General features: G+C 61.8%; 446 protein-coding genes, 5 tRNA genes, 1 other RNA gene, 3 pseudogenes, 2 riboswitches and 1 other annotated feature (2 of these 458 cut by a window edge). Of the genes and pseudogenes, 269 read left to right on the top strand and 186 right to left on the bottom strand.

Annotated features, from left to right (window positions below):
• A protein-coding gene (locus WDB91_RS02840) for an efflux RND transporter permease subunit (RefSeq protein ID WP_339113658.1) crosses the window boundary here: on the top strand, positions 1-2610 show its 3' portion. The gene continues 684 nt to the left of window position 1, outside the view; the window shows 2610 of its 3294 coding nt (coding positions 685-3294); the start codon falls outside the window, past its left edge; its stop codon occupies positions 2608-2610.
• Here the strand turns inward: WDB91_RS02840 and WDB91_RS02835 are convergent, their stop codons facing one another.
• Positions 2611-3459 carry a protein-disulfide reductase DsbD domain-containing protein gene (locus WDB91_RS02835; protein ID WP_339113657.1) on the bottom strand — a complete coding sequence of 283 codons (849 nt, stop codon included), beginning with the start codon at positions 3457-3459 and terminating at the stop codon, positions 2611-2613.
• Between the two features lie 198 nt (positions 3460-3657).
• Here WDB91_RS02835 and WDB91_RS02830 point away from each other — a divergent pair, with 198 nt between their 5' ends.
• A complete protein-coding gene (locus tag WDB91_RS02830) occupies positions 3658-4218 on the top strand; it encodes a YqgE/AlgH family protein (protein WP_339113656.1) in 561 nt (186 codons plus the stop codon).
• A gap of 18 nt (positions 4219-4236) precedes the next feature.
• On the opposite strand, the gene WDB91_RS02825 is transcribed toward WDB91_RS02830, so the two are convergent.
• Complete coding sequence (locus WDB91_RS02825) at positions 4237-5190, bottom strand: L-threonylcarbamoyladenylate synthase (RefSeq protein ID WP_339113655.1); 954 nt, start codon at positions 5188-5190, stop codon at positions 4237-4239.
• 155 nt (positions 5191-5345) lie between these two features.
• On the opposite strand from WDB91_RS02825, the gene WDB91_RS02820 reads away from it, so the two are divergent.
• The 3 genes from WDB91_RS02820 to WDB91_RS02810 all read left to right on the top strand — a co-directional run bounded on the left by WDB91_RS02820 (position 5346) and on the right by WDB91_RS02810 (position 8903).
• A complete protein-coding gene (locus WDB91_RS02820) occupies positions 5346-7010 on the top strand; it encodes an acyl-CoA dehydrogenase family protein (protein WP_339113654.1) in 1665 nt (554 codons plus the stop codon).
• On the top strand, positions 7007-8050 hold the full coding sequence (locus tag WDB91_RS02815; protein ID WP_339113653.1) for an MBL fold metallo-hydrolase: 1044 nt from the start codon (positions 7007-7009) through the stop codon (positions 8048-8050). The genes WDB91_RS02820 and WDB91_RS02815 overlap by 4 nt, the downstream gene beginning before the upstream one ends.
• Before the next feature lie 193 nt (positions 8051-8243).
• Positions 8244-8903 carry a hypothetical protein gene (locus WDB91_RS02810; RefSeq protein WP_339113652.1) on the top strand — a complete coding sequence of 220 codons (660 nt, stop codon included), beginning with the start codon at positions 8244-8246 and terminating at the stop codon, positions 8901-8903.
• A 46-nt stretch (positions 8904-8949) separates the two neighbouring features.
• On the opposite strand, the gene WDB91_RS02805 is transcribed toward WDB91_RS02810, so the two are convergent.
• Both WDB91_RS02805 and WDB91_RS02800 read right to left on the bottom strand, forming a co-directional pair.
• The gene (locus WDB91_RS02805; RefSeq protein ID WP_339113651.1) at positions 8950-9282 is read right to left on the bottom strand and encodes an AzlD domain-containing protein; all 333 of its coding nucleotides are present in this window, start codon (positions 9280-9282) and stop codon (positions 8950-8952) included.
• Entirely contained in the window at positions 9279-9989 is a 711-nt protein-coding gene (locus WDB91_RS02800; RefSeq protein WP_339113650.1) for an AzlC family ABC transporter permease, read from the bottom strand. The genes WDB91_RS02805 and WDB91_RS02800 overlap by 4 nt, the downstream gene beginning before the upstream one ends.
• Positions 9990-10082: 93 nt before the next feature.
• Between WDB91_RS02800 and mobA the strand changes: the two genes are divergently transcribed.
• Both mobA and WDB91_RS02790 read left to right on the top strand, forming a co-directional pair.
• On the top strand, positions 10083-10661 hold the full coding sequence (gene mobA, locus WDB91_RS02795; protein ID WP_339113649.1) for a molybdenum cofactor guanylyltransferase MobA: 579 nt from the start codon (positions 10083-10085) through the stop codon (positions 10659-10661).
• A complete protein-coding gene (locus WDB91_RS02790) occupies positions 10658-11302 on the top strand; it encodes a GNAT family N-acetyltransferase (RefSeq protein WP_339113648.1) in 645 nt (214 codons plus the stop codon). The genes mobA and WDB91_RS02790 overlap by 4 nt, the downstream gene beginning before the upstream one ends.
• A 2-nt stretch (positions 11303-11304) precedes the next feature.
• Here the strand turns inward: WDB91_RS02790 and WDB91_RS02785 are convergent, their stop codons facing one another.
• Together WDB91_RS02785 and greA are read right to left on the bottom strand one after the other, a co-directional pair.
• Complete coding sequence (locus WDB91_RS02785) at positions 11305-12339, bottom strand: hypothetical protein (RefSeq protein WP_339113647.1); 1035 nt, start codon at positions 12337-12339, stop codon at positions 11305-11307.
• A gap of 40 nt (positions 12340-12379) precedes the next feature.
• Positions 12380-12850, bottom strand: coding sequence for a transcription elongation factor GreA (greA, locus tag WDB91_RS02780; protein ID WP_339113646.1), 471 nt, complete (start codon positions 12848-12850; stop codon positions 12380-12382).
• 249 nt (positions 12851-13099) lie between these two features.
• Here greA and WDB91_RS02775 point away from each other — a divergent pair, with 249 nt between their 5' ends.
• Positions 13100-14746, top strand: coding sequence for an electron transfer flavoprotein-ubiquinone oxidoreductase (locus WDB91_RS02775; RefSeq protein ID WP_339113645.1), 1647 nt, complete (start codon positions 13100-13102; stop codon positions 14744-14746).
• Between the two features lie 108 nt (positions 14747-14854).
• Positions 14855-15391, top strand: a complete 537-nt coding sequence (locus WDB91_RS02770; protein WP_339113644.1) for a hypothetical protein — start codon at positions 14855-14857, stop codon at positions 15389-15391.
• 6 nt (positions 15392-15397) lie between these two features.
• Here WDB91_RS02770 and WDB91_RS02765 read toward each other — a convergent pair whose 3' ends face one another.
• Both WDB91_RS02765 and metF read right to left on the bottom strand, forming a co-directional pair.
• Positions 15398-15895, bottom strand: coding sequence for a PaaI family thioesterase (locus WDB91_RS02765; protein WP_339113643.1), 498 nt, complete (start codon positions 15893-15895; stop codon positions 15398-15400).
• Positions 15896-15971: 76 nt separating this feature from the next.
• Entirely contained in the window at positions 15972-16838 is an 867-nt protein-coding gene (gene metF, locus WDB91_RS02760; RefSeq protein WP_339113642.1) for a methylenetetrahydrofolate reductase [NAD(P)H], read from the bottom strand.
• 91 nt (positions 16839-16929) lie between these two features.
• On the opposite strand from metF, the gene WDB91_RS02755 reads away from it, so the two are divergent.
• The 11 genes from WDB91_RS02755 (at position 16930) to WDB91_RS02705 (ending at position 25186) form a co-directional block, all read left to right on the top strand.
• Positions 16930-17865: a LysR family transcriptional regulator gene (locus tag WDB91_RS02755; protein WP_339113641.1), complete on the top strand. Its 936-nt coding sequence runs from the start codon at positions 16930-16932 to the stop codon at positions 17863-17865.
• Between the two features lie 93 nt (positions 17866-17958).
• Complete coding sequence (locus WDB91_RS02750) at positions 17959-18750, top strand: inositol monophosphatase family protein (RefSeq protein ID WP_339113640.1); 792 nt, start codon at positions 17959-17961, stop codon at positions 18748-18750.
• A gap of 65 nt (positions 18751-18815) precedes the next feature.
• Positions 18816-19451, top strand: a complete 636-nt coding sequence (locus WDB91_RS02745; RefSeq protein ID WP_339113639.1) for a hypothetical protein — start codon at positions 18816-18818, stop codon at positions 19449-19451.
• Positions 19452-19653: 202 nt separating this feature from the next.
• Positions 19654-20346, top strand: a complete 693-nt coding sequence (locus tag WDB91_RS02740; RefSeq protein WP_339113638.1) for a MotA/TolQ/ExbB proton channel family protein — start codon at positions 19654-19656, stop codon at positions 20344-20346.
• Between the two features lie 6 nt (positions 20347-20352).
• A complete protein-coding gene (locus tag WDB91_RS02735; protein ID WP_339113637.1) occupies positions 20353-20733 on the top strand; it encodes a biopolymer transporter ExbD in 381 nt (126 codons plus the stop codon).
• A gap of 5 nt (positions 20734-20738) precedes the next feature.
• A complete protein-coding gene (locus WDB91_RS02730) occupies positions 20739-21179 on the top strand; it encodes a biopolymer transporter ExbD (protein ID WP_339113636.1) in 441 nt (146 codons plus the stop codon).
• The gene (locus WDB91_RS02725) at positions 21176-22030 is read left to right on the top strand and encodes a TonB family protein (RefSeq protein WP_339113635.1); all 855 of its coding nucleotides are present in this window, start codon (positions 21176-21178) and stop codon (positions 22028-22030) included. Before WDB91_RS02730 ends, WDB91_RS02725 begins: the two co-directional genes overlap by 4 nt.
• 79 nt (positions 22031-22109) lie before the next feature.
• On the top strand, positions 22110-22541 hold the full coding sequence (gene mscL, locus WDB91_RS02720; protein WP_339113634.1) for a large conductance mechanosensitive channel protein MscL: 432 nt from the start codon (positions 22110-22112) through the stop codon (positions 22539-22541).
• 92 nt (positions 22542-22633) lie between these two features.
• Entirely contained in the window at positions 22634-23092 is a 459-nt protein-coding gene (locus tag WDB91_RS02715) for an Lrp/AsnC family transcriptional regulator (RefSeq protein WP_339113633.1), read from the top strand.
• Positions 23093-23153: 61 nt separating this feature from the next.
• Entirely contained in the window at positions 23154-23438 is a 285-nt protein-coding gene (locus WDB91_RS02710; RefSeq protein ID WP_339113632.1) for a hypothetical protein, read from the top strand.
• Positions 23435-25186, top strand: a complete 1752-nt coding sequence (locus WDB91_RS02705) for a methyl-accepting chemotaxis protein (protein WP_339113631.1) — start codon at positions 23435-23437, stop codon at positions 25184-25186. Before WDB91_RS02710 ends, WDB91_RS02705 begins: the two co-directional genes overlap by 4 nt.
• Before the next feature lie 4 nt (positions 25187-25190).
• On the opposite strand, the gene WDB91_RS02700 is transcribed toward WDB91_RS02705, so the two are convergent.
• The gene (locus tag WDB91_RS02700) at positions 25191-25745 is read right to left on the bottom strand and encodes an ActR/PrrA/RegA family redox response regulator transcription factor (RefSeq protein ID WP_339113630.1); all 555 of its coding nucleotides are present in this window, start codon (positions 25743-25745) and stop codon (positions 25191-25193) included.
• Positions 25746-25833: 88 nt separating this feature from the next.
• On the bottom strand, positions 25834-26466 hold the full coding sequence (locus tag WDB91_RS02695) for an SCO family protein (RefSeq protein WP_339113629.1): 633 nt from the start codon (positions 26464-26466) through the stop codon (positions 25834-25836).
• A 141-nt stretch (positions 26467-26607) separates the two neighbouring features.
• On the opposite strand from WDB91_RS02695, the gene WDB91_RS02690 reads away from it, so the two are divergent.
• The 8 genes from WDB91_RS02690 to trxA all read left to right on the top strand — a co-directional run bounded on the left by WDB91_RS02690 (position 26608) and on the right by trxA (position 38524).
• Positions 26608-27987: an ActS/PrrB/RegB family redox-sensitive histidine kinase gene (locus WDB91_RS02690; protein ID WP_339113628.1), complete on the top strand. Its 1380-nt coding sequence runs from the start codon at positions 26608-26610 to the stop codon at positions 27985-27987.
• A gap of 151 nt (positions 27988-28138) precedes the next feature.
• Complete coding sequence (locus WDB91_RS02685; protein ID WP_339113627.1) at positions 28139-29632, top strand: PAS-domain containing protein; 1494 nt, start codon at positions 28139-28141, stop codon at positions 29630-29632.
• A gap of 40 nt (positions 29633-29672) precedes the next feature.
• Positions 29673-30155, top strand: coding sequence for a tRNA (adenosine(37)-N6)-threonylcarbamoyltransferase complex ATPase subunit type 1 TsaE (tsaE, locus tag WDB91_RS02680; RefSeq protein ID WP_339113626.1), 483 nt, complete (start codon positions 29673-29675; stop codon positions 30153-30155).
• On the top strand, positions 30155-31129 hold the full coding sequence (locus tag WDB91_RS02675) for a phosphotransferase (protein WP_339113625.1): 975 nt from the start codon (positions 30155-30157) through the stop codon (positions 31127-31129). The genes tsaE and WDB91_RS02675 overlap by 1 nt, the downstream gene beginning before the upstream one ends.
• The gene (locus tag WDB91_RS02670; RefSeq protein WP_339113624.1) at positions 31105-31794 is read left to right on the top strand and encodes a nucleotidyltransferase family protein; all 690 of its coding nucleotides are present in this window, start codon (positions 31105-31107) and stop codon (positions 31792-31794) included. The genes WDB91_RS02675 and WDB91_RS02670 overlap by 25 nt, the downstream gene beginning before the upstream one ends.
• Positions 31787-34768 carry a double-strand break repair protein AddB gene (addB, locus tag WDB91_RS02665; protein ID WP_339113623.1) on the top strand — a complete coding sequence of 994 codons (2982 nt, stop codon included), beginning with the start codon at positions 31787-31789 and terminating at the stop codon, positions 34766-34768. The genes WDB91_RS02670 and addB overlap by 8 nt, the downstream gene beginning before the upstream one ends.
• On the top strand, positions 34765-38148 hold the full coding sequence (gene addA / locus WDB91_RS02660; protein ID WP_339113622.1) for a double-strand break repair helicase AddA: 3384 nt from the start codon (positions 34765-34767) through the stop codon (positions 38146-38148). The genes addB and addA overlap by 4 nt, the downstream gene beginning before the upstream one ends.
• A 55-nt stretch (positions 38149-38203) precedes the next feature.
• The gene (gene trxA / locus WDB91_RS02655) at positions 38204-38524 is read left to right on the top strand and encodes a thioredoxin (RefSeq protein WP_339113621.1); all 321 of its coding nucleotides are present in this window, start codon (positions 38204-38206) and stop codon (positions 38522-38524) included.
• A 55-nt stretch (positions 38525-38579) separates the two neighbouring features.
• On the opposite strand, the gene WDB91_RS02650 is transcribed toward trxA, so the two are convergent.
• Complete coding sequence (locus WDB91_RS02650; protein WP_339113620.1) at positions 38580-39455, bottom strand: hypothetical protein; 876 nt, start codon at positions 39453-39455, stop codon at positions 38580-38582.
• 13 nt (positions 39456-39468) lie between these two features.
• Complete coding sequence (locus tag WDB91_RS02645; RefSeq protein ID WP_339113619.1) at positions 39469-40407, bottom strand: hypothetical protein; 939 nt, start codon at positions 40405-40407, stop codon at positions 39469-39471.
• 98 nt (positions 40408-40505) lie between these two features.
• Here WDB91_RS02645 and hslV point away from each other — a divergent pair, with 98 nt between their 5' ends.
• The 4 genes from hslV to WDB91_RS02625 all read left to right on the top strand — a co-directional run bounded on the left by hslV (position 40506) and on the right by WDB91_RS02625 (position 44357).
• Positions 40506-41060, top strand: a complete 555-nt coding sequence (hslV, locus tag WDB91_RS02640; protein WP_339113618.1) for an ATP-dependent protease subunit HslV — start codon at positions 40506-40508, stop codon at positions 41058-41060.
• Entirely contained in the window at positions 41053-42162 is a 1110-nt protein-coding gene (locus tag WDB91_RS02635) for a hypothetical protein (RefSeq protein WP_339113617.1), read from the top strand. Before hslV ends, WDB91_RS02635 begins: the two co-directional genes overlap by 8 nt.
• Positions 42163-42165: 3 nt before the next feature.
• Positions 42166-43473, top strand: coding sequence for an ATP-dependent protease ATPase subunit HslU (hslU, locus tag WDB91_RS02630; protein ID WP_339113616.1), 1308 nt, complete (start codon positions 42166-42168; stop codon positions 43471-43473).
• 158 nt (positions 43474-43631) lie between these two features.
• Positions 43632-44357 carry a DUF1194 domain-containing protein gene (locus tag WDB91_RS02625; RefSeq protein ID WP_339113615.1) on the top strand — a complete coding sequence of 242 codons (726 nt, stop codon included), beginning with the start codon at positions 43632-43634 and terminating at the stop codon, positions 44355-44357.
• On the opposite strand, the gene WDB91_RS02620 is transcribed toward WDB91_RS02625, so the two are convergent.
• Positions 44333-44947 (bottom strand): Smr/MutS family protein, encoded by a 615-nt coding sequence (locus WDB91_RS02620; protein WP_339113614.1) that lies wholly within the window; start codon positions 44945-44947, stop codon positions 44333-44335. The genes WDB91_RS02625 and WDB91_RS02620 overlap by 25 nt on opposite strands.
• Positions 44948-45034: 87 nt before the next feature.
• Positions 45035-45691 carry a Tim44/TimA family putative adaptor protein gene (locus WDB91_RS02615; RefSeq protein ID WP_339113613.1) on the bottom strand — a complete coding sequence of 219 codons (657 nt, stop codon included), beginning with the start codon at positions 45689-45691 and terminating at the stop codon, positions 45035-45037.
• A gap of 154 nt (positions 45692-45845) precedes the next feature.
• On the opposite strand from WDB91_RS02615, the gene WDB91_RS02610 reads away from it, so the two are divergent.
• The 5 genes from WDB91_RS02610 to WDB91_RS02590 all read left to right on the top strand — a co-directional run bounded on the left by WDB91_RS02610 (position 45846) and on the right by WDB91_RS02590 (position 53447).
• Positions 45846-46370 (top strand): FxsA family protein, encoded by a 525-nt coding sequence (locus WDB91_RS02610; protein ID WP_339113612.1) that lies wholly within the window; start codon positions 45846-45848, stop codon positions 46368-46370.
• A 53-nt stretch (positions 46371-46423) separates the two neighbouring features.
• On the top strand, positions 46424-46936 hold the full coding sequence (gene secB / locus WDB91_RS02605; RefSeq protein ID WP_339113611.1) for a protein-export chaperone SecB: 513 nt from the start codon (positions 46424-46426) through the stop codon (positions 46934-46936).
• 139 nt (positions 46937-47075) lie between these two features.
• Positions 47076-47600: an NUDIX domain-containing protein gene (locus WDB91_RS02600; protein WP_339113610.1), complete on the top strand. Its 525-nt coding sequence runs from the start codon at positions 47076-47078 to the stop codon at positions 47598-47600.
• 127 nt (positions 47601-47727) lie between these two features.
• Positions 47728-49524, top strand: coding sequence for an autotransporter assembly complex family protein (locus tag WDB91_RS02595; protein WP_339113609.1), 1797 nt, complete (start codon positions 47728-47730; stop codon positions 49522-49524).
• On the top strand, positions 49524-53447 hold the full coding sequence (locus WDB91_RS02590; protein WP_339113608.1) for a translocation/assembly module TamB domain-containing protein: 3924 nt from the start codon (positions 49524-49526) through the stop codon (positions 53445-53447). The genes WDB91_RS02595 and WDB91_RS02590 overlap by 1 nt, the downstream gene beginning before the upstream one ends.
• 23 nt (positions 53448-53470) lie before the next feature.
• On the opposite strand, the gene WDB91_RS02585 is transcribed toward WDB91_RS02590, so the two are convergent.
• Positions 53471-54367 carry a YihY/virulence factor BrkB family protein gene (locus WDB91_RS02585; RefSeq protein WP_339113607.1) on the bottom strand — a complete coding sequence of 299 codons (897 nt, stop codon included), beginning with the start codon at positions 54365-54367 and terminating at the stop codon, positions 53471-53473.
• A 117-nt stretch (positions 54368-54484) separates the two neighbouring features.
• Positions 54485-54542 (top strand) — a sequence feature (sul1 is cis-regulatory element that is thought to sense ions involved in sulfur or methionine metabolism; They are found in Alphaproteobacteria).
• A gap of 70 nt (positions 54543-54612) precedes the next feature.
• Between WDB91_RS02585 and WDB91_RS02580 the strand changes: the two genes are divergently transcribed.
• From WDB91_RS02580 to WDB91_RS02570, 3 genes are all read left to right on the top strand, one after another.
• Entirely contained in the window at positions 54613-56100 is a 1488-nt protein-coding gene (locus tag WDB91_RS02580; RefSeq protein ID WP_339113606.1) for a SulP family inorganic anion transporter, read from the top strand.
• 10 nt (positions 56101-56110) lie between these two features.
• Positions 56111-56953, top strand: coding sequence for a universal stress protein (locus WDB91_RS02575; RefSeq protein WP_339113605.1), 843 nt, complete (start codon positions 56111-56113; stop codon positions 56951-56953).
• Between the two features lie 146 nt (positions 56954-57099).
• On the top strand, positions 57100-57597 hold the full coding sequence (locus tag WDB91_RS02570; protein ID WP_339113604.1) for a DNA starvation/stationary phase protection protein: 498 nt from the start codon (positions 57100-57102) through the stop codon (positions 57595-57597).
• Positions 57598-57762: 165 nt separating this feature from the next.
• On the opposite strand, the gene WDB91_RS02565 is transcribed toward WDB91_RS02570, so the two are convergent.
• Together WDB91_RS02565 and WDB91_RS02560 are read right to left on the bottom strand one after the other, a co-directional pair.
• Positions 57763-58251 carry a hypothetical protein gene (locus WDB91_RS02565; protein ID WP_339113603.1) on the bottom strand — a complete coding sequence of 163 codons (489 nt, stop codon included), beginning with the start codon at positions 58249-58251 and terminating at the stop codon, positions 57763-57765.
• Positions 58252-58434: 183 nt separating this feature from the next.
• Positions 58435-59232 carry a response regulator gene (locus tag WDB91_RS02560; RefSeq protein ID WP_339113602.1) on the bottom strand — a complete coding sequence of 266 codons (798 nt, stop codon included), beginning with the start codon at positions 59230-59232 and terminating at the stop codon, positions 58435-58437.
• A 93-nt stretch (positions 59233-59325) separates the two neighbouring features.
• On the opposite strand from WDB91_RS02560, the gene WDB91_RS02555 reads away from it, so the two are divergent.
• The 3 genes from WDB91_RS02555 to WDB91_RS02545 are packed head-to-tail and all read left to right on the top strand — an operon-like array spanning position 59326 to position 61852.
• Positions 59326-59484 carry a NepR family anti-sigma factor gene (locus WDB91_RS02555; protein WP_339113601.1) on the top strand — a complete coding sequence of 53 codons (159 nt, stop codon included), beginning with the start codon at positions 59326-59328 and terminating at the stop codon, positions 59482-59484.
• Entirely contained in the window at positions 59481-60065 is a 585-nt protein-coding gene (locus WDB91_RS02550; RefSeq protein WP_339113600.1) for an RNA polymerase sigma factor, read from the top strand. Before WDB91_RS02555 ends, WDB91_RS02550 begins: the two co-directional genes overlap by 4 nt.
• Positions 60062-61852, top strand: a complete 1791-nt coding sequence (locus tag WDB91_RS02545) for a histidine kinase dimerization/phosphoacceptor domain -containing protein (RefSeq protein WP_339113599.1) — start codon at positions 60062-60064, stop codon at positions 61850-61852. The genes WDB91_RS02550 and WDB91_RS02545 overlap by 4 nt, the downstream gene beginning before the upstream one ends.
• Before the next feature lie 16 nt (positions 61853-61868).
• Here WDB91_RS02545 and WDB91_RS02540 read toward each other — a convergent pair whose 3' ends face one another.
• Positions 61869-63188, bottom strand: a complete 1320-nt coding sequence (locus tag WDB91_RS02540) for a FliI/YscN family ATPase (protein ID WP_339113598.1) — start codon at positions 63186-63188, stop codon at positions 61869-61871.
• An 80-nt stretch (positions 63189-63268) separates the two neighbouring features.
• Here WDB91_RS02540 and WDB91_RS02535 point away from each other — a divergent pair, with 80 nt between their 5' ends.
• The 15 genes from WDB91_RS02535 (at position 63269) to WDB91_RS02465 (ending at position 71844) form a co-directional block, all read left to right on the top strand.
• Entirely contained in the window at positions 63269-63655 is a 387-nt protein-coding gene (locus tag WDB91_RS02535; protein ID WP_339113597.1) for a FlgB family protein, read from the top strand.
• Positions 63656-63657: 2 nt separating this feature from the next.
• On the top strand, positions 63658-64050 hold the full coding sequence (flgC, locus tag WDB91_RS02530; protein ID WP_339113596.1) for a flagellar basal body rod protein FlgC: 393 nt from the start codon (positions 63658-63660) through the stop codon (positions 64048-64050).
• Between the two features lie 19 nt (positions 64051-64069).
• The gene (fliE, locus tag WDB91_RS02525; RefSeq protein WP_339113595.1) at positions 64070-64378 is read left to right on the top strand and encodes a flagellar hook-basal body complex protein FliE; all 309 of its coding nucleotides are present in this window, start codon (positions 64070-64072) and stop codon (positions 64376-64378) included.
• A gap of 2 nt (positions 64379-64380) precedes the next feature.
• A complete protein-coding gene (locus WDB91_RS02520; RefSeq protein ID WP_339113594.1) occupies positions 64381-64647 on the top strand; it encodes a flagellar biosynthetic protein FliQ in 267 nt (88 codons plus the stop codon).
• Positions 64648-64650: 3 nt separating this feature from the next.
• Positions 64651-65364 (top strand): flagellar hook-basal body complex protein, encoded by a 714-nt coding sequence (locus WDB91_RS02515; protein WP_339113593.1) that lies wholly within the window; start codon positions 64651-64653, stop codon positions 65362-65364.
• Positions 65365-65375: 11 nt separating this feature from the next.
• Positions 65376-66161, top strand: a complete 786-nt coding sequence (flgG, locus tag WDB91_RS02510; RefSeq protein WP_339113592.1) for a flagellar basal-body rod protein FlgG — start codon at positions 65376-65378, stop codon at positions 66159-66161.
• Positions 66161-66592, top strand: coding sequence for a flagellar basal body P-ring formation chaperone FlgA (flgA, locus tag WDB91_RS02505; protein ID WP_339113591.1), 432 nt, complete (start codon positions 66161-66163; stop codon positions 66590-66592). The genes flgG and flgA overlap by 1 nt, the downstream gene beginning before the upstream one ends.
• 5 nt (positions 66593-66597) lie before the next feature.
• Entirely contained in the window at positions 66598-67323 is a 726-nt protein-coding gene (gene flgH / locus WDB91_RS02500; RefSeq protein WP_339113590.1) for a flagellar basal body L-ring protein FlgH, read from the top strand.
• Positions 67324-67333: 10 nt separating this feature from the next.
• On the top strand, positions 67334-67843 hold the full coding sequence (locus WDB91_RS02495) for a flagellar basal body-associated FliL family protein (protein ID WP_339113589.1): 510 nt from the start codon (positions 67334-67336) through the stop codon (positions 67841-67843).
• Positions 67844-67991: 148 nt separating this feature from the next.
• Positions 67992-68606 carry a ribonuclease D gene (locus tag WDB91_RS02490; RefSeq protein ID WP_339113588.1) on the top strand — a complete coding sequence of 205 codons (615 nt, stop codon included), beginning with the start codon at positions 67992-67994 and terminating at the stop codon, positions 68604-68606.
• Positions 68607-68618: 12 nt separating this feature from the next.
• Positions 68619-69221 (top strand): hypothetical protein, encoded by a 603-nt coding sequence (locus tag WDB91_RS02485; RefSeq protein ID WP_339113587.1) that lies wholly within the window; start codon positions 68619-68621, stop codon positions 69219-69221.
• 10 nt (positions 69222-69231) lie between these two features.
• Entirely contained in the window at positions 69232-69717 is a 486-nt protein-coding gene (lptA, locus tag WDB91_RS02480) for a lipopolysaccharide transport periplasmic protein LptA (protein WP_339113586.1), read from the top strand.
• Complete coding sequence (lptB, locus tag WDB91_RS02475) at positions 69714-70466, top strand: LPS export ABC transporter ATP-binding protein (protein ID WP_339113585.1); 753 nt, start codon at positions 69714-69716, stop codon at positions 70464-70466. The genes lptA and lptB overlap by 4 nt, the downstream gene beginning before the upstream one ends.
• Positions 70467-70768: 302 nt before the next feature.
• On the top strand, positions 70769-71347 hold the full coding sequence (raiA, locus tag WDB91_RS02470) for a ribosome-associated translation inhibitor RaiA (protein WP_339113584.1): 579 nt from the start codon (positions 70769-70771) through the stop codon (positions 71345-71347).
• A 35-nt stretch (positions 71348-71382) separates the two neighbouring features.
• Positions 71383-71844, top strand: a complete 462-nt coding sequence (locus WDB91_RS02465; RefSeq protein WP_339113583.1) for a PTS sugar transporter subunit IIA — start codon at positions 71383-71385, stop codon at positions 71842-71844.
• Here the strand turns inward: WDB91_RS02465 and WDB91_RS02460 are convergent.
• From WDB91_RS02460 to cysQ, 8 genes are all read right to left on the bottom strand, one after another.
• The gene (locus WDB91_RS02460) at positions 71841-73238 is read right to left on the bottom strand and encodes a nodulation protein NodH (RefSeq protein WP_339113582.1); all 1398 of its coding nucleotides are present in this window, start codon (positions 73236-73238) and stop codon (positions 71841-71843) included. The genes WDB91_RS02465 and WDB91_RS02460 overlap by 4 nt on opposite strands.
• A 4-nt stretch (positions 73239-73242) precedes the next feature.
• A complete protein-coding gene (locus WDB91_RS02455) occupies positions 73243-74940 on the bottom strand; it encodes a beta-1,6-N-acetylglucosaminyltransferase (protein ID WP_339113581.1) in 1698 nt (565 codons plus the stop codon).
• Positions 74937-75947 (bottom strand): glycosyltransferase family 2 protein, encoded by a 1011-nt coding sequence (locus tag WDB91_RS02450; RefSeq protein WP_339113580.1) that lies wholly within the window; start codon positions 75945-75947, stop codon positions 74937-74939. The genes WDB91_RS02455 and WDB91_RS02450 overlap by 4 nt, the downstream gene beginning before the upstream one ends.
• Before the next feature lie 155 nt (positions 75948-76102).
• The gene (locus WDB91_RS02445; RefSeq protein ID WP_339113579.1) at positions 76103-77125 is read right to left on the bottom strand and encodes a glycosyltransferase family 2 protein; all 1023 of its coding nucleotides are present in this window, start codon (positions 77123-77125) and stop codon (positions 76103-76105) included.
• Positions 77126-77153: 28 nt separating this feature from the next.
• Positions 77154-78140, bottom strand: coding sequence for a UDP-glucose 4-epimerase GalE (galE, locus tag WDB91_RS02440; protein WP_339113578.1), 987 nt, complete (start codon positions 78138-78140; stop codon positions 77154-77156).
• Between the two features lies 1 nt (position 78141).
• Complete coding sequence (galU, locus tag WDB91_RS02435; protein ID WP_339113577.1) at positions 78142-79047, bottom strand: UTP--glucose-1-phosphate uridylyltransferase GalU; 906 nt, start codon at positions 79045-79047, stop codon at positions 78142-78144.
• Between the two features lie 336 nt (positions 79048-79383).
• Positions 79384-80181 (bottom strand): manno-octulosonate cytidylyltransferase, encoded by a 798-nt coding sequence (locus tag WDB91_RS02430; RefSeq protein ID WP_339113576.1) that lies wholly within the window; start codon positions 80179-80181, stop codon positions 79384-79386.
• Positions 80181-80975, bottom strand: a complete 795-nt coding sequence (cysQ, locus tag WDB91_RS02425) for a 3'(2'),5'-bisphosphate nucleotidase CysQ (RefSeq protein ID WP_339113575.1) — start codon at positions 80973-80975, stop codon at positions 80181-80183. The genes WDB91_RS02430 and cysQ overlap by 1 nt, the downstream gene beginning before the upstream one ends.
• Before the next feature lie 123 nt (positions 80976-81098).
• Between cysQ and WDB91_RS02420 the strand changes: the two genes are divergently transcribed.
• Positions 81099-81920, top strand: a complete 822-nt coding sequence (locus tag WDB91_RS02420) for an ABC transporter permease (RefSeq protein ID WP_339113574.1) — start codon at positions 81099-81101, stop codon at positions 81918-81920.
• An 87-nt stretch (positions 81921-82007) separates the two neighbouring features.
• On the opposite strand, the gene WDB91_RS02415 is transcribed toward WDB91_RS02420, so the two are convergent.
• The 4 genes from WDB91_RS02415 to WDB91_RS02400 form a co-directional block, all read right to left on the bottom strand.
• Positions 82008-82145: an entericidin, EcnA/B family gene (locus WDB91_RS02415; protein WP_339113573.1), complete on the bottom strand. Its 138-nt coding sequence runs from the start codon at positions 82143-82145 to the stop codon at positions 82008-82010.
• Positions 82146-82246: 101 nt separating this feature from the next.
• Positions 82247-83401, bottom strand: a complete 1155-nt coding sequence (gene argE / locus WDB91_RS02410) for an acetylornithine deacetylase (protein ID WP_339113572.1) — start codon at positions 83399-83401, stop codon at positions 82247-82249.
• Between the two features lie 2 nt (positions 83402-83403).
• Positions 83404-84588 (bottom strand): M24 family metallopeptidase, encoded by a 1185-nt coding sequence (locus WDB91_RS02405; RefSeq protein WP_339113571.1) that lies wholly within the window; start codon positions 84586-84588, stop codon positions 83404-83406.
• A 104-nt stretch (positions 84589-84692) separates the two neighbouring features.
• Entirely contained in the window at positions 84693-85175 is a 483-nt protein-coding gene (locus WDB91_RS02400; protein ID WP_339113570.1) for a MarR family transcriptional regulator, read from the bottom strand.
• Between the two features lie 260 nt (positions 85176-85435).
• Here WDB91_RS02400 and ectA point away from each other — a divergent pair, with 260 nt between their 5' ends.
• The 4 genes from ectA to WDB91_RS02380 all read left to right on the top strand — a co-directional run bounded on the left by ectA (position 85436) and on the right by WDB91_RS02380 (position 89201).
• The gene (gene ectA, locus WDB91_RS02395; protein WP_339114438.1) at positions 85436-85945 is read left to right on the top strand and encodes a diaminobutyrate acetyltransferase; all 510 of its coding nucleotides are present in this window, start codon (positions 85436-85438) and stop codon (positions 85943-85945) included.
• Between the two features lie 51 nt (positions 85946-85996).
• Positions 85997-87280, top strand: a complete 1284-nt coding sequence (gene ectB, locus WDB91_RS02390; RefSeq protein ID WP_339113569.1) for a diaminobutyrate--2-oxoglutarate transaminase — start codon at positions 85997-85999, stop codon at positions 87278-87280.
• 64 nt (positions 87281-87344) lie between these two features.
• The gene (locus WDB91_RS02385; protein WP_339113568.1) at positions 87345-87752 is read left to right on the top strand and encodes an ectoine synthase; all 408 of its coding nucleotides are present in this window, start codon (positions 87345-87347) and stop codon (positions 87750-87752) included.
• 6 nt (positions 87753-87758) lie between these two features.
• The gene (locus WDB91_RS02380) at positions 87759-89201 is read left to right on the top strand and encodes an aspartate kinase (RefSeq protein ID WP_339113567.1); all 1443 of its coding nucleotides are present in this window, start codon (positions 87759-87761) and stop codon (positions 89199-89201) included.
• A gap of 135 nt (positions 89202-89336) precedes the next feature.
• Here WDB91_RS02380 and WDB91_RS02375 read toward each other — a convergent pair whose 3' ends face one another.
• Entirely contained in the window at positions 89337-90266 is a 930-nt protein-coding gene (locus tag WDB91_RS02375) for an ABC transporter ATP-binding protein (protein ID WP_339113566.1), read from the bottom strand.
• A gap of 81 nt (positions 90267-90347) precedes the next feature.
• Here WDB91_RS02375 and WDB91_RS02370 point away from each other — a divergent pair, with 81 nt between their 5' ends.
• From WDB91_RS02370 to WDB91_RS02355, 4 genes are all read left to right on the top strand, one after another.
• Positions 90348-90566 (top strand): zinc-finger domain-containing protein, encoded by a 219-nt coding sequence (locus tag WDB91_RS02370; protein ID WP_339113565.1) that lies wholly within the window; start codon positions 90348-90350, stop codon positions 90564-90566.
• Between the two features lie 103 nt (positions 90567-90669).
• Positions 90670-91089: a globin domain-containing protein gene (locus tag WDB91_RS02365; RefSeq protein ID WP_339113564.1), complete on the top strand. Its 420-nt coding sequence runs from the start codon at positions 90670-90672 to the stop codon at positions 91087-91089.
• Positions 91090-91421: 332 nt separating this feature from the next.
• A complete protein-coding gene (gene polA / locus WDB91_RS02360) occupies positions 91422-94268 on the top strand; it encodes a DNA polymerase I (protein ID WP_339113563.1) in 2847 nt (948 codons plus the stop codon).
• Positions 94269-94345: 77 nt separating this feature from the next.
• On the top strand, positions 94346-95278 hold the full coding sequence (locus tag WDB91_RS02355; protein WP_339113562.1) for a cation diffusion facilitator family transporter: 933 nt from the start codon (positions 94346-94348) through the stop codon (positions 95276-95278).
• 18 nt (positions 95279-95296) lie between these two features.
• Here the strand turns inward: WDB91_RS02355 and WDB91_RS02350 are convergent, their stop codons facing one another.
• From WDB91_RS02350 to WDB91_RS02340, 3 genes are read right to left on the bottom strand one after another with little or no spacing between them, the layout of a single operon-like run.
• Positions 95297-96103: a glycosyl transferase gene (locus WDB91_RS02350; RefSeq protein WP_339113561.1), complete on the bottom strand. Its 807-nt coding sequence runs from the start codon at positions 96101-96103 to the stop codon at positions 95297-95299.
• 6 nt (positions 96104-96109) lie between these two features.
• Positions 96110-96904 (bottom strand): TIM barrel protein, encoded by a 795-nt coding sequence (locus WDB91_RS02345; RefSeq protein ID WP_339113560.1) that lies wholly within the window; start codon positions 96902-96904, stop codon positions 96110-96112.
• On the bottom strand, positions 96905-97492 hold the full coding sequence (locus WDB91_RS02340) for a DUF1285 domain-containing protein (RefSeq protein ID WP_339113559.1): 588 nt from the start codon (positions 97490-97492) through the stop codon (positions 96905-96907).
• A 78-nt stretch (positions 97493-97570) separates the two neighbouring features.
• On the opposite strand from WDB91_RS02340, the gene WDB91_RS02335 reads away from it, so the two are divergent.
• The 10 genes from WDB91_RS02335 to WDB91_RS02290 all read left to right on the top strand — a co-directional run bounded on the left by WDB91_RS02335 (position 97571) and on the right by WDB91_RS02290 (position 112208).
• Positions 97571-98587 carry a MoxR family ATPase gene (locus WDB91_RS02335; protein ID WP_339113558.1) on the top strand — a complete coding sequence of 339 codons (1017 nt, stop codon included), beginning with the start codon at positions 97571-97573 and terminating at the stop codon, positions 98585-98587.
• A 26-nt stretch (positions 98588-98613) separates the two neighbouring features.
• On the top strand, positions 98614-99489 hold the full coding sequence (locus WDB91_RS02330) for a DUF58 domain-containing protein (RefSeq protein ID WP_339114437.1): 876 nt from the start codon (positions 98614-98616) through the stop codon (positions 99487-99489).
• Positions 99489-102236 (top strand): DUF4159 domain-containing protein, encoded by a 2748-nt coding sequence (locus WDB91_RS02325; RefSeq protein WP_339113557.1) that lies wholly within the window; start codon positions 99489-99491, stop codon positions 102234-102236. The genes WDB91_RS02330 and WDB91_RS02325 overlap by 1 nt, the downstream gene beginning before the upstream one ends.
• Entirely contained in the window at positions 102236-104338 is a 2103-nt protein-coding gene (locus WDB91_RS02320; protein WP_339113556.1) for a hypothetical protein, read from the top strand. Before WDB91_RS02325 ends, WDB91_RS02320 begins: the two co-directional genes overlap by 1 nt.
• A gap of 99 nt (positions 104339-104437) precedes the next feature.
• Positions 104438-104944, top strand: coding sequence for a cytochrome c family protein (locus WDB91_RS02315; RefSeq protein WP_339113555.1), 507 nt, complete (start codon positions 104438-104440; stop codon positions 104942-104944).
• Between the two features lie 185 nt (positions 104945-105129).
• Positions 105130-107040 carry an extracellular solute-binding protein gene (locus WDB91_RS02310; protein WP_339113554.1) on the top strand — a complete coding sequence of 637 codons (1911 nt, stop codon included), beginning with the start codon at positions 105130-105132 and terminating at the stop codon, positions 107038-107040.
• Between the two features lie 39 nt (positions 107041-107079).
• Complete coding sequence (locus WDB91_RS02305) at positions 107080-108276, top strand: ABC transporter permease subunit (protein ID WP_339113553.1); 1197 nt, start codon at positions 107080-107082, stop codon at positions 108274-108276.
• A gap of 1 nt (position 108277) precedes the next feature.
• Positions 108278-109384, top strand: a complete 1107-nt coding sequence (locus WDB91_RS02300; RefSeq protein ID WP_339113552.1) for an ABC transporter permease — start codon at positions 108278-108280, stop codon at positions 109382-109384.
• On the top strand, positions 109381-110964 hold the full coding sequence (locus WDB91_RS02295) for an ABC transporter ATP-binding protein (RefSeq protein WP_339113551.1): 1584 nt from the start codon (positions 109381-109383) through the stop codon (positions 110962-110964). Before WDB91_RS02300 ends, WDB91_RS02295 begins: the two co-directional genes overlap by 4 nt.
• On the top strand, positions 110961-112208 hold the full coding sequence (locus WDB91_RS02290; protein ID WP_339113550.1) for a glycosyltransferase: 1248 nt from the start codon (positions 110961-110963) through the stop codon (positions 112206-112208). Before WDB91_RS02295 ends, WDB91_RS02290 begins: the two co-directional genes overlap by 4 nt.
• Positions 112209-112305: 97 nt before the next feature.
• Here WDB91_RS02290 and hemN read toward each other — a convergent pair whose 3' ends face one another.
• Positions 112306-113661, bottom strand: a complete 1356-nt coding sequence (hemN, locus tag WDB91_RS02285; RefSeq protein ID WP_339113549.1) for an oxygen-independent coproporphyrinogen III oxidase — start codon at positions 113659-113661, stop codon at positions 112306-112308.
• 49 nt (positions 113662-113710) lie between these two features.
• Here hemN and WDB91_RS02280 point away from each other — a divergent pair, with 49 nt between their 5' ends.
• Both WDB91_RS02280 and WDB91_RS02275 read left to right on the top strand, forming a co-directional pair.
• A complete protein-coding gene (locus tag WDB91_RS02280; protein WP_339113548.1) occupies positions 113711-114463 on the top strand; it encodes a Crp/Fnr family transcriptional regulator in 753 nt (250 codons plus the stop codon).
• Positions 114444-115352, top strand: coding sequence for a PhzF family phenazine biosynthesis protein (locus WDB91_RS02275; protein WP_339113547.1), 909 nt, complete (start codon positions 114444-114446; stop codon positions 115350-115352). The genes WDB91_RS02280 and WDB91_RS02275 overlap by 20 nt, the downstream gene beginning before the upstream one ends.
• 67 nt (positions 115353-115419) lie before the next feature.
• Here the strand turns inward: WDB91_RS02275 and WDB91_RS02270 are convergent, their stop codons facing one another.
• Complete coding sequence (locus tag WDB91_RS02270; protein WP_339113546.1) at positions 115420-115833, bottom strand: hypothetical protein; 414 nt, start codon at positions 115831-115833, stop codon at positions 115420-115422.
• A 152-nt stretch (positions 115834-115985) separates the two neighbouring features.
• Positions 115986-116825: a universal stress protein gene (locus tag WDB91_RS02265; RefSeq protein WP_339113545.1), complete on the bottom strand. Its 840-nt coding sequence runs from the start codon at positions 116823-116825 to the stop codon at positions 115986-115988.
• 213 nt (positions 116826-117038) lie between these two features.
• On the opposite strand from WDB91_RS02265, the gene ccoN reads away from it, so the two are divergent.
• The 8 genes from ccoN (at position 117039) to ccoS (ending at position 125020) form a co-directional block, all read left to right on the top strand.
• Complete coding sequence (gene ccoN / locus WDB91_RS02260) at positions 117039-118637, top strand: cytochrome-c oxidase, cbb3-type subunit I (RefSeq protein WP_339113544.1); 1599 nt, start codon at positions 117039-117041, stop codon at positions 118635-118637.
• 12 nt (positions 118638-118649) lie between these two features.
• Positions 118650-119378, top strand: a complete 729-nt coding sequence (gene ccoO, locus WDB91_RS02255) for a cytochrome-c oxidase, cbb3-type subunit II (protein WP_339113543.1) — start codon at positions 118650-118652, stop codon at positions 119376-119378.
• A 10-nt stretch (positions 119379-119388) separates the two neighbouring features.
• Positions 119389-119589, top strand: a complete 201-nt coding sequence (locus tag WDB91_RS02250; protein WP_339113542.1) for a cbb3-type cytochrome c oxidase subunit 3 — start codon at positions 119389-119391, stop codon at positions 119587-119589.
• Positions 119586-120461, top strand: a complete 876-nt coding sequence (ccoP, locus tag WDB91_RS02245; protein WP_339113541.1) for a cytochrome-c oxidase, cbb3-type subunit III — start codon at positions 119586-119588, stop codon at positions 120459-120461. The genes WDB91_RS02250 and ccoP overlap by 4 nt, the downstream gene beginning before the upstream one ends.
• Before the next feature lie 291 nt (positions 120462-120752).
• The gene (ccoG, locus tag WDB91_RS02240; protein ID WP_339113540.1) at positions 120753-122207 is read left to right on the top strand and encodes a cytochrome c oxidase accessory protein CcoG; all 1455 of its coding nucleotides are present in this window, start codon (positions 120753-120755) and stop codon (positions 122205-122207) included.
• Complete coding sequence (locus tag WDB91_RS02235) at positions 122204-122662, top strand: FixH family protein (RefSeq protein WP_339113539.1); 459 nt, start codon at positions 122204-122206, stop codon at positions 122660-122662. Before ccoG ends, WDB91_RS02235 begins: the two co-directional genes overlap by 4 nt.
• Positions 122663-122665: 3 nt before the next feature.
• Entirely contained in the window at positions 122666-124843 is a 2178-nt protein-coding gene (locus WDB91_RS02230; RefSeq protein WP_339113538.1) for a heavy metal translocating P-type ATPase, read from the top strand.
• 18 nt (positions 124844-124861) lie between these two features.
• On the top strand, positions 124862-125020 hold the full coding sequence (gene ccoS / locus WDB91_RS02225; protein ID WP_339113537.1) for a cbb3-type cytochrome oxidase assembly protein CcoS: 159 nt from the start codon (positions 124862-124864) through the stop codon (positions 125018-125020).
• A gap of 97 nt (positions 125021-125117) precedes the next feature.
• Here ccoS and WDB91_RS02220 read toward each other — a convergent pair whose 3' ends face one another.
• Both WDB91_RS02220 and WDB91_RS02215 read right to left on the bottom strand, forming a co-directional pair.
• On the bottom strand, positions 125118-126668 hold the full coding sequence (locus tag WDB91_RS02220) for a D-alanyl-D-alanine carboxypeptidase family protein (RefSeq protein ID WP_339114436.1): 1551 nt from the start codon (positions 126666-126668) through the stop codon (positions 125118-125120).
• Positions 126669-127034: 366 nt separating this feature from the next.
• The gene (locus WDB91_RS02215; protein WP_339113536.1) at positions 127035-127733 is read right to left on the bottom strand and encodes an HAD family hydrolase; all 699 of its coding nucleotides are present in this window, start codon (positions 127731-127733) and stop codon (positions 127035-127037) included.
• Positions 127734-127898: 165 nt separating this feature from the next.
• Between WDB91_RS02215 and clpS the strand changes: the two genes are divergently transcribed.
• From clpS to WDB91_RS02200, 3 genes are read left to right on the top strand one after another with little or no spacing between them, the layout of a single operon-like run.
• The gene (clpS, locus tag WDB91_RS02210) at positions 127899-128222 is read left to right on the top strand and encodes an ATP-dependent Clp protease adapter ClpS (protein ID WP_339114435.1); all 324 of its coding nucleotides are present in this window, start codon (positions 127899-127901) and stop codon (positions 128220-128222) included.
• A gap of 24 nt (positions 128223-128246) precedes the next feature.
• Positions 128247-129278 carry a class I SAM-dependent methyltransferase gene (locus WDB91_RS02205; RefSeq protein WP_339113535.1) on the top strand — a complete coding sequence of 344 codons (1032 nt, stop codon included), beginning with the start codon at positions 128247-128249 and terminating at the stop codon, positions 129276-129278.
• A gap of 40 nt (positions 129279-129318) precedes the next feature.
• Positions 129319-130128 (top strand): SDR family oxidoreductase, encoded by an 810-nt coding sequence (locus WDB91_RS02200; RefSeq protein WP_339113534.1) that lies wholly within the window; start codon positions 129319-129321, stop codon positions 130126-130128.
• A gap of 10 nt (positions 130129-130138) precedes the next feature.
• Here WDB91_RS02200 and WDB91_RS02195 read toward each other — a convergent pair whose 3' ends face one another.
• Entirely contained in the window at positions 130139-130564 is a 426-nt protein-coding gene (locus WDB91_RS02195; protein ID WP_339113533.1) for a hypothetical protein, read from the bottom strand.
• Positions 130565-130689: 125 nt separating this feature from the next.
• On the opposite strand from WDB91_RS02195, the gene hemF reads away from it, so the two are divergent.
• Positions 130690-131586, top strand: a complete 897-nt coding sequence (hemF, locus tag WDB91_RS02190) for an oxygen-dependent coproporphyrinogen oxidase (protein ID WP_339113532.1) — start codon at positions 130690-130692, stop codon at positions 131584-131586.
• Positions 131587-131703: 117 nt separating this feature from the next.
• Positions 131704-133596, top strand: coding sequence for a DEAD/DEAH box helicase (locus WDB91_RS02185; RefSeq protein WP_339113531.1), 1893 nt, complete (start codon positions 131704-131706; stop codon positions 133594-133596).
• Positions 133597-133643: 47 nt separating this feature from the next.
• Here the strand turns inward: WDB91_RS02185 and hrpB are convergent, their stop codons facing one another.
• Both hrpB and WDB91_RS02175 read right to left on the bottom strand, forming a co-directional pair.
• Positions 133644-136082: an ATP-dependent helicase HrpB gene (gene hrpB, locus WDB91_RS02180; protein ID WP_339113530.1), complete on the bottom strand. Its 2439-nt coding sequence runs from the start codon at positions 136080-136082 to the stop codon at positions 133644-133646.
• 3 nt (positions 136083-136085) lie between these two features.
• The gene (locus tag WDB91_RS02175) at positions 136086-136811 is read right to left on the bottom strand and encodes a DUF3108 domain-containing protein (protein WP_339113529.1); all 726 of its coding nucleotides are present in this window, start codon (positions 136809-136811) and stop codon (positions 136086-136088) included.
• A gap of 163 nt (positions 136812-136974) precedes the next feature.
• Between WDB91_RS02175 and meaB the strand changes: the two genes are divergently transcribed.
• Positions 136975-137952, top strand: coding sequence for a methylmalonyl Co-A mutase-associated GTPase MeaB (meaB, locus tag WDB91_RS02170; protein WP_339113528.1), 978 nt, complete (start codon positions 136975-136977; stop codon positions 137950-137952).
• Position 137953: 1 nt separating this feature from the next.
• On the opposite strand, the gene WDB91_RS02165 is transcribed toward meaB, so the two are convergent.
• From WDB91_RS02165 to WDB91_RS02150, 4 genes are all read right to left on the bottom strand, one after another.
• Entirely contained in the window at positions 137954-138424 is a 471-nt protein-coding gene (locus WDB91_RS02165) for a copper chaperone PCu(A)C (RefSeq protein WP_339113527.1), read from the bottom strand.
• Positions 138425-138458: 34 nt separating this feature from the next.
• Positions 138459-138815, bottom strand: coding sequence for a hypothetical protein (locus tag WDB91_RS02160; protein WP_339113526.1), 357 nt, complete (start codon positions 138813-138815; stop codon positions 138459-138461).
• 117 nt (positions 138816-138932) lie between these two features.
• Positions 138933-139220 (bottom strand): 50S ribosomal protein L28, encoded by a 288-nt coding sequence (gene rpmB / locus WDB91_RS02155; RefSeq protein WP_339108997.1) that lies wholly within the window; start codon positions 139218-139220, stop codon positions 138933-138935.
• A gap of 167 nt (positions 139221-139387) precedes the next feature.
• Positions 139388-140104 (bottom strand): NAD-dependent deacylase, encoded by a 717-nt coding sequence (locus tag WDB91_RS02150; protein ID WP_339113525.1) that lies wholly within the window; start codon positions 140102-140104, stop codon positions 139388-139390.
• A 28-nt stretch (positions 140105-140132) separates the two neighbouring features.
• On the opposite strand from WDB91_RS02150, the gene WDB91_RS02145 reads away from it, so the two are divergent.
• Positions 140133-140582, top strand: coding sequence for a low molecular weight protein-tyrosine-phosphatase (locus tag WDB91_RS02145; protein WP_339113524.1), 450 nt, complete (start codon positions 140133-140135; stop codon positions 140580-140582).
• A gap of 51 nt (positions 140583-140633) precedes the next feature.
• Here WDB91_RS02145 and WDB91_RS02140 read toward each other — a convergent pair whose 3' ends face one another.
• Both WDB91_RS02140 and WDB91_RS02135 read right to left on the bottom strand, forming a co-directional pair.
• The gene (locus WDB91_RS02140; RefSeq protein ID WP_339113523.1) at positions 140634-140945 is read right to left on the bottom strand and encodes a hypothetical protein; all 312 of its coding nucleotides are present in this window, start codon (positions 140943-140945) and stop codon (positions 140634-140636) included.
• Between the two features lie 127 nt (positions 140946-141072).
• Positions 141073-141261, bottom strand: a complete 189-nt coding sequence (locus WDB91_RS02135) for a heavy metal-associated domain-containing protein (RefSeq protein ID WP_339113522.1) — start codon at positions 141259-141261, stop codon at positions 141073-141075.
• A gap of 218 nt (positions 141262-141479) precedes the next feature.
• Here WDB91_RS02135 and lepA point away from each other — a divergent pair, with 218 nt between their 5' ends.
• Positions 141480-143279, top strand: a complete 1800-nt coding sequence (gene lepA, locus WDB91_RS02130; RefSeq protein ID WP_339113521.1) for a translation elongation factor 4 — start codon at positions 141480-141482, stop codon at positions 143277-143279.
• A 68-nt stretch (positions 143280-143347) separates the two neighbouring features.
• Here lepA and WDB91_RS02125 read toward each other — a convergent pair whose 3' ends face one another.
• Together WDB91_RS02125 and WDB91_RS02120 are read right to left on the bottom strand one after the other, a co-directional pair.
• On the bottom strand, positions 143348-144400 hold the full coding sequence (locus tag WDB91_RS02125) for a Hint domain-containing protein (protein WP_339113520.1): 1053 nt from the start codon (positions 144398-144400) through the stop codon (positions 143348-143350).
• A gap of 378 nt (positions 144401-144778) precedes the next feature.
• Positions 144779-145699, bottom strand: coding sequence for an AEC family transporter (locus WDB91_RS02120; protein WP_339113519.1), 921 nt, complete (start codon positions 145697-145699; stop codon positions 144779-144781).
• A gap of 153 nt (positions 145700-145852) precedes the next feature.
• Here WDB91_RS02120 and WDB91_RS02115 point away from each other — a divergent pair, with 153 nt between their 5' ends.
• A complete protein-coding gene (locus WDB91_RS02115) occupies positions 145853-146965 on the top strand; it encodes an aminodeoxychorismate synthase component I (RefSeq protein ID WP_339113518.1) in 1113 nt (370 codons plus the stop codon).
• The gene (locus tag WDB91_RS02110) at positions 146926-147555 is read left to right on the top strand and encodes an aminotransferase class IV (RefSeq protein ID WP_339113517.1); all 630 of its coding nucleotides are present in this window, start codon (positions 146926-146928) and stop codon (positions 147553-147555) included. Before WDB91_RS02115 ends, WDB91_RS02110 begins: the two co-directional genes overlap by 40 nt.
• Positions 147556-147576: 21 nt before the next feature.
• On the opposite strand, the gene WDB91_RS02105 is transcribed toward WDB91_RS02110, so the two are convergent.
• From WDB91_RS02105 to WDB91_RS02085, 5 genes are all read right to left on the bottom strand, one after another.
• A complete protein-coding gene (locus WDB91_RS02105) occupies positions 147577-149883 on the bottom strand; it encodes a hypothetical protein (protein WP_339113516.1) in 2307 nt (768 codons plus the stop codon).
• Positions 149880-150749, bottom strand: coding sequence for a flagellar motor stator protein MotA (gene motA / locus WDB91_RS02100; protein WP_339113515.1), 870 nt, complete (start codon positions 150747-150749; stop codon positions 149880-149882). Before motA ends, WDB91_RS02105 begins: the two co-directional genes overlap by 4 nt.
• A 63-nt stretch (positions 150750-150812) precedes the next feature.
• The gene (locus WDB91_RS02095; RefSeq protein ID WP_339113514.1) at positions 150813-151433 is read right to left on the bottom strand and encodes a hypothetical protein; all 621 of its coding nucleotides are present in this window, start codon (positions 151431-151433) and stop codon (positions 150813-150815) included.
• On the bottom strand, positions 151430-151858 hold the full coding sequence (locus WDB91_RS02090; RefSeq protein WP_339113513.1) for a hypothetical protein: 429 nt from the start codon (positions 151856-151858) through the stop codon (positions 151430-151432). Before WDB91_RS02090 ends, WDB91_RS02095 begins: the two co-directional genes overlap by 4 nt.
• A 12-nt stretch (positions 151859-151870) precedes the next feature.
• The gene (locus WDB91_RS02085; protein ID WP_339113512.1) at positions 151871-152368 is read right to left on the bottom strand and encodes a flagellar basal body-associated FliL family protein; all 498 of its coding nucleotides are present in this window, start codon (positions 152366-152368) and stop codon (positions 151871-151873) included.
• Between the two features lie 122 nt (positions 152369-152490).
• Here WDB91_RS02085 and fliF point away from each other — a divergent pair, with 122 nt between their 5' ends.
• The 4 genes from fliF to fliP are packed head-to-tail and all read left to right on the top strand — an operon-like array spanning position 152491 to position 155710.
• Positions 152491-154113 (top strand): flagellar basal-body MS-ring/collar protein FliF, encoded by a 1623-nt coding sequence (gene fliF, locus WDB91_RS02080; RefSeq protein WP_339113511.1) that lies wholly within the window; start codon positions 152491-152493, stop codon positions 154111-154113.
• On the top strand, positions 154110-154706 hold the full coding sequence (locus WDB91_RS02075; RefSeq protein ID WP_339113510.1) for a flagellar biosynthesis protein: 597 nt from the start codon (positions 154110-154112) through the stop codon (positions 154704-154706). The genes fliF and WDB91_RS02075 overlap by 4 nt, the downstream gene beginning before the upstream one ends.
• Positions 154699-154974, top strand: coding sequence for a FliM/FliN family flagellar motor C-terminal domain-containing protein (locus WDB91_RS02070; protein WP_339113509.1), 276 nt, complete (start codon positions 154699-154701; stop codon positions 154972-154974). Before WDB91_RS02075 ends, WDB91_RS02070 begins: the two co-directional genes overlap by 8 nt.
• A 7-nt stretch (positions 154975-154981) precedes the next feature.
• On the top strand, positions 154982-155710 hold the full coding sequence (gene fliP / locus WDB91_RS02065; RefSeq protein ID WP_339113508.1) for a flagellar type III secretion system pore protein FliP: 729 nt from the start codon (positions 154982-154984) through the stop codon (positions 155708-155710).
• A gap of 42 nt (positions 155711-155752) precedes the next feature.
• Here fliP and WDB91_RS02060 read toward each other — a convergent pair whose 3' ends face one another.
• From WDB91_RS02060 to WDB91_RS02050, 3 genes are all read right to left on the bottom strand, one after another.
• Complete coding sequence (locus WDB91_RS02060) at positions 155753-156253, bottom strand: acyl-CoA thioesterase (RefSeq protein ID WP_339113507.1); 501 nt, start codon at positions 156251-156253, stop codon at positions 155753-155755.
• Positions 156254-156366: 113 nt separating this feature from the next.
• Complete coding sequence (locus WDB91_RS02055; protein ID WP_339113506.1) at positions 156367-157014, bottom strand: GntR family transcriptional regulator; 648 nt, start codon at positions 157012-157014, stop codon at positions 156367-156369.
• A gap of 41 nt (positions 157015-157055) precedes the next feature.
• The gene (locus tag WDB91_RS02050) at positions 157056-157799 is read right to left on the bottom strand and encodes a SprT family zinc-dependent metalloprotease (protein WP_339113505.1); all 744 of its coding nucleotides are present in this window, start codon (positions 157797-157799) and stop codon (positions 157056-157058) included.
• A gap of 119 nt (positions 157800-157918) precedes the next feature.
• On the opposite strand from WDB91_RS02050, the gene WDB91_RS02045 reads away from it, so the two are divergent.
• Both WDB91_RS02045 and WDB91_RS02040 read left to right on the top strand, forming a co-directional pair.
• On the top strand, positions 157919-158245 hold the full coding sequence (locus tag WDB91_RS02045) for a TIGR02300 family protein (protein WP_339113504.1): 327 nt from the start codon (positions 157919-157921) through the stop codon (positions 158243-158245).
• Between the two features lie 154 nt (positions 158246-158399).
• Entirely contained in the window at positions 158400-159287 is an 888-nt protein-coding gene (locus WDB91_RS02040) for an intradiol ring-cleavage dioxygenase (protein ID WP_339113503.1), read from the top strand.
• Positions 159288-159333: 46 nt separating this feature from the next.
• Here the strand turns inward: WDB91_RS02040 and lpdA are convergent, their stop codons facing one another.
• The 9 genes from lpdA to sucC all read right to left on the bottom strand — a co-directional run bounded on the left by lpdA (position 159334) and on the right by sucC (position 169392).
• Complete coding sequence (lpdA, locus tag WDB91_RS02035) at positions 159334-160719, bottom strand: dihydrolipoyl dehydrogenase (RefSeq protein WP_339113502.1); 1386 nt, start codon at positions 160717-160719, stop codon at positions 159334-159336.
• 62 nt (positions 160720-160781) lie between these two features.
• Positions 160782-161189: an MAPEG family protein gene (locus tag WDB91_RS02030; RefSeq protein WP_339113501.1), complete on the bottom strand. Its 408-nt coding sequence runs from the start codon at positions 161187-161189 to the stop codon at positions 160782-160784.
• Positions 161190-161196: 7 nt separating this feature from the next.
• Positions 161197-161589: an MAPEG family protein gene (locus tag WDB91_RS02025; RefSeq protein ID WP_339113500.1), complete on the bottom strand. Its 393-nt coding sequence runs from the start codon at positions 161587-161589 to the stop codon at positions 161197-161199.
• Complete coding sequence (locus WDB91_RS02020) at positions 161586-161921, bottom strand: hypothetical protein (RefSeq protein ID WP_339113499.1); 336 nt, start codon at positions 161919-161921, stop codon at positions 161586-161588. The genes WDB91_RS02025 and WDB91_RS02020 overlap by 4 nt, the downstream gene beginning before the upstream one ends.
• A gap of 72 nt (positions 161922-161993) precedes the next feature.
• Positions 161994-163496, bottom strand: coding sequence for a 2-oxoglutarate dehydrogenase complex dihydrolipoyllysine-residue succinyltransferase (gene odhB / locus WDB91_RS02015; protein WP_339113498.1), 1503 nt, complete (start codon positions 163494-163496; stop codon positions 161994-161996).
• A 3-nt stretch (positions 163497-163499) separates the two neighbouring features.
• Entirely contained in the window at positions 163500-166448 is a 2949-nt protein-coding gene (locus tag WDB91_RS02010; protein WP_339113497.1) for a 2-oxoglutarate dehydrogenase E1 component, read from the bottom strand.
• A gap of 72 nt (positions 166449-166520) precedes the next feature.
• A complete protein-coding gene (locus WDB91_RS02005) occupies positions 166521-166931 on the bottom strand; it encodes a hypothetical protein (protein WP_339113496.1) in 411 nt (136 codons plus the stop codon).
• A 378-nt stretch (positions 166932-167309) separates the two neighbouring features.
• The gene (gene sucD / locus WDB91_RS02000) at positions 167310-168194 is read right to left on the bottom strand and encodes a succinate--CoA ligase subunit alpha (RefSeq protein ID WP_339113495.1); all 885 of its coding nucleotides are present in this window, start codon (positions 168192-168194) and stop codon (positions 167310-167312) included.
• A 4-nt stretch (positions 168195-168198) separates the two neighbouring features.
• Positions 168199-169392, bottom strand: coding sequence for an ADP-forming succinate--CoA ligase subunit beta (gene sucC, locus WDB91_RS01995; protein ID WP_339113494.1), 1194 nt, complete (start codon positions 169390-169392; stop codon positions 168199-168201).
• Between the two features lie 228 nt (positions 169393-169620).
• On the opposite strand from sucC, the gene WDB91_RS01990 reads away from it, so the two are divergent.
• Positions 169621-170703, top strand: coding sequence for a glycosyltransferase family 2 protein (locus WDB91_RS01990; protein WP_339113493.1), 1083 nt, complete (start codon positions 169621-169623; stop codon positions 170701-170703).
• 56 nt (positions 170704-170759) lie between these two features.
• On the opposite strand, the gene mdh is transcribed toward WDB91_RS01990, so the two are convergent.
• Positions 170760-171722 (bottom strand): malate dehydrogenase, encoded by a 963-nt coding sequence (mdh, locus tag WDB91_RS01985; protein ID WP_339113492.1) that lies wholly within the window; start codon positions 171720-171722, stop codon positions 170760-170762.
• Positions 171723-171936: 214 nt separating this feature from the next.
• Positions 171937-172263 carry a hypothetical protein gene (locus WDB91_RS01980; RefSeq protein WP_339113491.1) on the bottom strand — a complete coding sequence of 109 codons (327 nt, stop codon included), beginning with the start codon at positions 172261-172263 and terminating at the stop codon, positions 171937-171939.
• Positions 172264-172454: 191 nt separating this feature from the next.
• Between WDB91_RS01980 and WDB91_RS01975 the strand changes: the two genes are divergently transcribed.
• The 13 genes from WDB91_RS01975 to WDB91_RS01915 all read left to right on the top strand — a co-directional run bounded on the left by WDB91_RS01975 (position 172455) and on the right by WDB91_RS01915 (position 181288).
• Positions 172455-173315, top strand: coding sequence for a CoA ester lyase (locus WDB91_RS01975; protein ID WP_339113490.1), 861 nt, complete (start codon positions 172455-172457; stop codon positions 173313-173315).
• A gap of 18 nt (positions 173316-173333) precedes the next feature.
• Positions 173334-173873, top strand: a complete 540-nt coding sequence (locus WDB91_RS01970; protein WP_339113489.1) for an NnrU family protein — start codon at positions 173334-173336, stop codon at positions 173871-173873.
• Positions 173874-173884: 11 nt separating this feature from the next.
• Positions 173885-174088 carry a DUF1737 domain-containing protein gene (locus WDB91_RS01965; protein ID WP_339113488.1) on the top strand — a complete coding sequence of 68 codons (204 nt, stop codon included), beginning with the start codon at positions 173885-173887 and terminating at the stop codon, positions 174086-174088.
• 29 nt (positions 174089-174117) lie between these two features.
• A complete protein-coding gene (locus WDB91_RS01960) occupies positions 174118-175152 on the top strand; it encodes a MaoC family dehydratase (RefSeq protein WP_339113487.1) in 1035 nt (344 codons plus the stop codon).
• Positions 175153-175287: 135 nt separating this feature from the next.
• Entirely contained in the window at positions 175288-175575 is a 288-nt protein-coding gene (locus tag WDB91_RS01955) for an NINE protein (protein WP_339113486.1), read from the top strand.
• Between the two features lie 25 nt (positions 175576-175600).
• Positions 175601-175861 (top strand): TM2 domain-containing protein, encoded by a 261-nt coding sequence (locus tag WDB91_RS01950; RefSeq protein ID WP_339113485.1) that lies wholly within the window; start codon positions 175601-175603, stop codon positions 175859-175861.
• A gap of 363 nt (positions 175862-176224) precedes the next feature.
• Positions 176225-176614: a succinate dehydrogenase, cytochrome b556 subunit gene (gene sdhC / locus WDB91_RS01945; RefSeq protein WP_339113484.1), complete on the top strand. Its 390-nt coding sequence runs from the start codon at positions 176225-176227 to the stop codon at positions 176612-176614.
• Between the two features lie 12 nt (positions 176615-176626).
• Complete coding sequence (sdhD, locus tag WDB91_RS01940) at positions 176627-177019, top strand: succinate dehydrogenase, hydrophobic membrane anchor protein (protein ID WP_339113483.1); 393 nt, start codon at positions 176627-176629, stop codon at positions 177017-177019.
• Between the two features lie 20 nt (positions 177020-177039).
• Complete coding sequence (gene sdhA / locus WDB91_RS01935; protein ID WP_339113482.1) at positions 177040-178848, top strand: succinate dehydrogenase flavoprotein subunit; 1809 nt, start codon at positions 177040-177042, stop codon at positions 178846-178848.
• Positions 178848-179138, top strand: a complete 291-nt coding sequence (locus WDB91_RS01930) for a hypothetical protein (protein ID WP_339113481.1) — start codon at positions 178848-178850, stop codon at positions 179136-179138. The genes sdhA and WDB91_RS01930 overlap by 1 nt, the downstream gene beginning before the upstream one ends.
• Positions 179139-179246: 108 nt before the next feature.
• Positions 179247-180026, top strand: a complete 780-nt coding sequence (locus tag WDB91_RS01925; protein WP_339113480.1) for a succinate dehydrogenase iron-sulfur subunit — start codon at positions 179247-179249, stop codon at positions 180024-180026.
• 162 nt (positions 180027-180188) lie between these two features.
• Positions 180189-180359, top strand: a complete 171-nt coding sequence (locus tag WDB91_RS01920; RefSeq protein WP_339113479.1) for a hypothetical protein — start codon at positions 180189-180191, stop codon at positions 180357-180359.
• Positions 180360-180409: 50 nt separating this feature from the next.
• Positions 180410-181288 carry a DUF1989 domain-containing protein gene (locus tag WDB91_RS01915; RefSeq protein WP_339113478.1) on the top strand — a complete coding sequence of 293 codons (879 nt, stop codon included), beginning with the start codon at positions 180410-180412 and terminating at the stop codon, positions 181286-181288.
• Between the two features lie 89 nt (positions 181289-181377).
• Here WDB91_RS01915 and WDB91_RS01910 read toward each other — a convergent pair whose 3' ends face one another.
• Positions 181378-181740, bottom strand: coding sequence for a metalloregulator ArsR/SmtB family transcription factor (locus WDB91_RS01910; protein ID WP_339113477.1), 363 nt, complete (start codon positions 181738-181740; stop codon positions 181378-181380).
• A gap of 226 nt (positions 181741-181966) precedes the next feature.
• On the opposite strand from WDB91_RS01910, the gene WDB91_RS01905 reads away from it, so the two are divergent.
• From WDB91_RS01905 to WDB91_RS01885, 5 genes are all read left to right on the top strand, one after another.
• The gene (locus WDB91_RS01905) at positions 181967-182302 is read left to right on the top strand and encodes an AtpZ/AtpI family protein (protein ID WP_339114434.1); all 336 of its coding nucleotides are present in this window, start codon (positions 181967-181969) and stop codon (positions 182300-182302) included.
• A gap of 77 nt (positions 182303-182379) precedes the next feature.
• Positions 182380-183141, top strand: a complete 762-nt coding sequence (locus WDB91_RS01900; protein ID WP_339114433.1) for a F0F1 ATP synthase subunit A — start codon at positions 182380-182382, stop codon at positions 183139-183141.
• 60 nt (positions 183142-183201) lie between these two features.
• Complete coding sequence (locus WDB91_RS01895) at positions 183202-183438, top strand: F0F1 ATP synthase subunit C (protein ID WP_339109046.1); 237 nt, start codon at positions 183202-183204, stop codon at positions 183436-183438.
• A gap of 95 nt (positions 183439-183533) precedes the next feature.
• Positions 183534-184091 (top strand): F0F1 ATP synthase subunit B', encoded by a 558-nt coding sequence (locus WDB91_RS01890; RefSeq protein ID WP_339113476.1) that lies wholly within the window; start codon positions 183534-183536, stop codon positions 184089-184091.
• Positions 184092-184095: 4 nt separating this feature from the next.
• Positions 184096-184653, top strand: coding sequence for a F0F1 ATP synthase subunit B (locus WDB91_RS01885; protein ID WP_339113475.1), 558 nt, complete (start codon positions 184096-184098; stop codon positions 184651-184653).
• 71 nt (positions 184654-184724) lie between these two features.
• Here WDB91_RS01885 and WDB91_RS01880 read toward each other — a convergent pair whose 3' ends face one another.
• The 4 genes from WDB91_RS01880 to WDB91_RS01865 all read right to left on the bottom strand — a co-directional run bounded on the left by WDB91_RS01880 (position 184725) and on the right by WDB91_RS01865 (position 188265).
• Positions 184725-185489, bottom strand: a complete 765-nt coding sequence (locus WDB91_RS01880) for an FCD domain-containing protein (RefSeq protein WP_339113474.1) — start codon at positions 185487-185489, stop codon at positions 184725-184727.
• A gap of 112 nt (positions 185490-185601) precedes the next feature.
• Positions 185602-186282 (bottom strand): OmpA family protein, encoded by a 681-nt coding sequence (locus tag WDB91_RS01875; protein ID WP_339113473.1) that lies wholly within the window; start codon positions 186280-186282, stop codon positions 185602-185604.
• A gap of 126 nt (positions 186283-186408) precedes the next feature.
• Positions 186409-187260: a bifunctional helix-turn-helix domain-containing protein/methylated-DNA--[protein]-cysteine S-methyltransferase gene (locus WDB91_RS01870; protein ID WP_339113472.1), complete on the bottom strand. Its 852-nt coding sequence runs from the start codon at positions 187258-187260 to the stop codon at positions 186409-186411.
• A gap of 75 nt (positions 187261-187335) precedes the next feature.
• Positions 187336-188265 (bottom strand): Hint domain-containing protein, encoded by a 930-nt coding sequence (locus WDB91_RS01865; RefSeq protein ID WP_339113471.1) that lies wholly within the window; start codon positions 188263-188265, stop codon positions 187336-187338.
• A gap of 174 nt (positions 188266-188439) precedes the next feature.
• On the opposite strand from WDB91_RS01865, the gene nth reads away from it, so the two are divergent.
• Together nth and WDB91_RS01855 are read left to right on the top strand one after the other, a co-directional pair.
• A complete protein-coding gene (nth, locus tag WDB91_RS01860) occupies positions 188440-189096 on the top strand; it encodes an endonuclease III (RefSeq protein WP_339113470.1) in 657 nt (218 codons plus the stop codon).
• A complete protein-coding gene (locus tag WDB91_RS01855; protein WP_339113469.1) occupies positions 189093-190076 on the top strand; it encodes an adenosine kinase in 984 nt (327 codons plus the stop codon). Before nth ends, WDB91_RS01855 begins: the two co-directional genes overlap by 4 nt.
• A gap of 91 nt (positions 190077-190167) precedes the next feature.
• On the opposite strand, the gene WDB91_RS01850 is transcribed toward WDB91_RS01855, so the two are convergent.
• The gene (locus tag WDB91_RS01850; protein ID WP_339113468.1) at positions 190168-190935 is read right to left on the bottom strand and encodes a phosphatase PAP2 family protein; all 768 of its coding nucleotides are present in this window, start codon (positions 190933-190935) and stop codon (positions 190168-190170) included.
• Between the two features lie 46 nt (positions 190936-190981).
• Entirely contained in the window at positions 190982-191800 is an 819-nt protein-coding gene (locus WDB91_RS01845) for a sulfotransferase family protein (RefSeq protein WP_339113467.1), read from the bottom strand.
• 145 nt (positions 191801-191945) lie between these two features.
• Here WDB91_RS01845 and WDB91_RS01840 point away from each other — a divergent pair, with 145 nt between their 5' ends.
• On the top strand, positions 191946-193520 hold the full coding sequence (locus tag WDB91_RS01840; RefSeq protein WP_339113466.1) for a DUF5928 domain-containing protein: 1575 nt from the start codon (positions 191946-191948) through the stop codon (positions 193518-193520).
• 11 nt (positions 193521-193531) lie between these two features.
• The gene (locus WDB91_RS01835; RefSeq protein ID WP_339113465.1) at positions 193532-193897 is read left to right on the top strand and encodes an HIT domain-containing protein; all 366 of its coding nucleotides are present in this window, start codon (positions 193532-193534) and stop codon (positions 193895-193897) included.
• Between the two features lie 101 nt (positions 193898-193998).
• Here WDB91_RS01835 and WDB91_RS01830 read toward each other — a convergent pair whose 3' ends face one another.
• Together WDB91_RS01830 and WDB91_RS01825 are read right to left on the bottom strand one after the other, a co-directional pair.
• Complete coding sequence (locus WDB91_RS01830; RefSeq protein WP_339114432.1) at positions 193999-194418, bottom strand: lytic transglycosylase domain-containing protein; 420 nt, start codon at positions 194416-194418, stop codon at positions 193999-194001.
• A gap of 209 nt (positions 194419-194627) precedes the next feature.
• Complete coding sequence (locus WDB91_RS01825) at positions 194628-197060, bottom strand: heavy metal translocating P-type ATPase (RefSeq protein ID WP_339113464.1); 2433 nt, start codon at positions 197058-197060, stop codon at positions 194628-194630.
• A gap of 281 nt (positions 197061-197341) precedes the next feature.
• Between WDB91_RS01825 and WDB91_RS01820 the strand changes: the two genes are divergently transcribed.
• On the top strand, positions 197342-197929 hold the full coding sequence (locus tag WDB91_RS01820) for a L,D-transpeptidase (RefSeq protein WP_339113463.1): 588 nt from the start codon (positions 197342-197344) through the stop codon (positions 197927-197929).
• Between the two features lie 100 nt (positions 197930-198029).
• Positions 198030-198106: transfer RNA gene (locus WDB91_RS01815), tRNA-Met, on the top strand.
• Between the two features lie 119 nt (positions 198107-198225).
• Here WDB91_RS01815 and WDB91_RS01810 read toward each other — a convergent pair.
• The 10 genes from WDB91_RS01810 to xdhA all read right to left on the bottom strand — a co-directional run bounded on the left by WDB91_RS01810 (position 198226) and on the right by xdhA (position 210729).
• Complete coding sequence (locus tag WDB91_RS01810) at positions 198226-198453, bottom strand: hypothetical protein (protein ID WP_339113462.1); 228 nt, start codon at positions 198451-198453, stop codon at positions 198226-198228.
• Between the two features lie 138 nt (positions 198454-198591).
• Positions 198592-200907, bottom strand: a complete 2316-nt coding sequence (locus WDB91_RS01805; protein WP_339113461.1) for an OmpA family protein — start codon at positions 200905-200907, stop codon at positions 198592-198594.
• A 183-nt stretch (positions 200908-201090) separates the two neighbouring features.
• Positions 201091-202176 carry a BMP family ABC transporter substrate-binding protein gene (locus WDB91_RS01800; protein WP_339113460.1) on the bottom strand — a complete coding sequence of 362 codons (1086 nt, stop codon included), beginning with the start codon at positions 202174-202176 and terminating at the stop codon, positions 201091-201093.
• A gap of 51 nt (positions 202177-202227) precedes the next feature.
• Positions 202228-203157, bottom strand: a complete 930-nt coding sequence (locus WDB91_RS01795) for an ABC transporter permease (RefSeq protein WP_339113459.1) — start codon at positions 203155-203157, stop codon at positions 202228-202230.
• Positions 203154-203516 carry a hypothetical protein gene (locus tag WDB91_RS01790; RefSeq protein WP_339113458.1) on the bottom strand — a complete coding sequence of 121 codons (363 nt, stop codon included), beginning with the start codon at positions 203514-203516 and terminating at the stop codon, positions 203154-203156. Before WDB91_RS01790 ends, WDB91_RS01795 begins: the two co-directional genes overlap by 4 nt.
• Positions 203513-204589 carry an ABC transporter permease gene (locus tag WDB91_RS01785; protein WP_339113457.1) on the bottom strand — a complete coding sequence of 359 codons (1077 nt, stop codon included), beginning with the start codon at positions 204587-204589 and terminating at the stop codon, positions 203513-203515. The genes WDB91_RS01790 and WDB91_RS01785 overlap by 4 nt, the downstream gene beginning before the upstream one ends.
• Entirely contained in the window at positions 204586-206103 is a 1518-nt protein-coding gene (locus tag WDB91_RS01780; RefSeq protein WP_339113456.1) for an ABC transporter ATP-binding protein, read from the bottom strand. Before WDB91_RS01780 ends, WDB91_RS01785 begins: the two co-directional genes overlap by 4 nt.
• On the bottom strand, positions 206100-207038 hold the full coding sequence (gene xdhC / locus WDB91_RS01775; protein ID WP_339113455.1) for a xanthine dehydrogenase accessory protein XdhC: 939 nt from the start codon (positions 207036-207038) through the stop codon (positions 206100-206102). The genes WDB91_RS01780 and xdhC overlap by 4 nt, the downstream gene beginning before the upstream one ends.
• Complete coding sequence (xdhB, locus tag WDB91_RS01770; RefSeq protein ID WP_339113454.1) at positions 207035-209332, bottom strand: xanthine dehydrogenase molybdopterin binding subunit; 2298 nt, start codon at positions 209330-209332, stop codon at positions 207035-207037. Before xdhB ends, xdhC begins: the two co-directional genes overlap by 4 nt.
• Positions 209329-210729, bottom strand: coding sequence for a xanthine dehydrogenase small subunit (xdhA, locus tag WDB91_RS01765; protein ID WP_339113453.1), 1401 nt, complete (start codon positions 210727-210729; stop codon positions 209329-209331). Before xdhA ends, xdhB begins: the two co-directional genes overlap by 4 nt.
• Before the next feature lie 298 nt (positions 210730-211027).
• Between xdhA and dnaE the strand changes: the two genes are divergently transcribed.
• Positions 211028-214540, top strand: coding sequence for a DNA polymerase III subunit alpha (gene dnaE, locus WDB91_RS01760; RefSeq protein ID WP_339113452.1), 3513 nt, complete (start codon positions 211028-211030; stop codon positions 214538-214540).
• An 81-nt stretch (positions 214541-214621) separates the two neighbouring features.
• Here the strand turns inward: dnaE and map are convergent, their stop codons facing one another.
• A complete protein-coding gene (map, locus tag WDB91_RS01755) occupies positions 214622-215434 on the bottom strand; it encodes a type I methionyl aminopeptidase (protein WP_339113451.1) in 813 nt (270 codons plus the stop codon).
• Between the two features lie 118 nt (positions 215435-215552).
• Here map and WDB91_RS01750 point away from each other — a divergent pair, with 118 nt between their 5' ends.
• The 3 genes from WDB91_RS01750 to WDB91_RS01740 are packed head-to-tail and all read left to right on the top strand — an operon-like array spanning position 215553 to position 217965.
• Entirely contained in the window at positions 215553-216296 is a 744-nt protein-coding gene (locus WDB91_RS01750; protein WP_339113450.1) for a molybdopterin-binding protein, read from the top strand.
• The gene (locus tag WDB91_RS01745) at positions 216293-217015 is read left to right on the top strand and encodes a GNAT family N-acetyltransferase (protein ID WP_339113449.1); all 723 of its coding nucleotides are present in this window, start codon (positions 216293-216295) and stop codon (positions 217013-217015) included. Before WDB91_RS01750 ends, WDB91_RS01745 begins: the two co-directional genes overlap by 4 nt.
• The gene (locus WDB91_RS01740; RefSeq protein WP_339113448.1) at positions 217012-217965 is read left to right on the top strand and encodes an OmpA family protein; all 954 of its coding nucleotides are present in this window, start codon (positions 217012-217014) and stop codon (positions 217963-217965) included. The genes WDB91_RS01745 and WDB91_RS01740 overlap by 4 nt, the downstream gene beginning before the upstream one ends.
• Here the strand turns inward: WDB91_RS01740 and WDB91_RS01735 are convergent, their stop codons facing one another.
• From WDB91_RS01735 to WDB91_RS01720, 4 genes are all read right to left on the bottom strand, one after another.
• Complete coding sequence (locus tag WDB91_RS01735) at positions 217966-218871, bottom strand: LysR family transcriptional regulator (protein ID WP_339113447.1); 906 nt, start codon at positions 218869-218871, stop codon at positions 217966-217968.
• Between the two features lie 224 nt (positions 218872-219095).
• Entirely contained in the window at positions 219096-219749 is a 654-nt protein-coding gene (locus tag WDB91_RS01730) for an HAD family phosphatase (RefSeq protein WP_339114431.1), read from the bottom strand.
• A complete protein-coding gene (gene rsmD / locus WDB91_RS01725) occupies positions 219749-220318 on the bottom strand; it encodes a 16S rRNA (guanine(966)-N(2))-methyltransferase RsmD (RefSeq protein ID WP_339113446.1) in 570 nt (189 codons plus the stop codon). The genes WDB91_RS01730 and rsmD overlap by 1 nt, the downstream gene beginning before the upstream one ends.
• A 3-nt stretch (positions 220319-220321) precedes the next feature.
• A complete protein-coding gene (locus tag WDB91_RS01720; RefSeq protein ID WP_339113445.1) occupies positions 220322-221536 on the bottom strand; it encodes an FAD-dependent oxidoreductase in 1215 nt (404 codons plus the stop codon).
• Positions 221537-221614: 78 nt separating this feature from the next.
• Between WDB91_RS01720 and WDB91_RS01715 the strand changes: the two genes are divergently transcribed.
• From WDB91_RS01715 to WDB91_RS01705, 3 genes are all read left to right on the top strand, one after another.
• Positions 221615-222103 carry a peroxiredoxin gene (locus tag WDB91_RS01715; protein ID WP_339113444.1) on the top strand — a complete coding sequence of 163 codons (489 nt, stop codon included), beginning with the start codon at positions 221615-221617 and terminating at the stop codon, positions 222101-222103.
• A gap of 107 nt (positions 222104-222210) precedes the next feature.
• The gene (locus WDB91_RS01710; RefSeq protein ID WP_339113443.1) at positions 222211-223155 is read left to right on the top strand and encodes an aldo/keto reductase; all 945 of its coding nucleotides are present in this window, start codon (positions 222211-222213) and stop codon (positions 223153-223155) included.
• A gap of 1 nt (position 223156) precedes the next feature.
• A complete protein-coding gene (locus WDB91_RS01705; RefSeq protein ID WP_339114430.1) occupies positions 223157-223510 on the top strand; it encodes a YigZ family protein in 354 nt (117 codons plus the stop codon).
• On the opposite strand, the gene WDB91_RS01700 is transcribed toward WDB91_RS01705, so the two are convergent.
• The 7 genes from WDB91_RS01700 to smc all read right to left on the bottom strand — a co-directional run bounded on the left by WDB91_RS01700 (position 223507) and on the right by smc (position 231501).
• Positions 223507-223908 carry a 4a-hydroxytetrahydrobiopterin dehydratase gene (locus WDB91_RS01700; protein WP_339113442.1) on the bottom strand — a complete coding sequence of 134 codons (402 nt, stop codon included), beginning with the start codon at positions 223906-223908 and terminating at the stop codon, positions 223507-223509. The genes WDB91_RS01705 and WDB91_RS01700 overlap by 4 nt on opposite strands.
• A gap of 67 nt (positions 223909-223975) precedes the next feature.
• Positions 223976-224914 (bottom strand): mechanosensitive ion channel domain-containing protein, encoded by a 939-nt coding sequence (locus WDB91_RS01695; protein WP_339113441.1) that lies wholly within the window; start codon positions 224912-224914, stop codon positions 223976-223978.
• Positions 224915-224971: 57 nt separating this feature from the next.
• Positions 224972-226138 carry a GNAT family N-acetyltransferase gene (locus WDB91_RS01690; RefSeq protein WP_339113440.1) on the bottom strand — a complete coding sequence of 389 codons (1167 nt, stop codon included), beginning with the start codon at positions 226136-226138 and terminating at the stop codon, positions 224972-224974.
• Between the two features lie 44 nt (positions 226139-226182).
• Positions 226183-226950, bottom strand: coding sequence for a glycerophosphodiester phosphodiesterase family protein (locus tag WDB91_RS01685; RefSeq protein ID WP_339113439.1), 768 nt, complete (start codon positions 226948-226950; stop codon positions 226183-226185).
• A complete protein-coding gene (locus WDB91_RS01680) occupies positions 226943-227407 on the bottom strand; it encodes a RidA family protein (protein ID WP_339113438.1) in 465 nt (154 codons plus the stop codon). The genes WDB91_RS01685 and WDB91_RS01680 overlap by 8 nt, the downstream gene beginning before the upstream one ends.
• Positions 227408-227549: 142 nt before the next feature.
• Entirely contained in the window at positions 227550-228026 is a 477-nt protein-coding gene (locus WDB91_RS01675; protein WP_339113437.1) for a YbjN domain-containing protein, read from the bottom strand.
• Positions 228027-228042: 16 nt separating this feature from the next.
• Positions 228043-231501 (bottom strand): chromosome segregation protein SMC, encoded by a 3459-nt coding sequence (gene smc / locus WDB91_RS01670; RefSeq protein WP_339113436.1) that lies wholly within the window; start codon positions 231499-231501, stop codon positions 228043-228045.
• Positions 231502-231779: 278 nt separating this feature from the next.
• On the opposite strand from smc, the gene WDB91_RS01665 reads away from it, so the two are divergent.
• A complete protein-coding gene (locus WDB91_RS01665) occupies positions 231780-232136 on the top strand; it encodes a CidA/LrgA family protein (RefSeq protein WP_339113435.1) in 357 nt (118 codons plus the stop codon).
• Positions 232129-232845 (top strand): LrgB family protein, encoded by a 717-nt coding sequence (locus WDB91_RS01660; RefSeq protein WP_339113434.1) that lies wholly within the window; start codon positions 232129-232131, stop codon positions 232843-232845. Before WDB91_RS01665 ends, WDB91_RS01660 begins: the two co-directional genes overlap by 8 nt.
• Before the next feature lie 98 nt (positions 232846-232943).
• On the opposite strand, the gene rnhA is transcribed toward WDB91_RS01660, so the two are convergent.
• From rnhA to trpS, 4 genes are all read right to left on the bottom strand, one after another.
• Positions 232944-233402, bottom strand: coding sequence for a ribonuclease HI (gene rnhA / locus WDB91_RS01655; RefSeq protein WP_339113433.1), 459 nt, complete (start codon positions 233400-233402; stop codon positions 232944-232946).
• 85 nt (positions 233403-233487) lie between these two features.
• A complete protein-coding gene (locus WDB91_RS01650; RefSeq protein ID WP_339113432.1) occupies positions 233488-233907 on the bottom strand; it encodes a hypothetical protein in 420 nt (139 codons plus the stop codon).
• Entirely contained in the window at positions 233907-234854 is a 948-nt protein-coding gene (gene ispH / locus WDB91_RS01645) for a 4-hydroxy-3-methylbut-2-enyl diphosphate reductase (protein ID WP_339113431.1), read from the bottom strand. Before ispH ends, WDB91_RS01650 begins: the two co-directional genes overlap by 1 nt.
• Positions 234855-234990: 136 nt before the next feature.
• On the bottom strand, positions 234991-236043 hold the full coding sequence (gene trpS, locus WDB91_RS01640; protein WP_339113430.1) for a tryptophan--tRNA ligase: 1053 nt from the start codon (positions 236041-236043) through the stop codon (positions 234991-234993).
• A gap of 169 nt (positions 236044-236212) precedes the next feature.
• Between trpS and WDB91_RS01635 the strand changes: the two genes are divergently transcribed.
• Positions 236213-236896 carry a rhomboid family intramembrane serine protease gene (locus WDB91_RS01635; RefSeq protein ID WP_339113429.1) on the top strand — a complete coding sequence of 228 codons (684 nt, stop codon included), beginning with the start codon at positions 236213-236215 and terminating at the stop codon, positions 236894-236896.
• Positions 236897-236940: 44 nt separating this feature from the next.
• On the opposite strand, the gene murJ is transcribed toward WDB91_RS01635, so the two are convergent.
• From murJ to WDB91_RS01620, 3 genes are all read right to left on the bottom strand, one after another.
• Positions 236941-238488 carry a murein biosynthesis integral membrane protein MurJ gene (murJ, locus tag WDB91_RS01630; protein ID WP_339113428.1) on the bottom strand — a complete coding sequence of 516 codons (1548 nt, stop codon included), beginning with the start codon at positions 238486-238488 and terminating at the stop codon, positions 236941-236943.
• A gap of 13 nt (positions 238489-238501) precedes the next feature.
• Positions 238502-241291: a [protein-PII] uridylyltransferase gene (locus WDB91_RS01625; protein ID WP_339114429.1), complete on the bottom strand. Its 2790-nt coding sequence runs from the start codon at positions 241289-241291 to the stop codon at positions 238502-238504.
• Positions 241292-241413: 122 nt separating this feature from the next.
• The gene (locus WDB91_RS01620; RefSeq protein WP_339113427.1) at positions 241414-242595 is read right to left on the bottom strand and encodes a penicillin-binding protein activator; all 1182 of its coding nucleotides are present in this window, start codon (positions 242593-242595) and stop codon (positions 241414-241416) included.
• Between the two features lie 89 nt (positions 242596-242684).
• On the opposite strand from WDB91_RS01620, the gene rsmI reads away from it, so the two are divergent.
• The 4 genes from rsmI to WDB91_RS01600 all read left to right on the top strand — a co-directional run bounded on the left by rsmI (position 242685) and on the right by WDB91_RS01600 (position 245983).
• Positions 242685-243584 carry a 16S rRNA (cytidine(1402)-2'-O)-methyltransferase gene (gene rsmI, locus WDB91_RS01615; RefSeq protein ID WP_339113426.1) on the top strand — a complete coding sequence of 300 codons (900 nt, stop codon included), beginning with the start codon at positions 242685-242687 and terminating at the stop codon, positions 243582-243584.
• Complete coding sequence (locus tag WDB91_RS01610; RefSeq protein WP_339113425.1) at positions 243581-243988, top strand: YraN family protein; 408 nt, start codon at positions 243581-243583, stop codon at positions 243986-243988. Before rsmI ends, WDB91_RS01610 begins: the two co-directional genes overlap by 4 nt.
• Before the next feature lie 93 nt (positions 243989-244081).
• A complete protein-coding gene (gshB, locus tag WDB91_RS01605; protein ID WP_339113424.1) occupies positions 244082-245035 on the top strand; it encodes a glutathione synthase in 954 nt (317 codons plus the stop codon).
• A 24-nt stretch (positions 245036-245059) separates the two neighbouring features.
• Complete coding sequence (locus WDB91_RS01600) at positions 245060-245983, top strand: alpha/beta hydrolase fold domain-containing protein (protein WP_339113423.1); 924 nt, start codon at positions 245060-245062, stop codon at positions 245981-245983.
• Here WDB91_RS01600 and WDB91_RS01595 read toward each other — a convergent pair.
• Positions 245934-247463: a YifB family Mg chelatase-like AAA ATPase gene (locus WDB91_RS01595; RefSeq protein WP_339113422.1), complete on the bottom strand. Its 1530-nt coding sequence runs from the start codon at positions 247461-247463 to the stop codon at positions 245934-245936. The genes WDB91_RS01600 and WDB91_RS01595 overlap by 50 nt on opposite strands.
• 315 nt (positions 247464-247778) lie before the next feature.
• On the opposite strand from WDB91_RS01595, the gene WDB91_RS01590 reads away from it, so the two are divergent.
• The 5 genes from WDB91_RS01590 (at position 247779) to WDB91_RS01570 (ending at position 253372) form a co-directional block, all read left to right on the top strand.
• The gene (locus tag WDB91_RS01590; RefSeq protein WP_339113421.1) at positions 247779-248657 is read left to right on the top strand and encodes an RNA polymerase factor sigma-32; all 879 of its coding nucleotides are present in this window, start codon (positions 247779-247781) and stop codon (positions 248655-248657) included.
• 214 nt (positions 248658-248871) lie between these two features.
• Complete coding sequence (gene coaBC, locus WDB91_RS01585; protein ID WP_339113420.1) at positions 248872-250077, top strand: bifunctional phosphopantothenoylcysteine decarboxylase/phosphopantothenate--cysteine ligase CoaBC; 1206 nt, start codon at positions 248872-248874, stop codon at positions 250075-250077.
• Positions 250074-250526 carry a dUTP diphosphatase gene (gene dut, locus WDB91_RS01580; RefSeq protein WP_339113419.1) on the top strand — a complete coding sequence of 151 codons (453 nt, stop codon included), beginning with the start codon at positions 250074-250076 and terminating at the stop codon, positions 250524-250526. Before coaBC ends, dut begins: the two co-directional genes overlap by 4 nt.
• Positions 250526-251296, top strand: coding sequence for a HesA/MoeB/ThiF family protein (locus WDB91_RS01575; RefSeq protein WP_339113418.1), 771 nt, complete (start codon positions 250526-250528; stop codon positions 251294-251296). The genes dut and WDB91_RS01575 overlap by 1 nt, the downstream gene beginning before the upstream one ends.
• Positions 251297-251353: 57 nt before the next feature.
• Positions 251354-253372 carry a M3 family metallopeptidase gene (locus WDB91_RS01570; RefSeq protein WP_339113417.1) on the top strand — a complete coding sequence of 673 codons (2019 nt, stop codon included), beginning with the start codon at positions 251354-251356 and terminating at the stop codon, positions 253370-253372.
• A 30-nt stretch (positions 253373-253402) separates the two neighbouring features.
• Here the strand turns inward: WDB91_RS01570 and WDB91_RS01565 are convergent, their stop codons facing one another.
• A complete protein-coding gene (locus tag WDB91_RS01565) occupies positions 253403-254290 on the bottom strand; it encodes a cation diffusion facilitator family transporter (RefSeq protein ID WP_339113416.1) in 888 nt (295 codons plus the stop codon).
• A 74-nt stretch (positions 254291-254364) separates the two neighbouring features.
• Entirely contained in the window at positions 254365-254832 is a 468-nt protein-coding gene (locus WDB91_RS01560; RefSeq protein WP_339114428.1) for an SH3 domain-containing protein, read from the bottom strand.
• A 311-nt stretch (positions 254833-255143) separates the two neighbouring features.
• Here WDB91_RS01560 and WDB91_RS01555 point away from each other — a divergent pair, with 311 nt between their 5' ends.
• A complete protein-coding gene (locus WDB91_RS01555; protein WP_339113415.1) occupies positions 255144-256130 on the top strand; it encodes a D-glycerate dehydrogenase in 987 nt (328 codons plus the stop codon).
• A 15-nt stretch (positions 256131-256145) separates the two neighbouring features.
• Here WDB91_RS01555 and WDB91_RS01550 read toward each other — a convergent pair whose 3' ends face one another.
• The 3 genes from WDB91_RS01550 to WDB91_RS01540 form a co-directional block, all read right to left on the bottom strand.
• Positions 256146-257573, bottom strand: coding sequence for a glycosyltransferase family 39 protein (locus WDB91_RS01550; protein WP_339113414.1), 1428 nt, complete (start codon positions 257571-257573; stop codon positions 256146-256148).
• Positions 257574-257688: 115 nt separating this feature from the next.
• A complete protein-coding gene (locus tag WDB91_RS01545) occupies positions 257689-258738 on the bottom strand; it encodes a PRC-barrel domain-containing protein (protein WP_339113413.1) in 1050 nt (349 codons plus the stop codon).
• Between the two features lie 192 nt (positions 258739-258930).
• A complete protein-coding gene (locus tag WDB91_RS01540; protein WP_339113412.1) occupies positions 258931-259518 on the bottom strand; it encodes a hypothetical protein in 588 nt (195 codons plus the stop codon).
• A 244-nt stretch (positions 259519-259762) separates the two neighbouring features.
• Here WDB91_RS01540 and WDB91_RS01535 point away from each other — a divergent pair, with 244 nt between their 5' ends.
• The gene (locus WDB91_RS01535) at positions 259763-262267 is read left to right on the top strand and encodes an FAD-dependent oxidoreductase (RefSeq protein ID WP_339113411.1); all 2505 of its coding nucleotides are present in this window, start codon (positions 259763-259765) and stop codon (positions 262265-262267) included.
• A 50-nt stretch (positions 262268-262317) separates the two neighbouring features.
• Here the strand turns inward: WDB91_RS01535 and WDB91_RS01530 are convergent, their stop codons facing one another.
• On the bottom strand, positions 262318-263148 hold the full coding sequence (locus WDB91_RS01530) for a GH25 family lysozyme (RefSeq protein WP_339113410.1): 831 nt from the start codon (positions 263146-263148) through the stop codon (positions 262318-262320).
• A gap of 96 nt (positions 263149-263244) precedes the next feature.
• Complete coding sequence (locus WDB91_RS01525) at positions 263245-263580, bottom strand: carboxymuconolactone decarboxylase family protein (RefSeq protein WP_339113409.1); 336 nt, start codon at positions 263578-263580, stop codon at positions 263245-263247.
• Between the two features lie 168 nt (positions 263581-263748).
• Between WDB91_RS01525 and WDB91_RS01520 the strand changes: the two genes are divergently transcribed.
• Positions 263749-264171, top strand: coding sequence for a hypothetical protein (locus tag WDB91_RS01520; RefSeq protein ID WP_339113408.1), 423 nt, complete (start codon positions 263749-263751; stop codon positions 264169-264171).
• Positions 264172-264232: 61 nt separating this feature from the next.
• Here WDB91_RS01520 and carB read toward each other — a convergent pair whose 3' ends face one another.
• On the bottom strand, positions 264233-267565 hold the full coding sequence (gene carB, locus WDB91_RS01515) for a carbamoyl-phosphate synthase large subunit (protein WP_339113407.1): 3333 nt from the start codon (positions 267563-267565) through the stop codon (positions 264233-264235).
• A 206-nt stretch (positions 267566-267771) separates the two neighbouring features.
• Positions 267772-269082, bottom strand: a complete 1311-nt coding sequence (locus tag WDB91_RS01510) for a cyclopropane-fatty-acyl-phospholipid synthase family protein (protein WP_339113406.1) — start codon at positions 269080-269082, stop codon at positions 267772-267774.
• A gap of 398 nt (positions 269083-269480) precedes the next feature.
• Between WDB91_RS01510 and aspS the strand changes: the two genes are divergently transcribed.
• The gene (gene aspS, locus WDB91_RS01505) at positions 269481-271256 is read left to right on the top strand and encodes an aspartate--tRNA ligase (protein WP_339113405.1); all 1776 of its coding nucleotides are present in this window, start codon (positions 269481-269483) and stop codon (positions 271254-271256) included.
• Between the two features lie 62 nt (positions 271257-271318).
• Here aspS and WDB91_RS01500 read toward each other — a convergent pair whose 3' ends face one another.
• From WDB91_RS01500 to mce, 3 genes are read right to left on the bottom strand one after another with little or no spacing between them, the layout of a single operon-like run.
• Positions 271319-271495 carry a YqaE/Pmp3 family membrane protein gene (locus WDB91_RS01500; RefSeq protein ID WP_339113404.1) on the bottom strand — a complete coding sequence of 59 codons (177 nt, stop codon included), beginning with the start codon at positions 271493-271495 and terminating at the stop codon, positions 271319-271321.
• A 55-nt stretch (positions 271496-271550) separates the two neighbouring features.
• Complete coding sequence (locus WDB91_RS01495; protein ID WP_339113403.1) at positions 271551-271799, bottom strand: DUF167 domain-containing protein; 249 nt, start codon at positions 271797-271799, stop codon at positions 271551-271553.
• Positions 271799-272203, bottom strand: coding sequence for a methylmalonyl-CoA epimerase (mce, locus tag WDB91_RS01490; RefSeq protein ID WP_339113402.1), 405 nt, complete (start codon positions 272201-272203; stop codon positions 271799-271801). Before mce ends, WDB91_RS01495 begins: the two co-directional genes overlap by 1 nt.
• Before the next feature lie 170 nt (positions 272204-272373).
• On the opposite strand from mce, the gene WDB91_RS01485 reads away from it, so the two are divergent.
• Complete coding sequence (locus WDB91_RS01485; RefSeq protein ID WP_339113401.1) at positions 272374-273084, top strand: response regulator; 711 nt, start codon at positions 272374-272376, stop codon at positions 273082-273084.
• Between the two features lie 2 nt (positions 273085-273086).
• Here WDB91_RS01485 and WDB91_RS01480 read toward each other — a convergent pair whose 3' ends face one another.
• The 4 genes from WDB91_RS01480 to WDB91_RS01465 form a co-directional block, all read right to left on the bottom strand.
• Positions 273087-273800, bottom strand: coding sequence for a GNAT family protein (locus WDB91_RS01480; protein WP_339113400.1), 714 nt, complete (start codon positions 273798-273800; stop codon positions 273087-273089).
• A gap of 70 nt (positions 273801-273870) precedes the next feature.
• Entirely contained in the window at positions 273871-274287 is a 417-nt protein-coding gene (locus WDB91_RS01475) for a DUF1489 domain-containing protein (protein WP_339113399.1), read from the bottom strand.
• 64 nt (positions 274288-274351) lie between these two features.
• A complete protein-coding gene (locus WDB91_RS01470; protein ID WP_339113398.1) occupies positions 274352-275806 on the bottom strand; it encodes an ATP-binding protein in 1455 nt (484 codons plus the stop codon).
• Complete coding sequence (locus WDB91_RS01465; protein WP_339113397.1) at positions 275803-276528, bottom strand: response regulator transcription factor; 726 nt, start codon at positions 276526-276528, stop codon at positions 275803-275805. Before WDB91_RS01465 ends, WDB91_RS01470 begins: the two co-directional genes overlap by 4 nt.
• Before the next feature lie 176 nt (positions 276529-276704).
• Between WDB91_RS01465 and WDB91_RS01460 the strand changes: the two genes are divergently transcribed.
• From WDB91_RS01460 to ugpC, 4 genes are all read left to right on the top strand, one after another.
• A complete protein-coding gene (locus tag WDB91_RS01460) occupies positions 276705-277952 on the top strand; it encodes an ABC transporter substrate-binding protein (protein ID WP_339113396.1) in 1248 nt (415 codons plus the stop codon).
• A 62-nt stretch (positions 277953-278014) separates the two neighbouring features.
• A complete protein-coding gene (locus tag WDB91_RS01455) occupies positions 278015-278887 on the top strand; it encodes a sugar ABC transporter permease (RefSeq protein ID WP_339113395.1) in 873 nt (290 codons plus the stop codon).
• Positions 278880-279770, top strand: coding sequence for a carbohydrate ABC transporter permease (locus tag WDB91_RS01450; protein ID WP_339113394.1), 891 nt, complete (start codon positions 278880-278882; stop codon positions 279768-279770). The genes WDB91_RS01455 and WDB91_RS01450 overlap by 8 nt, the downstream gene beginning before the upstream one ends.
• A gap of 4 nt (positions 279771-279774) precedes the next feature.
• Complete coding sequence (gene ugpC / locus WDB91_RS01445; RefSeq protein ID WP_339113393.1) at positions 279775-280866, top strand: sn-glycerol-3-phosphate ABC transporter ATP-binding protein UgpC; 1092 nt, start codon at positions 279775-279777, stop codon at positions 280864-280866.
• Between the two features lie 38 nt (positions 280867-280904).
• Here ugpC and WDB91_RS01440 read toward each other — a convergent pair whose 3' ends face one another.
• Both WDB91_RS01440 and WDB91_RS01435 read right to left on the bottom strand, forming a co-directional pair.
• Positions 280905-282344: a chemotaxis protein CheW gene (locus WDB91_RS01440; protein WP_339113392.1), complete on the bottom strand. Its 1440-nt coding sequence runs from the start codon at positions 282342-282344 to the stop codon at positions 280905-280907.
• Positions 282341-285106, bottom strand: coding sequence for a PAS domain-containing methyl-accepting chemotaxis protein (locus WDB91_RS01435; protein WP_339113391.1), 2766 nt, complete (start codon positions 285104-285106; stop codon positions 282341-282343). Before WDB91_RS01435 ends, WDB91_RS01440 begins: the two co-directional genes overlap by 4 nt.
• Before the next feature lie 240 nt (positions 285107-285346).
• Here WDB91_RS01435 and WDB91_RS01430 point away from each other — a divergent pair, with 240 nt between their 5' ends.
• From WDB91_RS01430 to WDB91_RS01395, 8 genes are all read left to right on the top strand, one after another.
• Positions 285347-287638 (top strand): arginine/lysine/ornithine decarboxylase, encoded by a 2292-nt coding sequence (locus tag WDB91_RS01430; protein ID WP_339113390.1) that lies wholly within the window; start codon positions 285347-285349, stop codon positions 287636-287638.
• Between the two features lie 116 nt (positions 287639-287754).
• On the top strand, positions 287755-288390 hold the full coding sequence (locus WDB91_RS01425) for an HAD family phosphatase (protein ID WP_339113389.1): 636 nt from the start codon (positions 287755-287757) through the stop codon (positions 288388-288390).
• 95 nt (positions 288391-288485) lie between these two features.
• Positions 288486-288577, top strand: a riboswitch (glycine riboswitch).
• Positions 288578-288748: 171 nt separating this feature from the next.
• Entirely contained in the window at positions 288749-289849 is a 1101-nt protein-coding gene (gene gcvT / locus WDB91_RS01420) for a glycine cleavage system aminomethyltransferase GcvT (RefSeq protein WP_339113388.1), read from the top strand.
• A 50-nt stretch (positions 289850-289899) separates the two neighbouring features.
• Positions 289900-290259 (top strand): glycine cleavage system protein GcvH, encoded by a 360-nt coding sequence (gcvH, locus tag WDB91_RS01415; protein ID WP_339114427.1) that lies wholly within the window; start codon positions 289900-289902, stop codon positions 290257-290259.
• A 108-nt stretch (positions 290260-290367) separates the two neighbouring features.
• On the top strand, positions 290368-293199 hold the full coding sequence (gcvP, locus tag WDB91_RS01410) for an aminomethyl-transferring glycine dehydrogenase (RefSeq protein ID WP_339113387.1): 2832 nt from the start codon (positions 290368-290370) through the stop codon (positions 293197-293199).
• An 80-nt stretch (positions 293200-293279) separates the two neighbouring features.
• Positions 293280-294116 (top strand): carboxylating nicotinate-nucleotide diphosphorylase, encoded by an 837-nt coding sequence (gene nadC / locus WDB91_RS01405; RefSeq protein WP_339113386.1) that lies wholly within the window; start codon positions 293280-293282, stop codon positions 294114-294116.
• Positions 294117-294242: 126 nt separating this feature from the next.
• Positions 294243-294785, top strand: a complete 543-nt coding sequence (locus WDB91_RS01400) for a sigma-70 family RNA polymerase sigma factor (protein WP_339114426.1) — start codon at positions 294243-294245, stop codon at positions 294783-294785.
• Positions 294782-295486, top strand: coding sequence for an anti-sigma factor (locus WDB91_RS01395; RefSeq protein ID WP_339113385.1), 705 nt, complete (start codon positions 294782-294784; stop codon positions 295484-295486). The genes WDB91_RS01400 and WDB91_RS01395 overlap by 4 nt, the downstream gene beginning before the upstream one ends.
• Positions 295487-295530: 44 nt before the next feature.
• Here the strand turns inward: WDB91_RS01395 and WDB91_RS01390 are convergent, their stop codons facing one another.
• Positions 295531-297837, bottom strand: a complete 2307-nt coding sequence (locus WDB91_RS01390) for an FdhF/YdeP family oxidoreductase (RefSeq protein WP_339113384.1) — start codon at positions 297835-297837, stop codon at positions 295531-295533.
• 175 nt (positions 297838-298012) lie between these two features.
• Between WDB91_RS01390 and WDB91_RS01385 the strand changes: the two genes are divergently transcribed.
• Positions 298013-298930: a formate/nitrite transporter family protein gene (locus tag WDB91_RS01385; protein WP_339113383.1), complete on the top strand. Its 918-nt coding sequence runs from the start codon at positions 298013-298015 to the stop codon at positions 298928-298930.
• 52 nt (positions 298931-298982) lie between these two features.
• Here the strand turns inward: WDB91_RS01385 and WDB91_RS01380 are convergent, their stop codons facing one another.
• The 6 genes from WDB91_RS01380 to WDB91_RS01355 form a co-directional block, all read right to left on the bottom strand.
• Complete coding sequence (locus WDB91_RS01380; RefSeq protein ID WP_339113382.1) at positions 298983-301208, bottom strand: methyl-accepting chemotaxis protein; 2226 nt, start codon at positions 301206-301208, stop codon at positions 298983-298985.
• Positions 301209-301226: 18 nt separating this feature from the next.
• On the bottom strand, positions 301227-302147 hold the full coding sequence (locus WDB91_RS01375) for a substrate-binding domain-containing protein (RefSeq protein WP_339113381.1): 921 nt from the start codon (positions 302145-302147) through the stop codon (positions 301227-301229).
• 116 nt (positions 302148-302263) lie between these two features.
• Positions 302264-303712: a HAMP domain-containing sensor histidine kinase gene (locus WDB91_RS01370; RefSeq protein WP_339113380.1), complete on the bottom strand. Its 1449-nt coding sequence runs from the start codon at positions 303710-303712 to the stop codon at positions 302264-302266.
• Entirely contained in the window at positions 303709-304368 is a 660-nt protein-coding gene (locus tag WDB91_RS01365; protein WP_339113379.1) for a response regulator transcription factor, read from the bottom strand. Before WDB91_RS01365 ends, WDB91_RS01370 begins: the two co-directional genes overlap by 4 nt.
• Before the next feature lie 60 nt (positions 304369-304428).
• On the bottom strand, positions 304429-304926 hold the full coding sequence (locus WDB91_RS01360; protein ID WP_339113378.1) for a DUF4405 domain-containing protein: 498 nt from the start codon (positions 304924-304926) through the stop codon (positions 304429-304431).
• 67 nt (positions 304927-304993) lie between these two features.
• Positions 304994-305740: a siderophore-interacting protein gene (locus WDB91_RS01355; protein ID WP_339113377.1), complete on the bottom strand. Its 747-nt coding sequence runs from the start codon at positions 305738-305740 to the stop codon at positions 304994-304996.
• A 676-nt stretch (positions 305741-306416) separates the two neighbouring features.
• Here WDB91_RS01355 and cyoA point away from each other — a divergent pair.
• The 11 genes from cyoA (at position 306417) to cynS (ending at position 318724) form a co-directional block, all read left to right on the top strand.
• Complete coding sequence (gene cyoA, locus WDB91_RS01350; protein ID WP_339113376.1) at positions 306417-307562, top strand: ubiquinol oxidase subunit II; 1146 nt, start codon at positions 306417-306419, stop codon at positions 307560-307562.
• The gene (cyoB, locus tag WDB91_RS01345) at positions 307552-309549 is read left to right on the top strand and encodes a cytochrome o ubiquinol oxidase subunit I (RefSeq protein ID WP_339113375.1); all 1998 of its coding nucleotides are present in this window, start codon (positions 307552-307554) and stop codon (positions 309547-309549) included. Before cyoA ends, cyoB begins: the two co-directional genes overlap by 11 nt.
• 2 nt (positions 309550-309551) lie before the next feature.
• Positions 309552-310175: a cytochrome o ubiquinol oxidase subunit III gene (gene cyoC, locus WDB91_RS01340; RefSeq protein WP_339114425.1), complete on the top strand. Its 624-nt coding sequence runs from the start codon at positions 309552-309554 to the stop codon at positions 310173-310175.
• A complete protein-coding gene (gene cyoD, locus WDB91_RS01335; protein WP_339113374.1) occupies positions 310175-310549 on the top strand; it encodes a cytochrome o ubiquinol oxidase subunit IV in 375 nt (124 codons plus the stop codon). The genes cyoC and cyoD overlap by 1 nt, the downstream gene beginning before the upstream one ends.
• Before the next feature lie 84 nt (positions 310550-310633).
• Positions 310634-311356, top strand: a complete 723-nt coding sequence (locus WDB91_RS01330) for an SURF1 family protein (protein WP_339113373.1) — start codon at positions 310634-310636, stop codon at positions 311354-311356.
• Between the two features lie 208 nt (positions 311357-311564).
• Positions 311565-312452: a uroporphyrinogen-III C-methyltransferase gene (gene cobA / locus WDB91_RS01325; protein WP_339113372.1), complete on the top strand. Its 888-nt coding sequence runs from the start codon at positions 311565-311567 to the stop codon at positions 312450-312452.
• Positions 312453-312856: 404 nt separating this feature from the next.
• On the top strand, positions 312857-315301 hold the full coding sequence (nirB, locus tag WDB91_RS01320) for a nitrite reductase large subunit NirB (protein WP_339113371.1): 2445 nt from the start codon (positions 312857-312859) through the stop codon (positions 315299-315301).
• Entirely contained in the window at positions 315298-315624 is a 327-nt protein-coding gene (nirD, locus tag WDB91_RS01315; RefSeq protein ID WP_339113370.1) for a nitrite reductase small subunit NirD, read from the top strand. The genes nirB and nirD overlap by 4 nt, the downstream gene beginning before the upstream one ends.
• 31 nt (positions 315625-315655) lie before the next feature.
• Positions 315656-316507, top strand: coding sequence for a formate/nitrite transporter family protein (locus tag WDB91_RS01310; protein WP_339113369.1), 852 nt, complete (start codon positions 315656-315658; stop codon positions 316505-316507).
• Between the two features lie 60 nt (positions 316508-316567).
• A complete protein-coding gene (locus tag WDB91_RS01305; protein WP_339113368.1) occupies positions 316568-318238 on the top strand; it encodes a bifunctional protein-serine/threonine kinase/phosphatase in 1671 nt (556 codons plus the stop codon).
• Positions 318239-318259: 21 nt separating this feature from the next.
• Positions 318260-318724, top strand: coding sequence for a cyanase (cynS, locus tag WDB91_RS01300; protein WP_339113367.1), 465 nt, complete (start codon positions 318260-318262; stop codon positions 318722-318724).
• A 103-nt stretch (positions 318725-318827) separates the two neighbouring features.
• Here cynS and WDB91_RS01295 read toward each other — a convergent pair whose 3' ends face one another.
• From WDB91_RS01295 to WDB91_RS01265, 7 genes are all read right to left on the bottom strand, one after another.
• Positions 318828-319994: an ABC transporter substrate-binding protein gene (locus WDB91_RS01295; RefSeq protein WP_339113366.1), complete on the bottom strand. Its 1167-nt coding sequence runs from the start codon at positions 319992-319994 to the stop codon at positions 318828-318830.
• A complete protein-coding gene (locus WDB91_RS01290; protein WP_339114424.1) occupies positions 319991-320575 on the bottom strand; it encodes an ANTAR domain-containing protein in 585 nt (194 codons plus the stop codon). Before WDB91_RS01290 ends, WDB91_RS01295 begins: the two co-directional genes overlap by 4 nt.
• Positions 320576-320678: 103 nt before the next feature.
• On the bottom strand, positions 320679-323324 hold the full coding sequence (locus WDB91_RS01285; RefSeq protein WP_339113365.1) for a molybdopterin-dependent oxidoreductase: 2646 nt from the start codon (positions 323322-323324) through the stop codon (positions 320679-320681).
• A gap of 26 nt (positions 323325-323350) precedes the next feature.
• Entirely contained in the window at positions 323351-324589 is a 1239-nt protein-coding gene (locus WDB91_RS01280; protein WP_339113364.1) for an FAD-dependent oxidoreductase, read from the bottom strand.
• Between the two features lie 6 nt (positions 324590-324595).
• Positions 324596-326269 carry an ABC transporter ATP-binding protein gene (locus tag WDB91_RS01275; RefSeq protein ID WP_339113363.1) on the bottom strand — a complete coding sequence of 558 codons (1674 nt, stop codon included), beginning with the start codon at positions 326267-326269 and terminating at the stop codon, positions 324596-324598.
• Positions 326270-326274: 5 nt separating this feature from the next.
• Complete coding sequence (locus tag WDB91_RS01270; RefSeq protein ID WP_339113362.1) at positions 326275-327366, bottom strand: ABC transporter permease; 1092 nt, start codon at positions 327364-327366, stop codon at positions 326275-326277.
• Positions 327367-327450: 84 nt separating this feature from the next.
• Positions 327451-328818 (bottom strand): CmpA/NrtA family ABC transporter substrate-binding protein, encoded by a 1368-nt coding sequence (locus WDB91_RS01265; protein ID WP_339113361.1) that lies wholly within the window; start codon positions 328816-328818, stop codon positions 327451-327453.
• Between the two features lie 398 nt (positions 328819-329216).
• On the opposite strand from WDB91_RS01265, the gene WDB91_RS01260 reads away from it, so the two are divergent.
• Entirely contained in the window at positions 329217-329465 is a 249-nt protein-coding gene (locus WDB91_RS01260) for a hypothetical protein (protein ID WP_339113360.1), read from the top strand.
• Here the strand turns inward: WDB91_RS01260 and WDB91_RS01255 are convergent, their stop codons facing one another.
• The 6 genes from WDB91_RS01255 to WDB91_RS01230 form a co-directional block, all read right to left on the bottom strand.
• On the bottom strand, positions 329466-330614 hold the full coding sequence (locus tag WDB91_RS01255; RefSeq protein ID WP_339113359.1) for a PLP-dependent transferase: 1149 nt from the start codon (positions 330612-330614) through the stop codon (positions 329466-329468).
• A 124-nt stretch (positions 330615-330738) separates the two neighbouring features.
• Complete coding sequence (locus WDB91_RS01250) at positions 330739-332640, bottom strand: TIM barrel protein (protein WP_339113358.1); 1902 nt, start codon at positions 332638-332640, stop codon at positions 330739-330741.
• 66 nt (positions 332641-332706) lie between these two features.
• Complete coding sequence (locus WDB91_RS01245; RefSeq protein WP_339113357.1) at positions 332707-333981, bottom strand: TRAP transporter large permease; 1275 nt, start codon at positions 333979-333981, stop codon at positions 332707-332709.
• Position 333982: 1 nt separating this feature from the next.
• On the bottom strand, positions 333983-334510 hold the full coding sequence (locus WDB91_RS01240) for a TRAP transporter small permease subunit (RefSeq protein ID WP_339113356.1): 528 nt from the start codon (positions 334508-334510) through the stop codon (positions 333983-333985).
• 70 nt (positions 334511-334580) lie between these two features.
• Positions 334581-335591 (bottom strand): TRAP transporter substrate-binding protein DctP, encoded by a 1011-nt coding sequence (gene dctP, locus WDB91_RS01235; protein ID WP_339113355.1) that lies wholly within the window; start codon positions 335589-335591, stop codon positions 334581-334583.
• A gap of 56 nt (positions 335592-335647) precedes the next feature.
• The gene (locus WDB91_RS01230) at positions 335648-336520 is read right to left on the bottom strand and encodes a shikimate dehydrogenase (protein ID WP_339113354.1); all 873 of its coding nucleotides are present in this window, start codon (positions 336518-336520) and stop codon (positions 335648-335650) included.
• A gap of 138 nt (positions 336521-336658) precedes the next feature.
• Here WDB91_RS01230 and WDB91_RS01225 point away from each other — a divergent pair, with 138 nt between their 5' ends.
• A complete protein-coding gene (locus tag WDB91_RS01225) occupies positions 336659-337327 on the top strand; it encodes a TetR/AcrR family transcriptional regulator (RefSeq protein ID WP_339113353.1) in 669 nt (222 codons plus the stop codon).
• 33 nt (positions 337328-337360) lie between these two features.
• Here WDB91_RS01225 and WDB91_RS01220 read toward each other — a convergent pair whose 3' ends face one another.
• The 7 genes from WDB91_RS01220 to WDB91_RS01190 form a co-directional block, all read right to left on the bottom strand.
• Positions 337361-338437 (bottom strand): 3-carboxy-cis,cis-muconate cycloisomerase, encoded by a 1077-nt coding sequence (locus tag WDB91_RS01220; protein ID WP_339113352.1) that lies wholly within the window; start codon positions 338435-338437, stop codon positions 337361-337363.
• Entirely contained in the window at positions 338427-339026 is a 600-nt protein-coding gene (gene pcaG, locus WDB91_RS01215) for a protocatechuate 3,4-dioxygenase subunit alpha (RefSeq protein ID WP_339113351.1), read from the bottom strand. The genes WDB91_RS01220 and pcaG overlap by 11 nt, the downstream gene beginning before the upstream one ends.
• Before the next feature lie 2 nt (positions 339027-339028).
• Entirely contained in the window at positions 339029-339781 is a 753-nt protein-coding gene (gene pcaH / locus WDB91_RS01210) for a protocatechuate 3,4-dioxygenase subunit beta (RefSeq protein ID WP_339113350.1), read from the bottom strand.
• Positions 339781-340173, bottom strand: coding sequence for a 4-carboxymuconolactone decarboxylase (gene pcaC / locus WDB91_RS01205; RefSeq protein ID WP_339113349.1), 393 nt, complete (start codon positions 340171-340173; stop codon positions 339781-339783). Before pcaC ends, pcaH begins: the two co-directional genes overlap by 1 nt.
• Before the next feature lie 2 nt (positions 340174-340175).
• Entirely contained in the window at positions 340176-340952 is a 777-nt protein-coding gene (gene pcaD, locus WDB91_RS01200; protein ID WP_339113348.1) for a 3-oxoadipate enol-lactonase, read from the bottom strand.
• A gap of 81 nt (positions 340953-341033) precedes the next feature.
• Entirely contained in the window at positions 341034-341975 is a 942-nt protein-coding gene (locus WDB91_RS01195; protein WP_339113347.1) for a LysR substrate-binding domain-containing protein, read from the bottom strand.
• Between the two features lie 211 nt (positions 341976-342186).
• Positions 342187-342261, bottom strand: a tRNA-Thr gene (locus WDB91_RS01190).
• Positions 342262-342398: 137 nt separating this feature from the next.
• On the opposite strand from WDB91_RS01190, the gene WDB91_RS01185 reads away from it, so the two are divergent.
• The 17 genes from WDB91_RS01185 (at position 342399) to WDB91_RS01105 (ending at position 354282) form a co-directional block, all read left to right on the top strand.
• Positions 342399-342608 (top strand): hypothetical protein, encoded by a 210-nt coding sequence (locus WDB91_RS01185; RefSeq protein ID WP_339113346.1) that lies wholly within the window; start codon positions 342399-342401, stop codon positions 342606-342608.
• Positions 342608-343876, top strand: a complete 1269-nt coding sequence (gene murA / locus WDB91_RS01180; protein WP_339113345.1) for a UDP-N-acetylglucosamine 1-carboxyvinyltransferase — start codon at positions 342608-342610, stop codon at positions 343874-343876. Before WDB91_RS01185 ends, murA begins: the two co-directional genes overlap by 1 nt.
• 63 nt (positions 343877-343939) lie before the next feature.
• Complete coding sequence (locus WDB91_RS01175; protein WP_339113344.1) at positions 343940-344416, top strand: DUF2948 family protein; 477 nt, start codon at positions 343940-343942, stop codon at positions 344414-344416.
• A 125-nt stretch (positions 344417-344541) separates the two neighbouring features.
• Positions 344542-345360 (top strand): helix-turn-helix domain-containing protein, encoded by an 819-nt coding sequence (locus WDB91_RS01170; protein WP_339113343.1) that lies wholly within the window; start codon positions 344542-344544, stop codon positions 345358-345360.
• 1 nt (position 345361) lies between these two features.
• Complete coding sequence (locus tag WDB91_RS01165; RefSeq protein WP_339113342.1) at positions 345362-346360, top strand: ArsJ-associated glyceraldehyde-3-phosphate dehydrogenase; 999 nt, start codon at positions 345362-345364, stop codon at positions 346358-346360.
• The gene (arsJ, locus tag WDB91_RS01160; RefSeq protein ID WP_339113341.1) at positions 346357-347604 is read left to right on the top strand and encodes an organoarsenical effux MFS transporter ArsJ; all 1248 of its coding nucleotides are present in this window, start codon (positions 346357-346359) and stop codon (positions 347602-347604) included. The genes WDB91_RS01165 and arsJ overlap by 4 nt, the downstream gene beginning before the upstream one ends.
• 55 nt (positions 347605-347659) lie before the next feature.
• Positions 347660-348961, top strand: a complete 1302-nt coding sequence (hisD, locus tag WDB91_RS01155; protein WP_339113340.1) for a histidinol dehydrogenase — start codon at positions 347660-347662, stop codon at positions 348959-348961.
• 124 nt (positions 348962-349085) lie between these two features.
• Entirely contained in the window at positions 349086-349565 is a 480-nt protein-coding gene (locus WDB91_RS01150) for a UPF0262 family protein (protein ID WP_339113339.1), read from the top strand.
• A complete protein-coding gene (locus tag WDB91_RS01145) occupies positions 349565-350023 on the top strand; it encodes a low molecular weight phosphatase family protein (protein ID WP_339113338.1) in 459 nt (152 codons plus the stop codon). The genes WDB91_RS01150 and WDB91_RS01145 overlap by 1 nt, the downstream gene beginning before the upstream one ends.
• A gap of 22 nt (positions 350024-350045) precedes the next feature.
• A complete protein-coding gene (locus WDB91_RS01140) occupies positions 350046-350453 on the top strand; it encodes a ketosteroid isomerase-related protein (RefSeq protein ID WP_339113337.1) in 408 nt (135 codons plus the stop codon).
• The gene (locus tag WDB91_RS01135) at positions 350453-351034 is read left to right on the top strand and encodes a GNAT family N-acetyltransferase (RefSeq protein ID WP_339113336.1); all 582 of its coding nucleotides are present in this window, start codon (positions 350453-350455) and stop codon (positions 351032-351034) included. Before WDB91_RS01140 ends, WDB91_RS01135 begins: the two co-directional genes overlap by 1 nt.
• A gap of 5 nt (positions 351035-351039) precedes the next feature.
• Positions 351040-351945: a carbon-nitrogen hydrolase family protein gene (locus tag WDB91_RS01130; protein ID WP_339114423.1), complete on the top strand. Its 906-nt coding sequence runs from the start codon at positions 351040-351042 to the stop codon at positions 351943-351945.
• An 86-nt stretch (positions 351946-352031) separates the two neighbouring features.
• Complete coding sequence (gene infA / locus WDB91_RS01125) at positions 352032-352250, top strand: translation initiation factor IF-1 (protein ID WP_036636451.1); 219 nt, start codon at positions 352032-352034, stop codon at positions 352248-352250.
• Positions 352251-352254: 4 nt separating this feature from the next.
• Entirely contained in the window at positions 352255-352830 is a 576-nt protein-coding gene (locus WDB91_RS01120; RefSeq protein ID WP_339113335.1) for a Maf family protein, read from the top strand.
• Positions 352827-353870 (top strand): ribonuclease E/G, encoded by a 1044-nt coding sequence (locus WDB91_RS01115; protein ID WP_339113334.1) that lies wholly within the window; start codon positions 352827-352829, stop codon positions 353868-353870. Before WDB91_RS01120 ends, WDB91_RS01115 begins: the two co-directional genes overlap by 4 nt.
• Positions 353867-354046: a DNA gyrase inhibitor YacG gene (gene yacG / locus WDB91_RS01110; protein WP_339113333.1), complete on the top strand. Its 180-nt coding sequence runs from the start codon at positions 353867-353869 to the stop codon at positions 354044-354046. The genes WDB91_RS01115 and yacG overlap by 4 nt, the downstream gene beginning before the upstream one ends.
• A 160-nt stretch (positions 354047-354206) precedes the next feature.
• Positions 354207-354282 (top strand) — tRNA-Phe (locus tag WDB91_RS01105).
• Positions 354283-354459: 177 nt separating this feature from the next.
• Here WDB91_RS01105 and WDB91_RS01100 read toward each other — a convergent pair.
• The 10 genes from WDB91_RS01100 to WDB91_RS01055 all read right to left on the bottom strand — a co-directional run bounded on the left by WDB91_RS01100 (position 354460) and on the right by WDB91_RS01055 (position 367231).
• Positions 354460-355611, bottom strand: a complete 1152-nt coding sequence (locus WDB91_RS01100; RefSeq protein ID WP_339113332.1) for an MFS transporter — start codon at positions 355609-355611, stop codon at positions 354460-354462.
• A gap of 476 nt (positions 355612-356087) precedes the next feature.
• Positions 356088-357011, bottom strand: coding sequence for a LysR substrate-binding domain-containing protein (locus WDB91_RS01095; RefSeq protein WP_339113331.1), 924 nt, complete (start codon positions 357009-357011; stop codon positions 356088-356090).
• Between the two features lie 112 nt (positions 357012-357123).
• Complete coding sequence (gene ahpF, locus WDB91_RS01090; RefSeq protein WP_339113330.1) at positions 357124-358707, bottom strand: alkyl hydroperoxide reductase subunit F; 1584 nt, start codon at positions 358705-358707, stop codon at positions 357124-357126.
• 141 nt (positions 358708-358848) lie between these two features.
• On the bottom strand, positions 358849-359412 hold the full coding sequence (gene ahpC, locus WDB91_RS01085; RefSeq protein ID WP_339113329.1) for an alkyl hydroperoxide reductase subunit C: 564 nt from the start codon (positions 359410-359412) through the stop codon (positions 358849-358851).
• A 132-nt stretch (positions 359413-359544) separates the two neighbouring features.
• A complete protein-coding gene (locus WDB91_RS01080; protein ID WP_339113328.1) occupies positions 359545-360753 on the bottom strand; it encodes an amidase family protein in 1209 nt (402 codons plus the stop codon).
• Positions 360754-360946: 193 nt separating this feature from the next.
• Positions 360947-362593 (bottom strand): BCCT family transporter, encoded by a 1647-nt coding sequence (locus tag WDB91_RS01075; RefSeq protein ID WP_339113327.1) that lies wholly within the window; start codon positions 362591-362593, stop codon positions 360947-360949.
• Between the two features lie 113 nt (positions 362594-362706).
• On the bottom strand, positions 362707-363738 hold the full coding sequence (locus WDB91_RS01070) for an HlyD family secretion protein (protein ID WP_339113326.1): 1032 nt from the start codon (positions 363736-363738) through the stop codon (positions 362707-362709).
• A 7-nt stretch (positions 363739-363745) separates the two neighbouring features.
• Positions 363746-365398, bottom strand: coding sequence for an MFS transporter (locus tag WDB91_RS01065; RefSeq protein ID WP_339113325.1), 1653 nt, complete (start codon positions 365396-365398; stop codon positions 363746-363748).
• Complete coding sequence (locus tag WDB91_RS01060; RefSeq protein ID WP_339113324.1) at positions 365391-365834, bottom strand: MarR family transcriptional regulator; 444 nt, start codon at positions 365832-365834, stop codon at positions 365391-365393. Before WDB91_RS01060 ends, WDB91_RS01065 begins: the two co-directional genes overlap by 8 nt.
• A 155-nt stretch (positions 365835-365989) precedes the next feature.
• On the bottom strand, positions 365990-367231 hold the full coding sequence (locus tag WDB91_RS01055) for an Hsp70 family protein (protein WP_339113323.1): 1242 nt from the start codon (positions 367229-367231) through the stop codon (positions 365990-365992).
• Between the two features lie 205 nt (positions 367232-367436).
• Between WDB91_RS01055 and WDB91_RS01050 the strand changes: the two genes are divergently transcribed.
• Positions 367437-367510: transfer RNA gene (locus WDB91_RS01050), tRNA-Gly, on the top strand.
• Between the two features lie 237 nt (positions 367511-367747).
• Here WDB91_RS01050 and WDB91_RS01045 read toward each other — a convergent pair.
• Positions 367748-367897 (bottom strand): hemin uptake protein HemP, encoded by a 150-nt coding sequence (locus WDB91_RS01045; RefSeq protein ID WP_339113322.1) that lies wholly within the window; start codon positions 367895-367897, stop codon positions 367748-367750.
• 326 nt (positions 367898-368223) lie between these two features.
• On the opposite strand from WDB91_RS01045, the gene WDB91_RS01040 reads away from it, so the two are divergent.
• The 21 genes from WDB91_RS01040 (at position 368224) to hypE (ending at position 389548) form a co-directional block, all read left to right on the top strand.
• A complete protein-coding gene (locus tag WDB91_RS01040; RefSeq protein WP_339113321.1) occupies positions 368224-369600 on the top strand; it encodes an ATP-binding protein in 1377 nt (458 codons plus the stop codon).
• Positions 369597-370592, top strand: a complete 996-nt coding sequence (locus WDB91_RS01035; RefSeq protein WP_339113320.1) for a HupU protein — start codon at positions 369597-369599, stop codon at positions 370590-370592. The genes WDB91_RS01040 and WDB91_RS01035 overlap by 4 nt, the downstream gene beginning before the upstream one ends.
• Positions 370589-372007 carry a nickel-dependent hydrogenase large subunit gene (locus WDB91_RS01030; protein ID WP_339113319.1) on the top strand — a complete coding sequence of 473 codons (1419 nt, stop codon included), beginning with the start codon at positions 370589-370591 and terminating at the stop codon, positions 372005-372007. The genes WDB91_RS01035 and WDB91_RS01030 overlap by 4 nt, the downstream gene beginning before the upstream one ends.
• Positions 372008-372108: 101 nt before the next feature.
• Positions 372109-374337, top strand: a complete 2229-nt coding sequence (hypF, locus tag WDB91_RS01025; protein WP_339113318.1) for a carbamoyltransferase HypF — start codon at positions 372109-372111, stop codon at positions 374335-374337.
• Positions 374338-374568: 231 nt separating this feature from the next.
• A complete protein-coding gene (locus WDB91_RS01020) occupies positions 374569-375645 on the top strand; it encodes a hydrogenase small subunit (protein ID WP_339113317.1) in 1077 nt (358 codons plus the stop codon).
• A 2-nt stretch (positions 375646-375647) separates the two neighbouring features.
• A complete protein-coding gene (locus tag WDB91_RS01015; RefSeq protein WP_339113316.1) occupies positions 375648-377444 on the top strand; it encodes a nickel-dependent hydrogenase large subunit in 1797 nt (598 codons plus the stop codon).
• A 14-nt stretch (positions 377445-377458) separates the two neighbouring features.
• Positions 377459-377647 carry a hypothetical protein gene (locus WDB91_RS01010; RefSeq protein ID WP_339113315.1) on the top strand — a complete coding sequence of 63 codons (189 nt, stop codon included), beginning with the start codon at positions 377459-377461 and terminating at the stop codon, positions 377645-377647.
• A gap of 3 nt (positions 377648-377650) precedes the next feature.
• Entirely contained in the window at positions 377651-378430 is a 780-nt protein-coding gene (gene cybH / locus WDB91_RS01005) for a Ni/Fe-hydrogenase, b-type cytochrome subunit (RefSeq protein WP_339113314.1), read from the top strand.
• Positions 378431-378572: 142 nt separating this feature from the next.
• A complete protein-coding gene (locus tag WDB91_RS01000; protein ID WP_339113313.1) occupies positions 378573-380075 on the top strand; it encodes an FAD-dependent oxidoreductase in 1503 nt (500 codons plus the stop codon).
• Between the two features lie 227 nt (positions 380076-380302).
• A complete protein-coding gene (locus tag WDB91_RS00995) occupies positions 380303-380944 on the top strand; it encodes a HyaD/HybD family hydrogenase maturation endopeptidase (RefSeq protein WP_339113312.1) in 642 nt (213 codons plus the stop codon).
• Entirely contained in the window at positions 380944-381264 is a 321-nt protein-coding gene (locus WDB91_RS00990) for a HypC/HybG/HupF family hydrogenase formation chaperone (protein WP_339113311.1), read from the top strand. The genes WDB91_RS00995 and WDB91_RS00990 overlap by 1 nt, the downstream gene beginning before the upstream one ends.
• 11 nt (positions 381265-381275) lie before the next feature.
• Positions 381276-381692 carry a hydrogenase accessory protein gene (locus WDB91_RS00985; RefSeq protein ID WP_339113310.1) on the top strand — a complete coding sequence of 139 codons (417 nt, stop codon included), beginning with the start codon at positions 381276-381278 and terminating at the stop codon, positions 381690-381692.
• Between the two features lie 4 nt (positions 381693-381696).
• Positions 381697-382521 (top strand): hydrogenase expression/formation protein, encoded by an 825-nt coding sequence (locus tag WDB91_RS00980; RefSeq protein WP_339113309.1) that lies wholly within the window; start codon positions 381697-381699, stop codon positions 382519-382521.
• A 20-nt stretch (positions 382522-382541) separates the two neighbouring features.
• On the top strand, positions 382542-383399 hold the full coding sequence (hybE, locus tag WDB91_RS00975; protein WP_339114422.1) for a [NiFe]-hydrogenase assembly chaperone HybE: 858 nt from the start codon (positions 382542-382544) through the stop codon (positions 383397-383399).
• Positions 383396-384280, top strand: coding sequence for a HupK protein (locus WDB91_RS00970; protein WP_339113308.1), 885 nt, complete (start codon positions 383396-383398; stop codon positions 384278-384280). Before hybE ends, WDB91_RS00970 begins: the two co-directional genes overlap by 4 nt.
• Positions 384273-384614: a hydrogenase maturation nickel metallochaperone HypA gene (gene hypA, locus WDB91_RS00965; RefSeq protein ID WP_339113307.1), complete on the top strand. Its 342-nt coding sequence runs from the start codon at positions 384273-384275 to the stop codon at positions 384612-384614. Before WDB91_RS00970 ends, hypA begins: the two co-directional genes overlap by 8 nt.
• Entirely contained in the window at positions 384614-385513 is a 900-nt protein-coding gene (hypB, locus tag WDB91_RS00960; RefSeq protein ID WP_339113306.1) for a hydrogenase nickel incorporation protein HypB, read from the top strand. The genes hypA and hypB overlap by 1 nt, the downstream gene beginning before the upstream one ends.
• Entirely contained in the window at positions 385513-386994 is a 1482-nt protein-coding gene (locus WDB91_RS00955; RefSeq protein WP_339113305.1) for a sigma-54 dependent transcriptional regulator, read from the top strand. The genes hypB and WDB91_RS00955 overlap by 1 nt, the downstream gene beginning before the upstream one ends.
• Positions 386994-387284 (top strand): HypC/HybG/HupF family hydrogenase formation chaperone, encoded by a 291-nt coding sequence (hypC, locus tag WDB91_RS00950; RefSeq protein WP_339113304.1) that lies wholly within the window; start codon positions 386994-386996, stop codon positions 387282-387284. The genes WDB91_RS00955 and hypC overlap by 1 nt, the downstream gene beginning before the upstream one ends.
• Positions 387285-387291: 7 nt before the next feature.
• Positions 387292-388428 (top strand): hydrogenase formation protein HypD, encoded by a 1137-nt coding sequence (gene hypD, locus WDB91_RS00945; RefSeq protein ID WP_339114421.1) that lies wholly within the window; start codon positions 387292-387294, stop codon positions 388426-388428.
• 97 nt (positions 388429-388525) lie between these two features.
• A complete protein-coding gene (gene hypE, locus WDB91_RS00940) occupies positions 388526-389548 on the top strand; it encodes a hydrogenase expression/formation protein HypE (protein ID WP_339113303.1) in 1023 nt (340 codons plus the stop codon).
• Positions 389549-389564: 16 nt separating this feature from the next.
• On the opposite strand, the gene WDB91_RS00935 is transcribed toward hypE, so the two are convergent.
• Genes WDB91_RS00935 through parE form a run of 3 tightly spaced genes read right to left on the bottom strand, consistent with a single transcriptional unit; the run spans position 389565 to position 393337 of the window.
• Positions 389565-390416 carry an aldose 1-epimerase family protein gene (locus tag WDB91_RS00935; RefSeq protein ID WP_339113302.1) on the bottom strand — a complete coding sequence of 284 codons (852 nt, stop codon included), beginning with the start codon at positions 390414-390416 and terminating at the stop codon, positions 389565-389567.
• A 4-nt stretch (positions 390417-390420) separates the two neighbouring features.
• On the bottom strand, positions 390421-391332 hold the full coding sequence (locus tag WDB91_RS00930) for a restriction endonuclease (protein WP_339113301.1): 912 nt from the start codon (positions 391330-391332) through the stop codon (positions 390421-390423).
• Between the two features lie 46 nt (positions 391333-391378).
• Complete coding sequence (parE, locus tag WDB91_RS00925; protein ID WP_339113300.1) at positions 391379-393337, bottom strand: DNA topoisomerase IV subunit B; 1959 nt, start codon at positions 393335-393337, stop codon at positions 391379-391381.
• A 293-nt stretch (positions 393338-393630) separates the two neighbouring features.
• On the opposite strand from parE, the gene WDB91_RS00920 reads away from it, so the two are divergent.
• The 3 genes from WDB91_RS00920 to WDB91_RS00910 all read left to right on the top strand — a co-directional run bounded on the left by WDB91_RS00920 (position 393631) and on the right by WDB91_RS00910 (position 396436).
• Positions 393631-394227 carry a class I SAM-dependent methyltransferase gene (locus tag WDB91_RS00920; protein ID WP_339113299.1) on the top strand — a complete coding sequence of 199 codons (597 nt, stop codon included), beginning with the start codon at positions 393631-393633 and terminating at the stop codon, positions 394225-394227.
• 86 nt (positions 394228-394313) lie between these two features.
• Complete coding sequence (locus WDB91_RS00915; RefSeq protein WP_339113298.1) at positions 394314-394943, top strand: cytochrome b/b6 domain-containing protein; 630 nt, start codon at positions 394314-394316, stop codon at positions 394941-394943.
• Between the two features lie 143 nt (positions 394944-395086).
• Positions 395087-396436 carry an MATE family efflux transporter gene (locus WDB91_RS00910; RefSeq protein ID WP_339114420.1) on the top strand — a complete coding sequence of 450 codons (1350 nt, stop codon included), beginning with the start codon at positions 395087-395089 and terminating at the stop codon, positions 396434-396436.
• Here WDB91_RS00910 and WDB91_RS00905 read toward each other — a convergent pair.
• Positions 396433-396855, bottom strand: a complete 423-nt coding sequence (locus WDB91_RS00905) for a hypothetical protein (protein ID WP_339113297.1) — start codon at positions 396853-396855, stop codon at positions 396433-396435. The genes WDB91_RS00910 and WDB91_RS00905 overlap by 4 nt on opposite strands.
• 134 nt (positions 396856-396989) lie before the next feature.
• Positions 396990-398192 carry a pyridoxal phosphate-dependent aminotransferase gene (locus WDB91_RS00900; protein WP_339113296.1) on the bottom strand — a complete coding sequence of 401 codons (1203 nt, stop codon included), beginning with the start codon at positions 398190-398192 and terminating at the stop codon, positions 396990-396992.
• Positions 398193-398273: 81 nt separating this feature from the next.
• On the opposite strand from WDB91_RS00900, the gene WDB91_RS00895 reads away from it, so the two are divergent.
• The 5 genes from WDB91_RS00895 (at position 398274) to WDB91_RS00875 (ending at position 400660) form a co-directional block, all read left to right on the top strand.
• Entirely contained in the window at positions 398274-398654 is a 381-nt protein-coding gene (locus WDB91_RS00895) for a helix-turn-helix transcriptional regulator (protein WP_339113295.1), read from the top strand.
• 8 nt (positions 398655-398662) lie between these two features.
• Positions 398663-398935: a succinate dehydrogenase assembly factor 2 gene (locus WDB91_RS00890; protein ID WP_339114419.1), complete on the top strand. Its 273-nt coding sequence runs from the start codon at positions 398663-398665 to the stop codon at positions 398933-398935.
• 179 nt (positions 398936-399114) lie between these two features.
• Positions 399115-399609 (top strand): winged helix DNA-binding protein, encoded by a 495-nt coding sequence (locus WDB91_RS00885; protein WP_339114418.1) that lies wholly within the window; start codon positions 399115-399117, stop codon positions 399607-399609.
• A gap of 105 nt (positions 399610-399714) precedes the next feature.
• Positions 399715-400098 carry a DUF2237 domain-containing protein gene (locus tag WDB91_RS00880; RefSeq protein ID WP_339113294.1) on the top strand — a complete coding sequence of 128 codons (384 nt, stop codon included), beginning with the start codon at positions 399715-399717 and terminating at the stop codon, positions 400096-400098.
• Positions 400099-400150: 52 nt separating this feature from the next.
• Complete coding sequence (locus WDB91_RS00875) at positions 400151-400660, top strand: hypothetical protein (protein WP_339113293.1); 510 nt, start codon at positions 400151-400153, stop codon at positions 400658-400660.
• Here the strand turns inward: WDB91_RS00875 and epmA are convergent.
• Positions 400632-401687, bottom strand: a complete 1056-nt coding sequence (epmA, locus tag WDB91_RS00870) for an EF-P lysine aminoacylase EpmA (protein ID WP_339114417.1) — start codon at positions 401685-401687, stop codon at positions 400632-400634. The genes WDB91_RS00875 and epmA overlap by 29 nt on opposite strands.
• 136 nt (positions 401688-401823) lie before the next feature.
• On the opposite strand from epmA, the gene efp reads away from it, so the two are divergent.
• Together efp and WDB91_RS00860 are read left to right on the top strand one after the other, a co-directional pair.
• Complete coding sequence (gene efp, locus WDB91_RS00865) at positions 401824-402393, top strand: elongation factor P (protein ID WP_339113292.1); 570 nt, start codon at positions 401824-401826, stop codon at positions 402391-402393.
• 160 nt (positions 402394-402553) lie between these two features.
• Positions 402554-402778: a DUF1413 domain-containing protein gene (locus WDB91_RS00860; RefSeq protein WP_339113291.1), complete on the top strand. Its 225-nt coding sequence runs from the start codon at positions 402554-402556 to the stop codon at positions 402776-402778.
• 12 nt (positions 402779-402790) lie between these two features.
• Here the strand turns inward: WDB91_RS00860 and irr are convergent, their stop codons facing one another.
• On the bottom strand, positions 402791-403207 hold the full coding sequence (irr, locus tag WDB91_RS00855; protein ID WP_339113290.1) for a Fur family transcriptional regulator Irr: 417 nt from the start codon (positions 403205-403207) through the stop codon (positions 402791-402793).
• 225 nt (positions 403208-403432) lie between these two features.
• Here irr and fabA point away from each other — a divergent pair, with 225 nt between their 5' ends.
• Genes fabA through WDB91_RS00840 form a run of 3 tightly spaced genes read left to right on the top strand, consistent with a single transcriptional unit; the run spans position 403433 to position 405996 of the window.
• A complete protein-coding gene (gene fabA / locus WDB91_RS00850) occupies positions 403433-403942 on the top strand; it encodes a bifunctional 3-hydroxydecanoyl-ACP dehydratase/trans-2-decenoyl-ACP isomerase (RefSeq protein ID WP_339113289.1) in 510 nt (169 codons plus the stop codon).
• 27 nt (positions 403943-403969) lie between these two features.
• On the top strand, positions 403970-405196 hold the full coding sequence (gene fabB, locus WDB91_RS00845; RefSeq protein ID WP_339113288.1) for a beta-ketoacyl-ACP synthase I: 1227 nt from the start codon (positions 403970-403972) through the stop codon (positions 405194-405196).
• An 11-nt stretch (positions 405197-405207) separates the two neighbouring features.
• The gene (locus tag WDB91_RS00840; protein WP_339113287.1) at positions 405208-405996 is read left to right on the top strand and encodes an SDR family oxidoreductase; all 789 of its coding nucleotides are present in this window, start codon (positions 405208-405210) and stop codon (positions 405994-405996) included.
• Between the two features lie 57 nt (positions 405997-406053).
• On the opposite strand, the gene ssrS is transcribed toward WDB91_RS00840, so the two are convergent.
• Positions 406054-406212, bottom strand: a non-coding RNA gene (gene ssrS / locus WDB91_RS00835) — 6S RNA.
• Positions 406213-406329: 117 nt separating this feature from the next.
• Here ssrS and WDB91_RS00830 point away from each other — a divergent pair.
• Positions 406330-406800: an MmcB family DNA repair protein gene (locus WDB91_RS00830; protein ID WP_339113286.1), complete on the top strand. Its 471-nt coding sequence runs from the start codon at positions 406330-406332 to the stop codon at positions 406798-406800.
• 2 nt (positions 406801-406802) lie between these two features.
• Here the strand turns inward: WDB91_RS00830 and WDB91_RS00825 are convergent, their stop codons facing one another.
• Positions 406803-407027: a DUF6324 family protein gene (locus tag WDB91_RS00825; protein WP_339113285.1), complete on the bottom strand. Its 225-nt coding sequence runs from the start codon at positions 407025-407027 to the stop codon at positions 406803-406805.
• Between the two features lie 129 nt (positions 407028-407156).
• Between WDB91_RS00825 and WDB91_RS00820 the strand changes: the two genes are divergently transcribed.
• A tRNA-His gene (locus WDB91_RS00820) sits at positions 407157-407233 on the top strand.
• Positions 407234-407315: 82 nt separating this feature from the next.
• Here the strand turns inward: WDB91_RS00820 and WDB91_RS00815 are convergent.
• The 5 genes from WDB91_RS00815 to WDB91_RS00795 all read right to left on the bottom strand — a co-directional run bounded on the left by WDB91_RS00815 (position 407316) and on the right by WDB91_RS00795 (position 411073).
• Positions 407316-408521, bottom strand: coding sequence for a recombinase (locus tag WDB91_RS00815; RefSeq protein ID WP_339113284.1), 1206 nt, complete (start codon positions 408519-408521; stop codon positions 407316-407318).
• Positions 408511-408819 carry a hypothetical protein gene (locus tag WDB91_RS00810; protein WP_339113283.1) on the bottom strand — a complete coding sequence of 103 codons (309 nt, stop codon included), beginning with the start codon at positions 408817-408819 and terminating at the stop codon, positions 408511-408513. Before WDB91_RS00810 ends, WDB91_RS00815 begins: the two co-directional genes overlap by 11 nt.
• A gap of 84 nt (positions 408820-408903) precedes the next feature.
• On the bottom strand, positions 408904-409212 hold the full coding sequence (locus WDB91_RS00805) for a hypothetical protein (RefSeq protein WP_339113282.1): 309 nt from the start codon (positions 409210-409212) through the stop codon (positions 408904-408906).
• A 234-nt stretch (positions 409213-409446) separates the two neighbouring features.
• Entirely contained in the window at positions 409447-409698 is a 252-nt protein-coding gene (locus tag WDB91_RS00800) for a DUF2312 domain-containing protein (RefSeq protein ID WP_339114416.1), read from the bottom strand.
• A gap of 751 nt (positions 409699-410449) precedes the next feature.
• The gene (locus WDB91_RS00795; RefSeq protein WP_339113281.1) at positions 410450-411073 is read right to left on the bottom strand and encodes a helix-turn-helix transcriptional regulator; all 624 of its coding nucleotides are present in this window, start codon (positions 411071-411073) and stop codon (positions 410450-410452) included.
• 61 nt (positions 411074-411134) lie between these two features.
• Between WDB91_RS00795 and WDB91_RS00790 the strand changes: the two genes are divergently transcribed.
• The 5 genes from WDB91_RS00790 (at position 411135) to WDB91_RS00770 (ending at position 413988) form a co-directional block, all read left to right on the top strand.
• A complete protein-coding gene (locus tag WDB91_RS00790; RefSeq protein WP_339113280.1) occupies positions 411135-411623 on the top strand; it encodes a hypothetical protein in 489 nt (162 codons plus the stop codon).
• Positions 411610-412074 (top strand): DUF1937 family protein, encoded by a 465-nt coding sequence (locus tag WDB91_RS00785; protein WP_339113279.1) that lies wholly within the window; start codon positions 411610-411612, stop codon positions 412072-412074. Before WDB91_RS00790 ends, WDB91_RS00785 begins: the two co-directional genes overlap by 14 nt.
• On the top strand, positions 412064-412696 hold the full coding sequence (locus tag WDB91_RS00780; protein ID WP_339113278.1) for a hypothetical protein: 633 nt from the start codon (positions 412064-412066) through the stop codon (positions 412694-412696). Before WDB91_RS00785 ends, WDB91_RS00780 begins: the two co-directional genes overlap by 11 nt.
• A gap of 180 nt (positions 412697-412876) precedes the next feature.
• A complete protein-coding gene (locus tag WDB91_RS00775) occupies positions 412877-413461 on the top strand; it encodes a hypothetical protein (protein ID WP_339113277.1) in 585 nt (194 codons plus the stop codon).
• Positions 413458-413988: a hypothetical protein gene (locus WDB91_RS00770; protein WP_339113276.1), complete on the top strand. Its 531-nt coding sequence runs from the start codon at positions 413458-413460 to the stop codon at positions 413986-413988. Before WDB91_RS00775 ends, WDB91_RS00770 begins: the two co-directional genes overlap by 4 nt.
• 88 nt (positions 413989-414076) lie before the next feature.
• Here the strand turns inward: WDB91_RS00770 and WDB91_RS00765 are convergent, their stop codons facing one another.
• The 3 genes from WDB91_RS00765 to WDB91_RS00755 all read right to left on the bottom strand — a co-directional run bounded on the left by WDB91_RS00765 (position 414077) and on the right by WDB91_RS00755 (position 415703).
• Positions 414077-414835, bottom strand: coding sequence for a DUF4396 domain-containing protein (locus tag WDB91_RS00765; RefSeq protein ID WP_339113275.1), 759 nt, complete (start codon positions 414833-414835; stop codon positions 414077-414079).
• A 60-nt stretch (positions 414836-414895) separates the two neighbouring features.
• Positions 414896-415144, bottom strand: coding sequence for a hypothetical protein (locus WDB91_RS00760; protein ID WP_339113274.1), 249 nt, complete (start codon positions 415142-415144; stop codon positions 414896-414898).
• A 271-nt stretch (positions 415145-415415) separates the two neighbouring features.
• Positions 415416-415703 (bottom strand): hypothetical protein, encoded by a 288-nt coding sequence (locus WDB91_RS00755; RefSeq protein WP_339113273.1) that lies wholly within the window; start codon positions 415701-415703, stop codon positions 415416-415418.
• A 122-nt stretch (positions 415704-415825) separates the two neighbouring features.
• Here WDB91_RS00755 and WDB91_RS00750 point away from each other — a divergent pair, with 122 nt between their 5' ends.
• The 14 genes from WDB91_RS00750 to WDB91_RS00685 all read left to right on the top strand — a co-directional run bounded on the left by WDB91_RS00750 (position 415826) and on the right by WDB91_RS00685 (position 426189).
• Entirely contained in the window at positions 415826-416536 is a 711-nt protein-coding gene (locus WDB91_RS00750; protein WP_339113272.1) for a hypothetical protein, read from the top strand.
• Between the two features lie 144 nt (positions 416537-416680).
• Positions 416681-417328 (top strand): hypothetical protein, encoded by a 648-nt coding sequence (locus tag WDB91_RS00745; protein WP_339113271.1) that lies wholly within the window; start codon positions 416681-416683, stop codon positions 417326-417328.
• The gene (locus tag WDB91_RS00740; protein ID WP_339113270.1) at positions 417328-419487 is read left to right on the top strand and encodes a terminase gpA endonuclease subunit; all 2160 of its coding nucleotides are present in this window, start codon (positions 417328-417330) and stop codon (positions 419485-419487) included. Before WDB91_RS00745 ends, WDB91_RS00740 begins: the two co-directional genes overlap by 1 nt.
• 4 nt (positions 419488-419491) lie before the next feature.
• On the top strand, positions 419492-419698 hold the full coding sequence (locus WDB91_RS00735) for a hypothetical protein (protein ID WP_339113269.1): 207 nt from the start codon (positions 419492-419494) through the stop codon (positions 419696-419698).
• Entirely contained in the window at positions 419698-420855 is a 1158-nt protein-coding gene (locus tag WDB91_RS00730; RefSeq protein WP_339113268.1) for a phage portal protein, read from the top strand. Before WDB91_RS00735 ends, WDB91_RS00730 begins: the two co-directional genes overlap by 1 nt.
• Positions 420840-421244, top strand: a complete 405-nt coding sequence (locus tag WDB91_RS00725) for a hypothetical protein (RefSeq protein WP_339113267.1) — start codon at positions 420840-420842, stop codon at positions 421242-421244. Before WDB91_RS00730 ends, WDB91_RS00725 begins: the two co-directional genes overlap by 16 nt.
• Positions 421245-421254: 10 nt before the next feature.
• Positions 421255-423426 (top strand): head maturation protease, ClpP-related, encoded by a 2172-nt coding sequence (locus WDB91_RS00720; protein WP_339113266.1) that lies wholly within the window; start codon positions 421255-421257, stop codon positions 423424-423426.
• An 86-nt stretch (positions 423427-423512) separates the two neighbouring features.
• Complete coding sequence (locus tag WDB91_RS00715) at positions 423513-423857, top strand: capsid cement protein (RefSeq protein WP_339113265.1); 345 nt, start codon at positions 423513-423515, stop codon at positions 423855-423857.
• Positions 423854-424180 carry a hypothetical protein gene (locus tag WDB91_RS00710; protein WP_339113264.1) on the top strand — a complete coding sequence of 109 codons (327 nt, stop codon included), beginning with the start codon at positions 423854-423856 and terminating at the stop codon, positions 424178-424180. Before WDB91_RS00715 ends, WDB91_RS00710 begins: the two co-directional genes overlap by 4 nt.
• Positions 424177-424587 (top strand): hypothetical protein, encoded by a 411-nt coding sequence (locus WDB91_RS00705; RefSeq protein ID WP_339113263.1) that lies wholly within the window; start codon positions 424177-424179, stop codon positions 424585-424587. Before WDB91_RS00710 ends, WDB91_RS00705 begins: the two co-directional genes overlap by 4 nt.
• 38 nt (positions 424588-424625) lie before the next feature.
• Positions 424626-424829 carry a hypothetical protein gene (locus tag WDB91_RS00700; RefSeq protein ID WP_339113262.1) on the top strand — a complete coding sequence of 68 codons (204 nt, stop codon included), beginning with the start codon at positions 424626-424628 and terminating at the stop codon, positions 424827-424829.
• Positions 424830-424832: 3 nt separating this feature from the next.
• A complete protein-coding gene (locus tag WDB91_RS00695) occupies positions 424833-425279 on the top strand; it encodes a hypothetical protein (RefSeq protein ID WP_339113261.1) in 447 nt (148 codons plus the stop codon).
• Positions 425280-425395: 116 nt separating this feature from the next.
• Complete coding sequence (locus WDB91_RS00690) at positions 425396-425851, top strand: hypothetical protein (protein ID WP_339113260.1); 456 nt, start codon at positions 425396-425398, stop codon at positions 425849-425851.
• Positions 425852-425943: 92 nt separating this feature from the next.
• Positions 425944-426189, top strand: coding sequence for a hypothetical protein (locus WDB91_RS00685; protein WP_339113259.1), 246 nt, complete (start codon positions 425944-425946; stop codon positions 426187-426189).
• 6 nt (positions 426190-426195) lie between these two features.
• Here the strand turns inward: WDB91_RS00685 and WDB91_RS00680 are convergent, their stop codons facing one another.
• Entirely contained in the window at positions 426196-426759 is a 564-nt protein-coding gene (locus WDB91_RS00680; RefSeq protein WP_339113258.1) for a manganese efflux pump MntP family protein, read from the bottom strand.
• 5 nt (positions 426760-426764) lie between these two features.
• Positions 426765-426928, bottom strand: a riboswitch (yybP-ykoY riboswitch).
• 223 nt (positions 426929-427151) lie between these two features.
• On the opposite strand from WDB91_RS00680, the gene WDB91_RS00675 reads away from it, so the two are divergent.
• The 15 genes from WDB91_RS00675 (at position 427152) to WDB91_RS00605 (ending at position 447243) form a co-directional block, all read left to right on the top strand.
• Positions 427152-433226: a hypothetical protein gene (locus WDB91_RS00675; RefSeq protein WP_339113257.1), complete on the top strand. Its 6075-nt coding sequence runs from the start codon at positions 427152-427154 to the stop codon at positions 433224-433226.
• Positions 433223-434137, top strand: a complete 915-nt coding sequence (locus WDB91_RS00670) for a hypothetical protein (RefSeq protein ID WP_339112863.1) — start codon at positions 433223-433225, stop codon at positions 434135-434137. Before WDB91_RS00675 ends, WDB91_RS00670 begins: the two co-directional genes overlap by 4 nt.
• The gene (locus WDB91_RS00665) at positions 434137-435132 is read left to right on the top strand and encodes a pyocin knob domain-containing protein (RefSeq protein WP_339113256.1); all 996 of its coding nucleotides are present in this window, start codon (positions 434137-434139) and stop codon (positions 435130-435132) included. Before WDB91_RS00670 ends, WDB91_RS00665 begins: the two co-directional genes overlap by 1 nt.
• A 9-nt stretch (positions 435133-435141) precedes the next feature.
• Positions 435142-435483 carry a hypothetical protein gene (locus WDB91_RS00660; RefSeq protein WP_339113255.1) on the top strand — a complete coding sequence of 114 codons (342 nt, stop codon included), beginning with the start codon at positions 435142-435144 and terminating at the stop codon, positions 435481-435483.
• A gap of 44 nt (positions 435484-435527) precedes the next feature.
• Positions 435528-435824, top strand: coding sequence for a hypothetical protein (locus tag WDB91_RS00655; protein WP_339112294.1), 297 nt, complete (start codon positions 435528-435530; stop codon positions 435822-435824).
• Positions 435821-436312: a hypothetical protein gene (locus tag WDB91_RS00650; protein WP_339113254.1), complete on the top strand. Its 492-nt coding sequence runs from the start codon at positions 435821-435823 to the stop codon at positions 436310-436312. Before WDB91_RS00655 ends, WDB91_RS00650 begins: the two co-directional genes overlap by 4 nt.
• Before the next feature lie 310 nt (positions 436313-436622).
• The gene (locus tag WDB91_RS00645) at positions 436623-436847 is read left to right on the top strand and encodes a hypothetical protein (RefSeq protein WP_339113253.1); all 225 of its coding nucleotides are present in this window, start codon (positions 436623-436625) and stop codon (positions 436845-436847) included.
• 205 nt (positions 436848-437052) lie between these two features.
• Complete coding sequence (locus WDB91_RS00640; protein WP_339113252.1) at positions 437053-437859, top strand: DNA adenine methylase; 807 nt, start codon at positions 437053-437055, stop codon at positions 437857-437859.
• Positions 437860-437924: 65 nt separating this feature from the next.
• A complete protein-coding gene (locus WDB91_RS00635; RefSeq protein WP_339113251.1) occupies positions 437925-438575 on the top strand; it encodes a lysozyme in 651 nt (216 codons plus the stop codon).
• On the top strand, positions 438568-438912 hold the full coding sequence (locus WDB91_RS00630; RefSeq protein WP_339113250.1) for a hypothetical protein: 345 nt from the start codon (positions 438568-438570) through the stop codon (positions 438910-438912). The genes WDB91_RS00635 and WDB91_RS00630 overlap by 8 nt, the downstream gene beginning before the upstream one ends.
• A 261-nt stretch (positions 438913-439173) precedes the next feature.
• Positions 439174-440781, top strand: a complete 1608-nt coding sequence (locus tag WDB91_RS00625; RefSeq protein WP_339113249.1) for a hypothetical protein — start codon at positions 439174-439176, stop codon at positions 440779-440781.
• Between the two features lie 2 nt (positions 440782-440783).
• Positions 440784-441497 (top strand): hypothetical protein, encoded by a 714-nt coding sequence (locus WDB91_RS00620; protein ID WP_339113248.1) that lies wholly within the window; start codon positions 440784-440786, stop codon positions 441495-441497.
• Positions 441494-442174, top strand: coding sequence for a hypothetical protein (locus WDB91_RS00615; RefSeq protein WP_339113247.1), 681 nt, complete (start codon positions 441494-441496; stop codon positions 442172-442174). The genes WDB91_RS00620 and WDB91_RS00615 overlap by 4 nt, the downstream gene beginning before the upstream one ends.
• A 16-nt stretch (positions 442175-442190) precedes the next feature.
• Positions 442191-443234, top strand: a complete 1044-nt coding sequence (locus WDB91_RS00610) for a hypothetical protein (protein ID WP_339113246.1) — start codon at positions 442191-442193, stop codon at positions 443232-443234.
• 106 nt (positions 443235-443340) lie between these two features.
• A complete protein-coding gene (locus WDB91_RS00605) occupies positions 443341-447243 on the top strand; it encodes a glycosyltransferase family 2 protein (RefSeq protein ID WP_339113245.1) in 3903 nt (1300 codons plus the stop codon).
• A 64-nt stretch (positions 447244-447307) separates the two neighbouring features.
• Here WDB91_RS00605 and WDB91_RS00600 read toward each other — a convergent pair whose 3' ends face one another.
• The 4 genes and pseudogenes from WDB91_RS00600 to WDB91_RS00585 form a co-directional block, all read right to left on the bottom strand.
• Positions 447308-448507, bottom strand: a complete 1200-nt coding sequence (locus WDB91_RS00600; RefSeq protein ID WP_339113244.1) for a hypothetical protein — start codon at positions 448505-448507, stop codon at positions 447308-447310.
• Positions 448508-448851: 344 nt separating this feature from the next.
• A pseudogene (locus WDB91_RS00595) lies at positions 448852-449060 on the bottom strand (transposase); the annotation flags it as partial.
• Between the two features lie 112 nt (positions 449061-449172).
• Positions 449173-449367: pseudogene (locus WDB91_RS00590) on the bottom strand (transposase); the annotation flags it as partial.
• A gap of 37 nt (positions 449368-449404) precedes the next feature.
• Positions 449405-450531, bottom strand: a protein-coding gene (locus WDB91_RS00585; RefSeq protein ID WP_339113243.1) for an IS3 family transposase whose coding sequence is annotated in 2 segments (ribosomal slippage) — positions 449405-450267 and positions 450267-450531 — 1128 coding nt in all. Because the reading frame shifts where the segments join, the coding sequence is not laid out codon by codon here.
• 69 nt (positions 450532-450600) lie between these two features.
• Here WDB91_RS00585 and WDB91_RS00580 point away from each other — a divergent pair.
• The 3 genes and pseudogenes from WDB91_RS00580 to WDB91_RS00570 all read left to right on the top strand — a co-directional run.
• Positions 450601-451128, top strand: a pseudogene (locus tag WDB91_RS00580) (IS3 family transposase); the annotation flags it as partial.
• 274 nt (positions 451129-451402) lie between these two features.
• On the top strand, positions 451403-451825 hold the full coding sequence (locus tag WDB91_RS00575) for a YeeE/YedE thiosulfate transporter family protein (protein WP_339113242.1): 423 nt from the start codon (positions 451403-451405) through the stop codon (positions 451823-451825).
• Positions 451825-451982, top strand: the start of a protein-coding gene (locus tag WDB91_RS00570; protein WP_339113241.1) for a DUF6691 family protein. Its footprint extends 247 nt past the window's final position; 158 of the gene's 405 nt are visible here — the first part of the coding sequence; its start codon is at positions 451825-451827; its stop codon lies off the right edge, out of view. Before WDB91_RS00575 ends, WDB91_RS00570 begins: the two co-directional genes overlap by 1 nt.

The following is a 451982-nucleotide window of genomic DNA, read 5'->3' as shown; positions in this document are numbered from 1 at the left end:
GAGGCCCGCCAGATCCGCGATCTGGTGATCCGCACCGATGCCGATGGCGCGGCGTTGACGGTGGGTGATGTCGCGCGGATCAGCGTGGAGGGCGCGGCGCGCGAGCGGGCCTATTATGTGGGCGCCAATCCCGCGATGACGATCAATGTGGCACGCTCGGCCCAAGGCGATGCGATCGCCCTGCAGGGCAAGGTCGAGCAGGTCGTGGCCGCGATGCGCCCCGATCTGCCCGCCAATACCACGATCGAGCTGGTGCGCAGCCGGACCGAGCGGATCGTGGCGCGGCTCGATCTGCTGGTCGATAACGGTCTGGTCGGGCTCGGTCTTGTGCTGGTGCTGTTGTTCCTGTTTCTCAATGCACGCACGGCGATCTGGGTGGCGATGGGTATTCCCGCCTCGCTCGCGGCCGGTCTGGCGGTGATGTATCTGGGCGGTATGACGCTGAACATGATGTCGCTTTTCGCGCTGATCCTGACCTTGGGGATCGTTGTCGATGATGCCATCGTGGTGGGCGAGCATGCCGATTTCCGGGCCCGCCATCTGGGCGAGCCGCCCGAAGTGGCTGCTGAAATGGGCGCGCGCCGGATGCTGGCGCCGGTCTTTGCCTCGACGCTGACCACCATCATCGCTTTTGCGGGGCTGGTGGTGATCGGCGGGCGGATGGGCGATATGATCATGGATATCCCGCTGACGGTAATCGCGGTGCTCGCGGCCTCGCTGGTCGAGTGTTTCCTGATCCTGCCCAACCATATGTCCCACGCGCTGGCGCATATCGGGCAGCCGCGCTGGTATGATGCGCCCTCGCGGCTGACCAATCGCGGGCTGGACTGGTTCCGACGCAAGGCGATGCGGCCTTTGGTGCGCGGTATCCTCCATGCGCGCTATCCGGTGCTGGCATTTGCGGTGCTGCTGCTGGCGGTGCAGGTGGCCTTGCTGAAAACCGGTCAGGTGCAGTGGCGCTTCTTCTCGCCGCCCGAACGGTCAAGTATTTCGGGGGCCTTTGCCATGGCCAATGGTACCACCCGCGAGGACAGCTATGCCGTCATGCGCGAGCTGCAGGCTCTGGTTGCCAAGGTGGGAGCCGATTACGAGACCGAATACGGGCTCAATCCGGTGACCTATGTGATCGGCCAGCTCGGCGGGGCCTCGGGGCGGTCTCTGGCCTCGGCCGATACCAAGGACACCGACCAGCTGGGCTCGATCTCGGTCGAGCTGGTCGATCAGGATCTGCGCCCCTATTCCAGTGCCGATTTCATCCGCCGCCTGCAGCAGGAGGCGCCCGATAATCCGGCTCTGGAGGAACTTTCCTTCCGTGGTTTCCGCGCGGGGCCTGGCGGCGACAGCCTTGCGGTGCAGTTTACGGGCGCCGAGACACGGGTGCTCAAACAGGCTGCCGAAGAGTTGAAAACCGCACTATCGGCCTATCCCGAGGTCTCGGCGCTGGAGGATAATCTGGCCTATGACAAGGAGGATCTGATCCTCGATCTGACACCGCAGGGACAGGCACTGGGTTTTGATACGGAGACATTGGGGCAGGAATTGCGCGCCCGCCTGAACGGCACCGAAGCCGCGAGCTATCCTGACGGGGTGCGCTCGGCCACGATCCGCGTGGAATTGCCCGAGGCCGAGAAGACCGCCGATTTCATCGACCGGATGCAGCTACAAAGCCCCGGTGGCCGGTGGGTGCCCTTGTCGGATATTGTCACGGTGCGGCGCGAGGCGGGCTTTTCCACCATCCGCCGCGACGACGGGCTCCGCCAGATCGAGGTGACGGGGGATATCTCCGAGGACGACCCTGAACGCGCCAATGCGATCATGACCGAGATGCAGAGCCGCATCCTGCCCGATATCGCGCAGCGGCTGGGGGTCAGCTGGCTGCAGACGGGGCAGGCCGCCGACGAGCGCGATTTTATGGCTGATGCGCAACTCGGGTTGATCCTGTGTCTTTTGGGGATCTACGTGGTTCTGGCATGGATTCTGGCCAGCTGGGCGCGGCCATTGGTGGTGATGGCGGTCATTCCCTTCGGACTCGTAGGGGCGGTCTGGGGGCATTACCTCTGGGACACGCCCATGTCGATGTTCGCCGTGGTGGGCGGGCTCGGCATGGTGGGGATCATTATCAATGATGCCATCGTGCTGATCTCGACGGTGGATGACTACGCGCGGCACCGTGGTTTGCGCCCTGCGATCGTGGAGGCGGTGGCCGACCGTCTGCGGCCTGTGCTGCTGACAACATTGACCACCGTTCTCGGGCTCGCGCCGCTTCTCTACGAGGGCAGCGCCGAGGCGCAATTCCTGAAATCGACGGTCATCACGCTGGTCTACGGGCTTGGCTTCGGGATGGTGATCGTGCTGCTCTTGGTGCCTGCCGTGCTGGCGGTTCAGGCCGATATCCTCCGGATCCTCGCCTCGACGCGGCGCGGACTGAAAGCGCCGCGCCTTGCGGGCGCACTCTGGTGGGGGATCGGGCTGATCGTTCTGGGGGCGGCGCTCGGCTTCGGACCGGTGATCGCGCGGGGTGGTAGCCTGTCGCAGAGCTGGCTGGTCTTTGCGCCCTTCATTCTGGGCGCGCTCGCCGTGGCCGCATGGCGCACGCGCCGGAGGCGCTAGTTACATCCGCGCGCAGCCATCCATCTCGTAGGCATGGGTCTTGTCGAGCACCGTGATCCGCAGATCTTTCGGATCCAGATCGAAGGGCTCGGAATTGGGCGGCACCAGATCTGCCGTGGCACTCAGGGTATTCCCCTGATGTGACATTTGCGAATCGGACACCCAGACGGGCTGCGAAGGCAGTTCGAAGAGCGCCACTTGATCGGGAGCGGCATCGGACGGTAGCTGTGCCGTTACACGGACCCCGTCGCGGATCGGTGCTATGGTGCAGCGTGCCGTGCTGGGAACCTTTTTGGGCTGAGCTTCCAGCGCCTGTGTGATCACTGCATCCTGCGCGCCTTTGCCCTCCAGATCGGCGGCCAGATCGAGCGAGACGGGGATGCAGATATCATGGCAGATCCCCAGATCGAGATCGGCCTCCAGCTGGATCGGCTGGCTGGCATCTTCTGGCACCAGCTCGATCGGCAGGATCATCTGGTCCTTGTAACCGATTGAGCGCGTTCCGCTTTCCATGAATACCTGCGGTCGCGGCCAGTAGATTTTCACATCCTTCAGATTGCTCGAGGCCTTGAAGTTGAAGCTCGGCGGGATGCCCGCATCGCCCGGATGGCGCCAGTAGGTCTTCCAGCCTGCATCCAGTGTGATGCGGATCGCGGCCATGCGCGTGCCGTTCTTTGTCTGCCAGCCGTCCAGTACCTCGGCATGGCTCAGCCCCATCGGTAGTGGCACGGCCTCGGAGGTGGGCGGCAGGGTCATGGCAAGCTCGGTCGTCTGCGCGAAGGCAGGAACCGCACCACAAACGGTCGCGAAAAGGCCTAATCCCAGCCCGGAAGATGCAAGTCTTGTCATGATGCTCATGAGTTCCGCTTATCGCCAAGAAGACGCTTCCGCAAAGTCACAAACGCGCCAGCAAGGCTAATGGCGGCCTTTTGGCCACATTGACACCTTGAAGAGTGACCTCTTGCGGACCAGTTTGATGGAAAGACATTGCGGACTGGTGCCAATGCGGCATCAGATCGGGACAATGCGGCGCATGAGGAGGCCCTGATGGATCTGAGCGGCAAGATTTTGATTGCGATGCCCGGTATGGGTGATCAGCGGTTCGAACATTCGGTGATCATGGTCTGCGCCCATTCCGAGGAAGGGGCGATGGGGCTGATCGTCAACAAGCCCCTGCCCAAGCCCGATCTGCCCGATCTCTTGGAGCAGCTGGGGATCACCATGACCGCTTCCGATGACAGCAGCGAACGTCCGATCCTGTTTGGCGGGCCGGTCGAGACCGGTCGTGGCTTCGTGCTGCATTCGACCGAATGGGATGGCGGCGGGCCGGTGATGGAGGTGGGCGAGGAGCTGGCCATGACCGCCACCCGCGACATTCTCGAGGATATTGCCGCAGGCAACGGGCCGGATCGCGCGGTTCTGGCGCTCGGCTATGCCGGTTGGGGGCCGGGCCAGCTGGAACAGGAGATCCTCGATAATGGCTGGCTGATTGCCGATGGCGATGCCGAGCTGGCGCTCTCGGGAGATTACGCCAATAAATGGGTGCGCGCGCTGGGGACGATGGGGATTGATCCCCGCACACTCTCTGCGACGGCGGGCCACGCCTGAGAAGCTTCAGGGGCGGTGTTATGGGCGGGGCGCTGCGGCCCGATCCAGCCGGTCATTGACCGCCAGACCCAGCCCCGTATCGGGCACGGGCGCCACTGCGATGCAGCTGGCGCCTTTTTGCTGCGCCAGCGCATCGGCCTCGCGCAAGAGCCCGAAGAGGCGGGTTGCGGCCTCGGTCGTATCGCCCGTCTCCGAGAGGGTGAAATCGGCTCCCGCGCAATGGGGTCCGAAACCGATCCAGATCTCGCCCGACTGGCGGTCGGTGGCGTTCAGCCGCACCGCAGCGCCCGGTGCATAATGGGATTTCAGCTGGCCCGGCGCATTGGGTTTGTCGGCATCGCCGCCGGTGGGCAGAGCGCGGCCCAGCGTGGCCTCGATCTCCTCGAGTGCCAGCCCGCCGGGGCGCAGGAGCGCCAGCGGATCGAGCGAGAGGATCGTCGATTCGACGCCCACCCCGCAGGCCCCGCCCTCCAGCACCGCCGCGATCCTGCCCGAGAGCCCGTCCATCACATGCGCTGCGGTCGTGGGGCTGATCCGCCCCGAGGGGTTGGCCGAGGGCGCGGCCAGCGGCCCGTCATATTCCTGCAGTAATTTGCGCGCGACCGGATGGGCGGGCATGCGGATGGCCAGAGTGTCGAGCCCCGCGGTCACCAGATCGGAGATCCCCGCATCGGGGCGCAAAGGCAGCACCAGCGTCAGGGGCCCCGGCCAGTAGCGCGCGATCAGCGGCCGCGCCGCCTCGGGGATGGTGACATAGCGCTCGGCCATCTCGACCGAATGCACATGCACGATCAACGGGTTGAACTTGGGCCGCCCTTTGGCCGCATAGATCGCGGCGACGGCCTCGCTGTTGCGGGCATCGCCGCCCAGCCCGTAGACCGTCTCTGTGGCAAAGGCCACCAGTTCGCCTCGGCCCAGCAGGCGGGCGGCCTCGGTATAGCCTTCGGGGGTGGCGGAGAGGAGATCGGTCATGGGCGGTATCGGATCTGTTTGACGTAGCGTCGTGATTGCTGGAAAGAGGCAAGGCAGTAACCTCGTCCCCATTACAGCCTTGTGCATAAGCCTGTCTGCCGCAAATGCCAAGCGGCTGCCACGGGTCGGGTTGAGGGAGGTCATGGCAGGACATCATGGGTTATCGCGCCGCCGCCGGAGATATCCGTTTCATCCTCGATCATCTCACGCCCTTGCCGCAGCTTTATGGCAGCGCGGCCTTCCCCGATCTCTCGCCCGATCTTGCGGGGTCGATCCTGACCGAGGCCGCGAGGATTTCCGATGAGGTCTTGGCACCCTGCAACCGTGCGGGCGATCTTTATCCGGCGCGGCTCGAGAACGGGAAGGTCGTGACCTCGCCCGGTTTCCGCGCCGCCTATACCGCGCTGGCCGAGGGCGGATGGGTAGCGCTGGCCGCGCCCGAGGCTTATGGCGGGATGGGCCTGCCGCAGGCGCTGGGGTTGGCGGTGAACGACATGATGGCAGGGGCCAATATGGCGCTGCATCTGAAGCTGATGCTGACGCAAGGCCAGATCGAGGCGCTGTCGCATCATGGCAGTGCCGAGCAGCAGGCGTTCTATCTGCCCAAGCTGATTTCGGGCGACTGGTCGGGCACGATGAACCTGACCGAGCCGCAGGCCGGATCGGATCTGGCCGATATGCGCACGCGGGCCATCCCCGATGCCGATGGTAGCTATGCGGTGACGGGGCAGAAGATCTTCATCTCTTGGGGCGATAGCGATCTGGTGGAGAATGTCAGCCATCTGGTGCTGGCGCGGTTGCCCGATGCGCCCGCGGGCACCAAGGGGATCAGTCTGTTCGTGGTGCCCAAGCTCCTGCCGGAGGGCGAGCGCAACAACCTGCATGTGGCAAGCCTCGAGCACAAGATGGGGCTGCATGGCTCGCCTACCTGTGTGATGGTCTTCGAGGGGGCCAAGGGCTGGATGGTGGGGGAGCCCCATGCCGGGCTCGCCGCGATGTTTACCATGATGAACAATGCGCGCCTGTCGGTGGGCGTGGAGGGGATCGGCGTGGCCGAGGCCGCGCTGCAAAAGGCCGCGCAATTTGCCACCGAGCGGGTGCAGGGCCGCCCGATCATCGAGTTTGCCGGTATCCGCAGGCTCTTGGGAGAGGCGCGGGCCGAACTGTTTGCGGCGCGGGCGCTGGCGCTGAAGGCCGGTGTGGCGCTGGATATGGCGGGGGCCGATCCTGCGGGAGATTGGGCCCTGCGCGCGGCGTTCCTGACGCCGGTCGTGAAGGTCTATGGCACCGAGGTCGGCGCACGCGCTTCGGATGCAGGTATCCAGATCCATGGGGGTATGGGCTTTATCGAGGAAACGGGGGCCGCGCAGTTCTGGCGCGATGTGCGGGTGACGGCCATCTACGAGGGCACCAACGGTATTCAGGCGCTGGATCTGGTGGGCCGAAAGATGCGCGACGGGGGGCGGATGGCCTGTCAGCTGTTACAGGAGGTGCAGGAACAGGCCGCACGGGCCCACCGGCAGTATCCCGATCTGGCCGCACCGGTCCGGGAGGCGGCCGAGGCCGTGCGCGCGGCGGTCGAATGGCTGGTCTCGCAGGACCAGACCACACGGGCCGAGGCCGCGGAAGATATGGTGCAGGCCCTTGCGCTGGTTCTGGGGGCGGGAGCGCATCTGGAGGCTGTGCTGGCCGATCCGGACCGTCGGGCGCTGGCGGCGGTGCATATCGGGCGGGTGCTGCCGCGCTCTGCGGGCGCGGTTGCCGCCATGCGGGCGGGCTCTGGACTTCGGGCGCTTTCGCTTCCAGATTTGGGGCTATGACAAGCCCTCTCTCCGCCCCCCGATGCATCCGCTATCCCTGGCCCGAGCCGCCCGCCCCGGGCACGCTCTGCGAGGTGGCGCCCCGCATCTTCTGGTTCCGGCTGCCGCTACCGATGGCGCTCGACCATGTGAATGGCTATGCGCTGGACGAGGGCGACAGCTGGACGCTGGTCGATCCGGGGGTGGACCGGCCCGCCTGTCGCAAGGCATTGATGGCGCTTCTGGACGGGCCTCTGGCCGAAAAGCCGGTGCGCCGCGTCGTGGTCACCCATCACCATCCCGATCATATCGGGCTTGCGGGATGGCTGCAGGGGCGGGGCGCCGAGCTGTGGACCACGCGCACCGCATGGCTGATGGCGCGGATGCTCCAGCACGATGTGCAGGACCGCCCCGATCCGCAGACCGTGGCTTTCTGGCGGGCGGCCGGGATGCGGGCGGATATGCTGGAAAAGCGGTTGCAGGAACGGCCTTTCAACTTTGCCGATTGCACGGCGCCGCTGCCTCTGGGCTACCGGCGGCTGGTCGAGGGCGAGCGGATCGAGATGGCGGGGCGGGAGTGGAACGTGCGGATGGGCAATGGCCATGCGCCCGAACATGCGACCTTCTGGAGCGGCGATCTGGTGATCGGTGGGGATCAGCTGCTCCCCTCGATCTCGGCCAATCTGGGTGTCTATGCGACAGAACCCGAGGCCGATCCGGTCGCCGAATGGATGGCGGCCACGCAGTCCTTCCTGCCTCTGGCGCGCGAGACCCAACTGGTTCTGCCCGGCCACAAGCTGCCCTTTACCGGCCTGCCCACGCGGCTTGCCCAGATGATCCAGAACCATGATGGCGCGCTGGACCGCCTGCGCGCGCATCTGGGCGCTGGCCCAAAGACCGCCTGCGAGTGTTTCGCGCCGCTTTTCAAGCGCGAGATCGACGAGGGCACCTATGGGCTGGCGATGGTGGAGGCGGTGGCCCATCTCAACCATCTGCTGCATCTGGGCGAGGTGCGGCGCGAGCCGCGCGCGGATGGCGCGTGGCTCTGGCATCTGCTCTGAGCCCTGCGCCAGATGTGAGCCCGCGTGTTCTAAGGCCGTGTTTTTATGATCGTGCCCTTGGCAGAACAGCTTGCGGTTTTATCTGTCACGGGCCTGTGTTGCTGTTGTCTCCAACCGGATTTGATGCTTCACAAAGGCGGGATAGGGGATGTTGGCCCCTAGTGATTGCAAAAGATTGAAGGGGGTCTGGCTGATGCGCCGACTACTTGTTTGTTTGGGCATGTTGCTGGGCCTTGCTGCCTGTGCGGCTGAACCGCATTGGGCGCCGGATGACGCGGTTGCCAAAGCCCATTATGTGTCGGGCGATCCGCCCTCGGTCACGCTTTACACCGTGGTCAGCCGCGAGACCGGCGCAGGTGGCCATTCGGGCCTTATGATCGACGGGCCGGAGCGGGTTCTCTATGATCCGGCGGGCACATGGTATCACCCCTATTCGCCCGAGCGGAACGACCTGCATTTCGGTATCACCGAGCGGATGCGCAAATTCTATATCGACTACCACGCCCGCGACCGTTGGGACGTGATCGAGCAGAAGGTGCCGGTCACCATGGCGCAGGCGCAGCAGATCCGCGCGAATGCCGAGAAATACGGGGCCGCGCGGAAATCCTATTGCGCCAATGCGATCTCGACCGTGCTGAAGGATGTGCCGGGCTTCGGGGCGATCCACCATACATGGTCGCCCAAGAAGCTCTCGCGCTATTTCTCCGAACTGCCGGGCGCGACCTATCGCGTCTATCATGACAACGATCCCGAGAATAATACGGGTGTCCTGATGATCCAGCAGACGGATCCGCGCGCCGCCGAAATCCGCGAGAAAGCCTTCGAGCTTCAGGACGGCAAAGCCGCGAACTGACAAAGGGCCCCTCGGGGCCCTTTTCCTTTGCGCGGTGCGCACCTGTTCAGAACAGGACGAACAGCCCCAGATAGAGCGCGGCGAACCCTGCCAGAATGGCGATCAGCACATTGCGCGAAGCGATGCCTGCGGCGAGCGTCAGCAGGGCCGCCAGCATGCGGGCGGGTTCGATCTGGCCGTCGGTTGCCGCAGGCCAGAGCACCAGTGGCGCGACCATTCCGGGCAATACGGCGACCGGCGTATAGCGCAGATAGCGCAGCAACCATTCGGGCATGGGTTTGCGCGCGGCCAGCCCCAGAAACACATAGCGCAGGGCGAAAGTGCCGATCCCGAGGATCGCGATGATCATCCAGATCTGGGCGGTGCTATACTGGCTCATGCGGATTGCCTCCGTGCCTTGATCCGGCCAACAAATAGCTCGACCTGAGCACCGGTGACCATTGCGCAGACCGCCGCCACCAACAGCCCCGTGCCTGCGGGCAGAAAGCCCAAGAGGAGCGTAACCACCACCGAGACCAGCGCCGCCGCGATATGTGGCAGCGACCGCAGCACGGGCGCGATCATCGCCAGAAAGGTGATCGGCACCGCGAAATCCAGCGCGAATTCCTGCGGGATCGAGGCCCCCACCAAGGCCCCCAGCAGTGTGGCCAGAAACCACAAGGGCGGCAGGATCATGCTACAGCCCGCATAGAAGGCCAGCCGTTCGCCTATGCTCAGGTTCGGGCGACTGCGGTATTCGGTTTCTGCGGTCACAAAGGTCTGGTCGATCAGGAAATAGGCCACCAGCATGTGCTGCCAGCGTTTTGCCTGGCCCAGATAGGGGGCAAGCGCCGCCGAATACATGGCCATGCGCATATTGATCGCAAGCGAGGTGAGGATGACCAGCACCACCGAGGCATGTTCGCTCATCAGGTGGATGGCGGAAAACTGCGAGGCCCCCGCCAGTACCAGTATGGTGAAGCCCATGACCTGTGCCAGATCGAAACCGGCCTCGGTCGCGGCCACGCCGAACAGAAGCCCGAAGGGCGCGATCACGAGGGTGAAGGGGAGCGTGCTGATCACGCCACGCAGAAATGCCTTACGCAAGGGGATGCTTTACTCTTGTAAGTTGGGGTCTGTGGGGGCATGTCATAAAGCCTGTCTGGGCGCTCTCAAGCCCAGAATTGTATCGGAGGCAATTTGGGGTATTTCGGCCTGATCCTCGCGGGGGGCGAAGGACGTCGTCTTGGGGGTGTCGATAAGGCGCTTGTTCCGCTGGGCGGTCAGCCTCTTCTGGCACATGTGATGGCGCGGTTCGCACCGCAGGTCGAGCGCGTGGCGATTTCGGCCAATGGTGATGGTGCGCGGTTTGCGCCCTGGGCTCAGGGCTGCCCCGTTCTGCCCGATCCGCCCGCGCATCTGCACGAGGGGCCGCTGGCGGGGATACTGGCCGGTCTCGATTGGGCGCAGGCGCAGGGCGCACAGGGTGTGGTCACGGTGGCGGTGGATACGCCTTTCCTGCCATACGATCTTGTCGCGCGCCTTGCGGGGGAGGGACCAGCGCTGGCCATGTCGTCAGAGCGCAGGCATCCGACCTTTGCCGCATGGCCGGTGGGCCTGCGCGATGAGGTGGCGCGGGCCCTGCGCGCGGGAGAGCGCCGTTTGGGGCGGCCTCTGCAGGGTGCGCGCGCGGTGGTATTCGAGGCGCCGCCCGATCCGTTCTTCAATATCAACACGCCCGAGGATCTGGCGCTTGCCGCGGGGAGGGCCGTGCGATGACCTATCGTATCCGGCGGGGCATCCCCGATCATCATCGTGCGGCGGCGGCGAAGCTCTACTGGCAGGCCTTCGGCAGCAAGCTGGGCCGTGTTCTGGGGCCCGACCCGCGGGCGCTGGCCTTTGTCGAACGGGTGATGGATGGCACGCACGGGTTTTGCGCGATCAACGAGGAGACGCAGGAGCTTCTGGGAATTGTGGGGTTCCGCACGGCGCACGGAGCGTTCGTGGGAGGCGATAATGCAGATCTGCGGGAAATCTACGGGTTGTTCGGTGCTGCATGGCGGCTGACCTGCCTGTGGGTGCTGGCCCGCGATCAGGAACATAAGGCGATGGTGGTGGACGGGCTGTCCGTGCGCGCCGACCAGCGCTCGGGCGGGATCGGCACAGCGTTGCTCGAGGCGGTCTGCACCGAGGCCCGTAGGCGCGGCTATGTCCAGCTGCGGCTCGATGTGATCAAGGAAAACATGCGGGCACGGGCGCTCTATGAACGGCTGGGCTTCCATGTCGTGCGGGTGCGGGAGAGCCGGTTGACGGAGATGCTGTTCCTCTACCGCACGGTGTTCATGATGGTGCGCCCGCTCAAACCATGGGATAACGGGCGCAATGCGCCCGATCCGGGGCAGTCCCGCTCATCAGGCTGAGGTCAGTCGAAGGTGCCGGTGACGCGGCCCAACAGCATGAAGGCGCGGGCCGAACGGGTGTCGGACAGCTCCGAGATCTCCAGATCGCTGGCATTGGGCTCGAAGCCCGCGAAGGTCTTGTCGAACTGGCGCAGGAAATGGTGCGCCGCATCGCGGAAGACCGTGTCGTTGCGCATCCGTGCGGCGGTCAGCGCCAGCGACGAGCGGTCACGCACACCGCCCAGAGCCGCGACCTCGCGGCCACGCTCGCCCTTGGCAAAGCGGCGCCACAGTTCGGGGCGCGCACGGTCGGGCTTGAGATCGTCCATATAGATGCCGTCCTGCGACATGAGGTTCAGGACATCCTGCGCCGAGCGGATCAGCTTGGCCATCATCCGGTCCTCGAGTGCGCGGCGCAGCGCACGGAAGCCCTCGCGGTCATCGGCGGTATCGGGGAAGTTCAGCGCCCGTACGAAATCGGACACCGTTACAGGCGTGCCGACCGGATCGACGGGCGCGCCAAGTTCCAGCGTCGGCTGCTCCTCGTAGAGCGGACGGGCGGGTGCAGGGCTGATCAGGGCCATCTTGGTATCGGCATGGGCCTCGAGCAGTTGCCCCTCGCCCCTCGCCATCAGAGTGGCGATCGTAGCCTCGGTCTGGCGTGTGCTCTGGAGCAGTTCGTCGAGCTTCTTGTCCTGCGCGCCATCACGGCGGGCACGGGCCTCGGTGACCCATGCCTGACGCATCGTGTCCACAGAGGCCCGCAGAGACTGTGCCTCGGCCCGCATCTCGCGGGCCGAACGCGCGGTGAGGGCGGCGATCCAGATCATCGCGAAGGGCAGGAAGATACCCACAAGCGCGAAGACCAGACCCAGCGCCCCTGTCGAGCTGTCCGTTTCCGACCCGACGGGCGCGAGAGCCCAGATCCCGATGACCAGTGCCAGCCAGATCAGGCTCAGAACAGCCGCAATGATCTCGCCGCGGCCGATGCCGCCGCCCGTGACGGGCGGGGCCTGATCGAGCGGGCGGTTCAACGGATCGGGTTTTTCGGTTGCCATCTGCGGGCTCCGTCAGGTCAGGAGGATCGGATACGAAAGCTCAGACGAAGAGAATCTCGAGAATCTCGTAGCTGCGCGTGCCACCGGGGGTGCGCACATCGACGGTATCGCCTTCGTCCTTGCCGATCAGGGCGCGCGCGAGGGGCGATTTCACGTTCAGGAGACCTTTTTCCAGATCGGCTTCCTGTTCGCCGACGATCTGGTAGGATTTCTCCTCATCGGTATCGACATCGACGATCTTCACGGTCGCGCTGAATTTCACCGATCCCGACATGGTTTTCGGATCGATTACCTGCGCGAGGCCGAGAATGCTCTCGATCTCCTTGATGCGGCCTTCGATAAAGCTCTGCTTTTCACGCGCCGAGTGGTATTCGGCGTTTTCCGAGAGGTCGCCCAGCTCGCGCGCTTCCGAAATCGCCTGAATGATTGCAGGACGTTCGACGGATTTCAGTTTCTTCAGCTCGGCATCCAGCCGGTTAAACCCCGCGCGGGTCAGCGGTATCTTTTCCATAAGCAAGGCCCTTTGCCGTTTTGTTTTTCCTTGGGCGGTCCGTGAAGTGTAAATCGGGGATGACGCCGCAGTGTCAAGGCCCTGCCACGGCGAGATGCGAAATTTCGCGCCTGATCGGCGGAATGTCGGTTTCGTATTTCCGGCGATCGACACATGGCGCTAGACATGGGGTCGCATTGCCTTGAACAAGAAGGTAGGCTAGTCGAAGTAAAAAAGCACGCGCAAGGCCAGCTAGGGAGCCCCTGATTTATGACCGAGATTACCCGCGAGTCGATGGAATATGACGTTGTCATCGTTGGAGCTGGCCCGTCGGGGCTGTCTGCGGCGATCCGTCTGAAGCAGATCGACCCCGAACTGGAGGTCGTGGTGCTGGAGAAGGGCTCCGAGGTGGGCGCGCATATTCTCTCGGGCGCTGTGCTGGATCCGGTGGGGCTGACGAAGCTGATCCCCGACTGGAAGGAAAAGGGCGCGCCGCTCAATACACCGGTGACGGAAGATAACTTCCTTCTGCTGACCGAGACCAAGGCCACCAAGATCCCGCATTGGCCGATGCCCAAGCTGATGTCGAACGAGGGCAATTACATCGTATCGATGGGCAATGTCTGCCGCTGGCTGGCCGAGCAGGCCGAGGAGCTGGGCGTCGAGATCTTCCCCGGTATGGCAGCTTCGGAACTTGTCATGGAGGGCGACCGCGTGGCGGGGGTCGTGGCGGGCGAGTTCGGCCGCGAGGCCGATGGCACGCCGGGGCCTGCCTATGAACCGGGCATGGAGCTGCGCGGAAAATATGTGTTCCTCAGCGAGGGCGTGCGCGGGTCTCTCTCGAAGATCGTGATCGACCGCTATAACCTCTCCGAAGGCCATTGCCCGCAGAAATTCGGCCTTGGCATGAAGGAGATCTGGGAGATCGACCCCGCCAAGCATTCCGAAGGCACCGTGACCCATACGATGGGTTGGCCGCTGGGCAATAATGCGGGTGGCGGCTCGTTTATCTATCACCTCGAGAACAATCAGGTCTATGTGGGTTTCGTGGTCCATCTGAACTACGAGAACCCTTATGTCTTCCCCTATATGGAATTCCAGCGCTTCAAGCATCACCCCGAGGTGGCCAAGCTCCTCGAGGGCGGTAAGCGCGTGGCTTACGGCGCGCGGGCGATCTCGGAAGGCGGCTATCAGTCGCTGCCCAAGATGAGCTTCCCGGGCGGCGTGCTCTTGGGTTGTTCGGCGGGTATGGTCAATGTGCCGCGCATCAAGGGCAACCATAATGCGATGCTCTCGGGGATTGCGGCGGCCGAGGCTGCGGCCGAGGCGATCAAGGCGGGCCGTTCGGGCGATGAGCTGGTTGCCTACGAGGCCGAGGTCCGTGATGGAGCGATTGGCCGCGACCTGAAAAAGGTGCGCAATGTCAAACCGATGTGGGCGAAATGGGGCATGTATGCCTCGACCGTTCTGGGCGGGTTTGACATGTGGACGAACGAGCTCTTCGGCTTCTCCGTCTTCGGCACGCTGGCGCATGGCAAGACCGATGCGGCAGCCACGGGCGAGGCCAAGGATTTCCAGCCTATCGAGTATCCCAAACCCGATGGCAAGCTGTCGTTTGACCGGCTGACCAATGTGAGCTTCTCCTTCACCAACCACGAGGAAAGCCAGCCCTGCCACCTGAAGCTGCGCGATGCGTCGGTGCCGATCTCGGTCAACCTGCCGAAATATGCCGAGCCCGCACAGCGTTACTGCCCCGCAGGTGTCTATGAAGTGCTGGACGGCGAGGATGGCCCGCGTTTCCAGATCAACTTCCAGAACTGCGTCCATTGCAAGACCTGCGATATCAAGGACCCGTCCCAGAATATCGACTGGACCACACCCCAAGGCGGCGATGGCCCGAACTATCCCAATATGTGACGAGAAGGGGCCGGAAGGCCCCTTTTTTTGCATCCGGAAGGCGGCCGGCATTTAATCTCGCATTCAGCATATTGCCGCAAGGTAAGGGTGATTCCTACGGAGACGCCCATGGTTGTGCAAATGCCTCGCATGCCCCGCCTTGACCATCTTGTTCTGAGGCTTCTGGCCAGTGGTGGCGCTGTCGCGCCGGTAGGGCTCGACGCGCGGCATCTTCCGGGCCGCGATATGCTGACGGTGCAGATCGGGTTCGAGCAAGCGATTGCCCTTTGTGGCGAAAGCCCCGGTATGGGGCGGCTTCTCAGATCCGTCATTGGCGCGGAGCGGGTCGAGATCTCTTGCTTTCTTCTGCCTGCGAACAAGGCCGCCTATAAGGAACGTCTTGTGCAGCGTCTGGTGGCGCTGGAGCAGGATCCGGCCCTTGATGCGGCGATTGCCAAGGGGCGGCTGAGGATCCTGACGGCCGATGAGGTGCCCGAGCTGAATATCCAGCCGACGATCCGCTACCGGCTGTTGAGCGGGGACGGCAAGATCATGGGCTCGGGGCTCTACAGTCCCGAAGGGTTCGATCAGGCGCTCTATGACCGATGGCGCGAGGGGCGCTGGCAGCGGATCATCGGCAAGGCCTATGTCTATTACGAGCTATAGGCGGGGTCAGTCCCGCGCTTCGCCCTGAATGAAGCAGGTGCAGGAGCCCTGACCATAAAGCTTGCCATCCTCGGTGCCGCGGATCTCGCCGGTGGCAACGCCTGTCGAGCGCCCGATATGGGTGAGGAGGCCGGTGATGGTCAGCTCGGTCCCGGGTTTGATGGCGCGGATCAGGTTGATCTTGTATTCGATGGTGGACTGGAACTGGCCCTTTTTCAGACCCGAGATCACCGCCATCGACATGCAGCTATCGAGCACCATGCCATACCAGCCGCCCTGGGTGGACCCGAACGCGTTGCTTTGCTCATGCAGCGGGAAGCCACGGAAGGTGACCTTGCCATATTCGGCTCCGATCACGCGGAAATTCATGATCTTGGCGACGGTCGGATGGGGGGCGGAGCCGTCGATGATCTTTTGCAGATAGGTCACGCCATCGACCGAGGTCACCTCGTCGCGGGTCAGGAAATCATCTGCGTTTTCGGCAAAATAGGCAGGATCGGTCATAGGAGACTCCATACAGATGGCATGAAAAAGGGGCCGAGCGGCCCCTGTTTCGCGTATCTTGTCAGGCATGGCCTGCTTAGGCAACCGCGCCCAGATCAAGCCCCTGTGCAAGGCCGAGATTCTGGCACACGCGGCCCGTCAGAACGGGGCGGTTGACGGTGTAGAAATGCAGGTCTTCCACGCCCCCGGCGATCAGCTCTTCACACAGCTTGGTGCAAAGTTCGATCGACAGCTCCTGCTCGCGGTCCTCGGCAATGGCCTTCTCGAAGGCAGGACCGAGATGCTCGGGGATATTCGCGCCGCAATTGGCCGCGAAGCGCTGCACGCCCTTCCACGACTGGATCGGCAGGATGCCGGGAATGATGGTGGCCTTCACGCCCTCTTTCTCGCAGCGGTCGCGGAAGCGGAAGAAGGTCTCCGCCTCGAAGAAAAACTGGGTCAGCGCCGAGGTCGCACCGGCCTCGCATTTGCGTTTGAGCCAGCGCACATCGGCCATGTCGTCGGCGGCATCGGGGTGCGGCTCGGGATAGGCGCCACACCGGATGGTGAAGCGGCCATCGGCGGCCAGCGCCTCGATCAGCTCGACCGAGGAGGCAAAGCCTTCGGGATGGGGCGTGAAACGCTCCTGGCCTTTGGGGGCATCGCCGCGCAGCGCCACCAGCTGGTTGACGCCCGCTTCGGCATAGGCATCCACGATCTCCATCGTCTCGGCGCGGGTGGCGTTGACGCAGGTGAGGTGGGCGGCCACGTTCAGCCCGTAATTCTTGCCAATGGTTGTCACCGCCTCATGGGTCAGCCTGCGGGTCGTGCCACCAGCACCATAGGTCACCGAGACGAATTCCGGCTGCATCGGGGCCAGAACCTTTACCGTCTCCCAAAGGCGGAACGACGCTTCCAGCGTTTGCGGGGGGAAAAATTCGAAACTCAGACGAGGCGTGGTCATGGCGGTATCCTTACTGCTTGGCGGCGCTTGTGCCAGATTCCTCAATGTGAGACAAACTCATATTGCTCAAGAATAACATGAGTCAGATCGAATGTACCTTGAATTGCGGCACCTGCGAACGATCCGTGCGATCCATGAATCGGGTGGTCTGGCCCGCGCGGCCGAGGCGTTGAATATAACACAAAGTGCTTTGTCGCATCAGATCAAGGGTTTGGAGGAGCAGGCGGGGATGGAGCTGTTTGTGCGGCGCTCGCGGCCCATGCGGTTATCGGCCGCGGGGCAAAAGCTCTTGCGTCTGGCCGAACGTATCCTTCCCGAGATTCGCGCGATCGAAGACGAGTTCACCGCGCTCAGGCAAGGGCGGGCAGGTCGGCTGCATATCGCCATCGAATGCCATGCCTGCTACGACTGGCTCTTTCCGGTGCTCGAGCAGTTCCGCCGCGCTTGGCCCGAGGTGGATATCGACATCCGCCCCGGTCTGGCTTTCCGCGCGTTGCCGGCGCTCCAGAACGAGGAAGTGGATCTGGTGATCTCCTCCGATCCCGAGGAGCTGGATGGCGTGGTGTTCAACCCGCTGTTCGACTATGCGCCCACCTTTATCGCCTCCTCCAGCAGCCCTCTGGCGGCTAAGCCCTTCATCGAGGCCGAGGATTTTCTGGACCAGACACTGATCACCTATCCGGTCGACCGCGCGCGCTCCGATATCTTCTCGGGGCTGCTGACGCCTGCGCGGATCGAGCCGCGGACCCATCGGCAGGTAGAGCTGACGGCGGTGATCCTGATGCTGGTGGCGGCCGGGCGCGGGGTGGCCGTGCTGCCCGACTGGGTGCTGCGGGATGTGCGGTATCGGCCTGATTACATAACGAAACAGGTGACGAAGACCGGCCTGCAGAAACGCCTTTATGCCGCGACGCGGACGGAGAATGCGACCCGACCCTATATGGCGCATTTTCTCGAGCTGGCGCGGACCGAACCGGTGAAGTTGCAGGGGCAGGACGCCCTCGCGCTGGCGAAACCCGCCCAATAAGGCCGAAAGCCTATTATAGAGGCGTATATAAGGCTTGGAATCGCCTCCCCGACGGTATAAGCGGTCGCTTCGAACCCCCCAAGGAGATCTCCCATGCAAGGCAGCGCAAATCTTAACCTCATGATCAAAGCCGCCCGTAAGGCAGGCCGGTCGCTGGTGAAGGACTTCCGCGAAGTCGAGAACCTGCAGGTCTCCTCCAAAGGTCCAGGGGATTTCGTGTCGCGCGCCGACCGCGAGGCCGAGAAGCTCATCAAGGAAGAGCTGCTGAATGCGCGCCCCACCTATGGCTGGCTGGGTGAGGAAACCGGTGAGGAAGAGGGCAAGGACCCGACCCGCCGCTGGATCGTCGACCCGCTGGATGGCACCACCAACTTCCTGCACGGCATGCCGCATTGGGCCGTTTCGATTGCTCTCGAGCATAAGGGTGAAGTCGTTGCCGGTGTGATCTTCGATGCTGCCAAGGACGAAATGTTCTTTGCCGAGAAGGGCTTTGGTGCCTTCATGAATGATACCCGCCTGCGGGTGTCGGGCCGTCGCTCGATGACCGATGCGGTCTTTGCAACCGGTGTGCCCTTCGGCGCCAAGAACACGCTGCCCGCGACGCTGCGCGATCTGGCGCGCCTGATGCCCGCCTGTGCCGGTGTACGCCGCTGGGGGGCGGCTTCGCTGGATCTGGCCTATGTGGCCGCGGGCCGCTACGACGGTTATTGGGAGCGCGAGCTGAAGGCGTGGGACATGGCGGCCGGTCTGGTGATCGTCAAGGAAGCCGGCGGGTTCGTGTCTGCCGTGCGCGAGGATCAGGAGATCTTTGCGAGCGGTTCGGTCGTGGCGACCAATGCCGAGATGTTCGAGCCTTTGACGAAAATTCTCCGTAAGCCGGAGTAAGCTCGTTCACCTCTTGTTCACCTTGCTCTGCGATGTTTGGAACAACGCAGAAAGCGAGGTGGATTATGCATCAAGAACAGGACTGGATTCTGGCGGGTGTGACAGCGCGTCGTGTTGTCGTTGACCATCAGGTTGTGGCTGTGGCGATGGGGCTGATCGAGATCGGTCGCGCCGCGCGCGATATCGCCACCTCCGAGGCGGCCGAGGTGCAGCTGCATGGCCGCGTTGCCCGTATCCGCGAAGGGATTGCCCGCGTCGAGGCGCGGATTGCCAAGCTGAATATCATTGATCCGTCGCTCGAGGCTGCCGCAGACGCGCTCTGGGCCGAACTGGCCAGCTATCAGGAGAGCCTGCCGCTGGAGCTGGCATTCCGTGCCGATCAGCGTGATCGCGCGATCGATCGTCTGGAAACCGCGCGCCAGCGTCTGCAGCGCGTGATGGGGCTGATTGACGAAACCCGTCCCGATGATAAGCCCGACCTGCGTCAGTTGCTGCATGATCTGGTGGAAGGTGCGATGTCGCGCCGCGCCGAGGAGATCATCCGGCAGGCGCGCGAGGAAGCGCGGGCCCGTTTTGCAGGGGCGCCACTGCCCGATCCCTGTCTCGAGGATTTCCACATGACCCAGCCTGAAGGATGGTCGGCCTGGCAAGCCTCCCGATTGCTGCGTGAGAACACGGATATGCAGCGCGCCGCTGCGTAACAAAGGCCGCTGCGTCGCGTCGGGGCTGTCGCAGCGCAGCGGTCTTTTGAAACTCCGAACGATCAGCCGGGGCTTTGCTCCGGCTTTTTTATGCGCTGCTGCCCTAATAGTTTACCAAATTTATCAAGAATCGCGCCGTCCATCGTTGACAAGCTTGCTCAGTTTGTATTTCTGATAGAAATACTCTGATATTGAGGACGAGATGGAACCTGAATCGATTACAGTGGATCCAGCGACCGGCCTAAGCCGTCTGACGGACTTCCTCCAGATGGGCGGTCCCGCGATCTGGGCAATTGCCCTGTTGTCGGTGCTTACAGTGGCGCTGATCTTGTGGAAACTCTATCGCTTCGCCTGCTTCGGGGCGTGGTCCGGCGGACGCCACTCACGGGCCGCTCTGGTCAAATGGAAGGCGGGGCAGCATGACGCGGCCATAGGCCTCCTTGACGGACGCCGCAGTCTGCGCGCGCGTTTGACCCGCGCGGCCATGATGGCCGCCCATTCCAATCTCACCGATACCGAGGCGCGCGAAGAAACCGGCCGAGTGGCACATGGCCTGCTGGCCAAGGCACGCGGGGGGCTGCGCGGTCTGGAGCTTGCCGCGACGATCGGTCCGCTGATCGGCCTTCTGGGCACGGTGACGGGGATGATCTCGGCGTTTCAGGCCTTGCAGGAAGCAGGCGCACGCGCCGATCCGTCCACGCTGGCGGGGGGGATCTGGGAGGCTCTTCTAACCACAGCGGCGGGTATGGCGGTGGCCATTCCGGCGCAGGTCGCGCTGACCTGGTTCGAGAGCATCACCGACCGGCTACGCGAGGATATGGAAGACACCGCGACACAGGTCTTTGTGTCCCGCGAGGCAACGCCAGAAACGATCCGCGCGCTTGCGGCGGAGTGAGACCCGATGTTCAATTTCGCGCCCGACCGTCCGCGCCGCAAGCCGGATCTGACCCCAATGATCGATGTGGTCTTTCTGCTTCTTGTTTTCTTCATGCTGGCATCGCGTTTCAGTCAGGATGTCAGTCTGCCGCTGGCCTCTGCCAGCGGGGCAGCCTCGGAATGGACAGGCGCGCCGCGGCTGGTCGATATCGGCCCCGAGGGTGTGGTCAAGCTGAACGGTGTCTCGCGGAGTTTCGATGATCTGCTGGCCGAGCTGGACCGGCTGACCGAGACCCGTGCCGATCCGGTGATCCTGCGCGCCAAGGAGGCGGATCTGCAGGATCTGGTTTTGGTGATGGACCGGCTGACCGCCGCTGGGTTCAGTCGCTTGATTCTGGTGGAGTGAGGCCCATGCAATTTGCGCCGCCCAAACGGCAGAAGGGCAATGCCTCGCTCTTGCCGATGATCAACGTGGTGTTCCTGCTGCTGATCTTTTTCCTGATCTCGGCAAAATTGGCGCCGCCCGAACCTTTCCCGACCGAGCCGCCGGTCTCGGAGGCAGCCTCCGAGGCGGAAGGCGAGTTCAGCGTTTATCTGGGCGCGGACGGGCAGCTGGGTTTTCGCGAGCTGACCCTTGCCGCAAAGGATGATGTTACACCGCTGCTCGACGCGCTCGTTGCGGCGCGCGAGGCGTATTGTGCGCAGTCGGATTGTTCGGCGCAACCGGCGCATCTGCTATTGCGCGGAGATCAGAGTGCCGGGGCCACCCGTCTGGCCGCGCTATTGCCGGTTCTGGGCAAGGCCGGATTCGCTCAGGTCGAACTGGTGACATCGCGGGGAGACGCCCAATGACCACGATGCGGATCTTCGAACTGGGCAGCTTTGCTATTGTCGCGGCGGCGCTGCATGTGCTGGCCTTCGGGCTTGTCTCGCGTGACGAGGGCTCGATGTCGGCAGGTGCTGCGGGCGATGCGATGGTCAGCCTCGAGGCAGCCGATGCGCAGGTCGCCGATATGGTAGAGCAATGGGAAAATCCGCAGGTGCCGGAGCCGGTGATGCAGCTGTCTTCCGAGCCGCCGGTCATCCAGCCGCCCAAGATCGAGCTGCCGCCATCCGATCTGCCCATGTTGACCGACGCGCCGCCGATCCCCGAGGTCGAGAAGGCGGAACCCGAGGTTCCGCCGGAGCCGGAGCGCTCTGCCCTTGCGCCGGAGGCCACGGAGCGCCCGATGGCGCGTCCCGAGAGGCCAGCACCCAAGCGTCAGGCCAAACCGGAGCCCACGCCGGAACCCGCACGCAAGTCGGACCGGACAAGTGCCGCACAGGCAGCACAGGCGGCCTCGGGCAGCGGCAATCGTGGTGCGGCGGGCGAGAACGGACAGGCCAAGGCTGCTACCCTCTCCAAGGCGCAGGCCGACAATCTTCGTGGCCGTTGGGGCGCGCAGATCCGCCAGCGGATCGAACGGCGTAAGCGGTATCCGTCTGCGGCGCGTGGCGCGCAGGGACAGGCTGTCGTGCGCTTGACGGTGTCGGCCGCGGGCCAGTTGGTCTCGGTGTCGCTCGCACGGTCCTCGGGCAATGCCGCAATCGATCAGGCGGCTGTGACCGCAGTGCAGCGGGCAGGGCAGTTTCCGGCCGCTCCCCGCGGGCTTGGCGCCTCCAGCCTGAGTTTTTCGCTGCCGATGAGCTTTGCGCGCCGGTAGGCTGGAAGGCTTCGTTGCTTTGGATATATGTATCGCTAACTATAGGCGGATATAGAGTCCGGAGAATGAGGGAATACGGATGCTGCAAGAATTTAAGGACTTCATTGCCAAGGGTAATGTGATGGACATGGCGGTGGGGATCATCGTCGGCGCGGCCTTCACCGCGATTGTCAAATCGATCGTGTCGGATCTGCTCAATCCGATTATCGGCCTCATCATCGGCGGGCTGGATTTCAGCAATATGTATGTCGTTCTTTCGGGCGATGTGCCGGCCGGATCGAGCTTGCAGAGCGCGCGTGATGCGGGGGCGGCGATCTTTGCCTATGGGGCCTTCCTGACCTCCGTGATCAACTTCCTCATCATTGCTTTCATCGTCTTCTTGCTGGTGCGTATGGTGAACCGCATCCGCAAGGCCGCCGAGAAGCCGCAGGAGGTTGCGCCGGAGGTGAAAACCGGCCCGAGTCAGCTGGATGTTCTGATTGATATCCGCGATGCGCTGAAAAAAGAGTGATTTTTGCCGTTTTTTGCGGTGATGCTTTCTTGAATAAACTCTGAAATTAGAAGATTCTTCGGCCCGGACGAGTTTGGGTCGAAGGAAACCATATGTCACTCGATGCGACGGATCGCCGGATACTGATGGTCCTGCAGCAGCAGGGCCGCATCTCGAACGCCGATCTGAGCGAGCGGGTCAATCTGTCGGCCTCCGCCTGTCATCGGCGTGTGCAGCGGCTCGAGGAAGAGGGCTATATCCGCGATTATGTCGCGCTTCTCGACCGCCGCAGGCTTGGTCGGAACACTACGGTCTTCGTCGAGATTACCCTCTCGAGCCAGAAAGACGAGGTGCTGCGCGCGTTCGAGAGCGAGGTGCGCAAGGTCCCCGAGGTTCTGGAATGCCATCTGATGGCGGGCAAAGCGGATTTCCTTTTGAAGGTCGTAGCGCAGGATACTGACGATTTCGCGCTGCTGCATCGCGCGCGTCTGGCCTCGCTTCCTGGCGTGGCGCAGCTTCAATCGAGCTTCTCGTTGCACGAAGTCCAGAACACCACAGCGCTTCCGATATAATTTAATCGCGATTTAAAGATTCAACCTTAGACAGTTCCAGTGCTCAGTGTGTGAGGTTGGGATGAGGCTTGAGGTAGCGATTCTGTTTTTTTCCATGTTGGTTGCGCCATTGGCCCATCTGTCAGGCTCCGTTCCGGAACGGGTGGGGCTAGTGGTGATGATTGTGCCGCCATGGAGCGATGCAAGTGTCGTGGCAGAGGATGCGGGGGCGCAGCTGATCGGTCCGACACGCGCTCCGTTCGGGCAATTGGTTTCTATCGATAATATGGCGCAGGCCGAGCAATTGGAAAAGGCCGGTGCTTGGTTCCTCTTGGACGCCGAAAAGGTGGAATCGATATGCGGATGAATAGTATTCTGGCGTTTTTTCATGATGATAGTGATCAGCCCTTTGCTGGCCGCGAAGCTGCGATCAAATATCTCGCAATCGGCATGGTCGCTTCGGCGGCAGGGATTTCCATCGTGGCATGGATCATTGGCACGGCCTTCTGGATCGCATCCATCTCCGCGATAGGCTTCGCGGCGCTGGCGGTCTGGGGCTGGCGTCTGGGCGACACCAAGAAGGGTCGTTCGGTTCTCGCGCAGGGGATGATCGGCCAGTGTTTCTCTTTTACCGCTGCCTTTGCCGGACATCCGTGGATCATCGATACCCATATGGCATTCTTCGTCATGTGTGCGATGGCTACCGCCCTTGTCGATGTGCGGGCCTTGACTGTGATTGCGGTCAGTACCGTGATCCATCAGGCTGGGCTCGGCCTTGCCTATCCGGTGCTCGTCTATCCCAGCACGGATGTTTACGAGAATATGGAGCGGATACTTCTGCATGGCGGGCTCTTCTCGCTGGAGGCTGGTGTGCTGATCGAGGTCGTGCGCCGCCGCCAGAAGCTCTTCCGCGATGCGATGGAGCGCATGGCCCAGCTGGAGGTGCTGACCGCCGAATCCTCTGCCGCCCGTGAAAAGGCCGAGCAGATGTCACAGGAGGCGAATGAGCACCGGAAGATCGCAGAGGCAGCAGCAGCAGAGGCGAAGCAATCCGGTGAGCTAGCGGCCCGTCAGGCCGAAGAGAAACACGCAGCCGATATGGCGGTCATGGAAGCCGAGCGGAAACAGACGGCCGAGCGCGAAGAGCGCCAGAAAAAGCAGGAAGCCTTCGTTGTGGCGCTGAAATCGGCGCTGGAACGTTTGGCAAACGGGGATCTCTCGGTGCGCATGACGATGCCTGACGATCCCAATTACGCCGACCTTGCCCAGAATTTCAATGTGTCGGTCGAACAGCTTGCGCGGACCGTGACGACCGCTTTCGAATGCTCTGCCGATATCCGCGCGCAGATTTCCGAGATCACTGCAGCAGCCGATAACCTGTCCTCGCGGTCCGAACGTCAGGCGAGCGCGCTGGGTGATGCGGCCGCGGCCATCAACCAGCTGACGGTGTCTATCGAGCAGGCCGCGATGGTCAGCCGCGATACCTCGACTTCCGCCGAGAAGGCCCGACAGGCCGCAGGTGAAAGCTCGACCGTCGTCGCGGAGTCGATCGAGGCGATGGCGGCAATTGAGGAAAGCTCGAACCAGATCGCCCGTATCTCGTCTGTGATTGACGATATCGCCTTCCAGACCAATCTTCTGGCGCTCAATGCCGGTGTCGAGGCGGCGCGGGCGGGTGATGCAGGGCGCGGCTTTGCCGTCGTTGCATCGGAAGTGCGGGAGCTGGCGCAGCGTTCCTCTTCGTCGGCGCAGGAAATCAGCAAGCTGATCGAGGCTTCCGGCCGTCAGGTGAAAACCGGTGCCGAGCTCGTGAACCGGACCGTTTCCGAGTTGGATCGGATCATCCGCCATGTCAGCCAGATCGCGACCCAGATCCGCGAACTGGCCGAGGCGGCAACCGAACAGTCACGCTCGGTGAACGAGGTGAACAGCTCGGTCGAGCAGCTCGACCGGACGACCCAGCAGAACGTGGCCATGCTCGAAGAGACCACGGCAGCCCATAACGCTCTGAACGAAATGGCAGGGCGCCTTGAGCAGACGATGTCGGTGTTCCGCCGAAATCTCGCGCAGGAGCAGGCGGGCTGGTCTGCCGAGCCTCAGGCGCGCGCGGGCTGAGGGCTTATTTCGGGCTGCGCTTTGCCAGAATGCGTTGTAGCGTGCGGCGATGCATATGCAGACGCCGCGCGGTCTCAGAAACATTGCGGTCGCAAAGCTCGTAGACACGCTGGATATGTTCCCACCGCACACGATCCGCGCTCATAGGGTTTTCCGGAGGCGCGGGTTGTGTATCTTCGCGGGCGAGAAGCGCGTTGGTGATATCGGTCGCATCTGCCGGCTTCGAGAGATAATCGGTTGCGCCCATCTTCACTGCGGCCACCGCGGTCGCGATTGCGCCATATCCGGTCAGAACCACGATCCGCGCATCCTCGCGGGCTTCACGCAGGGCTTCGACGACATCGAGCCCGTTGCCATCCTCTAGCCGCAGATCGATGACCGCATAGGCTGGGGCGGATTGTGCCACGAGGTTTTTGCCCTCGGCCACAGAGGCTGCCACGCGCACTTCGAAGCCACGCTTCTCCATTGCACGCGCAAGGCGTGTCAGAAAGGCCTGATCGTCATCGACCAGCAACAGGCTCCGGTCGGAGCCGATTTCGGCAGAGAGATCTTCAACCATTGGACAATCCGGACAGTTACAACGCTTGTCGTCTTTTACGCAGCGATGTGGACGGGGTCAAATGCTGCAGGGACGAAAGCGCCTGGGGTCAACTGTTTTTCGCGTGATCCAGATAGCAGCCGATACGGTCTGCCATCTCGTCGGGCGTGGCGTCGCGGTCGAAATAGTCCACATAGCCGAGATCCGGTAGGATGAGGTAGCTCTGCGTCGAATGGCTGATCAGGGTGTAGGGGTCGTTCGGGTCCTGAACCGAGAACAACACGCGATAGGCTTTCGCGACCTGTTTGATCTGTTCGGGGGTGCCTGTCAGGCCGATCATCTTCGGGCTCATGACATCGGTAAAGGCGGTAAGGCTCTCGGGCGTATCGCGGGCGCTATCCACCGACACGAAGACCGGCTGGACATCGTAGCCGCGCTCGTCAAGGATCTCGGTGGCCTGCGCATTCCGCATCGTGTCGAGCGGGCATACGTCGGGGCAATAGGTGTAGCCGAAATAGAGAATGGTCGGCCTGGTGAAGATATCCCTATCCGTTACGGTCTCGCCGGTTTCCGAAGTCAGCGTGAAGGCTCCCCCCAAATCCGCACGGGTCCCGCTACCCGCAGCGCGGCATTCGGCAAAGACATCTTTCGGGCCGCTTTGTGTGATCGCCCAGCCTGTCACGAGCCCTGCCAGAACGATTATGGCGCCCGCGATAGCGTAATGTTTGGTCTGGAGAGGCATCGCTTTTCTCCCGTATCGACGACAGACAAGTTGAAGTCACGGTGGTAAGAGGATTTTGCGTAACTGTTACCAGCAACGGCATCCTCTTTGAAGCTCGTAGATTGTCCTTGCTGTATTTTGACTTAACGGAAGGAAAGCCGCATGGTTGCTCCAGATCTGACGCTCCCTGCCAATCGGCCCACCTCCCATGAATGGGTGCGGCTGCGCACGCTGACATTCCTGCGTTGGACTGCGGTTATCGGGCAGCTGATGGCCATTCTGGTGGCGTGGTTCCTGCTCGGAATCGGGCTCAACCTTGTCTGGTGCCTGGCGACGGTCGGGACATCGGTGCTGGTCAATCTGCTGGCGCTGTTCCTGACGCCGGAAAGCCGCAGGTTGTCGCAGGGGGCGGTTCTGACGCTCCTGCTGTTTGACACGGCGCAGCTCGCGGTGCTGTTGCTGCTGACCGGCGGGCTGAACAATCCTTTCGCGCTGCTGATCCTTGTCCCTACCACGATTGCGGCGACCACACTTGAATGGCGGGCCACGATGCTGATCGGGGCGGTGACGCTGGTGCTGACGACGCTGGTGGCGGGGCTCTATATTCCGCTGGTATCGACCGGTGGCGAGGTGATCCAGCTGCCCGAACTGTTCGAGTTCGGATACTGGACGGCAATCGTGATCGGGGTGGTGTTCCTTGGTGCCTATGCGCAGCGGATCTCGCATGACAGCCGCGTGATGGCCGAGGCCCTTCTGGCCGCGCAGCTGGCTCTGTCGCGCGAACAGAAGCTGACCGACCTGGGGGGAGTGGTGGCGGCTGCCGCGCATGAGCTGGGCACGCCGCTTGCCACGATCAAGCTGGTCTCGAGCGAGCTTGCCGACGAACTGGCCGATGACGAGGATCTGCGCGCAGATGCGCTCCTGATCCGCGAACAGGCCGACCGTTGCCGCGATATCCTGCGCTCGATGGGGCGGGCGGGGAAGGACGATCTGCATCTGCGCACCGCGCCGCTGATCTCGGTTCTGCGTGAGGCGGCCGAGCCACACATGGATCGCGGTAAGGAAATTATCTTTACGACAGAACCGATTGGCGATGGCAGTGATAAGCAACCGGCGATCTATCGCTATCCCGAGTTGATCCATGCGCTGCGTAATCTAGTGCAGAATGCGGTGGATTTCGCTGACGGTCGGGTCTGGGTCGATGCGCTCTGGAGTGGCTCGACCATCGTTGTGCGGGTCTGTGATGACGGGCGCGGTTATGCGCCGGATGTGATCGGCCGGATCGGTGATCCTTTCCTGCACGGGCGCAGCTCGAATAGCCGCAAAGAATATGAGGGGATGGGGCTGGGGCTGTTCATTGCCAAGACCCTGCTCGAGCGGACGGGCGCACGGATCACCTTCCGTAACGGGACCACGCCTTTTGTCGCGGCCAATCGCAAGCCCGAACGCTCCGGCGCGATCGTGGAGCTGGCATGGCCGCTCGAGCGTCTTCTGGCACCCGAGCGCGAGGCCCTTGGCGAGAATGTTCCCATAGAGAGCTGATGCGAAACGTTTTATTAAGCTTAACTACGCATTAACCATTGTGTTGCATTCTTGGTCTCGGTTTATGGCGTGAGGCTGGGAAATGTTGGAAATTTTGGTCATCACTGGGTTGGTTGCGATCGCATCTGCCGTTTCGGCGTCGGTGGCGATCTTGCTGCTTACACGCCTGCAGGCCGGACAGCGCAAGAAGGACGCGCGGTCCCTCCAGCCGATGATCGAGCAGACGGTCCTGCTCTTCGATGACGAGGAGCTTGTCGATGCGACCGCTCCGGCACGGACTCTTCTGGAAGCCTCCCCTCTGGCCTCGAGTGACTGGGGACGCCTCATCGCCTTCCTGACGCCGCGCTTCGAATCGGTGCGTGACCGGCTCGCGGGTATTGCCGAGATCGGGCGGATCGAGGTCTCCGGCTTTCCGGGTCCGAATGGCGGGGCGCCGCTGCGGCTCATTGCCGAGGATGTGAACGGCTTGACGCGGATCACATTGGTTGATCCGGAAGCCGAGGGCCAAGGGCTTCTGGTGGACGGGCTGTCGCAGCGCGCGCTCGAGGACGAACTCGAGAACCTGCGCCATGCGCTCGATCTGTCGCCCTCTCTGGTTTGGCAGGAAAGCGCAGCCGGCGAGACGATCTGGGCCAACCGAGCCTATCTGCTGCGCGCCGGGTCTCTGGCGGAGGAAGAGGTTACGCTCAGCTGGCCACTCCCGCAGCTGTTCAAACTCGAACTGGAACAGACCGAATATGCGCCGCGCCGCGTGATGCTCCAGGACGAGGACGGGATCGATACATGGTTTGATTGCTACAGCTATCATCTGGGGGACAACTGGGTGCATTTCGCGCAATCGGCGGATGCCACGGTTTATGCCGAAAAAGCACTGCGCGATTTCGTCCAGACGCTGACCAAGACCTTTGCCGATCTGCCGATCGGGCTGGCCATCTTCAACCGTCAGCGCCAGTTGCAGCTCTTCAACCCCGCGCTCAGTGATCTGACCGCCCTCGGGGTGGATTTCCTCTCGAAACGTCCCTCGCTCTATGCCTTCCTCGACCGCCTGCGCGAGACCCGAATGATGGCCGAACCGAAGGACTACCGAAGCTGGCGCGAGCAGATGACCACGCTCGAGAAACAGGCGGCAGCCGGTTATCATTCCGAGACGTGGAACCTGCCCAATGGTCAGACCTATCGCGTGACAGGGCGTCCGCATCCCGACGGGGCGATCGCTTTCCTTTTCGAGGATATCACCTCCGAGATGACGTTGACGCGCAAGTTTCATACCGAACGCGAGATGGATCGCGCGGTGCTGGACAATATCGCGGAAGCCGTTGCCGTTTTCCTGCCGTCGGGCGAGCTGAGTTCGGCCAATGCAGTCTATCATCGTCTTTGGCCCGCGCAATCGGCAGGGATGTGTCTGCATGATTCGTTGCGCGCATGGGCCGAGGCCTGTGTGCCGACCGAGGTCTGGAGCCGCGCGCGCCTGCGTTTGGGAGCGATGGCCGAGCGCGAGCCGCTGGCGGGGGATGTGACCCTGCGCGACGGGCGGGTAATTGCCTGCCGTTTCGTGCCACTGGCGGGCGGAGCCCTTATGGCGAGCTTTGCCGAAAAGGAACTGCTGGCCGAGGTAGAGCCGCTTCGCAAACTCGCAGCGCAATAGCGCCTTTGCATGGACGAACGGTCAGGATAGAACGGGCGCTATGACCGCTCCTATCCTGACCCTGCCTCTCGCCGATCCCGATGCCACCGCCAGACTTGGCCGCGTCATCGCCCCCTTCCTGAAAGCGGGCGATGTTCTGTTGCTCGACGGCCAGATCGGGGCAGGGAAAACCCATTTTTCTCGGGCGTTGATCCAGTATCGGCTCGAAAGGCTCGGCATGTTCGAGGATGTGCCCTCGCCGACCTTTACTCTCGTGCAGGTCTATGAGGCCGAGCCCGAGATCTGGCATAGCGATCTCTATCGCCTTTCCCATCCCGATGACGTTCTGGAGCTCGGGCTCGAGGAGGCCTTCCATGACGCGATCTGTCTGGTTGAATGGCCCGATCGTCTGGGAGATCTGGTCCCCCATGCCGCGCTGCACCTTGCCTTCTCGCTGACAGAAGATGGTGCGGCACGGCAGGTGGTCTTCAGCGGCGACGAGACATGGGCGCGGCGTCTGCCGGATATGCTGGAGGGGCTGTGATGGACATCGAGCGCTTCCTCGCGCAGGCAGGCTGGGGCGGTGCGCAGCGCGAGCCGCTTGCCGGCGATGCTTCTGCCCGTCGCTACGAGCGGGTCGGGGGAGAGCGCCCCGCCGTCCTCATGATCACCCAGCCGGGAGACGAGTTGCAACGGTTCCTCCGCATGACCGACTGGCTGGCGGCGCAGGGGTTTTCGGTCCCGCAGATCTATGCCCGCGCGCCAGAGCAGGGGTTGCTGCTGCTCGAGGATCTGGGGGATGACCTTGTGGCGCGGCTCATTGGCGCCGACCCCGCCCGCGAGGACGAGCTTTACGGTCTGATCACCGATGTGCTGGTTGCCCTGCGTGCGGTGACACCGCCCGCGGGTCTGACGGAACTGGATGGCCGCGGGCTTGCCGCGCTGACGAAGCTGACCGAGGACTGGTATCCGATGACGGCGGCGGCGGATCTCTCGGGGGACATTGCCCGCGCGTTCGAGGCGCTGGATGACGGTCAGCGGGTTGTGTCGCTCCGGGATTTCCACGCCGAGAATGCGCTCCTTCTGCCCGCGCGGCAGGGCGTCGCCCGGCTCGGACTTCTGGATTATCAGGACGCGGTCCTGGCCCATCCCGCCTATGATCTCGTCTCGGCCCTGCAGGATGCACGGCGCGATGTCTCGCGCCAGACTGAAACAGCCCAGATCGCGCGCTATTGCGCCATGACGGGGCAGGATAACGCAATTTTTTCTGCTATTTACGCCTGTCTCGGGGCGCAGCGTGCGTTGCGCATTCTGGGAATTTTCGTGCGCCTGTGCGTGGCAATGGGCAAGCCGCGCTATCTCGAGTTCATGCCGCGCGTCTGGGGACATCTCGATCACAATCTGGCCCACCCCGCCCTCGCGCAATTGCGCGCAACGGTCATGGCAGCTATGCCGCGCCCCGATGTCCCCCTGATCGAGGAGATACGCCGACAATGTGCGACACGCCCGATAGTCTGATGTTGTTTGCCGCCGGTTTCGGCACGCGGATGGGGGCGCTGACCGCGGATTGTCCGAAGCCGCTCGTTGAGGTGGCGGGGCGTCCGCTCATTGATCATGCGCTCGATCTGGTCGTGGAGGCCGGGATCGGACGGAGCGTCGCCAATATCCATTATCGCGGCGATCAGATCGTCCGGCATCTGGCAGGGTCCGATGTGATGATTTCCGACGAGACGGACGAGATTCTGGAAACCGGTGGCGGGCTGCGCAAGGCGCTTCCGCTTCTGGGGCAGGGGCCTGTGTTTACGCTCAATACCGATGCCATCTGGACAGGCCCGAATCCGATCGCGGCCCTGCGCACAGCATGGGACCCGAAGAAGATGTCAGCGCTGCTGATGCTGGTGCCGCCGGAACGGGCGACGGGTCATAAAGGCGCGGGCGATTTTACCCTGACGGAGGGGCGCCTGACGCGTGGTCCCGGATTTGTCTATACTGGTGCGCAGCTTATCGATCCGTCAGAACTTTCGGAAATTCCTGAAGCCGCGTTTTCGCTGAACCTGCTCTGGGACAGGATGCTGGCACAGGGGCGGGTGTACGGTCTCGTCCATCCGGGCGGCTGGTGTGATGTCGGGCGTCCCGAAAGTATTCCGCTGGCCGAGGCGCTGCTGGAGCAGGCCGATGATTGAGCGCGGCATCTATGCGCTGCCTTGCGGCGTGGATTTTCCCCGCGAGCTGGTGGCAGGTCTGATCGCGCGGATGCAGGACCAGCCGCCCGAGGCCATGGCGCGGGTGCGGCTCTATCTGAACTCGGGGCGGATGCTACGCCGTGTGCGTGAGGAATTCGACCGACATGGAGCGCGGTTTCTGCCGCAGCTGAAACTGGTGACCGATCTCGGGCGGGCGCCCATGCGCGGGCTGCCCCCCGCCGAGCCCGCGCTCCGGCGGCGGCTCGAGCTGGCGCAGCTGGTCGCGGGGCTGGTCGACCGTTTGCCGGGGTTCGAGGCGGGGCACGGGATCTTCGGGCTGGCTGACAGTCTGGCCACGCTGATGGCCGAGATGCAGAGCGAGGGCGTGACGCCCGACGATCTCGAGGCGCTGGAGATTGCCGATACCCATGCGCAACACTGGCGGTTGAGCCTTGATTTCATTCGCATTGTTGCCCGCTATTTCGAGGCTGACGCAACCCCCGATGCCGAAGCCCGCCAGCGCCGTGTGGTCGAGCAGATCATCGCGGATTGGGCGGAAGCAGGGCCGACAGATCCGATCATCGTGGCGGGTTCGACCGGCTCGCGCGGGGCCACGGGGCTGTTCATGCAGGCGGTTGCACGGCTTCCCCAAGGCGCGCTGGTGCTGCCGGGGTTTGATTTCTCGATGCCGGAGCATGCGTGGAAAAGCCTGAAGTCGGGCAGTTTCCCGATCGAGGATCACCCGCAATACCGCTATCGCGCGATGCTGGATGCGGTCGAGGCGGAGCCCGGCGATGTGATCCGCTGGCATGACCGCTCCGAGCCTTCACCGGAGCGTAACGCGCTGATCTCGCTGGCGCTACGCCCCGCTCCGGTGACCGATCAATGGATGCGCGAGGGCGCGGATCTGCCCGATCTGCTGGACGCCTGCAAGGATCTGACGCTGATCGAGGCGCGTGATCCGCGCGCCGAGGCCAATGCCATCGCGCTGGTTTTGCGCGATGCGGCCGAACGTGGGGTGCCGACCGCGCTCATCACGCCCGACCGGATGCTGACCCGGCGGGTGGCGGTGGCGCTTGACCGCTGGGGGATCATCCCCGATGACTCGGCGGGGCAACCGCTGCAACAGACCGCGCCGGGGCGGCTCTTGCGCCATCTGGCGGCGATGCGTGGCGAGGCGCTGACGCTGGACGGGCTGCTGACCCTGCTCAAACATCCGCTGACCGCCACAGGCTCGACGATGCGCGGGACGCATCTTCGCTATACCCGTGAACTGGAGCTGGATCTGCGCCGCAACGGGCCGGCTTTCCCCGATCATCCGGCGTTGGTGGCATGGGCACAGAAATATGCCGATAAACCCGACTATGTTGAGAAACTGACATGGGCGAACTGGCTGGGCGCGTTTTTCCCCATGCTGATGTCGCCTTATGAACAGCCGCTTAGTGACTGTGTCAGCCACCATCTGGCCCTTGCGGCGCATCTGGCGACAGGGCCGGATGGCTCGGTCGAGGCCAGCGAGCTGTGGCTTCAGGATGGCGGGCGCGAGGCATGGCGGGTGTTTTCCGAACTGGCCCGCGAGGCGGTGAATGGCGGCAGCTATACGGCGGCCTCCTATACCGATCTGGTCAATCACCTGCTGCAGGGGTCGATGACACGCGCGGGTCTTGCCGCCCATCGTGACATCACCATTTTCGGGGCGCTCGAGGCGCGGGTCCAAGGCGCGGAGCAGGTCATTCTGGCAGGGCTGAACGAGGGCTCGTGGCCCGAAGCCCCCGATCCCGATCCGTGGCTCTCGCGGCAGATGCGTCTGGCAGCGGGACTGTTGCTGCCCGAACGCCAGACCGGACTTTCGGCGCATGACTTCCAGCAGGCGGTTGGTGCCCCGCGCGTGATCCTGACGCGCGCGAAACGCGATGCCGAGGCCGAGACCGTGCCCTCGCGCTGGGTAAACCGGCTGGTCAACCTGATGTCGGGCCTGCCCGACCGGCGTGGCCCTGAGGCGCTTGTCGAGATGCGCGCGCGCGGCGCGACATGGCTCGGGCTCGCCTCGAGCCTCGACCGTCCGCTGGGCGAGACCAAGCCCATGCGCCGACCCTCGCCGCGCCCGCCGATTGAGGCGCGGCCCAAGGATCTGTCGGTCACGCAGGTGAAGACGCTGATCCGCGATCCCTATACGATCTATGCCCGAAAGGTGCTGCGGCTTTATCCGCTCAACCCGCTGCGTCCCGAGCCGGATGCGCTGCAACGGGGCAATGTGCTGCACGAGATCGTCGAGCGTTATGTGAAGGAGCGCCCCGAGGGCGAGCAGGCGGCAGAGGGTGAGCAGCGCCTCATCCGCATCGCCGAGGAGGTGCTCGGGCAATCGGTGCCATGGCCCTCGGTGCAGCGGCTCTGGCTCGCGCGGATCACCAAGATCGCACAGCGATTTGCCACGGACGAGGTGGCGCGCGCCAAGCTGGGCAAACCCGCGATCATCGAGGAAAAGGGCGGGCTTGCCGTGCCCGACCTCGCGTTCCGCCTGACCGCCAAGCCCGACCGGATCGACATTCTGACAAACGGGTTGAGCCGGATTTACGACTATAAATCAGGGGTTCTACCCTCTGCAGGCGAGATGATCCATTTCGACAAACAGCTTCTGCTGGAGGCGGCGATGGTGCGTCGTGGCGCCTTCAGCCAGATCGGCCCGAGCGAGGTGGAGGGCATGACCTATATCCGTCTGGGCGGCGAGGGCGAGACGGCCCCCTATACCACGACAGTCGAGTTCAAACCCCGCGGCGGTGAGCTTCAGACCGAGACGGCGGAAGAGGCATGGGCCAAATTCTGCAAGCTGGTGGGCACTTACATGAAGCCGGAGCAGGGCTTTACCGCGCGGCGTGCAATGCACGGCGCGCAGGATAGCAGCGATTACGACCAGCTCTCTCGCTATGGCGAGTGGGAGCTGAGCGAGATACCGGACGGGGAAGATCTGATATGAGCACCACCCCCTTGCGCAATGACGCCACGCTCCGCCAGATCCGCGCGGCCTCGCCCACGGCCTCCACATGGCTTTCGGCCAATGCGGGGTCTGGCAAGACGCGGGTGCTGACCGACCGTGTCGCGCGGCTCCTGCTGAACGGGACCGAGCCGCAGAAGGTCCTGTGCCTGACCTATACCAAGGCGGCGGCAACCGAGATGCAGAACCGTCTGCTGAAACGTCTGGGCGAATGGGCGATGCTGCCCGATGACGCGCTACGCCAGCAACTTCTTGATCTGGGTGAGGAAATCACCATCGATGCCGAGCGTCTGGCCGAGGCGCGCAGGCTCTTTGCCAAAGCGATCGAGACGCCGGGCGGGTTGAAGATCCAGACCATCCACTCTTTCTGTGCAGCCCTCCTGCGGCGGTTCCCGCTTGAGGCGGGGGTGCCGCATGGGTTCTCGGAGATGGATGACCGCTCGGGCGATCTCTTGCGTCAGTCCATCCTCGAGGAGATTGCCACAGGTGAGGATTGCCCTGTGCTGGACGGGCTGGTGCGGTATTATTCAACCGATGATCTGGGCGGGCTGCTGGCCAATATCGCGGGCAACAAGGACGGGTTCGCACAGGATCTGACCCGCGACAAAATCCTTGCGCTTTATGGTCTGCCTCCCGGGTTCGGCGCTCAGGCGCTGCTGGACGAGGTGTTTGACGCCCATGATCTGAAGACCCTGCGGGATCTGGTGGCGGTTATGGCCAAGGGGGCGGCGACCGATCAGAAAAATGCGCTGAAACTCGGCCTGATCACGGCACCCGATCTGGAGGCGCTGGCCATTCTGGAGGATGTCTGCCTGACGGGGGCCACGGCCAAGGTGCCGTTTTCGGCCAAAATCGGCACGGTCCCCACCAAGGCGACACAGAAGGCGGCGGGGACGGCGATGGACCCGTTCAACGAACTGATGGAGCGGGTCGAACAGGCCCGTCCCTTGCGTCTAGGTCTGCAGGCCGCCGACCGCACCGAGGCGTTGCAGACCTTCGCGCGGGTCTTCCTGCCGAAGCTCGAGGCGGCAAAGGCCGCGCGAGGCTGGCTCGATTTCGACGATCTGATCGAGCGGGCAGGACGGTTGTTGTCGGATAGCACCATGGCGCAATGGGTGTTGTTCCGGCTGGATGGCGGGATCGACCATATTCTTGTGGACGAGGCGCAGGATACCTCGCCCAGCCAGTGGAAGGTCATCGAGCGTCTGGCCGACGAGTTTACCGCAGGCGAGGGCGCGCGCGACGAGACGCGCACGATCTTCGTGGTGGGCGATCGCAAGCAGTCGATCTATTCCTTCCAGGGGGCCGATCTGCGCGCGTTCGAGGCGATGCAGCGGCATTTTGCGCAGAAATTCGCAGCCGTCGGACGGCCCTTGCAGGAAGCGCAGCTTCTGCACAGTTTCCGTTCCTCGGCGGCGGTGCTGGGCCTGACCGATGTGACCTTTCTGGGCGAGGCCAATGAGGGTCTGGGCGGCGCGCCCGAGCATATCGCCTTTTTCGACCAAATGCCCGGTCGGGTAGATCTGTGGCCGGTGGTCGAGAAGACCGAGACCGAGCAGGAAGAGACATGGGAGAACCCCGTCGACCTGCGCACCGATACCGATCCGACCGTGGTGCTGGCCCGCACCGTGGCCGCCGAGATCCGCGCGATGATCGATCAGGGTGTGCGCCTGCCCGAGGGCAAGGAGAGCCGGCCGCTGCATGAGGGCGATATCCTCATTCTGGTGCAGCGGCGCGGCGCGCTCTTTTCCGAGATCATCCGCGCGTGCAAGGCGGCGGGGCTGGCGATTGCCGGCGCCGACCGGTTGAAGCTGGGGGCGGAGCTGGCGGTGAAGGATATCCGCTCGGTGCTGGCCTTCCTTGCCACGGCCGAGGATGATCTGGCCTTGGCCGAGGCGCTGAAATCGCCGCTGTTTGGCTGGAGCGAGCAGGATCTCTATACGCTGGCGCAGCCGCGCAAGGGCTACCTGTGGGAGGCTTTGCGCAAATCCGAAAGCCATCCCGAAACGCTGAGGATCCTGCAGGATCTGCGCGATCAGGCCGATTTCCTGCGTCCGCATGATCTGATCGAGCGGCTCCTGACCCGCCATGGCGGGCGCGAGCGGCTGATCGCGCGGCTGGGGGTCGAGGCCGAGGACGGGATCGACGAGCTGATCTCGCAGGCGCTGGCATTCGAGCGGGCCGAGGTGCCGAGCCTGACGGGGTTCCTCGTGTGGCTCGATGCCGATGATGTCGAGGTCAAACGCCAGCTGGCCGGGGCGGGGCGCTCGATCCGTGTGATGACGGTGCATGGCTCCAAAGGGCTCGAGGCGCCGGTAGTCATCCTGCCCGATACGGGCAAGCCGCATGTCAAGGCACGGCCGCTCAATATCTACCGGCTCGAGGATGGCACGGCGGCATGGGCCGCGCCGTCTGCCGACCGGTCTCCCGAGGAGGCGGATGCGCAGGCGGCCAATGTCGCGCGCCAGACCGAGGAGAAGATGCGTCTCCTCTATGTGGCGATGACGCGGGCCGAGAAATGGCTGATTGTGGCCGCGCAGGGCAAGATCGGCGAGGGCGATGACAGCTGGTATTCGATGATCTCGACCGGCCTTGTGCAGGCAGGGGACCGCCCCGCCACGGGCCATTCCCCCGATCTGCAGAGCCTGGGAGAGATCCGCCGCGTGCAATATGGCAACTGGCCCGAGGCGGGGTTCAAGGCCGGGCGCGTGGTCGAGACCTATCCCGAGCTGCCCGATTGGGCGCGTCTGCCCGCCTTGCGCCCCGAGCGCCCGAAGCGCGTGCTGACGCCTTCGGATCTGGGCGGGGCGAAAGCATTGGCGGGCGATCTGCCCGGTATCTTCGACGAGGAGGCGGCCAAACGGCGCGGGCGCCAGATCCATATGTTGCTCGAGCATCTCCCTAACTGGCCCGAGGCCGACTGGGAGGACTGGGCACGCGATCTGCTGTTGAGTGGCGAGGACGCGGCCCATGAGACCGAGCTACCCGCGCTGATGGCCGAGGCCCGCGCAGTGCTGGCCTCCCCCGCGATGCAGCCTTTCCTTGCGCCCGAGGCTCTGGCCGAGGTGGAGCTGACGGCCACGCTGGACGGTGAACTGATGCACGGGATCATCGACCGGCTTCTGGTCGGGCCGGATCTCGTGCAGGTGCTGGATTACAAATCGAACCAGATCGTGCCTGCCGATGTGGCGCAGACGCCGCTCGGACTGGTGCGCCAGCTGGCGGCCTATCGGGCCATGCTGCGCCAGATCTATCCCGACCGCCGGATCGAATGCGGTCTCCTGTGGACGGCACAGGCGCGGATCGACTGGCTGGGGGACGCACAGATGGATGCGGCTTTGCGCACCGAGAGCGCATCTTGACGGCGCGGGGCAGCATACCTACGTTCTCATCAACTTAGTATTCAGGAGAAATCCCATGGCAACAGTCGCAGTCACCGACGCAACCTTCGATTCCGAAGTCCGTAAATCCGACGTCCCCGTCGTCGTCGATTTCTGGGCGGAATGGTGCGGCCCGTGCCGCCAGATCGGCCCGGCGCTCGAAGAGATCGCAGGCGAGATGGCCGGTAAGGTCAAGATCGTAAAGGTCAATGTCGACGAGAACCCCGAAAGCCCCGCCGCTCTTGGCGTGCGCGGTATTCCGGCGCTCTTCCTGTTCAAGGATGGCGAGGTCGTCTCCAACAAGATCGGCGCGGCTCCGAAAGCGGCGCTTCAGAACTGGATCAACGACGCGATCTGATCGTTTTGATATCGCTCTGAAAAGGCGCCTTCCGGGGCGTCTTTTTTATGCCGGTTCAGCCGGTCGAATGGCTTGAGATCGCAAAGCTCTGCGGATGGAATTTTGGCTGGCCATCGCTCATTGTGGTGACATCCGGCGTGGCCTTCAGCCCGAGGGCGGTCAGAAATTCTGTATAGGGGCCCTCTTCAAGGCGGGTATCAAGCCGCACGAACCTTCCCGCAAGCCCTGCCATGAGCGAGGTGGTCAGCCGGATCGCATCCTGGCTCCCTGTGGCGGTAACCGGTCCGATAAGTGTGCCGCGCCCGAAGCGCCTGCGCATGCCAAACCCCGTGATTTGTCCGCGCGCCTCGATCACATAGCAATCCGAACGATCCGCCAAAACGGCAAGCAGAGCGCGCCGGTCGGCCTCATAGCTTTCTCCGTCAAGCGCATAGATGGCCTGCAGATCTTGCGCTTCGGCCTTGCGGACTTCGCGGGCGATAGAAAAATCGCATGGCAGGATCCCCTCGTATTTATAGACAGGCAGATCCGCCCGCATTCCGAGATCACGATAGGAGGCGACATCATTTTTGCAGGCGTTGAGAAAAACGCCTCCGGTGCTGCGGCTTCGCGTGCTCCGGTCGATCATTTCATGCGCCAGCGTTCCGAACAGGCTGGTTCGGGCCAGTTTGGGATGGGCAATCACCATCCCGATGGAGGTCAGATCGCCCTGATAGGGGAAATACATTGCCGAACCATGCACTCGATCCAGCGCATCGACCGCCACAATCCCGTGCCCGATCTGTAGATTGGTCTCCCAATCGGCCCGCCGATGTGGCCAGCCCAAAGAGACCGAGAGGCCGTGCAGCGCATCGAGATGCTCGAACCCCATCGGCCTGAAAACGAGGTCGAGAGTGTCCGTGTGATGTCGGGGGGGATGGAGATAGGCCATATATATAGTGCCCTCAAGAGGCGATCGGGGTGGGTATGTCGATGTCTGCCTCCGGCACCGGCCAGCCTTTGGCATGCAGATGCGCCAGAAGACGGGCCTCGAATTCGGGGCGAGCGGCATTGAGCGCCTGATCACGTAGGAACCATGTCAGGTATTTAGCGAAATTCTGGCGTTTTGCCAGCATTTCCAGCGCTGCATCAAGCCCCATATGCGGCACGGAGCCAGCGATATGGTGGAAGTCGACCTGCGCGAAGAGAAGCGCGGGTTTGCGCAGGATATAGCCCTCGAAGGCGACCGAGGAGTTCTGCGTGATCACATAGGAACAGCGGCGCAGCAACTCGGGCGTGCCGCCTTCCTGCACCGAGAAATGCGGATAGCGGTTGGCCAGCGCCACTAGCATCTGGCGTTCGGCGGGAGTATATTCCTCATTCGGATGGAGCGTGGCAATTACCGGCTGGGTCACGCGCACCATCACCGTCTCGATCATCTCCATGGGGCTCATCGACTGGAAACTGCGATGGTCGGAGAGCCGGCCCTGCAGGGGCATCAGCGCGAAGCCCTCATCGGTGACCTTGTCCTTGCCCAGCACCTTCTCGCGTAAGGCGCGGTAGAAGGTCTTGGCCTCCTGCGTGTCGATTTTGCGGGCGGGGAATTTCTTGTGTGCGACAGGCCATTCCCAGCGTGCGGCCTGCGCCTCCACATGCCAGTAGGCACCGGTATAACTGCGGCGGCAGGTCAGCGCCCGGTCATGGGTGGGCTCTTCCATATGATAGAGCGCATAGCCCTTCTTCTCGGGCGCTTCCAGCCGCGCGTTGAGCGTGCTTTCCTCGACCGATACCGTCCATCCGACGGATTCCACCGCGCCGATGACGCGCTGGAAAAAGTTGTGCTGCCCCGCGTTCAGGCGGGCGAGGGCAGGCGGATCAAGGTAAAGTGTAAGATGCTGGTCCATTTTATCAGCTTTCCACCGCTTATCCATTTCGGCAAGTGCCAAGGTAGGGTTGCAAGCGTTTTCCTGCGCCTACATATCAGGGTCAAACGGAGGTTTGTATGTCGGAAGATAAATTCCCAGGCTGGCACGGCACAACAATTATCGGTGTGCGTAAAGGTGGTAAGGTCGTGGTGGCGGGTGACGGTCAGGTCAGCCTTGGCCCGACAGTGATCAAGGGCACGGCGCGCAAGGTGCGCAGGCTCAGCCCCGGTGGCCATGATGTGGTGGCGGGATTTGCAGGCTCGACGGCGGATGCCTTCACGCTGCTCGAGCGTCTCGAGATCAAGCTGGAGGCCGCTCCCGGTCAGCTGGCGCGGGCTTGTGTGGAGCTGGCCAAGGACTGGCGCACCGACAAATATCTGAAGAATCTCGAGGCGATGCTGATCGTGACCGATGGCACCGATCTGTTTGTCATCACCGGCGCAGGCGATGTGCTCGAGCCCGAACATAATATCGCGGCGATCGGCTCGGGCGGGAATTATGCGCTGGCGGCGGCCCGCGGCCTGATCGAGACCGATCTGGATGCCGAGGACGTGGCGCGCAAGGCGATGGCGATTGCCGCCGATATCTGCGTCTATACCAATGGCAATGTGACGGTGGAAACGATTGGCTGATCTCTCGTGGGCAGATCTGCGGGCGGCCGTCGCGGCGGGCCATCTGAGCGAGGCACAGGCTGCCTCGGTACAGGCGCTGGCCGCGGCACGGGCCAATCACCGCGCTGCCGAGGACGAGCCGTTCGAGCTGTTCCGCGGCTTTGCCGAGATCTTTGTAACCGTGGGTCTGGGCATCCTGATTGCGGGGGCCTTCGGGCTGACGCTGACCGCAGGTGTTCTGCTGCCCGATCCGCAGACGGTGTTTACCACCGGCGTGGTGATGATCTATTCGCTTTGGGCTGTGGTCACATGGGGTCTGGCCGAGTATTTCACCCGTAAGCGGCGGATGGTGCTGCCCTCGATTCTCCTGGTGCTGACCTATGGCGCCTCGGTTCTTCCACTGGCGATCTGGTGTCTGGGGCATGTGTTCAGCCTGCAATCCAGCCCCAAAGCCGTCGTGCTGACGCTTTCGGTGGTGATGGCAGGGGCGCTGGCGGCGTGGTATCGCCGCTTCCGGCTGCCCTTCACCATGGTGCTGATCGCGCTTTGCGGGCTGGCGGGGTGTTTTGTGCTCTTCGGCTCGACCGAGGATCTCTTCACTGCGCCCTTCACCGCCTTTGACGAGACGATGGATCTGCGCAATTCGACGCTGGCGCTTGGCACGCTGATCTTCGGGCTAGCGGCCTTTGCGGGCGGTATGTGGTTCGATATGCGTGACCCGCACCGGCTGGGGCGGGCCTCGGCCAGCGGGTTCTGGCTGCATCTGTGTGCAGCCCCCGCGCTCGTCAATACGGTGGCGATGACCTTTATCGGCATGGGGCCGGGGCTGGGCTATGCGCTTCTGGCCCTGTCTCTGGTCGCGATCGCCCTGCTGGCGCTGATCATCGACCGTCGTTCTTTCCTGACCGTGGGCATCGGCTATCTGATCTTTCTGGTCAGCTGGCTGACCGATGCCGAGACCCCGACCGATAACTGGTTCGAGGTCTCGGCCACGGTTCTCTTCTTTACCGGCATCGTGCTGACCGCGCTTGGCGCGTGGTGGACGGGGCTGCGTGTCGCGCTGATGCGCGCGCTGCCCGAGTTTCCCGGCAAGTCAGCCCTGCCGCCCTATAAAACGGAGTAATCCATGAGCACTCTCACCCCGCGTGAAATCGTATCCGAGCTTGACCGCTTCATCATCGGCCAGTCCGAGGCCAAGAAGGCCGTAGCTGTGGCCCTGCGCAACCGCTGGCGCCGCCACAAGCTGTCCGATGACATCCGCGACGAAGTCTATCCCAAGAACATCCTGATGATCGGCCCGACCGGCGTCGGCAAGACCGAGATCTCGCGTCGCTTGGCGAAACTGGCCAAGGCGCCCTTCCTGAAGGTCGAGGCGACCAAGTTCACCGAAGTGGGCTATGTGGGCCGCGATGTCGAGCAGATCATCCGCGATCTGACCGATGTGGCACTGGTCGAGACCCGCGAGCATATGCGTGAAGAGGTCAAGGCCCGCGCCCACGCAGCCGCCGAAGAGCGCGTGATCGAGGCGATTGCCGGCACCGACGCCCGTGAGTCGACCCGCGAGATGTTCCGCAAGAAGCTGCGCGACGGGATGCTGGACGATAAGGAAATCGAGATCGAGATCTCCGATCCCACGGGCGGCATGCCTTTGGGCATGATGGGCGGCCAGCCTGGCATGGAGCAACAGATGCAGGGGCTGCAGGAACTGTTCAAGGCGTTCGGGTCAGGCCGGAAGCAGCGTCGCAAGGTCACGGTGAAGGAAAGCTATGAACTTCTGATTGCCGAGGAGGCCGACAAGCTGCTGGATGACGAGAAGGTCAAGGAGGCCGCGTTGGAGGCCGTGCAGCATGGCGGGATTGTGTTCATCGACGAGATCGACAAGGTCTGCGCGCGGCAGGAAACCCGTGGCGGCGATGTCTCGCGCGAGGGGGTGCAGCGGGATCTGCTGCCGCTGATCGAGGGCACGACGGTCTCGACCAAACATGGTCCGGTGAAGACCGACCATATCCTGTTCATCGCCTCGGGGGCCTTCCATATCGCCAAGCCTTCGGACCTTTTGCCCGAGCTGCAGGGCCGTCTGCCGATCCGTGTGGAACTGCGCGCGCTGACCGAGGCGGATTTCGTCCGTATCCTCACCGAGACTGACAATGCGCTGACCCGTCAGTATACCGCCTTGATGGGCACAGAGGAGGTGGTGGTGGAATTCACCGAGGACGGGATCGCCGCTCTGGCCCGAATTGCCGCCGAGGTGAACGCCACGGTCGAGAATATCGGGGCGCGCCGCCTTTATACCGTGATGGAACGGGTGTTCGAGGAACTGTCCTTCACCGCGCCGGATCGTGGCGGCGAAACGGTGCAGATCGATGCCGCCTTTGTCGAGAAAGAGGTGGGGGCTCTGGCCAAATCTTCCGATCTCAGCCGGTATGTTTTGTAACATGTGCACAAAATAGGGGCGCAAGGCATGGCTTTGCGCCCCTATTCATGACAGGTTTGCAACCGTAGGATAAATTCTTATTGTTGAATTAACCTTTCTTGCCGACCCTTTTGATCAGGCCCCTCGTTCCGAGCGGCTGGAAATCGAAAGGAGAGCGTATGAGACTCCAACGATGGATGGTTGCCATTGGTTTGGCATTGGGGCTTTTGCCCCTGCAGGCACAAGCGCGCTGCGATCTGGCACTGGTTCTGGCACTCGACATTTCCGCCTCGATCGACAGTCGCGAGTATACTTTACAAAAAGACGGAATGGCCCTGGCTCTGGCCAATCCGGAGGTGATACAGGCCATCGAGGATCGTGGCGGGATCTGGCTTTACGGCTTCGAGTGGAGCGGGACCTACCAGATCTACGAGACCCTGCCTTGGGTCTTTGTGGATAGTCCCGATACGATCATTGGCGCGGCCGAGCGGATGCGGGCCATGCCGAGGCCGGTCAGCAATTATCCGACCGCTCTGGGCTATGCGTTGGGCGAGGCCGTGATCGCGCTCAACCGCGCACCCGAGAACTGCTATCGTAAGATCATCGATGTGGCAGGCGATGGCATCAATAACGCGGGCTTCCCGCCACAAAGCGCCTATGCCGCGGCCGATATGTCGGGGATCACGGTGAATGCGCTGGTGATCGAGGGAGAATTACCCTCGCCGATCCCCTACTTCGAGGCGCAGGTGCTTCACGGACCTGCGGCCTTTGTAGAAGTGGCGCAAAGCTATCAGGATTATCAGGAGGCGATGACGCGCAAACTCTTGCGGGAAATCTCGCCGGCTTCCTTCGTGATGCTGGAGCCTCGGCTGCAACCGGATTATCCGCGCAGTTTGCGAAGATAGACGTAATAGGCCCCTTCGCCGCCATGACGCTGATGGGCCTGTGACACCTGCATCACCACAGGGCCGAGCGGCGGCAGACGTAGCCATTGCGGCACCTGATGGCGCAGAACACCGCGACGGGTCGGGATCGGATCCCAATCCTCCATGATCTTGCCCTTGCCGGTGATCACCAGAACCAGCCGGTGCCCGTGATCCTGCGCCCGCAGGATGAAGCTGATCAGTTCGGGATGGGCTTCCGCCTGTGTCATCCCGTGCAGGTCGATACGGGCATCGGGCACCAGCTTGCCGCGGGTCATCTGCTTATGGGCCTTGTGGTCCATGCGCAGGGGCTGGGTCCTGAGGCTTTCAGCGATTGATTTGGGCGGGGTATGGGACCACCCTGTCCGCGGGGTCGCGCCGCCCAGCCGCAACTTGCCCAGATCAGCTTTAGGCGGATCGGGGAGGGGCTTCTCGAGGGGCGTCGGCGGTTTGGCCAGCGCCTCCTCATCCGGCTGCTCGGGTTTGCGTGTGCCATGAAAAAGCCGCGTGGTGCGTGCCACGCGGTCCCAGAGCTCGCGCTCCTCCTCGCTGAGTTTGCGTTTGCGCGCCATCCGCCTCAGCCCCGCCTTGTCTGGAGGGCGATGCAAAACGCCGCCCCTATGGCGGCGTAGAGCGGAGATATGCAGGCGCGGGCCATCTTAGCCGCCCGTGGCCACGAGCACCCAGTTCGGGTCGGCGGCGCCCATCTTGCGGGCAAAGGTCCAGACATCGCGCTGTTTGCGGGCCGTGCGCGGGTCGCCTTCGACCAAGTTGCCCTGCGCATCGCGCGAGACCGAGACCAGCTCACCTACAAAGCGCACGGTCAGTTCGGCATCATTATCGCCATCAAGGGTGGCCGCATCCAGAGCCAGTTCGCGCAGGCCCATGAATTCGGCCTCGACCGTCAGGCCACGCGCCTTGCGATCGGCGATGGCTGCTGCGAATGCCTCGTAGACGGGCGGCGACAGGAAGGGTTTGACCTCGTCCAGCTGGCCCCGCTCGAAAGCCATCAGGATCATCTCGTAGGCCCCGCGGGCGCCTTTGAGGAAGCCACCGACCTCGAAGCTGGGCTCCAGCCGTTTCATCGCGGCCAGCGCATTGGCCGAGGACGAGCCCTCGGGCACATGGTCGGTGATGTCCAGATCGGGGCCGCCATCGATGACCTCGAATTTCTGTTTCGTCTCCTCGGGTTCTGGCGCGCTGTCCTTCGCGGAGCGTTCGAAGCCGTCGCGGGTTCCAAGCACGCTTTTGAGGCGCAGGATCAAAAAGATCGCGACAGCTGCAAGAACGATTAGCTGGATGATTGAGTTGTTCATCTGGGTCCCTTGGGCGACGGCATCTGGAGGGCGACTTGGTATTTCGCTCTTGGGCACATATGTATGACAGGAGGCCGTTCAAGTCCATGCCGTGATCTAATGCAGGCAAGAGGGCGGGAATGGCAGTTTTATGGACTGGATCAAGGACTAACCCATGTGGATCTTTCTGGCCTTTCTGCTGGTGCCGATTATCGAGATCGGCCTGTTCATTCAGGTCGGCGGGCTGATCGGGCTGTGGCCAACGCTTGCCATCGTCGTGCTGACGGCGATTGTCGGAACCTCGCTCGTGCGCTCGCAAGGGGCACAGGCCATGGCCGAGTTGCGCCGCTCGATGGCTGAGCTGAACGATCCGTCGCGTCCCTTGGCGCATGGTGCGCTGATCCTGCTGGCGGGGGCGCTGTTGCTGACGCCGGGGTTCTTCACGGATGCTTGTGGTCTCTTGCTGCTGATCCCGGCTGTGCGCGACTGGGTGACGGGACAGCTGGCCAAGCGCGTGAAGATGCAGAGCTTTCAGATGGGTGGCGGGATGGGGTCGCAAGGCTTTGATGATCCGCGTGACTTCGGTTCTGCCCAAAATCGCGGCGCTAAACAGGGGCCGGGCGTAATTGACGGCGAATTTGAAGAAATTGATTCCGAAAACCCGCCCCGTCCGGGGAATTCCGGCTGGACGCGGCATTGAAGAGAAGGCCGCGCCAGTGCTAGACATTTCGTCAAAGTGATTTGGAGAACGATATGACCGAAGAAACCACTGCGGCCGCTCCGGCAGCTGGGGATGCCCAGCAGGCTCTGAAGATGCAGATCCTTGCGCAATTCGTGCGGGATATGTCCTTCGAGAATATGGTCGCCCAGAAAGGTCTGACCTCGGCGGATGTCCAGCCCGAGATGCAGGTTCAGGTCAGCCTTGATGCCAAGAAGCGTCAGGCCGACAACCAGTACGAGGTGATCTGCAAGTTCAAGGTCACGTCGAACAACAAATCCACCAATACGCCGCTCTATCTTCTGGAGCTGGAATATGGCGGGATCTTCCATGTCGAGGGCGTGCCGGCCGACCAGATGCACCCCTTCCTGCTGATCGAGTGCCCGCGCCAGCTGTTCCCCTTCATCCGCCGGATCGTCTCGGATGTGACGCGCGATGGCGGCTTCCCGCCCTTCAACCTCGAAATGGTTGATTTCGTGCAGCTTTACCGCTCCGAACTGGCGCGCCGCGCCGAGGTTCAGGCCGCTTCCGGCGAAACCGCCAACTAAGCCTGACGGGGTAGGCGTGGGCGCGGCCTGAGACAGGCTGCCCCCGCGACAATCTGTCTCCCGCGACGATCTGCCCCCGTGACTTTTGACGCCGCTGCAAGCATCTCTTGCAGCGGCGTTCGCTATTGAGGAGTGTGCGATGACCGATCTTATCCCTGCCTGGGTCGGCGAGGAGCTGACCCCCGTCGACAAGCTCGAGGCGCATCGTCTCGGGCTGCGGCACAAGGCTGTTTCGGTTTTCGTGATGTCGGGGCGCGAGGTGCTTATCCAGAAACGCGCCGAGGGCAAATACCACTCGGCGGGTCTTTGGGCCAATAGCTGCTGCACCCATCCCCATTGGGACGAGGCGCAGCATGACTGCGCCATCCGTCGTATGCGTCAGGAGTTGGGGATCACGGGGCTCTACCCGAGCCATGCCGACCGGCTGGAATACCGCGCGGATGTGGGGGGCGGGCTGATCGAGCACGAGGTGGTGGATGTGTTTCTGGCCGATGCGCCCCGCGATCTGGCGGTGAGCCCTGCGCCCGAAGAGGTGGCCGAGGTCAAATGGGTCGATCTGCATGATCTGGCCGCCGAGGTCGACCGGCATCCCCATCGTTTCTCGCGCTGGCTATCGATCTATATGACGGGTCATAAAGACCGGATTTTCAAAAGCCTCGGCTGAGAGCCGCGTCGACCGGATCACATTTGCTGATCTCGGCAATATTCCCCGCAAATTGTCGCCGCCGGACTGGAAAAATCTTCCGATAGCTGCAACTGTTTCGCAAAATACCGCGAAAAGGGGCAGTCAGGTGCGCGTCACAAAATTAGGTCTGGCAGGGGTCGTGCTTTCCGTAATCGGAGGGGCGGCATTGGCGCAGGGCAATCTTCAATTTCAGGTTGCCGGCGGCGACGAGGATCTGACAGAGGCGCTGAAGGGCGCCTCGCTCGTGGTCAGCGCCGAGGATAAGACAGGGGACGATGCGCCCGATGCGCAGGATCTCTTCGGGTCTGCCCGCGCCGATTATGCCCGTATTCTCGCCGCGCTTTATGATGAGGGATATTATTCGCCCACGATCTCGATTCTGGTGAATGGCAAGGAAGCCGCGAGCATCGCCCCGCTCGATGCGCCTTCGACCATTTCCTCGATCCAGATTACGGTCGATCCCGGCCCGAAATTCACCTTCTCGCAGGCCGATATCGCGCCGCTTGCGCCCAAGACCGAATTGCCTGACGGCTTCAAGGCGGGGCAGACCGCGCGCACCAGCTTAATCCGCTCTGCCGCGCAGACCGCTGTCACCGGCTGGGAAGAGCAGGGCCATGCCAAGGCCGATGTGACGTCCCAGAAGATCACCGCCGACCATCGCAGCGACACGCTGGCCACCGATATACGCCTCGATCCGGGCCCGAAGGTCAGTTTCGGTAACCTGACGATCACCGGTTACAAGCGCATGCGCGAAGAACGCATCCGCGCGATCGCGGGCTTCCCCAAGGGACAGGTCTTCGATCCCGACGAGCTGGAACTGGTGCGCACCCGCCTCCGCCGCGCCAGCGTCTTCAGTTCGATGACCTTGACCGAGGCCGATAAGCTGAACCCCGATGATTCACTCGATTACACGCTGGGCGTGGTCGAGGATAAGCGCCGCCGTCTGGGGGCAGGTGTCGAATACCAGACCGTGGACGGGCTGACGCTCTCGGGCTACTGGCTGCACCGCAACCTCTTTGGCGGGGCGGAGCGGCTGCGGGTGGATGCGGATGTCTCGGGGATCGGTGGTTCGGATGGAGGCGCGGATTACAGCCTCGGCGTGCGCATCGACCGTCCCGCGACCTTCTCGCCCGATACCTCGGCCTATGCCGAGACCTCTGTTTCCCGTGAATCAACCGATGATTACGACGAGAACGCCTTCGAGATCGGCGCGGGTCTGACGCGCTATTTCAACGAGGATATCACTGGCGAACTGGGCTTGGCCTATAACTGGTCGCAGGTGACCGATGATGTGGGCGATACCTATTTCAGCCAGATCTCTGCTCCCGGCACGCTGACCATCGACAAGCGTGACAGCTCGACCGACGCGACCAAAGGATATTATGCCAAGATCGGGCTGACGCCTTTCGTGGGCCTCAACTCCTCGACGGGCACCGGCCTGCAATCCACCGGTGACCTGCGCGGCTATTTCGGCTTTGGCGCCGATGACCGTTTCGTGCTGGCTGGACGGGCACAATACGGCATCGTTGTGGGGTCCTCGCTCGAAGAGACCCCGCGTGATTATCTGTTCTACTCGGGCGGTGGCGGCACCGTGCGCGGCCAACCCTACCAGTCATTGGGCGTCACCAAGCTCGAAGACGGCACGCTCAAGACCGGTGGCACCGAATTTGCGGGGCTTTCGGGCGAATTCCGCATGGGTATTACCGAAAGCATCGGCGCGGTGGCCTTCTATGACATGGGCTGGGTCGGTGATGACGGCACGGGAGACTGGCAATCCGGCGCGGGTCTGGGCCTGCGCTACAAGACCGGCATCGGTCCGATCCGTCTGGATGTGGCCGCACCGGTTGATGGGGATACGGGCGAGGGCGTGCAGCTTTACGTCGGTTTGGGGCAGGCATTCTGATGATGAAGAAACTTGCAATCGCACTGGTCGCGCTCTGGCCGCTTACGGGCTTTGCGCAGGAGACGACGACCACCCAATCGGCGGATGGTCAGTCCACGACCACCCAGACCGAGGATGGCACCACCGTCAAGACCACCGGTAGTGACACGTCTGATGAGTCCAAGCGTGACCGCTCCTATCTGACCGGCCTGATCGAGGACAAGCTCTCGGGCGAGGGGCGCACGATCCGTCTGGACGGGTTCAAGGGGGCACTGTCCTCGCGCGCGACTTTCGACAAGCTGACGATTTCCGATGATCAGGGGCCGTGGCTCGTGATTAACAATGCGGGGCTTTCGTGGAACCGCTCGGCCATTCTGCGCGGCAATATCGACATCAAGGAGCTTTCGGCCAGCTCGATCGAGCTGACCCGCCTGCCTGCGGCGCAGGAAGGCGTCGAGGTGCCCGATGCCGAGGCCAAGCCCTTCTCGCTGCCCGATCTTCCGGTGTCGCTGAATGTCGACAAGCTGGATGTGGGCGAGGTGAAGCTGGGCGAGGCGATTCTGGGCGAGCCGATCACCTTCAAGGTCAACGGATCGCTCGGGCTCGCGGATGGCTCCGGCAAGGCCAAGCTGGTGGTGGACCGCACCGATGATGTCGAGGGCCAGTTCTCGCTCAATGCCGCCTATTCGAATGATGACCAGACCCTGTCGCTGGACCTCCTGACCAAGGAAGGCAAGGGCGGGCTCGTGTCGAAGAAACTGGGCCTGCCGGGCGCGCCTGCGGTGACGCTGGCGGTGTCGGGTGATGGTCCGCTGAGCGATTTCTCGGCCGATATGGCGCTCTCGACCGATGGTCAGCAGCGTCTGACGGGCAAGGTGGTGCTGGGCCAGACCCAAGGCGAGGACGGCACCGACAAGACCTTCAAGGCGACTCTGTCGGGCGATGTGACCCCGATGCTGGAGCCCGAATATCACGACTTCTTCGGCAAGAATATCTCGCTGGATGTGGAGGGCGTGTCCAAGGCTTCGGGCGAGACCGATATCAACCAGCTCTCGCTCGATGCGCAGGCCGTGGATGTGAAGGGCTCGCTGGCGCTGGCGGCGGGTGGCTTGCCGGACCGCTTCGATCTGGATCTCAATCTGGGGCTCGATACCGGCGAGCCGGTCGTGCTGCCTGTGACAGGGGCCCAGACCACGCTGCAGGATGCCTCGCTGAAACTCAGCTATGACAAGGCCGATGGCGATAACTGGACGCTGACGGGGATTGTCGATGCGCTGAAAAGCCCGACCGTCTCTCTGGACAAGGTGAATCTGGATGGCGCGGGCACGATCACGCAGGATGCCGATGCACCGGCTGTGGCGGGCAATGTGACCTTTGACACGCAGGGCATCGCGATGGGCGATCCGGCGCTGGCCGAGGCTGTGGGACCTGCTCTGACGGGGCGCACCGATTTTGCATGGACCAAGGGCAGTCCGATCAAGCTGACCACCCTGCGGGTGGCGGGGCGCGATTACGGGCTGGAAGGGGATGTCTCCTTCGAGAACCCGACCGAAGGTCTGGTGATCACCACCGATGCACAGATCCGCCATGACAATCTGGCGCGTTTGGCGCAGATTTCGGGGCGCGATCTCTCGGGCTCGATCCTTGGTGCGGTGAAGGGCAGCTTTACGGTGCTTAGCGGCGCCTTTGACGCCGATGTGGATGTGACGGGACAGGATATCGCCATTGGTCAGCCGCAGGCGGATGCAGCCCTTGCGGGCCAGTCGAAGATCGTGATCTCGGCCAAGCGTGACGAGAACGGTCTCGTGCTGCGCAATTTCTCGGCGGATGCCAAGGCGCTGACGGCCAAGGCCTCGGGGTCGCTTGCCACCGGCAATGCGGATGTAACGGCCACGGCTTCGGCCAATCTGAACGTGCTGGGCGCGGGCTATGGTGGTGCGGTCGATCTGAACGCGCATTATACCGAAGGCGGAGAGGGCCGCCGCGTGGTGCTTAATGCCACCGGCAACGGCGTGGCCGTGGGCCAGCCGCAGCTGAACAAATTCCTGCAGGGCAAAACGGTAATCGACCTGAATGCGCTGGAGAAAGACGGCGACATCTCGCTCGACCAGTTCAATATCTCGAACCCCAATCTGAAGGCCACGGGCTCCGGCGCGCTGAAGGACGGGCAAGGACAGATCGATCTGAACCTGACGAGCGATCTGTCGGGCTTGGGGGCGCCTTACCGCGGCAAGATCACCGCCGATGCAGCGGTGAAGGAGCGCGCGGATGGCCGCCTGATCACGCTCAAGGCCAATGCCGCCAATGTGGCGGTGGGTCAGTCTCAGGCCGATAAGCTTCTGGCGGGCAATTCCGCGCTGGAACTGGCGGTCCTGCAGAACGGCACGGATATCGAGCTGCAGAAATTCACCCTTTCGAACCCGCAGCTGAGCGCCGATGCCAGCGGCACGGTGACCTCGGGCGCGCGCAAGATCGATCTGAATGCGCGGCTGGCCAATACCGCCCTTCTGGCACCGGGTTTCCCCGGTCCACTGACGGTGAAGGGGCAGGTGACCGATAATGGCAGCCAGTATGGTGTGAATATCTCGGCGAATGGACCGGGCAACACCGATGCCACGGTCACCGGCACGCTGGCGTCCGATTTCGGCACGGCCAATCTGGCGGTGAAGGGCGGCACGCAATCGGCGCTGGCCAATGCGTTTATCTCGCCGCGCTCGGTCGAGGGGCCGCTGCGCTTCGATCTGGACCTGAACGGGCCACTGGCGCTCAATTCGCTGTCGGGCACCGTCTCGGGGCAGGGGCTGCGGTTCAGTGCGCCGACGCTGTCGCTGGCGCTGGAAGGGATCAATGTGGATGCCCAGCTGGGCAATGGCCGCGTAAACCTGACCACCAGCGCCAATTTCCAGGAAGGTGGCACGGTGAAAGTGTCGGGCCCGATCACGCTTTCGGCGCCCTATAATAGCGATCTGACCATTGCGCTGGACCGCGCGCGCTTCCGTGACCCGAACCTCTATGACACCCGTGTCACGGGGCAGCTGGGGATCAATGGCGCGCTGACCGGCGGGGCGAAGATCGCGGGCAAGCTCGCGCTCTCGGATACCGAGATCCGCGTGCCCTCGACCGGCCTTGGCGGGGTGGAATCCATTCCCGATATCACCCATGTGGCGGAATCCGCGGCCTCGCGCGCCACGCGGGCCAAGGCGGGTGTGCTCGAGACCGAAAGCGAGAGCTCGGGAGGGTCTTCGGTGGCCTTCCCGCTCGATATTACCATCTCGGCGCCCAACCAGCTGTTCGTGCGCGGACGCGGGCTCGATGCCGAACTGGGTGGCCAGCTGCGGATTACCGGCACCACGGCCAATGTTATCCCGATCGGCAGTTTCGAGCTGGTGCGCGGGCGGCTTGATGTGCTCAATCAGCGCTTCACGCTCGATAACGGCTCCATCGCGCTGCAGGGCGAGTTTGTGCCCTATATCGATTTCTCGGCGACCACGACGAAGAATGACTACGCGATCACGCTGGGGATCTCGGGGGAGGCGACCTCGCCCGATCTGGATGTGACCTCTTCGCCGGAGCTGCCGCAGGAAGAGGTGCTGGCACAGCTGCTGTTCGGGCAGGGGCTGAACAATATCTCGGCGCTGCAGGCGGCAGAGCTTGCGTCCGCTGTGGCGACGCTGGCCGGACGCAACGATAACGGGATCATGTCCAAGCTGCGCAATAGCACGGGGCTCGATGATCTGGATGTCGGCACCGATAGCGATGGCAATGCCACCGTGACCGCCGGCAAATATATCTCGGACAAGATCTACACCGATGTCGAGCTGGGCTCTTCGGGCCAGACCGAGATCAATCTCAATCTCGATCTGACCAAAACCATCACGGCCAAAGGTTCGGTCGGGTCGGATGGCGATAGCGGGATCGGCGTCTATCTGGAGAAAGACTACTGAAAAGGGGCCTTCGGGCCCCTTTTTCATTCCGTCTGTTCGGGTAGCGGTTTGGTAGAGCCGGTGCGCTCCTTGCGCAATTCGGCATTGAAGGCGGCGCCGAACAGGATCGCGAAGGCCGAGAGATAGAGCCACAGCAAAAGCGCAATGACCGCCCCAATGGAGCCATACAGTTTGGAATAGCTGGCGAAATTGCTGAGATAGAAGGTCAGCCCGTAGCTGGCCGCTCCCCAGACCAGCGTGGCGATCACCGCGCCCAGCGTAAACAGCTTCTCGCGCGGGCGGCCCATTTTGCGCGGGCCGTAGCGGTAAAGAATGCCCAGCACCGTCAGCATCAGAAGGAACATCGCAGCCCAGGGCAAGCCGGAGAGCATCAGGTTGGTCAGCGCCATCAGCGCCGGATTGCTGTGGAAGGGCAGGACGTTGAGAAAGACCGGCACGGCCACAATGGTGGCCAGCGCCACGATCATCACCGCGACCAGCGCCATCGTCATGAAATAGGCGAAGAACAGGCTCCAGATCGTATTGCGCGGCTTTACCCCGTGGATCACGTTCAGTCCGAGCACCAATGCGCCCACGCCTGCGCGTGCCGAAAACAGCGTGATGGCCAGTGAGACGATCGTGCCCCAGCCGATGGAGGAATTGGTCGAGATCAGCCAGCTCTGGATTTGTGCGTAAAGCAGGTTCCATGCCTGCGGCGGAATGAAATTATCGGCCACCGCCAGATAGGTGCGGATGGTGTTGGCATCGGCGAAGGCGGTCCAGATCGCAATGGTGGCCGACACACCCGGAAAGACTGCGAACATCGCATAGAAGGCCACGCCCGCCGCGATCAGCCCGATATTGGCATTTGCCAGTCGTCCGACCAGCTGTGCCGTGAATCTCCACGAAAGGCTCAGGATATGGGGGGAAATGACGGCCACAGTGTCTCCTTTTCGCTTGTTAGCTAAGCGGCAAGACAGGTTTTGGGCAATGGGTCGGAGAAAATCTGTCTGACGCATTGCCCTTTTGGTCACGGTTTCGTATCCAAACTCCAATCGTCAGGACCCGGGTGCGACTCCCGGGTGGCTCTTCCGGCCGCCGATCCGCCGGAGAAACCCGTTAAAAAACGAACCGAAGATTCCGTGAAGCCCGCAAGATCCGCAGGCCGAGACGGTTAGGATATGACATGAACCTTGATGCTTATCGCAAATCTTGGGTCGGCAGCTTGCGTGCAGACGTGCTGTCGGGCCTTGTTGTGGCGCTGGCGCTGATCCCCGAAGCCATCGCCTTTTCCATTATCGCCGGTGTGGACCCCAAAGTGGGTCTCTATGCCAGCTTCTCCATTGCCGTGATCACCGCCATCGTGGGCGGCCGTCCGGGGATGATCTCGGCGGCCACCGCCGCCACCGCCGTCCTGATGGGCAGCCTCGTACGCGACCACGGGCTGGAATATCTGCTGGCGGCTACCGTGCTGGCGGGTCTGATCCAGATCCTGATCGGCGTCAGCCGTGTGAGCTTCGTGATGCGATTTGTCTCGAAATCGGTGATGACCGGTTTTGTGAACGCGCTGGCGATCCTCATCTTCATGGCGCAGATCCCCGAGATGGATCCGTCGAGAGTGCCGATGTTCACCTTTGTGGTGATTGCGGTGGCCTTGGCGATCATCTACATCCTGCCGCGCTTCACCAAGGCGGTTCCCTCGCCGCTGGCGGCGATCGTGATCCTCACGGCCTGTTCCATCGGCTTCGGGTGGGATGTGCGCACCGTGGGCGATATGGGCAAGCTGCCCGATGCGCTGCCGGTCTTCCTGCTCCCCGATGTGCCGTTCAACCTCGAGACACTGAAGATCATCTTCCCCTATGCGCTGGGGGTGGCCGTGGTCGGGCTTCTGGAAAGCCTGATGACGCAGAATCTGATCAATGACCTGACGGATACGAAATCCTCGCGCAATCAGGAATGTGTGGGGCAGGGCATCGCCAACGGTATTACCGGTTTCATCGGTGGTATGGCAGGCTGTGCGATGATCGGCCAGTCGATGATCAATATCAAATCCGGCGGTCGCGGGCGTCTGTCGACGTTGGTGGCGGGCGTGATGCTGCTGATCTTCTGTGTAGTGCTGGGCCCGTGGGTCAGCCAGATCCCGATGGGGGCGCTGGTGGCGATCATGATCATGGTGTCGATCGGCACGTTCAGCTGGTCCTCGATCCGCGATCTGGCGACCCATCCCAAGACCTCGAGCGCGGTGATGCTGGCCGTGGTGGTTGTGGTTGTGGCGACCCATAACCTTGCCATCGGTGTGTTGGTGGGTGTGCTGCTATCGGGCTGCTTCTTTGCGGCCAAGATCGCGCGCCAGTTCCATCTGACATCCGAGCTGTCGTCCGACGGGCGCGTGCGCACCTATCGGGTGCACGGGCAGCTCTTCTATGGTGCCACGGAAGATTTCATGGCAGCCTTCGATTTCCACGAGACGCTGGATCGGGTGGTGATCGATGTGACCGATGCCAAGATCTGGGATCTTTCGGCGGTTTCTGCTGTTGATATGGCGGTGCTGAAATTCCGCCGTGACGGGGCGGAGGTCGAGCTGGTCGGGATGGACCGGATGTCGGAGAGCCTTGTCGGGCGTCTGGGGCAGGCCGATAAACTCGGTGCCGATGCGGCGCTTTCGGGCCATTAAGGAGAAGAGAATGGACAAAAAGATCATCTCTTTCGTCGACGGATCGCATTATTCCGCGAGCGTGTGCGACTATACCGCCTGGGCGATGGCGCGGCTGGGCGCACCGGCCGAGCTCGTTCATGTGCTAGGTCGTGCGCCCGAACCCAAGGAGGATCTGTCGGGGACGATCGCGCTTGGCGCGCGCTCGTCGCTGATGGAACAGCTGGCCACCATCGATGCACAGCGCGCCAAGCTTGTCTCGCAGCGGGGCCGTGCAATCCTCGAGGATGCACAGGCGCGGGTGATCGAGGCCGGTGGCACCGGAGTAACCACCCAGCTGCGCAATGGCGAGCTTCTGGATGCGGTGACCGAGCGCGAGGCGGAAGCCCGCGTCATGATCATCGGCAAACGCGGCGATCAGGCCGATATCGCGATGGACCATCTGGGCTCCAATCTCGAGCGGGCAATCCGCTCGAGCAAGGTGCCGGTGCTGGTAGCCAACCGTGCCTTTTCGCCGGTGGCCAAGGTGGCCATCGCCTATGATGGCGGGGTCTCGGCCAAGCGGGCGATGGCCGTGCTGGCCACCTCGCCGATCTTCACCGACCTGGAGGTGCAGGTGGTGTCGGTGGGCGAAGGGGCCGAGGCTAAAGCCCGCGAGGGCTGCGCGATGCTCGAAGGGTCGGGCCTGAAGACCCGTCCCGTGTCCATCGAGGGCGAGCCCGAGAAAGCGCTGGTGAAACATATCGAGAGTGACGGGATCGATATGATCGTGATGGGGGCCTACGGCCATTCGCGTATCCGCTCCTTCATCATCGGCTCGACCACCACCGCTTTGATCCGCGCCTGCAAGGTGCCGGTGCTGCTGATGCGCTAATCACGCATTCGCGACAGATCACACCCAAAAAAACGGGGCGCGTCACGGAACGGTGGCGCGCCTTTTTCGTTGTCTAGGTGAAACGCATGGAGGGCTGTGCGGTGCGGGACTTCCGCGCCCGGCCCGTAACCAGAGGAGACCATTTCATGGACAACGTTCTGCAAGTCAAACCCAAAGCCGAAAAAGTGAATACGGGTGTCGAAGGCAAGAAAGTCATGGCCAAAGCCGTGAACCAGGTTGCGTCCGACGTTTATAAGCTGGCGATCAAAACTCAGTTCTATCACTGGAATGTAGAGGGCCCGCTGTTCCGTCCGCTGCACCTTCTGACCGAGGAGCAATATGGCGAGTTGTTCGAGAGCGCCGATGTCATTGCCGAACGCGTGCGCGCACTGGGCGAGCTGGCACCGATGAACCTCAAGCAACTCAACGCCTTCTCGCAGCTGGACGAGCTGGATGGCAAGCCCACGGCGGAAGAGATGATTGCCGATCTGGTGAAAGATCATGAGGCGATTGCTGCCCGCATTCAGGATGTGATCGAGCTGGCCGACGAGCATAACGACCACGCCACCGACGATCTTCTGGGTGGCGTTGCCGGTCAGCACGAGAAAATGGCATGGATGCTCCGTTCGCATCTTGCGAAATAAGCGGAGCGGATCTGCGATGGAAAACCGGGCATCAAGCCCGGTTTTTTTATGCCTTGAGGAGGCTGCCGCAAGGGCGCCCTAATTATGTGGCGCTTTGATTGTGCCATGCGGATAGCATAAAGCCCCGGCCTGAAGACCGGGGCTCTGGCGGCAGTGCCGTGAGTGTTATTTCAGGCGCTCGACAACCGCGTCCGAGAAGAGATCGACAAGGGCATTGTAATAGACCGGATCATCGACCGTAAGTGCCGTGGCATCGGTGCCCTCGGGCAGGGAGACAGCGATATTGGGGAAGCCGACATCCAGGTCATAGTGATCGAATTTGGCGTTGTCGGTGGCGGAATAGACGTTGATTTGCGCGCCCATCTTGGTGTCGCCGATATCCGCCAGATGATCCCAGGTGCTGGCAACTTCTGCGCTCGTGATGTCGACCTTGATGCTGGAGCCGAGCTTTTCTGCGTCATAGGCGGGACCCAGATCCGCGATGATCTGCGTCTCGACATCGGCAGCCATCTTTTCATAGAAAGCCGTTGCGGCCGGATCCGTCACGCCCTCGATATCGGTCGTCACGTTGACGCTGTTGACGGGGCCGGATGCGGCGAAAGCAGCGCCTGCGGAAAGCGCGAGCGCACTGGTCAGAGCAAGGATGCGTTTCATTCGTTTTCTCCATTTACGCGGCCCTCATCGGGGTCGCTCATATGGCAGATCAACGCGGATTGTCCGAAGCGGTTCCCCTAAGGAAGACGGCGGTGCGAAAGAACGGGCGGCTTTATGCCGATGAAATAAAATGAAAAAGCCCCGGACGCGATGCCGGGGCTTTGGAGTTGATTGATAGATGGCTCAGGCCAGAAGAGTTTCGGTCGAGCTGAAGAACATGGCCTGACTCACCGCCGATTGAACCTGTGTCTCGGTATAGGGCTTGGTGATCAGGAAGGCCGGTTCGGGGCGTTCACCCGTCAGCAGACGTTCCGGGAAGGCGGTGATGAACACGACCGGCAGATTGTCGAACTGGCCGAGGATGTCGTTGACAGCATCGATCCCCGAGGAGTTGTCGGCCAGCTGGATGTCCGCCAGAATAAGATCGGGCTTCTCGCGCGCGGCAAGTTCCACGGCCTCGGTACGGGTACGGGCAATGCCGGTTACCTGATGGCCGAGTTCTTCGACGATCGCGCGGATGTCCATCGCGATGATAGCTTCATCCTCGATGATCATGACCTTGCCAGCGACCGAGTTCTCCATCTCGCGCAGAGCGATTTCGACCAGTTCTTCGGCCTCGGCAGTCTCGATCTGCATGATCGACCCGACTTCCTCGAAACGGAACCCCTCGATCGTATGCAAGAGAAGCGCCTCGCGGGTATTGGGCGTCAGGCTCGCCATGTGGTCCTGCGCGCGCATCTCCAGGCTGCCTGTGGCTTCGTCCAGCGGCGCGCCTGCGGAGGCCCAGACCAGATGGAAGGCATGGAACAAAGCGACCTTCGGATCCGTTTCCTGTTTGAAGATACCATCCTCGGCCAGAATGGCCTCAAGGGTCGCCGCCGCGTAGCGATCACCCGTGTCTTGGCTCCCCGTCAGCGCACGCGCGTAACGGCGCAGGTAAGGCAGGTTCGCAGCGATTGCGCCGGCGATATCGGTGGGCATGTAAAAACTCCCAAATTTTCGTTTTCCAAGGAACCAACGTCATTGTGCCGCGTTTGGTTCCATGTAAAAACAGCTGTGATCGGAACCATAGGTATGACCAACGAAATGGCTGACGACAAGTCGCGAGCCAGCATAAAGGAGCAGATCAATCAGAACCTGAAGAAAGCTTTCGACCAGGCGCTGAATGAGGATGTTCCCGATCGCTTTAAAGATCTGCTGGCACAATTACGTGCAAAGGAGGGCGACAAATGACTTCGCCCTCCTCTGACACCAAAACGATCCTTGATCCGCGCGACGAGTTGCCAGAGCACCTGCCAGCCCTGCGGGCCTTTGCGATGTCGCTGACGCGCAACTCGGCGACTGCGGATGACCTCGTGCAGGATACGATTGTGAAAGCATGGTCGAATATCGAGAAATTTCAGGTGGGCACCAACATGCGCGCTTGGCTTTTTACGATCCTGCGCAACACGTTCTATTCTGACCGCCGCAAGCGCAAACGCGAAGTGGCCGATCCGGACGGTGTGCATGCCGCAGCCTTGTGCGAACGGCCCGCCCATGACGGGCGGCTGGCAATGAACGATTTCATGGTGGCCTTCGATCAGCTGACGCCGGAACATCGCGAAGTGCTTATTCTCGTGGGGGCATCGGGATTCTCCTATGAGGAAGCGGCCGAGACCATGGGGGTTGCCGTCGGCACCGTCAAAAGCCGTGCCAACCGCGCTCGCGCGCGACTGGCCGAAATGTTGAAGCTGGAAGAGGGCGAAGACATCCTCTCCGGTATGGATGCCACATCGCTGGCGGTAATTGGTAAATCTGGGACTGCCGCTGCATGACACGAAAAGAAGGATCGACGGGGTCGTTCATCGACCGCCTCGGTGTGCGCCTTGCGATCTTTCTCGCAGTGGCTCTGTTCCCGCTACTGCTGATCTCGGCCATCCAGTCCAACTCGCTGCTTCAGGAAGCGCGGGCGCGGTCCGAGGCCGCGTTGATGGGGGAAACATTGCAGGCTGTGACAGGCGAGACCCGCCTGTTGCAGCAGGCGCAGGCCGAGGCACGGTTCCTCGCCTATACCTTGCCACCATTCCTCAACGATATGGATGCGTGCAGCGCGCAGATGCGCAAGGCGGTGGAGGCCGATCCCGCGCTGTCGCTTGCGGCGTTTGTCGACAAGAACGGGCAGATGGAATGTTCATCGCGCAATGTGACCTATGATTTTTCCAAAGATGAGCATGTCCAGGGCATCCTGCCGTTGGAAACGCCCAGCTTTGTGCTCAATCCGCACGGGCCTGTCTCCGGTACTGCAGTGATCGGCGCGACCCATCCGGTCTATAGCGTGGATGGCGAGAAGCTCGGTTTCGTCTCGCTGAGCTTGCCGCATTCCTCGGTGCTCCATAAGGAAAGCGAGCCCGATACTCTCGGGTATGACGTTGATAACGCGCTGGTTATCATGACGTTCGATGCCAATGGTTCGGTGCTCACATCGTCGGGTGACCTGAAAAAAGCGCAGACTTATCTGCCCGCGCACCGTGCGCTGAAAGCGCTGGCCGGCCCTAATGCTCTGACCTTCACAGCCCGTTCCAATTCGGGGCAGGAGCGGGTCTATTCCGTGCTCGAGCTTCTGCCGGGGCAGCTATACGCTATGGGAAGCTGGCCCGCAAAATCGTCGATCTCGATGAACCCCGTGGCGGATGTTTCCCCCATCCTTGTGCCGACCCTGATGTGGCTGGCCAGCCTGCTTGTGGCCTATTTTGCTATGCAAAAGCTGGTGATCGGCCATGTGAAGCGGCTGTCACGGGCCTTGCGTGGTTTTGCTTCCGGATCGCGTCGCGTTGGCAACCTGAACTATGCGGGGGCGCCGAAGGAAATTCAGGATCTGGCACTCTCCTACGAGAAGATGACCGAGACGATCCTGCATGATGAGGCCGAGCTGGAGGATATGATCCACCATCAGGAAGTGCTTCTGCGTGAGGTCCATCACCGCGTGAAGAACAATCTTCAGCTGATCGCCTCGATCATTTCGATGCAGATCCGCAAGGCGCGCTCGCCCGAGACCAAAGAGCTTATGAAGGGCCTTCAGGAGCGGGTCATCAGCTTGGCGACGATTCACCGCGGGCTTTACCAGACCTCGGGTCTGACCGACATCACGGCCAACGAGCTGCTGCCCGATATCGTGAGGCAGATCTCCGCGCTGGCTACGGGGCCGGAACGGCGCATCGATGTAAACTGTCACGTTGACGAGATCCGCCTGACGCCGGATCAGGCCGTGCCGCTTTCGTTGCTGCTGACAGAAGCGATGACCAATGCGATGAAATACGCTGGCACGAAAGACGGGTCGCGTCCCGATTTGCAAATCTCGCTTTGCAAGATAGGGGGCGGATATGTGCGGCTGGCGCTTGAGAACTCGATGGATCCCGATGCCGAACTCGCCTCACCGGATAAAAGCTCCGGTTTGGGGTCGCAGCTGTCGCAGGCCTTCGTGCAACAACTCAACGGCGAGCTGAAATCGGGAGCCGAGGCGGATCGTTATCGCCTGACGGCCGAGTTCAAGCTGGCCGAGTTGCAGGAAGCCGAGCTCCGTCATGCGCGCGATGACGAAGACGATGAAGAGGATGACGAATAAGGGGCCAGTAGGCCCCTTATTTCTTGGCGAGCGCGGTTTTCAGGCGCTCGAAGCTTGCCTTGGTGTTCTTAATTTCCGATTCGGCAATGAAAGCATCGAGCGCGGGCCAGACCTTGATCGCCTTATCGACCACCGGGTCCGATCCAGCGGCATAGAGCCCTGCCTGAATCATCATCTCGGCCTTGTCATAGGCCCCCATCAGGCGGCGGGCCTCCTTGATGAGTTCGTTTTCCTGCGGCGTTGCGGCATCGGGCAGGGACCGCGAGACCGAGCGCAGCAGATCGATCGCCGGAAACCGCCCGCGTTCGGCGATCTTGCGGTCCATCACAACGTGGCCGTCCAGCGTTCCGCGCAGGATATCGGCCACCGGCTCTTCCATATCCGAGCCAGGCACGAGGACCGAGAAAACCGCCGTGATATCGCCCGCCCCCTCGGGACCGGGCCCCGAGCGTTCGGCAAGCCCCATGATCTGCTGTGAGGTGGAAGGCGGGAAGCCACGCAGGGTGGCCGCCTCGCCACCCGCCAGTGCGACTTCACGATGGGCCTCGGCAAAGCGGGTAATACTATCGGCCAGAAACAGCACATGCTGCCCTTTGTCACGGAAATGCTCGGCCACGGTCATCGCGGCCATCGCGCAGCGACGGCGGACCAGAGGCGACTGGTCCGAGGTTGCGGCGACGATGATCGAGCGCGCCATCCCTTCCGGCCCGAGAACCTTTTCCACGAATTCGCGCAATTCACGGCCGCGTTCACCGATCAGGGCGATCACGGCGACATCCGCTTCCACACCTTTTGCAAAATTGGCCAGAAGCGAGGATTTGCCCACGCCGGAACCGGCGAAGAGGCCTATCCGCTGCCCCTTGACCAGAGGAAGGAGCGTGTTGAAGACGGCCAGTCCAGTTTCAAGGCGGCTACCCAGCCGGCGGCGTTGGGCCGCGGCAGGGGGGCGGGCGCGGATATTACGCTCAATCGCGCCGCGCATCAGCGGCTGACCATCCAGCGGATTTCCGAACGGGTCGATGATTCGACCGATCCACGAACTGTCGGGAGAAATTCCGGTCTGTCCGAGAAGATCGACGCGATCATCTATCGCAAGCCCGTCTGCCGCCCCATCGGCCAGGAGTTTGACGTGATCGGGTTCGAGAGCGAGAACTTCGGCGCCGATCTTCAACCCTGACTGGCAGATGATTTCAGCGCGATCTCCAAGGGTTGCAACGCGCGATAGGCCTGTTGCCTCGATCACACCCTGCCCGACGCGACTGATCCTGCCCACCGTATGGACTGCGCCAAAGTCCGAAATTGACGAGCGCAGCAAGTCCAAATCTGCATAAGCCATTCTGGCCTCCAATCGTTTTCTAAATGTTTTTTAATGAATCACTCTTAAGCCTTGGTTGAAATCTGAGAGGAGAAACCTCCGTGTTCGAAAAAATCGATGTGATGAATATGGCTGAGTCGATGGCACGCCATGCCGCTCAGCGCCAATCCGCAGTTTCGCGGAACATGGCGAATGCCGACACGCCCGACTACAAGGCGCAGGACGTGACGCCCTTCGCCGAGACCTATCAGGAAGAGGTCGCGATGCCGATGAAGGCAACGCGCTCCGGCCATATCGGTGCGGATAATCTGGTGACATCGCAGACGGTGACCCGCAGCGATTCCGGCACGGCGTCTCCTAATGGCAATACGGTCTCGCTGGAAGACGAGATGGTTAAGGCGGTCGAAACAAAGCGTCAGCACGATCTTGCGTTAACCATATACAAATCAACTTTGAACATTCTGAGAACAAGCGTTGCACGGAGCTGATCATGACTGATTTTGGCGATTCTTTTTCTCTTTCCGCATCGGGCATGAAGGCTCAGGCGCAGCGCCTGCGTTATGTCTCGGAAAATATCGCGAATGCGGATACGCCCGGCTATCACCGCAAACTCACCGAGTTCAAACAGGTGATGGAAGATGGCGGGGCGACAGGTAAAGTCGAACTCGGGAAGGTCGATCTGGATCGCAGCGACCTCAAGCAGATCTATGATCCGGGCAATCCGCTTGCCGACGCGAATGGCTACTATGACGGGTCGAATGTCGATCTGGTCGTCGAGATCGCTGACGCGCGAGAGGCGCAGCGCAGTTACGAAGCAAATATCAAAATGTTCGACCAGACGAGGCAGATGTCCTCGGCTCTGCTCGATATTCTACGCCGCTAACCCCTAGGAGAAGTCTAGAATGGACGTAAAATCATCCCTCGCCTTGCAGGGCTATGCCCAAGGTCGCTCGGCCGCGCAACTCGGGGCGGAGAAAGATCAGTCAGGCGCATCTTCTGCGAGCGAGAATCCGTTTGCCGCATTGGCGACCGACTTTGTCGATACGGTCAAGAATGGCGAGGAAACCGCCAAGGCCGCGATGACCGGTGATGCTGATCCCCACCAGCTGGTTCAGGCGCTGTCGCAGACCGAGCTGGCCGTGGAGGCGGCGGTGACCCTGCGGAATAAAGTCGTTGAGGCTTATCAGGAAATCCTGAGGATGCCGGTGTAATTATGAATGACGTCATCTTCTTCGATACATTGCGCGAGGCATTATGGGTCGCTGTGATGATTGCCGCCCCCATGCTGGCCGTCGCCCTGATTGCCGGTGTCGCGATCGGTCTCTTTCAGGCGCTGACCTCGGTGCAGGAGATGACACTGACCTTCGTTCCCAAGGTCGGGGCGATGCTCATCGTATTCTGGGTGTCGATGTCCTTCATGTCGGAACGGTTGGTCGATTTCTTCACGGCAGACATCATTCCTTTGATTGCGGGGAGCTGACCCATGGATAATGCGATTTATGCGGCGCTGACCCGTCAGTCGGGTCTGATGAACGAGATGAACGTGGTGGCGAATAATATCGCCAACGTCTCCACAACAGGCTTCCGCAAGGAAGGTGTCATCTTCGCGGAATATGTGGCGGATCTCGACGGGGCGGAACCGTCGCTTTCGATGGCCTATGGCAACGGGCGCGAGATATCGACCCTGCAGGGGGGGGTGACCGCAACGGGCAATAATTTCGACTTCGCGATCCAGGGGGATGGCTATTTCATGGTCGAGACGCCGCAGGGCAACGCCTTGACCCGTGCGGGGAATTTCGTGCCTTCGGCCGAAGGGATCTTGCAGAACCAGGATGGTTATCCGGTGCTTGATTCGGGCGGTGGCCCGATCTTTGTGCCCTCGGAGGGCGAGCTGTCGATGGCACAGGATGGCACGATGTCGGTCAATGGTGAACCTATTGCCCAGCTCGGCATTTACGACCCCGCCGATCCGGCTGCGATGACCCATTCGGGCGGAACGCTGTTCTATCCGGAAGGGGGAGCACAAGCGCAGGAGTTTCCGCAGGTCCTTCAAGGATTTGTTGAGGAATCGAATGTAGACCCGATCACAGAGGTCGCGCGCATGGTCGAAGTGCAGCGTGCCTATGAGATGGGACAGAAATTCCTAGATCGCGAAGATGAACGCATCCGTAGCGTGATATCGACGCTGACGAAGTAAGGAGAAGCCTTATGCGTGCTCTACAGATTGCCGCCACCGGGATGAGCGCTCAACAGATGCGTGTTGAGGTCATTTCGAACAACCTCGCGAATATGTCGACGACCGGCTACAACGCCCGTCGTGCCGAATTTGCCGATCTGACCTACCAGCAATTGACCCGTCCCGGCACGATCAGTGCCAGTGATGGCTCCGTGGTGCCCTCGGGGGTGCAGCTGGGTCTCGGTGTGCGGCCGACGGCTGTGACGCAGATCCTCGAGCAGGGGTCTCTTGTGAGCACCGGCGGCGATCTGGATGTCGCAATCGACGGTATCGGGTATCTCGAGGTCGAGATGCCCTCGGGCGTGTCGGCCTATACGCGTGATGGCGGGCTAAAACGCTCCGCAGATGGCGAGATTGTCACTTCGGACGGCTATGTCGTAGTTCCGGGGATCACGATCCCCGATGATGCGACCTCGGTTGCCATCAATACTTCCGGCGAGGTCTATGCCTATTTCAGCGATCAGGTTCAGCCGCAGATGATGGGGCAGCTGACCCTTGCCAACTTCACCAACAAAAAGGGCCTCGAGGCGATCGGGTCGAACCTCTTCCTCGAGACGGGCGCCTCCGGTCCGCCGGTTGTAGGTGAGCCGGGTCAGGATGGTCTGGGGACTTTGCGTCAGGGCTATCTGGAAGAGAGCTCCGTCGATCCCGTGCGTGAGATCACCGAGCTGATCAAGGCGCAACGAGGTTACGAGTTGAATTCCAAGGTTATTTCGGCAGCCGACCAGATCCTGAGTGCGACGGTACAGGTGCGCTGATGCGTAGCCTTCTTCCGTTTCTCGCGGTCCTGGCGGCGGTCACCGCAACCGGCCTTCAGGCAGAGGTGGTGGTGGCGACGCGCACGTTACGGGCGCAGACGGTGCTTGCCCCCGAAGATCTCGGGATTGCCGATATGGATGTGCCGGGCGCCATCGTTGATCCTATCGATGCCGTCGGGCTCGAGACCCGTGTCGCGATCTATGCCGGTCGTCCGATCCGTCCAGAACATTTGAGCGCGCCAGCGATTATCGAGCGGAATCAGACCGTATCGCTCGCTTATAACCGCGGCTCTCTGACGATTATTACAGAAGGGCGTGCGCTCGAGCGCGCGGCTATCGGAGACAGTATCCGCGTGATGAATGTCTCTTCCCGCACCACCGTTTCGGCCACGATTTCGGCGGATGGAACCGCCTATGTGAACAAGGACTGATTGTTATGCGCCGCCTGACCCTTCTTTTGATGACCCTTTCGATCCTTGGCTGCCAGCGTCTTGGCGAAGTCGGTCGGACGCCGGATCTGACGCCGGTCGAGAATACGAATGAATATTTTGCCATGAACACGATCCCGATGCCGGAATTGCCCGAAGACCGTTCGCCGGTATCGCAAGCGTCGCTCTGGTCGGGAACGCCGAAATCGCTTCTGGGCGACCGTCGCGCTGCGCGCAAAGGCGATATCATGACGGTGGTTATCGAGATCGACGATAGCGCCAATTTCTCGAATTCGAGCGATCGTAGCCGGTCCGAATCGCAGTCGATGGGCATTCCGTCGCTCTTCGGTATCCCGGAGCAAATCAACAAGGCGCTGCCGGATGGCGCGAGTATGGATAGCGCGGTTTCCACCAATTCCAGCTCGTCTTTCAATGGTGATGGCAATGTCTCGCGCAACGAGCAATTAACCCTGCGGATTGCCGCAACCATCATCGACGTGCTCCCAAATGGCGTTCTGCGGGTGCAGGGCAGTCAGGAGGTCCGGGTAAATTACGAGGTGCGCGAGCTGATCGTGACCGGATATGTCCGCCCCGAGGATATCAGCCGCCAGAACGAGATTACCTATGACAAGATCGCAGGTGCCCGGATCTCCTATGGTGGTCGTGGACAGATCTCGGATGTGCAGCAGCCGCGGATCGGCTCGCAGATCGCCGATATCATCATGCCGTTCTGAGGGGAGTTAGATGGGTAAGTTACTTCCGGTCATCTTCGTGATCCTCGGGCTTGCGATTGGCGGAGGTGCAGGCTTCTTCCTGCGCCCCGCTCCGCCCCCGCCTGAGGAAACGGCAAGCGCCGAAGGCGATGGCGCAGCCGAGGGAGAGCACGCCGCCGAGGATGGGGAGGCCGCAGAAGGCGAGGAGGGGGTGCCGACCTCCGAATTCGTCAAGCTCAACAACCAGTTCGTTGTGCCCCTGCTGGATGCGACCCGAGTTCGCGCGATGGTGATCCTGTCGCTGTCGGTCGAGATGCCGGTCGGTGGCACGGAGCGCGTCTATGCGGTCGAGCCAAGACTGCGCGATTCCTTCCTGCAGGTTCTGTTCGATCATGCGAATAATGGCGGTTTCGAAGGGGTCTATACTTCGACCGACAGGATGACAGAACTGCGTCGGGCTCTGTTGGAAACCGCGCGCACTGTGATGGGCAAAGACGTCAAAAGCATCCTCGTGTCGGATATTCTCCGCCAAGATAGCTGAGGAACGGCGCAGGTCCTTATGATTGACATGCGCGGAAATTTGCGAGTCTTGCGCGTCCAGCTAGTAAACCACACAAGCATTGTGCGCGGCTTACATTGGCAAGCTCCTCCGAAAACGCCTATATGGGGCGAAAGACAGGAGTTTGCCCGTGACGATCCATTTGCATGAGGGAGATCTGCCGGAAGGGTTGGATCTTGGCGCGGTAGTGGCCATTGATACCGAAACGATGGGGCTTGATCCGCGCAGGGACCGCCTGTGCCTCGTGCAGCTCAGTAGCGGCGACGGTAACGCCCATTTGGTCCAGATCGCCAAGGGGCAGACGGAGGCCCCGCGCCTGTGTGCCCTGCTGGCCGATCCCGAGATCGAGAAACTTTTCCACTTCGCGCGGTTCGACATCGCAGCGCTTTATAACGCCTTCGGTGTTGTGACTGCGCCGGTGTTCTGTACAAAGGTCGCCTCGAAGATGGTGCGCACCTTCACCGACCGCCATGGCCTGAAACTGCTTTTGCAAGAGGTGGCGGGGGTCGATATTTCCAAACAGCAGCAGAGCTCCGATTGGGGCGCTCCGGTTCTGACCGAGGCGCAGAAAGAATATGCGGCCTCCGATGTTCTGCATCTGCACAAGCTGAAGGCGGGGCTTCTGCCGCGTCTCGTGCGCGAGGACCGTCTGCAGCTCGCCCAGGCCTGTTTCGACTTCCTGCCCGCCCGTGCCCAACTGGATCTTCTGGGATGGGACGAGCCGAGCGATATCTTCCATCACTAATCCCAGTCCCCCATGATCCGTGACAACCGCCATTCCATGCTGGTCACCTGGGCCAAGACGCTGCTTCCTCTTGCGGCGCTTGTTCTGCTGTCGTCGGTCTTCCTGATCGGGCATCGGGTGGAGCCGGGCACGGTCATTCCCTATTCCGATGTCGATATCGAGGAACTGGCGCGTGAGCCGCAAGTGGTGGCGCCGGAATATGCCGGTGTCACAAAAGAAGGCGCTGCCCTTTCGGTGCGCGGTTCGCGGGCGATTCTCCAGCCCGGAAATGGCGACGGGAGTTCGGTGCAGCAGCTTGTGGCCAAGCTCCAGACACGGTCCGGGCTCGTGGTCGATCTCAATGCGACGGCGGGTCAGATCCGCCCCGATGAAGATCTGATAGAGTTGAGCGAGGGTGTGGCGATGCAGACATCGACCGATTACCGGATGCGCTCCGACCTGATCGAGATCAGCACGGACCAGACCCGCGTCCTTTCGCCCGGTGCGGTGCATGGCGAGGCGCCGATGGGGGTGCTCGATGCGGGTGCGATGGAGCTTTCCCAGCCCGAGCCTGGTGGGTCCAATAATCTGCTCTTCACCAAGGGCGTGAAGCTGGTATACCAGCCCCAAGAATGAAGGTGGTGTGATGCGGCAAATCTTGACGGCAATCATTGTGGCGGCTTCGATGGCGATCCCGTCGCTTGGCGCGGCGCAACAGGTGGATTTTGGCGGGCTGTCGACGAATACGAAGGCTCCAGTGGAGATCACCTCCGACAGTCTGCAGGTCGACCAGTCGACCGGTGAGGCTGTCTTCCGTGGGAATGTTCTCGTTGTGCAGGACGATATGCGCCTGAAAGCGGCGGAACTGCATGTGGAATACGGTCAGACGCAGAGCGAGATCAACCGGCTGATCGCTTCAGGCGGTGTTACGCTGGTGTCGGCGAGTGATGCGGCCAAGTCGCAGGATGCGGTCTATGACGTGCGCAATGGCAATCTGGTCATGACGGGTGATGTGCTGCTGACCCAAGGCGATAACGCGCTCTCCGGTAACAAGCTGACGGTCGATCTGACGACCGGGACAGGGCAGATGGACGGGCGCGTGCGCACGATTCTGGCGCCCGGGGGGCAATGATGGACGCAGCACTCGAACCGGCCAGCCATGGGCTGAGCGTAACCAATCTGCGCAAGGGCTACCGCAAGAAGGTGGTTCTGCGTGATGTGTCGCTGCGGCTGAACCGTGGCGAGGTGGTAGCGCTGCTAGGCCCAAACGGTTCGGGCAAGACCACCTGTTTTTACAATATCGCGGGGCTGATCACGCCGGATGCGGGGCAGGTGAGCATTGATGGTCGCAACGTGACCGGTCTGCCCATGTATCGCCGCGCGCGATTCGGAATCGGCTATCTTCCGCAGGAAGCGTCGATCTTCCGCGGGTTGACGGTCGAGCAAAATATTATGGCCGTTTTGGAAATAGCGGTGGAGGACCGTCACCGCCGCCGTGAACGGCTCGAGGAATTGCTAAGCGATTTCTCGATCGAACATCTGCGCAATTCGCCCGCTCTGGCGCTTTCGGGGGGCGAACGCCGCCGCTGCGAAATCGCGCGCTGCCTCGCAGCGGACCCGAAATATCTGCTGCTCGACGAGCCCTTCGCGGGCGTCGACCCGATCGCGGTGGGCGATATCCGCCATCTGGTGGCGCAGTTGAAAGAGCGTGGCATCGGGGTGCTGATCACCGATCATAACGTGCGTGAAACACTTGAAATCGTTGATCGCGCCTACATCCTGCACGATGGTCAGGTGCTCATGTCGGGCACGACGGAAGAGGTCGTCAATAACGAGGACGTCCGTCGCGTCTATCTCGGTCAGGATTTCCGCTTCCAGTAACTGGCGGATTTTACAGCGATGTGAGGCCGTAAGAACGTGCCGTCACATGGCTGTCATGTGCTGCAATGCGGCGACGATCACCCGTTGACTTCCCCTTGGGATCGTTCCCAAATGTAATCAAATGCGTGATCTGGTCATCATATTCCCGATGCTTTGCGCAGCCCTCACGGTGGCTGCCCGGTCCGCTTTTTTCCTTGCCCGATGTCGGGAACGAGCAGGAAAGGTGTGCCCCCTCACAGAATTTAACCGACTGTAAATATGGTGCCGAGCACCGTTGGTCAGTCATAAAGGAAGGAGACGCCATGCGTTACCAAATTAGCGGCAAACAGCTTGATATCGGTGAAGCTCTGCAGACCCATGTCAAAACCGAGCTGGGCAGCACGGTCGAGAAATATTCTCAACGACCGACCGATGCCACCGTCGTGTTTTCGAAAAACGCGCATGAGTATATCTGCGAAGCGACCGTGCACCTGTCCACGGGTCTGACTGCGCAGGCCAAAGGCGTAGCGACCGAGGTCTATGCTGCCTTCGACGCCCTTCAGGAAAAAATGGATAAACAGCTGCGCCGCCATAAGCGCCGGCTGAAAGACCATCAGGCGGCACGCACCACCGCAGTTGAATTCGAAGCGGCAGGGCTTTATGTGCTGGCACCGGAAGAGGAAGACGAATCGACCGGTGCGGAAGGGGGCGATGCGCCCATGATCGTGGCGGAGATGGAGACGCGGGTTCAGACCCTCTCTGTCGGTGATGCGGTGATGCAGATGGAGCTCGCCCATAAGCCGCTTTTGGTCTTCCGCAACGAAAAACATGGCGGGGTTAATGTTGTCTATCAGCGTGAAGATGGCAATATTGGCTGGATTGACCCCCGTCACAGCAAGTAAGCGCCTGATCTCCGAAAGGCGCGGAAAAAGGACCGATGGATCTATCCTCTCTGCTTCGCCCGTCAGCCGTTCGCGCGGTTGCCAATGTGGCTAGCAAAAAGCGTCTGTTTCAGGATCTGGCAGATATCGCGGCACAGGCTTACGGGCTTGATGCCGCGGTTATCGTGGATGCGCTGCAGGAGCGCGAAAGCCTAGGGCCGACCGGTGTGGGCCATGGTGTCGCGCTGCCGCATGCGCGTCTGCACGGGCTGGATCACGTTGTGGGCGTGTTCATGCGTCTGGAAAAACCGCTCGATTTCGATGCGGTGGACCGCCAGCCTGTGGATCTGGTCTTTGGCCTTCTGGCACCCAAAAGCTCGGGCGTGGACCACCTGAAAGCGTTGGCGCTCGTGTCGCGCACGATGCGCAATGAAGACACCTGCAAAAAACTGCGCTCCAACACCGATCCGGCTGCCCTGCATGGCGTATTGACCACCACGCATGGGCTTGCGGCCTAGTCCGTCCAGTCGGTGAAGCCGAACTGCATGTAATCACGGGAATAGGCGTCTTTCACCGCCTGTTCCAGCTCTGCCGAATAAAGGTCGGCCAAGGCGACACGCCCCTGATCGGACACCGGCAGGGGCGCTTTGCTGTCCAGCCCCACCGTTTTCAGGAGATAGGGCAGGTCCGTGGCCATCCGGTCCTCGCGCACCAGCAGGTCTGGCGTAGCAAAGCTGGCAAAGGCCTGCAGCATGGTCGACTGGCTCGCCCAGAGCTGGTGCACAGGCAGGCTGGTCTGACTGTTGAGGCTGGATTTCAACCAGAGCGCAAACTCCAGCAAGGCAGCGCGATGGGCCGTCAGATCGAGCGACTGTCCGTCCTTGGGCAAGGGCAGTTTGTAGGTCATGCGCAGCGCCTCGCGGGTCTGGGCGAAATTGTCCCAATCCAGGAGAGCGATAAAGGCCAGATGCACCCGCATCACCGGATGGCGCAACACGGTGAAGCTACGATGCTGCGGGGTCTGGCGTTTCCACTGTCGCAGGGTCTTTTGCGAGAAACCTTCGGTGATGTCGCCCAATGTCCCCATCCAGCCGCGCAGCTCCACATCGGAGGCAGGGCGTAGCGGCATATAAAGCAGGCCGGCCTTGCCGGAGCTGGTCCCGATGAAACCCGGCACATTCGGCCCGCGGCGGGGCTCGAAATTGGGGGTGCGTGAGAGGTTGAACCGGTCCAGACGGGCGAGTGAGGCCTCCATCTGCGCGAAATTCGTGACCTTCTCCTCCAACCCTTCGGGATTCTGCACGACCAGACTGTCGGGTAGGGCATCGGGGCCATCGGCCACGCCCAGCCATTTGGCCAATCCGTTGAGCACCTCGATATCCTGCGCATCCTCGTAATCGATATAGAAGGCGCTCTGGCCCGAGACCTGAAGCGCGTTCATTATCTTGATCTGGAAATTCTGCAGTGCCTCGAGATGGTCCTCGAATTCCACCGCATCAAACTCGGCTTGTGCCACGCGGCGGTGCTTGGCATCGCCAAGCTTCCACTGACCGGTCGAGCGCGCGATCTTCAGGCTGACATAGCTTTCGATCGGATTGCGGGTCAGCACGATCTTGGCGCATTTGGGGTCGTTGAGCATCGGCCCGAGCACGCGCGGATCATGTTCGTGGAAATAGCGGCAGCCGTTCAGACCCGGCGCCTTGCGGATCTTTTTCCACAGCTCCTTGGGGTCGGCATCGCGCGTGGCCTTGCTGACGCCCAACAGTTCGGCCTTGTTGGGATAGCCAATCAGGACAGGGTTGAAGGCCTCGCCATGGCAATGGGTATCGGGCAGCATATTGATGGCCGCTTCCAGCAGGTTGGAGCCGGTGCGCATCTCGGCCAGAATGACGAAGCTTTCGAAATTTGCCATAGGATCACTTCAATAATGGAGCGCGCTTGCGGCGCGATGTCAGGGAGTCGGGAGAACTCACGATAGAGAAATCCCCCATCAGTTGCGGCTGCATGCCTTGGTTCTTGAGGTTCTGCAGGAATTGCCCGAAGCCGGTCAGGTCCACCATCTGTGGCATCTCGGTGATGCGGCGCGCCGAGCGCGGGCTGATCTCGTCGATGATGGTCTGCATATGCTCGGTCGGATTTTCCAGATATTCCTGCAGGTTCCAGAACCGCACCCGTGCCTTCACATACATAGACCGCAGGATCTCCAGCTCGGCCAGCTCGTTCTTCTGCAGCCATGCGGCCTCTTTGCGCACCACCGAAAAGGGTTCGGTCGAGCGGAAAAGCGGGATGGCCCAGGCGCCCGTGATGATCGAGATCTGCGCATTGGGATCGGTTGCGGTGAACCAGCCAAGCGCCTGATTGTCCTTGGCGCTCATCATGAAACACTGCCGCTCGCCGCGCGCGTTCCAGAGCAGGTTGGTCAGGAAGGCCTGCGGAGCATGGTCACGGATCTCCTTATTGGCGGGCAGGCAGCCGTTGAACATCGGGTCACGGCCCGCAAACTCCACCCCCCAAGGCGCAAAAAGCCGCCCGTGCACGCGTCCGGCCACATGTTTCGACAGCCAGCCCTCGAAATTCTCGTAAAGGTCGGAGAACCCCTGAAACAGCGAATAGGGGCCAGCGGTCTTGCCGTTCTCGTGGTCGCGATGCGGAAAACGCGACTGCATATAGAGGCCGGGTCGACCGCGCGTCCGGCGTTCAACCGCTTTGGTAAACAGCCGGTCGATCTTGGACGGGTTCGGCTCGGCAATCTTCTCGGCGGGTTTCTTGACACGCAGGAAGGTCGAATAGAGCCGGTCCGCCTTGGGCCAGATCTTGCGCGCCATGAAACAGTCCGAGCGGCGCAGAAGCTGCAGGTGGTCATCGTAGAAGATATGCGGTTTGCCCTGAAAATCGAATTTGGTCAGGGTGAGCGAGCGGCTTTCGATGGAGGTGGCATAGATGCGGGCGAGCGACTGGAAATAGCTCTCGTCGGGGATCCAGACCTTCTTGAAGTAGCGGTCATAGATGGCACGGTCCTTATCTTTGAGGATCGCGGTCAGGGTCTTGCGGGTCAGACACCACCATTGGCTGCCCATATGCGGCACGAGCCCTTCGGGAAGCTTGCGGTTCACACCCAGCCGGCGCTGGAGGGCGACGTAATCATCGAAGAGGCGGCGGTGTTTGCGCCACGAGAAGGGGAAGCGCAATGTGAAGCGTTCCATATCCAGCCCGCCCTGTGTCCAGCCGACCTCTGATGTGGTGACCGACTCGATGAAATCGGTCCAGGGACGGGCATCAAGGAAGGCGCGTAGCTCGTCGAGCGGGCGCAGCGGCAGGCAGGAGCCAGAGGCCAGATAGACATGGCGGGCGTCTGCGTGGCGGTCGAGCATCTGCTCGGCCCCCGCCTGCGCCGCGGCTACCAGCGACCATGTGCCCCATTCACAGGCGAAGCGCTCGCAGAACGAGACATGCGGAAACTCGGCAAGCGCCTTGACCATGCCATCATAGGCCGAGGCGGAGACGCGTTTGTCGACATGGATGACCACAGGAGCATCCTGCACCGCCCAGTGGCGGGCGACCTCCGCCGCGCGGTCGAGTGCCGTGTGGCACATCATGACAAAGCCCACGCTCATGCCCAGTTCCCCTTGGACATCAGGCCCAGAATTTCCAGCTGGCGCCAGTTGATGTATTTTTCGGACCAGCGGCACCACAGCTCGCCGTCATCGGCCAGCACTTCGGCATAGGCCTTATATTCGCGCGAGCCCGAATAATGCTGTTTGCGGGTGATCTCTTCCTCGACCTTGTCGTTGAGAACCGACAGGAATTTGGCATGGAGCAGGCAGCCTGAGGTCCGTTCGCCGCCCCATTCATCATAGGTCAGGTTCAGGTTGCGGGGCAGGGCCATATGGGTCGAGCTGAGATAGACGTAGTGCTTCTGCCAGCGGATCAGCGGGATCTTGTTGAGCGAGGGTGCCTGATCGGGGGCGTCGGCAAAGAATTTCCGCGCGCGTGGCCCGCCCTGTATCCACAGGTTCTGGTGCAGATGGTTCTTGCTGATCGTGTAATTGCCGCTATCGAACCAGCAGGCGATATCGAACGGGTTCTGGCCCTCCTGATAGGGCTGATCCTCGAGCCGACCCTTGGGATACATATCCAGCAGCATCGCCGGAAAATGCGGGATCTCGTAGGTATCAAGCCAGTCGGTCAGCGCATCGATCGTGCGGGTATCGCAGAAGGGGAAGATAAAGAATTCGTCGGGATCGACGGTCAGGCACCAATGCCCTGTGCCATAGCGGCGCAGTAGATGGTTGATCCAGTCCATCCCGAAGCGCGAGCGCCGGTAGCTCGCATCGGTGCGCCAGAGAGAGACATCGGGCTGGGCCGCGAGATATTCGCGTGAGCCGTCATCCGAGCCGTTATCGACCATGATGAAATGATGGCAGCCCATCTCGCGATAGTAGCGCAGGAAATAGGGCAGGCGGATACGCTCGTTGCGCAGGGTCACGAACACGAGGATATCATCGGGACGGATCGCGCGGGTTCTATCGGCAACAGAGCGCAGCTCGCGGCGTTTGCGGAACGCACGGAACAGGAACTTCTTGCGTTCCAGACGTAATTTATAAAGTTGCCTGACTGTCACTCAATCACTCGCGCCCGCATGTGGCTTTATTGCCCGATCTTCTTTTCAACAGGATTAACGGGCCAATATTTTACCATGGCATCTGTCGTCTGATGGCGGGTTGACCGGGTGCGGTCACGCTAGGCCATCTCGCGGTGGGGGTAAATAATTCGTGGTTAATTAGCTGTGGTTTCATCGGATTTTGTGCCCCTGCTGCCGCGCGTGATCAGGCCCAGAGCCTCGAGATGCGCGGCCGTGGGGCCCGTGGCGGTTGGCGGTCCTGCAAGAATCGGGTCATCGGTCAGGGCGTCGTAATACCGGGTGTAATTCTCGACATGGGTGAAATGCTGCTTGCGATGCTGGTCCTCGCGGGCGCGATCCATCGACGAGGCCAGAAACTTGCTATGCAGAAGGGCACCTGTCATCAGTCCATGCCGTGGATCGAAACCGCGGTTCAGGCGGCGCGGCAGCAGAAGATGGGTCGAGCTGAGATAGGCATAGCGCCAGTGCCAGCGCAGCAGCGGTGTTTTGTGCAGATGGGGCGCATGATCGGGCCTCTCACGGAAGAAGCACCGCTTGCGGGGGCCACCACGGATCGAGATGTTTCCATAGCGGGGCTGATATTCCCAATCATAGCCCCATGCGTCGAATGCGGTAAGATCATCGAGCGACAAGGCACCAGACAGCGGGCCTTCGGGATAGAGATCCAGCATCAGCGCCGCCATCACGTCCTGGCCAGCCGCATCGAGCTGGCGGGTCAGCGCGGGGAGGGGGGTTGTGTCATGGTCGGGATAGACAAGAAGCTCGTCGGCATCCACCGTCAGACACCATGCGCCCTGCCCATGGGCCAGAAGAAGCCCGTTGATCCAGTCCATACCGAAACGGGCATCGCGGTAGCTCGCACGTGTCTGCCACAGCCAGACGTCGGGTTGGGCGGCCAGATAGGCGGCGCTGTCATCATCCGACCCGTTATCCACCATGAGAAAATGGCGCACCCCGAGACGGCGGTAATGTTTCAGGAAATCGGGGAGGCGCTCCATCTCGTTGCGCAAACAGCAGAACAGCCGGATGTCATCCGGGCCGGCGGTAAATGCGCGCGTGGGCGGCGACAATTTTCTGCGCGCCAGATAGGCGCGCAGAAGGGCGTTCCGTCGTTTTTGTCGCAACCGGTATGCAGACCAGAGCGTGTGGGTCTGCATCGGACAGCACTCCTGACTGGGTCAGGAATTATTCTGCATATTCCGGCGCCTGATGCCAGCGCCATGCATCGGCAATCATGGTTTCCAGCTCGGCGCGTTTGGGCTCCCAGCCAAGGACATCCTTGGCCTTCACCGACCCCGAGACCAGAACAGCGGCATCGCCCTCGCGGCGTTCGCCCTCTGTGATCGGCACTTCGCGATTGGTGACATTGCGCGATTGCGCGATCACTTCCCGCACCGAGAACCCGTTGCCGGTGCCAAGGCAGAAGACCTCGGAGGGCTTGCCTTCCTCGAGCCATTTCAGCCCCAGAACATGGGCATCGACCAGATCCGAGACATGGACGTAATCGCGGATGCAGGTGCCGTCGCGGGTGTCGTAATCCGAGCCGAAAACGGTCAGAGCCGCGCGTTTCCCGGCAATCGCATCCAGCATCAGCGGGATCAGATGGGTCTCGGGCACATGTTGCTCGCCCACCTGCGCCTCCGGATCGGCACCGGCCACGTTGAAGTAGCGGAAGATCACCGAGCGCAAGCCGTGGCTCTTGCCGAAATCGCGCAGCATATCCTCGATGGCACGTTTCGAGCCGCCATAAGCATTGATCGGGAATTGCGGGGTTTCTTCATTGAGAACCACACCGTCCTGATCGCCATAGGTCGCGCAGGTCGAGGAAAAGACGAATTTGTCGATCCCCGCATCGATGGCGGCCTCGATCAGGTTGAGCGCGCAATTCACATTGGTCGCCCAGTATTTCGAAGGGTTCTTCATCGACTCGCCAACGAGCGAGAGCGCCGCGAAATGCATCACGGCGACAGGCTGGTATTTGGCGATTACCTCGTCAAGGCGGGCCCGGTCATGAAGATCGCCGACTTCGAGAGGACCGAATTTGACGGCCTCTTTCCAGCCGGTGGAAAGATTGTCGAAACAGACGGGGACATAGCCCGCCTGCTGGAGAGCTTTACAGGCATGCGAGCCGACATAGCCCGCACCACCCGTCACAAGAACATGTTTCGTCATATTATTCGGCAGCAGCCCGCATGGTCATGACATCGCCGAGATATTCCGCGAATTCGTCCTTGAGGTCGTCGCGCGCCAAGCCAAAGGCCACGGTGGCCTGCAGGAAGCCCGCTTTGGAGCCGCAATCGAAGCGCTGGCCGTTGAAGCGGTAGCCATAGACCGGATTGCCGGCTTCGATTTCCTGCGCGATCGCGTCGGTCAGCTGGTACTCGCCACCGGCGCCGGTGGTCTTCGATTCGATTGCGGCGTCGATATTGTTCAGGATCTCGGGCGTCAGGATATAGCGGCCGATTACAGCGAGATTGGACGGCGCTTCTTCCGCCGGCGGTTTCTCCACCATGCCATTGACCTTATAGGTCGTGCTGTTCACCTGATCGCAATCAAGCACACCGTAGGACGAGATCTTCGAGTTCGGTACTTCCATCGCGGCCACATAGTTGCCGGGATTCTCGTTATAGGCCTCGATCATCTGCGCGAGACAGGGTTTGTCCGCGGCGATTACGTCATCGGTCAAGATGACGGCAAAGGGCTCGTCGCCGATCATGCGGCGTGCGCACCAGACAGCGTGGCCCAGACCCAGCGCGCGACGCTGGCGGACATAGGCGATGGCGCCCGACGGCATGTTCGTTTTCTCGAGTTCCTCGAGGATTGCGGTCTTGCCCTTGGCGCGCAGCGAGGCGTCGAGCTCGGGGGCGTCGTCGAAGTAATCCTCGAGCGCGGACTTGCCGCGCGAGGTGACGAAGATGAATTCGGTGATGCCTGCAGCACGCGCCTCGTCGATCGCATACTGGATCAGTGGGCGGTCAACCAGCGTAAGAATTTCTTTCGGAATGGATTTGGTCGCTGGCAGGAATCGGGTTCCAAGACCTGCCACGGGAAAGACAGCTTTAGTGACCTTGCGTGTCATCAAGCACCTTTTTTGTTATCCGAGTGCGGAGCTGCACCCAATGCATGTTACTCAATGCTACACACGGAGTTTGGTTCCAAACAAGTCTGCGTGTGCGCATAAATTAATCCGGCGCGATTGCGATTCTGTCGCGGCTACCGGCCGGCTCTGTTGTTCAATGTGTTGAGATTTACCGATTAATCAAGTTAGCATATGGAACCTTCGGCTGAACTTCGCCATCTTTGCGTTGATCAATCAGTATATGAACAGGTTAACGTAGCGAAAATTTTAAGCAAAACAGTGGATCTTTGACTGGATCTTGGGGCGCATGGCTCGATACGCCATGCGCCAAAGCCGTCAGGCGAGTCCCATTTCGGCCATCATGGCCTCGATCCGCGCCACATCCGAGGGGTTGTTCAACTCCCAGAACTGCCGGCCTTTCGATTCGACCTCCACGCAGAGGATGTCATGGCCGTTCTCGAGGAATCGCAGCTGCTCGAGCCCTTCAAGCTGTTCGAGCGGGCCGATCTCCCATTCGGGATAGCGGGCCAACGCTTCGGCCCGATAGGCATAGGCGCCCACATGGTGGAAGACGGGGGTCGGCGCATCGGGGGCATAGGTCTGGCCGGTAAAGGGAACGACCTCCTTCGAGAAATAAAGCGCCTGATGGGCCGCGCCGAAAACCGCCGTCGTGCCGCCCACGCGGTCGTTGCGGCGGTCTTCCTTCAGGGCCTCGAGCATGGCGCCCTCACAGCGCAGCACCGGTGTGGCCAGATCCAGGTCACTTCCCTTGATGCCCTCGATCAGCGCCTCGATGAACCAAGGCGGCGTCAGCGGGGCATCGCCCTGCAGGTTGACCACATAATCGAACCCGCCACCCAGATTGGCATGGGCCTCGGCACATCGCTCGGTGCCATTGCGGCACTCGGGCGAGGTCATCACGACCTCGGCGCCAAAGCTCTCGGCCTCGGCCTTGATCCGGTCGTCGTCAGTGGCCACCACGACCCGCAGGTCGCCTTCCACCGACATGGCCGCGTCCCAGCTCCGGCGGATCAGGGTCTTTTTCTCGCCGGTCGAGCCGGTCAGCGCCACCAGCGGCTTGGCCGGATAGCGGGTCGACGCGTAGCGCGCCGGAATAACGATAAGGGTCGACATTATTTTACCAGCAGAACGCCCGGAGCATAGGCGATGAAGAAGGGATTGCGGAAGCCGTCCTTGCCATAGACGAAGGTCTTGTGCTCGTCGAAGGTGACCATGAGGCCACCCGCGCCGCGCAGGACCGCGTCACCTGCCGCCGTATCCCATTCCATAGTCGGGCCGAGGCGCGGATAGAGATCTGCCTCGCCTGTGGCCACCAGGCAGAATTTCAGCGAGGAGCCCGCCGAGGTCATGTCCTTCACGCCATACTGGCCGATATAGTCGTCGGTGGCCTGATCGCGGTGCGATTTTGAGGCCACGACCATCAGAGCGCGGTTATCGGGGGTGGAGACGGCAATCGGGCTCAACTCGCCCGGCTGATCCTTGTCGAAGCTGCCCTTCTCCTCGACCGAGCGCCCATCGGCCAGCGTATAGAAGAGACGCTTGATGGCAGGCGCATAGACAATACCCGCCTTCGGCACGCCATTCTCGACATAGGCAATATTTACGGTGAACTCGCCGCGACGTTTGATGAACTCTTTAGTGCCGTCGAGCGGATCGACGATGAGGAAGGTCGAAACCTCCAGATTATGGCTTGTAGCCTGCTCTTCGGTCACCAGCGCTACATCGGGGAAGGCCGCGCGCAGCCCGTCCGAGATGATCTTGTCGGCCGCTTCATCCGCCGCCGTGACAGGGCTGTCATCGGATTTGGATTTGATCTCGAAATCGGGGCCATCATAGATTTCCATGATTCGGTCACCGGCTTCGAGCGCCAGCTTGCGCATGGTGGGAACGAGCTTTTCATAATCCATGAGGTCTCCAATTCGTCGCGATTGCGGCTTATTACTGTCTAGCTGTCACAGTTATGATAGGGCATCAAGCAAACAGCAAGTTTTGCAAGACATATTGTGTCTTACGCGGCAGAGTGCGGGATTATGTTCAAAGCGCAACAGAGTAATTCAACGATCGGGTCGGGCTTCAGTCTTCTGGGGCTGATCTATCACGCGACCGTCCGCGAGCTGCGCAAAAGCCACGGAAACGCGGTCATCGGGCTTTTGCTCAATATGCTGCAGGTGGTGATCCTCGTCTTCACCTTCTACATCATGTTCGGTGTGCTGGGGCTGCGCGGCAGCGCGGTGCGGGGCGATTTCCTTCTGTATATCATGAGCGGGATCTTCCTGTTCCTGACCCATACCAAGGCGATGAGCGCGGTCTTCGGGGCAGAGGGCCCGACCTCGGCGATGATGAAGCACGCACCGATGACGACTGCGATCTCGATCTCGGCGGCGGCCCTGAGCGCGCTTTATATCCAGCTGCTCTCGATGATCGTGGTGCTTTATCTCTACCATGCCGCTTTCACTCCGATCACTATCTATGATTGGGTAGGGGCGATGGGGATGGTGTTTCTGAGCTGGTTCACCGGCGCCGCCATCGGCATGGTCCTGCTGGCGGCAAAACCCTGGGCTCCCGATGTCGTGCGGGTCATCCACCAGATCTATTCCCGCGCCAATATGATCGCCTCGGGCAAGATGTTTCTGGCCAATACCCTGCCGCATAAGATGCTGGTCCTGTTCAACTGGAATCCGCTCTTTCACACGATCGATCAGGCGAGGGGCTTTACCTTCATCAATTACAACCCGCATTTCTCGAGCTGGCACTACGCACTCTATGTCGGGCTGGCGCTTATGATGATCGGGCTGATGGGCGAATTCTATACACGCCAATATGCGTCGGTCTCTTGGGGAGCCAAGCGTTAAGCCCTTTTTCGGCGAGGGCTTTGTTCGGCAAGTAAAAGCCCCCGCGGCTGAAAGCTCTGCGGGGGCCTGCAGTTTGTCAGGATGCGCTTATTGTGCGGCTTCGATGGATTCACGCTGGACCACATGGCCTGCGGTCGTCACGTCCTGCCCGAAGCCATGCACGGTCGAGCAGGCGGATACGCCAAGCGAGGCCAGAATAAAGGCGGGGATAAGTAGTTTGGTCATGATGCGACTCCTTTGTCTCTGTCGCCATAACACACGAAAAACGCGCCGGTTCCGCAAGTTCCGTAATTATCGTAAATATTGCCCCATGAACGGTTTTCTGCCTATGAACGGTCGGATATCAGCCGATCGAACATGCTCAGGCAGGTTTGCATCTGGTCAAGGCTGACAAATTCGTCAGGCTTGTGCGCTTGCGCAATGGATCCTGGCCCGCAGATCACAACATCGGTGCCCAGCGCTTGAAACAGCCCCGCCTCGGTCGAGAAGGGCACACAGGACGCCTCGTTACGCCCTGTCAGGCCGAAGACCAGATCGCGCGCGGCATTCTCGGGCATCGGTTCCAGTCCCGCGACCTCGCCGATGGTTTCGGTGGTGATCGAGGCGTTGGGATGCGTCCGGCGCATCTCGCCCAGCAGGGTTTCGACATAGCCGGCAACTTCCGTTTTCACGAAGCTCATATCCTCCATGCTCACGGGCCGGAATTCCCAATCGAGAACTGCATGATTGGCAATCACATTATGCGCGACGCCCCCTTCGAGCCGTCCGACATTCAGCGTGGTCCAGGGCGGGTCGAACCGCGATCCGTCGGGCGCGCGGGCGACCAGATCGCTGCGCAGGTCGAGGAGTCGCCCGATATAGCGCGCGGCATATTCCACCGCATTCACCCCGCGCTCGGGGGCCGAGCTATGGCCCTCGAGCCCCGAGAAGGTCACGCTATACTCACAACAGCCCTTGTTGCCTTCGATTACCTGCATCTCGGTGGGTTCGCCGATCACGCATAGGCGGGGCCGCAGCCCGCGCTGGGCCAGAACCTCGGTCAGGGCGCGGGCACCGAAGCAACCGATCTCCTCGTCATGGGTGAAGGCGAAATGGATCGGCTGATGATGGGCTATCATCGCCAGCTCCTCGGCCTTGGCCAGACAGCAGGCGATAAAGCCCTTCATGTCGCAGGCGCCACGGCCAAAGAGCTTGCCGTCCTCCTCGCGCATCACAAACGGGTCCGAGCTCCAGTTCTGGTTTGCCACCGGCACCACATCGGAATGCCCCGACAGCACCAGCCCGCCATCGCCCTCCGGCCCCAACGTGGCCCAGAGATTGGCCTTCCTGCCCATCGGATCACGCAAGACCTCGACCCGCGCGCCTGCCGCCTCCAAGTGACGGGCGCAATAGCCGATAATATCGAGATTGCTCTCCGACGAGATGCTGGCAAAGCCGATCAGGTCGCCCAGAATCGCCTTCGCACGCTGGAGGTCCGACATGATCAGTCCTTCACGAAGAGCTTGCGCTCGATATTGCACAAAGGCTCGGCGGGGCCATCCTCGCGGATGAGGATGGTTTCAGTGGTTTCCATCCCCCAATCGTCCATCCAGAGCCCCGGCATGAAGTGGAAGGTCATCCCCGGTTGCAGCACGGTCTCGTCCATCGCGCGCAGCGAGACGGTATGCTCGCCCCAATCCGGCGGGTAGGAGCAGCCCACCGCATAGCCGCAGCGGGCAGGGCGCTCGATGCCCACTTTCAGCAATTCGGTATCGAGGGCGCGGGCGATGTCGCAGGCACGGTTGCCGGGGCGGGCGACCTCGATGCCGGCATTCAGCCCCGCGGTCAGCGCCTCGGCGGCATCCAGCATATGTTGCGGCGGCTTGCCCAGGTAAACCGAGCGGCAGAGCGGCGCATGATAACGCCGGTAGCAACCCGATTGCTCGACAAAGGTCATCTGGTCTTTCTGGAACGCCTCGCCATTCCATGTCAGATGCGGGGCCGAGGCATCCGCGCCGGATGGCAGCATCGGCACGATGGCGGGATAATCGCCCCAGCTGTCATCCTCGCCCTGCACGGCGGTCTTGTACAGCTCGCCCACCAGATCATGCTTGTGATAGCCCGGCTCGATCAGCTCGACCGCGCGGGTGATCACCAGTTCCGAGATCCGCGCGGCACGGCGCATGAAGCGCAGCTCCTCGTCGGATTTGATCAGCCGCTGCCAGTTCACCAGCACCGAGGCATCCACCAGCGTGGCCTCGGGCAGCCCCTCGGCCAGCACGGCATGGGCGCGGGCGGTGTAGAAATAAGTCTCCATCTCCACCCCGATTCGCGCCTGACCATGGCCAAGGATACGCAGATGGGAGGCGAGATCTTCCATCGGATGCACGGTGTCGGATTGAACCATGCGGTCGGCATACCAGCGGATCTGGTCGTCACTCATCCACACGGTGCGCTTGGCACCATTGGCATCCATCATCCGGCCCCACCAGATCGGGTCGCCTTCCATTGTCAGGATCACGCCCTGATGGGTGTAGAAGGACCAGCCGTCATAACCTGTCAGCCAGAACTGGTTGGAAGGGTTGGTGACAAACAGCACATCCAGCCCGCGCTCGGCCATGGATTGGCGCACCAGCGCGATCCGGCGTTGATATTCGGGCAGGCTGAAGGGGGCATTCTCGATGGGCATGGGATCTCCGTCTGAACCAGCAACGCGTCACTCGGGCGATGGTCCCATGGGACACCGCATGGAAGCGGGCGTCAAACGGAAATCTGCAAGCCTCTTCTAACGGCTTATTGTCGCGGCATTATATCGCCCGAATGCAGCACCGGAGAGGCATCCATCGCATTGGCATCGAGCATCGCGGCGACCCGTTCCAGCGAGGCTACGAGCTGTGCCTGTTCCCAGTCCTGCAGACCCTCGAATTTCTTCACGAAGCGCTGCTGCAGGGCGTCGGGGGCCTCGTCGAGCGCATGATGACCGGCCTCGGTGATGACGATATCGGTCTGGCGGCGGTCGATTTCCGAACGCTGGCGTTTGACCATTCCCTTGTCGACCAGCTTGTCGACGAGCGAGGTGATGGTGGCCTGACTGACCCCCATGCGCATCGAGATGGTCTTGGCGGTCGACCAGCCCTTTTCCGCCACGACTTGCAGCACGCGGAATTGCACGGGCGTCAGCCCGGCAGATTTGGCCAGATCCCGGCCAAACAGTTCGGTCGCGCGCAGGATACGGCGCAGGGCAATAAGACTCATATCGGTACGGTCGCTGCTCATACCGTCTCCATAACTGGTTAGAAGCTTCGAATGGCTTAATATTGCAGAGCTGGAGGCGGCAGGCAATTACGATCTCCTTTAGTTGAGCTAAGATTTTATCCCCATTTCACTTAGGGTACATAAGGGTTATTAGCAAATTATCGCTCTAATTTTCAATGTTGGAAAAGAAAATTACTTTGAATATTGAAATTTATGCTTCGATGATCTAATTAGATTAGCGAAGCAACTGAGGAAATGAAATCGTGCCGACAGTCGAAGTCATGAAACAGCCCAAGCTTACATTCCGGAAGCCGTCCGCCGAGGACGGATCAGAAATCTGGTCGCTTATCTCGCGCTGCAAGCCGCTCGACGAGAATTCGATGTATTGCAACTTGCTGCAATGCGACCATTTCCGCGACACCTGCGTGCTGGTCGAGAAAGACGGCGCGCCTATGGGCTGGGTCTCGGGCTACATCACCCCTTCGGCACCCGATACATTCTTCGTCTGGCAGGTTGCTGTGGCGCCCGAAGCGCGTGGTCTGGGGCTGGGCAAGCGTATGCTGTCCCATCTGCTCGACCGTCCCGAAGCGGCGCAGTGCACACGCCTGCAAACGACGATCACCAAATCGAACGAGGCCTCATGGGGCCTGTTCAGGTCCTTCGCCCGCTCGGCTGGCGGCGAGCTGACCTCCAAGGCACATTTCACTGAAGACGATCATTTCGACGGCCATGCGGCCACCGAGCATATGGTCACCATTACTTTCGAGGAAGAGGCAAAAGTGGCGGCCTAAGGGCTGCCCCCTCCTTCCATCATCCAGAAATACCAAACCCAAGAGGTTCTTATGCCGTTTGATAAAACAAACGATCGGTCGATCTTTACCCAACGCGAATCTGACGCCCGCTCCTATTGCCGTGGTTTCGATACCGTATTTACCCATGCCCGTGGCTCGGAGCTGTTCGATGCCGATGGCAAGCGCTACATCGATTTTCTGGCAGGCTGTTCCTCGCTGAATTACGGCCATAACGACCCCGATATGAAACAGGCGCTGGTCGATCACCTGACGGGTGACAAGCTGGGCCATGCACTCGATTTCCATACCGATACCAAGGGCGCATTCCTCGAGGTGTTCCAGGATCTGATCCTGCGTGCGCGCGATATGGACCACAAGCTGATGTTCATCGGCCCAACCGGCGCCAATGCCGTTGAAGCCGCAATGAAGATCGCGCGCAAATCGACGGGCCGCCAGAATATCATCGCCTTCACCAATGGCTTCCACGGCGTGACCATGGGCGCGCTGGCCGCGACCGGCAATGGCTACCACCGCGGCGGTGCCGGCATGATGCCGCAAGGCGTGACGCGTATGCCATTCGATAACTATGCCGATGGCGTGGATTCGGTGGCGCTTCTTGACCAGATGCTGTCGGATGCCTCGGGTGGGGTGGATGCGCCTGCCGCGATCATGATGGAAACCGTGCAGGGCGAGGGCGGTCTGAATGCCGCATCGCCGGAGTTCGTGCGCGGCGTCGAGGCCGTGGCCCGCAAACATGGCGCGCTGTTTATTGTTGATGATATTCAGGCAGGCTGTGGCCGCACCGGCACTTTCTTCTCCTTCGAGGAGATGGGCGTGACCCCCGATATTGTCACCATGGCGAAATCGGTCTCGGGCATGGGCTTGCCGATGGCGCTGGTTCTGGTGCGTCCCGAGCATGACGTGATGGGCCCTGCCGAGCACAACGGCACCTTCCGCGGCAATACCCATGCCTTCCTGACCGCGAAAACCGCGATCGAGAAGTTCTGGGCCGATAACGCCTTCCAGCGCCAGCTGGCCGATAAGGCCGTGGTGCTGACCACCGCGCTGTCCGAAGTTGCCGAGATGTTCGACGGTGCCTTCCTGAAGGGCCGTGGCCTGATGCAGGGTGTGGATGTCGGAACCGGCGAACGCGCCTCCGAGATCTGCGGCCTCTGCTTCGGGAAGGGCCTCGTGATCGAGACCTCGGGCAACGAGGATCAGGTAGTCAAGGTGCTGGCACCGCTGACCACACCGGATGCGATTTTCCGCGAAGGTCTGGACATCCTGATCCAGTCGGCCCGTGAAGTGAAAGCATCCGAGGCCGCTGGCCAATAACCCGGACTGGTGACTGGTGTAGCGTCCCCGGGCGCTTCCTTCCCAAAACCGATAGGAGATCAATATGATTGTACGCGATTTCAACGAACTGAAGCACACCGACAAGAACGTAGGCAACGAGCGCTGGACCTCGGTCCGCATGCTGCTGGCCGATGACAATATGAACTTCTCGTTCCATATCACCACGCTGGAAGCAGGCTCGGAACACGAGTTCCACTATAAGCACCATTTCGAGAGCGTTTATTGCATGTCCGGCACGGGGCGCATCATCGAGCTGGATAACGGCAACAAGACTCACGAGATCAAGCCGGGCGTGATGTATGCGCTCAACCTCCATGACCGTCACCGCCTGATCGCCGATGAAGGTGCGGATCTGGTCATGGCCTGCTGTTTCAATCCGCCGGTGACCGGCAAGGAAGTCCATCGTGAGGACGGCTCCTATGCGCCGGCCGACGAAATGGAGAAAGCGTAAGCCATCATGGCCAGTGCACCGCAATATCCCGCTCATACCGTCGAGAAGATCGGTGGCACGTCGATGAGCCGTGTGCGCGAACTGCGCGACACGTTGTTCATCGGCACACGCGAGGGCGCAGACATTTACGGGCGCGTCTTCGTGGTCTCGGCCTTCGGCGGCATCACCAACCTGCTTCTTGAGCACAAGAAGACCGGCGAGCGCGGGGTCTATGCCCGTTTCGCCGATGCCGATAACGATCACGGCTGGCTGGAAGCGCTGGATAGCGTGGCGCAGGCCATGGGAGAGGCGCATCGCAAGGTGCTCGACCATCCCGCCGATCTGGGCGCGGCTGACAGTTTCGTGCGTGACCGGATCGATGGTGCGCGCAACTGCCTGATCGATCTCGGAAGACTGTGCTCCTACGGGCATTTCCGTCTGTCGGACCATATGCTGGCCATGCGCGAGATGCTGTCGGGGCTGGGCGAGGCACATTCGGCCTATGTCACCGCGCTGATGTTGCAACGCGCGGGCGTGAACGCGCGCTTCGTGGACCTGTCGGGCTGGCGTGAAGAGGCGGAATACGATCTCGAGGACCGCCTGAAGGCGGGGCTCGCGGGCGTGGATCTGACCTCCGAGATGCCGATCGTCACGGGCTATGCCCAATGCGTCGAGGGGCTGATGGCCGAGTTCGACCGTGGCTATTCCGAAGTGACCTTCTCGCGCTTGGCGGCTCTGACCGGCGCGCGCGAGGCGATCATCCATAAGGAATTCCACCTGTCCTCGGCGGATCCCAACCTTGTGGGTCAGGAGGCCGTGCGCAAGCTGGGCCATACCAATTATGATGTGGCGGACCAGCTGTCGAATATGGGGATGGAGGCGATCCACCCCAAGGCGGCCAAGGCGCTGCGTCAGGCCGAGGTGCCTTTGCGCGTGACCAACGCCTTCGAGCCGGAGGATCCGGGCACGCTGATCGATGACAAACCGGCGGATACTCCAGCGGTCGAGATCATCACTGGCCTAGATATCCTCGCCCTCGAGTTGTTCGAGCAGGATATGGTGGGGGTGAAGGGCTATGATGCCGCGATCCTCGAGGTGCTGACGCGCCATGATGTGCGTATCATCTCCAAGGCGTCGAATGCCAATACGATTACCCATTATGTCGATTGTTCGCTGAAAGTGGCGCGGCAGGTGGAGAAGGACCTGAACCGGATCTACCCCTCGGCCAAGGTCTCGGCGCGGCCTCTGGCGATGGCCTCGATCATCGGGCGCGATCTGAACGGGCTCTCCACGCTGACACGCGGGCTGCAGGCGATTGCGGCGGCAGGCCATGAAGCGCTGGGCGCGACGCAGGGTCCGCGCAATGTGGATGTGCAGTTTGTGCTGGAGCGCCCGAGCCTGAAGCCGGTGATTGCGGCGCTGCATGGCGAGTTTATCGCGCCTTGCGAGCTGCAACTGAAAGCGGCCTGAGGGCGCTTTCCCGACCAGGTTTCCCGTTGCGGGGAAGGGGGCACCTTTCGGGGTGCCCTTTTTTGTTCTGAGGGGGGCGGTTTTGCCGCGGCCATCGAGGCCCCGACAAAACCGGTCGGGGGCGTTGCCCCCTCCCTAGCGGCCCGAGGTGAGGGAGAGGAACACGTCTTCCAGATCGGCCTCGGTGGTTTTGACATCGGCGATCTCGATATTGGCGGCGCGGACCGCATCGAGAATGGCATTGGCCGAGGTCTGGTGGCGGTTATAGTCGAACGCCAGCAGCCCGTCGGCGCGACGGTTGAGCTGCACACCCTGCGGCAGGGTAATGTCGGGCGCATCATTCATCGGCGTGATCAGCATGGTCTTGGCATCCATCTGGGCCAGCAGCGCCTCGGTCCTGTCGCGCACGATCAGCTCGCCATGATTGATGATGGCGATCTCGTCGCACATCTCCTGCGCCTCTTCCAGATAATGCGTCGTGAGGATGATCGTCATCCCCTGCTCGTTGAGTTTGCGGACATTGCGCCAGAGCATGTTGCGCAGCTCGATATCCACCCCCGCCGTTGGCTCATCCAGAACGAGAATCCGCGGCTTGTGGACCAGCGCCTTGGCCAGCAGCAGGCGGCGCTTCATCCCGCCCGAGAGGCTGCGGGCATAGGTCTCGGCCTTATCTGCGAGGCCCACCAGTTCGAGGATTTCGTCGGTCCAGCGCTCGGCCTTGGGCACACCGTAAAGCCCCGCCTGTAATTCCAGCAGATCGCGCGGTTTGAAGAACGGGTCCATGTTGATTTCCTGCGGCATCACCCCGATGGCCGCGCGCGACTGGCGGGGGTTCTCGTCCTGATCGAAGCCCCAGATTTTCACCGAACCTGCGCTTTTGCGCACAAGCCCTGCGAGGATATTGATCGTGGTCGATTTTCCCGCGCCGTTGGGGCCGAGGAGGCCGAAGATCGAGCCTTCGGGGATATCGAGGTCCAGCCCTTTCAGCGCCTCTTTCGGGGCGGCGTGACGCGAGCCCGCGTAAGTTTTGCGTAAACCTTTGATCTCGATTGCCGATCCTGCCACTTGCCGGTCCTTTTCGCCTTGCTGTATCATAGGCCCCAGAACAGGGCACCTTTGCCTGACCTCAATATAGTGGAGCTATCGATGACCGCCACCACCCAGACCGAAACGACCCCCGCTGTAACCGCTCCCGATGCGCCCGAAACCGAGGTCGTGACCTCTTGGAAAGTGTGCTGTGATGGCGGTGTGGGGGCCTTGGGCCATCCGCGTGTCTGGCTGTCGATCCCCCATGACACCGGCTTTGTCGAATGCGGCTATTGCGACAAGAAATATGTGATCGACCGCGCCAAAGCGGGACATTGATCCGCCGCGCGATTCAAATTTGAGTCAACGGGCGTTTCGGTCTTAGGTCTTCGTTAAACAGCCGTCTTCTACTCTCACCCTAGAGTTGAAGCGGAGTTGTGTCGTGCTGGACCAGTCGACTGTTGCGATCGTGCGGGAAAGTTATGCGCTGGCGCTGTCGCGCAGGCCCTGCCTGATGCAGGATTTCTATTTGTTCCTGCTGGCGCGCCACCCCGATCTGGAGCCGCTCTTTCCCCGCTCGCTCGCAAGGCAGGCTGACAAGTTCTCGGGGGCGCTGCAGCTCCTGCTTTCCTATGCCAACGCGCCCGACGATCTGTCGCGGGCGCTGCGCCGGCTCGGGCGGGACCATCAGGGCTATGGGGCGCGGCCCGAGCATTATCCCGCGGTGGTCGATGCGCTGGTCGAGACATTGGCGATCCAGCTGGGCCGCGACTGGACTGAGTCATATGAAACAGCGTGGCGCGGACTTCTGGGATTTGTCGGTGCCGAGATGCTGGCAGGTGCGGCTGACGCGGCCGCCTGAGGTCCGGTAGCCCGAGGTCCGGGATATCGCACCCCGACTGGCCTTCGGGCATTGGCGGTCGGCCATGTGCCGGTGGTTGCAGTCCGGCCCTACGGGGCCTGCCCCCTGATCCGCGCGGCGGCTGCCCCGTCCGTTGTCCCGTCCGCTCCACAGGCTCCGCTTTCGCCGGACCACAGCCGATCCTCCCGTTCTTCCCATCGCCGGTTGCGGCGCCCGAACCATGCGGGCGACGGGCGCAAAAGAAAGTCCCGTCAGAACTGGAAGAAAGATGCGGATCATGCCAATAACGTCTCGGAATACGGGTATGTAGAAGCTGACCGAAGGGAAGAAAAATGGCGGAAGGTTTTGGCAAGGGGTGCCACCTGCATCTGATCGATGGATCGGCGTTTATCTTCCGAGCCTATCACGCGCTCCCGCCACTGACGCGTAAATCCGACGGGCTGCCGATCGGGGCGGTGTCGGGGTTCTGCAACATGCTCTTCAAATATGTCGAAGAGGCCAAGGGCTCGGACGCGCCCACCCATGTGGCGGTGATCTTCGACAAGGGCAGCCATACGTTCCGCAATGATCTCTATGACCAGTATAAGGCCAATCGGGATGCCATGCCCGAGGATTTGCGCCCGCAGATCCCGCTGACGCGCACGGCTACCGAGGCGTTCAATATCGCCTGCAAGGAATTGGCGGGCTATGAGGCCGATGACATCATCGCCACTCTCGCGCGTCAGGCACGCGAGGCCGGTGGCCGTGTGACGATCCTCAGCTCCGATAAGGATCTGATGCAGCTGGTGGGCGGCGGTGTCGAGATGCTGGACCCGATGAAGAACGTCCAGATCGGCCCCGACGAGGTCGAGAAGAAATTCGGCGTCACCCCCGATAAGGTCATCGACGTGCAGGCGCTTGCAGGCGATTCGGTCGATAATATTCCGGGCGCTCCGGGGATCGGTATCAAGACGGCGGCGCTCCTGATCAATGAATTCGGTGATCTGGAGACCCTTCTGGAGCGCGCGGGAGAGATCAAGCAGCCCAAGCGCCGCCAGACCCTGATCGACAATGCCGAGCAGATCCGCCTGTCGAAGAAACTGGTGACGCTTGATCCCGAGACGCCTATCGATTTCACGCTGGACGATCTCGAGGTCCGCGATCCCGAGCCAGCGACGCTGATGAAATTCCTCAACGAGATGGAATTCCGCACGCTGACCCGCCGTGTCGCCGAGAAATCCGGCACCACGCCGCCACCCGCGCCAGAGCCCGTGGCGCAAGCCGCGGGCGGGGCCGCCGAGGCGGGGGGGAGCGCAGTGACCCTCCCCGAAGCGGCCCCCTTCACCCCCGAGACCTACGTGCACATCAAGGATGCCGCGACGCTTGCCAAATGGCTTGATCGCGCCCGCGCATGCGGCTGGCTCGCCATCGATACCGAGACCACCTCGCTGGACGAGATGCAGGCCGAACTGGTTGGCGTCTCGCTGGCCATCACCCCCAACGAGGCCGCCTATCTGCCGCTCGGTCATACCGAGGGCGGCGATGATCTCTTCGGCGGTGCCCAGCTTGCGCCCGAACAGATGGACCTCAAGGAGGCGCTCGCGCTTCTCAAGCCCGTGCTGGAAGACCCCTCGATCCTCAAGATCGGGCAGAATATGAAATACGATTTCAAGATCCTCGCCCGCCACGGCATCCGCATGGCGCCGATCGAGGATACGATGCTGCTGTCCTACTCGCTTCATGCAGGGCTGCATGGCCACGGCATGGACACGCTTTCGGACCGCTACCTCGGCCACCAGCCGATCCCGATCAAGGATCTGATCGGTTCGGGGAAATCCCAGATCACCTTCGACAAGGTGCCCGTCGACAAGGCCGTGGCCTATGCCGCCGAGGATGCCGATATCACCCTGCGCCTGTGGCAACTGTTCAAGCCGCAGCTCCACACCCAGAAGGCCACCACCATTTACGAGACCGAGGAACGCCCGCTCGTGCCGGTTCTGGCCGATATGGAGATGGCGGGCGTGAAGGTCGATGCCTCGGTGCTGGCGCGCATGTCCAATGTCTTTGCCCAGAAGATGGCCCAGCTTGAGGACGAGATTACCGAGATCGCGGGCCAGAAATTCAATGTGGGGTCGCCCAAGCAGCTGGGCGAGATCCTGTTTGACGTGATGGGCGTCGAGGGTGGCAAGAAGGGCAAGACCGGCGCCTATTCGACCGGCGCGGATGTGCTCGAAGACATCACCACGATGGAAGACCGCAACCCCGCAGCCGCCAAGCTGGCCTCGGCGGTGCTGGACTGGCGCGGGATCTCCAAGCTGAAATCCACCTATACGGATGCGCTCCAGAACCATGTGAACCCTGAAACGGGCCGCGTCCATACCTCCTATTCCATCGCGGGGGCCAACACGGGACGGCTCGCCTCGACCGACCCGAACCTGCAGAACATCCCCGTTCGCTCCGAAGAGGGCCGCCGCATCCGCGAGGCGTTTGTGGCCCCCGAAGGCCGCCGGATCGTCAGCCTCGACTATAGCCAGATCGAGCTGCGCATCCTTGCCCATGTGGCGCAGATCGATGCGCTGAAACAGGCGTTCCGCGAGGGCGTGGACATTCACGCGATGACCGCCTCGGAGATGTTCAACACGCCGCTCGAGGGCATGGATCCGATGATCCGCCGTCAGGCCAAGGCGATCAATTTCGGCGTCATCTATGGTATCTCGGGCTTCGGCCTCGCGCGCAATCTGCGGATTCCTCGCGCCGAGGCGCAGGGCTTCATCGACCGCTATTTCGAGCGCTTCCCCGGTATCCGCCAATATATGGACGACACTACCGCCTTTGCCAAAGAGCATTCCTATGTGGAAACGCTCTTCGGGCGCCGGATCAACACCCCCGAGATCAATGCCAAAGGTCCGGGGGCGGGCTTTGCCAAACGCGCCGCCATCAACGCGCCCATTCAGGGGGCGGCCGCCGATATCATCCGCCGTGCCATGGTGCGCATGCCCGAGGCGATCAGGGGCATTGATGCGACCATGCTGTTGCAGGTTCATGACGAACTCATCTTCGAGGTGGCCGAGGCCGATGTGGACCGGCTCATCGCCACGGCGCGCGCCGTCATGGAAGGGGCGGCCGAGCCTGCGGTGAAGCTCGACGTGCCGCTGATCGTCGATGCGGGGCAGGGCATGTCCTGGGCCGAGGCGCATTGATCACAGGACCGTGATGCGCGGACTGGCTGTTCATCGGCCAGCTGCGCGCTAGGGTGGGGTGTAAAGGGAGGCTACGCATGCCGCACGATCACCATCATGGTCATTCACATGACCACGGGCACCACCATCACCATCATCTCGACCCCGATAGCGGCGACAAGGCGGTGATCTGGGCGGTGGCGATCAATATGGCGCTGACGGTCGCGCAGGTCGTAGGCGGAGCGCTGGCGGGGTCCATGGCCTTGGTGGCCGACGGGGTGCATAATTTCTCCGATGCGGCAGCGCTGATCCTTGCGTTTGGGGCCCGGCGTCTGGCGCGGCGCGGCCATGACGCGGCCATGACCTTCGGCTGGTCCCGCGCCGAAGTGCTGGCCGCCTTCACCAATTACATCACGCTGATCCTGATCTCGATCTGGCTGGTGGTCGAGGCGGTGGGCCGCATGATCGACCCGCCGGAGGTTGAGGGCTGGACGGTGCTGATCCTCGCGGGGCTGGCGCTGGTGGTCGATCTGGGCACCGCCGCTCTGACCTTCAAACTTTCGAAAGACAGCCTCAATATCCGCGCGGCCTTCCTGCACAATCTGGCCGATGCAGGCGCATCGGTGGCCGTCATCATAGGCGGCGCGGTCATCCTGATCTGGGACTGGCGCATGGTCGACCCGATCCTGACTGTGCTGATTTCGGTCTTCATCCTGTGGCATATCTTTGGCGATCTCAAACCCGTCACCCGCATCCTGATGCTGGGCGCGCCTGCCGCGCGTGACACCTCCGAGGTCAAGGAGGCGCTCGGCCAGATCGAGGGGGTCGTCGGGGTCCACCATGTCCATCTATGGCAGATCGACGAGAAGCGGACCTCGTGCGAGGCGCATCTGGTGCTGGCGGAGGGCGCGGATTACGCGCAGACCATCGCGCGGGCCAAGGCGATGCTGGTCTCGCGGTTCGGACTGACCCATGTCACGCTGGAGCCCGAGAGCCCCGCTCTGGGCTGTGCCGATACACAGCCCGCCTGAGACAGAGCGGCCCGAGAGTTACTCGCGCCACGCCTCCTCGATCCACGGGGTAGGTTTCATGAAATGGCGCAGATAGCGGAAGGCCGAGCCCTCGTTGGCCGGACGGTTCGGGAAATTGGCGAGGTGGTCGCGCAGGGTGAACCCCTCGCGCCCCTGCCAGCCGCCCTCGATCGCCGTTTGCGGATAGACCCCGCCCGGGAAGATCACGACCCGCGCATCGGGGTGCTTGCGCGCGGGCAGCATCCAGTTGAGCGGGAAGGTCGGCAGGCATTGATAGCGGAAATGCTGCACCCAGTTTTTCGGGAAGAGGTCGATCCCCCCCGGCGCATTGCGGGTCACGAAACGCTGCTCGTAGACATATTCCTCGGCGACCCCCAGCGGATCAGCGCAGAATTTCTCCTGCAACGGCAGGAGTTTGCCCACGGGGAAGCGGAAGCAGGAGGTCTGGCCCAGCCGTTCGAAAGGTTTGGCGGGGTTGCGTGACAGAACCACGCCATCAGGGTCGCCATAGGTAAAGAGATCATCGAGCGATCCGGTGATTACCAGATCCAGATCGAGAAACAGCACATTCCCTTTCAGGCTGCCCAGCTTCGGCCCCCAGAGGCGCGATTTCGGCCAGATGCCCTTTTTTGTCTTGGGGATCTCGATCGGGATCTCGGGCAGCGGCTCGGTCAGCACCTCGGGGCGGATGCCCTCGGGATTGTCGCAAAAGCAGGTGAAGGTGAAAGGCGGCGTGATATTGCGCGCGACCATGGCATAGAGGCGATTGATGAAGGGAGGCCCGTATTTGGTGCCCCAATTGATGCAGATCACCTGTTTGATCATGGCGCTCTAGCCTTTCGCCTTGCGGGGCCGCCCCCGTGCCTTCTTGGGGGCAGGCTCCTCGGAAGGGGCATCCCCGATGATGCGTCTCAGCCATGCCAGCCCGCCTTCGGTGGTCTCGCGTGGTGTGTAACTGGCGCAGACATAGCCCTTATAGCCGGCCGCGTCGAGATGGGCGCATAAACCGGCCAGATCCATGTCATTGGGCTCTTGCCCGTCGGCGCCCGCCAGTCGGATATGACCGAGCTTTGGCAGATACGGGGTTATTTCGGCCAGTGGGTCGCACCCTTGCGCCAGAATGGCCCCGAGATCGGCCGAGAGCGCGAGATTTTTGGCGCCCACCGTTTCCAGCACGCCCGCACAGGCATCCAGATCTGGCAGGGGGCTTTGCGCCCCTTCCGGCCCGATCAGGAAACGGGCCTTGGGATGGGTCTTGCAGGCGGCCTTCAGATTGGCAGCCAATACACCCGGATCGGCCTCCGGCCCCGCAACCAGCGTCAAAAAGCCGGATTTCAGCACATCGGCCACCCTGAGCGCGCGCTTGAGATCGCGCAGAAAACGGTCTTCCTGCCCCGCCACGCCTGCAAAACCGGGCAGCCCGCCAGTATAATTGGGCGGCGGCGCATCGAGGCCGGTCCAGAAAAGATCGTTCATCACCAGCTGGTAGCGCAGATCCGAGGCGGGCGCATCATAGGGGCTGCGCATCTCGACCGCGTCGAAACCGGCGGATTTGGCGGCAGAGAAACGGGTCATCAGCGGGCGGTCGGAAAACAGATGATCCAGATCGGCTGCAAATTTCGGCATTCAGAGCTCCGCCATGGGGATGATGGGGAAGAATCGGTGTTCCGACCACAACCCTAACCAGTCTTCTTCACCATGTTTCCCGCTTTGCGCGAGGTCAACCAGCCGGTAGAAAGTTTTCCGGTCGATCAGCGCCTCGAGCCCGCGCCGGATATGGATATAGGGCGAGGGCTCGCCCGAAGCGTCGAAGCTTATGCGGATCGGATGTTCAGGCCCTGCGGTGACCTCGTCGCCCACATTGGTGCGAAACCGCAGGCTTTGTGCCTCGCCTGCGCCGACCGCCTCGGCATCCACCGCAACAAAGGGTGCATCCACCACACGGATGCCCACCTTTTCGACGGGCGTGACCAGAAAGTAATCATCGCCCTCGCGTTTCAAAATCGAGGCAAAGAGTTTTACCAGTGGCTCGCGGCCGATGGGTGTGCCAAGATAGAACCAAGTCCCGTCGCGCCGGATCTCGATATCCAGATCGCCACAGAATGGCGGATCCCACAGATGCACCGGCGGCGGCCCCTTTTTTGCTGCCTCCCCGGCCGCGGCCGCGAGGCCATCGGCGCTAGGTGTCTTCACAGGCTTGTGTGTCTCAGTCATGCAGCCTCAAGAATTAGCTATTTGGTTTTGGGGTGTAATCTGGTTTTCTATACCTAATACTTTTCGCGGAGCATTGTCATGACCGAGCCTACAGATCTTGTTGCTGAAATCGAAACGCTTGGCACGAAGCTGATGGAGGCCAAAGCCTCGGTCAACAAGCGCTTCATAGGGCAGGAGAGGGTGGTCGAACTGGTTCTGGCCTCGATGCTGTCGGGGGGGCATGCGCTTTTGATGGGCTTGCCCGGTCTGGGCAAGACGATGCTGGTGGATACGTTGTCTACCGTGATGGGGCTGAAATCGAGCCGCATCCAGTTCACGCCAGATCTGATGCCCGCCGATATTCTGGGCTCCGAGGTGCTCGAGACCGCAGCCGATGGCTCGCGAGCCTTCCGCTTCCTTGAGGGGCCGGTCTTCTGCCAGCTCCTGATGGCTGACGAGATCAACCGCGCGAGCCCGCGCACCCAGTCGGCGCTGTTGCAGGCGATGCAGGAGCAGGAGGTCTCGATTGCTGGCGAGAGCCGTCCGCTGGGGCGTCCGTTCCATGTGCTGGCCACCCAGAACCCGATCGATCAGGAGGGCACCTATCCGCTGCCCGAGGCGCAGCTTGACCGTTTCCTCGTGCAGGTGAATGTGGTCTATCCCGACCGCGCGACCGAGCGCGAGATCCTGCTGGCGACGACGGGGGCCGAAATGGGCGAGGCCCATGAGGTTTTCACCCCCGAGGAGCTTCTCAAGGCGCAGCGCCTTGTGCGGCAGATGCCGGTGGGCGAGAGCGTGGTCGAGATGATCCTCGATCTGGTGCGTGCCTGCCGCCCGAATGAACCCGATGCCTCGGCACTGGTGCAGGACAAGCTCAGCTGGGGTCCGGGCCCGCGGGCGGCACAGGCGCTGATGCTGACGGTGCGCGCACGCGCGCTGATGAACGGGCGGCTCGCGCCTTCGGTCGAGGATGTGCTGGCGATGGCCGAGCCCATTCTGGTGCACCGTATGGCGCTTAGTTTCTCGGCACGGGCGCGGGGGGATGACCTGACCAAGATCATCGCGGCCGTGGCCGAAGAAGTGGCGTCCAAAGCCATGAAAGAAGCTGCGGCGTGAGCGCAACCGGCTCCCCGGCAACCGTTCTGGGCCTGCGGCAGGCGGCCGATCAGGAAGCTTCCACCCTGCCGCCCCTGATGCTGGCCGCCGAGCAACTGGCGCGCACGGTGCAGATGGGGTTCCACGGCAAGCGCCGTGCGGGGATGGGCGAGGAATTCTGGCAATACCGCCCCATGCATGCGGGCGACGAGGCCCGCTTCGTGGACTGGCGGCGCTCGGGGCGGTCGGACGCGCAATTCGTGCGCGAGCGCGAATGGCAGCTGGCGCAGACGCTGCATCTATGGGTCGATGATGCGGCTTCGATGCGGTTTACCGGCATGGAAACCGGCCGTGCGGCACGGCCCGAGAAGGGCGCGCGGGCACGGCTTCTGGCGCTGGCGCTGGCAATTTTGTCGGTGCGCTCGGGCGAACGTGTCGGGCTGACCGGAGCACTGGTGAACCCCAAGCCGGGACGCGGGCAGATCATGACCCTGGCGCAGATGATGTCGCAGGCGGGCGAGGTCGATGACTATGGCATCCCCGAGACCTCCGCTGTGCGGGCGCAGTCCAAGGTGGTGTTCCTGTCGGATTTCTTGGGCGACCCGCAGCGGATGGCCGAAAGCCTGCGGCGGTTGTCGGGGCGCGGGGTGACAGGGGTGATGTTGCAGGTGCTGGACCCTGTCGAGGAGGATTTCCCCTTCGATGGCCGCACCATATTCGAATCCATGTCGGGCAGCCTGCGCCACGAGACCCGCAAGGCGGGTGATCTGCGCGAGCGCTACCGGCTGCGTCTGGCCGAGCGGCGCGACCGTCTGGCGCAGATGGCCCATGCGGCGGGCTGGCAGTTCGGCACCCATCACACGGGCGAGACGGCACAGGCCGCGCTCTTGTGGCTGCATTCGGCACTGGAAAGGGGGCGCTGATGTGGGGTCTTGGACCTGTCGGATTTACCGCGCCGTGGCTCCTTCTGGGGCTGATCGCGCTGCCGGTTCTGTATCTGCTGTTGCGGGCCACGCCGCCCGCGCCGGTGCGCCGCCGCTTTCCGGGGGTGGCGCTTCTGCTGGGCCTTTCGGATGAGGAGGTGCAGGCCGCGCGCACGCCATGGTGGCTGATGGCGCTCAGGATGCTGGCCGTGGCCGCCGCGATCATCGGTTTTGCGGGACCGGTGCTGAACCCCGTGATGTCCGCGCATGGCACTTCGGGGCCGCTGGTCATCCTGACCGATGGCAGCTGGGCCTCGGCGCGGGACTGGGCGCGTCGTCAGGAGCGGATCTCGCAGGCATTGACGCAGGCGCAGGCCGACGGTCGGCCCGTGGCGCTGATCTCGCTGAGCGATCCCCCGCCCGAGCCGCCGCCTTTTGTGAATGCCGATACGGTGGCGCGGGGGCTCGCGGGGGTGAAGCCTGTGGCATGGGAGCCGCAGGATACTGATCCGGCAAAGATTCTGCCGCAGGGGAATTTCGAGACGCTGTGGATTTCGGACGGGCTCGACCGCCCGGGCCGGGCACGCCTGACGCAGGCGCTGCAGGCGCGGGGGCCACTGACCGTCTGGCAATCGGGCGCGCCGGTGATCGCGCTGGGGCATGCCAAGATCACCGATGGTCAGGTCGAGGTTCCGGTGAACACCCAGGCCCCGCTGACCGCGACCATCGAGGTCACGGCCATCGGGCTCGACCCTAACGGGATCGAGCGGGAACTGGCCCGTGTGCCGGTCGGGATGGCGGGCGTTGCGGGCATGGCGCGGTTCGATCTGCCGCCCGAGCTGCGCAACCGCGTGAGCCGTTTTGCCGTGGCGGGCATCCGCTCGGCGGGGGCTGTGAGCCTGACCGATGATGCGGTCAAGCGGCGCAAGGTGGCGCTGGTCTCGGGGACCAATTCGCAGGAGGGGCTGGAGCTTCTGGACCCTGCGCATTATCTGCGCGAGGCCCTGAAACCCACCGCAGATCTGATCGAGGGGACGCTCGATGACGTGCTGGTGGCAAATCCCGATGTGATCATTCTGGCCGATGTGGCCGAGATCTCCGCGCCCGACCGTCTGGCGGAATGGGTGGAGGAAGGGGGCCTTCTGGTGCGCTTTGCCGGTCCGCATATGGCTGCGGCCGATCTGAGCAACGATCCCCTGCTGCCGGTGCATCTGCGGGCGGGCGGGCGCTCGATCGGGGGCACCATGAGTTGGGGCCAGCCGCGCGCGCTTGCGCCATTTCCGGCGGGCTCGCCCTTCGAGGGGCTGACCGTGCCGCCCGATGTCACCGTGAAGGCACAGGTGATGGCCGACCCCTCTCCCGATCTGGCCGATCGCACGATTGCGGGGCTGGCCGATGGCACGCCTCTGGTGACGCGCTCTGAGCTGGGTGACGGGCAGATCGTGCTCTTCCATGTGGCGGCCGATGCCGAATGGTCGACGCTGCCGCTTTCGGGGCTGTTCCCGCAAATGCTTGAACGGCTTGCGATTTCCAGCCGCCCCACGCAGCCCGATCCGGGGGAGCTGGCGGGCACCACATGGGTGCCGCAAAAGCTGATCGACGGGTTCGGGCGGTTGTCGACCGCAGAGAATGCCGGCGGTGTGGCGGGCGAGAAACTGGCCGAAGGACCTGCCGGACCGGATCTGAAGCCGGGCCTCTATACCGCCGATGACCGTGCGATTGCGCTCAATGCGGTGGCGCCCGACAGGGTGCTCAAGCCCGCGCTATGGGCCGCTGACATTCCCGTGGAGGGAGCGCAGACACAGGAGGCACGGCCGTTGAAAGGTGTGATACTGGGGCTGGCCCTGCTGGCGCTTCTCGTGGATATTCTGGCCTCGCTTTTCGTGTCTGGCAGGCTTTCAGGGCCGCGGGCGCAGCGTCTGGCGGGCATTGCGATCGTGGCGCTGGCGGTGGGGCTGATGGCGCCCGATGCGCGGGCACAGGAGGAAAAGATGCCGGTGGACCGTGCCATCGAGGCCGCGTCCAATGTGGTGCTGGCCCATGTGGTGACGGGCGATGCCGAGGTCGACCGGATCGCGCAGGCGGGGCTTCAGGGGCTGTCGGATACGCTTTTTGCGCGCACCACGGTCGAGCCCTCGACGCCGATGGCGCTGAACCTCGAAACCGATGATCTGGCGCTGTTTACCTTCATCTACTGGCCCGTGACGGCTGACGAGCCCGCACCCAGCCCCCAAGCCTATGCGAAACTCAACCGGTTTCTGCGCGGCGGCGGCATGATCCTGTTCGATACGCGCGATGCAAATATGGCGGGGATGGGCAACTCGCCCGAGGGGCAGCGGCTGAAGGCGCTGGCCGCGCCGCTCGATATTCCGCCGCTCACGCAGATCCCGCCCGATCATGTGCTGACGCGGACCTTCTATCTCCTGAATAGTTTCCCCGGCCGATATGACGGGCCGATCTGGGTCGAGGCGGCCAATCCGCAGGCGGCGCAGGCCGAGGGAATGCCGTTCCGCGACCTCAATGACGGCGTGACGCCGGTGGTCATCGGCGGCAACGATTGGGCAGGTGCCTGGGCGGTGGATGCACGCGGCGCGCCGATGCTGCCGGTGGGACGCGGGATGGGCGGAGAGCGCCAGCGCGAGATGGCGTTGCGGTTCGGGGTGAACCTCATCATGCATGTGCTCACCGGCAATTATAAATCCGATCAGGTGCATGTGCCCGCACTTCTGGAAAGGCTCGGTCAGTAATGAACACCCTCTCGGTGATCTGGGCGCCTCTGGTGCCATGGGAAATTCTGGCCATTGCGGGCGCGATCTGCGTAGTGCTGCTGGGCTTTGCGGTCTGGCGGGGCCTGCGCGGATGGATCCTGCGCGGTCTGGCGCTCGGCGTGATCCTGTTGGCCATTGCCCAGCCCTCGATCCAGACGGAGGAGGGCAAGAGCCTCTCGGATATCGTCTTCCTGCTCGATGACCGCTCGTCGAGCCAGAAACTCTCGGATCGGGCCGAGCAGACCGATGAGGCCGTGGCGAACCTCACCCGCCAGATCGAGGCGCGGCCCAATACCGAGTTGCGCCGGATCACGGTGGGCGATGCGCCCGATAATGCCGGATCGCTTCTGGGCTCGGCCATGGCCGAGGCGTTGGCTGCCGAGCCGCGTGCGCGGGTGGCGGGGGCGCTGATGGTCACCGACGGGCAGGCGCATGACGCGGCCCTGATGCCAGATCTGCCCGCGCCCCTTCAGGTGCTGCTGACGGGCCATAAAACCGATTGGGACCGCCGTCTGGTGATCCAGTCCGCGCCGAGTTTCGGGATCATCGGCGAGCCGGTCTCGATCCGGCTGAAGGTCGAGGATATGGGGCAGGTGCCCACGGATGCGCCCAAGACTGCCGAGCTGAAGATCGCCATCGATGGCGCTTCGCCGCAGAGCTATCAGGTCAATGTGGGCGAGGATCTGGAACTGCCGCTGACGCTCGATCATGGCGGGCAGAATGTGGTGCAGTTCTCGCTGACGCCGGTGGCGGGCGAGCTGACCGACCGCAATAACGAGGCCGTGGTGCAGATGAACGGGGTGCGTGACAGGCTGCGCGTGCTTCTGGTCTCGGGCGAGCCGCATGCGGGCGAGCGCACATGGCGCAACCTGCTGAAATCGGATGCGGCGGTCGATCTGGTGCATTTCACTATCCTGCGTCCGCCCGAAAAGCAGGACGGGGTGCCGGTATCGGAACTGTCGCTGATCGCTTTCCCGACGCGGGAGCTGTTTGTCGAGAAGATCCATGAGTTCGATCTGATCATCTTCGACCGTTATGCGGCGCGAGGGATCCTGCCGCAGGGCTATTTTGCTAATATCGCGCAATATGTGCGTGATGGGGGCGCGGTGCTGGTTTCGGCGGGGCCGGAATTCGCCACCGTCGAGAGCCTCTGGCAGACGCCGTTGAAAGATATCCTTCCGGCACGTCCCACGGGGCGGGTCTTCTCGGAAAGCTACCTGCCGCGCCCGACCGAGCTGGGGCTGCGCCATCCGGTGACGGCAGGGCTGACGGGGGCACCGCCAGTGGATCCGTCCAAGGATGGCGAGGCGCCGCATTGGGGCCATTGGCTGCGCCAGATCGAGCTGGGTGATGTGACCGGCGAGACGGTGATGACCGGTGCCGAGGGCTCGCCCTTGCTGGTGATGAGCCGCGAGGGCAAGGGGCGCGTGGCGCTTCTGGCTTCCGATCAGGCATGGCTGTGGGATCGCGGCTATGATGGCGGCGGGCCGCAGCTGGAGCTGCTGCGCCGGATCGCGCATTGGGAAATGAAGGAGCCCGAGCTGGAGGAAGAGGCGCTCTTTGCCGAGGTCCAGCCCGGATCACTGGGCTTTACCATCGTGCGCCGGAGCATGGCCAAAGAGGCGGGGCCTGTGACCATCACCGGCCCCGATGGCACCAGCACGACGGTTGCGCTGCAGGAGACCGCACCGGGGCGCTTTACAGCGCAATGGACCGCGCCCGAGGCAGGGCTCTACCGGCTGAAACAGGGCGATCTGGAGCGGGTTGTGGCGCTGGGTCCGGCCAGCCCGCGTGAATACGAGCATACGATCGCCTCGGGCGATGTGCTGGCGCAGGCGGTGGCGGGCTCGAACGGCGGCGTGACGCGGCTCGAGGATGGCATCCCGCAGATCCGCACCGTGCGCGAGGGGCGGCCCTCGGCAGGCACCGGCTGGATCGGGATCACGCCGCGTGGAGCCTCGGAAGTGGCCGATATCCGCGTGATGCCGGTGCTGCCGCCTTGGGCATGGCTGGTGCTGGCGGCGCTGCTGAGCATCGGGGCATGGCTCTGGGAAGGGCGAGGCAGGCGGCGCAGGACCTGAGCGGATTTCGGGACAAACATGATCTCGGTCAAAGTGCTCACCTTCCGGTGAGGGTAGATGATCGTTATATTATGATGATGATCCATCCCGGGACGAGCGATGTTCACACTTACTAACCTTATCAAAACGGTGCTCGGTCTGGCGGGCGCGCTGGTGTTTTTCCTGATCGGAAGCTGGGCGGCGCAGGCGCTTTACACCGTGGGCGGCGATGTGGAGACGGCGGGCATGTCGGATGCACCTGGCGGGTTGATCGGCGGCGAGGCGGCCGCCCCTGCAGCGCCTGTAGAGGTGATCGCGATGGGCGAGGGGGATCCTGCCGCAGGGGCCAAGGTGTTCAACAAATGCAAGGCCTGCCACAAGGTGAATGGCACCAATGGCGTTGGTCCGCATCTGGATGGTGTGGTGAACCGCCCCGTGGGCTCGGCGGAGGGCTTCAACTACTCGGCGGCTCTGCAAAACCACGGGGGGAGCTGGGATTACGCGGCACTTGATGCGTGGCTGAGCGACCCCAAAGCCTATGCGCCGGGCAACAAGATGACCTTCGCGGGGCTGAAAAAAGCGGAAGACCGCGCCAATGTGGTCGCCTATCTCGAAAGTCTTCAATAAGCCGACGCACCATAGTTCCGAAGGGCCGCATCCCACGCGGCCCTTTTTTCATGCCCCTGCTTCACAATTTTGCTGTTTGACAGGGAAAATCATGATTTCACAGGCCTTTCACAGAGAAGCAACTTGATAGCAGCCCGTTCCGCCCTTTACCTATATTCAAGGGAAATCACGCAAAGGGGATAGGAATGCCGGAACGGACGAGGGCCTATGCGCAGCCGAAGGGAATGCGGCGGTATCTGATGCCTTTCGCCATGATGGCGGCCTTGGGGACACCCGCAGTCGCACAAGATGTGGCAGGTGAGGTGAGCGAGGCGCAGGAGGGCGGCCAGACAGTGATCTCGGCCTATGGCATCTCGACCCTGAACGACCTGAAATATCCGGCGGATTTCAAACATCTGGACTATGTGAACCCCGGTGCACCCAAGGGCGGCGAGATCTCGGAATGGACCACGGGATCGTTCGATAATTACAATCCCTATTCCATTCAGGGCCGTGCGGCAGCGTTGTCTTCGGCGCCGCAGGAAAGCATCCTTGCGACGACTGCCGATACCGTGGGGCAGGCCTATTGCCTGATGTGCACCACGATGGACTATCCCGAGAGCAAGGACTGGGTGACCTTCCATCTGCGTGAGGGCATCACCTTCTCGGATGGCACGCCGATGAGCGCTCGAGATATCCTCTTCTCCTACGAGCAGCTGCGTGATTACGGGCTGTCGAGCTTCCGTCAGGTGCTGGAGCAACAGGTGGCGAAGGCCGAGGTGATCGACGACAGGACGATCAAATTTACCTTCACCCCCGATGCGCCGCGCCGTGACATCATCCAGCTGGTGGGCGGGCTGCCGGTGTTTGAACAAAAGCAGTTCGAACGGCTGGGTCTGACGCTCGACAAGACCTTCCCAGAGGCGCTGGTGGGCACCGGCCCCTATATGTATGACAGCGACAAGAACAACCGCACGATCACATGGAAGCGCAATCCCGACTATTGGGGCGAGGATCTGCCGATCAATGTGGGGCGCAACAATTTCGACAAGCTGCGCATCGAGTATTTCGGCGATTACAACGCGGCATTCGAGGCGTTCAAGGCGGGGATCTATACCTTCCGCAACGAGGCGTCGTCCAATACATGGGCCACGGGCTATACCTTCCCTGCCGTCGAGAACGGGCAGGTGATCAAGACCGAGCTACCCAATGGCAATGTGGCCTCGGGTCAGGCGTTCCTGCTGAACATGCGCCATCCGGTCTTTGAAGACCCGAAAGTGCGCGAGGCCGTCGGGCTTGCCTTCAATTTCGAATGGTCGAACAAAACGCTGTTCTACGGGCTCTACGAACGGGTGAATTCGATCTGGGAGAACTCGTCTCTGGAGGCGACCGGCAAACCCTCACCCGAAGAGCTGAAGATCCTCGAGCCGTTGAAGGCCGATCTGCCCGAAGGCGTGCTGACCGATGATGCGGTGATGGCGCCGGTCTCGGGGGATCGCCCGCTCGACCGTAAGAACCTGCGCAAGGCCGCCAAGCTCCTTGAGGAAGCGGGCTGGATCGTGGGCGATGACGGGCTGCGCCGCAAGGATGGCAAGGTGCTGCATATTGATATTCTCAATGACAGCCAGAGCTTCGACCGGATCATCAACCCCTATATCGAGAATCTCAAACAGCTGGGAATCGAGGCGGTTAACGAGCGGGTCGATGACGCGCAATATCAAAACCGCCAAAGAAGCCACGACTATGACATGATCACCAGCCAGATCGGGCAGGACCTGCTGCCGGGCTCGGGGCTACAGCAGTATTTCGGCTCTAAATCCACAGGCGATGTGTTCAACGGGATGGGCCTTGCTAATCCGGCGGTTGACAAGCTGATCACGCTGGTCGAGCAGGCGCAGACCGAGGACGAGCTGACCACCCGCGTCCATGCGCTGGACCGCGTGCTGCGGGCGATCCGCTTCTGGGTGCCTCAATGGTACAAGAACACTTATACGGTCGCTTATTATGATATGTATGACCACCCCGAGACCCTGCCGCCCTATTCGCTGGGCGAGATGGATTTCTGGTGGTATGACGCCGCAAAAGCAGAAAAACTGAAGGCCTCCGGCGCGCTGTAACGCGGGTCGGGGCACGGGCAGAAAGGGGCGAGGCCACTTATGGGCGCCTATATCCTGAAGCGGTTGCTTCTCGTGATACCGACACTTCTCGGGATCATGATCGTGAACTTCACCCTGACGCAATTTGTGCCCGGTGGCCCGATCGAGCAGATCCTCGCGCGGGTCGAGGGATCGGGCGATAGCATGCGCAACCTCACGGGCGGCGGCGATGCCGGTGCCGGTCAGGGGGGCGTAGAAGAGGGCGGCTATCAGGGTGCGCGGGGCATCTCGCCACAGCAGCTTGCCCAGCTCGAGGTGCAGATGGGCTTCTCGCGCATCGTCTGTGATGCGAGCCATCAGGGCGAGCCTACCATCGGCGCCCCCGGCTGCACCACCGAGAAAATCGGCGCGGTCGAGCGGTTCTTCATCATGATGGGCCATTACCTGACCTTCGATTTCGGCAAGAGCTATTTCCACAACGAGACCGTGATGCAGCTGATCATGGAGAAGATGCCGGTCTCGATCACGCTGGGGCTCTGGTCGACGCTTCTGGCCTATCTGATCTCGATCCCGCTGGGCATCCGCAAGGCGGTGCGCGATGGCACGTCCTTCGACACATGGACCTCGGCGGTGATCGTGGTGGCCTATGCCATTCCGGGGTTCCTGTTTGCGGTGCTTCTGCTGGTGCTATTCGTCTCGGGCAACTGCTTCCATATCCCGTTTGTCCCCGAAAGCTGGAACCCGACCTGTTACAGGCTGTTCCCGTTGCGCGGCCTGACCTCGGATAATTTCGATGCGCTGAGCACCTTGGGCAAGGCCAAGGATTACCTCTGGCATATCGTGCTGCCGATTACGGCAATCACGATCTCCAGCTTCGCCACGCTGACGCTTCTGACCAAGAACTCCTTCCTCGACGAGATCAACAAGCAATATGTCGTTACCGCCCGCGCCAAGGGCCTGACCGAACATCGCGTGCTTTACGGCCATGTGTTCCGCAATGCGATGCTGATCGTGATCGCGGGCTTTCCGGCGACCTTCCTTGGCGTGTTCTTCGGCTCCTCGATCATCGTGGAGACGATCTTCTCGCTTGATGGCTTGGGGCTTCTGGGCTTTCAGGCGGCGGTCGAGCGCAATTATCCGGTGATCTTCGGCACGCTCTATGTCTTCGGGCTGATCTCGCTGGTCGTGGGGATCCTGTCGGACCTGATGTATGTCTTTGTCGATCCACGGATCGATTTCGAGAAGAGGGGTGGCTGAGATGGCTCTCTCTCCGCTGAACCAGCGCCGCTGGGCCAATTTCAAGGCCAACCGTCGGGCGCTCTGGTCGCTGATCATCTTCACGGTGCTCTTTATCGCCTCGCTCTTTGCCGAGGTGCTGGCCAATGACAAACCGATCGTGGTGAACTATCAGGGGCATTACTATTTCCCCGCCTATAAGTTCTATCCCGAGACGGCCTTTGGCGGCGATTTCCGCACCGAGGCCGTTTACCGCGAGCCCGAGGTGCAATGCCTGATTGTCACGGGCGGCAACGAGGCCTGCTGGGATGACCCTGACGCCTATATGAAAGAGGCGCAGGAGAAGGGCACCGTTGATGGCGAGAAGGTCGATACTGGTTGGATGATCTGGCCGCCGATCCGGTATAATTACCGCACGATCTCCAACGATGCCCCTGCGTTCTCGCCCCCCGATGGCGAGCACTGGCTGGGCACTGACAATACTGCCCATGACGTCCTGGCGCGGGTGATCTACGGCTTCCGCACCTCGATCCTGTTCACGCTGATCGTCACCGGCGTGGGCTCGCTGATCGGGATCGCGGCGGGGGCGGTGCAGGGCTATTTCGGCGGCAAGGTCGATATTGTCTTCCAGCGGCTTCTGGAGATCTGGGCCTCGACGCCCTCGCTCTATGTCATCATCATCCTCTTCGCCATTCTGGGACGGAGCTTCTGGCTTCTGGTCTTTGTCTCGATCCTCTTCGGCTGGCCCGCCTTGGTGGGGGTGGTGCGCGCCGAGTTCCTGCGGGCACGGAACTTCGAATATGTCCGCGCCGCGCGCGCTCTGGGCGTGACCGACGGCACGATCATGCGCCGCCATATCCTGCCCAATGCGATGGTCGCGACGCTGACCATGCTGCCCTTTGTCGTGACCGCGACGATCTCGATGCTGGCCTCGCTCGATTACCTCGGCTACGGGCTGCCCTCCTCGGCGCCCTCGCTGGGCGAACTCGCGCAGCAGGGCAAGGAGAACCTGCAGGCCCCGTGGCTCGGACTCTCGGCCTTCTTCACATTCGCGGCCATGCTGTCACTTCTGATCTTCATCTTCGAGGGTGTGCGTGATGCCTTCGACCCGCGCAAGGTGTTCCAATGACCACGATCCTCGATGTCAAAGACCTCAAGATCAGCTTCGGTCGCGGGCCGGAGGTGGTGAAAGGCGTAAGCTTCACCGTGGCCGAGGGAGAGACCGTGGCGCTGGTGGGCGAGAGTGGTTCGGGCAAGTCGATCACCGCGCTGTCCTCGGTGCAGCTTCTGGGGCCGAATGCCCATCTGACAGGATCTGTGCGCTATAAGGGCCAAGAGATGGTTGGCGCCCCCGAACGCCTTCTGCGCAAGGTGCGCGGCAATGATATCAGCTTCATCTTCCAGGAGCCGATGACCTCTCTCAATCCCCTCCATACGCTGGAAAAACAGCTGGGCGAGAGCTTGGCGCTGCATCAGGGGGTGCGGGGCGCACAAGCCAAGGCGCGGATCATCGAGCTTTTGGATAAGGTTGGCATCCCCGATCCCGAGAGCCGTCTGGCCGATTATCCGCACCAGCTTTCGGGTGGGCAGCGCCAGCGGGTGATGATCGCGATGGCACTGGCCAATGGGCCGGATCTGCTGATTGCAGACGAGCCGACCACCGCGCTTGATGTGACGATCGAGGCGCAGATCCTCGAACTGCTTGCGGATCTGAAACGCGATATGGGGATGAGCCTTCTGTTCATCAGCCATGATCTGGGCGTGGTGCGCCGCATCGCCGACCGTGTCTGCGTGATGCAGAATGGCGAGATCGTCGAGCAGGGGACAGCCGAGGAGATCTTCGCTAATCCTCAGCACCCCTATACGCGCAAGCTTCTGGCGGCCGAACCCAAAGGCACTGCCGAGCCTGTACCCGAAGGTGCGCCCGAGCTGGTGCGCACCGAGGATCTCAAGATCTGGTTTCCGGTCAAGCGCGGGCTTTTGCGCAAGGTCACCGGCCATGTGAAGGCCGTCAATGGCGCATCGCTTTCGGTGCGGGCAGGGGAAACCTTGGGCATTGTGGGCGAGTCGGGCTCGGGCAAGACCACGCTGGCATTGGCCATCATGCGGCTGATCGAGAGCGATGGGCCGATCATCTATGCGGGCGAGAATATCGCCGCATGGGAAGGCAAGCGCCTGCGCGCACTGCGCCGCGACATGCAGATCGTGTTCCAGGATCCGTTCGGCTCGCTCAGCCCGCGGATGACTGTCGAGCAGATCATCGCCGAGGGGCTGACCGTGCACGGGGTCGAGCCTGGTCGTGACCGCACCGAGATGGTGGCCGAGATCATGACCGAGGTCGGTCTGCCCCCCGAAGCGATGCATCGCTATCCGCATGAGTTTTCGGGCGGGCAGCGCCAGAGGATCGCCATTGCGCGCGCCATGATCCTGCGCCCCAAGGTGGTGGTGCTCGACGAGCCGACCTCGGCACTCGACATGACGGTGCAGGTGCAGATCGTCGACCTTTTGCGCGATCTACAGCGCAAGCACGGGCTGGCCTATCTTTTCATTAGTCACGATTTACGGGTGGTTAGGGCCTTGAGTCATAAGGTGATGGTGATGAAACGCGGCGAAGTGGTCGAGCAGGGGCGAGCGGAGGATGTCTTCGCCAACCCGAAATCCGGCTATACCCGCGACCTTATGGCCGCAGCCCTCGGAGAGACTGTTTGAAAATCCTCTTTGTCCACCAGAACTTTCCGGGCCAGTTTCCGCATCTGGCCCCGGCCTTGCAGGCGCGTGGACATGAGGTGACGGCCCTGACGGCGGAAAATAACAACCGCCCCTCGCCGGTGAGAGTGGTCAAATATCGTGAACCGCAAGAGATCACATTGTCCTCGCGGCTGACCCGCATGTATGCGCAGGTCTCCGAACGCGGGTTGCGAGCGGCACGGGCCGCGCGCCAGATGCGCCGCGATCATGGCTACGTGCCGGATGTGATCTTCGGCCATCCCGGCTGGGGCGAGACGCTCTATCTGCGCGAGATATGGCCCGAGGCGCGGCTGCTGGTCTATGGTGAGTTGATGTATCGGACAACGGGGCTCGATACCGATTTCGACCCCGAATTCGCCCGCGACGGGTTCGACAGCCGGATCTCGACAGTGGCGCGCTCTGCCCATCTGATCCAGACTATCGCCCAGGCGGATGCCGCCCTCTGTCCGACGCAATTCCAGGCCGATACCTTTCAACCCGAATTCCGTTCCAAGATTACGGTCTGTCATGATGGGGTGGATACCGACAGGCTCTGCCCGGACCCGAATGCTGTCTTCGAGATCCCCGAAAAGGGGGTGAGCTTCCGGCCGGGGGATGAGGTGATCACCTTCGTGAACCGCTCGCTCGAACCTTACCGCGGGTACCACAGCTTCATGCGGGCGCTGCCCGATGTGCTGGCGGCACGGCCCCAAGCGCATGTGCTGATCGTCGGCGAGGAGGGGCAGAGCTATGGTGCGGCGCCAACAGACGGGATCAGCTGGAAGGAACGCTACCTGAACGAGGTGCGCGACCGGCTGGATCTGGCGCGTGTGCATTTTCTGGGCCGCATCCCCTATGACAGATATATCAAGATGTTACAGGTCAGTCGCGTGCATGCCTATCTGACCTATCCCTTCGTCCTGAGTTGGTCGCTGATGGAAAGCATGAGCGTGGGCTGTCATGTCATCGGCTCGGATACTGCGCCTGTGCGGGAGATGATCCGCCATGGCGAGACCGGCCATCTGGTTGATTTCTTCGATATCAAGGGCTGGTCCGCACGGCTGACCGAGGCGCTTTCCTCGTCCGAAAGATTCATTCCGCAACGGGTGGCCGCGCGCCGCGCGATGGTGGAGCGCTATGATCTCAAACGCTACTGCCTGCCGAGACTGGTGGAGTTCGTCGAGACGGCTGGACAGGGGCCGGGCCGCGCGCTTCCAGCGTCCTGAAATATCCCGGGGGGGCCGAATTGCAGCGGGGCATTGAGCCCCGCCGCAATTCGGTCGGGGGCAGAGCCCCCTCCAGCCCCGGCCTCTTGCGTGGCACTCAAATGGCAGAGCTGTGACCCGCTCTCGACAAATCATAGGCGTCGAAATGCCGGGCGATCAGGCGGGTGAGCGGGCGGCCCTTCTCTGGAATGCGCAGCCCGGACGGAGTCATCTCGACGCAATCCTCGAATTCGGCCGCGCACTGGCCCAGCATCTGGCTCAACTGCGCCAGTGACACATCATGGGTCCGGATCAATTCATCCGTCTTCAATTCGAAATCGCACATCAGCGCCTCGATAATCCGCGCCCGTAGCTGATCTTCGGACGAGAGCTTATGCCCGCGCGCGGTCGAGAAACGGCCCTCGCGTATGGCGCCCACATATTTTCCGGTGGCCGGAGCATTCTGTGCATAGCCCTGCGGGAAGCGCGAGATGGCGCTTGCGCCAAGCCCGACCAGAACCTCCGCCTGATCGTCGGTATAGCCCTGGAAATTCCGCCGGAGGCGGCCTGTGCGCTGGGCGACAGCCAGCCCGTCCGCGGGCAACGCAAAATGGTCGATGCCGATCGCATGGTAACCATCGGCTCGGAACAGTATCGCGGCACGGTCGAACAGGTCGAGCCGTTCCTCGGGCGTCGGTAACTCGTCGGAGGGCAGCATGTTCTGGCGCCGTGCCATCCATGGCACATGGGCATAGCCATAGAGCGCCACGCGGTCGGGGGCGAGGGACAGGAGCTTCTGCACCGAGGCGGAGATCTTCTCGGGCGTCTGGCGCGGCAGACCGAAGAGGATATCGGCATTCAGGCTCGCGATACCGCGGGCACGGATCATCTCGACGGCGCGGGCGGTCTCCTCGAAACTCTGCTCGCGGCCGATGATCTTCTGGATCTCGGGGTCGAAATCCTGCACCCCGATCGAGGCACGGTTCATGCCCGCACCAGCCAGCGCATCAAGGCGGGCCGCATCGATCTCGCAGGGGTCGATCTCGACCGAAAATTCCGCCCCCTCGGCCAGCGGGACGGCCTCGAACGTGGCTTCGGCCAGACGGGCTATCATACCGGCAGGCATAAGGGTGGGCGTGCCGCCGCCCCAATGCAGCCGCGAGAGCGTCACGCCGGGGGCAAGACGCTCTTTCAGCATCTTCAACTCGCGCAGGAGCACCTTGGAATAGGCTTGCACCGGCTCGGCGCTTTGTGTGCCCTGCGTGCGACAGGCGCAGAACCAGCACAGCCTACGGCAGAAGGGCACATGCATGTAGAGCGAGATTGCGCTTCCCGCAGGGATCGCCTCGATCCAGGAGGAGAACGTCTGCGGTCCCACATCCGCATTGAAATGCGGGGCCGTCGGATAGCTTGTGTAACGGGGGACGCGCGCGTCGAACAATCCGAGACGGGCGAGTTGCGATTTATGTTCCATGCGCCTATCGTTACGATATCAACGCGCAACAGAAATTGACCCATATCAAATGTCCATTACGAAAGACGAAGTGCCCTCGGTCACGCTGCAATGCGGCGACTGCACGATCCGCCATCGGGCGGTCTGCGCGCGTTGCACGCCGGATGAGGTCTCCGATCTCGAGAAGATCAAATTCTACCGCACCTACGAGGCGGGCCAGACGATTGTCTGGGCCGGTGATGATATGGAATTCGTGGCCTCGGTGGTGACAGGGATCGCCACCATCACGCAGGCGATGGAGGACGGCCGTACGCAGATGGTGGGGCTCTTGCTGCCCTCGGATTTCGTGGGCCGTCCGGGGCGCACGACGGCGGCCTATAACGTGACCGCGACCACCGATGTTCTGATGTGCTGCTTCCGGCGCAAGCCTTTTGAAGCGATGATCGAGCGCACACCGCATCTGGCGCAGCGCCTGTTGCAGATGACGCTCGACGAACTGGATGCCGCGCGCGAGTGGATGCTTCTGCTGGGCCGCAAGACCGCGCGGGAAAAGATCGCCTCGCTTCTGTCGATCATCGCGCGGCGCAATGCGTCCTTGCAGATGAAGAACCCGTCCGAGAGCATGACCTTCGATCTGCCGCTGACCCGCGAGGCGATGGCGGATTATCTGGGGCTGACGCTCGAAACCGTCTCGCGCCAGATTTCGGCGCTCAAGCGCGACGGGATCATTATACTGGATGGCAAGCGCCATGTGACGGTGCCCGATATGGAGGCGCTGTTGCTGGAAGCGGGGGATGATGCCGATGGCGGATTGTTCAACTAGGGACTTTGTGACGCTCGACGTGTTCACCGACAGGCCCTTTGCCGGAAATCCGCTGGCGCTTCTGCCCGATGCCTGCGGGCTGGGCACGGCGCAGATGCAGGCGATCACGCGCGAGTTCAACCTATCGGAGACCATCTTCGTGCTGCCGCCCGCCGATCCGGCGCATCGCGCGCGGGTGCGAATCTTCTATCCGGGGGGCGAGATGCCTTTTGCCGGCCATCCGACATTGGGCTGTGCGATCTGGCTGGCCACGCAGGATGCGGGCGAGGGGGATTTCGACCGCGTGCTGGTGCTGGAAGAAGAGGCGGGGCTGGTGCCCGTGCATGTAACTCGCAAGGACGGTGCGCTCCGGGCCGAGTTCCAGGCACCCGTTCTGCCCGAGATCCAGCCGCAGGCAGCCTCCCACGGGGCCTGTGCCGAGGCTTTGGGGATCAGTCCGCAGGACCTGCGCGCCGAGTCGATGGCCGTGATCTCGGGCGGGCCGAGCTTTGCCTTTATCGGGGTGACGGATGCCGAAGCCCTGGGCCGTGCGCGTCCCATGCAACCCGCGTTCGACACGGTGCAGACCGCGCTTTCGGCGGGCGGGGTCTATGTTTATGCGCAGACCGGCGCGCAAAGCTGGCAGGCGCGGATGTTCGACCCCGGTGGCGGGATCCCCGAGGATCCCGCCACCGGTTCGGCTACGGCGCTGTTTGCCGCGCAGCTTCTGGCGATGGGGGCCCTGGCCGAGGGCGAGACGCGGCTCTCGCTGCGTCAGGGTGTCGAGATGGGCCGCCCCTCCGAGCTGGGACTACGGGTCATCTGCAAGGACGGCGCACTGAGCGCGGTCCATGTCTCGGGCTCGGCGGTCGAGATCTCGCAGGGCCGCATCAGGGTGCCCGCCCCCTGACGCTTTGGTCTGTTAACTACGGGCCTGTTCCATACCGGTCTGCTAACTACGGGCCTGAGGTGCCCCGTCAGGCGGGGCAGCGCATATAACGCAGGGGCGCAGGCGCTGCGCCATCACCGGTCTCGGTGCGGATCAGGGTTTGGCCGTCATCCTTCAGTTCGAGAAGCTCGTGATAGGACCAAGACTGTCCCTCGCCGGTAAAGTCGAACATGCCGGACAGGCGGGCCGGTTGCTGTTCCTGCGGTTCGGTCAACACGCCGCGCGATTCGTAGAAGGTGAGGGTGTCGGCGCTGACGCTCATCAGCCCCTTGGCATCATCACGGCCGGGGGTGCAATCATTGAGGCTCATGCCCCAGCGGCCTTGAAACCCCGCGGGGATCGGTCCGGCGGCCATCTTGTCGGCGCTCTGGCTGGCACCTCCGGGCGGCATGCAGGCGGCAAGCGTCAGGGTCGCCAGAAGCGGAAGGGCCAAGGGTCTCATCGAATGCCTCCGGTCGGATATACAGTCATCAGGATCGGAATAAACCATTGGAGCTGCAGCCCGAACTGTCCAGCCCACAGCAGAACGGGCGGCAAGAAGCCGCCCGTCGGGATCATATCCGGTGTATTTCCGCCGGTCCGCCAGGCCGTCGGTCAGTGCGACATCAGCACCGGAACATCGGCCATCTCCAGCATATGGCGGGTGGCCCCACCCAGAATCGCCTCGCGGAAGCGCGAATGGCCATAGGCACCCATCACGATCATATCGGCGCTGGTATCGCTGACATGGCGATTCAGCACGTCGGAGATGCGCGGCATGGTCTTGGGCAGAACCGTCACCTCGGCGGCCACCCCGTGACGCACCAGCATCTGGCAGAGCGCCGAACCCGGATCGGCGCGTTCAGGCCCGTGGGCGGGCGGCGCGATGACCGTTATATCAACCTTCTCGGCGGCTTTGAGGAGCGGCAGCGCATCGCGCACGGCATCGAGCGACTCGTCCGAGCCGTTCCATGCCACCACCACACGGCGCCCGCTGAGACGGCCATTGAAATCATCGGGCACGATCAGCACGGGCACATTGCCCTCGAAGAGCGCCGCCTCGATGGCCGCCTCGATCTCCTGACCACGATCCTCGCCATAGGGGCGGCCCATCACCACCAGATCGGCAAAGCGCGCCCGCAGCGCCACGGCAGGCGCGATGGCGCCAAGCTGCACGACCATCGTCTCGGTGGCCCAGCGGATATCCTCGTTTTTCAGCCGCGCCAGCACACCGGCCTCGACCTTGGCGGCCTCGTCCTGTGCCTGCTCGATGACCTCTTTCTGGACATAGGCCGTGGCGCCCGCGTAGTAATATCCGGTCTGCGAGACATCGACGCCCAGGCACAGCACATCCAGATGTGCCTGCTCCTGGCGCGCCATCACGATAGCGGCGTCCAGCTGGGCTTTGGCCGCGTCGAGATCGGTAACGATAGAAAGAATGGTTTTGTAGGACATGGCTTTGCCTCGTCGTTTGATTTCACCGACGATCATAGGCCTGCTTGCGATCGGCGACTTTGACCAAGATCAAATCATGGATCGCAGACCCGTTTTTTATGCTCCCGAACAGTTGATGCAGATCAAGGCAGTGTGATCGGCCTCCCCGCAAAAGGGACTGAAGTCGTGCCCGCATTCCTTCGTGCAGGGCAGAATAAGACAAAGGGACGCAATATGTGGGATTACCTCAAGCTTGCCATGCTGGGCCTTGTCGCCGTTCTGGCGGCGATCGCCGCAAGCTATGGTCGCGATCTCGCCTATACCGTGAATGCGATCGAAGTATTCGTGGCGGCAGTGATCGCATTGATCTGGGTGATGCGGGGCATGGAGAAAACCAGCCCCGTCTCGCAGACCGAGTATTTCGATAGTGTCATCCGCTATGGCGTGGTGGCGACGGTATTCTGGGGGCTCGTGGGGTTTCTGGTCGCGGTCTTTATCGCCTTCCAGCTGGCCTTTCCGGCGCTGAATTTCGAATGGGCTCAGGGCTATCTGAATTTCGGAAAGCTGCGGCCCCTGCATACCTCGGCAGTGATCTTCGCCTTTGGCGGTAACGCCCTGATCGCGTCGTCCTACTATGTGGTGCAACGAACTTCCGCCGCACGTCTCTTTGGCGGCAGCCTCGGCTGGTTCGTGTTCTGGGGCTATAACCTGTTCATCGTTCTGGCGGCCTCGGGCTATATCCTCGGGGCCACGCAATCGAAGGAATATGCCGAGCCCGAATGGTATGTGGACCTGTGGCTGACCGTGGTCTGGGTGGCTTATCTGATCACTTTCCTCGGCACGATCCTCAAGCGCCGCGAGCCACATATCTATGTGGCCAACTGGTTCTACCTCTCTTTCATCGTGACCGTGGCAATGCTGCATATCGTCAATAACCTCGCGGTGCCCGTCTCGGTCTTCGGGTCGAAATCGGTGCAGCTGTTTGCGGGTGTGCAGGATGCGATGACGCAATGGTGGTATGGCCATAACGCGGTGGGCTTCTTCCTGACCGCAGGCTTCCTCGGCATGATGTATTACTTCGTACCCAAACAGGCGGGGCGTCCCGTCTATTCCTACAAACTCTCGATCATCCACTTCTGGGCGCTGATCTTCCTCTATATCTGGGCTGGTCCGCACCATCTGCATTATACCGCGCTGCCCGATTGGGCCTCGACGCTGGGGATGGTGTTCTCGATCATGCTGTGGATGCCCTCGTGGGGCGGTATGATCAACGGTCTGATGACGCTCTCGGGCGCCTGGGACAAGCTGCGCACCGATCCGGTGATCCGCATGATGGTGGTGTCGATCGGCTTTTACGGCATGTCCACCTTCGAGGGCCCGATGATGTCGATCAAGGCGGTCAACTCGCTCTCGCATTATACGGACTGGACCATCGGCCATGTGCATTCGGGCGCGCTCGGCTGGAACGGGATGATCACCTTCGGGATGCTCTATTTCCTTGTGCCGAAACTGTGGAAACGCGAGGCGCTCTATTCGCTCAAAGCCGTAAGCTGGCATTTCTGGCTCGCCACTATCGGGATCGTGCTCTACGCGGCCTCGATGTGGGTCACGGGGATCATGGAGGGCCTGATGTGGCGCGAGGTCGATGCGCAGGGCTTCCTCGTGAACTCCTTCGCCGACACGGTGGCTGCCAAATTCCCGATGTATGTCGTCCGGGCTCTGGGGGGCGTGATGTATCTGACCGGCTCGCTGATCATGGCATGGAACCTCTGGGCGACGGTCGCCAAGCAACCGAAAGCGCGCGTTGCCGCCCACGCCGTTGCGGCAGAGTAAGGAGACAGACCTATGTCCATTCTGGATAAACACGGGATCATCGAGAAGAACGCGACGCTTCTTTTGATCGGCTCCTTCCTCGTGGTCACTATCGGCGGCATCGTTGAAATCGCCCCGCTCTTCTATCTCGAGAACACGATCGAGAAGGTCGAGGGCGTGCGTCCCTACACTCCGCTCGAGTTGACCGGCCGCGATATCTATATCCGCGAGGGTTGCTATGTCTGCCACAGCCAGATGATCCGTCCGATGCGTGACGAATACGAGCGCTACGGGCATTACTCGCTGGCCGCGGAATCGATGTATGACCACCCGTTCCAATGGGGCTCCAAGCGCACCGGCCCCGATCTGGCGCGGGTTGGCGGGCGCTATTCGGATGCGTGGCATGTCGATCACCTGAGCGACCCGCAATCGGTGGTGCCGGAATCGGTGATGCCGAAATACGGCTTCCTCAAGCATAGGCTCCTCGATACCGGCCATCTGGAAGAACGTCTGGAAACCGACGCGTTGGTCGGGGTGCCCTATACCTCCGACATGATCGAGGCGGCCAAGACGGATTTCGCGGCCCAGCTGGACCCCTATGCCGATACCGATGGTCTTTTCGCCCGCTATGACGCGCGGGTGAATGTGCGCAATTTCGATGGCCAGCCTGCCGTGACCGAGATGGATGCGCTGGTGGCCTACCTGCAGGTGCTGGGCACGATGGTCGATTTCTCGACCTTCGAACCCGCACCGAGCCGCTGAGGAGAGCGAGATGGATTATCATATCTTCCGCGAATTCGCCGATAGCTGGATGCTCCTGTTCATGGTGGCGATGTTCGTGATTGCCATCCTCTGGGCCTTCCGTCCGGGAGCGCGCAAATCGCAGGCCGACAGTGCCGCCATTCCCTTCCGCCACGAGGACCATCCCGCAACGGCCCCAAGCGGGTTGGCCAAAAGGGAGTTGGATCAATGAGCAAGCTGAACAAGAACCTGCCCGACGACCCGTCGACGACCGGCCATAGCTGGGACGGAATCGAGGAGTTCAACAATCCGCTACCGCGTTGGTGGCTCTGGACCTTCTATGCCTGCATCCTTTTCGCGCTCGGCTATACGGTCGCGATGCCCGCATGGCCGCTCCTGAATGGGGCGACACCGGGTTTGTTGCACAAATCGACCCGTGCCGATCTGGCCGCCGATCTGGAGCGGTTCGACGCGCTGAATGCCCCCGTCGAGGCGCGGCTCGTGGCCGCGGATCTGGGGGCGATCGCCTCCGATCCGGAGCTTGCGAACTATACCCAGAATGCGGGCGCGGCCGTCTTCCAGACATGGTGTGCGCAATGCCATGGTGCGGGGGCGGGAGGCCAGCAGGGGCTGGGCTATCCGAACCTGCTCGATAGCGACTGGCTCTGGGGCGGCAGGATCGGTGATATCTACACCACCGTAACCCATGGTATCCGTAATGCGGATGACCCCGAGGCGCGCTTCAGCCAGATGCCTGCTTTTGGAACGGATGGCATTCTGGAAGAGGCGCAGATCGATCAGGTGGTGCAGTTTGTCCGCCAGATTTCGGGGCAGGAGGCCGATCCGGCGCTGGCCTCCGAAGGGGCCACCGTCTTTGCCGAGAATTGCACCGCCTGCCATGGTGATGCGGGCAAGGGCGACCCGTCGCAGGGCGCACCCAATCTGACGGATGCGGTCTGGCTCTATGGAGGCGATGTCGCAACCCTTACCCAAACGGTCCGTGAGGCCCGCGCAGGCGTCATGCCCAACTGGAACGCCCGCCTGAGCGAGGCCGAGATCCGCGCAGTGGCCTCTTATGTCCACGGGCTCGGGGGCGGGCAGTAAGCCGCTCCCCACCAGATCCCCGTGGCCGCGGATAGGGCGCGGCTGCGGGGCTCACCGGCACCCTGTCCCGTTCGCGCGTTTCATATGCAGGGTGCCGGTGTTTTTTGTCCCTGACCTTCGCGACGTCCTGTCGCGCGCGCTCCGGAGCTTTGCCCGGGGCGCTTTTTTATCCGGCGCCATCGCATCGGGAAAAATGCATCCGAAATCGCGATTTTGACGCATGTCAAAGAAGCACGGACCGCAAACGCGCATTGAGGACCAACGCGCAGACCGATCCGAGGAGACCGCAACATGAGCATGCCAGACCCTGTTGCCCCGCCGCCCCTTTATACCAGCCGCGAACCCGTTTTTCCGCGCCATGTGCGTGGCCGTTTCCGGCAGCTGAAATGGGGGCTGATGGCGGTGATGCTCGGGGTCTATTACCTCCTGCCGTGGATCCGTTGGGACCGCGGTCCGGCGCTGCCCGATCAGGCGGTGCTAGTGGATCTGGCGAACCGTCGGTTTTTCTTCTTCATGATCGAGATCTGGCCGCATGAATTCTATTTCGTGGCGGGGCTTCTGATCATGGCGGGGCTGGGGCTGTTCCTGTTTACCGCCGCGATGGGGCGGGTCTGGTGCGGCTATGCCTGTCCGCAGACGGTCTGGACCGATCTTTTCATGCATGTCGAGCGATGGGTGGAGGGCGATCGTAACGCCCAGATCCGCCTGTTGCGCGCGCCATGGGGCGCCGAGAAGATCCGCAAACGCGCCCTCAAATGGGCGCTATGGCTGGTGATCGCGCTGGGGACGGGGGGCGCATGGGTGTTCTATTTCGCCGACGCTCCCACCCTGATGCGCGATCTGGTCACGGGCCAAGCGGCGTTGGTGGCCTATCTGACGATGGCCTTCCTGACCGCCACGACCTTCTTCTTTGGCGGGTTTGCCCGCGAGCAGATCTGTATCTATGCCTGCCCGTGGCCGCGCATCCAGGCGGCGATGATGGATGAGGATACGCTGACCATCGGCTATCGCGACTGGCGCGGCGAGCCACGTGGCAAGCTGAAGAAAGGCGTGAAACTCGACGCGGCGCAGGGCGATTGTATCGATTGCAATGCTTGTGTCGCGGTCTGCCCGATGGGGATCGATATCCGCAATGGCCAGCAGATGGAGTGCATCACATGCGGGCTCTGTATCGATGCCTGCAACGAAATCATGGATAAAACGGACCAGCCGCGCGGGCTGATCGGCTATATGGCGCTGCGCGATGAAGAACGCGAGAAGCGTGGAGAGGCCCGTGTCAGCCCGTGGCGCCACATCTTCCGCCTGCGCACGATCATCTATTTCCTGCTTTGGGGCGGGATCGGTGTAGGGCTTGTCGTGGCGCTTCTGATGCGCTCGCCCATCGAGTTCAACGTGACCCCCAGCCGCTCGCCGCTTTATGTGACCCAGCCCGATGGCACGATCCGTAACATTTACACGCTGCGCTTGCGCAACAAGGACCATGCACCCACGGCCTATGTGATCTCGGTCGCGGGGCCGGATGGCCAGCCGGTTGAGGGGCTGGTGGCATCGGTCGAGGGGCATGCAGGCGGGGTGGTCGAGGTGGCCCCCGATGCCACGCTCTCGGCGCGGCTCTACCTCGAGGCCGCGCGCGGAACGGCGCTGGCACAGGCCAAGCGCTCCGATGTGGTCTTGCGTGTCAGCCAACGCGATGGCGCTGGCTCGGTGACGGAACAGACGGTCTTCAATGGAGCAGGACAGCAATGATGACACGCGAACTGACCGGAAAGCATGTGCTTTCCATCACCATAGGGGCGTTCTCGGTGATTATCGGGGTCAATATCTTCATGGCCTATAACGCGGTCCATAGCTTTCCGGGCCTGGAGGTCTCGAACTCCTATGTCGCCAGTCAGGAATTCGACCGGCTGCGCACGGCGCAGGTGGCGCTTGGTTGGCGGGTGGAGCCTCGATATGCCGATGGCCAGCTGAGTTTCCGTATTCTGGGGATGGACGGGCTGCCGGCGCAGATCGCGCAGTTCTCGGCACTTATCGGGCGCACTACGATGGCGCGCGAGGATGTCACGCCCGTGTTCCGGCGTGTGAACGGGGCCTATGTGACCGATCTCGACCTGGCACCCGGAGCATGGCTCGTGCATCTGGAGGCCGTAGCGAGCGATGGCACGCCCTTCCGGCAGCGGATCGACCTCTTCGTGCGGGGCTAGGCGATGACGTCCGCCCCCGATATCGAGAGCCGTATCTCGGCCTGTCCGGCCTGTATCGCCGCACCCGCGGCGCAGGATATCGCGCGGCGGGGGATGGCTTCGCCCGATCTGATGCTGTCCTTGCCACAGGTGCATTGTGCGGCCTGTATCACTGATGTCGAGACGGCGCTTCTTGGTGTCGAGGGGGTGCGGGATGCACGGGTGAACCTGACGCTCAAACGGGTCGCGGTGCGGGCGGAGGGGGTGACGCCCGACATCTTGGTCGGCGTGCTGGGGGCGATTGGCGTCGAGGCACATGAGCTGGACCCCGACCAGCTGCAGGGGACCGAGGCCGACCGTCAGGGCCGCGATTATCTGATGCGCATCGGCGTCGCGGGATTCGCGATGATGAATATCATGCTTTTGTCGGTGGCCGTCTGGTCGGGGGCGGGAGAGGCGACCCGCGACATGTTCCACTGGATCTCGGCGGCGATTGCCTTTCCCACCGTGATCTTTGCGGGCCAGCCCTTCTTTGCCTCAGCCTATCGGGCACTGAGGGGGCGGCGTCTGGGTATGGATGTGCCGATTTCGCTGGCGATCCTTCTGGCCAGTGGCATGTCGCTTTACGAGACGATCCATTCGGGGCGGCATGCCTATTACGATGCCGCCGTCATGCTGATCTTCTTCCTGCTGGTCGGACGATATCTCGATTACCGCTCGCGGGCGGCGGCGCGCTCTGCCGCCGAGGAGCTGGCCGCGTTGGAGGTGCCGCGCGCCTTTGTGTGGCGTGACGGGGCCGAGGTCGAATTGCCCGTGGCCGATCTGCGCGTGGGCGATCATCTGCATCTGCGCGCGGGCGGGCGGCTGGCGGCGGATGGGATGATCATCGAGGGCCGATCCGAAATGGACCGCTCGCTTCTGACGGGGGAGAGCTTGCCGGTGAGCGTGGGGCCGGGGGCTGTGCTCGCGTCGGGAGAGGTCAATCTGACCGGGCCGCTGACGGTGCGCCTGACAGCCGTAGGGCGAGACAGCTCGCTCCACCGGATGGCGCAGCTGGTGGCCGCAGCCGAAAGCGCGCGCACGAAATACACCACGCTCGCCGAACGCGCGACCCGCGCCTATACGCCGCTCGTGCATCTGCTGGCGCTTTCGGCCTTTGGCGGCTGGCTCTGGGCCTCGCGCGATCTGCGTCTGGCGCTGAATATCGCGGCGAGTGTGCTGATCATCACCTGCCCCTGCGCTCTGGGGCTGGCGGTGCCTGCGGTGGTGACGGCGGCCTCGGGGCGGCTCTTCCGGCAGGGGCTTCTGGTGAAGGACGGCTCCGCGCTCGAGCGGCTGGCCGAGATTGATACGGTGGTCTTCGACAAGACCGGCACGCTGACCACCGGCCTGCCCGAACCTGCCGATCTGGAGGGGCTGGGCGAGGCGGCAGGCGGCGTGGCGCTGGCCCTGGCTGCGGGCTCGTCGCATCCGCTGTCGCAGGCGCTGGCCCGGGCGCTGGCTGCGCGTGGGACCATGCCTGCAGCGCTCGATGATCTGCGCGAGGTTTCCGGCTGCGGGGTCGAGGCGCGGTATCGGGGCCGGATCGTGCGGCTGGGCCGCGCCGATTGGGTCGGGGCGGAGGGCGAGGGGACGTGGCTTTGCCTCGGCGAGGGTCGCGTCCACCGGGTCCGTTATCGGGACCGTCTGCGCGAGGGTGCGGCCGAGGCGGTTGTAGCCCTTCAGGATCTGGGGCTTTCGGTCCGGCTTCTGTCGGGGGATACGGTGCCCGCGGTTGCGGCCTTGGCCGAACGGTTGGGGATAGCCGATTGGCAGGCCGCGGCCCGCCCCGAAGACAAAGCCCGCATTCTGGCAGATCTGGCATCCGGGGGGCATTCAGCGCTGATGGTGGGCGACGGGCTCAACGATACGATCGCGCTCGCGCAGGCCCACGTTTCGATCTCGCCGGCCTCGGCACTCGATGCGGCGCGCACGGCGTCTGACATCGTGCTGCTGGGACGGAGCCTTGCGCCGGTTGCGCAGGCAGTGGTGACGGCCCGCAATGCACGGGCGCGGATCAAGCAGAATTTCGTGATCTCGATCGGCTATAATCTGGTCGCGGTGCCGCTGGCGCTCTGCGGACTGGCGACGCCACTGGCGGCGGCCCTTGCCATGTCGGCCAGTTCGATCACCGTCTCTCTTAATTCTTTACGGATGAAATAGGCTCTGGAAGGTTACCTTATGTCGATTCTCGGTTTTCTGATCCCGATCTCGCTTGTTCTGGGGGGCGTTGGGCTTCTGGCATTCTTTTGGGCGTTGAAGTCCCGCCAGTTCGACGATCCCAAAGGCGATGCCGAGCGCATCCTTTCGAACGCATGGGATGACCATCCGAAACGGTGATTCCGGTCAGCGCCCCCCGACCTGTCATCGCATAGAAAAACGGGCCGCTTCCCAATAGGAGGCGGCCCGCTTAGTTGAAGCAGAGAGGGGCGGGGGCTCAGGGCCCCACGACCCCGCATTCCATGCTGCGCGCGGCCAGTCTGGCGCAGGCGAGGCTGGCCTGTTGCTGGCTCATGCCCACAAAGGTCGCCTCGTAGCCAAGCTTGCGCTTGACCACCTTGCGCAGGGCGTCGCCCAGCGTATCGCTTTCCATCAGCGCGATCTTCAGCATGTCCTGCTGGGCGTGGAATTCGGATGTTTTCAGCCCGATGGTCACGCCCCAGTTGCGCCCGCCCGAAGTCGAGGCGCGGGCGACGACGCGCGGCGTCTCGGAGGCTGCGGCCTGCGGCGGGTTCAGGGCCGCCAGAATGACGGTATCGGCTTTCTTGTCCTTCCCCATCAGAGCGAGTGTCTCGGGTTGCGGTTTGCTGGTCTGCTGGAAGATCGGACCGCCCGGATCGGTATCGCCCTGCGCGATCTGGCCGGCGAATTGCTCCTCGTCCTGGTCGGGCGCGCCGTCCTCGGCGCCGGTTTCAGCTGCGGCAACCTGAACCTCCTCTCCCGCCAGATCCTCGACAGGAGCCTCGACCGGTGCGGCTTGCGCCACGGCTCGGTTGGGCGCCAGAACGGGACGGGGGCTGGCATCAAGCGCCTCGGCAGAGGCCATGGTCACGGCCTCGTCCACCGCATCGGCATCGACAGGGCTGGTCTCGGGCGCGGGGTCGGCATTTGCCACGGCCACGGCGGCGGCAATCGCATCCGCGTCATGCGAGGTCGCACCGGGGCGGACAAGCGGGCGCGGGCTGCTCTGCATCGGACCGTTCGCCACGAGAAGACCGCGGGTCGGACGGTTGAGATCGATGATTTCGGGGGCATCGGGGCGGCGCAGCGGGCTGTTCTCATTCACGCGCTTGAAGCCCAGATCAAGGAGCTCCATCATCTTCGCGTTCCGCTGGGCGGTCGAGGTGCCGCCGAAGACGGTCGCGATGATACGGTCATTGCCACGCTGTGCCGAAGCCGTCAGGTTGAACCCGGATGCCACGGTATAGCCCGTCTTGATCCCGTCGGCGCCTTTATAGGCATCGAGGAAACGACGGTTGGTGGAGTAGACGGTCTTCATGCCCGCATCAGCGGAGCGGCGCGAGAAGATATTGTAATATTGCGGAAAATCATAAAACAGGTGACGGCCCAGAATGGTCATGTCATGGGCGCTGGAGAGGTGTCCCTCGCGGGTCAGACCGTTGGCATTCTTGAAGGTCGAGTTTTTCATGCCGAGGGTCTTGGCAGTGGCGGTCATCCGCGCGGCCCAGTTCTCCTCGTTGCCACCCAGCGCATCGCCGATCGCGGCAGCCGCATCGTTTGCGGATTTCACGGCGGCGGCGCGGATCAGATAGCGCAGTTTGATCTTCTGTCCGGCGCGCAGCCCCAGACGCGAGGGCGGTTGCGAGGCAGCATTCTTCGACACCGTGATTTCGCTGTCGAGGCTCACCTCACCGGCTTCAATGGCCTGAAAGGTGATGTAGAGCGTCATCATTTTCGTAAGCGACGCGGGGTAGAGTCGCGTGTCGGCGTTTTTCTCGTAGAGGACCTCACCAGAGCGCATGTCCATCACATAGGCAGCAAAGGGCGCGGCTTGAACGGCCAGCGGCAAAAGCACCAATGTGAAGAACGCGCATACCCCTGCTCGGATCCAGCGCGAAAGCGTGGTCACGGTTCTTATCCTTATATCTGCCTCGATGCCCCGTTGTTTTTTGACCGGGGCTTATGATTGGAAAGATAGCACGGAGGATTGAATGTGAAAATTAGGAAGTTCAAATCACATTAACTGCGTTTTTCCTGCATCACCACATCATGTGGTGGTTGCAATGGGTTGCGATACCTCAAGTTGTGTTGTTAACTGATCCTTAACCTTATATTCCCTTGCGGCAGTCAAGCCTCGTTCACGGGGCAGTGAGTGTTTTTTACTCGAAGGGATTCACTCGAGCGCGAATTTGTGCAGAGCCTCGGCAAGATTTTCCATCGATTCGAGTGTTAACAGGCGCGGATGGGAGGCGGGGGCCTCGGCATGATCGAGCGCCCATGTGACCCCCCGATCGGGAATGTGGATGGCGCGCCCACCGGCCTCGAGCATCGGGAGGATGTCCGATTTCATGGAGTTGCCCACCATGATGCCCTGTCGGACCCCCATACCGTGACGGTCAAAAATGCGGGTATAGATCTCGGGCGTTTTCTCCGACACCACCTCGACCGCCTGAAAACACGGTCCAAGCCCGGATTGTGCCAGCTTGCGTTCCTGATCGAGCAGATCGCCTTTTGTGATCAGCACGAGTTTATACGATGCGGCGAGGGTGGTGATCGTGGTTTCCACATGCGGCAGCAGCTCGATCGGATGCGCTAGCATTTCGCGGCCCGCCTCCAACAGCTCGGCGATCACCGTGGCGCTGACCCGTGCCTTCGAAACCTCGATCGCGGTTTCGATCATCGAGAGCGTAAATCCTTTTACCCCAAAGCCATAGCGTCCGATATTTCGGCGCTCAGCGGCCAGAAGGCGGTCCTCCAGATGATCCCGTCCGGCAAAATCGCCCATCAATTCAGCAAATCGCGCCTGAGTAAGCGTGAAGAACCGCTCGTTATGCCATAGCGTGTCATCGGCATCGAAACCCAGCATTGTCATTGGCCCTGTTTCCTTCCTATTGTCGGGTAAGAGATTACATTTCGAATTGCGAGCCGGGGCAGAAAGGGTTTTCTTCTGCTCCCGTCTTCCTATATTCGCCACAAGACCTGAGATATTCGGAACCCGGGAAAAGCGATGATGACAGGCGACTTCAAGCCGTTCAGCATGATGGCCGACGACGAGAATGGCAATGACGGCGATGCCGGTCTGGCCACGAAAACGCGGCCCAAGACCCGTAAGCCTCCGTTATATAAGGTGATGCTGCTCAATGATGACTATACGCCGATGGAATTCGTGGTGCATATCCTCGAACGTTTCTTCGGGCTCAATCATGCGCAGGCCTTCGAGATCATGTTGACCGTGCACAAGAAGGGGCTGGCTGTGGTGGGGGTGTTCTCTTTCGAGATTGCCGAGACCAAGGTTGCGCAGGTGATGGATTTCGCCCGCCGCCACCAGCACCCTCTGCAATGCACGATGGAAAAGGAATGAGCGCGGCCTTCCGCGACGAACCCAATGACACATCCGCGACTTTCGCTGGCGCTCGAACAGGCGCCCCTGCCGGAGACGGGCACGATCCTCGTGCTCGGTGCTCTGGCCGATACCGATCTTTCCGATCTGCCCAAGGACAGGCTGGAGCTGGTGCAGGGGTTTGCCCCTGATCATGCGGGGCTTTCGGCCCGTGGCTATACCGTCAGCCCCGCGCCTCAAAGCACGGGATATGCGGCGGCAGTCCTCTTTCTGCCGCGCGCCAAGCAGGAGGCCCGCAACGCGCTGGCCCGTCTCTGCGCCCTGGTCGCGGAGGGCGGTATGATCCTCGTGGACGGTGCCAAGAATGACGGGGTGGATTCGGTTCTGAAATCCCTCAAACCACTGGTTTCGCCCTCAAGCGCCATCGCCAAGGCGCATGGCAAGGTGTTCCGCTTTGCCGCGCGGCGCGATGTGCTGGACGAGTGGGTCGTGCAGGCCCAGACCCCGACAGAGGGATTCGTTACCACACCGGGCGTGTTTTCGGCCGATAAGGTCGATGCAGGCTCGGCACTGCTGGCGCAGGCGCTGCCCGGACGCCTTCCGGCGCGTATGGCCGATCTGGGGGCGGGCTGGGGCTGGCTCTCGGCGCAGATTCTCGCTCGCGAGGGGGTCGAGACGCTCGATCTGGTCGAGGCAGATTTTGCAGCCCTTGACTGCGCCAAGCAGAATATCACCGATCAGCGTGCAAGCTTCCATTGGGAAGATGTCACGGGCTTCGAGCCCGCCGCCCGCTATTCGGGGATCGTCATGAACCCGCCCTTCCATGTGGGCCATGCGGGCGATCCGAACCTCGGTCAGGCCTTTATCCGTAAAGCAGCCTCTATCCTGTCGCTTTCAGGCAAGCTATGGATGGTCGCCAACCGCCATCTTCCCTATGAGGACACGCTCAGGCAGGTGTTCCACCATGTCGAGGAAATCGGTGGCAATACCCAGTTCAAACTGTTCTTCGCCGAAAAGCCGCTGAGCAAGTCGCAGGTCGCCAAGGCTGCCCCTACACAGACGAAACGCGGCCGCTAACCGGCCGCGTCTTTGCTTCAACCACTCCGCAGGAGACTGCATGTCGCTTTCCATTTCCGGCAAGACTGCCATCGTGACGGGCGCCGCCCACGGGATCGGGCTCGCCATCGCGCGCCATTTCGTGGACCGCGGTGCCAATGTGATGTTCGCCGATATCGACGAGAGCCGTCTGAAGGATGAATTTGCCGACACCGATACCTCGGAAGGTCCGGTGCGGATCTTTGCAGGCGATCTGTGCCAGAAGCTGAATGTCGCCAACCTTCTGTCGGCCACGATCGATGCGTTTGACCGGATCGATATTCTGGTGAACACGAACCGCAGCTTCACGCCCTGCGATCCGCTTGACCCCGACCAGACCGTGCTCGACGACATGCTGAGCCAGAACATGAAATCCTCGCTGCGGATCTCGCAGCTGACCGCCAAGCGCATGATCGCGCAGGCCGAGAAGGACGGGCGGACCGAGGGCGAGATCGGCTCCATCGTCAATATCTCGACGCTGGCCTCGACCCGCTCGCAACCCGAGACGCTGGCCTATTCCATTGCCTGCGCCGCGCAGGAACAGGCCGTGCGCGGACTGGCGGTGGCGCTTGCGCCGCATCGTATCCGCGTGAACGGGGTCAGCTTCGCCTCTGTCATGAGCCGTTCGCTGCAGGACGCGCTGAAGGAAAACTCCGAATGGCGCGAGGAGATCATCGGGGGCACGCCTTTGGGCCGGATCGCGGCGCCGAGCGAGCTGGCCGAAACGGTGCAGTTCCTTGCCTCGTCAGGGGCCAGCTTCACCACCGGCCAGATCATCCGCATCGATGGCGGGCGCGGGCTACTGGATGCGGTGCAGGTTCCCGTCTTCTGACGGGGACCGGTCAACTCTCGGTTTCGGGATAGGTCACCTTGCAGGCGGCGATATTGGCGCGCGCCTGCGGCTCGAGCGATTTGATCTTGGCCACCAGCCCGTCACGTTTACGGGTCTCGGAGGCCGGATCGATCGGCACGCGGCGCTGGAGCGTCTCTGTATAGTCCTGCCAGCAATGATAGGGGCGGCGGATCTTCTTGCCGTCCTTGGTGACATGCTCGTCATAGCCGCAGACCGTGTAGCGCGAGCGTTCGACCTCGTAGCTTTCCCATGCGTAGCCGCGCGCGAGGTTGCTGTTGACCTCTTCGAGCAGCCCGTTGAGCACGCGAATCTCCTTGGTGGAGCGGCCGATGCAGCGTTCCTGCGGCGTGCCGCAGGCGGCCAGAAACGCCAATGCGCCGAGGCCCAGAATGGCGGGAGAGAAGATGCGGATCATTGCTTGGCTCCTTTGGCGATCAGATTAGCTTTTAGCAGGCCGCGCGGCTAGAGGGCTCATGCGAAAGAGGCATTTGCCCCCGCCAGCGCGGCCCGCTAAGACTGCGCCCAAGAAAAGGAGTGCCCATGACCGACCAGCCCCTATTCGCGGATGAGAAATCCCGCGCCAGCCAGTGGTTTTCCGATTTGCGCGACCAGATTGTTGCGGCCTTCGAGGGGCTTGAGGACAGTCAGGTCACGGGTCCCCATGCCGAAATTCCCGCAGGCCGGTTCGAGGTCACACCCACGGTGCGCACCGGCCCCGAGGGCGAGGATCATGGCGGCGGCAAAATGAGCGTCATGCGCGGGGGGCGTGTGTTCGAGAAGGTCGGGGTAAATATCTCCACGGTCTGGGGCACTCTGGGCGAGCGCGCGCAAAAGGCGATGGCCGCGCGCGGCGTGCCGGGGATGGATCAGGACCCGCGCTTCTGGGCCTCGGGGATCAGCCTTGTGGCGCATATGCAGAACCCGCAGACGCCTGCGGTCCATATGAACACGCGGATGTTCTGGACGCCGGGCGCATGGTGGTTTGGCGGTGGGGCGGACCTCAACCCCTGTATCGAATATGAAGACGACACCGCCGAGTTCCACGCGGCGATGCAAGCGGCTTGCGATGCGCATGACGAAAGCTACTATCCGCGTTTCAAGGCATGGGCGGACGAGTATTTCTATATCCCGCACCGCAACCGCGCCCGCGGGGTGGGCGGTATCTTCTATGACGATCTGAACACCGGTAACTGGGAGGAGGACTTCGCCTTTACCCAGGATGTGGGTCGTGCCTTCCTCAAGGCATTCGTGCCGGTGACCGAGAAACGCCGCAACCAGCCCTGGACCGATGCCGACCGCGAGACGCAATTTGTCCATCGCGGGCTTTATGCCGAATACAATCTGGTCTACGATCGCGGCACGAAATTCGGTCTGGAAACCGGTCACAACCCCGATGCGGTGTTGATGAGCCTTCCGCCGATAGCGAAATGGGTGTGAGCGCGTAACCAAGGGCGCAGATTACCCCTATACAGAAGGCCGCAAAGGGCGTATGAGCCGCCCCTTGCGCCGCAGTTGAGTGCGCCCGTTCCATTCCAGACCCGAAAGTCCCCCGCCATGAGCATTGATATCGCCATTCACCCCGCGCTGCAGTCCGCGCTGGAAAAGAAGGGCTACGAAACCCTCACCTCCGTGCAGCATGCGGTGGGTGACCCCGCTCTGGCAGAACAGGATCTTCTGGTCTCGGCACAGACCGGCTCGGGCAAGACCGTGGCTTTCGGGCTTGCGATGTCGGCCCAGCTTCTGGCCGAAGGGCTGCACACCCGTGCCGATGTGCCGCGCGCCATCGTCATCGCGCCGACGCGCGAGTTGGCGTTGCAGGTGAAGCGCGAGCTGGAATGGCTCTATGCCGAAGCCGGTATGATCATCGCGGGTGCTGTTGGGGGCATGGATCCGCGCAATGAGCGCCGTCAGCTGGAACGCGGGGCGCATATTGTCGTGGGGACGCCGGGCCGGATCTGCGATCATATCCGCCGTAACGCGCTGGATCTGTCGGAACTGCAGGTCGCGGTTCTGGACGAGGCCGACGAGATGCTGGATCTGGGCTTCCGCGAGGATCTGGAATTCATCCTCAACGAGGCGCCCGAAGAACGCCGCACGCTGATGTTCTCGGCGACCGTCTCGCCCGAGATCGAGCGTCTGGCGGGTACCTTCCAGAAAGATGCGCAGCGCATCTCGACCATCGACCGCAAGGCCCAGCACAGCGATATCGAATATCGCGCGCTGGTGGTGGACCGCTCGGACCGCGAGAATGCCATCGTCAACCTGCTGCGTTTCTACGAGGCGCATAACGCGATCGTCTTCTGTGGCACCCGCGCGATGGTGACCCATCTGACCACGAAGCTGCTGAACCGTGGCTTTGCCGTTGTGGCGCTCTCGGGCGAACTGAGCCAGGAAGAGCGTTCGCGCGCGCTGCAGATGATGCGCGATGGCCGTGCCCGCGTCTGTATCGCCACGGACGTGGCCGCACGCGGTATCGACCTTCCGGGCCTCGAGCTGGTGATCCATGCCGACCTGCCGCAGAACAAGGAAGCGCTGCTGCACCGTTCGGGCCGGACCGGTCGTGCGGGGTCGAAAGGCGTGTCTGCGCTGGTCGTGCCGATCAATATCAAGGCCAAGGCAGAGCGCCTCCTGAAATTCGCCAACCTCACCGCCGATTGGGCGCCCGCGCCTTCGGCCGAGGAAGTGCAGGAGCGTGACAGCGCCCGCATGATGGAAATGCCCAGCCTTACCGACCTGATCGAAGCGGACGAGAATGACGCCGTTCAGGCGCTGGCCGCGCGTTTCGACAAGGTACAGCTGGCCGCCGCCGTTGTGCGCGCCTTCCGTGCCGGTCGTTCGGCGCCCGAGGATATCACGCCGATCAGCGTGGACGGGCCGAAGCCGCGTGCAAAGGTCGAGTTTGAGCGCTCGACATGGATGCGTCTGTCGATGGGCCGTGACAGCGGCACCGATCCGAAATGGCTGCTGCCGATGCTCTGCCGTGCGGGTGATCTGACCCGCCGTGACATCGGTGCGATCCGCATCATGAACGACCATACTTTCGTGCAGATCCATGCCGATGCCGCCGACCGTTTCCTGCAATCGGTGGGCCCCGAGCGCTCGCTCGAGGATAAATGCGGTGTGGATGTGCTGGACAAAGCGCCTGAGGGGCTCGACCGTCCGAACCCGCGTCCCGCCAAATGGGACAAGAAACCCGGTGGCCCGCGCCGTCATTCCGAGGGTCGCGATTTTGGCGACCGTGGAGACCGCGAGTTCAAGAAGCCGCATCGCAAAGGGGATTCGGACGATGGTGCGCCGCGCAAATCCTTCAAGAGCCGCGACGAGTTCGGCGAGGGAAAACCTGCGAAATTCGGTAAACCCGCCGCAGGCAAGTCTTTCAAGGACAAGCCGAATCCCAAGGATAAGGGCAAACCGAAAGCCAAATATGGCAAGCCCGGCAAGAAGTAACTAAAAAAGGCGGTCTCGCGGGGCCGCCTTTTCCATTGGGGGGAGGTCTACTGGGAACGGGGTTTGGCGCGCAATGTTGGGTCGGCCTCGCGCGGGTTTTCGGGCCACGGATGTTTGGGGTAGCGCCCGCGCATATCCTTGCGCACATCGGCATAGGAGCCGTCCCAGAAGCCCGGAATATCCATCGTTACCTGAATGGCCTTATGGCCGGGCGAGAGGAGCGTCACGCGTAACGGCAGGCGTTTGGGACCGATGCTGGGATGGGCCGTCACACCGAACATCTCCTGCAAGCGGATCTCGATGGCGGGGTGCTCTCCGCTATAATCGATGGGCACGCGCCGCCCCAAAGGCGTTTCGAAATGCGCAGGGGCCAAGCGGTCCACCAGCTGTAGCTGCTCCCAGTCGAGGCTTGCGCGCAGCGCGTCGGTGATATCCATCCGGCGGAGGTCGGCTTCGGTGCGCTTGCCACCCAGATAGGGCAGAAGCCAGTCCCCGGCGCGCGCCATCAGCGCATCGTCATCGAAGGCGGGCAGATCCGCGCCTTCCTCGTGCAGAAGCTGCACACGGGCGCGGAAGCGTCGCGCGGCATCGGAAAATGGCAGCCCGATCTGGCGGATGCCGTCCAGCGCCCCGCGGGCCAGCGCTTCGCGCGGGGCGTCCTTCCAGATCCGGTCATCGAGCACCAGCGCGCCGAAACGCTCCTGCTTGCGCGCCACCACGCGGCCCTCGCGGCGCGACCACTCGCAGACATCCACCCAATCGATCTGCGCGCCGAACAGCCCGCGGATCTGGGCTTCGGAAATCTGGGTGCCCTGGCGCAGCATGGCCTCGCGCGGGTCACCATTGGTATCAGTAGCCACGATCAGGCGGGCGGTGGCCAGCGGGTCCGTATCGGCGATCTGCACGCCCTTGCCACCCGAGAGCACATAGCGGGGCTGGTCGCCCGCGCGGCGCAGGCCCACACGGTCGGGATAGGCAAGTGCGGCCATCTCGGCGGGCTCGAGCGGGGTAGTATGATCGACCATCTTCGCCAGTCGGCGGGCCTCCTGCCGGATGCGGTCCACCGTGCCACGATGGGGCTGCCACGGATGATCGGCGGCAAAGTCACGCGGTTTCTGGACCGCTTTCAGGCGTAGCGTCAGCTCGGCGGGGGCCCCGCGCAGAGGGTCGCGCTCGGCCAGCAGGGCGGCCAGATCGGCGGCGCTTTTTCCGGCCTTCAGCAGCATATGCCCGAGGCGGGGATGGAGTGGCAGGCGGGCGAGCGCCTGACCATGCGGTGTCAGGCTGGTGCCATCGAGCGCGCCCAGATTTTCCAGCAGGGCGCGCGCCTCGGCCAATGCGGGCGCGGGGGGCGGCGTGAGAAAAGCCAGATCCGACCCGTCGCTGCCCCATTGCGCCAGTTCCAGCGCGAGACCCGACAGATCGGCCACCTCGATTTCGGCAGGCGGGAAGGCGGGCAGCGCGCCCTCGGCGCCTTTGGTCCAGAGCCGGTAACAGATGCCCTCGGCCACACGGCCCGCGCGTCCGCGACGCTGCTCGGCTTCGGCGCGACTGACAGGCTCGGTCACCAGACGCGCCATGCCCGATCCCGCGTCAAAGCGCATCCGGCGCGCGCGACCGCCATCGATCACCACACGCACATCCTGGATGGTCAGCGAGGTCTCGGCAATCGAGGTTGCCAGAACCAGTTTGCGGCCCGTTCTGGCAGGCTCGATGGCCGCGCGTTGGGCGGCAAATTCCATCGCGCCAAAGAGCGGACGGATGGTCATATCGGCGGGCAGGCGGCCGGCCAGCAGCGCCTCGACGCGGCGGATCTCGCCCTCGCCCGGAAGGAAGGCGAGAATGCTGCCCGTGGTCTCGGTGGCGGCCTGCTCGATCAGGCCCGCAAGTGCGGGTTCAAACCGCATCGTGCGGTCCACGGGACGGTCGAGCCAGCGGGTCTCCACCGGAAACGCGCGGCCTTCCGACACCACCACCGGCGCATCATCGAGCATCGCCGCTACCGGCCCCGCGTCAAGCGTGGCGGACATCACCACAATGGCGAGATCGTCGCGCAGCGCGCCACGCACCTCCCAGACCAAGGCCAGCCCCAGATCGGCATTGAGCGAGCGCTCGTGGAATTCGTCGAAGATCACGCAGCCCACGCCCGAGAGCTCGGGGTCGGACTGGATCATGCGGGTCAGGATGCCCTCGGTGACCACTTCGATACGGGTTGCTTTCGAGACTTTCGCCTCGCCACGGATGCGGTAGCCCACGGTCTGGCCCACCGGCTCGCCCAATGTGTCGGCCATGCGCTCGGCGGCGGCACGGGCGGCCAGACGGCGCGGCTCCAGCATCAGGATACGACCGCGGATCTGGTCCATCAGGGCCAGAGGCACGCGGGTGGTCTTGCCCGCGCCGGGCGGCGCCATCAGGACGGCGCGGCCATCGCGGGCGATCGCGGCGCATAACTCGGGCAGGACGGTATCGATAGGAAGGGTCGTCAAAACTCAGCGCCGTATCAGGCGGCCTTCGCCATAGATCGTATCGGTGGCAATCTGGCTGACCTCCAGACGGCCCTTGGCGGTGGGACTATAGGTCAGGGTGAAAGGGAAGACCGATTTCTTGGACATATCCGATTTGGAGAAGCCCGACAGGCGGCGGTATTCGCCGGTGCAGATCACGTTATTCCCCTGTTTCTGCGGCGCGTTCAGTTTGACCTGCGAGCGGCGGGAGCCGTCGAAGATCTGCTCGGAGCGGTTGCAGGCCTCGTCTGCGGGAACCGAGCGCAGGACCGAATAGAGTGCGGTTAGCGGATCGACCGTGCCATGCTGCTGCGTCGGGTCCAGATCGGTGCTGCGCGGCTTGCGTGGCGGTTCCTGACTGACCGAGATCGGCGTGCCGCGGTTATAGACCATCGTCGAGACACGGTCCCGGTCCGGCGTATCGGCTTGCTCGACATAGCGGGTAGGGGTGAAACGCTGGCCGGTGATGTAGCCGTTCGCGGTCGCATCAAAACGCACCTTGCGGATGAAGCCCAAGAGCCCTGTGGTCTGCAGCGTCCCGTTGGCGCCATAGCCATTGCCCTCGATTTTGCCATTAATCAGCAATTCGCCCGCCTTGATACCCTTCAGCTCGACATCAAAGGTGATCTGGTCGCTCTGATCCGCACGCGCGGCATATCCGGTGGCGATCTGCCCCAATGCCAGCGCACCGGCCAGAACGATCTTGTGCATAACCCCTGCTCTCATGACGGTCCTTTCGTCGTGACGAAACCTGAAGCTCTTCAGGCTATGGGCTGGACATATACCTTTTGGCCGAGGCAAGAAATAGGAAGCGTTTCACAGATACTCACTCTTTTACGCTAGGTTGCAAGGATTGGCCGATAGGGGGAGAACCATGCGCAATACTGCCGATGATCTGGCGCGCGGCATTCTGGCCGGAGAAAGACGGGCTCTGGCGCGGGGTATCACGCTGATTGAATCGCAGCGTCCCGATCACCGTGCCGAAGCCTTGCGCTTATTGGATCTGCTGGCGGGCAGGGGGCATGCCCTGCGGGTCGGATTGTCGGGCACGCCGGGTGTGGGAAAATCGACCTTTATCGAGAGCTTCGGGCTGATGCTGACAGGGCAGGGCAAGAAAGTTGCCGTGCTGGCCGTCGATCCGTCCTCGGCGCGCTCGGGCGGCTCGATCCTTGGCGACAAAACGCGGATGGACTTGCTGTCGCGTGACCCCAAGGCGTTTATCCGGCCCTCGCCGTCGCAGGCGCATCTGGGCGGGGTCGCGCGGCGCACCCGCGAGGCGATCCTGCTCTGCGAGGCGGCGGGGTTCGATCTGATCCTGATCGAAACGGTGGGCGTCGGCCAGTCCGAGACACTGGTGGCCGATATGGTCGATCTGTTCGTTCTTCTGATGGCGCCTGCGGGAGGGGACGAGCTGCAGGGGGTGAAGCGGGGCATCATGGAAATGGCCGATATCCTTCTGGTCAACAAGGCTGACGGCGACCTGAAGATGACGGCGCTGCGCACGGTGGCCGATTATGCAGGTGCGCTCAGGCTGTTGCGCAAACGTCCGCAGGACCCGGAGGGGTTCCCCAAGGCGATGGCGGTGTCGGCGTTGGAGGAGGTGGGCCTCGAGACCGCATGGGACGAGATCCGCGCCTTGGCCGGTTGGCGCGAGGCCGAGGGGCATTTTGCCGCCCGCCGTGCCGAGCAGGCGCGTCACTGGTTCGAGGCAGAGGTGCGCGAGGGGCTTTTGGCGCGATTGCGCAATGATCCGGTGATCCGCGAGCGGATGGCCGCTCTGGGGGACGAAGTGGCGGCAGGGGGCACTGCGCCGGCGGTGGCCGCCGCCGCAATGCTCGAGATCCTGCGCTAGGTCAGTTGTGGCTCATGCTGCCGTGGCTCTGACCGGTCGGGCCTTCGCCCATCGTCACCTGCAGATCGACGGTCACGGGGGCGGCGTGTTCGAAATCGAGCGTAAGCTGGATATGCTCGCCCTCTTCCAGCGGTTCGGTCAAGCCCATGAACATCACATGATCGCCCCCACGCGCCAGTGCATGCGCGCCATGAGCAGGGATCGCAAAGCCCTCGGGGACGTGCAGCATCTCCATCATGCCGTTGGCATCGGCCTGATGGGTATGCAACTCGGTGCGCTCTGCGATGGTGGAGCTGACACCGACAAGACGGTCGGCCTCACCGGAAGTGTTCTCGATCGTCATGAAGGCGGCGCCGGATTTGGCGACGGGAGAAGAGATGCGCATATAGGCATCATGAACGGTGATGCCCTCGGCAAAGGCGGGCAGGCCAAGAATGAGGGTCGTGGCGGCCAGAAGGGTCGAGCGGATCATGGTGTGTCTCCTGTAAAGATCGCATTTCAAAGGGTTATGCGGCGGTCTCAGGAGGATCGCGGGCCTTCGGGAGAATGATGGCAAGGCCGCCCTCGACAGGGAGGGGGGACGTGGCATCGAGCCGGTGCATGCCGTCCGGGCGGTGCAGCACAGGCGGGGTGACGCCGAGCGAGGCCAGCAGACCCAGCGCCATATCGGGACAGATCTTCACATGACGAATCGGTGTGCCACCGGCATCGACCGTCACCGTGACCAGCCCCTGACCGCTACAGAGCACGATCTGTCCGGCCGCGCGGGTCTGACCGCGCGCGGAGGCGAATTCGAGACTGGTGAGCGCGAAGACTGTCACCAGAAGTATCGTCACAAAGGGCAAAAGCCGGAGCGTCTTCATATCCGGCGTCATAGCCTGCCGCGCGGGCCGGACCAAATGATTTCGATCAGGAAGCGCCGTAAAGAAAAAACCCCGCGCCGGAGGCACGGGGTTCGAAATCTGTCAGGATCGCGGGGATCAGGCTGCTGCCTGTGCCTTCACGATGGCCTTTTTGATTTTCAGAGCGTTGACCGAGAGGTCCGCGTCTTTTGCCTTGGCAAGGAATGCGTCCAGACCACCGCGGTGATCGACCGAACGCAGGCCATGCGCCGAAACGCGCAGTTTGAAGCTCTGGCCGAGGGTCTCGGAGATCAGGCTTACATCATTGAGGTTCGGCAGGAAGCGGCGACGCGACTTGTTGTTCGCGTGGCTTACAGTGTTGCCCGTCATCGGGCCTTTGCCGGTTAGTTCGCAAACGCGCGACATGGCATCATCCTTTGTTTCCACATGGGCGAAGATCGCCCGTTTTCGCAACATATGAAGGCGCCGCAAGCGCAGCGCCCAGAATTCTGTCCGCGGGAGATACGAGTAAACGCAGCGCAGGTCAAGCGATTCATCTGGCAATAGCGCAGCGATATGCAGGTTTTTGCACGCTATGCTTGGGTCAGCTGCTCTTTTACCCACTCCGGCACAAGCGTCGTGGCTGGTCCGTGGCGGCATTCGTCGAATCTGGAGGTGCCGGTGGAGGGGTCGAGATTGAGTTCCAGTGTGGCCACGCCCGCCCGCGCGGCGTCCTGCACGAAGCCCGCCGCCGGATAGACATTGCCCGACGTGCCGATCGACACGAACAGCTCGGCGGCGCGCAGCGCGGTCCAGATCTCGTCCATCCGGTAGGGGATCTCGCCGAACCAGACGATATCGGGGCGCGTTGCCATCTGGCCGCATTCGGGGCAGGGATCGGAAGCGCGCATGATCTCGGGGGCTGGCCAGCGTGACTTGCAGGCATGACAGATCGCGCCATAGAGGCTGCCATGCATATGGATTACGTTCCGCGCGCCGCCACGTTCGTGCAGGTCATCGACATTCTGGGTGACGATCAGCACTTCGAAGCGCGGATCGGCCTCCAGTTGGGCCAGTGCGATGTGGGCAGGGTTGGGCTGCGCTCCCGTCGAGACGGCGCGGCGCTTGTTGTAGAAATCAAGCACCAGATCGGGATCGGCCTCGAAGCCCTCGGGGGTCGCGACATCCTCTATGCGGTGCTCCTCCCACAGCCCGTCCTCGGCGCGAAAGGTGCGGATGCCGCTTTCGGCAGAGATACCGGCCCCTGTCAGAATAACGATCTTGCGGGGCGCGCGCGCGGGCTTGGCCATGGCTCTCTCCTGCTTTAAGCTCTTCTCCATGCGTATCCTTTTTCTCTGCCTAGGCAATATCTGCCGTTCGCCCGCCGCCGAAGGTGTGTTCCGTGATCTGGCCCGCAAGGCGGGGCTGGAGGTGGTGACCGATTCGGCAGGGACGGGGAGCTGGCATGCCGGCGAGCCGCCCTATGGTCCGATGCAGAAAGCGGCAAGGGCGCGCGGCTATGATCTGTCGGATCTGCGGGCGCGGCAACTGACGCGGGATGATTTCGGGCGATTCGATCTGATTCTGGCGATGGACCGGCAAAATCTGGCGGATGCGCAAAGGCTGGCACTGGTTTCTGGCGGAGCAGAGATCCGGCTGTTCCTGCCGGATGATCTGGCGGGGGGCGAGGTGCCCGATCCTTATTATACGCGGGACTTCGACGGTGTTCTGGATCTGATCGAAAGAGGGGTGCGCCGCACTCTTGCCGAGCTGAGCGCCCCGGACTGAGGGCGCCCGCGTTATGAAAAAGGGCCGGAAACCCCGGCCCGATCATCGGGATCAGTTGCTGCAGTAACCTTCTGCGGCGGATACGAAATTCTTGTAGCGCGCCCAGAAATCCTCATCCGAGGGACGATCCGAGCTGCGCACGATCTGTGCCTGATCGGGATCGGTGAAGAACTTGGCGGCGCGGCGTTGGTCGCGATTGCTGAGCGTGATATCTGCGACCTGCTGGATACAACGGCACAGGCCCGTATCGGTGGTGCGCCCCCCTTGCTGACAGGCGTTTTCCAGCGCGCCAGCCTGCGCGGTGGTGCCTAGGCTCAGGCTTAGGGTGACCGCTGCCGCTGCGGTCAGAATGATCGTCTTCATGCTCTGCCTCGATATGGTTTGCTCGGTTCTTATGGACGCTGCACGCGTATCTTTATTTTAGCAAGATGGTTAACAAACTATGAAGCTCGCCTCAAAGCAGAGTTGCCTCTCTCGCTGGATCGTGAAGTTACTCGATCACTTCCGCCGGATAGCCTGCGCCTTTGAGGGCGGCCAGAACGGTCTCAGGGGGCAGGCCGGTGACCTCGACCTCCTTGTCTTCCAGAAAGACCTCTGCCTTGCCGCCAACCTCTTCGATGGCGTTCTCGACCGAGGCCTTGCAATGCTTGCAGGTCATATTGGGGACGGACAGGATCATGGGAACCTCCTTGGGGATGCTTCCTCTAACTTGCGCGGGCAGAGACAAAGGTCAATGTGCGGCTATGAACGCCAGCGGCATATTTTTGCGCTCGGCGCGCTTCGGGCAGGCTTGCCAAGCCACGATCTTCACGCCATAGCAGGCTTTCTGCGGTAGCTTAGGGCCTGCCGTGTGAATTTCTCTTCCCGCAACGTCGAAACCTATATATATCGCGCGCCATGACCGATCTCGACCGCATTCGCAATTTCTCCATCGTGGCGCATATCGACCACGGTAAATCGACACTCGCCGACCGGCTGATTCAGCTCACCGGGACGGTGGCCGAACGTGACATGAAGGCGCAACTTCTTGATGCGATGGATATCGAGCGCGAGCGCGGTATTACGATCAAGGCGAACTCTGTCCGGATCGAGTATCCCGCAAAGGATGGTAAGACCTACATCCTGAACCTGATCGACACCCCCGGCCACGTCGACTTCGCTTACGAGGTCTCGCGCTCCATGCAGGCTGTGGAAGGATCGCTTCTGGTGGTCGATGCCAGCCAAGGCGTCGAGGCGCAGACACTGGCCAATGTCTATCAGGCCATTGATGCCGACCACGAGATCGTGCCTGTTCTCAACAAGATCGACCTCCCTGCCGCCGAACCCGAGCGGGTGAAGGAAAATATCGAGGATGTCATCGGCATCGATGCGTCCGATGCTGTGGAAATCTCGGCCAAGACGGGCCTTGGCATTCCCGATGTGCTGGAAGCCATTGTCCACCGTCTGCCCGCCCCCAAGGGCGATCGCGATGCGCCGCTGAAAGCCATGCTGGTCGATAGCTGGTATGACAGCTATCTGGGCGTTGTCGTTCTGATCCGCGTCATGGATGGCGTCGTCAAAAAGGGCGACCAGATCAAGATGATGAAGACGGGCGCCACCTACAAGCTGGACCGTCTTTCCGTGCTCAAGCCGCAGATGGTCGATATTGCCGAGCTGGGGCCGGGTGAGATCGGGGTGTTCACCGCCTCGATCAAACAGGTGCGTGACACGAAAGTGGGCGACACCATCACCCATGACAAAAAGCCCTGTGCACAGGCGCTTCCGGGCTTCAAACCGTCCATTCCGGTGGTCTTCTGTGGCCTCTTCCCCGTTGATGCCGCCGATTTCGAGGCGCTGCGCGATGCGATCGAGAAGCTGCAGCTGAATGATGCGTCCTTCTCGGCCGAGATGGAAACCTCGGCTGCCCTCGGTTTCGGCTTCCGTTGCGGCTTCTTGGGGCTTCTGCATCTCGAGGTGATCCGCGACCGTCTGGAGCGCGAATACGATCTCGATCTGATCACCACCGCACCGAGCGTTGTGTTCAAGCTGCATATGAAGGACGGCGAGGTCATCGACCTGCATAACCCCGCCGATATGCCGGATCTGACCTATGTCGACCATATCGAGGAGCCGCGGATCAAGGCCACGATCATGGTGCCCGACGAGTATCTGGGCGATGTGCTCAAGCTCTGTCAGGATCGTCGTGGCATCCAGATGGATCTGACCTATGCCGGTCAGCGGGCGATGGCGGTCTATGACCTGCCGCTCTCTGAGGTCGTCTTCGACTTCTATGACCGCCTGAAATCGGTAACCAAAGGCTATGCGTCCTTCGATTATTCGCTGATCGGCTACCGCGAGGACTTCCTTGTGAAAATGTCGATCCTGGTGAATGACGAGCCGGTGGATGCGCTCTCGATCATGGTGCATCGTGACCGCGCCGAGGCGCGTGGCCGTGCCATGTGCGAGAAGCTGAAGGACCTGATTCCGCGTCACATGTTCAAGATCCCGATTCAGGCGGCCATCGGTGCCCGCGTGATCGCGCGCGAGACGCTTTCGGCGATGCGCAAGGACGTGACCGCCAAATGTTATGGCGGGGACGCGACGCGGAAGAAGAAACTGCTTGAGAAGCAGAAGGCCGGCAAGAAGAAGATGCGGCAGTTCGGTAAGGTCGAAATCCCTCAATCCGCCTTCATCGCCGCGCTCAAGATGGATGACTGAACCACAGAAGATAAGCGAAAAGGCCCCCGGAGGGGCCTTTTCTTTTGCCGTGAGTGGCATCCTGTGTATCAGGCGAGCTCCTGCGCCAGCACGCGCCCCTGATAGGCTTTGAGGCTCTGGCGTGCCAAGGCTGGCACCTCGCCCAGCGGTAGCTCGGGAAAGAGCGATAGGACTTCGTCGCGTTGTAGCGTGTCCAGCGTATCGAGACCTGTTTCGCCCACGAAGAAACTTTCCGAGGGGCAATCTTCCGCAAAAACGATCTGATGGCATCCGAACAGGATATGGAAATACTCGACCGAGCCGCCCTGCCTTATCCGGATCGAGCAATCATTCTGCAGATGGGTCGCGGCCACGAGAATCTCGGGTTCGCCAAAGAGCAGTTCTGCCTGCCAGCCGCTGATCAGCATCCGGTGCTGTTGCGACACTTCCAGAATGCGGCTGTTTCCCAGAGCGCCCTCTTCGATGCGGATGGGGGCGAATGTGCCTCTCGCATTGACCTTTCGGTGTCCGATCCAAGCGATAGGCTGCAGCCCGTCATCTGCGGTCTGGACGAGGTCACCGACACGCAGCGTCTCGACGGGGCGTTTGCCAGCTATAGTATCGATCAGAGTGCCACGCGTGAAGCAGACCGGAAGATTGAAAGAGCCACCTGCATCGAAATCGACAGTGAGCAGGGCGTTTTTCTCGACATATTCCGTCAGGCTGGTGACGCGGAGCACCCTCAGGACCGTGGCGAGACGAGGGATACCGGCTTCAAGCTGTGACACCAGACCATCAAGAAGAGAGGCTTGGTCGCCGTTCGGATAGTGGATATAGGTCGTGCCGTCGACGTCCCAAGCTTCGAATTCGACGGAGGTGCCGACATCGAGATCCAGCCCGAAAACAGAGAGATTCAGGCTGACACCCGATGTGATCGTGCCCGATCCGATATAGGTAGCCTCTGCACCGTTCCATGTGCCGGTTTCGCCAACATCCCAGTCGCGCCCGTTGTCGGTATCCTCAACGGTCAATGTTCCGCCGGACGTGTCGGAGAAATCGCTCAGGATGAGGTTGTTCTGGATGCCGAGCAGGCTGCCATTATAGGTCTGGACGTTATCGAGCTCTTTTGTACGCGTTGTCATGAGGGGGTTCCAATCGCGAAACACTCATCAACCAAGCACCGGATACAGGTTTATGTGCCCCGCAAAGCAACATGCCTGCGGGATGGGTGGGGGCGGTGAAATGAAAGAGGCTCTACCCCGGGGCGGGGCGTCGCTAATGGGAAGGTTGCCCAGAGGGCGAGAAAGGCATTAACAGTTTTAATTTCGACAACAAACGTTGATCTTTCAATTTTTAAGTGTGCCGATCCCCATTTTACGTTTCGTCACAACGCAGAAAATGCGCAATAACCTGCTCACTTCTATTGGTTAACCTTACGAAAGTTATAATTTATTTATCTTTTATGCCGGTAGAAAAGATTGGTTTTCTGAGGGCGATTCTCCCTTGGGTTGCTTCGGTGCCTAGCGAAGCAAGTAGAGTAGGGTCGAGAGTGTCACGAAGGACAGAGCCGTTGCCGTGATAAGGGCTGTTGCGGCCACATCCTCGCGACGGAAGCGGATGCCGAAGAGCATATAGACAGACATCATCGGCAGCGAGGCATTGACGATCGCCGCGATCTGCAGATCACCGGGCATCCCCGAAAGAAGCAGGATCATCAGACCCACCCACAGCGGGTGGAGGATCAGCTTGCACAGGGTAATACGCACGACGCCCCAGCGGAAGGTGCGTAAAGACAGCTCCGCCACCGCCCCGCCGACCGTCAGCAGCGCCACAGGAGCCGCCACTGGTGTCATCAGCCCGATGGCATCCAGCGCGATCTGTGGCAGACCCAGACCGGTGGCCTTCCATATGAGCCCCGCCACCGCGCCGACAAGAAGCGGGTTGGTCAGGACCCCGAAGATCAGTTTGCGCAGTTTCGGCCATGTCAGCCCGCTCTCCGCCTCGATGATGCTTACAGCGAGGGGGATCATGATCAGGTTCTCGACCAGCAGTGCCATCGCGAAAATGTCGAAGGCAATCGCGGGGCCGGAGACCAGCGTCACGATGGGTAGCCCGAAGAAGGCCGAGTTCGAGCAGGAGCATCCCATGGCCTCGAAGGCCCTGACACCATGATCCTTGCCCGCCATCCACGCCATGCCATAGGCGCTCGCATAGCTGAGCAGCGACCCCCCGACATAGGCGGCAAACAGCATCGGATGCAGCGCGGTATCATGCTGTCCCGCGCCCACCGCCGCAAAAACGACAAGCGGCAGGAAAAACCGGATGACAAGCCGCCCCGCTCCGCGCAGATCAGCCGGCGCGATATACCGGATCCTGATCAGCACGAATCCGACGGCGATGAGCAGGTAGATCGGGAGGATGAGGCGGATAATGTCGAACATGATGAGCTGTCTTATCTATTTCACCCTTGATAGCACGGGCTATCGGAGCTGCAACGGGATTGAAAAGCCGGTTTGGGCGGTGAAATGTCGGTTTCAGCCTTGACCCATGCGCCGAAGATGCGAAGTAGGCACGAGACGCGGCAGGAAAGTCCGATGAAGGTTTTGTTCGATCACGGTCCGCTCGGGGCCCATACCTGTTTTGCGAACCCCGTCGAGGTTCTATGCGCCAACCGCCCCGAAGAGGTCGCGCCGGTCCTTGCACGGATCGAGGCATTGCAAGCCGAGGGCTACTGGTTGGCGGGCATGATGTCCTATGAGTTGGGCTATTGTTTCTCCGATAAGCTTCTGCCGCTTCTGCCCGAAACCAGACGCGATCCGTTGATTGCCTTCGCCGCCTATCACACGCCGACGGTCACACCGCCCTTGCGGGGAGCGGCCGAGCTTACCGAGTTGGTGCCGCGCTGGTCGCAGGGCGATCATGGTGCAGCCTTCTCCCGCTTGGCCGAGTATATCCGCGCGGGCGATTGCTATCAGGTCAATCTGACCTTCCCGGTGACGGGCAGGCTGACAGGGCGGCCCGAAGCGCTCTATGCGCAAATGGCACAGCAGACGCCCCTGACCTATGGCGCTTTCGTCGATTTCGGTGGAGTGCAATTCGTATCGCGGTCGCCGGAACTGTTTTTCGAGGTCGATCCGGCGCGCAATATCCGGACGCGCCCGATGAAGGGCACGCGTCCGCGCGGCGAGGATCATCAGGGCGATCAGGCGCAGATCGCGGATCTGCGTGGGTCGGAGAAAGACCGCGCGGAAAATCTGATGATCGTCGATCTCCTGCGCAACGATCTTTCCCGTGTTTCATGTCTGGGCAGTGTGAAAGTGCCCGACCTCTTTACCGTCGAGACCTATCCGACGGTGCATCAGATGGTCTCCACCGTCGAGGCCCGTTTGCAGCCCGGGGCCGGTTTCAGCCAGATTGTCGAGGCGCTCTTTCCCTGCGGTTCCATTACCGGCGCGCCCAAGATCCGCGCCATGCAGATCATTCGCGAACTCGAGCCTTGGGCGCGGGGGCTGTATTGCGGGACCATCGGCTGGATCGGACCGCAGGGGAATATGGCCTTCAACGTGGCGATCCGCACTTTGCGATGCGAGGCAGGGGCAGTTACGCTGAATGTCGGAGGCGGGATCGTCTATGATAGCCGTGCCGAGGCCGAATATGAGGAGGCCCTATGGAAAAGTCGCTACGCCGGAGCTGTCCTCCGGACCTGAAGGTCATCGAGACATTCCGCGTCGAGGGCGGGGTAGCCATCCGGCTGGATCTGCATCTGGATCGGTTGAAGCGCACCTGTCTCTCGCTCGGTATCACGCTGGATCGCGGGAGAGTGCAGCAGTGCTTGCAAAAGCTGCCTGCGACAGGGGCCTATCGCGTGCGTTTGACAGTCGGGCTCGAGGGCGTGGTTGATCTACAATGCGTGGCGCTCGGCCCGGCGATGCCGGAATGGAATGTGGCGGTTGCGCAGCCGCGTCTGTCATCGGGCGATCCGTGGCTGCAGATAAAGACAACCCAACGCGCTCTTTATGACGAGACACGCAAAACATTGCCGCGAGGCGTTGATGAGTGGATTTTTCTCAACGAGCGTGACGAGGTGTGCGAAGGCACCATCACGAATATCTTCGTCGAGCGGTCGGAGGTCTTTCTAACTCCACCGACCGTTTCGGGGCTGTTACCCGGAGTGCTGCGCGAGAGCCTGCTGGTCAAAGGGCGTGCCCGAGAACAGGTGCTTCGGCTTGAGGATCTGCAAGACGGTTTCTGGCTCGGCAACTCGCTTCGCGGCCTTATTCCGGCGAAGCTCGTCTAGCCGCGCCGAAGCTCGCCTGTCTCAGCGCGCATTCAGACTTTCGAGAAGGTTGTTGAGGGCATCACGCTCTTCGGCACTGCGATCCAGAAGACGCTGCGCATTGGAAAGTTCGCCCTGAGGGGCTGCCTCCGAGGTGGACCCTGTAAGCCCGAAGGCCTGTACGAAAGCCTTTTCGGGCTCGGAGCCCGAGGTCGCGAGTGTTTCCCAATCCTGCCGTCGTAACGCATTGTCGGGGCCTGCGTCAGAAAGTTGCGGAACTCCGCCGCCTTCGTTCAGGGTATCCCCGCCAAGGAAGTAATTTTGGGCTTGCAGGCGTATTTGTTGGGCTTCTTCCGTATCGATTCCATCAACATAAGTCATGGCGGCAGGGCCATCATGTTCCAGTAGAGCAGCTTTTGCCATAAGAATACGCGATGGATCCGATAACGGGCGCTCGTTCTCGAGTAACGTCTGGACGCTATCGGGCAGGCCGAGATCGACGAGGCGCCCGGCCATGTGCTGATGATCGTCCAGTGTGAGATTCGCAGCCTCTATCTCTGGTTTATGCTGGAAGAAGAAGATCAGCATTTCCTTGTCATCAAGCTCACGGATGGCGCGCTGCAGGATCTCTTCTTCGGTTTTTTTCTTCATCTCAGGTTGCTGATCGTCCGGCCAACGCGCAAGGGTCAACATTGCGCCGTTCCAGTCGTCACGGCTGGCTCGGCCCAAGGCGTCTGCACGTAACAGCTTTGCGCCATCCTCAGAGGGCAACAGTTCGATCGCGAGCGCTGACGCGTTCTCCAGAACAAGCTCGTCCATAGCGTAATGATCGCGGAACGCGGCTTCCGCGATCATGAGAGTTGCGCCCACAGAGTCATCATTGTCACGCTCGACGACAGGCTTCAGCCTCTGCTCTAGAGCATTTGCCGTTTCACGCTCGCTATCGATAGTTGCATCAAGCATAACGGCTTGCAAACTCTTGTTTTCTTCGCCGCGCCCCAGTGAGAAACGGACGGTTTCCGCTTCACCGGGATAGCCGAGGGCAATAAGTTTGTTTGCGAGTGGAACGCCTAGCGACCGCCGCAGAGAAATAGGCAGGTCGGAATAGGTGCGCTGGATGGCTTTCATGTTGATTTCGAGCGGATCGGAGGTGTTCTGTCCCAGCAAGGCCCAAAAAGCCACTGAACCGTCGCAGGTGCTCATCGAGAGAAGAGGGTTGTTCTGGGCTACCGGCTTTCCGTCGACGATCCCCGCCATCAGGTGGATCACGTTCTGAGCGTCGTCATCGACCGAAAAATTCTCGACGATTGCCTCTGCTTCGGCGCCAAATCCGAGTGCGATATAAATCTGTGCCAGTCGCAATGCGACAGTCTCGTCGGGCTTGTCGAACTCGCCTATCAGAGAACGTCTCAGGTTCGAGATCAGAGCAAAGGGGTCACCTTCCTCGGACCATTCGCGGAGCGCGAAGCTGGAATTGGGTGCGCAACGCTTATCTCCTAAGGCATCGTCGAACGCGCTTTGCAACGATCCTGCGTCGCGGTCGATTACCGTCTCGGAATGAATCGCAATATGCTCATTTTGCCGCGTTGGTTCTGGAGCCGGCGCCTCTGCAGGCGCCGCCATCGGTTCCGGCGGCGGCGCCTGCGGCATTTCGAGTTTGATCAACCCTTGTGAAGCGGCACGACTAAGCTGCTTCAGAAGCTGCTCTTCAGCTTCCGAGACACGATCATCGTCGTCGTTGAGCAACTGATCTAGCGCCAGAGCACTTTCTACCGATGTGTCTGCTTGGGGGGTAGCTTCTTCTTGAGCTGGCGCAGTGAGGGCAGAGTTCGCTTTGCCGAGGGAAAGCTGGTCGGAAAGGCGCCAGTAAACCGCCGGATCGGAAAGCGCGATAGCCGTAGACGTTGGAGGCGTACTGGCCACTCGAGGGCTTGAAGGGTTGATTTCTATTTGAGGCGGGGAGGCTGGTGCCCGCGCAGACGGTTGTGGGGCCATCGATTTCCTCGCATCGACAACAACTTCACCGGATGCCAACTCGAAGGCGGTCAGTTCGATATCGTCTGGGGTCTGGATATCTAGGCTGGATGAGCCATTAACGGGGTAGAGATCGTTAATGCGTGTACGGGGAATGAAGTAGAACACGTTATCCAGATTGTACTCAATTTCCGGCCTGTTGACCGAAAAAGAATAACCGTTCTCGTTCTGCTCGAGTGACCAGTCAACTTTATCGCGGAACAGAAAAACTAGGCGCGTAAAATCTGGATGCTCTCCCGATTGAACGGTTACGGTCTGGGCCGTGGTGACCGTTGCTATCGTGGTAAATATCGCGCCGACAAAAAGATGCCTCATGCTGCCTCCGACTTGACGGATTTAAGCGCTTCTTCCAGTGCCGAAAAACTCGGGCGAATATGGTGAGGAGTGTTCTGGCGCCCGACTTCGATGCAGATATTGGTCGCGTGGTTATGCAAATTTGCCACGAGGACTTCTCGGATCAACTTGTAGAAATGGGAATCCTCATCGACAACAGCCTTGATGCGCGACGCAAAGGGACCGATGAACCCATAGGCCAAGAAGACGCCGAGGAAGGTTCCGACCAGCGCCCCACCGATCATCTTGCCGAGCACTTCGGGCGGCTGGTCGATGGAGCCCATCGTCTTGATAACGCCGAGCACAGCAGCCACAATCCCGAGCGCGGGCATTGCGTCAGCGACGTTCTGGATCGCATGACTGGAATGCATTGCGTGATGGTAATTGGCTTCGAGCTGCTTCTCGAGAACCTCTTCGACCTGATGGGGGTCGTCATAGTTCATAGAGGCCGAGCGCAGCGTGTCGCAGATCATTTCGACGGCTTCGTGGTCATGGAGAATCTTCGGATATTTCCCAAAAATCGAAGAGTTCTCGGGGTCTTCGATATGTTCTTCAATGGCCACGGGGTTTTGCCGCTGCAGGCGGATCAACTCGAACAGCAGACAGAGAAGATCCCGATAATCATCAGGCTTCCATTTCGGCCCCTTGAAGACTTTCCCGATGTCCTTCAGCGCGTGTTTGATAGACGCCATGTCATTTGACAGGATAAAGGCCCCGACGGCCGCGCCCCCGATCATAATCATCTCAAAGGGGAGTGATTTCAGGATAATTCCCATCTTGCCACCGGCTGCTACATAGCCGCCAAATACCATGGCGAAGATGATCACGATTCCCACTATGCCAATCATCGTCCGTCTCCATTGTTACGATGCAAGCATCGCAAAGGACGTTTAAAAAACTACTGACGCGCTTTACCTTTTTGGGGCGTTCGCGTTCCGACCTGCCATCAATACGCTGATCGTATAGGCGGTGTCCGGGGACAGACCTGCCATAATCGATGCAGCCGCGGCGGGTTGCATGCGCCCGAGGAAGCCTGCCGCAAATTCCGGCGCCATGGTCTCGAATAGAGGAACGGCTTGTTTCGGCTTCATATTTTCATAGAGCGTCACAAGTCGAGTTACATCGTCCTCGGCACCGCGATCCGCAATCTGGACAGTTTTGGCGAGCTCTTCCTCGGCGGTTTTCATTTCTTCGATGCGCTGCCTCAGCCGATCTTCTGCGACGCTGATCGCTGTGGCACGGTTGGCCAGAAGGGCTTCGCGTTCATCAAGCTTGCCGGAGCGGGCATTCACCTCGGATAGAAGCGCCATGACGCCTTCTTCTGTCGTGCAGGTTGGAGAGGTCACAGCGTTGGTGAGATCTGCGGCCTTCGCAAATGCCGTGTCTGCACCTGCCGCAATACGGATCGCGGCCGAGCCTGCGAGGAGCGTTGCGATGATCATCAGCGTATTGCGCGCCGGTCTGCGCGGGGTGGCTTTGGGCTTTCGCGCCGCTTGCGGTTTGCGAGCGTCTTTCTTTTCGGTCGCGCTCATTCCGCGGCCTCCATGTTGTCACGGTTACGGCGCCGTACGACGCGCGGGCGCTTCGGGGCATTGGCCTCTTCGGTCATCACGGGTTCCAGGGGAACCGTAGGAGCGGGACGCGGTTCGGGAGTTGTGTCCTGAGGGGCAGGCTCCGGAAGATCATGCAGCGAGGCGAGCATGATCTCCAGTTTCTCCGCGCCGATCTCCGCGCGTTTCGTGAGCGTCCGCAGCTGCTCCGCCGAGGTATTTGCTGTGCTTTGCGCCTTTTCCAGAGCCTTGGTCAGTTCATCGACCTGAGCGGATAGAACGGCAATCGCGCCGCCCATTCCGCTTTCAAGCTGATTGAACTTCTTGAGGCGGCGCGACAGGACAATACAGTAGACGGCAGCACCCAGAGCGCCAGCGATCAGCAGGATATTAGAGATAAGTTCCATGGTCTGCATTCCTCAGTTCAGCACAAATTCGATGATAAGCAGATCATTCACACGGCCCTCGCCGGTGACGATCTGGATGCGCCGCAACATCTGTGCGCGAAGCTTGATGAGTGCGGTGCGGTCCTCAAGCTCGCTCAGATCTACAGCGCGCAGATAACCGTTCAGCACATCCATGACGCGCGGCCGCAGCTTCTCGACATCGGCCTGATACGCCGTCGGGACTTCAAGCTCGGCGCTGAAGCGTAGATGGCGCGAGGCAGAATCGCTAAGCGAGATCACCATCGGATCGAGTTTGATAAAGGAAATATCCGGCAGATCCGCCGGTTTTGGAACCTCTTCGGCATGTGGATCCTCTGCCGCCGGAGGGGCGAGAATCATGCCGGAATAAAGTGCGAAGAAACTGCCGCCGCCAAAGACGAGCATCAGCACGAGGCCGATAATTAGCGGAAGTTTCGACTTTTTCTTCGGCTCTTCTGAGCCTTCTATCTGATCTGCTGTTGCTTCTGCCATGGGATCATTCCGATTACTTCGTTGAAACCGTAATAAACCCAGACCCACTAACCGATTGTTAAGGGCGATCGGCGAAACATGAGACGACGACGGGACAGAAGGTCCGCTCATGGAGGTGCGTCTTGGAACAGGTAACGGCCGTTTGGCAAGCGATGGATACGCGGCGGCGTTTCATTGTGCTCGCAGCAACCGGGATCGTCTTCGCGGCGATCCTGCTTCTTTCTAATATGGCATCCAAGCCATCCTACTCTCTCCTCTATGCAGGACTGGAAGGGAAAAGCTCTGGGGAGGTTGTCAGCGCGCTCGAACAGCGTGGCGTTCCTTATGAAATCCGTGGCGATTCGATCTATGTCGATGCAACCCAGCGCGACGAGCTTCGCATGACGCTTGCCTCCGAAGGACTACCGGCGATGGGCGGCGCCGGATATGAGCTGCTCGATTCGATGTCCGGATTTGGCACGACCTCGCAGATGTTCGATGCGGCCTATTGGCGCGCAAAAGAGGGCGAGCTGGCGCGGACGATTGTAGCCAATCCCGGCATCCGCTCGGCCCGTGTCCATATCGCACATGGCAGCGATAACGCTTTCCGCCGTTCGATCGAGCCGACGGCTTCCGTCTTCATCACTGCAGTCTCCGGCTCTATCAGCCAACAGCAAGCGCGCGCGCTTAAGCATCTTGTTGCCTCGGCGGTCACGGGTATGAAGCCCGAAGATGTTTCGGTGATCGATGCGAATGGTGGTCTGATCTCTACCGGTGACGATGACAACATCCTGCAAAATGGCGAAGATCGTGCAGCCGAGCTGAAAAAGAACGTGGAACGACTTCTGGAAGCGCGTGTTGGTCGTGGGAATGCCGTGGTGGAGATCTCGCTCCGTACCGCTTTGGAAAGCGAATCTATCACCGAACGCGTGATCGACCCGGCCAGCCGGATCGCAATTTCGACCGACGCTCAGGAGCAGAGTGACAGTTCCCAATCGACCGACCCGGCGAATGTGACCGTTGCATCCAACCTTCCTACCGGCAATGCGAATGCGGGTGGTCAGTCCCAGAGCAACAGCTCGCAGACCCGCGAGCGCACCAATTTCGATGTGTCCGAGACACGGCGCGAGGTTCTGCGTAAACCGGGTAGTGTGACACGCCTCACCGTCGCAGTGCTGGTGAATGGCCTCCCGACCACCGGTGCCGATGGTACCGTGACCTGGGCGCCGCGCCCTCAGGCTGAACTGGACCAGCTTCAAGCGCTCGTGTCGTCGGCTGTAGGCTTTGACGAAGCGCGTGGCGATGTGATCACCCTGCAAAGCATGCAATTCGAGCCGACGCTGATCGAAGGCATCGAGGCGATGTCGGGAGGCTTCATGGGTGGCCAGAACCTTGATGTCATGCAGCTTATCCAGCTGGGTGTGCTGGCGGTGGTGGCGCTTATCCTCGGTCTTTTCGTGATGAAGCCTATCCTGACCCAGCGCCAGCAGGTTGCACAGCTGCCTCCTGCTGCAGGTGACCCGAATGCACTGACTGGCGAGATTGCCGATGGCGACTTGCCCGATGATATGCCGCTCGTGTCCGGGCTCGGGGGCGGTGACGAACTGGGCGGTTTCGACATGCCCTTCGCCATGGGCAACGCCTTTGATGATGCAGAAAATGATGCCGATCCGGTCGACCGGTTGAAACGCCTGATCGAAGAGCGACGCGACGAGACCGTAGAGATCTTGCGCAGCTGGATGGATGAGAAGGAGGAACGTGCGTGATGCAGCGGTTCGAACTGGAATCCTTTGAAACGACCTCGCATGTGCCGCAATCCGTGACCGTGGAACATGCCGAACTCGAGGAAATCAAGCTCGCGGCCTTCGAAAAGGGCTACTCGGCAGGCTGGGAAGATGCGGTCGCGGCCCAGAATGCCGAGGAGGCGCGTTTGCGCGCCGATCTGGGCCAGAACCTGCAGGCGCTCTCTTTTACCTTCCACGAAGCGCGTCAGCATGTGCTCGAGGCCATGAAGCCGCTGCTTGTTGATATGACTGCAAAAGTTCTGCCGACTGTTGCACGCCAGACGCTGGCACAGACAATCGCGGAGCAGGTCATGCCGATGGCGACCGAGCTTGCCGATACGCCGCTCACCGTGGTGGTTAACCCTAATAGCCTCGAGCAGGTGCGGGAGCTTCTCTCGCAGGAGAAAAGCCTGCCAATGAGCTTTGTTGCAGAAGATACGCTGGGCGAAGGGCAGGTCTATCTGCGCTTCGGCGGCAAAGAAACGCATATCGACCTTGATGGTGTTATCGCACTGATCGGCGATGCGATTGCCAGTTATTTTGGCGCGGTCCAGAAGGAGCAGAATAATGACTGAGGCGGCAACCCAATCCTCGAACCCATTTACCCAAGTGCCGATCGAGATCACTATCTCGGTGGGTAAGGCGCGCCCGATGGTGCGTGACCTTCTGCGTATGAAGCGCGATTCGGTCCTGCCGTTGGACAGCCGCGTCGATGATCCGGTCGAGCTCTATGTTGGGGACAAGCTGATCGCGCGTGGCGAACTGACCGAGCTGCAGGGCGATCACGCCGGGCAACTGGGCGTGCGTCTGACCGAGGTGATCGATCTGCAAAACGGGCTGTGACATGACAATGTCACGCCTAATTTGTTACGGCGCATTAACGTTAATGCTTTCTGCGGCGCCGGGTTTGGCGCAAGAGGTCACTCTGGATTTCGGCGGCGAGAATAGCCTGACGGGCAGTTCGGTTCTGCTGATCTCTGCGGTGACCCTGCTAAGCCTCGCGCCCGGCATCATGATTATGGTGACCTGTTTTCCGTTCATTGTCACGGTTCTGTCGATCCTGCGTCAGGCGATCGGTCTGCAGGCGGCGCCGCCGAATATGCTGATCATCTCGTTGGCGCTGTTTCTGACATGGTTTATTATGGAGCCCACCTTCATGGACGCCTATACCAACGGTATTGCGCCCCTGATGAACGGTCAGCTCGAGATGATGCCCGCACTGGAGCGCGCGATAGAGCCGTTCCGGACCTTCATGGCAGGGCGCACCAACCCCGAGACCTTCGCATCTCTGGCCCAGCTCCGCTCGCCTGATGCGGCCCTTGCGCTGTCGCCGGATGTGCCGCTCTCGACCCTGGTGCCGTCTTTCATGCTGTCGGAGATCGCGCGTGCCTTCCAGATCGGCTTCCTGATCTACATTCCGTTTCTGGTGATCGACCTCGTGGTATCGGCCGTGCTGATGTCGATGGGGATGATGATGGTGCCGCCTGCGGTCGTGTCCTTGCCCTTCAAGCTGGCCTTCTTTGTGGTGGCCAATGGCTGGGTGCTGATCTCGGACGCGCTGGTGCGCAGCTACTTCTAACGCGAAAGGCGCCCCTCGGGGCGCCTTTTCCAGTTCCGTGGCTTACTTGACCTTGGCAGAGGCTTCTTCCATCCGCTTGCCATGTTCCTTGCGCAGCTCCTTGCGCAGCTCTGCGGCATCCCAGCGGTGCTGCTCTTCCTCGTTCTGCGGCACCAGCTTCGGCACCTCGACCGGTTTGCCGATCTCGTCCACGGCCACCATCGTGAAATAGCAGCTATTGGTGTGGCGGCGGCGGCCTGCGGTGATGTTCTCGGCCTCGACGCGGATCCCGATTTCCATCGAGGAGCGGCCGGTATGGTTCACGGCGGCCTGGAACCGCACCAGCTCGCCCACGAGGATCGGCTGTTTGAAGGTCACCTGATCGACCGAGAGCGTGACCGCATAAGAGCCCGAATAGCGTGAGGCCAGCGTGAAGGCCACGCGGTCCAGCTCGGCCAACAGCGCCCCGCCATGCACCTTGCCGGAGAAATTCGCCATATCCGGCGTCATCAGAACGTTCATCTCGAGCGTCTTGCGCTCGTCTTCGGTCAATCTACTGGCCATACCCGTCATGTCCCACTTACCTTTCCGTGCCTTAAGCCATGCTGTGACCGGAATGGGAACCCCCGACGGCGCAAAGGTGCCTTGCACATGGAGGATATGTCACAGCCCGCACATTATTGTGCCAGATGTCGCAGACCTTGGGTCACATCCGTGCGGATCGCAAGCCGTAAACCGGGGTCGTCGCCTGCCCGTAGCGCGGCGAGGATCAATCTGTGGTGACGCGGCGGTTCATTGCGCTGCATGGACGCATAATAGGTGCTCATCGTCGGACCCAGCTGCAGCCAGACGGTCTCGATCACGGCGAGGATCGCGGGGGCCTGTGCGCGCAGATAGAGCGTGCGGTGGAATTCCAGATTGGTGCGGATATACCCGATCGCATCCATCTTCACCACGGCCTCGGCATTGGCGTGGTTGATGGCCGTCAACCGGTCGATCAGCGCCATGTGGGCGCGGGGCAGGGCGCGCGAGGCCAGTTCGGGCTCGATCAGGGCGCGCAAGGCGGCCAGCTCCTCGATCCGTTCGTTCGACAGCATCGGCGTTGTTACCCGTCCCGAGGCCGAGAGAAACAGTGCGCCTTCCGCAACCAGACGCCGCAGCGCCTCGCGCACGGGGGTCATCGAGACACCATTCTCCTTGGCCAGCCCGCGCAGGGTCATCGGCGTGCCGGGCGGGATTTCCCCGTGCATGATCTGCATGCGCAGGCGCCGGTATAGCTTGTCATGCGCGGCGCTATCGATCTGGCGTGTGGTGATGGTGGTCATGGTCTCTATGTGATGAGCTTTGGGGGGCAGGTCAATGGGCATCAGGGCGCGCGGAAATGCGTCGCATGTAGCCGGCCGCCTTCCTCACGCAGCCAGCGCCGCTCTTTGCGCCAGCTCGGGCGCAGCTCCTCGACGATGGACCAGAAGGCGGGAGAGTGGTTCATCTCCACGAGATGCGCCACCTCATGGGCCGCCACATAGTCCAGCACCTCGGGCGGGGCCATGATCAGCCGCCAGCTATAGCTGAGCGCGCCTTTCGAACTGCACGATCCCCAGCGCGAGCGGGTGTCACGCAGGGTGATGGCGCTGAAATTGCGCCCGATCCGCGCGGCGTAATGCTCCGTCGCGCTCTGGAGCCTGCGGCGGGCATTATGCTTGAGGAAGCTCTCCAGCTTGCGCGCCATGCGGTCCTCGGGACCGGGCACGAAAAGGGTCGTGCCTTCGCGTAGCGGCAACCGCCCCTGACCGGGCGCCAATGTCACCTCTTGCCCCTCATAGAGGATGCTCTGGCCGTAGCCTACGAGCGTCACCGAGGGCATGCGCGCAATCGCTTCGCTAAGCCAGTCGGTCTGGGCGCGGGCGAATGCAATTGCCTCCTTTTGGGTGCCACGCTGCGGGATGGTCAGGGTTACGCTTCCGTCGCTGCGCGAGACCCTGAGCCCGTAGCGCCGCGCCCGTGCCGAACGGTTGAGACGGATCGCCACACCGGGCAATTCGGGCAGTTCGATGAAGGCGGGCTCCGCCTTGACGGGAGGGGGAGTGCGTTTGCGCGACAGGAAAGCCATGATCCAGATACAACCCCTTCATCCCATTCGGCGAAAATTTCGAAAAAGCTTTGACACGCCTCGGTCATTGTGGCAGTTGGCTTCGACTCTTTCTCTCAGAGCGTAGCCAGGAGAATTCCATGCCCAAAGAGGAATGGGGCGTCAAGCGCCTCTGCCCGCATTGCCAGAGCCGGTTTTACGATCTGAACCGTGATCCGATGATCTGCCCTGTCTGTTCCAATAGCCTGACGCTGGAAAGCGTATCGAATGGTCGTGGCCAGGTTCTGGTCGCGGATAAGACCAGCAACAAGCAGACCGATCTCGAAGTCGATGATCTCGGTGATGACGATCTGGATGATGATGCAGGCGACGTCGATCTCGACGATGATCTGCTCGACGAGGATGATGACGATAACGTCTCGCTCGACGATATCGCTGATGTCAGCTCGGATGACGACGATAACTGATCCATCGATTAGGATGATATCGGGAAAGGGCGCGGCCATTGGCGGCGCCCTTTCCTGTTGGCGAAGCGGGTAGGATAAAATCTGCCCATCAGAAAATCTTCTGGAACAGATCGGCCATGCTGCTGCGTTTTAAGCGCATCGAAAGGAAGATCTCATGACAAGCAATTTTAACGGGCTCAGCCGCCGTAATCTGATGAAGGTCCTTGCGGCTTCGCCAGTGGCCGTAACGGGCGCCGGAATAGCCAGCATGGCCCATGCCGAGGCCGAAGCCGCCGCGCAATCCGTGGGGCTGATTTCGGGCAATATGTGCCTTGTCTCGCCGGAAACCACCGAAGGGCCCTATTACATCGACCCCAAACTGGTGCGGGCCGATATTCGCGAGGACAAAGAGGGCATCGCGATGACCATGCAGTTGCAGGTCGTCGATGAAAACTGTCAGCCGATGGCCAATGCTCGCGTCGACATCTGGCATTGCGATGCCGAGGGAAATTACTCGGGTTATGCCTCGCAAGGCTCGGAGGGGACGCTGGACACCGAGGGCGAGACCTTCCTGCGTGGCACCCAGATGACCGACGAAAGCGGTATCGTCAGCTTCCAGACCATCTATCCGGGCTGGTATCGCGGGCGCACGACCCATATCCATTACAAGGTCTTCCTCGACGAGACCAATGTGCTGACCTCGCAGATCTTTTTCCCTGACGCGCTAAGCCAGTATATCTACGACAATATCGAGCCATATACGCGCGACAGCACGCGTGACACCTATAACGCCATCGACGGCATCCTGCAGGCGGCGGGCGATGGGGCCTATACGGCGATCCGCGAGCAGTCCGAGATGTATCTGGCACAGCTGGTGGTAGGGGTGGATCCCGATGCGGTAAGCCAGGAGGGCTCGGGCCCCGGCGGTGCACCGAAATCGGCCAATATGGGCGAGCCGCCCGAGGGCGCAGCACCGGAGGGGGGCGCACCGGGTCAGCCGCCGGAACAGAGCGCGGGCGATCTTTCGCCCGAGGATCTGATCCCCGGCAGCAAGACGGAATAAAAAAGGGCGGCCCCGGGGCCGCCCTTTCTTTTAACTCTCCGCCAGATCAGGCGTGGATCGCGCCGTCGCCGCAGGCCAGAGCCGCTTCGCGGACCGCTTCCGAGAAGGTCGGGTGGGCGTGGCAGGTCAGTGCCAGATCCTCGGCAGAGGCGCCGAATTCCATTGCAACACAAACCTCGTGGATCAGATCGCCTGCGCCCGGGCCGATGATATGGGCACCGAGGATGCGGTCGTTCTCGTCCACGATCAGCTTGGCGAAGCCTTCCGCCTGGAAGACGGCCTTGGCGCGCGCATTGCCCATGAAGGGGAACTTGCCGACCTTGTATTTGACGCCGTCTTTCTTCAGCTCTTCCTCGGTCTTGCCAACGGATGCGACCTCGGGGGTGGTGTAGATCACGCCGGGAATGACGCCATAGTTCACATGGCCATGCTTGCCGGCAAGGACCTCCGCCACGGCCATGCCTTCGTCTTCGGCCTTATGGGCCAGCATCGACCCGACGATCGCATCGCCGATCGCATAGATGCCTTTGACAGAGGTCTGCCAATGCGCATCGGTCTTGATCTGGCCGCGCTGTTCCATCTCGACGCCGATATCCGCCAGACCCAGACCATCGGTATAGGGCTTACGGCCGGTTGCCACGAGCACGGTATCCGCGTCGATGGTGACCTCGCTGTCATCCTTGCGCAGCTTGTAGGTGACCTTAGCTTTGCCGTTCTTGGTCTCGACCGATTGTACGGCCGCGCCAAGGACGAAATCCATGCCCTGTTTGGCAAGGATCTTCTGGAACTGCTTCGAGACCTCGCCATCCATGGTGGGGGTGATTACATCGAGGAACTCGACCACGGTCACCTTCGCGCCAAGGCGTGCATAGACCGAGCCCATTTCCAGACCGATGACACCCGCGCCGATTACGACCAGCGATTTCGGGATCTTCTTCAGCGCCAGCGCGCCGGTGGAGGAGACAACGGTCTCCTCGTCGATCTCGATGCCCGGAAGCGAGGACGGAACAGACCCCGAGGCGATCACGATATTCTTGGCGTTATGGACCTCTTCGCCCACTTTCACCTGACCGGCGGCCGGGATCGAGCCCCAGCCTTTGAGCCAGGTGATCTTGTTCTTCTTGAACAGGAATTCGATGCCCTTGGTGTTGCCGTCGACGACCTCTTGCTTATAGGCCTTCATCTGGTCCCAATCGACCGAGGGCGCCTTGCCCTTGAGGCCCATCTTGGCGAAGTTGTGCTCGGCTTCATGCAGCTCATGGGTCGCATGCAACAGCGCCTTGGAGGGAATGCAGCCGACGTTGAGGCAGGTGCCGCCCAGCGTCTCGCGGCCTTCGACCACAGCGGTTTTCAGGCCAAGTTGTGCACAGCGGATCGCGCAGACATAGCCACCCGGGCCGCCGCCGATTACGATCACATCAAAATCTGCCATTTGTTGCTCCTATCTGTCAGGTGCGGATATCGTCTCCGGCAGGCGGACCCCGCCGGAGGGTGTTAGATTAGGCCAATCACGAGAATGGCCAGCGTTGCAAGCAATCCCACGCCCCAGATCAGCGAGCGCCAAGGCACCCAACCGAAGGCATAGGCGGGGATATAGAGAAGCCGTGCGACGAGAAATACGCCGCAAAGCGAAAGGGTGAGCGCACTGGTCTGGCGGGTCAGAACCACCAGCAGAACGGCAGGGGTGAACAGGATCAGGCTCTCGAAAGAGTTGTTCATCGCGCGGCGCAGGCGGGCGGTGGTCACCGACAACGGCACCGGCGGTTCATCATCGCGCGGCCCCATCGTGTAGCTCGAGGGCAGCTCCATATTGGCGCGCACCGCGAACAGCACCATAAGGGCGATATGCAGGAAAACGGCGAGCCCGAGGGCGCTGAGTTCGGGGGTGGTGAATGCGATCATGATACCCTCAGAACACTGCCGCCAGAACCATCACCAGCGTGGCCAGAAGGCCCAAGGCAAAGATCGCGGACCGCCACGGCACCCATGCAAAGGCATAGGCGGGCAGGTAGAGCGCACGGGCAATCACATAGATCCACGCACAAAGGCCCGTCAGCCAGCCATTCGAGCCGGTGAACTGCACCAGCACGACGGCAATGATGAACAGCCCGATATTCTCGGTATGGTTGGACAGCGCGCGGCGCAGACGCTTGGTCCGCTCGGACAGCTGGGCGTCAAGGTTTTCCCGCGTGCCAAGATTGCCGTCCTTGCCGATATCGGCTTCCAGCGAGCGCTGCGACCAGAAGACCGCCACCAGATGGATGAGGACCGTGGCGGCCAAGGCGTAAAGCTCTGCTGTCATGCAATTGCCTCTTTCGGTTTGCGGATCACGAGCGAAAGCCCCGCGATCATCGCCAGAATGCCGTCAACCAGCGGCCAGAGATTAGCGAGAGCAATACCACCGGAAATCGCGTGGAGATAATGCAGGGCGCAGAGGCCGAGGGCGGCGGCAAAGGCAGTGCGTGAGGGGGCGCGCAGCGCGAATTGCACGGAGAGCAGAAGCAAAACATCAACCAGCAGGAGGATCATGTCGGAGGCTTCCGCACGCCCCATCGCAAGATACGCGACAAGGAGGGGGAAATAGACGCCGCGAAGCGCGATCTCTGCCCAGAACATCCAACGTGCCAACTGCATCAGTCTTGCCTCGAAATGCGTCCCGAAGAACGTAGGGATGTGGCGCCCCGTGATGGAGCGCCACATGTCGGATCACAGATCCATCAGCAGGCGGCGCGGATCTTCCAGCGCTTCCTTGACGCGCACGAGGAAGGTCACGGCGCCTTTGCCGTCGACGATACGGTGGTCATAGGACAGCGCGAGATACATCATCGGGCGGATCTCGATCTTGCCGTTGACGACCATCGGACGGTCCTGGATCTTGTGCATGCCGAGGATACCCGATTGCGGCGGGTTCAGGATCGGCGAGGACATCAGCGAGCCATAGACACCACCGTTGGAGATGGTGAAGGTGCCGCCCTGCATCTCTGCCATCGACAGCTTGCCGTCACGCGCGCGCTTACCTTTTTCCGAGATCGCTTTCTCGATATCGGCAAAGGACATGCTGTCGGCGTCGCGGATGACCGGAACGACCAGACCCTGCGGGGTGCCTGCCGCCACGCCCATATGGACGTAGTTCTTGTAGACGATCTCGTTGCCGTCGATCTCCGCGTTCACTTCCGGCACTTCTTTCAGAGCGTGGCAGCACGCTTTGGTGAAGAAGGACATGAAGCCCAGACGCGCGCCATGTTTCTTCTCGAACATGTCCTTGTACTGGTTGCGCAGCGCCATCACCTCGGTCATGTCCACCTCGTTATAGGTGGTCAGCATGGCAGCGGTGTTCTGGCTGTCTTTCAGGCGCTTGGCGATGGTGGCCCGCAGGCGGGTCATCTTCACGCGTTCCTCGCGGGCCGCGTCATCGGCATTCGAGGTGCCGCGCGGCATCTGTGCCGGTGCGGGGGCCACGGACGCTGCCGGAGCCGAACCCGCTTTGGCCACATCCTCTTTCATGATGCGACCGTCGCGGCCGGTGCCGGTGACCGATGCGGGGCTGATGCCCTTTTCGGCCATCGCTTTTTCTGCCGAAGGGGCGTTCTTCACGCCGGCGCCGGAGGAGGCTTCTGCCGCCGGAGCGGGGGCTGCGGCGGGTGCGGAACCGGCCGACGCGCCTGCCGAGATCACGGCGAGCTTGGCCGAGGCATCAACGGTGGTGCCCTCGGTGGCCACGATCTCCATCAGAACGCCAGCGGCGGGCGCGGGCACTTCGACCGACACCTTGTCGGTTTCGAGTTCGCACAGCATCTCGTCCTGCGCAACGGTGTCGCCGACTTTCTTGAACCAGGTCGAGACGGTGGCTTCCGACACCGATTCGCCCAGCGACGGGACCATGACATCCACAGGCTTGCCTTCCGAGCCACCAGCTGCCGGAGCCGCAGCCGCGGGGGCCTCGGCCTTGGGAGCGGAGGCTGCGGCTTCGCCACCTTCGCTGATCATGGCCAGAAGCGCGTCCACACCAACGGTGGTGCCTTCTGCGGCCACGATCTCGCCCAGCGTACCGGCTGCGGGAGCGGGAACCTCGACGGTGACCTTGTCGGTTTCCAGCTCGCAGAGCATTTCGTCTTGGGCAACCGCGTCACCCGGCTTCTTGAACCAGGTGGCGACAGTCGCCTCGCTCACGGATTCGCCCAGCGTAGGGACGCGAACTTCGGTACTCATGGATTATCCCTCCAGTGCATCATTAACGAGCGCGTCCTGCTCGGCCTTGTGCGATTTCGCCAGACCCGTTGCGGGCGAGGCGGAAGCGGCACGGCCTGCATAGCGGGCGCGGGAATGTTTGGCGTCGAGTTTCGACAGGACCCATTCCAGGTTCGGTTCGATGAAGGACCAGGCGCCCTGGTTCTTCGGTTCTTCCTGACACCAGACCATCTCTGCGTTCTTGAAGCGGGCCAGCTCGTTCGACAGCGAATTTGCCGGGAACGGGTAGAACTGCTCGACGCGCAGCAGATAGACATCGTCGAGACCGCGGGCGTCGCGCTCGGCCAGCAGGTCGAAATAGACCTTGCCCGAGCACATCACGACGCGCTTGATCTCGGCATCGGGTTTCAGGTTCATTTCGGAATTGCCCTTTTCCGCATCGTCCCACAGGACGCGGTGGAAGAAGGACCCGGTGGTGAAATCTTCCTTGGTCGAGATCGCCATCGGGTGGCGAAGCAGCGACTTCGGCGTCATCAGGACCAGCGGCTTACGGAAGTTCCGGTGGATCTGGCGGCGCAGAATATGGAAGTAGTTGGCGGGTGTGGAGCAGTTGGCAACGATCCAGTTGTCTTCCGCGCACATCTGCAGGAAGCGTTCCAGACGTGCCGAGGAGTGCTCGGGACCCTGACCCTCGAAGCCATGCGGCAGCAGCATCACCAGACCGGACATCCGCAGCCATTTGCGCTCGCCCGAGGAGATGAACTGGTCGAACATGATCTGCGCGCCGTTGGCGAAGTCACCGAACTGGGCTTCCCACATGGTCAGCGTGTTGGGCTCTGCCAGCGAGTAGCCATATTCGAAGCCAAGAACCGCATATTCGGACAGTGCCGAGTCGATCACCTCGTAGCGGGCTTGACCTGCCTTGATGTGATTGAGCGGGTAATAACGCTCTTCGGATTTCTGGTCGATGAAGGCCGAGTGACGTTGGCTGAAGGTCCCGCGGGTCGAGTCCTGACCTGCAAGGCGCACCGGATAGCCTTCCGCAAGGAGCGAACCGAAGGCCAGCGCCTCGCCGGTTGCCCAGTCGAAGCCCTTGCCGGTCGAGAACATCTCTTCCTTCTGGCCCAGCAGACGCGTGACCGTGCGGTGCATCTCGAACCCTTCGGGGGCGGTGGTCAGCGCCTTCCCGACCTCGTGGAAGGTCTCTTCGGAGACAGCGGTGGAGCCTGCGTCATAGACCTGCCCCTCGCGCTCCATGTTCTTCCAGCGACCGTCAAGCCAGTCGGCCTTGTTGGGTTTGTAGACCTTGCCCGCCTCGAACTCCTCGTTCAGATGGGCCTGGAACGCGGCTTTCATATCCTCGATCTCGCCCTCGGGGATCAGGCCGTCCTTCACCAGACGCTCGGTATAGAGCTGGAGCGTCGTCTTGTGACCCTTGATGTTGGTATACATCTGCGGGTTGGTGAACATCGGCTCGTCGCCTTCGTTGTGACCGAAGCGGCGGTAGCAGAAGATGTCGAGAACAACGTCCTTGAGGAACTTCTGACGGAACTCGGTGGCCACTTTCGCGGCATGCACAACCGCTTCCGGATCGTCGCCGTTGACGTGGAAGATCGGGGCTTCCACCATCAGCGCGATATCGGTCGGGTAGGGCGAGGTGCGCGAGAAATGCGGCGCGGTGGTGAAGCCGATCTGGTTGTTCACGACGATATGGATCGTGCCGCCGGTGCGGTGACCGCGGATGCCCGAGAGCTGGAGGCATTCCGCCACAACACCCTGACCTGCGAAGGCCGCGTCGCCATGCAGCAGGATCGAGAGCACTTCGCGGCGCTCGCTGTCGTTGAGTTGGTCCTGCTTGGCGCGGACCTTGCCCAGAACAACAGGGTTCACGGCCTCGAGGTGCGAGGGGTTTGCGGTCAGCGAGAGGTGGACCTTGTTACCATCGAACTCGCGGTCCGAGGAGGCACCGAGGTGGTATTTCACATCGCCCGAGCCATCCACGTCATCGGGCTTGAACGACCCGCCCTGGAATTCGTTGAAGATGGCGCGGTAGGGCTTCATCATCACGTTCGACAGAACCGACAGACGGCCGCGGTGCGGCATGCCGATGACGATCTCTTTCAGGCCGAGATTGCCGCCGCGCTTGATGATCTGCTCCATTGCGGGGATCAGGGCCTCGCCGCCATCCAGACCGAAGCGCTTAGTCCCCATGTATTTCACATGCAGGAACTTCTCGAAGCCTTCGGCCTCGACCAACTTGTTCAGGATCGCGCGACGACCTTCACGGGTGAAGGTGATCTCCTTGTCATAGCCCTCGATACGCTCTTTGAGCCATGCCGATTGCTCGGGGTCCGAGATATGCATGTATTGCAGCGCGAAGGTGCCGCAATAGGTGCGTTTCACGATCTCCATGATCTGGCGCATCGAGGCGATTTCCAGCCCCAACACTTTATCGAGGAAGATCGGGCGGTCCATATCGGCATCGGTGAAGCCGTAGGATTTGGGGTCGAGTTCGGGATGTGGAACCTCGTCACGCATTTTCAGCGGGTCGAGATCTGCGGCGAGGTGACCACGGATACGGTAGGCACGGATCAGCATCAGCGCGCGAACGGAATCCAGCACGGCACGCTTGATCGCGCCCTCGTCGAGAGCGACGCCTGTCTCGGCGGCTTTCTTCGAGATTTTCTTGCCGGCATCCTTCACTTCGGCGGCCGGCCACTCGCCGGTCAGCGCGCCCATGATCTCGGACGGCGCCGCACTCGGCCAGTCGCTGCGTTCCCAGCTGGGACCGGAGGCCGATTTCTTCACGCTGGCTTCGTCGTCCTGCAGCTGACGGAAGAAATCCGCCCATGCCGCATCTACAGACGCCGGATCATTGGCGAAGCGTGCGTAAAGCTGCTCGACATATTCGGCATTGCCTCCCTGAAGGAAGCTGGATGCCTGGAATTGGCTGTTTGGAGATTCGTCGTTCATATGGTCACCTGTTCAGGTGGATGGGTGATGGCGCGGCCCGCGCGTCTCGCGGACCGTGATGCTTGTGTGGCCTTAGTTGCTGTAAGGCGAGATATAGGGCTGGCTGGCGGCAGGCAAACCTGCGGCATGGGCACAACCGTCTGAGTATTTGGACCAGTCATTGGCATTGGTGCAGCGCGCAGCTTGCCCGTTGACAATGGTCCCGTCCGTGCGGGCAGTATTTGCAACGGCATAACCCGTAGAACCGGTGGGCGTGGTGCCTGCCGGAACTTTTCCGTGACCGACAACCGGCCCTGTGGTGATCGGGCCGGGGGCACCTTTCACCATTTGGTCCTGAATTTCGTGAGCGGGGGTGTCGGATTGCTCGTGCAGCTTGCCGCTGCCCCAGTAATTGCCCGGGCCGCAAGCGGTCAGGGCAAGCGCCGCGACCCCCAGCATCGACAGCAGGGGGAAACGGAGGGAACGGGTTGTCGTGGGCGTCATCGTCATTGTCCTTCTCGGAGGCTCGGCTGCACTATCGGTGTCATTAGTCAGATAATAGGTTTCCGCATCGTCAAGGCCGTCGGGGCAGATAGCGGTAAGTTTAACATCTGGCATATGTGCGTGCAGTATGGGCGAAACGCTGGTGACGGAGGCGTAGGCGCGAACCGCCCGGCCACGATGGGTCGGGAGATGGCTCGTCAGCACGTTGATCCGTCTTCTCATTGGTTCGCCCTTTGCCCGACCTTTTGTCAGGCTGACGTAGTTCTAAAGAAACCTCGGAAGGGCAAAACAGAGACGCGGTCTCTGTTCAGCTCTGCCGAGTGGCCCGGAAATGAGCCGGAGATGCCCGCGCAGGTCACCTGCGCGGGCACCAGAAAATTAGCCCTTGATGGCTTTCATGACGGCTTCACCCAGCGTTGCGGGGCTGTCTGCCACGACGATACCAGCCGATTTCATGGCTTCGATCTTCGATTCCGCATCGCCTTTGCCGCCGGCGACGATTGCGCCTGCGTGGCCCATGCGGCGGCCCGGAGGGGCCGTGCGGCCTGCGATAAAGCCTGCGGTCGGCTTCCAACGGCCTTTTTTCTTCTGCTCGGCGAGGAATTCTGCGGCTTCTTCTTCCGCCGAACCACCGATTTCACCGATCATGATGATCGAGGTCGTTTCCGGATCGTCAAGGAACATGTCGAGCACGTCGATATGTTCGGTGCCCTTGATCGGGTCGCCACCGATACCGACAGCCGAAGACTGGCCCAGACCCAGATCGGTCGTCTGCTTGACGGCCTCGTAGGTCAGAGTGCCCGAACGCGACACGACGCCGACCGAACCACGCTTGTGGATGTGGCCGGGCATGATGCCGATCTTGCAGGCATCGGGGGTGATAACGCCCGGGCAGTTCGGACCGATCAGACGCGACTTGCTGTCGATCAGAGCGCGCTTAACCTTCATCATGTCGAGCACCGGAATGCCCTCGGTGATGCAGACGATCAGCTCCATTTCAGCGTCGATCGCCTCGAGGATCGAGTCGGCCGCGAAAGGCGGGGGAACGTAGATCACGGTCGCATTGGCTTCGGTGACATGCTTGGCTTCATGAACCGAGTTGAACACGGGCAGGTCCAGATGCTTCTGGCCGCCTTTGCCGGGGGTCACGCCGCCGACCATCTTGGTGCCGTAGGCGATCGCCTGTTCCGAGTGGAAGGTCCCCTGCGAGCCGGTGAAGCCCTGACAGATGACTTTGGTGTTTTCGTTGACGAGAACTGCCATGATCTTAGCCTTTCACCGCTTTCACGATTTTTTCTGCGCCGTCGGACAGGTTGTCTGCGGCAATCACATTCAGGCCGGAAGTCGCGATGATTTCCTTACCCTTTTCGACATTTGTGCCTTCAAGGCGGACAACCAGCGGAACTTGCAGGCCGACTTCTTTCACGGCGGCGAGAACGCCTTCCGCGATGATGTCGCAGCGCATGATGCCGCCGAAGATGTTGACCAGAATGCCTTTGACGTTCTTGTCGGAGGTGATGATCTTGAAGGCCTCGGTAACCTTTTCCTTGGTCGCGCCGCCGCCCACATCAAGGAAGTTCGCAGGCTCTGCGCCGTAGAGCTTGATGATGTCCATCGTCGCCATCGCCAAACCCGCGCCGTTCACCATACAACCGATCTCGCCATCGAGCGCGATGTAGTTCAGGTCGTATTTGGACGCTTCGAGTTCCTTGCTGTCTTCCTCGGTCTCGTCGCGCAGCGCTTGGATGTCGGGGTGACGATAAAGTGCGTTGCCGTCGAAGCCGAGCTTGGCGTCGAGCACTTTAAGGTTGTTATCGGGCATGACGATCAGCGGGTTGATCTCGAGCTGCTCCATGTCCTTCTCGATGAAGGCTTGGTAGAGCTTGCCCAGAAGGCTGACCATCTGCTTGACCTGACCGCCTTCAAGACCCAGCGCGAAAGCCACGCGACGGCCATGATAGGCCTGGTATCCTGCTGCCGGGTCGATCGAGAAGGAGATGATCTTCTCGGGGGTCGAGGCCGCAACTTCTTCGATATCCATGCCGCCTTCGGTCGAGCAAACCACCGAGACGCGGCTCGACTGACGGTCGACCAGAAGCGCCAGATACAGCTCGCGCGAGATATCCGAGCCGTCTTCGATATAGATGCGGTTGACCTGCTTGCCTGCCGGACCGGTCTGATGCGTGATCAGGGTCTTGCCGAGCATCTGCTTGGCCATGGCTTCGGCTTCTTCCACCGATTTGGCAAGGCGGACACCGCCTTTTTCGCCGGCTTCGGCTTCCTTGAAATGGCCCTTGCCACGGCCACCGGCGTGGATCTGCGCCTTAACAACCCAAAGCGGTCCGTCGAGTTCGCCTGCTGCGGTCTTGGCCTCCTCTGCCTTCAGAACCGCGCGACCCTCCGAAACCGGGCAACCGTAGCTCTTGAGGAGCTGCTTCGCCTGATATTCATGAATGTTCATGATCTCCGTCCCATGCTGGTGCGATTTGGGGCAGACTGGACAGAATGTCGCAGCCTGACAAGCTGAAATTGCCTTGCGCGCTGATATGTGAGCGGAAAACCGACTTTTGTGATCACACGATTGATGCGTGTGATCACAAGGAAGAATTCGTTAGCGATTCAACTCTGCAGTAGCCAAAACGGAACGAATCTTTGAAGACTGGGCAGGGCAGTTGAAAGTGATGCAGCAATGACGAAATCCGACGAATCACCGGAGCTTCCGAGATGGGGGGTGGTCGGCACGATGGACGAGCCTGTGCCGCTTGTCGCGGCCTGGGTGGCCCATCATTTGGCCATCGGTGCCTCCGAGGTCCATGTGGTTTTCGACCGGCCCGATCCTCCGGCAGAACGTCTTTTGCGCGGGGTAGCCGGGTGCTTCGTGCATCGTTCGGGCGAAGATGGCTGGGTGCGGCATTGGAACGCGCAACGTCCCTCACGCCACCAAGCCCGCCAGAAATACAACGCGACCCGGATCGCCAACGAGGTGGATGTGGCCTGGATGGTGCATTGTGATGCAGACGAGTTCATCCATCTTGAACGGCCCTTTGAATGGGAGCTTGCAAAGACCCACGAGAAGGCGTGGTTGCGGCTGGAAGTGCTGGAGCGGACCTTTGTGCCTGATGTGACCGGCAACGACATTTTCCAAGGCGTCTTCCGCAAGCGCTGGGATGCATTTGCCGAAGAGGGAGAGGCGTTTTACGGCGCACGGGCGCAGTTCCTCAACCGTGGCGTTTCCGGCCATATCGCGGGCAAGGCCTGCACGCGCGTGGGGCAGGGCTATGTGTTGGGGGTTCATCACCCGACCGAACACTGGGACGCGCCAGGTGGCACGGTGACCCTGCCGTATCGTCCCTCCTACAATGCGCGACTGATGCATTTCGACGGGCTCACGCCGCTGCATTATATTCTCAAGATGATGCGTCGGGCCTTGACGCAGGTGCAAGGTGATCCGGTGCCCTATGCCGAACCACGCGTCGCACAGTTCCGGGAGGCCGCCGCGCGGGCGCGGGATCCGCAGGCGCTATGGGACCAGTGGTATGCCGTTCAGGGCGTCACGGAGGCGGAGGAGGTGGGGTTGCTAAAGCGTCATCTGCTGGAGCGGATCGCCTGTCCGGTTCTGGGCCATGCCCGTGCACTTTTTCCCGAGCTGGATTTTACCTCCGCGGGGTTCGACAGGCTGCTCATGGAGCATGAGGCGGCTCTGATCGGGCGGGCGAGGGAGGAGCTGGGCTTCGATGCGCGGGCCTTCGCCATGGACGGGATCGCAGGCTAGACCCGAATGCAAAAGGCGCGGCCTGAGCCGCGCCTTTCACGTGAAACATCGATGGCTTATGCCAGCGAGCTGTCGATGCCTTTGCAGGCTTCGACGAGGCCATTGACCGCGTCTACCGACTTGTCGAACATGGCTTGTTCGTCCTTGTTCATCTTGATGTCGACAACGCGCTCGATGCCGCCGGCACCGATCACGGTCGGGACGCCGACATACATGCCGTCGAGGCCGAGCGCGCCTTTGACATAGGCCGCGCAGGGCAGAACACGCTTCTGGTCCTTGAGATAGGCTTCCGCCATCTCGATCGCCGAGGTCGCAGGCGCATAGAAGGCCGAACCGGTTTTCAGCAGGCCCACGATCTCTGCGCCGCCATCACGGGTGCGCTGGATGATCGCGTCGAGTTTTTCCTGCGTGGTCCAGCCCATTTCGACGAGGTCGGGCAGCGGGATGCCGGCAACGGTCGAATAACGGGCAAGCGGCACCATCGTGTCGCCGTGACCGCCGAGCACGAAGGCGGTGACGTCTTTCATCGAGACATTGAACTCGGTCGCGAGGAAGTGGCGGAAGCGGGCCGAATCCAGCACGCCTGCCATACCGCAGACCTTCTCTGCCGGCAGGCCGGAGAATTTCTGCAATGCCCAGACCATCGCGTCGAGCGGGTTGGTGATGCAGATCACGAACGCGTCGGGGGCGTATTGCTTGATCCCCTCGCCGACCGATTTCATGACTTTGAGGTTGATGCCCAGAAGGTCATCGCGGCTCATGCCGGGCTTGCGCGGAACGCCAGCCGTCACGATGCAGACATCTGCACCAGCGATATCGGCATAGTCGTTCGTGCCTTTCATCGTGGCATCGAAGCCTTCCGACGGGCCGGATTCTGCAATATCGAGGGCTTTCCCCTGCGGGGTGCCTTCGGAAATATCGAACAGGACGACATCGCCAAGTTCTTTGAGGGCTGCAAGATGGGCGAGAGTACCACCGATCTGACCTGCGCCGATCAGCGCAATCTTGGGTCGGGCCATGAATTCCTCCGTCATAGGATGGATATAAGTGACCGGTGATGGGTAGGCGGTTTTTATGCTTTAGGCAAGAGGACCTAGCGCATTCGTGCATCCTAAACGGGTTCTGTATGCTATGGTGTACGGCTTCGCGAGTCAGGAATGCAAGCGGGATCAGTCACTTATATGTGAGCAAAAATATCCCGCGAAATCAAATAAAACAGGTGGATTCCGCCGTTCAGATGTCTTTTTTCGGGCCGGTGCCGAAAGCTCTGCCAAAACCGCCGCTTTGGGTCTTGAAGTCCATTCCGGAGGCGATCAGGCAGCTGGTGCCACCAGGAGTGGTGGCCAGCAGGGTCCATGTGCCGCTCTCCGCGGCAAACAGCTCCATCAGCGTATTATTGGCAGCAATTCCCGTGCTGCGCTGTGTTTCCTGATAGCGGTTTGCCAGCTCGACCACGATCTCTGAGCGGTCACCACAGGCGGGGGTCTCGGCGCGCAGGTTCTGCGCGGCAAGGATGAGTGCAAGAAAGCCCAGTGAGAGGGCAAAAAGCTTCTTTTGCATAGATCGCCCCTTGGTTGTGATATGCAGTGATCACTAAACTAAGGCGAACTGACGAAAAGAGAGTTAATCACCCTAGGGGCGCCCGCAATTTACCTGCGAGAACTAAAATTCTGCGATGCGGCAGAAATTATATTGCAAATAACGTTTATACTGTGATCTTTTGTTCCGTATAGCAGTTTGGGAGGAGAATCATGTCGGCACAGCCTTATCGTTCGGTGCTTTACATCCCCGGCTCCAAGGAGCGGGCGCTTGATAAGGCCATGGGGCTAGATTGTGATGCGATCATCTTCGATCTGGAGGATGCTGTCGCCGTTGACGAAAAAATCAACGCCCGCGACACGCTGGTCGCAGCGCTGAAGGATAAGGATTTTGGCAATCGCGCGCGCATCGTGCGGATCAACGGGCTCGATACCGACTGGGGTCGCGAGGATGTGCTGAAGATGGCACGCGCCTTGCGCGAAGGCGCCCGGATCGATGCGATCCTGATCCCCAAGGTGAATGACCCCGCCGATCTGGATGCCGTGGGGGATCTGATCCCCGACGTGCCTCTCTGGGCAATGATGGAGACCTCGCTGGGGATGCTGAACGCGCAGGCGATTGCCGCCCATCCCCGCCTTCAGGGGATGGTGATGGGCACCAATGACCTCGCCAAGGAACTGGGCGCGCGGTTCCGCCCCGACCGGTTGCCGATGCTCTCGGGGCTGGGCCTGTGCCTGCTGGCGGCCAAAGCCTATGGGAAGATCATCGTGGATGGAGTCTATAATGCGTTCAGGGACGAGGAGGGTCTGGCCGCCGAATGCGCGCAGGGACGCGACATGGGCTTTGACGGCAAGACCCTGATCCATCCGGCGCAACTCTCCGTGGCCAATACCGCCTTTGCCCCATCCGAGGCCGAGATCGATCTAGCCGAGCGCCAGATCGCCGCCTTTGACGAGGCGCGATCAAAGGGGCAGGGTGTTGCGGTTGTCGATGGTAAGATCGTGGAAAATCTGCATATCGTCACAGCGCGGCAGGTCCTCGCCAAAGCGGAGGCGATTGCCGCACGGATATAAGCCAAGCGGAGTAAGCCAATGATCCTTCTCATCCTCGGTGTCCTGATCTGGGCGCTGGCGCATTTGTTCAAACGTCTGGCGCCCGAGGCGCGCGCGAAGATGGGGCCGCAGGGGCGGGCGATGGTGTCGGGGCTTCTCGTTCTGTCGCTGATCCTGATGGTGATCGGTTACCGCTCGGCGGATGGCGCGTTCTTCTGGGGCCGTAGCCCTGCGGTGACAGGGGTGAACAATCTGCTGATGCTGGTCTCGGTCTATCTGTTTGCAGCTGCCGGCATGAAGACCAAGATCGCGCAGATCTACCGCCACCCGATGCTGCTGGGCGTGCTGCTGTGGTCGGTCGCGCATATCCTCGTGAATGGCGATACGCCGAGCTTCGTGCTCTTTGGCGGGATCGGGATCTGGGCGCTGGTCGAAATGGTGCTGATCAACCGCACCGCGTGGGTGCCGCCCAAGGGCAAGGGCGCCAAAATGGAGATTTTCGCCCTTCTCGGGACGGTGATTGTCTATGGCGTGATTGCGGGTATCCATTATGCCTTCGGCTACCCGGTATTCGGGTGAAGGAGGATCCCATGAAAGCCTATCGTTTTCTCACGGCAGATGACACGAGCGAGTTCTGCCACAAGGTAACCGAAGCCCTGGCCAAGGGCTGGGTGCTGGAGGGGAACCCGCAATATGCGTTCGACGCGGCGCGCGGCGTGATGCGCTGCGGGCAGGCGGTGACGAAGATCGTCGAGGGCGAGTATTCGCCCGAACTGAAACTGGGGCAGCTCTAACGCGCCCCCAAACGGGAGGAGTGCAGGGTATGGCCAAAACGAATGCGGGCCGGTTTTTCGAGAATTATCATGTGGGGCAGGTGCTGAAACATGCCGTGCCCCGCACCGTCTCGGGCGGGGAGAGGGCGCTTTATCACGCGCTCTATCCCGCGCGCGGGGCGCTTTATTCATCGGATGAATTCGCACGGTCCTGTGGCCTGCCTGCCTCTCCCATCGACGACCTGGCGAGTTTCCATGTGATCTTCGGCAAGACGGTGCCGGATGTCTCGCTGAACGCAGTCGCCAATCTGGGCTATGCCGAGGGGCGATGGTATCTTCCGGTCTATCCCGGCGATACGCTGCGCTCCGAATCCGAGGTGATCGGTCTCAAGGAGAACTCCAACGGCAAGACCGGCGTGGTCTATGTCCGCACGCGCGGGCTGAACCAGCGCGATGAAACGGTGATGGACTATGTCCGCTGGGTGATGGTGCGCAAGGGCAACCCGGATGCGCCCGCGCCCGAGACAGTGCTGCCCGATCTGGCCAGAGTTGTGGCGCCCGAGGACCTGATCCTGCCCGAGGGGCTGGATTTCACCGGCTATGATTTCGATCTGGCGGGCGAGCCGCATCGCTGGGGCGATTACGGGATCGGCGAGAAGATCGACCATGTCGATGGCGTCACCATCGAGGAAGCCGAGCACATGCTGGCCACCCGCCTGTGGCAGAACACCGCTAAAGTGCATTTTGACGCGACCTTCCGCCCCGATGGCCAGCGGCTCATCTATGGCGGTCATGTGATCTCGATGGCGCGGGCGCTGTCGTTCAACGGGCTGGCCAATGCGCAGATGATCGTGGCGCTCAATGGCGGCGCACATGCCAATCCCTGCTTTGCGGGGGATACGGTCAAGGCATGGTCGGAGGTGATCGACAAGGCCGGGACGGGCGCTCCGGGGGTAGGGGCGCTGCGCCTGCGTCTGGTCGCGGTCAAGGCGGGGGCTGCACCTTTTGCCCTGAAGGGGGAGGACGGGAAATACCTGCCCGAAGTGCTGCTGGATCTGGACTACTGGGCGCTTTGCCCCCTGTGACCGACCGGCAAGATACCGCCTAAAACATTGAAATCGAATGCATATGTTTGAATGCATTCGGTTTTTGCGGTTGATCATCCGAAAAACCTGCTTCAAACGGATCACATTGATGCGACCGTTTTGCGAGAATTTTAGATGAGCGATACACGTTCCCCGAAGTCCTACGGCACCGCTGTCGCGCTCTGTGGCGTGTTCGGTGTACTGGGCGTGCATCACTTCTATCTCGGCAATATCCTGCACGGGCTGGTCGATCTGGGCCTGTTCCTCGTGACTGTGGCGCTGTTTTGCAACGGCAATCCGCTCGCGCTGGTGTTCCTGCTGGCGGATGCGCTGCACACGGTCATCGTGTTCTACAAGCTGATCACCGAGCAGGAACGCGACGGGCAGGGCCGACGCATCTGCCTTGCATCAACACCTATCTGACCTTTTCCCAATACCGGAGATTTCCATGACCGCTACCCCGATCGAGCCGCAATCCATGCAACAAGCCCCCGTTACGGGCGAATCCACCAAGGGTTTCGTTCCGGCGGTTCTGCTATGCTTCTTTCTGGGTAGCCTCGGTGTGCACCGCTTCTATCTGGGTCGCATCTTTACCGGCATCCTGATGCTGATCACGTTTGGCGGGCTCGGGATCTGGACGCTGATCGATTTCGTGCGCCTTGTCGTGGGCTCGCTGAAAGACAAGAACGGCCTGCCGCTGCGTCGCTAAGCTGGCCTCGCGCCCCCCAATCATGCACCCGTCCATGGATTGGGCGGGTGTTTTCGTTTAGGATCCGCCAGCGGCCTCTTGTGCGACTCTGCCGGTGCCCACGCTATAAGTCGACAAAATCACTCATGAATTGTTAGCGCCAATAATGTGATCACAGGAAGAATTTTCGTGATCACAAAGCGGGATTTCCACTCTGTTTTCACTGAAACGTGGCAAATTTTCCAGTCGTGACGCGTGACACCTGCGACAGATCGTCCTATGCATGTGCCAGACATTATTCCGGCCAGCCCCGCGGCACCCATAGCAATAGCCGATCGTCTTTTGCCATGCGAATTTCGGGGCCAAGCGACAGAGGGACCCACTATGGCAGAAACGAAACGGGTTGAACGGCCCCTTTCCCCCTTCATGATCGGTCAGTATTACCGCCCGCAAATGACCTCGATCTCGTCTATTCTGACGCGGATCACGGGCAATGCGCTGATCATTACGACAATCCTCGCCGTCTGGTGGCTGATGGCCGCAACCGGCGCGCCCTCCACCTTCGAGACCGTCAACTGGCTCATGACCTCCTTCATCGGCGATCTGGTCTTCACGGTTTCGGTGCTGGGCCTTTGGTATCACTACCTCGCGGGGCTGCGTCACTTCTACTTCGATTCGGGCCGCGGGCTCGATATCGAGACTGCCGAGAAACTCGGCATGGCCTGCATGATCGGTTCGGTCGTGCTGACCCTTCTTACCATCATCATCGTCTGAGGGAGGGATCTCATGCGTTACCTCACCGACCGCAAGCGCGCCGTTGGCAAAGGAGCCTCGGGGACGGGCACCGAACATCACTGGTACATGACCGTCTCGGCATGGGCTCTGGTGTTCCTCGTTCCCTGCTTCATCTTCATCTTCGGCTCCGCACTCGGCAAGTCGCAGGCGGAAGTCATCGCGACCTTCTCGCATCCCTTCCCGGCGATCATCACCGCGCTGACCTTCTTCGTGGGTCTGCGTCACTTTGCCAAAGGCGCACAGACGATGATCGAGGACTACTGGCAGGGCATGACCCGCAAGATTGCGGTGCTGTTCGTGCAGGGCCTGTCCTATTTTCTGATCGCATGCGTGCTTTACGCGCTTGGCCGGATGGTTCTCATCGGCCTGGCAATGGGCGCCTGATAATAACGGGATAAAGACAAATGGCTGCTTACGAATACGAGACGCATAAATATGACGTCGTGGTTGTCGGTGCCGGTGGCGCCGGTCTGCGCGCGACGCTGGGCATGGCCGAGCAGGGTCTGCGCACCGCCTGTGTGACCAAGGTTTTCCCGACCCGCTCGCACACGGTTGCCGCACAGGGCGGTATCGCCGCCTCGCTGGCCAATATGGGCCCCGATAACTGGCAATGGCACCTCTATGATACCGTGAAGGGCTCGGACTGGCTGGGCGACACCGACGCGATGGAATATCTGGCGCGTGAGGCGCCCAAGGCCGTCTACGAGCTCGAGCATTACGGCGTGCCGTTCTCGCGCACCGAAGAAGGCAAGATCTACCAGCGCCCCTTCGGCGGTCATACCACCGAATTTGGTGAAGGCCCGCCCGTTCAGCGCACCTGTGCCGCCGCCGACCGGACCGGTCACGCGATCCTGCACACGCTCTACGGCCAGTCGCTGAAGAACAACGCAGAGTTCTACATCGAATATTTCGCCATCGACCTGATCATGTCGGAAGACGGCAAGTCCTGTGTGGGCGTGCTGTGCTGGAAACTCGATGACGGCACCTTCCACCTGTTCTCGGCCAAAACCGTCGTTCTGGCGACCGGTGGCTATGGCCGCGCCTATTTCTCGGCAACCTCGGCCCATACCTGCACCGGCGACGGTGGCGGCATGGTGGCCCGTGCGGGTCTGGCGCTGCAGGATATGGAATTCGTCCAGTTCCACCCGACCGGCATCTATGGCTCGGGCTGCCTGATCACCGAGGGCGCGCGCGGCGAGGGTGGTTATCTGACCAACTCCGAAGGCGAGCGCTTCATGGAGCGTTATGCACCGACCTATAAGGACCTCGCGTCCCGTGACGTGGTCTCGCGCTGCATGACGATGGAAATCCGCGAAGGTCGCGGTGTGGGCGAGCATAAAGACCACATCTTCCTGAACCTCTCGCACCTTCCCCCCGAGGCGCTGCACGAGCGTCTGCCGGGTATCTCGGAATCCGCGAAGATCTTCGCCGGTGTCGATGTGACCAAGGAACCGATTCCGGTTCTGCCGACGGTGCACTACAATATGGGCGGCATCCCGACCAACTATTGGGGCGAGGTCATCAACCCGACCGCCGAAGACCCCGATGCGATCGTTCCCGGCCTGATGGCTGTGGGCGAGGCGGGCTGTGCGTCGGTTCACGGTGCGAACCGTCTGGGCTCGAACTCGCTGATCGACCTTGTGGTCTTCGGTCGCGCAGCCGCGCTTCGGGCGGGCAAGACGCTCGATCCCGAGGCGCCGAACCCGACCATGAACCTCAAGGGCGTGGAAGCGGCCTTCGAGCGGTTCGACAAGATCCGCTATGCCAAGGGCGGCACGCCGACGGCAGAGCTGCGTCTCGAGATGCAGCGCACGATGCAGGCCGATGCGGCCGTGTTCCGGACAGACAAGACGCTGGCAGAAGGCGTCGAGAAGATGAAGTCTGTGGCCTCCAAGCTCGACGATCTCTCGGTCACCGACCGCTCGCTCGTATGGAACTCGGATCTGATGGAAAGCCTCGAGCTGACCAACCTCATGCCGAATGCGATGGCCACCATCGTCGGTGCTGAGGCCCGTAAGGAAAGCCGCGGCGCCCATGCGCATGAGGACTACCCGGATCGTGACGATACCAACTGGCGCAAGCACTCGATTATGCGTGTCGACGGCCCGAATGTGGATCTGACCTTCCGTCCGGTGCATATCGATCCGCTCACCAAATTCGAGGATGGTGGTATCGATACGGCCAAGATCGCGCCCAAAAAGCGGGTCTACTGATGCGGGGGCGGCCGGCTCTGGCGGTGGTTCTGGGGGGCGCGCTTGCGCTCTCCGGCTGCACCAAGATCCCGGTCGCTCGGGCAGAAACCCTCTGCCAGCAACGCGTGCAGGATGCGCGTCCGGTCTCCGGTTCTGTGGGATTGGGCGTGGCAAACGGAAAACCGGCCACCTCTTATGATCTGAAGGTGGGGATCTCCTCGGATACGTTCCGCGACCCCAACGAGGTCTACAAGAGCTGTGTCTACCAGTATTCCGGTCAACTGCCGCAAACGCCGCTCTATAACAGGTGATCCGCTGTCCGGTGGCCCCGGGCAGGGAAGAGATATAACGGGGGCGCTTCGCGACGAAGTCCGCTACGCAGCGACCCGCCCCGTCCACATATGACCGGAGGTAGAAACATGGTTCAGTTTTCCCTACCCAAGAATTCGAAGATCCGTGTCGGCAAGACATGGCCGAAGCCGGAAGGCAAAAACGTCCGCAAATTCCAGATCTATCGCTGGGAGCCGGAAGATGGTGAAAACCCGCGGGTCGACACCTATTTCGTCGACCTCGCCAAATGCGGCCCGATGGTTCTCGATGCGCTGATTAAGATCAAGAACGAGATCGACCCGACCCTGACCTTCCGCCGCTCGTGCCGCGAAGGGATCTGTGGGTCCTGCGCGATGAATATCGACGGCCATAACACGCTGGCCTGTATCTTCGGTCTCGACGAGATCAAGACCGATGTGGTCAAGATCTACCCGCTGCCGCATATGCCGGTGGTCAAGGATTTGATCCCCGATCTGACGCATTTCTACGCGCAGCACGCGTCGATCATGCCGTGGCTGGAAACCAAGACCAACCGTCCCGAGAAGGAATGGCGTCAGTCGATCGAGGATCGCAAGAAACTCGATGGTCTCTACGAGTGTGTTATGTGCGCTTCCTGCTCGACCTCCTGCCCGAGCTACTGGTGGAACTCCGACCGCTATCTCGGTCCGGCAGCCCTCCTGCATGCCTATCGCTGGATCATCGATAGCCGCGATGAAGCCACGGCAGAGCGTCTCGACCAGCTCGAAGATCCCTTCAAGCTCTACCGCTGCCATACCATCATGAACTGCACCAAGACCTGCCCCAAAGGTCTCAATCCGGCGAAATCCATCGCCGCGATCAAGCATATGATGGTCGAACGCCAGAACTGATCCTTACGGTCATGTCCTGCGACACCCCCGGCGAAAGCTGGGGGTGTTTGCATTTTGCATTGCAGTATACGCATGTAAGCGTTGCAGCGCGGGCCATGGCGCCGCGATATAAAAACTTTATATCAGGCGTCGGGGAGGAACTCGGAAACACTGGAGAGTTCCATGAATCAGATTGTCAAATTCCCGGAACAGGCCGAGTCCGCTCTGAAGCAGGAAGACGCGCTGGCCTATTACAATCCCGGTACGCACAAGCCGGAACAGGCCTCACCGCAGGCGCAAAAACCTGCAAACATCGCTGTTCTTGATGAAATGTATGGCTACTATAGCGCCTGAACCGGTCTCTAGGGCCTGACAGACCCCGGTTGAGCAACCGGGGTTTTGTTATGTCCAAGAGGTTCGCGATGAAGCTTTCCACGCCCGAACATGCCGCGCCCGCCGATGCCATCGCGCGCAAATCCGTCCCGCCGGTGATCTGCTATCCCGTCACCACATTGCCCCGACCCGATCTTGCCGCCTATCGCGCATCGCGGGCAGGGGCGGAGAAAATCGGCGAGGTAATCGTTCCTCCGCGCGATGGTGCCTGTTTCCACGTGAAAGCCGGCCAGTTCTTCCGGATCTCCTCGATCGAGGGCGCCCAGGTGGGCGATCTCAACCTCTGGTCAGCCGATCTTTCCGAGCGGTTCTATTCCGGCAAGACCCGCGCACTCCACGGCACGCATCTGTCCAGCGGTGACCGCTTCTGGTCCTCTTTCCCGAGCCTGCGCCCGATGGCCACGATCATCGATGACAGCCTCGACTGGTATGGGGTCGATCCCGATGGCGGGTCGGTGCATGATGTCATCGGTACCCGCTGCGACCCCTATACCCATGCGCTGCTCAGCGATGGCGGGCAATATCACCATTGCTGCCATTCCAATCTGACGCGTGCCTTGGCAGCGGAGACGGGCATGTCCCTGGCCGAGGCTGAAACCCAGGTGCATGACGTCTTCAACATCTTCATGTGCACAGGCTTCACCCGTGATACGGGGCAGTATTTCATGAAGGCAAGTCCGGTCCGCCTCGGCGATTACATGGATATCTTCGCCGAGATCGATCTTCTCGGCGCGCTCTCGGCCTGTCCGGGCGGCGATTGCTCCTCCGAGCACAGCTCCGATAGTGCGGCCTGCTACCCGCTCAAGGTCGAGATTTTCGCCGCCTCAGAGCCGCCCCGCGGCTGGGAGCCTTCCGCACGCAACTCCTATGACCGGAGCCACGGCCTGTAACAAAGACAAAGGGGCCCGCGCGGCCCCTTCTTCCAGTGTCTGTAAATATCCCGGGGGAATTGGCGCGCAGCGCCAAGGGGGCAGAGCCCCTAATCGGCCTCCGGCTGCGGTGCGGCGAGGGGGGCAAGCTCGCTCTCGACAAAGCGTTCGAACGCATCCAGATCCATCGCCCGGAACTGGCCGAAACTCTGGATCCAGATGATCGCCTCGCTCATGGCCGAAGGTTCCAGCTTGCACCATTTCACACGGCCATGCTTTTCCTGACTGATCAGTCCTGCTTGGCTCAGGATTGCCAGATGTTTCGACACGCCCGCCAGCGAGATGTCGAACGCGCTGGCCACATCGCTCACCGCCATATCGTCCTCGAGCAGCATATGCAGGATCTCGCGCCGCGTCGGGTCGGCGAGGGCTGCGAATATCGCATCGAGATCGGAAGAGGGCTGCGTGCTCATGGGCTTACTTACGGAGGTTTTGGGTCGATGGTCAACCGATGGGTTGAATTTGGATTTTGGCCCCGCGGGGCGGGGTGGTCAGATTGTCGCAGGGCGGCGTGAGGTGTGCGGTTTTCAAAATTGATACATATCAGTGCCTTGCGCGGTATTCCTCCTGCGGTCATGAGCGTTGACTCACTGCGCCGTGACGTCTATCACAGCCCTAACACGACCAAAGGCCTGAATGATGAGCAACGAGCCTGATCCCGAACGTCTAAAAGCGCTCGAAGACAAGCTTGCGAAGCTTAGAAAGCAGGCCCCGGGCGAGACGGATGGACCACCGCGTGGCGGTGTCGCACAATCCGAGCTTGCCTGGAGGATGGTCATAGAGCTGGTTTCGGGGCTGGGTATCGGTTTCGGGGTCGGTTACGGGCTTGATGTCCTCTTGGGAACGTTGCCGATCTTCATGATCATCTTCGTTCTTCTGGGGTTGATTGCGGGGGTGCGCGTGATGATGCGCACCGCTGCGGAAATAAATGCGAAACCTGATGCCGCTCCTGCGGCTGATGAAGAGGGAAAATAGACGTGGCGGAAAGCACTTCGAACGCCAATGGCTCGTCCAAGATGATCAGCTACATCTTGTTCGCCGTTGTGATCCTGATGCTCCTCATTGCGATTGTGACCGAAGGGTCGGGCGAGATGGCTTTCCACCCGATGGACCAGTTCGTGGTCTCCCCTCTGGTGGGTGAGGGTGCTGTCCATTGGTATACGATCACCAATGCAACCCTGTGGATGGCGATTGCGATCGTCGCAATCGTTCTGGTGCTGGTTGTCGGTACCCGCGGCCGCGGCATTGTGCCCTCGCGCGCACAATCCATCGCCGAACTGTTTTACGGCATGGGCCACAAAATGGTCGAGGATATCTGTGGCAAGGAGGGGCTGAAGTTCTTCCCCTATGTCATGGTGATCTTCTCCTTCATCACCTTCGCGAACTTCCTCGGCCTGCTGCCGGGTAGCTTTGCCACCACCTCGCATATCGCTGTGACCGCTGTTCTGGCACTCTTCGTGTTCGTCTCGGTGACCGTGATCGGCTTCATCAAGAACGGCGCGGGCTTCCTGAGCCTGTTCTGGGTCTCGGCTGCGCCGCTTCCGCTGCGTCCGATCCTTGCCCTGATCGAGGTGATCTCCTATTTCGTCCGCCCCGTATCGCATTCGATCCGGCTTGCGGGCAACATCATGGCCGGTCACGCGGTGATGAAGGTCTTCGCAGGCTTTGCCGCCATCGCGCTGATCTCTCCCGTGTCCGTGCTGGCCATCACTGCAATCTACGGCCTCGAAGTGCTTGTTGCCTTCATCCAGGCCTATGTTTTCACGATCCTGACCTGCGTCTATCTGAAAGACGCGCTGCATCCCGCACACTAAGGTCGATCCAAGGGTCGCGTTAATCTACTCAAGCCAATTCCAACTTTAGGAGTGACGACTATGGAAGGCGATATCGTTCAAATGGGTGCTTACATCGGTGCAGGTCTGGCTTGTATCGGTATGGGTGGTTCGGCAATCGGTGTGGGCACCGTTGCAGGCAACTTCCTGTCGGGTGCCCTGCGCAATCCGTCGGCAGCCGCTGGTCAAACCGCAACGCTGTTCATCGGCATCGCATTCGCAGAAGCACTGGGGATCTTCTCGTTCCTCGTCGCTCTGCTGCTGATGTTCGCCGTCTGATCCCTTTTTCGCAATCTTGCGGACGGAGGGGCCCCGACGGGCCCTTCCGAGTTTGAGACAGGACCGCGTGCCTGCGGTCCGAGAGGGACAACGACATGGCAACAGAACATGAAGCTGGCGATGTGGCGGTGACGGCTGGCGCTTCGGCGCATAACGCCGATGCTGCCGGTATGCCGCAGCTCGACTTCTCGACCTATCCCAACCAGATCTTCTGGCTTCTGGTCTCGTTGGTCGTGATTTATTGGGTTCTGGCAAAAGTCGCGCTGCCGCGGATCGCCTCCGTGCTGGCCGACCGTCAGGGCACCATCTCGGGGGATCTTGCCTCCGCCGAGGAATTCAAGCTCAAGGCCAAAGAAGCCGAGGCCGCCTATGAAAAGGCCCTGGCCGATGCTCGCACCAAAGCGCAGGCCATCGTGGCCCAAGCCCGTGCAGACATCCGGAAAGACGTGGATGCGGCAATCGTGAAAGCGGATGCCGAGATCGCGGCGAAAACGGCCGAAAGCCAAGCGCGGATCGCGGAGATCGAAGCCGGTGCCAAAGAGGCGGTGGAAGCCGTCGCCAAAGACGCTGCTGTCGAGATCGTCTCGGCTCTGGGTGGTCAGGCCGACCAAGCCAGCGTCGCTGCGGCTGTCGACGAACGGTTGAAAGGATAAGGTCATGAAGAAACTTGCTGTTCTCATCGCCCTTGTCGCTGCTCAGCCCGCCTTCGCAGCGTCCGGCCCGTTCTTCAGCCTGCATAACACGAACTTCATCGTGACGCTGGCCTTCCTGACCTTCATCGGTGTGCTTTTCTATGTGAAAGTCCCGACGATGCTGGGTGGCCTGCTCGATAAGCGTGCCGCAGGGATCAAATCGGACCTCGAGGAGGCGCGCAGCCTTCGTGAGGAAGCCCAAGCCATTCTTGCCACCTACGAGCGCAAGCAGCGTGAAGTGCAGGTGCAGGCCGACGAGATCGTCGCCAGCGCCAAGCGCGACGCGGAGCTGGCTGCCGCTCAGGCGAAGAAGGATCTGGCCGATTCGATCGAGCGTCGCCTGAAGGCTGCAGAAGAGCAGATCGCCTCCGCCGAAGCCGGTGCCGTGAAAGCCGTGCGCGACGAGGCCATCACGGTCGCGATCGCTGCTGCTGGCAAGGTTCTGGCCGAGCAGATGTCTGCAGCTGATAAAGCGGCCCGCGTTGATGCGTCCATCGACGAGGTCGCCCAGCGTCTGCACTGATCTTTCGAGGTCACTAAACATTCTAACCCGGCCCTTGGGCCGGGTTTTTTCATGTCAGCTTGCGGGACGCGTCAGCTGCTGCGCTGTTGCAGACGCAGCTTTGCTGTTTCCTCGTTTTTCATCGCTTTGCGGTTATGGGTCATCTCGACCTCGACGAAGTTCATATGCGCCGCCACTGCCTCGCGTGCGGCCGTCCCGTCGCGCTTCTGGATCGCCTCGTTCATCGCGCGGTGCTGGTTGAGCAGCTCGTCACGGGTCACGCGGTTCTTGAAGAGCATGGAGCGGTTGTAAAACACGCCCTCGCTCAGCAGGTCGAACATCGCGCGCATCATATGCAGCATGATCACGTTATGGCTGGCCTCGATGATGGCCAGGTGGAATTGCGCATCAAGCGCGGCTTCATCAGCATAGCTGCGTTTGCTATGGGCGGCTTCCATGCGGCGGAAAAGCCCGTCGATAACCTGCAGATCGGTATCGGAAGCAAAACGCGCGGCGCGCTCGGCGGCCAGCCCTTCGACATCGCGGCGGAAGGCCAGATAGTCATAGACCGCCTGATCGGAGGACGAGAAGAGGCGGATCAGCGCGGGCGAGAAAGCCGAGCCCAGAACATCGGCCACATAGACGCCGGCACCGGCGCGCGTGGCAAGCAGCCCCTGATCCTGCAGCTCCGCAATCGCCTCCCGCAGAGACGGGCGCGAGACGCCGAGCCTGTCCGAAAGTTCGCGCTCGGAGGGCAGACGTTCACCCGGGCGCAGGATCCCCTGCAGAATCAGCTCTTCGATCTGGCGCACGATGGCCGTGGCAAGCTTTTCCGATTCGATTCTCTGGAACGGCATCGCAGGCACCTCCTTGGTTAGTTTTTCTAGCCAATCTATCCGATGCCATGGGATCTGGTCAAAAGAAAGGGCCAGCAGATGCCGGCCCCTCCCAAATCGGTAATGGAAAAACTCAGTTGTTCGTCGGCGTGATGATGAACTCGACGCGGCGGTTCTTGGCGCGGCCTTCCGCGGTCAGGTTCGACGCGATCGGGTTCTCTTCGCCGCGACCATAGGACTGGATGCGCGAGGCGGGCACACCGGCCTGCACCAATACGCCGGTGACGGCATCGGCGCGGGCTTCCGAGAGGCGCTGGTTATAAGCAGCTTCGCCGGTGTTATCGGTGTTGCCGACGACCTGCAGCGTGGAGTTCGGGTAGCGGTTGAGGCTACCGGCCAGCGTGTAGAGGTCGTTACGCAGGCTCGGGCGGACGGCCGAGCTGTCGGTATCGAACAGGATATCCTGCGGCATGGTCACGACAAGGTTGTTACCGTTGTTGACGACCGAGGTGCCCTGTGCGTCGAGATCGCGGCGAAGCTCTTGCGCCTGCTTGTCCATCTGGTTGCCGATGGCGCCACCGATCAGGCCGCCCACGGCGGCACCGGCTGCAGCTTTGGTCAGACGCTCGTCACCACCGGACATGGCGCCTGCGGCACCGCCCAGAAGAGCGCCGGCAATCGCGCCGCCACGGGTGTTCTGATAGGGGTCGTTCGGGTCGGCGGGGGTGGTCACACAGCCTGCCATTGCAAGCAAGGCGACACCTGCCACACCAAGGGAAATCTTCTTGTTCATCTCGTTCCAGCCTTTGTTCATGCGCCCGTATTCTCGGGCGTCCGGTGGATATTACGTCCGAGAGAAGGGGAAGTTCCATCAGGCTTCAATGGCTGGGCGGCATTTTGCCGAAGGCTTCCGCCAAATGTTATCCGCCGCGATCCAGCGCTACAGCATAGGCGAACGCTCGGCCTCCGAACGGGCCGCTTCGCGCGCCAGAAGCACACGTTTCGTGGTCAATCCCCAGTGATAGCCGCCCAGCCCCCCCGATTTGCGAAGCGCACGATGGCAGGGAATCAGCGCGGCAATCGGGTTCTTGCCGATGGCGGTGCCGACCGCGCGGGTGGCCTTGGGCGAGCCGATGGCCGTGGCAATGTCCTGATAGGTGGAGACGGCGCCTTCGGGGATCTGCAGCAGCGCCTCCCAGACCTTGATCTGGAACGCGCCGCCTGTGAGGGTCAGTGAGACGTCTCCCCGCTGGGCGAAAGCTGCCGCGACCCAATTGCCGAGTGCGGCAGGGTCCTCGCGGAACTGCGCGGCAGGCCAGCGTTTTGCCAGATCGGCAAAGGCCAACGCCTCTCCCATCTCTTCGGTAAAGGCCATGCCGCAGATGCCACGCCCCGTCCCCATAGCGATTACAGGGCCATAGGGGGTCTCGAACCGGCCCCATTGGATGGTCAGCCCTGCGCCTTCCCGCGCGAATTCGCCGGGGGTCATGGCCTCCCAGCGCAGGATCAGATCATGCAGGCGGGCAGAGCCGGAGAGCCCCGTAGCGGCTGCCACGGCGATCAGCGGATGCCGTTTGCGCAGGAGATCTTTGGCCAGATCCAGCTTGAGGTATTGCATGTAGCGCTTGGGAGAGACACCGGCCCATGCGGTGAAGCATTTCTGGAAATGCGCCTCGCTCAGGTTCAGACGCTGCGCCAGATCGGCCAGCGAGGGTGTCAGCCCCTCGGCATGGGCGGCATCGATCTCGGCGATGGCGCGCGCGATCAGGCGGTAATGATAGCGGTCTTCCATGGGGTAGGGCCTTTTGCGGTTTGGCCCAGATTAAATCGGGCCGCGCCGGAGCACGACCCGAAACCTGTGTGAAATTCAGGCAGCGATCCGGTCCTGACGGGCGCGGCGGTCCTTGCAGAACATCTCTGCCTCCCAATCGGCGAGCCAGACGCGGGCCGACAGGTCATGATATTGCGCCAGCTGCGGCGCAAGGCTGGTGCGCACGCGCGGCGGCATCAGCGACATATAGGGGGAATCTGCCTGAACGGTCGCAACCCACATCCCCTCGGCCAGAACCAGCTCGGGCGCGGTAAAGAGGAGCGAATAGACCATGCGGCGGCCTTCGAGGCGCGGGCTATGGGGCGCCAGATGATCGGCCTGTGCCAGCATCTCGGCCTCTGCAAACCACAGTTCCAGTTCGGGTCCCGCCAGCAGGACACCGGTGCGCGGGCTCATCACCAGCTCGCGCTCGGGCAGGTTTGGGCCGAGCAGTTCGGCGGAGACGGACATCAGCTGCGTGGCCAATGGCGCACGGCGCGGCATGGTGTGATGACCAAGCCAGAGAAGCGGCTGGTAGCCATTATCGCGGGTCAGCACACGGTCACCGGGGCGCAGCCAGTCGATGGGCTGGGGGCCTTCATCGGTGGCAATCAATGTGCCGCCCGCGAGGCAGGGCATGTTTGAGATTTCTTCGGGCGAGGCGGCGCGCGCACCGCTCGAGCTTTGGGAAGCCTCCCGGTAGGGGATGCCGGGTGTCATCACGTCGGAGGGGATATAGAGACAGAGCTGTCCGTCGATTTCGATCCGGTCAAGGCGCAATGTCCCCGAGGTCGATTCGAGCAGAACGGGGATATCGGCGGTCAGATAACCACGGGCCAGCGCTTGACCATCAGGGTCGCGCAGCACCGCGATCTCACCCTCGAACAGGATCTCCAGCATGTTTTCCGGCTGAAAATCGCTCCGCAATGTCCAGACCTGTTCGTCGCGATCCCGTATGATTGCCGAGATCGGATAGCCCATATCCATCTGCACCTCCTCGTATTTGTGCCCCGCATCCTCAATCTGCTTCGAGGATGGATAACATCTGCTTAACGGAAATGACGTTAATGATGATTTCGTGAGTTGCTCCCGGGTTTGACTAGAAAGAAGACAGCGCTGAATGGGCTTGCGATGGAGAGCTCATCTGGGCATAGCTGGACCATGAGCAAACAAAGCGTCAAACAGTTTGGATATAACGAAATGTGCGAGGTTTTCGCACGTTTCCAGGCTTCCGAGGCCGAGCCCAAGGGCGAGCTGGACCATGTGAATGCCTATACGCTTCTGGTGGCGGTCGCGCTCTCGGCGCAGGCGACGGATGCGGGGGTGAACAAGGCCACAAGGCACCTCTTCCCGATCGCCGATACGCCGCAGAAGATGCTGGATCTGGGCGAGGAGGGGCTGACCGAGCATATCAAGACCATCGGTCTGTTCCGCCAGAAGGCCAAGAATGTCATCAAGACGGCCAGAATTCTGGTCGAGGAATATGGCGGGGAGGTGCCATCGTCGCGGGCGGCGCTGCAATCGCTGCCCGGCGTGGGGCGCAAGACGGCGAATGTGGTGCTGAATATGTGGTTCCATTATCCCGCGCAGGCGGTTGATACGCATATTTTCCGCATCGGAAACCGCTCGGGCATCTGCCCCGGCAAAGACGTGGACGCGGTCGAACGCGCCATCGAGGATAACGTCCCCGTGCAATATCAACATCATGCGCATCACTGGCTGATCCTTCACGGACGCTATATCTGTGTCGCGCGTAAACCGAAATGTGGTGCCTGTCTGATACGCGACCTGTGCCAGTTCGAGGAGAAAACCTTATGAGCAAATATGATGTCGTGGGTATCGGCAATGCGATTGTCGATGTGATCAGCCGCTGCGAGGATGCGTTTCTCGACAATATGGCGATCGAGAAGGGGATCATGCAGCTGATCGAGACCGATCGCGCGGAGCTGCTTTATGGCGCGATGGACGAGCGCAACCAGATCCCGGGCGGCTCGGTGGGCAATACGATTGCGGGCATCGGTAATCTGGGGCTGAAATCGGCCTTTATCGGGCGGGTGCGTGATGACGGTCTGGGCCGGTTCTACGAGGCGGCACTGAAGGCCGAGGGCACCGATTTCCCCAATCCGCCGGTGAAGGCGGGCGAACTGCCCAGCTCGCGCTCGATGATCTTTGTGACGCCGGATGGCGAGCGTTCGATGAATACCTATCTCGGGATTTCCTCGGAGCTGTCGGCCGAGGATGTCCCCTTGGACGTCGTCGAGAACACGCGCTACCTGTTCCTCGAGGGGTATCTGTTCGACAAGGATAAGGGCAAGGCCGCGTTCCTGAAGGCGGCGCAAGCAACGCGCCGGACGGGCGGGCAGGCAGGGATCGCGCTGTCGGACCCCTTCTGCGTGAACCGTCACCGCGAGGATTTCCGGCGCCTTGTGCGCGACGAGATGGATTTCGTGATCGGCAACGAGCATGAGTGGGAAGCCCTCTACGAGACTGATCTGGCATCGGCGCTGGAGCAGGCCGCGCAGGAATGCGCGCTGGTGGTCTGCACCCGCGGCGGGGCCGGTGTGGTGATCCGTCGTGGCAACGAGACAGTGGAAGTGCCGGTAAAAGCGGTGACGCCGGTCGATGCGACAGGCGCGGGTGACCAGTTCGCGGCAGGGTTCCTGTATGGTATCGCCACGGGCGCGTCGCTCGAGGAGGCCGGCCGGATGGGGTGTGTGGCGGCGGGCGAGGTGATCACCCATTACGGTGCACGGCCGGAAGTGGATGTGAAAGAGCTCTTTGCCGCAGCCGGTATCTGAGCGATATCATCGGGGCGAGTGTCCGAGGGGGGAGCCTTCCTCGGGCGCCCGAGGGCGCCGCTCACGCGGCTCCGCTGCCGCGCGTAGTTGGTTAGTCCTGCGGGGGAATGTCGGGTTTGGGTCGCGTGGGGAAGAGCCAATCGGCGATCAGCATGCACGCCAACGCCCATGCAGCCCCGATGGACCATCCCGCCAGCACATCGGTCGGCCAGTGCACGCCCAGGGCAACGCGGCTGATGCCGACGCTGACCGCAATGAGCACCGCTACCGAAATCAGATAGGCCCGTGTCCGACGGCGGGCCTGTAGGCGCGCCAGCATCACCGCAAGGGTGAGCCACGTGATCGTGGCCATCATCGAGTGGCCCGACGGGAAAGAGGCCGAGGTGACATCGGTCCCGTGCGGCACCAGGTCGGGGCGGGTCCGGTCAAACAGCATCTTGGTGATATTGGAGACGACCTGCCCGCCGATGACGGCGGCCAGCAGCACCCAGACCTGACGCCGATAGCCTTCCATCAGCAAATAGCCCGCGGTGAAGACGGTCAGCGCGCCGAGGACCGTGACCCCGCCAAGCGCGGTGATATCGCGCACCACGGTTTCCATCCATGCAGGCCCGTTGAGCACTGCCAGATCATCGCCATTGCGGAACCACAGAAGGATTGCGCGATCGAAGGCGGTGGTGTCGCCCTCGGTCATCTCGGCGGCGATGGCGCCGAAGGCCCAGATGCCGCCTCCGATCAGGATCAGGCTGAGCAGCACTCCGATCTCGATGCGATCCAGATGCCGCCCGAGCCATGGCCCGACAGGGGCGGGCAGGCGGGCGGCGAGGCGGGCGGGTAGGGTGGGAGCTTCATGCGACATATCCGGCCAACGCAGCTTTCATAAGCGGGTTCCCCAGCCCGAGAAATTATTGCCCGAGCTTGGCATGGACCTCATCGAGGTCGACCTCTCCCAGAGGCATCTTGTTGTCGGGATTGTCAAAATCATATCTGAAGAGCTGGAAATCCTTCTTGTAGATCTCCCAGACCAGATGGCGCGAGAGATCATCGAAATAATCGCTGATCGGATGGGCGCGCTTGGGGCCGTGGCCTTCGGATTCGTTGAATTTCGGCACCGCCGAAAGATCCACTTTCACCGGCGTCTGGATATCGTCGAGCACGCTTTGCATGCCCTCGTTGAACTTCTCGGTGAAGAAGATGTTGTTGTAGCGGCCGCCGTTGACGATGAAAGTCGAGATATGGCCGGACATGGCCGACCAGTGGATGTCGGGCTCCATCGGGCGCCGCCAGCGGATTGTGTCACGCGCAAACAGCAGGAAGCGGCGGAAGCTCTTGATCTGATCGAAGTCGAAATTATCTTCCGGAGAGCCGACATCGATCCCGTATTTCTGTATCAGCTGCGGCACCAGATTGCCGCGGTAGCGGCGGCCATTGCGCTGGATGCCGGCGATCTTGTCGAAGAAGGATGACAGGATCCGGCCATAGGGATTGCGTACACAGGTGAAGGAATAGGCCTGACCGCCTTTGACGACCCGCTCGATCGGGCCCTGGCTATGCTCTTGCGACCATTTGTGCAGCCCTTCTTTCGAATCGTGGATGTCACCATCGAAGAACCGCCCGTGATCGGAATAGAACATGATCTGGCCGATCGACGAGCAGGCGCATTTGGGCACCACGCGATAGACCACGCTTTCGCTTTCCGTCATCCACGTTCCGGGAAACCCCATCTGTCTGCTCCTTTAACCCGGTGCGCTTATCGTCACCTTTACGCAATGATTAGTCTGAAAAAGCAAACAAACTTTATATTTTCAATGTCACTCGCCGCAAAGAGGGGCGATAGTGGCGTAACCGACATAAGCGACGCCCGAAATCATGGTCCAGATTGCCTTTATCCTCCTGACACACAAAGACCCCGAAACCGTGATCCGTCAAGCGGCACGGTTAACGGCGGCGGGCGATTGTGTCTCGATCCACTTCGATGCACGGGCGAATCCCAACGATTTTGTCAAAATTGCCGATGGTCTGGCCGATAATCCGCAAGTGACCTTTGCCAAGAAGCGGCTCAAATGCGGCTGGGGCGAATGGAGCCTTGTGGCGGCAACCCTCGAGGCGGTGAAGGCGGCAGTGGAGGCGTTTCCCGAGGCCACGCATTTCTACATGCTCTCGGGGGACTGCATGCAGATCAAATCCGCCGAATATGCCCATCAGCGGCTTGCAGACGAGCAATGCGACTATATCGAGAGCTTCGATTTCTTCAACTCGGACTGGATCAAGACCGGCTTCAAGGAAGAGCGGCTGATCTACCGCCACTGGTTCAACGAGCGCACCCATAAATGGTGGTTCTACAAGAGCTACGAGTGGCAGAAACGGCTCGGGATCACCCGCAAGGTGCCTGCCGATGTAGAGATGATGATCGGCTCGCAATGGTGGTGTCTGCGCCGCGATACGATCCTGAAAGTCCTGCAATTCTGCGTGGACCGCCCAGAGGTGATGAAATTCTTCTCCACGACATGGATCCCCGACGAGACCTTCTTCCAGACGGTGGTGCGCCATGTGGTTCCCGAGCGCGAGATCCGCTCGCGCACACTGACCTTCCTGATGTTCACCGATTACGGCATGCCGGTGACCTTCTATAACGACCATTACGACATGCTTCTGGCGCAGGACTACCTGTTTGCCCGCAAGATTAGCCCGAAGGCGAAAGAGCTGAAAACGCGGCTCGGCACGCTCTGGGGCGAGGAGGGGATGGCGTTTCCGATCTCCAATGAGGGCCGCGCCATGTTCGGCTTCCTTACGCAGAAGGGCCGCGAGGGACACCGGTTCGCGCCGCGCTTCTGGGAGACCGAGGCGACCCTTGGCCGCGATCGCGCACTCTATGTGGTGGTATGCAAGAAATGGCATGTGGCCAAGCGCCTCGTCGAGCAGATCCGCACGCGTAGCGACCTTCCTTGCGTGAACTATCTGTTCAATGAGGAGGAGGAGCTGCCGCCTTTGGGGGGCATCGAGAAGACGCTTGAAAAACGCAACCGTCACCGTCGGGCACTGCTGCGGATGCTCTTGGAATATCACCGCAGTGACCGGCTGCTGATCTGTGTCGACCCGTCGGATTTCGATCTTCTGCGCGATCTGACCTCGGATAAATCCGAGACGCGGATTCTCGAGATCCAGACGGAGTTCTCGGACGACTATCTGGTGGGCCATGCGCAGCGGATCGGGCTGGCGGGCCATGACAGCCCGCCGCAGATCTACGAGCGTGTCCTTCCGACGATCCGCTACGATCTGCGCTACGAGAGCGAGCGGATCCGCGATGCGGAATTCGAGCATTTCTGGCGCATCCGCGAGGCATCGGGTCTTGCGGGTAATGCCGAACCGCTTGCGCAATTCCTGAAGATCGATACCGATACCGCTGCCGAAATAGCGGCAACCCACTACCTGTTTTCCGACTGAGGAGGCTTCCCTTGTCCTATTCCTACGATAGCGAGAATATCTTCGCCAAAATCCTGCGCGGCGATATTCCCAACGCGACCGTGCTCGAAACCGATTACACGCTGGCCTTCAAGGACATTACCCCCAAAGCACCCGACCATGTGCTGGTCATCCCCAAGGGGGCCTATGTGAATTACGACGATTTCTGCCAGAACGCCTCCGACCCAGAGATCCTCGATTTCATGCGGGCCTGCGGGCAGATCTGCAAGGATCTGGGCGTCGAGGACAAGGGCTTCCGCGCGATAACCAATGCGGGCGAGCATGGCTGTCAGGAAGTGCCGCATTTCCACATGCATATCCTGGCGGGCAAGGTGATGGGGCCGCTTCTGGCCGAATGATCCCTGCCTGAGTGATCCCTGAATGAACAAGGCACCGGTTCGCGCCGGTGCCTTCGGGACATGGGCGGGGCTATAAGGTCGGCTCGGTTACAAGGTCCGGCTCAGTTGCGCAGGCCGGTCTCTTTCAGCATCCCGCGGCGCTTGGCCTCATAGTAATAGCCGCGCGAATAAAGCGAGACGGCCTTATCGCTCGAGCCATCCGACAGCAGCCAGGCGCCGCGGAGGTATTTGCCCGCATATTTGAGATTGGTTTCGGCATCCAGAAGGTTGCGCGGTGCGCCACTGAAGCCCATAGCGCCTGCGGTCTGGGGCGAGATCTGCATCAGGCCGTAGTAGCTGCCATTGCGCGCCTCGGGGCGGTAGGAGCTTTCTCGGGTGACCACACGGTGCATCAGCGCGCGCGGGATCTCGTATTGATCGGCATAGCTGTTGATCATTCTGCGTAACTCGGGCGTTTCGTTGGGGCGCAGGTTCATCTGCTGGGGGGGCACCTGTTTCTGGGGCGTGCTGCATGCCGCCATCCCGAACAGAGCCACAAGGAACAGGCTGAAAACAATGATCCGCTTTGTGAAATGCATCTATCTGCGCGCTCCGGAGAAACCGATGGCGGCAGTTAGCCACAAGTTTACGGTGGGGAAAACCTGACAGATCCGCCCGCCAGAGACAGGGGACGCCGGTTCGGCGATGTTTCGCCCATAGGATCGGCGGGGATCTGCCTATGCGGCAGATCTCAGAGTTTCAGTCCCCGCAATCTTAACGCATTGGCCACCACGAAGGTCGAGGAAAACGCCATCGCTGCCGCCGCCAGCAGAGGCGACATGCCCGGCCCGCCAAAGGGTTTGAGCACGCCCATCGCCACAGGAATCAGCGCCACATTATAGGCAAAGGCCCAGAAGAGGTTCTGGCGGATATTGCGCATGACGGCGCGCGAAAGCCGCACTGCCTGCCCCACGCCGCGCGGGTCGCCCTGCATCAGCACGACCTCGGCAGTCTCGATGGCCACATCCGTGCCGGTACCGATGGCGATGCCGATATCGGCAGCAGCGAGGGCGGGCGCGTCATTGATACCGTCACCGACAAAGGCGGTGGTGCCTTTCGCTTTCATCTCTTCGATAGCGGCCACTTTGCCATCGGGCAAAACTCCCGCCACAACATGGCTGATCCCCAGCCCCTGCGCCACGCTTTGCGCTGTGCGTTCCAGATCGCCCGAGATCATCGCAGTTTCCACATGGGCGCGGTTGAGCGCCTGCACGACCTCGCCCGCCTGCGGCTTGATCGGATCGGAGACGGCCATCAGTGCGGCCAGCTCCCCATCCACAGCCACCCAGATCGGGGTCTTGCCCTTGGCGGCCAAGGCTTCGGCCTCGGTACCCAGCGCGTCAGTGGCAATCCCGGCCTCGGCGAGTGCCGCTGCATTCCCGATCACCAGCTGGTGGCCATCGGCCTCGCCGGTCAGACCACGGCCCGTCTGGCTGCGCACACGTTTGGCGGCAGCAGGCGTGAGGCCCCGTGTCTGGGCCCCTGTCACGATGGCCTGCGCCAGCGGGTGTTCGGAGCGCGCCTCGATCCCTGCCGCCAGCCGCAATGCTTCTGTCGCGGGCAGGCTGTCTTGGGCGGCAATAAGGTCGGTCAGGGTCGGGTGGCCCTCGGTCAGGGTGCCGGTTTTGTCAAACGCGACGGTCTTCACCTCGGCCAGCCGTTGCAGAGCGTCCCCACGCCGGAACAAAAGCCCCATCTCTGCCGCGCGCCCCGTGCCCACTAGGATGGAGACGGGCGTGGCCAGCCCCATCGCGCAGGGGCAGGCGATGATCATCACCGAGATCCCCGCGACCATCGCGTGGGTGAAGCCCTGACCGGCGATCAGCCAGATCAGGAAGGTCAGCACCGAGAGCGCGATCACCACCGGCACGAAGACCCGCGTCACGCGGTCCACCAGCGCCTGCACCGGCAGCTTGCCGCCCTGTGCCTCCTCGACCATCGAGATGATGCGCGCCAGCACCGTCTCGGTGCCGGTGGCGGTCACGCGGTAGATCAGAGGCACGGTGCCATTGACCGTGCCGCCGGTGATGGCTGTGCCCTCGGTCTTGGCCACGGGAGCGGGCTCGCCCGTGAGCATAGACTCGTCGATCCAGCCCTCGCCCTTCGTCACGATCCCGTCTGCGGCCACCCGCGCCCCGGGGGGCAGATGGACCAGATCGCCCGCCGCCAGTTCGGCCACGGGGAGGTCGATGACCTGATCTCCACGCTCCACGCGGGCTGTGTCGGGGCGCAGACCCACCAGCCGCGAGATCGCCTCGCCCGCTCGGCCTTTGGCACGGGCCTCGAACCAGCGGCCCAGAAGGATCAGTGTCACGATGGTGGCGGCGGCCTCGAAATAGACGCCGCGCGCGGCTTCGGGGACAACAAAAGGCAGCAGGGTGACCAGCGTCGAATAGCCCCATGCCGCCAGCGCCCCGAGCGCCACCAGCGAGTTCATCTCGGGCGAGCGCCTGAGAAGCGCGGGCAGCCCGAGATCGAGGAACACTTTCCCCGGGCCGAACAGCACGGCACTGGTCAGCACCAGCTGGATCACCCAGGAGACACGCTCGCCGATGGTGGCGTCGATCAGATGATGCATGCCGGGGATCAGGTGGCTGCCCATCGCCAGCACGAAGACCGGAAGCGTCAGCACTGCCGACAGGATCACATCATGGCGCAGCTTGCGGGCTTCGGCTTCTTGCTTCTCGGCGCGGTCGGGCAGGGGGCTTTCGTCCTTGCGGGCGGTGGCGGTGATCCCGAGGGGGGCGATCAGCTTCACCATCTCGCTCGGAGCAATCGCCCCTTGGGCATAGTGGATACGGATCTCGCGGGGGGCGGGGGTGACCTCCAGAATGGCGGGATGGGCCAGCAGAGCCTCGCGCAGAGCGGTCTGCTCCTCGGGGCTTGCCGCGCGCCCGAGCGCCAGAACGGTCTCGGCCTCGGCAATGGGATAGCCCGCCTGATCGAGCGAGGCGGCCAGATCGGCAGAGGCAGGCCCGTCAAAGACCAGCGTGACATTGCGCGCCATCAGATTGGCATTGGCTTGCGATACGCCCGGCACCTCCAGAAGCGCGCGTTCCACACGGCCCGTGCAGGCCCCGCAATGCATCCCGTCCACGATGAACCTTGTGCTTTGCTCTGTCATGATACCCCCGCTTGCAGATGTCCTGTCTTCAGATAGGCAACAAAATTGTCTGATGCCACCGGTCTTCGTGCAAATTCGGGAGAGGAGCGGGGGAGGGCCGCTTCTGACCTGTGTCATCTTTGCGATGTGTGAAGAATTTCTGGGCTAGCATCTTGGCAAGGGCCCCCGATTGCCGCTCCAATAGGGGTAAGAAGTTTTGATAGAGATGCGGAATTTTACCGCCTGTTCGGGTTTTATGTGTACGCGGTTGACCTGCATCTGACTGTAACAGGAGGTTACATATGAAGCGTCGTTGCGTGATTGGTGGCTTGGCGAGCCTGCCTGTTCTGGCCTCTCCAGCCCTGTCCTTCGCGCAGGAGGTGGAAACCGCCTCTGCCCCCGAACCCAAGATCTGGCCGATTGCCGAGCAGTATTATCCGCGCGAGGTGCGGGTGAAACCCGAACTGGCCGTGGGCTCTATCATCGTGCTCTCGGACAAGTTCTTCCTCTATCACATTACGGCCCCCGGCGTCGCGATGCGCTACGGGGTGGCTGTGGGTAAGAGCGAGCTGGTCTTCCGCGGCGAGGCGACTGTTGCCCGCAAGGTGAAATGGCCGAGCTGGACGCCGACCCCCGATATGATCAAGCGCGAGCCCGACCATTACGCCAAATATGCCGATGGCATGCCGGGCGGTCCGACCAACCCGCTGGGCGCGCGGGCGATGTATCTCTATCAGGACGGGCATGACACGGCGATCCGGATCCACGGCACCACGCAACCCAGCTCGATCGGCCATGCGGTGTCGAATGGTTGTCTGCGGATGGTCAATGATCATGTGATTGCGCTCTATGATGCCGTCGAACTGGGCACGCCGGTGACCGTCTATTGATGGCCTGTTTCGGGCGCTCCGAAAGAAAAACGAAAAAGATGACGTTTTTTCAAAATCGGGGTTGACGGTCCGATGCCCAGACCGTAGATAGCCGCCCAGTGGCTAGGTAGCTCAGCTGGTTAGAGCACACGACTCATAATCGTGGGGTCGGGGGTTCAAGTCCCCCCCTCGCCACCACTTCCAAACTTCCAGCGAAATCAAAGACTAATGCCTTCGGGCAACCGCCATATGATCCGGTGGCCAAGTCTGTGCGCAGGTCGTCCTGATGTCCGGATTGCTGTGAAAAAGGCGGCCTTTCAGCCGCCTTTCTGCTCCATATCCGCCCCGTTCAGTCTGCCATGCAGCGCCTCCAGCGCGGCGATCGTGTCGTCATAGCTTTGCAATGATTTCGGATGATCCTGACGGTTCCGGCGGTAGAATGCGATCCAGTCGGAAAGCTCCCCGACAGGATAGGTATTGAACCACACGCCAACGGTCAGGGTGAAGGTCTTGCCGCCTTCGTCGAGTTCGGCTGTTGCTGGCATCTTATGCTCCGTTTGACTTCGGGCCGTCTGTCTTCGGGCCGTCTTACTGCGTGGTTCTAGCCGAAAGACGCTGCCATGACAAAGCCCGAGGTCCGGGGCACAAAGTAAAGGGCGCCGCATGGGCGCCCTTTAAAATGCTTAGTTTGAGGCCACGCGCAAAAGGTCGGTCACGCGGCGGACTGTGACGCGGCGGTTCTCCTCGGAGGCACCTTGCGTGTCGACCTTCAGATACTCTTCGCCATAGCCCTGCACCACGAGGTTCTCCGGCGGAATGTCGAAATATTCCGTCAGTGCCAAGGCCATGGATTCGGCGCGGCGGTCCGAGAGCGCCAGGTTATAGGCGGCATTGCCAACAGCATCCGTGTGACCCTCGATCAGGAAGATCTCGCGCGGATTGTCGTCGATGCGCGCTTTGATCGCCTCGCCCAGCTGTGACAGCTCCTCGGCCTGTGCGGGCCGGATCGCGGCAGAGCCGGTCTCGAAGGTCACATTCTCGACCGAGATCGCGGGGGCAAGATCGCGCACATCTGCAATCTGGCGAACCTGCGACAGGGTGAAGCCACGATCGGTGTCGGCGCTGCGAGCCAGCGCATCGCGCAGGGCGTCCTCGTCGCTCGTGCTCGAGACATCGCGGAAATTCGCGCGTGGCAGGTCGGAGACCCGAACCGGCTCCGCCCCTTGGCTATCGTCGATCAGCACATAGCGTGTCCCGTCCGGTTCGATCCGCGTGCGCTGCACGATGCGGCGCTGGGCGTCATAGACCGTCACGATCTGGGCGCCGTCCTCGCGGCGGGTGATCGTGCGGGTCGAGCCGTCATCATAATTGCGCGTGCTGATCCGCGCGCCCGGTTGACGCAGCAATGCGTTATCATCCTTGATCAGCCCGTAGGAGCCATCAGGGTTCTGCACGACGACACGGTCGCCGGAATTCACCGCAACTTCCGAGCCGTTATTCAGGATCGCGCCAACGGCCAGAGCCCCGAGACCCGCAATCGCGACCTTCTCGAAATCGGACAGACCCTCGTCCTTATCATCGCGGTCACGGTCCTGCGCCTTGGCGTTGACGGCCGTGGTGAAATCCTCGTTCGAGGAACGGGCATTCTCCTTGGTGATGACCTCTTCGGTCATTTTCGGATCATCCGCAGGTGCGGCTTTGGCGTCGCCATCGCGCGGCATCTCCGCCTCGGCGGCGAGGGCCTCGTTTTTCACGGGAGCGCCTTCGCTGGCCCGCTTCTGGGCATCCTCGGTCGCGGCAAGGGCTTCCTCGACGCGGCGCGACTCATCGGCCTTGGCCACGTCATCCGTCTTGGCCGCGTCATCTGACTTGGCCGCGTCATCTGACTTGGGCTGTGCATCTTTGGTCCCAGCGTCAGCCGCTTGCGGGTCGCGGGGCTCGGGCGCAGCCTGCGCATCGGCCTGAGCCTGCGCGTCGGCATCCGCCTTCGCCTCGGGCTTCACATCGGCATCGGGCGCGTCCTGTTTCCCGGCGAGGGCTTTGGCCAGCGAGTCGGGATCGGTCCGGCCATTGGCCTTGTTAGGCGCTTCCTCTTCGGCACTCTGCTGCGGGGAAGGGGTCGCCATGTCGCGATCCGCGGATTTCTCCTCTGCGGGCATGTCGGCTTTCGCGTCCGCGTCTGCTCGGGCCTGCGCGGGTGTCGCATCAGAGGGCCCTGCATCGGCAGCCCCTTTATCGGCGGCCCCAGCATCGGCGGCCCCTGCATCGGCGGATTGAGCGTCGGGTGCGGCTTTGGTCGCTGGCGGCTCTTTTGCCTGCGCCTGATTGTCCTGCGCCTTATCGGCCCCATCCGTCGTCTTGCCTTCCAGCTTGCGTTTCAGCGCATCGACCTTGCCGCCCTCGGTGGGCGTCTCGCCGGTTGCGGCTGCCTGCGCTCGGGGCTTCGTGTCCTCATCTGTCTGGGCCTGCGTCTGGACACCGGATTTCGCTTCGGCATCCTTACCGGGCGCCGTGGTCACCTCGGCCTTGGCTGTGCCTTTGGCAGCCGGCTTGGCCTGTGCCGTATCATCTGCCGCATCACCCTGTGCGGCAGCTTTGGCATTGCCGCCACCCATGGCTTTACGCGCCTCTTCGGTGCTGTCCTCGGCCTTTTGGCGGGCCTGTTTCTGGATGGCATCCTCGCTGCGCTTCTCGGCCTCCGAGCCGGGGGCGCTTGCGGTCATGCCCTCGCACAGATCGGCCGCCGCCTTGGCGGAGACACCATTCTGGCTCTGGGTCTCGATACAGCTGTTCTGGCGGGCCTGACCGCGGGGCTTCTCTTCCGCGCCGGTCGACACACGGCCATGATCGGGGTCCGATTTGCCTTCGGCCCCTGTCTGGCCTTCTGCCTGCGCCTGTCCTGCCGCCAGAGGGGCGGTCTGGGCCATGGTCAGGCCGGGGGTGACGGTGGCAAGAGCCGCAATCAATGCGGTGGTGCTACGAAGTGTACTCTTCATCATTCCTCCAAGGCGACAGCGCTCCAATGGCTAGATACTTTGGCTGGGGCTGTCTTTTCAGGCGGATAACACCGAGAGAATGATAAATGTTCCTGATGTGCCGGAATGGTGCTTCCGGATCGGCGGATTTTTGCACGAAAAAGGGGCGCGATAATTCGCGCCCCTTTTTTATTCAATGGGTTATGTTTAGCTCGGCATCTCTGCGGTGATGCCGTCAACATAGAAGTTCATTCCCGCCAGCGTGCCGTCATCGGCCACTTCGCCGTCGGCCAGCCAGTCCGATCCATCCTGTTTTTTGAGCGGACCGGTGAAGGGATGATACTCGCCCGTGCGCATCGACTCGATCAGCGCCTCGGCCTCTTCCTTCACTTCGGCGGGCACGGCATCGGTGATCTCGCCGATCTCGACCATGCCGGTATCGATGCCCCCCCAGGTCGCATCCGATTCCCATGTGCCATCCAGAACCGCCTGCACGCGCTTCTTGTAATAGGGCGCCCAGTTGTCGATCGTGGAGGTCACGCGCGGCTTGGGCGCGAAATTCGACATATCCGAGGCCTGACCGAAGGTGATCACATTGCCCGCTTCCTGAGCCTTGGCTTGCGGCGCGGTGGAATCGGTGTGCTGCATGACCACATCCACACCGCTTGCGATCAGCGCGCCTGCGGCATCGGCCTCTTTCGCCGGATCGAACCAGCTGTTGATCCAGACCACCGACATCTCGACATCGGGATTGACCTTCTTGGCGTGGATATAGGCCGCGTTGATGCCCTGAATACATTCGGGGATCGGGAAGGAGCCGATATAGCCGATCTTGTTCGACTTGGTCATGCGGCCCGCGATGGTGCCCTGAACGGCGCGGCCCTGATAGAAGCGCGCGTCATAGGTGCCCACATTCTCGGCGCGCTTATAACCGGTCGCGTGCTCGAATTTCACATTCGGGAATTTCTTGGCGACGTTCTGGACCGCATCCATATAGCCGAAGGAGGTCGCGAAGATCAGCTCGTGGCCTTCCAGCGCCAGCGAGGTCAGCGAACGCTCGGCATCGGGGCCTTCGGGCACGGATTCGATGAATTTGGTCTGGATCTTGTCGCCAAATTCGGCTTCTAGCGCCTGACGGCCCTGATCATGCTGGTAGGACCAGCCCATATCGCCTACCGGACCGACATAGATGAAGCCGACTTTCAGCGGGTCGGCCTGTGCGAAAGCGGGCGCGCCACTGGCTGCGATGCCGGCCATAGCGGCCGAGGAGGCAAGGAAGGTTCTGCGTTTCATGGAGGGTTCCCCTTGGATGATGGGCATCTTGATGTGCCCGAAGTTAGCCCCTTAGCGGGAGGCATGGAAGGATTTTCCGAGGCTGCCCGGTCCGGCCTGAGCGCCGTTGCGATGCATCGCGGAAAGAAGGACGAGAGCGAGGATGGTCACCAGATAGGGCGCCATCGACAGCAGGTGGACGGGGATCGCATAGCCCGCGGCCTGTAGCTGCAATTGCAGCGCGGTGATCCCGCCAAAGAGATAGGCTCCGATCAGCGCGCGTTCGGGCCGCCACGAGGCAAAGACGACGATTGCCAGCGCGATCCAGCCCGCGCCTGCGGTCATGCCCTCGGTCCATTGCGGCACACGCACGAGGCTGAGATAGGCGCCGCCAATCCCTGCCAGTGCCCCCCCATAGGCCAGCGCCATGAAGCGCACGGCCACCACGCGGTAGCCGAGCCCGTGAGCCGCGTCATGGTTCTCGCCCACGGCTTTCAGGATCAGCCCGCCACGGGCGAATTTCAGGAAGGCCCATGTGGCCGCGCACAGGATCAGCGAGAGATAGACCACCCAGTCATGCGAGAAGAGAATACGCCCGAGCACCGGAATATCGGAGAGCGGGCCGAAATCGAGCTTGGTGGTCGGCGGCGGGCGCACACCCTCGAAGGGCTTGCCCAGAAGCGCCGAGAGCCCCAGCCCGAAAAGCGTGAGCGCCAGCCCCGTGGCCACCTGATTGGACAGAAAGACCTGAGTCAGAAGCCCGAACAGAAGCGCCAGCACCACTCCCGAGAGGGCGGCTGCGATAAAGCCCAGGACGGGGCTGCCGGTGGCCACGGCCGCGGCAAAGCCGCCGATCGCGCCCATGACCATCATTCCCTCGACCCCGAGATTGAGCACGCCCGAGCGTTCGACCACCAGCTCGCCCGTGGCCGCCAGCAGAACGGGCGTCGAGGCGGTCATCAGCATGGCAATCAGTGTGACGATATCGATACCACCGATCATTGGGCGTCTCCGTAAAGGCTTGTGGGGTCGGGGATAGGCCCCCAGAGAAGATAGGCGATGGCCAGCCCGATCAGGCAAGCCACGGCAAAAAGAACCAGATCCGCGCGCGAGCGGCGCAGGGCACGGGCCGCGCGACCGGCATGGAAAGCCTCGTCCTCGGTCGCGGCCACGTCCAGCCGCTTGCGGGCCAGATCCGAGAGGCGGCGGGTCACCTCCAGCACGGCCAGAAGCCCGATGGCAATCGGCACATAGAGGATGGCCGAGGCCGACCAGACCAGCAGATAGTAAAGGGCCAGCCCGCCAAGCACCCCCATCACCCCCAGAACGGGACGGTGGAGCGAGGGAAGCCTGCGGCTCATACCGCTTTCCCCAGTTTCACGCGGTAATTGGTCAGCACGTCAAACCCCAGGAGGAAGAACAGGAGCATTCCCTGGAACACCTGGATTGCGGCGGGGGGCAGTTGCAGCATCAGCTGGGCCACATCACCGCCGATATAGGTCAGCGCCATCAAAAGCCCCGCCAGCAGGATGCCTACCGGATGCAACCGGCCCAGAAAGGCCACGATGATCGCGGTGAAACCATAGCCCACATTGAACCGGTCGGTGATCTGGCCTGCAGGCCCCGCCACCTCGAAGAGCCCCGCAAGCCCCGCCAGCGCGCCCGACAGGCACAGGCAGGTAACGATCAGTTTTGCGGGCACGACGCCTGCAAAACGCGCCGCCCTTGGTGCCTCGCCCGCCACGCGGATACGGAAGCCCATGATATGGCGGTGCATCAGGATATAGGTGAAGATCACCGCAATGAGTGCGGCGACCACGCCCCAATGCGCGCCGGTGCCCGCGATCAGCTCGCCGTTGAAGGCCGAAGGATATTGCTGCAGGTTACGCGAGCCGGGCATGCCGAAGCCTTCGGGATTTTTCAGTGGACCGAAGGCCATATAGGCCAGAAAGTTCTCGGCCACATAGACCAGCATCAGCGACACGAGGATCTCGTTCACCCCGAACCAGACCTTCAGGAGCGCGGGGATCAGCCCCCATACGAGCCCGCCCAATGCGCCCAGCACGATCATGGCCGGAAAGAGCCATGCGGCTTCTGCGGGATACACATGCAGCGCGAGCCACGCGCCCGCGAGCGCGCCCATGATATACTGGCCCTCGGCGCCGATATTCCAGATCCCTGCGCGGAAGCCTACCGCCAGCCCCGTGGCGATCAGGATCAGCGGCGCAGCCTTCACCAGAAGCTGGCTGCGGAAATAGGCGGCATTGGGGCCGAGGATCGGGTCCCAGAAGATTGCCTTGATCGCGGTGAACGGGTTGGTGCCAAGCGCGGCAAACAGCAGCCCGCCGGCGATCATCGTGGCAATCACCGCAAGGATCGGCGTGGACCATGCCCAGTGGCGCGAGGGGGTGGGGCGGCGGATCAGCGTGATCATGCGCTGGCCTCCTGCATCCCGTGGGCACCGCCCAGCATCAGCCCGATCTCCTCGATTGTCAGGCCCTTGGTCGGGCGCGGTGCCGACAGGCGTCCTGCATTGAGCGCCGCGAAATGGTCGGAAATTTCCATCAACTCGTCCAGATCCTGAGAAATCACGATGACCGCGCCCCCTTTGGCCGCCACATCCAGCAGTGCCTGCCGGATCGAGGCGGCAGCAAGCGCATCTACCCCCCAGGTGGGTTGGTTCACGATCAGCACCGCAGGCTCCTGCAGCACCTCGCGGCCCACCACGAATTTCTGGAGATTGCCCCCCGAAAGTGCGCGCGCCGCCACATGCGGCCCCGGAGTGCGCACATCGAAGGCCTTGATGATCTCCTCGGCAAAGGCGCGGGCGGCGGCCATATCGACCATGCCTCCCTTGGCCAGGGGGCGCCGGATCGTGCCGGTCAGCAAGGTGTTCTCGGTCAGGCTCATGGCGGGCACGGCGGCATGGCCCAACCGCTCCTCGGGCGCGGCCAGAAGGCCGAAGGCGCGGCGCTCGTTGGGGCCGAGCCCCGAAAGGTCACGCCCCGCCAGCACCACGCTGCCCGCAGCCGAGGGGCGCTCGCCCGCCAGCGTGGCCAGAAGCTCTTCTTGCCCGTTTCCGGCCACACCGCCTATGCCCAGCACCTCGCCCGCGCGCAGACGCAGGGACACATCCTTGAGGGATGGACCGAATTGCGAGAGGGGGGCAAGGTCGAGCCCCTGCACCTCCAGAACCACATCCCCAAGCGTGCGCCCCTCACGGTCGGTCACCTTCAGTTCGGCCCCCACCATCAGTTCGGCCAGCTCGCGGGCGGATTTCTCGCGCGGGATCGCATCGCCCACCACCTTGCCGCCGCGCAGGATGGTCGCGTGGTCGCACAGCGTGCGGATCTCCTCGAGCTTGTGGCTGATATAGAGGATCGCGGTGCCTTCGGCCGCAAGCTGGCGCAGGGTGCGGAAGAGGATTTCCACCTCCTGCGGCGTCAGCACCGAGGTGGGTTCATCCATGATCAGAAGCTTCGGATCCTGCAGCAGGCAGCGCACGATCTCCACGCGCTGCCGCTCCCCCGCCGAAAGGTCGGCCACAAGGCGGGCAGGGTCTAAGGGCAACCCGTATTGGGTGGAAATCTCACGGATACGCCGGGCGAGCTGGCGCATGGGGGGCGGGTTCTCCATCCCCAAGGCCACGTTCTCGGCCACATTCAGCGCATCGAATAGCGAGAAATGCTGGAACACCATCGCCACTCCGCTCGCGCGTGCGGCGCGGGGTTCGGGCGGCGCATAGGGCATGCCGCGCAGGGTCATCGTGCCCTCATCGGGCTTCACCAGCCCGTAGATCATCTTCACCAGCGTCGATTTGCCCGCGCCATTCTCGCCCAAGAGCGCATGGATCTCGCCCTGACCGATCTCGAAGCCGACATTGCTATTGGCGATCACGCCCGGATAGGCCTTGGTCAGGCCCTCAAGTTTCAATAGGGGATCGCTCATGCTTCTCTCGCGTCCTGACTGTCGGGTTTTGACCGGATGGTCGTTTCTTGTCTCAATACTCCGGCAGCGACCCCGATCGCAATGGCCTGCGGATGTTTGCCCAAGGAAGGATCGCCGATGGGGCATTGTATTTGCCCGATTTTCTCTGCGCTATGGCCCAGATCCCGCAACCGGCCCCTGAACCGCGCCCATTTGGTCTCTGATCCGATCAGCCCCAGATGGCCGAAGCCATGGGTCAGCAGCCGGTGGCACAGATCCAGATCCAGCGCATGCGAATAGGTCAACACATAATGATGCGCATGACAGGGCGCGAGCGGCACCAGATCGGCGGGGTTCTCGGCGATCAGGGGTGTGACACCCTGCGGCAGGGTCGCAGGGAAGCGCGTGGCATCGGTATCGGCCAGATGGATCGCATAATCGGGGAAGGGCGCGAGGGTGGCGGCAATCGCGCGCCCCACATGGCCCGCGCCCCAGATCCATACGGGCAGGGCGGGGGGCGCCACTGGCTCCACCAGCCAGCCATCGACCAGAAGCTGCGGCACCTGCCCGCGGTCGCGGTGGCGGGACAGCGCACGATGGACTGAGAGCGGCATCTCGGCAGGCCCGTCGAGGCGGCGGGCATGGAGCGGACCGAAGCTGCGGTCCAGATCCTGCGCGGTTATCGCTTCATAGGCCAGGGTTACCGCGCCGCCACAGCATTGGTTCATCGCAGGGCCAAGCGGGATGGAGTGGCGGCCTGTCCGGCCTGCGCGGGCTGCCTTGATGGCCGCATATTCCAGCGCGCCGCCGCCGATCGTGCCCTCGATATGGCTTGCAAAGACCAGCATCTCGGCGCCTGTCTCGCGCGGGGTCGAGCCCTTCACACCTACCACCAGCACGCGGGTGAAAGGCCCGCGCGTGGCGGCCTCGCGTAGGCGCGTCGGATCGAAGCTCATGCGTCCTCTCCGGTGCCTTCGGCGCGCGCGATCGCATCGAGGATCGCCTCGGGCGTGGCCGGTGCGCGCAGCGCGGGCCAGTGCGGGCCACAGGCCGCCACCGCATTCTGCAGCGCGAAGAAGACGGCATTGCCATGCATGAAGGGCGGCTCGCCCACGGCTTTGGAACGGTAGATCGTGTCCTTGCGGTTGGGCTGGTCCCAGAGATCCACGTTGAAGATCCGCGGCCGGTCCGAGCAGGCGGGGATCTTGTAGGTCGAGGGCGCATGGGTGCGCAGCGCGCCCTTGTCATCCCAGACCAGTTCCTCGGTCGTGAGCCAGCCCGCGCCCTGCACAAAGCCCCCCTCGACCTGACCCTTATCGATCGCAGGGTTCAGCGAGGCGCCTGCATCATGCAGGATATCGGCGCGCAGGATGCGGTTCTCGCCGGTATGGCGGTCGATCACCACCTCGGCGATGGCCGCGCCATAAGCGAAGTAGTAGAAGGGGCGTCCGGTGCCCGTGGTCCGGTCCCACGAGATTTCGGGGGTGGCGTAATAGCCGGTGGAAGACAGGCTGATCCGCGCCTGATAGGCGGCCAGAACGGTTTCGGTGAAGGTGCCGCGATAGGCGCCTGCGGCCACGAACCCATCCGCGAAGGTAACATCCTGCGCGGCGCAGTCCTCACGGGCGGCGAGGAAGGTGGCGATCCGGTCGCGGATGGTCTCGCAGGCAGCCTTGACGGCCATGCCATTGAGATCGGCGCCCGAGCTGGCCGCCGTGGCCGAGGTATTGGGCACTTTGTCGGTATCGGTGGCCGAGATGCGGATCTGGCTCAGCGGCAGGCCGAAGATGCTCGCCGCCACCTGACAGACCTTGATATGCAGGCCCTGACCCATTTCGGTGCCACCATGATTGAGCCGCACCGTGCCATCCTGATAGACATGCACCAGTGCGCCCGCCTGATTGAGATGGCTGAGTGTGAAGGAAATCCCGAATTTCACCGGCGCCAGCGCGATGCCCTTTTTCAGCACCGGATTGGCGGCGTTCCACTCGGCCACCGCCCCTTGGCGGGCGGCAAAACCGGCGCGGGTGGTGAGGTCTTCGGTCAGCGCTTGCAGGATGCTGTCCTCGACCGGCTGGCCGTAATGGGTGGGGACGGGAGCCTTGCCCATCTCGGGATAGAAATTGCGCCGCCGTAACTCCAGCGGGTCGAGCCCCATCACCTGCGCCAGATGCTCGATCGCGGCTTCGGTGCCCAGAATACCCTGAGGTCCGCCAAAGCCGCGATAGGCGGTGTTCGATTGCGTATTGGTGCGCAGACGCAGGCTTTCGACGCGCAAAGCGGGGATGTGATAGGCGGCATCGGCATGCAGCATGGCGCGGTCGCAGACCGGCAGCGACAGATCCATCGACCAGCCGCAGCGGGCGTATTGGCGCAAGACCGCACCGGTGATCCGGCCATCGGTATCCGCGCCGATATGGTAGTCCACGCGGAAATCATGGCGCTTGCCGGTGATCGTCATATCGTCATCGCGGTCATAGCGCATCTTGCAGGCGCGGCCCGTGAGGTGGGCGGCCACGGCGCAGGCGATGGCGGGCTGGTTGCTCTGGCTTTCCTTGCCGCCAAAGCCGCCGCCCATGCGCCGCATCTCGATACGCACATCATGCATATGCAGGCCCAGAGCCTCGGCCACCTTATGCTGCACCTCGGTCGGATGCTGGCTGGAAACCCGCACGATCATACCCTGATCCTGCGGCTCGGCCATTGCGGCCTGACCTTCGAGATAGAAATGCTCCTGACCGCCGATCTCGATGCTCCCATGGGCGGTGAAAGCCGCCTGCGCCAAGGCTTCGGTCGGGTCGGCGTTTTCCCAGATGATCGGGCCGCCCTCATACCAGCTCTCGCGCGCGATGGCCTGATCGATGGTCAGGACAGGCTCGCGGGGGTCGTAGGTGATGCGGGCGCGGCGGGCCGCGATACGGGCCAGACGATGCGAGGTGGCGGCCACGATGAAGACGGGCTGGCCGATATACTGGACCTCGTCCTCGGCCAGAAGCGGCTCATGCCAGCCACGGTCGGTGGAGGCATCGTTCTCGCCCGGAATATCGGCGGCGGTGAGCACGGCGATCACCCCTTCGGAGGCGCGGACCTCGGTGAGGTCGATCCCGGTGATCCCGGCGCTGGCCTCGCTGGACAGGCCGAAGGCCAGATGCAGGCAGCCTTTGGGCTCGGGGATGTCATCCAGGTAGCGCGCCTGACCGGTGACGTGCAGGCGGGCGGAATCATGGGGCAGGGGTTTGGCGACGCTCATGGCTGCACCTCCAGAATGGAGAGGTGTTGGCCGCTGAGATCGGCCAGATAGCGCAGCGCCAGCCCCTCGGCGGCTTTCAGGCGGTAGCGGGCGGAGGCGCGCATATCGGAGAGCGGCTGGAAATCGAGGCCAAGCGCGGGGAGCGCCGCACGGAAGGTCTCGTCAGACAGCGGCTTGCCCGTGAGGAGCGCCTCGAAACCGCTGGCGCGTTTGGGGGTGCCGGCCATGCCGCCGAATGCCACGCGGGCCGACGCGATGGTCTTTCCGTCGAGCGTCAGGTTGAAGGCCGCGCAAACGGCGGAGATGTCCTGATCGAAGCGCTTCGACAGCTTATAGGCACGGAAATGGGACGCGGATTTGGGGAAGGAGATGCTTTCGACAAACTCGCCCTGTTGGCGGTCCTGTTTGCCGTAATCGAGGAAGAAGTCCTCGAGGGGTAGCTCGCGGCGCGTGTCGCCCTGGCGCAGGGTGAGCGTGGCGCCAAGCGCGATGAGCGCGGGGGGCGTGTCGCCGATGGGCGAGCCATTGGCGATATTGCCGCCCAGGGTCGCGGCCTGCCGCACCTGCTCGGAGGCGAAGCGTCGCAGAAGTTCGGCGAGGCTTGGCAGATGCGGCGCGACCGCGTGACGGAGGGCCGCGATGGTGGTTGCAGCGCCGATGGTGAAATGGGTGTCGGTTTCCATAATTAGGGCGAGGTCCGCGCATTGGCCGAGGAAGGCCACAAGCGGCAGATCCTGCAGCTTTTTGGTGACCCAGAGCCCGACATCGGTGGCACCGCCGATCAGCGTGGCCTGCGGGTGGGCGAGATACCAATCTGCCAGTTCTTTTGTGGAGCGGGGGAGGAAGGGAGGCTGTCTGCCTCCCTCTGGACCTTCGGTCCATTCACCCTCCGAGGATATTTCAGGACGCTGGAAGGGGGTGTCCATCCAGTCGGGTGCAGGCGCGTTGGCGGCCGCCTGGGCTGCGCGCAGAATCGGGGCATAGCCCGTGCAACGGCAGAGATTGCCGGCCAGAAGATCATCATGGTCGTGCTGGTTGTTCTGGTGCGCGCAGGCGAGAGAGGCGATGAAGCCCGGGGTGCAGAAGCCGCACTGGCTGCCGTGATGGGTGATCATGGCGTCCTGCACGGGATGGCATTGGCCTTGGGGACCGGTGATGCCTTCGACCGTGCGCAGAGCGCGGCCATGGAGTTGCGGCATCATCAGGAGGCAGGCATTGAGGGGTCTGGAGCGATCGGCATCGGTCACGATCACCGTGCAGGCACCGCAATCGCCTTCGTTACAGCCTTCTTTTGTTCCGGTCAGCCCTTCCGCGCGTAACCAGTCCAGCACCGATTGCGTCGGGTCGCTGATTGCGACCTGGCGGGTTTCTCCGTTGAGAAGAAACGTGATATCCATGAGAAGACTTTCGCCACGGTACAGCTGTGAAGTGCGGCCCCGCCCGATGTGGCGTAGAACGGGGGCGCGGTTCTGGGATGCGTGAACCTGTGCTCAGAAAAGCTTGGCCTGTGGGGCGGGTGCAAGGCTGAACTGACGGTTTGCGCCAGAATGGCGGGCGGAATGCCTTCAAATTGTGCGCATTGCCTGAAGAGTGGTCAATTGGAAATTCGCCTTGGTGGGTGGGGCGGGTGAAATTTGACCGGCCTTCCGCGTGATCGGCCTTTTCGCAGCCGCGCGGGCCGCATAGATTGGAGGGATGACAGAGCCTCGATTCATCCATCTCCGCGTCCATACCGAATATTCGCTTCTCGAGGGCGCCGTGCCCGTGAAGAAGCTGATCAAGATGTGCGATGCGGCCAATATGCCCGCAGTCGCTGTCACCGATACCAATGCGATGTTTTCCGCACTGGAGTTTTCGGTCACGGCCAAGGGGGCAGGGTTGCAGCCTATCCTGGGCTGTCAGGTCTCGCTGGCCTATGATCCGGCGCGTCCGGGCGAGAAGATCCGGTTGCCGGCACCGGTGGTGCTCCTTGCGCAGAACGAGAAGGGCTACGAGAACCTGATGGAGCTCTCGACCTGTCTTTATGTCGGCAAACATGGGGATCTGGTGCAAGTCACCACCGAACAGCTGGAACGGCATGCAGAGGGCATTATCTGTCTGAGCGGTGGGGCCGAGGGGCCGGTGGGCAAATTCCTCCAAGCCGGTCAGCCCGAACGGGCGCGGGCGCTGATGGAAGAGCTGGCGCGCATCTATGCGGGACGGTTCTATGTGGAGCTGCAGCGCCACCCGGGCGAGGACGGGCGCGCGATGGAGGCCGAGCGGCTGACCGAGCGCGGCTTTGTCGAGATGGCCTACGAGATGGGGCTGCCACTGGTGGCAACCAATGATGTCTTTTTCCCCAAGCCCGAGATGTATGAGGCGCATGATGCGCTGATCTGCATCGGCGAGGGGGCCTATGTGGATCAGGCCGATCCGCGCAGGCGCCTGACGCCTGCCCATTATTTTAAATCCGAAGCCGAGATGGTCGCGCTGTTCGCGGACCTGCCCGAGGCCGTGGAGAATACGGTCGAGATCGCCCGGCGCTGCGCCTATGGCGCTTCGAAAATCGATCCGATCTTGCCGAAATTCGCCGATGACGAGATCGAGGAATTGCGCAAGCAGTCCTGGGAGGGTCTGCGCAAGCGTCTGGAGGTGATCGAGGCGGCGGCGCCTGTGGAGGAATACGAGGAACGGCTGAAATTCGAGCTCGGGATCATCGAGCAGATGGGCTTTCCGGGCTATTTCCTGATCGTGGCCGATTTCATCAAATGGTCGAAGGCCCATGATATTCCGATCGGTCCGGGGCGGGGTTCGGGGGCGGGCTCGCTTGTGGCCTATGCGCTGACCATCACCGACCTTGATCCTTTGCGCTACTCGCTCCTGTTCGAGCGGTTCCTGAATCCCGAGCGGGTTTCGATGCCCGACTTCGATATCGATTTCTGCATGGATCGTCGCGAGGAGACGATCAAATATGTGCAGCAGAAATACGGGCGCGAGAAGGTGGGGCAGATCATCACCTTCGGTGCGCTGCTCTCGAAAGCCGCCGTGCGCGATGTGGGGCGTGTGTTGCAGATGTCCTTCGGGCAGGTGGACCGCCTGTCGAAGATGATCCCCGTCGAGGGGGTGAAACCTGTCTCGATCGAGAAGGCGCTGGCCGACGAGCCGCGTCTGCGCGAGGCCGCAAAGAACGAAGAGGTGGTCGCCCGCCTTCTGAAATATGCCCAGCAGGTCGAAGGGCTCTTGCGCAATGCCTCGACCCACGCGGCGGGTGTGGTGATCGGGGACCGTCCGCTGGACCGGCTCGTGCCGCTCTATCAGGATCCGCGCTCGGATATGCCCGCGACCCAGTTCAATATGAAATGGGTCGAGAGCGCCGGGCTCGTGAAGTTCGACTTCTTGGGTCTGAAGACGCTGACCGTCGTGCAATCGGCGATGAACCTGATCTTCAAATCGGGCAGGCCGCTCCATGTGGATGCGCATGGCAATACGCTTTACGAGCCGGCGCCGGGCGGGGAAAACCAGATCAACCTTGTGCCTCTGGATGACCAGAAGACCTATGATCTTTACTCGGCGGCGCATACGGTCGCGGTGTTCCAGGTGGAATCCGAGGGCATGAAATCGGCGCTCCGGCAGATGAAGCCCACCTGTATCGAGGATATCGTGGCGCTTGTCGCGCTCTATCGTCCGGGTCCGATGGAGAATATCCCGACCTATTGCGATGTGAAACACGGGCGCAAGCCATTGGAGTCGGTGCATAAGACCATTGACCATATCTTGGCCGAGACGCAGGGCATTATCGTTTATCAGGAACAGGTGATGCAGATCGCGCAGGAGATGGCGGGCTATACGCTGGGCGGCGCCGACCTTCTGCGCCGCGCGATGGGTAAGAAGATCAAGGAGGCGATGGATGCCGAGCGCCCGAAATTTGAATCGGGGGCGGCGAAAAACGGGGTCGATAAGAAAAAGGCCTCGGAGGTGTTCGACCTTCTGGAGAAATTCGCCAATTACGGCTTCAACAAATCCCACGCCGCCGCTTATGCGGTGGTCAGCTATTACACCGCTTGGCTGAAGGCCAATCATCCTGTCGAGTTCATGGGCGGGGTGATGAATTGCGATATCCATCTGACCGAGAAACTTGCGATCTATGCACAGGAGGTCAAGAAGGGCTTGGGCGCGGAGATCGTGCCGCCTTGCGTCAACCGCTCGCTCTCGACCTTTGATGTGGTGGACCAGAAGCTGGTTTACGCATTGGGCGCGCTGAAGAATGTGGGCGTCGAGGCGATGGAACTGATCGTGCAGGCACGGCAGGTGGAGGGGAAGGACAAGCCCTTCCGTGACCTCTTCGATTTCGCGCGCCGCGTTGATCTGAAGCGGGTTGGCAAGCGGCCGCTGGAGATGCTGGCGCGGGCGGGAGCCTTTGACCAGCTGGACCCCAACCGCAAGCGGGTGTTCCAGTCGCTCGACAGCCTTGTGGCATGGTCGGGGGCGGTGGTCGAGGCCAAGAATTCGGCGCAGGTGTCGCTCTTTGGCGATGCGGGCGATGATCTGCCGCCGCCGCGTATGGCCGATACCGATGACTGGTTGCCGGGCGAGAAACTGGCCGAGGAGCATAAAGCGATCGGCTTCTATCTCTCGGGCCATCCGCTGGAAGATTATATGCCTGCGCTCAAGCGCAAGAAGGTGATGACCCTCGACGAGATCCATGCCAAGGCGGTAGGCGGGCCCTTTGCGGCGAAGATCGCGGGGGAAGTCGCCTCCGTGCGCGAGAAGAAATCGGCCAAGGGTAACCGCTTTGCCTTTGTGGCGCTCTCGGATGCGTCTGGGCCCTATGAGGTGGCCTTCTGGTCCGAGGCGCTGGAGGCCTGCCGTCCGGTGCTCGAGACGGGGCGTCTTCTGGTGCTCAACGTCAAGGTCGAGGTGGATGGCGAGTCGGTGCGTATGGTGGCGGGCTCTGCCAGCCCCGTCGATACGATGGTGGCCGATGCCGGTGGCACGGGGCTGATGATCCATGTGGAAACCCCCGAGGCCGTGCCTTCGATTGCCTCGCTGCTGACGCGGCTCGAAGAGGAGGGCAAGGTGCGCTCGCGCGGACCGATCAGTTTCACGGTGTTCGATGCCGAGAAGAATTGCCGCTACGAGCTGGCCACGGGGCGGGATTTCCCGGTGAACCCGCAGATCAAGGGGGCGATCCGCTCCCTGCGCGGCGTGTCGATGGTGGAAGAGATCTGAGGGCGGGGTCGATTTCCTCGGGGCCATCGAGGCCCCGAAGAAATCGGTCAGGCCGCGCGCGGGCGCGACCTTCCTGCTGCCTTATCCCCAGGTCGGGTGGAAGCGGTTGGTTGGGCTGAGCGTGAAGATCTCGCAGCCATCCGCCGTGACACCCACGCAATGTTCGAACTGTGCCGAGAGCGATTTATCGCGGGTGACGGCGGTCCAGTCATCGGCCAGCACCTTGGTATCGGGACGGCCCAGATTGACCATCGGCTCGATGGTGAAAATCATGCCTTCCTCGAGCACGGCCCCCGAGCCCGCGCGGCCATAATGCAGCACATTCGGCGGTGCGTGGAAGACGCGGCCTACGCCATGGCCGCAGAAATCGCGCACCACGCTCATACGGTTGGCCTCGACATATTTCTGGATCGCATGGCCGATATCGCCGAACGTATTGCCCGGCTTCACCTGTTCGATGCCGATCATGAGCGCGTCATAGGTGACCTGGATCAGGCGTTCGGATTTGCGCGAGAGATTGCCCGCCACATACATGCGCGAGCTGTCACCATACCAGCCATCCTTGATGACGGTGATGTCAATATTGAGGATGTCGCCATCCTTGATCACCTTGTCACCCGGGATGCCGTGGCAGACGACGTGATTGACCGAGATGCAGGAGGCATGCTGGTAGCCGCGATAACCGATCGTTGCCGAAGTGGTGCCGAGTTCCTCGACGCGCTTGCGGATGAAGGTTTCCAGATCCATCGTGGTGATGCCGGGGCGGACATGCTGGGCCACCTCGTCGAGGATCTGCGAGGTCACCGCACAGGCGGCGCGGATGCCGTCAAAATCATCCGTGGTATTATAGATGCGGATCCCGTCTTTCGTCACGCGGCCTTGGGCTTCATCCACCGGCTCTCTCCTTCAATCGCTTATGCCGTAGTTAATCACAAAATGATGCCATGACTAGGGCTTGGGCTTTTCGCTTATGTCAACCCGGCCTATACCTGTGCACAAAGGAGATAAACCCATGTCTGACGCGAAGAAGCCCAATCCCACTGCTGCTATCCTCATCATCGGGGATGAAATCCTGTCGGGCCGTACCCGCGAGGGCAATGCCTATTATCTGGCAGGCGAGCTGACCAAGGCGGGGATCGACCTGAAGGAAGTGCGCATCGTGTCCGATGATCAGGACCAGATCGTGGGCGCGATCCATGCGCTGTCGAAAGCCTATGACACGCTTTTCACCTCCGGTGGCATCGGGCCGACCCATGACGATATCACCGCCGATGCGGTGGGTGTGGCTTTTGGCGCGAAGGTCGATGTGCGCGACGATGCCAAAGCGCTGCTGGCCGCGCATTACGCCCAACGCGGGGCGGAGTTCACGCCGGCGCGGATGCGGATGGCGCGGATCCCCGAAGGGGCCACGCTGATCGACAATCCCGTCTCCGTCGCGCCCGGCTTCACCATGGGCAATGTGCATGTGATGGCGGGCGTGCCCAATGTGTTCCAGGCGATGGTGGCAAGCGTGCTGCCCACGCTCACGGGCGGTGCGCCGGTCCTGTCGCGCAGCCTGCGGGTGCCGCGCCCCGAATCCGAGATTGCCGAGCCTTTGCGGGATCTGGCCGAGACCTATTCCGACCTGTCCTTCGGGTCTTATCCCTTTGTAACGGATGGAAATTACGGCGTGAATCTTGTGGTGCGCGGGCAGGACGAGACGCGGCTCGAGACCGCCTTCGCCGAGCTACAATCGGCGTTTTCGGAGGGGCAATGACCTCTGGCACCGCGACCGGCTTTTATGAATTGATCGACGCCACATGGCCTGCCGCAGCCTTCCATAGGGCGGGCGGCTTTGTGGTGCGCGATGGCAAGGGGGGCGGCAGCCGTGTAAGCTCGGCAAGCCTCGAGGTGCCACTCTCCGAGGCCGATCCGGAGGCTGCGATTGCCTGCCATCGCGCTCTCGGGCAGCCGGTCAAGTTCCAGATCCGCGAAGGTCACGAGGCGCTCGACGCAATGCTGGAGGCGCGGGGCTATGAGTGTTTCGATCCGTCGCTTGTCTATCGTGCCCCCGTCGTGACTTTTCCGCAGGACATCCCCGAACTGGCGGCCTTCCCGCATTGGCCGCCGCTGGCCGTGACCCGCGAGATCTTCGAGGAGGATGGCATCGATGCGGCCCGTCAGGCAGTGATGGCGCGGGCACAGGGGCCTGCTTGTGTCATTCTGGGCCGTAACGGGGATCGCGCGGCGGGGGCTGCTTTTGCGGCCTGTGCGGGGCGCGAGGCCATGATCCATGCGCTTACGACCCGCCCCGAGTTCCGCCGTCGTGGCGTGGCGGGCCATATTATGTCCGAGGCGGCCCGCTGGGCGGGGGCGAACGGGGCCACCGCGCTCAATCTTGTCGTGCGCGCGTCCAATACAGGGGCGATCGCGCTTTACGAACGGCTGGGGATGACCCTGCAGGGCCGCTATCATTATCGTCGGGAAATCCTATGACCATGTTTCGTTCCGCCTTGCTTTCGATTGCCCTTTCGGGGCTGGCCGTCGTTGCCGCCCGCGCCGAGCCCCTGCAGCTCGATCTGCCGGAAGATGCCACGATCAGCGCCTCCGATAGTAACCCGGCCACCGATTACAGCCTGCTGACCGGGCCGTGGACCTCTGCCGCTCCGGCTTCGGCACGGGCGCTGGAGGGCACGCGGATCGATACCGCATGGCGGCTGCGCGGCAACCAGCAGACCACGCTGCAGATCATGGCGCCCTTGCGGAGCCAGATCGAGAATGCGGGCTACAAGGTGCTTTATGATTGCGCGACCGAAGCCTGTGGCGGGTTCGATTTCCGCTACCAGCTCGATCTTCTGCCCGAGCCTGGGATGCATGTGGATCTGGGAGATTTCCTCTATCTTGCCGCGCGCAAGGGGCCGGAATATCTGGCGCTGACAGTGAGCCGCTCGTCGAATTCCGGTTTTGTGAACCTCACCACGCTGAGCGCCGGTGTGGTCGATGCCGCGCGTCCCGATAATCCGCTGCAGATTACCACAACCAAGGGGACAGGGCAGGAAAGCCGCCCCATCGGGACGCTTTTGCAGACCGAAGGTCATGGGGTTCTGGACGGGCTCGATTTTGCAAGCGGTGCCGACGAGCTGAAACCCGGCAGCTATAACAGTCTCGCGGCGCTGGCCGATTATCTGGCCTCGGCGCCCGAGGCCAGTATCGCACTCGTGGGGCATACCGACATGGAAGGCGCGCTTGCAGGCAATATCGATCTGTCGAAACGCCGTGCAGAGGCGGTGCGGCAGCGCCTGATCAGCGATTACGGCATCGCCCCCGAGCGGATCGTGGCCGAGGGCGCGGGGTGGCTTGCGCCCATCACCACCAACCTCACCGAGGAGGGACGGCGCACCAACCGGCGTGTCGAGGCCGTGCTGACCTCGACCTCGCTCGAGTGATCACCAGTTGTTCGGTCCGCGATCCTGAAAGGTATCCACGAGGAAATCCATGAAGGCGCGGACTTTGGGCTGGGTATAGCGGCCCGGGGGATAGATCGCATAGATGCCCATCGTGTCCTCGGGCAGATCGGGCAGGGCTTCCTCGACGATCCCCTTCTTCAGCGCCTCTGCGCACAGGAAGGAGGGTAGGTAGGCGATGCCCAGCCCGCTGATGGCCGCCTGCAGGAGCGATTGCCCGTCATTCACCGTCAGCCAGCCTGCCGAGCGCACCTGACGACGCTCGCCGGAGGGGGCGGTGACCTTCCAGACATTGCCGGTCGACTGGTTGGAGTAATGTAGAAGTTTGTGGCTGTTGAGATCGTCGATCTTCATCGGACGGCCGTATTTCTGGAAATATCCGGGGGCCGCGATCATCTTCTGTCCGGTCTCGGTCAGCTTGCGCGCACGCAGGCTGCTATCTTCCAGCTCGCCCAGACGGATCGCCATATCGAACCCTTCCGAGATCAGTTCCACATAGCGGTTGTTGAGCACCATATTCACATTGATCTCGGGATAGGTGCTCAGAAACTCGCCCAGAACCGGCGAGAGAAGATGCACGCCGAAATCCGTTGCAACCGAGATGCGCAGTGTCCCCGAAGGCGCCGTCTGCATAGAGGTGACCAGCGCGTCGGCCTCGCCCGCATCGTTGAGAACCCGTCGCGCGCGGTCATAATAGGCCATCCCGATCTCGGTCGGCGAGACACGGCGCGTGGTGCGGTTCAAAAGCCGCGCCCCCAGCCGCGTTTCCAGCGCGGAAACATGTTTCGAGACCGCAGATTTGGAAATTCCCATCTTTCTGGCCGCGTCGGTAAAACCGCCCTGATCCACGACCGTGGCGAAGGCTTCCATTTCTGTCAGACGGTCCATGCTCGGCAACCCTTGATTCATTTCGACTTTTCGAAGATCGGGGCCAAATCGGGCTGAATTGGGGCTACGAATGGACAATACAGGGGAATCGCCAAAATGGGTGCGCTGACGGAAACGGTTTCACCCTTTATACACGCTGGGGTTGGGCCGGAGGCGCGTTAGCGCCGAGCGGATCTGGCAGGGCCTCAATGGCGCTGCCAGATCCGGTACCCTTTGCGGTAGGCTCAGGCAGGGAGACCGATCAACGCGGGCACTTGGGCCATATCGGTAAACAGCTCCGCCCCTGTCGCAGCAAGCTTCGGATACTCGCCCTGTGGCGCATAGCCCAGACAACGCATGCCTGCCGCCGCGGCAGCGTCTGCTCCCGGCGGACTGTCTTCGATAACGACACAGTGCTCGGGCGCAACCCCCAGCACGGCGGCGCAATGAAGATAGAGATCGGGCGCGGGTTTCGGGCGGACGACATCCTCCTGACCGGAAAACAGCCGCCCTTCCAGCTTGGCACGGATCTCGGGATGCTGGCCGAGGGTCGCATCCATCTTCACATGCCGCCCGTTCGAGCCTACCGCATAGGGGATGCCCGCCGCATCCAGCCGCTCCAGCAGCTCGGGCACACCGGCCATCAGTGGCGTGCCGGCCCGCAGACGCTCGCAAAGCGTGGTGTAATAATGATCGGCCCAGTCTTCGGGCAGGGTGGCGCCCATCTCCCGGGCACGCATCGCGCAGCCCTCGATCGTGCCGCCGATGAACATCCCCTCCATCTCGTGCCGTTCCAGTTCCAGCCCGTGGGCCGCGAACTCTTCCTGTAGCAGCTCGAAGGTCATCGGCTCGCTATCCACCAGCACCCCGTCGCAGTCGAAAATTACCGCCTTGATCATCATTCTTCCTCCGCCATTACGGCCAGTGTCACGATCGTGTCGCCATATTTCCGCTGGTCCACCTGTTCCAGCGGCGCCGGCACCACAGGCGCCACATTCTCTTCCCAGACCACCATCGCACCGGGCGCGATCCAGCCGTTCTCCACGCAGGACGCGATCGCCTTCTCGCCGAGCCCCATGCCATAGGGCGGATCAAGGAAGATCAGGTCATAGCCCTCGCCACGGCAGGGTCCCATCTTTGTCGCATCGCGCCGCCAGAGGTCGGTCACCCCCATCGCCCGCATCAGCTCGATATTCTTGCGCAAAAGCACCCGCGCGGGCGTGCCCTCATCGACAAAAGCCACGCGCTTGGCTCCGCGCGACAGCGCCTCCAGCCCCAGCGCACCAGTGCCCGCAAACAGATCCAGCACCCGCGCCTCGGGGATCGGGTTGCCATGCGTGCCATTGACCAGCAGGTTGAAGATCGATTCGCGCACGCGGTCCGTCGTGGGGCGCAGATGGCCCTTGCTATCGCCTTCGCCCACTTCGGTCAGTTTCAGCCCGCGCTTCTCGCCACCAATAATCCGCATTTTTTACCGCCGCATCAGGGATTTCAAATCAGCCGCCGCCTCGATCTCGGCGGGCGTCACATCGGACCCCGCCTCGATCAGGCGCTTGCCCACCATATAGGCCCGCGGCGCGTCGAGCGCATCCACCGCAATCAGGTGATCCTCGCGGAAATACCAGAAGCTCTCGCCATCTACATCTTTCGCGATCACGCGGGTATAGCCGCCATTCCAGCCCGCAATCTGGAGTTTCGAGGCAAACATATCCGACCAGAACCACGGTTTCGGCTGGTAGGTCTCAGCGGCGCCCAGCATGTTGCGCGCTACCAGTTCGCCCATATCGATGGCGTTGCCCACCGATTCCAGCCGCATCCGCGCGCCGTGCAGGTCGATCTCGGCGCAATCGCCCGCCGACCAGATATGCGGATCCGAGGTGCGCCCCTGAGCATCGGTCACGATCCCGTCGCCCAGAACCAGTCCGGCTTCCTCGGCAAGCCGCACCGAAGGCGTGACACCGATGCCCACCACCACCAGATCGGCGGGCAGGACTGTGCCATCGACCAGCTCGACGCTGTCCACCACGCCTTCCCCGCGTAAGGTGCGCAGGCCGGTGCCCTCCCTGATTGTTACGCCTTGGGCCTGATGCAGTGCGCGCACGGCATCCGCCGTCTCGCGGCAGGCCACACGGCGCAGGATACGCTCGGAGGCCTGCACCAGCACGACATCCAGCCCGAGCTTGCGGGCCACAGCGGCGGCCTCGAGCCCGATATAGCCGCCGCCGATCACGACAAGCCGTTTGCCCGCCGCCATCTGCGGCTGGAGCGCTTCGATATCGGCCAGTGTGCGGATGGTGAACACATTCCCCAGATCACCACCCAAAGCTGCCGGCAGGCGTTTGGGGTCGGCGCCTGTGCAAAGCGCCAGCTGGTCATAGCGGATCCCGGCCTTTGCGGTATGCACAACGCGCGCCGCCGGATCGATGCGCAGGGCCGGCTCGCCCAGCCGCAGGGTGACATTCTGTTCGGCCCAGTATGCGGGCGCGCGCAGGGTGAGCCGCTCCAGCGGCATCTCGCCCAGGAGATAGGCTTTGGACAGAGGCGGACGCTGATAGGGCGCCACGGGTTCCTCGCCGATGATCGTCAATGCGCCGTCATAGCCTTCGGCACGCAGCTTGGCCGCCATCGAGGCCGCTGCCTGTCCGCCCCCCACGATGACGATGCCCCCGTTCACGATCTCCGGCATTTCTCTTTCCCTCTGGTGCTTTGTTGGACGAACCCTATATCGTGCGGGCAACCATGTGCAACGCGACAGGAGAGCGACATGACAATCAGTGAAGGCGACGTGCTTCCCGGGGCCACCCTTTTGACGGTTGGTGCCGAAGGCCCGACCACCGTATCTTTGGGCGACAAGATGAAAGGCCGCAAGGTCGTTATCTTCGGTCTTCCGGGCGCGTTCACCGGCACCTGCACCACCGCCCATGTGCCGAGCTTCATGCGCACCCGTGATGCCTTTGCCGAGAAGGGCGTGGACGAGGTGATCTGTATCACCGTCAATGACCCCTTCGTGGTCGATGCGTGGTCGAAAGCGACCGGCGCGGGCGAGGCGGGTCTGACCATGCTGGCCGATGCCGAAAGCGCCTTCACCAGCGCCATCGGCATGAATTTCTCGGCCCCCGCCATCGGCTTCAAGGACCGCTCGGCCCGCTACGCGATGTATGTCGAGGATGGCGTGGTGAAGGTTCTGCACAAGGAAGAGAATGCCGGCACCTGCGAGATCTCGGGTGGCGAGGCGCTTCTGGCGGCGATCTGAACCGGCCCATCTTGAAAAGTGCGGTAAATCCCGTCACCAATGGCCCTTCGGGGCCATTTTTTATTTCTTTTTCCGCACGGGCGGCCCTTCTGTATAGGATGACCAGTATGCTGCACAAACCGCTCGGCCGTTCGGGCCTGACTGTCTCGCCCTTCGTGTTCGGCGGGAATGTTCTGGGATGGACCGCGGATCGGGCGACCTCTTTTGCCATGCTGGACCGGTTGGTGGAGGCGGGGGTAACCTCGATCGACACGGCCGACAGCTATTCCTACTGGGGCGAGGGGATGAAGGGCGGCGAGTCCGAGGCGATGATCGGCGACTGGCTGGCCCGCCGCAAGCGCCGCGACGATGTGGTGATCTATACCAAGGTCGCCAAGCTTTCGTGGCGCAAGGGGCTGCGGCGCGACAATATCCTTGCCGCCATTGACGAGTCGCTGACCCGACTGCGCACCGATTATATCGATCTCTATTTCGCCCATGCCGATGACGCGGATGTGCCGCAGGAAGAGGTGCTCGAGACCTTCGAGATGCTGCGCGTGCAGGGTAAGATCCGCGCGGTGGGGGCGTCGAATTTCGCCCCCGACCGTCTGGCCGCGGCTCTGGCACTGGCCAAGCAGATGAATGTGAAGGGCATCGAGGTGATCCAGCCCGAATACAGCCTGAGCACGCGCGAGAGTTTCGAGAAAGAGCTGCTGCCGCTGGTCAAATCGCAGGAGTTGGGGGCTGTGACCTTCTTCACGCTGGCGGCGGGGTTCCTGTCGGGCAAATACCGCACGCAGGCCGATTTTGCGGGGATCCCGCGCGCGCGCCATGCCGCGAAATATCTGGATGCGCGGGGCTTGCGCATTCTGCAGGCTCTGGCGGAGATCGCCGATGGCGTCGGCGCCCCCATGGCGCAGGTGGCAACCGCCTGGGCGATGGCGCGCGAGGGCGTCTCGGCCCCTATTGTCTCGGCCTCGAATATGGATCAGCTCGATACGCTTCTGGGCGCGATCGACCTGCAGCTGTCTGATGAGGCGATGGCCAGCCTCGAGGCGGCCTCCGATGGGTAAACTGACCACTATCGACGGGATCATCAGCGATCGCGGGTCGAAATATGCGGTCTCCGGCGCGCCTTGTGCCTCGGAAGACGAGGCCAAGGCCCTGATCAAGGATCTGTGCCGCACCAAGAAATTCGCCAAGGCCACGCATAATACATGGGGTCTTCTGACCTCTGATGCGCCGGTGAAAAACGATGATGGCGAGTCGGGGGCGGGCATGGTGATCCTGCGGATGCTCGAACGCGAGGGGCTCGAGAACCACCTGATCGTGGTCACCCGCTGGTATGGCGGCAAGCATCTGGGGGGCGACCGCTTCCGCCATGTGCAGGAGGCCGTGCGGATCTATATCGAAGCACTGGCCGGTTAATCGAGCAGATCCTCGCCAAGATCTGGGCGTGGATCGGGCTCCTCCACCTCGTCCTGACCGGGTTCGCGCTCGAGCAGCGGCGACTGGAACAGCACCTTGCCCTTATGCGGAATGGCATCGAGTGCGCGGGCCAGTTCGAAATCCAGAATGCTCAGACCCTTGCAGGAATGGGTCGAGAGCTCGATATCCACCACGTTATAGACATTGCGCCAATCGGGGTGGTGATCCATCTTCTCGGCCAGCAGGGCCGCCTGTGCCATAAAGCCCCAGGCCTGTTCGAAATTCTCGAATTTCCAGACTTTGCGGATCGCGTCGGATTGTTTGGCCATGCGCCAGCCGCTTTCTTTCAGCAGGGGCATCAGGGAGGCGCGTTCGTCCTGATTGAGCTTCGTGGCCATCGTGTTTTCCCTATATCGAAACGGGCAGGAAAACCCTGCCCGTCTATGAGTTTACCCGAAATCCGGCCTACTTCAATTTATCTTCCGCAGCGGTTTGCGAAACAGGGGTTTCGCTCGGCGCGGACAATTCCCTGACCGATACTTTCGGCTTGGCCATCTCCAGCTTGTTGTCGAAGATGATCTCGCGGGTCGGGAAGGGAATGCCGATGCCGTTGGCATCGAATTCGCGTTTCACGACTTCGAACAGCTCCCAGCGGAACTTCCAGTAAACGTCCGTCGTGGCCCAGGCGCGGAATAGCAGGTTGATCGAGCTGTCGCCCAGCTCCTTCACGCCGATGGTAGGGGCGGGGTCTTTCAGAATGCGCGGGTCCTCGTCCACGATCTTCTGCAGGATGTCCTTGGCGACCTTGATATCGCTGTCATAGGAGATACCGATGGTCAGATCCATCATGCGGGTGGTGTTGGCCGAATAGTTGGTAATGGCCGAGGACCAGATATCCGAATTCGGCACGACGACCTGAATGCCATCATAGGTTTTCAGGATCACATAGAAGAGCGAGATCTCGGTCACGGTGCCCGCATTGCTGCCCGCCTGCACATAATCGCCCACACGGAAGGGGCGGAACATGATGATCATCACGCCTGAGGCGAGCGAGGACAGCGTGCCTTGCAGCGCCAGACCGATGGCCAGACCGGCGGCACCGATCAGTGCGGCCAGCGAGGTGGTCTGGATGCCGAAGCGGTTGAGAATGAAGATGAAGCCGATCGCGAGGATCAGGTATTTCGCGATATTGCCCAGAAAGCCGAACAGCGTCGCATCCAGGCGCTTGTGGCGCGCGGCCAGATTGCCGATGCGGCCCTTGGCCCAGCCCGAAATGACCAGCGCGACGATCAGGATGACCAGCGCGGCCAGCACGTTCAGCGTGCCCAGCACCACGGCATCAATACGTTCGGGGGTGATCCACTGGCTCACATCTGTCAGGTTTTGCAGGTTCAACTCGTCCATGCGTCTTCAGGTCCTTTGTTTCGTTCGGGCGCGGCCTAGGGGGCATGGTGCCGAAGATCAACCCCCGCTGCGGAAGGGCCCCATCTCGGTCATCACCTCGACATCCTCGTCGATGGCCGCGCGTTCGGCCTCCAGATAGTCCGAAATCGCGCGCCGCAAACCCGGATGGGTGATCCAATGCGCGGAATGGGTGATATGCGGCAGATAGCCGCGCGCCAGCTTGTGCTCGCCCTGCGCGCCCGCCTCGACCCGCGCCAGACCATGCGCCAGCGCATAATCCACCGCTTGGTGGTAGCAGAGTTCGAAATGCAGATAAGGGTGATCCTCGATGCAACCCCAATAGCGGCCATAAAGGCAATCGCGCCCGATCAGGTTCAGCGCGCCCGCCACAGGGCGACCCTCGCGGAAAGCCAGCACGAGCAACACATCCTCGCGCATCCCGTGCAGCGCATCGAAAAAGGCCCGCGTCAGATAGGGGGTGCCCCATTTGCGCGCGCCGGTATCCTGATAGAACTCCCAGAACGCATCCCAGTGTTCGGGCCGGATCTCGTCGCCGGTCAGCTGCCGGATCTCGCCGCCGAAGGCTTGCGCCCTTGCGCGCTCCTTCTTCAGAGCCTTGCGCTTGCGCGAGGAGAGCTGCGCAAGGAATGCGTCGAAATCGGCATAGCCCTGATTGTAGAAATGGAACTGTTGCCCGTGGCGGTGCAGATAGCCCGCGCCCTCGGCCAGATCGGCCTCGTTTTCCGGGCAGAAGGTCATATGCACAGACGACAGCCCGTTGTTTTCGGCCACTTGCGCCATGCCCGCCAGAAGGGCGGCGCGGCCTGCCTCGGCCTGACCCGGCGCGGTCAGCAGGCGCCGCCCCGTGCAGGGTGTAAATGGCACCGCGCATTGCAGCTTGGGGTAATATTGTCCGCCCGCGCGCTCGAACGCATCGGCCCAGCCGTGGTCGAACACATATTCGCCCTGACTATGGGATTTGACATAGAGCGGCGCCACGCCCAGAACGGTTCCGCCTGCCCGTGCCACAATAGGCCGCGGGTCCCAGCCCGTGCCGCGCCCCACCGAACCCGAGCTCTCCAGCGCCGAGAGGAACCGGTGCGTTGTGAACGGATCATAGGCCCGCCCGCCATCCGCCACCTCGGGACAGGCACAGCTATCCCATAACGCGGGATCGATGGCCGAGACACTCTCGGCCAGTTCCAGTTCGATTGTATCGGTCATCGCAGGCTCCTGTCGGGCTGATGATGACGGCATCGGGCGTGAGGTCAAGCGTCGGGCAGGGCCGAGGCATAGCCTTCGAAGGTCACGTTTTCGGCAACCTCGCGCGCCTTGGCCTCGGCCTCGGGCGAGCGGATCGTCCAGCACAGGATATGCGCGCCCTCGGCCTTCAGCGCCGCCACCCGCGCCATCCCGAGGTCTTTCCAGTGATGCGAGATGAACGAGGCGCCCACACGGTCGTAATCGGCGATCTCGCGCAGGCGGGCGCGTTGATCGTCGTCAAGATCGGGGAAGTCTTCCGCCGACCATTCGGCATAGGTGGTCAGGCCGACCGCAACATCGGGGGCGGCCGCATGGAAAAGCGCAATGGTCTCGGGGTTGAACCCCATCACCGCCACGGGGCCCTGATAGCCGCGCAGCGCCTGTGCGGCGGCGTCCTCCAGCGGGCCCAGCCCCGCGCCATTGGGGTCGTTCTGGTTCTTGATCTCGACCAGAAGCGGCACTTGGCCGGCCACCAGATCGAGCACCTCGGCAAAGGTCGGGATGCCCTCATCGGCATCGCGCAAGGGGATCGCCTGCAACTCGGCGGCGGTGCGGGCATGGAGCGGGCCGGTCTCGCCGGTCAGACGGTCGAGGAGATAGTCATGGAAGACCATCGCCACACCATCCGCCGAAAGCTGCAGGTCGATCTCGATCCCGTAACCTGCCGCAATCGCCGCCCGGATGGCTGCGAGGCTGTTCTCGGGGCGGCGTTGCGCCCGGTCATGATAGGCCCGATGCGCGATCGGCAGGCTCAGGAAGCGCGGATCAAGCATCTTTGATCTCGAAGACCGCGTCAATCTCGACCGCCACACCAAGGGGCAGCGAGGGGGTCGCCACAGCCGAGCGTGCATGGCGGCCCACATCTCCGAAGACCTCGACCATCAGGTCCGAGCATCCGTTCACGACCTTGGGCTGATCAGTGAAATCGGGGGTGGAATTGACGAAGCCGCCCAGTTTCACCACGCGGGTGATCCGGTCCAGATCGCCAAGAGCGGCCTTGGCTTGCGCGATCAATGCAAGGCCGCATAGGCGCGCGGCGGCAGCGCCCGCTTCGACATCCATATCCTCGCCCAGACGGCCTTTCACCAGACCATCGGCGCCCGAGGAGATCTGGCCCGAGATGAACAGCTGGTTGCCGGTGATCACGAAGGGCACATAATTGGCGGCCGGCGCGGGGGCTGCGGGCAGGGTGATGTTCAGTTCGGACAGGCGGGATTCGATCTTCGACATGGGGTCCTCTTTGTCAACGCGGTGGAATGCCGGTTCGGCGGCGCAATTCGCACCGGACGCTAGGCGCGCATCCCGAAAGGCGCAAGCGGAATGCGCCCGCAAAGCGGAGTGTCATCAGAATATCACAGGCCATGGGCAGGGCTTACCAGCCGATGAAGTGCTCGAAGTCGCGGGTGACAGTCTGCCAGAGGCCGAGCGAGGTGGAGAAGTTCTGCTGGGTCACTCCATTGCCTGCCATATTGATATCCATCTCGATGAAGGGATCGCCGTCGTCATCGAGATAGGCGCGGCCGAAGCGGTTGTCGCGGTTCCAGTCGTTGATCCGGCGGGCGTCGAGCGGTCGGTCAAGGTCATACCCCGTCGAGAACTGGATGTTCTGGCACTGCGCGCCACTTTTGCAGCCGTAGAAATAGACCGAGAAATGGGTGCCGTTCAGCTGGCTGACCAGCATAGGCGCGCCGTAATCATCGGTTTCCTGCTGGGCCTGCAGGCCATCGGCCCGCATCGCGGCAAGAATGGCCGCGGGAGTGGCGGTGACGGTATTGGCCAGCGCCGGAGAGGCTGTAAGCGGGGCTGCCAGACCGGCCAGCATGGCCAGTGATACCAGAAGCTGTTTCATGATTATCCTTCAGGTCTCAGGCGACCATTGCCTCGGCCTTCTTGAGATCGACCGATACCAGCTGGCTTACACCCTGTTCCTGCATTGTCACACCAAAAAGACGGTCCATCCGGCTCATCGTGACCGCATGGTGGGTGATGATGAGGAAACGGGTCTCGGTGCGGCGCGTCATCTCGTCCAGAAGGTCGCAGAAACGGGTAACATTGGCATCGTCCAGGGGCGCGTCGACCTCGTCGAGCACGCAGATCGGAGCGGGATTGGCCATGAAGACGGCAAAGATCAGCGCCATCGCGGTCAGGGTCTGCTCGCCGCCCGACAGCAGCGATAGCGTCGAGAGCTTCTTGCCCGGCGGCTGGCACATGATCTCGAGACCGGCCTCGAGCGGGTCATCGGATTCCACCAGCGCCAGACGCGCATCGCCGCCCGAGAAAAGATGGGTAAAGAGCTGGCGGAAATTCTGGTTCACCTGTTCGAAGGCCGCCAGGAGGCGCTCGCGCCCCTCGCGGTTGAGCCCGTTGATGCCGCCGCGCAGCTTGGCGATGGCATCTTCCAGATCGCCTTTCTCGGTGAACAGCGTGTCATGTTCTTCCTGAATGCTTCGCGCGTCTTCCTCGGCGCGCAGGTTGACCGCCCCCAAAGCATCGCGGTCGCGTTTGAGGTCGGCCACCGCCTTTTCCAGCTTGGCAATGGTCGGCATATCCCCAGGCGCGATATCGAGGGATTTCAGCAGGCTCTCCGGGGCCAGATCCATCTCGTCGCTGATCCAGTCGACGGCCAGCGTCAGCGCCTCGCGGGCGCTCTCCACGCGCGTTTCGGCCCGCGCGCGGGCCTCGCGGATCTCGGAGGCCTGTTTTTCCGTCTCGCGTTCGACGGTCTGGGCCGTGCGCAGGCGGCTTTCGGCATCCTGAAGCGCGGTGGTAGCCTTGGATTTGCGCGCCTCCGCCTCCTGGATCTGCTCGCGCAGTTCGTCGCGGCGCTCGTTCAGCTCCTCGGGCAGGGCCATAGCCTCCTCGAGTTCCTCCAGCGCCTCGGCGCGGCGCTCGGCCAGCTCGGCCCCATGGCGTTCGGCGGTGGCCAGACGGGTCTTCCAGCCGCCCAGCTGCTCGGTGATCTCTGTGTGGCGACGGGTGCGGGCCTCGCCTTCGCGGCGGACCTCGTCCTGTGCCGAGCGGCGGGTGAGCATGGTCATCCGCGCGGCCTCGACCGTGATCTTCACCTGATCCATTTCCTCGCGGGCGCGCGACAGGGCGGGCAGGGCATTGATCGCGGACTGTGCCTCCTCGAGGGTCGCGCGTGCGGCACGGGCCTCCTCGGCATGGCGGCCCTCGGCCTGACGGGCGGCTTCCAGACGGCCTTCGGTGACCGAGCGGTCGGCCTCGGCCTTGGACATCAGGCGCTGTGCCTCGGCGAGGCGCTTGTCGGCCTCGCGGCGGGTGTCGCGGGCGCGTGCATAGGCCAGATTGGCATCGGCAAGCTTCTGTTTGAGCTGTTCGTGATTGCGCACGGCGGATTGCGTCGAGGCTTCGGCCACGGCCAGATCGGCGCGCAGATCGCTCAAGCGGTTCTGCTGGCGCAGGCGTTGGGCCGCGGCAGAGGGCGCATCCTCGGCGCCCGCGCGTAGCCCGTCCCAGCGCCAGAGATCGCCCGCAAGCGTGACAATCCGCTGGCCGGGACGCAGATCCTTGTGGAGCGCATCGCCCTGATCCCAGCTTTCCACCACACCGATCTGGTTCAAACGGCGGGTGAGCGCCTCGGGTGCCTGCACATAGCGCGCGAGTGCCTGCAGACCTGCAGGGAGCGCAGGTGCGTCGCTATAATCGGGCAGGGTCAGCCAACCCGAGCCTGCATTTCCCGCCGCTTCGGGCGCGTTCAGGTCATCGGCCAAAGCCGCGCCCAAGGCGGCCTCATAGCCTTTGGAGACGCTAATCCGGTCAAGGATCTGCGGGCCCGACATGGCGTCGCGGTCCAGAAGCCGGGTGAGGGCCGAGACCTCGGATTTCAGCGCGCTCATCTCGCCTTCGGCCTCGGCGCGCGCCTCGCGCGCCTCGGCCTCGCGGGTTTCCAGCGTGCCACGCAGATCATCGGCGCTATGGAGCGCCTCTTCGGCCTGATCGGTCATCTCTGTGGCCTCGGAGGCGGCTTCCTGCGCGGCCTCGATCCGGCTATTGACCTCGGCCAGCGCTTCCTCGGCCTCCGTTGCATTCAGTCGGGCAGTAGCGGCCGCACGGTCGAAGCGTTCGGCGCTTGCCTGACTGTCGGCCAGTTGCCGCTCGGCAGACTGGTGACGGGCGGCCAGCTGGGCCACATCGCCGGTCAGCTGGTCAAGGATCTCCTCGCGGTCCCGCGCGATCTCGGCGGCCTCTTGGGCGGCCTCCTCGGCGGCGGCCAGCGCCTCCTCATGGCCGGCGCTGTCGCGCGCGATCTGGCGCAGCTCGTATTCCAGCCGCTCCAGCGTCTCGCCCGCGTCGCGGTTGAGGCTGGTCTCGCGTTCCATGTCGCGGTCGATCTGGGCAATTCGGCCCTTGAGCGTCTCGATCTGGCCGCGGGCCTGGGCTTCCTGTTGCGAGAGCTGGTCCTGTGAGAGAACGAGCCGCTGCAGAATGGCGGTGGCCACGGTATCCTCCTCGCGCATGGGCGGCAGGATCTCTTCGAGGTTGGCACGCAACTCGGCGCTGTCGCGGGCGGCGCGCTCGGCCACGCCGGCATTGGCTATGATCGCGGAAAGGGCCTTCTCGGCCTCCTGACGGGTTTCGTCTGCCTCGAGCCAGCGGCGATAGAGGAGCATCCCCTCGGAGCGGCGCAACTCCTCGCCGATCTGGCGGTATTTCGCGGCCTGCCGCGCCTGACGGGCCAGGCTGTTGAGCTGTCCGGCCAGCTGGTCGATCACATCATCGATCCGCTCGAGATTGGCCTCGGTGGCCTTGAGCCGCAGCTCGGCCTCGTGGCGCCGCTGGTAGAGACCCGAGATCCCCGCGGCCTCCTCGAGAATGCGGCGGCGGGCCTTGGGTTTGGCGTTGATCAGCTCGTTGATCTGGCCCTGACGCACCAGCGCGGGCGAATGCGCCCCTGTGGACGCATCGGCAAAGAGCATCTGCACGTCGCGGGCGCGCACGTCCTTGGTATTGACCTTATAGGCCGAGCCTACATCGCGGGTGATGCGACGGGTGATCTCCAGCAGGTCGCTGTCGTTGAAGCCCGAGGGCGCGAGGCGTTCCTCGTTGTCGATCTGCAGCACGACCTCGGCAAAGTTGCGCGCGCCGCGGGTCGAGGTGCCCGCAAAGATCACGTCTTCCATCCCGCCGCCGCGCATCGCCGAGGCACGGTGTTCGCCCATCACCCAGCGCAGAGCCTCCAGAAGGTTCGACTTGCCGCAGCCATTGGGGCCGACCACGCCTGTCAGCCCGTCCTGAATGACGAGATCGGTCGGGTCGACAAAGCTTTTGAAGCCGTTCAGACGCAAGCGGGTGAAACGCAAGGGCACCATTCCTTCCAAGGCAGGCATGCGCGGGGGCGCATCTGTCCCGCAGCCTATGCCGCCGCGGGATTTGGGCGCCTTTTCCCAGCCGATCCGCGATGTGTCAATTCAAAGACACAGTCGCGCGCGGGGAAAGGCCGATTTATCCCCAGATTATCGCATTTATCGCGGGGCTGTGTATTGGTTCGAGTTGTCCGGACCTTGTGGAGACGGGATGGCGGTGCCATACCGACGCTGCGGGAGGACAGGTATTCACGGTTTTGCACACCGGAGGGATTATGGTCGCTGCCTTTGCTTTCATTCTGTTATTCCAGCTCGTCGGAGAGGTGCTCTCGCGCGGGCTCGGCCTGCCGCTTCCGGGGCCTGTCCTGGGCATGATCTTCATGCTGGCGTCGTTCTTTGCCTCGGCGCGTCTGCGCGAGGTGGTGCAGCCCACGGCCAAGGGGCTCCTGTCGCATCTGTCGCTTCTCTTCGTGCCGATCGGGGTCGGGGTGGTGGCCCATATCCCGACTCTGATGAGCCATGGTCTGGCGCTGGGGCTATCGCTGGTGCTGTCGACCGCGCTGGCACTTGTGGCGGGGGCTGCGGCCTTTGCCGTCACGCTGCGGCTGACGAAGGGGGCGGGCAATGAGTGATCCGTCCACCATCTGGTCCTATCTCGCCTCGCAGCCGCTTCTGTGGCTCTGTGCCACGCTCTTTGCCTATTGGGCGGGCGATGCGATCTTCCGCGCCTCGGGGCGACAGCCATGGGCCAATCCGGTGGCGATTGCGGTGGTGTTGCTGGGGGGGCTGCTCACGCTGACCGGTACCCCCTATGACCAGTATTTCGAGGGCGCGCAATTCGTGCATTTCATGCTGGGACCGGCAACCGTGTGCCTTGCGGTGCCGCTCTATGCCAATCGCCGCGAGATCCGCAAGACATGGCTTCCGATCGCGGTGGGGCTCGTGGTGGGCAGTTTCGTGGCGATTTTCTCGGCCTTGGGGATTGCCTGGGCTTTGGGGGCCGATCATGTGCTGCTGGCAACGCTGGCGCCGAAATCGGCCACCGCACCGGTGGCCATCGGGATCAGCGAGCGGATGGGCGGCGAGCCCACGCTGACGGCAGCGCTGGTGCTGCTGACGGGGATGATCGGCGCGATCATCGTCTCGCCTTTGCTGAACCTGATCGGGGTGCGCGACTGGCGAGCGCGGGGGCTGGCCACAGGGGTGGCCGCCCACGGGATCGGCACGGCGCGGGCCTTTCAGGTGCATGAGCAGGCGGGGGCCTTTGCCTCGATCGGGATGGGGCTGAACGCGATCCTGACGGCGATCATCGCGCCTCTGGTGATGGGCTGGTTTTTCTAGGCCAAGCGGTGCGCCGCCCCTGCGGGACAGCGCAAGATATACTTACGGCGCAGGCCCTATGCGGGGCCTGCGCGGCGCCCCTTGGCGGGTGTTTCGCGTTATTTCGACGGTTTGAACGGGGCCATGCCGGAACGGGCCAGCTCGTCGGCCCGCTCGTTTTCGGGGTGGCCCGCATGGCCCTTGATCCATTCCCATGTCACCTCATGGCGGGCTTGGGCCTCGTCGAGCCGTTGCCAGAGATCGACATTTTTTACAGGCTTTTTGGCGGCGGTCTTCCAGCCATTGCGCTTCCAGCCGTGGATCCAGCCGGTCACCCCGTTTTTCACATAGGCGCTATCGGTGATGATGGTGATCTTTGAAGGTCGGGCGAGGGTTTCGAGCGCCGAGATTGCCGCCAGAAGCTCCATGCGGTTATTGGTGGTCTCTGCTTCGCCGCCTTCGAGCGTGCGTTCTTTGAGGATCGTCTCGCCGTTCTTGGCCAGCATCAGAACCCCCCAGCCCCCGGGGCCGGGATTGCCGGAGCAGGCTCCGTCGGTATAGGCGAATAGATCGGGCATGGGGATCTCCTTTGGCGCGGGTGTAGCGGCTTGGCTACGCGTGGTCCAGAGGGAGCTTGGTGCGGAGGCGCTTGGTCCGGAGGACTTAGGGGATCAGCGCGTAGAGGCAGGCGAGGATCAGAAGGCATTCGCCCAGACGCAGGCGAGCCCACCCGCCGGGGCGGCGGTTTTTCAGGATCAGGTCGATGATGAGCGTGACCAGATGGGCAATAAAGAGGCTTTGTATGACCGGCATCCCCGCGCGTATGGCCGCGATGGTCGCAAAGAGGGGCAGGGTATGGGCGAGCAAGATGGAGGTGCTGGCCTGCATCCTTCGGGCGGCGCGGAAGGCCCAGAGCGCCAGCAGGACCAGAGCCCAGAAGGCGGCGATGTCGCGGGGCGTGGTGGAGACGGGCAGGGTCAGCCGCCCGTCGCGGGTGGCGATCACGGCCCAGACCAGTGGCAGGCAGAGAAGGGCGCTCAGGGCGAGGGCGCGGCGGGGCGCGCCGATGCCGGGCGCGCGCATCAGGCGGTTTCGCGCAGCACGCGGGGGACTTTGAACTCGACCCGTTCCTGCGCGGTTTCCACCTGTTCGACGGTCACGTCATAGCGGTCGCGGAAAGCGTCGATCACCTCGTTGATCAGCACTTCGGGCGCCGAGGCACCGGCGGTGATGCCGATGGAGGTGATGCCGTCAAGCGCGCGCCAGTCGATATCGGCGGCGCGCTGGACAAGCTGGCTATAGGCGCAGCCCTCGGAGGTGCCGACCTCGACGAGGCGGCGCGAATTGGACGAGTTGGGCGCGCCGATCACCAGCAGCGCGTCGATCTTCGGCGCGATGGCCTTGACCGCGGCCTGACGGTTGGTGGTGGCGTAGCAGATGTCTTCCTTGGCGGGGCCGACAATGGCGGGGAAGCGCTTTTGCAATGCTGCCACGATGCCTGCGGTATCATCGACCGAGAGCGTGGTCTGGGTGATGAAGGCCAGCGCCTTCGGGTCGCGCGGGGCGAGATGGGGCACGTCGGCCTCGGTTTCCACCAGCAGGACCTCGCCCTCGGGCAGCTGGCCCATGGTGCCCAGAACCTCGGGATGGCCGGCATGGCCGATCATGATCATCTGGAGGCCTGCGGCGTGATGGCGCTCGGCCTCGATATGGACCTTCGAGACTAGCGGGCATGTGGCATCCACGTAGACCATCTCGCGGCGTGCGGCCTCGGCGGGCACGGCTTTGGGCACGCCATGGGCCGAGAAGATCACGGGGCGATCATCGGGGCATTCATCGAGTTCCTCGACAAAGACCGCGCCCTTGTCGCGCAGGCTGTCGACGACGAATTTATTATGGACGATCTCGTGGCGGACATAGACCGGTGCGCCCCATTTCTCCAAAGCCATTTCCACGATCTTGATCGCGCGGTCCACGCCGGCGCAGAAGCCGCGGGGGGCGGCGAGATAGAGGTTGAGCGGCTGTTTCATGGAGATGTCCTTTGGGGCCTTTAGGCTTGAAGGTAGGCAGGATGGCGGGCTCTGCCAAGGGGGTGCGGGCTTCGGGGGCATCGAGCCCCCGTTCTCCCGCGGTTACGGGCCGGTGCGGCCCGTAACCCGGAAAAGATCAACGCGAGCGCACCATGCCCATGATGTTATAGGTTTTCTCGACGATCGGGCGCGCGATGGCATCGGCCTGCTCGGCCCCGTGACCAAGGATCCGGTCGATCTCTGTCACATCATCCATCAGGCGTTTCATCTCGGTGGAGATGGGCGCGAGCTTCTCGACCGCAAGATCGGCCAGAGCCGGTTTGAAATCGCCAAAGCCCTTGCCTGCGAATTCCGCCACCACCTGCGCCGCGGTCATATCGGCGAGGGCCGCGTAGATATTGACCAGATTGCGGGCCTCGGGGCGCTCCGACAGGCCCTCGACCGTTTCCGGAAGCGGCTCGGCATCGGTGCGGGCCTTGCGAAATTTCTTGGCGATGGTGTCGGCATCATCGGTCAGATTGATGCGCGAAGCATCCGAGGGGTCGGATTTCGACATCTTCTTCGAGCCGTCGCGCAGGCTCATGACGCGGGTGGCAGCCCCCTCGATCAGCGGCTCGGGCTCGGGGAAGAAGTCGACACCGAAATCATGGTTGAACTTGTTGGCGATGTCGCGGGTCAGTTCGACATGCTGCTTCTGGTCCTCGCCCACCGGCACCATCGTGGCATGATAGAGCAGGATATCGGCAGCCATCAGCGCAGGATAGGCGTAAAGGCCCAGCGAGGCCTTCTCGGCATTCTTGCCGGCCTTGTCCTTGAACTGGGTCATCCGGTTCATCCAGCCCAGACGCGCGGTGCAGTTGAAGAGCCATGCCAGCTCGGCATGGGCGCCGACCTGGGACTGGTTGAAGAGGATCGATTTTGACGGATCCACGCCCGAGGCGATGAAGGCGGCAGCAGCCTCGCGGGTCTGGCGGCGCAGTGCCTCGGGGTCCTGCCAGACGGTGATCGCATGCATGTCCACGAGACAGTAGATCGTCTCGATCCCCTCATCCTGCTTCTGGGCAAAACGCTTGAGGGCACCAAGATAGTTGCCCAGCGTCAGGTTGCCGGACGGCTGGATGCCGGAGAAGATCCGCGGCGTGAAATTCGCATTCGGCGTTTCGGGCGGGGTTACGGTCGTATCGCTCATCTGAGGCTCCCCTGCATGCAGGCTGGTAATATCGTCCTTGCTCGCTTATCCCCAAATCCGGCGGGGATCAATGTCTGGCCCCGTCCTTACCCTGATATCCGCCTCCGATATGTTGAAGGGGCGGCTCCTGCGCCCCATATTCTGGCGCAACCCAAGTGAAGGAACCCGCATGCGCTCCGGTTACAATGAAGGCCCGTTGAACAAATTGCCGCCGATCGTCTGGATTCTGGCCGCCCCCATCATCATCGGCGAGCTGATGTTCGGGCTGGGGCAGGCGGGGCTGTTCCAGAACGGGGTCGTCTGGCGGGCCGAGGCGCTGCAGCGCTTTGCCTATGACCCGAACCTGATGCGGGCGATGATGGAGGCGGGGGTGCATCCGTGGCGCCAGATGGCACGGGTGGTGACCTATCCGTTTGTCCATGGCAGCTTCACCCATGCGGCTTTCGTGCTGGTCTTCATTCTGGCGCTTGGCAAGATGGTGGGCGAGGTCTTCCGTGGCTGGGCGGTGGCTGTGGTGTTCTTTGCCTCCTCCATTCTGGCGGCGCTGATCTATACCGCGCTGCCCTTTACCCAAGGCGCGCTCTATGGCGGCTATCCGGCGGCCTACGGGCTGATCGGGGCGTTCAGCTTCATCCAGTGGACCTATCTGGGCGCGACCCGTGGCAACCGGATGCAGGCCTTCCAGCTGATCGGGTTCCTGATGGGGATCCAGCTCCTGTTCAGCCTGATCTTCGGTGGCACCGATCAATGGATCGCGGACCTTTCGGGCTTCATCGTGGGCTTCGTGGTCAGCTTCTTCGTGTCGCCCGGTGGCTGGGGACGGGTGCTGGCCAAGCTGCGCAACCGGCGCTGATGGTCAAACGTAACGGCGCCTCGCGGGGCGCCGTTTCCGTTTGATTACTTCCTGCGGCGGCGCAGATTGGCCTTGAACTCGGCCAGCCCGAAAATGCCCAAGAGCCCCGCAACCGCGAAATAGACCACGATGCCCGAGCCGCACAGGATCCCCAAGGCCCCCCAGCGTGCGCCATGATCGGCCAGCATGGGCGCAAGCCAGCGGGCGGTATAGACGAGCTGCACCCCCATCACCGCGCAGGCAACGGCGATTTTCCACAGGCTCTTCCAGAAACGCGCATCGGGGCGCGCTGCCTTGCCCAGATTGCGTGCGCCCCACCAGAGCTGGCCGAGCATGACCCAGCCCGAGATCGTGGTGCCCAGAGCGGCAGCGGAGAACCCGATCAGCGGCATAAGGCCGATCGCGGCCACGGCATTCACCACCATCGAGACGACGGCGTAATGGAAGGGGCGGCGGGTGTCCTCGCGGGCATAGAACACCGGTTGCAGCACTTTTTGCAGCACGAAAGCGGGCAGTCCCACGCCATAGATCGCGAGCACCAGAGCGGTGGCCACCGTATCCTCGGCCCGCCACGCGCCACGGTCATAAAGCACCGAGATCAGCTGCGGTGCGATCACAACCAGCGCTACCGCCGAGGGCAGGGTGAGAAACAGCGCGAACTCGGCCCCGCGCGAGAAACTCTCGCGGCCCTCCGCCTCCTCGCCCGCGCGCAGATGGCGCGAGAGGGTGGGCAGAAGCACCGTGCCGATGGCGATGCCCACTACGCCCAGAGGCAGCTGGTAGAGACGGTCGGCATAGCTCAGCCATGCCACGGCGCCTTCGGTAAAGGACGCCACCTGACGCCCGACCAGCAGGTTGATCTGCACCACGCCACCGGCCAGAACGGCGGGGCCCGCGATGACCAAGAGGCGCTTGAGTTCCGGCGTCATGCGCGGACGGCCGGGCAGGAGCGTATAGCCCAGCTTGCGCGCCGCAACCCATGCAAATCCGAACTGCACGACCCCCGTGGCAGGCACTGTCCAGGCCAGCGTGGTGCCCATATCCCAGCCCGCGTAATTGGCCGCCATCATCGCGAGGATGAACATCACATTCATCAGGATCGGGACGATAGAGGCCTCGGTGAATTTCCCGAACGTGTTGAGAATGCCCGATAAAAGCGCCACAAGCGAGACGAAGAGGATATAGATGAAGGTGATCCTGCCGAAATCCACGGCCATGTCGAACCGTGCATCTCCCGCAAAGCCCGCAGCCATCGCCCAGACCAGCCACGGCATGGCGATCGTGCCGATGATCGTGAAGAGGAAGAGGACGGCAAAGAGCCCCTTGAACGCGTCGCGCGCAAGGCCATGCGGGTCCTCACCCGCCTCCACGCGTTTGGCGAACATCGGCACGAAAGCCATGTTGAACGCGCCCTCGGCAAAGAAGCGGCGGAACATGTTGGGCAGGGAAAACGCGACCATGAAGGCCTCGGCCACCGGTCCTGTGCCAAGGTAGGCCGCCATCATCATATCGCGCACAAAGCCCAGAACGCGGCTGCCCAGCGTCCAGAGGCCTACGGTCAGGAAACCCCTGACCAACCGTCCTGCCTTCATCGAATGGCCTTCATCAGTTATTCGCCCGCTTCGCACCGCTTTCGATGTAATCGCGCAGACGTTGTTCCAGTTTCTCGCGCTTGGATTGTGCGTGGAGCTTATGGCCGAACATATCCTTCACATAGAAGGTATCGACCACCTGCGCCCCGTAGGTCGCGATCTGCGCCGAGGCGATGTAGATATTGCTCGAGGCCAAGGCCCGCGTCAGGTCATAAAGGAGCCCCGGTCGGTCGCGGGTGTCCACCTCGACGATGGTGTAGAGTTCCGAGCCGTCATTATCGAACATGATATGCGTCGGGAAGCGGAATTCGCGCTCGCGTTTCTTGACTTTGTCGCGATCTTTCAGCGCATCGCGGGCCACGACCTCGCCCTTGAGGGTCTTGTCGATCATATTGCGCAGGCGCGGCAGGCGCGAGGCCTCGAACGGGTGGCCTTCGGCATCCTGCAGCCAGAAGGCCGCCGTCGCATAGCCGTCCTTGGTGGTATAGGTGCGCGCATCGACGACATTGGCGCCCACCAGTGCCACCGCCCCCGACAGTCGCGCGAAGATACCCGGATGATCCACCAGCGCAAAAGCTGCACGGGTGGCATCGTGATCGGCGTCGACCTGAACATCGATGCGGATCTCGTCATCGGGCAGGTCCCTGAGCAGATGGGCGAAGGCATATTGGGTCTGGGTCGAAAGCCCCTGCCAATAAGCGGGCGTGTGGCGGGCAACCTCGGCGCGACGCACCTTCGGGTCCCAGCCCTCCGCCTCCAGCCGGTCGCGCAGCGCCTTTCGGGCATCCTGCGCGCGCTGGTCGCGGTTGATCGCCTCCAGTCCGTGTTCCAGCGCCTGCGCCGTCTCCGCATGCAGACGACGGATCAGCGTGGCCTTCCAGTTGTTCCACACATTGGGACCGACACCGCGGATATCGCAGACCGTCAGCACCGTCAGCAGGTCCAGCCGCTGGCGCGTTTTGACCACCTTGGCGAATTCCTTGATGGTGCGCGGGTCGGAGATGTCGCGCTTCTGTGCCATGTCGGACATGACCAGATGGTTGCGCACCAGCCACTCCACTGTCTCGCATTCGGCCTCTTTCAGCCCCAGACGCGGGGTGACCGTGCGCGAGATCTTCGCGCCCAGGATTGAATGGTCCTCGGGGCGGCCCTTGCCGATGTCATGCAGCAGGAGAGCCACATACATGACCTTGCGGTTGATCCCTTCCTTGAGGATCTCGGAAGAGAGCGGCAGTTCCTCGATCAGCTCGCCGCGCTCGATCTGCGCAAGCGCCGAGATGACCTGTATGGTATGCTCGTCCACCGTGTAGCTGTGATACATGTTGAACTGCATCATCGCCACGATCGGTTCGAATTCGGGGATGAAGGCCCCCAGCACGTTCAGTTCGTTCATCCGCCGCAGCGCACGCTCGGGATTGCCATGCTTGAGCAGCAGATCGAGGAAGATCCGCCGCGCCTCGGGGGTCTTGCGCAAGGTGTCGTCAAACAGATGCAGGTTCGATTGCACCAGCCGCATCACATCGGGATGGATCAGAAGGCCCGTGCGCAGTGCCTCCTCGAAGACCCGCAGGAGATTGAGCGGATCGGCAAGGAAGGACGCCTCGTCGGAGACGTTGATCCGGCGGATGTCATCGACGAAGGGCGGTTTCAGATGCCGTCTGCGGCGGAAGATGCGGGTGAGTTTGGGCGCATGTTTGACATGCTGTGCCTCAAGCTTGGTCAGGAAGATCCGCGTCACATCGCCCACGATCGTGGCGTGGCGGAAGTAGTCCTGCATGAAAACCTCGACCGCGCGGCGTCCGGCGGTATCCTCATAACCCATGCGTCCGGCCACCTCGACCTGCATGTCGAAGGTCAGCTGGTCGGCGGCACGATGGGCGATCAGATGCAGATGGCAGCGCACCGCCCAGAGATAATCCTCGGCCGAGCGGAAATTGCGGTATTCCTCCTCGGTGAAGGCCCCGAGCGCCACCAGTTCGGCGGCACGGTTCACCGAATGGACGTATTTCGCGATCCAGTAGAGGGTCTGCAGATCGCGCAGACCGCCTTTGCCTTCCTTCACATTGGGTTCGAGCACATAGCGCTGGCCACCCTGACGCTGGTGGCGCTTGGCGCGCTCGTCGAGCTTGGCCTCCACGAATTCGGGCGCGGAATTAGCAAAGAGCTGTTTGCGCAGCTGGGTGGCCAACTTGCGCGCCAGCGCCTCGTCGCCGCATAGGAACCGCTGTTCCAGAAGGGCGGTGCGGATGGTGAAATCCTCGCGCCCGAGCTGGATACAGTCATCGATGGTGCGCGAGGCATGGCCGACCTTCAGCTTCAGGTCCCACAGCATATAGAGCATGCTCTGGATCACGGCCTCGGTCCACGGGCTCAGCTTCTTGTCGCCCAAAAAGAGCAGGTCGACATCCGAATGCGGTGCCATCTCGGCGCGGCCATAGCCGCCCACGCCCAGCACGGTGATGATCTCGGGTGTCTTGCCAGCCTTGGGCGTTTGCGGGTTGAGGTAATCCGAGGCCACATGGACCACGGCGCGCACCATACCATCGGTCATGCGCGCATAATGTTCGACCGTGCTCCGCGCGATGCGGGGATGGCCCGCCAGCTCCGCCTCGATCCACAGGCGCGCCGCATCGCGGGCGGTGTTGAGGAACCGCACCGTGGCGGTGCTGATCTCCTTGGGGTCGCTCAGGCCCTCCAGAACCAGATCGAGAGCCGGGATCAGCTCGTCGCTTTTCAGCAGAAGGGGCGCCTCGTCGGGAAGAGGGGTCGTCAGCCTGTCCTCGGCGGCTATGCTCTGGTCCATCATCGTCTCCCTTGCGCCCTGTCGGTAGCGCTTCATGGAAAAGGGGCGGCCCGCAGATGCGTGGCCGCCCCGTTATGCGTTATGTCCTTGTTACCAGCTGGCTGGCACGCGGAAAAGGGCGATCAGAAGCCTGCGCCCGAGAAGCTGCGCGGCGCGGGGTCGATGACCTGAACCTGACCATTGGCAACCTGAGCCACGGCCAGACCGCGCTCGTTGGTGCCATCCGAGCGCAGACGGAAGACGCCGTTTACGCCCACAAAGCCCGAGCGCTGGGTCAGTCCCGATTTCGACAGCGCATTGGGATTGCCGGATTTCACCAGCGCACCGATGGCCGCGATCCCGTCATAGGCCAGACCCGAGATGGGCGAGGGAGCCTCGCCGAAGGCTGCCTGATAACGGGCACGGAACTGCGCGTTCAGGTTCGGATCGGGGGTGGCGAACCAGCCGCCCTGCAGACCCGGCAGCGAGAGCGTCGCTTGCGGGATATCCCAGCGGGTCAGACCCATGAATTTCTTCTGGCTGGTGTCCACGCCACGCTCGGGCAGCAGCTGCGACAGGAGCGGCAGCGCGCCTGCGGTATCGGCAGTCATGAAGACGGCATCGACATCATCGGCCTTAGCACGGTCGGCGATCTGGCCTGCGGCATTGATCACGCCCTGCTGCGAGAAGGGATAGCTCATCGTGCCGGCGAGGCTTGCGCCCGAGCCGCTGATCGCGTTCTGGATGGCCTGTGCCCCTGCCTGACCGGCCGTGTTCTGCTCATGCACGACGAGGATGTTGCGCTTGCCCGTGCGGGCGGCATAGCGCACCAGACGGTTGGCGGTATTCTCGAAGGTCGGGCCGAGCACGAACACGTTGCCACCTGCAATCGAGGTATTGTTCGAGAAGGACAGCACATTCACATCGCGCGGGGCCACGGCCCGGCCGACGGCATTGGCCGATTGGGCGAAGACCGGACCAAGGATGATCTTGGCACCTTCGTCCACCGCTTTGGTGGCCATGGCGGCGGCTTGATCGGGGCTAGCGCCGGTATTGTAGACGCGCAGGTCGATCTTCACGCCATCGAGATCGGAGATGGCGAGGTCGGCGGCCTGCTTGAGCGAGCGGGCAAAGGTTTCATCACCGGAATTGCCTGAACCGCCCGGAAGCAGTAGGGCGACAGGCACCGGTTTGGAGGTGTCGATTCGCTGACCCGACCCGCTGCCCGTCATCGCGTTCGGGTCACAGGCGGCGACCCAGAACGCAGACATCACAGCTGCGATACGGATCAGTGGGTTGCGGCGCTTTCGTAAAATCGCGAACATGCGGGGTCCTCTGATCATTCGGCAGGGATTGAATTAGGACGAACCCTAGGTGTTTCCATAGGGGAAGTAAACTTGACGAAAGGTGCGCGATGAGCGGGAATTGGCAGGCCGGACAACCGGCCGTGGTGGGCGCGAAAGCGAGCCCGAGCAAACTGGCTGCGGGGTTGCACTTTATCGCCACCCCGATCGGAGCCGCGCGCGACATCACCTTGCGGGCGCTCGACATCCTCGCGACCGCCGATGTGCTGGTGGCGGAGGATACGCGGTCTTTGCGGCATCTGATGGAAATTCATGGGGTTAGCCTGGATCATCGGCCGCTGATTTCCTATCACGACCAGAATGGCGATCAGGCGCGGCCCAAGGTGATGGCACATCTGGCCGAGGGGAAATCCGTGGTGTATGCCTCCGAAGCCGGCACACCTTTGGTGGCCGATCCGGGCTATCAGCTGGGGCGCGCGGCCATCGAGGCGGATGTGCCCGTTTTTACCGCGCCGGGCCCTTCGGCGGCACTGGCCGCGCTGACCATCTCGGGTCTGCCTTCGGACCGCTTCCTGTTCGCAGGCTTCCCGCCGCGGACCTCGAAGGCAAAGCAGGAGTGGTTCCGCACGATGGATAACGCCTCCGCGACGATGATTTTCTACGAAAGCCCGAAGCGGGTGAAGGACACGCTCGAGGATCTGGGCGCGGCTTACGGGTTCGATCGTCAGGTGGTGATCTGCCGTGAACTGACCAAGCGTTTCGAGGAGGCGTTGCGCGGCACCGTGGCGGAATTGCAGGCGGCTCTGGCCGATCGCGAGATCAAGGGCGAGATCGTGATTCTCGTGGATCGTGCGGGCAAGCGCGAGGCGGTGCCCGAGGATATCGAGGCGGCGCTGCGCAAGCTGTTGCCCGATATGAGCGTGAAGGATGCCTCTGCCGAGGTGGCCCAGCATTTCGGGCTCAAGCGCCGCGAGGTCTATCAGATCGCGCTCGGTATGGCCGAGAAATGAGCCATCCGCCTGAGGATACACCCGAAAACCGGCAGCGCCAGGAGCGCGGTCTTCGGGCGCATCTGTCGGGCGAGTTGGCCGAGGCGCAGGTGGCCCGTCACTATGAGGCCTTGGGTTTTGTCTGCCGCGAAACCCGCTGGCGTGGCCCCTATGGCGAGATCGACCTGATCATGGAGGGGTCGTGCCTTGCCTTTGTCGAGGTGAAGCGCGCCCGAACTTTCGCGCAGGCGGCCCCGAGGCTTGCGCCCGCGCAAGTGGCCCGTATCGGGCGGGCGGCGCTTGATTACATCGCCCGCCATCCCGATCTGCGTCTGAAGCCGATGAGGTTCGATCTGGCACTGGTGGATGGCAAGGGAGAGATCCGGCTGATCCCCGATGCCTTCCGCTTCGATCAAGGGGTCTGATCTGTGGAAAATCGAACATCCCCTCCGATCACAGCAAGATTGCATGTGCTTATCATTTCGGTGCACTAAGTCTGCAAACGAAAGGGGGCGCGTATGGCCTTGAAAGTTGCAATCCAGATGGACCCGATCGGTCCGATCAATATCGACGCGGACAGCACCTTCCGCATTGCCGAGGAAGCGCAGGCGCGCGGGCACGAGCTGTTCTATTACACGCCCGACCAGCTGAGCTACCGCGAGGGCGCGATCTATGCCCGTGGCTGGCCGCTGACCGTGCGTCGCGAGAAGGGCAACCATTTCACGCTTGGCGAGAAGCAGGATGTCGACCTGTCGACCTTCGATGTGGTCTGGCTGCGGCAGGATCCGCCTTTCGACATGGGCTATATCACCACCACCCATCTGCTGGACCGCATCCATCCGAAGACCCTCGTGGTCAACGACCCCTTCTGGGTGCGCAATTCGCCGGAGAAGCTCTTGGTGCTGAACTTCCCCGAGCTGACGCCGCCCACGATGATCGCCCGCGATCTGACCACGCTGCGTGAATTCAAGCAGAAGCACGGCGATATCATCCTCAAGCCGCTCTATGGCAATGGCGGAGCGGGCGTGTTCCGTCTGGACCCGAACGATCGCAACCTCGCCTCGCTGCACGAGCTGTTCTCGGGCATCAACCGCGAGCCGCTGATCGCGCAGAAATTCCTCCCCGCCGTGTCCAAGGGCGACAAGCGCATCATTCTGGTCGATGGCGAGCCCGTGGGGGCGATCAACCGCGTGCCTGCCGAGGGCGAGACGCGCTCCAACATGCATGTGGGTGGCCGCCCCGAGAAGGTGGAGCTGACCGAGCGTGACCGCGAGATCTGCGCCAAGATCGGCCCCTATCTGCGCGAGAAGGGCCAGATTTTCGTCGGTATCGACGTGATTGGTGACTGGCTGACCGAGATCAATGTGACCTCGCCCACCGGTATTCAGGAACTCGAGCGGTTTGATGGTGTGAATATCACCTGCAAGATCTGGGAGGCCATCGAGGCCCGCCGTTTGCAAACCGGCGCCTGAGGCGCATACCAGAGGAACCGGCGGATGAGCTTGCGCGTGCGGATGTTCAACATGATGCTGCGCCATATGGTCAAACGCCGGTTCCGCAGGATTACAGGCCCCCATGAGGCCCGTGCGGCACTCGAGGGGGGCACCCACCGGCTCCCCATCCCGTCCGGCCTGCTGGTGCAGCGACGCGATCTGGGCGCAGTGCCTGCGCTGTCCGTGCGCGCGGGCGTGATCCGCGACTATACTCATGCCGTTCTCTATCTGCATGGCGGGGCCTATCTGGCGGGTTCGGCATGGCATTACCGCGGGCTTGCGGGCAAGATCTCACGCCATCTGGGCGCGGAGGTGATCCTGCCCGAATACCGTCTGGCTCCCGATCATCCGCTGCCTGCCGCCCCCGAGGATGCGCTGGCGGCATGGGACGGGCTGCTGGCCCAGGGCTTCTTGCCGCAGGATATCGCGATTGCGGGAGACAGTGCAGGGGGCGGGCTGGCATTGGGGCTGTTGGCGCGGCTCTGTACGCGGGGCACGCCGCCTGCCGCGACCTGTGTGATGTCACCATGGACCGATCTGGCGGGGCAGGGCGCCTCGTTGCGCGAGAATGCGGAGGCCGACCCGATCCTGCCCGCCGAGCAGTTCGGCACGCTGGTCGATATGCTGCTGGCGGGGGCTGCGCCCGATGATCCGTTGATCTCGCCGCTCTATTCGCGGTTCGATGGTGCGGGGCCGGTGCTGATCCAGCACAGCCTGACCGAGATCCTATGCGATGACAGCCTGCGCATGGCCGACCGGCTGCGCGGTTTCGGGGTGGATGTCACGGTGCAGAGCTGGCCCGACACGCCGCATGTCTGGCAGATCTTTGCCCTCTACCTGCCCGAGGCCGAAGAGGCGATCGAGGATCTGTCACGCTTTATTCGCCGGGCATGGACTGCGGGGCCGCCAGCAGCAGGCGGTAGCTGACCGCCTCTGAGATATGCGCCTTCTGCACATGCTCGACGCCCGCCAGATCGGCAATGGTGCGCGCAACCCGCAGGATGCGGTGATAGCCCCGCGCCGAGAGCCTCAGCCGCTCGGCAGCGCGGGCCAGCACCGCCTCGCCCTCTGCATCGGGGCGTGCGATCTCGTCCAGAAACTGGCCGGAGACATCGGCGTTGGCGCGGATTTCCGGGTGATCGGCATAGCGCCGCGCCTGTCTGTCGCGTGCGGCAGAGACACGGGCCCGCACCGTGTCACTTGCTTCCCCCGTTGGCAGGGCCGCAAGCTCGCTATAGGCGACGGGGGGCACCTCGATACGCAGATCGAACCGGTCCAGAAGCGGCCCAGACAGTTTGCCCAGATACTCCGCCCCGCAGTCGGGCGCACGCGGGCAGGCGCGGGAGGCCTCCCCCAGATGGCCACAGCGACAAGGATTGGCCGCCGCCACCGCCAGAAACCGCGCCGGATAGGTCAGATGCGCATTGGCGCGCGACACGCTGACCTCGCCGCTCTCGATGGGCTGGCGCAGAGTCTCCAGCACACTACGCTGGAATTCAGGCAGCTCGTCCAGAAACAGCACCCCGTTATGGGCCAGACTGATCTCGCCCGGCCCCGCGCCGCGTCCGCCCCCCACAAGGGCGGCCATGGAGGCGGTGTGATGGGGCGCGCGATAGGGGGCAGTGCGCGAGAGCCCCTCCTCGGGCAGCTGTCCGGCGACCGACTGGATCACCGATGTTTCCAGCGCTTCGGAGGCGGTCAGAAGCGGCATGATGCCGGGCAGACAGCGCGCCAGCATGGATTTTCCCGATCCGGGCGGGCCGACCATCAACAGGTGATGGCGGCCAGCGGCAGCAATTTCCAGCGCCCGGCGGGCGCGGGCCTGCCCTTTGACATCGGCGAGATCATGGCGGCTCTGCGCAATCGCCGCAGGGGAAGGCGTGGCGGGTAACAAAGGGGCAGTGCCGCTCAGATGGCGCACCATCGCATCCAGATGGCTGGCGGCAAAGACCAGATCGCGCCCAGCCCACGCAGCCTCTGCCGCGCAACCTGCGGGGCACAGAAGGACACGGTCATGGGCTGCGGCACTCATCGCGCTGGGAAGCGCGCCGGGCACGGCGACGAGCCGCCCGTCGAGCGATAGCTCGCCAATTGCCGTCACGCCGATGGTCCGGTCTCCGGGCACGATCCCCATCGCACCCAGCAGGGCCAGCGCGATCGGCAGATCGTAATGCGCACCGGATTTGGGCAGGTCGGCAGGGGCCAGATTGACGGTGATCCGTTCCAGCGGCAGCGCGATCGACAGTGCCGAAAGCGCAGCCCGGATCCGCTCGCGTGCCTCGCTCACGGCTTTGTCGGGCAATCCCACGATGGAGAACCCGGGCAATCCGGGCGACAGGGCGCATTGGATCTCGACCGGCACGGCCTCCACCCCTTCGAATGCGGTGGTATATATCGTTGCAACCATGCTCCGGCCTCTCGGGAAGGGATCTGACGATAGTAGATGAAATCATCATTCACGCAATGGTTGTGTTTATTTGCGGCTTTTTGCCGATGCGGCCCGGTTTTTTGCGCGGCAAGGCTTGACCCGAAAGATTTTTATTAGAGCTATGAATCTAAATAATTTTATAGCAACTTTTTGAAAGTACTGCCGCGGTTTTCCGGCAAATATTAAGATTTTCTCGCGGTTTCGCGGAACCGTTCCGCGCGTTGCGCATTGTGTCCGTGTGAAACGGATTTGAATGCGGGCGTCTGCCTTGCTTGAGCCCCGGGAGACGATTTGATGGCACTCGATGGTATGACGGATGAAACCCTACCGCGTCGCGCAATGAAGGCGGAATTCCTTGATGCGGAGACCGAGCTTGCGCTGGCAAAGGCATGGCGCGACAATCGTGACGAGGTTGCCCTGCACCGTCTGATCAATGCTTACATGCGGCTGGCGATCTCGATGGCGGCCAAGTTCCGCCGTTATGGCGCCCCGATGAACGATCTGATCCAGGAAGCGAGCCTCGGCTTGATGAAAGCCGCCGAGAAGTTCGACCCTGAACGTGGCGTTCGTTTCTCGACCTATGCGGTCTGGTGGATCAAGGCTTCGATCCAAGAATTCGTGATGCGCAACTGGTCGATGGTGCGCACCGGTTCGACCTCCTCGCAGAAGGCTTTGTTTTTCAACATGCGTCGTGTGCAGGCCCAGATCGAGCGCGAGGTCGAGGCCGAGGGTGGCAAGATCGACGCGGCGACGCTGCGCAAGCGTGTGGCCGAGGAGATCGGCGTTCCGCTGGCGGATGTGGAAATGATGGAAGGTCGTCTGTCGGGCAGCGATTTCTCGCTGAACGCCACGCAATCTTCCGAAGATGAAGGCCGCGAATGGGTCGACACGCTCGAGGACGAGAATGCCGACACCGAACGCACTGTCTCTGCCGACCAGGATGGTATTACCCTGCGGGCATGGCTGGGCGAAGCGATGGGCCGCCTGACCGAGCGCGAGCGCTATATCATTCGCGAGCGTCGTCTGATCGAGGATCCGCGCACACTGGAGAGCCTCGGGCAGGAACTCGGTCTCTCGAAGGAGCGTATCCGCCAGCTCGAGGCGCAGGCTTTCGGCAAGATGCGCAAGAGTCTCGAGACCCACGGCTCCGAAGTGCAATCCCTGTTCGCCTGATGGCCACGGTTTCTCCGTCGTAAAAGGTGATACCTATTGTTCTCCCTGTTGGAAGCAGCTTCCAGCTTGTCTCGGCCCGGCGTTCTGCGTCGGGCCATTTTTCATTGATGGGCTCCCGAGACGCTTCGGGGCAGGCGGGGCGCTTGCACGCCCGCCCGCTTGGCCTTAGACCTGAAGATCGTTTCGGGAAGATCGGTTCGGGCGGAGACAGACCATGCTGGACGGCAAACGCATAGCACTGATCATCGGCGGCGGTATCGCGGCCTTCAAAGTGCCGGAGCTGATCCGGATGTTGCGCGCGCAGGGCTGTGCGGTGACGCCGATTGTCACGAAGGCGGGAGCCGAGTTCGTAACGCCCCTGACGCTTTCGGTCGTGGCGGGCGAGCCTGCGCATGACGATCTCTTTGATGTCAGCCGCGAGGCCGAGATCGGCCATATCCAGATGTCGCGCGATGCCGATTTGCTGGTTGTGGCGCCTGCGACCGCCGATCTGATGGCGAAGATGGCGCAGGGGTTGGCCAATGATCTGGCCTCGACGTTGCTGCTGGCCACCGACAAGCCCGTGCTGATCGCGCCCGCGATGAACGTGCGCATGTGGGACCATCCCGCGACGCAGCGCAATATCCGTCAGCTACAGGCCGACGGGGTGCTGTTTGCGGGGCCGGCCGACGGCTCGATGGCCTGTGGTGAATTCGGTCCGGGCCGGATGAGCGAGCCCGCCGATATTCTGGCCTCGATCCGTGCGGCGCTGGCGCATGGCCCGCTGAAGGGCCGCCATATCGTGGTCACTTCGGGCCCGACCCACGAGCCCATCGATCCGGTGCGCTATATTGCCAACCGCTCCTCGGGGGCGCAGGGCACGGCGCTGGCGGGGGCATTGCGCGATCTGGGTGCGCAGATCACCTTCATCACGGGGCCTGCGAGCGTTCCGCCGCCCATGGGAGTGAAGGTGGTGCGGGTCGAGACCGCGCGACAGATGCAGGCAGCCGTCGAGGCGGCGTTGCCCGCCGATGCGGCCGTTTTTGCTGCGGCCGTAGCCGATTGGCATGTGCTCAATGCAGGTGCGCAGAAGATGAAGAAGGACGGTACGGGCCGTGCGCCCGCGCTCGAATTCGGCGAGAACCCCGATATTCTGGCGCAGGTCGCGCAGATGGAAACGGGGCGGCCCCCCTTGGTGGTGGGCTTTGCAGCCGAGACGGAAAAGGTTATGGAGCACGCGACCGCCAAGCGGGCACGCAAGGGCTGCGACTGGATCGTGGCCAATGATGTGAGCCCCGCGACCGGTATCATGGGTGGCACCGAGAATGCCGTGACGATTATTGATGCGCAGGGTCCCGAGACCTGGCCGCGCCTTGCCAAGGAAGAGGTGGCCCGCCGTCTGGCCGCGCGCATCGCTTCCGCTTTGACGACGAAGGAATGACGATGGAAATCCGCTTCAAACGCGCCGAGGGCAATCTGGATCTGCCTCTGCCGAGCTATGCGACCGCCGGTGCCGCCGGTATGGATCTGCGGGCCTTCCTGCCCGACGGGCCGATCACTTTCGAGCCGATGCAGTTCGAGTTTATCTCGACGGGGTTCCATGTGGAACTGCCCGCAGGCACCGAGATGCAGATCCGCCCGCGCTCGGGCCTGGCGCTGAAGCACGGCTTCATCATTCCCAACAGTCCCGGCACGGTGGATGAGGATTATCGCGGCGTGGTGCAGATCGGGCTGATGCTTCTGGGCAAGGTGCCGTTCCGCATCTCGCATGGCGACCGGATCGCGCAGGCGGTGATCGCGCAGGTGCACCGCTTTGACGTGACCGAGGTGGGAACGCTGTCCGATACCGCCCGTGGTGCAGGTGGCTTCGGCTCGACCGGTATCGGCTGATGACGGGCCTCTCCGACCGCGAGCTAGAACGTTATATGCGCCACATCCTGTTGCGGGAAGTGGGCGGCACCGGCCAGCGGCGGTTGAAAGAGGCGCATGTTGTTGTTGTGGGCGCAGGCGGGCTTGGCGTGCCTGTGCTCATGTATCTGGCCGCAGCCGGTGTGGGGCGGATCACGGTCATCGATGATGACCTCGTGTCGCGGTCGAACCTCCAACGGCAGGTGATCTATACCGAAGCCGATATCGGCCAGCCCAAGGTCGCGGTCGCCGCCCGCTGGTTGGCAGCACAAAACCCCGATGTTGAAATTCTGCCAGTCGAGGCGCGTCTGACGCCCGATATGGCGACGGATATGTTCGAAACCTGCCAGCTCGTGGTGGATGGGTGCGATAATTTTCCGACCCGCTATATGGTGAATCAGGCTTGCGTCACGGCCCGCGTGCCGCTCCTTTCAGGGGCGATCACGCAATGGGAGGGGCAGCTCTCGCTCTATGATCCGGCCCGTGACGCGCCGTGCTTTGCCTGTATCTTCCCCGAAGCTCCCGCCGAGGGGCTGGCACCTACCTGCGCCGAGGCTGGTGTCATTGGCGCATTGCCGGGCGTGGTGGGGGCGCAGATGGCCGCCGAGGCGATCAAGGAGATCACAGGGACGGGACAAAGCCTGCGCGGCCGGTTGCAGCTGATCGATATGCTCTGGGGCGAGAACCGGCGGATCAGCTTGGCGCGGCGTGCCGATTGTGCGGTCTGCGGGGGAATTCACCCGCCCGTGTAAAGCGGCCCCTTTCCATAGCTGCGCCAAGCGCCTAGCTTCATTGGAAAGGAGATCCGCATGACAAATCCGCTTCTGGCCGACTGGACCGGCCCGTTTTCGCTCCCCCCTTTCGCGCAGATGGAGGATGACCAGTTCGGTCCCGCCATCGAGACCGGCCTGACCGTTGCCCGCGCCAATATCGCAGCCATCGCGGCCAATCCCGAACCGCCGACATTCGCCAATGTCATCGAGGCACTAGAGGAGGCCGAGGCGCTCCTGAACCGAGTCGCGGGGCTGTTTTATACTGTCTCGGGTGCCGATAGCACGCCCGCACGCGAGGCGCTGACGCGGGATCTGGCGCCCAAAATGGCGGCCTTCTCGTCGGAAATCATCATGAACGAGGCGCTTTACCAGCGGATTGCCGTGCTCTGGCGGGCGCGGGAGGCGCAGGGGTTGACCCCCGAACAGGACCGGATGCTCGAGCTGTATCACCGTATGTTCATCCGTGCGGGGGCGGCGCTTTCGGGGGCGGAGGCCGCGCGGATGGCCGAGATCAAATCGCGTCTTGCGGTGCTTTATACCCAGTTCTCGCAGAACCTTCTGGCCGATGAACGCGCATGGTCGCATCCCCTGACCGAAGAGGATCTGGCAGGGCTTCCGGCCTCGCTTGCCGCAGCTGCGCGGGCAGCAGGCGAGGAGCGCGGCGAGGCAGGCCCCGTCCTGACGCTCTCGCGCTCGCTGGTGGTGCCCTTCCTGCAGTTCTCCGACAATCGCGAGCTACGCCGGATCGCCTACGAGGCATGGACCGCGCGCGGGGCCAATGGCAACGAGACCGATAATACCGAACTGCTGAACGAGATCCTCAGCCTGCGCGAGGAACGCGCCAAGCTGCTAGGTTATGAAAGTTTTGCGGCCTACAAGCTCGAGACCGAAATGGCGGGCAGCCCAGATAATGTGCGTGGGTTGCTGATGGGGGTCTGGGGGCCTGCAAAGGCGGCGGCCGAGGCCGATGCCGACGTGCTGACCGAGATGCTGCATAAGGATGGCACCAATGGTCCACTCGAGCCGTGGGACTGGCGCTATTATTCGGAAAAACGCCGTGTGGCGGAGTTCGATTTCGACGAGGAGGCACTGAAACCCTATCTCTCGCTCGATGCGATGATCGGCGCGGCCTTCGACGTGGCCAACCGACTCTTCGGACTGGAATTCAGCGAGATCGACGGGCCGTTCTACCACGCGGATGTGCGCGGCTGGGAGGTGACCCGCAAGGGCCAGCATATCGCGGTGTTCTTGGGGGATTATCATGCGCGCGGGTCCAAACGCTCGGGCGCGTGGTGCACCGCGATGCGCTCGCAGAAGAAGCTCGGTGGCGAGACCCGGCCCATCGTGATGAATGTGTGCAACTTCGCCAAGGGCGATCCGACGCTTCTGAGCCATGACGATGCGCGGACCCTGTTCCACGAATTCGGCCATGCGCTGCACCAGATGCTGTCGGATGTGACCTACGAGTTCATCTCGGGCACTTCGGTCGCGCGGGACTTCGTGGAGCTGCCGAGCCAGCTTTACGAGCATTGGCTGGATGTGCCGGAGGTGCTGCAGAAACACGCCCGCCATTACAAAACGGGCGAGGCCATTCCGCAGGACCTTCAGGACAAGCTGAAGGCTGCCGCGACCTATGATCAGGGCTTCTCGACGGTGGAATATCTGGCCTCGGCGCTGGTGGATCTGGACTTCCACGAGGGGGCCGCGCCCAAGGATGCTCTGGCCCGTCAGGCGGAGGTTCTGGCGGAGATCGGCATGCCCCATGCGATCCGTATGCGCCATGCCGCGCCGCATTTCGGGCATGTCTTCTCGGGCGATGGTTACAGCGCGGGCTATTACAGCTATATGTGGTCCGAGGTTATGGATGCCGACGCCTTCGAGGCGTTCGAGGAAGCGGGCGGGCCGTTCGATCCGGCAATGGCCGAGAAGCTCGAGGACTGGATCCTGTCCAAAGGTGGCTCGCAGGAGGCGGAGACGCTTTATAAGGGGTTCCGTGGCCGGATGCCCGGCGTCGAGGCGTTGCTGAAGGGCCGTGGTCTTCTGGACGAGGTCTGAGAGAAGGGCCAGCCCTGCGGGGCTGGCCTCTTATGCCTGTGGGCGCCAGACGTCCTTGTGGATAATGACATCCGCATTGGGATAGGTCTCGATAATCTTGTGCTTGAGGCGGGCGGCGATATCATGCGCCTCCTCGAGGGTCTGCCCGCCCTCCAGCTCCACATGCAGCTGCACGAACATGGTCGCGCCTGCGGTGCGGGTCTTAAGATCGTGGAAGGCCATGACCCCCTCATGCTCGGTGGCGATGCGCTCGATATCGGCGATGATCTCGGGCGCGACCGCCCCGTCCATCAGCGCGTTCCAGCCCCCTGTTCCGATGCTCCATGCGCCCTTGAGCATGACGAGCGCCGCGATCAGTGCCACGATCGGATCGACGCGCTGCCAGCCGAAGGTCTGGGCCGCCCAGAGCGCGAAAATCGCCCCGAGTGCGGGGATCATATCGCCGACATAATGCAGCCGGTCAGCGGCGACGACCTTGTTGCCGGTCTTCTTGGCCACGCGGCCTTGCCAGATCACCAGCGCGAGCGTCAGCACGATCGAGACCACCATGACGGTGATCCCTGCGCCTTCCGAGCCGATATGCTGGGTGCCCGGCGTCAGCAGGCGCTCGATGGAGGTCCAGATGATGATGCCGGCACTGGCCGCGATGAAAAGCGACTGGCCGAGCGAGACGAGATCCTCGGCCGAGCCATGCCCGAAACTATGGTCGTGATCGGCGGGTTTTGCGGCATAGAGGATAGTCAGGAGGCCAAGAACCGAAATCAACAGATCCAGCGCACTATCGGCCAGCGAGGCCCCGATCGAGAGCGACCCCGTTTGCCAGAGCGCCCATGATTTGAGGACCACGAGGATGCTGGCAACCGCGACAGAGGCCAGACCGGCAGAGCTGTTGAGTTTAACGCTTTCGGAATCATACATCCTGAAAGTCCTTCGTTGCGCGCGGATCTCCCTGCGCGAAGACCTAGCCCAACCTCCCCGAGCCGTAAAGGTTCTTAGTCCCTGATCTCGTCGGGATCGACGCCCCAGATCGCGGATTTCTTGACCCAGCCCTCGGCCCCGTCGGCGCGGATGTCGCACCAGTTCAGGCTGCATTTTCCCAGATGCAGGATGGCCCCCGATTCCGCACGCGCCGTAATGGCCGAGGTGTCATCGGGCTTGGCATGCAGATCGGCGACCGCGTCCTGAATGACCACGGTCCGCACGCCGGAAATCAGTGCGTAATGCACCCAGCCGCCCGCACCGTCACGGTCCTCGACGCGGCGCCAGTTACCATATTCGGCGGTGACCTTCAGGGGCATGCCGCGATGCTTGAACACCCAGTCGATCCGGTGCGAGAGCGAGGGCCCGCGGCGCGCATTGCCCGCCGAGGTCTTTAGCGAGACGAAACGCGGGATCGGCAGGTTGGTATTGGAACCCAGCTTCACCTTGCCCGCGTCCTTGCCCGCCGGTGCCAGATCCATTTCGGGCGCGGGACCACTATCCTCGTCGGATAATATACCACTTTCGTCCGCGCTCTCTTGCGCATGGGAGTAATGGCCATAGACTAGTGTCAGGAATGTGGCCGAAAGTATGGTCATACAAATGGCGCGCAAAAGTGCCTGTTTCGTAATCATGCTGTTACTGCCCATATGGTGGTGGTTTCGGTGCGCAACAAAATTGCGACAATACGGTGTATTTTGCCATTTTCTGCCTCGGTGGGTCTTGTATCTTCAACCCTTGAGGCGCAGTTTGCCCTTAAGCACGGAGAGTTGGAAGAGGGGGAGGAGGCGCCATGCCGAACCAGCGTTTGAGTGTTGTCGTCACGCGACGGTTGCCCGAGGTCGTGGAGACGCGGATGAAGGAACTGTTCGATGTCGAACTGCGCGACACCGATGCGCCGATGACGCGCGACGAGCTGGTCGCGGCGATGAAACGCGCCGATGTTCTGGTCCCGACGCTGACCGACAAGATTGATGCCAATATGCTGGCGCAGGCCGGTGAGGGGTTGAAACTGATCGCGAATTTCGGGGCAGGGATCGACCATATCGATGTGGCCACGGCCCGTCAGCGCGGCATTTTGGTGTCGAACACTCCGGGCGTCGTGACCGAGGACACCGCCGATATGACGATGGCGCTGGTGCTGGCGGTGACGCGGCGCATCCCTGAAGGTCTCGCGATTATGCAGTCGGGCCGCTGGGAGGGCTGGTCGCCTACCGCTTATTTGGGCGGACGAATCGGTGGCAAACGGCTGGGGATTTTGGGCATGGGCCGGATCGGGCAGGCGGTGGCGCGGCGCGCGCGCGCGTTTGGCATGCAGATCCATTACCATAACCGTCGCAGGCTTCGCTCCGAGATCGAGGAGGGGCTGGAGGCCACTTATTGGGAGAGCCTCGACCAAATGGTCAGCCGTGTCGATGTGATCTCGGTGAACTGTCCGCATACGCCCTCGACATTCCATCTGCTCAATGCCCGACGGCTCAAGCTGATGAAACCTTCGGCGGTGGTGGTGAATACCTCGCGCGGCGAGGTGATCGACGAGAATGCCCTGACGCGGATGCTGCGTTCGGGCGAGATCGCCGGTGCTGGGCTTGATGTCTTCGAAGGACGCCACGAGATCAACCCACGCCTGCGTGAGCTGCCCAATGTGGTGCTGCTGCCGCATATGGGCTCTTCGACCATCGAGGGGCGCATCGAGATGGGCGAGAAGGTGCTTCTCAATATCAAGACCTTTGCCGATGGCCACCGGCCACCGGATCAGGTTCTGCCCTCGATGTTGTAACCGGAGCGGCTGCCGTTAATGCGGTAGCGCCTGATACAGGGTGAAGGCGTGATCATGCGGCAGCGCGATGGCGTCCATGGGGCTCGGGCGGCGTTGGCAGAATTCGAGATAGGCCATGACCGCCGGATCCTCCGCCAGGCCCAGCAGCCAGAACGGGCCCTCGGGGCAGGGCCGGACCAGCTGTGTCGCAGGGTCATGCCAAGTCAGCTCCGGAAACCGCAGCGCCATATTGCCCGCGATGATCTCCTTGGCCAGCACTGTGCCGGTCAGGTTTTCTGCCGCCAGTGCCTCCTGCAGACCGTCGAGATCAAGGCTCTTGAAGGGCGGGTCGGTTTTCAGCATCACACCCATCGCCACGCAGAGCAGCACGGGCAGACAGAGGGTTGCGGCAACAAGGCCGATGCGCCGTCGGCGCCCGAGCCGGTCCAGCACCCAGAGCGCGGCCATCGGCACGAGTATCACGAGGATCGGCAAGAGCCAGCGCAGTCGCAACTCGGTCGCGCCGCTGAGGAGCCCGCCTGCGAGGATCAGCATCAGGGTCAGCCCCACGATGCCGAGCACGACGCCCTGTTCTGTGCGGCGCAGCGGTCCGCTTTCTCCTGCATCGTGTCTGGTGGGTTTGTGTAGCGTGCTGAGCGCGAAGGCGCCAAGAACGAGCACGGGAAGCGCAAGGAATGTGAGGACGGAGGTGGCGGTGCTGGTCAGGAACAGCCCTGACGAGACGAGCGGCCCTTGTCCTCCCTCGAAATCCAGCTTGTCAGCGGAGGCGAGGGCCACCGCCGCATGACGGGCGATCCAGCTGAAGGTGGGCAGGCAGATCGCCAGCGGCAGCACCAGCCAGAGAAGTGCCTTGCGGTCGCGGAGCAGTCTGCGGCCGCCCGCGCTCAGGAGAAGGCTGCCGAACCCTGCCAGCAGCAGGGGGGCGAAAGACCATTTTGTCAGAAGACCCAGTCCCGCAATCAGGCCGAGCGCCGCGTAATTGCCAAGGCTCGGGCGTTCGCGCAGCCGCAAGAGCGCCCAGAAGAAGGCCAGAGCGGCGATGGTGACGGTGACATTATGGGTCCGGATGCGTTGGCTTTCCCAGACCAGCTCGGGTAGCCAGAACAGCATGAGTGTCGCAAGCCCAGCCATCCAGATCCGCGTTGGCGGCACCCAGCGTCGCATCAGCGCGAAGCTCAGAGCGAAGGTGGCCCAGAGGGTCAGCGCCTTGAGGATGGCCAGTCCGGCCACCGAGGGGCCTGTGAGCAGAAACACAAGACGCTGCAACCAGATATAGAGCGGGGGCTGCGGGCCGTAGCCCCATGACCAGCCCTGCGCCCAGAGAAAGGCCTCGGCCTCGTCGATATTCAACCGGTCGCCCAGCAGGATACGGAGGGTGGCCTGAACCGCGAAATACAGCCCGAAAAGGCCCAACCAGATCGGAGACTTATTCAGCAGTGACACGGCAGGCGGGCTCCGGAGCAGAAAACGGTTCTGTGATGTTTGAAGCTTAAGCCGCGCGGGCGCAAATGAAAAAGGCCCGGAGAGTGCTCCGGGCCTTGGTCAAATGTGTATACTATCAGCCGGTGTAGGCGGGCATCTGCTCCAGCTCGTCCTGAGTGGCGGCCACATGGATCGAGAGGCCGTCATCGGCTTTCATCACTTCCATCTGGTCGGGCGTCAGCGCGACGGATTTTGCACCCATCCCGAGGAAGCCACCGACACTAACCACCACTTGCGTGACACCATCATTGCTGTCGGTCACAACATCGGTGACCTTGCCGATGGACTCGTCATTCGGGCCGTAGACGGTCTGACCCTCCAGGTCTGCAGCCTTGACGGTGCTCCAGTCGGTCACCGGCGTGCCCTCGGGGTTGGCGGGCGTATCGGCTGCGGTCGTCATATCGGCCTTGGTATCATCGGCTGCATCGGCCATGTCATTGCCGGCCTGATCCATCGCGGTGCCCGCCTCGGCGGTTTTGTCCTTGGTCCAGTCAGCGGCATCTTTAGCAGCCGCCGAAACAGCGGCACCCGCAGCGGCAGCTTTTTCCTTGGTCCAGTCGGCAGCATCGCCTGCCGCGTCGGCTACGTCATTGCCGGCATCGCTAGCCACAGTCGTGGTGTTCTCAGCGGCATTCTCCATGCCGTTTCCAGCGGCATTGGCGGCCTGGTCCATGTCATCCATGGCCGGCGAATAAGCTGGAGCGTTTTCCAGCGAAGCTTTGTCGCCCTTCATCACCAGGCGGTAATCCGAGCCCATGCTGCCTTCGGCCGAGACCATCTGCAGCGCATCGAGGTTAACGGCCACGGTTTTCTTGCCAATCCCGAGGAATCCGCCGACATCGACCAGAACGGCTTCGACATCGCCATTATTTCCGACGATCATATCGCTGACCTCGCCGATATCATCCATATCGGTATCCGCCGTCACATCCGCATCGGTCGAGGCGGTCGCATAGACGCGCTTACCGATGAAATCGGACGCCATGACGGCATCCGGCACGGACTTGAAGAACGTATCATTACCTTGGACCTGCGCGGAGGCGGCAGCATTGGTATCGGTCGACTGGGCCATAACCGGCAAAGCGGCCATAACGGTGATTGCGGTGGTTGCAAGAAGCTTTTTCATAGTCTCTTCTCCCTTAAACTCTGCAGGGCCCGGCGAGTGTTTCGCAGCGGGTGTGGCCTGCTGTATCGGGAAAGAAACTGCGACCGGTGCGTTTTGGATCCCTGCAGACCGGTCACAAGATTTTCAGGCATGTGCGGGCGTGTCGGTGGGAACCCGCCGATGCCCGCTTTACCGCAGCGGTGGGTGGACCGGTCAGAACGACATCGCCAGATGGGTGGAGACCAACCCGTTGGCATCGAAGATCTGTGTGCCACCACCGGTGCGCGGCGGGCTGGTCGCGGTGTCGCCGCCGACGCTCCAGACGGGGCCAGTGGCGTTGAGGCTCTGATATGCGCTTTGCGCGCGCAGGCTTGTGGTCCTGTCCTGCAGGTTGCCATCGAGCCCGATGGTGAAGATGTTCTGCGCGGTATTGGTGTTTGCGCCGGAGGGCGTCTCCGTGCGGTTGGCGACCTGTTCGACGGGCACCACCACCGGTGCGGTGTAGGAGGGCGTGCCGGAGCGGGGACGTGTGGCGCTGCCTTTATCCGCGGTGGTCAGCATGCCGCTCAGCGCGGATTCGACCACAAGCCCCACCTGCGCGGTCTCCGTCTTCACGCTGGTCTGGGCAGGCGTCACCCCCTTGGTCAGCTGCTCGGGGGTGGCACCTGACAGGCTTGCAGGCGCGTCGCTCTCGTCCATCTGGGCGGCAAAGCCCTGCGCGGCATTGCCGCTTTTCTGCTGGTTGAGCCAGAGCTTATGAACGGAGCTGACGAGGCTGGAAAGATAGTGCGACAGCGACATGACGGGCCTTTTGGTTAAAAGGGGGCTAAAGAATTAGGATGTTATTGATATATCCCGATGCGGCTTCCCTTGCGACAGTTTCATGTGCAGTTGGTAAACGCCCGCAGCCACGGCCGCTCCTTTATCACGCGGGACATCACGAGGGGACGCTTTGTCGTTTTTTGCCGCCAAAGGTCGGGCGCGGCGCTCCGCTTCTTTTGGCTTCTGCCAGAAATGGGTGAAAGGCCAACAGGAGATGCCCCCTATGAAAACCCATGTCAAAGCTCTGGTCGTCGGTGGCGGCGCCGTCGGCTGTTCGATCGCCTACCACCTTGCGAAGGCGGGCTGGAAGGATGTGATGCTTGTCGAGCGTGACGAGCTGACCGCAGGTTCCACCTGGCATGCGGCGGGGCTGCTTCCGCTGTTCAACATGGGTTATGCGACGACCCATATCCACAAATATTCGGTGGATTTCTACAAGACGCTGGAGGCCGAGACCGGTCTGAATGCGGGCTTCTCGATCTGCGGCAACCTGCGTATGGCGCAGACCCAGGAGCGGATGGACGAATATCTGCTCTATAGCTCGATCGCCGAGACCGCGGATGTCTACCACGAGTTCCTGACGCCGAAGGAAATGAAGGACCGCTGGCCGCTCCTGAATACCGAAGACCTGATTGGCGCGCTCTTCCACCCGCAGGACGGCTATATCAACCCCGCCGATGTGACGCAGGCCATGGCCAAAGGCGCGCGCCAGCGTGGTGTGGATATTGTCCGTAAACTGCAGGTCAATGCCTATAAGTGGACTGGTTCGGAATGGATCGTGACGCTCGAGAAGATGGTGGACAAGGGCGGTAACCTTGTGGGTTCGGGCGAGATGGTCGATATCCATGCCGAGCATGTCGTCACCGCCACCGGCAACCACGCGCAGCGCACAGCAAAACTTCTGGGCATCAAGATCCCCGCGATTCCCGTGGAACACCAGTTCATCGTGACCGAGCCCGATCCGGCGCTGCTGGCTTACCGTGAGGCGGGCAACCCCGAACACCCGGTGCTGCGGGATTCCGACAGCAAATGGTATGTGCGTGAAGAACGCGGCGGCTGGATCTTGGGCCCCTATGAGCGTGGCGCACCGGCCTGCTTCCGTCATGGCGTGCCCGATAGCTTCCGCGCCGATCTGTTCCCGCTCGATCTGGAGCGGATCGAGGAAGAATATATGTCGATGATCCACCGGATCCCGACCACCGAGACCGCTGGCCTGAAAGACGATTTCAACGGCCCGATCTGCTACACCCCCGATGGCAACCCGCTGGTGGGTCCGGCACCCGGTCTGCGCAATATGTGGCTGGCCGAGGGCTTTAGCTTCGGGATCACCGCAGCAGGCGGCACCGGCTACTATCTGGCGCAAATGATGGTCGAGGGTGAAGCCGAGATCGATATGGCCTCGCTGGACCCCAAACGCTACGGCCAGTGGATGACCAATGAATGGGCGGTGAAGAAGAACGAGGAATGCTACGAGCACGTCTTCATCCTGCACCATCCCGACGAGGAGCGCGAGGCGGCCCGCCCCCTGCGCACCACGCCCAACTACGACGCCCAGATTGCGGAAGGCGCGCAGATGGGTCAGGTCAATGGCTGGGAACGCCCCAACTATTATGGCCCGAAAGATGCGCCCTCGAACTTCGACCATGAAGCGCGTTCGTTCCGCCGTGGCGGCTGGTGGCAATATGCCAAGGACGAGGCCGAGGCGATCCGCAACACGGCCGGTCTGATCGACGCCTCCGCCTTCACCAAGCATCTGGTGCGCGGCCCCGGTGCGACGGCCTTCCTTGATCTGTTCACCTGCAACAAACTGCCGAAAGTGGGCCGGATCAACCTGACCTATGCGCTGACGCCTGCGGGCACCACCCGCACCGAATATACCATCGTGCGGATCGCCGAGGACGAATATTACCTGATCTCGGCCGGTGCATGGACGGATTACGACGCCGATTACCTGAAGAAATCGGCCGAGGACTTCCGCGCCAATGGTGGTGACTATCTCGACATCCACGACATCACTACGCAATGGGGTGTCTTCGCGCTGGCAGGGCCCAATGCGCGCGCCATTCTCAACGAGCTGGTCGTGGATGCCGAGCCGGAAACCGTCCTGTCGAACAAGCGCTTCCCGTGGCTCTCGATGCGCAATATCGAGCTGGGTATGTGCCCTGTCCGCGCCGTTCGCGTGGCCTATACCGGCGAGCTGGGTTGGGAGCTGCACTTCCCGATCGAGTTCTCGCGCTATCTCTGGAACGCGCTGCAGGAAGCCGGTGCCAAGCATGGCATGAAGCTGGTCGGCGCCCGCGCCCAGAACTGGCTGCGTCAGGAGAAATCCTACCGCGCCTTCGGCAACGAGCTGGGCCGCGATGCCACCCCGCTCGAGGCCGGCCTCAACCGCTTCGTGGATCTGGATAAAGAGTTCACCGGCAAGCAGGCGATGCTCGACAAAGGCATCCGTGCGATGTGCGTGACGTTGCTGATCGACGGTCCGGCCGATGCCGATCCGTGGGGCCGCGAGGCGATCAAGCTCGATGGCGAAAAGGTCGGGCGCCTGACCTCGGGTGGCTATTCGGTCGCCTTCGGCAAGCAGATCGGCATGGGCTATGTCCGCCCCGATCTGGCCGAGCCGGGCACCAAGCTGACCGTGCGCATGATGGGGCAGGACTATCCGGCGGAAGTCACCGTCGACAGCCCGCATGACCCCGAGAACACGCGCATCCGCGTGAATGGCTAAAGACAAAGGCCGCCCCTCGGGGCGGCCTTTTCGATTGCGGCGGGTAAGGCTCAGGGCTGCTGGCGGGCGCTATACCAGTTGGCCCAACCGGTGGGCGATCCTGCAAAGGCGTTCAGATCCACGGTCCCGCCAATCCCCGGCGCGATGCCGGTGCCGGTATATTGCCAGAAAGTCCAGCGCACGCCCGGATAGCGGTCGCGTGGGTGATCTGCCACCGAGCGCAGCCAGAAATCGTAATTCCCCAGCAGTTCCAGATCATTGTCATGCCAGAAATCCACGGTGGAATAGATTACGGGGCGGGTGCCATAATGGGCGGTCACGATATCGAGGAAGGTGCGCATCTCGGCGCGCACCGTCTGCGGATCAGGGAAGCGGCGGCAGGTCTTGGACTGGTGGTTCCATTCGATATCCAGCACGGGCGGCAGATCCCCACGCACACGGGGCACGCGGCTGATATACCATGCGGCCTGTTCCTGCGGGGTGCGGCAGAAGTAATAGAAGTGATACGCGCCCACGGCCACGCCAGCCGCGCGCGCTGCATTGGCGTTCATCCCGTAGCCCGGATCGATATAATCGCCGCCTTCAGTCGCTTTGAGCCACGCGAACCGGATGCCCGAACTGCGAGCGCGGCGCCAGTCGATCAGCCCCTGATAGCGTGCCGCATCGATCCCGTGGATCGGATAATCAGACGGGGATAATTCCCCCCACGGGTGCGGCGACCGGTCTCCGAATTGTAGCGGAATACCGGGCGCGCGATAATTGGCGGCGTCGAGCGAGGACGGATTCGCGAGTTTGCCAACCGTCGGTCCGCTTCCTCCACCACAGCTTGCAAGAGAAAGGGCGAGGCCGCAGGCGGCCAGCAACTTTCGGATAGGGATCATAACCATCTCCATAAGGGATGGCTCAACGTCTCGTATTTTTGTGGAAATGTCATCCCCTGTGAAGGGCGGACATTAATCATATATCGCCGATGCGCATTATTTCGCGAATTCGTCCCATGCCGCGAGTGCATGGCCCGAATACATCACACCCGGACCGCCACTCATCTGGATCGCGACACCGAGAATATCGCCCAGTTCCTCACGCGTGCCGCCGGCTTTGCGGAAGGACTCAACATGCAGGAGGATGCAGGGTTCGCAACGCTGGACAATGGCCATGCCCAGTGCCAGCATCTCTTTCTGTTTCCTGTCAAGAACGCCCGCGCCCTCGACATTTTCAGAGAGCGTTCCGAAACCCTGCATCGCCTCGGGAATGGCTTGGACTATGCTGCGCAGCTCCCCGCGCACGGTCGATATCTTGTCTGTATAGCTCATGATGCACCTCACATATTGCATCATGAATATGGCATGGTGAGGCCCTCACTGCGTTGACCTGAGTCAAATGTATATTTTCTAATTTGGAAACAAGGAGGGATTTGTAAATTAATTGTCCACCAATCCGGCGCAATCTTGGCGATAGAGGAGAGAGCATGGGAGACACGGATGATTGTGCGACTGGCAGTGATGATACTGGTTCTGGCGAGTGCGACGGGCGCTCGCGCGCAGGATGATCGCACGCAGCAACTTGTGGGCTGCCTCGATGTGCTCTCGGCCTATAGCAGCTGGCTCGAACACGTAGAGGCGATGCGGATGCCCGGCATCTCGAGCGGGTTCTATGGCAATACTGCCCGCGAAATGGCGCGGATCGATAACGGGCGTTACCTGTTACTGACGGATCTCTCCCGCAGCCAGAGCCGCGAGCAGATGGCGGTCTATTTCGACACGCTCGCGACACCGCGCGATGGCGGTTGGATCCTGCTCGCCCCCGAGGACTTTGCTGCGGTAGGGCAGGATATGCGCCACCGCGTCACGCTTTGCGGAGCCATTTTTTTGAGGGAGCAGCGCGAGGCGGCACTGGCTCGATGAAACCGGCCCAATGAAAAAGGCGGCACCAGAGTGCCGCCTTCCTATACCATGTCCTGACGGGTCAGGCCTGTAGCGAGCGCACGATAACATCGCCCTCGGCGCGGCTCTTCATCGCAGCGACAGCTGCGATCGACCCTGCGGCGGTGGTGAAATACGGGATGTGGTCATAGAGCGCGACCGAACGGATTTCACGGGAATCCGAAATCGACTGGTTGCCCTCGGTCGTGTTGAACACGAGTGCAATCTCGCCATTTTTCATGCGGTCCACGATGTTCGGACGGCCTTCATAGACCTTGTTGACCAGCTCCGCTTCAACGCCTTTCTCGGCCAGCCATTTGGCGGTGCCGCGGGTGGCGATAACGGTGAAGCCCATCGAGATGAGATCCTTGGCGGCATCGGCCAGATCTTCCGACTTATCGGCATCCTTGATCGAGATGAATACGCGGCCTTCGACTGGCAGCTGCGTGCCGGCACCCATTTGCGCTTTCAGGAAGGCGCGCGGGAAGTTGCGGTCCCAGCCCATGACCTCGCCGGTCGAGCGCATCTCCGGACCAAGCAGCGTGTCCACACCCGGGAAACGGGCGAAGGGCAGGACCGCTTCTTTCACCGAATACCAAGGGGTAATCGGGTCGGCCAAGGTCATCTCGTCTGCATAGGGCAGGTCGTCTTCGGGGCCGGCATCCGCCGGATAGGGCGCACGCTCGGGGAAGGCCGACATCGGCTCGCCCGCCATCAGGCGCGCCGCGATCGACGCAATCGCCGAGTCAGTTGCCTTGGCCACGAAGGGCACCGTGCGCGAGGCGCGCGGATTGACTTCGAGCACATAGATCACGCCGTCCTTGATCGCGAACTGGACGTTCATCAGACCTTTGACGTTCAGACCAAGCGCAAGCTTGACGGTTTGCTCCTTCAGCTCGGCGATCATCTCTTTCGAGAGCGAATAGGGGGGCAGCGAGCAGGCCGAGTCGCCCGAGTGGACGCCCGCTTCCTCGATATGCTGCATGATCCCCGCAACATGGACGGTCTCGCCATCCGACAGCGCGTCGACATCGATCTCGATAGCGCCGGTCAGATAGCTGTCGAGCAGCACGGGGCTATCACCCGACACCACCACGGCATTGTTGATATAGCGCTTGAGGCTTTCCAGATCGCGCACGATTTCCATCGCGCGGCCACCCAGAACATAGGACGGGCGGATCACCAGCGGATAGCCCACACGGCCTGCGATCTCGTAGGCTTCGGCTTCCGAATGCGCGATGCCGTTGACCGGTTGCTTCAGGCCGAGAGTGTTCAGCAGCTCTTGGAACCGCTCGCGGTCTTCGGCCAGATCGATGGCATCCGGCGTGGTGCCGAGGATCGGAATACCTTCCGCTTCGAGCGCATTGGCCAGTTTCAGCGGCGTCTGGCCACCGAACTGCACGATCACGCCGTGCAGAGTGCCCTTGTCCTGTTCGACGCGCAGGATCTCGAGCACATGTTCGAGCGTCAGCGGCTCGAAATAGAGACGGTCCGAAGTGTCATAGTCGGTCGAGACGGTCTCGGGGTTGCAGTTGACCATGATGGTCTCGTAGCCCGCATCCGACAACGCGAAACACGCATGGCAGCAGCAATAATCGAACTCGATGCCCTGACCGATCCGGTTCGGGCCGCCGCCCAGAATAACCACTTTCTTGCGGTCGGACGGGCGTGCCTCGCATTCCACATCGCCCATCGCGGGCGCTTCATAGGTGGAATACATATAGGGGGTCTGGGCCTCGAACTCGGCCGCGCAGGTATCGATGCGCTTGAAGGCCGCAACGACGCCCAGATTGCGGCGGGCGCGGCGGACCTGACCTTCGGTGCGGCCGGTCAGGCGGGCAAGACGGGCATCGGTGAAGCCCATCATCTTGATCTTGCGCAGACCTTTTTCGTCCATGGGCAGGCCGTGCTTGCGGATCTCAGCCTCGGCGTCGATGATCTCGCGGATACGGTCGAGGAACCACGGATCGAAAGCGGTGGCCGCGATGATCTCGTCATTGGTCAGGCCGTGGCGCATGGCCTGCGCGATCAACAGCAGACGGTCAGGGGTCTGTTTGGAGATTTCCTTGACCACAGCGGCTTTATCAGGGGCGCCGGGGATCTCGATTTCGTCGAAGCCCGACAGACCGGTCTCCAGCGAGGCTAGTGCCTTTTGCAGCGATTCCTGGAAGGTCCGGCCAATCGCCATTGCTTCGCCTACCGATTTCATTGCGGTGGTCAGCGACGGCTCGGAGCCCGGGAATTTCTCGAAGGCGAAACGCGGGATCTTGGTGACGACATAATCGATGGTCGGCTCGAAGGAAGCCGGCGTGACCTTGGTGATGTCGTTATCCAGCTCGTCGAGCGTATAGCCCACTGCCAGTTTGGCCGCGACCTTGGCGATCGGGAAGCCGGTGGCCTTGGAGGCCAGCGCCGAGGAACGCGACACGCGCGGGTTCATCTCGATCACAACCATACGGCCATCGGCGGGATTGACCGCCCATTGCACGTTCGAGCCGCCGGTTTCCACACCGATCTCGCGCAGGACGTTGATCGAGTGGGTCCGCATCAGCTGGTATTCTTTATCGGTCAGCGTCAGGGCAGGGGCGATGGTGATACTGTCGCCGGTATGCACGCCCATCGGGTCGATATTCTCGATGGCGCAGACGATGATCGCGTTATCCGCCTTGTCGCGGACCACTTCCATCTCGAATTCTTTCCAGCCCAGAAGGCTTTCATCCACGAGGATCTGCGCCACAGGCGAGGCATCCAGACCCGAGCGGCAGATGCGTTCGTAATCATCGCGGTTATAGGCCACGCCGCCGCCGGTGCCGCCCATGGTGAAAGCAGGACGGATAATTGCCGGAAGGCCGATGTTTTCCAGCTCGCCCAAGGCGATCTGCACACCCGCATTGATGTCGAACTTGCCGTTCTCTTTTTTGGGGGCGGTGACGATGGTCGCGCGCGGGTTCTCGATGCCGAGGCGGTCCATCGCCTCGCGGAACAGCTTGCGGTCCTCGGCCATCTCGATGGCCTCGCGGTTGGCGCCGATCAGCTCGACATTGAACTTTTCGAGCACACCCATATCGGCAAGGGCCAGTGCGGTATTCAGGCCGGTCTGGCCACCCATGGTCGGCAGGATCGCATCGGGGCGTTCCTTCTCGACGATCTTGGCGACAACCTCGGGGGTGATCGGCTCGATATAGGTGGCATCGGCCATGTGAGGGTCGGTCATGATCGTGGCAGGGTTCGAGTTCACCAGGATGACCCGGTAGCCCTCTTCGCGCAGAGCCTTACAGGCTTGGGCGCCCGAATAGTCAAACTCGCAAGCTTGCCCGATGATGATGGGCCCTGCACCGATAATGAGGATGGACTTGATGTCAGTTCTCTTCGGCATGGTGCGGTTCCTTCGATTCGGCGCATAACAAAGGGCGCGGGCCTTGGCGGCCTCACGCAAATTGGTGCGGGTTATAGTCAGACTACGCCTCGGCGCAAGTCCTGATCTGGCGCGCGGCGGAGGTTAGACGCAAAAGCCCTGCCTAAATATTAGGCAGGGCATAAACTTTGTCCGAAGGGTCAAAATCCGCAATCTCTACGGGGGTCTCATTCGGCGGCGTGACGAACCTCCTCCCGGAGTTCGGCGTCTTGCGCCTGACCGTTCTGCATCGCAGCAGCAGTGAACGGGGCTACCGCGCGGGTCGGCTCGATGGGGGCGTCATACATATAATCACGGGTCAGCGGCGCATCCTCGACCTTATGGGTCAACTGGTACTGAAACACGACCTGACCGCCGTAGCGGAAGGTCATTTCCGATGCGATCAGATAGTAACGCCACATCCGCGTGAAGGTCTCGTCATAAATGCCTGCGGCGCGGGCCTCGTTGGCCTCGAACCGTTTGCGCCAGTGCAGGAGGGTTTCGGCATAGTGGTTGCGCCAAACCTCCAGATCGGAGACCACGAGGTTCTCGTGTTCGATGGCGGCCGAGGATTCCGACATGGCGGGGCAATAACCACCCGGGAAGATATATTTCGTGATCCAGTTCGAAGTGGTGCCAGGAGGGGTGACCCGACCGATGAAGTGGATGAGCGAGATGCCTTCGGGGTTCAGCATCTGGCGCACATGGCGGAAATATTCGCGATAATGCGGCACGCCCACATGCTCGAACATTCCGACAGACACGATGCGGTCGAATTTTTCCTCGACCTTGCGGTAATCGGTCAGGCGGATATCGACCAGATGCTCGAGCCCCGCCTCCTTCACACGCCGCCGGGCCAGACCGAACTGCTCGCGCGACAAAGTGACGCCCACCACTTTCGCGCCGTAATCGCGCGCGAGCGTCAGCGCCATGCCCCCCCAGCCACATCCGATATCGAGCACGGTCATGCCCGGTTCGATGCGCAGCTTGCGGGCGATATGGTGTTTCTTGGCCGATTGCGCCTCTTCCAGTGTCATGTCGGGGCGGGTGAAATAGGCGCAGCTATATTGCCGGTCCTCATCGAGGAAAAGGTCATAGAGCTTGCCGGACAGATCGTAGTGATGGGCGACATTCTGTTGCGCGCGATTGACCGGATTGAACTGGCTGAGCGAGCGCCCGAGGAATTGCAGGATATTGAGCGGCTTCTCGAACCAGGGCAGCCCTTCTCGGTTGAGATTGAGGATCAGTGTCTTCAGGAAATTCGGAAGATCGTCATCCTCGATGGTGAAATCGCCGTTCATATAGCCTTCGCCCACACCCATATCGGGGTTCATGACGATATGGCGCGACAGATCAGGGCTTTTGATCTGTATCCTGACCGGTTTGCCGGTGCCATCCCCGTAGAGGCGGGTGGTGCCATCGTGGTAAGTGATTTCCAGAACGCCACGATGCATCATGTGGCGGACGATCTGATCCATCATGCGGTCCCAAAGCGTCATGATCGTACCCCTCTAACTGTCTCAAACAAGTTAATGGCCGGAATGAGTGGGCGGCCGTCGGCGGGGCATGAATTTTCCCCGCAGTTTCCTTAACAACTGAAATTTATTGTTAGCGCCCTATGGAAATGAATCGAGGGGATGGGTTGTGTGCTGGTGCAGAATCCAGTGGGCCTATCGGCACAAACCGCCAAAAAATCGGCTTTTGACGTAATTTTAAGCGCGGCTCGGGCCGCTCTGGCTCAAAGGATGCGCGGAGCCGGATGCCTAAAGCCAGCCCTTTGCGGGCTCCGGAGCGTTCCGGCCTTGACTTTCCGGCCCCCAGAATGTGTATCGGCGCAAAGCTGAAAGCCCATGTTTCATGGGCCGATTTCGCGAGCCTAAACACTGAGGGAAGCCACATGCACGCCTATCGTTCCCATAATTGCGCCGGTCTGAGCGCAGCCAATGCCGGTGAAACCGTCCGTCTGTCGGGCTGGGTGCATCGGGTCCGCGATCATGGTGGCGTGCTGTTCATCGACCTGCGCGACCATTACGGCATGACGCAGGTCCTATGCGATGGCGACAGCCCTGCCTTCAAGGCGCTGGAAAAAGTGCGCTCGGAATGGGTGATCCGTATCGACGGCACCGTGAAGCTGCGCGATGCCTCGCTCGTCAATCCCAAAATCCCGACTGGCGAAATCGAGGTCTATGTCCGCGATATCGAAGTGCTGGGCGAGGCTGCCGAGCTGCCGCTTCCGGTCTTCGGCGAGCAGGAATATCCCGAGGAAACGCGCCTGACCTACCGCTTCCTCGACCTGCGCCGCGAGAAGCTGCATAACAACATGATGTTGCGCTCCAACGTTGTGCGCAGCCTGCGGAACCGTATGTGGGACGCAAACTTCAACGAATTCCAGACGCCGATTATCACCGCCTCGAGCCCCGAAGGCGCGCGCGACTTCCTCGTGCCCTCGCGTCTGCACCCGGGTAAGTTCTATGCGCTGCCGCAGGCGCCGCAGCAGTTCAAACAGCTGATCATGGTCGCGGGCTTTGACCGTTACTTCCAGATCGCGCCCTGCTTCCGTGACGAGGATCCGCGCGCCGACCGCTCGCCCACCGATTTCTACCAGCTCGATGTCGAGATGTCCTTTGTAAGCCAGGAAGACGTGTTTGCCGCCGTGCAGCCGGTCATTCAGGGCGTGTTCGAGGAGTTCGGTAAGGGCAAGGCCGTTGACGGCAACTGGCCGCTGATCGCCTATAAGGACGCTCTGCTGAAATACGGCTCCGACAAGCCCGACCTGCGCAACCCGATCGAGATGCAGGTCGTGTCCGAGCATTTCGCAGGCTCGGGCTTCGCGATCTTCGCGAAACTCCTCGAGCAGGACGGCACCGAGATCCGCGCCATCCCCGCGCCGACCGGCGGCTCGCGCAAGTTCTGCGACCGTATGAACAAATTCGCGCAGGAGCAGGGCCTGCCGGGCATGGGCTATATCTTCTGGCGCAAGGCCGAGGATGGCTCGGTCGAGGCCGCCGGTCCGCTGGCGAAGAATATCGGCCCCGAGCGCACCGAAGCGATCCGCACCCAGCTGGGCCTGGGCGAGGGCGATGCGGCCTTCTTCCTGGGTGGTAAGCCCGAGAGCTTCGAGGGCGTAGCGGGCCGTGCCCGCAACGTCATCGGCGAAGAACTGGGCCTGACCCAGAAGGATTGCTTCAAATTCGCCTGGATCGTCGATTTCCCGATGTACGAGAAAGACGACGAGGGCAAGATCGACTTCAGCCACAACCCCTTCTCGATGCCGCAGGGCGGGCTGGAGGCGCTTGATGGCGATCCGCTCGAGGTGCTGGGCTACCAGTATGACCTTGCCTGCAACGGCTACGAGCTGATCTCGGGTGCGATCCGGAACCACGATCTGGCGACCATGTATAAGGCCTTCGAGATTGCGGGCTATGGTCATGACGAAGTTGAGAAGCGCTTTGGCGGTATGGTCAAGGCATTCAAATACGGCGCTCCGCCCCACGGTGGTTGTGCAGCCGGTATCGACCGGATCGTGATGCTTCTGGCCGAAGAGCAGAATATCCGCGAGGTCATCATGTTCCCGATGAACCAGCGCGCCGAAGATCTGATGATGAGCGCACCGTCGGAGCCGATGAACGAGCAGCTACGCGAGCTGAACCTGCGCGTGATCCCGCAGGACTGAGCCTTGCGTCAGATACGGAAAGGGCCCCGTTTCGGGGCCCTTTTTCGTTATCGCTTCATAGCTTACACATGCGCGGCTTTGGGTTCGCGGGCGATCACCCAGACGGCGTGGACGATACCCGGAATATAGCCGAAGATCGTCAGCAGGATGTTGATCCAGAAATGTTTGCCAAGGCCTACCTGCAGGAACACGCCCAGCGGCGGCAGGATGATGGCGAAGATGATGCGGATGAGGTCCATGTCGTTTCCTCCGTTGATTTGGACAAGAAACAACGGCGCGCGGGAAAAGGTTCCCTCAATCCAGCCGAAAGACCTTCTGGCGGCTGGTCTGCCCACGCACAAGCGTCAACCGCGATTTGGCCACGCCTAGCGATTTGGCCAGCAGTTTGGTGACGGCGGCATTGGCCTTGCCATCCTCGGGCACGGTGGTGACATAGGCGCGCAACCCGTCCTCGGCCAGCACGATGGCATTGCGCGAGGCTTTGGGCGTCACGCGCAGGTCTACCTCGGCTCCGCTGGCAAAGAGGTCCGCGATGGTGTCCATCACACCTGTTCCAGCTCGATCAGGCAACCGTTGAAGTCCTTGGGGTGCAGGAACAGGACGGGTTTGCCATGGGCGCCGATCTTCGGCTCGCCCGTGCCCAGCACCCGCGCGCCCTCGGCCTTGAGCCGGTCACGCGCGGCAAGGATGTCCTCGACCTCGAAACACATATGGTGGATGCCGCCCGAGGGGTTCTTCTCCAGAAAGCCGGTGATCGGGCTGTTCTCCCCCAGCGGATAAAGCAGTTCGATCTTGGTATTGGGCAGTTCGATGAAGACGACCGTCACTCCGTGATCGGGCTCGTCCTGCGGGGCGCCCACGGTGGCGCCGAGCGTGCCGCGATACTGGGCACTGGCCGCCTCCAGATCGGGTACCGCAATGGCTACATGGTTAAGTCGACCGATCATCCTGCGTCCTCCTCTGCGCCCCGTCTGATGGGCAAAACGCCTGAAAGAGACGTTGCACCCCTTTGGCCGCGGGGTCAATTGCTCGATCGCGTTGGGAAATTAACCGACTGTTCACTCTATCTCGGCTTAACTCTCTATAGACGCCGATTCACCTGACTGTGGAGACCGAGATGAGTGATGACCTTGCCGGCCTTATCGGCCAGCGCCCCGCAAATGCGTCCCGCCCGCTTCTGGGGCTGACCATTCTGGTTGTCGAGGACAGCCGCTACGCATCCGAGGCGATGCGGCTTCTATGTTTGCGTTCAGGGGCGCGGATCCGCCGTGCGGATTGCCTGCGCTCGGCACATCGCCATCTGCGGACCTACCGCCCTTCGGTGGTGATCGTCGATCTGGGTCTGCCCGATGGCTGTGGCGATGATCTGATCCGCGAAATCAAGAACTCCGACCAATCGTTGCCGGTGGTGCTGGGAACTTCGGGCGATACGGGGATGGAGGCGCTGGCCCTTGCGGCTGGGGCCGACGGGTTCCTGCCCAAGCCTGTGGAAAGTCTCGCGCTTTTCCAGCAGGCCGTGCTGTCTGTCCTGCCGCCGAGCGAACGGCCGAAGACTCCGATGGCGCTGAACGACGCCATGATCAGTCCCGATCCGATTGCGCTGCGCGATGATCTCAACCTTATGGCCGAAGTGCTGTCAGGCGCGCAGGATGCGGCCTCTCTTGGCTATGTCTGCCAGTTCCTGAGCGGTGTGGCCCGGTCCGCGCGAGATGATGCGCTCGAGGACGCCGCGAGTGCCTTGGGGCGCGAGGGCGGGCCATCCAGCGCCGATATCTCGCGCCTGTCGGGTATGGTGCAGGAACGTCTGGCGGCGGGCAGCGCCTTCTGATCTTAGCCGGCAAGCTGCGGGTCGGACGAGACCCGCACAAGGCGCGTCAGATCGGATAGCCTCTCGATCTGGTTGCCTTCCGCGTCGAAATTCTTGGGGTCGAGCCATGCCGAATAGGCCTCGCGCAGGGCGGGCCAGTCCTTGTCGGTGGCGGCAAACCATGCGGTATCGCGGTTGCGCCCCTTGTAATGGGTGGCCTGCCGGAAGGTGCCCTCGTAGCTGAGGCCCAGCCGTTGCGCCGCACGGCGCGAGGGGAGGTTGCAAGCGTCGCATTTCCACTCGAAACGGCGATAGCCCGCATTGAAAGCCCATTCGATCATGCGGATGAAGCCCTCGCTGGCGGCGCGGCTGCGCTGGAGCTGTGCGCCCAGCGTGATAAAGCCCAGTTCGATGGTGCCGATGGCGGGCGATATCCGCAAAAAGCTCTGCAATCCCGCGGCATGGCCGGTAACAGGGTCGATCACCGCATAGAATAGCGGGTCCTTTGATGCGATCTGCTCATTGATCCAGCGGATAAAAGCGGTCTCGGCATGGAATGGGCCGACCGGCATGTAATCCCACAGCTCGTCATGGTTTTCGGCCAATGCCGCATAGAGATCATGGGTATGGGTCGAGGACAGGCGCTCCAGACGCATATACGTTCCCTCGATCCGCTCCGGTCCCGGAGCAGGAGGGGCAACCCAATCGCCAAGTGGCGCACCAAAGGATTTCTGCATGGTCTCTCCCGCATTTTGCGGAACGCTAGCGGGAGTTTGCCGAGCTGGCAATGCGCATCTTGTGCAGGAGTTAGCGCAGGCCCAGTTCGGCCAGCGCGCTCATCAGCTCGCGCGGCAGAGGATCCTCGCGGGTGCGGCCAGCGGGCAGGTCTTTGGGCGCATCCTCCGGTTTGAGATAGCGCCAGCCCTGGAAGGGACGGCGGGTCAACGCCTCCGTGCGGATGATTTCGCGGTCGAGCACGATGGCGCAGCGGGTGATGCCGTCGGCCCCCACGCGCTCCTCCAGCCCGATCACCTTCTGGCGTGCCAGAACCGCGCCCTTGAACACCCAATAGAGCGAACCGCCCTCCAGCACCTCTTCGGCACGTTTGGGCCACATGCGGGTGACGTGTTCGGCGGGGCCTGTGCCAAAGCGCGCCTCCTGCCAATTCGCAAGATCCTCGACCTTCTCGGCGCCGACGCAGAGTTTGATGAGATGTTGGGGCATGGGCAAGCGTTCCGACTGTATCTGGTAGGTCTGATATAGGATAGGCGGCTGTGTGTGCAACCGCTCAGGCCCCGCGTGCGAGCGTCAGGGTGACCCGCAGCCCCAGCGGCCCCTGAGCAAAAGCCAGGTGGCCATTATGGCTTTCGGCCACCGTTGCGGCAATGGTCAGGCCCAGCCCGTGGCCCGAAACCTGCGCGTCCTGCCCGCCACGCTCGAACGGGGCGGTGAGGGCGGCCATCAGTTCGGGGCGCGCCGTGCCGCCCTCATCCTCGACGACGATGCGCGCCTCGCGGGAATCCGCTTCAAGGCGCAGATGTGCGCGATGGCCGTATTTCAGGGCATTCTCGACAAGGTTAGAGATCGCGCGTTGCAGCGCCATTGGCCGTGCGGTGACCAGAACCGGCCTGTCGCCCAGATGGAAATGCCCGATCCGTCGGGAGAACAGGGTCTGCCCGCCGGTGCTTTCGAGCTCGGCCATCGGGGCTAGATCGACGGGCTGGCCGGAATCGCGATAATTATCGGCCAGCGCCTCGACCAATGCGCTCAGGCTCAGTTGGCGCGGTGCTTCGATATCCAGCTCCGAGCGGGTATAGGCCAATACCCCGTCGATCATTTCGCTCATCCGCTCGATATCGGCGCTCAGCCTGTCGCGCAGCTGGGCATCCTCGATAAGGGCCGCGCGCAGCCGCAACCGCGTGGCGGGTGCGCCCAAATCGTGGCTGACCCCCGACAGCACCATCAACCGTTTGGCGAGCCGCTGTTTTTCCGTCACCAGATGCTGGTTGACGGCGGTGACGATCGCCGCCAGCTCGGCCGGCCCCTCGTTTTCGTAACTATCGGGACCGCCCTGTATCCGGCGCAGTCCCAGCTGTGTGCCGAAATCGCCAAACCGCTGCGCCACGCGCCCCGAGGTAATGAGGAGCGCCAGCAGCGCGAAGCCTCCGAGCCCGAGCGCCAGCAGCCGGTTGTCACGCGGAGTGGCCGCGCAGCTCCAGATTTCATGGCCTTCAAGGCGGTACCATTGCCCGTCCGAGGCCCGCATGATCACGAGGGGGGCGCCGCAATAGGTGGCCAGCAGCTTCGTGACCTGCCCGAACATCTGTGCCGCCGTGACTTCCGGCCCGCTTTTCAGCCGCGCGACCGGATAGGCCAGATCGGGTGACAGCACCTCGATCACGGTCTGGGGCGCGTTGGTGCCGGTGGGATGGAGGCCGGGGACGGGGATATGGGTGATACGGGCGGGGCGGGGTACACCGGCCAGCGAGAGGAACTGCCCCGCCTCGGCAAGCAGCGCCTGATCGGGGGGCAGGGAGGTGGCATCGAGGCCAAAAGGCCTGTCGGTGCCGCTTTCAATGGCGGCAAAAAGGAGCTGGCCTGTCAGATCCGCCTGCGCCAGATGGGCTCGCCATGCGCTCTGGCTCTGTGCCCAGAGCGCCGCTGCCAGCGCACCGGCCAGAAAGCCCGCCACGATCCAAAACGCCGACATCGCCTTCAGACTGGGATGGCGGAACACGTTCATTCCGCCTCACGGGTGACATCGCAGGCCAGCACATAGCCGATACCGCGCTCTGTGCGCAAAAGCGTGGGTGCCTTGGGGTTGCGCTCGATCTTCGAGCGGAGCCGCCCGACCAGCACATCGATGGCCCGCCCTGCGCCATCGGCATCGGACTGGTCGCTGAGCGCCGCGGCGATCTCCTCGCGCGACAGCGGAATGCGCGGATTGGCCAGTAGTGTTTTCAAAAGCGCGGTCTCGCGGGTCGAGAGGATCACCTGATAGCCGTCGGGGGCGTGGACCTCGTCGCGCTGCCCGTCATAACGCCAGCCGTCAAAATGCCAGATACCGCTCGAGCGGCGATAGCTGAGCGAAGGAGTGCGCCGGACACGCCTCAGCACTGCCTTCACCCGCGCGATCAGCAGATCTGGGTTGAAGGGCTTGGCGATATAGTCATCGGCCCCCACCTCGTAGCCCGCCATGCGCTGGTGATCCGCCGACAGCGCCGAGACCAGTATGATCGGCAGCTCCAGCTCGCTGCGCAGACGGGCGCAGATCTCCACACCGTTCTCGTCGGCCAGCATCACATCCAGAAGGATCAGATCGACGCGATGCGTCTGCATATGAGCGCGGATCTCGGCCTCGGTGCTGGCCGGATGGGCGGCAAACCCGTTACGCTGCAGGAAGGTCACCATCATCTGCTGCATATCGGCATCATCATCGACGACCAGAAGATGCGGTATCGCCATGGTTGTTCCTCCCTCATGCGGCCTTCTTGGTAACAAGTTGTAACAAAGCGGGCAAGAATCCCGTGCCGCAGCGCAGAAGGGGGGCGCTAACAGCATTGCGCAAACCATTAAGGGTCGCGCTATACTGTGGGCGATATGCGCTTGGGGAGAAGCGCATGTATTTGGGAGGATTACCAATGAAACATATGACTGCATTCGCGGCGCTGTCTGCTGCTGCCCTGACCGCAGGGGCCGCGTGGGCCGAGCCGCAGGCCGAGGTTCTGCACTGGTGGACGTCGGGTGGCGAGGCCAAGGCCGTGGCCGTTCTGCAGAAACAGTTCTCCGACCGTGGCGGCGTCTGGACCGATATGCCGGTGGCCGGCGGTGGTGGCGATGCGGCCATGAGCGCGCTTCGGGCCCGTGTCCTGTCGGGCAATGCGCCGACCGCCGTGCAGCTGAAAGGCCCTGCCATCCAGGAATGGTATGATGAAGGTGTGCTGGCCGATATCTCGGATGTGGCCGATGCGCAGGGCTGGGCCGATGTGCTGCCCGCGCAGATTGCCGAGCATATGAAATGCGACGGCCATTGGTGCGCCGCACCGGTCAATGTGCACCGCGTGAACTGGGTCTGGGCAAACAAGTCGATCCTCGAGGCCAATGGTATCGAGATGCCCACCACCTGGGACGAGTTCAATGCCGCCGCCGACAAGCTGAAAGCCGCAGGGATCACGCCTTTGGCCCATGGCGGTCAGGCCTGGCAGGACGCGACCATCTTCGAGACGGTTGTGCTTGGCATCGGTGGTGCCGATTTCTACCAGAAGGCGCTGGTCGATCTGGATCCCGACGCGCTGACCTCGGACACGATGAAATCGGTCTTCGACGAGATGCGCACCCTGCGCGGTTATGTCGATGACAATTTCTCGGGTCGTGACTGGAACCTTGCCACCGCGATGGTCATGAATGGCGAGGCCGCCTTCCAGATCATGGGGGACTGGGCGAAGGGCGAGTTCCTGGCCGCAGGCAAGGAGCCGGGCGTCGATTTCGTCTGTGCACCGACCCCGGGGGATGCGGGCTTCCTCTATAACGTCGACAGCTTCGCGATGTTCAAGGTGGATGGCGAGGACAAGAAAGAAGGTCAGGATCTGCTGGCAGAGCTGATCGTCGGCCCCTCCTTCCAGGAAACCTTCAACCTCAACAAGGGCTCCATTCCGGTCCGCACCGATGTCAGCCTGGACAAGTTCGATGATTGTGCCAAGAAATCGGCCGCCGATATGAAGGCCGATGGCGAGGCGGGCTCGCTTCTGCCCTCGATGGCGCATGGTATGGCGCTGCATGGCGCGCAATCGGGCGCGATCCTCGATGTCGTCACCGCGCATTTCAACTCGGATATGTCCTCGGATGATGCCGTGAAGATGCTGGCCGACGCCGTCGCCAACTCGATGTAATCTGACGATTACGATGGCCGCTCTGCCCTGCGGGGCGGCCCCAAACTCTCAGGACCACTCTTATGACCGACTGGCTTTCCCGCCATGTCCCAAAGATCGTGCTTGCGCCGACCTTCTTCGCGGTGCTGCTGTTCGTTTATGGTTTCATCGCTTGGACCGCTTGGGTGTCGCTTACCCGCTCGAAGCTGATGCCGCGCTATGAAATCGACGGGCTGATCCAGTATGACAGGCTGTTCTCGAACCCGCGCTGGGATACGGCGTTCAACAATCTCTTCATCTTCGGCGCGCTGTTCATCATCATCTCGATGGTGCTGGGGCTGATGCTGGCGATCTTCCTCGACCAGAAGATCCGCATCGAAGGCGCTTTGCGCACGATCTACCTGTATCCGATGGCGCTCTCGATGATCGTCACCGGCACGGCCTGGAAATGGATCCTGAACCCCGGTCTGGGTATTCAGGCGATGGTGCAGGGCTGGGGCTTCCCGAATTTCAAATTCGACTGGCTGATCGATCCCAAGATGGCGCTCTATACCATCGTGTTGGCGGCGATCTGGCAGGCCTCGGGCTTCGTGATGGCGCTGTTCCTTGCGGGGCTGCGTTCGGTCGATGGCGAGATCATCAAGGCCGCTCAGGTGGATGGCATTCCCACATGGCGTGTCTATACCGCGATCATCATTCCCTCAATGGCACCGATCTTCCTCTCGGCCTTCATCGTGCTGGCGCATCTGGCCATCAAGAGTTTCGATCTGGTCATCGCGCTGACCGGCGGCGGCCCGGGCTATGCGACCGATCTGCCCGCGACCTACATGTATGCGATGGCCTTCTCGCGCGGCGATCTGGGGCAGGCGGCCTCGAGCGCCATGGTCATGATGGGCGTCGTCTTTGCCATCGTGGTTCCCTATCTCTATTCGGAATTGAGGGCGAAACATGACTGATATGCCACTCACCCGCTCCTCGGGCTCGCTGATCGGGCGTCGTGTTCTGCGTTGGGCGCTGTATGCGATGCTCTGTGTCTTTGCGCTCTACTACCTGCTGCCGCTCTTCGTGATGGTGACCACCTCGCTGAAAAGCCTCGAGGAAATCCGCACCGGATCCTTGGTGGCCCTGCCGCGCGAGATCACCTTCGACGCATGGTCCAAGGCCTGGTCGGGCGCCTGCACCGGTATCCAGTGCGAGGGGCTGAAACCCTTCTTCTGGAACTCCATCCTGATCTCGGTGCCCGGCGTGCTGATCTCGACGCTGATCGGCGCGATGAACGGCTATGTCTTTGCCCAATGGCGCTTCAAGGGCGCGAACCTGTTCTTCGCCTTCCTGCTGTTCGGCTGCTTCATCCCGTTTCAGGTCGTGCTGCTGCCGATGGCGCGGATGCTGGGCATTTTCGGCATGGCCGGCACCATTCCGGGGCTGATCTTCGTGCATACGATCTACGGTCTGGGCTTCACCACGCTGTTCTTCCGCAATTACTATGTCACCATTCCGCACGAGCTGGTGCGCGCGGCCAAGATCGACGGGGCAGGGTTCTTCCGCATCTTCTGGTCGATCTTCCTGCCGCTCTCGCTGCCGATCTGCGTGGTGACGATCATCTGGCAGTTCACCCAGATCTGGAACGACTTCCTCTTCGGGGTCTCCTTCAGCTCGGCGGGCAGCCAGCCGGTGACCGTGGCGCTGAACAATATCGTCAACTCTACCACCGGTGTGAAAGAATATAATGTGGATATGGCGGCTGCGATCATCGCGGGCCTGCCGACGCTCCTCGTCTATATCGTCGCTGGCAAATATTTCATCCGCGGGCTGACCGCCGGTTCCGTGAAAGGCTGATCTCATGGCTCCTATCCTTGACATCAAACATCTGCGCAAAAGCTATGGCGCGACCGAAATCCTAAAGGATATCAACGTCTCCATCGAAAAGGGCGACTTCCTCGTGCTGGTCGGACCGTCAGGTTGCGGCAAGTCCACGCTGCTGAACTGCATCGCCGGTCTCGAGGACATCTCGGGAGGCACGGTCGAGATCGACGGGCGCGACATGACCCATGTCAGCCCGAAAGACCGCGACATCGCGATGGTGTTCCAGAGCTATGCGCTCTATCCGACCATGTCGGTGGCCAAGAACATTACCTTCGGTATGAAGGTGCGCGGTATCCCGCAAGACGAGCAGGATCGCAAGCTGGCCGAGGTGGCGAAACAGCTGCAGATCGAACAGCTGCTCAAACGCCGTCCGGGGCAATTGTCGGGCGGTCAGCGCCAGCGGGTTGCAATGGGACGTGCGCTGGTGCGCGATCCGGCACTGTTCCTCTTCGACGAGCCGCTATCGAACCTCGATGCGAAACTCCGCGTCGAGATGCGCTCGGAAATCAAGAAACTGCATCAACGGCTTGGCGCGTCGATGGTCTATGTGACCCATGACCAGATCGAGGCGATGACGCTGGCCACCAAGATCGTGGTCATGAAGGGCGGCGTGATCCAGCAGATCGGGACGCCGGCCGAGATCTATAACCATCCCGCCAACACCTTTGTGGCCGATTTCATGGGCAGCCCGCCGATGAACCTGATCCCTGCAAAGACGTGGTCCAACGGTAACGGGGCGCAAGTCGAGATTGCCCGCGACGGGATGGAGCCGATTATCCTGAACGTGCCGCGTGCCGATCTGCCCACCGATGTGCTCATGGGGGTCCGTCCAGAGGATCTGGCCGAGGCAGGCTACCGCGCGGGAAGTGCGGTCCAGCGCGCTCAGATTCTTGTGGATATGGTCGAGCCTGCGGGTGCCGATACCTATGTCACGACCCATATGGGTGGGCGTCAGATCACCGCGCGGTTGCATGCGGAGACGCAGGCGAATTCCGGCGCGTTACTGGATCTGGAATTCGATCTCGACAAGGTGACCTTCTTCGAGCCGTCGAGCGGCGCGCGTCTGTAACCCTGTTCCGGCTGGCGGGATCCGCTGGCCGGACGGCCCTAGCCCACGGGCAGGGCCATCGGGTCAATGACCCGCCATAGGGTCTGGTCTGTCGCATGGCGCCTTTGCAGCATGCGAACCGTGCCCGAAGGGCCGTCTGGGATACAGTTCAACTGCTCGATCGCGCAGATGCGGTCGACCATCAGGCCGATGGTCTCCTCCCCGAATTTGATCAGCACGATCGCGGTCGCAGTCTCGCAATGATCGCCATACTGCCCGAGCAGTGTTGCCAGGCAATAGGTCGGGATCAGCCGCCCGCTGCGCGAATGGAGATTGCCACGATAGGCGCTGTAACTGCCCGCATTCATGGGCGCTTCCGGCATCGCGACAATTTCCTCGATTACTTCGATGTTGAAGGCGAACTGACCGCCCGATTGCACGAGGAGCGCGGTTGCCAGATCATGGCCCAGCGTGCTCGTGCCGGTTGGTTTGCTCGCGGCGATATCGGCGCTGCGCTGTTCGAGCTTCGACAGCATCGCCAGCGTCTCGTCGGCGATCAGCGCCTTGCCATCCAGCACATAGACCTCCCGCCCGCCCGATGTCAGATGCACGCCTGCGAACAGATCGGAACGGTAGCTGAGCACCGAGGGCATCGGGGTGATCTGGCCTCCGGACAGGGGGCTGATATCAAGCACACGATCCGCCCGGAGGGCGAGAGACTGTCCTGCGCCGAAGGGCAGAAGCACCGAGGATACCGTTGTCACGGGCTGGTCACGTCCGCTCATCCCCAGAAGAGCGTTGAGATTGACTAGCGCGCGTTCGGTGCCGTGATGGGTGACGCTGCCTTCGCAAAAACCCGATCTCATCACGCGGGTGTCGATCTCCGTATCGGGCAGGGTCGCGCCGATATCGCAGAGCGGCAGACAGTAATGGACGCCGTCCATCTCGAAGGTGAGATAGTTGTTCTGGGACGACTGGACCTGCCTCTGGCTGCGTTCGGCGCGCGATTGCGGCACGCCGTGGCGCGGCAGGACCGTCGGGTCGAGTATTCCGATGGGCTGGCTGTCGATCAGACGGAATTCCGGTAGCAGCTGATCGGCTAGCGCTCCCTGATCACGCGAGATCTGCTGCATAATACCGTCCTGCGCAGGCACGATTCTGAGCGCGGTTTTCGCCAGCATGCCATAGACATGCTCTCCCCGACCCAGAATGACGATCACATTGCCATCGGTTGCCGTATCCACCGGTGTAAGCCCGAGAACGGGTGCGATATCCACGACCGGAATGATCTGCCCTCGCAGTGCGACACAGCCGATCACCGCAGGCTGCGAGGACTGGAATGCTTGGAGTTCCCTGGGCGCGGACATCACCTCGCGCAGATCACGCACATGGATGCCGATCACTATCCGCCCCAGATCGACCAGCGCCAGTTTGCTGTCCTGCGTCATGGCGCAGGACGGGGCGGGCTCACCGTCAAACTCTGCCGTCAACTCCGTCATGCGCGGTCGCTCACCACATCGCTCAGAGCCGAGATCATGTTGACGACATTTTTCGAGACGTCCTTCTGTTCGGCGACCGAACCAAAGATTTCATCGACCGCGCCGCCGGTTTCCTTCACCCGCTCGACGATGCGCTCGAAGGCGGTGCGGGCGCTGCTCGAGCGCTCTTTGCCCAGCTGCACCTGCGCACCGCTCTCATTGACCAAACGGGTGATCTCGAGGGCTGCCGTGGAGCTGCGCTCGGCCAGCTTGCGCACCTCGTCGGCCACGACAGAGAAGCCTACGCCATATTCACCGGCCCGGGCTGCCTCGATGGCGGCGTTGAAGGCCAGCAGGTTGGTCTGGTTGGCAATATCGCTGATCACCCGCGCCATCTCTGTGACATCCTTGGAGGATTTCGCAATCGTTTCGATGACCTCGATAGCACGGTTGAGCTCTTCGAACCCGCCTGATGCCGCTTTCTCGGTATCGCGTGACACCGAGATGGTGAAGCCGGTTGAGGTGTCGATCTTCTTGATCGATCCCTCGAGCTGGGCGACCATCCGTCGCATCGCATGGGCCTTCTCGCGGATCAGCTGCTCGAGCTGCACCTGCGAGGTTACATCATGGGCGTATTTGATGACACCGATCGGTTCTCCATGAATATCGAGGAGCGGTGCATAGGTGGCCTGTATCCAGAAATCACGGTCGAATTTTGCCATCCGGTGGAAGCGGCCATCCTGCTCCTCCCCCTTGCGCAGAGAGATCCAGAAATCGCGGTATTCCTGCGATTTGACGTGGTCCGGGGTGCAGAACATAGAATGGTGCTGGCCCTGCAGCTCACGCATCGAATAGCCGGTGACCCGCAGGAAATTCTCGTTGGCGGCCATGATGTTGCCTTCGAGATCGAACTGGATCACTGCCTGTGCGCGGTCGATGGCGTTGAACTTGCACTCGAATTCCGCGTTTCGCTTGCGCTGTGCGGTGATGTCGGTCGCGAATTTGATGATTTTGAGCGGACGGCCATCGGCATCGAAGACCGGATTGTAGCTGGCCTGAATATAGACCTCCTCGCCGCGGCGGGTGAGGCGGACAAATTCATTGGCCACATATTCGCCCCGCCCCAGCGTTTCCCAGAAACTGCGATAGGCCTCCGAACCCGCGTGATCCGCCTTGCAAAAGATCCGGTGATGCTTGCCGAGAATTTCATCGGCCTTATAGCCCATCAGTTCTAGGAAATTCTTATTGGCGGCGAGAATTTTGCCGGACAGGTCGAATTCGATTACCGCCTGAGCGCGGTTGATCGCCATGACCGTGCCCTCATGCTCGGCCGCGCTATAGCGCTCTTTGGTGATGTCGCGGCTCAGTTCGATGATGCGGATGATTTTGCCCTCGGCATCATGGATCGGGCTGAAATTCGAATAGAGATAGAAATCGCTGCCCGATTTGGAGTAGCGGCGATAGGTGCCACAAAGGCACTCGCCGGTAGCAAGACGCTGCCAGAAGCGCTCGAATTCCAGCGTTTCCTCGCCGCTACGTTCCCAGATTTTGTAGACAGGTTTGCGGAACAGATCTTCCAGCTCATAGCCCGACGCTTTGAGATAGGGCGCGTTCATTTCCAGCAGCAGACCTTCAGGCGTATATTCAGCCACCAGCTGGCAACTTTTGACCGCATCCATCCGGCCTTGGATCTCGTTGGCGGCATTGCGCTCGGCGGTCACATCGAGTGCGGCTTTCACAACCTTGAGCACCTGTCCGTTGGGGGCGATGACAGGGTTGTAGCTGGCACGGATCCAGATGCGTTTGCCGTCTTTGCCAATGCGCATATATTCGCCCGCATCCGCCTTGCCGGACGAAAGCTTGGCCCAGAAGAGACCGTAATCCGGCGAGGCGGTATACAGCTCGCTACAGAACATTCGGTGGTGCTGGCCCTTGATTTCCTCGAGGCGGTAGCCGGTGAGTTTAAGGAAATTGTCATAGGCGGTGAGCACCTCGCCCTCAGGCGTAAACTCGATCATCGCCAAGGCACGGTCGACGGCGCTCAGTTTGCCATCCACCTCGGCTTGCGCCAACTTGTTCTCGGTGATGTCCATCGCGAATTTGGCGACGCGCACGACACGGCCATTGGGGCCGAAAATCGGGTTGTAATTCGCCCGCAACCAGACGGTCGCGCCATCTTTGGTAATCCGCTCGAACTCGCCATCCACGGCCTCTCCCGCGCGCAGGCGTTTCCATAGCTGCTGATACTCTTTGGAGGAGGAAAATTCGGGCGTGCAGAAGATCTTGTGGCTCTGGCCCTCGATCTCGGCCACCTCGTAGCCCATCTGCGACAGAAAATTTTCGTTGGCGCGGATGATGGTCCCATCGGTCTCGAACTCGATCACCGCCTGCGTGCGCTCGACCGCATCGAGGCGCGAGCGGGTCTCGTCATCCATCGGGATCAGACGCCCGTCCACAATGACGGTCGGTTCCTCGCCCACCTTGTTGGCGATGCCGAAGAAGGTGATGCTCGAGCGTTCGTCGATCAGATGCACATGGAATTCGACCGCCTCGCCGGTGGCGTTCGCCCGTTCCAGACATTCTTTCACATAGTCGGCTTCGCGGAAGAACGAGGGGAAATGGGCGTTGATCGGTGTGTTGTTGCCGCCGCCCACAAGCTGATTCGCCGTTTTGTTGGCGGTTTGGACCTTGCCATCGGGCATGCCGACACGCATCAAAATACTCGCTTTGATCAGAAGCTTACGGGCAGCTTCCAGATCCAGATCCGACATATCGGCGCTCATCGGCACGAATCTCCTCAATCATATACAATTGTCGGGATAAAGCACTTGCCTTAAATTCTCCCTAAAGGAGATCTGCATTTCCATCGCTTTCGTGATGGCTGTAACGGGCCGGAATGTGGGTGATGGCTTGACGCTCGCGGCGCGAGAGGGGACAAACGGGCAACCGCCCGTGCAGCCGGTCCGGATCGGCGGGTGACCTGGATGGCGCAATGCCCCGTGCCATCGCTCAAGGAGAGTTTGATGAAGTTCCGTTTCCCCATTGTCATCATCGACGAGGATTTCCGCTCGGAGAATTCCTCCGGCTTCGGCATTCGTGCTCTGGCGCAAGCGATTGAAACCGAAGGGTTCGAGGTGCTGGGTGCTACAAGCTATGGCGATCTGTCGCAATTTGCCCAGCAACAATCGCGCGCCTCGGCTTTTGTTTTGTCGATCGATGACGAGGAATTCACGCCTGGCCCCGATCTGGACCCTGCGGTGATGAACCTGCGCAACTTCATCGAGGAAGTGCGCTGGAAGAACCCCGATGTGCCGATCTATATCTATGGCGAGACCAAGACCTCGCGCCATCTTCCCAATGATATCCTGCGCGAGCTGCACGGGTTCATCCACGCCTTCGAGGACACGCCCGAATTCGTGGCCCGCCATATCATCCGCGAGGCGAAATCCTATCTGGAGGGTATCCAGCCGCCCTTCTTCAAGGCGCTTCTGGACTATGCCGAGGACGGGTCCTATTCGTGGCATTGCCCGGGGCATTCGGGCGGCGTGGCTTTCCTGAAATCACCGATCGGCCAGATGTATCACCAGTTCTACGGCGAGAACATGCTGCGCGCCGATGTGTGTAATGCGGTCGAGGAGCTGGGCCAGCTTCTGGACCATAACGGCGCGATCGGAGCCTCCGAGCGCAATGCCGCGCGGATTTTCAACTCCGATCACTGCTTCTTCGTGACCAATGGCACCTCGACCTCCAACAAGATCGTCTGGCACCATACGGTCGCGCCCGGCGATGTGGTGGTGGTGGATCGCAACTGCCACAAGTCGATCCTGCATTCGATCATCATGACCGGGGCTATACCGGTCTTTCTGAAGCCCACGCGCAACCATTTCGGCATCATCGGCCCGATCCAGAAATCGGAATTCACGATGGAGTCGATCCGCGCCAAGATTGCCGCGAACCCGCTTCTGAAGGATGCGGATAAAGAGGCCACCACGCCGCGCATCCTGACTATCACCCAGTCGACCTATGACGGGGTCCTGTATAATACCGAAGAGATCAAAGGGATGCTCGACGGTCATATCGAAAACCTCCATTTCGACGAGGCATGGCTGCCGCATGCGGCCTTCCACCCGTTTTATGGCCAGTTCCATGCGATGGGCCGCAAGCGCGGGCGCACCAAGAAATCGGTGACCTATGCGACGCAATCGGTGCACAAGCTCCTCGCGGGGATCTCTCAGGCGAGCCATGTGCTGGTGCAGGATAGCGAGGAGATCAAGCTCGACCGCAGCCTTTTCAACGAGGCCTATCTGATGCACACCTCGACCTCCCCGCAATATTCGATCATCGCGTCCTGCGATGTGGCCGCGGCCATGATGGAACCTCCGGGAGGCACGGCGCTTGTCGAGGAGAGCATTGTCGAAAGCCTCAATTTCCGCCGCGCCATGGCCAAGGTCGACGAGGAATACGCCTCCGACTGGTGGTTCAAGGTCTGGGGGCCGGAAGATTTCGACCACAATTCCGACGGGATGGGTCAGGCGCGCGACTGGGTTCTGAAGAAGACCGATGCCGAGGGTGTGGAAACCGGCGGTGGTGATAGCTGGCATGGCTTTGGCGATATGGCGCCCGGCTTCAACATGCTCGACCCGATCAAGGCGACCATCGTCACTCCCGGTCTCAACCTTGATGGCCGCTTCGACGAATGGGGTATTCCGGCCTCCATCGTGACCAAATATCTGGCCGAACATGGCGTCGTGGTCGAGAAGACCGGCCTCTATTCCTTCTTCATCATGTTCACCATCGGGATCACCAAGGGCCGCTGGAACACGCTCCTGACCGCGCTCCAGCAGTTCAAGGACGATTTCGACAAGAACCAGCCCCTATGGAAGGCGATGCCGGAATTCTGCCAGAAGCAACCGCGCTACGAGCGGATGGGCCTGCGTGATCTGTGCGAGCATGTCCACAAGCTCTATGCCAAATATGACGTGGCCAAGCTCTCGACCGAGATCTATCTCTCGGATCTGACGCCGGCGCTGACGCCCTCGGATGCGTTCTCGCATATCGCGCGGCGCACCACGCAGCGCGTGCCGATCGACGATCTGGAAGGGCGCATCACCACGAGCCTCGTGACGCCCTATCCGCCGGGCATCCCCTTGCTGATCCCGGGCGAGGTCTTCAACAAGCGGATCGTGGATTACCTCAAGTTCAACCGCGAATTCGCCCGTGAATGTCCGGGCTTCGAGACCGATATCCATGGGCTCGTGCAGGAGACCGGCCCCGACGGCCAGATCCAGTATTTCGCCGATTGCGTCGCGGAATAAGAACGGCCTCACGCGTCATCCGGTCCGATCTGCCGGTCTGATCGGGTGACGCGACCCGATTTGGGCGCTATGCTTGCCTTGTTGTGACTATTGCCGCCCAAAAGACAGGAGCCCCTATGAGTTTTCCGCATCAGGCCATTTTCTGGGATATCGACGGGACGCTGGCCGATAGCGAGCCGGTGCACGAGCGCTCCTTCCATCAGGCCATCGACGGGCTCGGCCTCGACCTGCCCGACGATCTGCATGACCGCATTCTGGGCATGAGCGAGGAGCGCTGCCATGCCTATCTGGTTCAGAAATGCGGGCTGGAGCTGGGTCTTGCCGAATGGACCGCGCGTCGGCATGCGCTTTATATGGCGATGCTGGACGATGTTCATGCCTTCCCGAAGGCAATGGAGATCTGGAACGGGCTGGCGGCGCAGGGGGTCAGACAGATGGCCGTCTCCAATTCCGACCGTCGCCTGCTGATGGCCAATCTGGTGCGTCTGGGGCTCGATCTGCCCGGCACATTGCTCGTCAGCCGTAATGATGTCCGTCAGGGCAAACCAGAGCCGGAACCCTATCTGCGTGGCGCGTGGCTTCTGGATGTGGACCCCGCGCAATGTGCCGTGGTCGAGGACAGCCCCACCGGCGTGCAGGCAGGGCAGGCGGCGGGTATGACCGTCTATGCCGCCCCCGATATGGCGCCGGGCTTGCGCGAGACGCTGGGCCTGCCTTGTGCCAGCCGTCTACTGGAACTGCTGCCTGCCTGAGCGGTGGGTGGCATAAAGTCGCAAATCCGCGTGCAAGCGTCGGTTTTGCGTAAAAATCACTTGCTCTGCGACACGGGATCGGGCATCCCACCTGCAACAGCCGCTACGGGAGAATCCGGCCATCGCGCCGGTGCCGAAGGAGCAACCGCCCCGGGAAACTCTCAGGCAAAAGGACCGAACGGCTACAGACTCTGGAGAGAGGCGCGGGAAACTGCGTCCGCCGAAGGAATAACATTCTCAGGCGCCTGAGACCCGTACGGGGTCGGGCAGGGACAGATGGGGCATCGAGCGGTCGCGGGATTATCCTGCGACGAAACACATCGATGCCGGAGATCCGGCTCTATATAGGGAGATCCCGATGACGGAGCTCTTGCGCACGGATCTGTATGATCTGCACGTCTCTCTGGGCGCCAAGATGGTGCCCTTCGCTGGCTGGGAAATGCCGGTGCAATATCCCATGGGCGTCATGAAGGAGCACCTCCACACCCGCGCCGAGGCGGGGCTGTTCGATGTCTCGCATATGGGGCAGGTGATCGTGCCGCTTTCGGCCATCGACGCGCTCGAGGCGCTGATCCCCGTGGATATCGCGGGTCTCAAGGAAGGCCGCCAGCGCTATGGGATCTTCACCAATGAAGCGGGCGGCATTCTGGACGATCTGATGATCGCGCGGAAATCGGACCATCTCTTCCTCGTCGTCAATGCCGCTTGTGCCGAGGCCGATATCGCGCATCTTCAGGCGCATCTGCCCGAGGTGACGGTGATCCGTGACCGTGCGCTCATCGCACTGCAAGGGCCCAAGGCCGAAGCCGCGCTGGCCCGCCTGATGCCCGCTGTGGCCGGGATGCGCTTCATGGATGTGGCGGAGGCCGGATGGCAGGGTCAGACGCTCTGGATCTCGCGCTCGGGCTATACCGGCGAGGATGGTTACGAGATTTCGGTGCCTTCCGCCGTGGCCGTGGCCTTCACGCAGGCACTTCTCGATATGGACGAGGTTGCCCCCATTGGTCTGGGCGCGCGCGACAGCCTGCGCCTCGAGGCGGGGCTGTGCCTCTATGGCCATGATATCGACACCACCACCACGCCGGTCGAGGGCGATATCGCATGGGCCATCCAGAAGGTCCGCCGCAAGGGCGGCGCCCGCGAGGGCGGCTTCCCCGGCGCGGAGCGCATTCTGTCCCAGCTGGACAGCGGCGCAGACCGCCGCCGCATGGGCCTGCGCCCCGAGGGCCGCGCGCCGATGCGCGAGGGTGTCGAGATCTTTGACGCAGCCGAGGGCGGCACCATGATCGGCACGATCACCTCGGGCGGTTTCGGCCCCTCGGTGGGTGCGCCTATTGCCATGGCCTATCTGCCCTCGAGCTTCCGTGAAGGCGATACCGTCTGGGGCGAGGTCCGCGGTAAACGCCTGCCTGCCACCGTGTCGGCGATGCCCTTCCAGGCGCAAACCTACAAACGTTAAACCTACCTTCGTGTCATAGGCACAAGTATCATCATACAGGGGAACGCATGATGAAATTCACCGAAGAGCATGAATGGCTCCGCGTCGAGGGCGATCTGGTTGTTGTCGGCATCACCGAGCACGCCTCCGAGCAGCTTGGCGATGTGGTCTTTGTCGAACTGCCCGAGCCCGGCACGCAAGTGGCCAAGGGTGACGAGATCTGCGTGATCGAGTCGGTCAAGGCGGCATCTGACATCAGCGCCCCCGTTGATGGCGAAATCGTCGAGGTCAATGACGCGCTGGCCGACAATCCCGCGCTGGTCAACGAAGACCCGCTGGAAGGCGCTTGGTTTTTCAAGATGAAGCTGGAGGATATGGACCAGCTCGACGCCTTCATGGACGAAGACGAGTATAAAGACTTCATCGGCTGATTGGCCTGTTGGACGGGCCCTTCGCGGGCCCGTTCGCATGATGGTCCGCCCATTCCAGCCTGCATGTTGCGGGCTGGACGATTCCCCTATTGGAACAGGTGCTGCGCTATGCCCTTTACCCCTTCCGCCTATAATACCTATGATTTCGCCAATCGCCGCCATATCGGCCCCAGCCCCTCGGAAATGGCCGAGATGCTGAAGGTGGTGGGTGTCCAGACACTCGACCAGCTGATCGACGAGACCGTGCCCGCGGCCATCCGCCAGAAGGACGCGCTGTCCTGGGCGCCTCTGTCGGAATACCGTCTGCTGGAGAAGATGCGCGGCGTGGCCGCCAAGAACCGCGTGATGACCTCGCTGATCGGGCAGGGCTATTACGGCACCGTCACCCCCCCCGCGATCCAGCGCAATATCCTTGAAAATCCGGCATGGTATACGGCCTATACGCCCTACCAGCCCGAGATCGCGCAGGGCCGTCTCGAGGCGCTGCTGAACTACCAGACGATGGTATCGGACCTGACCGGCCTGCCGGTGGCCAATGCCTCGCTTCTCGATGAGGCGACGGCCGCCGCCGAGGCGATGGCGATGGCGCAGCGTTCGGCCAAATCGAAGGCGCAGGCCTTCTTCGTCGATATCAATTGCCACCCGCAGACGATTGCCGTGATCGAAACCCGCGCGCATCCGCTGGGCATCGAGATCATCAAGGGCGAGCCCGAGGATCTGGTGGCCGAGCAGGTCTTTGGCGCGATCTTCCAGTATCCGGGCACTCTGGGCCATGTGCGCGATTTTACCGCCCAGTGCGAGGCGCTGCATGAGGCCAAGGCCGTGGCCGTGGTCGCGACCGATCTTCTGGCGCTCTGCGTGCTGAAAGAGCCGGGCGCGATGGGTGCTGATATTGCCGTGGGGTCGGCGCAGCGTTTCGGCGTGCCGATGGGCTATGGTGGCCCGCATGCGGCCTTCATGTCCTGCCGCGATGCGTTCAAACGCTCCATGCCGGGGCGGATTGTGGGTGTGTCGATCGACGCCAATGGCAACAAGGCCTACCGCCTTGCGCTGCAGACGCGCGAGCAGCATATCCGCCGCGAGAAGGCCACCTCCAATGTCTGCACCGCGCAGGCTCTCCTGGCGGTGATGGCCTCCTTCTATGCCGTCTTCCATGGTCCGATGGGCCTGAAGGCGATTGCCGAGAGCGTGCATTATCATGCCGTGCGCCTGCGCGATGCGCTGGTGGCCGCAGGGGCCGATGTGCAGCCCGAAGCGTTCTTCGACACGCTCACCGTGCGCGTGGGTGTGGGCCAGCAGGGTATCATGGCCGCCGCCCGTCACCGTGGGCTGAACCTGCGCAAGGTCGGCACCGACCGCGTGGGCATCTCGGTGGACGAGATCACCGATGAGGGTGTTCTGGTGCGTCTTCTGGATGCGTTCGGCATCACCGAGCCCGCGCCCATGGAGGTCGAGCGTGGCTTCCCCGAAGGGCTGGTGCGCGAGAGCGAGTATCTCACCCATCCGGTCTTCCAGATGAACCGCGCCGAATCCGAGATGATGCGCTATATGCGCCGCCTCTCGGACCGCGATCTGGCACTGGACCGCGCGATGATCCCGCTCGGCTCCTGCACCATGAAGCTTAATGCCGCCGCCGAGATGATGCCGATCACCTGGCCGGAATTCGGCTCGCTGCATCCGTTCGCGCCGCGTAATCAGGCCGAGGGCTATCACGAGGCGATTGCCGATCTGACGGAGAAACTCTGCGAGATCACCGGCTATGACGCGTTTTCCATGCAGCCCAATTCGGGCGCGCAGGGTGAATATGCGGGGCTTCTGACCATTGCCGCCTATCACAAGGCACGCGGCGAGGAGCACCGCAACATCTGCCTGATCCCCGTCTCGGCGCATGGCACCAATCCGGCCTCGGCGCAGATGGCTGGTATGAAGGTCGTGGTGGTGAAATCGGCGCCCAATGGCGATGTGGATATCGAGGATTTCGAGGCCAAGGCCACGGAAGCGGGCGCCAATCTGGCGGCCTGCATGATCACCTATCCCTCAACCCATGGCGTGTTCGAGGAAACGGTCCGCACGATCTGCGAGATCACCCATAAACATGGCGGTCAGGTCTATCTGGACGGGGCCAATATGAACGCGATGGTGGGTCTGGTGAAACCGGGCGAGATCGGGTCGGATGTGAGCCACCTCAACCTGCACAAGACCTTTGCCATTCCGCATGGCGGTGGTGGTCCGGGCATGGGTCCAATCGGCGTGAAGGCGCATCTGGCGCCCTATCTGCCCGGTCACCCCGAGGAAGGCAGTGATGGCACCGTGTCGGCGGCCCCCTATGGCTCGGCCTCTATCCTGCTGATCTCGTGGGCCTATTGCCTGATGATGGGCGGCGAGGGGCTGGCCCAGGCGACCCGTGTGGCGATCCTGAACGCCAATTACATCGCCTCGCGTCTCAAGGGCGATTATCCGATCCTCTTCATGGGCAACCGTGGCCGTGTGGCGCATGAATGCATCCTCGACACGCGCGGATTTGCCGAATTCGGCGTGACGGTGGATGATCTGGCCAAGCGCCTGATCGATAACGGCTTCCACGCGCCGACCATGTCCTTCCCTGTGGCGGGCACGCTGATGGTGGAACCCACCGAGTCGGAAACCAAGGCCGAGATCGACCGCTTCATCACGGCGCTTCTGGCGATCCGCGAGGAAGTGCGCGCGGTGGAGAATGGCGAGATCTCGGCAGAGGACAGCCCGCTGCGCCATGCGCCGCATACGGTCGAAGACCTCGTGGCCGAATGGGACCGCGCCTATAGCCGCGAGGCAGGGTGCTTCCCTGCTGGCTCGTTCCGCGAGGACAAATACTGGCCGCCGGTGGGCCGCGTGGACAATGTCCATGGCGATCGTAACCTGATCTGCATCTGCCCGCCACCCGAGGCCTATGCGGCAGAGTGATCTGTGAAAGGGGGCGCTTTCGCCCCCTTTTTCTATGCTCGGCGACGGGGTAGAACCCTGAAAACAGGTGGAGGACCCCGATGCTTTACGACATGCGCAAACTCGACGCCCAGATCGCGCTCTGGCTGGATGAGGATTGCGGCCAGTTCGATCTGACCGCCAAGATCATGGTGGAGGATGACGCGACGGGGCGGTTTGCCTTCAATGCGCGCGAGGACATGGTGCTGGCGGGGCTACCGATGGCAGCGCGGGTGTTCCGGCATCTGGACCCGAAGCTGAAGCTCGAGGTGCTGGCCGAGGAGGGCGAGCGGATCGATGCGGGCACCACCTTTGCCATTATCGAGGGCAACGCGCAGGCGATCCTGACGGGCGAGCGTGTGGCGCTGAACCTGTTGCAGCGGATGTGCGGGATTGCCACGCTGACCGCCGCCTATGTGGCAGAGATCGAGGGGACGGGTGCGTTTCTGGTGGACACGCGCAAGACCACGCCGGGGCTGCGCGGGCTCGAGAAATACGCGGTCACCTGTGGCGGCGGGCGCAACCACCGCCTGAGCCTCGATGGGGGTATTATGCTGAAGGACAACCATATCGCGGTGGCCGGATCGATCACCTTGGCGGTGGCCAGAGCCAAGGCGAAGGCACCGGTCCTGACCAAGATCGAGGTCGAATGCGACCGTCTGGAACAGGTCGAGGAAGCGCTTTCGGCAGGGGCCGATGTGATCATGCTCGACAATATGACCAATGACGAGATGCGGGCGGCGGTGGCGCTCGTGGGCGGGCGCGTGCCTCTGGAATGTTCGGGCGGGGTGCGTCTGGAGACGATCCGCGCCAAGGCCGGGACTGGCGTTGATTTCATCTCGGTCGGGCGGATCACCCAATCCGCGCCTTGTGTGGATATCGGGCTCGACGATCTCTGATCGTTTTTGTTGGACAGAACGGACCCTTGCTTTAGGTTAAGTCATGACCGCCGAGGGAGGATCTGGTTCATGCAGACTATCTCAGGCCTCGCGCCTGCCAAATCGCGCCGTTCCACATCTCGCGGGCTGTCGACTCCAGAGGAGATTGAAGCCCTTATCGCGCGGGTCGTTCTGCGTGATAAAGCCGCCTTTTCAGCGCTTTACGATGCCACCAGTGCCAAGCTGTTCGGGGTTTGCCTGAAGGTGCTCGACAACCGTGCCGAGGCCGAGGAGGCGCTGCAGGAGGTGTTCCTGCGGATCTGGCGCAAGGCCGACCGCTATAGTGTGACCGGCCATAGTCCGATGACATGGCTGATCACGCTCGCGCGCAATCTGGCCATCGACCGGTTGCGCAAGCGTCAGCGCGGGCGCACGGATATTGACGAGGTCTATGATCTGTCCGACGATAGGCCGGGGCCCGAAGCCTGCATGATCGCCAACTCCGAGGCCAAGCGCATCGGCTCCTGTCTGGAGATGCTGGAGGATGGGCGCGCCGATGCCGTGCGCGGGGCCTATCTCAACGGCGACAGTTATGCCGATCTGGCCGAACGTCACAATGTGCCGCTGAACACGATGCGGACATGGCTGCGCCGCAGCCTGATGAAGCTGAAGGATTGCATGAGCCAATGAGTGCGACGCCCGAATTCGATGATGATCTTCTGGCCGCCGAACAGGCGCTACGCCTTTTGCCTCCCGAGGAACAGGCCACCTTCGCTGCGCGTTTGCGCGACGAGCCCGCCTTGCGCGCGCGATTGCGCGATTGGGAGAGCCGTTTCGCGCCTCTGGCCGAGGACTTCCCAGAAGTGATGCCGCCAGCCTCGGTAAAGCGCCAACTGATGACCGAGATCGGTGCTCCGGCATCGCGCAGATCGCTGATGCTCTGGGGGTGGCTTGCAGGTGGTGTCGTGGCGGTGGGTATCACGGCGACCTTCTTCGTACCCGATATCATCAATACCCTGAATAACCCCGCCATTCCGGCCCTTCCCGGCTTTACACCGGGCATGCAGGCCAGCCTGATGGGCGCGGGCGACCAGCTTCTGGTGCAGGTGCAATATGATACCGGCACCGGCGAAGTGCGCTTGGTGCAAATGGCCGGGGTGCAGCATGCGACAGACCGGTCGATGGAGCTTTGGGTGATCCCTGCAGGGCAGAAGCCCGTCTCGCTGGGTCTTATGCCCGAACAGCGCGATGCCCATATGCCGATGCCCGATGAACTGCGCCCGATGCTGGCGGGCGCGACCTTCGCCATCACGGATGAGCCCAAAGGCGGCGCGCCAGACGGTGTGGCAACAGGTCCGGTCATCGCCAAGGGCGATATGATTTCCGTATAATCCACTCCGATTGCTGGAAGGGCCGCACATGAGGCGGCCCTTTTTTATGCGATGATCCGGACGGGGGTGCCCTTATAGGCGGGTGTGCCGGAGCGGAGTTCGTGATATTCCAACGGGATCAAGGGGTTCAGCTCGGGATAATAGCCCGCAACACAGCCATTGGGCAGATCGAATGCAGTGACGCTCAGTCCCTCGACACGGCGCTCGCGCCCGTCCTCGATATCGCAGACCAGCGTGACTTTCTGACCCTCCGAAAGCCCCGCCCGTTCCATTTCGCCGCGGTTGATGAGCACCACCATACGCGAGCCCGAAAGTCCCCGCAGGCGGTCCGAATGCCCGTAGATCGTGGTGTTGAACTGGTCGTTGGAGCGCATGGTATTGAGCGTGTAGCTCTGGCCACGCGCGGTGGTGCCGGGCTCTTGACCCAGCGCCGAAAGGGTCGTGGGCGTGGTGAAAAGCGCCTTTCCGGCCTCGTTGTTCCAGCGCCGCTCGCGGGCTGCATTGCCACGGTAGAACCCGCCCGCCTTCGACATGCGCAGGTTCATCTCGTGGAACTGCGCGGGCCAAGTGGCGGCGATCAGATCGCGCACATGGTCGTAATTCGCGGTCCAGTCATCCCATTGCAGCGCAGGATTGGCGGGTAGGGTGGCTTTGGCGATGCCCGCGATAATGGCAAGTTCGGATTTCAACTGGTCGCTTGGCGGCTTGGCGCGGCCCAGCGAGGCGAAGATATGGCTCATCGTGTCCTCGACGGTCTGCACCTGCGGTACGCCGTTCTGCAGATCCTCGTCGGTCCGTCCCAGACAGGGCAGGATATAGGACACCTTACCCGGATTGAGATGCGAGCGGTTGAGTTTGATCGCGATCGAGACGGTGAGGTTCTGCTTGCCCCATGCCTCTTCCAGCCGCTCGATATCGGGCATGGCGCGCAGGAGGTTGCCGCCGAGCGCGATGGTGGCTTTCACCCGGCCCTCGATCACGCCCTTACCGGCCTTCACGATATTCATCCCGCGTGTGCGGGGCAGGGTGACGCCGAACATCTTCTCCTGTTTGTCGAGCGGGAAGAGCGCGGGGTTCTCGCCGATCCCCACGGTGCGCTGCCCCTGCACGTTGGAGTGCCCGCGCACGGGCGAGATGCCCGCACCCAAACGGCCCATATTTCCGCGCAACAACAACAGGTTGACCAGCATGCCGAGGTTCAGCCACCCGTTGACATGCTGGGTCAGGCCCATGCCATAGACGCCGATCACGCGCTTGGCGTCGACATAGATTTCCGCAGCCTGCTCGATCATGGCGCGGGTCAGGCCCGAATGGTGCTCGATCTCCGCCCAGTCCATAGTGCGGATTTCTGCCATCGCCTCCTCGAGCCCCTGCGTATGCTCGGCGATGAAGTCATGGTCCAGCACTGTGCCGGGGGCGGCATCTTCGCGCGCGAGCGCATATTTGATCATGCCCGCCAGCACGGCGATATCCCCGCCGGGACGGACCTGATAGTAATGGTCCGAAATCTTGGTCGATTTGCCGGTGACCATCTGCTTGGGGCTCTGCGGGTCGGTGAACTCCAGCAGGCCCTTTTCGCGGATCGGGTTGAAGGTCACTACCTTGCAGCCGCGATCCACAGCCTCTTTCAGAGTGTGCAGCAGCCGCGGGCTGTTGGTGCCGGTATTCTGGCCAAAGAAGAACAGCGCATCGCAATGGTCGAAATCTTCCAGCGTGCAGGTGCCTACAGGAACGCCAAGATAGGTGTTGAGGTTCACCGAGGTGGTCTCGTGGCACATATTCGAAGATTGCGGCAGGTTGTTGGTGCCATAGATCCGCGCCAGCAACGCGTAGAGATAGGAGGGCTCGAGGCCCGCATGGCCCGAGGCATAGAAAACCGCCTCATCGGGGGTGATCCCGTTCAACTCTCGCCCGATCTCGGCAAAAGCTTCCTCCCACGCCACAGGCTGATAGCTGTCGGTGGTGGCATCATAACGCATCGGATGGGTCAGGCGACCTGCGGCTTCCAGATCATGATCGGTCCACTGGCGCAGGTCGCTGACCTTATGCGTAGCGAAGAAGGCAGGGCCCACCTTCTTCGTGGTCAGCTCCCACAACGTTGCCTTGGCGCCGTTCTCGCAGAATTCGAATGTTCCGGGATTTGCGGGCTTGGCCCATGCGCAGGACGAGCACATCGCGCCGCCAGTCTTGTTCAGCTTGGCAAGGATCTGCAGCGCCAAGGGCGTTGGAGGCTCTTTCTTCATGATCCGCGCGACGCCCTCAAGCGATCCCCATCCCCCTGCGGGTCGTTTATAGACAGGGGTGCCGGCATCGGCTTCAACGGGCGAATGGCTGTAATCTTCGGGTTTCATCGGCATCTCCCAGCGCGCAAGGCTCCTCTTTTGTGACGCGCCCAATGCGCAGGCACAAGTCTGGATGCGACAAATCATAGCACATCCCGAACCAATGGAACGAAATGCTGCGATACTACGTTCCTTCACGGTTGCAAAAATCTATGTGACGGCAAACGAGCGGAAGGAACCGAAGTTGTCAGAGCGAGAACAGGCCGCAGCGGATCAGGAGCATGCGGAAAAGAAACATGAAGCCTCGTTCGACGAGCACGAGCTTCGGGCCATCGAGAAAACGGGGGCGATGAGCCCGCCTGCCATTTTTGAATCGATCCGCCGCTCGGGGGTGGAAGAGCTGATGCGTCCGGCCTCGGCGCTGGTCATGTCCTCGCTCATTGCCGGGATCGCCATCGGGTTCTCGGTTTTCACCGAAGGTCTTCTGCGGTCTCATCTGCCTGATGCCGAATGGCGTCCACTTGTCGAGAATTTCGGTTATACGGTGGGCTTCCTGATCGTGATCATGGGGCAGATGCAGCTGTTCACCGAGAACACCATCACTGCGGTCTGTCCGGCGCTGGATGAGCCCGGACCGGAGGTGTTCCGGCGCCTTGCGCGGCTATGGGGGATCGTTTTCCTCTTCAACCTGATCGGCGCGACATTGTTCGGGATCGTGCTTTATCTCATGCGCGGCTATGATCCGGCGCTCTGGCAAGCGGTTCAGGAGCTTTCGGAAGAGGCCACCCATTTCCCGTGGCTCGAAACCATGTTGCGGGGGATTGGTGCGGGCTGGCTGATCGCGGCGCTTGTCTGGATGTTGCCTAATGCCCGCCAGTCCAAGCTGCTGATGATCGTCATCGTGACATGGATCATCGCGACAGCGGAATTTACCCATGTGGTGGCAGGCTCGACCGAGGCGACCATCGTGGTGCTATCGGGCAAGATGTCCGCGATCGGGGCGCTTACCGGTTTTACCCTGCCCGCATTGATCGGGAATGTGCTTGGCGGATCGGTATTCTTTACCGTTCTCACATGGGCGCAGATCAAGACCGAGCTGGAGGAGCCCAAGGAATGCCCGTGGCGCCATGAGGGGGATCCGCGCGCGAGACGGCGTAGCTGAGGGGCGCGGATGCGGAATGGAAAGGGGCCCGGCAGGGCCCCTTGACTTAATGTTATGCCGCGTTTGCGGTGTCATCATAGCCGGAGCCCGCGACGCGGAACTGGGTGATTGCCTCGTTCAGCGATTTTGCCTCTTGCGAGAGGGCCAGAGAGGCTGCTGATGTTTCCTCGAACATCGCCGCGTTCTGCTGGGTCATCTGGTCAAGCTGGGCGGTCGCCGAGTTGATTTCCCGAACGGCATGGGATTGTTCCTCGACCGAGTTGGCCACGCTGGAAATATTGGTCGCAATCTCGGCAATCGAGTCGGCAATACGCTGCAGGGCGGTATCGGTCTGGCCGACAAGATCTACGCCGATCTTCACGCTATCGGAGCTTTCCGAAATCAACCCGCCAATCTCGCTCGCCGCTTCCGACGAGCGCTGTGCAAGGGCCCGGACTTCGGAGGCCACGACCGCAAAGCCGCGCCCCGCATCGCCCGCTCGCGCAGCTTCCACGCCGGCATTGAGTGCCAGAAGGTTGGTCTGGAAGGCGATATCGTCGATCACACCAATGATCCGCGTGATCCGGTTGGAGCTTTCGGCGATGGAATTCATCGCAGCGACCGCCTGTGCCATAATATCGCGTGACGCAAGGGTTTCCGATTTCGAGCTATGTACGACCTTTTCGGTCCGGCGGCTGTTATCGGCGGCGGAAGCGGTGTTGGCCGCGAGTTCCTCGACCGCGGCCGCCGTTTCCTCAAGGGTCGCCGCCGTGCTTTCGGTGCGGTGCGACAGGTCGGTCGCGGCCTGACTGACCTCGGAGGCATTGTTGAGGATGTGGCTGACGCTCGACTGGATCGAACCTACCAGATGGCTGAGCGAGTCGATACTGCGGTTGTAATCCGCGCGCAGGGCCTCGTAGCTCTCGGGGAAGCGGGTCTCGATGCGCTGGGTCAGATCGCCTTGCGAAAGACGGCCAAGGGCCTTCGCGAGGGTGGAGACAACCTGCTCCTGCTCTGCCGCGCGCTCGGCCCGCTCGGCCTCGGCCAGTTCGGCAAGGCGCTGTTTCTCGGCCGCGGCGGCGTGCTCGCGCTCCATGTGTTCGCGTTCCTCGCGGGCCTTACGTTCCATCTCTGTACGCTCTGCCTCAAGCTTGCGCTGGGCTTCCGCCTCACGCTCGGCGGCCTCACGGGCCTCGGCCTCGCGCTGCTGTTCCTCCAACTCGCGATTGGCGAGAATGTTCTGCCTGAAGATCTGGAGCGCTTCGATCATCGCCCCCAGTTCGCCCCCGCGTTTTTTCGTGCCTTCGAGCGCATCGATATTGCCCTCGGCCAGATCGCGGGTGCGTCGGGTCAGATCCCGCAACGGGCGTACCAGAACCATCTGCAGGAAGCCGATCGTTACCATGAGCACGAGAAGCGAGGCACCGATTGCAAGCTCCATATTTCTGGTCGCCTTACCGATCTGGCTATCCAGAACGCCGGCGCGAGCGCTTACGCCGTCAAGGGCTTCGCCTCCCACTGCGGCAGCACCCGCACTGAGCTGGGTGATCTCGCTCAGCGCCGCACTCGAGGCGGTAGCCCCTGCCGCCAGCGCTTCGAGTTCGTTGCCGCGCCGTGCGATGACCCCGGTTTCGGGGTCGATCAGGTCATGCAGCATTGCGACATCGGTGTCATACCCGTCGCCGAGGCTAAAGATCAGCAGTTTTGCCTGACCCTCGACAGAGGCCTTATACCGGTCCAGACCGATCAGATCCCCCTCCATCGACACCGTAACGATCTGGCGAAGCAGGGATTGCGCATCGGCGCGGGCTTGGGGCGGACCCATCAGTTCAAGTTGCGAGACGAGGATCTCGAGCTTGCTGAGATCCTGACGGACGGCTGTATGCGCAAGCGAGGCATCCTCGCGGGCCGCCGCCAGCTGCAGGAGTTGCAGCTTGAATTCGGACATGCGGTCGGCGAGATCAATGGCCTGACGCGGCGGGCGCTGGCGGGCCAGTTCGAAGAAGGCCGCAAAGCGCTGCTCCGAGGTCTTCAGGACCTCATCGATCTCGGCAGGTGTATTGGCCAGAAGCAGCGCGGTGATCAGCTCGGGCAGGCGGTTGGCGCTTACCATGATATCGCTGGTATTGCGTAGATCGGGGACATTGTCTTCGGCCAGTTCGTGCATGCTCGTCGAAAACTGTTGGAAGACAAGCCATGCAACGGTGATGGCGGCGCCGAGAATAGTAACGAGGAGGATCTGGCTGAACGCGAGGCGCGGACCGATCCCAGCGAAGAAGTTATTGAATTTCTTAAGCATTTTGGTCTCCGCCGCCGGTCAGTTCATTGCGACCGACGCATCGGCCGGTTTCACGAGTTCAAAGGGTATCCAGACTTGCGGGGGCAGGGTCTCGCCCGCCAGAAGCTGCTGCGCGGAGACGATGGCGCCACGTGCCTGCTCGGCGGCGTTTTGCAATACAGTGACGTCGAGCTTGCCTTCGGCCATCGCCTTTCGGGCGGTGGCGGTGCCGTCGATGCCGCCGATCAGGATTGTGCTGTGATCGATACCTGCCTCGTCGAGAGCGGCAATCGCCCCCAGCGCCATATCATCATTATTAGCCACGACCGCATCGGGCAGGGGCCCCTCCGCCAGCCATTTCTCCATGATGGCACGTCCACCATCCACCGACCAGTTGCCAAAAGCTTCGGCTTGAATGGTGACGCCCGAGCAATGATCGGTGGCCAGTTCACTGTAATAGGCCTTGGTCCGCTCGCGCGCTGCTTCCGACACCAGATCGCCGACAAGGATCGACACCGTGCCCGTATTGCCCAATGCATCGCAGATATAGCCTACCTCGAGGCTGCCCGATTGGGTTTCGGGCGAGCCGACATAGACCTGCGGACCCTGCAGGACCTCCCAGTTCAGGGGTTTCGCATTTACGAAGACCAGAGGAATGCGGGCCTTCTGGGCCATACGCGAGATGGTCAGGCCGGAATCGGCGCTTACGGCATTCACGATCAGAGCATCGACCTTCATGTCGATGAGCTTCTGCACCTGTTCGAGCTGCGTTTCGGTGCTGTTCTGCGCATCCATGATCTCGAGATCCGTATCGGGCATGGAGGCTGCCGCATCGGTGAAGCCGCCCTCCAAAGCCTTGATGAAGATCTGGGATCTATCGATTAACGTTACCCCGTATGTCGCAGCCGCGAGCGGACTGGCGACACATAGGAGGACCGGAAAGAGCAGGCGCGCAAACATCAACTACCTCGTGCAAAGGACTGGCCGGAAAGTGATTCCCGGGGATTGACCTTCAGGGGTAGCAGTCGCGGCCTAAGAAAGTGCTTATTTCACCAAAAGATAGCTAAAATGCGATGTTATGGCAGGAAAACGGCCTGAAATCCGCTTGCCTTGCCGGGGATCGGGCTGTGCAGCTCGAGCGTTGCCCCCGACCTCTCGGCGATCACATGGGCAATCGCGAGACCCAACCCCGTGCCGTCTCCGGCACCATCCCCGCGGGCAAACCTGTCGGAGATGCGCGCCAGCTGCTCCGGCGGCAGGGCAGGCGCATCATTGCGGACGGTAAGCCTGCCATCGGGGCTGAGGCTTATCTCTACGCCGCCCGTCCCATGTTTGCGCGCGTTCTCGATGAGATTGCGCGCAAGGATTGCGAAGGCATCAGGGTCGAGATCACTCATCACGGGGCGGTCAGGACGGTTCACGTCCAGCCCGGCCGCGATTGCCGGATCGGCGCGGCGCATATCATCGAGCAGGATGTCGAGGATCATCCGCAGATCGTTTTTTCCGTCCAGACGGAGCTGCGCCCCTTCGGCGCGCGCCATCTGCATAAGCTTCTCGGAGAGGCGCGACAGACGCTTCAGCCCGCCCTCGATCTCCAGTGCCCGCGAGATCGCGACCGGATCGCTACTCTCGGCGCGCAGCCGCTGGGCCTGTGCGATGGCACCGGCCACGGGTGTGCGCATCTCATGCGCGGCATTGGAGGCAAAGCTGCGCTCGGAGTCGAAGGCGGCCTTGAGGCGCGACAAAACGGCATTGATTCCGTCGGCGATCGGGCGCAGCTCGGAGACCATGTGCTCGCTCTCCAACGGATCGAGACGCTGCGGCCCGCGAAGAGCCAGATCGTGCTCCAATTGGCGCACAGGATTGAGTGCCCGCCGCACCGCCCAGAAGATCCCGCCCAGCCCGAGGGGCAACGCGATCAGCAGCGGTAGCGACAGCAGCAGGATCATATTGCGTCGCACCGCCTGCCGGTGGTCGAGCGGCTCTGCCACGGTGATCGACAGGCCCGCGCGGGGAGAATAATCGGTAAAAGTGCGATAGCCCGACAAGGTCAGGAAACCGGGCGTGATATCGTCGGAGATGGCGATGTCCTCGCTGCCATCGGTTTGCAACAGAACATCACCGGCCTGATTGCGCACGATGAATTCGACGGTGTCGGGCCGGTCATCCAGCCGTGCCACCGCGCGGTTTTCGGGCGGCGGCGGCGGCCAGAGGCGGTCGTTGGGCGAGCGGTCATTGCGCTGCGGGTCGGGTCGGGAGCGCGCATTTGGCGACTGGTTCTCGCGGGTGCTGTGATCACGCGTGCCCTGCTGGACCTCACCGGAGTTGCGCGCCCGCAGGCGTTGTTCGCGCAGAGCGAAAGGCAGGATGCGCTGCGCGGTATCGCTTAGTTCGCGGTCGAAGACGCGGTTCATCTCGCGGCTCATGAGCCCTGCGGTGACCACGGCGGCCGCCAGCCACAGGACCGCGACGCCCGCACCGATGAGAAGCGCGATGCGCAGTCCCAGAGAACGGGGCAGCCTCATTGTGCCACCAGTCGGTAGCCCAGCCCGCGCTCGGTCTGGATGCGGTCACGGCCCAGTTTCTTGCGAAGGTGGCTGACATGGACCTCGATCGTATTGGAGCCGATCTCGTCATCGAAACTGTAGAGAGCCTCTTCCAGCTGGGCTTTGGACAAAAGCTGGCCCGGACGGGCGAGAAACGCCTCGAACAGCGCCCATTCGCGCCCCGTCAGGGTTACGGGAAGCCCCTCGCGGGTCACCGATTTTGCAGGCAGGTCGATGCGCAGATCGGCAATATCCACCGTCGGGTTCGGATTGCCGCTATAGCGCCGTGCGACCGATCCGATGCGCGCTGATAGCTCGTCCAGATCGAAGGGCTTGACCAGATAGTCATCTGCCCCCGCATTCAGCCCCGCGATGCGGTCGCTGACCTGATCGAGGGCGGTCAGGATGATCACCGGCACCGTGGAGCCGCCCGTCCGCTGGTCTTTCAGAAACGGAATGCCGCGCCCGTCGGGCAGCATGAGGTCCAGCAGGATGAGGTCGAAACGCGAGATCTTTGTCAGATCACGCGCCTCCTCCAGCGTCTGGGCCCAGTCGAGCGAATGCCCGTCCGCGCGGATCTGGTCGCTGACGGCACTGCCGAGGCTCTGATCGTCTTCGACAAGAAGAATGCGCATGGGGGCGGGTCCTTTCGGCTACGGATCGGGGGTGGTTCAAGGGATGCCGTCTGCGCGCGTTTATTGCAAGAGCAGGCGGGCGATGGCATCGACCTGCGCACCGGCGCCTTGGGCGATCTCGGCGGGCGACTGCTCGGGCGTGCCGCTATAGCCCGCCGCTTGCAGGCGCGTCAGCAGGGCGGTGCTGTCACTGTCCAGAACCGGCGCGATCTCCGAGATCGGGGCGTCGAGCAGCTTCTGTGCAAGGGCGAATTGCGGGGGACGCCCGCCCTTGGCGGTGCTTTCCGAACTGATCGGCAGGGCGAATGCCACGGCCGCAATCAGCGAGGCCACGAGGGCAAGCAGCATCGGCGGCGCCTTGAAATAGGCTTTCAGGGGTCGCCAGTTGCGCCACAGATGCAGAACGAAGGGAATGACGAGCACCATCGACAGCCATTCATGCATGCTGTGGAACCAGCCCATCTGCCAATGGAAGAACAGGGCGACGCCCGAGACGAGGGAAACGAGGAATAATCCGGTGATGAGTGGTGTCGCATAGCGGAAAAGGGTCTGGCGCATAATAAACTCCGGAGAAAGCGGGCCTATCTCCGGAGCGTAGCGTGCGAGTCTGATGCGAAGCTGAAGCTTACATCGATTTGTCGCTGGAATCGGCCTGACCCTTGATCCAGTAGCCTGCGGCCTTCATCCAGGGCAGGGGATGGCCGCGCTGCTCCAATGCGTCGCGGATGGCGCGCGCGACAGCGGCCTCTGCGGCGATCCAGACAAAGGTGCCCTCTGGCAGATCGAGCGAGGCGAGCCGCTCGAGGAAGGGCGCAGGGTCCGTCGGATCGTCGCGATGGATCCACAGCGCCAATGTCTGCGCGGGAGAGGGCAGGGGCTGTTCGTCCTCGGGGCCCTGTACGGCAACGAGGCTGGTGGCCGGAATATCGGCGGGAAGCTCCGCAAGGCGGCGGCCGATGGCGGGCAGGGCGGTCTCGTCGCCGATCAGCAGCCAGCTGCGGATCGGGCCCGTGATAGTCTGCGATCCGCGTGGCCCGCCGATCCGCGCTTCGTCCCCGACGGACACCGATTTGGCCCAGAGCGTGGCGGGGCCTGCATCATGTAGCGCGAAATCGACGGTCAGCGTGAGGGTTTCGGGGTCGAAGGCGCGGGGCGTGTATTCACGCATCACCGGCTCGCCATCCGCATCGGGTACGATCAGTTTGAAATGGTCGTCGGGAGCGGTCGAGGTGAACCCCTCTAGCTCGGGCCCCGAGAAGACGAGGCGCAGCATATTGGGAGTGAGCCGGGTGATCTCGGAGACGGTCAGCGTGCGACGGACAAGCTCGTGACGCTGACGCTCAATGCGCGGTAAGGTATCTGATGTGGTCATGGGAAATCCTGAATTGCAATCTATGCGGGGGGCCGGATGGTGCCGGCACATTTCCTGATTAAAAAAATCGAGAATTAGGCCCGGGTCAAGGCGTCCGGTTGCGAGGCGGTTGTGCATATGGTCACAGGTCAGCCGCGGTAGCGCGGGTTGGGGAACATTTTGCGAATTTCAAGTTGTGACATGCTCTAAAGGCATGACGTGTGTTCATAACCGGCATGCAAAATTGTAAAATTGCCGTGATTAAAAAAGTGAACTTTGCCTGGTATCTTCTGCCCTAAAATTATACAGATTTGATACGGATCAGTTTTGTCAACTCACGTCTCCATGAGTTGTCACGCAGCGCAGATCAAGAAAATTTTTATTCGAAAAATCAAGTTCATCATTAAAAAAATCTCTATTTTACATCCTCTTGAGGGGGCGTGTTGCGACGTTTTTACACAGGAATGCGATCTGATTCGTTTACCTGTATTTCAACCCAGGGAATCGGCTGCAAAAATCTTGCCGGAAATTCAGCGCGTCGGAATGTCGCATAGAGATTTAACCTGTTGATGCATAATGCAGGCTCTAGTCTTGTCTTGGCCCCCTGCTCGTGGCATGTGGTCCCGACTTTTACTACAAATTGCGGCGAGGGTGCTGCATTGCATGCCCGAAGCTGCAAAGCTGCAAGAGGCACGCATTGTTGAAACACCTCAAACTCCCGCTGATGCTGTTGGCGGCAGCGTCGCTGGCGGGATGTCAGTACGAAGTTCTTTTCCCCAGCGGCTGGGTCGCTGAGCAAGAGCGCGACCTACTGGTCATCTCGACAGTCCTGATGCTGCTGATCATCATCCCTGTTGTCATCATGACGGTCTATTTCCCCTGGAAATACCGCCACGATCGCGATGACCAGAGCGATTACGAGCCCGAATTCGCGCATTCGACCAAGATCGAAGTCGTTGTCTGGGGCATTCCGGTCATCATCGTCGCCATTCTCGGCGTCATCCTGGCGATCTATACCTATCGCCTCGACCCCTATCGTCCGCTCGACCATACCGAGAACATGGGCGCACCGGTCGAAGTCGAAGCGGTCTCGCTCGACTGGAAATGGCTGTTCATCTATCCCGAGCAGGGCGTGGCTTCCGTCAATGAACTGGTGATCCCCGAGGGACGCCCGATCAATATGAAGCTCTCCGGCTCGACCGTGATGAACACGTTCTGGGTTCCGGCGCTTGCGGGTATGGTCTACTCGATGGCTGGCATGGAAACCAAACTGCATTTCATCGCGGATGAAACCGGTGATTTCCAGTCGCGTTCCGCCCATTACTCGGGTCCCGGTTTCTCGAAGATGACGTTCACCACGCATGCCGTGAACGACGCCGATTTCGACGCATGGGTCGCCAAAGCCAAGGCGGAAGGCGAGCCTCTGACCCGCGAATCCTACTTGCAGCTTGAGCAGCCCACCATCGATGCACCCGTCAGCTATTACAGCTCCGTCGTGGACGGTCTGTTCGACCGTATCGTCGGGCTGTGTGTTGAAGAGAACAAGGTTTGCATGAACGAGATGATGATGCTCGATATGCATCGTGATCAGATCGCGGGCCACGAAGGCGAGAAAGCCGAAGGCGAGAGCGGCGAACATGCCACCATCGGCATGCCCAAGCACCTGTTCGAATATGACGACCAGCGTGCGATCGACGGTCACGGTAACCTGATCTCGCTGCCGGCAGATACCTCCGAGGAGCACATGTCCGCACTCGACGCGCGTCAGATCATGGCGCAAGCCGCGCTTGGCGCCGATGGCCTCTGCCTCCCGAACCAGGAGTATAAAACCAATGTTAACTGAAGAAGCTCGCGTGGCGCAGGAGACGATCTCCCCGATCTTCGGGCGGCTCAGTCTCTCGTCCATTCCCTACCATGAGCCGATTCTGATCGCGACCTTCGCAGGTGTTGCCGTTGCAGGCATCATCGTTCTGGCGCTCATGACCTATTTCAAGGCATGGAAACCGCTCTGGACCGATTGGGTCACCACGATCGACCACAAGAAGATCGGCATCATGTATATGGTGCTCGGTTTCATCATGTTCGTGCGCGGCTTTGCCGACGCGCTGATGATGCGCGCGCAGCAGGCAATGGCTGCGGGCGGGGCAGAGGGCTACCTTCCGCCGCACCACTATGACCAGGTCTTCACCGCTCACGGCGTGATCATGATCTTCTTCGTGGCCATGGCCTTCATCACCGGTGTGATGAACTTCGTCATGCCCGTGCAGATCGGTGCCCGCGACGTGGCCTTCCCCTTCCTGAACAACTTTTCGTTCTGGATGACGGTGGCCGGCGCGCTTCTGGTCAACATCTCGCTGTTCATCGGTGAGTTCGCACGCGTCGGCTGGCTGGCCTTCCCGCCGCTATCGGGCGCTGCCTATTCGACCGGGCCGGGGATGGATTACTATCTCTGGGCGCTGAACATCGCGGGTATCGGGACAACGCTTTCGGGCGTGAACATGTGCGCCACCATCTTCAAGATGCGTGCGCCGGGCATGTCGCTGTTCCGTATGCCGGTCTTCACCTGGACCGCGCTGTGCACGAACATCCTGATCGTGGCGGCCTTCCCGGTTCTGACCGCAACCCTCGTGATGCTGACGCTCGACCGCTACATCGGAACGCATTTCTTCACCAACGACCTTGGTGGGAACGCGATGATGTATGTCAACCTGATCTGGATCTGGGGTCACCCGGAGGTCTACATCCTCATCCTGCCCTGCTTCGGGATCTTCTCGGAAGTCGTGGCGACCTTCTCCGGCAAGCCGCTCTTCGGCTACAAGACGATGGTCTGGGCAACGATGTCGATCATGGTTCTGTCCTTCATCGTGTGGCTGCACCACTTCTTCACGATGGGGTCGGGCGCTGCCGTGAATACCTTCTTCGGTATCACGACGATGATCATCGCCGTGCCGACGGGTGTGAAGATCTTCAACTGGATCTTCACCATGTATAAAGGCCGCGTGCGGTTCGAGACCCCGATGTACTGGGTGATCGGCGGTATCGTGACCTTCACCATCGGTGGTATGACCGGCGTTATGCTGGCAATCCCGCCGGTCGACTTCCAGCTCCACAACTCGCTGTTCCTGATCGCGCACTTCCATAACGTCATCATCGGTGGTGTTGTCTGGGCGATCTATGCAGCTGTCTACTTCTGGTGGCCCAAAGCCTTCGGCTTCAAGCTGCATGACGGTCTGGGCAAAGCGTCCTTCTGGTGCTGGTTCGTGGGCTTCTACCTTGCCTTCATGCCGCTCTACCTGCTGGGCTTCATCGGCGTGACGCGCCGGATCAACTCCTATTCGGATCCGTCCTGGCAGCCCTATTTCGTCGTTGCCGCCATCGGTGCACTGTTCATCCTGGCCGGCATCCTGCTGAGCTTCGCGAACTTCGCCTACTCGATCTACAAGCGTAAAGAGCTGGCTTGTGGCTCGGACCCGTGGAATGCGCGTACGCTCGACTGGGCAACCTCGTCCCCGCCGGCGAAGTACAACTTCCCGCAGGATCTCCACATCAACGGGATCGACGAATTCTGGGCGATGAAACAGCGTGGGTTCAAGTGGTCGACCGACTACCAGCCGATCCACATGCCGCATTACACGCCCGCAGGGTTTGTCATTTCGGCGCTGGCCTTCATCTTCGGCTTCGCAATGATCTGGTATATCTGGTGGCTGGCTGTCGTAAGCTTCGTCGGTGTCGTCGCCTACACGATCTACCATACCTTCAACTACAACCGTGACTACTACATCCCCGTAGAAGAGATCGCGGAAACCGAAGCAAAGGGAAATGCAGCATGACGATGCTTGATACCCCCGTCACCGGCCCCATCAAGGGGCCGGAAGGTCCGGACCATCATCAGGACCATCATCATGTGAGCCCGACGCCGATCGGTTTCTGGCTCTACCTGATGTCGGACTGCATCATCTTCGGCACGCTCTTTGCGACCTATGCCGTTCTTGGTGGCAACTATGCCGGCGGCCCGGGCCCGAAAGATCTGTTCGAACCGTCACTGGTGCTGTGGGAAACCGCGCTGCTGTTGATCTCGTCGATCACCTTCGGTGTGGCCATGCTGAATGCGACTGCCCACAAGCTTGGCGGCACGATCATGTGGCTCATCATCACGCTGGCCTTCGGTCTGGGCTTCCTCGGCATCGAACTTTACGAATTCCATCACTTCATCAGCATTGGCGCAGGCCCCGATCGTTCGGCCTTCCTGTCCGCCTTCTTCCTGCTGGTGGGGACCCATGGTCTGCACGTAACCTTCGGGTCGATCTGGCTGATCACTCTGGTCTTCCAGCTCCGTAAGCACGGTCTGATCGAGGCGAATATGCGCCGCCTGTCGACGCTGTCGATGTTCTGGCACTTCCTCGACCTGATCTGGATCGGCGTCTTCTCCTTTGTCTATCTCGTGAGGCTCGTCTAATGGCTGAACATAGCTCGCATTCGCATGGCTCCATGGGCCAGCTGATGATCGGCTTCGTCCTTGCCGTCATCCTGTCGATCATCCCCTTCTATCTGGTGATGGCCGATGTGGATATGTCGCGGACGACCATCGTCGGGATCATCATGGGTCTGGGCGCCGTCCAGATCATCGTGCACCTCGTCTACTTCCTCCATGTCAACCGTTCGGTTGAAGAGGGCTGGACGCTGGCAGCCACCGTTCTGGCGGTCATCATCCTTGTTATCGTTCTCGCAGGCTCGCTCTGGGTCATGCACAATATGAACGAAAACATGCAGCCGATGCCGACCCAGGAACAGATGATGGAAATGATGAACCTCCAGAACCAGCAGGGCTGATCTGGACATCATGACCGAATGACGGGGCCGGGAAACTGGCCCCGTTTTGCTATCTGCTTCTCTCTAGCAATCCGGAGACCTCCTATGACTACCGAAATCCGCTGGGTCCGTTTGGGCATCGCAACCGTTCTGGCTGCCGCTTTCGTCGCGCTTTTCATGTCGCTCGGCATCTGGCAGGTGCATAGGCTACATTGGAAGCTCGATCTCATCGCGCGGGTCGATGCGCGGGTGGCGGCAGAGCCGGTGCCGGCGCCCGGCCCCGCGGACTGGGCGGGGATCACCCGCGAGGGAGATGAATACCGCCATGTCGAGGTGGATGGCACTTTCATGAACGAGGACGAGGTGCTGATCTACACGCCCTCAATGTTCGGACCGGGCTACTGGGTGCTGACGCCGCTCAAGCGCGATGACGGCACGATCGTGATGATCAACCGTGGCGTGGTCTCGGAGGAGAAGAAATCTCCCGACAGCCGTGTGGCGCCCGAGGGCAAGCAGCACATCACCGGCCTGCTGCGGATCACCGAGGATCACGGCTATCTCTTCAGCCAGAAGGACCGTCCTGAGGATGGCGTCTGGTATCGCCGTGATATCGCTTCGATCACCAAAACCAAGGGGCTCGAAAACGCGGCTCCCTATTTCATCGATCAGGATCTGACCGATCCCGAGGGTTTCCCGCGCGGGGGCCAGACGGTGGTGAAATTCCGCAATTCTCATCTGAGCTACGCCATCACATGGTTTGCTATGGCGGCACTCAGCCTTGTGGGCTGGGTCGTCGTGCTGCGGCAAGAGCTGAAGAAGCGCGGCTGAGTGCCGCAATAATGTGCAATGCGGGGCAGGTTTTCTGAAAAGCCGCCCTCCGCCCCAGCCGGAATATTGCGCGCTGTGAACAAACTCTGGTAATAGGAACCATGCGGCAACGACGTCGCGTCGACTTTCTAGGATTCCGGGCGAAGCTGCCTGACCCCCTGCATATGCGGTGAGGTCTGGCGGCTTTTTTGTTTTGAGGAACATGACGATGATGGGTCTTCCTATTGCTCTTCGCGACCGCATGCGCTGGTTCGGCATCGGTCTGGGTCTGGTCGATGCGCCGGTCCGGGCCAGTAGCGGGCGATCGCTTGCCGCAGGGCAGGATCAAGAGGCACCGCGACGCGGACATATCTCGCTTGTGGGGGCGGGGCCGGGAGCCGCCGACCTGCTGACTCTACGGGCTGTGGATCATATCCGGCGAGCGGATGTCGTGCTCTATGACCGGTTGATCTCGGACGAAATCCTCGACCTGATCCCAAGCGGGATCGAGACTGTCTATGTTGGCAAGGCGGTGGGCGCCTGCGCCTGGCCGCAAGACAAGATCGACGCGCTGATCGTGGAGGAGGCTCTGAAAGGTCGGCGCGTGGTGCGGCTGAAATCCGGCGACCCGTCGATTTTCGGTCGGGCCTGCGAAGAGATCGCTGCCGCCCGTGCAGCCGATATTCCGGTCGAGATTATCCCCGGGATCACGGCGGCCTCGGCGGCGGCTGCGAGTCTGACGCGTCCGCTCACCTCGCGCGGGCTAACCGATACATTCGTTCTGACGACCGGCACCTGCCGCCCCGGCGACGCGCCCTCCGACCGGACCCGTTTTGCCCGTCCCGGCACCTCGATGGCCTTCTATATGGCGGTCGAGCGGGCAGGAGAGATCCAGCGCGATCTTCTGGAGGCCGGTGTGCCGCCCGAATGCGAGATCGACGTTGTAGCTTCGGTCAGCACGCCGCATGAGCGCAAGGGGCAGATGACGCTTGGCACGCTGACGCAGGAGATCGAGGCGCAGGATCTTCATAGCCCTGCTGTGATCTTCATCCGCTACCCCAAGACGATGGCGGCATGTGAAATACCGGCGCAGGCGGGCTTGCAAGCGGTCGAATAATGCGCGTGACGCATTGCTTGGGACGGATGGAAACCGGGCTCGCGCCCGGTTTTCTTTTGGGTGTATTTTTAATGTGCTGTTTATTTTGTCAATTATGCAGCTTGTTGCTTAGTTTGGGGCAAGTTTTTCAATATCTCATGGGCGCTGCCAGATTTTTACGGAACGTCCTTCAAAATGGTTTGTGGAATCGTCATTCCGCGATAATGCTGAGTTTAAGGCCTGATTAAGGCCATCTGCCGCAATGGCGCGGCTCTTCCGAAAACGCCCCTAGGGGCCTGCGGCAATGGCGCTGCATTTCGCACTGATCTTCTTCAGAATGCGGGATGATGCCTGCCCGTCTATGCAGCTTCACTCCCGAACTCACTCGCCGCGACCATCGTGTCGCATGCCATTAGGGGTTCGTTATGACCAAGCAGAAACTCGTCATCGTCGGAAATGGTATGGCTCCGGGCCGGATGCTCGAACATCTGTTCGAGACTGCGCCGGACCTGTATGATGTAACCATCTTCAACGCCGAGCCGCGCGTCAATTATGACCGTATCATGCTCTCGCCCGTGCTTGCCGGCGATAAGAGCTATGAAGATATCATCATCCATAGCGAGGACTGGTATGCCTCGCATGGTGTCACGCTCCATATGGGCGAGCGCATCATCGGGATCGACCGTGACGCGAAAACCGTCACTTCGGCCAAAGACCGTGTCGTGCATTACGACAAGCTGGTCATCGCCACCGGCTCCAACCCGTTCATCATTCCGGTTCCGGGCCATCAACTGGAGGGCGTGCTGGCTTACCGCGACCTTGATGATACGCAGAACATGATCGCGGCAGCCGCGCGTGGTGGCCGTGCCGTGGTGATCGGCGGTGGTCTTCTGGGCCTTGAGGCTGCGGCCGGTCTGAAGAACCGCGGCATGGACGTAACCGTCCTGCATATCATGCCCTCGCTGATGGAGCGCCAGCTCGATCCGGCGGCGGGCCACCTGCTGCAACAGGCGCTCGAGGCGCGCGGCATCGAGGTGCGCTGCAAGGCCAATACCAAGCAGATCCTCGGCTCCGAGCGTGTGGAAGGTGTCGAGTTGGAAGACGGCACCATTCTGGACGCCGATCTGGTGGTCATGGCCGTGGGCATCCGCCCCAATACCGGCCTTGCGAAAGAGGCGGGGCTCGAGGTCAATCGCGGCATCGTCACCGATGCGCAGATGCGCACTTCGGATGCGTCGATCTACTCGGTCGGTGAATGTGTCGAAGTGGGCGGTATGGTCTACGGCCTTGTCGCGCCGCTCTATGACATGGCCAAGATCGCCGCTGCCGATCTGGCAGGCGCACCGATTGCGGGCTTTAAACATGTCGACACGCCCACCAAGCTGAAGGTGACCGGCTGCGACCTCTATTCGGTCGGCCAGTTCGGCGAGGGCTATGAGGAGATCGTGCTGCGCGACGCGGCGCGTGGCTCCTACAAGCGCCTGATCGTGCAGGAGAACAAGATCGTCGGCGCGGTGCTTTATGGCGATGTGGCCGATGGTGGCTGGTATAACGAGATGCTGAAATCCGGCGCCTGTATCGAGGATATGCGCCAGACTATCATCTTCGGCCAAGCCCATCAGGGCGGCGGCAATTTCGACCCGGTCGAGGCTGCGGCGACGATGTCTGATGATGCCGAGATCTGCGGCTGTAACGGGATCTCCAAGGGCACCATCGTCAAGGCGATCAACGAGCAGGGTCTGACGACGCTGGCCGATGTGCGCGCCCATACCAAGGCTTCGGCATCCTGCGGTAGCTGCTCGAACCTTGTGGCCTGTGTCATGAAATCCGTGCTGGGCGAGAGCTTCGTCCAGAAAGCGGTCGAGCCCGTCTGCTCTTGCACCGAGCATGGCCACGAGATCGTCCGCGCCACCATCAAGAAGGCCGGTCTGAAATCCATCCAGGCCGTCTATCAGACGCTCGAGTGGAAGACTTCGGAAGGCTGTGCCAAATGCCGCCCCGCGATCAACTACTATCTGCTGTCGGAATGGCCGGGCGAATATGAGGATGACCAGCGCTCGCGCTTCGTCAACGAGCGTCTGCATGCCAATATCCAGAAGGATGGCACCTATTCGGTGGTTCCGCGGATGTTTGGTGGCATGACCACGCCTGACGAGCTGCGCGCGATTGCCGATGTGGCCGATAAATACAACATCCCCACCGTCAAGGTGACCGGCGGCCAGCGGATCGACCTGCTAGGCGTGAAGAAAGAAGACCTGATCCCCGTCTGGGCTGATCTGAACAAGGCGGGCATGGTCTCGGGGGCCGCATATGCCAAGGGTCTGCGCACTGTCAAAACCTGTGTGGGCAAGGACTGGTGCCGCTTTGGCACGCAAGACAGCACCGGGCTCGGCATCAAGCTCGAGAAGTTCCTCTGGGGCGCATGGTCTCCGGCCAAGCTGAAACTGGCGGTCACCGGCTGCCCGCGCAACTGCGCCGAGGCGACTTGCAAGGATATCGGGGTGATCTGCGTCGATAGCGGCTACGAGATCGTCTATGGCGGCGCGGCGGGCCTGCATATCCAAGGCACCACCAAGCTGGTGAATGTGGCGACCGAGGAAGAGGTCATCGAATATACCGGCGCGTTGACGCAATGGTATCGCGAGACGGGCTTCTATCTGGAGCGGATCTATAAATGGGCCAACCGTCTTGGCTATGACCATATTCAGGACGTTCTGGTCAACGACCCCGAGCAACGCCGCGCCTATTACGACCGCTTCGTCTACTCGCAGCAATTCGCACAGATCGATCCTTGGGCCGAATTTGTCGCCGGAAAAGGCGCGTCCGAGATCGAACCGATGGCAGAAATCAAACTGGAGGCCGCAGAATGAACGCCACCGCTACCAGCCTCACTTGGGTGGCCATCGGCCCCCTCAGCGCAATCCCCCGCCTTGGCGCACGCTGCGTCATCAAGGGCGATACCAGCATTGCCGTATTCCGTCTCAATGATGACCGGCTCTTTGCACTCGAAGACCGCTGCCCCAATGATAACGGGCCGCTCAGCCAGGGGATCGTGCATGACGGCCTCGTCACTTGCCCGATCTGCAATTGGGTGATCTCGCTTGAAACCGGCGCCGCCCAAGGCGCCGATCATGGCCAGACTGCTACCTTCCCCGTCAAGCTGGATGGCGAAACCATCTATCTCGGCGTCTGAACGACCAATCATAAAACAGGGATCTCATATCATGTCGTATATCCAACCCAAGGAATTCGCGGCCAAGATGGTCGATGCCGGTGAAGGCAAGATCTTCATGTCCACCAAGGACACGCTGATCCGTGCCTATATGGCAGGGGCCATTCTGGCGCTCGCGGCGGCCTTTGCCGTGACCATCACCGTCAATACCGGACAGCCGCTCGTGGGCGCGCTTCTCTTCCCCGTGGGCTTTTGCATGCTTTACCTGCTGGGCTTTGACTTGCTGACCGGCGTGTTCACCCTTGCGCCCTTGGCAGTGCTGGCCAAGCGTCCGGGTTGCACTTGGGGCGGGGTGCTGCGCAACTGGGGTCTGGTCTTTGTCGGCAATTTCGCCGGTGCCATGACCACTGCCGTGCTGATGGCGATTGTCTTCACCATGGGCTTCTCGGCAGAACCCAATGCCGTGGGCCAGAAGATCGGCCAGATCGGTGAGGCACGGACGCTGGGCTATGCCGCAGCCGGTGGAGCGGGTATGCTGACCGTTTTCGTCCGCGCCGTGCTGTGCAACTGGATGGTCTCGACCGGTGTGGTGGCCGCAATGATGTCGAACTCGGTCTCGGGCAAGATCATGGCGATGTGGATGCCGATCCTCGTGTTCTTCTACCTCGGTTTCGAGCATTCGATCGTCAACATGTTCCTGTTCCCGTCGGGGATCATGCTGGGTGGCCAGTTCACCTGGGCCGACTACCTGCTCTATAACGAGATCCCGGTTGTTCTGGGGAACCTCGTGGGCGGTCTGACCTTTGTGGGTGGCATGATCTACATGACCCACTTCAAGGAATCGCCCAAGCGCAACGCGACCATCTCGCGCAATGGCGACGCGACCGGCGTCGCCGCCGAGTAATCCCGCCGCTACCAGAGGCCCCGCCGCAAAGGTGGGGCCTTCCGCTTTCCGGAGATCTCCATGAAACCGATGCGCGCCTCTCTCAAGGTCACTCTGGGCCAGCTGTCCGTTGCGGGTGTGAAGCCCGAAAATCAGGACCGTGCCGGCGCCATGCTGAGCGATCTGGCGGGCCACGGGATCAGCCTCGTGCTGGCCGATGGGATCTCGACCTCCACTCTGGGAGCGGAGGCGGCGGAGTTCGCCGTGACCTCTTTTCTCAACGATTATTACGCCACGCCTTCGTCATGGCCGGTGGAGACCGCCGCGCGTGGTGTCATCTCGGCGATCAATGCAGCCCTCTGGGGGCAGAACGCGGCCCTTGCCGATATCGAGCGCGGCCATGTTACGACATTCGCGGCACTGGTGGTGAAAGACCGCATCGCGCATTGCCTGCATCTGGGCGATAGCCGGATCTCGCGTGTGGAAAACGGGCGCCTTATGCCGCTCACGCGTGACCACAAGACGGGGCGTTCGCTTGATCGGGCCTTGGGGATCGGTGCCAGAGCGGAGGCGGGATATGTTGCATTGCCGGTGGCGGAGGGGGAGCTGTTGGTGCTGACCACCGACGGCGTGCACGAGCATCTGTCGCCCGAGGCGCAGGACGTCTCGCTTGCGCTCCAAGATCCCCAAGAGATTGCGCAGATGCTGGTCGATCAGGCGCTTGTGGCAGGCAGCACCGACAATCTGACAGTTCAGGTCCTGCGCGTTGATAGCCTGCCCGAGGCCGATACGCCCCTGCCGCAGGATCTGGTTCTGCCATCCTTGCCGCGGGCGGGGGAGATGCTCGAGGGCTACCGGATCATCCGGCAGGTGCAATCCACTGCGCGCAGCCATATCTATCTGGCCGAAACGCCGGAGGGCGCACGGGTCGCACTGAAGATCCCGAGCGCCGAGATGGCCGAGGACGCGACCTTCCGCACCGGTTTTCTGGCCGAGGAATGGGCCGCGCGCAGGGTGCGCTCGGACCATGTGCTGCGCGTGCCGGAGCCGCGTCCGCGCCAGCATCTGTTCACCATCTCCGAATGGGTCGAGGGGCAGAGCCTCCGGCAATGGATGACAGACAATCCACATCCCGAACTGGCACAGGTGCGCGCGCTTTTACGCCAGATCGTGCAGGGTGTGCGGGCGCTACACCGGCGCAACATGATCCATCAGGACCTACGTCCCGAGAATATCATGATCGATACCGAGGGCACCGTGAAGGTCATCGATCTCGGCTCCGTCGCGGTGACGGGGGTCGAGCGCACGGCCGCTGGCGGCTTGGGGCCTCAGGCGGGCACCTATCAATATACCGCGCCCGAATATCTCTCGGGCGATCAGGTCAGCTGGCGGTCGGATCAATATGCGATCGGGGTGATCGCTTATGAAATGCTGACGGGCCGTCTGCCTTATGGCGCACAAGTGGCCCGCATCCGCTCGCGCAAGGATCAGGCGGCGTTACGCTATGCCTCGGCCCGCGATGACGAGAGCGGTGTGCCAGCATGGGTGGATCAGGCGTTGGCCCGCGCGCTCCACCCCGATCCGAGCCGCCGCTACGACGCGCTGACCGAGTTCCTCGTGGATATGGAGCGCCCGAATCCGGCATGGCGGTCCGGAGCGCATCGACCACTGATGGAACGCAATCCGGTTCTGTTCTGGCAGGGGGTCAGTGCCGTTCTGGCGCTTCTCTGCCTTTATCTTGCCGTCCGATGACGGCCAATCAGGGAGAGTGAGATGAAAGATCTGATGACCGAGAGCCTGACCAAGGAAGACGCGACCGCGCTGATCTTGCAGGCCAAGAAGCGCAAGGGTTTGACCTGGGAAGGCATCGCCGAGGCGATTTCCATGTCACCCGTCTGGACCCATTCGGCGGCGATGGGCATGAATGCTTTCCCCGAGCCCAAGGCGCGTGAGCTGATGGCGCTTCTGGACCTGCCAGCCGAGGCCATTGATGCGCTGACCGAAAGCCCCACCAAGATCTGGGATCAGGCCGTTCCGACCGACCCCTGCATCTACCGGCTCTATGAAATCGTGGGCGTCTATGGCCCGACGGTGAAGGCGCTTATCCACGAGAAATTCGGCGATGGCATCATGTCGGCCATCGACTTCGATATGAAGATCGACAGGGTTCCGAGCGAGAAAGGCGACCGTGTAAGGATCGAGATGTCGGGAAAATACCTGCAATATAACTGCTGGTGAGCCACCTGCCGGACCCATCCGGCCAGATTTCCCGAGAGTTTACCTCTGACTGGGCCCGGAGCAAGCTCCGGGCATTTTTCTGTCTCTGGCTCAGGGTCTGGCTTCAAGGTTCGGGGTCGAAGACCTGCCCGTCGAAGAAATGGTCGGGCGACAGAATTACGCGGCCCCTCTCGGAGGGGACGGCGGTGGGTTGCGAGATCGCGCCTTCGAGCTTTTCCGATGCGCCGGGCAGATCCGCCCCCAGATCGCGCAGGTGGCGGCGATAGATATCGGTGCGGAAACAGGCCTTGCCGGTCCTGATGGCCTCCGCCTCGTCCAGCCCCATGCGCCGTGCGATCCGCATCGCGATCCAGCCCGCCTGCGAGCGCCACGGGAAGCCCACGGCCCCCTCCTGGAATGTCAGGAAATGCGGATCCTGCCGGATCTCGCCCCCGCCCGAGATGAAGAAGCTGCCGTTGAGCCCACGTTCGATCAGGTTGACGGGCAGATCTAGGTAATCGGGGCGCGCCATAATCTCGGCGGCGGTAGCGCGTTTGCGCGGACGGTCGAGCCATGTGCCCGCCCGCCAGAGCGCGCGCAACAGCTTGCCCGACAACTCGGGGTTGTCGTCGGCCCAGCCCCCGCGCACGGCCAGCACCTTTTCGATGGCCGATCGCCGGATGGCGCTAGTGGGCAGCAGAAGCGTTCCGACGCCATTCTCCACCGACAGCGAGCCCCATGGCTCGCCCACGCAGAACGCGTCGATCTCGCCTGCGGCCAGCGCATCGGCCATCAATGGCGGCGGCACGGTATTGACCGCGAGCATCGCAGGATCGCTTAGCCCGCAGCTCTCGAGCCAGTAATAGAGAAGCTCGGCATGCATGGAGAAGGGGAAGGGCACACCCACGCGCAAAGGCTTACCGAGTGCCAGAAGGGCCTCGCCCGCCATGCGCGCATCGCGGAAATCGAAACCATGGCCGCCCGCCCGCATCTGTTCGGCGATAACATTGCTCACGCCGATCACATTGCCGCCGGTATTCATCGCGGCAATCGCCTCGATCCGGCCTTCGGGCCCACTGAGCCCCAGCGCCTTGGCCACCGGCACCGGTGACAGAAGGTGGGCGGTGTCGATCAGCCCCAGCATCAGATAGTCGCGCATCACCGACCAAGAGGGCAGTTTTACGAGATCCAGATCGAGCCCTTCCTCCGCGGCAAACCCCATCTCGCGGGCGACGATCAGCGGTGCGGCATCGGTCAGCGGCAAGAATCCCGCCTTAATGGTCTGTATCATGCCAGAAGCCCCGCCGTCGTCACCAGCGCCTCGGCCACTTCGGAGACCTTGCGCCCGCGATCCATCGCCGTTTTGCGCAGGAGGGCATAGGCCTCGTCCTCCGAGATGCCGCGCGCCTTCATCAGGATACCCTTGGCGCGGTCGATCAGCTTGCGCTCCTCGAGCGCGCGCTTGGTGGTCTCCAGTTCGGTCCGCATGCGATTGAACATATTGAACCGCGTGATCGCCGCATCGAGCACGGGGCGCACGCGATGCGCCTGTAGCCCGTCGACCACATAGGCCGAAACGCCCGCCTCGATGGCGGCGCGCGTCAGGCTATCGTCGGATTTGTCGACAAATATCGCAACGGGGCGCTCCAGCGGGCCGGAGGTCGCTGCGAGATCCTCGAGAATATCGCGCGAGGGGCTCGAGAGGTTGATCAGCACCACATCGGGATTACGCTCCGCAATATGGCGCGCAAGCCCCGCGGATTCGGAGATGACCGCGATTTTCACGGACGTGTCCTGCGAGAGAAGATCGACGATCTGCATCGCGCGATCGCGGTCGGATTCGACCAGAAGAATGGAGAGCTCGGCTTTCATGAAGGCAATCTGTGCCAGTTTCGGCATAGGCGCAAGAACTGCGTGGAAAAACTGCGGGCGGGTTCGGAAACCCGCCGGTATTACTGGTGAAATAAGAGGCGTTTCAGGCTCTTAGCTTGGGGATTTCGGCTTTTGCGAGCAGCCCTGCCAGCTCGGAGCGGCACGACCCGCAATTGGTGCCGGCCTGCAGCGCGGCCCCGATCGCCTCGACGCTCATCAGATTTTGCGAGGTGATCGCCTCGAGGATCGTGTTCATGCCGACATTGAAGCAGGCACAGATGATCGGACCCGGATCGGGACGGTCTTCGGGGGCGCGGCCCGAGAGTGCCTGCGGGGCGGATTGGCCGGGCAGGGTGGTCAGATAATCGCGCATGACCGCCACCGGCTCGCGCGAGACAAAGAGCGCCGCTTGCAGCACGCCATTCTGATGGAAGGCCATACGGATCATGCCACGCGCCTCGTCGCGCAGGATCTGGACCGGACCCTCGGGCAGCCCGAACAGCGCGCGCGCCCATGCTTCCCAATCGGCGGGGCGGCGCGATCCGGCGAGTTCGGCGCGATAACCTGCCTGTGTGGGCGCATAGGCCTGATAGTCGCACTCTGCGCGCATCGGTTTCTGCGAGATCGCGAAACCATACCAGTCCGCCTCGAACCGATCGGCCCGGACCACGGCGGCCTTGCTTTCGGGTTGGCCCGAGACGGGGTCGGTGACCGAGGCCACCAGCGCATCCACACGGGCCGAGGGCGCGGTCTCGCCCGTCCAGTGGATCGGCGCAAAGACATCGCCCTTGCGGGTGGCCTCGGTGATCAGCGCACGGAAGATGCCCTGACCGGTGGGCGAGGTCAGCCGCACCAGATCAGCCGGTTTGATGCCCTTGGCCGCGGCGTCCTCGGGGTGGATCTCCACAAAGGGTTCGCCCAGATGCGCCGAGAGCCGCGCGGTCTTGCCGGTGCGTGTCATCGTATGCCACTGGTCGCGGATACGGCCCGTATTGAGCCGCAGTGGATAGCGTTTCTCGGTTTTCGCAGCCGGTGCGCGATAGGTCACGGCCAAAGCACGGGCGCGGCCATCGGGGGTGAAGAACGTGCCATCGGCAAAGAAGCGGCCGCCCTGACGGGTGGCACTCACCGGCCAGCGGGTGGGTTCGAGCGCGTCGTAATCGCTTTGGGAAAGGCTCTCGAAGCCGGAGATATCGAAATCGCGGCCAAAGCGGGCGGCCACATGCGAGAGCGCGGCATATTCGCGGAAGATTTCGGCTGGGTGCTCGTAATCGAAAGCGCGGGGCCAACCCATTCGCCGGCCCACTTCGGCGATCTGACGCCAGTCCTCGCGGGCCTCGCCGGGGATCGGCAGGGCAGGGCGCTGGCGCGAGATCGTGCGGTCCGAATTGGTGACGGTGCCGTTCTTTTCGCCCCAGCCGGCGGCGGGCAGAAGCACATGTGCCAGACGCGCGGTATCGGTGGCACGGGTCACATCGGACACGACCACAAAGTCACAGCCTTTCAGCGCCTCGGCCACGCGGTCGGCATCGGGCATCGAGACCACCGGATTGGTATGGATGATCCAGACCGCCTTGATCTTGCCCTCGCCGATCGCGCGGAACATATCTACGGCCTTCAGACCTGCCGCGACCGGCATTTCGGGCGCATCCCAGAAGCTGCGCACCGCCGCGCGATGGTCGGCATTCTCCAGATCCAGATGGCAGGCGAGCATATTGGCAAGCCCGCCCACCTCGCGCCCGCCCATCGCATTGGGTTGGCCCGTGACGGAGAACGGGCCACAACCCGGCAGGCCGATACGGCCCGTGGCCAGATGGCAGTTGAGGATCGCATTCACTTTATCGGCGCCCGCCGAGGACTGGTTCACGCCCTGGCTGAAGATGGTGACCACCTTCTGTGTGCCGATCCACAGATCATGGAAACGCGCGATTTCCTCGGGCGAAAGGCCGGTGACGGCGGGGTCGTCCATCTCGGCATTGCCCACCGCCTCGTCGAGCCCGGCGATATGGGGCTCGAATTTGGGGTCGACCGCTCCGCGCCGGGCGATCTCGGCGAGAAGCGAGTTGAAGAGCGCCACATCGGTGCCGGGCTTGAGCGCCAGATGCAGTTCGGCCTGATCGCAGCTCGCGGTGCGGCGCGGGTCGATCACGATGATCTTCATCTCGGGGCGCGCGGCTTTGGCGGCCATGATGCGCTGGTAGAGGACCGGATGGCACCAGGCGAGGTTCGAGCCCGTCAGCACGATCAGATCGGCCTCTTCCAGGTCGTCATAGGTGCCGGGCACGGTATCGGTGCCGAAGGCGCGTTTATGACCCGCCACGGTTGAGGCCATGCAGAGCCTTGAATTCGTGTCGATATTGGCGGTGCCGATAAAGCCCTTGGCGAGTTTGTTCACAAGGTAATAATCCTCGGTCAGGAGCTGCCCCGAGACATAGAAGGCCACCGAATCCGGCCCATGTGCGGCGATGGTCTCCTTGAAACGGGTCGCCACCAGATCCAGCGCCTTATCCCAGTCGGCGGGGCGGCCATGGATCTCGGGCGCGAGCAAGCGGCCCTCGAGCCCGACCGTCTCGGCAAGCGCCGAGCCCTTGGAGCACAGCCGCCCCTTATTGGCCGGATGGTCGGGATCGCCCTTCACCTCGAGGCCGAGGGCCGTATTGCGCAACAGCACGCCGCAGCCCACGCCGCAATAGGCGCAGGTCGAGCGGGTCCAAGGGGTGTCATTCAGGGACAGATGGGTGTCTTTCATGACCTTGATCCTTCTTAAGGAGGGGCTTAACCGGCGAGCGAGCACCGGCTTGGCTGGGCTGTGGCATTGGCCGAAACCGGCCCGAAGATCAGCGCTTCGCGCAGATCCGATATATCGGCCCCGTCACGGATCAGTCCGTAATAGAAACCGCCATGTTCGGTATCGCCATATATCACCGCGCCGACGAGTTTCTCGCCCGCGATGACGAGGCGCTTGTAGATCCCGTCTTCCGGCGCGCTGAGCAGGATTTCCTCGCGGTCCGGCCCATCGGCAAAACAGCCCGCCGAGAAGAGATCGCACCCGGTGACCTTCAGCTTGGTCGAGGTCTCTTTCGGGATGTAGCGTGTATCGCCGCCCATCAGATTGGCGGCCAGAACCTCGGCCTGATCGTAAAGAGGCGCGACCAGCCCGAATAGCGCACCATTCAGCTCGATACATTCGCCAAGCGCGAAAATGCTCGGATCCGAGCTGCGCAGATGGTCATCCACGGTGATCCCGCGGCCGACCGCGAGCCCTGCGGCCTGCGCCAGCGCCGTAGCGGGGCGGATGCCCACCGCCATCACCAGCAGATCACAGGGCAGGAGGGTGCCATCCTTGAGACGCAGCCCCGCCACGCGGCCATCGGGGCCTGCCACGATCTCTTCCGAGGCCGTATTGCAGCGGATCTTCAGACCCCGCGCCTCCAGCGTGCGGGCCAGCATTGCCCCCGCTGCCGGGTCGAGCTGGCGCTCCATCAGATGGCCTGCAATATGGATCACGGTCACATCCATACCCCGCGCGGCCATTCCGGCCGCAGCTTCCAGCCCCAGCACTCCGCCACCGATGACAATGGCGCGGGTGCCTTTTTTCTGGCCGATCATGACTTGCGTATCGTCCCAGTCACGCCACGAGATGACGCCGGGGAGATCATGGCCGGGCATGGTGATCACGAAGGGGTTGGACCCCGTCGCGATCACCAGCCTGTCATAGGGCACTGGGCCGTGCTCGCCCATGACAGTCTTCGACGTGCGGTCGATCGAGGTGACACGCTCGCCGAAGCGGGGGGTGATCCCGTGGCGCGCATACCACTCGGCATCATGGGTCACGATCTCTTCGTAGGTTTTCTCGCCCGCCAGAACGGGGGAGAGCATCAGCCGGTTGTAATTGCCGCGGTCTTCCGCGTTGAACAGGGTAATCTCGAAGGCGTCAGGGGCGGTGTTCACCAGATGCTCCAGCATCCGTCCCGAGGCCATTCCCGCACCGATAACGACCAGACGCGTCTTCATCGGCCCTTACTCCGCCGCGATCTTTGCGGGGCGCTTGGGCTTTGCGCCATGCTCGTATTCCTCGAGGAAATCGAGCACTTCCTGACGGTAGTGATAGTAGTCGCGGTGATCGAGCAGCGCCTTGCGGGTGCGCGGGCGCGGCAGTTTCACATCGGTGATCTTGCCGATGGTCGCCTGCGGGCCATTGGTCATCATCACCACGCGGTCGGCCAGCAGGATCGCCTCGTCCACATCATGGGTGACGCAGATCGCAGTGACCTTGGTGCGCGACCAGACCTCCATCAGCACCTCCTGCAGCTCCCAGCGGGTGAGGCTGTCGAGCATACCGAAGGGCTCATCGAGCAGCAGCAGCTTGGGCGAGAGGGCGAAGGCGCGCGCAATCCCCACACGCTGCTTCATGCCGTTCGACATATCGGAGGCGGATTTGTCCATCGCATCGGCGAGGCCCACGCGCTCGAGATAATATTCCACCACATCCTGACGCTCGGCGCGGCTGGCATTGGGATAGACCTTGTCCACACCGATCGCCACGTTCTCCTTGGCGGTCAGCCAGGGGAAGAGGTTGGGCGACTGGAATACCACTGCACGCTCGGGGTCGGCGCCCTCGACATGGATACCGTCGAGCTTGATCGCGCCCTTCGAGATGCCGTTGAGCCCCGCGCACATCGTCAGCACGGTGGATTTGCCGCAGCCCGAATGGCCGATGAGGCTGATGAACTCGCCCTTCTGCACATCGAGATTGAAATCCTCGACCACGGTCAGCGGGCCTTTCGGTGTGGGGTAGATTTTGTGGAGCTGCGAGAATTGCAGGTATTTCTCGTCATTCAGGCTGCGGCCTGCCTCTTCATAGGCTTTGGGCAGCGCGTGAATCGGGGTGACATTGGGCAGGCTGCGGGTGCCGGCAGCCGCAGCCTCGATCCCCGCATCCATCAGATATTTGGTGACGCGCGCGCGCAGGGCATGGAAGCCTTCGTCATGGTTCATCTCGGTCCGGTCACGCGGACGCGGGATCTCGACGCGGAATTCCTCGCCCAAAGTGCCATCGGGATTGAGCGCGATGATCCGGTCGGCCAGAAGGATTGCCTCGTCCACATCATTGGTGATCAGCACGCAGGTCTTCTTGTCGGCATCCCAGATCTGTTCGATCTCGTCGGCCAGATTGGCGCGGGTCAGCGCATCAAGCGCCGAGAGCGGCTCGTCAAGAAGCAGCACCTCGGGGTTCATGGCGAGCGCACGGGCCACGTTCACCCGCTGGCGCATGCCCCCCGACAGCTCGGCAGGGCGGCGGGTTTTGGCATGCGAGAGCCCCACCATCTTGATGAAATGGTCGACCTTGGCCTTTTTCTGGTCCTGCGTCAGGTTCGGGAAGACAGCATCCACCGCAAGGCGCACATTGCCATCCACCGTCAGCCAGGGCATCAGCGAGTAGTTCTGGAAGATCACGCCACGCTCGGGGCCAGGGCCGGTGATTTTCTGGCCGCGGAAGGTGACCTGACCGCGGGTGGGCGTATCAAGCCCCGCCATCAGATTGATCAGGGTGGTCTTGCCGGTGCCGGAGAAGCCGAGGAGCACGAGGAACTCGCCCTCTTCGACACTCAGGTTGATATTGCGCAGGACATGGGTGGCGTTGGTGCCGTCGCCATGGCTTTTCGAGACGTTCTGGAAGTCAATGATACCCATGGCGCTCACCGGTTGTTCGAGAAGGTGAAGAGCGACTGCAGAGCGAACATCACGCGATCAAGCAGGAAGCCGATGATGCCGATGGTGAGAACTGCGACGATGATCCGGGCCAGCGATTGCGAGGAGCCGTTCTGGAACTCGTCCCAGACGAATTTGCCAAGACCGGGGTTCTGCGCCAGCATCTCGGCGGCGATCAGCACCATCCAGCCCACACCCAGGGACAGACGTAGACCGGTGAAGATCAGCGGCAGGGCGGAGGGCAGAACCAGCTTGGTGATCTTGGTATAGGTGTTCATTTTCAGAACCTTGGAGACCGAGATCAGGTCCTTGTCGATGGAGGCCACACCGAGAGCCGTGTTGATCAGCGTGGGCCAGAGCGAGCAGAGCGTCACGGTGATGGCCGACACGAGGAAGGATTTCGCAAACAGCCCGTCATTGGTGGCATAGAGCGCCGAGACGACCATGGTCACAATCGGCAGCCATGCCAGCGGCGAGACCGGCTTGAAGATCTGCACCAGCGGGTTGATGGCCGCATTGGCATAGGGCGAGAGGCCGGCGAAGATGCCCAGCGGAATGGCGATGGCCGAGCCGATCAGGAAGCCGAAGAACACGGTTTTGATCGAGGTCCAGATCTGGTCGTAATAGGAGGGCGCGCCGGTATAGGGGATGTCCCTGACCTGATCGGCCTTGCCGGCCGCAATCAGTTTCTCGTTGCGGGCCTCGACGCGCGCGTAATGGCTGTCGCGTTTCTCGGCCTTGGCGATGGCGTCGTCATTCAGCGCCACAGCCTCGCCCCAGACGGCCACAGGGCCGGGGATCGCACCGAGCGAGGTCTGCACTTTGGGCGCCAGCGTGCCCCAAGCCACGAGGAAGGCCACGATGGCCAGAACCGGCACGCCCAGAAGCTTCCAGATCTCGCGCCCCTGGGTGCGGGGGTTGTCGCCTGCCATGATTTTCAGGATCGGGGTGATCCAGGCCAGACCCAGCACCTTGAACCAGCCATCGGCGCGGTTGATGCGGGTGAACATGCGGGCGCGGCGTTCTTCGCGGGCCTTGGTATCGGTCGTTTCAAGCGATTGCGGGTCGATGGCGGTCATGATCGGATCCTTTGGGGCGATATGGCGTCTGGATGCCGGAGGAATGGGGGGAATGTCCGGCGGGCTGGCCGCCGGACGGTGCGCTTAGCCTTTGACTTCGGCGCCTTCGACGGTCTGTGCGTCTTTCAGGCCGATGGGCAGGCTGTCGATATAGGCGTTGGGCTGTTTGCCGTCATAGCCGATGCCGTCGATGACATCCGCAGCAGGGGTCGGCGCCTTGTAGCCGTCGCTATCCCAGGGGAAGTCGGCCTCGCTGGCTTTGCCTTCCTCGACCAGCATACGGGCGGCTTTCAGGTAGATCTCGGGCTTGTAGACCGATTTCGCGACCTCGTCATACCAGGTGTCGGGATGGGCTTCGGGGATCTGGCCCCAGCGGCGCATCTGCGTCAGATACCATACCGCGTCCGAATAGAAGGGATAGGTCGCGTTGTGGCGGAAGAAGGTGTTGAAATCGGGGACGTCGCGCTTGTCGCCCTTCTCATACTCGAAGGTGCCGGTCATCGAGTTGGCGATGACCTCTGCATCGGCGCCGACATATTCGGGGCGCGAGAGGATTTCCACGGCCTCGGGACGGTTGGCGTTGTCGTTCTCGTCGAGCCAGATCGCGGCGCGGATCAGCGCCTTGGTGATGGCGATCGTCGTGTTGGGGTTCTGGTCGATGAACTCGGCGGTCAGGCCGAAGACCTTCTCGGGGTTGTTCTTCCAGATCTCGTAATCGGTAACGACCGGCACGCCGATGCCCTTGAACACCGCCTGCTGGTTCCACGGCTCGCCCACGCAATAGCCCGAGATGGTGCCTGCCTCGAGGGTCGCGGGCATTTGCGGCGGCGGGGTAACGGACAGGAAGACATCCGCGTCGATCTGGCCCTTCACGTCTTCGGGCGAGTAATAGCCCGGGTTCAGGCCACCAGCCGCCAGCCAGTAGCGCAGCTCGTAGTTATGGGTCGAGACGGGGAAGACCATGCCCATGTTGAAGGGCTTGCCTGCGGCTTTGTATTTTTCAACCACCGGCTTGAGCGCCTCGGCGGAGATCGGGTGCTTGATCTTGCCATCCGCGTCTTTCGGCAGATTGGCCTTCATCTCGTTCCAGACCTCGTTCGAGACGGTGATGCCGTTGCCGTTGAGATCCATCGAGAAGGGGGTGACGATATGGGCTTTGGTGCCATAGCCGATGGTCGCGGCGATCGGCTGGCCCGCCAGCATATGCGCCCCGTCGAGCGTGCCGGAGATCACGCCATCCAGCAGCACTTTCCAGTTGGCCTGCGCCTCAAGGGTGACAAAGAGGCCCTCATCATCGAAATAGCCCTTTTCATAGGCCACGGCGAGCGGTGCCATATCGGTCAGCTTGATGAAGCCGAAGGTCAGCTGGTCTTTTTCGAGATCCAGCATTTCTGCAAAAGTCGGGCTTGCAAGAAGGGTGCTGGCGGCGAGGCCGAGGAGAATTTTCTTCATGTCACTTCCTTTGCGGGCTGCCATGCAGCAAAGCCGAAAAATAAAAAAAGCCGCCGATGACCAGGCCATGTTTCGGGCCAGTATCATCGAGCGGCTTTGCTCATAGTCCCAGTCAGCGGGACGAAATTCTGTGTCGCGGCGCCATTGCCGGGCGACACGTTCTTTGTGACAGATTCGCGGGCTGCGCGGGGAGGAAATCTGAGCAGCTAGGAACGAATTTTCTAAAAAATCGCCATACAGATCAGATTTTCATGCAGATCGACACCAATCGTTCAAAAAAATGGCGCTTTGCAAATGGCGTGCGGAGAAAAATCCTGTCGAATTTGATGGGCCTGCTTCCTTTTCGGACGGTGCCACGACATAGCTCGGTTGCTGTTTCGACGAATGGATAGGGTAAAATGCGGTTCTCGATCGTTCTGGCAATGTGTGTGATTCCGTTTGTGGGGGCCGCGCAGGAGGCCTCCCTGCCAGTGCCTTCGGCTGCGGCAAAAACCTTCCTCGACCGGCTGGAGGTCTTCGGCGGGCACAAGGGGGAGGTCTATGCCGCCTGCTGCAAGACGTGTCATGCTGGTAAGGCCTGCGGGAATAGCTGTATCAGCCGTTCCAAACAGTGCCATAAAGGAGCGGGCTGCGCCTGCGACGGCTGATCAGGGCGCCAGCGCCGCAAAGAACCGCACCAGATCCTCGCGCAGATCGGCAGGGTCCTCCATGCCGATCGACAGCCGCAGATAGAGCCGTGGGTCGGGAGGAGTGCGCCCGTCGACGCTCATCGGTGCGATCAGGCTGCGCGTGCCGCCCCAAGAGGCGCCGATCGCGAAAACCTCCAGCGTATCGAGTGCACGGGGAAGGTGAGCTGCCTGCTCCGCGGTCAGCACCACCGAGAACAGCCCTGATCCAGCGCGGAAATCGCGCGCCCAGAGGGCGTGGTCGGGATGCGAGGGGAGGGCAGGGCAGAGCACCGGATAATCATGGCTGCTTTCGATCTCGCGCGCCAGTTCGGTTGCCACACGGCCCGCATGTGCGAGCCGCACCGCCATCGTCTCCAGCCCGCGCAGCACCAGCGAGACCGCATCGGGCGCGGTATGATAGCCCAGCATTCGCATCACATCGCGCAGGGCCTGATATTGGGCACGTTCGCGTACCGTCACCGACCCCATCAGCAGGTCGGAATGCCCGCCCGCATATTTGGTCAGCGCCTGCATCGAGAAATCCACCCCATGCGCCAGCGGTTTGAAGAGCAGGGGCGTGGCCCATGTATTGTCGATGCCGGTCTGGATTCCCTTCGCGCGGGCCACCGCTGTGATCGCGGGAATGTCTTCCAGTTCCATCGTCGTCGAGCCGGGGCTCTCCATCCAGATCAACCTTGTCTCGGGGCGGATATGGGCGGCGATCCCCGCACCGATGCGTGGCGGATAGCTGGACCATGTCACCCCGCGCGGCGCCAGAAAATTACGGCACAGGCCCGCCACGGGCGGATAGGCGGCCTCGGCGATAAGCACATGATCGCCCGGTTGCAGGCAGGCCAGAAACACCACGGCAATCGCCGCCTGTCCCGAGGGCAGGATCGCGCAATACCCAGCCCCCTCCAGCGCAGCCAGCTGCGCCTGCAGGATGCGCTGGGTGGGGGTGCCGTGCAACCCGTAGGAATAGCCATCCAGATCGCGCTTTGTGCGGTTGGTATAGTCCTGCGCGGTCTCGAAGACGATGGTCGATGCGCGCTGTGTGGCAGGGCTGAGCGAGGCATAGCCGCTGTCATCAATCGCGGGATGGTGGACGGTGCGGGTTGCGTCGCGCATAGGGGCCTCATTGGTTAGACCCCACACCAAGCCCTGACGCCGGACAATCGTCAAGCCTCTCCATGTCGGCCCCGCCCGAGACTGAGGAGGAAGAAGGCGGGGCCGCTTTCCGGGAGGAAAGGTCTTAGCGTTCGGGCATGCCCTTGATACGGCCCAGACGTTTCTGGGCGGCAATGCGGAACGGAGCATTCGGGCCCCCGAAGCCGCGATAGCCGGTGGCGCGCTGGACGAGTTCGAAGAACACCCCGCCGGCCATCTGCTTGGAGAAGATCTGGAAGAACTCGCCCCGTTCGTCGCGGTCATAGAGGATATTGGCGGCCTTCATACGCTCCAGCAGCTCGGGCTGGAAATCGAAACGGGCCGCAAGATCGGCATAGTAGTTGGGCGACATAGGCAGCGCCTCGAAACCGCGCGCGGCCAGATCGTCGGCGAGCGCGAAGAGGTCTTCGGTCTCGAAGGCGATGTGCTGGACCGAAGCACCGAAGCTGCGGGCAAGGAACTCGCCTGCCAGCGTGCGCTGGGTCTCGGCGCCGTTCAACGTGAGCCGCAGCGCGCCATCGGGGGCCTCGACAATCTGGCTGCGCACCAGCCCGTCGGGGTCGATCACATCCACCATCGGCGATTTCTGCATGTCGAAGAGCGTCGAGTAGAACAGCGTCCAGCTGAGCATCTCGTCATAGGACATGGTCTGGGCGAGGTGGTCGATGCGGGTCACGCCGAGGGCCGCGGGCTTTGCCCCTGCGATCGGCTCGAACTCGACATCCCAGACGCGGTCATGGCCTTCCTCGTCGCCGATGAAATGCACGACGGAACCACCGAGGCCGCGGATTGCGGGCAAAAGGATCTCGCCCGGAGCGATAGGCTGCTCGAATGTATGCGCGCCGAGTGCGGTGGCGCGGGCCACTGCATCGGCGGCAGAGCCGACCTTCAGACCGATATCACAGACACAGGTGCCATTGGCGACCCACGCCTTGCCGGCATGCCCCTCGGTCTCGGCATTGATTACGATGCGCACATCTCCCAGCTGCCACAGATCGAGCGCCTTGTTGCGATGCTTGGCCATGCGGGTGAAACCAAGGGTGCCCAGCAGTTTGGCCAGATCATCGCGCGCCTCGCCTTGGGCGGCAAATTCGACAAAGGCGAAGCCCTTGGTGGGCACACGCGGCGGCATCGGCACAGGCTCGAGCGCAGGCGCCAGCGCCACATCGGGTTCGGCGCGGCGGACATCATCCATTAGCGCCACCAGTGAGCGGTAGCCATCGCGGGCGATGGTGCGGGGATTGCCGCCACGGAACTGGTCGTTGAAGATCTCGAGGCTGACAGCCCCCGAATAGCCGGTGGCCGCGACCGCGCGCATGAAGCGTTCGACCTCCAGATCGCCTTCGCCCGGCATATTGCGGAAATGGCGCGACCAATACAGCAGGTCCATATCGATTTTCGGCGCATCCGCCAGCTGCACGAAGAAGATCTTGTCGCCGGGGATGGAGCGGATGCTCTCGGGGTCGATGCCGCGGCCCAGCGTGTGGAAGCTGTCGAGGATCAGGCCGATATTGTCATGGTTCGCGCGGCGCACGATTTCCCATGCGTCACGGTGGTCGTTCACATGACGGCCCCATGCCAGCGCCTCATAGCCCACGCGCACGCCCATATCCTTCGCGATCACGCCCAGCTCGGCAAAATCATCGGCGGCGCGGTCGATGCCGCCCAGACTGCGCGGATGGCAGGACGAGCAGAAGAGCACCAGATCGGTGCCCAGCTCGCGCATCAGTTCGAATTTGCGTTTGGCGCGGTCGAAGGCCTTGGAGCGTTCGGGCTCGGGCAGACATTCGAAATCGCGGAAGGGTTGGAACAGCGTGATCTCGAGACCTTTGTCGCGGATCATCCGGCCCACTTCTTTCGGACCACCGTCAAATGCGAGAAAATCCTGTTCGAAGATCTCGATGCCGGAATAACCCGCTTCGGCGATGGCCGACAGCTTTTCGGTGAGAGAGCCGGAGATCGAAACGGTCGCAATCGAGGTCTTCATGAATAACTCCAGAGGAATTTGAGGCGTAGAGGGGCGAAAAGGAGGGCCGTAGCCCTCCTTTTCCTATTAATAACCGAGAATGGTCGGGAGGAAAGTCACCGTTTGCGGCACGAAGGTGAGGATCGCAAGCACCAGTACCTCGACAAAGAAGAAGGGCATGATCTGCTTGATGAGCCGTGCCATTCCGACTTGGGCGACCCCTTCGGCCACGAACAGACACAGGCCAAGCGGTGGCGTGATCAGGCCGATCATCAGGTTGAAGATCACGATGATCCCGAAATGGACCGGATCGACGCCAAGGCCCACCGCGATCGGATGCAGGATCGGCACCAGAACCAGCATCGCCGCGATCCCTTCGAGGAACAGGCCCACCACAAGGAAGAGGACCATGACCGCCAGCAGGAAGGCCGTTTTGCTATCGACATTGGCCAGCACCCATTCCGTCAGCATATTGGGCAGGCGGTTATAGGTAAGGAGCCAGTTGGCCGCCGAGACGGCCCCGATGATGATTAGGATGACCGAGCTGTCGCGCATCGCATCGCGGAAGATGCGGGGTAGGGCGGAGATCTTGATATTGCGGTAGACGAAGACACCGAGGAACAGCGCATAGGCCACAGCAAAGCTTGCCGCTTCGGTTGGCGTCACGATACCCAGCAGGATGGACCCCACCACGAAGACCGGCATCAGGAGCGGCGGGATCCCCTGCAGGATTGCCTGCATCGCGGGTTGCTGCGGCAGATCGTTGGCAGGGGCGTTCTTGTCGATCTTCACGGTCAGCATGACCCAGATCGACAGGAAGATCGCCAGAAGGATGCCGGGCACCACGCCTGCCATGAACAGGGCAGGCACCGAGACGCCGGAGACGATCAGCGCATAGATGATGACGGGGATCGAGGGGGGAATGATCGGGCCGATCACCGAGGACGCGGCGGTGAGGGCGGCAGCATAGGCGCGGTCATAGCCGTGTTTTTCCATTTCGGGGATGAACACGCGGCCGATCGCCGAGGTATCAGCCACAGCCGAACCCGACAGGCCTGCAAAGATCACCGAGGCCCAGATATTGACCAGCGCCAGGCCGGCGCGCAGACGGCCTACGAGCACATTCGCGAAAGCGATGATACGCGAGGTGATACCGGATTCGGTCATCACTTCGCCTGCCAGCACGAAAAGCGGGATCGCCAGCAGCGGGAAGGAGTTCATGCCCTTGAACATTTCGGTCGCCACAAGGCGCATGGCATAGGGTGCCTCGCCCGTGGCCATGAAGAACATGAGAGCGGCGATGATGGAGATGGCGATCGGAACCCCGATCAGCAGGCCGACGATGAGAATGATAAAGGCCATGTCAGAGACTCCGCAGCGTGCCAAGACGCTCGATGAATTTCAGAACGGCGGCCACGGCCAGAAGCGCGCCGCCGATGGCGATGGCATATTGCCATGTGCCGACCTTGCCGACCCAGACCAGCGCGTCGATGCCGGTATGTTGGGCCAGCCAGTTGCCGGTGGATTTAAGCCCCGAAGCGGCCAGCTTGCCGCGTTTCATCGCGAAGCTATGGCCTGCATAGGCCAGCAGCAGGCCCGAGACGAAGGTGATCACATCGACGAAGAGATACAGGGTCTCGCGGGACTTGCGCGAGATCATGTCCACGAGGATCGTGAACCGGATGTGGTTGTCGTTCAGATAGGCCAGCGCAAGGCCGAACATCACCCCGTAGATGGTCAGGTAGATCGGCAGCTCTTCGCCCCATGGGACCGATTGCCCCATAAGATAACGACGTAGCGAGTTGATGAAGATGATCGCGAAGACGAGGGCCATCGACAGACCGGCAAGGAAGCCGAGAATGCGACGGGCGCCATTGATCAGCGTCTGCATGGGGAAGGCCCTTCCTGGACGACAGTGGCCGGCGCGCCCGGACGCGCCAGCCTGACTTGTTACAAACGGGTTATTCCTGCGTGTCGGCTACAGCCGTCTGCAGACGGTCGATCCATTCCGCATCCGGACCCAGTTCTCCGCGCAGGTAGTCGATCACGGCGGGTTGCGCCGCATCGGCGAAGGCCTTGATCTCCTCGGTGGTCGGCGAATAGACCTGCATGCCCTCTTCCTGTACTTTCTTCACGCCATCGGCGGTCGACCATTCCTGGATCGCGCGGCCCATGGTGCCCGCGATACGGGCGGCTTTCGATACGACTTCCTGATCGGCGGGGGAGAGGCCCTCATAGAACTCGTCCGAGATCACGATGAAGTCCGCGCCATAGACGTGGCCGTCGAGGGTCATGTATTTCTGCAGCTTGTGCAGGCCGTTGTTATAGATCGTGCCAACGGGGTTTTCCTGACCGTCAACCACGCCGGTGGACAGCGCGTTGGGCAGTTCGGTCCATGCGATCGGGGTCGGCTCGCCGCCCAGCGACTTCACCATTTCCAGATAGAGCGGGATCGGCTGCACACGGAACTTCAGGCCCTTCATATCCGCCGGAGATTTGATCTCGCGGGTATTGTTGGTGAAGTTGCGGAAGCCCGTCTCGCCATAGGCCAGCGTGCGCAGGCCGGTCTCGTCGAGGCAGTGCTCTGCCAGATCCTTGCCGAACTGGCCGTCCAGCACATCCCATGCAACGGGGGCCGAGGAGAAGATATAGGGGATGTCGAGAACGGAGGCTGCGGGGCAGACCTTCGACATTGCGCCCGAGACGATCGCCACCTGGGTCAGGCCTTCTTGTGCCTGTGCAACAAGTTCGTCCTCGTTGCCGAGGGCGCCTGCGGGGAACAGCTCGACCTTCAGGTCGCTCTCGCCCTCGACGATATTCTTGAAGATCTGGGCCGCAGCGCCTTTTTTCGAGGTCTGCCAGTCATCGGGGTCCACATGGGCCACGCGAATGGTGGTTTCGGCCTGAGCCGCGCCTGCGAGACCGATGGTCAGTGCGGCCAGTGCCGCGGTTGCTTTGAGATTGAAACGCATGTCATCCTCCCTAGATTGCGTTCGGGTCTCCACTCATCTCCCTGAAGAGTGAAGCTTTACTTATCGAATTCCTCGAACCGTGCCTTCATCCGCGCACCATCGGCGGTGCGGCCGGTGAACAGTTTGAAGGCATCGATGGCTTGCCCCACAGTCATTCCCGAGCCGGGCATCACGCGTGCGCCAACTGCGCGCGCTTTGGCCAGAAGCTCGGTTTCGAGCGGGAAATAGACGATATCGGCCACCCACATATCAGCGCCCAGGAAGCTCTCCGGCACCGACATGCCCGGCAGTTTGGCCATGCCCATCGGCGTGGCGTTGACCATGCCCTGCGGGCGGTTCGCACCGGTCAGCTCGTCGGTCGAGGCAACGGCCACAACTTGGGTCGCCGGGCGGTTCTTGGCGACCTGCGCGGCCAGAGCCTGCGCACGCGCGGGGTCCACATCGGTGATCGACAGGCGCTTGGCACCACAATCACACAGCGCATGGGCCACGGCCACGCCCGCACCACCGGCACCCACCAGCAGCACATGGTCATTCGGCGCATCGCCCAGACCGGCACGGTAGCCCGCGGCAAAACCCGTCATGTCGGTATTATGCCCGATGCGGCGGCCATCCTTGAAGACCACGGTATTCACCGCACCTACGGAACGCGCGCCCTCGGACAACTCGTCCAGAAGCGCGATCACTTCCTGCTTGTAGGGGTAGGTGATGTTGAGCCCGTCATAGCCCGCCTTCTCGGCGCCGACCAGCATCTGCTCGAGGGTCATCCCCTCGCGTAGCGGGTCGTCCATATCAAGTTTGTTATACAGACCGACCATGCCCTGCGCCTTTGCTTCGGCCATATGCATCGCGGGGGTGCGCGACTGGCCGATGCCGCGGCCGATCAGGCCTGCCAGCAGGGTATCCTTGGTCTGGATTGCGGTATTCATGTGTAATGTCCTCCCGCGTCGGGACTCCCGATCCGACGTGTTGACATAATGATGGACCAGCGGGTTAATTTCGTCAAGAAGAATGTACCCGCCGGTCCATTGTAGAGTCTGGCGGTTATGAAGAGGGAGGAGAAAGTTATGGGTGTCGGAGGAAACCCCCGTGGCTGGAAGCAGAACCCAGAGGCTGTGAAAGCCGATATTCTGGCGGCGGCGCAGGAGGAGTTCGCGCGCCATGGTCTCTCGCGGGCGAGGCTGCAGGATATTGCCGAGAGAACGAAGACATCGAAGCGGATGATCTTCTATTACTTCAAGGATAAAGAGGCGCTTTATCAAGAGGTTCTCGAGAATGCCTATCGCAAGGTGCGCGAAGGCGAATGTGCTTTGGATGTGGACAACCTACCGCCCATCGAGGCGCTGGAGAAGCTGATCGGGTTCACATTCGACCACCATAAGGCGAACCCCGATTTTGTGCGTTTGGTTATGATTGAGAATATCCATGACGGTCGCCACATCCGCCAGATGGCCGAGATGCCGCATACCAATAAGCCAGCGGTTTTGCTTCTGGAGCGAATCTGTCAGGCGGGAATCGCGCAGGGTGTTTTCCGTGAGGATGTCGATCCGCTACGGGTTCACTGGCAGATTTCGGCGGCGAGCGTGTTCAATGTCGCCAACGAGATTACGTTTTCGGCAAATTTCGGGAATAATTTCTATACCCCCGAGGGACAGAGCTGGATGCGGGCCGAGGTGATCCGCACCATCGTGCTGTCGGTTCTGAAGGCGGGCACGCCGATTCCTTCGCCCAAGTAACCGAAAAGGCCCGCCGACGGGGCGGGCCTTTCCTTATCCGATACGATTGATCCGCTCGCAGATGGTCTGGGCGGCAGCCGTCGCGCGGCCTGTGGCCTGTGCGATCTGCGGCAGCACCATCCATTCGAGCGTCCAGGCCGTGCCCGAGCGTTCCTGTTCGTGGATCATTGCCTGATGCATGGCCGAGACCTGCACCGCGTTGAACCGTGCCAGCGTCACCAGTAGTTCGGGCAGAACGGGATTCTGCTTATGCGGCATGGCCGACGACCCGCCGCCGCCCGACATGGCGATCTCGTCAATGCCTTGCTGGGCCATCAGGCAGATATCCTGCCCCATCTTGCCCAGAGTGCCGGTAATCAGCGCCATCAAACTGGCGGCTTCGGTCACCGAGCCGCGCATCGCATGCCATGCCCGTGGCGCATCTTCCAGATCCAGCGCCTGTGCCATATCGGCAGAGACCATCGCGGCCTTGTCTTTCAGTGCCTTACGGTCGCCAGACGCACCGCCCAGCTGCACCCGTGCGACCCGCGGCATCAGCGCGTCGATGCGTTCGATATGGGTGGCAAGTGGCATCATCCAAGGCGCGATCCGGTCGGCCACGGTAATCTCGGTTGCGGCCTGCATACGGGTGCGGCCCATCAGGGGCTTGGCGCCATAGACCTGCACCAGCGTGTCCATCGCGTCCTGCAGCCTCTCGAGCCGTGCACGCAACAGGCGCAACGTGTCCCGCAGGCTGAGGATCATTGCGGTGTCGATAACATCCTGCGAGGTCGCGCCCTTATGGACCGCCTCCGAGGCATGGCCCGTAGCCTTTTTCAGTTCGGCCACCAATGCCGGCACCACAACGCCGTCATTTTCCTGCCCCTTGCGCAAGGCCGCCATATCGGGCGTGGCAGTCTCGATCCTGCTGGCGGCTTCATCGGCCAGATCGGCATCGAACAGTCCCGCCCGGCCCATAGCGCGGCTGAAGGCGGCCTCAAAGGCCAGCATATTCGCAAGCTGACGCTCCGGAGACCAGAGCGCCATGACTTCGGCATCGGCAAAAGAGCCCGAGAGCCATGGGTGGCCGAACACATCGGCCGCCCCGTTTTGAACCAGATCAGATGTCAAGGAACACCGTCTCCCCTTCGCCCTGAAGGCGGATGTTGAAGCGGTATTTGCCATCCGCTTCCTTTTTGGCGATCAGCGTCTCGACGCGCGGGCGCTGTTCGATGCGTTTCAAGAGCGGGTCCTCCGAGTTGTCCTCATCCTCGAAATAGATCCGTGTCTGAAGCCCGATATTGATCCCGCGGGCAACGACCCACAGCGAGATATGCGGCGCGCCAAAGCCACCGCCCCGCAGCGCCACCTTGCCCGGTTTGACCGTGCGCAGAGTGAATTCACCGGTCTCGGCGTCAGCGGCAAAACGGCACCAGCCCGAGACTTTGGGGTCGGCGCCCTCCTGACCTGCAAACTTGCCGGAGGCATCGGGCTGCCAGCTCTCGATGAGCGCATCGCGCAACGTCCAGCCGGTGCCGTCAATGACTTCACCGACGATCTCGATGATCTCGCCTTCGGCGCCCTCCTCGATAGGCGAATAGCCCAGTTCGCTGTCATAGATCTGGCCGTTGCCTGTATAGCTGGGCATCAGGCCGATATGGACATACGGGCCTGCGGTCTGCGAGGCGCTTTCCTGAAGAGTGTCGAGTTGTTGAACCATGATTACATCCCCTCGATACGGTTTTCGAACATGGTCTGGCGGCGACCGCGCAGCACGATGTCGAACTTGTAGGCAAGATAGTCCAGCGGGCGCGAATGCGCCATGTCGAGCGGAGCCACGAGACGGTCGAGCGAAGCGCGGTCCTTCACCGTTTTGGCGATCGGGCAGAGATTGATCAGCGGATCACCCTCGAAATACATCTGGGTGATCAGGCGCTGGCCGAAGCTGTGGCCGAAGACCGAGACGTGGATATGCATCGGGCGCCAGTCATTGCCGCGGTTGGGCCAGGGATAGGCGCCGGGGCGGATGGTCAGGAACTGGTAATAGCCGTTCTCGTCGGTCAGCGTGCGTCCGCAGCCGCCGAAATTGGGGTCGAGCGGCGCCAGATAGCCGTCTTTCTTGTGGCGGTAGCGGCCACCGGCATTGGCCTGCCAGATCTCGACCAGAGTGTTGCGCACCGGGCGGGCGTTTTCATCCAGCACGCGGCCATGCATCATGATCCGCTCGCCGATGGCGGGGGCGGCGCCACGGTTCCAGTTGAGGATCAGGTTGTTATCATATTGCCCGAAAGCCGAGTGGCCGAAGGTCGGACCGGTTTCCTCCGAGAGCCCGGATTCCATCGCCAGAAGCGGCTGGTTGGGCGAGCGTGCCACCGATGTCTTGTAGCCCGGATCGTAAGGGACGGGGTGGATCTCGCGGTTGCGCGGGATCAGCGGGCCCTGATCGGCCTGCAGTCTTGCCAGCGGGTGGGTCATTATTTGCCTTCCTCCTCCTGTTCGGCAAAGACCTGCTTTGCCAATTTGATCGCATGGTTGGCCTTCGGCACGCCGGCATAGACCGCCACATGCAGGAAAGCTTCCATGATATCGTCACGCGAGGCACCGGTATTGGCGGTGGCGCGCACATGCATCGGGATCTCCTCGAAATTTCCCGTGGCGGCCAGAAGCGCCAGTGTCAGCATCGAGCGTTCGCGTTTGGTAATTTTATCCGACGACCAGACATTGCCCCAAGCGGTCTCGGTGATCAGCGTCTGGAAGGGCTCGTCAAACGGAGTTTTGCCCGCTTCGGCGCGGTCCACATGGGCATCGCCCAGCACGGAGCGGCGGGTTTCCATGCCTTTGTCATAGCGGAAGCTTTTCTCGGTCATGGTCAGATCCTGTTGAAGAAGGCCGCGATAAGCTCGGCCGTGTGTTTGGGGTGTTCGACGCAGGGCAGGTGGCCCGCATTCTCGATCAGATGGAACTCGGCATTGCACAATGCGGCCGTCGCCCGCACCAGATCGGGCGGGGTGGAGCCATCCTGATCGCCCGCCATTGCCATCACCGGCAGGGTCAGGGCGCGGGTGCTCTCGGTGAGGTCCGCCGCCGCAATCGCCGCACAGCAGGCGGTATAGCCGAAGTCATCGGTGCGGATTAGCATGTTGCGCCATAGCGCGAACTGGTCGGTCTTGCGGAAAGCGGGCACGAACCAGCGCTCGAGGATCGCGGCCTCGAGCGACACGATCCCGTTCTCGCGGATCGCGTTGATGCGGGTGGTCCACATCTCGGGTGTGCCGATCTTGGCGGCGGTATCCATCAGCACCAGCGCGCGCATCAGATCGGGGCGGGTGGCGGCCAGTTCTTGGCCGATCATGCCGCCGATCGACAGGCCCACGAAGTTGAGATCCCTTAGCCCATAGGCGTCGCAGAGCGCCGCGATATCTTCGGCCAGCTCGGCAATCGTAAGATCGGCTGCGGGCGCATCGCTCAGGCCGTGACCCGGTTTATCCAGACGCAGCACACGCCATTGGCCCGGAAGGGCCGCCAAAAACGCGTCCCAGACCCGGAGATCGGTGCCGAGAGAATTCGACAGCACCAGAACGGGTGCGTCTTCCGGCCCGTCAAGCCGGTAATGGACCTTGCGGCCCATACGATCAAAACTGTGCATGAATAGTCCTCCGAGCGTTGTTTTTTCATAAGCCCGCGTGTGGGGCCAATACAAAGCACGGAGGGAAATATAACAAGGGGGTTATGGTTCAAGCTGTCTTTCGCGCGGCAGCTCCAGTCCCGACAGCATGATCTGGTGACGCAAAGCCTCGGCCAGCCCGCCAATCTCGAACCTGTCCGCAGTGCTTTGCTTCATGGTCAGCCCGACCGATCCTGCAAGGAAGGGCGCTCCCAGATCTATTACCTCCAGCGTGCCGCTTTCAATCTCGCGGCGCACCACGCCGCGCGAGATGAACCACAAGAGATCCGAGGATTCGACCAGCCCCAGACCGGGTGCCAGAGAAACCGTCTCGAAGCGCATCTTCGGTTCGGTGATTCCCGCCGACAGCAGGAAGCGGTCCACTGTGGACCGGATGATGGATTTCTGCGTGGGCAGGATCAGCTCTGCCTGTTGCAGCACCTGTGCGCCGCTTGCGCCCGCCAGCGGGTGGCCTGCGCGCCCCACCAGCACGATTTCCTCGTGATAGAGGAAATCGAAACGCAATCCCGGCATGTCTTCGGGTGCAGGCATCCGGCCTACCATGAGATCGATCCGCCCGTCGCGCAGCTGGCCCAGCAGGAACCCGTGCGGTCCTGTCAGCATCGACATCCGGAGCCCCGGATGATCCTTGGTAAATTCGAGTGCGGCACGGGGGAAGATGCCGCCCGATACGGTGGGCAGAAGGCCCACATTGAGCATATCCGAAGAGGTGCCTCCTTGGGCCGCTACCACGGCGGTGTCCAGCTGTTGCATCGCTTGCAGGGCGTGACGGCGGAAGGCGCGGCCTGCGGGCGTCAGGCCCACGCTGCGGCCCTCGCGCGACAGAAGCTCCACCTCCAGCATCGCCTCCAGCTCGGCCAATGTCTTCGACAGTGCAGGCTGTGAAATGCCCTGACCGCGCGCGGCCGCCGAAATCGAGCCTTGGTCGATCACATCCAGAAATGCCCGCACATGGCGCAGCTTGACCCCCCGATGCAGCCCCATCGCTTTTTGCCCCCTCGAAATTCCTCACGACGGACATTGTTACCATCGCGGCACAAAACACAATGCGCGCCTCCGCGCAGGCGCTGTTCCGTGACGGCTATCCTAAGGACGCCGGAATTTGCAGGGGATTGGAGATGTGGAAAAGATCCGCTCCGGAAACGGATGAGCACAGCTATACTCGCTCAAATCGGTTTCTGTGAGGTGGCTTTAGTGGTGCTGCCGGAGAGATTTGAACTCTCGACCTCTCCCTTACCAAGGGAGTGCTCTACCCCTGAGCTACGGCAGCATCTTTTGTCGTCCGGTGCGGTGCTTTTCAGTGCCGCCCTTCGACCGTGAGCGGGGATTTAGAGGAGCTCGCCGCAGGGCGCAAGAGAAAAAATGACATATCTCGACAGATTTTTTTCCTGACGCTACAGAAGGCCCATGGCACATGATCCGAAGAACCCCCAGAATGGGTCGAAAGACCACAGATCGGCACGCGAAGATCGCCTGCGCGCGGCCTTGCGCGCGAATCTTCAACGCCGTAAGGCGCAGGCACGCGGTCGCAAGGCCGACCCTATAGAAACACAGACAGATGGTGCAGGGTCTCACGACGCGCCGCCACTGGACGAGCAGAACGAGAAGGACAGCTGATGGACCGCATTATCGTGCGCGGCAACGGGCCGCTTTCGGGGCAGATCCCAATCGCGGGCGCCAAGAACGCCTGTCTGGCCCTGATGCCCGCGACACTCCTGTCGGAGGAGCCGCTGACGCTGACCAACGCGCCGCGCCTGTCCGACATCCGCACCATGACCGATCTTCTGGCCAGCCTCGGGGCGGAAGTGACCCAGCTCCAGGACGGCAAGGTTCTGGCCTCGGCGTGCCATGGCGTGATCAATCCGGTGGCGGATTACGACATCGTGCGCAAGATGCGGGCCTCGAACCTCGTGCTCGGCCCGCTTCTGGCGCGTCTGGGCCATGCGGTTGTGTCGCTGCCGGGTGGCTGTGCGATCGGCGCGCGCCCGATGGATATCCATATCGATGCGCTGACGGCGCTCGGGGCGGAGATCGAGCTGAAAGAGGGCTATCTGCATGCCAAGGTTGCCGGTGGCCGCCTGAAGGGCGCGGTGCACGAGATGCGCTTTGCCTCCGTGGGCGCGACCGAGAACTTCCTGATGGCGGCGTCGCTGGCCAAAGGCACCTCGGTGCTGAAGAACGCGGCCCGCGAGCCGGAGATTGTCGATCTGGCCGATTGTTTGCGGGCGATGGGCGCGCAGATCTCGGGTGATGGCACCTCGACCATCGAGATCCAGGGCGTGGACCGTCTGCATGGCGCGACCCATCCCGTGGTCACCGACCGGATCGAGCTGGGCACCTATATGCTGGCCCCCGCGATCTGCGGTGGCGAGGTCGAGCTGCTGGGCGGCAAGATCGCACTGGTCGAGTCCTTCTGCGAGAAGCTCGATGCGGCGGGTATCCATGTCGAGGAGACCAAGGACGGCCTCAAGGTCAAACGTCGTGGCGATATCGTCAATGCGGTGGATGTGGTCACCGAGCCCTATCCGGGCTTCCCGACCGACCTTCAGGCGCAGATGATGGCGCTTCTGTGCACCGCCGAGGGCACTTCGGTGCTGGAGGAGAAAATCTTCGAGAACCGCTTCATGCATGCGCCCGAACTGGTGCGGATGGGCGCCAATATCGAGGTCCATGGCGGTCATGCCACCGTGCATGGTGTGAAAAAGCTGAAGGGGGCGCCGGTGATGGCGACCGATCTGCGCGCCTCGGTCTCGCTGATTCTCGCGGGTCTGGCTGCCGAGGGCGAGACAGTGGTGAACCGCGTCTATCACCTTGATCGCGGTTACGAGCGTTTGGTGCGCAAGCTGAAGGCCGTGGGCGCCGATATCGAGCGCGTGTCCGAATAACTCCTCTGGACGGGCGGTGGCGCCCGTCTACCTTACCGCCAGCACAGTGTTACGGAGGCGATCATGGCAGATGCAAGATTCGAGGATGGGGCAGAGCAGGCGCTGAGCCTGCGGGCCGAGACGGCCGAGGATCTGCCGGTGATCTCGGCGTTGGTGCAGGATTGTGTGCTGCCGGTGACCGAAATCCGTTTCGACCGTGCCCGCCGCAAGCTGGCGCTTCTGGTCAACCGCTTCCGCTGGGAAGATCGCGAGGCCGCCGAGGCCGAGGGCCGTCCCTATGAGCGCGTGCAATCGCTTCTGGTGGTGTCGGAGGTTCTGTCGGTGCGCTCGCAGGGGGTGGACCGGTCGGAAAAGGATATGGTCCTGTCGATCCTCGATCTCGTCTGGACGCCTGCCGCCGATGGTGCGGGCGAGCTGATGCTGACGCTGGCGGGGGATGGGGCGATCGCGCTTTCGGTCGAAGCCCTGGCCGTCGATCTGCGTGATGTGACCAAACCCTATCGGGCGGTCTCGGGCAAGGTGCCCTCGCATCGCGAGTAATTCCCTCTACAAAGGTCATTCCGGCGCGTCGCTCCGGCTTTTGTGACGCTCTGCTCCGGCAGGGCGTTTTTTGTGTCATGAAAATTTCATAAGGCGAATCCCCATATTTCGTATATCCGCGAAATATGGAAAAAGAAGTTGCAGAAACCCTCGCCGTACTTGGTCACCCGCAGCGCCTTGCGCTGTTCCGGCTCTTGATGCGGCGCTATCCCGACCGGCTACCTGCAGGCGAGATCGCTCAGATATTGGGGCTGAAGCCCAGTACGCTCTCGGCCTATCTGGCCGCTCTCATGCAGGTGGGGCTGTTGGGCAAAGAGCGCGTCGGAACGTCGCTTCTCTATAGTATCGAGATGGGGGCGGTGCGGGAGACCTTCGGGTTTCTGCTCGATGACTGCTGTCGGGGCAGGGTGTCGGACTGTCTGCCGGCCCCTGCCTCCACCACTCCCCGCAGGTTCCGCGTGCTGTTTGTCTGCACCGGGAATTCAGCGCGCTCGCTGATGGCCGAGGCATTGTTACGCGCGCTGGGCGGTGACAGGTTCGAGGCCCATTCCGCAGGCACGCATCCGGCCTCCGGCCCCAATCCGCAGGCGCTTGCGCTTCTGGAGGGCCAGCAGCATGGCACGAGCGGCCTCTATTCCAAGGATTTCGGGTCGCTCGCCTCGGAGCCGCCCTTCGATTTCGTCTTTACTGTCTGTGACAGGGCCGCCAACGAGGAATGTCCCGCCTTGCCCGGTCATCCGGTCAGCGGCCATTGGGGGGTGCCCGATCCGGTTATCGAGGCGGCCCGCGCCCGCACCCCCGCTGAAGCGGCACTGGCCTTCCGCGCGGCCTATGGCGCATTGCGGAACCGTATCGAGGCCTTCGCAGCGCTTCCCTTCGAGACACTCGATCGCAGGGCGCTTCAGTCCGCCGTCGATGATATCGCCCGTTATGGAGAGAACTGAAATGGTCACTTACGCGCTGAACGGCCTTGGCCGGATGGGAAAACTCGCCTTGCAGCCGCTTCTGGCCGCAGGGGCCGAGATCGCATGGATCAATGATGCGGTGGGCAGCCCCGAGATGCAGGCGCATCTGCTGGAATTCGACACGGTGCACGGGCGGTGGAATGCCAGTTTCCGCCATGACGGGACATCGGTGACCATCGATGGTGTCAGGCTGCCCTTTATCGGGACAAAATCACTCGCGGATCTGCCGTTGGATGGTGTGGATGTGGTCATCGACTGCACCGGCAAGTTCAAGACGGACGCCGATCTGGCACCCTATTTCGCCGCTGGCGTGAAAAAGGTGGTTGTCTCCGCGCCGGTCAAGGATGGGCCGACCGCCAATATCGTCTATGGTGTGAATAACGACAGCTACGATCCCGCGCGCCATCATATCGTGACGGCAGCCAGTTGCACGACCAATTGCCTCGCACCCGTGGTGAAGGTGATCCATGAGGGGCTGGGGATCAGGCATGGCGCGATCACCACGTTGCATAACGTGACCAATACCCAGTCCATCGTGGACCGCCCCGCCAAGGATCTGCGGCGCGCGCGCTCGGCGCTCAATTCGCTGATCCCCACCACCACGGGTTCGGCCACGGCTATCACGCTGATCTATCCCGAGTTGAAAGGGCGTTTGAACGGCCATGCGGTCAGGGTGCCTTTGCTCAACGGGTCGCTGACCGATTGCGTCTTCGAGGTCGAGCGAGAGACCAGCGTGGACGAGGTGAATGCGCTCCTCGAAGCGGCCTCGCAAGGCGTGCTGAAGGGGATACTGGGCTACGAGACGCGGCCCTTGGTCTCGGCCGATTACGTCAATGACAAGCGCTCCTCGATCATTGATGCGCCCTCGACCATGGTGGTCAATGGCACGCAGGTGAAGATCTATGCGTGGTATGACAATGAATATGGCTATGCGCACCGGCTGGTGGATGTGGCGCTGATGGTCGGGCAGTCGCTATGACTGCTTCGCGCATGAGGGAAGGGCTTTCCGCCTATATCGCGGTGACGGCGGCCTATTGGGCCTTCATGTTGAGCGACGGGGCCTTGCGGATGCTGGTGCTGCTGCATTTCCACGGCCTCGGGTTCTCGCCGGTGCAGCTGGCCTATCTGTTTCTCCTTTACGAGGTGGCGGGGATGGTCACCAATCTTTGCGCGGGCTGGATCGCGGCACGTTTCGGGCTGGCCTCTACGCTTTATGCGGGGCTCGGACTGCAGGTGGTGGCGCTTCTGGCGCTGACGGGGCTTGATCCCGATTGGGGTGTCACGGCCTCGGTGATCTATGTGATGGCGGTGCAGGGCGCTTCGGGCGTGGCAAAGGATCTGGCGAAGATGTCGTCCAAATCCGCGGTCAAGCTGTTGGCACCTTCGGCGCAAGGCGGGCTCTTTGCCTGGGTGGCTGTGCTGACAGGGTCCAAGAACGCGGTGAAAGGTGTGGGCTTCCTCCTCGGGGCGGGGCTTCTGGCGTTGCTGGGCTTTGCGGGGTCGATCGTTGCCATGGCGCTGGTGCTGGCGGTGATTTTGGTAGCCATCGCGATCGCCATGCCCAAAGGGCTGCCGCAAGGGCGAAAGGGTGCGAAATTCTCGGAAGTATTCTCGAAATCGCCCAATGTGAACCGGCTCTCGGCGGCACGGGTGTTCCTGTTTGGCGCGCGCGATGTATGGTTTGTGGTGGGCATCCCGATCTATTTTACCGCCGTGTTCTCGGATGGTACCGAGGCGGGCGACCGCGCGGCCTTCTTTCTGATCGGTGGCTTCATGGCGGGCTGGGTCATCCTCTACGGGCTGGTGCAGGGACTTGCGCCAAAGATCCTGCGGGCCAAGACCCGCGCGCCAGAGGCGCTGGTGGCGGATGCGAAACTTTGGGCCTGGGGGCTTTGTGTGATACCTGCGGGGCTGACCATTGCCGCGCTGGGCTTGGGCGGGCAGGGGCTGACCGTGGCGCTGGTCATCGGGCTGCTGGTCTTTGGCGCGGTCTTTGCGGTGAATTCCTCGCTGCATTCCTATCTGATCCTCGCCTTCACCAAATCCGAGCGCGTCACGATGGATGTGGGGTTCTACTATATGGCCAATGCGGGCGGGCGGCTTCTGGGAACGTTGGCCTCGGGGCTGAGCTACCAGCTGGGTGGGCTGGCCCTGATGCTGGGGGTGGCAACGGTGATGGTGGGCCTTTCGGCGGTCATGGCGGGGCGTTTGTCTGCGCAGTAGTGCTTGCCCACAGGCGGCGGCTGGACTATCCCCGATCTGACTTATGGAGACTCCGATGCCGCATTTCCTGACCACGACCGCTGCCGATTTCGAGACCCGTTTCACCGCACTGATGGGCATGAAACGCGAGGATAGCCCCGATGTGGATGCGGCGGTGGGCCAGATCATCGCCGATGTGCGCGCGCGTGGCGATGCGGCGGTGCTGGAGCTGACCGCGAAATTCGACCGGCTCGAGCTGACGCCCGACAGCATGCGGTTTTCCGAAGCCGAGATCGAGGCCGAAATCACCCGTGTGCCGGATGTCGAGCGCGAGGCGCTGGAACTGGCCGCCGAACGCATTCGCGTCTATCACGCCCGCCAGATGCCGCCCAATGCGATGTGGGAAGAGGAAAGCGGCGCGAAGCTCGGCTGGCGTTTCACACCGGTCTCGGCGGCGGGTCTCTATGTGCCGGGCGGGCTGGCCAGCTATCCGTCCTCGGTGCTGATGAATGCGATCCCTGCCAAAGTGGCGGGTGTCGGGCGTCTGGTGGTGGTCTGCCCCACGCCCGATGGTAAGGTGAACCCGCTGGTTTTGCTGGCCTGCCAGATTGCGGGCGTGGACGAGATCTACCGTATCGGCGGCGCGCAAGCGGTTGCGGCCTTGGCCTATGGCACGGATACCATCCACCCCGTGGATAAGATCACAGGCCCTGGCAATGCCTTTGTGGCCGCCGCCAAGCGTCGTGTGTTCGGCAAGGTGGGGATCGATATGATCGCCGGTCCCTCGGAAATCCTCGTGATTGCCGATGGCCAGAATGACCCCGACTGGATCGCGCTCGATCTGCTGTCGCAGGCTGAACATGACGCCTCGGCACAATCGATCCTGATCACCCCCGATGAGGGCTTTGCCAACAGGGTCGTTGCGGCGGTGGAAAAACGCCTCGAGACGCTGGAGCGCCGCGAGATCGCAGGGGCGAGCTGGCGGGATTTCGGCGCGGTGGTCATCACCCGCGATCTGGCCGAAGCGGCAGAGCTGTCGAACCGCGTAGCGCCCGAACACCTCGAACTGTGCGTAGATGACCCCGAGGCTCTGGCGCAGGAGATCACCCATGCGGGCGCGATCTTCATGGGGGCCTGGACGCCCGAGGCGATTGGCGATTACATCGGCGGGCCGAACCATGTTCTGCCCACCGCGCGCTCGGCGCGTTTCTCTTCGGGGCTGTCGGTCTTCGATTTCGTCAAGCGCACCACGCTGTCGATGATGACCCCCGAAGCGCTGCGCCGGATCGGTCCGGGGGCGGAGACGCTCGCCAAATCGGAAAGCCTTGAAGCGCATGGGCTTTCTGTCCGCGCGCGTCTGGATGCCCTTAACAGGTAACGGCCAATAAATAACCATAGGTCGCAATCGCGCCCGCCTCTGTCGCGGGACGCGGTTGCGCAGGGACGAGACACCGTCTAGCCTTCTCCGACGACGCCTTGTCGGCCCGAGGGAGAAGAGTGCCATGGCCCATATCGCAAAGCTTGAAGTCGATGATTCCGGTCTGCCCGCCCCGAGCGCGGAGATCGAACAGGAACGTCGCGTCGCGATTTTCGATCTTCTCGAGGATAATCACTTCACCTTGCCGGGCAAGGGCGAGGCGCCCGGATATGAGGGGCCGTTCCATCTGTTTCTGGCGGTGCGTGACGGGCGGTTGGTGTTTGACACCCGCAACGACGCCGACGAGCCGCTGGCCGAGTTTCACCTGTCCTTCGGTCCGTTCCGGCAGGTGATCAAAGATTACTTCCAGATCTGCGAGAGCTATTTCGAGGCAGTGAAAAACATGCCGCCCAGTCAGATCGAGGCCATCGATATGGCGCGGCGCGGGATCCATAACGAGGGCGCGCGCATTCTCGAGGAACGTCTGGAGGGCAAGGCCGAGCTGGATCTTGCGACCGCAAGGCGGCTTTTCACTCTCGTCTGCGTCCTGTCGCCGGTGAAATAATGACGGATCTGCCGCAGTCGGTGCTCTTCTGTTGCGATTATAACGCCACGCGGTCCCCGATGGCCGAAGGGATGATGAAGCGTTTCTACGGTCCCGATGTCTATGTGCAGTCGGCGGGTGTGAAATCCGAACTGGATATCGACGGCTTCACGATCACGGTGATGCATGAACTGGGTGTCGATCTGGAGCGTCACCGTGTGCGCAGCTTCGAGGACATGCAGGAATGGGGCGATGATATCTCGACATTCGATCTTATTGTCGCGCTATCTCCGGCCAGCCAGCGGCAGGCGCTGGAACTGACGCGCTTCTACCATCTTGATATCGAATACTGGCCGGTGATGGACCCCACTGGCATTGGTGAGGGGCGCGAGGCCAAGTTGGCCGCCTATCGCCAGACCCGCGACCAGATCCGCGAGCGGATGATTGCCCGCTTCGGGCCGCCGCTGGACCTAGAATAACACTATCCAACAGGAAGAACCCATGTCACGCCTCGAGGCCATTGAGACCCTGAAAACCTATTACGATGCCTTCAACGCCGGTGATACCGACGGAATGGAGGCCCTGCTGGCGGATGATTTCGAGCATCACGTCAACGAGGGCAATATCCGCCGTGGAGCCGAGGCCTTCCGCGAGTTCAATGCCCATATGACGCGTTGCTACCGCGAAACGCTGACCGATATCTGTGTCATGGCCAATGACGCGGGCACGCGGGCGGCGGCGGAGTTTGTCGTGAACGGCACCTATCTGAAAACCGACGAGGGCCTGCCCGAGGCGCGGGGCCAGAGCTACCGTCTGCCCGCCGGCACGTTCTTCGACCTCAAGGATGGCAAGATCGCGCGGGTGACCACCTATTATAACCTCTCCGACTGGATCAAGCAGGTCTCCTGATGGAGGTGAGCGTATTGACGGGGGCGGCGCTCGATGCCGCCCTTGACGATGTGGCGGCGCTGCGCATCCGCGTATTCCGTGACTGGCCCTATATCTATGACGGCTCGCTGGACTATGAGCGGCGCTATCTGGAGAGCTATCGCCTTTCCGGGGATGCAGTCGTTGTGGGGGCCTTTGATGGCACGCGCCTTGTCGGGGCGGCCACCGGCACGCCGCTGGAAGACCATGCCGAGGATTTCGCGGTGCCTTTTGCGGCAACGGGACTGGCGCTGGAGGATGTCTTTTACTGCGCGGAATCGGTCCTGTTGCCGGAGTATCGCGGGCAGGGTCTGGGGCATGCCTTTTTTGACGCGCGCGAAGCCCATGCGCGCAAACTTGGGCGCGCATATAGCGCCTTCTGTTCGGTGATCCGCGAGGGTAACCATCCTTTGAAGCCCGCAGGCTACCGCCCGCTCGACGGGTTCTGGCATAAACGCGGCTATCGGCCGATGCCGGGTGTGATCGCCGATTTCCGCTGGACGGATCTGGGCGAGACTGCTGAAACGGTAAAACAATTACAATTCTGGGGGTGTGCCCTATGAGCAAGATCCAAATCGCTACGGCGGCCTATCCGCTCGATTGGCATGACAGCTGGGATGCCTATGAGGACAAGCTGACCCGCTGGGTCGAGGAGGCCGTGGCCGAGGGGGCCCAGCTTCTGGTCTTTCCCGAATATGGCGCGATGGAGCTGGCCTCCTTGGGCGGGGCCGAGGCCGCGCGCGATCTGGAGGCGGCGCTTCAGGTCGTGGCGCGCTACCGCCCCGAGATGGAGACGCTGTTTGTCGATCTGGCCTTCCGTCACCGTGTGCATATCCTCGCGCCCTCGGGGCCGGTGATCGAGACGCATAATGGCGCCGATATCCGCACCAACCGCGCTACACTGGTTGGCCCCAACGGACTGATCGGCCATCAGGACAAGGCCGTAATGACGCGGTTCGAGCGGGAGGACTGGCATATCGGCGCGGGCGAGGGGTTGCAGGTGTTCGATACCGCTCTGGGGCGGATCGGCATCACCATCTGCTATGATAGCGAATTCCCGCTTCTGGCGCGTGCGCTATGCGAGAAGGGTGCCGAGATGATCCTCGTCCCGTCCTGCACCGATACGCTCGCAGGCTATTCGCGGGTCCGGATCGGGGCGCAGGGGCGGGCGCTGGAAAACCAGTGCGTCACCGTGCAATCGCCCACCGTGGGCCCCGCTGACTGGTGCCCCGCGATTGACGAGAACCGCGGGGCGGCTGGTGTCTTCGGCCCGCCCGATACCGGCTGGCCCGAAACGGGGGTGATTGCCGAGGGCGCGCTTGATTCTCCGGGCTGGGTCTATGCGCAGGTCGATCTGGAGCAGGTGCGGCAATCGCGCCATGATGGCGGGGTTTTGCTCTTCCAGCATTGGCCCGAGAGCCTGGATCAGGCTCAAACGGTTGCGATTGTGCGCGAATCTGTCCCGCAGGGCTGACATAACGCTTGAATTTTAAGGCAAGCAGGCGCATTTAAGCGCCACGATGGCGCGTTTCTGCGCCTTTACGCAATTATGGAGTGACCATGGCCAAGGAAGAAATGCTCGAATTCCCCGGCGTCGTGAAGGAACTCCTGCCAAATGCGACGTTTCGGGTCGAGCTAGAAAACGGCCATGAAATCATCGCACATATGGCAGGGAAGATGCGCAAGAACCGCATCCGCGTTCTCGCCGGCGACAAAGTTCAAGTCGAAATGAACACTTACGACCTTTCGAAGGGTCGCATCAACTACCGCTTCAAGTAAGCCTATGAAACTGATCCTAGGCTCCGCGAGCCCGAGGCGACGCGAGCTACTGGACCAGCTAGGTCTGGTGCCCGACGCCGTGCGGGCACCCGATATCGACGAGACCCCCCGTAAGGCAGAGCGTCCCCGTGACTATGTCGCGCGGATGGCCCGCGAGAAAGCCATGGCGCTGGATCTTGCGGCGGATGAGGTCATTCTCTGTGCCGATACCACCGTCACCTGTGGCCGCCGCATTCTGGGTAAACCCGAAGATGCTGCCGAGGCCGCCGAATTCCTCTTTATGCTGTCAGGCCGCCGTCACCATGTGCTGACGGCTGTTGCCGTGCGCGGTGCCTTCGGTATCCGCGAGCGGCTGGTCGATACGGTGGTGAAATTCCGCCCGCTATCCAATGAGGATGTGAACGCCTATCTCGCCTCGGGTGAGTGGCAGGGCAAAGCTGGCGGTTATGCCATTCAGGGTCTGGGCGGGGCGTTTGTCCCGTGGATCCAGGGGTCCTACACTGGCGTCGTCGGCCTGCCTTTGGCCGAGACCGCAACCCTACTGACATCGGCGGGCGTGACCGCCAAGGAGGCCGTATGAAGGGTCGTACTATCATTCTGGGCAGTTACAAGGAACTGGAAGCTGCCGCTCTCATGGTGGACGGACAGCTCGAGGATCTGCTGATCGACGCCTCCGATGTGCAGCCGCTTGCCCCCGGTGCGATCCTGCGCGCCAAGGTGGGCCGCCAGATGAAGGGGCAGGGCGGGGTCTTCCTCGATCTGCCCGACGGTCAGCGCGGCTTCCTGCGCGAGGTCAAAGGCCTCGCGCCCGGCCAGAATGTGATCTGCATGGTCACCGGCGGCACCGAGGCAGGCAAGGCCGTTCCGGTCTCGCTGCGGGTGCTGTTCAAATCGCGCTACTGCATCGTGACGCCCGGTGCGCCCGGCATCAATATCTCGCGGCGTATCCGTGAGGAAGATGTGCGCGAGGGGCTGAAATCTCTGGCCGATGTGGTGATGGATGGCTCCGATATGGGGCTGATCCTACGTTCTGCCGCGCCGCTGGCTGAGGATGGCGAGTTGGCCGAGGATATCAATGCCATGCGCGAGCTCGCCGAGGCGGTCATGAATGACCTCTCGGGCGAGCCCGAACTGCTGGTCGATGTGCCGGATCCGCATGAGGAGGCGTGGCGCGATTGGGCAGAGCCTGCGCCCGATGAAGTGATCGAGGGCGATTTCGAGGAGCATGGTGTGCTGGACCAGCTGGATGCGCTCATGCGCGCCCGTGTGGACCTGCCTAACGGTGCCCATATGATGATCGAGCCAACGCGTGCGCTGATCGCGGTGGATGTGAATACCGGCAATGATACGTCGCCTGCGGCCAGCCTGAAGGCCAATATCGCCGCCGCCCGCGAGCTGCCGCGTCAATTGCGTCTGCGTGGGCTTGGCGGGCAGATCGTTGTCGATTTCGCGCCCATGCCCAAACGCGATCGCCAGCCGCTCGATCAGCAGATGAAGACCGCGTTCAAGGGCGAGGCGGAGGCCTCGCTTGCGGGCTGGACGCCGCTTGGAAATTACGAGCTGCAACGCAAGCGCGACCGCGTCTCGCTGGAGGCGCTGGTCGGAAAGGGGGCAGCATGAGCTGTCCCGTTTGCGGTAAGGAAACCGACCCGAAATTCCGGCCTTTCTGCTCCAAACGCTGCGCCGACGTTGATTTGGCGAAATGGCTCAACGGCTCTTATGTGATTCCGGGCGACATCGCCGAGGAAGAGGAACGTGCCCCCGAAGATTGGGCACCAGACCAGAAACCTCATTGATCCAGAGGCCCTCACGGGTCTGAAAAGATAGGGAAATTCGGGAAAAATCAGGGTGCCGGAAGGAAAGTTGAAAAAACTTCAAATTCCCTCTGGACACCGCTGCCGAGCTTCTCTAAACACCGCCCTACCGAAGCAGAGAGCACCGCTCGAAGCTGAAAGTGCCCGGATAGCTCAGTTGGTAGAGCAGCGGATTGAAAATCCGCGTGTCGGTGGTTCAAATCCGCCTCCGGGCACCATTTTACTCCCCCTGAAAATGGTTGCCTTGTCTATCGGATGATAGACCTATCCGCTCTGCCGCTCCGGCTTGGCGGTTTTTTCATGCCGTTCCGGCTGTCGCCCGCAGGGTGATCCGCGCCATGAAAAAGGCCCGCATCGCGCGTGGCGATACGGGCCCTTCTGCAGAGGTTAAGGCGTCAGACCTTGGGTTCGCGCACCAGCATGATCAGCGCGCCGCTGAGCAGATAGAGCACCACGAAGGCCCACATCACACCTTCCAGACCGAAGAGCGGGCGCATGGCCGCGACCACGATCGGACCGACCCATGTGGCAGCACCGGCACCGAGGCTGACAACCGCCAGCGCACCCGCCTTGTCATGCGGCAGCACCATCGGCATCAGAGCCGAGAGAGGCACATAGCCGCCGAGCATGATCCCGTAGAAGATGGCAACCAGCGAGGCGATGGCGAAATTGCCCGGTGCCATTTGCGGCACATAGAAGACCGCGAGAATACCCAACGAGGTGCCGATGGCGCCCATCAGGGCGATGGTGTTGCGCAGCCCGATCTTCTTGCCGATATAGCCCGAGGCCAGATTGCCGACCAGATTGCCGAGGAACATGATCGTCAGGAGGCGTAGCCATTCCTCGAGCGAGAAGCCGATGGTGGTCATGAAGAAGCCCGGCAGGACGATGAAGAAGGCGTATTGCGACGAGGTATTTACCGTGCGCACCAGCCCGCCGACTGTCGAGATCGGCTCACGCCACATGATCGAGATCGAGCGACCCATCGCGGCAAAGGGGCTTTCGGCGGTTTTGGTCAGCGGTTCGCCGCCTTTGGTCTTGGCCATGGCCATCAGCGATAGCGCGCCGCCCACGACCACCAGAACCAGCGAAAGCCAGAGTGTCCCCATCGTTCCGATCGCAGGGATCGCGATGGAGGCTGTCAGCGAGCCAAGCGTCGGCAGACCTGCGGCATAGGCAAACCAGAACCAGCTGGCGGCCATGCCAAGGCGCTTGGCGGGGGTGGCAGCGGCGATCCACACAAGGAAACCATAGGCGAAGAGCGGATAGCCGAAACCACGCAGCGCATAGGTCACCAGCATCAGCGGATAGTTGAGGGTAGAGATACCGAGGGTCAGGAAGGCCACTTCCAGCACCCCCCAGATCGCGAGGCCCGCCCACATGACCTTGCGGGGGCCATAGACCTGGCTCATCGGGCCCGAGAGCCACGAGGAAATGGCAACGGTGATCCCGTAGACGGTGAAGAGGAGTGCGACCTGGCCTTGGCCGAGGCCCTTGCCTTCAAGATACGGGGCCAGATATCCGAGTTCGACGCCATCGCCGATCATGAATACCAGTAGCCCGAGGAAGCCCCATTTTAGGGTGCTGGGCAGGCCGATTTTATCGAAGAAACCTAAGCGTTCAGTCTTGGAATGAGAAGAGGAAGGATTGGCGGGGGAGTTTGATATATCTGGTGTCGAGGTCACTATGCTTGCCGGTCAAAACCGGATTTTGTTACTGTTTATCTCCCTTATGTGCCTAGATCAGCCCTCCAGCAGCTTTGCTTCTCCCTGCAAAATGATCATTAGCGACATTAAAACGACCATAGTCGACCTGATGTGTGCATAATAGTAAATAACACCCATCTGCGACATTATGTCTGTCAGTTTTTGCATAGATCGCTATTTTTGCGGGAATATTACGCATAGATGCTATATGCGTGCTTATTTATTGGAATAGTGCCCGATGTTTCTGGCCAGATCTACGTTGGGCCGAGAGGAAAATAGTTCGTTTCTACGAAGTAATATGATGAACCGTTGGGCGTTCAGGCGGCGGTCGAGCGGTTTGCCCCGAGCCGTGCCTTGGCCGTTTGCGCAGTGATTCTGGCGATCTGACGCAGAAGTGGGACCATGTAGGAGCTGCGCCGCCAGACCATGCCGATCTGCCGTCCGGGGGTCGGCGTGTCAGCCAGAGGGATCAGGCTCATGCTGGTGCTTTGGGCCATCGGGCCCTCGGTTGCCAGCTGTGGCAGCAGGGTAATTCCCATGCCCGCGGCCACCATCTGCCGCAATGTCTCGAGGCTGGTGGCGCGGAAGCCCTCGATCTCGTCGAGGCCCCAGCGGTTGCAGATGCTCACCGCCTGATCGCGCAGGCAATGCCCGTCCTCGAGAAGCATCATCTCTTCGGCGCCCAGATCGGCCAGATGTAGTGGTCCGCTGCTGGCCAGACGATGACCCCGCGGCACGGCCAGAAGAAACGGTTCCTCGAAGAGGGGGGTGGTCTGCAGGGTCGGATCCTCGATCGGCAGCGCCAGAAGCGCCGCATCCAGATCACCGCTGCGCAAAAGGCCCAGCAGGGTCTCGCTCTTCTCCTCGAAAAGCTGCAATTGCAGGTTCGGGAAGCCGCGCGCGATCTCGGGCAGGAGGGCCGGAAGGATATAGGGACCAAGCGTGGGGAAGGCACCCAGACGCAGGCGGCCGGTATCGGGGGCACGATTGCGCTCGGCAATGGCGCGGATGTCGCGCGCCTCATCCAGCATCTTCTGCGCGCGCGCCACGATTTCCTCGCCGACGGGGGTCAGAAGAACCTGCTGTTTGCTCCGCTCGACCAATTGCACGCCCAGACTTTCCTCCAGCTTGCGCAACTGGGTCGAGAGCGTCGGCTGGCTGACATTGCAGATCTCTGCCGCGCGGCGGAAGTTCCGCAGGCGGGCAAGTTCGACCAGATACTGGAGTTCGCGCAATGTCATGCGCAAAGGACTGTGCCAAATCCCTGCCTGTGTAAAGAGGGCGCGGAAGCGGGCATGAAAAAGCCGCGCCTTCGGGGGACCCCGAAGGCGCGGCGATAGCGCGAGTGCTACCTTATTCGGCAGCGACCGCTTCTTTTTTCTCGGTCTGGACCGAGCTGCGGATCATGTAATCGAATGCCCCGAGCGCCGCCGTTGCCCCCAGACCCATCGCGATGACGATCTGCTTATAGGGGGTGGTGGTGCAATCGCCTGCGGCAAACACGCCCTCCATCGAGGTCGCACCATGGGCATCGATCATGATCTCGCCGCGCGGGGTTAGATCCAGCGTGCCTTTCAGGAAATCGGTGTTGGGCAGCAGGCCGATCTGCACGAAGATCCCCTCGAGTTCGATATGATGGTCCTCGCCGGTGGTGCGGTCGCGGTAAGCCAGCCCGTTCACCTTTGCGCCGTCACCGGTCACTTCGGTGGTCGCCGCATTCATGATGATCGTGACATTCGGCAGGCTCTTGAGCTTGTCCTGCAGAACTTGATCGGCGCGCAGTTTCGTATCGAACTCGATCAGGGTCACATGCGACACGATACCGGCCAGATCGATCGCCGCTTCGACGCCCGAATTGCCGCCCCCGATGACTGCGGTGCGCTTGCCTTTGAACAGCGGGCCGTCACAGTGGGGGCAGTAGGCCACGCCCTTGTTCTTGTATTCGACCTCACCGGGCACACCCATCTGGCGCCAGCGGGCACCGGTCGACAGGATCACCGATTTCGATTTCAGCACTGCACCGCTTTCCAGCGTGACTTCCACCAGATCGCCCTTGCGTTCAAGGCCGGTCGCGGTCTGCAGGTTCATGATATCCACGTCATATTCCTTGACGTGCTGTTCCAGTGCGGTGGCCAGTTTCGGACCTTCGGTATGGGGCACCGAGATCAGGTTCTCGATGGACATGGTGTCGAGCACCTGACCGCCGAACCGCTGGGCGGCCACACCGGTGCGGATGCCTTTGCGCGCGGCATAGACAGCGGCGGCGGCACCGGCGGGGCCACCACCGACCACGAGCACGTCGAACGCATCTTTGGCATTGATCTTGGCGGCGGCTTTGTCTGCCGAGCCGGTATCGATCTTGGCCACGATCTCGCCCAGCTCCATGCGGCCCTGGCCGAAGACCTCGCCGTTCAGATAGACGGTGGGGACGCTCATCACTTCGCGGGCGTTCACCTCATCCTGGAAATCCGAGCCGTCGATGGCGACGTGCTTCACATTGGGGTTGAGCACGGCCATCAGGTTCAACGCTTGCACCACATCGGGGCAGTTCTGGCACGATTGCGAGAAATAGGTCTCGAAGACGAACTCGCCCGCGACCTCTTTCACCTGATCGATCAGCTCCTGCTCGACTTTCGGCGGATAGCCACCGACCTGCAGGAGCGCCAGCACCAGCGAGGTGAACTCGTGGCCCATCGGCAGACCCGCAAAGGTCAGCGAGATGTCCTCGCCCGGCGAGGCGATGGTGAAGGAGGGTTTGCGGGCGTCATTGCCGTCCAGCGAGACGGTAACTTTGTCGTTGAGCTCCGCGATCTCGGTCAGCAGCTCGACCATCTCGGCGGAACGGGCCGAGTCATTGGTGGAGGCGGTCAGGACGACCGGACGCACCAGCCGTTCGAGATAGGCGGAAAGTTGGGTCTTGAGCGTGCTGTCGAGCATGGGAGAACTCCGAATGTCTGGGGGGAGGGGCCTCAATGTCCGTCACACGCGTCTGTGGCGCATTGACCGGTGTCAAATCGGGGCCGGAGGGGAGGCTCTGCGCGGGGTGCCCCGCGCAGAGAGAGGTCGGATCGCGAAAGATCAGATCTTGCCGACGAGTTCGAGCGACGGTGCGAGGGTTTTCTCGCCTTCTTTCCACTTGGCGGGGCAAACCTCGCCCGGATGCGCGCGCACGTATTGCGCGGCTTTGATCTTGCGCACGAGGTCGGAGGCGTCGCGGCCGATGCCTTCTGCGGTGATTTCCATCGCCTGGATGATCCCGTCGGGGTCGACGATGAAGGTTGCGCGATCTGCAAGGCCTTCGTCTTCGCGCATCGCGTCGAAGTTACGGGTGATGGTGCCGGTCGGGTCGCCGATCATGCCGTATTGGATCTTCACGATGGTATCGGAGGATTCGTGCCATGCCTTGTGGGTGAAATGGGTGTCGGTCGAGACGGAGAACACTTCCACGCCCATTTTCTGCAGTTCTGCATAATGGTCGGCCACATCGCCCAGTTCGGTCGGGCAGACGAAGGTGAAGTCAGCGGGATAGAAGAAGAAGACGGCCCATTTGCCGGCGATGTCGGCTTCGGTGACGTCGATGAATTTGCCTTGTTTGAATGCCGTGGCAGCGAAAGGTTTGATCTTGGTATTGATGAGAGCCATGTCGTCCTCGTCTTTCGTTTGGGGAGGCGGTTCTTGTGAACCGTTTGGGGTTTAAACCCTTGAACGTAATCTACGTCCTGCGGGGGCTTAGGTGAAATTGATTATTATACGATTTCTGATAGACGATATCTATCACTCGGATTTCAGGAGCGGCGCCAGCTCATGCGCGGCATGGATCAGCTTGGCGTCCTCGTGTGTGGCTGCAATCAGCATCAGCCCCGTGCCCGGCGTGGGGAGCGGCAGCGAGATCGAGCAGCCATCTATCACATTGGCCATGGTGGTGTTGCGCAGCGCTAACAGATTGAGCCGGTTGAAGCTCTCGTCCTCCTCCAGTGCGCTCAGCTGCGGCGGCAGGATTGGTGCGGTCGGCAGCACGATGGCGCGTCCCAGCAGCTCGCGTTTTGCATCCCGCGCGATCGCCTCGCGCAGGAGCAGCGTGCGGGCATAATCGGGCGCGCTCGCGGTATCGGCGCGGGCCATGCGCGTGGTTACACGTGAATCAATCTGGTCCTGTCTGTCGTCGTAATCGGCCTTGTGATGGACACGCGATTCGACCGCCGAGAATTGCCAGACGGCCAGCTCCTGATAGAGGGTGAAATAGGGCAGGTCGGTCTCGATGATGCGGTAGCCCGCGTCTTTCAGGGTCTCGAGAGCCGCGTCGAAGGCCTGTGCCACCTCGGGGTCCAGCCCGTCGCGCCCGAAACTGCGCGGCAGGATCAGCTCCTGCGGGAGTTCGGTTTCCTCATAGGGCGCATCGCGCAAGACCTCCATTGCGGCCTGCACGGTCAGCGCATCGCGCGCCATGACGCCCACGGAATCGAGCGTATGCGAGAGGGCCACCACGCCCTCGCGCGGCACATCGGAGGCGGTGGGTTTGAACCCGATCAGCCCGCAGAAGGCCGCCGGAATGCGCAGCGAGCCGCCCGTATCGGTGCCAAGCGCGATATCGGCCACGCCGCGCGCCACGCTCGACGCTCCGCCCGAGGTCGAGCCGCCGGCAATCGCGCCCTCGATCAGCGGCGTCAGGGGCGTGCCGTAATGCGGGTTCTGGCCAAGGCCCGAATAGGCGAATTCGGTCATGTTGGTATGGCCGATGAGCCCCGCTCCGGCCTCGCGCAGCCGCGCGATGACGGTTGCGTCCTTTTCGGCCACCGGGCGGTTCGCGCGGGCCTTCGATCCGGCCCGTGTCTGGTATCCCGTCACATCAAACAGGTCCTTCACCGCTACGGTCAGCCCGTTCAGGGGGCCGTCCGAGGGACCGGGCACAGGGCCGGTAAAGACTTGGGTGAAATCGGGCGCTTTCGCGCGGGAGCGGGCAAGGCTGAGCGGATCGGTGGTCATCGGGGCACTTTCAGGCTCGGGCCATGTTGCGCATCACGACACGCGATCCGGCATGGCCCATGGATGTCGCCCCACTTTCTGAGCCAGCTTTGCAGTGAAGTCCAGACCCCCGAGGTGTTCCGTCCCATCGCTCCCTCTTCTGTCGGTCCTGCGCATGGAAAAAGGGCAGCCACGGGGCTGCCCTTCCTGTCGTTCAGACCTTGGTTTCTGCCGCGGCGGGCGGCGGGGTCGGGTCCGACCCGTAAAGATCGCCGGGCAGTTCGGGCGGCATCGCGTGGTCTGCCTCCTCGTCATTGCGGTAGACCTGATTGTGGCGATAGATCATCAGCGTATCCCAGCGCAGCGCCTTCAGAAGCCCGATCAGGATCAGGAAACAGACGACCGCGAAGGGGAAACCCGCGACCACTGCGGCTGCCTGAAGCGCGTTCAGACCGCCCGCGACCAGCAGCACCGCTGCCACGCAGCCCTCGGTCACGGCCCAGAAGATCCGCTGGATCTTGGGCGGGTTCGGGTCGCCACCTGCGGTGAGCATATCGATCACGAAGGAGCCCGAATCCGAGGAGGTCACGAACCACATCACGATCAGGACCATCGCGAAACCGGAGGTCAGGTCCGACATCGGGAAATAGTCCAGCAGGGTGAACATGGCCTGTCCGTAGGCTTCCTTGGTGGCATCGACGAGCGTGCTGTCCCCGCCCATCGAGATGCTGATGGCCGTGCCACCAAAGGCGCAGAACCAGAAGAACATGATCGAGCTGGGCAGCAGCATCACGCCGAGGACGAATTCGCGGATGGTCCGACCGCGCGAGATGCGCGCGATGAACACGCCGACGAAGGGCGACCAGCTGACCCACCATGCCCAGTAGAAGATCGTCCAGCTGTTCTGCCAGGTGCTTTCCTCGTTATAGGCTTCGGTCCAAGTGGCCCAGCTGATGAAGCGCGAGATGTAATCGCCATAGCTTTGCACATAGAGATCGAGGATGAAGATGGTCGGGCCCACGATCAGCATGAACAGCAGGAAGACCATCGACAGGCCGATATTGAGGTTCGAGAGACGTTTGATCCCCGCATCGAGCCCCGCCACGACCGAGATGGTGGCCGCGAGCGTGATAAGGGCGATGATGATGACCTGAGTGACCACCGACTGCTCCCAGCCGAACAACTCGCCCAGACCCGAATTGATCTGCATCGCGCCGAGGCCCAGCGAGGTGACGATCCCGAACATCGTGCCGAACACGGCCAGAATATCGACCGCATCGCCCCATTTTCCGAAGATACGCTCACCCAGAATGGGGTAGAGCGCCGAGCGGATGGTCAGCGGCAGGCCCTTGCGGAAGTGGAAATAGGCCAGCGCCAGACCGACAACCGCATAGATCGCCCAGCCGTGGAAGCCCCAATGCAAAAAGGAGATGACCATCGCCTGTTTGGCGGCCTCCTCGGTTTCCGGTGCACCGACGGGGGGCGCGAAATAGTGGTAGAGCGGCTCGGCCACACCCCAGTAGATCAGGCCGATCCCGATGCCTGCCGAAAACAGCATGGCGGTCCAGCTGAAGAGGCCATAGGCGGGTTTCTCATTCATCCGGCCCAGCCGGATATCGCCGAAGCGCCCGAAGGCCAGATAGATCGCGGCGATGACGAAAAGATTCATCTCGATGATGATGGCCCAGCCGAGATTGGTGGCGAACCAGCTCTGGATGCCTCCGAACAGCGCATTGGCCTGTTCGTTGAAAAGCGCCCCGTAGATGATGAACCCGACGATCAGGATCGCTGAAACCGAGAAAACCCGCTTGTGGACTTTCGGAAAGAACAGCAGGCGTTCCTGCTGAAGATTATCTGCCATATCTGGCCTGTCCCCTTGTTATTCACCGGGTATGGTCCGGCGTTACAGACAAGGGAACGGGCCAGTTTCGAATAGGTTCCCGAAAAAGTCATGGAACCTCACGCGGGGGTGTCTCAGTCCCGCGCGATGTCAACGACGACCGACAGGCCCGGCACCAGTTTCTCGGCCTCGTCCTGCCCCGGATCGATGGAGATCCGCACCGGAACACGCTGGGCGATCTTGGTGAAGTTACCGGTGGCATTGGAGCTCGACAGCACCGAGAATTCGGATCCTGTGGCAGGCGAGAAGGCTTCCAGATGGCCGGTGAAGCGCTTGCCACCCAGAGCATCCACGGTAAAGCTGACCGATTGGCCGACCTGCATCCCGTTCAGCTTGGTCTCCTTGAAATTGGCGATGACCCAGGCATCGGTCCCCACAAGGCTCATGAGTGTCGTGCCCGCGCTGACATATTGCCCGCCGCGCACGCCAAGCTGGCCCAGTCGTCCGTCGATGGGCGCGGTGATGGTGGTATGCTCGAGATCGATCTTGGCAAGCTCCAGTGCCGCCTGCGCGCTTTCGACGCTGGCCTGCAGGGTCTGGCTGTCCATCTTCACCGATTTCAGATCTTCCTCGGCCACATGACGGGCCGCAATAGCCTCTTCGAGCGAGGCTTGGGCCTGTTGCAGGGCAAGCTGTGCGTCATCCGCATCCGATTGCGAGAGGTAGCTTTTGTTCTGCAGCTGCTGCGCGCGTTCCCATTCGCGCTGGGTCGTTGCGACGGACGCTTCTGCCGAATCCTGCGAGGCTTTCTTCGATTCGATCGTTGCCTCCGCCGAACGGATATCCTGCGCATTATTGGCCAGTGCCGCCTTGGCGCTGTCCAGCTCGGCCTGCGCCTGATTGACGGCCTGTACATATTGGCGATCGTCGATCTTGGCCAGCACGTCGCCTTTCTTGACGGTCTGGAAATCGTGCACCGGCACATCGGTGATAAAGCCCGAGAGCTGCGGTGCGATGGAGGTCAGACGACCGCGCACATAGGCGTCATTGGTCTGCGCCACCGAACTCTGGAAGGGAGGGATCTGCCATGCGTAGAGAATGATGCACAGGCCGATCAGCCCGAAGGCAACGGCGATGATAGAGGGGAGGAAACGTTTTACGGACATAGGTGGCTCATGCGGGTTGGCTCTGGAGGCGCTCTTTGCGCTTGGTCCAGAGATAGTTGATGATCAGGCAGCTCAGAGTGAACAGGGCCAGATAGAGGAGGGCGTGGAAGGCATCGGCATAGGCCAGAACATTCGCCTGCACGCTGACATTACTGGAAAGCTGCGACAAAGCCTCGGATTTGATGACGGTCGGGTCTGCCGAGGTCGCGGCATATAGCTGTTTGAGCTGGGCGATGGTGCTGGTGACCATTGGGTTCCCTTCCATCAGCTGGCCGTTGAGAAGCTCGGTATGGAATGTGGTGCGCAGCTGCACGGTCGAACGAAAAATCCCCGAGCCGATGACCGCACCGAGGCTCTGGCTGGCCAGAAACACGGCGATGAAGCTCAGCAGATAGTTCGGGCTACGGCGGAAGGCGTTCATGATCCCGTTGGCCATCGCGGTCGGCAGGAAGATGGTAGAGGCAAAGCCCAGCAACGCCTGACTGACATAGAATTGCTGCGGCCCCCATTGTGCATTCACGCGTGTGTCGAGCGCAAGGCCGAGTGCCATCATGGCCAGCGCGGCCATATGCATCTCCGGCATGCGCTCCATCTTGAAGGTCAGCACACATACGATGCCGCCGGAGATGGTGGCGATCGTGATGATCAGGAACAAGAGCCATAGTTGGTCATAGCTATAGCCGATGGTCGAGAGCAGTCGCGGAATGCCCACGGTCTGTTCGCTCAGCAGCATCCGCATCAGGAAGAGCGCCGCCGCCAGCCGCAGGATCGGCCAGGAAACGAGCCAGCGCAGATCGATCAGCGGGCGATCGCGTTTCAGCTCGATCGCGACGAACGCGCTCAGGCAGAGAAGCGCCAGACAGGCGACGACGCCGAGCCACATCGCATCGGTCCACCACACGGTCGTGCCCCAGAAGAACACCACCACCACCGAGCCGAAGCCTATGGCCAGCAGGCTGAAGGTGATGACATCCATCACCGAGATCACTGGCACGCGCGGCATCGGTGTCAGCGGCAGGGTATAGATCAGGCCGATCATCAGGAGCGACAGGCCGAATTCCATCTGCCGCAACGATAGATAGTTGAAGTGATGGTAGAGGGCGGGGGAAATGGCATAGGCCAAAGGGGTGCCGACAAGGATGAAGGTCATCACGAGCGGTATCCCGAAGGTCATTTTCTTGGGCAGCGGGAGCACTTCGAGCATGTAGAGCACGGCGACCGATGCCAGAGGTGCCGAGGCACAGCCCGCGAAGAACTGCACGACAATCGCGCTATGCAGGCCATCCACCCAGAGTGTCGCGAAATTGACCAGCGCGAAACAGGCCACCGAAAGGATGGCGAAGTTCCGCAGCCCGTATTGCGTGCGCAGCTTCACCAGCATCAGGCTGAGCGAGGCCCGCGGGATCATATAGGCCGCCGTGAGCCAGAGGGATTCGGTCTGGCTCGCGCCCAGATCACCCGCGATGCGCTGCGCATTGGCCGTGGTGAAGCCTTGGCTCAGCGACATCGCGATCGCGACGACGATCGATGCAACTATGTATCCCAAGACGTGCAGGCGCGGTTTCGGCTCGAAAGGCGGCGGCGGGCGCTGCTCTTTGGGCGAAGGATCGCTCGGGTTGGGGTTCACGCCCGGAATATGTAGATGCGGTGTTTCAGGCATTTTTCGCCATATCGTCAAGGTTTACATGGAGGCGGCTGACCAGCTCGTAGAGCTGTTCGAATTCGCCGTCTGAAAGGTCATGGAAGAGTTCGTGACGCAAGGTGTTGGTATATTCCAGAATGTCCTTTGCCTTGTCCTTCGACAGGTCGGTCAGGAAAACGCGGCGTACACGACGGTCCCCTTCCACAGCACGACGCTCGATGAAGCCGGTTTGTTCCAGACTATCGAGTGTGCGGTTAAGCGTTGGTGTCTCGATCTTTAACGCCTCGGCCAGTTCGGTCTGGCTGCTGCCTTCGGTGCGCGCGATCTGCAAAAGGGCCTGCGCGCGTGCGAAGGTCAGGCCCATGGCACTGGCACGTGAATCGAAAGCCTTTCGCAAACGGCGGTTCAGGAAAATGATACTGTTCAGGACCATCCGGTCATCCAAGCGGGTCATAACACTCCTCTGCGCTTTTTATATCGCTAATTATTAGCAAGCTTATATGTGGGACATGTATATGAATTTCGAGATTTGCCAACGTAAATTTACACTATATTCTGTGCCGGCACGAACACCGCTTGCGCAATCATGACGAAATGCTACAAAAATGATCAGCTTGCGAACGAGCGGCTCGCCAGCGCCAGCCCGTCGATAACTGCGGTGAAGGCCTCGGCCTTGCGCAGTTCGGCATTCGGACAGGTCGCCTGTGCCTCCTCGGCCACCAGCCCCATCAGGCTCGAGCCGCCCACCAGCACAATGCAATCGAGCATCTGCGGCGCCATCTGAGCCTGCATCAGGGTCTGGTAGATCGCGTTGCGCAACGCCTCGCGGTGCTGCGAGAGCGCGCCGTTGAGCATACCGCGCGTCAGGCGCACTTCCAGCTTCGGCTCGACCATCCCCATCGCGATGGCAGCCTGCGCATCATCCGAATTGGCGGCGATCTTGCCACTTTCGACCGCAAAGGCCAGCTCGTGCCCGAGCTGTTCCTCGATCACATGGGCCAGCCGTCCGATCCGCTTGGGATCGGTGGCGTTGCGCTCCATACCGGCGACCAAGCGGCGGGTTTCGGGGGTGTAGACGAAGGGGATCTTCTCCCAGCGCGACAGATCCACATAGATCCCGCGCGGCACCGGCAGCAGACCGTCACCCATCTCGCGCTTCAATTCTCCGCCCAGCCCCAGTTCGGGCATGGCCTTGGCCAGTGACAGCGCATGATCGAAATCCGTGCCCCCCAGCCGGATGCCGTGACTGGCAAGGATACGGATCTCTTCGCCCTCGCGCTGGTAGACGGAGAAATCCGAGGTGCCACCGCCGATATCGACGATCAGGCCGGTCTCACGGTTGCGCTGCGAATGGCCAGCCGCAAGGGCAGCGGCTTCGGGCTCGGGCAGGAATTCGACCGTGTCGAACCCTGCCGCATGGTAGCAGGCGCGTAGGTCGGCTTCGGCGCGGGCGTGACGTTCGGGGTTGTCATGGAAGGCCACGGGGCGGCCAGACAGGGCGGTGGGGATCTTCAGGCCGGTTTGCGCCTCGGCCTCGGCTTTCAGATGGGCGAGAAAGATGGTGATGATCTGCGCGATGCTCTGCCGCTTGCGCCCGATCCGGCGCTCTTCATGGAGCAATTCGGTGCCGAGCACGCTTTTCAGCGCCCGCATATACCGGCCCGGATCGCCCTCGATCAGCGCCTCGCCTGCCGCGCGTCCGATCAGCATCCCGCTACCATCCTCGGGGAAGAAGACCGCCGTGGGCAGGGTATCGTGATGCCCCTCTACCGAAAGCCTGCGGACCGCGCCATTTTCCAGCACGGCCATTGCGCTGTTGGAGGTTCCGAAGTCGATAGCAAGGCAAGGCATAGCGGTACTTTCGTTCAAAGAGCAGAAGGGAGCGAGCGTGCCAGCTAATGAGTTCGGATCGTGGAGGCAAGAGGCGCTGTGTCTAAAACCCTGCCTATCATGAGGCAATGGCGGGCGGGCCCGCTTCCGCGCGGCACGGTGACAAAAAGTCAGGTGCAAGGGGCTTGCATCCGGATCAGGGCTTCTGTATCCACACTGTCACAACGCGGGCGTTGTGTAATGGTAAGACCTTAGCCTTCCAAGCTAATGACGCGGGTTCGATTCCCGCCGCCCGCTCCAATCCCCCCCCTATCGCAAACAACAGACGTCACCCCGCCGCGGGTGCGATCCGTGCAGGTGCTGTCCTGTCTGCGCGGGGGGCTTGCCGGCGTGGGCCCATCATGGCAGGCACCTGTCGCCGGAGCCGCGAAGCCTTGGGCGCACCGGACACCTCCACGAAAAAAGGGAACGTCTCGTGATGAGACATTCCCTATGAGACAATGGTTCTGGAAAAGGTCACTCGTGTCGGGCTGTGCCTCACTTCGTCAGGATCAGCTTGCCCGCGCGGGTAATGCGCAGCGTGTAGACCTGACCGTTGAGAAGGATATTGGCCTGATTGCCCCCTTGGGTCAGCTCTTCGGCGGCATGAGCGGGCAGGGCTTGGGTGAAGCTGGGCGAAATGGTCATTGGTTTCTCTCAATTCTGTCTAGCATGTGGTCGATTGCGCCAGTGCGCGGGCTGAGGCCGTCGCAGAGCGCCTGCACGAGATCTGCAAGGGTGATCGGGGTCAGCTTACCCTGTCGTGCCTGCGAGGCAGGGCGGAGGGCCGGGTGGTGGGGCATGTCCATATCCTTTTTGGCAAGCAGCTGGTGGGGTCACTGGCGATGTGTCTTTAATCTGAGTGAAATTCTCGGGCTTGTAAAGCCTGATAGTTATAGTCAGGTATTAAATTCGCAATTTTCTGCCCAAAGACCGGTGCAGACAAAGCCCGCCGCAGCGTTTATGGTCATTCCATGAGCATAAACCGCGATCTTTCTGCCGATAATGCCCTGGATGCGTCGCATCCTCTGGGGCTCGAGGATTCGGCATGGACCGAGGTGCTCACGGCGATGGACCGGACCTATGCCGAACTCGTCGATTATCAGGCCCAGCTCGAGGACCAGAGCCATGCACTCGAGGAGATGCGCTCCTATCTGGGTTCTATCATGTCCTCGGTTTCGGATGCGCTGATTGTCGTCTCGCGTCAGGGACGCGTCGAGGATACCTCGCATTCGGTGGCGCATATGACCGGGCGACCCGCACGCAGTCTGGCACAGATGGATGTGCTGGATCTGGTGGCAGGCGAGTCGCGCCAGCGTCTGATCGCTGCACTGGCGGACTGCACCGGAAACCGTGCGCCGGTGACGTGCGAGCTGAGCCTTGGCGGTGTCTCGGGGGATGTCCTTCTGGAGATGTCGATCAATCCGCGTTTCGATGATCGGGGGCGTCTGACGGGGCATGTGCTGACGGGCCGTCCGGTGGGAGAGCTGCGCCGTGCCTATTCGGAGCTTGCGCAGAGCCATAACGCACTGAAATCGACGCAGGCGCTTCTGGTCCAGAACGAGAAACTGGCTTCACTGGGGCGGCTTCTGGCAGGGGTGGCACACGAGCTGAACAATCCGATCAGCTTCGTCTATGCCAATACCCACGCGATGGAGCGCTATGCCACCAAGTTCGAGACCTATTTCAACGAGGTCCAGCAGGGTGCCACGCGCGAGCGGCTGACCGCACTGCGCGAGGAGCTGCGCCTCGACCGCGAGGTGCGCAACCTGCGCGAGGCCATTGCCGGAGCGCGCGACGGCGCGGAAAGGGTGCGCGATATCGTCGAGGATCTGCGGCGCCTGTCGTCGGATGGCTCGGGCGAGAGTGTGATCTTCGATCTGGTCACCGTGGCGCGCACTGCCGCCCATTGGGTGGCCCGTGGGGCGGATCGAGGGATTGCACTCCGATTCGAGGGACTGCCCATGGTGCAGGCCATGGGCCGCGCGGGCCATATCCAGCAGATCATCATGAACCTCGTGCAGAATGCCGCCGATGCGCTCGCCAGTATCGAGGAGCCGCAGATTACCTTCCATGCCAGTCAGGAAAATGGCATCGCGCGGTTGAGCGTCTGCGATAATGGCACGGGCATTCCCGAGGAGGTGGCGCGTTCGATCTTTGATCCGTTCTTCACCACCAAGGAAGTCGGACAGGGCACGGGTCTGGGGCTTGCGATCAGCTACCGTATTGCTGCAGATCATGGCGGCAGTCTATCCTACCGGCCGAACGGAACGGGCGGGGCCTGCTTCACTCTCGATTTGCCACAAAGTAGATTACCGGACACCAAGACGACGGGGTCACACGAAGTATGAATGTTCTCTGGCTGCAATCCTCGGGCTGCGGTGGCTGCACGATGTCGCTTCTATGCGCCGAAGGTCCGACGCTTTTCGACCGTCTGGAAGGGGCGGGGATCGAGATGCTCTGGCATCCCTCGCTCAGCCTCGAAACCGGCGCCGAGGCGCGTCGCCTTCTGGAACGTGTGGAGGCGGGTGCGATCGCGCTGGATGTGCTCTGCGTCGAGGGGGCGATCGCCCGCGGACCGCGGGGCACGGGCAAGTTCCAGATCCTTGCTGGTACGGGGCGGTCGATGCTCGACTGGGTCTGTTCGCTTGCGGGCCTTGCGCGCCATGTGGTGGCGGTTGGCACCTGCGCGGCCTATGGCGGGATCACCTCGGCGGGCGAGAACCCGTCAGATGCCTGCGGGCTGCAATATGAGGGCTCGCATGAAGGGGGTGTGCTGCCCGCAAGTTTCCGCGCCAAAGGGGGGCTGCCGGTGATCAATGTGGCGGGATGCCCGACCCATCCCGACTGGGTGACCGAAACGCTGATGATGCTGGCCGAAAACCGGCTGGGCGCGGACGATCTCGATGGTCTCGGGCGACCTTTGTTCTATACAAGCCATCTGGTCCATCACGGCTGCCCGAAAAACGAGTTTTACGAATATAAGGCCTCGGCGGTGGCGCTTTCCGATATCGGCTGCATGATGGAGAATCTGGGGTGTATCGGCACGCAAGCGGTGGGCGATTGCAATATCCGGCCTTGGAATGGCACTGGCTCCTGCACGCGGGGCAATTATCCCTGTATCAACTGCACCGCGCCCGAGTTCGAGGAGCCGCGCCACAGCTTCACCGAGACGCCGAAGATTGCCGGTATTCCGGTGGGGCTGCCGACCGATATGCCCAAGGCTTGGTTCATGGCGCTGGCCTCGCTGTCCAAGGCCGCAACCCCCGACCGGCTGGCGCGCAATGCAGTGGCCGACCGTGTGGATGTGCCGCCCACGCTACGGGTGCGGGGCCGCAAATGACCACGCTGGTGATGGGCCCGTTCAACAGGGTCGAAGGTGATCTGGAGGTGCAGCTCGATGTCGCAGAGGGCGCGGTGACGCAGGCGCGGGTGAACGCGCCGCTTTATCGCGGCTTCGAGCGGATGCTTTTGGGCAAGGCCCCGCAGGATGCGCTTACCATCACACCGCGGATCTGCGGGATCTGCTCGATCAGCCAATCGGCCGCTGCGGCGCGGGCCTTGGGCGCCGCGATGGGGCTCTCGCCCACGCCGCAGGGTGCGATGATGGCGGCGCTCATCCATGCGGTCGAGAATGTCTCGGACCATCTGACCCATTTCAACCTCTTCTTCATGCCCGATTTCACCCGCCCTGTTTATGCGGGCCGTGCCTGGCATGCGCGCGCGCTCCGGCGGTTCACGCCAATGGAGGGCTCGGCCCAGCGGGCGGCGATCGCGGCGCGGGCCGAATTGATGCATATCCTCGGGTTGATGGCCGGAAAATGGCCACATACGCTGGCGATCCAGCCGGGCGGGGTCACCCGCGCGCCGGGGCCGAGCGAGCGGATGCGGATCAGATCGGTGCTGCGCGGGTTCCGGCGCTATCTCGAGGAGGTGGTGTTTGGCGCGCCGCTCGAGGAGTTCGCGGCGCTGGGCAGCCTGTCCGGTCTCATGGCATGGCGGACAGGCGATGCGGGACTGTTTCTCGAGATAGCGCAGGATCTGGATCTGGGGGCCGCGGGGCGCGGGCAGGGGCGTTTCCTGAGCTTCGGGGCCTATCCGCTGGCCGAAGGCTATGGCTTTGCGCAAGGTATCTGGGACGGGGGGCTGGCGCCCCTGGATCTGAGCGGGCTGGTGGAGGACCCCGCGCATGCATGGATGCTCGGGAATGCCAGCCATCCGGCGCATGGCGAGACCCGCCCCGACGAGATGATGCGCGATGAGGCTTATAGCTGGTGCAAGGCCCCGCGTCTTGACGGGCGTGTGTTCGAGACTGGTGCTCTTGCGCGGCAGGTGATCGACGGGCATCCTCTCGCACGGGATGTGGCGGGCGCGGGGGTGCTGGGACGCGTAGCGGGGCGGCTTCTGGAACTGGCGCGCACGCAGGTCTTGATGGAAGCATGGGCCGAGGCCATCGACCCGCAGGCGCGGTTCATGGAGCGCGGTGAGGTGCCAAAAGAGGGCGTGGGTGTCGGTCTGGTCGAGGCCGCGCGGGGGGCTCTGGGGCACTGGCTGCGGATCGAGCGCGGGGTGATCGCGGGCTATCAGATCATCGCGCCAACGACATGGAATTTCAGCCCCCGCGATGTACAGGGTGTGCCCGGGGCACTGGAAGCCGCACTTGTAGGTGCGCCTGTGGCCGAGGGGGAGGAAACACCTGTCTCGGTGCAGCATATCGTGCGCAGTTTCGACCCCTGTATGGCCTGCACCGTCCATTGAGCGGGTTCTGAGCGCAGGTGCAGGTGTAGGGGCAAGGGGCTCTGCCCCTCTTGGGGCCTGACGGCCCCAATTCACCCCGGGATATTTAGGGACACTGGAAGATGGAGAGCGTCGAGATCCGCGTGCGGGGGCAGGTTCAGGGGGTGGGGTTCCGCCCCTTTGTCTGGCGGCTGGCGCATGATCTGGGTTTTGCGGGTCATGTCCTGAATGATGCGCAAGGGGTGGTTATCCGTGCGCGGGGTGCGCGGCTTGCGGAGTTTGTGGAGGCGCTTCGCGCGCAGGCGCCGGTTCTGGCACGGGTGGATGCGGTGGAGGTGGCGCCTTTTGCGGGCGAGTTGGGTGAGGGGTTCGAGATCGTGGCCTCGGAAGCGGGGGCCGTGCGCACGCGGGTGACGCCGGATGCCGCGACCTGTCCCGACTGTCTGGCCGAGACATTGGGCACGGGGCGCCGCGGTGGCTATGGTTTCACCAATTGCACCCATTGCGGGCCGCGCTTCTCGATCGTGACGGGGCTCCCCTATGATCGGGCGCAGACCACGATGGCAGAGTTTCCGCTTTGTGCGGATTGCAGGGGCGAGTATCTTGACCCGTCGGACCGGCGCTTCCATGCGCAGCCCGTGGCCTGTCCGATTTGTGGTCCGAGGATCTGGACTGTTCCAGAGAGTGCGGATTGGCTGAAGGAGGCTGCAGCGCGGCTCCGTGGGGGAGATATTCTTGCGATCAAGGGGTTGGGCGGGTTCCATCTGGCCTGTGATGCGGGAAATGCGGCGGCAATCGCGCGGTTGCGGGCGCGCAAGAATCGCCCGACCAAGCCGCTGGCGGTGATGGGGGATCTGGCCATGATCGGGGCCGCTTGCCATCTGGACGCGCTGGAGCGCGCGCGGCTGGCCGCGCCGGCCGCTCCGATCATCGTGCTGGCGCTGCGTGACGAGCCTGTTGAGGTCTGTGCCGGAGCGCTTGCTCCGGGACAGGACAGCTTGGGCTGGATGCTGCCCTATACGCCGTTGCACCATCTGCTGATCCGGGCTGTCGCGCGGCCTCTGGTGATGACCTCGGGCAATGGCTCGGGGCAGCCGCAGGTGATTTCCAACGAGGCGGCGCTGGCCGAGCTGGCCGAAATTGCGGACGGGTTCGTGCTGCATGATCGCGCCATTGCGCGCAGGCTCGATGACAGTGTCGAGCGGATCACTCCGCAAGGGCCAATGGTGCTACGCCATGCGCGGGGGCGGGTGCCCGATGTGCTGGATCTGCCCGCAGGCTTCGGGCAGGGACCGCAGGTGGTGGCCTATGGCGGGCAGATGAAGGGCGCGATCTGTCTGACCCGGGACGGTCAGGCGCTGCTGGGCCATCACTTGGGCGATCTGGATAATGTGGCCAATATCGAGGCGTTCGAGGCAGCGGATCGCGATTATCGGGCGTTATTCGACCATGTGCCCGAGGTTGTCGCGGTCGATCTGCATCCCGGGTTCCGGGCGACGCTGTATGGCGAGCGGGCTGCGGGCACGCGCCCCCTGATCCGTGTGCAGCATCACCATGCGCATCTGGCCGCCTGTCTGGGCGAGAATGGATGGGGTCTGGAGGACGGGCCGGTTGCGGGGATCATCCTTGACGGGCTGGGGCTCGGGGAAGATGGAACGATCTGGGGGGGCGAGTTGCTGCTGGGCGATTACCGTCATGTGGCGCGTGTGGCGCATCTGACGCCGGTGCCGATGCCCGGAGGGGATCGCGCCAGCCGCGATCCATGGCGCAATCTTCTGGCGCAGCTCGACCATGCGGGGCTTCAGGCGCAGGCGGACAGGTTGCTGGCAGGCCAGCCGGTCGGGCTTCTGCGTCAGGCGATGGCCAAGGGGATGAACGCGCCGCTGACCTCCTCGGCAGGACGCCTGTTTGATGCCTTTGCGGCTGCGGCGGGGTTTGTCGGCAGCCAGAGCTATGAGGGCGAGGCAGCGATGGGGCTGGAGTCTCTGGCCCGCAAGGCGGGGGATACAGGCGCGGGCTATCCGTTCGGGGAGGGCGCGCAGATCGATCCGGCGCCGATGTGGCGTGCATGGGCCGATGATCCGGGCCCTGTAGAAGCGAAAGCGCGGCGCTTCCATCGAGGGCTTGCGCGGGCCTTTGCGGGGCGCGCGCGGGATCTGGTTGTGCAGGGCGCGGCGCGCGCCGTGGTGTTGTCGGGCGGTGTTTTGCAGAATGTCGTGTTGCAGGAGGAGTTGATGACAGCCCTCGGCGATGTGCCGGTGCTTTTGCATCACAAGGTGCCGGCCAATGACGGTGGGCTTGCCCTGGGGCAGGCGTTGGTCGCCATGGCGCGGGTCATGGGCGGACGGTGATGGCCGTATGGCTTCCAGATAATGGAAACTCTGGCAACCATCTATCCGGTCAATTCTATAGCGTTTTGTGAATTTTAGACGCAAGGCATTATTATAAAATAATAAAAACAGCCTGTGACACTTTGTCATTTTCTTCGCGCGCCGTGGGAGCCTGCTATGGCATCCAAAGGCATACCACGCGCGGACCGGGCCTATCCCGCCTCCGCAGCCAGGCAGCAGGGAGCGAAGGTCTTGTCTAATCTCGAGACATTCTACGACGTTATGCGCCGTCAGGGGATCACCCGGCGCAGCTTTATGAAATATTGCTCGCTCACTGCGGCAGCCTTGGGTCTGGGGCCGGCCTTCGTGCCGAAGATCGCCCATGCGATGGAAACCAAACCCCGCACACCGGTCATTTGGGTGCATGGTCTGGAATGCACCTGCTGCTCAGAGAGCTTCATCCGCTCTGCCCACCCGCTGGCCAAAGACGTCGTGCTCTCGATGATCTCGCTCGATTATGACGATACGCTGATGGCCGCGGCAGGCCATGCCGCCGAAGCCGCGCTGCAGGACACGATCGAGAAATACAAGGGCAATTACATCCTCGCCGTCGAGGGCAACCCGCCGCTCAACGAGGATGGAATGTATTGCATCATCGGCGGCAAACCTTTTACCGAGCAGCTCAAACATGCCGCCGAACATGCCAAGGCCATCATCAGCTGGGGCGCCTGTGCCTCCTATGGCTGTGTGCAGGCAGCGGCCCCGAACCCGACCCGTGCCACCCCCGTGCACAAGGTCATTACCGACAAGCCGATCATCAAGGTGCCGGGCTGTCCGCCCATCGCCGAGGTCATGACCGGCGTTATCACCTATATGCTTACCTTCGATCGCCTCCCCGAGCTCGATCGTCAAGGTCGGCCGGCGATGTTTTACTCTCAGCGTATCCATGACAAGTGCTATCGCCGGCCACATTTCGATGCAGGGCAGTTCGTCGAACATTGGGACGACGAGAACGCCCGCAAAGGCTACTGCCTTTACAAGATGGGCTGTAAGGGCCCGACCACCTATAACGCCTGTTCCACCGTGCGCTGGAATGATGGGGTCAGTTTCCCGATCCAGTCGGGCCATGGCTGTATCGGCTGCTCGGAGGACGGGTTCTGGGATCAGGGCTCCTTCTATGACCGCCTGACCAATATCAAACAATTCGGGATCGAGGCCAATGCCGACAAGGTCGGTGGTGTTGCCGCAGGCGTCGTGGGGGCAAGCGTGGCCGTGCATGCCGCCGTGACCGCGCTCAAACGCGCCCAGAAGAAAAACGAGGAAGTCTGAGCATGAGCGTTCTCAATACCCCCAACGGCTATGCCATGGACAATTCGGGCAAGCGGATCGTTGTTGATCCGGTGACCCGCATCGAAGGCCATATGCGCTGTGAAGTGAATGTGGACGAGAATGGCGTGATCCGGAACGCGGTCTCGACCGGGACCATGTGGCGTGGGCTGGAGGTCATCGTAAAGGGCCGCGACCCGCGTGACGCATGGGCCTTCGTGGAGCGGATCTGCGGTGTGTGCACCGGCACCCATGCGCTGACATCGTGCCGCGCGGTGGAGGATGCGCTGGGGATCCAGATCCCCGATAACGCCAACTCCATCCGCAACCTGATGCAGCTTGCACTACAGATCCACGATCATATCGTGCATTTCTACCACCTGCATGCGCTCGATTGGGTCAACCCGATCAATGCGCTCAAGGCCGACCCCAAAGCGACCTCGGAGCTGCAGCAGATGGTGGGCCCGAACCACCCGCTCTCCAGCCCCGGCTATTTCCGCGATGTGCAGAACCGTCTGAAGAAATTTGTCGAGAGCGGGCAGCTTGGCCTCTTCAAGAACGGCTATTGGGACAATCCCGCCTATAAGCTGCCGCCCGAGGCGGATCTGATGGCGACTACCCATTATCTGGAGGCGCTGGATCTCCAGAAAGAGGTGGTGAAACTGCACACCATCTTCGGCGGTAAGAACCCGCATCCCAACTGGCTAGTGGGCGGTGTGCCATGCCCGATCAATATCGATGGCGTGGGCTCGGTCGGCGCGATCAATATGGAACGCCTGAACCTTGTGAAATCGATCATCGACAAGGGGCTGGAGTTCAACCGCAACGTCTATATCCCCGATGTGATCGCGATTGGCGGTTTCTACAAGAACTGGCTCTATGGCGGCGGCCTGTCTTCCAAGGCCTGCCTCGCCTATGGCGATATCCCCGAGAATGCCAATGATTTCTCGCCCGAACAGCTGCATCTGCCGCGCGGCGCGATCATCAATGGCAAGCTCGACGAGGTCCATGATGTCGATGTGCGCGACCCCGAGCAGGTGCAGGAATTCGTCGACCACTCCTGGTATGAATATGGCGAGCCGGGCCTCGGCCTACATCCGTGGGACGGCGAGACCAATCCGAAATTCGAGCTGGGTCCGAATGCCAAGGGCACCAAGACCAATATCGAAGAGCTCGACGAGGGCGCGAAATACAGCTGGATCAAGGCACCGCGCTGGCGTGGCCACGCGATGGAGACCGGTCCGCTGGCGCGCTATATCATCGGCTATGCCAAAGGCCATGAGGATATCAAGGGGCAGGTCGATGGCCTCCTGCGCGATATGGATCTGCCCTTCGAGGGCATCTTCTCGACGCTGGGCCGGACTGCCGCACGGGCGCTTGAATCCGAATATTGCTCGCGCCTTCAGCTGCATTTCTATGACAAGCTTATCAACCGCATCAAATCGGGCGACCAGTCTACCGCCAATATCGAGAAATGGGACCCGAGCACCTGGCCGAAAGAAGCCAAGGGTGTGGGCATGACCGAGGCGCCGCGCGGCGCGCTGGGGCATTGGATCCGCATCAAGGACGGGCGTATCGACAATTACCAATGCGTGGTGCCGACAACGTGGAACGCCTCGCCGCGCGATGTGCAGGGCAATATCGGGGCCTATGAGGCAAGCCTCATGAATACGCCGATGGAGCGCCCGGAGGAGCCGGTGGAGCTGCTGCGCACGCTGCATTCCTTCGATCCCTGCCTCGCGTGCTCGACCCATGTCATGTCGGATGACGGGCAGGAGCTGACCACGGTCAAGGTGCGCTAAAGGGAGGAAAGACCATGAAATATCTCGCTATACTGGCCGTTTGGGCCGCCACGCCTGCACTGGCCCATGAGGGTCACCCCACGGCTTCTGGCCCGTTCGGGCACGAGATCTCGCATCTCGTTCTGGGCGCGGTGGCGATCGGGGTGGTCTATCTGGTGGTGGAACTGGCGCGGAAGGTCTTCGGCAAGTCCAAGGAGGACTGAGCCATGGCCGAGAAGCATATCCACCAGCCTGCGGCCGACGCCTCCGAGATCATGCCGGGCGCACGGCTGACCGGAGACGCCACGGCGGCCGATATCGAATCCATCCGCCGCCAGAATTCGGTCTATGTCTACGAGGCGCCGGTCCGGCTCTGGCATTGGGTCAATGCCGCCTGCATCACGATCCTCTGCGTCACCGGCTATTTCATCGGCGCGCCGCTGCCCTCGATGCAGATCGGCGAGGCGACGGAGCAGTTTGTCATGGGGTATATCCGCTTCGCGCATTTCGCGGCGGCGATGATCGTGACGGTCGGTTTCTTCGGGCGCATTTACTGGGCGATGGTGGGCAATCATCATTCCAAGCAGATGTTCTATGTGCCGGTCTTCAACCTGCATTTCTGGAAGGAGGTGCTGTTCGAGCTGCGCTGGTATCTGTTCATCGAGAAGAAGCCCAAGAAATATGTGGGGCATAACCCGCTCGCGCAGCTCGCGATGTTCTTTTTCATCACGATCGGGCTGACCTTCATGCTGGTCACCGGCTGGGCGCTTTATGCCGAGGGCGCGGGGCAGGGCTCGCTGCCCGATACGCTGATGGGCTGGGTGCTGGGGATCGTGCAGAACAGCCAGCGTCTGCACACGCTGCATCATCTGGGGATGTGGGCGATCATTATCTTCATGATCATCCATATCTATGTGGCGATCCGCGAGGATATCATGTCGCGCCAGTCGATGGTCTCGACGATGATCTCGGGTCACCGCACCTTCAAGGACGACGAAATAGAGTGATTTCATAAGTCATTTAAGTATGCCGCGAGGCGTCGGAGGTGGTGCTCCGGCGCCTTTTTTCGCGTCTTCGTGAGGGGGCTTTGCGGGAACGTGTCTGTCGCGCGCGCGTTGGTTGGTCAAAGGAATTTTCAGGAGATCTATCATGGCTGACCAACCCGATCTGAAGGCAGGTGTCCGTTTTGAGACGCTTGAAGAGAACCAACCGCTAACCGGCAGCTTCGGCGATCAGGAGGTCACCGTGGTCCGGCAGGGGGATCGCGCCTTCGCTGTCTCGGCACGCTGTACCCATCTGGGTGCCGATCTGGGCACTGGTATCGTGGCGGAAGGCGAGATCCGCTGCCCCTTCCACCATGCGCGGTTTGACCTCGAGACCGGCGAGGCCACCGGTGCGCCCGCCATCACGCCTCTTGGCTGTTACAAGGTCGAGATCGCGGGGGGGATCTTGCGTGTCACCGGCAAGCAGGGCCAGCCCGAAGCGCCGGATGCTTCCGGCAGCCGTGAGAGGATCGTGGTGGTGGGCGCGGGGGCCGCGGGCCATGCCGTGGCCGACCATTTCGTGACGGCAGGCGAAGGTGCGCGTGTGACGCTGATCACCGAGGATCTCGATGCGCCTTATGACCGGACCTTTGTCTCCAAACAGGTGCTTTCGGGCGCGAAGAACCCCGAGGAGGCCGCACTCCCCTTCGGCCATCCGCACAATCCGCGCCCCACGATCCTGCGTGGGGTGAAGGCCGAGGCGATCAACCGTCAGAAAAAACAGCTGCGCCTGTCGGACGGGCAGACGCTGCCTTACGAGACGCTGGTTCTGGCCACCGGTGCCACGCCGATTACGCCCGAATTCGACGGTGCCGACCATGAGGCGGTTTTCACTCTTCGCAGCCTAGCCGATGCCCGCGCCATCCTCGGGCGCGCGGAACGGGCGAAATCGATCGTGGTGCTCGGTTCGTCCTTTATCGGGCTCGAGGCGGCAGGGGCGCTTGCCTCCAAGGATCGCAAGGTCCATGTGGTCACACAGGACAAGGTGCCGATGGAGAAGACCCTTGGCGCTGAGATCGGTCACTTCGTTCAGAGCCAGCACGAGGCGGATGGGGTCAGTTTCCATCTGGAAACGACGCTGACCAGCTATGACGGCGCACAGGTCACGCTGAAGGATGGCCGCAAGATTGACGCTGATATGGTCGTGCTGGGTGTAGGCGTGAAGCCCGATCTGGCGCTGGCCAAGGCGGCGGGGCTGGAGCTGGCCGAAAAAGAGAACGGTGTGCAGGTGGATACCTATTTCCGCACCTCCGATCCCGCGATTTACGCGATTGGCGATATCGCCAACTATCCCGCCTGTGACGGTTCGGGCCGGTTGCGCATCGAGCATTGGGCCCATGCGGGCGATCAGGGCGCACATCTTGCGGCCTTCCTTCTGGGTGAGACCGATGGGGGCTTCGACCGGATTCCGTTCTTCTGGACCAAGCAGGGCGATGCGCAGTTGCGCTATGTCGGCCACGGCTCGCCTGCGGACGGAGTGCGGATTGACGGCAAGCTCGAGGAAAAGGATTTTGCCGCCCATTTCAAGGGGAGCTTCCTGCAAGGTGCGCTCGTGACCTGCAACCGCGATGTAGAGGCACTGGAGACCGAACGCGATTGGGAGCGCTGATCCGCAAGCTGGATAGTTTGCAGCCTCTTTCCGAGTAAACTGGAAAGCTACATTCTACCTAAGTTGGGCGCAGGATGTAGCTTTTCATGTTTTATTTATGAATAACAACATCATAATTAAATAACGCGATTAATGGCGATGGGCTCCTTTTTTGGGGACCTGCTGGATATGGTCACATAACGACCGGAGGCGCAAAGCCTCTTGCCAGCGGGCGAAAGGAGGACGCCATGCCAGCCACCACCACGCAGATACCGCGTAATATCCTAGTTCTGGGAATCGGGAATGTGCTCTGGGCCGATGAGGGCTTCGGGGTGCGCTGCGTCGAGACGATGGCGCAGACCCATGCTGTGCCCGCGAATGTGCGGCTGATGGATGGCGGCACGCAGGGTCTGTATCTGCTGCCCTTCATCGAGGATTGCGACGCGCTGATCGTGTTCGATGCCGTGGATTTCGGGCTGGAGCCCGGCACGCTGGTCACGCTGCGCGACCGCGATGTGCCCGCTTTCATGGGCGCCAAGAAGATGAGCCTGCACCAGACGGGGTTTCAGGACGTGCTGGCAACGGCCGAGCTGATGGGCCATGCGCCCGATTACATCACGCTGATCGGTTGCCAGCCCGAGGAGATCGAGGATTATGGTGGCGGATTGCGGGCCGTGACCTCGGCCCAGATCCTGCCTGCCATTGACGAATGTATCCGCGAGCTGGGTCGCTGGGATATCGGCGTGACCGAAGGCCGCACCGAGAGTGGAGATCTCGCCGATATCTCCATCCAGCGCAGCGCCTATGAGGGGGGCCGCCCCGACGCGGAAGATGCCTGCCGTATCGGTGATCACCGCTTCTTTCCTCCGGCCGCCAAGGGGCGCGCCTGATGTGTGTCGGTGTGCCTTTGCAGCTGCTTGCGCGGGACGGCATCTGCGGTGATGTGATTGAGGATGGCCAGCCACAGATCATCGACCTGTCGCTGACCCCCGAGGCCGAGGCCGGTGACTGGCTTCTGGTCTTTCTGGGGGCGGCACGCGAGGTGATTTCGGCCGGCGAGGCGGCCAAGATTTCGGCGGCCCTGGATGGCCTGCGCGCGCTGATGACCGGCGGCGATCTGGGGGCGGCATTTGCCGATCTGGAAGCCCGCACCCCCGAACTTCCCCCCCATCTGGCTGCTGCTGCCGCGCAGGGGCGCAAGACCGCCTGAAGGATTATCCCATGCATGATTTCGTAATGCCCAGTGACGTGACTCCCTCGGGAGAGGTCCATCCCCTCGTGCAGCGTTTGAGTAACGAGTTCTCCTATCCCCGCCTTGCCACGATGGAGGCGGTGGCCGAGTTCACCGGCGCCGAAGGGGTGCACTGCCTCTTTGTGCCCGGGGATGCCAAGCGCAATCTGGAGACGCCCGATGCGGCGGTGGTTCTGCCCGAGCTGCGGATGACCTTCCAGAACATGTTCGACTGTGCGGTGATCGATGACGCGATCGAGGCCGAGCTACGCCAGGAGACCCGCGCGCTGAAGACCCCGGGCTTCCTGTTTTACCGCGACGGCACCTATCTGGGGGCCATCGAGAAAGTGCGTGACTGGGATGACTATATCGCCCGCACCTCGCATATCCTTGATCTGAAAGGTTGATCCCATGGTGAGTAACTTCCATCTGCCGCCTATGGGCTTTGGTCCCGGCTCTCAGGAAACCGGCGAGGAGCTGGAATATATGGAGTTGCCCTCGGGTATGCGCACCTATTCTGCGCATATGCCCGAGGTCGATGACCCCTCCGCTGTGACCCCTGCGCTGAAGACGCTGGCCGATATCGCCAAGGCCGCCGAGGCCTGTGCCAGAGGCGGTATGGCGAGCTTCGATCTGTCGGGGCTGGATGCGCCCAACCGCGCCCTGATCGCCGAGACGATGGGGCAGGGCGAAGTTGCCATGAAGATCCGTGGCATCCCTGCACTGATGGTGCAGGAGAGCGTCTTTGCCGGTGTCTGGTCGGTCGCAGGAGCGGGTGTGGACCGGATCGAGGTGGGCCCTGTGCCAGCGGTCTCAATGACCCGCGCCTTCGAGCCTTACCGCGAGGCGCAGGGGCCGCAGGCTGCGCGCCCCAATGGCGTGGTCAATGCGCCCGCGCTGGTGGCCGAGCTTTACGATAAATCCGAGACCTATCGTGGCGGGCTGCCGCATGTGGTCAATCTGACCCTGCTGCCCCATACCGAGGAGGATCTGGTTTGGCTCGACCGCGTGCTGGGCGAGGGGGCGGTCACCATCCTGTCGCGTGGCTACGGTAATTGCCGCATCACGGCCTCCGCGCTGCGCAATGTCTGGCGGGTGCAGTTCTTCAACTCGATGGATACGCTGATCCTTGATACGTTCGAGGTGACCGATATGCCCGAGGTCGCTCTGGCAGCGCCCGAGGATCTGGAAGACAGCGCCGAGCGCATCCGCGAAGTGCTGGAGGCAATTCGGTGAGCGGGTCGATGAGCGCGCCGGTGACCGGCTTCGAGGGCAGCTATATGGGCGCCTATGACCGGATTTCGGATCAGGCGCTGATGGAATGCAAGATCTGCTGGTCGACCTATGATCCGGCAATCGGCGATGATTTCCGTCAGGTCCTGCCCGGAACGCCATTCAATGCGCTGCCCGATGACTGGAAATGCCCCAATTGCGACGCGCCCAAGGCACAGTTCATGGTCCGAGAGGATCCGGGCGCACCGATGATGATCGAGCAGCGCCGCATCGACGAACAGGTGCGCAACCTGATCGCCGATTTCCGCGAGATCTGGAATTCGACCATGCGCGATGTGCCCTTGTCGAACAAGGCGCTCTCGGTCGAGGCGGTGGGGTTCCGCGCCCATGAGGGGCGCGGGCTCGGGGTTCTGTTCAGCCCGTGGTTCATGAATCTGGTCCTGTTGCCGGGGGCCGATGAGGATTGGTCGGGGCTGAAGGCCGGTGCCAAGGAAATGGTCGACTTCCCCTCGGGCTGCTACGAATTTATCCATAATACGCGCGCGCAGACCGGCGGATACAAGGCCTGTTCGCTCTTCTCGCCAATGGAGGAATTCCAGACGCAGATACAGGCGCGGGAAGTGGCGCAGGCCATTATGGCCGAACTGTTCAACCAGGAGAACCGTGCCGAGACAGACCGGCGCTCGGAAATCCGTTCCTCGCGCGAGGCGGAGCTTGCCGAAGCCCGCGCGAATGAGGCACACTCTCTCGAGGAGACCCCGATTGCAGAGGGTGCCGGTCTGACGACCCCGTCGCGCAGGCAGATCATCTCGGCCGGACTGGCCAGCGAGGTGATGGCCATCGAGCCTCCGGTTGCGGGGGTGGAGAGGGAAGCGGAATGAAACAGGTTCTGGGTATCGGGTTGGAACGCCATGGCGATATGATCGCGCCGAAGCTGGTTCTGCCTGCGCCCATGCCTGTGGGTGAGGTCATGCGCGGCCGCGATCCGGAGGCGGTGGCCCAGATGATGGGCCGGCTCTTCAATCTATGCGGGGCGGCGCAATCGCAGGCCGTGCGGCTGTCGCTGGGCCTGCCCGCAGATGATGACGACACCCGCCGCGAGATCCTGCGCGATCATATGGCCAAGCTGTTTCTCTTTTGGCCCAAGGCGTTGGGCCATGCGTCCCCACCCATGCCCGAGGGCTGGCAGCGGGCTCAGCCCGCGCTTCTGCGCGACCTCTGGGGGATGGGCGAGATCCGTGACCTCGACGCGTGGCTGGTTTCGGAGCAGGGGCTGTCGCCCCTGATTTCGGCGATCGACCGGCTCTTTGCGCCGCATGAGGCGGTAGCACGGGTGGCCGATCTGTTCGACCCGATGCTGAAAATGGCGCAGGAGAATTCTCCCGCCGGTCGTATGGCTTTCCACCCGCTGATGAAACAGGCCGAGGAAACTCGTGGGCGCGGGCCGCTCTGGCGTGCCCTGGGCCGGCTTCTGGATCTGACGCGGATCATCACGCGGCCTGCAGGCCCTGTCCTGCGCCCCGACAATACCGCACTCGTCGCGGCGGCCCGCGGCACCTATGCGCTGCGTGGGCATCTTGCAGGCGGGGTGGTGGAGACGCTCGAACGGGTGACGCCCACCGACCATCTTCTGGCTCCGGGCGGGGCGATGGAACTGTCGCTGGCCACATTGCCATGGCGCAAGGCGGGGCTCGCGGCGCTGGTCGTCGATATTCTCGATCCTTGCATTGCGGTCGAGATCAAGGGGGTGCCCCATGCATGAGATGGCGATTGCCGAAGGGATCCGTAGCGTGGTCGAGGACGCGGCGCGGGCCAATGACGTGCGCAAGGTCACCAGGCTGCGTCTGGAGATCGGACGTTTTGCAGGCGTCGAGAAACACGCGCTGGAATTCGCCTTCGAGGTGGTGATGCGCGGCTGCCCCGCCGAAGGGGCGGCGCTGGAGATTATCGATCTTCCCGGTCGGGCGCTGTGCTACGACTGTATGGAAGAGGTGGAGATCATGGATCGTCTGGACCCATGCCCGCTTTGCGGCAGCGGCAAGCTGATGCCTCAGGGCGGAGACGAGATGCGGATCAAGGATATGGAGGTGGCGTGATGTGCACGGTATGTGGTTGCAGCGGTCATACGATCGAGGATGAATTCAAGGCCCATCTGGCAAAGCAGGGGGCGGATCTGGCGCGCGGCCAGCGCCCCTTCGAATGGCCCACGCTGGCGCCCGCCAAGGCGATGGCGCAGCCCCAGGCCCGCAAGCAGACGCAACAGCCGGTTGTCTCCGACGGGTTCGATATCCATTGCGGCCATGGCTCGGCGGGCGTCGAGGTGCCCGGTTTCTCGCAGGCCCGCCTGATCGAGATCGAGACCGGCATCCTGTCGAAAAACGATATGTTCGCGCGGGGAAACCGTGTGCGTCTGGCGCAGGACGGGATCTTTGCCACCAATCTCGTATCCTCGCCCGGTTCGGGCAAGACGACACTCCTGTGCCGCACCATCGAGATGCTGGCGGACCAGCCTCTGGCGGTGATCGAGGGCGACCAGCAGACCACCAATGATGCCGACCGCATCCGTGCTACCGGCGCGCAGGCCATCCAAGTGAATACCGGCAAGGGCTGCCATCTGGATGGCAAGATGGTGGAAACCGCGCTCGACCGTCTGGGTCTGGGCCGCAACGCGCTTCTGTTCATCGAGAATGTCGGCAATCTGGTTTGCCCTGCAGCCTTCGATCTGGGCGAGGATGCCAAGGTCGCGATCCTCTCGGTCACCGAGGGAGAGGACAAGCCGCTGAAATATCCCGATATGTTCACTGCCGCCAAGATCGCTCTGCTCAACAAGGTCGATCTGGCCCCCTATTGCGATGTCGATCTGGATCTCTACGAGGCCAATCTGCGCCGCGTGAACCCCGATCTCGCCATCCTGCGCGTCTCGGCGCGCACGGGCGAGGGGATGCAGGCCTGGCTCGACTGGCTGATGGCGGGGCTTGCCCGCAAGGCTGTCTGATGGCCCCCGCACCTCTGCCATCGGTTCTTCTGGTCGATGACGAGCCGCATTCGCTGACGGCGATGAAGCTCGCGCTGGAAGACGAGTTCGAGATTTTCACCGCCCCCGATGCGGGCGCGGCCCTGGGCGTGCTTGAAAACGAATGGATCCAAGCGATCCTGTGCGACCAGCGCATGCCGGGCCGGACGGGGGTGGATTTTCTGACCGAGGTGCGCGAGCGCTGGCCCGAGACCGTGCGTATGATGATCACCGGCTATACCGACAGCACCTCGATGGTGGCGGCGATCAACGAGGCGGGTGTGCACCAGTTCATCGCGAAACCATGGCATCCCGAGCAGCTGTTGATGGCGGTGCGCAATGCGGTAAAGCTGTTCCAGCTGGCGCGTGATAACGAGCGGATGCAGCTGGAGATGCGCTTCCTGTCCAGCACGTCGGAAAGCCGTCTGGAAAAGCGCCGCCGTGCGCTGCGCGAGGGGATGGGGCTCGAGACCATCCTGCGCAGCCCCAATTCCGCGATGAACGACACGGTGGCCATCGCGCGGCAATATGCCAGTTTTGACATCCCTGTCTTGCTTGGCGGCGAGGCGGGCACCGGCAAGGCGCAGCTGGCACGGGCGATGCATTATGGCAGCCTGCGTGCGGAAAAGCCGTTTTACGAGTTCAATCTTGCTGGCGTGCCCGAAGAGCTGGCGATGGTCGAGCTGTTCGGGGCCAAGCGTGGCGTGCTGCCGGGCGGCGTGAACCGCATCGGGCTGATGCAGAAGGCCGATCGCGGGACGCTCTATCTGGCGGGGGTCGATGAGGCATCCCCCGCGATGCAGCTGGCGCTGTTGCGGGTGCTGACCGAAGGCTCGATCACGCCTCTGGGCGGGCAGGAAACCGTGGGCACCAATCTGCGGCTCATCTGCGGGTCGAATGTCGATCTGCGCAGCAAGGTCGCCGATGGGGCCTTCCGCAGTGATCTTTATTATGCGCTGTCGGTGGGCGAGATCGGGCTTCTGCCGCTGCGTGCGCGGCGCGGCGATGTGGCGATGTTGGCCCAGCATATTCTGGCCGAGGCGGCCTCGATTCATTCGAAGCCCGTGATGGGATTTGAGGCTCCGGCGCTGGAGTTTCTGGAGAATTACGACTGGCCGGGCAATCTGCGGGAGCTGACCAACGAGGTCACGCGCATGCTGATTTTCGCGCAGGAGAATGTGCTGGGGGCCGAGCTGATCTCGCGCCATATCCTGCAGGCGGCACCCTCTGAGGAAGGGGCGGACCGGCTGGCGGAGGAGGATGCGCTGCAGGCCAATGGCCAGCTGAAGGACCGGATCGAGCTGATGGAGATGCGGATCCTGCGCGAGACGCTGACCCGCCATCGCTGGAACAAGAGCCGTGCGGCCGCCGAGCTGGGCCTTAGTCGTGTCGGGCTCAGGGCGAAGCTCGACCGTTACGGGATTATGGGCCCTCAGGCCCGCGTGGAAGAGGAGGATGACTGATGTGTCTGGGCATTCCGGGACAGATCGTCGAGATCAGTGACGAGGCGCGGATGATGGCCGTGGCCGAGGTGTCGGGGGTGCGGCGCGCGGTCAATGTGGCCTGTATCGCCGACGGGCCGCTTGACCGGCTGATCGGCGAATGGGCGCTGATCCATGTGGGTTTTGCCATGGCGCGGATCGACGAGGACGAGGCCGCGCAGACCCTGGCGGCACTCCACGAGCTGGGCGAGACGCAGGAGGCGCTGGAACAAATGGCCGCAGGCGATGCGGCGCTGGAAGGGCGGGTGTGAGATGGCGTTGAAATTTGCCTCCGAATTCCGCGATCCGAAACTGGCCCGCGCGTTGTTGCAGGCCATCGCCGAGAAGGCCGATGCCATAGGCGCTACCCGCGAAAAGCCCGTGCATATCATGGAGATCTGCGGCGGTCATACGCATTCCATCTTCCGCTACGGGCTCGATAAGCTGATCCATGAAGGCGTGGAGTTCATCCACGGTCCGGGCTGTCCGGTCTGCGTTCTGCCACGTGCGCGGGTTGATGAATGTATCGAGCTGGCCGAGCGTCCGGAGGTGATCTTCACCACGTTCGGGGATGCGATGCGGGTGCCTGGCTCGACCAAGTCGCTCATTCAGGCCAAGGCCGATGGGGCCGATATCCGCATGGTCTATAGCCCGCTCGATGCGCTGGAACTTGCCCGCCGCAACCCCGACCGCGAGGTGGTCTTCTTCGGGCTGGGGTTCGAGACAACCACCCCCTCGACCGCGCTGGCGATTCAGCAGGCAGCGCGCGAAGGGCTCGCAAACTTCTCGGTCTTCTGCAACCACATCACTGTGCCCGAACCGATCAAGGCGCTACTCGATGACCCCTATATGATGCTCGAAGGGTTCATCGGGCCGGGCCATGTGTCGATGGTGATCGGTTTCCACCCCTATGATTTTATCGCGCAAGATTATGGCAAGCCGATTGTGGTGGCAGGGTTCGAGCCGACCGATCTTCTCCAATCCGTGCTGATGGTGCTGACCCAGATCGAGGCAGGTCAGGCCCGTGTCGAGAACCAGTATGGCCGCGTGGTGCCCGAGCATGGCAATTCTGTTTCCATTGCCGCCATCAATGATGTCTACGAGAAGCGCCCTTCCTTCGAGTGGCGCGGCTTGGGCGAGATCGACGCCTCCGGCATGCGTATCCGTGATGCCTACCGCGCCTATGACGCCGAGGAGAAATTCGGGATCGGCTATGCGGTGGGTCGCCGTGAGGTGCCCGAGGTCGAAGGCTGCGCCTGCGGTCAGGTCATGACGGGGCGGATCAAGCCGACCCAGTGCCCGCAATTCGGCAAGGGCTGCACACCGGAAACCGCGCTTGGCGCACTGATGGTCAGCTCCGAGGGCGCCTGCGCGGCCTATTGGCAATATGGCGGTGCCCGCACGGCGGCTGAATAACTGAAATCATAGGCGGGATCGGAGGCGCGAGCCTCCGGCGGCGCAAGCGGGGCTCGATGCCCCGTTGCGGCGCAGCTCCCCTCAAAGGACAAGACTTATGGCACTAAGAGGCGAACGCGTCACATTGGCCCATGGTGGCGGTGGCCGGGCAATGCGCGATCTGATCGAGGAGATTTTCACCTCCGTTTTCGCACCGCCCGGCATGGAAGATCAGGCCCGCCTGATGTCGGACGCCCTGCACGACCCGGGCGCGCGGCTCGCTTTCACCACCGACGGGTTCGTGGTCACGCCAATGGAATTTCCGGGTGGTAACATCGGCAAGCTCGCTATCTGTGGTACCGTCAATGATCTGGCCGTAGGCGGGGCAACCCCACTCTGGCTTTCGGCCGCTTTCATTATCGAGGAGGGCACCGAATTCGCCGTTCTGCGCCGGATTGTGGCCACCATGGCGCGCGAGGCCGAAGCGGCGGGCGTGCGCATCGTCACCGGCGATACCAAAGTGGTCGAGCGCGGCGCCTGCGATGGTGTCTTCATCACCACCTCGGGCATCGGGGTGATCCCTGCCTCGCGCGATATGGCGGCCTCCCATGTCCGTGCGGGCGATGTGGCCATCGTCAACGGGGTCTTGGGCGATCACGGCGCAACCATCCTTGCGGCCCGCGGCGATCTGGCGCTGTCCTCGGCCATCGAGAGCGATTGCGCAGCGCTGGGGCATCTGATGGAGGCTGCTCTGAGTGCCGCCCCCGAAGCCCGTGCCGCCCGCGACCTGACCCGAGGCGGTCTTGCCTCCGCGCTCAACGAGATTGCCGAAGAGGCGGGCTGTGGCATTGTGATCGACGAGGATGCGCTGCCGCTGAGGGCCGAGGTGGTGGGCATGTGCGAGATTCTGGGGCTCGATCCGCTCTATCTCGCCAATGAGGGGCGTCTGGTGCTGTTTGTCCCCGCAGACCAAGCCGAGGCCGCGCTGGCCGCCATGCAGGCCCTGCCCGAGGGCGAAGGCGCGGCGATCATCGGGCGGGCGGTGGCGGATCATGCGGGTCAGGTGCGGATGCGCACCGCATTCGGTGGCACCCGCATCGTTGATATGCTGGTGGGCGAACAGCTCCCCCGTATCTGTTAGGGGCGTATCTGCGAGGCTATTCGCGGATCGTCACGAACCATGCAAAGCGGGCGGTCTCGCCCACGCCCAGGCTCATCGTATAGGGCCGGTCCTCGATTTTTGCCCCCGCCCCATGCCATGCCGCCATCCCGTGCCACGGCTCGATGCACAAAAACGGCGCGCCGGGCGGTTGCCAGAGCGCGAGGTTCGGCAGATTGGCAAAGCGGAAATCGAGGCTCGGGCCGGTTTCCCCCTGATAGCGCAGCGCCTCGCCCGTGCCTTCGGGGAAAATCGCGGCATTCTTGGCAAAAAGATCGTGGGAAAGCGTGAGGCTTCCCTGATGGAAGGGCGAGGCTTCCGTCTCGCGCGAGATCAGCCCCTTCACCACGCGGTTCATCACGGGCTCCGCGCCATTGGCCAGCTCGATCTTATGGGCACCGGTGGCATCGGGCAGCGGCCAGCGGAAGGCCGGATGAAAGCCCAGACCGAAGGGCATGGGCACGCTATCCTCATTGGTGACGGTGGCTGCGACCTCGAGCGTCGGGCCGGTTACGCGATGGGTCAGCTGCAGGCGGAACTTGTAGGGGTAGCTTTCGGTCGCCTCCGAGGGCACCAGCTCATGCGTCACATGCGCCTCGTCTTGCGCGACAACCGTAAAGGGCAGGCGGCGGGCAAGCCCGTGCTGGGGCATGTCATAGGTCTGGCCACGGATCTCGATCCTATCGTCGGGCGCACGGCCCACGATGGGAAACAGGACCGGCGAGCGCCCCGTCCACCATTCGGTATCGCCATTCCAGAGGAATTCCTCGCCACGGAAGACAAGCGACTGCATCTCGGCGCCCATATCGGAGACGGTCACGGTGAGGTCGGGGGAGGTGATGGTGGTCATGGTCTCACTCTTCGAAATAATCATCATCCAATGTTTTCAGGGTGTAAGTCTTCCCCAATCGAATACCTACATTATGCAAGATCATCAGTTCTGCAAGTCGCGCTCCGTTCAGTAGCACAACCCGCTGCTGAACCCGTGATACATAGTCGATGGCTTCTCGTGAGAAATCGGATGTCGTCACGAATACGCCTTTATTCGCGCCTTCTCCATTCAGGCTTCCGATGAATTGCTGGATTGCAGGCCGCCCGATCTTATTGTCGGGTTGATAGCGTTTCGCCTGAATATAGACGGCATCAAGGCCGAGCGCATCTTCGTTGATAACCCCATCAATGCCGCCATCACCAGTGGCTCGGGTCATTTGCGCCCGTTGTATGTCGCCGCCGCCATAGCCCATCGCACTGAGTAGATCGAGGATCAGCCGCTCGAATTTTGCGGGCGAGATTTGCAACATCGCTTCCAACAGGTCGTCTCGAAGCGCACCAAGCAAGGTAGAGTAAGCGGTTTCAATCGCGTCATCTGGCGTTCTATCTTCGGTGAGGTGATTTGGTGCGACAGCCTGATCCACCGGGGTTCGGGAAGTTTCTTTCCATTCCACGAAATCGGCAAAGTCAGAAAGTGTTTCGTTGTCGATACTGGTTGGATTTTGAGCCAGAAGCACGCGTCCTTTGGGTGTGATCTGGTGAAAATTTCGACGTGGGGAATGCAATAGACCCGCTTTACCCATGTAGACGCGTGCCCAATGAGCTCGATTATACAAGCGTGTGCTTTTGCCTGTCGGTAACAATTCTTGTGCTTCTTCATCCGAAATAGCGAAGTGTGTTTGCAACTCGGGCAGACATTCGCGCACGTTTGTCTTTCCTGCCGCAAAGAGTTTCAGCATTGGCAGCATGAAGGTCTGGTAATCGGGTATCGGCAAAGGATTATTCCTGAAAAGAAAAGCAGGCCCGAGGGCCTGCCGCTAATCACACATCCAATTCCTCAACGAACTGGGCGTTTTCGGTGATATACTGGAAGCGCAGCTCGGGTTTCTTGCCCATCAGGCGCTCCACGAGGTCGGCCGTCTCGCCGCCCAGATCGTCGTCGATGGTGACGCGGATCAGCTTGCGGGTGGCGGGGTCCATCGTGGTTTCTTTCAGGTCCTTGGCATCCATCTCGCCCAAGCCCTTGAAGCGCTGCACGTCGATCTTGCCCTTGCCGCCCAATCCCTTGGCCAGCCATTCCTCTTTCTCGGCATCGGAGGCCACATACATGCGCTTGGCGCCCTGGGTCAGGCGGTAGAGCGGCGGGCAGGCGAGGTAGAGGTGGCCCTGATCGATCAGCGGACGCATCTGGGTGAAGAAGAAGGTCATCAGGAGGGAGGCGATATGCGCGCCATCGACATCGGCATCGGTCATGATGATGATCTTGTCGTAGCGCAGGTCTTCGACGTTGAACTTGGTGCCGAGCCCCACGCCCAATGCCTCGCACAGATCGCTGATCTCCTGATTGGTGCCGAGTTTGGACGAGGCCGCGCCCAGCACGTTCAGGATCTTGCCCTTGAGCGGCAAAAGCGCCTGCGTTTCGCGTTTGCGCGCGCCTTTGGCCGAGCCACCTGCCGAGTCGCCCTCGACGATGAAGAGTTCCGTATTGGCGCGGTTTTTTGCGGTGCAATCGGTCAGCTTGCCGGGCAGGCGCAACTTTTTGGTGGCCGATTTGCGGGCGGTTTCCTTTTCCTGACGGCGGCGCAGACGCTCCTCGGCGCGCAGCACGAGGAAATCGAGGATGGCGCCTGCGGATTTGGTGTCAGAGGCCAGCCAGTTGTCGAAATGGTCGCGCACCGCGCCCTCGACCAGACGCTGGGCTTCGGTGGTGGCCAGACGGTCCTTGGTCTGGCCCACGAATTCCGGCTCGCGGATGAAGCAGGACACCAGCGCGCAGCCGCCGGTGATGAGGTCATCGCGGGTGATGTTTGACGCTTTCTTGTTGTTGATCAGCTCGCCATAGGCCCGGATGCCCTTGAGGATCGCCGACCAGAAGCCCGCCTCATGGGTGCCGCCCTCGGGCGTGGGGACGGTGTTACAATAGGACTGGATGTAGCCATCGCGCGAGGGGGTCCAGTTGATCGCCCATTCGACCGAGCCCGGCACGTTGAACTTCTCGCGGAACTCGACTTTACCGGCGAAGGGGCGCTCGGCATAGGTCATCGCCTTGCCCAGCGTCTCCATCAGATAGTCCGAGAGGCCGCCGGGGAAGTGGAAGACCGCCTCGGTGGGCGTTTCGCCATCGTCGATCGCCGATTTCCAGCGGATCTCGACACCCGAGAAGAGATAGGCTTTTGAGCGCACCATCTTGATCAGGCGGGCGGGTTTGAAGCGGTGATGGCCGAAGATCTGCTCATCGGCATGGAAGACCACCTGCGTGCCGCGGCGGTTGGGGGCGGCGCCGATCTCGGCGACGGGGCCTTGCGGGATGCCGCGCGAGAAACGCTGCTCGTAGAGCTTCTTGTTCTTGGCGACCTGCACCACCATCAGATCGGACAGCGCATTCACCACCGACGCGCCCACCCCATGAAGGCCGCCCGAGGTCGCATAGGCATCGCCCGAGAACTTGCCGCCCGCATGGAGCGTGCACAGGATCACCTCGAGCGCCGATTTTCCGGGGAATTTGGGGTGCGGGTCGATCGGGATGCCGCGACCATTATCGCGCACGGTAATCGAGTAATCCTCGTTCAGCTCCACCTCGATGCGGCTGGCATGGCCTGCCACGGCTTCGTCCATCGAGTTGTCGAGGATTTCGGCGAGCATATGGTGCAGCGCACGTTCATCCGTGCCGCCGATATACATGCCGGGACGTTTGCGAACAGGTTCCAGACCTTCCAGCACCTCGATGGAGGAGGCGTCATATTCGGTCTCGGACTGGGTGGAGAGAAGATCGTCTGCCATCTGCTCGCTTTCTTTAGTAGGGTTGGCGTCGATCAATACATCATTTGGGACAAAATCGGCAAGCACCGAGCCGAAAGCGTCCACAGGAAGTTGCAGGTGGCGCGTTGCGGCGGCGGGCGTGAAGTTTGCGCTGCGCCTCATTTACGGGCGGGCGCTATAAAAACCGCCTATTGCAAAGCCGGAATGATCTTCGTGGATTTTCTCGAGAACACAATTCGCTACGTCAACTTGTCGGGGGTCGGTCGAGTGACAATTTGAGACCAACGATAAGAATGATAATGAAGGAGGAGGAGATGTGGGATCAGCGTTTTACGGATGCGGAATATGTCTTCGGAACGGAGCCTGCGGATTTCGTGCGCAGACAGGCGGAGCGGCTGACGCCGGGCATGCGGCTTTTGTCGATTGCCGAGGGCGAGGGGCGTAACGCCGTTTTTCTGGCTGAGAGGGGCATTAAGGTTACCGGCGTCGAGCTGTCGGCGCCTGCGCGGGAGAAGGCGCAGCGGCTGGCTCTGTCGCGCGGGGTCAGTATCGACCTTCTGGCCGAGGATCTTCGCGGTTGGGACTGGCCCGTGGGCGAATATGACGCGCTTCTGGCCTGCTTCATCCAGTTTGCCGATCCTGCCTTCCGCGAGGATATTTTTGACGGGATCCGCCGTGCGGTTGCACCGGGAGGTCTGGTGATGATCCACGGTTTCGCGCGTCGCCAGCCGCGTTACGGCACGGGCGGGCCGCAAATGGTCGAGCAGCTTTACGATCTGGATCTGCTGCGCGAGGCCTTCCCGCGCTGGAAGATCCTCCATCAGGCCGATTACGATGCCGATATCCACGAGGGCGAAGGCCATTGTGGTCGCGCGGCGCTGATCGATTTCGTGATGCAGCGACCCTCGTGATATAGCCATAACGGCTTTGTCAGATGACAGGGTGCAGCCCTTGGATGAAACTCGATCCGAGGGCTTTTGTATCGGGAGGAGGCGTCATGACCGATCAGTTCGCCGCAGCACCGGAGGAAACGGTCTTCGAGACCGTGCCGGTCTGGGATCCGTTCGTGCGGGCTTTCCATTGGGCGCTTGTGGTGCTGGTCTGCGGGGCATGGGGGCTCGGGAAATGGGGCCCTGCAGATATGAGCCTGCATTTCCTGCTGGGTTATTTTATTGGCGGGCTGGTCGTTGCGCGGGTGCTCTGGGGCTTTGTCGGTCCGCGCACGGCGCGGTTTGCCAGTTTCGTCAAAGGGCCGGGCGCGATTGCGCGCTATGGCCGCAAGCTGGTCTCGCGCAAGCCTTCCTATACGCGGGGGCACAATCCGCTGGGCGGGCTGTCGGTGGTGCTGATCCTCGGTCTGCTGGCGGTGCAGGTCGGGACGGGGCTGGTCTCCGATCCGGAGGATTATCTCAATGTCGGCCCCTTCGCCGATTGGGTGGGCTATGACAGGGCGGTGCAGGCGGTGGATGTGCATGAGACGGTGGCAAATCTCCTACTGATCCTCACGCTGGTCCATGTGGCGGCGATCTTCTGGTATCGCTTCTGGAAGCGCGAGAACCTCGTGACGCCGATGATCACGGGACGTGCGCGCCTGCCTGTCGGGCGTGCCGCGGATCCGCGCAAGTAACGTTGCGCTTTTCGGGCCGGAGGTGCCCTGAGGCTTGACGGGTCAACGGGGGCGTGGCACGGGCTGGATATTGACCACCTGATCAGGATTGTGCCATGGCCAGCCCCGTTATGACCCAGCCGGAAAAACCCGTCGATACCTCGATGGGTGTGTTCGGCCATATGCGCGCCATCCTCACGCTCGGATTGCCGCTCGTGGGCTCGAACCTCGCGGCGGCGGGCCTGGGCGTGACCGATACGGTCATGATGGGCTGGTACGGGGTGCCGGAGCTGGCCGCCGCGGTGCTGGGCAGCAATTACCTGTTCTTCTTCTTCCTCTTCGGGACCGGCTTTGCCAATGCGATCATCGGGCGCGTCTCGATGGCGCTCGGTGCCGATGACGAGACACAGGCGCGGCGCGATACGCGCATGGCGCTCTGGCTCTCGATCCTGACGGGGCTGCTGTCGATCCCCTGCATGTGGTATTCGAGCGCGGTTTTACAGGCGCTGGGGCAGAACCCCGTCACCGCCGATCTGGCGCAGGACTATCTGCGGATCGGGGGCTTCGGTATCGTGCCGATGCTGGTTGTGGCGGTGCTGCGCAGCTATCTGTCGGCCTTCGAGCGCACGCAGGTCGTGCTCTGGGTCACGCTGGGCGCGGTCGGGCTGAATATCGTGCTCAACTGGGTCTTCATCTTCGGCCATCTGGGGGTTCCCGAGATGGGCGTGCGCGGCGCAGCGCTGGCATCCGTTCTGGTGCAGCTGGCGGTCATGGGGGTGCTGATGATCTATGCCCATCGCGCCCGCGGTCTGTCGCATGTGGCACTTTGGGCGCGGTTCTGGCGGCCCGACTGGCCAGCCTTCGGAGCGGTGGCGCGGATGGGGATCCCGATCGGGCTGACCATTCTGGCCGAGGCCACCATGTTCCAGATGGCGACGCTGATGATGGGGTGGCTCGGCACGCGCGAGCTGGCGGCCAACGGGATCGTGCTGGAGATCTCGGTGCTGGCCTTCATGTTGCATATGGGGCTCGCCAATGCCGCCACGGTGCGGGCAGGGCGGGCTTATGGCGCTGGCGCGCCCGAGCATCTGCGGCGCGGGGCCTTCACCGTGATCTGCATGTCGCTGGTGGTCGTGGCGCTGACCATCACCGCTTTCCTGAGTATCCCCGAGGATATCGTGCGGCTCTTCGTGAAACCGGGCGAGGAGACAGCGCAGATCGTCCTTCTGGCCAGCGGCCTTCTGGCGCTGGCGGCCTTTTTCCAGCTCTTCGATGCGATGCAGGTTCTGGCGATGGGCCTCTTGCGCGGGTTGCAGGATACCCGCGTGCCGATGTGGATCGCGCTGGCGAGCTACTGGCTGGTGGGGATCCCCGCAGGCTATGGGCTGGCCTTCCACACCACGCTGCAATCGCACGGGGTCTGGCTGGGGCTTGCGGCGGGGCTTGCAACGGCCTCCGCGCTGCTGATGTATCGCTTCTGGGTGGTACGCGGTGGCGGACGGAACCCCGCTTAATCCTCGCCTGTCGACGGGGCTCGGCCCATCAGCCGCTCGGCCTTCTTGCGCACCAGCACGCTGCGCAGGTCATGCATCGCCAGCAGGAGCGCATCCGTCACATGCTCGAGCTGCTCGTCGGTGCCTTTGGATTGTGCCCATTGCGTGGTGAGATTGAGGTAATCCACCGCGCGGTGGATATCATCGATATCGCGCTGCGCCAGAAGGGCCACGCGTTCGGCCATCCATTGGGTGATCCGCGCCATATCGGTAGGGGTCAGCTCGCGCCCGCCCTGCGGTTTGATCTCGCCGTTCCTGATATTGACCACCGCGATCTGGTCCATCTCGATCCGCCGCTGGCGGTTCTGGGTGTCCACACGGAAGACGGCGGCACCATTCTCGCGGATACGGAAGTAATATTCGGGCAGATCAAGGCTCATCAGGCGGGGTCCGGTCGCTAGGGGCGTGTCCCGATTAACGATATCTGCGAGGCAGGATCAACCGTGCTGCGCGGCCTTGGTGCAAATATCGGAAGGGTGGGGTGCCGGAGGGGCGTCTCCGGCACCCCGCGCGGTTATTTCAAGCAGGCGCAGAAGGCCTTGATGCGATTGCAGGCCTCGGCCAGCACCTCGTCGGAGGTCGCATAGCTGATGCGGAAGTTCGGGCTCAGGCCGAAGGCTGCACCGAACACGGTGGCCACGCCGGTCTCTTCCAGAAGGGCCGTGCAGAACGTCTCGTCATCGGTGATCTTGGTGCCCGTGGCCGAGGTCTTGCCGATGCACGCCGCAATCGACGGATAGACATAGAAGGCGCCTTCGGGGGTGGGGCAGGTGATGCCCTCACAGGCGTTGAGCCCGGCCACTACCAGATCGCGACGGCGGTGGAAGGCCTCGCGGCTCTGTGCGATGTAATCCTGCGCGCCGTTCAGCGCCTCGACGGCGGCCCATTGGCTGATCGTGCAGGGGTTCGACGTCGATTGCGACTGCATCTTGCGCATCGCCGCGATCAGCTCCACCGGCCCACCGGCATAGCCGATCCGCCAGCCGGTCATGGCATAGGCTTTCGATACGCCATTGACGGTCAGCGTGCGGTCATAGAGCGCGGGCTCGACCTCGGCGGGGGTGCAGAACTCGAACCCGTCGAAGACGAGATGCTCGTACATATCATCGGTCATCACCCAGACATGCGGGTGGCGCATCAATACGTCGGTCAGCGCCTTCAATTCCGCGCGCGTATAGCCCGCGCCCGAAGGGTTGGAGGGCGAGTTGAAGAGGAACCATTTGGTGTTTGGCGTGATCGCGGCCTCGAGCGCTTCGGGCGTGATCTTGTAGCCCATCTCGGGATTGCCCTGCACGAAGACGGGCGTGCCCCCGCCGATCAGCACCATATCGGGATAGCTCACCCAATAGGGCGTGGGGATGATCACCTCGTCACCGGGATTGAGCGTGGCCATGAACGCGTTGAACAGCACCTGCTTGCCGCCCGAGGACACGCTGATCTGCGCGGGCGTGTAGGTCAGCCCGTTCTCGCGGGCGAACTTGTCGCAGATGGCCTGTTTCAGCTCGGCGATCCCGTCCACGGTGGTGTATTTGGTGCGGCCCTCAGTAATTGCGCGGGCGCCCGCATCCTTGATGTTCTGCGGCGTGTCGAAATCGGGCTCGCCCGCAGAGAGGCTGATGATGTCGCGCCCTGCAGCCTTCAGCTCAGCCGCCTTGCCGGTCATGGCCACGGTGGGCGAGGGTTTCACGCGGGCGAGGCTGTCGGAGAGAAAGGCCATGAGGGGCTCCGTTCGGATGGGTTTGTAACTTGTGTGGTCATGTCTTACGCTCGGGCCAAATGGCGATCAAGAGGAGCCCTCATGGCGGATGACTGGTATGGCGAAGATGCCGCGACCTTTGGCGACAGGCTGGAGGGCGCGCGTGAGGCTGCCGGACTGAGCCAGACCGAGCTGGCCGAGAAGCTGGGGGTGCGGCTGGAAACACTGCAGGCCTGGGAAGAGGATATGGCCGATCCGCGGGCCAACAAGCTGCAGATGGTTGCCGGAGTTTTGAACGTTTCGTTGATGTGGCTGCTCAATGGCGAGGGTGCCGGTCTTGACGGGCCGCCGCAAGCGGTAGATGAGGCAGAGCGAGAGCGGGAGATCTTGCGCGAGATACGCGAGGCCCGCGCGGTGATCAAAGACCTCGACGCGCGGCTGGAACGGCTCGAGCGCAGGGTCAAAGCGGGAGAGAGCCAATGACCGGACAGGTGCAGGAAACGGCCGAGGCGCGGCTGAAGCGGATGACGATGCGCAGCTGGCGGCGCGGGATGAAAGAGATGGATATGGTGCTTGGCCCGTTCGCCGATAGTGAACTTGCCAAGATGGATCCGGCCACTCTGGACCTCTATGACGCGCTTCTGGAGGAATATGACCAGGATCTGTATCTCTGGGTCTCGGGTGCCAAACCCTGCCCCCCGGAATATCTGCAGCTCCTGCAAGTCATTGCTGCATTTGCAAAAAAGCGCCACGCAGTCGAGTGAGGTGAAGTGTGGCGGGCGGGGTGTTCTGCCTCCGTTCCGCCACGTTATCTGAAAATTCTCGTCAGATTTGCAATAGATTTAATTCGCTTAACCGAAATTTTGGCATTTTTCCGCATCCTGCATCCCGGGGCATAGATGATGCGGAGAATGAAATGAGTATAGAACCCCCTATGGGCCAGATGGGCGGCGCGGTCGCGGACCGTGCGATGCAGCAAGGGCTCATGACCGGGTATCTCGAGACGCTGGCCCTTGTGGAACGGCTTCACCGGCTGTTGCTCGATGTCATCAAGGACGAATTCGAGCGGCTAGCGATTATCGAGATCAATCCGGTTCAGGCATTGTTGTTGTTCAATGTGGGCGACAACGAGGTGACAGCGGGCGAGCTGAAAAGCCGTGGCTATTATCAGGGCTCGAATGTGAGCTACAATCTGAAGAAGCTGGTGGAAAACGGCTATATGCATCACCAGCGATGTGATGTGGACCGCCGTTCGGTCCGCGTGAAGCTGACCGATAAAGGCTGCAAGCTGCATGATGCGGTGCGCGAGCTGTTCGAACGTCATGCCGAGGGCATGGGCACGCGCGGCGTGATCGATTTCGAGCAAATGGACGAGATGAACCGGACCCTCAAGCGCATGGAGCGCTACTGGATGGACCAGATCCGGTATATCTACTGATCAAATGGGGCGGCACGGGGGTGCTGCCCTTTTTCTTTGCCGTCGCGCTTGACTTGCGCAGTCTTCGGGGCGCAGGCTGAAAGGGTGCGATGAGGGGAGGACGGGATGGAACAGGAACTATCGGTGAATGTCTTGGGCGGCCCGCTCGAGCCCTGTTCGCTCGCGCCGCTCACAGGATTTTTCCGTGACGGTCACTGCAACACATGCGCGCAGGATCGGGGCTCGCATACGGTTTGCGCCATCATGACCAAGGAATTTCTCGCGTGGTCGGCCTATATCGGCAATGACCTTTCGACCCCGCGGCCCGAATACGGCTTTGGTGGATTGAAGCCCGGGGATCGCTGGTGCCTCTGTGCGGGGCGGTTCCTCGAGGCGCATGACGAGGGCTGCGCGCCCGAGATCGTGCTGGAGGCGACCCATCAGCGGGCGTTGGATGTGGTGCCGATCGAGGTGCTGCGCCTGCATCGGCATCTGTCGCCCTTCCAGTGAGGGGGCTTGCGGTAGTGCTGGCCCTTTGGGGGGTGCGGCTGCGGCGCAGCCTGTGATTGATGGTCCGGTGGTGGCGGAATATCATCTCGATACCGATGGCGACGGACAAGATGAGCTGGTGACCGATGTCACCACCAGCGCGCAGGACCGTTATGTGATCCTGTCGGATGACAGCGCCGCGCCGTTGGTGATCGGGCCGCTCTGGGCCAGCCATCTGGGCGAGGCGGGGATTGCTTCGGCCAAGGCCGGAACCCTGACGATCCTCATGGGCTGCGATACCTGCGGGCGTTCTGGGCATCGGCGGGAATGGCATATTGTCTTCCGTGAGGGCGCCTATCTTCTGGCAGGGCTGACCGAGATCCAATGGGACAGGCTCTTTGCCGAGAGTGCAAGCTGTGATGCCAATCTGTTGTCCGGTCGGGCGGATATCTCGCGTGCCCCCGATCTGACGGGCGCACGTGTCAAGATCGCCGAGGCGGCTCCGCCGCTTGCGGGGCTGCCGGTGACGTTTCAACCTGCCGCCTGCCGCGAGCTTATGGACGGGTTCTGGGCCGCGCGATAGGGCTCCAGAGGATATCGTCGATATGCGGCGCGCCGGTGGCCAGCATCACCAGCCGGTCAAACCCGAGCGCGATGCCTGAAGCGTCGGGCATCAGCTCCAGCGCTTGCAGGAACTCCTCATCGAGCGGATAGCGCTCGCCATAGATCCGCTCCTTCTCGTCCATCTCCGCCTCGAACCGGCGGCGTTGTTCGGCGGGGTCGGTCAGCTCGCCGAAGGCATTGGCCAGCTCTACCCCGCAGGCATAGAGCTCGAACCGCTCCGCCTCGCGCGGATCATCGGCACAGGGACGGGCAAGGGCCGCCTCGGCTGTGGGATAGCGGTCGAGCGCGGTGATCCGCCCGTGGCCCAGATGGGGCTCCACGCGGTCCACCAGCACTTTTGACACGATATCCGACCAGCCATCATCCTCGGAAATGGCAAAGCCTACCCGCGCGCATTCCGCCGCCAAGGCCTCGCGGTCTGTCGAGCCATCGGCATGGCAGCTGGCCAGCAGGTCAATTTCTGCATATTGCCGGAAGGCTTGCGCCACCGAGATCCGTTCGACCGGCGCGAAAGGATCGCAGGTCATGCCGCGATATTGCAGGTGATCCGCCCCGCAGGCCCGCGTGGCAATGGCCAGCATCGCGTGGGCATCCTCGATCAGCCGGTCATAGGGCTCGCCCGCGCGATACCATTCGAGCATGGTGAATTCGGCGCTATGGCGGGTGCCTGCCTCGCGGTTGCGCCAGACATGGGCGAAGGCGAAGATCCGTGGCTCGCCCGCCGCCAGGATCTTCTTCATCGTGAATTCGGGAGAGGTATGCAGATACATCCGGTGCGCCACCCCGTCATGGCCGAGGAGGTCGGTGGCAAAGGCATGCAGATGGGCTTCGTTTCCGGGGCTGGTCTGCAGGCAGGCCGGATCGGTCTCGAGAAAGTCCTGATCGGCAAACCACTGCCGGAGCGCTGCCTGAATCCGGTTGCGCGCCAGCAGAAGCGGGCGGCGGTCCGCATGGCGATGGGGGTGCCACCAGGGTGTTTCGGTCATCTCTTGCACTTTCGAACAGGCTTTGAACTGGAAATCCGTCTCCAGATGGTTTAGGCGACGGGGCATCCGGGCGCCAGTCTTCACGCAGTGCCTGAGCCTCATTTGCCCAAGCGGGCATTCGTTCAAAGGAAATGCAATGGTTAAAGTCATCGCCTCGCAGCTGCGCAAGGGCAATGTCGTCGAAATCGACAGCCACCTTTATGTCGTTCTGACGGCTGAAAGCTTCCACCCCGGCAAGGGCACCCCGGTGACCCAAGTCAACATGCGTCGTATTTCGGATGGCACCAAGGTCTCCGAACGCTGGAAGACCACCGAAGGCGTGGAGCGCGCGCATGTGGAAGAGCGTGAATTCGACTTCCTCTACGAGGATGGCGAAGGCTATCACTTCATGGAACCTACCACCTACGAGCAGGTTGCCGTGTCCGATGACGTGATCGGCGATGCGAAGGTGTTCCTGCGTGATGGTCTGCGCGTCTGGCTGAAAACCTATAATGATGGCGTGATCGCGATCGAACTGCCGCAGAAGGTCACCGTGGAAGTCGAGGAGACCGAGCCGGTTGTCAAAGGCCAGACCGCTTCCTCGTCCTACAAACCCTCGACCTGCACCGGTGGTATCCGTGTGATGGTGCCGCCGCATATCGGCGCAGGCACCCGCATCGTGATCAACACCGATGATCTGGCCTATCAGGAACGTGCGAAAGACTGATTTCGCTACGGTGTAAGACAGCGAGAGGCGTCCCGAACGGGGCGCCTTTTTTCATGTAGGCTGGCGAATGGCGGCGTGCAGGCAATGCGCCAGATCAAAGAGCCGGAACTGTAACGGTTCTATGACGTTCATCAGAAGACCCTTCAGGAGATCCTCTGTCATGATGTCCGACAGCCTGCACTATTTCGCAAATCGCCTGACGGACCGTCCGCTGGGTCCGTTCCATCTGCAAGACATCTACGGGCCGCAATGGGCGGCATTTTCGGCCGAGGACCGGCTGCGATTGGGGCGCGACTTTCTGGCGCATGTGCGTCAGGGGGCGATCCCGCAGGTGCATGATAGCGGTGAGTGCGACCCGCAGGGGCGGGTCTTCAGGAAGGATTGAGCAGGTGCGCCGTCACAGCTTGCGCAGACGCACCACCACATCCACCGATGCGATCTCGTAACCTTCGGGGGGCTTGGGCAGTTGGGTGATCTTCATCTCTTCCTTGGGGGCATCCGAGATACGCGCCTCGTCTTCCCAGAAGAAATGCGGGTGATCGTCCATGCGGGTGTCGAAATAGCTGCGCGTGCCATCAACGGTGACTTCGTGCATGAGCCCCGCATCACAGAACGCCCGCAGCGTATTGTAGACAGTGGCCAGAGAGACGCGCTCTCCTGCATCCTGCGCGGATGTATGCAGCATCTCGGCGGTGACATGCCGGTTCTCGCCATCGCCCACGAGCAAGGACGCCAGCGAAACCCGCTGACGGGTGGGGCGTAATCCCCCTTTGGCAAGCCATTGCTGGCCACGGTCGCGTGCGTTGGGTGCCATAGGTCGTCTATCTCCTGAGGCCCAATATGCGCCCTGAGGGCCGGAGATTCAATCGAGCTTGGCGAAAACTTCGTGAAATTCTCGGTCTTCGGCCGGGGCTTGTCTTCGGGACCGGTCGTTCCTAGCTCCATTTCACCCATGCCCGAGGGTGCGAGCAGCCTTGCGTCCGCGCCCAGACGGGTGTTAGAGGGAACGAAACTAGACCCAAGGGGGGAATGATATTCCATGGCAGGCTTTCCGACGAGCTTCGACCGGGACGAACTACTGAAATGCGCAAGGGGCGAACTGTTCGGCCCCGGCAACGCGCAATTGCCCGAACCGCCCATGCTGATGATGGACCGTATCACCGATATCTCGGGCGATGGCGGCGAATTCGGCAAGGGGCATGTTGTGGCCGAGTTCGACATCAAACCCGACCTGTGGTTCTTTGACTGCCACTTCCCCGGCAACCCGATCATGCCGGGCTGTCTGGGCCTTGACGGTTTGTGGCAGCTGACGGGCTTCAACCTCGGCTGGCGTGGCTGGCAGGGGCGCGGCTATGCGCTGGGTGTGGGCGAGGTCAAGCTGACCGGTATGGTTCGTCCCGACCGCAAAATGCTGACCTACAAGGTTGATTTCACCAAAGCCGTGCAGACCCGCCGTCTGACCATGGGTGTGGCCAACGGGATCGTCGAAGCCGATGGCGAGGTGATCTACCAGGTCAAGGATATGAAGGTCGCTCTTTCCGAGAGCTGATTGCCAGAAATTACGAGGAGGCCTGCTATGCGCCGTGTCGTTATTACCGGTCTGGGCGTTGTCAGCCCGATCGGCAACTCCGCCGAAGAAGTCACCGCGAGCCTGCGCGCAGGCAAATCGGGGATCACCTTCCAGCAAGACTATGCCGATCGCGGGTTCCGCAGTCAGGTTGCCGGTGTGCCGGAAGTGGACTTCGAGGCGCTGATCGACAAGCGCCAGCTGCGCTTCATGGGCCCGACGGCGGCCTATGCCTATATCGCCATGCAACAGGCGATTGCGGATTCGGGTCTCGCCGAAGATCAGGTCTCGAACGAGCGCACGGGTCTCGTGGCAGGCTCGGGTGGCCCGTCCACCTCGAGCGTGTTCCAGGCGCATACGATCACCGTCGAGAAGGGTAGCCCCAAACGTATGGGCCCGTTCATGGTGACCAAAGCCATGTCCTCGACCGTCTCGGCCTGTCTCGCGACGCCGTTCAAGATCAAGGGTGTGAACTACTCGATCACCTCGGCTTGCTCGACCTCGGCGCATTGCATCGGCAACGCGGCCGAGCTTATCCAGATGGGCAAGCAGGATGTCGTGTTCGCCGGTGGCGGCGAGGAGGTCGATTGGACGCTTTCGTGCCTCTTCGATGCGATGGGCGCGATGTCGTCCAAATATAACGACGCACCGGCCACCGCTGCACGCGCGTTTGATGCAACCCGTGACGGGTTTGTTATTGGCGGCGGCGGCGGCATTCTGGTGCTCGAAGAGCTGGAGCATGCCAAGGCCCGTGGCGCCAAGATCTATGCCGAAGTGACCGGCTATGGCGCGACCTCGGATGGCTACGACATGGTGGCCCCTTCGGGGGAGGGTGGCGAGCGCGCGATGCGGCTGGCGACCTCGACCCTGCCGGCAGGCCGCAAGATCACCTATATCAATGCGCATGGCACCTCGACCCCCGTGGGCGATGTGCGCGAGGTCGAAGCTGTCCGCCGCGTGCTGGGCGAAGACCATGCACCGATCTCCTCGACCAAGTCGATGACCGGCCATGCGCTCGGGGCGGCGGGCGTCAACGAGGCGATCTATTCGCTTCTGATGCTGCAGGGGGGCTTTATCGCGCCCTCGATCAACGTGACCGAGCTTGATCCCGCGCTGCGTCCCGAAGAGATCGCGACCCAGATGATCGACAATGTCGACCATGATTCTGTTCTGTCCAACAGCTTCGGCTTTGGCGGCACCAACGCATCGCTCGTCATGAGCAAGTTCCAAGAGTAAGAGGACGCCATATGGCCGAGTTGATGAAGGGCAAGCGCGGGCTTGTCATGGGGGTGGCGAATGACCGCTCCATCGCATGGGGGATCGCCAAGGCTCTGGCCGAAGAGGGGGCCGAGCTGGCCTTCTCCTACCAGGGCGATGCGTTCGGCAAGCGCGTGCAGCCCTTGGCGGAATCGCTGGGCTCTTCCTTCCTGGTCGATGTCGATGTGACCGATGATGCGTCGATGGATGCCGCTTTTGCCCGTCTGAAAGACGAGTGGGGCAGCCTCGATTTCATCGTCCATGCGATCGCCTATTCCGACAAGAACGAGCTGGCGGGCCGGTTCATCAACACCACCCGCGAGAACTTCAAAAACTCGCTGTCGATTAGCTGTTTCAGCCTGATCGATATCGGCCGCCGTGCCGAGGAACTGATGCCGAATGGCGGCTCGATCACCACGCTGACCTATGCCGGTTCCAACCGTGTGACGCCCTTCTACAACGTGATGGGTGTGGCCAAGGCCGCGCTCGAATCCTCGGTGCGCTATCTGGCCAATGATCTGGGCCCGCAGGGCATCCGCGTGAATGCGATCTCGCCCGGTCCGATGAAGACGCTGGCAGGGGCGGCCATCGGTGGCGCGCGTAAGACTTTCCGCCATACCGAAGCCAATAGCCCGCTGCGCTCCAACGCGACGCTGGAATCGATCGGCGGCACGGCAGTGTGGCTCTCGTCGGATTACGGTGCCTGCACCACCGGCGAGACCATCATGGTGGATTGCGGTTATCACGTTCTGGGTATGCCGCAGAGCGAGAACCTGTAATCGGGTAGATGGAATTGAAAAGGCCCCGAGGAAACTCGGGGCCTTTTTCATGAGGTGACGGAAACCGCAGCAACCGTTGGGAGGTTGAATTTCCCGAGGACCTGAAAAATCAGGTGGGCGCCAGGTAACAAGGCCAAGACCCTGACAGAGCCAGCTCCCTCGGAATCGGTATAGGCCACTGGAAAGACGTTCCCGTTACGAGAAGAGCAGTAACCGTCTCCCCACAGATAGGAAAGCGCGCGGGGCTTCGCAAGCCCCCTCGTTCAATCTTACGCGCTTTCGTGAGAGGGCAGGGGCTGGACTTATGTTCGCGCTTCGTTCATCCTGCAGTGCATGTCCGATATGCAGACCCTCTCCGAAATGCAGCCCGGCCAGATTCTGGCGCGTGGCATGGCGCGCGCGCTGACCGATCTGGGGCTGGCCTCGGTGCTGGAAATGCCCCTGCGCCCGCGACTGCGCGCCGATGTGATGGCGCTCTCGCGCAAGGGCGAGATCTGGATCATTGAGTGCAAATCGAGTCGCGCCGATTTCATGTCGGATCACAAATGGCAGGGCTATCTGGACTGGTGCGACCGCTATTACTGGGCCGTGGATTCCGATTTTCCACAGGAGCTTCTGCCGGAGGAGACGGGGCTCTTCATTGCGGATGGCTATGGGGCGGAGATGCTGCGCGAGGCACCCGAGGCGCGGCTCGCGCCCGCCCGCCGGAAGGCTTTGACGCTGGATTTTGCGCGGATCGCTGCAGCGCGGCTTCAGGGCTATCGGGATCCGGCTGTGCCGGTCCTGCCCGAGGCCGCGCGCTGAGATTATTTCTTTTTCTTGCCGGATTTGCCGGAGCTGGCTTCGGAGGCGATCAGACGTGCGGCATCGGCGGCAGCGCGCAGTTCCTCGGCGATTTCCTCGGCCTCATCGGGGTCGAAATCCATCGGCAGATCGATGCCGTCGCCCTCGAGGTAGATTCGCACCATGCCGAGATCGGTCGGGCCGATCTGGAGATTGGCACTGGTGTCGTGTTCGCTATTGATGCTCATAACGGTGCTCCGGTTGTGGCTTTGCGCGTTGCCTAGACGTGATTATTCCATGAGGCAAGGAAAATGCCAAAAACCTGTTACACCCCCCTTGCAATCCCCATTCGTAATCGGTAAATCCCGCCTCACGGTGCCGCTTTAGCTCAGTTGGTTAGAGCGCTGGATTGTGGATCCAGAGGTCCCCTGTTCAAGCCAGGGAAGCGGTACCATTTTTCAATAACTTAGCTGAAACGGCGCTCCGAGTTGTAACGGGTTGTATCCGTTTGTTGTGACGTTGTGACCGCGCCTGATTCACGTGGAACGGCGCAGTTTCACCACCTCGGCCACCGAGACATTTTTCTCCCTGATATAGCGGTCGGTCGTGCGCATGTTGGTGTGGTTCGCCTGATGCTGCAGCTGAATCGGTGTGGCGCCATGGCGCTTGGCATCGTTGATCGCACCGGCCCGCGCGTCCATCATCTTCAGCTCCTTCGGCAGCCCCGCCGCCCGAGCCGCCAGCCGAAACATCCGCGCCCAGTGGTGGCGGTCATAGGGCATCCCGTTCTTGTCGACGAAGACCGGCCCCGTGCGGTCATTGACCGGCGTCTCGTCAAGGCGCGCCCGCAATTCGGGCACCGCGGTGAGGTCGAACACCATCGCATCCGAATCGCTGCGCTCGGTCTTGGAGGGCGTCTTGCGGATCTGCGTGAGATCGGCATCGATCATGTCCCATGTGAGCCCGTCCTGCCAGCGCCGGCCGCCGCGCATGATGCCGGTCCGCTCGTCATCCGTCGGGCGCAGATATTGCCCGCGCACATCCACCGCCCTGAGCGCGAACCACCATTGCATCATGTAGCCCGTGGCGAAGGCGCGGTAGCCCAGCTCGTCGGCCTTCTCGATCACGGCGGCAATCTGCTCGGCCGTGGGCGCGATGGTGCGGGGCTTGGGGGATTTGAAGCGCGTCTTCGAGAGGATCAGCGAGAGTTTCGCCGCGCCCTCGAACTCGATCTGCACGCCGTAATTGACGAAGATCCGCAGAAGGCGGAAGGAGGTTGCGATGAAATGGATGCTGCGCCCGTTCTCCTTCATCGCCTTCTCCCAGCGCCGGATCGCCGCGTAATCGGCATCCATCACCAGCATGTCGCCGATCGCGCCGCGCCAGTAATTGCCATAGTGGCGGTATTGCTCGCGGGTGTTCTGTTTCACATCGCGGATGGGCGAGATCTCGTCACTCAGGTAGCGGGCGATGAGGTGATGGAAGGTGCCGGGCTCGAGGCGTGTCTCGTTCTCGGCCGTCTCCATCCAGCGCACCATGTCGCGGGTCAGCTCGCGCGCAAGCGTGGCGCGTTCCTCGTCGCGGTTGTCGCCCGCGAGCCCGGGCAGGGCGACCGGCCCCACGACATAGCCCATGCCCTGCGCGGTCTTGGTGGCGCGCCAGTAGACCCGGCCTTTCGATTTGACGGTGCAGGGGGCGTAGAGCGGGTCGGACCCGTCCCAGAGCGCAGGCTTAAAACGCATTCTTTCTTTCCTTCAGTCGGTGGGCCGTCTCGGCGGGGGTCGGTGCGGGCATGCCGTCGCTCACGCGGCGGCGTTTCTCGATCCATGCGATGACATCGGCCTTGATCGTGAGGCCGGTCAGCGGATCGCGTTTGGGGAAGCCTTCACGTCCGAGCTTGTCGCGATGGCTGCGGAACCACGTGATCCGGCGGCCGAGCGTGGCCGCGACCCATTGATCCGAGCCATAGGCCGATACGGGCGCGAAGGTCGCGTCCCAGGTTATGTCGGATCCGTGGAAATTGTGGTCATGTTCTCCCATCAGCGGCTTCCTTCGAATAGCAGGAGAATGGTGAGGCAGGCGGCAAAGGCCGCGCCGGCGATGATGGCGATCAGCATACGGGGCTCAGAAGTCGATCTCGGTCGGCTCCTGCTCCTCGCGCAGCCGCCGGAGTTCCTCGGCCACTGTTTTGCGGATCATGTTGCCAAGCGCCCGTCCGCTGGGCTTTTGGGGGCTTGGTGTCTGGCGGAGGGTGGCTTGACGCGGTGCTGTCTCCGGACGTGCGGCCAGAAGGCTCTGGTCGGAGTCCCAAGGCGCGCGCGAGAGGCTCACCTGCCGCGTCGAATAATCCGTCTTGCCCAGCCCGTCGGGGATGGTCACCGCGCGCCTGTTCTGGCGGCGCGGTTTGTCTTGTGAAGTGGCATGTGTCTGCATTGGCCGTCCTTTCATTCAAGGCGGCGGAAGCGGCGAACCGTTACGGAGATGTCGGGCAAAAGGCCGCTTGCGCCTTTCGGTCCCGCGTTGAGCGGGACGGGTGGAGCTTGGGGCAGCACCTCGCAGGGCGCTGGCCGAAGCCCGTAAAGGGCGGGTGGTGCTGGCCCTTGTCCCGTTGCAGCACCACCCGATCTGGCCCCGTGGAAACGCCGGAAAACGCGGGGCCAAATTCTGTCAGTCCATCCCGAGCGCCTGCTTGTAGATGTCCATGATCGCCTCTTCCTCAGCGATGTCGTTCTTGTCGCGCTTGCGCAGGGCGATGATCTTCCTGAGGATCTTGGTGTCGTAGCCGCGGGCTTTGGCCTCGGCCATCACGTCCTTCTGCTGCCCGGCGATATCCTTCTTCTCGGCCTCGAGGCTCTCGTACTGCTCGATGAACTGGCGCAGCTCGTCGCCGGTCACCTGATAGGCTTTGTCCTCGGCCACCTTGAAATCGGCATCGGGTTTCGTCGGCGGTTTGCCGGCGTTGGCGCAGCTGATGTTATGGGCCGTGCGGGCGAGGAGCTCGGGCGTCTCTGTATTTTGGGGGATGGGCGTCATGGCGTTCACGATGGGCTCCTCGAGAAAAGGCCGGACGGCGGCGAGCAGCGCGCCGCCCGGCAGTTGGGTTGCGAGCAGTTCACAGGCAACCGATTTCAGAAGGCAGGGTTCTCGGCCTGCCATCGGGCGCAGGTGATCTGCGCCAGCGGGTCGAGATGGATCAGCAGGAACAGGATGGCGGCGCCAATTCCGAGCGCGGCCCATATGGGCGATCTCGGTCGTTTTGCTTGGTAAAAGGTCTGCATGACGCGGCTCCATCCTGAGGGGCGGCAGGCTCATATGTCGCTGCCGTTGTGATGAAGGCTAGTCCGCAAAATGCGTATCGTCAAATACAAAAGTACGCAAAACGAATACTTTTTATACGCCGTGTGCGTATTGTGTTTCGAGCATTTCTCTGCGAGTTGATCCTAAGTCAGCATATCAAGCTATTAAAAGTTCTTATTTTGTTCTTTACGAAAGCGGGTTGTGCTGATTATTTTGCAACCTGCGAGATTTGAGTAGTGACTAAGTTCGCGTGCTTATTCGAAGGGTTGTTTATGGAATTGGCTGAGCAGAATAGGATGGCAGAACTGAAAAAGGCCCGTCACCTGACAGGCCTGCCATTAGATTTCTGGATAGATTTGACAGAAGGTTTATCTCATAGCTCGGTCGCTATCCTGTGCGGGAGGTCTGCCTTGTTCCCGAAATACATGAATTCAAAAGATAACCCGTAAGTTTTGCGCAGGCTCTTGGCGGCATTCCGCGTGAGCTCTCGCCGCCCGGTCTCAAACCCATTTAGGGTCTGTTTGGTCATTCCGGCTTTTTCGGCGAATTCGGCTTGGCTCAAGCCAAGTATTTCTCGCACCCTGCGCAGTCGGGCGCCTATCGCCTCGGCGCTGTCGTCTTCTTCAAGCATTTCGCCCCCTGGGTGCGTTTGGGGATGTTCTCCCGGCGTTAGGGGCAGACTAGCATTTGATCTGCGAACATCTGAGGCGCATTTTGTTTCTTGCTTATCGTACTCATTTTGCGTACCGATGGGCATATGGATGAGATTTTCGACATTTGGCGGAACGCCGGCGAGATGGCTCGCGATATAGGGGTCAATCGAAGGACGATTATTTCTTGGAAATATCGTCAATCGATTCCTCCCAAATACGATGGGTTGATCATGTCCGCAGCGAGAAGGCGCGGGCACAGGCTTACGGCCAATCGGCTGTTCTGCCTTCGGGAGAAACTCCTTTCGAAAAAGGGGACCGCAAGATGATGCCGTTTTCTTGTCCATTCTCCCATTGTGGCAAGGTCACGAATGGCGGGGAAATCAAAACGCTTGCGAAGGTGACGCGATGATCCAGACGAAGATCCGCGAGGATATTTCCGAAATTCTCTCCGAACTGCTGGTGACCGATCGGGGCCCCGCGCGGTTCCAGCCGGCCTATGAGCAGTTCGCGGGGCAGATGACCGATCCGGCGCAGTTCTCGCGCCGGCGCAATGGCTCGCTCGACTGGACGATCATGGATGCGATCGTGATCCAGCATGTGACGAAATCCGACCGCATCAATGATTACATGCGCAGCCTGCGCCGCAATCAGGTGGCCATGTCGCCGATCGCCGAGGCGGCCAGCCTGATCGAGATCGCGGCCAGCATCTACAAGGAAAGCGGCGAGGCGGCCTCCGAGGTGGCCAAATGCGGCGATCAGATCGATGCGATCACCCATGCCAATGTGCTGCGCGAGCTGGAGGAGGCGCGCGATGCCGTGCTCACCGCGCTCGATCGGATCAAACGTTTGCCTCTGGCCTCGGTGCCGAATGTGGTCCGCCATGAACGCGCATGAGGATTGGGCCGCTCTGGCCCGCGCCGCCAAACCGCTTGACTGGGCGGCACCGATCACCTTCGGGGTGGATCCGGTCGAAGCCGCGAGACGCTCGGGCGGGCGGATCGTCTATGTCTCGACGCCGCTGGTGCTCGATGGCTGGCAGATCCCCGAGACCGTGGTGCTCGATGCCGCACGCGCGGCAAGCGAGCTGGCGCGCTTCAGGGTGGGGGCGGTGTCTCCGGTGGTGCTGGGCGCCGCCTATCTCGATGCCGATATGCATCTGGGCATCCGCGATCCTAGGCAATGGGCGCGTTGGGTGGCGTCTATCCGCAACGCGGCGGGCGCGATCTGGGTGCCGGCAAGCCGTGGCTGGTCACGCTGCCCGCAGGTCTGGGCCGATGTCCAATGGGCCGCCTCGCACGGGGTGCCGGTGATGGTCGAAGCACAGGAGATGGGTCATGGGAGTTGAACGCGCCTTTACTGTGGTCGATACCGAGGATCTTCTCGAATATCCCTTCGACGAGAACACTCGCCTCGACAGCCATCACTTCATGGCTTGGGAGCACGGGCGTTGGCTCAACTCATCCATGCGGGCCAAGGGCACAGCGGAATGCCGGGCGCTCTATTTCGACCTGATCTGCATCTCGATGGAGCAGACGCCGGTGGGCACCTTGCCCGATGATCTGGACGAACTCGCCTTCCACCTGCGTGTCGACTCGGCGCATTTCAAAGCGCTGTGCCGGATGGATTACGGCCCGCTGCACAAGTGGCAATCGTGCCAGACAAAGGGCGGGGCACGGCGGCTCTATCACCCGCATGTGCTGCTGATGGTCACCGACGCGATCTCCCGCAAGCATGACAATCAGGCCAAGAATGACGCGGCCAACAAGGCCAAGCGCCTTCAGCGTCTGCGCACGACGCTGGCCAGCTATAACGCGAGCCTCGCCGAGCAGGATGGCGCGGTGCTGTGGATCGAGGACTGGCTGTCGGAGCGGTGCTCTGGCTATCGCACCTCTGCCTGGATCGAGCAGGCCCTCGGCGCTTGGTCGGCGCATTCGATGCAGCTGAACCGGACGCGTTCGGCTTTCTGAATTTCTGTCCAAACTGTCTTCAATCTGTCCACCAGACAGATTTGGACGAATTCCGGACAGATTTAAAAGTGTCCTGCACGACAGGGACAAAGACAGAGACATAACAGTTACCCGCATCCCGGACGGAAATGGGCGGTGGCTGTGGATAGGTCGGGATCTGCTGAGAAAAGGAGAGGTGACATGGACAGTGCGGAACAGGCGGCCGGAGAGAAGCGGGTGCGGGCGGTGCTTTTCGAGCCGCTCTTGCGGCTGGGGCTCGGGCGCCCCTCGACCGTGACCAAGGCGGGGTTCGAGGAGATGGTGGCGGAGGTAAGCGGCAAGCTCGCCTATATGTCCGGGATCAATCTCGACGCGCTCAAGGAAGAGATCGTCGCGCATCCGGGCGGTGCGCGTGGTGACCGGATCTGGGCGGGTGCGCAGATCCTGAAGAAGGCCGCCGAGATCGATCCGCCCGAAGAGACCGGTAGCCCGCTGATGCGCGCGGTCTTTGCCAGTGCGATGGGGCGCGAGGCGCTGCGCGATGGCTGGGCGCCCGAACTGCGCCGCGCGGTCAAGGATACCCGCCGCTGGCCCATCGCTTTCGCCGCCAGCCAGCTGCGCGAGAAGGCGCGGGATAACCTGCGCCGCCTCATGCTGATCGAGGAGAACATGGCCGCCGGCCGGCAGGTCTCCGATGACGACATGGCCTTCCGCCACAGGCGGCAGGTGGCGATGGAAAAATGCGAAGCAATTGCGCAACTGGCGCAGGCAGGAGACAGGGCATGAGCAAGGCAATGCGGAAACTGAAAGTATCGATGGCGGCCTCGCCATGGGATCTGGGCCAGACGACGGCGGCGCAGCTGCGCGGCAAGACCTTCGAGAAGGTGATCGTGGTCGATCGGGCAACGGGCAAGGCGGAAAACCCCGAGGGCGCGATCCGTGCGCGGCGCGAGACCTGGGTGGACCGTTACGAGCGCAAGGAACAGCTCACCGCAGCACAGGCCCATGTGGCGCGGGCGCTGGCCTTTGCGGCCGAGGGCGAGCGTCAGCGTGATCCGCTTGCCGCCTTGGGTGTCGTCAATGCGTCGGGGCAGGTGGATCGGGCAGGGGCCTATGTGGACCGGCGCCGGCGTTTTCACCGGATGTGGGCCGATGTGCCGCAATTCGCCCGTCCTGTGGTCGCGCATGTGGTGCTGGGGGATGGATCTCTGGGCAGTATGTGTGGAGGAGGCAAAGCGCAGGCCCGGCATCTGGATCGCCTCCAGAGGGGCCTCGAGGCCCTTGTGGAGGCCTGCCCGAAGAAAAGGGATTGACGGTGAAAACTAAGTCGTCCAGATTGGCATCATCGCAAGAGCTGCGCCCGGAACGGATAAAACCGTTGCCGGGCTTTCTCATGCGCGCTTACATGGCCTCCTTGACGCCTATCCTGATCAGCCACCAGTTCACCGGAAACGCCGTCACAAACCCGCAGAGCATGGCGATCTGCATCACGAACCAGAACTCGACCGAATTGGTCCGCAGCTCGGTGCCCAGCACCTGCGGGAAGAGCCAGAAATGGGCGATGGCCATGAAGCCATACATGCCGATCTGCCACGAGGTGAGCGAGGCGGCATCCGCCTTCACGGCCTCTTTCAGGGCTTCGCCTCTGGAGATGTCGCGCATCGGCTTGATGGCGAAATACTGGAACGCGACACCGAAGCCGAAGGCGAGGACGAAATCGAGAACCCAGACGGCAAAGATCTTCTCGGCGAAGATCCATTGCCAGCCGAAGGCCACGGCCACTGCCGGAAGGAAAAAGGCGAGCCATTCGGCGATGATATCGCCCAGGGTGCACCCGCTGCCGCAATGGAGCGCGCCTTTGGCGACGGTTTTCATGGTCGGGCCGGACATATTGTGCCCGTGATCATGACCGTGATCATGACCGTGATCATGCTGGTGCCCGTGATGGTCGTGATGCTGTTCCGTCTTGAGCGGCGCGCGGCCCACCGACAGGTAGAAGCCCAGAACCAGAACGCTGCCGAAGAGCGCGCAGAGCGGCCAGACGAGGTTCATGATCCACATATGCTGCGGCCTCTTTCGCTCGTCCTGCGCGATCCAGATGGCGCAGACGATGGCGAGGGCGAGAGAGATGAGGGCGACGATATGCAGGGCGAGGGGCAAAGCGGGCTCCTTTTCAATGGGGACAGGATCTCAATGGGCCCATCCCCGAAAAGTTCCGCTTCAGGCGTCACTCTGCATGTACTCGACCTCGATCTCGTTGAGGATGTCGTAGGAAGGGACCAGATCGACACCTAGATGCTCGCTCAACTCCTCATGGATGGAGAGCGCCATGCGCTTCTCCTCGATCAGCCGGTCGATGACCTCGAGGCTGGTTTCATCCTCGCCGCTCTTGGCGACCTCCTCGCTTAGATGGGTGAGTTCGGTGATCGCTTCGACCAGTCGGTGTTGCTCGTTTGTGAAGTAGTGCATCGGTACTAAGGAGGCTTATCAATGGATGTTGACCAGATCTACTCACGCGCCGGTTGCGCTGTCTATTGCAAAGGTCCGGACAAGCAGGGTGACCTCGCGCCCTCAGGACGTAGAAACCGATTAAAGCTTTCGAATAAACCTATCAGAGGAATGAATGAAAAATATCAGTTATTGAAAATGGCTTCTGGTGTCAGTTGCGGCGATAATGAGCGGGCTACTGATTCTCTTTCGGGCGAGAAGGGCGCGCCCGGTCCGGATGTCTTTCCAACGGCTAGAGACCGAGCGGAGGTTTCTGTTTCCAGATATCGGTAAAGTTGGCCAGAGGCGTCCGCTCCAGATCTTGGCGGACTGTTTCGAGGAGGGGCAACTCGACCTCGAGGCGCTCGCAAAGGGCGATATGATCTGCCAGCGCGACATGCTTCTGGGAGAGCAGGTGGCTGAGCGTGAGAAGCCTCTCGCTCCTGTCGGCCCCTTCCTCGGGTTCGCGGCGGGCGATGATGCTTTCCAACTCGCGGATGGATTCGACCAGCCGGCGTTGCTCGTTAAGAAAATAGGGCATACTTGCTACTGCCTCCCCATCAACGTGTGTTGATAATGGTAATCGCAACTTTCCGATGTGTCTACGTCGCCTTGCTCAAACTCGCGGCATGACCCGTGTGGGCATGAAATCAGGAGAGCCCGATGCCCAAGCCACTGCTCGACACCTCCGGCTTCACCACGGCGCTCGACACGCTGGCCAAGCGCGATGTGGTGATCGCCTCGACCTGGGCGCTCAATGATACGGCGGAAGAGGCGCGGGCGCATGTGGCGGAGCGGATGACGGTGGTCTTCGACCGGCCGACGCGGTTCACGCAGAACGCATTCCGGGTTCGCAAAGCCCGCAGCTCCGATCTGGAGGCCGCGGTCGAAGAGCGGGCCACGATTGGCCGCCGCCATTACCTGAAGGTGCAGGAAGAGGGCGGGCCGCGGGGCCAGACGGGCTTCGAGAAGCTGCTTTCGCAGAACCTCGCCTTTGAAGGCATCATCCAGTCGGTGATCCCTGCCGAGGGCGCGCGGCTCGATGCCTATGGCAATTGGTCGACGGGCGAGCGCAATCAGGTGCTCTCGGCGCTGAATGCCCAGCGGGACCGCGCGGCCAACGCGACCAAAGCCTCGCGCAAACGTAAACCCAAGCGGGCACGCTATTTCGTGCCCAAGGCGGGGCTCACGCAGGACATCTACAAGCGCGGGCCGTCGGGGATTGCCGAGCGGGTGGCGATCCTGTCGGACAAGGTGCCGGTCTATCAGAAACGGCTGGGCTTTTTTGCCGAGGCCGAGCGGATCTACGAGACGCGGCTGCCCGCCCATCTGGGCCGGACACTGGCCAAGATGATCGCCAAGCGGTTCGGCTGAGCCCGCCCGAAGCCGCCCATTGCCCACGGGTCCTTCCGGGCCCTTTCCCGCATGCGGGTAATTCGCACCCCGTGCCGCGGAGATGGTGTTTTTTTGTCGGGGGTATCTGTTTGGGTTGTTGTTGTTTTTAAGGGAGTTGGCCTCATGGAGTTCGATCTGGAGGCGGCACTAGCGCGCTATCCTCTGCCCGAGACGGTCGAGGACGAGATCGTCAACCGCACGCAGCTCGCGCGCGGGCTCAACAAGACCGAGCCGATCATCAGCAAATATCTCGAGCAGGGCATGCCGGTGGTGGCGCGCGGCTCGAACGGGCAATCCTATGCGTTCCGGCTCTCGGAATGCTATGCGTGGAAGATGTGGCGCGATGGCGAGACGCAGCGCCGGTTCGAGGCCAGCGAACGCGCCTCGGCGCAGATGTCGCTTCTCTTCCGCAATGACGAGGATGCCGATCCCAACGAGCAGGTGCTGACAGCGGCGCAGATCGCCGAAGAAGCCGATGCCGATTACAAACGCTCGCGCGCGGCCGAGGCGCGGGGCGATCTGGTGCGCCGCGCCCGGATGCAGGCGATGATCGATGACGTGCTGACCACGTTCCGCAACGCGATGATGTCGCTGCCCGATTTTGCCGAAGTGGAGTTCGGCCTCGCGCCCGCGCAGGTCGACAAGCTGCAAAGCCGCTGTGACGAGGTGCTGGTGCAGGCCGCGCTGCGCATCCGCAAGGACATGTTCGAGACCCCCGCCATCGTGCGGACGCTGAAGGGAGGCGATCCCGTCCAGCAGAAGGAAGCCTGATGATCGAGATCGATACCACCCGCATGGGCGCGCATTCCGCGCGTCTGCGCGAGCCGCTGCCGCCCTATACGCGGCCCGAGGAGATCCTCGCCGATGCCATGCCGATCATCGAGACGGTGAACCGGATGAGCGTGACCGATGCCGCCGAACGCTATGTGCGGGTCGAGACGCAGGGCACCTGGCAGCTGATCGACCGGATGATGACGCCCTATATGGTCGAGCCCGCCGATATGACCGGCTCGCGCCGCTTCAAGGTGGTGGCCTTCGTAGGCCCCTCGCAATCGGGCAAGACGGTGATGCTGCAGACAAGCTGCCTGCACCGCGTAATGTGCGATCCGATGCCGGTGCAGGTGATCCATATGTCGCGCCCCGAGCGCGATAAATGGGTCGAACACAAGCTCGATCCGATCGTGCGCAACAGCCCGCGCATCCACGATCTGCTAGGCAAGGGCCGCGATGACAGCACCTTCTCGCGCAAGCGCTTCCGCGGCGCGCGGGTCGAGATCGGCTATCCCACGGCCCAGCAGCTCTCGGGCGGGACCTACGGGCTGGTGGCGATGACGGATTTCGACCACTTTCCGGTGGTGCTCGGCACCAAGGACAGCCCCGAGGGCACGCCTTACCGGATGGCGCGCCAGCGGATCCGGACCTATCTCAGCCGCGGCTGTGTGCTGGTCGAGAGCACGCCCGCCCATCCATGGGAGGATCCGAGCTGGCATTCGGGGCCCGACACCCCGCATATGCTGCCGCCCACCACGGCGGGCATCGTGAACATCTACAATGAGGGCACGCGGGGGCGGTGGTATTGGGAATGCCCGGAGTGCACGGGCCTCTTCGAGCCGCGCTTCGACCGGCTCGTCTATGACGCGGCGCTCGATCCGGGCGATGCAGGCGTCGGGGCCGAGATGGGCTGTCCGCATTGCGGGGCGCTCATCGCGCATCGCCACAAGATCGAGCTGAACCGCCGCGCGCTGATGGGCCATGGCGGCTGGCTCCATGAGGGGCAGGAGGTCGATGAGGCGGGCCGGCGCGCGCTGGTGCCGATCGGCGATAGTGCGGTGCGGCGCACCGATGTGGCGAGCTATTCGCTTGATGGGGCGGCGGCGACCTTTGCCAACTGGCCGGAACTCGTGGCGAACTTCGAGGCGGCGCGGCGCAAGGCCGAAGATCTGAGCGACGAGAGCGAGCTGTCGGGGGTCTATTACACCGAGATCGGCAAGCCCTATCGAGGCGCGTTTGGCAATGAGGCCGAGATCGGACTGCAATTCCTCAAGGATCACGCGCAGGCCACGCCGCGCGGGGTGCTGCCCGACTGGGTGCGCTTTGTCACCGTCTCGGTCGATGTGCAGGATAACCGCTTTCCGGTGCAGGTGACCGCCTGGGGCGAGGGCGGACGGGCGCAGGTGGTCGAACGCCATGATCTGGTCACCCCGCCCGAGGGTGCGCCCAATACCGAAGCCGAGCGTTCGGTGCAGCCCGCGCGCTATGGCGAGGACTGGGCGGTGCTCGAAGCGCTTGGCGAGCAGGTCTGGCCGGTGGCAAACGCGGGCTACGGGCTGCGCGCCATCGCGCTGGTGGTGGACTTCCAGGGCTCGCCCGGGGTGTCGGACAATGCCGAGGCCTTCTGGCGCGGGCGCAAGGCGGCAGGTCTTGCCAAACGCTGGTTCATCTCGCGCGGGCGGGGCGGGTTCAAACTGCCCGCCCGCGTCTGGCTCGATACGCCGGAACGGGGCTCAAAAGGCAGGAAGGCCCGCTCGATCAGGATCCTCAATATCGCGACCGACCGGATCAAGGACACGGTGAGTGCGGCGATCGGCAAGGTCAATGGCGATGCGGCAGGGGCCTTCTATACCGCGCTCTGGATGGGCGATGACCAGCTAGGCGAGCTGATCGCCGAGGAGCGCGGCAAGGAGGGCTGGGAGAAGCGGCGCGGCCAGATCCGCAACGAGAGCTTCGATCTCTCGGTGCAGGCGCGGGCGCTCGCCGAATATCTCGGGCTCCTGCGCATCCGCGACTGGGAGACAGCCCCCGGCTGGGCGGCGGCGGGCCCCCTCAATTCCATGGCGGTGGCCCTGGCGGAGACGGCCGCTCCGGCCGCCGCTCCAAAGCCCGCGCGCCCGAGGCGCAGGGTCCAGACACTCAACTATCTGCGGAGATGATCTCATGGCCTATACGCAGGACCAGATCGACAAACTGAAGGCGGCGATGGCCAAAGGCGTGACCAGCGTCGAGGTCAATGGCGAGCGGGTGCAGTTCCGCAGCCTCGACGAGATGCAGCGCCAGTTGGGCCGGATGCAGGCCGAGGTGACGGGGGCGGGGCGGGTCTCCACCCTGCGCCAGCTGCGCCCGCGCCTGAGCCGGGGGCTGTGATGGCCGGCCGCAGCAAGGGACCAGTGCAGGCCGGTCCGCGTCTTCTCGACCGGATGATCGGCTATCTCGCCCCTGAGGCGGGGCTCTCGCGGATGCTCGCACGCAAGCGGCTCGGCATGCTTATGCATTACGATGCCGCCTCGCGCTCGTCGCGCACCAGCAGCTGGCATGGCACGGGCAGTTCCGCCGATCGGGCGGGGATGGCGCAGGGCGCGCGGATGCGTCTGCGCGGGGTGAGCCGCGATTTTGTGCGCAACCGCCCCTATGCGGCGCGCGGGATCTCGGTGATCACCGGCAATGTGGTGGGCACGGGGATCATCCCTTCGGTCAAGGCCAGCGCCGACCGCACCCGCCAGAAGGCCGAGGCGATTGTGCTCGGCCATCTGGGCAGCACCGATCTCGATGCGATGGGGGTGCTGCATCTGGCGGGGCTCCAGCGGGCTGCGATGAATGCGGTGGTCGAGGATGGCGAGGTGCTGGTGCGCAGGCGCTGGCGGCGGGGGGCGCAGGCGCGCCGGCTGAAGCTGCCCTTCCAGATCGAGCTCCTCGAGGCCGATTATCTCTGCCCCTGGGTGACCTCCCACGGCGGGAACGAGGTGATCGACGGGCTGGAGATCGGGCCCGAGGGCAGGGTGGTGGCCTATCACCTTTTCCGCCAGCATCCGGGCACCGCCTCCAGCCGCACCGATCTGTCGGTGATCCGCGTGCCGGCCGAGGATATCCTGCATATCCGCCGGATCGACCGTCCGGGCCAGCTGCGCGGGATCAGCTGGTTTGCCCCCGTGCTCCTGACGCTCGGCGATCTGTCGGATTATCAGGAGGGCGAGATTCTCAAGCAGAAGATGGCCGCCCTCATGGCGGGCTTTGTCGAGCGCGAGGATAATGACGGGCCTGCGTCTTCGTCGGATGCCGAGGAGGAGGCCGAGGCGATGGGGCTCAGCAATGTGGCACCCGGCACGCTGACCGAGTTGCCGCCCGGGACCAAGATCTCGTGGAGCACACCGCCGAAGGTGGATGGCTATGACCCGTTCATGCGCCAGACGCTGGCGGCGGTCGCGATGGGGCTCGGGATCACCTATGAGGCGCTGGCCGGGGATCTGAGCCATGTAAACTCTCCTCGGGCCGGATGGGGCGGATGGAGATGGACCGCAATGTAGAGACCTGGCAGCAGCAGGTGATGATCGGCCAGCTCTGCGAGGGGCTCGGGCGCTGGACGCTCGAGGCCTGGCAGATGGCCTTCCTGCGCGCGCCGGGCTTTACGCTGGGCTGGACCGCCCCACGCCGTCCGGTGATCGACCCGACCCGCGAGATCCCCGCGAAGATCCGCGAGATCGAGGCGGGGCTGACAAGCCGCCAGCGGGCGCAGCGCGAGATGGGGCTCGATCCGGCGGTAATCCGGCGCGAGCGGATCGAGGATGCGGCGCAAGACGAGAGCGAGGGCGGTGGGCCGGTGCCGCCCGCTCCCAGAACCACGCGACCGCCGACGGCGACGACGACGGCGAGACCAGACGCGGCGCAGGCGCAGCCCGCCGCGCGCAAACCCTGAGGACAGTTCCATGCCACAGCCTTTGCTACAGGGCGCAGAGATCGTGCTGACCGGTGCGATCCTGCCGGACCCTTATGTCTATCCCGAGGATGAGGGCGTGTTCAGCCCCGCCATGGTGCGCCGCGCGCTCGAGGCTTGTGCTGGCCAGGCGGCGATCACCATCCGGATCAACTCGCCGGGCGGGGATCCGTCGGCGGCCGAGGATGTGCGGATGATGCTCACCGAAGCCCCGGCGCGGATCACCATGCGGATCATCGGCGAGGCGTCTTCGGCGGCCTCGCTTCTGGTGATGGGCGCGGACCGGATCGAGATGAGCGCGGGCTCGGTGATGATGATCCATGACCCCTCGGTGCTGGCCATGGGCAATGCCGCCGATCACCTGAAGGCGGCCGAACGGCTCGACAGTGCCGCCCAAGGGTACGCCGCGATCTATGCGGCCCGCGCGCGGATGAGCCCGCAGGAGGCGCGCGCGCTGATGATGGCCGAGACCTGGATGACCGCCGAAGAGGCGGTGGCCAAGGGCTTTGCCGATGCGGTGATCGCGGGCGAGGCGCGCGCGGGCCCGCCCGATCAGCGACCCGCAGCCACGATGAGCGCGGAGATAGCGGCCGAGAGCATTGCCGCCGCGCAGCGCCACTATTCCGAGACCTGCCTGCGGATGTCCTCGCTGACCGGCCGCGCGCCTCACCCCCAACCGACACAACCGGCCGAGACGGCCCTCAAGGAGGTATCCATGACCACCCCCACCACCCAGACGACGACCCCGACCACGCCGAATGCGGGCGACACGGCCAGCAGCACGCCTGCGGCCCTCAGCATGACCAGCGCAGTGGCACCGGAGGCCGGCACCGCGCCCGCGCCCCAAACCACGCAACCGATGCAGATGAGCTCGGAGCAGGCGGTGGCCAACGAGCGCCGCCGCGCCCGCGCGATCCTCTCGGCCGCGCGCCCGCATATGAGCGCGGGCAGCCTGAGCGAGAGCTTTGTCGAGGCGCTGATCGATGAGGGCGTGAGCATCGAGACCGCCTCGCATCGCATGCTGCAGGAGATCTCGGCCGCCCAGCCCGATATCTCGATGGCCCGCTCCGAGCGCGGCTACCAGCCCGCCCGCGTGGGCCGCGAGGATCGCGACACGCGCCGCGAGGGCATGACCATGGCGCTCACCTCGCGCATCTCGGGGGAGGCGCCCGCCGATGACCGCGCGCGGCCCTATATGGAGATGTCGATCCACGAGATGGCGGCCGCCTCCATGGGCGCCCGCGCGCCGGGCTTTGGCTCCTATGCCTCGCGCGAGGATGTCATCATGAGCGCGATGCAGAGCGGCTCGGACTTCCCCAATATCCTCTCGCTCTCGGTCAACCGCGTGCTCGAGCAGGGCTATGATCTTGTCGGGGGCACCTTCACGGCGCTCTCGCGCGAGATGGAGTTCAACGACTTCCGCGAGCATAGCGTGGTGCGCCCCGACGAGTTCCCGACGCTGCAGAAGGTCAATGAGACGGGCGAGATCAAGTTCGGCTCGATCGGCGACAGCTCCGAGACGTTGGCGCTCGGCTCCTATGCCACGGGGCTCGCGATCTCGCGCCATGCGCTGGTCAATGACGATATGGGCGCGATCCAAGGGGTGATCGACAATGCCGGCGCGATCGTGCCCGAGTTCGAGGAGAGCCTCTTCTGGCAGATCTTCCTGTCGAACCCCAAGCTGCGCGATGGCAAGGAGGTCTTCCATGCCGATCATGGCAATCTCGGCACGGCGGCGGCGATCTCGGTCAATGCGATCTCGGCAGGGCGCAAGGCGCTGCGCCAGATGAAGGCCGCCGATGGCAAGCGGGTGATCACGATGAATGCGCCCGCGATCCTGCTGGTCGGGCCCGAGAACGAGACGCTGGCCGAGCAGTATATGGCGCAGAACGTGCAGCCCACCAAAGCCACCGATACCAACCCGTTCGCAGGCAAGCTGCGCCCGGTGGTGGTCGAGGCGATCGAGGGCAAGGAATGGTATCTGCTGGTCGATCCGTCAAAGCGCAGCCATTCGTTCAAACATGGCTATCTGCGCGGGCGCAAAGCCCCGCGGGTGCGGGTGGACGAGCCCTTCGGCACGCAGGGCATGCGCATGACGCTCGAGCATGATTTTGGCGCGGGCGCCGTGAACTATCGCGGGGCCTACCGCAATCCCGGCCAGTAAGCGGGCAGGCAAAGACCGATGACCTGACAGAAGAGCGCCCCTTGTGGCGCTCTTTGTCGTTTGACCTCTGACCAAAGGAGACAGCCATGAAAGGCTATTACCACAAGGGCGACAGTGTCGCTGTGATTGCCCCCTATGATGTGACGGCGTCCGAGCCGGTGAGGGTGGGCGTGCTCTTCGGCCTGACGGGCTATGCCGCAGCCGAAGGCCAGGAGGTGGAGATCACCCGCCAGATCGCCTGTAATCTGCCCAAGCCCGCGGCGCTCGCAATCGCGGCGGGGGCTGCGCTTTACTGGGATGCGGAAGCGAAAGTGCTGACCACCGAGATCGGGGCCGAGGGGGCGGAGAAGCCGCTGGTGGGCGCCGCCCTGACGGATGCCACGGCGGGCAGTGCCGTGGTCTTCGGCCTCCTCGATGGCACGATCCGGTGAGTTACTTCCTGACGGGGATGGCGGATATCTGTTCCGACCTTCTGGGCGAGCCGGTTACCTACACCCCCAAGGGTAGGGCATCGCGCGAGATCCAGTCGATCTTCCGCGCGGAGCCGATCAAGGCCGAGGATCAGGACGGCCACCCGATCACCATCATGGCGCCCACCTGGCGGGTGCGGCGGGATCTGGTGCCGGATCTCGCCAAGGGGGACCGGATCGACCCGCAGACGGGTGATCTCTATACCATCGCGCTGATCCGCCCCTCGGGCTCGCCCGCCGCCGATGCCTTCCTGATCTGCGAGCTCTCCAAGGTGCGTGCATGAGCCGGACGCAGTTCCGCCGCCTCGCGCATGAGGCGCTAGCGGCCTCCGCAGACCTCGCGGGCGTTACATTGGTCTCGGCCTGGGCGGGGAACTTCTCCGCCAATGACCTGCCGGTGATGGGTGTGGCCACCCCGCGCGAGCGGGGGCGGGCGGGCACACTGGCGTCGTTCGAGCGCGAGGTGCTCCTGCAGGTGGTGATCAAGCGCTTGGGCGGCGCGGAGATCGAGGACCAGCTCGACCGCGATGCCGAGGCGATCGAGGCGGCGGTGATGGGGGCCTTCGGCACCGAGCGGATCACCCTCACGCCCGAGGAGGTCACCACCACGCTCAATGGCGAGGGCGAGGCGGTGATCGGCACCGCCGTCATCAGTTTTACGCTCCAATATCTCAAACCCCTGCGCCGGTAAGGCGCGGGGATCGTTCTTCACAGCAAAGGAGCTTCGCGATGCCGAAGGTCAAGAATACCGGGTCGAGCGATCTGACCCTGCCGAGCGGTCATACCCTGCCCGCAGGCAAAGAGACCGAGCTGCCGCAAGCGGTGCTCGATCTGATCGACAACCGAAACGTGCTGGGCGGGCGTATCCGCTCGGGTGCGATCACTATCGCGGCGGAGACCAAACCCGCCGCGACGTCCGAGAAGAAAGGCTAAGCCATGACCCAACGCACCTATATCGGGGCCACTGTTGAAGTGGCCGAAGGCAAACCCGCGACGCTCGATGCGGCAGGCTTTGGCGCGCTCACCGGTTTTGCCGAAGTGGGCGAGATCACCGAGTTCGGCGAGATCGGCGACACCTCGGAAGATACCACCGAGACCACGCTCAAGGGTCGCACGCTGCACGTCAACGGCGCGCTCGATGGCGGCACTTGTGACTTCACCTTCCTGCTGACCGGCGACACGGATGCGGGTCAGGAGATCCTGATGGCCAAGTCGAACACCAATGAGGATGTCTCGGTGAAGATCACCGATCCCGATGGCGAGGTGATCTACTTCCATACCAAGGTCGCCAATATCCGCGACCGTTCGCGCACGGCCTCCACCGCCAAGGGCATGACCGGCCAGTTCCGCATCAACTCGGCGCTGGTGCGGGTCGCGGCCTAAGCCAACAGACAGAGATCTCCGGCGCCTGAGGGTTGCCGCCGGAGCAGGGCGGTTGCGGGCGTGGTTCACCCGCAGCCGCTCTTTTGCTTGAACCCGAACCCAGAAGGATAAACCCCATGGACTTCACCAAATTCGACAGCCGCTCGGCCGCAGACAAACCCGCCCGCCTGCATCTGAAAGACCCCGCCTCGGGCGAGGAGCTCTTTGCCGATGAGGCGCGGAGCAAGCCCTGCGTGGTGCTGGTGCGCGGCACCGAGAGCCGTGCCGTGCAATCGGCCCTGCGCGCCGTCCAACGCGCCAAGCTGAAGGACAAACCCAAAAAGGAAAGCGAGGAGGCCCGCACGCTCGAGGATCTCCACGCCCAGATGGTGGATGGCGCGGTGCCGCTGATCACCGGCTTCGAGAATATCGCGCGTGGCGAGGCGGCACTGACCACCTCCGAGGACGATCTGCGCTGGTTCCTGAACCTGCAGATGATCAACGGCCAGGAAGGCGAAAAGAGCTTTGCCGAGCAGGTGCTGGCCTTTGCCTCGAAACGCGAGAGTTACCTGGGAAACGCAAACGCGCGCTGATCGCCTATGCCCGCCAGCTGGGCCATCTCCATTCCACGCCGAGATCGTGGAGCGAGACCCGGCTGGCCTTTGCCGAGCGCATGGGGCGGCCTTTGGGGCTGCCCGAACTCGATGCCGGCAGCTATCTGGTCGAGGCGATGATCCGCCTCGATCCGGTCCGCTCCACCGGCCTCGATCTGCGCGCCACCGACTGGCCCGAGATCAGCGCCTTCATGCAGGCCACGGGGCGGATCACCGAAGGGTGGGAGGCGGAGCTGCTGTTCGAGATGTGTGCGGGGTATTTTGCGGCACGCCAGGCGGGGGAGGATCCGTTGGCCGTGGGAGGATGCGCGATTTAGAACAGTTTACCCCGCTTGCGTCAGATGCTCCCAGAGGATCATGCCGCCGATGGCGACCAGTACCACACCGCCCAGCGTTTCGGCGATGCGGCCGAAGCGGGCGCCGATATAGCGTCCGACCAGCAGGCCAGTCGAGCTCATGACCATGGTGGTGCAGCCGATGGCCAGCGCGATGATCACGATATTCACCTGCAGGAAGGCGAGGGACACACCAACGGCCATCGCGTCGATCGAGGTGCCGATCGCGGTGACGAGGGTCGCCCAGAAGGAGACGGGCCCCGCATCCTCCTCGGCGTCACGGGTCCATGCCTGCAGGGCCATATGGATGCCGACGCCGGCAAGCAGCGTGAACGCGATCCAGTGATCGACCGCTTGCACATAGCGCGACGCGGCCATGCCTGCCGCCCAGCCGATTAGCGGGGTGATGGCTTCCACGATGCCGAAAACTGCACCGGTGCGCAGGGTTGCGGCGAAGTTCGGGCGTGCGGTGGCCGTGCCCTTACCGAGTGACGCGATGAAGGCGTCGAGAGACATTGTCAGGGCGAGAGCGCCGATCGAGAAAGGTGACATCAGGTGATCCTCAAGGGCTTGCCGGGCGAAGGACAGACCCCGCCCGCAGAGTCCGATCGCCACGGTCTCGCAAAATCCCGATGGATCAGACACGCCACGCGGTATCGCCGCGAGAATGTTGACGTGCCTCCGCTCGCGCGGTCGCTACTCCCCGATGCCTCCCAATTGGCGGCAGGGGCGCGAGCTGTCAACCGCGGATCGAGCGAAAATGGCCATTCGGCTGATAAAACAGCATATTCATAGCCTTAGCTATATTTCCTACCTTTGGATTGCGCTCGGGAAACAGGCCCGTCTGCCGGAATTCAGGCAGGCGGGCTTTCGGGACTATCCCAACCAACCCCAAGGGGCGGACCTCACGGTCTGCCCCTTTTTCCATTCAAAAGAGGTGTGCCATGGCGATGGGCCAGATGGGTGCGATGCAGGCGAGGCTCGGGCTGGACCTGAGCCAGTTCCAGTCGGGGGCGCGGGCGGCGAGTGCCGAGGCGCAGAAGATGGCGGGCAATATCAATCAGGCCTGGGCGGGGGTGCGCAATTCGGTGGAGGTGAAGGCGGCGCGGTCGTTTGACCAGCTGCGCGCCTCGATCGATCCGGCCTTTGCCGCGAGCCAGCGTTATGCGGATGTGCAGCGTCAGGTGGCGGGGTTTGTGGAGAGCGGAGTGGCGAGCCAGCGCGCGGCCAATCAGGTGCTCGAGCAGGCGGCGGCCAAATATCTCGGCGTGGCCTCGGCGTCCGATCGGGCAGCACAGGCGGCACGGGCGGGCGAGGCGGCGCAGGCGGAAGCCGCGCGCACGGCGCAAAATGCCGCGCGCAGCTACGAGAACCTGCGGGCCTCGGTCGACCCGCTCTATGCTACCTCGCAGCGTTATAAGCAGGCGGTGGAGGTGCTCAATGCCGCCCAAGCCGCGGGGGTGGTCGATGACCGCGCGCGGGCCAATACGCTGCGGCTTCTGGGCGAGCAGCTCTCGGCCACAAGCGGCGTGATGCAGCGCACGGGCGGGATCTCGGGGCGGATGTCCTCGGCGTTTTCCAATGCCTCCTTCCAGGTGCAGGACTTCTTCGTGCAGATCGCAGGCGGCACCGATGTGATGCGGGCTTTTGCGATGCAGGCGCCGCAGCTTCTGGGCGCTTTGGGCTTCTCGGGGAAGCTGGCGATGATAGGCTCGGCTCTGGGGACGCTGGTGGCGGTGGGTGCTGTGGTGCTGCCGATGCTTGGCGATTTTGGCCGCAAGGCCAAGGATATGGGCGAGGCGGTCGATGATCTCGAAGGCTCGCTCGGCGATCTGCGGTCTGCCCTCGATGTGGCAGCGATCCCGATGGCCGCTTTGCGCAAGGAGTTCGGGCTCAATGCCGAAGCCGCGCGCGAGATGAACCTCGCGATGCTGGATCTGGCGCAGCTGAAGGCGATGAATGATCTCGATGCCTCGACCGAGTCCCTGCGCACCCGCTTTGCCGATCTGGTGGTGCAGGTCGACCAGTTCGATGCCGCGACACGTCAGGCGGGCGGCGCGCTGCGTGAGGATTTCCTGACCATGGCGCAGACCAGCATTCGCCAGCTGCAGAGCCAGTTCGGGCTGACGATTGTCGAGGCGCGCGGCGTGGCCGATGCGCTGGCCAAGATCAATTCGGGCGATGTCGATCAGGTGGCGGCAGGGGCGAAGGACCTGACACAGGTGCTGATGTCGGTGAAGGATAGCGCGGGCCGCATTCCGCCTGACCTTCAGGAGGCGGCCTCGGCGGCAGCGCAAACGGCGATCGAGGCGCTGCGGCTTGCGGGCTATGCTGATCAGGCGGAGAAGATTGCGGCCAATCTGCCGGTGGGCCTCAATAGTGCCGCCGATGCCGCGCAGCGTCTGGCCTCGGCCATGGCGGCGGCGACCGGCTTCTCGGCCAATCTCGATGCGCAGATCAGAACGCTCGATGTACAGATCGAGGCCACGCGGAACAGGCAGAATGTGGCCAATGCCACGCGGATCGCGGGGCTCGAGCTGGAAGCTCAGGCGCGGCGCGATGCGGCGGTGGCCGCGGGCGAGGATGCTTTGGCCGCCGATGCGCGGCTTGCCATCGATCAGGCGCAGATCAAAACCATGTCCGACAAGCTCGCGACGCTCGATCAGGTGACGGCCGCGCAAAAGGCCTCGACCAAAGCGGGCACGGCGGGGCTGAAGGCCGCGCAAAAGCTCGAGAAGGCGCAGGCGAAAGAGGCCGAGCGCTGGCGCGATCTGATCGATCCGATGAACCGCTATCGCCGCGAGCTGGGCGAACTCAACACTCTGGCGAAGGAAGGACTCCTCACGCCCGAGGAAGTCCAGAAGGCCATGGCGCAGCTCAATGCCGATCTGGCCGATAGCCTGCCGCTGGTGGGCGAACTGACTGACACGCTGGTCGACGGGCTCTTCACGGGGTTCCGGACCACTTTGGGGAGCATTGGCGATATGTTCAAATCCTGGCTCAAACAGATGATCGCCACGGCGGCCAAGAACCGCATTCTGGTGGCGATGGGCGTCACGGGCTCGGTCTCGGGCGTGGCCGGCACGGCAGCGGCGGGAACAGCGGCCACGGGCGTGATGCCCGGCGGCAGTCTGGGCTCGATCGCCACCAGCGGGCTGGGGCTCGCAGGTGTTATCGGCACCTCGGTCAATGCCTTCATCTCGGGCGCGGGCGGGCTGATCACCAGCCTCACCGGCGCGGGCGGCGGGTTGGCGGCGGCGGGCACCTATCTCACCTCCGTGCTGGGCGGGGCCACGTCGGGGATTGCCGGTCTCTCGGCCGCGATCGGGGCGATCGCGCTGCCGGTGGCGGCGGTGGGCTTTCTGATCTCGGGGCTGATCGGCAAGACCAAGGTGCTCGACACCGGTATCCGCGCGCTAATCGGCGGGAGCGATGTGACGGTGCAGACCTATGAACGGATCGAGAAGTCGCGCTTCTGGGGCCTCTCCAAATCGAAGCGCACGAATTACTCGGCAGCCTCTTCCGAGATCGCGGATCCGATTACGCAGGCCGTTTATGGCGTGCAGGACAGCATTGCCGTCGCGGCCTCTGCCTTGGATATTGGCGCCGAGGCGTTCGACGGCTTTGCCTATGAGCTGAAGTTTTCGACCAAAGGGCTCTCGGAAGACGAGGCGCTGGAAGTGCTGCAGGACAGGCTCACCGAGCTGGGCGATGCCTATGCGAAGCAAGTCACGGGGCTCGAGGCGTTCTCGGCTTCGGGCGAGGGGGCGATGGAGACCATCAACCGCCTGGCCTCGGCGCTGCAAACGGTGAATGCCGCGATGGATACGCTGGGCAATGCCTTCCGCGCGACGGGGCTGATCGGCGCCGATATGGCCAGCCAGCTCACGCAGCTCTTTGGCGGCGATGAGGCGTTCGGCACGGCTGTCAGTAGCTATTACGAGGCGGTCTATTCCGAGAGCGAGCGGCTCGCCACGCTCACCCGCCAGACAACGGAAGCACTGGCCGAGATGGGGATCGCAATGCCCCAGAGCCGCGATCAGTATCGCGCGCTGGTCGATGCGATGGATCTGACCACCGAAGGCGGCCGCGAACTCTGGGCGACGCTGGTCGGCATGGCGGGCGTCTTTGACGAGATCCTGCCGCAGGTGGCCTCCTTCACCGCGCAGATCGAGGCGCTCTCGGGGCAGGTCTCGACCTCGCTCGATGGCGCGATCACCGCCTATACGGCCGCGCAACAGGCCTCGGCGCAGGCGGCGACCAACTGGTATAAGGCGGCCGACAGCATCGCCGAATTCGTGGCCGAGATGCGGGGGACCGCCTCGGCCATGACCTCACCGCAATCCGCACTGGCCTTCTCGGCCGCGCGGTACCAGTCCACGCTCGCTTCGGCCAAGGCGGGCGATCTCGATGCCACAAGCGGGCTCATTGGTGTGGCGCAGACCTATCTCGATCGGGTCGCGGCCACGGCCACCAGCGCGCTCGATGTGGCCCGCGCCCAGGCGCGCGTCGCCTCGGATCTGGGGCAGGTGGAAGGCATCGCCCAGATCGAGGGGGCGAAGTCCGAAGCGATTGCGAGCCTGACCCAAAATCAGGTCGATCTGATGACCGAGGCGCGGGACTATCTGGCGGCCGGCAATGCGCTGAGCGAGGAGCAGATCACCACACTCGAGACCCAGCTTGGGAGCCTTGATGAGGCCATCACGGCGGCTGCGGAGATCAACTATGCCAGCCTGCAAAAGCAGATCGATCTGGCCATTGATGTGGTCGAGGACGCCAAGATCCCCGACTATCTGAAGGCGATGCTTTCCGATAGCGCGGCGGGTGTCACCCGCTATGTCGACTTCATCACCCGATCCGACCTCTCGGCCGACCAGAAATGGCTCGCGCTGACCGGGGCCTCGGAACATGTGAAGACGATCAGCCTGATCGCGGATCAGGGGCAGATCAGCGGAGATCTTCTCGATCTGGCGCTCACCTCGGCCGATACGCTGGTCAAGACCATCAGCTATATGTCGGGGACGCTGCTGCCTGCGGACCTGCAGGCGCTGGCGCTCGAGGATGCCTCGAGCCTTCTCAAATCGATCCGCTGGGTGGCACAGAGCCTGCCGGCGGATCTGCGGGCGATCGTGTTCAACGATATCGACGCGCTCGACAAGGTGATCAACTTCCGTGTCGGGCAGTCGGTCTCGGGCACCGTGCAGAAGCTGGCCCTGGGCGAGGCGGAGGAGTTCCGCCGGATCCTGAATCTGGTCTCGGGCCAGCTGGTCTCCTCCCGAGTGCAGGCACTGGCGCTCGACGATCCGTCGGGCTTCCGGCGCAGCCTGTCGATCGTGGCGGGCGCGCTGCCCTCGGGGCGGGTGCAGACGCTGGCCCTCGATACGGCCAAAGCCTTCACGCGTGTGCTCGACTTCCAGCTCGGGCGCACACCGCAGGCCAAGGTCTGGTCATTGGCGCTGGCCACGACGTCGAAGCTGCAGAAGACGGTGAACCTGCTGACGGGCCGCAAGCTTGATGCAGAGACCATGCGGGTGGCGCTGGCCGGCAATAGCGAGTTGGCGCGGGTGGTGAATGTGGCGCTGTCCTCCAAGGCGGATACGCGGGCGGTCAAACTCGCGCTCGGCAATCTCGGCGCCTATGCGGTGACGGTGAATGCGGCTTTGGGCAAAGGGATCACCGGCGATCTGCGGCAGCTCGTCTTTGCCGGGCAGGGCAGCTATGCGGCGATGATCGAGGCGGCCTTCTCGAAGGGGCTCACCGCCGATCAGCGCCGGATCCTGCTCACGCAGCAGGGCGGCTATATCGCGCAGATCACGGGCGTGCTGGCGGGCAATCAATCGGCGCAGATCAAGGCGCTGCTCTTGAACGCCAATACATCGGCCGCGCGGGCGATCACCATCCGCGCCGCCTTTGCCTCTAACCTCTCGGCCGATCAGCGGGCGGCGCTCTCGAGCGCGGCGCTCACCGTCTCGCGCATCATCGTGGGCACGATGCGGCTGGGCTCGCTCTCGGGCGACCAGATCCGCATGCTCAGGGCGGCGAGCGGGACACTGACCCGCACGCTGAAGGGCACGGTCGATCTCTCGGGGCTCACCGCGCAGCAGAAGAGCCTGCTGGCGGCGGTCTCGGGGGCAAGCTCGGGCCGGATCACATTGGGTGGGTCCTTCCGCTTTGATCCAAGCTCGGCCTTTGCCAACCTGATGACCAACTCGGTCAAGGCGCCGATGGAGGCGGCGCGGGCCAGCATGGTGGGGCTGCGTGCGAGCTTAGGTGGCCTTCGGAGCGCAGTGGAGGCACAGAGCGATCTGCTGAAAGCGCAGCAGAAACAGGCGCAGGTGGCCGCGGCACAGGCGAGCTATGACAGCCTGATGGACCAGCTGGCCAACTTCACGCCGGATCAGGCGGTGGGGGCCCCGAGCAAGCTCTCGACATGGTCCTCGGGCGGGCTGGCCGCACTGGCCTCCTATCAGGTGGGCAACAAGACATTCAGCGCGCAGGACAGTAAAAAGCAGCTGGTCATGCTCGACCGGAAGGAGGACCGGGCGACCTACAATGCCATCGTCGCGCAGCTCAACACCAGTGCCTATGAGCAGGCGATGGCCTACGCCACCCGCCTCAATGATGCGGCGGCCGCGAGTGACCTGAAAGAACAGGCGCTCGAGACCTCGCTGCAGGAAGCGGCCCGCGCGCTGCGCGATCTCGGCGTCGATATCGAGATCCCGCAATTTGCAGCGGGTGGCCTGCATACAGGCGGGCTCAGGCTCGTGGGTGAGAAGGGCCCCGAGATCGAGGCCACGGGCGCGAGCCGGATCTGGTCGGCCGATCAGACCCGCCGGATGCTTTCGGGTGGTAACGGCGGCGGGCAGGGCGCTGACACGGCGCTTCTGGCCGAGGTGAAGGCGTTGCGCGAAGAACTGGCCGGTATGCGCACCGAACAGCGCCAGCTCGGACTGAGTGGCACCAATGACATGCGCAAGCTGCGTATGATCGAAGAACGGCGGGAGGCCGAGACGCAATGACGCAAGCCCTGATGATCATCCCCGTGCCTTTGGGCGCGGGGAACATGCAGGCCTCGAACGTATCCGAGGATGACTATGGCAACTGGGCCTCGGGCACCTCTTATGCGGTGGGCGATCGGGTGATCCTCACCGCCACCCATCGCATCTATGAGGCCCTCGCCCCCGGATCCGGCGTGCATCCGGTCTCGGGCAGTAATGCCGGAGATTACTGGGTGGAGGTCGGCTCGACCAATCGCTGGCGGGCGTTCGATGCCACGCTGGGGCAGGCCACCACGCGGGGGGAGAGCATCACCTATACGCTGGGGCTCCCCGCGCGGGTCGATGCGATCGCCTTCATCGATCTGGTCGCGATCTCGCTGCAGGTGGTGATCCGCGATGCGGGGGGCGGCGTGGTCTATGACCGTACGGCCGATCTCCTCGACACAAGCCAGATCCAGAGCTGGGCCGACTTCTTCACCTATGAGGATAGTTTCGACCCCGAGCAGGTCTTTGTCGATCTGGGCGCGCTCTCGGGCTTCACGCTCGAGATCACCATCTCCAATCCGGGCGGCACGGCCTCGGTGGCCGAGATCGTCATGGGGCGGGGGGAATATCTGGGTGATGTGCTCGATGGCTCGCGCTCGGGCTTTACCGATTACTCCCGCCGCGAGACCGATGACTATGGCAATGTCTCGATCGTCAAACGCCCGACGGCCCGCAAGGCCGAATGGCAGCTGGCCTTTGACACGGCCGCCAATCGCCGGATCCAGCGCGCGCTCGAGCAGGCGCGCGGCGCACCCGCTTACTTCTACCCGGGCGACGGTATGACGCCCTTCGCCCTCGCCGTCTATGGCGTGGCCGATGACTTCTTCCCCGCGCTTTCGGGCGGCGGGCGCACGATTGCAACCCTTACCCTGACAGGAGTGGCCTGATGGCAAAACCCACCTATACCCCACCACCCAACGAGGCCCCGATCCTCGGCGACCCGAGCTTTGCGGCCAAGGCTCAAGGCTTCCTCGGCTGGTTCCCCGTCATGGGCGAATACATGCAGGGCATGGGCGACTGGATCGAGACGATGATCGGCGATGTGCCCTCGGACAATATCGCGGCCTTCGCGCATCTGAACGGGGCGGCGAACAAGCTGCCCTACTTCACGGGGGCGGGTGCGATGGCCATGGCGGATCTCACGGCAGATGGGCGCAGCCTCATGGGCCAGAGCGGCACCTTGAAGGCGTCGGGCGGGGTGCTGGCAGGGACGGGGATCACGCAATCCGATCTGGATACCACGCCGCAGCGCCTGCTGAAGGTTGGGGATAACGGTATCCTCGGGCCGTTTCCGACGATGTCCGCTCTGGGGATTACGAGCATCGATGATATCCCGGCGGGCGTGAGCTGTACCAGCTACGGATCGACGGATGATCTGCCGGAGGAGGCGAACCTCGGGCTTCTGATCACCCGTGGAAATAACGCTGGCACAGTGTATCAGGACTTCTTCCAGACCTACCCCTATCCGGGAGCGCAGGGGCGGGCGTGGCGTCGTCTCCGCTATAGTGGCACATGGGGCGAATGGGTCCGGCTTTTTACGGAATACGGTTCCAACTCGAATGGTGCTTATGTCCGGCATCCTGACGGCACACAGCAATGCTGGTTGCTCAAGTCCCTGTATTACGATCAGGCCCAAAGGTTGAAAGGTACATGGACCTACCCCGCGGCCTTCACGGCCTCACCGGTCTGCGAAGCAACGCTTCAGTCGGAAACGCTGATATCCTCGGAGGTCGGGTTGACCAGTCTGAGCAATATCGGTGTGCGGGCCCCGAGCACCACCTCCACGGAGATCTTTCTCTATCGCGCAGGCACATCCGGGGTGAGCTTTGCTTCCGGCGACACCTGTCAGGTTCATGTGCGCGCGACCGGGCGCTGGAAATAAGGAGCCATCATGCAAATCATATTCTCACCGATCGTGCGCAGCCCCGGCACCGATTACGAACTGGTGTCTCTCTCGGTCAAGGGCGAGGTGCTCGCCATCAACGGGATCGAGTACGATCTCACCACCCTGAAGACCGATCCCGATAACGACATGATCATCGGCGGGGGCTACATCCAGAGCGCCACTCAGGTGGATGGCGAATGGACCGTCACGCTGCTCCTGCCGATCGGCGATAATGCCTCCGGGGCGCAGCGCTTTCCCGATCCTGTCACGGTGGCCAGCGGGCCGGTGCCGCTGCCGGCGCCGCCCGCGCCTGAGCCAGAAGAGACCAGCACAGAAGATGCAGGATGACCCGCCCGAGAGGCGGGATTTTTTATGAGCGAAGCGAGGGGCGCATGTTTTCCAAACCTATCGAATACTGGGCGGTGCTGGCGGGGATGGTGATCTATGTCGCCACCCGCGACGCCGAACGCGAGCCGCTCGTCAAGCGCCTCGCCAAGACGGCCGCCAGCGCCTTCCTGACCGTGGGCCTCTCGCCCTCGGTCGCGCCCTATGTGCGCGGCTCCGAGGTGCTGGCGGCGGTGGCCATCATGTCGGTCGGGCTCATCGTGCTCGATGTGCTCACCGCCATGGTCCGCGATCGCGATTTCCTCAAGGACATGATCCGCAAGAAGCTGGGGGGCGGCAAATGAGCGACCATATCAAAACCGCCATCCGTGCCAACCGCCTGCCGATCTGGGTGCTGGCCGCGATCACCGTGCTGGCCGTGGCCGAGCCATGGATCCGGCAGGCGCAATCCTCGCGGCCCTGGCGCGACTTCACCGGTCAGACGCCCTTTGTGGCGGTGACCGTGACCTCCGCGAGCGTGACGCCCGAGGGGCTGCAGCTGATGGGCGATATGATCAAGCGCCGCTGCGAGTATCGCGGGCTCGCGGCCTATGTGGTGATCGGTGGCACCAGCTACCGCGCGGTGGTCGATACCTCGGGTGAGGAAGACCTCCGCCCGCCCGGCTCGCGTCCCCCCAATCGCCTCAAACAGCCCTGGGGCCCATGGGAGATCGTCTGGCCGGCCGAAAAGGCCATCCCCGAGCGTTACGAGCTCTGGGCCTATCACCAATGCCCGCGCGAGAAGACCGTGCAGGTGAATCTGTTTGTGGAGGGGAAATGGGAGGGGAGGTAGTGGGCGCGGTAGAACAGAAACCGTGAGTGGTCCCGCGCCCGAAACTTGTCACCCTTTAACTATAAGCCATGTCGGGTTTCCGGGCAATCTGTCCAAAAAGACAGTGCCGCATAAAAGAAGCGCGGATCTGTGACGGAGACAGAACCGCGCTGAAGTCCAACAGGGGATAACCTTCAGATGGAATTCGGAAGGGAGAAATTCAAGGAGGATGTCGGGGAATTTTCCCGCATTTGGCGAAAATCATAAGGAGGCTATTTATTAACATGAGATCATGTTAGCGTGGGGCTCTCAGATAAGGACATGAGTCGATATGCAGATGACAGATACTTTCGTCTGCCAGGACTCTCTGGGCAAACGCTACACCGTCCAGACTTGGCAGCCAAAAACCACACGCACACTGCCTTCGGGCAAGGCCCTCAGCATCAGGGGAGCGCAGAGCTTCTCGCTGGAGGATGGCACTGCTGTGCATGACCTGAAAAACGGGTCTTTCGCGATCCAGACCCAGCCGATCATCGTGATCCGCCGGGACGTCTGACCGGCTGCCTCGCTAGAGCTTCGTCGCTTCAATGATACCCAAGCCCCGCCATTGAGCGGGGCTTTTATTTTGCCCCTTTCAGGGGCCGGGGTGCTGTAACACCCCGACCGTGCGACTAGCGTCAACTAAACCGCACCGACCCAAGCTACTGCAAGACTGGTCGCCTGACCCCCGAGAGGGCGGGCGCCGTATCAAGCAGAATCATATGTATAATCAAGTCAAAAGCGCCCAACCCGTTGCACCGTGGCTGGGCGGCAAGAAACATCTGTCCGCACGTCTCGTGCAGAAGATCGAGGCGATCAACCATCACGCCTATATCGAGCCCTTCGTGGGCATGGGGGGCGTGTTCCTGCGCCGGCGTTTTAAGCCCAAGCTCGAGGTGGCCAACGACATCAACGGCGAGATCGTCAATCTCTTCCGGATCCTGCAGCGCCATTATCCCCAGCTGATGGAGGTGATGAAGTTCCAGATCGTCTCACGCCGCGAGTTCGAGCGGCTCCGGACGCAGCCGCCCGAGACCCTGACCGATCTCGAACGGGCGGCGCGTTTCCTCTACCTGCAGCGGCTGGCATTTGGCGGGCAGCTGGGCGGGGTTTTCGGGGTCGCGACCGATCGGGCGCGGTTCTCGCTCTCGCGGATCGGGCCGCTTCTCGAGGATGCGCATGAGCGGCTCGAGGGCGTGGTCTTCGAGTGTCTCGACTGGTCCGAGCTGGTGCGCCGTTATGACAGCGCGGGGAGCCTCTTCTACCTCGATCCGCCCTATTACGGCGGCGAGAATGATTACGGGAAGAACATCTTCGATCGCGCCCAGTTCGCCCGCATGGCCGAGCAGCTCGGCCAGATCAAGGGCAGCTTCGTGCTGTCGATCAATGACACGCCCGAGATCCGCGAGACCTTCGCGGGCTTCGAGTTCGAGGAGGTGGCGCTCAAATACAGCGTCTCGGCCAAAGGCGCGACCGAGGCGCGCGAGCTGATCATCTCGAACCGCTCTGAGGCCGGACGCTTGCTCTAAGCGTCTGCCTTCGAACCCCTACCACGCCCCGCCCATCCGGCGGGGCTTTTTCATGGAGAAATGATATGCAGACTTCTGACAAGGGTATCATCGCCTTGATCGGTCATGAGGGTATCGTGCCTGGACCATACTTCGACAGCCAAGGCATTCTGAGCGCATATGTTGGCCACACCAAGGCCGCGGGCGGCATCGATCCGGCTGATCTTCCTGCGGGTATGCCCGTTGATTTCGATGCGGCGCTGCGCGAGGCATTCCGCATCTTCCGCGAAGATCTGGCAAAGTTCGAGGCCGAGGTCGAGCGCGCTATCACCGTGCCAGTCGAGCAGCATGAATTCGACGCGGCTGTCAGTTTCCATTTCAACACCGGGGCGATCGCGCGGGCGGATTGGGTCAAGAAGCTGAACGCGGGCGACCGGGCAGGGGCGGCGGCGGCGATCATGAACTGGCTGCGGCCGGCTTCGATCACCGGTCGGCGCACGGCGGAACGGGACCTGTTTCAAAATGGCACCTATCCAACTGCGCCAATCACTGTCTGGCAGCTCGGCCGCGACCGTCATGTTGTGTGGAAGCCCAGCCGGCGCCTCTCGCCAGTAGAAGCGCTGGCGCTCTTGGGAACTCGGGTCACGTTTTCCACTACGTCCGAGGTGGATGGCAGATGGCTTCCTCCACTTATCAATCTTCTGATCGCTTTCTTGAAAGGAAAGACTAATGTCTGAGGCAATCCTATCGACCGTCGCGCCCTATATCATGCAACTGATAGCGCTAATCGTGACCGGCATCGTCGCCTGGGTTGCAGCCGAGGCCAAGAAACGCTTCGGGGTCGAGATCGAAGCCAAGCACCGCGAGGCGCTTCATTCGGCGTTGATGACCGGCGCGCAGCTCGCGCTTGCCCGGCTCGGACCGATGGCTAGCCAAGAGGCTCTATCACAAATCACATTAGATTACGCCAAACGCTCTGCACCGGATGCAATAGATAGTTTTAGCCTATCGGAAGAATTTTTGAGAGAAATGGCAGGAGCGAAACTTTTTAGTTCCGCACGCGCTCCTTTATAATCAAGTCTTTATTTGTCTTTTAGGCGTGCGGATTTTTTGCATTCAGCAGTGACAGGCTAGTTGTCTCGGAAATCTTAGACATGCCATGGAGGATATGAGGTTGAAAAAGACTAAGACTTGGTGTCGTCTGCCTTGAATTACGGTAGCAGGAATGTGCCGATGACGGAAGTGAAAGACTGGTGATGGAAAATACGTTGCTCTATCCATAAACAGGTCAGGACTACGTCGCTGAGGAAGCCTAAGTAAGGAATATTATAAGATATGAAGCAAGTTGTTCTGGATTGTACCTTCCGAGATGGTGGCTACTACAATAATTGGGACTTCCCGCCAGATGTTGTGAGCGATTACCTTCACGCAATGAAGGCCGCTCAAGTCGATGTCGTTGAACTTGGTTTTCGCTTCATTTCGACCAAGGGCTTTAAAGGCGCGACGGCATATACCTCTGACGATTTTCTTAGAAGCCTTTCTATTCCCGAGGGGCTTGTCGTTTCAGTTATGGTTAACGGATCGGATCTTCTTACCGATTTGGGTTTCGAGGCTTCTCTTGAACGTCTTTTCCCGGAGAAGGCTGAGGAGACTCCGGTCGAACTGGTGCGCTTCGCTTGCCACTATCATGAATTCGAGAGGATATTGCCTGCTGTTGGTTGGCTGACAGAGCGCGGCTATCGGGTGGGCTTCAATCTCATGCAGATTGCGGATCGGACTAAAGAAGAAGTCGTGCATCTAGCAAAAGTAGCATGCGCTTGGCCGATCGAGGTTCTTTATTTCGCGGATAGTATGGGCAGCATGTCGCCTGCAGACACTGCTCGCATCATAGGATGGCTGCGCGAAGAATGGAGTGGCGAGATTGGTATCCACACGCACGACAATATGGGGCTCGCACTGGCGAATACTTTGAGGGCGGCTGAAGAAGGCGCTATATGGCTCGACGCCACCGTCACAGGTATGGGGCGCGGACCTGGCAATGCGCGAACAGAGGAACTCGTTATTGAGGCTGAGGCGCTTCGTGGCAGACGTGCAAACCTTGTTCCGCTGATGGCGTTGATTAATCGTTACTTCGCTCCGCTCAAAGCTGCATGCGGCTGGGGAAGCAACCCTTATTATTATTTGACCGGAAAGTACGGTATTCATCCGACTTATGTGCAAGAAATGATGTCGGATGCGCGCTATAGCGAAGAGGATATCCTCGCGGTCATTGAAAAGCTGCGTGATGAAGGCGGAAAAAAATTCAGCGTGGATCGGCTTCACGATGCGAGGAATTTCTATGTCGCTGAGCCGCAGGGAAAATGGTCTCCTGCTGAGCTCATTGCTGAAAAGGATGTGCTCATCTTGGGAACGGGGGCGGGCGTTGCCAAACACCGGCAGGCTCTCGAGGCCTACATCAAGCGTGAGCGGCCGGTAGTTATAGCGTTGAATACGCAATCTGCAATTTCCGACGATCTTATCGATTTGCGTGCAGCCTGTCATCCGGTACGGCTGCTTGCGGATATCGAAACGCATACGGAATTGCCGCAACCTCTTATCACGCCGGCATCGATGCTTCGTCCGGAATTACAATCAGCTCTTTCAGGGAAAACCCTGCTTGATTTTGGTATGGCCGTGGAAAAGGGCGTCTTTGAATTCCATGAAGCGTTCTGTGTTGTGCCGAGCTCGCAAGTGCTGCCCTATGCTCTTTCCGTAGCAAGTAGTGGTCGTGCGCGGCGTGTGCTGATGGCAGGTTTCGACGGATATATGCCGGGCGATGCTCGAAATGATGAAATTGAGGCGCAGCTTCAACTGTACATCGAGCACGCCGAGGCTCCTGAAATTCTGTCGGTAACTCCCACGAGCTACAAAGCACTTAAATCCACTTCAATATACGCGATGTGATCATGAAAAACGTTTCTGTCTTCTTCCCTCTCCGTGCAGGAAGCACTCGTGCAGTGGGCAAAAATACACGGCCATTTCGTCCCGACGGGCGAAGCTTATTTCAACATAAGATGGAACAGCTGGTTCAACTAGCTGACACAGTGGCAGAAGTAATCGTGTCGACCAACGATAAGGTTATTGCTCAACAGTTCGAGGAATTTTCCGACGTAAAGAATTTACGCTTGGTAGAGAGACCGGAAGCGCTTTGCCTCTCTACCACTAAGGTTCAAGATCTCATCGATTACGTTCCGACTGTGGTCGAAGGCGAGCACATTTTCTGGCTACATGCAACTTCCCCTTTCGTCGATGAAAGAGATTATAAGGAAGCCTTGGACATCTATTCTTCTCGCGTGATCAACGCCGCTGAGAATGACTCCATTATGAGCGTAAATAAGCTGCAGCAATTTATTTGGGATGATGCGACGAAGCGTGTCATTAATTGTGACCGTGAGGTTAACCCATGGCCGAACACCCAGGATTTGGCGCCGCTTTATGAAATCAATCATGCGTTCTATATTTCCAGTCGAGACAATTATTTGAAGCTGCGCGATCGGATCGGCCAGAATCCTGTTTTGTATGAAATGACGGGTATCAAAAAAACCGATATCGATTGGGAGGACGATTTCGAGGTAGCCCAAAATCTCTTGGATACATACGAGAGGTCCAGGAAACTATGATCTACTCGACACTCGTATTCGATTGCGATGGGGTAATCCTAAATTCTAATGTCGTAAAAACGGATGCTTTTCGGTCGGCGGCACTTCCTTATGGCGAAGCTGCCGCGGAAGCGTTGGTTGAGTATCACATATCGCGAGGCGGAATCTCTCGGTATGAAAAATTCCGTTATTTTTTGGAAGTAATAGTTCCTCAGTATTCATCATGCGTCGATGGGCCGGGCCTAGATCAGCTATTAGAAGACTATGCTTCTTTTGTGCGTAGCGGATTGATGGAATGTGAGGTGGCTCCTGCGTTAGATACGCTGCGTCAGAGGCTGCCTAATACTCCTTGGATGGTTGCATCTGGGGGAGCTCAAGGCGAGTTGAGAGAGGTGTTCGCGGAGCGGCGTCTGTCAGAGTATTTCGATGCCGGAATATTCGGTAGCCCAGACGCCAAAGTCGACATTCTTCAGCGTGAAATAGCTTCTGGCAACATACGGCTGCCCGCAGTGTTGTTGGGGGATAGCAAATATGATTTTCAAGCTGCATGTGAGTGCGGTCTTGATTTTATATTCGTTAGTAACTGGAGCGAAGTCTCCGACTGGCGGGAGTGGTCCCAGAAAGAAGGGTTTAAAGTTGTTAGTAGTCTCAACAGCTTGATGCATGACCGAGATTTTGTAGAGAGTTTCTCTGCCTGAGTGAATGAGGTGTGTGATGTCCACTAATTTTTTGGATCTGGACTATACAGATATTGGTCAAGTAACAGCTGGAAATATTAACGGTAATAGAGTCCATATCGCGTGGTCACTGAAAAGCGTTGATTTAGATGAACTTCATCTTGTTATCAGCTATCAAGATGGCGAGGACCTCTACGTTAGCTTAGATGTATTCAAAACCGATGGGCGTGAAGGACAACAGACATTCGAGTTTGATGCGACAAGAGTAGTTGTTTCAATGGCCGTGGTCGTCAGTAAGGACAATGAGCGTTACCTGTTGCCAGTCGATAGCGAGCGCTATTTTTTAGATCGGCTCTTGTCTTCGAACATGGTTGAGGTGAATCGCAATCTCCGCTGGGGAAAGCGAATAACTCATCTGCCGACACGTTTCTTTGCTTCGTTGAATTCCATCAAAGCGAATCCGGAAAATTTTGAATTACAGGCTCGATGCTTGGTATCCGTTGGCTACCAAGGGATTGAAAACGAAGATCAGGAGATAATTTCTTGGGCACAAATATTCTGTGCCGAAAACCTAAATAATGCAATGTCCTGCGAAGATGCTGAAGTTCGGGCGTCCTTCCTTATCTTTTGGGCACATCTCGCTATTTACTCGGAAAGTACGGAGGTGGTTCTCCAGATTTCTGATGTTATGAATGATGCTCTTATGGGTATGGAGGAGTACCCGGTCGGAGCTGCTAATGCATTGAACTTGATTTTGTTGATTGGCGGTATTTTGCTTTTTGCAGGAAGGCATGCCGAAGCGCAGAGAGTCTTCCTTCCATTCGACAGATATATCCGTATTGCTGCAAATAAATACCCGAGGGCTCCGGTTAATTACCGAGAGCTTATCGGTGTTGCCGAACGCACGTATCTTTGCAAGCTAGGACTGGAAATGGCTAAAAAGCGTGATGGACAGCTTGATCAGCTTTTATCATCTGAAAGGGCTTGGGCCGATGGTAACCGACTTCGTTCAAAGGGTTCTAAAGAAAGCTGCAAGATGAAATTCATGTCTATCATCAGAAGCTTAGAAGCTAGCTCCTGAATATCGTATAAATGACATCACGATTATGGGCTTTTCTGGCGATGAAGTCGACGTAAGTTGTAACCGTCAGAGAGTGCTATTTATCGTGGAACTAAGGTGACAATAGATGAGCAAGCTCAGCATCAATTCTATCCAGCAGCTAGTAAAAGCCCAGTACCGACAGAGGCGCGTTGGAACCGTTGAAAGTGTTACTTTAGAAAAAGTTACAGGTTGGCTGATCGACACTGATCCGGCACGCGAACTAAAGATTTATGCTAGGGGCCAATATCATACCCCCTCATTCCGCCGTGTTGAGCGAAGTGACGTAAACGCCATTTTTCCTCAGGCCTCCGAGAAGCCTGGCTTTATTATCGATATACCGCTCGCGTTGCGTAGTACACTTGTAGAAGAAGACCTTGCCCGTCTTAAAGTTTTTTATGGATCTCGCGAGATCCCTTCGATGCCAGATGCTGTGAATAAATTTGACTCGAAGCAAGAGGCGGAAACAGGGGCGACGACAGAGGTTGTACAACGAGGGCTATTTGTTCACTCGCCGTATCTGGGCAAATTAGACCATGCCTTGGTTGAATTGATTATTGATGGTGTAAAGTACCCATCTGTAGCGATCGACGACGGTGGTGAAAGTGTATTTGAGATCCCAGCGCAAATATGGCTAGGGGCGAAAGATGCTGGCCTTAAGGTTTTGCAAATATCAGTCGACCATACAGTAGTTGCTCAGGTGCCGGTAAGTCAGAGCAACGTACTGGATTACCTCTCTATGCTCTGCAAAGATGACAGCCCTGAACAGTCACATGTGCTGCTAGGGTTGGCTCATCTCCGCTATATCGCGATGCATCGTCCTATCCCCAAAATGGTCGTCGACTGGGCGGTTCAAGAGGCTACTCGCTTTAAATGTCTCGAACAGGTAACAGAGCACTTCGGGTCAGCTCTGGCTCAGGAAGCCCTAACTATTCAAGTAGACCCAAACGCCGATTTGCACGCCAAAGCTTTGACAAAGATATGGAATCTTTTTGAAAAGGAAGACCGACCGAGCGCGGTTGTTCTCGATCAAGTTGTCATGTCTTTAGGTCTTAATACTCGGCAGCAAACTGCGGTGCTCGAGAGTTTAACGACGTATTTTTGCCAGGCGGATTGTTTTGACGAGATCCTATATAGATTAAGCGAAGACAGAATAGCTGCACTCGCTCGATCGGAGAGTGCTTGGGAAGTATCGCTCGCATTGCCCTATCTTGTAGCACGAGGCCGCTACAAAGACGCCGTAGCTGCGTTGTCGCGACTTCATGAATGCACTGGGTGGATTAATACTGAGTGCTTGCTGGAGGCTTCACGCCGCGCATTTGCGTTGAACCCCAATGTGAAATCTCGCATCGAATTTCTTTATGCTTTGATGTCATATTTGAAAAATTTTGAGGGGAATTACTGGACGCGCCTATATGACCGCAGTATGGCCGGCTCGCTCTCTCTATGGTTCCAGGATCTACAAGCTCTGCCGACCTGGCTGCAAAAAGACGTCGTGGAATCTGCTGTGCGTTGCTTTGCTCTGTCATATGATTTTTGGGATCAGCTTCCAGATTGCCATGTTGACACTCAAGCAAATGAAGGGCTTGATCGAGCATATTTAGCCTATCAACAAATAGACACTCTCCGCAGTGGGGAGATGAGTAATGACAAGCTAATCTCGGCGCTGAGGGCTGCACGTTATCTGGTTAGCGTAGGCAATGAAGATGCGAAAGCAGTAGTGAGAGAAGTTGCGCTTGAAATGAGCGTGGTTTGTAAAGGCTTGTCTCACCTTATCGATGCTGCAGCTGACGCGCTGGACGCATTGGGAGAAAGTGAGCAGCTGAGAAAGCTGGCTCATCCCGAGCTCGACAGTCAGCTAGACCTGAAACGGGCAGCAGCGGCATCGGATAAAATTGCAGGGTTGATTGCTAAAAGTAACGACGCGAACCGATCCTCTTACGGAGTTTTATTGCGCTGGGTCGAAAGGGAAATCACATCCTTGGCTCAGGGGCAGGCGTTCGACGAGACAGCTTGCAAATCATTCATCCGAGTCATTAAGGCGTTGGATTGTGACACTGGTGGCTGGATGTCCGCGGATCTTCTCTATGCTGCGGCAAATGCCGTGGGTGATGAGCATGGCTGTTTCGACAGTTTGATTGAAGCCGGAAAAACCTCGTACGAAAATGCGATGCGTGTTTGTGCGAAGCCAGCAGACCATCCTTCTCTACATAGCGCAGGAAGCAGCCAAGTTTCCGCTGGCCATAACATGCAGCTTAGAAAAGGTAGTCAGCTGCACGGAGACGTGCTTGTTGTCTTATATTCATGTCAGAAATATTTGGGAGATCGTATTCCGCTTTTGCGTGAAACGTGGCTCGCTCGGCTTAAAGAGCGTGGTATTCCATATATAATTTTGGTTGGAAATGGCGATGATAGCATTGATGGCGACGTTCTCAGATTGAACGTCGAGGATACTTACGAGGCTCTGCCTAGTAAAACTTTGCGTATGATCGAATGGGTCTATGAGAATACAGATTTCCAATATCTTGTTAAGATCGATGACGACTGCGCACTGAACGTAGACCAATTCTTTAGTAATCTAGCCTACCGAAAATATAACTATCGCGGGAGAATTTTGCGTCGCAACGTTGGAGACAGTTCCAGAACTTGGCATCAAGCTAAATCTCAGTCTGATTTTGCGAAAAATAGTTTTGATCGCTCGCCAGAACCCAGTAGCTATTGCGATGGTGGTTCAGGGTACAGTCTGTCCCGCCACGCTATGAGAGAGTGTCTGCGGGCATCCAGAAGTGCTTACGGGCAGTGGCTAAAAACAGTGTCTTTCATGGAAGACAAATTGGTTGGGGATCTGCTGAAGACAGCAAATATCGCGCCGCATGAGGAAAGCTATTATGTACATGTCCTCCGTCGTACGCATGACGGAGCGAAGCCGGTGTCGATGTACTCGAATTTCTTTTTTGGTTCCAAATCGTCACCGGTGAGCCTGGTACATCTTGATGAAGCTAAACCACTTCAAGAGCACTTGGGCTATTGCGACAGCACCGATCTCCTTCCGAAGCGGATATGGCCGTCTCACAGAACCCTTAAGATCTCACATAACTCGCACTCTCTCGAGTATCTTTCATCAGAAGATAAGTTGTCGATCGTACGCGATAGCTCTCACGTCGTCATCTCCGTGCTTAGAAACGAGATGACGATGCTGCCACATTTCTTAGATCATTATCGGAAGTTAGGAGTTGGCGCTTTCTTAATTGCAGACAATCTTTCGGATGATGGGTCTCGAGAGTATTTGCTCGAACAGAACGATGTGGCCCTATATTCGGTTGATTCAGAATATAAAGAAGCTCATTTCGGAGTGGATTGGCAGCAAACGCTTCTTTCTCATCATTGTTTGGGCAAGTGGGTGTTACTCGTCGATGCCGATGAGTTTTTGACCTTTGAAGGAATCCAAAGTGATGGGATCTCAAGTGTAACCTCTAGGCTGGAGAGCCAAGGTTTTAACGCAGCCTATAGCCACCTTGTCGATATGTATCCCTCTGGCTTGTTGTCAGAGTGCGATTTTACTAAAGGCGCACCATTCGACCTGGCGCCATATCATGACAATCCTCCAGTAAAACCGGCGCCCGGATCCGGATATTTCTCGAACAGTGGGCTATCTGTCTCGAGCGCCCTACGGCATAGATTGGCTCCGGGCTCCGAACCAAATCTCTTCACTGGGAATAAGGTCCCGTTGCTACGCTATTCTCCGACTGTGAAGCTATCGGAGGGGATCCATTATGTGGGTAATATTAAGCTATCTCCTGATCCCATGTTCCTTGCGCATTTTAAGTATCACTCTGGCTTTGCTGCTAAGGTGGAAAAAGAAATTCAGCGGAAACAGCATTATGGCGGAGCAATTGAGTATCAGAAGTACGCGCTGATGCTGAGAGAGGCGCGTGATAGGCTTTATAATGATCGGTTCAGTAAAAAAATTGAACCAACTTTAAGACCATAAAAAATAAAGCCGCTGATCTTTCGAGATCAGCGGCTTTTTACTGAATTACGAAGCTACTTTGCGATTAACGCTCCGCTTCCCACTCCTTGACTTTTTCATTTATTAGTTTCCCATGCGGCCGGCCGGACTGCGCGAGTTTCATCAAGAATAGAGCATCAGCCTTGTTTAATCGCTGATTATTATAGGCTCGTAGTGCAATGTTCCTGAGCCTATCTACGGCTTCACCCTTAGGTAAAACGGTATCACCATGGATGGCATAACCAATTAATTCATCGATTATGGCCAATTTGTCAGAAGCAGGGGCATCAGACTGTGTACTTGCAGCCTGGTCTTTGGTGATGAATAGGTTTTCGCAATTAAAGTATTTTTTGAAAAAAAGCTCATTGCTATCTTTAAATATCTCCTCGACCGCAAATCTGCGATTAGAGGTAATCTTCCCGTCTTTAAGGGTTTCTAGTGCCAATATTTCTTTTTTTAGAGTTTTGTTTTTACCGTTGACGCCGCTGCCATCTTCTTTCCAGTAAGGCAGCGTGGCATTGATTTTCCGATAAGCTATGGCTTGGTAGAGCGACAAAGATTCATTGGCAGAGTCGATCGCGAAGTCAAAGTTACTATCGGGTAGAGCTGGATTAAGCGCCTTGAGGAAATCTCGCCGAATATCGCCGCCATTAAACATTTTACGGTCGTAAATTCTAAAGTCACAGCATTGAAGCCCAAACGCCTCGCTCCAATTGTCAGCGATCTTCAAGTAATTTACATAGTAATCGTCGCTTTTAGCACGCAGAGTGATGAAATCCTCTAGGGTACTAGATACCTCGGACTTAAGCCCTGTGCTGTAGAGCGACACAATCGTATCAAATTGAGGCCTGAAGTAAGATATAATTTTTACTTCTGTAAAGTTTGCCATCAAGAAATCGCGAAGTCTGAGAATATCAGAATGCTCGATTACACGTGAATGGAAATGCTCACTCGTTATCAAAAAGGTATCGTGATCAGAGCTCGCGGCATTTACGTCAGCTTCGAACTTAGGAACAAAGTCTGCAAAAAAGGCTTCTTTGTCTTGCGGAGTATATATTTTATTCTGACGATAAAAGTCATCATACACGCTGCTGAAATAAGCCGCAGCAACTCTGTTGTTTGTTTTCCCGAGTATATCAGAAAGATAAATGCCTTCCTTACTCAGCTGATCACGGTTCGCATACAGCCAGTTTTGTAACAAAGTTGTACCCGTTTTTTCGGTGCCGATATGGAGGACGCATTTCATATATATAGAGTTCCCTATTATCGCTGAGCGTTGTTTGCCGGCCTTCGGGGCGAAACGCAAATTCTCATATTTATTTAGCGATTTCATCGATAATGACAACCTCACCTAAGCTGCAGACCAACCAAGTAGGCGAAGCGTGAACGGCCCATTCCAAATTAGAGTAAATCCTGATATTCTTAATTACGCGTGTGATACTTTTTAAGGCTAGACTCTTTGTCTACTCGGAGTGCGGCTGCGTATTTTGAAAGTATTCCCAGTCTTTGAATTCGTTGAATTATTTCAAAATTGTGGATTTGGGTTTTGACGTACCTGAACCGCCCCATTTGAGAGGTCCAGTTTAAGAGTTAGTGCATCGTGGGCCTTCGGTCTACTGGCACGATGCTTTTGGGTGCTGGTGGACGATATCCCAAAGAGCTATGCGGGTGCACCGTGTTGAAATGCTTACGCCAGCTTTCGATCAGGATCTGGGCCTCTCTTGAGCCGAATAAAACACCTCTCCATCGAGCAATTCGTCGCGAAGTCTGGCGTTAAAGCTTTCCACGTAGCCTTCGTCGGGCAAACAATCCTCCGGACTGTTTGCTGATCCTCCTCGGTCCCAAAGCGAAGGTAATCCCCCCGTTTTTGCGGGGGCTTGGTCGTAGAATTTCCGCGGCCATTCTCAGTTTCTATGCGGGGGTCATCCCGCCGTTGCCCATGTTCGGACGTTCGTGGTTGTAGGACCAGAGCCATTCGGTGGCAATGTTCTGGACCTCGTAGATGGTTTCGAAGATATGGAGGTCCAGCCATTCATGCCGGACCGTCCGGTTGTAGCGCTCGACATAAGCGTTCTGCTGCGGCTTTCCGGGCTGGATGTGCGCCAAGGCTGATCTGCCCCACTTTAGTGGTCCGGTTTAAAAGTTAGTGCATCGTGGGCCTTTGGTCTACTGGCACGATGCTTTCTGGTGCTGGTGGGCGATAGCCCAGCGAACTGTGCGGGCGCACCGAGTTGTAATGCTTGCGCCAGCGTTCGATGAGGATCTGAGCCTCTCTCAGCGTATAGAACACCTCTCCATCCAGTAACTCGTTGCGAAGTCTGGCGTTGAAGCTCTCCACATACCCATTCTCCCAGGGTGACCCCGGCTCGATATAGGCTGTTTTGGCCCCCACCGTCTCGATCCAGTTGCGCAGCTTGGTCGCGATGAATTCGGGGCCATTATCTGACCTGATAAACTCCGGCGGACCGCGAAGGATGAACAGGTCTGTCAGCGCGTCGATGACGTCGACTGAGTTGAGCTTGCGTTTAACACGGATCACCAGCACCTCTCGGGTGAATTCGTCAACGATATTGAGCATGCGGTAAGCCCGCCCGTCCGCTGTCCGGTCCTGGACGAAATCGTATGACCAGACGTGGTTTGGCCGCTCGGCCCGCAGCCGCACGCAGGAGCCATCCGCCAGCCAGAGCCGCCCGCTTTTCTTCTGCTTTTGCGGGACTTTAAGCCCCTCGCGTCGCCAAATGCGCTCGACCCGCTTGTGGTTGACGCACCGTCCCGCCTGAACCAGAAGGCCCGTGATCTGGCGATAGCCATAGCGTCCGTATTGCCGTGCCAGTTCGGTGATATCGGCCGTCAAAAGAGCTTCATCCTGACGACCAACTGGGATCTTGCGCTGGGTCGACCGGTGCTGTCCAAGCGCCCGACAGGCGCGGCGTTCGGAGATGCCGAGTTCCTGCCGGATGTGGTCGATGCACTGGCGGCGACGCGAAGGGCTTAGAAGCTTCCCCGCGCCGCTTCCGTCAGGATCAGCTTGTCGAGCGTCAGATCCGACACGGCCCGTCTGAGCCGCGTATTCTCTTTCTCGAGCTCCTTCAGCCGCTTGAGCTGATCGCGGTTCATCCCGCCAAACTCACGACGCCAACGGTAATAGGTCTGTTGGGTTACGCCAATCTGGCGCACCGCATCTGCCAGTTTCGCGCCTTGACCCTGCAAGACCTCAACCTGACGCAGCTTCATGACAATGTCTTCCGCCTTTTCGCGTTTGCCTGCCATCTAAGTAGTCCTCCATCATGCGGGATAAACTATCCCAAAAAGTGGACCACTTCAGCGGGGCAAGACCAGCATCCGGAGCACCGCAAGTATCCGTAATTACTACGAGATCTATCCATTACGCGGCCGGATCACGTCTGGTGTGCAGACATGACTTACATCCCGATGCAACGCGGGTTCCTCTATTTGGTGGCCATCATGGATTGGGCGTCGCGGCGGGTTCTATCCTGGTGTGTGTCAAATACCATAGACGTGGAATTCTGCATCGAGGCTTTGGAAGAGGCCATGCAACTGCATGGAAAACCTGAGATATTCAACGCCGACCAAGGCAGTCAGTTCACAAGCCCGCGCTTCACGAAGATCCTCTCGGACGCCACCGTGAAGATATCGATGGACGTACGAGGCCGGTGGATGGATAAAGTGATGATCGAACGGCTCTGGCGGTCGCTGAAATACGAATGCGTTTATCTGAACGCGTTTGAGACAGGCACGGCAGCCCGGCTCGGCATCGGAAAGTGGATGACCTTCTACAACACCAAGCGCCCCCATTCGGCTGAGGTGGCAAAACAACCTTCGCGGCCCATCAAGGCCTCGATCTGAAAGCGGCAGCACGATCAGCAGGCAAGCTTCGCGCCGCCCAAAAACTGTCCGGGAAATGGGGAGCACCTCACGCTTCAGGGGGCAAGATCACACGATGATGCCACGAGCCCGCCATCGTGATGAAAGGTCCGAGAATTCCTGCCCAAACCGTCCAGTTTTCAGCTGGCTGAGCGGGAAAATGGTGAGCGCGTTATTGCGCCCGCGCGGATTTATCATATATTATAAATTGAATTTGTATTATGGAAGATGTCAACGTCAGAAGAGGGCTGCGGAAATGTCGATTGACTGGTTCTGGGGACTTTTGGGTGGCCTCATGATCGGGGGGGCTGCGGTTCTCATGCTTCTCCTCAATGCCCGTATCATGGGGGCGAGCGGTATTCTGGCCGGACTTATGCAACCGGCTGGGGCGGTATTCCGTGAGCGCGTGGTATTTACGCTTGGGCTTGTTGGCGCACCTGCGCTGGTGGCCCTCCTGTGGCACGCACCCGAGGCCCATGTCACCCCGAACTGGCTCTTATTGATTGTTGCGGGGCTTCTGGTCGGGTTTGGCGCGCGCCTCGGTAATGGCTGCACCTCCGGTCACGGGGTATGCGGGATGTCACGTTTTTCGCGGCGCTCGATTATCGCGACGATGGTTTATGTCGGCTTCGGCATGGTTGCCGTAGCAATTGCGCGCCATGTACTGGGGGTGATCTGATGCGTATTCTAATCTCGCTTCTGTCTGGCGTGGTTTTCGGCCTTGGGCTGATGCTCTCGGGAATGACCGATACCCAGAAGGTCCAGGGATTTCTTGATATTTTCGGCGAGTGGGACCCGACGCTGATCTTCGTGCTCGGCGGAGCAGTGCTACCGAT

Source organism: Thioclava sp. GXIMD2076, from assembly GCF_037949795.1.
GTDB lineage: Bacteria > Pseudomonadota > Alphaproteobacteria > Rhodobacterales > Rhodobacteraceae > Thioclava > Thioclava kandeliae.
The sequence above is the reverse complement of the archived record's forward strand: the minus strand, read 5'-3'. Positions and strand labels throughout refer to the sequence as shown.

Coding starts and splice junctions, on each gene's coding strand:
- trpS (WP_339113430.1), bottom strand. CDS start 236,043: ATGAGCGATACGACCGTAACCCCGCCCGAAACGCCGAATGCGAATTTC.
- WDB91_RS02700 (WP_339113630.1), bottom strand. CDS start 25,745: ATGGTTGAAGATCTCTCTGCCGAAATCGGCTCCGACCGGAGCCTGTTG.
- WDB91_RS02830 (WP_339113656.1), top strand. CDS start 3,658: ATGGATCTGAGCGGCAAGATTTTGATTGCGATGCCCGGTATGGGTGAT.
- WDB91_RS00670 (WP_339112863.1), top strand. CDS start 433,223: ATGACGCAAGCCCTGATGATCATCCCCGTGCCTTTGGGCGCGGGGAAC.
- WDB91_RS00625 (WP_339113249.1), top strand. CDS start 439,174: ATGAAGCAAGTTGTTCTGGATTGTACCTTCCGAGATGGTGGCTACTAC.
- WDB91_RS02275 (WP_339113547.1), top strand. CDS start 114,444: ATGGCGGATTGTTCAACTAGGGACTTTGTGACGCTCGACGTGTTCACC.
- WDB91_RS02755 (WP_339113641.1), top strand. CDS start 16,930: ATGTACCTTGAATTGCGGCACCTGCGAACGATCCGTGCGATCCATGAA.
- WDB91_RS02105 (WP_339113516.1), bottom strand. CDS start 149,883: ATGAGGCATCTTTTTGTCGGCGCGATATTTACCACGATAGCAACGGTC.
- WDB91_RS02045 (WP_339113504.1), top strand. CDS start 157,919: ATGCCCAAAGAGGAATGGGGCGTCAAGCGCCTCTGCCCGCATTGCCAG.
- hypC (WP_339113304.1), top strand. CDS start 386,994: ATGTGTCTGGGCATTCCGGGACAGATCGTCGAGATCAGTGACGAGGCG.
- rsmD (WP_339113446.1), bottom strand. CDS start 220,318: ATGCGGATTATTGGTGGCGAGAAGCGCGGGCTGAAACTGACCGAAGTG.
- WDB91_RS02020 (WP_339113499.1), bottom strand. CDS start 161,921: ATGCAGTTGGCACGTTGGATGTTCTGGGCAGAGATCGCGCTTCGCGGC.
- WDB91_RS02380 (WP_339113567.1), top strand. CDS start 87,759: ATGGCCAGTGCACCGCAATATCCCGCTCATACCGTCGAGAAGATCGGT.
- WDB91_RS02725 (WP_339113635.1), top strand. CDS start 21,176: ATGACCACGATGCGGATCTTCGAACTGGGCAGCTTTGCTATTGTCGCG.
- WDB91_RS01540 (WP_339113412.1), bottom strand. CDS start 259,518: ATGTCGCTGTCGCACTATCTTTCCAGCCTCGTCAGCTCCGTTCATAAG.
- WDB91_RS02460 (WP_339113582.1), bottom strand. CDS start 73,238: ATGGCAAATTTCGAAAGCTTCGTCATTCTGGCCGAGATGCGCACCGGC.
- WDB91_RS02565 (WP_339113603.1), bottom strand. CDS start 58,251: ATGAAACGCATCCTTGCTCTGACCAGTGCGCTCGCGCTTTCCGCAGGC.
- WDB91_RS02730 (WP_339113636.1), top strand. CDS start 20,739: ATGCAATTTGCGCCGCCCAAACGGCAGAAGGGCAATGCCTCGCTCTTG.
- WDB91_RS00955 (WP_339113305.1), top strand. CDS start 385,513: ATGGCCCCCGCACCTCTGCCATCGGTTCTTCTGGTCGATGACGAGCCG.
- hypA (WP_339113307.1), top strand. CDS start 384,273: ATGCATGAGATGGCGATTGCCGAAGGGATCCGTAGCGTGGTCGAGGAC.
- dnaE (WP_339113452.1), top strand. CDS start 211,028: ATGACAGAGCCTCGATTCATCCATCTCCGCGTCCATACCGAATATTCG.
- flgH (WP_339113590.1), top strand. CDS start 66,598: ATGCGCCGCCTGACCCTTCTTTTGATGACCCTTTCGATCCTTGGCTGC.
- WDB91_RS00660 (WP_339113255.1), top strand. CDS start 435,142: ATGCAAATCATATTCTCACCGATCGTGCGCAGCCCCGGCACCGATTAC.
- clpS (WP_339114435.1), top strand. CDS start 127,899: ATGATGGCCGACGACGAGAATGGCAATGACGGCGATGCCGGTCTGGCC.
- WDB91_RS00720 (WP_339113266.1), top strand. CDS start 421,255: ATGCCACAGCCTTTGCTACAGGGCGCAGAGATCGTGCTGACCGGTGCG.
- lepA (WP_339113521.1), top strand. CDS start 141,480: ATGACCGATCTCGACCGCATTCGCAATTTCTCCATCGTGGCGCATATC.
- WDB91_RS02025 (WP_339113500.1), bottom strand. CDS start 161,589: ATGACAGCAGAGCTTTACGCCTTGGCCGCCACGGTCCTCATCCATCTG.
- WDB91_RS01560 (WP_339114428.1), bottom strand. CDS start 254,832: ATGGATCTGGCACCGGCGGGCAAGGACGCGGGCAAGGTGAAGCTGGGT.
- WDB91_RS01260 (WP_339113360.1), top strand. CDS start 329,217: ATGCGGTTCTCGATCGTTCTGGCAATGTGTGTGATTCCGTTTGTGGGG.
- secB (WP_339113611.1), top strand. CDS start 46,424: ATGACCGAAGAAACCACTGCGGCCGCTCCGGCAGCTGGGGATGCCCAG.
- WDB91_RS01555 (WP_339113415.1), top strand. CDS start 255,144: ATGCCGAACCAGCGTTTGAGTGTTGTCGTCACGCGACGGTTGCCCGAG.
- WDB91_RS02465 (WP_339113583.1), top strand. CDS start 71,383: ATGGATCTATCCTCTCTGCTTCGCCCGTCAGCCGTTCGCGCGGTTGCC.
- WDB91_RS02195 (WP_339113533.1), bottom strand. CDS start 130,564: ATGATCCGCATCTTCTCTCCCGCCATTCTGGGCCTCGGCGCATTGGCG.
- WDB91_RS01625 (WP_339114429.1), bottom strand. CDS start 241,291: ATGGACCAGAGCATAGCCGCCGAGGACAGGCTGACGACCCCTCTTCCC.
- WDB91_RS00915 (WP_339113298.1), top strand. CDS start 394,314: ATGACCGATCAGTTCGCCGCAGCACCGGAGGAAACGGTCTTCGAGACC.
- WDB91_RS00610 (WP_339113246.1), top strand. CDS start 442,191: ATGTCCACTAATTTTTTGGATCTGGACTATACAGATATTGGTCAAGTA.
- nirD (WP_339113370.1), top strand. CDS start 315,298: ATGAACGCCACCGCTACCAGCCTCACTTGGGTGGCCATCGGCCCCCTC.
- WDB91_RS01820 (WP_339113463.1), top strand. CDS start 197,342: ATGAAGCGTCGTTGCGTGATTGGTGGCTTGGCGAGCCTGCCTGTTCTG.
- WDB91_RS00795 (WP_339113281.1), bottom strand. CDS start 411,073: ATGGACAAGAAAACGGCATCATCTTGCGGTCCCCTTTTTCGAAAGGAG.
- WDB91_RS02085 (WP_339113512.1), bottom strand. CDS start 152,368: ATGGCAGAAGCAACAGCAGATCAGATAGAAGGCTCAGAAGAGCCGAAG.
- WDB91_RS00995 (WP_339113312.1), top strand. CDS start 380,303: ATGCCAGCCACCACCACGCAGATACCGCGTAATATCCTAGTTCTGGGA.
- WDB91_RS01795 (WP_339113459.1), bottom strand. CDS start 203,157: ATGATCGGTGGTATCGATATCGTCACACTGATTGCCATGCTGATGACC.
- WDB91_RS02120 (WP_339113519.1), bottom strand. CDS start 145,699: ATGTTCGACATTATCCGCCTCATCCTCCCGATCTACCTGCTCATCGCC.
- WDB91_RS01115 (WP_339113334.1), top strand. CDS start 352,827: ATGAAGGGTCGTACTATCATTCTGGGCAGTTACAAGGAACTGGAAGCT.
- WDB91_RS01885 (WP_339113475.1), top strand. CDS start 184,096: ATGAAGAAACTTGCTGTTCTCATCGCCCTTGTCGCTGCTCAGCCCGCC.
- WDB91_RS00730 (WP_339113268.1), top strand. CDS start 419,698: ATGGCCGGCCGCAGCAAGGGACCAGTGCAGGCCGGTCCGCGTCTTCTC.
- dut (WP_339113419.1), top strand. CDS start 250,074: ATGACGATGGAAATCCGCTTCAAACGCGCCGAGGGCAATCTGGATCTG.
- WDB91_RS01890 (WP_339113476.1), top strand. CDS start 183,534: ATGGCAACAGAACATGAAGCTGGCGATGTGGCGGTGACGGCTGGCGCT.
- xdhC (WP_339113455.1), bottom strand. CDS start 207,038: ATGAGCTTCGATCCGACGCGCCTACGCGAGGCCGCCACGCGCGGGCCT.
- WDB91_RS02785 (WP_339113647.1), bottom strand. CDS start 12,339: ATGGCAACCGAAAAACCCGATCCGTTGAACCGCCCGCTCGATCAGGCC.
- WDB91_RS02295 (WP_339113551.1), top strand. CDS start 109,381: ATGACCACGATCCTCGATGTCAAAGACCTCAAGATCAGCTTCGGTCGC.
- WDB91_RS01805 (WP_339113461.1), bottom strand. CDS start 200,907: ATGATGAAGAGTACACTTCGTAGCACCACCGCATTGATTGCGGCTCTT.
- WDB91_RS01845 (WP_339113467.1), bottom strand. CDS start 191,800: ATGGGGTTTCCCGGAACGTGGATGACGGAAAGCGAAAGCGTGGTCTAT.
- hypF (WP_339113318.1), top strand. CDS start 372,109: ATGGAGAGCGTCGAGATCCGCGTGCGGGGGCAGGTTCAGGGGGTGGGG.
- lptB (WP_339113585.1), top strand. CDS start 69,714: ATGATGGACGCAGCACTCGAACCGGCCAGCCATGGGCTGAGCGTAACC.
- WDB91_RS00645 (WP_339113253.1), top strand. CDS start 436,623: ATGCAGATGACAGATACTTTCGTCTGCCAGGACTCTCTGGGCAAACGC.
- WDB91_RS00745 (WP_339113271.1), top strand. CDS start 416,681: ATGGAGTTCGATCTGGAGGCGGCACTAGCGCGCTATCCTCTGCCCGAG.
- WDB91_RS02650 (WP_339113620.1), bottom strand. CDS start 39,455: ATGGCCTATCTCCATCCCCCCCGACATCACACGGACACTCTCGACCTC.
- WDB91_RS01145 (WP_339113338.1), top strand. CDS start 349,565: ATGACGGATCTGCCGCAGTCGGTGCTCTTCTGTTGCGATTATAACGCC.
- fabB (WP_339113288.1), top strand. CDS start 403,970: ATGCGCCGTGTCGTTATTACCGGTCTGGGCGTTGTCAGCCCGATCGGC.
- WDB91_RS01905 (WP_339114434.1), top strand. CDS start 181,967: ATGAGCAACGAGCCTGATCCCGAACGTCTAAAAGCGCTCGAAGACAAG.
- WDB91_RS01080 (WP_339113328.1), bottom strand. CDS start 360,753: ATGACCACCGATCCGCTCAGCCTTGCCCGCTCCCGCGCGAAAGCGCCC.
- WDB91_RS02570 (WP_339113604.1), top strand. CDS start 57,100: ATGGACAACGTTCTGCAAGTCAAACCCAAAGCCGAAAAAGTGAATACG.
- cynS (WP_339113367.1), top strand. CDS start 318,260: ATGAAAGATCTGATGACCGAGAGCCTGACCAAGGAAGACGCGACCGCG.
- WDB91_RS01675 (WP_339113437.1), bottom strand. CDS start 228,026: ATGAAACAGCTTCTGGTATCACTGGCCATGCTGGCCGGTCTGGCAGCC.
- WDB91_RS02775 (WP_339113645.1), top strand. CDS start 13,100: ATGACCGAGATTACCCGCGAGTCGATGGAATATGACGTTGTCATCGTT.
- mce (WP_339113402.1), bottom strand. CDS start 272,203: ATGATCGGTCGACTTAACCATGTAGCCATTGCGGTACCCGATCTGGAG.
- WDB91_RS02805 (WP_339113651.1), bottom strand. CDS start 9,282: ATGAGCCAGTATAGCACCGCCCAGATCTGGATGATCATCGCGATCCTC.
- WDB91_RS00705 (WP_339113263.1), top strand. CDS start 424,177: ATGAGCCGGACGCAGTTCCGCCGCCTCGCGCATGAGGCGCTAGCGGCC.
- WDB91_RS01270 (WP_339113362.1), bottom strand. CDS start 327,366: ATGACCGCCATCGACCCGCAATCGCTTGAAACGACCGATACCAAGGCC.
- WDB91_RS01000 (WP_339113313.1), top strand. CDS start 378,573: ATGGCTGACCAACCCGATCTGAAGGCAGGTGTCCGTTTTGAGACGCTT.
- WDB91_RS01875 (WP_339113473.1), bottom strand. CDS start 186,282: ATGAACAAAGGCTGGAACGAGATGAACAAGAAGATTTCCCTTGGTGTG.
- galE (WP_339113578.1), bottom strand. CDS start 78,140: ATGACGAAACATGTTCTTGTGACGGGTGGTGCGGGCTATGTCGGCTCG.
- WDB91_RS01915 (WP_339113478.1), top strand. CDS start 180,410: ATGTCCAAGAGGTTCGCGATGAAGCTTTCCACGCCCGAACATGCCGCG.
- WDB91_RS02810 (WP_339113652.1), top strand. CDS start 8,244: ATGCGCCGACTACTTGTTTGTTTGGGCATGTTGCTGGGCCTTGCTGCC.
- WDB91_RS02645 (WP_339113619.1), bottom strand. CDS start 40,407: ATGGACCAGCATCTTACACTTTACCTTGATCCGCCTGCCCTCGCCCGC.
- WDB91_RS02825 (WP_339113655.1), bottom strand. CDS start 5,190: ATGACCGATCTCCTCTCCGCCACCCCCGAAGGCTATACCGAGGCCGCC.
- WDB91_RS02205 (WP_339113535.1), top strand. CDS start 128,247: ATGACACATCCGCGACTTTCGCTGGCGCTCGAACAGGCGCCCCTGCCG.
- WDB91_RS02070 (WP_339113509.1), top strand. CDS start 154,699: ATGACTGAGGCGGCAACCCAATCCTCGAACCCATTTACCCAAGTGCCG.
- WDB91_RS00885 (WP_339114418.1), top strand. CDS start 399,115: ATGGGCGGCGCGGTCGCGGACCGTGCGATGCAGCAAGGGCTCATGACC.
- coaBC (WP_339113420.1), top strand. CDS start 248,872: ATGCTGGACGGCAAACGCATAGCACTGATCATCGGCGGCGGTATCGCG.
- WDB91_RS01750 (WP_339113450.1), top strand. CDS start 215,553: ATGTCTGACGCGAAGAAGCCCAATCCCACTGCTGCTATCCTCATCATC.
- WDB91_RS00780 (WP_339113278.1), top strand. CDS start 412,064: ATGGGAGTTGAACGCGCCTTTACTGTGGTCGATACCGAGGATCTTCTC.
- WDB91_RS01530 (WP_339113410.1), bottom strand. CDS start 263,148: ATGATCCCTATCCGAAAGTTGCTGGCCGCCTGCGGCCTCGCCCTTTCT.
- WDB91_RS01100 (WP_339113332.1), bottom strand. CDS start 355,611: ATGATCGGCGATGGCGTCGAACTCGGATATCTGGCCCCGTATCTTGAA.
- arsJ (WP_339113341.1), top strand. CDS start 346,357: ATGACTGCTTCGCGCATGAGGGAAGGGCTTTCCGCCTATATCGCGGTG.
- WDB91_RS01850 (WP_339113468.1), bottom strand. CDS start 190,935: ATGTCGCATGAAGCTCCCACCCTACCCGCCCGCCTCGCCGCCCGCCTG.
- WDB91_RS01470 (WP_339113398.1), bottom strand. CDS start 275,806: ATGAACGTGTTCCGCCATCCCAGTCTGAAGGCGATGTCGGCGTTTTGG.
- WDB91_RS01230 (WP_339113354.1), bottom strand. CDS start 336,520: ATGAATACCGCAATCCAGACCAAGGATACCCTGCTGGCAGGCCTGATC.
- ccoN (WP_339113544.1), top strand. CDS start 117,039: ATGTGGGATTACCTCAAGCTTGCCATGCTGGGCCTTGTCGCCGTTCTG.
- WDB91_RS01360 (WP_339113378.1), bottom strand. CDS start 304,926: ATGCGCCAGACCCTTTTCCGCTATGCGACACCACTCATCACCGGATTA.
- WDB91_RS01900 (WP_339114433.1), top strand. CDS start 182,380: ATGCTCCTCATTGCGATTGTGACCGAAGGGTCGGGCGAGATGGCTTTC.
- ccoG (WP_339113540.1), top strand. CDS start 120,753: ATGAGCATGCCAGACCCTGTTGCCCCGCCGCCCCTTTATACCAGCCGC.
- WDB91_RS02030 (WP_339113501.1), bottom strand. CDS start 161,189: ATGATCGCATTCACCACCCCCGAACTCAGCGCCCTCGGGCTCGCCGTT.
- WDB91_RS02765 (WP_339113643.1), bottom strand. CDS start 15,895: ATGACCGATCCTGCCTATTTTGCCGAAAACGCAGATGATTTCCTGACC.
- WDB91_RS01030 (WP_339113319.1), top strand. CDS start 370,589: ATGACCACGCTGGTGATGGGCCCGTTCAACAGGGTCGAAGGTGATCTG.
- ccoP (WP_339113541.1), top strand. CDS start 119,586: ATGAGCAAGCTGAACAAGAACCTGCCCGACGACCCGTCGACGACCGGC.
- nadC (WP_339113386.1), top strand. CDS start 293,280: ATGCTTTACGACATGCGCAAACTCGACGCCCAGATCGCGCTCTGGCTG.
- ispH (WP_339113431.1), bottom strand. CDS start 234,854: ATGAAACAGCCGCTCAACCTCTATCTCGCCGCCCCCCGCGGCTTCTGC.
- WDB91_RS02575 (WP_339113605.1), top strand. CDS start 56,111: ATGGACAAAAAGATCATCTCTTTCGTCGACGGATCGCATTATTCCGCG.
- WDB91_RS00905 (WP_339113297.1), bottom strand. CDS start 396,855: ATGAGCCTTGATCTGCCCGAATATTACTTCCGTATCCGCGAGAATGGT.
- ahpF (WP_339113330.1), bottom strand. CDS start 358,707: ATGCTCGACAGCACGCTCAAGACCCAACTTTCCGCCTATCTCGAACGG.
- WDB91_RS01365 (WP_339113379.1), bottom strand. CDS start 304,368: ATGCGCATTCTTCTTGTCGAAGACGATCAGAGCCTCGGCAGTGCCGTC.
- WDB91_RS02160 (WP_339113526.1), bottom strand. CDS start 138,815: ATGAAGACGCTCCGGCTTTTGCCCTTTGTGACGATACTTCTGGTGACA.
- WDB91_RS01245 (WP_339113357.1), bottom strand. CDS start 333,981: ATGGCCTTTATCATTCTCATCGTCGGCCTGCTGATCGGGGTTCCGATC.
- WDB91_RS01715 (WP_339113444.1), top strand. CDS start 221,615: ATGACAATCAGTGAAGGCGACGTGCTTCCCGGGGCCACCCTTTTGACG.
- WDB91_RS00830 (WP_339113286.1), top strand. CDS start 406,330: ATGTCCGATATGCAGACCCTCTCCGAAATGCAGCCCGGCCAGATTCTG.
- irr (WP_339113290.1), bottom strand. CDS start 403,207: ATGGCACCCAACGCACGCGACCGTGGCCAGCAATGGCTTGCCAAAGGG.
- WDB91_RS01730 (WP_339114431.1), bottom strand. CDS start 219,749: ATGATCAAGGCGGTAATTTTCGACTGCGACGGGGTGCTGGTGGATAGC.
- WDB91_RS02040 (WP_339113503.1), top strand. CDS start 158,400: ATGACAAGCAATTTTAACGGGCTCAGCCGCCGTAATCTGATGAAGGTC.
- WDB91_RS01170 (WP_339113343.1), top strand. CDS start 344,542: ATGGAAAAAGAAGTTGCAGAAACCCTCGCCGTACTTGGTCACCCGCAG.
- WDB91_RS01660 (WP_339113434.1), top strand. CDS start 232,129: ATGAGTGATCCGTCCACCATCTGGTCCTATCTCGCCTCGCAGCCGCTT.
- WDB91_RS02310 (WP_339113554.1), top strand. CDS start 105,130: ATGCCGGAACGGACGAGGGCCTATGCGCAGCCGAAGGGAATGCGGCGG.
- epmA (WP_339114417.1), bottom strand. CDS start 401,687: ATGACCGAAACACCCTGGTGGCACCCCCATCGCCATGCGGACCGCCGC.
- WDB91_RS02835 (WP_339113657.1), bottom strand. CDS start 3,459: ATGACAAGACTTGCATCTTCCGGGCTGGGATTAGGCCTTTTCGCGACC.
- WDB91_RS01745 (WP_339113449.1), top strand. CDS start 216,293: ATGACCTCTGGCACCGCGACCGGCTTTTATGAATTGATCGACGCCACA.
- fliE (WP_339113595.1), top strand. CDS start 64,070: ATGGACGTAAAATCATCCCTCGCCTTGCAGGGCTATGCCCAAGGTCGC.
- mscL (WP_339113634.1), top strand. CDS start 22,110: ATGCTGCAAGAATTTAAGGACTTCATTGCCAAGGGTAATGTGATGGAC.
- hslV (WP_339113618.1), top strand. CDS start 40,506: ATGTCGGAAGATAAATTCCCAGGCTGGCACGGCACAACAATTATCGGT.
- WDB91_RS01565 (WP_339113416.1), bottom strand. CDS start 254,290: ATGTATGATTCCGAAAGCGTTAAACTCAACAGCTCTGCCGGTCTGGCC.
- WDB91_RS01390 (WP_339113384.1), bottom strand. CDS start 297,837: ATGAAACCCGAAGATTACAGCCATTCGCCCGTTGAAGCCGATGCCGGC.
- WDB91_RS01465 (WP_339113397.1), bottom strand. CDS start 276,528: ATGGCGATACCGCATCTTCTGGTCGTCGATGATGATGCCGATATGCAG.
- WDB91_RS01310 (WP_339113369.1), top strand. CDS start 315,656: ATGTCGTATATCCAACCCAAGGAATTCGCGGCCAAGATGGTCGATGCC.
- WDB91_RS01455 (WP_339113395.1), top strand. CDS start 278,015: ATGACCGACTGGCTTTCCCGCCATGTCCCAAAGATCGTGCTTGCGCCG.
- fliP (WP_339113508.1), top strand. CDS start 154,982: ATGTCACGCCTAATTTGTTACGGCGCATTAACGTTAATGCTTTCTGCG.
- WDB91_RS00615 (WP_339113247.1), top strand. CDS start 441,494: ATGATCTACTCGACACTCGTATTCGATTGCGATGGGGTAATCCTAAAT.
- WDB91_RS02580 (WP_339113606.1), top strand. CDS start 54,613: ATGAACCTTGATGCTTATCGCAAATCTTGGGTCGGCAGCTTGCGTGCA.
- tsaE (WP_339113626.1), top strand. CDS start 29,673: ATGACCGCTCCTATCCTGACCCTGCCTCTCGCCGATCCCGATGCCACC.
- hemF (WP_339113532.1), top strand. CDS start 130,690: ATGACCGACCAGCCCCTATTCGCGGATGAGAAATCCCGCGCCAGCCAG.
- addA (WP_339113622.1), top strand. CDS start 34,765: ATGAGCACCACCCCCTTGCGCAATGACGCCACGCTCCGCCAGATCCGC.
- pcaD (WP_339113348.1), bottom strand. CDS start 340,952: ATGCACAGTTTTGATCGTATGGGCCGCAAGGTCCATTACCGGCTTGAC.
- WDB91_RS01015 (WP_339113316.1), top strand. CDS start 375,648: ATGAGCGTTCTCAATACCCCCAACGGCTATGCCATGGACAATTCGGGC.
- WDB91_RS01790 (WP_339113458.1), bottom strand. CDS start 203,516: ATGAGCCGCAGGCTTCCCTCGCTCCACCGTCCCGTTCTGGGGGTGATG.
- parE (WP_339113300.1), bottom strand. CDS start 393,337: ATGGCAGACGATCTTCTCTCCACCCAGTCCGAGACCGAATATGACGCC.
- WDB91_RS01735 (WP_339113447.1), bottom strand. CDS start 218,871: ATGGACCGTCTGACAGAAATGGAAGCCTTCGCCACGGTCGTGGATCAG.
- WDB91_RS00700 (WP_339113262.1), top strand. CDS start 424,626: ATGCCGAAGGTCAAGAATACCGGGTCGAGCGATCTGACCCTGCCGAGC.
- hemN (WP_339113549.1), bottom strand. CDS start 113,661: ATGGAACATAAATCGCAACTCGCCCGTCTCGGATTGTTCGACGCGCGC.
- WDB91_RS02125 (WP_339113520.1), bottom strand. CDS start 144,400: ATGACAACGCGTACAAAAGAGCTCGATAACGTCCAGACCTATAATGGC.
- WDB91_RS01485 (WP_339113401.1), top strand. CDS start 272,374: ATGAGTGATGACCTTGCCGGCCTTATCGGCCAGCGCCCCGCAAATGCG.
- WDB91_RS02550 (WP_339113600.1), top strand. CDS start 59,481: ATGACTTCGCCCTCCTCTGACACCAAAACGATCCTTGATCCGCGCGAC.
- WDB91_RS01120 (WP_339113335.1), top strand. CDS start 352,255: ATGAAACTGATCCTAGGCTCCGCGAGCCCGAGGCGACGCGAGCTACTG.
- WDB91_RS01855 (WP_339113469.1), top strand. CDS start 189,093: ATGAGCAAATATGATGTCGTGGGTATCGGCAATGCGATTGTCGATGTG.
- WDB91_RS01040 (WP_339113321.1), top strand. CDS start 368,224: ATGAGCATAAACCGCGATCTTTCTGCCGATAATGCCCTGGATGCGTCG.
- WDB91_RS02545 (WP_339113599.1), top strand. CDS start 60,062: ATGACACGAAAAGAAGGATCGACGGGGTCGTTCATCGACCGCCTCGGT.
- WDB91_RS00600 (WP_339113244.1), bottom strand. CDS start 448,507: ATGAAATGCGTCCTCCATATCGGCACCGAAAAAACGGGTACAACTTTG.
- efp (WP_339113292.1), top strand. CDS start 401,824: ATGGTTAAAGTCATCGCCTCGCAGCTGCGCAAGGGCAATGTCGTCGAA.
- addB (WP_339113623.1), top strand. CDS start 31,787: ATGATTGAGCGCGGCATCTATGCGCTGCCTTGCGGCGTGGATTTTCCC.
- WDB91_RS02820 (WP_339113654.1), top strand. CDS start 5,346: ATGGGTTATCGCGCCGCCGCCGGAGATATCCGTTTCATCCTCGATCAT.
- WDB91_RS00690 (WP_339113260.1), top strand. CDS start 425,396: ATGGACTTCACCAAATTCGACAGCCGCTCGGCCGCAGACAAACCCGCC.
- WDB91_RS01255 (WP_339113359.1), bottom strand. CDS start 330,614: ATGCGCGACGCAACCCGCACCGTCCACCATCCCGCGATTGATGACAGC.
- WDB91_RS01990 (WP_339113493.1), top strand. CDS start 169,621: ATGACGAAATCCGACGAATCACCGGAGCTTCCGAGATGGGGGGTGGTC.
- WDB91_RS01290 (WP_339114424.1), bottom strand. CDS start 320,575: ATGAAAGCCGAGCTCTCCATTCTTCTGGTCGAATCCGACCGCGATCGC.
- WDB91_RS02150 (WP_339113525.1), bottom strand. CDS start 140,104: ATGGCCAAGCCCGCGCGCGCGCCCCGCAAGATCGTTATTCTGACAGGG.
- WDB91_RS00785 (WP_339113279.1), top strand. CDS start 411,610: ATGAACGCGCATGAGGATTGGGCCGCTCTGGCCCGCGCCGCCAAACCG.
- WDB91_RS02615 (WP_339113613.1), bottom strand. CDS start 45,691: ATGAACAACTCAATCATCCAGCTAATCGTTCTTGCAGCTGTCGCGATC.
- odhB (WP_339113498.1), bottom strand. CDS start 163,496: ATGAGTACCGAAGTTCGCGTCCCTACGCTGGGCGAATCCGTGAGCGAG.
- WDB91_RS02110 (WP_339113517.1), top strand. CDS start 146,926: ATGGAAAAGTCGCTACGCCGGAGCTGTCCTCCGGACCTGAAGGTCATC.
- WDB91_RS02455 (WP_339113581.1), bottom strand. CDS start 74,940: ATGAGCGTGGGCTTTGTCATGATGTGCCACACGGCACTCGACCGCGCG.
- WDB91_RS02250 (WP_339113542.1), top strand. CDS start 119,389: ATGGATTATCATATCTTCCGCGAATTCGCCGATAGCTGGATGCTCCTG.
- gcvH (WP_339114427.1), top strand. CDS start 289,900: ATGAAATTCACCGAAGAGCATGAATGGCTCCGCGTCGAGGGCGATCTG.
- WDB91_RS00770 (WP_339113276.1), top strand. CDS start 413,458: ATGAGCAAGGCAATGCGGAAACTGAAAGTATCGATGGCGGCCTCGCCA.
- trxA (WP_339113621.1), top strand. CDS start 38,204: ATGGCAACAGTCGCAGTCACCGACGCAACCTTCGATTCCGAAGTCCGT.
- WDB91_RS01685 (WP_339113439.1), bottom strand. CDS start 226,950: ATGCTTGATCCGCGCTTCCTGAGCCTGCCGATCGCGCATCGGGCCTAT.
- WDB91_RS00805 (WP_339113282.1), bottom strand. CDS start 409,212: ATGCAGACACATGCCACTTCACAAGACAAACCGCGCCGCCAGAACAGG.
- WDB91_RS00675 (WP_339113257.1), top strand. CDS start 427,152: ATGGCGATGGGCCAGATGGGTGCGATGCAGGCGAGGCTCGGGCTGGAC.
- fabA (WP_339113289.1), top strand. CDS start 403,433: ATGGCAGGCTTTCCGACGAGCTTCGACCGGGACGAACTACTGAAATGC.
- ccoS (WP_339113537.1), top strand. CDS start 124,862: ATGTCGATTCTCGGTTTTCTGATCCCGATCTCGCTTGTTCTGGGGGGC.
- yacG (WP_339113333.1), top strand. CDS start 353,867: ATGAGCTGTCCCGTTTGCGGTAAGGAAACCGACCCGAAATTCCGGCCT.
- WDB91_RS02750 (WP_339113640.1), top strand. CDS start 17,959: ATGCAAGGCAGCGCAAATCTTAACCTCATGATCAAAGCCGCCCGTAAG.
- WDB91_RS00750 (WP_339113272.1), top strand. CDS start 415,826: ATGCCCAAGCCACTGCTCGACACCTCCGGCTTCACCACGGCGCTCGAC.
- WDB91_RS00810 (WP_339113283.1), bottom strand. CDS start 408,819: ATGGGAGAACATGACCACAATTTCCACGGATCCGACATAACCTGGGAC.
- nth (WP_339113470.1), top strand. CDS start 188,440: ATGAGCAAACAAAGCGTCAAACAGTTTGGATATAACGAAATGTGCGAG.
- WDB91_RS01425 (WP_339113389.1), top strand. CDS start 287,755: ATGAGTTTTCCGCATCAGGCCATTTTCTGGGATATCGACGGGACGCTG.
- WDB91_RS00760 (WP_339113274.1), bottom strand. CDS start 415,144: ATGCACTACTTCACAAACGAGCAACACCGACTGGTCGAAGCGATCACC.
- hslU (WP_339113616.1), top strand. CDS start 42,166: ATGAGCACTCTCACCCCGCGTGAAATCGTATCCGAGCTTGACCGCTTC.
- WDB91_RS02280 (WP_339113548.1), top strand. CDS start 113,711: ATGTCCATTACGAAAGACGAAGTGCCCTCGGTCACGCTGCAATGCGGC.
- WDB91_RS00980 (WP_339113309.1), top strand. CDS start 381,697: ATGGTGAGTAACTTCCATCTGCCGCCTATGGGCTTTGGTCCCGGCTCT.
- ectB (WP_339113569.1), top strand. CDS start 85,997: ATGCCGTTTGATAAAACAAACGATCGGTCGATCTTTACCCAACGCGAA.
- aspS (WP_339113405.1), top strand. CDS start 269,481: ATGCACGCCTATCGTTCCCATAATTGCGCCGGTCTGAGCGCAGCCAAT.
- dctP (WP_339113355.1), bottom strand. CDS start 335,591: ATGCGTTTCAATCTCAAAGCAACCGCGGCACTGGCCGCACTGACCATC.
- WDB91_RS02670 (WP_339113624.1), top strand. CDS start 31,105: ATGTGCGACACGCCCGATAGTCTGATGTTGTTTGCCGCCGGTTTCGGC.
- rpmB (WP_339108997.1), bottom strand. CDS start 139,220: ATGTCGCGCGTTTGCGAACTAACCGGCAAAGGCCCGATGACGGGCAAC.
- WDB91_RS01830 (WP_339114432.1), bottom strand. CDS start 194,418: ATGGCGGCATGCAGCACGCCCCAGAAACAGGTGCCCCCCCAGCAGATG.
- WDB91_RS02315 (WP_339113555.1), top strand. CDS start 104,438: ATGTTCACACTTACTAACCTTATCAAAACGGTGCTCGGTCTGGCGGGC.
- WDB91_RS02560 (WP_339113602.1), bottom strand. CDS start 59,232: ATGCCCACCGATATCGCCGGCGCAATCGCTGCGAACCTGCCTTACCTG.
- sucC (WP_339113494.1), bottom strand. CDS start 169,392: ATGAACATTCATGAATATCAGGCGAAGCAGCTCCTCAAGAGCTACGGT.
- lpdA (WP_339113502.1), bottom strand. CDS start 160,719: ATGGCAGATTTTGATGTGATCGTAATCGGCGGCGGCCCGGGTGGCTAT.
- WDB91_RS01520 (WP_339113408.1), top strand. CDS start 263,749: ATGATTGTGCGACTGGCAGTGATGATACTGGTTCTGGCGAGTGCGACG.
- WDB91_RS01680 (WP_339113438.1), bottom strand. CDS start 227,407: ATGTCGAAGATCGAATCCCGCCTGTCCGAACTGAACATCACCCTGCCC.
- WDB91_RS02325 (WP_339113557.1), top strand. CDS start 99,489: ATGTGGGGTCTTGGACCTGTCGGATTTACCGCGCCGTGGCTCCTTCTG.
- WDB91_RS00790 (WP_339113280.1), top strand. CDS start 411,135: ATGATCCAGACGAAGATCCGCGAGGATATTTCCGAAATTCTCTCCGAA.
- WDB91_RS02790 (WP_339113648.1), top strand. CDS start 10,658: ATGACCTATCGTATCCGGCGGGGCATCCCCGATCATCATCGTGCGGCG.
- WDB91_RS01635 (WP_339113429.1), top strand. CDS start 236,213: ATGCGCTCCGGTTACAATGAAGGCCCGTTGAACAAATTGCCGCCGATC.
- WDB91_RS01185 (WP_339113346.1), top strand. CDS start 342,399: ATGGCACATGATCCGAAGAACCCCCAGAATGGGTCGAAAGACCACAGA.
- WDB91_RS01920 (WP_339113479.1), top strand. CDS start 180,189: ATGAATCAGATTGTCAAATTCCCGGAACAGGCCGAGTCCGCTCTGAAG.
- sdhD (WP_339113483.1), top strand. CDS start 176,627: ATGCGTTACCTCACCGACCGCAAGCGCGCCGTTGGCAAAGGAGCCTCG.
- WDB91_RS02300 (WP_339113552.1), top strand. CDS start 108,278: ATGGCTCTCTCTCCGCTGAACCAGCGCCGCTGGGCCAATTTCAAGGCC.
- WDB91_RS01225 (WP_339113353.1), top strand. CDS start 336,659: ATGGGTGTCGGAGGAAACCCCCGTGGCTGGAAGCAGAACCCAGAGGCT.
- WDB91_RS01785 (WP_339113457.1), bottom strand. CDS start 204,589: ATGATCACGCTGATCCGCCGCCCCACCCCCTCGCGCCACTGGGCATGG.
- WDB91_RS01500 (WP_339113404.1), bottom strand. CDS start 271,495: ATGGACCTCATCCGCATCATCTTCGCCATCATCCTGCCGCCGCTGGGC.
- WDB91_RS02745 (WP_339113639.1), top strand. CDS start 18,816: ATGCATCAAGAACAGGACTGGATTCTGGCGGGTGTGACAGCGCGTCGT.
- WDB91_RS02715 (WP_339113633.1), top strand. CDS start 22,634: ATGTCACTCGATGCGACGGATCGCCGGATACTGATGGTCCTGCAGCAG.
- WDB91_RS02495 (WP_339113589.1), top strand. CDS start 67,334: ATGGGTAAGTTACTTCCGGTCATCTTCGTGATCCTCGGGCTTGCGATT.
- pcaG (WP_339113351.1), bottom strand. CDS start 339,026: ATGGTTCAACAACTCGACACTCTTCAGGAAAGCGCCTCGCAGACCGCA.
- WDB91_RS01810 (WP_339113462.1), bottom strand. CDS start 198,453: ATGCCAGCAACAGCCGAACTCGACGAAGGCGGCAAGACCTTCACCCTG.
- WDB91_RS02335 (WP_339113558.1), top strand. CDS start 97,571: ATGACCGAGCCTACAGATCTTGTTGCTGAAATCGAAACGCTTGGCACG.
- WDB91_RS02590 (WP_339113608.1), top strand. CDS start 49,524: ATGATGAAGAAACTTGCAATCGCACTGGTCGCGCTCTGGCCGCTTACG.
- WDB91_RS02815 (WP_339113653.1), top strand. CDS start 7,007: ATGACAAGCCCTCTCTCCGCCCCCCGATGCATCCGCTATCCCTGGCCC.
- WDB91_RS02060 (WP_339113507.1), bottom strand. CDS start 156,253: ATGGCCAGTAGATTGACCGAAGACGAGCGCAAGACGCTCGAGATGAAC.
- WDB91_RS02415 (WP_339113573.1), bottom strand. CDS start 82,145: ATGACCAAACTACTTATCCCCGCCTTTATTCTGGCCTCGCTTGGCGTA.
- WDB91_RS01475 (WP_339113399.1), bottom strand. CDS start 274,287: ATGCCCCAACATCTCATCAAACTCTGCGTCGGCGCCGAGAAGGTCGAG.
- WDB91_RS02445 (WP_339113579.1), bottom strand. CDS start 77,125: ATGCAGACCCACACGCTCTGGTCTGCATACCGGTTGCGACAAAAACGA.
- WDB91_RS02405 (WP_339113571.1), bottom strand. CDS start 84,588: ATGCCCATCGAGAATGCCCCCTTCAGCCTGCCCGAATATCAACGCCGG.
- WDB91_RS02515 (WP_339113593.1), top strand. CDS start 64,651: ATGGATAATGCGATTTATGCGGCGCTGACCCGTCAGTCGGGTCTGATG.
- WDB91_RS01070 (WP_339113326.1), bottom strand. CDS start 363,738: ATGTCCGTAAAACGTTTCCTCCCCTCTATCATCGCCGTTGCCTTCGGG.
- WDB91_RS01695 (WP_339113441.1), bottom strand. CDS start 224,914: ATGGACGAGTTGAACCTGCAAAACCTGACAGATGTGAGCCAGTGGATC.
- WDB91_RS01010 (WP_339113315.1), top strand. CDS start 377,459: ATGAAATATCTCGCTATACTGGCCGTTTGGGCCGCCACGCCTGCACTG.
- gcvT (WP_339113388.1), top strand. CDS start 288,749: ATGACGGAGCTCTTGCGCACGGATCTGTATGATCTGCACGTCTCTCTG.
- WDB91_RS02220 (WP_339114436.1), bottom strand. CDS start 126,668: ATGGACATGCGCTCTGGTGAGGTCCTCTACGAGAAAAACGCCGACACG.
- WDB91_RS02165 (WP_339113527.1), bottom strand. CDS start 138,424: ATGATCCGCTCGACCCTTCTGGCCGCCACGACCCTCATTCTTGGCCTG.
- WDB91_RS01380 (WP_339113382.1), bottom strand. CDS start 301,208: ATGCTTAAGAAATTCAATAACTTCTTCGCTGGGATCGGTCCGCGCCTC.
- motA (WP_339113515.1), bottom strand. CDS start 150,749: ATGATTGGCATAGTGGGAATCGTGATCATCTTCGCCATGGTATTTGGC.
- WDB91_RS01960 (WP_339113487.1), top strand. CDS start 174,118: ATGGCCAAAACGAATGCGGGCCGGTTTTTCGAGAATTATCATGTGGGG.
- WDB91_RS02540 (WP_339113598.1), bottom strand. CDS start 63,188: ATGGCTTATGCAGATTTGGACTTGCTGCGCTCGTCAATTTCGGACTTT.
- WDB91_RS01265 (WP_339113361.1), bottom strand. CDS start 328,818: ATGAAGAAAATTCTCCTCGGCCTCGCCGCCAGCACCCTTCTTGCAAGC.
- murJ (WP_339113428.1), bottom strand. CDS start 238,488: ATGAAGGCAGGACGGTTGGTCAGGGGTTTCCTGACCGTAGGCCTCTGG.
- WDB91_RS01895 (WP_339109046.1), top strand. CDS start 183,202: ATGGAAGGCGATATCGTTCAAATGGGTGCTTACATCGGTGCAGGTCTG.
- WDB91_RS01595 (WP_339113422.1), bottom strand. CDS start 247,463: ATGGTTGCAACGATATATACCACCGCATTCGAAGGGGTGGAGGCCGTG.
- WDB91_RS01055 (WP_339113323.1), bottom strand. CDS start 367,231: ATGCCTTGCCTTGCTATCGACTTCGGAACCTCCAACAGCGCAATGGCC.
- polA (WP_339113563.1), top strand. CDS start 91,422: ATGGCGGAAGGTTTTGGCAAGGGGTGCCACCTGCATCTGATCGATGGA.
- WDB91_RS01965 (WP_339113488.1), top strand. CDS start 173,885: ATGAAAGCCTATCGTTTTCTCACGGCAGATGACACGAGCGAGTTCTGC.
- sdhA (WP_339113482.1), top strand. CDS start 177,040: ATGGCTGCTTACGAATACGAGACGCATAAATATGACGTCGTGGTTGTC.
- WDB91_RS02370 (WP_339113565.1), top strand. CDS start 90,348: ATGACCGCCACCACCCAGACCGAAACGACCCCCGCTGTAACCGCTCCC.
- WDB91_RS01975 (WP_339113490.1), top strand. CDS start 172,455: ATGTCGGCACAGCCTTATCGTTCGGTGCTTTACATCCCCGGCTCCAAG.
- WDB91_RS01825 (WP_339113464.1), bottom strand. CDS start 197,060: ATGACAGAGCAAAGCACAAGGTTCATCGTGGACGGGATGCATTGCGGG.
- flgG (WP_339113592.1), top strand. CDS start 65,376: ATGCGTGCTCTACAGATTGCCGCCACCGGGATGAGCGCTCAACAGATG.
- lptA (WP_339113586.1), top strand. CDS start 69,232: ATGCGGCAAATCTTGACGGCAATCATTGTGGCGGCTTCGATGGCGATC.
- WDB91_RS00900 (WP_339113296.1), bottom strand. CDS start 398,192: ATGGCCTTTCTCTCCGACAGCCTCGCCCGCGTGAAACCCTCGCCCACC.
- WDB91_RS01780 (WP_339113456.1), bottom strand. CDS start 206,103: ATGAGCGATCCCCTATTGAAACTTGAGGGCCTGACCAAGGCCTATCCG.
- WDB91_RS00630 (WP_339113250.1), top strand. CDS start 438,568: ATGTCTGAGGCAATCCTATCGACCGTCGCGCCCTATATCATGCAACTG.
- mdh (WP_339113492.1), bottom strand. CDS start 171,722: ATGGCCCGACCCAAGATTGCGCTGATCGGCGCAGGTCAGATCGGTGGT.
- WDB91_RS01240 (WP_339113356.1), bottom strand. CDS start 334,510: ATGCAGACGCTGATCAATGGCGCCCGTCGCATTCTCGGCTTCCTTGCC.
- WDB91_RS00715 (WP_339113265.1), top strand. CDS start 423,513: ATGAAAGGCTATTACCACAAGGGCGACAGTGTCGCTGTGATTGCCCCC.
- WDB91_RS00725 (WP_339113267.1), top strand. CDS start 420,840: ATGGACCGCAATGTAGAGACCTGGCAGCAGCAGGTGATGATCGGCCAG.
- meaB (WP_339113528.1), top strand. CDS start 136,975: ATGCGCAATACTGCCGATGATCTGGCGCGCGGCATTCTGGCCGGAGAA.
- WDB91_RS02520 (WP_339113594.1), top strand. CDS start 64,381: ATGAATGACGTCATCTTCTTCGATACATTGCGCGAGGCATTATGGGTC.
- WDB91_RS02740 (WP_339113638.1), top strand. CDS start 19,654: ATGGAACCTGAATCGATTACAGTGGATCCAGCGACCGGCCTAAGCCGT.
- carB (WP_339113407.1), bottom strand. CDS start 267,565: ATGCCGAAGAGAACTGACATCAAGTCCATCCTCATTATCGGTGCAGGG.
- WDB91_RS01930 (WP_339113481.1), top strand. CDS start 178,848: ATGCGGGGGCGGCCGGCTCTGGCGGTGGTTCTGGGGGGCGCGCTTGCG.
- greA (WP_339113646.1), bottom strand. CDS start 12,850: ATGGAAAAGATACCGCTGACCCGCGCGGGGTTTAACCGGCTGGATGCC.
- metF (WP_339113642.1), bottom strand. CDS start 16,838: ATGACCACGCCTCGTCTGAGTTTCGAATTTTTCCCCCCGCAAACGCTG.
- WDB91_RS01880 (WP_339113474.1), bottom strand. CDS start 185,489: ATGCCGTTCCAGAGAATCGAATCGGAAAAGCTTGCCACGGCCATCGTG.
- WDB91_RS01575 (WP_339113418.1), top strand. CDS start 250,526: ATGACGGGCCTCTCCGACCGCGAGCTAGAACGTTATATGCGCCACATC.
- WDB91_RS01610 (WP_339113425.1), top strand. CDS start 243,581: ATGAGCCATCCGCCTGAGGATACACCCGAAAACCGGCAGCGCCAGGAG.
- WDB91_RS00620 (WP_339113248.1), top strand. CDS start 440,784: ATGAAAAACGTTTCTGTCTTCTTCCCTCTCCGTGCAGGAAGCACTCGT.
- WDB91_RS00910 (WP_339114420.1), top strand. CDS start 395,087: ATGGGTGTGTTCGGCCATATGCGCGCCATCCTCACGCTCGGATTGCCG.
- WDB91_RS01800 (WP_339113460.1), bottom strand. CDS start 202,176: ATGAAACGCAGAACCTTCCTTGCCTCCTCGGCCGCTATGGCCGGCATC.
- WDB91_RS01035 (WP_339113320.1), top strand. CDS start 369,597: ATGAATGTTCTCTGGCTGCAATCCTCGGGCTGCGGTGGCTGCACGATG.
- WDB91_RS02430 (WP_339113576.1), bottom strand. CDS start 80,181: ATGTCGACCCTTATCGTTATTCCGGCGCGCTACGCGTCGACCCGCTAT.
- ectA (WP_339114438.1), top strand. CDS start 85,436: ATGAAACAGCCCAAGCTTACATTCCGGAAGCCGTCCGCCGAGGACGGA.
- WDB91_RS01740 (WP_339113448.1), top strand. CDS start 217,012: ATGACCATGTTTCGTTCCGCCTTGCTTTCGATTGCCCTTTCGGGGCTG.
- WDB91_RS02185 (WP_339113531.1), top strand. CDS start 131,704: ATGAGCATTGATATCGCCATTCACCCCGCGCTGCAGTCCGCGCTGGAA.
- WDB91_RS01650 (WP_339113432.1), bottom strand. CDS start 233,907: ATGCGCGCGCCCGGCATCGGCGCGCCCCGCCGCGCCCTCGCCCTGAGC.
- WDB91_RS02270 (WP_339113546.1), bottom strand. CDS start 115,833: ATGAGACCCTTGGCCCTTCCGCTTCTGGCGACCCTGACGCTTGCCGCC.
- WDB91_RS02135 (WP_339113522.1), bottom strand. CDS start 141,261: ATGATCCTGTCCGTCCCCAATATGACCTGCAAGCATTGCAAGGCCTCG.
- WDB91_RS01545 (WP_339113413.1), bottom strand. CDS start 258,738: ATGAAAAAGCTTCTTGCAACCACCGCAATCACCGTTATGGCCGCTTTG.
- WDB91_RS02140 (WP_339113523.1), bottom strand. CDS start 140,945: ATGAAGACGATCATTCTGACCGCAGCGGCAGCGGTCACCCTAAGCCTG.
- WDB91_RS01095 (WP_339113331.1), bottom strand. CDS start 357,011: ATGACATTGCGCGAACTCCAGTATCTGGTCGAACTTGCCCGCCTGCGG.
- WDB91_RS02555 (WP_339113601.1), top strand. CDS start 59,326: ATGACCAACGAAATGGCTGACGACAAGTCGCGAGCCAGCATAAAGGAG.
- WDB91_RS02305 (WP_339113553.1), top strand. CDS start 107,080: ATGGGCGCCTATATCCTGAAGCGGTTGCTTCTCGTGATACCGACACTT.
- WDB91_RS01280 (WP_339113364.1), bottom strand. CDS start 324,589: ATGAAGACGCGTCTGGTCGTTATCGGTGCGGGAATGGCCTCGGGACGG.
- WDB91_RS02320 (WP_339113556.1), top strand. CDS start 102,236: ATGAACACCCTCTCGGTGATCTGGGCGCCTCTGGTGCCATGGGAAATT.
- hypB (WP_339113306.1), top strand. CDS start 384,614: ATGTGCACGGTATGTGGTTGCAGCGGTCATACGATCGAGGATGAATTC.
- WDB91_RS02145 (WP_339113524.1), top strand. CDS start 140,133: ATGCGTATCCTTTTTCTCTGCCTAGGCAATATCTGCCGTTCGCCCGCC.
- WDB91_RS02690 (WP_339113628.1), top strand. CDS start 26,608: ATGGTTGCTCCAGATCTGACGCTCCCTGCCAATCGGCCCACCTCCCAT.
- cobA (WP_339113372.1), top strand. CDS start 311,565: ATGATGGGTCTTCCTATTGCTCTTCGCGACCGCATGCGCTGGTTCGGC.
- WDB91_RS02115 (WP_339113518.1), top strand. CDS start 145,853: ATGAAGGTTTTGTTCGATCACGGTCCGCTCGGGGCCCATACCTGTTTT.
- WDB91_RS00815 (WP_339113284.1), bottom strand. CDS start 408,521: ATGCGTTTTAAGCCTGCGCTCTGGGACGGGTCCGACCCGCTCTACGCC.
- xdhB (WP_339113454.1), bottom strand. CDS start 209,332: ATGAGCGTCGCCAAACCCCTGCCCCATGATTCCGCCCGCCTGCACGTC.
- WDB91_RS01295 (WP_339113366.1), bottom strand. CDS start 319,994: ATGATACAGACCATTAAGGCGGGATTCTTGCCGCTGACCGATGCCGCA.
- WDB91_RS00840 (WP_339113287.1), top strand. CDS start 405,208: ATGGCCGAGTTGATGAAGGGCAAGCGCGGGCTTGTCATGGGGGTGGCG.
- WDB91_RS00755 (WP_339113273.1), bottom strand. CDS start 415,703: ATGCCCTATTTTCTTAACGAGCAACGCCGGCTGGTCGAATCCATCCGC.
- WDB91_RS00575 (WP_339113242.1), top strand. CDS start 451,403: ATGTCGATTGACTGGTTCTGGGGACTTTTGGGTGGCCTCATGATCGGG.
- WDB91_RS01720 (WP_339113445.1), bottom strand. CDS start 221,536: ATGCCGGAGATCGTGAACGGGGGCATCGTCATCGTGGGGGGCGGACAG.
- WDB91_RS01195 (WP_339113347.1), bottom strand. CDS start 341,975: ATGGGGCTGCATCGGGGGGTCAAGCTGCGCCATGTGCGGGCATTTCTG.
- WDB91_RS02175 (WP_339113529.1), bottom strand. CDS start 136,811: ATGCACAAGATCGTTCTGGCCGGTGCGCTGGCATTGGGGCAGATCGCC.
- pcaH (WP_339113350.1), bottom strand. CDS start 339,781: ATGACCCACCCGCTGGCAAGACTGCAGGCCGATCAGGGCCCGCTGATC.
- WDB91_RS01135 (WP_339113336.1), top strand. CDS start 350,453: ATGGAGGTGAGCGTATTGACGGGGGCGGCGCTCGATGCCGCCCTTGAC.
- WDB91_RS00775 (WP_339113277.1), top strand. CDS start 412,877: ATGGACAGTGCGGAACAGGCGGCCGGAGAGAAGCGGGTGCGGGCGGTG.
- cyoB (WP_339113375.1), top strand. CDS start 307,552: ATGTTAACTGAAGAAGCTCGCGTGGCGCAGGAGACGATCTCCCCGATC.
- WDB91_RS02005 (WP_339113496.1), bottom strand. CDS start 166,931: ATGACGCCCACGACAACCCGTTCCCTCCGTTTCCCCCTGCTGTCGATG.
- WDB91_RS00650 (WP_339113254.1), top strand. CDS start 435,821: ATGAGCGACCATATCAAAACCGCCATCCGTGCCAACCGCCTGCCGATC.
- hisD (WP_339113340.1), top strand. CDS start 347,660: ATGCCGCATTTCCTGACCACGACCGCTGCCGATTTCGAGACCCGTTTC.
- pcaC (WP_339113349.1), bottom strand. CDS start 340,173: ATGACCGAGAAAAGCTTCCGCTATGACAAAGGCATGGAAACCCGCCGC.
- WDB91_RS01175 (WP_339113344.1), top strand. CDS start 343,940: ATGGCAGATGCAAGATTCGAGGATGGGGCAGAGCAGGCGCTGAGCCTG.
- WDB91_RS00655 (WP_339112294.1), top strand. CDS start 435,528: ATGTTTTCCAAACCTATCGAATACTGGGCGGTGCTGGCGGGGATGGTG.
- WDB91_RS02385 (WP_339113568.1), top strand. CDS start 87,345: ATGATTGTACGCGATTTCAACGAACTGAAGCACACCGACAAGAACGTA.
- WDB91_RS01460 (WP_339113396.1), top strand. CDS start 276,705: ATGAAACATATGACTGCATTCGCGGCGCTGTCTGCTGCTGCCCTGACC.
- xdhA (WP_339113453.1), bottom strand. CDS start 210,729: ATGGATATCACGTTTCTTCTCAACGGAGAAACCCGCCAGGTCGCAATC.
- raiA (WP_339113584.1), top strand. CDS start 70,769: ATGCGTTACCAAATTAGCGGCAAACAGCTTGATATCGGTGAAGCTCTG.
- WDB91_RS01275 (WP_339113363.1), bottom strand. CDS start 326,269: ATGGGTATCATTGACTTCCAGAACGTCTCGAAAAGCCATGGCGACGGC.
- WDB91_RS02345 (WP_339113560.1), bottom strand. CDS start 96,904: ATGCCGAAATTTGCAGCCGATCTGGATCATCTGTTTTCCGACCGCCCG.
- WDB91_RS01620 (WP_339113427.1), bottom strand. CDS start 242,595: ATGTTCGCGATTTTACGAAAGCGCCGCAACCCACTGATCCGTATCGCA.
- WDB91_RS02095 (WP_339113514.1), bottom strand. CDS start 151,433: ATGAGCGCGACCGAAAAGAAAGACGCTCGCAAACCGCAAGCGGCGCGA.
- cysQ (WP_339113575.1), bottom strand. CDS start 80,975: ATGGATTATGAAAAGCTCGTTCCCACCATGCGCAAGCTGGCGCTCGAA.
- WDB91_RS01690 (WP_339113440.1), bottom strand. CDS start 226,138: ATGACCGATACAATCGAACTGGAACTGGCCGAGAGTGTCTCGGCCATC.
- WDB91_RS01525 (WP_339113409.1), bottom strand. CDS start 263,580: ATGAGCTATACAGACAAGATATCGACCGTGCGCGGGGAGCTGCGCAGC.
- WDB91_RS02355 (WP_339113562.1), top strand. CDS start 94,346: ATGCCGCACGATCACCATCATGGTCATTCACATGACCACGGGCACCAC.
- WDB91_RS00735 (WP_339113269.1), top strand. CDS start 419,492: ATGGCCTATACGCAGGACCAGATCGACAAACTGAAGGCGGCGATGGCC.
- WDB91_RS01910 (WP_339113477.1), bottom strand. CDS start 181,740: ATGAGCACGCAGCCCTCTTCCGATCTCGATGCGATATTCGCAGCCCTC.
- WDB91_RS01600 (WP_339113423.1), top strand. CDS start 245,060: ATGAGCTTGCGCGTGCGGATGTTCAACATGATGCTGCGCCATATGGTC.
- sdhC (WP_339113484.1), top strand. CDS start 176,225: ATGGCAGAAACGAAACGGGTTGAACGGCCCCTTTCCCCCTTCATGATC.
- WDB91_RS01840 (WP_339113466.1), top strand. CDS start 191,946: ATGGTCCAGATTGCCTTTATCCTCCTGACACACAAAGACCCCGAAACC.
- WDB91_RS02055 (WP_339113506.1), bottom strand. CDS start 157,014: ATGACCACCATCACCACACGCCAGATCGATAGCGCCGCGCATGACAAG.
- WDB91_RS01710 (WP_339113443.1), top strand. CDS start 222,211: ATGCTGCACAAACCGCTCGGCCGTTCGGGCCTGACTGTCTCGCCCTTC.
- WDB91_RS01250 (WP_339113358.1), bottom strand. CDS start 332,640: ATGAAGACCTCGATTGCGACCGTTTCGATCTCCGGCTCTCTCACCGAA.
- flgC (WP_339113596.1), top strand. CDS start 63,658: ATGACTGATTTTGGCGATTCTTTTTCTCTTTCCGCATCGGGCATGAAG.
- WDB91_RS02230 (WP_339113538.1), top strand. CDS start 122,666: ATGACGTCCGCCCCCGATATCGAGAGCCGTATCTCGGCCTGTCCGGCC.
- WDB91_RS02485 (WP_339113587.1), top strand. CDS start 68,619: ATGATCCGTGACAACCGCCATTCCATGCTGGTCACCTGGGCCAAGACG.
- WDB91_RS01665 (WP_339113435.1), top strand. CDS start 231,780: ATGGTCGCTGCCTTTGCTTTCATTCTGTTATTCCAGCTCGTCGGAGAG.
- WDB91_RS01165 (WP_339113342.1), top strand. CDS start 345,362: ATGGTCACTTACGCGCTGAACGGCCTTGGCCGGATGGGAAAACTCGCC.
- WDB91_RS01305 (WP_339113368.1), top strand. CDS start 316,568: ATGAAACCGATGCGCGCCTCTCTCAAGGTCACTCTGGGCCAGCTGTCC.
- cybH (WP_339113314.1), top strand. CDS start 377,651: ATGGCCGAGAAGCATATCCACCAGCCTGCGGCCGACGCCTCCGAGATC.
- WDB91_RS01435 (WP_339113391.1), bottom strand. CDS start 285,106: ATGAGCGCCGATATGTCGGATCTGGATCTGGAAGCTGCCCGTAAGCTT.
- WDB91_RS02735 (WP_339113637.1), top strand. CDS start 20,353: ATGTTCAATTTCGCGCCCGACCGTCCGCGCCGCAAGCCGGATCTGACC.
- WDB91_RS02235 (WP_339113539.1), top strand. CDS start 122,204: ATGATGACACGCGAACTGACCGGAAAGCATGTGCTTTCCATCACCATA.
- WDB91_RS00680 (WP_339113258.1), bottom strand. CDS start 426,759: ATGTCACCTTTCTCGATCGGCGCTCTCGCCCTGACAATGTCTCTCGAC.
- WDB91_RS00990 (WP_339113311.1), top strand. CDS start 380,944: ATGTGTGTCGGTGTGCCTTTGCAGCTGCTTGCGCGGGACGGCATCTGC.
- WDB91_RS02770 (WP_339113644.1), top strand. CDS start 14,855: ATGGTTGTGCAAATGCCTCGCATGCCCCGCCTTGACCATCTTGTTCTG.
- WDB91_RS00970 (WP_339113308.1), top strand. CDS start 383,396: ATGAAACAGGTTCTGGGTATCGGGTTGGAACGCCATGGCGATATGATC.
- WDB91_RS00920 (WP_339113299.1), top strand. CDS start 393,631: ATGTGGGATCAGCGTTTTACGGATGCGGAATATGTCTTCGGAACGGAG.
- WDB91_RS01980 (WP_339113491.1), bottom strand. CDS start 172,263: ATGCAAAAGAAGCTTTTTGCCCTCTCACTGGGCTTTCTTGCACTCATC.
- WDB91_RS01375 (WP_339113381.1), bottom strand. CDS start 302,147: ATGTTTGCGCGCCTGCTCTTTCCGGTCCTCCTATGTGTCGCCAGTCCG.
- WDB91_RS02200 (WP_339113534.1), top strand. CDS start 129,319: ATGTCGCTTTCCATTTCCGGCAAGACTGCCATCGTGACGGGCGCCGCC.
- nirB (WP_339113371.1), top strand. CDS start 312,857: ATGACCAAGCAGAAACTCGTCATCGTCGGAAATGGTATGGCTCCGGGC.
- WDB91_RS01870 (WP_339113472.1), bottom strand. CDS start 187,260: ATGGAAGACCGCTATCATTACCGCCTGATCGCGCGCGCCATCGCCGAG.
- cyoC (WP_339114425.1), top strand. CDS start 309,552: ATGCTTGATACCCCCGTCACCGGCCCCATCAAGGGGCCGGAAGGTCCG.
- hypE (WP_339113303.1), top strand. CDS start 388,526: ATGGCACTAAGAGGCGAACGCGTCACATTGGCCCATGGTGGCGGTGGC.
- WDB91_RS01045 (WP_339113322.1), bottom strand. CDS start 367,897: ATGACCATTTCGCCCAGCTTCACCCAAGCCCTGCCCGCTCATGCCGCC.
- WDB91_RS01535 (WP_339113411.1), top strand. CDS start 259,763: ATGAAAACCCATGTCAAAGCTCTGGTCGTCGGTGGCGGCGCCGTCGGC.
- WDB91_RS01510 (WP_339113406.1), bottom strand. CDS start 269,082: ATGACGCTTTGGGACCGCATGATGGATCAGATCGTCCGCCACATGATG.
- WDB91_RS01440 (WP_339113392.1), bottom strand. CDS start 282,344: ATGACGGAGTTGACGGCAGAGTTTGACGGTGAGCCCGCCCCGTCCTGC.
- WDB91_RS01395 (WP_339113385.1), top strand. CDS start 294,782: ATGAGTGCGACGCCCGAATTCGATGATGATCTTCTGGCCGCCGAACAG.
- WDB91_RS00695 (WP_339113261.1), top strand. CDS start 424,833: ATGACCCAACGCACCTATATCGGGGCCACTGTTGAAGTGGCCGAAGGC.
- murA (WP_339113345.1), top strand. CDS start 342,608: ATGGACCGCATTATCGTGCGCGGCAACGGGCCGCTTTCGGGGCAGATC.
- WDB91_RS00635 (WP_339113251.1), top strand. CDS start 437,925: ATGCAGACTTCTGACAAGGGTATCATCGCCTTGATCGGTCATGAGGGT.
- WDB91_RS00825 (WP_339113285.1), bottom strand. CDS start 407,027: ATGAGCATCAATAGCGAACACGACACCAGTGCCAATCTCCAGATCGGC.
- WDB91_RS00895 (WP_339113295.1), top strand. CDS start 398,274: ATGGCGGATGACTGGTATGGCGAAGATGCCGCGACCTTTGGCGACAGG.
- WDB91_RS00935 (WP_339113302.1), bottom strand. CDS start 390,416: ATGACCACCATCACCTCCCCCGACCTCACCGTGACCGTCTCCGATATG.
- WDB91_RS02420 (WP_339113574.1), top strand. CDS start 81,099: ATGTTCAAAGCGCAACAGAGTAATTCAACGATCGGGTCGGGCTTCAGT.
- WDB91_RS00740 (WP_339113270.1), top strand. CDS start 417,328: ATGATCGAGATCGATACCACCCGCATGGGCGCGCATTCCGCGCGTCTG.
- WDB91_RS01330 (WP_339113373.1), top strand. CDS start 310,634: ATGACTACCGAAATCCGCTGGGTCCGTTTGGGCATCGCAACCGTTCTG.
- ccoO (WP_339113543.1), top strand. CDS start 118,650: ATGTCCATTCTGGATAAACACGGGATCATCGAGAAGAACGCGACGCTT.
- WDB91_RS01140 (WP_339113337.1), top strand. CDS start 350,046: ATGTCACGCCTCGAGGCCATTGAGACCCTGAAAACCTATTACGATGCC.
- WDB91_RS02400 (WP_339113570.1), bottom strand. CDS start 85,175: ATGAGCAGCGACCGTACCGATATGAGTCTTATTGCCCTGCGCCGTATC.
- WDB91_RS01955 (WP_339113486.1), top strand. CDS start 175,288: ATGAGCGATACACGTTCCCCGAAGTCCTACGGCACCGCTGTCGCGCTC.
- gshB (WP_339113424.1), top strand. CDS start 244,082: ATGGCCTTGAAAGTTGCAATCCAGATGGACCCGATCGGTCCGATCAAT.
- WDB91_RS00985 (WP_339113310.1), top strand. CDS start 381,276: ATGCATGATTTCGTAATGCCCAGTGACGTGACTCCCTCGGGAGAGGTC.
- rsmI (WP_339113426.1), top strand. CDS start 242,685: ATGAGCGGGAATTGGCAGGCCGGACAACCGGCCGTGGTGGGCGCGAAA.
- WDB91_RS02350 (WP_339113561.1), bottom strand. CDS start 96,103: ATGATCAAACAGGTGATCTGCATCAATTGGGGCACCAAATACGGGCCT.
- WDB91_RS02215 (WP_339113536.1), bottom strand. CDS start 127,733: ATGACAATGCTGGGTTTCGATGCCGATGACACGCTATGGCATAACGAG.
- WDB91_RS02265 (WP_339113545.1), bottom strand. CDS start 116,825: ATGTCCTACAAAACCATTCTTTCTATCGTTACCGATCTCGACGCGGCC.
- WDB91_RS01925 (WP_339113480.1), top strand. CDS start 179,247: ATGGTTCAGTTTTCCCTACCCAAGAATTCGAAGATCCGTGTCGGCAAG.
- ugpC (WP_339113393.1), top strand. CDS start 279,775: ATGGCTCCTATCCTTGACATCAAACATCTGCGCAAAAGCTATGGCGCG.
- WDB91_RS02600 (WP_339113610.1), top strand. CDS start 47,076: ATGACCGATCTTATCCCTGCCTGGGTCGGCGAGGAGCTGACCCCCGTC.
- WDB91_RS02710 (WP_339113632.1), top strand. CDS start 23,154: ATGAGGCTTGAGGTAGCGATTCTGTTTTTTTCCATGTTGGTTGCGCCA.
- WDB91_RS02620 (WP_339113614.1), bottom strand. CDS start 44,947: ATGGCGCGCAAACGCAAACTCAGCGAGGAGGAGCGCGAGCTCTGGGAC.
- WDB91_RS01970 (WP_339113489.1), top strand. CDS start 173,334: ATGATCCTTCTCATCCTCGGTGTCCTGATCTGGGCGCTGGCGCATTTG.
- WDB91_RS01060 (WP_339113324.1), bottom strand. CDS start 365,834: ATGACCCGCTTGGATGACCGGATGGTCCTGAACAGTATCATTTTCCTG.
- WDB91_RS01590 (WP_339113421.1), top strand. CDS start 247,779: ATGGCACTCGATGGTATGACGGATGAAACCCTACCGCGTCGCGCAATG.
- flgA (WP_339113591.1), top strand. CDS start 66,161: ATGCGTAGCCTTCTTCCGTTTCTCGCGGTCCTGGCGGCGGTCACCGCA.
- WDB91_RS01480 (WP_339113400.1), bottom strand. CDS start 273,800: ATGCAGAAATCCTTTGGTGCGCCACTTGGCGATTGGGTTGCCCCTCCT.
- WDB91_RS01570 (WP_339113417.1), top strand. CDS start 251,354: ATGACAAATCCGCTTCTGGCCGACTGGACCGGCCCGTTTTCGCTCCCC.
- infA (WP_036636451.1), top strand. CDS start 352,032: ATGGCCAAGGAAGAAATGCTCGAATTCCCCGGCGTCGTGAAGGAACTC.
- WDB91_RS00880 (WP_339113294.1), top strand. CDS start 399,715: ATGGAACAGGAACTATCGGTGAATGTCTTGGGCGGCCCGCTCGAGCCC.
- WDB91_RS02010 (WP_339113497.1), bottom strand. CDS start 166,448: ATGAACGACGAATCTCCAAACAGCCAATTCCAGGCATCCAGCTTCCTT.
- WDB91_RS01355 (WP_339113377.1), bottom strand. CDS start 305,740: ATGACCACATCAGATACCTTACCGCGCATTGAGCGTCAGCGTCACGAG.
- WDB91_RS00860 (WP_339113291.1), top strand. CDS start 402,554: ATGATGTCCGACAGCCTGCACTATTTCGCAAATCGCCTGACGGACCGT.
- WDB91_RS01450 (WP_339113394.1), top strand. CDS start 278,880: ATGACTGATATGCCACTCACCCGCTCCTCGGGCTCGCTGATCGGGCGT.
- WDB91_RS01700 (WP_339113442.1), bottom strand. CDS start 223,908: ATGGCCACGAAGCTCAATCAGGACGAACGCGCCTCCCTGATGCCCCTG.
- WDB91_RS01430 (WP_339113390.1), top strand. CDS start 285,347: ATGAAGTTCCGTTTCCCCATTGTCATCATCGACGAGGATTTCCGCTCG.
- WDB91_RS01150 (WP_339113339.1), top strand. CDS start 349,086: ATGGCCCATATCGCAAAGCTTGAAGTCGATGATTCCGGTCTGCCCGCC.
- argE (WP_339113572.1), bottom strand. CDS start 83,401: ATGTCGGACCTCCAGCGTGCGAAGGCGATTCTGGGCGACCTGATCGGC.
- WDB91_RS02705 (WP_339113631.1), top strand. CDS start 23,435: ATGAATAGTATTCTGGCGTTTTTTCATGATGATAGTGATCAGCCCTTT.
- ahpC (WP_339113329.1), bottom strand. CDS start 359,412: ATGGCTCTCATCAATACCAAGATCAAACCTTTCGCTGCCACGGCATTC.
- WDB91_RS02695 (WP_339113629.1), bottom strand. CDS start 26,466: ATGCCTCTCCAGACCAAACATTACGCTATCGCGGGCGCCATAATCGTT.
- rnhA (WP_339113433.1), bottom strand. CDS start 233,402: ATGCCCGATCTATTCGCCTATACCGACGGAGCCTGCTCCGGCAATCCC.
- WDB91_RS01075 (WP_339113327.1), bottom strand. CDS start 362,593: ATGGCAGATAATCTTCAGCAGGAACGCCTGCTGTTCTTTCCGAAAGTC.
- WDB91_RS00665 (WP_339113256.1), top strand. CDS start 434,137: ATGGCAAAACCCACCTATACCCCACCACCCAACGAGGCCCCGATCCTC.
- WDB91_RS01285 (WP_339113365.1), bottom strand. CDS start 323,324: ATGAAAGACACCCATCTGTCCCTGAATGACACCCCTTGGACCCGCTCG.
- cyoD (WP_339113374.1), top strand. CDS start 310,175: ATGGCTGAACATAGCTCGCATTCGCATGGCTCCATGGGCCAGCTGATG.
- WDB91_RS02610 (WP_339113612.1), top strand. CDS start 45,846: ATGTGGATCTTTCTGGCCTTTCTGCTGGTGCCGATTATCGAGATCGGC.
- WDB91_RS02625 (WP_339113615.1), top strand. CDS start 43,632: ATGAGACTCCAACGATGGATGGTTGCCATTGGTTTGGCATTGGGGCTT.
- WDB91_RS02050 (WP_339113505.1), bottom strand. CDS start 157,799: ATGGCTTTCCTGTCGCGCAAACGCACTCCCCCTCCCGTCAAGGCGGAG.
- WDB91_RS01950 (WP_339113485.1), top strand. CDS start 175,601: ATGACCGCTACCCCGATCGAGCCGCAATCCATGCAACAAGCCCCCGTT.
- WDB91_RS00605 (WP_339113245.1), top strand. CDS start 443,341: ATGAGCAAGCTCAGCATCAATTCTATCCAGCAGCTAGTAAAAGCCCAG.
- sucD (WP_339113495.1), bottom strand. CDS start 168,194: ATGGCAGTTCTCGTCAACGAAAACACCAAAGTCATCTGTCAGGGCTTC.
- WDB91_RS01865 (WP_339113471.1), bottom strand. CDS start 188,265: ATGGATATGGGCTATCCGATCTCGGCAATCATACGGGATCGCGACGAA.
- WDB91_RS02090 (WP_339113513.1), bottom strand. CDS start 151,858: ATGGAACTTATCTCTAATATCCTGCTGATCGCTGGCGCTCTGGGTGCT.
- galU (WP_339113577.1), bottom strand. CDS start 79,047: ATGACACGCAAGGTCACTAAAGCTGTCTTTCCCGTGGCAGGTCTTGGA.
- WDB91_RS02340 (WP_339113559.1), bottom strand. CDS start 97,492: ATGACTGAGACACACAAGCCTGTGAAGACACCTAGCGCCGATGGCCTC.
- WDB91_RS00640 (WP_339113252.1), top strand. CDS start 437,053: ATGTATAATCAAGTCAAAAGCGCCCAACCCGTTGCACCGTGGCTGGGC.
- WDB91_RS01065 (WP_339113325.1), bottom strand. CDS start 365,398: ATGCCTGAAACACCGCATCTACATATTCCGGGCGTGAACCCCAACCCG.
- gcvP (WP_339113387.1), top strand. CDS start 290,368: ATGCCCTTTACCCCTTCCGCCTATAATACCTATGATTTCGCCAATCGC.
- WDB91_RS02675 (WP_339113625.1), top strand. CDS start 30,155: ATGGACATCGAGCGCTTCCTCGCGCAGGCAGGCTGGGGCGGTGCGCAG.
- WDB91_RS01370 (WP_339113380.1), bottom strand. CDS start 303,712: ATGAGGCTGCCCCGTTCTCTGGGACTGCGCATCGCGCTTCTCATCGGT.
- WDB91_RS01495 (WP_339113403.1), bottom strand. CDS start 271,799: ATGGACACCATCGCGGACCTCTTTGCCAGCGGAGCCGAGGTAGACCTG.